At 63.1% G+C, this 458,128-nt stretch carries 411 protein-coding genes, 3 tRNA genes, 1 other RNA gene, 2 pseudogenes and 1 riboswitch (1 of these 418 cut by a window edge); of the genes and pseudogenes, 206 read left to right on the top strand and 211 right to left on the bottom strand.

Annotated features, from left to right (window positions below):
* From EOA16_RS07700 to EOA16_RS07690, 3 genes are all read left to right on the top strand, one after another.
* Positions 1-453: the end of a TonB-dependent siderophore receptor gene (locus tag EOA16_RS07700; protein WP_164754148.1), read on the top strand. Its footprint begins 1,704 nt before the window's first position; 453 of the gene's 2,157 nt are visible here — the last part of the coding sequence; the start codon falls outside the window, past its left edge; the stop codon is at positions 451-453.
* Between the two features lie 161 nt (positions 454-614).
* The gene (locus EOA16_RS07695; RefSeq protein WP_127256844.1) at positions 615-812 is read left to right on the top strand and encodes a hypothetical protein; all 198 of its coding nucleotides are present in this window, start codon (positions 615-617) and stop codon (positions 810-812) included.
* Between the two features lie 86 nt (positions 813-898).
* Positions 899-1,246, top strand: a complete 348-nt coding sequence (locus EOA16_RS07690; protein ID WP_032808338.1) for a hypothetical protein — start codon at positions 899-901, stop codon at positions 1,244-1,246.
* A gap of 86 nt (positions 1,247-1,332) precedes the next feature.
* Here the strand turns inward: EOA16_RS07690 and ggt are convergent, their stop codons facing one another.
* The 3 genes from ggt to EOA16_RS07675 form a co-directional block, all read right to left on the bottom strand.
* The gene (gene ggt, locus EOA16_RS07685; RefSeq protein ID WP_127256842.1) at positions 1,333-3,072 is read right to left on the bottom strand and encodes a gamma-glutamyltransferase; all 1,740 of its coding nucleotides are present in this window, start codon (positions 3,070-3,072) and stop codon (positions 1,333-1,335) included.
* A gap of 260 nt (positions 3,073-3,332) precedes the next feature.
* Positions 3,333-4,670 carry an L-rhamnose catabolism isomerase gene (gene rhaI / locus EOA16_RS07680; protein ID WP_127256840.1) on the bottom strand — a complete coding sequence of 446 codons (1,338 nt, stop codon included), beginning with the start codon at positions 4,668-4,670 and terminating at the stop codon, positions 3,333-3,335.
* Positions 4,671-4,735: 65 nt separating this feature from the next.
* Positions 4,736-6,838, bottom strand: coding sequence for a bifunctional rhamnulose-1-phosphate aldolase/short-chain dehydrogenase (locus EOA16_RS07675; RefSeq protein WP_127256838.1), 2,103 nt, complete (start codon positions 6,836-6,838; stop codon positions 4,736-4,738).
* A gap of 185 nt (positions 6,839-7,023) precedes the next feature.
* Here EOA16_RS07675 and EOA16_RS07670 point away from each other — a divergent pair, with 185 nt between their 5' ends.
* The 7 genes from EOA16_RS07670 (at position 7,024) to EOA16_RS07640 (ending at position 14,207) form a co-directional block, all read left to right on the top strand.
* Positions 7,024-7,833 carry a DeoR/GlpR family DNA-binding transcription regulator gene (locus EOA16_RS07670; protein WP_023813909.1) on the top strand — a complete coding sequence of 270 codons (810 nt, stop codon included), beginning with the start codon at positions 7,024-7,026 and terminating at the stop codon, positions 7,831-7,833.
* 55 nt (positions 7,834-7,888) lie between these two features.
* Complete coding sequence (gene rhaS / locus EOA16_RS07665) at positions 7,889-8,884, top strand: rhamnose ABC transporter substrate-binding protein (RefSeq protein ID WP_013533599.1); 996 nt, start codon at positions 7,889-7,891, stop codon at positions 8,882-8,884.
* 113 nt (positions 8,885-8,997) lie between these two features.
* The gene (locus tag EOA16_RS07660) at positions 8,998-10,554 is read left to right on the top strand and encodes a sugar ABC transporter ATP-binding protein (protein ID WP_164754146.1); all 1,557 of its coding nucleotides are present in this window, start codon (positions 8,998-9,000) and stop codon (positions 10,552-10,554) included.
* Complete coding sequence (locus tag EOA16_RS07655) at positions 10,551-11,525, top strand: ABC transporter permease (protein WP_127256836.1); 975 nt, start codon at positions 10,551-10,553, stop codon at positions 11,523-11,525. The genes EOA16_RS07660 and EOA16_RS07655 overlap by 4 nt, the downstream gene beginning before the upstream one ends.
* Complete coding sequence (locus tag EOA16_RS07650) at positions 11,522-12,517, top strand: ABC transporter permease (protein WP_127256834.1); 996 nt, start codon at positions 11,522-11,524, stop codon at positions 12,515-12,517. The genes EOA16_RS07655 and EOA16_RS07650 overlap by 4 nt, the downstream gene beginning before the upstream one ends.
* Positions 12,517-12,834, top strand: a complete 318-nt coding sequence (rhaM, locus tag EOA16_RS07645; RefSeq protein ID WP_127256832.1) for an L-rhamnose mutarotase — start codon at positions 12,517-12,519, stop codon at positions 12,832-12,834. Before EOA16_RS07650 ends, rhaM begins: the two co-directional genes overlap by 1 nt.
* Positions 12,831-14,207, top strand: coding sequence for an FGGY-family carbohydrate kinase (locus EOA16_RS07640; protein ID WP_127256830.1), 1,377 nt, complete (start codon positions 12,831-12,833; stop codon positions 14,205-14,207). The genes rhaM and EOA16_RS07640 overlap by 4 nt, the downstream gene beginning before the upstream one ends.
* On the opposite strand, the gene EOA16_RS07635 is transcribed toward EOA16_RS07640, so the two are convergent.
* The 3 genes from EOA16_RS07635 to galE all read right to left on the bottom strand — a co-directional run bounded on the left by EOA16_RS07635 (position 14,208) and on the right by galE (position 18,387).
* A complete protein-coding gene (locus EOA16_RS07635) occupies positions 14,208-16,034 on the bottom strand; it encodes an alanine racemase (RefSeq protein WP_127256828.1) in 1,827 nt (608 codons plus the stop codon). It lies immediately after the preceding gene.
* A gap of 2 nt (positions 16,035-16,036) precedes the next feature.
* Positions 16,037-17,287 carry a D-amino acid dehydrogenase gene (locus EOA16_RS07630; RefSeq protein WP_127256826.1) on the bottom strand — a complete coding sequence of 417 codons (1,251 nt, stop codon included), beginning with the start codon at positions 17,285-17,287 and terminating at the stop codon, positions 16,037-16,039.
* Between the two features lie 104 nt (positions 17,288-17,391).
* Positions 17,392-18,387, bottom strand: a complete 996-nt coding sequence (gene galE, locus EOA16_RS07625; protein ID WP_127256824.1) for a UDP-glucose 4-epimerase GalE — start codon at positions 18,385-18,387, stop codon at positions 17,392-17,394.
* A gap of 268 nt (positions 18,388-18,655) precedes the next feature.
* Here galE and hemA point away from each other — a divergent pair, with 268 nt between their 5' ends.
* Entirely contained in the window at positions 18,656-19,933 is a 1,278-nt protein-coding gene (gene hemA, locus EOA16_RS07620) for a 5-aminolevulinate synthase (RefSeq protein WP_127256822.1), read from the top strand.
* 352 nt (positions 19,934-20,285) lie between these two features.
* Here hemA and EOA16_RS07610 read toward each other — a convergent pair whose 3' ends face one another.
* Both EOA16_RS07610 and mscL read right to left on the bottom strand, forming a co-directional pair.
* A complete protein-coding gene (locus EOA16_RS07610) occupies positions 20,286-21,452 on the bottom strand; it encodes a pyridoxal phosphate-dependent aminotransferase (RefSeq protein WP_127256968.1) in 1,167 nt (388 codons plus the stop codon).
* A gap of 112 nt (positions 21,453-21,564) precedes the next feature.
* The gene (gene mscL, locus EOA16_RS07605) at positions 21,565-21,987 is read right to left on the bottom strand and encodes a large conductance mechanosensitive channel protein MscL (RefSeq protein WP_027038576.1); all 423 of its coding nucleotides are present in this window, start codon (positions 21,985-21,987) and stop codon (positions 21,565-21,567) included.
* A gap of 549 nt (positions 21,988-22,536) precedes the next feature.
* On the opposite strand from mscL, the gene EOA16_RS07600 reads away from it, so the two are divergent.
* Positions 22,537-22,746 (top strand): hypothetical protein, encoded by a 210-nt coding sequence (locus EOA16_RS07600; protein WP_127256819.1) that lies wholly within the window; start codon positions 22,537-22,539, stop codon positions 22,744-22,746.
* 24 nt (positions 22,747-22,770) lie between these two features.
* On the opposite strand, the gene EOA16_RS33060 is transcribed toward EOA16_RS07600, so the two are convergent.
* Complete coding sequence (locus EOA16_RS33060) at positions 22,771-23,259, bottom strand: hypothetical protein (RefSeq protein WP_245455874.1); 489 nt, start codon at positions 23,257-23,259, stop codon at positions 22,771-22,773.
* A gap of 225 nt (positions 23,260-23,484) precedes the next feature.
* On the opposite strand from EOA16_RS33060, the gene EOA16_RS07590 reads away from it, so the two are divergent.
* Positions 23,485-26,973, top strand: coding sequence for a PAS domain-containing hybrid sensor histidine kinase/response regulator (locus EOA16_RS07590; protein ID WP_127256817.1), 3,489 nt, complete (start codon positions 23,485-23,487; stop codon positions 26,971-26,973).
* A gap of 3 nt (positions 26,974-26,976) precedes the next feature.
* Here the strand turns inward: EOA16_RS07590 and EOA16_RS07585 are convergent, their stop codons facing one another.
* The gene (locus EOA16_RS07585; protein WP_127256815.1) at positions 26,977-27,636 is read right to left on the bottom strand and encodes a response regulator transcription factor; all 660 of its coding nucleotides are present in this window, start codon (positions 27,634-27,636) and stop codon (positions 26,977-26,979) included.
* 121 nt (positions 27,637-27,757) lie between these two features.
* Positions 27,758-28,174, bottom strand: a complete 417-nt coding sequence (locus EOA16_RS07580; RefSeq protein ID WP_127256813.1) for a hypothetical protein — start codon at positions 28,172-28,174, stop codon at positions 27,758-27,760.
* 187 nt (positions 28,175-28,361) lie between these two features.
* On the opposite strand from EOA16_RS07580, the gene EOA16_RS07575 reads away from it, so the two are divergent.
* Positions 28,362-28,712 (top strand): DUF952 domain-containing protein, encoded by a 351-nt coding sequence (locus tag EOA16_RS07575; protein ID WP_164754145.1) that lies wholly within the window; start codon positions 28,362-28,364, stop codon positions 28,710-28,712.
* Positions 28,709-29,785, top strand: a complete 1,077-nt coding sequence (locus EOA16_RS07570) for a quinone-dependent dihydroorotate dehydrogenase (RefSeq protein WP_127256809.1) — start codon at positions 28,709-28,711, stop codon at positions 29,783-29,785. Before EOA16_RS07575 ends, EOA16_RS07570 begins: the two co-directional genes overlap by 4 nt.
* A gap of 8 nt (positions 29,786-29,793) precedes the next feature.
* On the opposite strand, the gene EOA16_RS32550 is transcribed toward EOA16_RS07570, so the two are convergent.
* On the bottom strand, positions 29,794-29,967 hold the full coding sequence (locus tag EOA16_RS32550; protein WP_023813889.1) for a hypothetical protein: 174 nt from the start codon (positions 29,965-29,967) through the stop codon (positions 29,794-29,796).
* Between the two features lie 300 nt (positions 29,968-30,267).
* Positions 30,268-31,641 carry an MATE family efflux transporter gene (locus EOA16_RS07565; protein ID WP_127256808.1) on the bottom strand — a complete coding sequence of 458 codons (1,374 nt, stop codon included), beginning with the start codon at positions 31,639-31,641 and terminating at the stop codon, positions 30,268-30,270.
* A 132-nt stretch (positions 31,642-31,773) separates the two neighbouring features.
* Between EOA16_RS07565 and EOA16_RS07560 the strand changes: the two genes are divergently transcribed.
* Positions 31,774-32,679 carry a histone deacetylase gene (locus EOA16_RS07560; RefSeq protein WP_127256806.1) on the top strand — a complete coding sequence of 302 codons (906 nt, stop codon included), beginning with the start codon at positions 31,774-31,776 and terminating at the stop codon, positions 32,677-32,679.
* On the opposite strand, the gene EOA16_RS07555 is transcribed toward EOA16_RS07560, so the two are convergent.
* Positions 32,680-32,943 (bottom strand): DUF6460 domain-containing protein, encoded by a 264-nt coding sequence (locus EOA16_RS07555; protein ID WP_127256804.1) that lies wholly within the window; start codon positions 32,941-32,943, stop codon positions 32,680-32,682. It abuts the gene before it with no gap.
* Between the two features lie 71 nt (positions 32,944-33,014).
* Positions 33,015-33,167, bottom strand: coding sequence for a hypothetical protein (locus EOA16_RS32545; protein ID WP_164754144.1), 153 nt, complete (start codon positions 33,165-33,167; stop codon positions 33,015-33,017).
* Positions 33,168-33,400: 233 nt separating this feature from the next.
* Here EOA16_RS32545 and EOA16_RS07550 point away from each other — a divergent pair, with 233 nt between their 5' ends.
* From EOA16_RS07550 to EOA16_RS07510, 9 genes are all read left to right on the top strand, one after another.
* Positions 33,401-34,018, top strand: coding sequence for an outer membrane protein (locus EOA16_RS07550; RefSeq protein ID WP_127256802.1), 618 nt, complete (start codon positions 33,401-33,403; stop codon positions 34,016-34,018).
* A 214-nt stretch (positions 34,019-34,232) separates the two neighbouring features.
* Complete coding sequence (locus EOA16_RS07545; RefSeq protein ID WP_127256800.1) at positions 34,233-34,625, top strand: hypothetical protein; 393 nt, start codon at positions 34,233-34,235, stop codon at positions 34,623-34,625.
* Positions 34,626-34,665: 40 nt separating this feature from the next.
* Entirely contained in the window at positions 34,666-35,340 is a 675-nt protein-coding gene (locus EOA16_RS07540) for a response regulator transcription factor (protein WP_127256798.1), read from the top strand.
* Positions 35,337-36,836: a HAMP domain-containing sensor histidine kinase gene (locus EOA16_RS07535; RefSeq protein ID WP_127256797.1), complete on the top strand. Its 1,500-nt coding sequence runs from the start codon at positions 35,337-35,339 to the stop codon at positions 36,834-36,836. Before EOA16_RS07540 ends, EOA16_RS07535 begins: the two co-directional genes overlap by 4 nt.
* Before the next feature lie 80 nt (positions 36,837-36,916).
* Complete coding sequence (locus EOA16_RS07530; RefSeq protein ID WP_206517321.1) at positions 36,917-37,906, top strand: glycosyltransferase family 2 protein; 990 nt, start codon at positions 36,917-36,919, stop codon at positions 37,904-37,906.
* Complete coding sequence (locus tag EOA16_RS07525) at positions 37,899-38,600, top strand: class I SAM-dependent methyltransferase (protein ID WP_127256793.1); 702 nt, start codon at positions 37,899-37,901, stop codon at positions 38,598-38,600. The genes EOA16_RS07530 and EOA16_RS07525 overlap by 8 nt, the downstream gene beginning before the upstream one ends.
* Positions 38,578-39,045, top strand: coding sequence for a GtrA family protein (locus EOA16_RS07520; RefSeq protein WP_245455873.1), 468 nt, complete (start codon positions 38,578-38,580; stop codon positions 39,043-39,045). The genes EOA16_RS07525 and EOA16_RS07520 overlap by 23 nt, the downstream gene beginning before the upstream one ends.
* 38 nt (positions 39,046-39,083) lie before the next feature.
* Positions 39,084-40,565, top strand: a complete 1,482-nt coding sequence (locus EOA16_RS07515; RefSeq protein ID WP_127256790.1) for a hypothetical protein — start codon at positions 39,084-39,086, stop codon at positions 40,563-40,565.
* Between the two features lie 74 nt (positions 40,566-40,639).
* Positions 40,640-40,713, top strand: a tRNA-Gly gene (locus EOA16_RS07510).
* A gap of 2 nt (positions 40,714-40,715) precedes the next feature.
* Here EOA16_RS07510 and EOA16_RS07505 read toward each other — a convergent pair.
* Together EOA16_RS07505 and EOA16_RS07500 are read right to left on the bottom strand one after the other, a co-directional pair.
* Positions 40,716-40,952: a hypothetical protein gene (locus EOA16_RS07505; RefSeq protein ID WP_127256788.1), complete on the bottom strand. Its 237-nt coding sequence runs from the start codon at positions 40,950-40,952 to the stop codon at positions 40,716-40,718.
* A gap of 130 nt (positions 40,953-41,082) precedes the next feature.
* On the bottom strand, positions 41,083-42,072 hold the full coding sequence (locus EOA16_RS07500; RefSeq protein ID WP_127256786.1) for a LysR family transcriptional regulator: 990 nt from the start codon (positions 42,070-42,072) through the stop codon (positions 41,083-41,085).
* Positions 42,073-42,382: 310 nt separating this feature from the next.
* On the opposite strand from EOA16_RS07500, the gene chvE reads away from it, so the two are divergent.
* The 4 genes from chvE (at position 42,383) to araD1 (ending at position 47,771) form a co-directional block, all read left to right on the top strand.
* Positions 42,383-43,453 (top strand): multiple monosaccharide ABC transporter substrate-binding protein, encoded by a 1,071-nt coding sequence (chvE, locus tag EOA16_RS07495; protein ID WP_127256784.1) that lies wholly within the window; start codon positions 42,383-42,385, stop codon positions 43,451-43,453.
* Between the two features lie 204 nt (positions 43,454-43,657).
* On the top strand, positions 43,658-45,187 hold the full coding sequence (gene mmsA, locus EOA16_RS07490) for a multiple monosaccharide ABC transporter ATP-binding protein (protein WP_281035825.1): 1,530 nt from the start codon (positions 43,658-43,660) through the stop codon (positions 45,185-45,187).
* Positions 45,184-46,470, top strand: a complete 1,287-nt coding sequence (gene mmsB / locus EOA16_RS07485) for a multiple monosaccharide ABC transporter permease (RefSeq protein ID WP_127256782.1) — start codon at positions 45,184-45,186, stop codon at positions 46,468-46,470. Before mmsA ends, mmsB begins: the two co-directional genes overlap by 4 nt.
* A 308-nt stretch (positions 46,471-46,778) precedes the next feature.
* Entirely contained in the window at positions 46,779-47,771 is a 993-nt protein-coding gene (araD1, locus tag EOA16_RS07480; protein ID WP_127256781.1) for an AraD1 family protein, read from the top strand.
* Between the two features lie 57 nt (positions 47,772-47,828).
* On the opposite strand, the gene EOA16_RS07475 is transcribed toward araD1, so the two are convergent.
* Complete coding sequence (locus tag EOA16_RS07475; protein ID WP_127256779.1) at positions 47,829-48,602, bottom strand: ABC transporter substrate-binding protein; 774 nt, start codon at positions 48,600-48,602, stop codon at positions 47,829-47,831.
* Positions 48,603-48,703: 101 nt separating this feature from the next.
* On the bottom strand, positions 48,704-49,798 hold the full coding sequence (locus tag EOA16_RS07470) for a 2'-deoxycytidine 5'-triphosphate deaminase (protein ID WP_127256777.1): 1,095 nt from the start codon (positions 49,796-49,798) through the stop codon (positions 48,704-48,706).
* An 81-nt stretch (positions 49,799-49,879) separates the two neighbouring features.
* Positions 49,880-49,957: riboswitch (SAM riboswitch) on the top strand.
* Positions 49,958-50,014: 57 nt separating this feature from the next.
* Between EOA16_RS07470 and EOA16_RS07465 the strand changes: the two genes are divergently transcribed.
* Positions 50,015-51,205: an O-succinylhomoserine sulfhydrylase gene (locus EOA16_RS07465; RefSeq protein WP_127256775.1), complete on the top strand. Its 1,191-nt coding sequence runs from the start codon at positions 50,015-50,017 to the stop codon at positions 51,203-51,205.
* 251 nt (positions 51,206-51,456) lie between these two features.
* On the opposite strand, the gene EOA16_RS07460 is transcribed toward EOA16_RS07465, so the two are convergent.
* On the bottom strand, positions 51,457-52,608 hold the full coding sequence (locus EOA16_RS07460) for a ceramide glucosyltransferase (protein ID WP_127256773.1): 1,152 nt from the start codon (positions 52,606-52,608) through the stop codon (positions 51,457-51,459).
* Between the two features lie 243 nt (positions 52,609-52,851).
* On the opposite strand from EOA16_RS07460, the gene apaG reads away from it, so the two are divergent.
* Positions 52,852-53,244 carry a Co2+/Mg2+ efflux protein ApaG gene (apaG, locus tag EOA16_RS07455; protein ID WP_127256771.1) on the top strand — a complete coding sequence of 131 codons (393 nt, stop codon included), beginning with the start codon at positions 52,852-52,854 and terminating at the stop codon, positions 53,242-53,244.
* A 181-nt stretch (positions 53,245-53,425) separates the two neighbouring features.
* On the opposite strand, the gene EOA16_RS07450 is transcribed toward apaG, so the two are convergent.
* The 3 genes from EOA16_RS07450 to EOA16_RS07440 all read right to left on the bottom strand — a co-directional run bounded on the left by EOA16_RS07450 (position 53,426) and on the right by EOA16_RS07440 (position 56,679).
* Complete coding sequence (locus tag EOA16_RS07450; RefSeq protein ID WP_127256769.1) at positions 53,426-54,457, bottom strand: Hsp33 family molecular chaperone; 1,032 nt, start codon at positions 54,455-54,457, stop codon at positions 53,426-53,428.
* A gap of 93 nt (positions 54,458-54,550) precedes the next feature.
* Positions 54,551-55,462, bottom strand: a complete 912-nt coding sequence (gene argF, locus EOA16_RS07445; protein WP_127256767.1) for an ornithine carbamoyltransferase — start codon at positions 55,460-55,462, stop codon at positions 54,551-54,553.
* Positions 55,463-55,479: 17 nt separating this feature from the next.
* The gene (locus EOA16_RS07440) at positions 55,480-56,679 is read right to left on the bottom strand and encodes an aspartate aminotransferase family protein (RefSeq protein ID WP_127256765.1); all 1,200 of its coding nucleotides are present in this window, start codon (positions 56,677-56,679) and stop codon (positions 55,480-55,482) included.
* Between the two features lie 358 nt (positions 56,680-57,037).
* Between EOA16_RS07440 and EOA16_RS07435 the strand changes: the two genes are divergently transcribed.
* Positions 57,038-57,556 (top strand): GcrA family cell cycle regulator, encoded by a 519-nt coding sequence (locus tag EOA16_RS07435; protein WP_023811342.1) that lies wholly within the window; start codon positions 57,038-57,040, stop codon positions 57,554-57,556.
* Between the two features lie 96 nt (positions 57,557-57,652).
* Here EOA16_RS07435 and EOA16_RS07430 read toward each other — a convergent pair whose 3' ends face one another.
* The 3 genes from EOA16_RS07430 to EOA16_RS07420 all read right to left on the bottom strand — a co-directional run bounded on the left by EOA16_RS07430 (position 57,653) and on the right by EOA16_RS07420 (position 60,857).
* Positions 57,653-58,663 carry a magnesium and cobalt transport protein CorA gene (locus tag EOA16_RS07430; RefSeq protein WP_127256763.1) on the bottom strand — a complete coding sequence of 337 codons (1,011 nt, stop codon included), beginning with the start codon at positions 58,661-58,663 and terminating at the stop codon, positions 57,653-57,655.
* Positions 58,664-58,753: 90 nt separating this feature from the next.
* Positions 58,754-59,479: a phosphate signaling complex protein PhoU gene (gene phoU, locus EOA16_RS07425; RefSeq protein ID WP_127256761.1), complete on the bottom strand. Its 726-nt coding sequence runs from the start codon at positions 59,477-59,479 to the stop codon at positions 58,754-58,756.
* 112 nt (positions 59,480-59,591) lie between these two features.
* Positions 59,592-60,857, bottom strand: a complete 1,266-nt coding sequence (locus EOA16_RS07420; RefSeq protein ID WP_127256759.1) for an ATP-binding protein — start codon at positions 60,855-60,857, stop codon at positions 59,592-59,594.
* Between the two features lie 221 nt (positions 60,858-61,078).
* On the opposite strand from EOA16_RS07420, the gene ppk2 reads away from it, so the two are divergent.
* On the top strand, positions 61,079-61,987 hold the full coding sequence (gene ppk2 / locus EOA16_RS07410; RefSeq protein ID WP_127256755.1) for a polyphosphate kinase 2: 909 nt from the start codon (positions 61,079-61,081) through the stop codon (positions 61,985-61,987).
* A gap of 53 nt (positions 61,988-62,040) precedes the next feature.
* On the opposite strand, the gene EOA16_RS07405 is transcribed toward ppk2, so the two are convergent.
* The 3 genes from EOA16_RS07405 to EOA16_RS07395 all read right to left on the bottom strand — a co-directional run bounded on the left by EOA16_RS07405 (position 62,041) and on the right by EOA16_RS07395 (position 64,271).
* Complete coding sequence (locus tag EOA16_RS07405) at positions 62,041-62,790, bottom strand: enoyl-CoA hydratase-related protein (protein ID WP_013533649.1); 750 nt, start codon at positions 62,788-62,790, stop codon at positions 62,041-62,043.
* 14 nt (positions 62,791-62,804) lie between these two features.
* Positions 62,805-63,443, bottom strand: a complete 639-nt coding sequence (locus EOA16_RS07400) for an acyl-homoserine-lactone synthase (RefSeq protein WP_013533650.1) — start codon at positions 63,441-63,443, stop codon at positions 62,805-62,807.
* A 96-nt stretch (positions 63,444-63,539) separates the two neighbouring features.
* The gene (locus EOA16_RS07395; RefSeq protein WP_127256754.1) at positions 63,540-64,271 is read right to left on the bottom strand and encodes a LuxR family transcriptional regulator; all 732 of its coding nucleotides are present in this window, start codon (positions 64,269-64,271) and stop codon (positions 63,540-63,542) included.
* Positions 64,272-64,520: 249 nt separating this feature from the next.
* Here EOA16_RS07395 and EOA16_RS07390 point away from each other — a divergent pair, with 249 nt between their 5' ends.
* On the top strand, positions 64,521-65,369 hold the full coding sequence (locus EOA16_RS07390; RefSeq protein WP_127256752.1) for a transporter substrate-binding domain-containing protein: 849 nt from the start codon (positions 64,521-64,523) through the stop codon (positions 65,367-65,369).
* A gap of 61 nt (positions 65,370-65,430) precedes the next feature.
* Here EOA16_RS07390 and EOA16_RS07385 read toward each other — a convergent pair whose 3' ends face one another.
* Positions 65,431-65,838 (bottom strand): tellurite resistance TerB family protein, encoded by a 408-nt coding sequence (locus tag EOA16_RS07385; RefSeq protein ID WP_127256750.1) that lies wholly within the window; start codon positions 65,836-65,838, stop codon positions 65,431-65,433.
* A 169-nt stretch (positions 65,839-66,007) separates the two neighbouring features.
* Between EOA16_RS07385 and EOA16_RS07380 the strand changes: the two genes are divergently transcribed.
* Positions 66,008-67,654 carry a lysine--tRNA ligase gene (locus tag EOA16_RS07380; RefSeq protein WP_127256748.1) on the top strand — a complete coding sequence of 549 codons (1,647 nt, stop codon included), beginning with the start codon at positions 66,008-66,010 and terminating at the stop codon, positions 67,652-67,654.
* Here the strand turns inward: EOA16_RS07380 and EOA16_RS07375 are convergent.
* The 7 genes from EOA16_RS07375 to EOA16_RS07345 form a co-directional block, all read right to left on the bottom strand.
* Positions 67,620-68,465 (bottom strand): thermonuclease family protein, encoded by an 846-nt coding sequence (locus EOA16_RS07375; protein ID WP_348630312.1) that lies wholly within the window; start codon positions 68,463-68,465, stop codon positions 67,620-67,622. The genes EOA16_RS07380 and EOA16_RS07375 overlap by 35 nt on opposite strands.
* A 9-nt stretch (positions 68,466-68,474) precedes the next feature.
* Positions 68,475-69,125, bottom strand: a complete 651-nt coding sequence (locus EOA16_RS07370) for a helix-turn-helix transcriptional regulator (RefSeq protein WP_127256747.1) — start codon at positions 69,123-69,125, stop codon at positions 68,475-68,477.
* Between the two features lie 82 nt (positions 69,126-69,207).
* Positions 69,208-71,427 carry a 3-hydroxyacyl-CoA dehydrogenase NAD-binding domain-containing protein gene (locus EOA16_RS07365; protein ID WP_127256745.1) on the bottom strand — a complete coding sequence of 740 codons (2,220 nt, stop codon included), beginning with the start codon at positions 71,425-71,427 and terminating at the stop codon, positions 69,208-69,210.
* A gap of 14 nt (positions 71,428-71,441) precedes the next feature.
* Entirely contained in the window at positions 71,442-72,650 is a 1,209-nt protein-coding gene (locus EOA16_RS07360; protein WP_127256743.1) for an acetyl-CoA C-acetyltransferase, read from the bottom strand.
* A 33-nt stretch (positions 72,651-72,683) separates the two neighbouring features.
* Complete coding sequence (locus EOA16_RS07355) at positions 72,684-73,853, bottom strand: acyl-CoA dehydrogenase family protein (RefSeq protein ID WP_127256741.1); 1,170 nt, start codon at positions 73,851-73,853, stop codon at positions 72,684-72,686.
* A 121-nt stretch (positions 73,854-73,974) separates the two neighbouring features.
* Positions 73,975-75,765, bottom strand: coding sequence for an acyl-CoA dehydrogenase (locus tag EOA16_RS07350; RefSeq protein WP_127256739.1), 1,791 nt, complete (start codon positions 75,763-75,765; stop codon positions 73,975-73,977).
* Between the two features lie 267 nt (positions 75,766-76,032).
* The gene (locus EOA16_RS07345; RefSeq protein WP_127256963.1) at positions 76,033-76,491 is read right to left on the bottom strand and encodes a MerR family DNA-binding transcriptional regulator; all 459 of its coding nucleotides are present in this window, start codon (positions 76,489-76,491) and stop codon (positions 76,033-76,035) included.
* 455 nt (positions 76,492-76,946) lie between these two features.
* On the opposite strand from EOA16_RS07345, the gene EOA16_RS07340 reads away from it, so the two are divergent.
* The 4 genes from EOA16_RS07340 to EOA16_RS07325 all read left to right on the top strand — a co-directional run bounded on the left by EOA16_RS07340 (position 76,947) and on the right by EOA16_RS07325 (position 84,397).
* Complete coding sequence (locus tag EOA16_RS07340; RefSeq protein WP_127256737.1) at positions 76,947-80,960, top strand: peptidoglycan-binding protein; 4,014 nt, start codon at positions 76,947-76,949, stop codon at positions 80,958-80,960.
* Between the two features lie 192 nt (positions 80,961-81,152).
* A complete protein-coding gene (locus EOA16_RS07335; RefSeq protein WP_023811359.1) occupies positions 81,153-82,076 on the top strand; it encodes a sulfite exporter TauE/SafE family protein in 924 nt (307 codons plus the stop codon).
* On the top strand, positions 82,076-82,867 hold the full coding sequence (locus EOA16_RS07330; RefSeq protein ID WP_127256735.1) for a TIGR02186 family protein: 792 nt from the start codon (positions 82,076-82,078) through the stop codon (positions 82,865-82,867). The genes EOA16_RS07335 and EOA16_RS07330 overlap by 1 nt, the downstream gene beginning before the upstream one ends.
* A gap of 273 nt (positions 82,868-83,140) precedes the next feature.
* Positions 83,141-84,397: an Hsp70 family protein gene (locus tag EOA16_RS07325; RefSeq protein ID WP_127256733.1), complete on the top strand. Its 1,257-nt coding sequence runs from the start codon at positions 83,141-83,143 to the stop codon at positions 84,395-84,397.
* 11 nt (positions 84,398-84,408) lie between these two features.
* On the opposite strand, the gene EOA16_RS07320 is transcribed toward EOA16_RS07325, so the two are convergent.
* On the bottom strand, positions 84,409-85,302 hold the full coding sequence (locus EOA16_RS07320; RefSeq protein WP_127256731.1) for a LysR family transcriptional regulator: 894 nt from the start codon (positions 85,300-85,302) through the stop codon (positions 84,409-84,411).
* A 278-nt stretch (positions 85,303-85,580) separates the two neighbouring features.
* Here EOA16_RS07320 and EOA16_RS07315 point away from each other — a divergent pair, with 278 nt between their 5' ends.
* The 3 genes from EOA16_RS07315 to EOA16_RS07305 are packed head-to-tail and all read left to right on the top strand — an operon-like array spanning position 85,581 to position 90,181.
* Positions 85,581-88,511, top strand: coding sequence for a molybdopterin oxidoreductase family protein (locus tag EOA16_RS07315; RefSeq protein ID WP_164754140.1), 2,931 nt, complete (start codon positions 85,581-85,583; stop codon positions 88,509-88,511).
* Complete coding sequence (locus EOA16_RS07310; RefSeq protein WP_127256729.1) at positions 88,508-89,242, top strand: 4Fe-4S dicluster domain-containing protein; 735 nt, start codon at positions 88,508-88,510, stop codon at positions 89,240-89,242. Before EOA16_RS07315 ends, EOA16_RS07310 begins: the two co-directional genes overlap by 4 nt.
* Positions 89,243-89,245: 3 nt before the next feature.
* Positions 89,246-90,181, top strand: coding sequence for a dimethyl sulfoxide reductase anchor subunit family protein (locus tag EOA16_RS07305; protein ID WP_127256727.1), 936 nt, complete (start codon positions 89,246-89,248; stop codon positions 90,179-90,181).
* Positions 90,182-90,263: 82 nt separating this feature from the next.
* On the opposite strand, the gene EOA16_RS07300 is transcribed toward EOA16_RS07305, so the two are convergent.
* The 6 genes from EOA16_RS07300 to EOA16_RS07275 form a co-directional block, all read right to left on the bottom strand.
* Positions 90,264-90,557, bottom strand: coding sequence for a hypothetical protein (locus EOA16_RS07300; protein ID WP_127256726.1), 294 nt, complete (start codon positions 90,555-90,557; stop codon positions 90,264-90,266).
* 142 nt (positions 90,558-90,699) lie between these two features.
* On the bottom strand, positions 90,700-91,416 hold the full coding sequence (gene pdeM / locus EOA16_RS07295; protein ID WP_127256724.1) for a ligase-associated DNA damage response endonuclease PdeM: 717 nt from the start codon (positions 91,414-91,416) through the stop codon (positions 90,700-90,702).
* A complete protein-coding gene (locus EOA16_RS07290) occupies positions 91,413-93,962 on the bottom strand; it encodes a ligase-associated DNA damage response DEXH box helicase (RefSeq protein ID WP_127256722.1) in 2,550 nt (849 codons plus the stop codon). The genes pdeM and EOA16_RS07290 overlap by 4 nt, the downstream gene beginning before the upstream one ends.
* Before the next feature lie 67 nt (positions 93,963-94,029).
* Positions 94,030-94,890, bottom strand: coding sequence for an NlpC/P60 family protein (locus tag EOA16_RS07285; RefSeq protein ID WP_127256721.1), 861 nt, complete (start codon positions 94,888-94,890; stop codon positions 94,030-94,032).
* A 30-nt stretch (positions 94,891-94,920) separates the two neighbouring features.
* Positions 94,921-95,271 (bottom strand): MarR family winged helix-turn-helix transcriptional regulator, encoded by a 351-nt coding sequence (locus EOA16_RS07280; protein WP_013533675.1) that lies wholly within the window; start codon positions 95,269-95,271, stop codon positions 94,921-94,923.
* Positions 95,272-95,342: 71 nt separating this feature from the next.
* A complete protein-coding gene (locus EOA16_RS07275; protein WP_127256720.1) occupies positions 95,343-96,707 on the bottom strand; it encodes a leucyl aminopeptidase family protein in 1,365 nt (454 codons plus the stop codon).
* Between the two features lie 126 nt (positions 96,708-96,833).
* On the opposite strand from EOA16_RS07275, the gene EOA16_RS07270 reads away from it, so the two are divergent.
* Entirely contained in the window at positions 96,834-97,655 is an 822-nt protein-coding gene (locus tag EOA16_RS07270; RefSeq protein ID WP_127256719.1) for a tetratricopeptide repeat protein, read from the top strand.
* 92 nt (positions 97,656-97,747) lie between these two features.
* Here the strand turns inward: EOA16_RS07270 and EOA16_RS07265 are convergent, their stop codons facing one another.
* From EOA16_RS07265 to EOA16_RS07225, 9 genes are all read right to left on the bottom strand, one after another.
* Positions 97,748-98,770 (bottom strand): type II secretion system F family protein, encoded by a 1,023-nt coding sequence (locus EOA16_RS07265; RefSeq protein WP_127256718.1) that lies wholly within the window; start codon positions 98,768-98,770, stop codon positions 97,748-97,750.
* A gap of 9 nt (positions 98,771-98,779) precedes the next feature.
* Positions 98,780-99,793 carry a type II secretion system F family protein gene (locus EOA16_RS07260; RefSeq protein WP_127256717.1) on the bottom strand — a complete coding sequence of 338 codons (1,014 nt, stop codon included), beginning with the start codon at positions 99,791-99,793 and terminating at the stop codon, positions 98,780-98,782.
* A 29-nt stretch (positions 99,794-99,822) separates the two neighbouring features.
* Positions 99,823-101,322 (bottom strand): CpaF family protein, encoded by a 1,500-nt coding sequence (locus tag EOA16_RS07255; RefSeq protein WP_127256716.1) that lies wholly within the window; start codon positions 101,320-101,322, stop codon positions 99,823-99,825.
* A gap of 29 nt (positions 101,323-101,351) precedes the next feature.
* Positions 101,352-102,635, bottom strand: coding sequence for a CpaE family protein (locus EOA16_RS07250; protein ID WP_127256715.1), 1,284 nt, complete (start codon positions 102,633-102,635; stop codon positions 101,352-101,354).
* A gap of 25 nt (positions 102,636-102,660) precedes the next feature.
* Positions 102,661-103,398, bottom strand: a complete 738-nt coding sequence (locus EOA16_RS07245; RefSeq protein WP_127256714.1) for a CpaD family pilus assembly protein — start codon at positions 103,396-103,398, stop codon at positions 102,661-102,663.
* Positions 103,399-103,412: 14 nt separating this feature from the next.
* Positions 103,413-104,933, bottom strand: coding sequence for a type II and III secretion system protein family protein (locus tag EOA16_RS07240; protein ID WP_127256713.1), 1,521 nt, complete (start codon positions 104,931-104,933; stop codon positions 103,413-103,415).
* Complete coding sequence (gene cpaB / locus EOA16_RS07235) at positions 104,930-105,742, bottom strand: Flp pilus assembly protein CpaB (RefSeq protein WP_127256712.1); 813 nt, start codon at positions 105,740-105,742, stop codon at positions 104,930-104,932. Before cpaB ends, EOA16_RS07240 begins: the two co-directional genes overlap by 4 nt.
* 214 nt (positions 105,743-105,956) lie before the next feature.
* Positions 105,957-106,475, bottom strand: a complete 519-nt coding sequence (locus EOA16_RS07230) for a prepilin peptidase (RefSeq protein ID WP_127256710.1) — start codon at positions 106,473-106,475, stop codon at positions 105,957-105,959.
* A gap of 172 nt (positions 106,476-106,647) precedes the next feature.
* On the bottom strand, positions 106,648-106,830 hold the full coding sequence (locus EOA16_RS07225) for a Flp family type IVb pilin (protein WP_127256708.1): 183 nt from the start codon (positions 106,828-106,830) through the stop codon (positions 106,648-106,650).
* A 331-nt stretch (positions 106,831-107,161) separates the two neighbouring features.
* On the opposite strand from EOA16_RS07225, the gene EOA16_RS07220 reads away from it, so the two are divergent.
* The 3 genes from EOA16_RS07220 to EOA16_RS07210 all read left to right on the top strand — a co-directional run bounded on the left by EOA16_RS07220 (position 107,162) and on the right by EOA16_RS07210 (position 108,959).
* A complete protein-coding gene (locus tag EOA16_RS07220; protein WP_127256706.1) occupies positions 107,162-107,584 on the top strand; it encodes a pilus assembly protein N-terminal domain-containing protein in 423 nt (140 codons plus the stop codon).
* Between the two features lie 137 nt (positions 107,585-107,721).
* Complete coding sequence (locus EOA16_RS07215; RefSeq protein WP_127256704.1) at positions 107,722-108,303, top strand: TadE/TadG family type IV pilus assembly protein; 582 nt, start codon at positions 107,722-107,724, stop codon at positions 108,301-108,303.
* Between the two features lie 38 nt (positions 108,304-108,341).
* Positions 108,342-108,959: a TadE/TadG family type IV pilus assembly protein gene (locus tag EOA16_RS07210; RefSeq protein ID WP_127256959.1), complete on the top strand. Its 618-nt coding sequence runs from the start codon at positions 108,342-108,344 to the stop codon at positions 108,957-108,959.
* Between the two features lie 37 nt (positions 108,960-108,996).
* On the opposite strand, the gene EOA16_RS07205 is transcribed toward EOA16_RS07210, so the two are convergent.
* Positions 108,997-109,917 (bottom strand): PhnD/SsuA/transferrin family substrate-binding protein, encoded by a 921-nt coding sequence (locus EOA16_RS07205; protein WP_164754139.1) that lies wholly within the window; start codon positions 109,915-109,917, stop codon positions 108,997-108,999.
* Between the two features lie 192 nt (positions 109,918-110,109).
* Here EOA16_RS07205 and EOA16_RS07200 point away from each other — a divergent pair, with 192 nt between their 5' ends.
* The 9 genes from EOA16_RS07200 (at position 110,110) to EOA16_RS07160 (ending at position 119,904) form a co-directional block, all read left to right on the top strand.
* The gene (locus EOA16_RS07200) at positions 110,110-111,351 is read left to right on the top strand and encodes a phosphopentomutase (protein WP_127256700.1); all 1,242 of its coding nucleotides are present in this window, start codon (positions 110,110-110,112) and stop codon (positions 111,349-111,351) included.
* On the top strand, positions 111,344-112,231 hold the full coding sequence (gene mutM / locus EOA16_RS07195) for a bifunctional DNA-formamidopyrimidine glycosylase/DNA-(apurinic or apyrimidinic site) lyase (RefSeq protein ID WP_127256698.1): 888 nt from the start codon (positions 111,344-111,346) through the stop codon (positions 112,229-112,231). The genes EOA16_RS07200 and mutM overlap by 8 nt, the downstream gene beginning before the upstream one ends.
* A 31-nt stretch (positions 112,232-112,262) precedes the next feature.
* Positions 112,263-113,036: an enoyl-CoA hydratase gene (locus EOA16_RS07190; RefSeq protein WP_127256696.1), complete on the top strand. Its 774-nt coding sequence runs from the start codon at positions 112,263-112,265 to the stop codon at positions 113,034-113,036.
* 182 nt (positions 113,037-113,218) lie between these two features.
* A complete protein-coding gene (rpsT, locus tag EOA16_RS07185; RefSeq protein WP_013533694.1) occupies positions 113,219-113,485 on the top strand; it encodes a 30S ribosomal protein S20 in 267 nt (88 codons plus the stop codon).
* A gap of 913 nt (positions 113,486-114,398) precedes the next feature.
* Positions 114,399-115,874, top strand: a complete 1,476-nt coding sequence (gene dnaA, locus EOA16_RS07180) for a chromosomal replication initiator protein DnaA (protein WP_245455872.1) — start codon at positions 114,399-114,401, stop codon at positions 115,872-115,874.
* Between the two features lie 302 nt (positions 115,875-116,176).
* Complete coding sequence (gene dnaN, locus EOA16_RS07175) at positions 116,177-117,295, top strand: DNA polymerase III subunit beta (protein WP_013527877.1); 1,119 nt, start codon at positions 116,177-116,179, stop codon at positions 117,293-117,295.
* A 183-nt stretch (positions 117,296-117,478) separates the two neighbouring features.
* On the top strand, positions 117,479-118,624 hold the full coding sequence (recF, locus tag EOA16_RS07170) for a DNA replication/repair protein RecF (protein WP_127256692.1): 1,146 nt from the start codon (positions 117,479-117,481) through the stop codon (positions 118,622-118,624).
* Between the two features lie 31 nt (positions 118,625-118,655).
* Entirely contained in the window at positions 118,656-119,411 is a 756-nt protein-coding gene (locus EOA16_RS07165) for a molybdopterin-synthase adenylyltransferase MoeB (RefSeq protein ID WP_127256690.1), read from the top strand.
* Between the two features lie 4 nt (positions 119,412-119,415).
* Positions 119,416-119,904 carry a GNAT family N-acetyltransferase gene (locus EOA16_RS07160; RefSeq protein WP_127256688.1) on the top strand — a complete coding sequence of 163 codons (489 nt, stop codon included), beginning with the start codon at positions 119,416-119,418 and terminating at the stop codon, positions 119,902-119,904.
* A 47-nt stretch (positions 119,905-119,951) separates the two neighbouring features.
* Here EOA16_RS07160 and EOA16_RS07155 read toward each other — a convergent pair whose 3' ends face one another.
* Positions 119,952-120,953 carry a D-glycerate dehydrogenase gene (locus EOA16_RS07155; RefSeq protein ID WP_127256686.1) on the bottom strand — a complete coding sequence of 334 codons (1,002 nt, stop codon included), beginning with the start codon at positions 120,951-120,953 and terminating at the stop codon, positions 119,952-119,954.
* Between the two features lie 146 nt (positions 120,954-121,099).
* Between EOA16_RS07155 and EOA16_RS07150 the strand changes: the two genes are divergently transcribed.
* Positions 121,100-121,660: an SH3 domain-containing protein gene (locus EOA16_RS07150; RefSeq protein ID WP_127256684.1), complete on the top strand. Its 561-nt coding sequence runs from the start codon at positions 121,100-121,102 to the stop codon at positions 121,658-121,660.
* A 48-nt stretch (positions 121,661-121,708) separates the two neighbouring features.
* On the opposite strand, the gene EOA16_RS07145 is transcribed toward EOA16_RS07150, so the two are convergent.
* Positions 121,709-122,068, bottom strand: a complete 360-nt coding sequence (locus EOA16_RS07145) for a DUF4260 domain-containing protein (protein WP_127256682.1) — start codon at positions 122,066-122,068, stop codon at positions 121,709-121,711.
* A 100-nt stretch (positions 122,069-122,168) separates the two neighbouring features.
* Complete coding sequence (gene irrA / locus EOA16_RS07140) at positions 122,169-122,600, bottom strand: iron response transcriptional regulator IrrA (protein ID WP_127256680.1); 432 nt, start codon at positions 122,598-122,600, stop codon at positions 122,169-122,171.
* A gap of 241 nt (positions 122,601-122,841) precedes the next feature.
* Between irrA and fabA the strand changes: the two genes are divergently transcribed.
* The 4 genes from fabA to EOA16_RS07120 all read left to right on the top strand — a co-directional run bounded on the left by fabA (position 122,842) and on the right by EOA16_RS07120 (position 127,207).
* A complete protein-coding gene (fabA, locus tag EOA16_RS07135) occupies positions 122,842-123,357 on the top strand; it encodes a 3-hydroxyacyl-[acyl-carrier-protein] dehydratase FabA (RefSeq protein WP_127256678.1) in 516 nt (171 codons plus the stop codon).
* A gap of 51 nt (positions 123,358-123,408) precedes the next feature.
* A complete protein-coding gene (gene fabB / locus EOA16_RS07130) occupies positions 123,409-124,629 on the top strand; it encodes a beta-ketoacyl-ACP synthase I (RefSeq protein ID WP_127256676.1) in 1,221 nt (406 codons plus the stop codon).
* 13 nt (positions 124,630-124,642) lie between these two features.
* A complete protein-coding gene (gene fabI, locus EOA16_RS07125) occupies positions 124,643-125,455 on the top strand; it encodes an enoyl-ACP reductase FabI (protein ID WP_127256674.1) in 813 nt (270 codons plus the stop codon).
* A gap of 207 nt (positions 125,456-125,662) precedes the next feature.
* On the top strand, positions 125,663-127,207 hold the full coding sequence (locus EOA16_RS07120) for a bifunctional diguanylate cyclase/phosphodiesterase (RefSeq protein ID WP_127256672.1): 1,545 nt from the start codon (positions 125,663-125,665) through the stop codon (positions 127,205-127,207).
* 74 nt (positions 127,208-127,281) lie between these two features.
* Here EOA16_RS07120 and EOA16_RS07115 read toward each other — a convergent pair whose 3' ends face one another.
* The 10 genes from EOA16_RS07115 to rimP form a co-directional block, all read right to left on the bottom strand.
* Positions 127,282-128,301: a class I SAM-dependent methyltransferase gene (locus EOA16_RS07115; RefSeq protein ID WP_127256670.1), complete on the bottom strand. Its 1,020-nt coding sequence runs from the start codon at positions 128,299-128,301 to the stop codon at positions 127,282-127,284.
* A 100-nt stretch (positions 128,302-128,401) separates the two neighbouring features.
* Positions 128,402-130,549: a polyribonucleotide nucleotidyltransferase gene (gene pnp, locus EOA16_RS07110; RefSeq protein WP_127256668.1), complete on the bottom strand. Its 2,148-nt coding sequence runs from the start codon at positions 130,547-130,549 to the stop codon at positions 128,402-128,404.
* 288 nt (positions 130,550-130,837) lie between these two features.
* On the bottom strand, positions 130,838-131,149 hold the full coding sequence (gene rpsO / locus EOA16_RS07105; RefSeq protein WP_281035828.1) for a 30S ribosomal protein S15: 312 nt from the start codon (positions 131,147-131,149) through the stop codon (positions 130,838-130,840).
* 139 nt (positions 131,150-131,288) lie between these two features.
* Positions 131,289-132,383 (bottom strand): magnesium/cobalt transporter CorA, encoded by a 1,095-nt coding sequence (gene corA / locus EOA16_RS07100; protein ID WP_127256666.1) that lies wholly within the window; start codon positions 132,381-132,383, stop codon positions 131,289-131,291.
* 144 nt (positions 132,384-132,527) lie between these two features.
* Complete coding sequence (gene truB / locus EOA16_RS07095) at positions 132,528-133,538, bottom strand: tRNA pseudouridine(55) synthase TruB (RefSeq protein WP_127256664.1); 1,011 nt, start codon at positions 133,536-133,538, stop codon at positions 132,528-132,530.
* Entirely contained in the window at positions 133,538-133,963 is a 426-nt protein-coding gene (rbfA, locus tag EOA16_RS07090) for a 30S ribosome-binding factor RbfA (RefSeq protein ID WP_127256662.1), read from the bottom strand. The genes truB and rbfA overlap by 1 nt, the downstream gene beginning before the upstream one ends.
* A 126-nt stretch (positions 133,964-134,089) precedes the next feature.
* The gene (gene infB, locus EOA16_RS07085; protein ID WP_127256660.1) at positions 134,090-136,657 is read right to left on the bottom strand and encodes a translation initiation factor IF-2; all 2,568 of its coding nucleotides are present in this window, start codon (positions 136,655-136,657) and stop codon (positions 134,090-134,092) included.
* Positions 136,654-137,304 carry an RNA-binding protein gene (locus EOA16_RS07080; protein WP_127256957.1) on the bottom strand — a complete coding sequence of 217 codons (651 nt, stop codon included), beginning with the start codon at positions 137,302-137,304 and terminating at the stop codon, positions 136,654-136,656. Before EOA16_RS07080 ends, infB begins: the two co-directional genes overlap by 4 nt.
* Positions 137,305-137,342: 38 nt before the next feature.
* Positions 137,343-138,938, bottom strand: coding sequence for a transcription termination factor NusA (gene nusA / locus EOA16_RS07075; protein ID WP_013527896.1), 1,596 nt, complete (start codon positions 138,936-138,938; stop codon positions 137,343-137,345).
* A gap of 49 nt (positions 138,939-138,987) precedes the next feature.
* Positions 138,988-139,635 carry a ribosome maturation factor RimP gene (gene rimP / locus EOA16_RS07070; RefSeq protein WP_127256658.1) on the bottom strand — a complete coding sequence of 216 codons (648 nt, stop codon included), beginning with the start codon at positions 139,633-139,635 and terminating at the stop codon, positions 138,988-138,990.
* A 281-nt stretch (positions 139,636-139,916) separates the two neighbouring features.
* On the opposite strand from rimP, the gene EOA16_RS07065 reads away from it, so the two are divergent.
* The gene (locus tag EOA16_RS07065) at positions 139,917-140,087 is read left to right on the top strand and encodes a hypothetical protein (RefSeq protein ID WP_164754130.1); all 171 of its coding nucleotides are present in this window, start codon (positions 139,917-139,919) and stop codon (positions 140,085-140,087) included.
* Between the two features lie 54 nt (positions 140,088-140,141).
* On the opposite strand, the gene EOA16_RS07060 is transcribed toward EOA16_RS07065, so the two are convergent.
* From EOA16_RS07060 to EOA16_RS06975, 18 genes are all read right to left on the bottom strand, one after another.
* Positions 140,142-140,843, bottom strand: a complete 702-nt coding sequence (locus EOA16_RS07060; protein WP_127256656.1) for a tRNA (guanosine(46)-N(7))-methyltransferase TrmB — start codon at positions 140,841-140,843, stop codon at positions 140,142-140,144.
* A 23-nt stretch (positions 140,844-140,866) separates the two neighbouring features.
* On the bottom strand, positions 140,867-142,132 hold the full coding sequence (gene metK / locus EOA16_RS07055; protein WP_127256654.1) for a methionine adenosyltransferase: 1,266 nt from the start codon (positions 142,130-142,132) through the stop codon (positions 140,867-140,869).
* Between the two features lie 169 nt (positions 142,133-142,301).
* Entirely contained in the window at positions 142,302-142,721 is a 420-nt protein-coding gene (locus EOA16_RS07050; protein ID WP_127256653.1) for a helix-turn-helix domain-containing protein, read from the bottom strand.
* A 139-nt stretch (positions 142,722-142,860) separates the two neighbouring features.
* Entirely contained in the window at positions 142,861-144,453 is a 1,593-nt protein-coding gene (gene lnt, locus EOA16_RS07045) for an apolipoprotein N-acyltransferase (RefSeq protein WP_127256651.1), read from the bottom strand.
* Between the two features lie 101 nt (positions 144,454-144,554).
* Positions 144,555-145,025: a VOC family protein gene (locus EOA16_RS07040; protein WP_127256649.1), complete on the bottom strand. Its 471-nt coding sequence runs from the start codon at positions 145,023-145,025 to the stop codon at positions 144,555-144,557.
* A 16-nt stretch (positions 145,026-145,041) separates the two neighbouring features.
* A complete protein-coding gene (locus tag EOA16_RS07035; protein ID WP_127256647.1) occupies positions 145,042-146,154 on the bottom strand; it encodes a hemolysin family protein in 1,113 nt (370 codons plus the stop codon).
* A 28-nt stretch (positions 146,155-146,182) separates the two neighbouring features.
* Positions 146,183-146,683 (bottom strand): rRNA maturation RNase YbeY, encoded by a 501-nt coding sequence (gene ybeY, locus EOA16_RS07030; protein ID WP_127256645.1) that lies wholly within the window; start codon positions 146,681-146,683, stop codon positions 146,183-146,185.
* Between the two features lie 18 nt (positions 146,684-146,701).
* Complete coding sequence (locus tag EOA16_RS07025; RefSeq protein ID WP_224699087.1) at positions 146,702-147,694, bottom strand: PhoH family protein; 993 nt, start codon at positions 147,692-147,694, stop codon at positions 146,702-146,704.
* Between the two features lie 53 nt (positions 147,695-147,747).
* Entirely contained in the window at positions 147,748-149,187 is a 1,440-nt protein-coding gene (miaB, locus tag EOA16_RS07020; RefSeq protein WP_127256643.1) for a tRNA (N6-isopentenyl adenosine(37)-C2)-methylthiotransferase MiaB, read from the bottom strand.
* A 74-nt stretch (positions 149,188-149,261) separates the two neighbouring features.
* Complete coding sequence (locus tag EOA16_RS07015) at positions 149,262-150,062, bottom strand: 1-acyl-sn-glycerol-3-phosphate acyltransferase (RefSeq protein WP_063169990.1); 801 nt, start codon at positions 150,060-150,062, stop codon at positions 149,262-149,264.
* Positions 150,063-150,083: 21 nt separating this feature from the next.
* A complete protein-coding gene (gene rimI, locus EOA16_RS07010) occupies positions 150,084-150,578 on the bottom strand; it encodes a ribosomal protein S18-alanine N-acetyltransferase (RefSeq protein WP_024503455.1) in 495 nt (164 codons plus the stop codon).
* A complete protein-coding gene (gene tsaB / locus EOA16_RS07005) occupies positions 150,579-151,256 on the bottom strand; it encodes a tRNA (adenosine(37)-N6)-threonylcarbamoyltransferase complex dimerization subunit type 1 TsaB (protein WP_127256641.1) in 678 nt (225 codons plus the stop codon).
* 95 nt (positions 151,257-151,351) lie between these two features.
* A complete protein-coding gene (locus EOA16_RS07000) occupies positions 151,352-152,458 on the bottom strand; it encodes a DUF1513 domain-containing protein (RefSeq protein WP_127256639.1) in 1,107 nt (368 codons plus the stop codon).
* 2 nt (positions 152,459-152,460) lie between these two features.
* Complete coding sequence (locus EOA16_RS06995) at positions 152,461-153,540, bottom strand: imelysin family protein (RefSeq protein ID WP_127256637.1); 1,080 nt, start codon at positions 153,538-153,540, stop codon at positions 152,461-152,463.
* Complete coding sequence (locus EOA16_RS06990) at positions 153,540-155,141, bottom strand: di-heme oxidoredictase family protein (protein WP_127256635.1); 1,602 nt, start codon at positions 155,139-155,141, stop codon at positions 153,540-153,542. Before EOA16_RS06990 ends, EOA16_RS06995 begins: the two co-directional genes overlap by 1 nt.
* A gap of 12 nt (positions 155,142-155,153) precedes the next feature.
* Positions 155,154-155,639 carry a bacterioferritin gene (gene bfr, locus EOA16_RS06985; RefSeq protein ID WP_013527914.1) on the bottom strand — a complete coding sequence of 162 codons (486 nt, stop codon included), beginning with the start codon at positions 155,637-155,639 and terminating at the stop codon, positions 155,154-155,156.
* Positions 155,605-155,916 (bottom strand): (2Fe-2S)-binding protein, encoded by a 312-nt coding sequence (locus EOA16_RS06980; RefSeq protein WP_023811421.1) that lies wholly within the window; start codon positions 155,914-155,916, stop codon positions 155,605-155,607. Before EOA16_RS06980 ends, bfr begins: the two co-directional genes overlap by 35 nt.
* A gap of 113 nt (positions 155,917-156,029) precedes the next feature.
* Positions 156,030-157,319 carry an imelysin family protein gene (locus EOA16_RS06975; protein WP_127256633.1) on the bottom strand — a complete coding sequence of 430 codons (1,290 nt, stop codon included), beginning with the start codon at positions 157,317-157,319 and terminating at the stop codon, positions 156,030-156,032.
* Between the two features lie 432 nt (positions 157,320-157,751).
* Between EOA16_RS06975 and EOA16_RS06970 the strand changes: the two genes are divergently transcribed.
* The 3 genes from EOA16_RS06970 to EOA16_RS06960 all read left to right on the top strand — a co-directional run bounded on the left by EOA16_RS06970 (position 157,752) and on the right by EOA16_RS06960 (position 159,656).
* A complete protein-coding gene (locus EOA16_RS06970; protein WP_127256631.1) occupies positions 157,752-159,005 on the top strand; it encodes an FAD-dependent oxidoreductase in 1,254 nt (417 codons plus the stop codon).
* Between the two features lie 82 nt (positions 159,006-159,087).
* Entirely contained in the window at positions 159,088-159,345 is a 258-nt protein-coding gene (locus EOA16_RS06965) for a type II toxin-antitoxin system ParD family antitoxin (RefSeq protein ID WP_127256629.1), read from the top strand.
* Positions 159,345-159,656, top strand: coding sequence for a type II toxin-antitoxin system RelE/ParE family toxin (locus tag EOA16_RS06960; RefSeq protein ID WP_127256627.1), 312 nt, complete (start codon positions 159,345-159,347; stop codon positions 159,654-159,656). The genes EOA16_RS06965 and EOA16_RS06960 overlap by 1 nt, the downstream gene beginning before the upstream one ends.
* Positions 159,657-159,679: 23 nt before the next feature.
* Here EOA16_RS06960 and EOA16_RS06955 read toward each other — a convergent pair whose 3' ends face one another.
* Positions 159,680-160,957, bottom strand: coding sequence for a 4-aminobutyrate--2-oxoglutarate transaminase (locus tag EOA16_RS06955; protein WP_127256625.1), 1,278 nt, complete (start codon positions 160,955-160,957; stop codon positions 159,680-159,682).
* 240 nt (positions 160,958-161,197) lie between these two features.
* Here EOA16_RS06955 and EOA16_RS06950 point away from each other — a divergent pair, with 240 nt between their 5' ends.
* From EOA16_RS06950 to EOA16_RS06940, 3 genes are read left to right on the top strand one after another with little or no spacing between them, the layout of a single operon-like run.
* Positions 161,198-162,337 (top strand): efflux RND transporter periplasmic adaptor subunit, encoded by a 1,140-nt coding sequence (locus tag EOA16_RS06950; protein WP_127256623.1) that lies wholly within the window; start codon positions 161,198-161,200, stop codon positions 162,335-162,337.
* Positions 162,334-163,413, top strand: a complete 1,080-nt coding sequence (locus tag EOA16_RS06945; RefSeq protein WP_127256621.1) for an efflux RND transporter periplasmic adaptor subunit — start codon at positions 162,334-162,336, stop codon at positions 163,411-163,413. Before EOA16_RS06950 ends, EOA16_RS06945 begins: the two co-directional genes overlap by 4 nt.
* A complete protein-coding gene (locus EOA16_RS06940; RefSeq protein ID WP_127256619.1) occupies positions 163,410-166,511 on the top strand; it encodes an efflux RND transporter permease subunit in 3,102 nt (1,033 codons plus the stop codon). Before EOA16_RS06945 ends, EOA16_RS06940 begins: the two co-directional genes overlap by 4 nt.
* Before the next feature lie 6 nt (positions 166,512-166,517).
* Here the strand turns inward: EOA16_RS06940 and EOA16_RS06935 are convergent, their stop codons facing one another.
* The 12 genes from EOA16_RS06935 to ffs form a co-directional block, all read right to left on the bottom strand.
* Positions 166,518-167,267 carry an ABC transporter ATP-binding protein gene (locus EOA16_RS06935; RefSeq protein WP_127256617.1) on the bottom strand — a complete coding sequence of 250 codons (750 nt, stop codon included), beginning with the start codon at positions 167,265-167,267 and terminating at the stop codon, positions 166,518-166,520.
* Positions 167,264-168,109 (bottom strand): ABC transporter ATP-binding protein, encoded by an 846-nt coding sequence (locus EOA16_RS06930; protein WP_127256615.1) that lies wholly within the window; start codon positions 168,107-168,109, stop codon positions 167,264-167,266. The genes EOA16_RS06935 and EOA16_RS06930 overlap by 4 nt, the downstream gene beginning before the upstream one ends.
* 10 nt (positions 168,110-168,119) lie before the next feature.
* Positions 168,120-169,046 carry a nickel transporter permease gene (gene nikC / locus EOA16_RS06925; protein ID WP_127256613.1) on the bottom strand — a complete coding sequence of 309 codons (927 nt, stop codon included), beginning with the start codon at positions 169,044-169,046 and terminating at the stop codon, positions 168,120-168,122.
* 196 nt (positions 169,047-169,242) lie between these two features.
* Positions 169,243-170,310, bottom strand: a complete 1,068-nt coding sequence (locus EOA16_RS06920) for an ABC transporter permease (RefSeq protein ID WP_127256611.1) — start codon at positions 170,308-170,310, stop codon at positions 169,243-169,245.
* 18 nt (positions 170,311-170,328) lie between these two features.
* Positions 170,329-171,972 carry an ABC transporter substrate-binding protein gene (locus tag EOA16_RS06915; protein WP_127256609.1) on the bottom strand — a complete coding sequence of 548 codons (1,644 nt, stop codon included), beginning with the start codon at positions 171,970-171,972 and terminating at the stop codon, positions 170,329-170,331.
* Between the two features lie 262 nt (positions 171,973-172,234).
* Positions 172,235-173,512, bottom strand: a complete 1,278-nt coding sequence (locus EOA16_RS06910) for a lytic murein transglycosylase (RefSeq protein ID WP_127256607.1) — start codon at positions 173,510-173,512, stop codon at positions 172,235-172,237.
* Positions 173,513-173,688: 176 nt separating this feature from the next.
* Entirely contained in the window at positions 173,689-174,294 is a 606-nt protein-coding gene (gene recR, locus EOA16_RS06900) for a recombination mediator RecR (RefSeq protein WP_127256605.1), read from the bottom strand.
* Positions 174,295-174,383: 89 nt separating this feature from the next.
* Entirely contained in the window at positions 174,384-175,316 is a 933-nt protein-coding gene (locus tag EOA16_RS06895; RefSeq protein ID WP_127256604.1) for a cell wall hydrolase, read from the bottom strand.
* Positions 175,317-175,643: 327 nt separating this feature from the next.
* On the bottom strand, positions 175,644-175,976 hold the full coding sequence (locus EOA16_RS06890) for a hypothetical protein (protein ID WP_245455871.1): 333 nt from the start codon (positions 175,974-175,976) through the stop codon (positions 175,644-175,646).
* A 24-nt stretch (positions 175,977-176,000) separates the two neighbouring features.
* Positions 176,001-176,324, bottom strand: a complete 324-nt coding sequence (locus EOA16_RS06885) for a YbaB/EbfC family nucleoid-associated protein (protein ID WP_013527931.1) — start codon at positions 176,322-176,324, stop codon at positions 176,001-176,003.
* A gap of 30 nt (positions 176,325-176,354) precedes the next feature.
* The gene (locus EOA16_RS06880) at positions 176,355-178,166 is read right to left on the bottom strand and encodes a DNA polymerase III subunit gamma/tau (RefSeq protein WP_127256602.1); all 1,812 of its coding nucleotides are present in this window, start codon (positions 178,164-178,166) and stop codon (positions 176,355-176,357) included.
* A gap of 104 nt (positions 178,167-178,270) precedes the next feature.
* Positions 178,271-178,367, bottom strand: an RNA gene (gene ffs, locus EOA16_RS06875) — signal recognition particle sRNA small type.
* A 171-nt stretch (positions 178,368-178,538) separates the two neighbouring features.
* Here ffs and EOA16_RS06870 point away from each other — a divergent pair.
* The 3 genes from EOA16_RS06870 to EOA16_RS06860 are packed head-to-tail and all read left to right on the top strand — an operon-like array spanning position 178,539 to position 180,308.
* Positions 178,539-178,958: an HIT family protein gene (locus tag EOA16_RS06870; RefSeq protein WP_127256953.1), complete on the top strand. Its 420-nt coding sequence runs from the start codon at positions 178,539-178,541 to the stop codon at positions 178,956-178,958.
* A gap of 58 nt (positions 178,959-179,016) precedes the next feature.
* Positions 179,017-179,961, top strand: a complete 945-nt coding sequence (gene nudC / locus EOA16_RS06865) for an NAD(+) diphosphatase (RefSeq protein ID WP_127256600.1) — start codon at positions 179,017-179,019, stop codon at positions 179,959-179,961.
* Positions 179,962-180,002: 41 nt separating this feature from the next.
* Entirely contained in the window at positions 180,003-180,308 is a 306-nt protein-coding gene (locus tag EOA16_RS06860; RefSeq protein ID WP_127256598.1) for a Dabb family protein, read from the top strand.
* On the opposite strand, the gene EOA16_RS06855 is transcribed toward EOA16_RS06860, so the two are convergent.
* Positions 180,305-181,168, bottom strand: coding sequence for a prephenate dehydratase (locus EOA16_RS06855; RefSeq protein ID WP_127256596.1), 864 nt, complete (start codon positions 181,166-181,168; stop codon positions 180,305-180,307). The two genes, EOA16_RS06860 and EOA16_RS06855, sit on opposite strands and share 4 nt — an antisense overlap.
* Positions 181,169-181,187: 19 nt before the next feature.
* Positions 181,188-181,916, bottom strand: coding sequence for a 3-deoxy-manno-octulosonate cytidylyltransferase (locus EOA16_RS06850; RefSeq protein WP_127256594.1), 729 nt, complete (start codon positions 181,914-181,916; stop codon positions 181,188-181,190).
* 193 nt (positions 181,917-182,109) lie between these two features.
* Between EOA16_RS06850 and EOA16_RS06845 the strand changes: the two genes are divergently transcribed.
* The 9 genes from EOA16_RS06845 (at position 182,110) to EOA16_RS06805 (ending at position 192,610) form a co-directional block, all read left to right on the top strand.
* The gene (locus tag EOA16_RS06845; RefSeq protein ID WP_127256592.1) at positions 182,110-182,802 is read left to right on the top strand and encodes a cytochrome c family protein; all 693 of its coding nucleotides are present in this window, start codon (positions 182,110-182,112) and stop codon (positions 182,800-182,802) included.
* Between the two features lie 157 nt (positions 182,803-182,959).
* Positions 182,960-184,837: an extracellular solute-binding protein gene (locus tag EOA16_RS06840; RefSeq protein WP_127256590.1), complete on the top strand. Its 1,878-nt coding sequence runs from the start codon at positions 182,960-182,962 to the stop codon at positions 184,835-184,837.
* Entirely contained in the window at positions 184,837-186,705 is a 1,869-nt protein-coding gene (locus EOA16_RS06835; RefSeq protein ID WP_127256589.1) for an extracellular solute-binding protein, read from the top strand. The genes EOA16_RS06840 and EOA16_RS06835 overlap by 1 nt, the downstream gene beginning before the upstream one ends.
* A gap of 174 nt (positions 186,706-186,879) precedes the next feature.
* Positions 186,880-187,977, top strand: coding sequence for a microcin C ABC transporter permease YejB (locus EOA16_RS06830; RefSeq protein ID WP_013527941.1), 1,098 nt, complete (start codon positions 186,880-186,882; stop codon positions 187,975-187,977).
* The gene (locus EOA16_RS06825; protein ID WP_127256587.1) at positions 187,977-189,122 is read left to right on the top strand and encodes an ABC transporter permease; all 1,146 of its coding nucleotides are present in this window, start codon (positions 187,977-187,979) and stop codon (positions 189,120-189,122) included. Before EOA16_RS06830 ends, EOA16_RS06825 begins: the two co-directional genes overlap by 1 nt.
* Before the next feature lie 157 nt (positions 189,123-189,279).
* Complete coding sequence (locus EOA16_RS06820; RefSeq protein ID WP_127256585.1) at positions 189,280-189,513, top strand: hypothetical protein; 234 nt, start codon at positions 189,280-189,282, stop codon at positions 189,511-189,513.
* On the top strand, positions 189,513-190,013 hold the full coding sequence (locus EOA16_RS06815; RefSeq protein WP_127256583.1) for a PIN domain-containing protein: 501 nt from the start codon (positions 189,513-189,515) through the stop codon (positions 190,011-190,013). The genes EOA16_RS06820 and EOA16_RS06815 overlap by 1 nt, the downstream gene beginning before the upstream one ends.
* Positions 190,010-191,638 carry an ABC transporter ATP-binding protein gene (locus tag EOA16_RS06810; protein ID WP_127256581.1) on the top strand — a complete coding sequence of 543 codons (1,629 nt, stop codon included), beginning with the start codon at positions 190,010-190,012 and terminating at the stop codon, positions 191,636-191,638. The genes EOA16_RS06815 and EOA16_RS06810 overlap by 4 nt, the downstream gene beginning before the upstream one ends.
* A 30-nt stretch (positions 191,639-191,668) precedes the next feature.
* Positions 191,669-192,610 (top strand): glyoxylate/hydroxypyruvate reductase A, encoded by a 942-nt coding sequence (locus tag EOA16_RS06805; RefSeq protein WP_127256579.1) that lies wholly within the window; start codon positions 191,669-191,671, stop codon positions 192,608-192,610.
* Between the two features lie 122 nt (positions 192,611-192,732).
* Here the strand turns inward: EOA16_RS06805 and EOA16_RS06800 are convergent, their stop codons facing one another.
* Positions 192,733-193,095, bottom strand: coding sequence for a hypothetical protein (locus EOA16_RS06800; protein ID WP_127256577.1), 363 nt, complete (start codon positions 193,093-193,095; stop codon positions 192,733-192,735).
* A gap of 356 nt (positions 193,096-193,451) precedes the next feature.
* The gene (locus EOA16_RS06795; RefSeq protein WP_127256575.1) at positions 193,452-194,381 is read right to left on the bottom strand and encodes a methyltransferase; all 930 of its coding nucleotides are present in this window, start codon (positions 194,379-194,381) and stop codon (positions 193,452-193,454) included.
* Positions 194,382-194,502: 121 nt separating this feature from the next.
* Here EOA16_RS06795 and EOA16_RS06790 point away from each other — a divergent pair, with 121 nt between their 5' ends.
* Positions 194,503-195,513, top strand: coding sequence for a ligase-associated DNA damage response exonuclease (locus EOA16_RS06790; protein WP_127256573.1), 1,011 nt, complete (start codon positions 194,503-194,505; stop codon positions 195,511-195,513).
* Between the two features lie 238 nt (positions 195,514-195,751).
* Entirely contained in the window at positions 195,752-197,353 is a 1,602-nt protein-coding gene (locus tag EOA16_RS06780) for a cisplatin damage response ATP-dependent DNA ligase (RefSeq protein ID WP_127256571.1), read from the top strand.
* A 21-nt stretch (positions 197,354-197,374) separates the two neighbouring features.
* Here the strand turns inward: EOA16_RS06780 and EOA16_RS06775 are convergent, their stop codons facing one another.
* Entirely contained in the window at positions 197,375-198,514 is a 1,140-nt protein-coding gene (locus tag EOA16_RS06775; protein ID WP_164754137.1) for a hypothetical protein, read from the bottom strand.
* A 330-nt stretch (positions 198,515-198,844) separates the two neighbouring features.
* On the opposite strand from EOA16_RS06775, the gene EOA16_RS06770 reads away from it, so the two are divergent.
* From EOA16_RS06770 to EOA16_RS06725, 10 genes are all read left to right on the top strand, one after another.
* A tRNA-Thr gene (locus EOA16_RS06770) sits at positions 198,845-198,920 on the top strand.
* A gap of 146 nt (positions 198,921-199,066) precedes the next feature.
* Positions 199,067-200,011, top strand: a complete 945-nt coding sequence (locus EOA16_RS06765; protein WP_127256567.1) for a hypothetical protein — start codon at positions 199,067-199,069, stop codon at positions 200,009-200,011.
* 130 nt (positions 200,012-200,141) lie between these two features.
* Complete coding sequence (locus EOA16_RS06760; protein ID WP_127256565.1) at positions 200,142-200,945, top strand: hypothetical protein; 804 nt, start codon at positions 200,142-200,144, stop codon at positions 200,943-200,945.
* Positions 200,946-201,110: 165 nt separating this feature from the next.
* On the top strand, positions 201,111-201,299 hold the full coding sequence (locus tag EOA16_RS06755) for a DUF2158 domain-containing protein (RefSeq protein ID WP_013527958.1): 189 nt from the start codon (positions 201,111-201,113) through the stop codon (positions 201,297-201,299).
* A gap of 163 nt (positions 201,300-201,462) precedes the next feature.
* Entirely contained in the window at positions 201,463-201,894 is a 432-nt protein-coding gene (locus EOA16_RS06750) for an acid-shock protein (protein WP_127256563.1), read from the top strand.
* 71 nt (positions 201,895-201,965) lie between these two features.
* On the top strand, positions 201,966-202,508 hold the full coding sequence (locus EOA16_RS06745; protein WP_127256561.1) for an RNA polymerase sigma factor: 543 nt from the start codon (positions 201,966-201,968) through the stop codon (positions 202,506-202,508).
* A gap of 86 nt (positions 202,509-202,594) precedes the next feature.
* Positions 202,595-203,047, top strand: coding sequence for a hypothetical protein (locus EOA16_RS06740; RefSeq protein WP_127256559.1), 453 nt, complete (start codon positions 202,595-202,597; stop codon positions 203,045-203,047).
* A 35-nt stretch (positions 203,048-203,082) separates the two neighbouring features.
* Entirely contained in the window at positions 203,083-203,505 is a 423-nt protein-coding gene (locus EOA16_RS06735) for a periplasmic heavy metal sensor (protein WP_245455870.1), read from the top strand.
* 112 nt (positions 203,506-203,617) lie between these two features.
* Positions 203,618-203,905 carry a hypothetical protein gene (locus EOA16_RS06730; protein ID WP_127256556.1) on the top strand — a complete coding sequence of 96 codons (288 nt, stop codon included), beginning with the start codon at positions 203,618-203,620 and terminating at the stop codon, positions 203,903-203,905.
* 169 nt (positions 203,906-204,074) lie between these two features.
* On the top strand, positions 204,075-205,811 hold the full coding sequence (locus EOA16_RS06725; protein WP_245455869.1) for a sulfatase-like hydrolase/transferase: 1,737 nt from the start codon (positions 204,075-204,077) through the stop codon (positions 205,809-205,811).
* Here EOA16_RS06725 and EOA16_RS06720 read toward each other — a convergent pair.
* The 5 genes from EOA16_RS06720 to EOA16_RS06695 all read right to left on the bottom strand — a co-directional run bounded on the left by EOA16_RS06720 (position 205,808) and on the right by EOA16_RS06695 (position 212,718).
* Positions 205,808-207,385, bottom strand: coding sequence for an indolepyruvate oxidoreductase subunit beta family protein (locus EOA16_RS06720; protein ID WP_127256552.1), 1,578 nt, complete (start codon positions 207,383-207,385; stop codon positions 205,808-205,810). The two genes, EOA16_RS06725 and EOA16_RS06720, sit on opposite strands and share 4 nt — an antisense overlap.
* On the bottom strand, positions 207,378-209,531 hold the full coding sequence (locus EOA16_RS06715; RefSeq protein WP_127256550.1) for an indolepyruvate ferredoxin oxidoreductase subunit alpha: 2,154 nt from the start codon (positions 209,529-209,531) through the stop codon (positions 207,378-207,380). Before EOA16_RS06715 ends, EOA16_RS06720 begins: the two co-directional genes overlap by 8 nt.
* A gap of 43 nt (positions 209,532-209,574) precedes the next feature.
* Positions 209,575-210,057 carry a MarR family transcriptional regulator gene (locus EOA16_RS06710; protein ID WP_127256549.1) on the bottom strand — a complete coding sequence of 161 codons (483 nt, stop codon included), beginning with the start codon at positions 210,055-210,057 and terminating at the stop codon, positions 209,575-209,577.
* Positions 210,057-211,628: an NAD(P)/FAD-dependent oxidoreductase gene (locus EOA16_RS06705; protein ID WP_127256547.1), complete on the bottom strand. Its 1,572-nt coding sequence runs from the start codon at positions 211,626-211,628 to the stop codon at positions 210,057-210,059. The genes EOA16_RS06710 and EOA16_RS06705 overlap by 1 nt, the downstream gene beginning before the upstream one ends.
* Positions 211,629-211,926: 298 nt before the next feature.
* A complete protein-coding gene (locus EOA16_RS06695; protein WP_127256545.1) occupies positions 211,927-212,718 on the bottom strand; it encodes a cyclase family protein in 792 nt (263 codons plus the stop codon).
* Positions 212,719-212,837: 119 nt separating this feature from the next.
* Here EOA16_RS06695 and EOA16_RS06690 point away from each other — a divergent pair, with 119 nt between their 5' ends.
* From EOA16_RS06690 to EOA16_RS06630, 13 genes are all read left to right on the top strand, one after another.
* Positions 212,838-214,412, top strand: a complete 1,575-nt coding sequence (locus EOA16_RS06690; RefSeq protein WP_127256543.1) for an NAD(P)/FAD-dependent oxidoreductase — start codon at positions 212,838-212,840, stop codon at positions 214,410-214,412.
* Positions 214,413-214,521: 109 nt separating this feature from the next.
* Positions 214,522-216,051, top strand: a complete 1,530-nt coding sequence (locus tag EOA16_RS06685) for an ABC transporter substrate-binding protein (RefSeq protein WP_127256541.1) — start codon at positions 214,522-214,524, stop codon at positions 216,049-216,051.
* A 90-nt stretch (positions 216,052-216,141) separates the two neighbouring features.
* Complete coding sequence (locus EOA16_RS06680) at positions 216,142-217,149, top strand: ABC transporter permease (RefSeq protein ID WP_127256539.1); 1,008 nt, start codon at positions 216,142-216,144, stop codon at positions 217,147-217,149.
* Positions 217,142-217,990 (top strand): ABC transporter permease, encoded by an 849-nt coding sequence (locus tag EOA16_RS06675; protein ID WP_127256537.1) that lies wholly within the window; start codon positions 217,142-217,144, stop codon positions 217,988-217,990. Before EOA16_RS06680 ends, EOA16_RS06675 begins: the two co-directional genes overlap by 8 nt.
* Positions 217,987-218,865, top strand: a complete 879-nt coding sequence (locus tag EOA16_RS06670) for an ABC transporter ATP-binding protein (RefSeq protein WP_127256535.1) — start codon at positions 217,987-217,989, stop codon at positions 218,863-218,865. Before EOA16_RS06675 ends, EOA16_RS06670 begins: the two co-directional genes overlap by 4 nt.
* Entirely contained in the window at positions 218,858-219,694 is an 837-nt protein-coding gene (locus tag EOA16_RS06665; protein WP_127256533.1) for an ATP-binding cassette domain-containing protein, read from the top strand. Before EOA16_RS06670 ends, EOA16_RS06665 begins: the two co-directional genes overlap by 8 nt.
* Positions 219,695-219,771: 77 nt before the next feature.
* Entirely contained in the window at positions 219,772-220,371 is a 600-nt protein-coding gene (locus EOA16_RS06660) for a VOC family protein (RefSeq protein ID WP_127256531.1), read from the top strand.
* 141 nt (positions 220,372-220,512) lie between these two features.
* On the top strand, positions 220,513-222,807 hold the full coding sequence (locus EOA16_RS06655) for a bifunctional salicylyl-CoA 5-hydroxylase/oxidoreductase (RefSeq protein WP_127256529.1): 2,295 nt from the start codon (positions 220,513-220,515) through the stop codon (positions 222,805-222,807).
* A gap of 199 nt (positions 222,808-223,006) precedes the next feature.
* Complete coding sequence (locus tag EOA16_RS06650; protein ID WP_127256527.1) at positions 223,007-223,765, top strand: SDR family NAD(P)-dependent oxidoreductase; 759 nt, start codon at positions 223,007-223,009, stop codon at positions 223,763-223,765.
* Positions 223,759-224,229 carry a MarR family transcriptional regulator gene (locus tag EOA16_RS06645; RefSeq protein WP_023811475.1) on the top strand — a complete coding sequence of 157 codons (471 nt, stop codon included), beginning with the start codon at positions 223,759-223,761 and terminating at the stop codon, positions 224,227-224,229. The genes EOA16_RS06650 and EOA16_RS06645 overlap by 7 nt, the downstream gene beginning before the upstream one ends.
* Positions 224,226-225,038, top strand: a complete 813-nt coding sequence (locus EOA16_RS06640) for an enoyl-CoA hydratase family protein (RefSeq protein ID WP_127256525.1) — start codon at positions 224,226-224,228, stop codon at positions 225,036-225,038. Before EOA16_RS06645 ends, EOA16_RS06640 begins: the two co-directional genes overlap by 4 nt.
* A gap of 231 nt (positions 225,039-225,269) precedes the next feature.
* Positions 225,270-226,418, top strand: a complete 1,149-nt coding sequence (locus tag EOA16_RS06635) for an acyl-CoA dehydrogenase family protein (RefSeq protein WP_127256523.1) — start codon at positions 225,270-225,272, stop codon at positions 226,416-226,418.
* 63 nt (positions 226,419-226,481) lie between these two features.
* Positions 226,482-226,877 carry a RidA family protein gene (locus EOA16_RS06630; protein ID WP_127256521.1) on the top strand — a complete coding sequence of 132 codons (396 nt, stop codon included), beginning with the start codon at positions 226,482-226,484 and terminating at the stop codon, positions 226,875-226,877.
* 24 nt (positions 226,878-226,901) lie between these two features.
* On the opposite strand, the gene EOA16_RS06625 is transcribed toward EOA16_RS06630, so the two are convergent.
* The gene (locus EOA16_RS06625; protein WP_127256520.1) at positions 226,902-227,993 is read right to left on the bottom strand and encodes an LLM class flavin-dependent oxidoreductase; all 1,092 of its coding nucleotides are present in this window, start codon (positions 227,991-227,993) and stop codon (positions 226,902-226,904) included.
* A 122-nt stretch (positions 227,994-228,115) separates the two neighbouring features.
* Between EOA16_RS06625 and EOA16_RS06620 the strand changes: the two genes are divergently transcribed.
* The 8 genes from EOA16_RS06620 to EOA16_RS06585 all read left to right on the top strand — a co-directional run bounded on the left by EOA16_RS06620 (position 228,116) and on the right by EOA16_RS06585 (position 237,535).
* Positions 228,116-228,877, top strand: a complete 762-nt coding sequence (locus EOA16_RS06620; RefSeq protein ID WP_127256518.1) for an HpcH/HpaI aldolase/citrate lyase family protein — start codon at positions 228,116-228,118, stop codon at positions 228,875-228,877.
* A gap of 190 nt (positions 228,878-229,067) precedes the next feature.
* Positions 229,068-230,267 (top strand): pyridoxal phosphate-dependent aminotransferase, encoded by a 1,200-nt coding sequence (locus tag EOA16_RS06615; RefSeq protein ID WP_127256516.1) that lies wholly within the window; start codon positions 229,068-229,070, stop codon positions 230,265-230,267.
* Between the two features lie 73 nt (positions 230,268-230,340).
* Positions 230,341-231,138: an ABC transporter substrate-binding protein gene (locus EOA16_RS06610; protein ID WP_127256514.1), complete on the top strand. Its 798-nt coding sequence runs from the start codon at positions 230,341-230,343 to the stop codon at positions 231,136-231,138.
* 152 nt (positions 231,139-231,290) lie between these two features.
* On the top strand, positions 231,291-231,965 hold the full coding sequence (locus EOA16_RS06605; RefSeq protein ID WP_127256512.1) for an amino acid ABC transporter permease: 675 nt from the start codon (positions 231,291-231,293) through the stop codon (positions 231,963-231,965).
* A gap of 101 nt (positions 231,966-232,066) precedes the next feature.
* The gene (locus tag EOA16_RS06600; protein ID WP_127256510.1) at positions 232,067-233,356 is read left to right on the top strand and encodes a cysteine desulfurase-like protein; all 1,290 of its coding nucleotides are present in this window, start codon (positions 232,067-232,069) and stop codon (positions 233,354-233,356) included.
* A 405-nt stretch (positions 233,357-233,761) separates the two neighbouring features.
* The gene (locus tag EOA16_RS06595; RefSeq protein WP_164754136.1) at positions 233,762-235,816 is read left to right on the top strand and encodes an AAA family ATPase; all 2,055 of its coding nucleotides are present in this window, start codon (positions 233,762-233,764) and stop codon (positions 235,814-235,816) included.
* On the top strand, positions 235,813-236,460 hold the full coding sequence (locus EOA16_RS06590; RefSeq protein ID WP_127256506.1) for a hypothetical protein: 648 nt from the start codon (positions 235,813-235,815) through the stop codon (positions 236,458-236,460). Before EOA16_RS06595 ends, EOA16_RS06590 begins: the two co-directional genes overlap by 4 nt.
* Positions 236,447-237,535 (top strand): hypothetical protein, encoded by a 1,089-nt coding sequence (locus tag EOA16_RS06585; RefSeq protein WP_127256504.1) that lies wholly within the window; start codon positions 236,447-236,449, stop codon positions 237,533-237,535. Before EOA16_RS06590 ends, EOA16_RS06585 begins: the two co-directional genes overlap by 14 nt.
* Here the strand turns inward: EOA16_RS06585 and EOA16_RS06580 are convergent.
* From EOA16_RS06580 to EOA16_RS06555, 6 genes are all read right to left on the bottom strand, one after another.
* A complete protein-coding gene (locus EOA16_RS06580) occupies positions 237,532-238,797 on the bottom strand; it encodes a hypothetical protein (protein WP_127256503.1) in 1,266 nt (421 codons plus the stop codon). The genes EOA16_RS06585 and EOA16_RS06580 overlap by 4 nt on opposite strands.
* Positions 238,798-239,175: 378 nt before the next feature.
* Positions 239,176-240,006 carry a dipeptide ABC transporter ATP-binding protein gene (locus tag EOA16_RS06575; RefSeq protein ID WP_127256501.1) on the bottom strand — a complete coding sequence of 277 codons (831 nt, stop codon included), beginning with the start codon at positions 240,004-240,006 and terminating at the stop codon, positions 239,176-239,178.
* Positions 240,006-240,875 carry an ABC transporter ATP-binding protein gene (locus EOA16_RS06570; RefSeq protein ID WP_127256499.1) on the bottom strand — a complete coding sequence of 290 codons (870 nt, stop codon included), beginning with the start codon at positions 240,873-240,875 and terminating at the stop codon, positions 240,006-240,008. The genes EOA16_RS06575 and EOA16_RS06570 overlap by 1 nt, the downstream gene beginning before the upstream one ends.
* A 2-nt stretch (positions 240,876-240,877) precedes the next feature.
* Positions 240,878-241,732 carry an ABC transporter permease subunit gene (locus EOA16_RS06565; RefSeq protein ID WP_224618710.1) on the bottom strand — a complete coding sequence of 285 codons (855 nt, stop codon included), beginning with the start codon at positions 241,730-241,732 and terminating at the stop codon, positions 240,878-240,880.
* A gap of 70 nt (positions 241,733-241,802) precedes the next feature.
* Positions 241,803-242,810, bottom strand: coding sequence for an ABC transporter permease subunit (locus EOA16_RS06560; RefSeq protein ID WP_127256497.1), 1,008 nt, complete (start codon positions 242,808-242,810; stop codon positions 241,803-241,805).
* A gap of 50 nt (positions 242,811-242,860) precedes the next feature.
* Positions 242,861-244,453, bottom strand: coding sequence for an ABC transporter substrate-binding protein (locus EOA16_RS06555; RefSeq protein WP_027039653.1), 1,593 nt, complete (start codon positions 244,451-244,453; stop codon positions 242,861-242,863).
* Between the two features lie 453 nt (positions 244,454-244,906).
* On the opposite strand from EOA16_RS06555, the gene EOA16_RS06550 reads away from it, so the two are divergent.
* Both EOA16_RS06550 and EOA16_RS06545 read left to right on the top strand, forming a co-directional pair.
* A complete protein-coding gene (locus EOA16_RS06550; RefSeq protein ID WP_127256495.1) occupies positions 244,907-246,907 on the top strand; it encodes a long-chain fatty acid--CoA ligase in 2,001 nt (666 codons plus the stop codon).
* Positions 246,904-247,647 carry a methyltransferase gene (locus EOA16_RS06545; protein WP_127256493.1) on the top strand — a complete coding sequence of 248 codons (744 nt, stop codon included), beginning with the start codon at positions 246,904-246,906 and terminating at the stop codon, positions 247,645-247,647. Before EOA16_RS06550 ends, EOA16_RS06545 begins: the two co-directional genes overlap by 4 nt.
* 301 nt (positions 247,648-247,948) lie before the next feature.
* Here the strand turns inward: EOA16_RS06545 and EOA16_RS06540 are convergent, their stop codons facing one another.
* Positions 247,949-248,596, bottom strand: a complete 648-nt coding sequence (locus EOA16_RS06540; protein WP_127256492.1) for a TetR/AcrR family transcriptional regulator — start codon at positions 248,594-248,596, stop codon at positions 247,949-247,951.
* Positions 248,597-248,686: 90 nt separating this feature from the next.
* Here EOA16_RS06540 and EOA16_RS33490 point away from each other — a divergent pair, with 90 nt between their 5' ends.
* Together EOA16_RS33490 and EOA16_RS06535 are read left to right on the top strand one after the other, a co-directional pair.
* Entirely contained in the window at positions 248,687-248,821 is a 135-nt protein-coding gene (locus EOA16_RS33490) for a hypothetical protein (RefSeq protein WP_281035817.1), read from the top strand.
* A 42-nt stretch (positions 248,822-248,863) separates the two neighbouring features.
* On the top strand, positions 248,864-249,757 hold the full coding sequence (locus EOA16_RS06535) for an NAD(P)/FAD-dependent oxidoreductase (RefSeq protein WP_127256490.1): 894 nt from the start codon (positions 248,864-248,866) through the stop codon (positions 249,755-249,757).
* 276 nt (positions 249,758-250,033) lie between these two features.
* On the opposite strand, the gene EOA16_RS06530 is transcribed toward EOA16_RS06535, so the two are convergent.
* Both EOA16_RS06530 and pgi read right to left on the bottom strand, forming a co-directional pair.
* Positions 250,034-250,756, bottom strand: a complete 723-nt coding sequence (locus tag EOA16_RS06530; RefSeq protein ID WP_127256489.1) for an HAD family hydrolase — start codon at positions 250,754-250,756, stop codon at positions 250,034-250,036.
* A 5-nt stretch (positions 250,757-250,761) separates the two neighbouring features.
* Positions 250,762-252,405, bottom strand: a complete 1,644-nt coding sequence (gene pgi, locus EOA16_RS06525; protein WP_127256487.1) for a glucose-6-phosphate isomerase — start codon at positions 252,403-252,405, stop codon at positions 250,762-250,764.
* A gap of 276 nt (positions 252,406-252,681) precedes the next feature.
* Between pgi and EOA16_RS06520 the strand changes: the two genes are divergently transcribed.
* The 3 genes from EOA16_RS06520 (at position 252,682) to EOA16_RS06510 (ending at position 257,355) form a co-directional block, all read left to right on the top strand.
* Positions 252,682-254,175, top strand: a complete 1,494-nt coding sequence (locus EOA16_RS06520) for a PLP-dependent aminotransferase family protein (RefSeq protein WP_127256486.1) — start codon at positions 252,682-252,684, stop codon at positions 254,173-254,175.
* A 188-nt stretch (positions 254,176-254,363) separates the two neighbouring features.
* Positions 254,364-255,953: a trimethylamine methyltransferase family protein gene (locus tag EOA16_RS06515; RefSeq protein ID WP_127256484.1), complete on the top strand. Its 1,590-nt coding sequence runs from the start codon at positions 254,364-254,366 to the stop codon at positions 255,951-255,953.
* A gap of 172 nt (positions 255,954-256,125) precedes the next feature.
* Positions 256,126-257,355, top strand: coding sequence for an aromatic ring-hydroxylating dioxygenase subunit alpha (locus tag EOA16_RS06510; protein ID WP_127256483.1), 1,230 nt, complete (start codon positions 256,126-256,128; stop codon positions 257,353-257,355).
* Positions 257,356-257,401: 46 nt separating this feature from the next.
* Here EOA16_RS06510 and EOA16_RS06505 read toward each other — a convergent pair whose 3' ends face one another.
* The 4 genes from EOA16_RS06505 to EOA16_RS06490 all read right to left on the bottom strand — a co-directional run bounded on the left by EOA16_RS06505 (position 257,402) and on the right by EOA16_RS06490 (position 262,131).
* On the bottom strand, positions 257,402-257,800 hold the full coding sequence (locus tag EOA16_RS06505) for a hypothetical protein (RefSeq protein WP_127256481.1): 399 nt from the start codon (positions 257,798-257,800) through the stop codon (positions 257,402-257,404).
* 64 nt (positions 257,801-257,864) lie between these two features.
* On the bottom strand, positions 257,865-259,253 hold the full coding sequence (chrA, locus tag EOA16_RS06500) for a chromate transporter (RefSeq protein WP_127256480.1): 1,389 nt from the start codon (positions 259,251-259,253) through the stop codon (positions 257,865-257,867).
* Positions 259,250-260,068, bottom strand: a complete 819-nt coding sequence (locus tag EOA16_RS06495) for a sulfurtransferase/chromate resistance protein (protein WP_127256478.1) — start codon at positions 260,066-260,068, stop codon at positions 259,250-259,252. Before EOA16_RS06495 ends, chrA begins: the two co-directional genes overlap by 4 nt.
* A gap of 257 nt (positions 260,069-260,325) precedes the next feature.
* Positions 260,326-262,131 carry an IlvD/Edd family dehydratase gene (locus EOA16_RS06490; RefSeq protein WP_127256477.1) on the bottom strand — a complete coding sequence of 602 codons (1,806 nt, stop codon included), beginning with the start codon at positions 262,129-262,131 and terminating at the stop codon, positions 260,326-260,328.
* 146 nt (positions 262,132-262,277) lie between these two features.
* Here EOA16_RS06490 and EOA16_RS06485 point away from each other — a divergent pair, with 146 nt between their 5' ends.
* Entirely contained in the window at positions 262,278-262,727 is a 450-nt protein-coding gene (locus EOA16_RS06485; RefSeq protein WP_127256475.1) for a carbon monoxide dehydrogenase subunit G, read from the top strand.
* A gap of 15 nt (positions 262,728-262,742) precedes the next feature.
* Here EOA16_RS06485 and EOA16_RS06480 read toward each other — a convergent pair whose 3' ends face one another.
* Positions 262,743-263,924, bottom strand: a complete 1,182-nt coding sequence (locus tag EOA16_RS06480) for an Mrp/NBP35 family ATP-binding protein (RefSeq protein ID WP_127256474.1) — start codon at positions 263,922-263,924, stop codon at positions 262,743-262,745.
* 248 nt (positions 263,925-264,172) lie between these two features.
* Between EOA16_RS06480 and EOA16_RS06475 the strand changes: the two genes are divergently transcribed.
* Positions 264,173-264,550 carry a VOC family protein gene (locus EOA16_RS06475; protein ID WP_127256472.1) on the top strand — a complete coding sequence of 126 codons (378 nt, stop codon included), beginning with the start codon at positions 264,173-264,175 and terminating at the stop codon, positions 264,548-264,550.
* Between the two features lie 11 nt (positions 264,551-264,561).
* On the opposite strand, the gene EOA16_RS06470 is transcribed toward EOA16_RS06475, so the two are convergent.
* On the bottom strand, positions 264,562-265,566 hold the full coding sequence (locus EOA16_RS06470) for an inorganic phosphate transporter (protein ID WP_127256470.1): 1,005 nt from the start codon (positions 265,564-265,566) through the stop codon (positions 264,562-264,564).
* 3 nt (positions 265,567-265,569) lie between these two features.
* Positions 265,570-266,211: a DUF47 domain-containing protein gene (locus tag EOA16_RS06465; RefSeq protein WP_013528009.1), complete on the bottom strand. Its 642-nt coding sequence runs from the start codon at positions 266,209-266,211 to the stop codon at positions 265,570-265,572.
* 151 nt (positions 266,212-266,362) lie between these two features.
* Here EOA16_RS06465 and EOA16_RS06460 point away from each other — a divergent pair, with 151 nt between their 5' ends.
* From EOA16_RS06460 to EOA16_RS06415, 10 genes are all read left to right on the top strand, one after another.
* A complete protein-coding gene (locus EOA16_RS06460; RefSeq protein ID WP_013528010.1) occupies positions 266,363-267,277 on the top strand; it encodes a LysR family transcriptional regulator in 915 nt (304 codons plus the stop codon).
* A gap of 175 nt (positions 267,278-267,452) precedes the next feature.
* Positions 267,453-267,932, top strand: coding sequence for a formate dehydrogenase subunit gamma (locus EOA16_RS06455; RefSeq protein ID WP_127256469.1), 480 nt, complete (start codon positions 267,453-267,455; stop codon positions 267,930-267,932).
* Positions 267,929-269,485, top strand: a complete 1,557-nt coding sequence (locus tag EOA16_RS06450; RefSeq protein WP_127256467.1) for an NADH-quinone oxidoreductase subunit NuoF — start codon at positions 267,929-267,931, stop codon at positions 269,483-269,485. Before EOA16_RS06455 ends, EOA16_RS06450 begins: the two co-directional genes overlap by 4 nt.
* A gap of 10 nt (positions 269,486-269,495) precedes the next feature.
* Positions 269,496-272,408, top strand: a complete 2,913-nt coding sequence (gene fdhF / locus EOA16_RS06445; RefSeq protein ID WP_127256465.1) for a formate dehydrogenase subunit alpha — start codon at positions 269,496-269,498, stop codon at positions 272,406-272,408.
* A gap of 2 nt (positions 272,409-272,410) precedes the next feature.
* The gene (gene fdhD / locus EOA16_RS06440; protein ID WP_127256464.1) at positions 272,411-273,241 is read left to right on the top strand and encodes a formate dehydrogenase accessory sulfurtransferase FdhD; all 831 of its coding nucleotides are present in this window, start codon (positions 272,411-272,413) and stop codon (positions 273,239-273,241) included.
* Positions 273,231-273,542 carry a formate dehydrogenase subunit delta gene (locus tag EOA16_RS06435; protein ID WP_127256462.1) on the top strand — a complete coding sequence of 104 codons (312 nt, stop codon included), beginning with the start codon at positions 273,231-273,233 and terminating at the stop codon, positions 273,540-273,542. Before fdhD ends, EOA16_RS06435 begins: the two co-directional genes overlap by 11 nt.
* Positions 273,543-273,651: 109 nt before the next feature.
* Positions 273,652-275,205 carry an alpha/beta fold hydrolase gene (locus EOA16_RS06430; RefSeq protein ID WP_127256460.1) on the top strand — a complete coding sequence of 518 codons (1,554 nt, stop codon included), beginning with the start codon at positions 273,652-273,654 and terminating at the stop codon, positions 275,203-275,205.
* 107 nt (positions 275,206-275,312) lie between these two features.
* Positions 275,313-275,792, top strand: coding sequence for a carboxymuconolactone decarboxylase family protein (locus tag EOA16_RS06425; protein ID WP_127256458.1), 480 nt, complete (start codon positions 275,313-275,315; stop codon positions 275,790-275,792).
* 84 nt (positions 275,793-275,876) lie between these two features.
* Complete coding sequence (locus EOA16_RS06420; protein WP_127256457.1) at positions 275,877-276,239, top strand: nuclear transport factor 2 family protein; 363 nt, start codon at positions 275,877-275,879, stop codon at positions 276,237-276,239.
* Between the two features lie 55 nt (positions 276,240-276,294).
* Complete coding sequence (locus EOA16_RS06415; RefSeq protein ID WP_027039679.1) at positions 276,295-276,609, top strand: hypothetical protein; 315 nt, start codon at positions 276,295-276,297, stop codon at positions 276,607-276,609.
* Positions 276,610-276,734: 125 nt separating this feature from the next.
* Here the strand turns inward: EOA16_RS06415 and EOA16_RS06410 are convergent, their stop codons facing one another.
* The 8 genes from EOA16_RS06410 to EOA16_RS06370 form a co-directional block, all read right to left on the bottom strand.
* Entirely contained in the window at positions 276,735-278,162 is a 1,428-nt protein-coding gene (locus EOA16_RS06410; protein WP_127256455.1) for a gamma-aminobutyraldehyde dehydrogenase, read from the bottom strand.
* A 103-nt stretch (positions 278,163-278,265) separates the two neighbouring features.
* Entirely contained in the window at positions 278,266-279,081 is an 816-nt protein-coding gene (locus EOA16_RS06405) for an ABC transporter permease (protein ID WP_127256454.1), read from the bottom strand.
* Positions 279,071-280,036, bottom strand: a complete 966-nt coding sequence (locus EOA16_RS06400) for an ABC transporter permease (protein ID WP_127256452.1) — start codon at positions 280,034-280,036, stop codon at positions 279,071-279,073. The genes EOA16_RS06405 and EOA16_RS06400 overlap by 11 nt, the downstream gene beginning before the upstream one ends.
* A gap of 223 nt (positions 280,037-280,259) precedes the next feature.
* The gene (locus EOA16_RS06390) at positions 280,260-281,270 is read right to left on the bottom strand and encodes an ABC transporter ATP-binding protein (RefSeq protein ID WP_127256449.1); all 1,011 of its coding nucleotides are present in this window, start codon (positions 281,268-281,270) and stop codon (positions 280,260-280,262) included.
* Positions 281,271-281,436: 166 nt separating this feature from the next.
* Entirely contained in the window at positions 281,437-282,591 is a 1,155-nt protein-coding gene (locus EOA16_RS06385; protein WP_127256447.1) for an ABC transporter substrate-binding protein, read from the bottom strand.
* A gap of 218 nt (positions 282,592-282,809) precedes the next feature.
* A complete protein-coding gene (locus tag EOA16_RS06380; protein ID WP_127256446.1) occupies positions 282,810-283,721 on the bottom strand; it encodes a LysR substrate-binding domain-containing protein in 912 nt (303 codons plus the stop codon).
* A 75-nt stretch (positions 283,722-283,796) separates the two neighbouring features.
* Positions 283,797-284,453: a DedA family protein gene (locus tag EOA16_RS06375; protein ID WP_127256444.1), complete on the bottom strand. Its 657-nt coding sequence runs from the start codon at positions 284,451-284,453 to the stop codon at positions 283,797-283,799.
* A 297-nt stretch (positions 284,454-284,750) separates the two neighbouring features.
* Complete coding sequence (locus EOA16_RS06370; RefSeq protein WP_127256443.1) at positions 284,751-285,527, bottom strand: DeoR/GlpR family DNA-binding transcription regulator; 777 nt, start codon at positions 285,525-285,527, stop codon at positions 284,751-284,753.
* 404 nt (positions 285,528-285,931) lie between these two features.
* Here EOA16_RS06370 and EOA16_RS06365 point away from each other — a divergent pair, with 404 nt between their 5' ends.
* Together EOA16_RS06365 and EOA16_RS06360 are read left to right on the top strand one after the other, a co-directional pair.
* Positions 285,932-286,819 (top strand): phosphotransferase family protein, encoded by an 888-nt coding sequence (locus EOA16_RS06365; RefSeq protein WP_127256441.1) that lies wholly within the window; start codon positions 285,932-285,934, stop codon positions 286,817-286,819.
* On the top strand, positions 286,816-289,269 hold the full coding sequence (locus tag EOA16_RS06360) for an FAD-dependent oxidoreductase (RefSeq protein ID WP_127256440.1): 2,454 nt from the start codon (positions 286,816-286,818) through the stop codon (positions 289,267-289,269). Before EOA16_RS06365 ends, EOA16_RS06360 begins: the two co-directional genes overlap by 4 nt.
* Position 289,270: 1 nt before the next feature.
* On the opposite strand, the gene EOA16_RS06355 is transcribed toward EOA16_RS06360, so the two are convergent.
* Positions 289,271-289,903, bottom strand: a complete 633-nt coding sequence (locus tag EOA16_RS06355; RefSeq protein WP_164754135.1) for a class I SAM-dependent methyltransferase — start codon at positions 289,901-289,903, stop codon at positions 289,271-289,273.
* Positions 289,904-290,004: 101 nt separating this feature from the next.
* Between EOA16_RS06355 and EOA16_RS06350 the strand changes: the two genes are divergently transcribed.
* Positions 290,005-290,907 carry a phosphotransferase family protein gene (locus tag EOA16_RS06350; RefSeq protein WP_127256437.1) on the top strand — a complete coding sequence of 301 codons (903 nt, stop codon included), beginning with the start codon at positions 290,005-290,007 and terminating at the stop codon, positions 290,905-290,907.
* Between the two features lie 101 nt (positions 290,908-291,008).
* On the opposite strand, the gene EOA16_RS06345 is transcribed toward EOA16_RS06350, so the two are convergent.
* Together EOA16_RS06345 and EOA16_RS06340 are read right to left on the bottom strand one after the other, a co-directional pair.
* Complete coding sequence (locus EOA16_RS06345) at positions 291,009-291,932, bottom strand: DMT family transporter (protein ID WP_127256435.1); 924 nt, start codon at positions 291,930-291,932, stop codon at positions 291,009-291,011.
* A 106-nt stretch (positions 291,933-292,038) separates the two neighbouring features.
* Positions 292,039-293,319, bottom strand: coding sequence for an amidohydrolase family protein (locus EOA16_RS06340; protein WP_127256434.1), 1,281 nt, complete (start codon positions 293,317-293,319; stop codon positions 292,039-292,041).
* A gap of 168 nt (positions 293,320-293,487) precedes the next feature.
* On the opposite strand from EOA16_RS06340, the gene EOA16_RS06335 reads away from it, so the two are divergent.
* Positions 293,488-295,242, top strand: a complete 1,755-nt coding sequence (locus EOA16_RS06335) for an ABC transporter ATP-binding protein (RefSeq protein ID WP_127256432.1) — start codon at positions 293,488-293,490, stop codon at positions 295,240-295,242.
* Between the two features lie 126 nt (positions 295,243-295,368).
* Here EOA16_RS06335 and ilvD read toward each other — a convergent pair whose 3' ends face one another.
* A complete protein-coding gene (gene ilvD / locus EOA16_RS06330) occupies positions 295,369-297,213 on the bottom strand; it encodes a dihydroxy-acid dehydratase (RefSeq protein WP_127256431.1) in 1,845 nt (614 codons plus the stop codon).
* Between the two features lie 272 nt (positions 297,214-297,485).
* Between ilvD and EOA16_RS06325 the strand changes: the two genes are divergently transcribed.
* On the top strand, positions 297,486-297,956 hold the full coding sequence (locus EOA16_RS06325) for a VOC family protein (RefSeq protein WP_127256429.1): 471 nt from the start codon (positions 297,486-297,488) through the stop codon (positions 297,954-297,956).
* A 136-nt stretch (positions 297,957-298,092) separates the two neighbouring features.
* Here the strand turns inward: EOA16_RS06325 and EOA16_RS06320 are convergent, their stop codons facing one another.
* A complete protein-coding gene (locus EOA16_RS06320) occupies positions 298,093-299,685 on the bottom strand; it encodes a peptide chain release factor 3 (protein ID WP_127256427.1) in 1,593 nt (530 codons plus the stop codon).
* A 235-nt stretch (positions 299,686-299,920) separates the two neighbouring features.
* Between EOA16_RS06320 and EOA16_RS06315 the strand changes: the two genes are divergently transcribed.
* On the top strand, positions 299,921-300,994 hold the full coding sequence (locus tag EOA16_RS06315; protein WP_127256426.1) for an FAD-binding oxidoreductase: 1,074 nt from the start codon (positions 299,921-299,923) through the stop codon (positions 300,992-300,994).
* On the opposite strand, the gene EOA16_RS06310 is transcribed toward EOA16_RS06315, so the two are convergent.
* The 3 genes from EOA16_RS06310 to EOA16_RS06295 all read right to left on the bottom strand — a co-directional run bounded on the left by EOA16_RS06310 (position 300,988) and on the right by EOA16_RS06295 (position 303,763).
* Positions 300,988-302,361, bottom strand: coding sequence for an amidase (locus tag EOA16_RS06310; RefSeq protein WP_127256424.1), 1,374 nt, complete (start codon positions 302,359-302,361; stop codon positions 300,988-300,990). The genes EOA16_RS06315 and EOA16_RS06310 overlap by 7 nt on opposite strands.
* 338 nt (positions 302,362-302,699) lie before the next feature.
* Positions 302,700-303,500 carry a class II glutamine amidotransferase gene (locus EOA16_RS06300; protein ID WP_127256423.1) on the bottom strand — a complete coding sequence of 267 codons (801 nt, stop codon included), beginning with the start codon at positions 303,498-303,500 and terminating at the stop codon, positions 302,700-302,702.
* A 14-nt stretch (positions 303,501-303,514) separates the two neighbouring features.
* Positions 303,515-303,763 carry a DUF6356 family protein gene (locus EOA16_RS06295; protein WP_127256421.1) on the bottom strand — a complete coding sequence of 83 codons (249 nt, stop codon included), beginning with the start codon at positions 303,761-303,763 and terminating at the stop codon, positions 303,515-303,517.
* 115 nt (positions 303,764-303,878) lie between these two features.
* Here EOA16_RS06295 and EOA16_RS06290 point away from each other — a divergent pair, with 115 nt between their 5' ends.
* The 6 genes from EOA16_RS06290 (at position 303,879) to EOA16_RS06265 (ending at position 308,576) form a co-directional block, all read left to right on the top strand.
* Positions 303,879-304,349, top strand: a complete 471-nt coding sequence (locus tag EOA16_RS06290; protein ID WP_127256420.1) for an Lrp/AsnC family transcriptional regulator — start codon at positions 303,879-303,881, stop codon at positions 304,347-304,349.
* Positions 304,350-304,604: 255 nt separating this feature from the next.
* The gene (dut, locus tag EOA16_RS06285) at positions 304,605-305,090 is read left to right on the top strand and encodes a dUTP diphosphatase (RefSeq protein WP_127256418.1); all 486 of its coding nucleotides are present in this window, start codon (positions 304,605-304,607) and stop codon (positions 305,088-305,090) included.
* Positions 305,090-305,752 (top strand): HAD family phosphatase, encoded by a 663-nt coding sequence (locus tag EOA16_RS06280; protein WP_127256417.1) that lies wholly within the window; start codon positions 305,090-305,092, stop codon positions 305,750-305,752. The genes dut and EOA16_RS06280 overlap by 1 nt, the downstream gene beginning before the upstream one ends.
* Positions 305,753-305,824: 72 nt before the next feature.
* Entirely contained in the window at positions 305,825-306,679 is an 855-nt protein-coding gene (locus EOA16_RS06275; RefSeq protein ID WP_127256415.1) for a hypothetical protein, read from the top strand.
* An 80-nt stretch (positions 306,680-306,759) separates the two neighbouring features.
* A complete protein-coding gene (locus EOA16_RS06270) occupies positions 306,760-307,563 on the top strand; it encodes an oxaloacetate decarboxylase (RefSeq protein WP_127256414.1) in 804 nt (267 codons plus the stop codon).
* A gap of 14 nt (positions 307,564-307,577) precedes the next feature.
* Positions 307,578-308,576, top strand: a complete 999-nt coding sequence (locus tag EOA16_RS06265; protein WP_127256413.1) for a proline racemase family protein — start codon at positions 307,578-307,580, stop codon at positions 308,574-308,576.
* Here EOA16_RS06265 and EOA16_RS06260 read toward each other — a convergent pair.
* The gene (locus EOA16_RS06260) at positions 308,573-309,289 is read right to left on the bottom strand and encodes a sulfate transporter family protein (protein ID WP_127256411.1); all 717 of its coding nucleotides are present in this window, start codon (positions 309,287-309,289) and stop codon (positions 308,573-308,575) included. The genes EOA16_RS06265 and EOA16_RS06260 overlap by 4 nt on opposite strands.
* Positions 309,290-309,459: 170 nt before the next feature.
* Positions 309,460-310,391: pseudogene (locus EOA16_RS06255) on the bottom strand (EamA family transporter).
* A 231-nt stretch (positions 310,392-310,622) separates the two neighbouring features.
* Between EOA16_RS06255 and EOA16_RS06250 the strand changes: the two are divergent.
* Together EOA16_RS06250 and EOA16_RS06245 are read left to right on the top strand one after the other, a co-directional pair.
* Positions 310,623-311,615, top strand: coding sequence for an adenosine kinase (locus tag EOA16_RS06250; protein WP_127256410.1), 993 nt, complete (start codon positions 310,623-310,625; stop codon positions 311,613-311,615).
* Positions 311,616-311,992: 377 nt separating this feature from the next.
* Positions 311,993-312,694 (top strand): antitoxin Xre/MbcA/ParS toxin-binding domain-containing protein, encoded by a 702-nt coding sequence (locus EOA16_RS06245; RefSeq protein WP_127256408.1) that lies wholly within the window; start codon positions 311,993-311,995, stop codon positions 312,692-312,694.
* A gap of 33 nt (positions 312,695-312,727) precedes the next feature.
* On the opposite strand, the gene EOA16_RS06240 is transcribed toward EOA16_RS06245, so the two are convergent.
* Positions 312,728-315,007, bottom strand: coding sequence for an NADP-dependent malic enzyme (locus EOA16_RS06240; RefSeq protein ID WP_127256407.1), 2,280 nt, complete (start codon positions 315,005-315,007; stop codon positions 312,728-312,730).
* A gap of 213 nt (positions 315,008-315,220) precedes the next feature.
* Here EOA16_RS06240 and mutS point away from each other — a divergent pair, with 213 nt between their 5' ends.
* Positions 315,221-317,950, top strand: a complete 2,730-nt coding sequence (gene mutS / locus EOA16_RS06235) for a DNA mismatch repair protein MutS (RefSeq protein WP_127256405.1) — start codon at positions 315,221-315,223, stop codon at positions 317,948-317,950.
* On the opposite strand, the gene EOA16_RS06230 is transcribed toward mutS, so the two are convergent.
* The 3 genes from EOA16_RS06230 to EOA16_RS06220 all read right to left on the bottom strand — a co-directional run bounded on the left by EOA16_RS06230 (position 317,951) and on the right by EOA16_RS06220 (position 321,794).
* Positions 317,951-318,796 carry an aldo/keto reductase gene (locus tag EOA16_RS06230; RefSeq protein ID WP_127256403.1) on the bottom strand — a complete coding sequence of 282 codons (846 nt, stop codon included), beginning with the start codon at positions 318,794-318,796 and terminating at the stop codon, positions 317,951-317,953. It lies immediately after the preceding gene.
* 67 nt (positions 318,797-318,863) lie between these two features.
* A complete protein-coding gene (locus tag EOA16_RS06225) occupies positions 318,864-319,256 on the bottom strand; it encodes a DUF305 domain-containing protein (RefSeq protein WP_127256402.1) in 393 nt (130 codons plus the stop codon).
* 42 nt (positions 319,257-319,298) lie between these two features.
* Complete coding sequence (locus EOA16_RS06220) at positions 319,299-321,794, bottom strand: heavy metal translocating P-type ATPase (protein WP_127256400.1); 2,496 nt, start codon at positions 321,792-321,794, stop codon at positions 319,299-319,301.
* A 186-nt stretch (positions 321,795-321,980) separates the two neighbouring features.
* Here EOA16_RS06220 and EOA16_RS06215 point away from each other — a divergent pair, with 186 nt between their 5' ends.
* From EOA16_RS06215 to murJ, 3 genes are all read left to right on the top strand, one after another.
* Positions 321,981-322,805: a glycosyltransferase family 25 protein gene (locus EOA16_RS06215; protein ID WP_127256399.1), complete on the top strand. Its 825-nt coding sequence runs from the start codon at positions 321,981-321,983 to the stop codon at positions 322,803-322,805.
* Positions 322,806-322,884: 79 nt separating this feature from the next.
* Positions 322,885-325,686, top strand: coding sequence for a [protein-PII] uridylyltransferase (locus EOA16_RS06210; RefSeq protein ID WP_127256397.1), 2,802 nt, complete (start codon positions 322,885-322,887; stop codon positions 325,684-325,686).
* Positions 325,687-325,732: 46 nt separating this feature from the next.
* Positions 325,733-327,331: a murein biosynthesis integral membrane protein MurJ gene (gene murJ / locus EOA16_RS06205; RefSeq protein ID WP_127256396.1), complete on the top strand. Its 1,599-nt coding sequence runs from the start codon at positions 325,733-325,735 to the stop codon at positions 327,329-327,331.
* Here the strand turns inward: murJ and EOA16_RS06200 are convergent.
* The gene (locus EOA16_RS06200) at positions 327,306-327,710 is read right to left on the bottom strand and encodes a type II toxin-antitoxin system VapC family toxin (protein WP_127256394.1); all 405 of its coding nucleotides are present in this window, start codon (positions 327,708-327,710) and stop codon (positions 327,306-327,308) included. The genes murJ and EOA16_RS06200 overlap by 26 nt on opposite strands.
* Positions 327,710-327,955 (bottom strand): type II toxin-antitoxin system VapB family antitoxin, encoded by a 246-nt coding sequence (locus EOA16_RS06195; protein WP_127256393.1) that lies wholly within the window; start codon positions 327,953-327,955, stop codon positions 327,710-327,712. Before EOA16_RS06195 ends, EOA16_RS06200 begins: the two co-directional genes overlap by 1 nt.
* Before the next feature lie 188 nt (positions 327,956-328,143).
* Here EOA16_RS06195 and trpS point away from each other — a divergent pair, with 188 nt between their 5' ends.
* From trpS to EOA16_RS06175, 4 genes are all read left to right on the top strand, one after another.
* The gene (trpS, locus tag EOA16_RS06190; protein ID WP_127256391.1) at positions 328,144-329,211 is read left to right on the top strand and encodes a tryptophan--tRNA ligase; all 1,068 of its coding nucleotides are present in this window, start codon (positions 328,144-328,146) and stop codon (positions 329,209-329,211) included.
* A 93-nt stretch (positions 329,212-329,304) separates the two neighbouring features.
* Positions 329,305-329,796 carry a universal stress protein gene (locus EOA16_RS06185; protein WP_127256389.1) on the top strand — a complete coding sequence of 164 codons (492 nt, stop codon included), beginning with the start codon at positions 329,305-329,307 and terminating at the stop codon, positions 329,794-329,796.
* A 156-nt stretch (positions 329,797-329,952) separates the two neighbouring features.
* Entirely contained in the window at positions 329,953-330,522 is a 570-nt protein-coding gene (locus EOA16_RS06180) for a NifU family protein (protein WP_023811631.1), read from the top strand.
* 81 nt (positions 330,523-330,603) lie between these two features.
* Entirely contained in the window at positions 330,604-330,930 is a 327-nt protein-coding gene (locus EOA16_RS06175) for an NIPSNAP family protein (RefSeq protein WP_127256388.1), read from the top strand.
* A gap of 111 nt (positions 330,931-331,041) precedes the next feature.
* On the opposite strand, the gene EOA16_RS06170 is transcribed toward EOA16_RS06175, so the two are convergent.
* Positions 331,042-331,659 (bottom strand): L,D-transpeptidase, encoded by a 618-nt coding sequence (locus EOA16_RS06170; RefSeq protein WP_013528066.1) that lies wholly within the window; start codon positions 331,657-331,659, stop codon positions 331,042-331,044.
* 226 nt (positions 331,660-331,885) lie between these two features.
* Here EOA16_RS06170 and cueR point away from each other — a divergent pair, with 226 nt between their 5' ends.
* On the top strand, positions 331,886-332,308 hold the full coding sequence (gene cueR, locus EOA16_RS06165; RefSeq protein ID WP_127256386.1) for a Cu(I)-responsive transcriptional regulator: 423 nt from the start codon (positions 331,886-331,888) through the stop codon (positions 332,306-332,308).
* Positions 332,309-332,366: 58 nt separating this feature from the next.
* Positions 332,367-332,798 (top strand): OsmC family protein, encoded by a 432-nt coding sequence (locus EOA16_RS06160; protein WP_127256385.1) that lies wholly within the window; start codon positions 332,367-332,369, stop codon positions 332,796-332,798.
* Positions 332,799-332,937: 139 nt separating this feature from the next.
* Here EOA16_RS06160 and EOA16_RS32845 read toward each other — a convergent pair whose 3' ends face one another.
* Positions 332,938-333,480 (bottom strand): hypothetical protein, encoded by a 543-nt coding sequence (locus tag EOA16_RS32845; protein ID WP_206517314.1) that lies wholly within the window; start codon positions 333,478-333,480, stop codon positions 332,938-332,940.
* Between the two features lie 1,013 nt (positions 333,481-334,493).
* Here EOA16_RS32845 and EOA16_RS06150 point away from each other — a divergent pair.
* Positions 334,494-334,994, top strand: a complete 501-nt coding sequence (locus tag EOA16_RS06150; RefSeq protein WP_164754134.1) for an MmcB family DNA repair protein — start codon at positions 334,494-334,496, stop codon at positions 334,992-334,994.
* Positions 334,995-335,009: 15 nt separating this feature from the next.
* Here the strand turns inward: EOA16_RS06150 and nhaA are convergent, their stop codons facing one another.
* The 5 genes from nhaA to EOA16_RS06125 form a co-directional block, all read right to left on the bottom strand.
* The gene (gene nhaA, locus EOA16_RS06145) at positions 335,010-336,218 is read right to left on the bottom strand and encodes a Na+/H+ antiporter NhaA (protein WP_127256380.1); all 1,209 of its coding nucleotides are present in this window, start codon (positions 336,216-336,218) and stop codon (positions 335,010-335,012) included.
* Between the two features lie 63 nt (positions 336,219-336,281).
* Positions 336,282-336,845: an ActR/PrrA/RegA family redox response regulator transcription factor gene (locus EOA16_RS06140; protein WP_013528072.1), complete on the bottom strand. Its 564-nt coding sequence runs from the start codon at positions 336,843-336,845 to the stop codon at positions 336,282-336,284.
* An 85-nt stretch (positions 336,846-336,930) separates the two neighbouring features.
* Positions 336,931-338,262, bottom strand: coding sequence for an ActS/PrrB/RegB family redox-sensitive histidine kinase (locus tag EOA16_RS06135; RefSeq protein WP_127256378.1), 1,332 nt, complete (start codon positions 338,260-338,262; stop codon positions 336,931-336,933).
* A 118-nt stretch (positions 338,263-338,380) separates the two neighbouring features.
* Complete coding sequence (gene hrpB, locus EOA16_RS06130) at positions 338,381-340,840, bottom strand: ATP-dependent helicase HrpB (RefSeq protein ID WP_127256377.1); 2,460 nt, start codon at positions 340,838-340,840, stop codon at positions 338,381-338,383.
* Positions 340,841-340,887: 47 nt separating this feature from the next.
* Positions 340,888-341,778 carry a DMT family transporter gene (locus tag EOA16_RS06125; protein WP_127256375.1) on the bottom strand — a complete coding sequence of 297 codons (891 nt, stop codon included), beginning with the start codon at positions 341,776-341,778 and terminating at the stop codon, positions 340,888-340,890.
* A 28-nt stretch (positions 341,779-341,806) separates the two neighbouring features.
* On the opposite strand from EOA16_RS06125, the gene EOA16_RS06120 reads away from it, so the two are divergent.
* The 15 genes from EOA16_RS06120 (at position 341,807) to EOA16_RS06050 (ending at position 355,701) form a co-directional block, all read left to right on the top strand.
* Positions 341,807-342,496, top strand: coding sequence for a PIG-L deacetylase family protein (locus EOA16_RS06120; RefSeq protein ID WP_127256374.1), 690 nt, complete (start codon positions 341,807-341,809; stop codon positions 342,494-342,496).
* 276 nt (positions 342,497-342,772) lie between these two features.
* Complete coding sequence (locus EOA16_RS06115) at positions 342,773-344,104, top strand: ABC transporter substrate-binding protein (RefSeq protein ID WP_127256372.1); 1,332 nt, start codon at positions 342,773-342,775, stop codon at positions 344,102-344,104.
* A gap of 111 nt (positions 344,105-344,215) precedes the next feature.
* The gene (locus EOA16_RS06110; RefSeq protein WP_127256371.1) at positions 344,216-345,163 is read left to right on the top strand and encodes a sugar ABC transporter permease; all 948 of its coding nucleotides are present in this window, start codon (positions 344,216-344,218) and stop codon (positions 345,161-345,163) included.
* Positions 345,160-346,110, top strand: coding sequence for a carbohydrate ABC transporter permease (locus EOA16_RS06105; protein WP_056589989.1), 951 nt, complete (start codon positions 345,160-345,162; stop codon positions 346,108-346,110). The genes EOA16_RS06110 and EOA16_RS06105 overlap by 4 nt, the downstream gene beginning before the upstream one ends.
* Positions 346,107-346,313 (top strand): hypothetical protein, encoded by a 207-nt coding sequence (locus tag EOA16_RS06100; protein WP_127256369.1) that lies wholly within the window; start codon positions 346,107-346,109, stop codon positions 346,311-346,313. The genes EOA16_RS06105 and EOA16_RS06100 overlap by 4 nt, the downstream gene beginning before the upstream one ends.
* 2 nt (positions 346,314-346,315) lie before the next feature.
* Positions 346,316-347,428, top strand: a complete 1,113-nt coding sequence (locus EOA16_RS06095; RefSeq protein ID WP_127256368.1) for an ABC transporter ATP-binding protein — start codon at positions 346,316-346,318, stop codon at positions 347,426-347,428.
* Entirely contained in the window at positions 347,421-348,434 is a 1,014-nt protein-coding gene (locus tag EOA16_RS06090) for an ABC transporter ATP-binding protein (protein ID WP_127256366.1), read from the top strand. The genes EOA16_RS06095 and EOA16_RS06090 overlap by 8 nt, the downstream gene beginning before the upstream one ends.
* Before the next feature lie 54 nt (positions 348,435-348,488).
* The gene (locus EOA16_RS06085; RefSeq protein ID WP_127256365.1) at positions 348,489-350,132 is read left to right on the top strand and encodes a dihydroxyacetone kinase subunit DhaK; all 1,644 of its coding nucleotides are present in this window, start codon (positions 348,489-348,491) and stop codon (positions 350,130-350,132) included.
* Between the two features lie 72 nt (positions 350,133-350,204).
* Positions 350,205-350,807 (top strand): dihydroxyacetone kinase subunit DhaL, encoded by a 603-nt coding sequence (gene dhaL, locus EOA16_RS06080; RefSeq protein WP_127256951.1) that lies wholly within the window; start codon positions 350,205-350,207, stop codon positions 350,805-350,807.
* Complete coding sequence (gene dhaM / locus EOA16_RS06075) at positions 350,804-351,193, top strand: dihydroxyacetone kinase phosphoryl donor subunit DhaM (protein ID WP_013528085.1); 390 nt, start codon at positions 350,804-350,806, stop codon at positions 351,191-351,193. Before dhaL ends, dhaM begins: the two co-directional genes overlap by 4 nt.
* 22 nt (positions 351,194-351,215) lie before the next feature.
* Complete coding sequence (locus tag EOA16_RS06070; protein ID WP_127256363.1) at positions 351,216-351,518, top strand: HPr family phosphocarrier protein; 303 nt, start codon at positions 351,216-351,218, stop codon at positions 351,516-351,518.
* Complete coding sequence (ptsP, locus tag EOA16_RS06065; RefSeq protein ID WP_127256362.1) at positions 351,502-353,088, top strand: phosphoenolpyruvate--protein phosphotransferase; 1,587 nt, start codon at positions 351,502-351,504, stop codon at positions 353,086-353,088. The genes EOA16_RS06070 and ptsP overlap by 17 nt, the downstream gene beginning before the upstream one ends.
* Positions 353,089-353,099: 11 nt before the next feature.
* Positions 353,100-353,522 carry a hypothetical protein gene (locus tag EOA16_RS06060; RefSeq protein ID WP_127256360.1) on the top strand — a complete coding sequence of 141 codons (423 nt, stop codon included), beginning with the start codon at positions 353,100-353,102 and terminating at the stop codon, positions 353,520-353,522.
* 119 nt (positions 353,523-353,641) lie between these two features.
* Positions 353,642-354,628, top strand: coding sequence for a dihydroxyacetone kinase subunit DhaK (gene dhaK, locus EOA16_RS06055; protein ID WP_127256359.1), 987 nt, complete (start codon positions 353,642-353,644; stop codon positions 354,626-354,628).
* A 104-nt stretch (positions 354,629-354,732) separates the two neighbouring features.
* A complete protein-coding gene (locus EOA16_RS06050; protein ID WP_245455868.1) occupies positions 354,733-355,701 on the top strand; it encodes a nucleotidyltransferase family protein in 969 nt (322 codons plus the stop codon).
* A gap of 12 nt (positions 355,702-355,713) precedes the next feature.
* Here the strand turns inward: EOA16_RS06050 and EOA16_RS06045 are convergent, their stop codons facing one another.
* The 4 genes from EOA16_RS06045 to EOA16_RS06030 form a co-directional block, all read right to left on the bottom strand.
* Positions 355,714-356,691: a serine kinase gene (locus EOA16_RS06045; RefSeq protein WP_127256357.1), complete on the bottom strand. Its 978-nt coding sequence runs from the start codon at positions 356,689-356,691 to the stop codon at positions 355,714-355,716.
* Positions 356,688-357,122, bottom strand: coding sequence for a lasso peptide biosynthesis B2 protein (locus EOA16_RS06040; protein WP_127256356.1), 435 nt, complete (start codon positions 357,120-357,122; stop codon positions 356,688-356,690). The genes EOA16_RS06045 and EOA16_RS06040 overlap by 4 nt, the downstream gene beginning before the upstream one ends.
* Complete coding sequence (locus EOA16_RS06035) at positions 357,122-357,406, bottom strand: PqqD family protein (protein ID WP_013528093.1); 285 nt, start codon at positions 357,404-357,406, stop codon at positions 357,122-357,124. The genes EOA16_RS06040 and EOA16_RS06035 overlap by 1 nt, the downstream gene beginning before the upstream one ends.
* Positions 357,407-357,826: 420 nt before the next feature.
* Positions 357,827-358,675 (bottom strand): DUF2259 domain-containing protein, encoded by an 849-nt coding sequence (locus EOA16_RS06030; RefSeq protein ID WP_245455867.1) that lies wholly within the window; start codon positions 358,673-358,675, stop codon positions 357,827-357,829.
* 142 nt (positions 358,676-358,817) lie between these two features.
* Between EOA16_RS06030 and EOA16_RS06025 the strand changes: the two genes are divergently transcribed.
* From EOA16_RS06025 to EOA16_RS06015, 3 genes are all read left to right on the top strand, one after another.
* Positions 358,818-360,725 (top strand): propionyl-CoA synthetase, encoded by a 1,908-nt coding sequence (locus EOA16_RS06025; RefSeq protein WP_127256354.1) that lies wholly within the window; start codon positions 358,818-358,820, stop codon positions 360,723-360,725.
* A gap of 114 nt (positions 360,726-360,839) precedes the next feature.
* Entirely contained in the window at positions 360,840-361,922 is a 1,083-nt protein-coding gene (locus EOA16_RS06020; RefSeq protein ID WP_127256353.1) for an acyltransferase, read from the top strand.
* 174 nt (positions 361,923-362,096) lie between these two features.
* Positions 362,097-362,855: a metallophosphoesterase family protein gene (locus tag EOA16_RS06015; protein ID WP_127256351.1), complete on the top strand. Its 759-nt coding sequence runs from the start codon at positions 362,097-362,099 to the stop codon at positions 362,853-362,855.
* A gap of 76 nt (positions 362,856-362,931) precedes the next feature.
* Here the strand turns inward: EOA16_RS06015 and EOA16_RS06010 are convergent, their stop codons facing one another.
* The 6 genes from EOA16_RS06010 to EOA16_RS05985 all read right to left on the bottom strand — a co-directional run bounded on the left by EOA16_RS06010 (position 362,932) and on the right by EOA16_RS05985 (position 370,643).
* Complete coding sequence (locus EOA16_RS06010) at positions 362,932-365,319, bottom strand: polysaccharide biosynthesis tyrosine autokinase (protein WP_127256350.1); 2,388 nt, start codon at positions 365,317-365,319, stop codon at positions 362,932-362,934.
* Positions 365,320-365,555: 236 nt separating this feature from the next.
* A complete protein-coding gene (locus tag EOA16_RS06005) occupies positions 365,556-366,452 on the bottom strand; it encodes a UTP--glucose-1-phosphate uridylyltransferase (RefSeq protein ID WP_127256348.1) in 897 nt (298 codons plus the stop codon).
* Between the two features lie 74 nt (positions 366,453-366,526).
* On the bottom strand, positions 366,527-367,495 hold the full coding sequence (locus EOA16_RS06000) for a glycosyltransferase family 2 protein (protein ID WP_127256347.1): 969 nt from the start codon (positions 367,493-367,495) through the stop codon (positions 366,527-366,529).
* Positions 367,485-368,435, bottom strand: coding sequence for a glycosyltransferase family 2 protein (locus EOA16_RS05995; RefSeq protein ID WP_127256345.1), 951 nt, complete (start codon positions 368,433-368,435; stop codon positions 367,485-367,487). The genes EOA16_RS06000 and EOA16_RS05995 overlap by 11 nt, the downstream gene beginning before the upstream one ends.
* The gene (locus EOA16_RS05990; RefSeq protein WP_127256344.1) at positions 368,435-369,430 is read right to left on the bottom strand and encodes a glycosyltransferase family 2 protein; all 996 of its coding nucleotides are present in this window, start codon (positions 369,428-369,430) and stop codon (positions 368,435-368,437) included. Before EOA16_RS05990 ends, EOA16_RS05995 begins: the two co-directional genes overlap by 1 nt.
* Positions 369,431-369,470: 40 nt before the next feature.
* Positions 369,471-370,643 carry a glycosyltransferase gene (locus EOA16_RS05985; protein ID WP_127256342.1) on the bottom strand — a complete coding sequence of 391 codons (1,173 nt, stop codon included), beginning with the start codon at positions 370,641-370,643 and terminating at the stop codon, positions 369,471-369,473.
* A gap of 185 nt (positions 370,644-370,828) precedes the next feature.
* On the opposite strand from EOA16_RS05985, the gene EOA16_RS05980 reads away from it, so the two are divergent.
* Entirely contained in the window at positions 370,829-372,325 is a 1,497-nt protein-coding gene (locus EOA16_RS05980) for a lipopolysaccharide biosynthesis protein (RefSeq protein ID WP_127256341.1), read from the top strand.
* Positions 372,326-372,377: 52 nt separating this feature from the next.
* Positions 372,378-373,400 carry a phosphoribosyltransferase family protein gene (locus tag EOA16_RS05975; RefSeq protein WP_127256339.1) on the top strand — a complete coding sequence of 341 codons (1,023 nt, stop codon included), beginning with the start codon at positions 372,378-372,380 and terminating at the stop codon, positions 373,398-373,400.
* Positions 373,401-373,418: 18 nt separating this feature from the next.
* Here the strand turns inward: EOA16_RS05975 and EOA16_RS05970 are convergent, their stop codons facing one another.
* From EOA16_RS05970 to EOA16_RS05935, 8 genes are all read right to left on the bottom strand, one after another.
* Positions 373,419-374,498, bottom strand: a complete 1,080-nt coding sequence (locus EOA16_RS05970; protein WP_127256338.1) for a glycosyltransferase — start codon at positions 374,496-374,498, stop codon at positions 373,419-373,421.
* A 72-nt stretch (positions 374,499-374,570) separates the two neighbouring features.
* Positions 374,571-375,020, bottom strand: coding sequence for a hypothetical protein (locus tag EOA16_RS05965; RefSeq protein ID WP_127256336.1), 450 nt, complete (start codon positions 375,018-375,020; stop codon positions 374,571-374,573).
* 13 nt (positions 375,021-375,033) lie between these two features.
* Positions 375,034-376,476, bottom strand: a complete 1,443-nt coding sequence (locus EOA16_RS05960; RefSeq protein ID WP_127256335.1) for a GMC family oxidoreductase — start codon at positions 376,474-376,476, stop codon at positions 375,034-375,036.
* Between the two features lie 92 nt (positions 376,477-376,568).
* The gene (locus EOA16_RS05955; RefSeq protein ID WP_127256333.1) at positions 376,569-377,900 is read right to left on the bottom strand and encodes a UDP-glucose/GDP-mannose dehydrogenase family protein; all 1,332 of its coding nucleotides are present in this window, start codon (positions 377,898-377,900) and stop codon (positions 376,569-376,571) included.
* 67 nt (positions 377,901-377,967) lie between these two features.
* Positions 377,968-378,822, bottom strand: coding sequence for a family 16 glycosylhydrolase (locus EOA16_RS05950; RefSeq protein ID WP_127256945.1), 855 nt, complete (start codon positions 378,820-378,822; stop codon positions 377,968-377,970).
* Positions 378,823-378,970: 148 nt separating this feature from the next.
* Complete coding sequence (locus tag EOA16_RS05945) at positions 378,971-379,366, bottom strand: hypothetical protein (protein WP_127256332.1); 396 nt, start codon at positions 379,364-379,366, stop codon at positions 378,971-378,973.
* Between the two features lie 247 nt (positions 379,367-379,613).
* The gene (locus tag EOA16_RS05940) at positions 379,614-380,636 is read right to left on the bottom strand and encodes a glycosyltransferase (RefSeq protein ID WP_127256330.1); all 1,023 of its coding nucleotides are present in this window, start codon (positions 380,634-380,636) and stop codon (positions 379,614-379,616) included.
* Positions 380,637-380,731: 95 nt separating this feature from the next.
* On the bottom strand, positions 380,732-381,856 hold the full coding sequence (locus EOA16_RS05935) for a nucleotidyltransferase family protein (RefSeq protein ID WP_127256329.1): 1,125 nt from the start codon (positions 381,854-381,856) through the stop codon (positions 380,732-380,734).
* A gap of 503 nt (positions 381,857-382,359) precedes the next feature.
* Here EOA16_RS05935 and EOA16_RS05930 point away from each other — a divergent pair.
* From EOA16_RS05930 to EOA16_RS05905, 6 genes are all read left to right on the top strand, one after another.
* On the top strand, positions 382,360-382,512 hold the full coding sequence (locus EOA16_RS05930; RefSeq protein ID WP_010913078.1) for a lasso peptide: 153 nt from the start codon (positions 382,360-382,362) through the stop codon (positions 382,510-382,512).
* Between the two features lie 137 nt (positions 382,513-382,649).
* Entirely contained in the window at positions 382,650-382,964 is a 315-nt protein-coding gene (locus tag EOA16_RS05925) for a PqqD family protein (RefSeq protein WP_127256327.1), read from the top strand.
* Positions 382,965-383,109: 145 nt separating this feature from the next.
* The gene (locus EOA16_RS05920) at positions 383,110-383,487 is read left to right on the top strand and encodes a lasso peptide biosynthesis B2 protein (RefSeq protein ID WP_024501836.1); all 378 of its coding nucleotides are present in this window, start codon (positions 383,110-383,112) and stop codon (positions 383,485-383,487) included.
* Entirely contained in the window at positions 383,484-385,406 is a 1,923-nt protein-coding gene (locus tag EOA16_RS05915; protein ID WP_127256324.1) for a lasso peptide isopeptide bond-forming cyclase, read from the top strand. Before EOA16_RS05920 ends, EOA16_RS05915 begins: the two co-directional genes overlap by 4 nt.
* Positions 385,403-386,389: a serine kinase gene (locus tag EOA16_RS05910; protein ID WP_127256322.1), complete on the top strand. Its 987-nt coding sequence runs from the start codon at positions 385,403-385,405 to the stop codon at positions 386,387-386,389. The genes EOA16_RS05915 and EOA16_RS05910 overlap by 4 nt, the downstream gene beginning before the upstream one ends.
* 8 nt (positions 386,390-386,397) lie before the next feature.
* Positions 386,398-388,242 (top strand): ABC transporter ATP-binding protein, encoded by a 1,845-nt coding sequence (locus EOA16_RS05905; protein ID WP_127256320.1) that lies wholly within the window; start codon positions 386,398-386,400, stop codon positions 388,240-388,242.
* Between the two features lie 108 nt (positions 388,243-388,350).
* Here the strand turns inward: EOA16_RS05905 and EOA16_RS05900 are convergent, their stop codons facing one another.
* Positions 388,351-388,626: an exopolysaccharide production repressor exox gene (locus tag EOA16_RS05900; RefSeq protein WP_127256319.1), complete on the bottom strand. Its 276-nt coding sequence runs from the start codon at positions 388,624-388,626 to the stop codon at positions 388,351-388,353.
* A 601-nt stretch (positions 388,627-389,227) separates the two neighbouring features.
* Between EOA16_RS05900 and EOA16_RS05895 the strand changes: the two genes are divergently transcribed.
* Both EOA16_RS05895 and EOA16_RS05890 read left to right on the top strand, forming a co-directional pair.
* The gene (locus EOA16_RS05895) at positions 389,228-389,905 is read left to right on the top strand and encodes a sugar transferase (protein ID WP_127256317.1); all 678 of its coding nucleotides are present in this window, start codon (positions 389,228-389,230) and stop codon (positions 389,903-389,905) included.
* A 100-nt stretch (positions 389,906-390,005) separates the two neighbouring features.
* Positions 390,006-391,271 (top strand): polysaccharide biosynthesis/export family protein, encoded by a 1,266-nt coding sequence (locus EOA16_RS05890; RefSeq protein WP_164754155.1) that lies wholly within the window; start codon positions 390,006-390,008, stop codon positions 391,269-391,271.
* 201 nt (positions 391,272-391,472) lie between these two features.
* Here the strand turns inward: EOA16_RS05890 and EOA16_RS05885 are convergent, their stop codons facing one another.
* The 5 genes from EOA16_RS05885 to EOA16_RS05865 all read right to left on the bottom strand — a co-directional run bounded on the left by EOA16_RS05885 (position 391,473) and on the right by EOA16_RS05865 (position 398,722).
* Positions 391,473-392,783: an O-antigen ligase gene (locus EOA16_RS05885; RefSeq protein WP_127256314.1), complete on the bottom strand. Its 1,311-nt coding sequence runs from the start codon at positions 392,781-392,783 to the stop codon at positions 391,473-391,475.
* 185 nt (positions 392,784-392,968) lie between these two features.
* The gene (locus EOA16_RS05880; protein ID WP_127256312.1) at positions 392,969-393,796 is read right to left on the bottom strand and encodes an SDR family NAD(P)-dependent oxidoreductase; all 828 of its coding nucleotides are present in this window, start codon (positions 393,794-393,796) and stop codon (positions 392,969-392,971) included.
* A gap of 87 nt (positions 393,797-393,883) precedes the next feature.
* Positions 393,884-394,378, bottom strand: a complete 495-nt coding sequence (locus tag EOA16_RS05875) for an acetone carboxylase subunit gamma (protein ID WP_127256310.1) — start codon at positions 394,376-394,378, stop codon at positions 393,884-393,886.
* Entirely contained in the window at positions 394,375-396,579 is a 2,205-nt protein-coding gene (locus EOA16_RS05870) for a hydantoinase B/oxoprolinase family protein (protein WP_127256308.1), read from the bottom strand. Before EOA16_RS05870 ends, EOA16_RS05875 begins: the two co-directional genes overlap by 4 nt.
* A gap of 13 nt (positions 396,580-396,592) precedes the next feature.
* Positions 396,593-398,722 (bottom strand): hydantoinase/oxoprolinase family protein, encoded by a 2,130-nt coding sequence (locus tag EOA16_RS05865; protein WP_127256943.1) that lies wholly within the window; start codon positions 398,720-398,722, stop codon positions 396,593-396,595.
* 142 nt (positions 398,723-398,864) lie between these two features.
* Between EOA16_RS05865 and EOA16_RS05860 the strand changes: the two genes are divergently transcribed.
* The gene (locus tag EOA16_RS05860) at positions 398,865-399,644 is read left to right on the top strand and encodes a LuxR C-terminal-related transcriptional regulator (RefSeq protein ID WP_127256307.1); all 780 of its coding nucleotides are present in this window, start codon (positions 398,865-398,867) and stop codon (positions 399,642-399,644) included.
* Between the two features lie 46 nt (positions 399,645-399,690).
* On the opposite strand, the gene EOA16_RS05855 is transcribed toward EOA16_RS05860, so the two are convergent.
* Positions 399,691-399,936 carry a type II toxin-antitoxin system RelE/ParE family toxin gene (locus tag EOA16_RS05855; RefSeq protein WP_127256941.1) on the bottom strand — a complete coding sequence of 82 codons (246 nt, stop codon included), beginning with the start codon at positions 399,934-399,936 and terminating at the stop codon, positions 399,691-399,693.
* Between the two features lie 21 nt (positions 399,937-399,957).
* A complete protein-coding gene (locus tag EOA16_RS05850) occupies positions 399,958-400,239 on the bottom strand; it encodes a type II toxin-antitoxin system ParD family antitoxin (RefSeq protein ID WP_127256306.1) in 282 nt (93 codons plus the stop codon).
* Positions 400,240-400,540: 301 nt separating this feature from the next.
* On the opposite strand from EOA16_RS05850, the gene EOA16_RS05845 reads away from it, so the two are divergent.
* The 3 genes from EOA16_RS05845 to EOA16_RS05835 all read left to right on the top strand — a co-directional run bounded on the left by EOA16_RS05845 (position 400,541) and on the right by EOA16_RS05835 (position 405,715).
* A complete protein-coding gene (locus tag EOA16_RS05845) occupies positions 400,541-402,715 on the top strand; it encodes an alpha-ketoacid dehydrogenase subunit alpha/beta (RefSeq protein ID WP_127256305.1) in 2,175 nt (724 codons plus the stop codon).
* 89 nt (positions 402,716-402,804) lie between these two features.
* Positions 402,805-404,367 carry an ABC transporter substrate-binding protein gene (locus tag EOA16_RS05840; protein ID WP_164754154.1) on the top strand — a complete coding sequence of 521 codons (1,563 nt, stop codon included), beginning with the start codon at positions 402,805-402,807 and terminating at the stop codon, positions 404,365-404,367.
* 118 nt (positions 404,368-404,485) lie between these two features.
* The gene (locus EOA16_RS05835) at positions 404,486-405,715 is read left to right on the top strand and encodes an aminotransferase class III-fold pyridoxal phosphate-dependent enzyme (RefSeq protein WP_127256302.1); all 1,230 of its coding nucleotides are present in this window, start codon (positions 404,486-404,488) and stop codon (positions 405,713-405,715) included.
* Between the two features lie 34 nt (positions 405,716-405,749).
* On the opposite strand, the gene EOA16_RS05830 is transcribed toward EOA16_RS05835, so the two are convergent.
* On the bottom strand, positions 405,750-406,487 hold the full coding sequence (locus EOA16_RS05830; protein WP_127256300.1) for a GntR family transcriptional regulator: 738 nt from the start codon (positions 406,485-406,487) through the stop codon (positions 405,750-405,752).
* A gap of 146 nt (positions 406,488-406,633) precedes the next feature.
* On the opposite strand from EOA16_RS05830, the gene otnK reads away from it, so the two are divergent.
* Both otnK and EOA16_RS05820 read left to right on the top strand, forming a co-directional pair.
* Complete coding sequence (gene otnK, locus EOA16_RS05825; protein ID WP_127256299.1) at positions 406,634-407,995, top strand: 3-oxo-tetronate kinase; 1,362 nt, start codon at positions 406,634-406,636, stop codon at positions 407,993-407,995.
* The gene (locus EOA16_RS05820) at positions 407,995-408,633 is read left to right on the top strand and encodes a class II aldolase/adducin family protein (protein WP_127256940.1); all 639 of its coding nucleotides are present in this window, start codon (positions 407,995-407,997) and stop codon (positions 408,631-408,633) included. The genes otnK and EOA16_RS05820 overlap by 1 nt, the downstream gene beginning before the upstream one ends.
* Before the next feature lie 7 nt (positions 408,634-408,640).
* On the opposite strand, the gene EOA16_RS05815 is transcribed toward EOA16_RS05820, so the two are convergent.
* From EOA16_RS05815 to EOA16_RS05790, 6 genes are read right to left on the bottom strand one after another with little or no spacing between them, the layout of a single operon-like run.
* On the bottom strand, positions 408,641-410,077 hold the full coding sequence (locus tag EOA16_RS05815; RefSeq protein WP_127256297.1) for an NAD-dependent succinate-semialdehyde dehydrogenase: 1,437 nt from the start codon (positions 410,075-410,077) through the stop codon (positions 408,641-408,643).
* 18 nt (positions 410,078-410,095) lie between these two features.
* Positions 410,096-411,367: a CaiB/BaiF CoA-transferase family protein gene (locus EOA16_RS05810; protein WP_127256296.1), complete on the bottom strand. Its 1,272-nt coding sequence runs from the start codon at positions 411,365-411,367 to the stop codon at positions 410,096-410,098.
* 35 nt (positions 411,368-411,402) lie between these two features.
* Entirely contained in the window at positions 411,403-412,434 is a 1,032-nt protein-coding gene (locus EOA16_RS05805) for a dipeptide ABC transporter ATP-binding protein (RefSeq protein WP_127256294.1), read from the bottom strand.
* Positions 412,431-413,507, bottom strand: a complete 1,077-nt coding sequence (locus EOA16_RS05800; RefSeq protein ID WP_127256292.1) for an ABC transporter ATP-binding protein — start codon at positions 413,505-413,507, stop codon at positions 412,431-412,433. The genes EOA16_RS05805 and EOA16_RS05800 overlap by 4 nt, the downstream gene beginning before the upstream one ends.
* A gap of 3 nt (positions 413,508-413,510) precedes the next feature.
* Positions 413,511-414,353 (bottom strand): ABC transporter permease, encoded by an 843-nt coding sequence (locus EOA16_RS05795; RefSeq protein ID WP_127256291.1) that lies wholly within the window; start codon positions 414,351-414,353, stop codon positions 413,511-413,513.
* Positions 414,353-415,366 (bottom strand): ABC transporter permease, encoded by a 1,014-nt coding sequence (locus tag EOA16_RS05790; RefSeq protein ID WP_127256289.1) that lies wholly within the window; start codon positions 415,364-415,366, stop codon positions 414,353-414,355. Before EOA16_RS05790 ends, EOA16_RS05795 begins: the two co-directional genes overlap by 1 nt.
* A 196-nt stretch (positions 415,367-415,562) precedes the next feature.
* Here EOA16_RS05790 and EOA16_RS05785 point away from each other — a divergent pair, with 196 nt between their 5' ends.
* From EOA16_RS05785 to EOA16_RS05765, 5 genes are all read left to right on the top strand, one after another.
* Entirely contained in the window at positions 415,563-416,372 is an 810-nt protein-coding gene (locus EOA16_RS05785; protein ID WP_127256288.1) for an IclR family transcriptional regulator, read from the top strand.
* 139 nt (positions 416,373-416,511) lie between these two features.
* Positions 416,512-417,264, top strand: coding sequence for an SDR family NAD(P)-dependent oxidoreductase (locus EOA16_RS05780; protein ID WP_127256286.1), 753 nt, complete (start codon positions 416,512-416,514; stop codon positions 417,262-417,264).
* A gap of 145 nt (positions 417,265-417,409) precedes the next feature.
* On the top strand, positions 417,410-418,759 hold the full coding sequence (locus tag EOA16_RS05775; RefSeq protein ID WP_127256285.1) for a glucoamylase family protein: 1,350 nt from the start codon (positions 417,410-417,412) through the stop codon (positions 418,757-418,759).
* Positions 418,749-420,281, top strand: a complete 1,533-nt coding sequence (locus EOA16_RS05770) for a mercuric reductase (RefSeq protein WP_127256283.1) — start codon at positions 418,749-418,751, stop codon at positions 420,279-420,281. The genes EOA16_RS05775 and EOA16_RS05770 overlap by 11 nt, the downstream gene beginning before the upstream one ends.
* Before the next feature lie 167 nt (positions 420,282-420,448).
* Positions 420,449-421,684 (top strand): glycosyltransferase family 4 protein, encoded by a 1,236-nt coding sequence (locus EOA16_RS05765; RefSeq protein WP_127256282.1) that lies wholly within the window; start codon positions 420,449-420,451, stop codon positions 421,682-421,684.
* A gap of 100 nt (positions 421,685-421,784) precedes the next feature.
* Here the strand turns inward: EOA16_RS05765 and EOA16_RS05760 are convergent, their stop codons facing one another.
* The 3 genes from EOA16_RS05760 to EOA16_RS05750 form a co-directional block, all read right to left on the bottom strand.
* A complete protein-coding gene (locus EOA16_RS05760; RefSeq protein WP_127256280.1) occupies positions 421,785-422,759 on the bottom strand; it encodes a hypothetical protein in 975 nt (324 codons plus the stop codon).
* Positions 422,760-422,956: 197 nt separating this feature from the next.
* Positions 422,957-423,532, bottom strand: coding sequence for a DUF1349 domain-containing protein (locus EOA16_RS05755; RefSeq protein ID WP_127256279.1), 576 nt, complete (start codon positions 423,530-423,532; stop codon positions 422,957-422,959).
* A gap of 90 nt (positions 423,533-423,622) precedes the next feature.
* Positions 423,623-425,062: an aldehyde dehydrogenase family protein gene (locus EOA16_RS05750; protein ID WP_127256277.1), complete on the bottom strand. Its 1,440-nt coding sequence runs from the start codon at positions 425,060-425,062 to the stop codon at positions 423,623-423,625.
* 270 nt (positions 425,063-425,332) lie between these two features.
* On the opposite strand from EOA16_RS05750, the gene EOA16_RS05745 reads away from it, so the two are divergent.
* From EOA16_RS05745 to EOA16_RS05720, 6 genes are all read left to right on the top strand, one after another.
* Entirely contained in the window at positions 425,333-425,992 is a 660-nt protein-coding gene (locus tag EOA16_RS05745; protein WP_164754132.1) for a TetR/AcrR family transcriptional regulator, read from the top strand.
* 174 nt (positions 425,993-426,166) lie between these two features.
* Entirely contained in the window at positions 426,167-428,578 is a 2,412-nt protein-coding gene (locus EOA16_RS05740) for an FAD-dependent oxidoreductase (protein WP_127256274.1), read from the top strand.
* 82 nt (positions 428,579-428,660) lie between these two features.
* Entirely contained in the window at positions 428,661-429,914 is a 1,254-nt protein-coding gene (locus tag EOA16_RS05735; protein WP_127256272.1) for a sarcosine oxidase subunit beta, read from the top strand.
* A gap of 70 nt (positions 429,915-429,984) precedes the next feature.
* Positions 429,985-430,251, top strand: a complete 267-nt coding sequence (locus EOA16_RS05730) for a sarcosine oxidase subunit delta (RefSeq protein WP_127256271.1) — start codon at positions 429,985-429,987, stop codon at positions 430,249-430,251.
* The gene (locus EOA16_RS05725) at positions 430,248-433,124 is read left to right on the top strand and encodes a sarcosine oxidase subunit alpha family protein (RefSeq protein WP_127256269.1); all 2,877 of its coding nucleotides are present in this window, start codon (positions 430,248-430,250) and stop codon (positions 433,122-433,124) included. The genes EOA16_RS05730 and EOA16_RS05725 overlap by 4 nt, the downstream gene beginning before the upstream one ends.
* Positions 433,117-433,656, top strand: a complete 540-nt coding sequence (locus tag EOA16_RS05720) for a hypothetical protein (protein WP_127256268.1) — start codon at positions 433,117-433,119, stop codon at positions 433,654-433,656. The genes EOA16_RS05725 and EOA16_RS05720 overlap by 8 nt, the downstream gene beginning before the upstream one ends.
* 11 nt (positions 433,657-433,667) lie before the next feature.
* On the opposite strand, the gene EOA16_RS05715 is transcribed toward EOA16_RS05720, so the two are convergent.
* From EOA16_RS05715 to ssuD, 11 genes are all read right to left on the bottom strand, one after another.
* Positions 433,668-434,153: a hypothetical protein gene (locus EOA16_RS05715; RefSeq protein WP_023811545.1), complete on the bottom strand. Its 486-nt coding sequence runs from the start codon at positions 434,151-434,153 to the stop codon at positions 433,668-433,670.
* A 119-nt stretch (positions 434,154-434,272) separates the two neighbouring features.
* Positions 434,273-434,833 carry an FMN reductase gene (gene msuE, locus EOA16_RS05710; protein ID WP_127256266.1) on the bottom strand — a complete coding sequence of 187 codons (561 nt, stop codon included), beginning with the start codon at positions 434,831-434,833 and terminating at the stop codon, positions 434,273-434,275.
* 63 nt (positions 434,834-434,896) lie between these two features.
* A complete protein-coding gene (locus EOA16_RS05705) occupies positions 434,897-436,144 on the bottom strand; it encodes an SfnB family sulfur acquisition oxidoreductase (protein WP_127256265.1) in 1,248 nt (415 codons plus the stop codon).
* A gap of 24 nt (positions 436,145-436,168) precedes the next feature.
* Entirely contained in the window at positions 436,169-436,975 is an 807-nt protein-coding gene (locus EOA16_RS05700) for an ABC transporter ATP-binding protein (protein WP_164754131.1), read from the bottom strand.
* A gap of 75 nt (positions 436,976-437,050) precedes the next feature.
* A complete protein-coding gene (locus tag EOA16_RS05695; protein WP_127256262.1) occupies positions 437,051-438,388 on the bottom strand; it encodes an ABC transporter substrate-binding protein in 1,338 nt (445 codons plus the stop codon).
* Positions 438,389-438,467: 79 nt separating this feature from the next.
* Positions 438,468-439,508 carry a branched-chain amino acid ABC transporter permease gene (locus tag EOA16_RS05690; RefSeq protein ID WP_127256260.1) on the bottom strand — a complete coding sequence of 347 codons (1,041 nt, stop codon included), beginning with the start codon at positions 439,506-439,508 and terminating at the stop codon, positions 438,468-438,470.
* Positions 439,509-439,511: 3 nt separating this feature from the next.
* On the bottom strand, positions 439,512-440,411 hold the full coding sequence (locus EOA16_RS05685) for a branched-chain amino acid ABC transporter permease (protein ID WP_127256259.1): 900 nt from the start codon (positions 440,409-440,411) through the stop codon (positions 439,512-439,514).
* Positions 440,408-441,361: an ABC transporter ATP-binding protein gene (locus EOA16_RS05680; protein ID WP_127256257.1), complete on the bottom strand. Its 954-nt coding sequence runs from the start codon at positions 441,359-441,361 to the stop codon at positions 440,408-440,410. Before EOA16_RS05680 ends, EOA16_RS05685 begins: the two co-directional genes overlap by 4 nt.
* A gap of 114 nt (positions 441,362-441,475) precedes the next feature.
* Positions 441,476-442,579, bottom strand: a complete 1,104-nt coding sequence (gene sfnG / locus EOA16_RS05675; protein ID WP_127256255.1) for a dimethylsulfone monooxygenase SfnG — start codon at positions 442,577-442,579, stop codon at positions 441,476-441,478.
* A gap of 166 nt (positions 442,580-442,745) precedes the next feature.
* Positions 442,746-444,206, bottom strand: a complete 1,461-nt coding sequence (locus tag EOA16_RS05670) for an FAD/NAD(P)-binding protein (RefSeq protein WP_127256253.1) — start codon at positions 444,204-444,206, stop codon at positions 442,746-442,748.
* Positions 444,203-445,375, bottom strand: coding sequence for an FMNH2-dependent alkanesulfonate monooxygenase (gene ssuD, locus EOA16_RS05665; protein ID WP_127256251.1), 1,173 nt, complete (start codon positions 445,373-445,375; stop codon positions 444,203-444,205). The genes EOA16_RS05670 and ssuD overlap by 4 nt, the downstream gene beginning before the upstream one ends.
* Before the next feature lie 389 nt (positions 445,376-445,764).
* Between ssuD and EOA16_RS05660 the strand changes: the two genes are divergently transcribed.
* On the top strand, positions 445,765-446,439 hold the full coding sequence (locus tag EOA16_RS05660; RefSeq protein WP_127256249.1) for a GntR family transcriptional regulator: 675 nt from the start codon (positions 445,765-445,767) through the stop codon (positions 446,437-446,439).
* A gap of 61 nt (positions 446,440-446,500) precedes the next feature.
* Here the strand turns inward: EOA16_RS05660 and EOA16_RS05655 are convergent, their stop codons facing one another.
* The 6 genes from EOA16_RS05655 to EOA16_RS05630 all read right to left on the bottom strand — a co-directional run bounded on the left by EOA16_RS05655 (position 446,501) and on the right by EOA16_RS05630 (position 453,471).
* Positions 446,501-447,406, bottom strand: a complete 906-nt coding sequence (locus tag EOA16_RS05655) for a dihydrodipicolinate synthase family protein (RefSeq protein WP_127256247.1) — start codon at positions 447,404-447,406, stop codon at positions 446,501-446,503.
* Between the two features lie 11 nt (positions 447,407-447,417).
* On the bottom strand, positions 447,418-449,130 hold the full coding sequence (locus EOA16_RS05650) for an IlvD/Edd family dehydratase (RefSeq protein WP_127256245.1): 1,713 nt from the start codon (positions 449,128-449,130) through the stop codon (positions 447,418-447,420).
* Positions 449,131-449,144: 14 nt separating this feature from the next.
* A complete protein-coding gene (locus tag EOA16_RS05645; protein WP_127256244.1) occupies positions 449,145-449,924 on the bottom strand; it encodes an SDR family oxidoreductase in 780 nt (259 codons plus the stop codon).
* A gap of 15 nt (positions 449,925-449,939) precedes the next feature.
* A complete protein-coding gene (gene araH / locus EOA16_RS05640) occupies positions 449,940-450,890 on the bottom strand; it encodes an L-arabinose ABC transporter permease AraH (protein WP_127256242.1) in 951 nt (316 codons plus the stop codon).
* Between the two features lie 10 nt (positions 450,891-450,900).
* On the bottom strand, positions 450,901-452,412 hold the full coding sequence (gene araG, locus EOA16_RS05635; protein WP_127256241.1) for an L-arabinose ABC transporter ATP-binding protein AraG: 1,512 nt from the start codon (positions 452,410-452,412) through the stop codon (positions 450,901-450,903).
* A 69-nt stretch (positions 452,413-452,481) separates the two neighbouring features.
* A complete protein-coding gene (locus EOA16_RS05630) occupies positions 452,482-453,471 on the bottom strand; it encodes an arabinose ABC transporter substrate-binding protein (protein ID WP_027039820.1) in 990 nt (329 codons plus the stop codon).
* 256 nt (positions 453,472-453,727) lie between these two features.
* Here EOA16_RS05630 and EOA16_RS05625 point away from each other — a divergent pair, with 256 nt between their 5' ends.
* Positions 453,728-454,417, top strand: a complete 690-nt coding sequence (locus EOA16_RS05625; protein WP_245455880.1) for a FadR/GntR family transcriptional regulator — start codon at positions 453,728-453,730, stop codon at positions 454,415-454,417.
* A gap of 8 nt (positions 454,418-454,425) precedes the next feature.
* A complete protein-coding gene (gene dgoD, locus EOA16_RS05620) occupies positions 454,426-455,574 on the top strand; it encodes a galactonate dehydratase (protein ID WP_127256238.1) in 1,149 nt (382 codons plus the stop codon).
* A 192-nt stretch (positions 455,575-455,766) separates the two neighbouring features.
* Here the strand turns inward: dgoD and EOA16_RS05615 are convergent.
* Together EOA16_RS05615 and EOA16_RS05610 are read right to left on the bottom strand one after the other, a co-directional pair.
* Positions 455,767-455,842 (bottom strand) — tRNA-Ala (locus EOA16_RS05615).
* 173 nt (positions 455,843-456,015) lie between these two features.
* Entirely contained in the window at positions 456,016-456,405 is a 390-nt protein-coding gene (locus EOA16_RS05610; protein WP_013528180.1) for a TIGR02300 family protein, read from the bottom strand.
* A 206-nt stretch (positions 456,406-456,611) separates the two neighbouring features.
* Here EOA16_RS05610 and aroA point away from each other — a divergent pair, with 206 nt between their 5' ends.
* On the top strand, positions 456,612-457,970 hold the full coding sequence (aroA, locus tag EOA16_RS05605) for a 3-phosphoshikimate 1-carboxyvinyltransferase (RefSeq protein ID WP_127256236.1): 1,359 nt from the start codon (positions 456,612-456,614) through the stop codon (positions 457,968-457,970).
* A gap of 89 nt (positions 457,971-458,059) precedes the next feature.
* A pseudogene (locus EOA16_RS05600) lies at positions 458,060-458,128 on the top strand ((d)CMP kinase); the annotation flags it as partial.

Below are 458,128 nucleotides of genomic sequence, written 5' to 3'. Positions count from 1 at the left end.
CGCCATCGTGGCCTGGAGATCGAGGCCAACGCCGATCTGGCTTCCGGCCTCAGCATGACGGCGGCCTACACCTATCTCGACGCGGAGATAACCAGCGATGCCGCCGCCGTCATCGGCAACCGCCCGGCCAGGGTGCCGGAACATCAGGCATCGCTGTGGGCCAATTACGAGGTCGGCAGCGGCGTGCTCGAGGGCCTGAGTGTCGGCGCCGGCGTGCGCTATATCGGCGCCAGCTTCGGCGACAATGCCAACACCGTGGACGTGCCCGGCCACACGCTGGTCGACGCGGCCCTGCGCTACAAGAAGAATGGCTGGCAGGCGGCGCTCAATGTCTCCAACCTGTTCGACAAGACCTACTATTCGACTTGCTATGAGGCCGGCAGCAATGCCGACCTCAGCTGCATCTATGGCGAAGGTCGCGTCATCAAGGGCAGCCTCAGCATGAAGTTCTGACGCAGGCCGCTCGGCTGCCCCGATCGGCGGTGGTCCGGCATGCATCGAACGGCCGCCTGGAGCGCGCCACATGAACCCGTGACGATGCGACGCGTCCAGGGCCGCGATCGGGCGCGACCCTGTTCTCCATCGGCTTGGCGGCAAGGCGATTCGGCCCCGCCATGGCGCTGTGCGAGGTCAAGCTCACCGAAATCGCTGCCCGCGAAGCGAAATCCACGTCGCGCATCATTTTTCCTCCACGAATGCATTCCAGGATGGATGGTCCCACGCCCGCCATCGGGCAGACGCGCTCTGGATTTGGATTGCCTGAAAAGGCAACGAATCAAAAAACCGGCGGCGGCCGTCGCCAGAAGGTGTAGAAGACCGTACCAAACGCATTGAAGGGAGTGCGATCGGGTTGCGCTCGGCAAGGCTTGATGGTTTGTTGCCGCTATACGGAGAATGAATGATGCGAGAGCCTGCCGGTCAAGACGAATATGGGTCGACGAACCCTTTCGATCCGGACGACCTGCCAACCTTGAACGCAATCGGCCCGAGCATGGGAAGCGGCAATGATTTCGAGAGATATGCCGTTGCCGTGATCATCGTGTTCGGTGCGCTGATCATCGGCGGGCTGATGGCCGCATCGATGGTCTTCGGGCACCGCAACGGCTTCCTCTTCGCGCTTGGCGGCGCCACGTCCGCCTGGATATCCGGGAACGCGCTGCTGCTCGATCGGCCGCGCATCTATGCGCTGTTCGTCGGCATTGCCGCCTTGATGCTGGTTGCGTCCACCCTCACGCTGGTCTTGTGACGGTCAAATCGGTGTGAGCCGATCCAGTTGAGCAGCGGGCGATCAACCCGAATCGCCACGCTGCACCAAGCCTTTCCTCCGAGCTATCAGTATCCGAGCGCCTCGCCGGAGGCCGCGCGGCTGTCGATGGCGCCGTTGTAGCGCGCGCCGCCGCCTTTCTCGATTTCCGCCAGGCTCTTGCCGCCGACCAGGATGCCGGCCGCCTGACCCCAGGTCTGGTCAGCGAGATCGAGGTGATATCCCATGCCGGCCAGCAGCTTTTCTGTGTCCGGCGACAGGCCGAACGGCTCGACATAAACCGTGTCGGGCAGCCATTGATGGTGGATGCGGGGCGCGTCGATCGCCTCCTGGATGTTCATGCCGTGGTCGATGACATTGACGATCGCTTCCAGCGTGATGGTGATGATGCGCGAACCGCCTGGGCTGCCTATGACCATGAACGGTTTGCCGTCCTTGGCCACCACGGTAGGGCTCATCGATGACAGCGGGGTCTTCTTCGGCTGGATGGCATTGGCCTCGCCCTGGACCAGGCCATAGAGGTTGGGCACGCCGGGCTTCTGGGTGAAATCGTCCATTTCGTTGTTGAGCAAGATGCCGGTGCCGTCGGCGACGACGCCGGCGCCGAAGGACCCGTTCAACGTATAGGTGACAGCGACCGCATTGCCTTCATCGTCGATGATCGAATAATGCGTCGTCTCCTTGCTCTCGCCAAAGCCCTTCGGCGTCAGGTCCTGCGACACGCCGGCCCGGAACGGATCGATTTTGTCGCGGATGTCCTTGGCATAGGCCTTATCAAGCAATTTCGAGACCGGATTGTCGACGAAATCGGGATCGCCGAGCGCGGAATTGCGGTCGACATAGGCGTAGCGCATCGCCTCGACCATGACGTGGACCGTCTCGGCCGAACCGGCACCGAGGTAGGATAAGGGATAGCCCTCCAGAACGTTGAGGATTTCGCAGATGATGACCCCGCCGGAGCTGGGCGGCGGCGAGGAGGTGATCTCGTAGCCGCGATAGGTGCAGGTCACGGGCTTGAGCTCACGCACCGCATATTGCTCGAAATCCGGTTTGGCGAGAATGCCGCCCTTGGCGCCGCTCGCCTTGACGATGGCATCGGCGATGGCGCCTTTGTAGAAGGCATCCGTACCCTTTTCGGAAATGGCGGCGAGCGAGGCCGCAAGGTCGGGCTGGATCAGCCGCTCGCCGATGCCATAAGGCTTGCCGTCAGGTTTGAGGAATATGGCGGCGGCCGCAGGGTCCTTTGCCAGCCTGTCGGCACTACCGGCAAAAGAAGCGGCATCGCCCTGATTGAGGATGAAGCCGTCCCTGGCATAGCCGATTGCCGGCGCCATCAGATCCTGGCGGGACAATTTGCCGTATTTTTCGCGGGCCATCTCCAGACCGGCCACCGAACCCGGCACGCCGACCGCGAGATAGCCGTCGAGACTCGCCCCCTTCACCGGGTTGCCGTCCTTGTCGAGATACATGGTTTTTGTCGCCGCCAGCGGCGCCCGTTCGCGGAAATCGAGGAAGGTCGATTTGCCGTCCTGGAAGCGTATGGTCATGAAGCCGCCGCCGCCGATATTGCCGGCATTGGGGTAGACGACGGCGAGTGCATAGCCGACGGCAACCGCCGCATCGACAGCATTGCCGCCCTTTTTCAACACCTCGATGCCCACTTCGGACGCCAGATGCTGAGCCGTCACCACCATGCCGTGCTCGCCCTTGGCCGGCGCGGGCGAGGCGGCGAAAGTCAACCGTAGTGGCGCAAGCGCAAAGGTGACGGAGAGGCTGACGGCGATGAGGGTTCGACGGTTGAGAGGCATGGCGGTTCTCCGGGCGGGGGACGCCTAGAAGACCGTGTTGGACGGATCGAGTCCACTAACAATTAAAGGAGCGTGAGAAAGAGCCTCCCTCACCTCACCTCACCTCACCTGGATCGCCAACCGAATTGCGAAGAGCAATCCGGGGCAATCCGACCTCTCCCCGAGGGGAGAGGAGGTCACCAGCGCTGAAACCCGCCTCTTCTCCCCTCGGGGAGAAGGTGGCCGCGAAGCGGCCGGATGAGGGGGACCGGCTCGGCCTGTCACACGATCCCGCCGCTGCCGCCGGCGACGGCCGGGCGTTCCGCGGCGACCTCGGCGCGGTAGCCTGCTGCCCGGTAGGCGGCGACGGGGTCGATGGCGCCGCCGGTCTTGAGCCGCGCCATCGCCAGGATCGGCTCGACATCGGTGCGATAGGCGGCCTTCAGCGTCTGCGTCGCCATCAGCGCGTCGTTCAAGTCCTGAAACCCTTCCAGCGCCTTGCGGTCGACAAGCAGCGCCTGCGCATAGGCGCGCTGCACCTCGACCGCCGACAGCATCAGGCTTTCGATCGGGTCGGTCACATTATGGCTCTGGTCGAGCATATGGGCCGGGTCAAAACCGTCGGCGCCGGAAAGCTCGGCATCGACCAGTTCGTTGAAGACGAGGAACAGCCGGTAGGGGTCGATCGAACCGGCATCGAGGTCGTCGTCGCCATATTTCGAATCGTTGAAGTGGAAGCCGCCAAGTTTTTTGAACTGGATCAGCCGCGAGACGATCATCTCGATGTTGACGTTGGGCGCATGGTGGCCGAGGTCGACGAGACAGAACGCCTTATCACCCAGTTCCTGCGCGATCATGTAGTTGGTGCCCCAGTCCTGCACGACGGTGGAATAGAAGGCCGGCTCGTACATCTTGTGCTCGGAAAACAGCTTCCAGTCGGCGGGCAGCCCGGCATAGATCTCCTTCATAGCGTCCAGATAGCGCTCGAACGCCTTGGCGAAATTGACCTGGCCGGGAAAGTTCGAGCCGTCGCCGATCCACACCGTCAATGCCTTGGAACCGAGCGTCTTGCCGATCTCGATGCATTCGAGATTGTGCTCGACCGCTTGCCGGCGCGTGCCGGCGTCGGCATGCGACAGCGAGCCGAATTTGTAGGAGAGCTTCTGGTCCCTGGCGTCGGAAAAGGTGTTGGAATTCATGGCGTCGAAGCCGAGGCCGAAGCGCGAGGCCGCCTGCTTCAGCCGGTTCGGGTCGGCCTTGTCCCACGGGATGTGCAGGGAAACGGTCGGCGTCGCCTGCGTTAATTGCTTGATGACGGCGCAGTCCTCGATCTTGTCGAAGATGTCGCGCGGCTCGCCGGCGCCGGGAAAGCGGGCAAAGCGTGTACCGCCAGTGCCGACGCCCCAGGAGGGGATCGCCACGGCGAATTTCTCGACCTTGTCGCGGATGGCGTCGATGGCGATGCCGCGACGGTCGAGGCGCTCGCCCAGCGAGGCGTAGTCGCGCTCGAGATTGGCCTTGCGCGTGGCGTTGTGGCTGGCGACGAGGTCGGCTGAGATGATGGTTTCGGACAAACTGCTATTCCTCCCAAAATGCGTTCCGTCAGCGCTGCCCCTCATCCGGCCCTGCGGGCCACCTTCTCCCCGTATAGTGACGGGGAGAAGGGAAGCGCTTCGAGGTTAGCTCAGCGCGTAAAGCTCTGGGCGTTGCCCGCGTCGACATTGATGATGTTGCCGGTCGACTTGGCCGACATGTCGGACGCCAGGAAATAGATCGCCTCTGCGATGTCTTCCGGAAAGACCGAGCGCTTCAGCATCGAACGCGAGCGATAGTGCTCCTCCAGATCGTCGGTCGACATCTTGTAGGCGGCGGCGCGCTGTTCCTTCCACTCGCCGGTCCAGATCTTCGAGCCGCGCAGGACCGCGTCCGGGTTGACGACATTGACCCTGATCTGGGCTTCCGCGCCCTCCAGCGCCAGGCAGCGGGCGAGATGAATCTCGGCGGCCTTGGCGGTGCAATAGGCGGCGGCGTTGGGCGATGCGGCAAGGCCGTTCTTGGAGGCGACGAAGACGACGTTGCCGCCGATCTTCTGCACCCGGAACAGCCGGAACGCTTCCCTGGAGACCAGGAAATAGCCGGTCGACAGGATATCCATGTTCTTGTTCCACAGCGCCAGCGTCGTCTCCTCGATCGGCGCCGAGGAGGCCAGCCCTGCGTTCGACACCAGAATATCGATGCCGCCGAACTCGACCGCCGTCTCTGCAAAGCCCGAAATGACCTGATCCTCCGAGGTAACGTTGATCAATACCGGGCGGACGAAATCCTTGCCGTAGACTTTCGCCAGTTCGTCATTGGCGCTGGCCAGCGCTGTTTCATCGATGTCGGCCAGCACGACGCAGGCGCCTTCGCGCAGCAGGCGGTTGGCCGTGGCGCGGCCGATGCCGCCGGCGCCGCCGGTAACCAGCGCGATCTGGCCGGCGAGTGCCTTCGGCTTCGGCATGCGCTGCAACTTGAGGTCCTCGAGCAGCCAGTACTCGATGTCGAAGGCTTCCTGTGCGGGCAGGCCGACATAGGACGAGACGGTCGAGGCGCCGCGCATGACGTTGATGGCATTGACATAGAACTCACCCGAAATGCGCGCCGTCGCCTTGTCGCCGGCGAAGGTGAACATGCCGACGCCGGGCATCAGGTAGACGACGGCGTTGGGATCGCGGATGGCGGGCGAGTCCGGATGCTTGCAGCTGTCGTAATAGGCCTGGTAGCCAACGCGATATTCGGCGATGTCGTCGGCGAGACGCGTGATGACGGCATCGACATCGGGCTTTGCCGGATCGAACTCGATGACCAGCGGACGGATCTTGGTGCGCAGGAAATGGTCGGGGCACGAGGTGCCGAGTGCCGCCAGCGGGCGCAGATTCCTGGAGTTGACGAATTCGAGCACGGCGGCGGAATCGTCGAAATGGCCTGTTTTGTGGCTTTTTTCCGAGATCAGGCCGCGAATCCTCGGCATCAGTTTGGCCGCGATGGCACGGCGCTCAGCGGCGTCGAGCGACTTGACCGCTTCACCGCCGAAGATAGCGACACCCTCGGAGCGGCGCTCGAACCATTCGGTCGCCTGGTTGATCACCGAGATCGTCGTCTCGTAGCATTCCCGAGGGGTGTCGCCCCAAGTGAACAGGCCGTGGCTTTCCAGGATGACACCCTTGGCAGCCGGGTGTTCGAGGCAGAATTTCTCAAGCCACAGGCCAAGTTCGAAGCCCGGACGCTTCCACGGCAGCCAGCCGATGGCGTCGCCGAAGATTTCTTTCGTCAGCGCCTTCGAATCCTTCGCGGCGGCAATGGCGATGATGGCATCGGGATGCATGTGGTCGACAAAAGGCTTCGGCACGTAGGCATGCAGCGGCGTGTCGATAGAGGCCGCGCGCGGATTGAGGTTGAAGGTGCAGTGCGGCAGGAAGCCGACCATTTCATCTTCGTGCTCGACGCCGCGATAGAGGCCTTTAAGCGCGCGCAGCTTGTCCATGTAGAGCGTGGCAAAGCCGTCCAGCTTGATCGAGGCGCTGTCGCCGCCCGATCCCTTGATCCACAGCACTTCGACATCCTCGCCGGTGAGCGGGTCTCTCTGCCAGATTTTCGACGACGTGTTGCCGCCGCCATAGTTGGTGACGCGCTTGTCGGAGCCAAGTGTGTTCGAGCGGTAGACCAGAAGTTCCGGCCCGCTCATGGCGTGAGCCTTGGCCTCGTCCCACAGATTGGCGAGGCGCGCGCCGGTGCGCTTGTCGAGCATAAGAAATCCTCCCGAAGGCACGCAAAAGGCGCGGCCATTTGCCCCCGAATTTCCACGGAAGCGGTCGGCTTGTCAATCACAAACGATCAATATCGATCATATTGCACTGCACAATGAAATTATATGATCGGAAATGATTGACACTGCGCGTTTTGGGTGCCTAGATGCTCAGGCAGGGAGGAACCATGCACGAAAAAGAGCGCCACAGGATCATTCTGTCCGCCGTCCAGGAAAAGCCTGTGGTGACGGTGCAGGAGATGGTCGACCTGACGGAGTCCTCCGAGGCGACGATCCGGCGCGATATCGCGGCTCTCCATGTCCAGAAGCGCCTGCGCCGCGTGCGCGGCGGAGCCGAGGCAATCTCGCCGCCGCAGTTCATCGGGCTGGCCGGCCGGCCCTTTTCCGTCAACGAAACCATCAACGCCTCGCAGAAGCGGGCAATTGCGCGTGAAGCGGTCGAGCTCTGCAAGGACGGCGAACCGATCATCATCAATGGCGGCACCACCACCTTCCAGATGGTGCATTTCCTGACCGGCCGCCGCATGCCGATCTTCACCAATTCGTTCCCGATCGCCGAGCACCTGCTCAAGCACTCCAAGAACACGGTGATGCTGTCGGGCGGCACCATCTACCGCGAGCAGAACATTATCCTGTCGCCCTTCGACAATGACGTGACGCGCAATTTCTATGCGCGCCGCATGTTCATGGGCGCGCAGGGGCTTGGGCCGCTCGGCCTGATGGAGGGCGATCCGCTTTTGATCCAGGCGGAGCAGAAACTGATCGACCAGGCCGACGAGCTGGTGGTGCTGGTCGATTCCTCGAAATTCCGCAAACGCTCCAGCCTGATCCTGTGCGGCCTGTCGCGCATCGCCACCGTCATTACTGATGACGGCATCGAGGATCGCGAAGCCAAGATGCTGGAGACCGCCGGCGTGACGCTGATCGTCGCCCGGACATCCGCAACCAACAAGGAAGAATCTTCACTGCAGGCGTGAGACACCCTCACGCCCGCAGCGACGATGGAATGCAACGCTCAAGGGAGGAAATTCGATGAGCTTCTTGAAGAAATTGATGGTGACGGCGGCCTTTTCAGCCGCCATGTTCGTAAATGCCGCCTATGCCGAAAACGTCAAGATCGCACTGGTGGTGAAGTCGCTCGGCAACGGCTTCTTCGATGCCGCCAACAAGGGCGCCGAAGAGGCGGCCAAGGAACTCGGCGACGTCGACATCATCTACACCGGCCCGACCAAGGCGACCGCCGAAGCCCAGATCGAAGTGGTCAATTCGCTGATCGCGCAGAAAGTCAACGCCATCGCCATTTCGGCCAACGACGCCGACGCTCTGGTGCCTGTGCTGAAGAAGGCCATGGAACGCGGCATCACCGTCATCTCGTGGGATTCGGGCGTCGCCAAGGAAGGCCGCCAGCTTCACCTCAACCCGTCCGATACCGGCCTGATCGGTGAGACCATCATCAAGCTTGCCGCCGACCACCTGCCGGAAGGCGGCGAGGTCGCCATCCTGTCGGCCTCCTCGACCGCGACCAACCAGAACGCCTGGATCGACGCGGCCAAGAAGATCCTGCCGGAGAAGTTCCCCAAGATCAAACTCGTCGCCACCGTCTATGGCGATGACGACTCTGCCAAGAGCACCGACGAAGCCAAGGGGCTGTTGAAGTCCTATCCGAACCTCAAGGCGATCATCGCGCCGACCACCGTCGGCGTCGTCGCCGCCGCCCAGGTCGTCACCGACGAGAACTTGATCGGCAAGGTCAATGTCACCGGTCTCGCACTGCCGTCCGAGTTCAAGAAGTTCATCGACAACGGTTCCAGCCAGGCGGTTGCGCTGTGGAATCCGATCGACCTCGGCTACTCGGCCGTCTACCTCGCCCATGATCTGGCGGTGAAGAAGGAAGAGGCAAAGCCCGGCGCCACGCTGTCGATCGGCCGCGTCGGCAAGGTCACGCTTGACGACACCAACTCGGCTGCGATGGCTCCGCCCTTCCAGTTCGACAAGTCGAACATCGAGAAGTTCTCCAAGATCTATTGATCTGGGGCGCTTGCACCCTCCCCCTTGTGGGGAGGGTCGGCGAGGCGGTCTTGCGAAGCAAAACCGGCGAGACGGGGTGGGGTGGCGACATCTCCACGCACCAGGACCTTGATATGCTAGACAACCCCCACCCCGCTCACGATGTTCGTGACCCTCCCCACAAGGGGGAGGGTGAGGCGGCTCCACGCCTGACGCTGTCCGGCATCTCCAAGAGCTTTCCCGGCGTGCGCGCGCTGCACGATGTGAGCCTGTCGCTCTATCCGGGGCAGGTGACGGCGTTGATCGGCGAAAATGGCGCCGGCAAGTCGACGCTGGTCAAGATCATGACCGGCATCTACCAGCCCGACGGGGGCACCATCAGCATCGACGGCCAGGCCATCACCCTGCCCAGTGCGCATGCCGCCTTCGGCCATGGCGTCACGGCCATCCACCAGGAAACCGTGCTGTTCGACGATCTGAGCGTCGCCGAAAACATCTTTCTCGGCCACGCGCCCCGCACGCGTTTCGGCACCATCGACTGGCGCACGATGCGCAAGAATGCGCGCGAAGTGCTCGACACCATGCATGCCGGCCATATCGACGCCGACGCGCGGTTGAAGGACCTCGGCATCGCCAACAAGCATCTGGTCGCCGTTGCGCGCGCCATGTCGATCGACGCGCAGATCGTCATCATGGACGAGCCGACCGCCGCGCTTTCGATGAAGGAGATCGAGGAGCTCTTTTTGCTGATCGAGTTCCTGAAGAGCGATGGCAAGGCGATCCTGTTCATCAGCCACAAGTTCGACGAGATCTACCGTATCGCCGACCGCTACACGGTGTTCCGCGATGGCGAGATGGTCGGCGAAGGCCTGATCAGGGACGCCGGCCAGAGCCAGATCGTGCGCCTGATGGTTGGCCGCGCGGTCGATCACATCTTCCCGCAGCGCAAGGCCGAGATCGGCGCGCCGGTGCTCTCCGTTTCCGGCCTGTCGCATCCGACCGAATTCAACGACATCGGCTTCGAACTGCACAAGGGCGAGATCCTCGGCTTCTACGGCCTTGTCGGCGCCGGCCGCAGCGAGGTGATGCAGGCGATATCGGGCATCACCCGCACATCAGCCGGCACGATCACGCTGGAAGGCAAGACGCTCGCGCCGAAATCGGCTGCGGATTCGATCGATGCCGGCATCGTCTACGTGCCCGAAGAACGCGGCAAGCAGGGCGTTGTGATCGGCCTGCCTATCTTCCAGAACGTCTCGCTGCCTTCGCTCAAGCGCACCTCGAAGTCCGGCCTGCTGCGGCTGTCGGAGGAGTTCGATTTGGCCCGCTCCTACACCGAGCGGCTCGACCTCAGGGCCTCCTCGCTCAGCCAGGACGTCGGCACGCTGTCGGGCGGCAACCAGCAGAAGATCGTCATCGCCAAATGGCTGGCGACGTCGCCTAAGGTGATCATCCTCGACGAGCCGACCAAGGGCATCGACATCGGCTCGAAGGCCGCCGTGCACGGCTTCATGGCCGAGTTGGTGGCACAAGGCCTGTCGGTGATCATGGTGTCGTCCGAGCTGCCCGAAATCCTCGGCATGTCCGACCGCGTCGTGGTCATGCGCGAGGGGCTTGTCGCGGCGGTCTACGACAACAAGGGGCTGGACGCCGAGACGCTGGTTCGGACGGCAGCGGGGATCGTGGCATGAAAGCTTTCCTCAAATACCGTGAAATCTGGCTGTTGGCGGCCATCGTCCTGCTGATCGGCCTGATCTCGACGCGCTTCCCGGCCTTTGCCGACCCCGGCAATCTGCGTCAGGTGTTCAACGACACCTCGATCCTGATGATCCTGGCGCTTGGCCAGATGGTGGTCATCCTGACCCGGTCGATCGATCTGTCGATGGCGTCCAACCTCTGCTTCACCGGCATGGTGGTGGCGATGCTGAACGCCGCGCATCCGGCAATCCCGATCCCGCTGCTGATCGTCATCGCGCTGGCCGTAGGGCTGATGCTCGGCGCCATCAACGGCCTGCTGGTCTGGCGGCTGAACATCCCCTCGATCGTGGTGACTTTGGGCACGCTGACCATCTATCGCGGCGCCACCTTCGTCCTGTCCGGCGGCGCCTGGGTCAATGCCGACAAGATGAGCCCGGACTTCATCGGCTTCCAGCGCGCCGCCTTCCTCGGCATTCCGGTGCTGTCGTGGATCGCCATCCTGGTCATCGCGCTGTTCTTTGTCCTGATGACGCGCACCGCGCTCGGCCGCTCGATCTATGCCATCGGCGTCAATCCGACGGCGTCGGTCTATGCCGGCATCGATGTCGGCCGGACGAAATTCATCGTCTTCTGCATCTCCGGCATGATCGGCGGCCTATCGGGCTATCTCTGGATCTCGCGCTATGTGATCGCGTCGGTCGAGGTCGCCAATGGCTATGAGCTCAACATCATTGCTGCCTGCGTTATCGGCGGCATCTCTATCGCCGGCGGCATCGGCTCGGTCGGCGGCGCGGTGCTCGGCGCACTGTTCCTCGGTATCATCTCCAACGCGCTTCCGGTCATCAACATCTCGCCCTTCTGGCAGATGGCGATTTCGGGCAGCGCCATCATCCTGGCCGTCGTGCTCAACGCGCGCGGCGAACGCCAGCAAGGCCGCATCATCCTCAGAAAGGTGGAGGCGTGACCGACATCCCTGCCCCGCGCCATATTCCCGACCGGCTCGACAAGCCGCTTCGTTCGGCGATCTTTTCCTGGGAAGCGCTGCTGGTCGTGGTGGCCGTGGCGATCTTCGCCATCAACAGCTTCGCATCGCCCTATTTCCTCGACCCGTATTCGCTGTCCGATCTGACCTTCAATTTCACCGAGAAGGGTCTGATCGCCTTCGCCATGGCGCTGCTGATCATCTCGGGCGAGATCGATCTGTCGGTGGCCGCCATCATCGCGCTTGCGTCGACCATGATGGGCATGGCGGTGCAGGCCGGCGCAGGCACGCCGGCGCTGGTGGCGATCGGCATCGTCGTCGGGCTCGGCTGCGGCGCCTTCAACGGTCTGCTGGTGACAAGGCTCGGCCTGCCTTCCATCGTCGTCACCATCGGCACGATGAGCCTGTTTCGCGGCATCGCCTTCATCATCCTCGGCGACCAGGCCTACAAGGGCTATCCCTCAAGCTTCGCCTTCTTCGGCCAGGGCTATGTCTGGTGGGTGGTGTCGTTCGAGCTGGTGCTCTTCCTGATCGCGGCCATCGTCTACTGGTTCTTGCTGCACCGTACGAGTTTCGGCCGACGCGTCTTCGCCATCGGCAACAACCCGATAGCTGCGCAGTTTTCCGGCGTGCGCGTCGGTCGCACCAAGTTCATCCTGTTCTGCCTGACCGGGCTGATGTCGGGCATCGCCTCGGTGCTGATCACCTCGCGGCTCGGTTCGACCCGGCCCTCGATCGCACAGGGCTACGAGCTCGAAGTCATCACCATGGTGGTGCTCGGCGGCGTCAGCATTCTCGGCGGTGCAGGCAGCATATTGGGCGTCGTGCTCGCCGCCTTCATCATGGGGCTGGTGACCTTTGGCCTCGGCCTGCTCAACGTGCCCGGCATCGTCATGTCGATCTTCATCGGCCTGCTGCTGATCATCGTCATTGCCTTGCCGATCGTCTGGCGGCGGCTGCGCGGAGGGCGCTGATGCCGCAGAAATACGCGTTCAAGATGAAGCTGAAGCCCGGCATGAAGGCCGAGTACAAGAAGCGCCATGACGAGATCTGGCCGTCACTGGTATCGCTGCTGAAGCAGGCCGGCATCTCCGATTACTCCATCCATCTCGACGAGGAGACCGATGTCCTGTTCGGCGTGCTGTGGCGGCGAGACGACCACGGCATGGACGAATTGCCCGGGCATTCGGTGATGCAGCGCTGGTGGGCTGAAATGGCCGACATCATGGAAACCAGACCGGACAACGAGCCCGTGGCCGTGCCGCTGGAAACAATGTTCCACATGGCATGAGTGCGATGCGCCATATCGCCGTCATCGACATCGGCAAGACCAACGCCAAGGTGGCGCTGGTCGACCTCGCTACGTTGAGCGAGGTGGCGCTGCGCCGCATGGCCAATGCGCCGGTGCGACAGGCTCCCTACCCGCACCACGATGTCGAGGCCTTGTGGGCATTCATCCTCGAAAGCCTTGCCGGCCTCAACCGCGAACAGCGCATCGACGCCATTTCGATCACCACCCACGGCGCGACGGGCGTGCTGGTCAATGCTTCGGGTGAACTGGTGCTACCTGTGCTCGACTATGAGTTCGATGGCCCTGACAGGCTGGCAGCGGATTATGAAGCGATCCGCCCGCCCTTTTACGAGACCGGCACGCCGCGCCTGCCGCTCGGCCTCAATCTCGGAGCGCAATTTTTCTGGCAACAGAAAAGCTTCCCGGCGGAATTCGCCAGGGCCGCCGCGATGCTGATGTACCCGCAATACTGGGCCTTGCGCCTGACCGGCATCGCTGCCAACGAGGTCACTTCGCTCGGCTGCCACACCGATCTGTGGAACCCGTGGACGGCGGATTTTTCATCGTTGGTCGACGGCCTGGAATGGCGCGGCCTGATGGCGCCGGTGCGGCCGGCCAGGGATCGTCTCGGCCCTATCCTGCCCATCGTTGCGGTGCGAACCGGACTGGATCCGCAAACGCCGGTGTTCTGTGGCCTGCATGATTCCAACGCCTCGCTGCTGCCGCATCTGCTGTCCGACAAGCCGCCTTTCTCCGTCGTCTCGACCGGTACCTGGGTGGTGTCGATGGCGGTCGGCGGCAAACAGATTGCGCTGGATGCAGCGCGCGACACGCTGGTCAATGTCAATGCACTCGGTAATCCCGTTCCCTCGGCGCGCTTCATGGGCGGCCGCGAGTTTTCCGTGCTGACAAAGGACCAGCCGGAGCAGTGGACCGAGGATGATGTCGGCGCCGTGCTGGCGCGAAAGATGCTGCTACTGCCATCGACCCAGCAAGGCTCGGGGCCGTTCCCGCACCATGCCGCAGCATGGCTCAACGCCGTCGACTTGAACAGCGGCCAGCGCTTTGCCGCCATCTCTTTCTATCTGGCGCTGATGACGGCGACCTGCCTCGACCTGATCGGCGCCGATGGCCCGACCACGGTCGAAGGGCCCTTTGCCCGCAACCGGCTCTTTGTCGGCATGCTGGCGGCAGCCACGGCGCGCGCCGTCGTTGCGTCCGAGGCCGCTACCGGCACCAGCATCGGCGCCGCGCTGCTGGCATCCGATCAGCCGGCGACGCACGGCAAGGGCGAAAGAATAGAACTGCCTGTAGACCCGGCCTGGGTCGACTATGTCAGCGCATGGCGCGCGGCAGTGGAAGTGCAGGGCTGATTACAAGATCCGCTTGCCGAAAGCCGACATGACAAAATTGACCGCGTCGGTGCCGATCCGTGGCTCCAGATCAGCGGTCAGACCCGAAACATCCATCGACAGCAGCCCGCCGGAAAGCGCGATCGCCTCCATCGCCTGATGCGTCTCGCGCACGGTCAGCCCACCGGAGCCCGCGGCCCAGCCGGCGAATTCGGTCGCGGTCGGCGAGTAGCTGACATGAAAGCCTTGCGTACCCGAGGTGGCGATGCGGATCGCTTCATGCATCAGGTCGCGCATGCCCATGGCATCGATGTCGGTCATGGTGAAGGCCGCAACGCGCGAATCCTTCAGCACGCGTGCTTCAGCCGGGTCGGCGTGGCGCAGGCCGACGATGACGACATTTTCCGGCGACAGCTGCGGTTGCAGCGCACCCGCTTTGTGATCGAGGCCAAGCGCACGCGCCAACACCGATATTTCCGGCAGGTCGATCCCCTCCTCGTCCTCGGGCATTAGGGCGGCGATGGAATCGATCCAGATCAGGCCGAAGGAATGTGTCGCGCGCGCCGTTGCGGTCAGCGCCTTATGGGCGATGCGGCGGTCGGCGCCGGCGGTCAGCCGGATCAGCCCCGATGGCGGCCGCTCGACATCGGCCAGCTCGACGACGTCGAAATTCATCGCTTCCAATCGCGCGCCGGTGCCTTCCCGAGCCAGGATGCCGGCAGCCCCTTGCTCGGCCGTGATCTGCACCATCTTGCGGCCGGAAAAGTCCTCGACGTCGTGCATCGGGGCCTTCTCGACATATTCCGAGGTCATCGCCAAAAGCATGGCGCCATAGCTCATGCGGAAGGCGACGCGGTCGCCGACTGCCGGCGGCGGATCGGCATCGGCGACATCGAGCAGCAGATGGTCGCTGGAGGCGCCGAGCACCCTTATCCCTTTTGCGATCGGCATCAGCCCCTCGACCAGCACGTCCTCACGGCCGATATTGGCGATGGCGCGCAGCCTGTCGCCTTCGTCGGGGAAGACCGGCTGGTTGCCGAAGGCGTCGTAGCCGGATTGGCCGATCGGCCGTGACGGCTTGAGCTTGACCTCGATGATGTCGCTGGTCAGCCGGCAGGCATCGGGTTCGAGCTCCGCCAATGGCGTGTCGCGGAAGGTCTCGACGCCGCCTTGCAGGATCGCCTCGCCGACACGCAGATTGTTGATACCGGCCGGCAGTCTGCCTTCGAGCAGCAGCGGCAGCGACGACGAGGCGCCGCCGGAGATCACGTCGAGGCTTTTGCCGGACAGACGCTCGGTCTTGTAGGCATGGGCGACGAGCTGGCCGAGATTTTCCGGCGTCGGCATGATGGCGCCGAAGCAGCCGAGATTGGTGCCGATACCGGCAATGCGCACGCCCTTGAACTGCAAGATCTGCTCGACCGTGGGGATCAGGTCATTGGGCCAGATGCCCTCGCGGAGATCGCCGAGGTCGATCATCAGCATGATGTCGTGGACCCGGCCCATGCGCTCGGCGATGCGCGAAATCTCGCGGATGGTGGCGAGTTCCGACTGCAGGCTGATGTCGACGGTGCGCACCACCTCCTCGACACGCGCCATCGGCGGGCTGCGCAACAGCATGATCGGCGCATTGATGCCGCTGTCGCGCAGCCGGCGGATGTTCTCGAAGCGCGATTCGGCGATGCCGGCGACGCCGCCGCGCAGCATGGCGCGCGCCACTTGCGGCATGCCGCATGTGCCCTTGGTGACGCCGAACACCTTGATGCCCGAGAGCGCGCAGCGCTCGACGATGGTGCGCGCATTGCGCTCGATGCGGCCAAGGTCGATGGCGACTTGCGGTCCCGACATCTCTAGCCCCCGTAAACCAGCCCCTGCGGGTCGATCTCCGTCTTGCGGCCGGCGACAAGATCGGCAAGGAATTTGCCGGAGCCGCAGGCCATGGTCCAGCCGACATGGCCGTGGCCGGTGTCGAGATAGAGATTCTCATAGCGCGCCTGGCCGATGACCGGCACCGAGTTCGGCATCATCGGCCGCAGGCCTGCCCACAGCTCGGCCTTGTTCTCGTCGAAGGCACCGGGGAACAGATCCTTGCCGGTCCTGAACATGGCGGCGAAGTCGCTTGGCTTGTGGCTGCGGTCGAAGCCGGTGAATTCGGCGGTCGAGGCGAGCCGCAGCCGGTTGCCAAGCCTGGAATAGGCGATCAGTTGGTCCTCGTCGGCGCCGCCCATGGTCGGGCCCTTGCTCTCGTCCTCCAAAGGAAGCGTCGCGGTATAACCCTTCACAGGATAGACTGGCAGATCGATGCCGTAGCGACGGCCGAGCAAGCCGCTTTCCGGCCCCATCGAGATGACTACGGCATCACCAGTGACCGGTCCGGCCGAAGTCATCACCGCGCGCACCCGGGCGCCTTCGATGTCGAGACCCTCGACCGTCGTGCCATAGAGAAATTTTACGCCGAGCTTTTCGGCAGCGTACGCGGCAAGCTTTTCCACGAACTGCCGGGAATCGCCGGTCTGGTCGATCGGCGAATAGACGCCGCCGGCGATCTTTTCCTTCACCCCGGCAAGACCGGGTTCAAGCTCGACCAGCCGCTCGCGGCCGACGATCTCGATCGGCAGGCCGTGTTCGGCCAGATAGCGATAATTGTCGGTGCCGGTGTCGAGACTGTGCTGCGAGCGGAAGAAATAGAGGATGCCCTTCTTGCGCTCGTCATAATGAATGCCTGAAACGGCGGAGATGGCGTTGATGCAGTCGCGCGAATAGAGCGCCAGGCGCAGCTTGACCCGGCTGTTGGCGCGCAAGCGATCTTTCGTGCATTGGCGCAGGAAGCGCAGGCTCCAGGCGAGGAAATAAGGATCGAAGCGCAGCCTGACCTTGATACCGAGATCGTGGTTGTAAAGCGCGCGAAGGAATGTCTTCAGCGCCGCCGGCGAAGCCCAGGCGGTGGCGTCTCCAGGCGAGACCAGGCCGGCATTCGACCGGCTGGTGCCGCGCGCCGGTGCCGGATGGCGCTCGATCACGGTGACCTCGTGGCCGTCGCTGGCCAGATAATAGGCGGCCGCCGTACCGACGACACCGGCCCCGAGCACCGTTATCTTCATGCCATCCCCAAAAGCTCCTCGCGGCGCAGCGCCTCCACGCCGTGCCGCGAATGCCTTCAATAGCGCTTCACTGCCCGTCTTGCGAGCCCTTGGGAGAACCCGGCTCAGCCGCGCGCGGAGTTCTTGCCGGTCAGGATGCGCTCCCAGGCGAGCGCGTCGGCGACGATCTGGTCGAGATCGTCGCGTTGCGGGGTCCAGCCGAGTTCGGCGCGGGCGAGATCCGAATTGGCGACAACCGCCGCGGCATCGCCAGGGCGACGGTCGCCCATCTTCACCTCGAAATCATGGCCGAAAGCGCGGCGCACGCTGTCGATGACCTCGAGCACCGAATAGCCATGGCTGTAGCCGCAATTGGCGATGAGGCTTTGTCCCCCGGCGCGCAGCCGCTGCAGGGCAAGGCGATGTGCCGCCGCCAGGTCGCTGACATGGATGTAGTCGCGCATGCAGGTGCCGTCCGGCGTCGGATAATCGGTGCCGAACACCTGCATGAACGGCCGCTTGCCGAGTGCCGTCTCGCAGGCGACCTTGATCAGATGGGTGGCGCCCGGCGTCGACTGGCCGGTGCGGCCCTTCGGGTCGGCTCCGGCGACGTTGAAGTAGCGCAGCGCGGTATAGCGCAGGCCATGCGCGATCGACGCGTCGCGCAGCATCCACTCGCTCATCAGCTTGGACAGGCCATAGGGCGATTCCGGCGCCAGGCGGGCATCCTCACGCACCGGCTCCAGCCCGGCGCCGCCATAGACGGCGGCGGTCGATGAAAAGATGAAATTGGGCACGCCTTCGCGCACCGCGGTTTCGATCAGCGTGCGCGTCTTCGAGGTGTTGTTCTCATAGTAGCTGAGCGGGTCGGCGACCGATTCCGGAACCACGATCGAGCCGGCGAAATGAATGATCGCGTCGACCTTGTTCTCCCTGATGACCCCGCCGACCAATTCCCTGTCGGCGACATCGCCCACCACCAGCCTTGCCTCCGGCGCCACCGCCCATTCGAAACCGGTGGAAAGGCGATCGAGGACGACCACACTCTCGCCGGCATCAAGCAACTCCCAGACCATATGGCTGCCGATGTAACCGGCGCCGCCTGTAACCAAAACCGTCATCCGCGTCCTCGCTTATCCAAGATTTATCGGAAACTGTCTCAACCCCCGCTCTACTGGAAAGCCCGCCGCATGACTATTGGAACCCGTGGTAACCGGCATCGCCGGCTGGTGGCATCGTCCTGAAACAAAGTTGATCCACATCAAGGGAATAGGCCACGATCCGTGATCGTTAGGAACAGGTCCGGGGCGTGGCATTTTGACCAAAAAGGCCAGGTGGACGACCAACAGGCCAATGATTATGATCCCGCGCAAAAATTGGGAAGTCGACATGAACTATCAGCGGTTCTTCGAGGAAGCGATCGACCAGCTCCATGCCGAGCGTCGCTACCGCGTTTTCGCCGACCTGGAGCGGATCGCGGGCAAGTTCCCGCGCGCCATCTGGCGCTCCAATGGCCGCGCCGAGGAAATCACCGTCTGGTGCTCCAACGACTATCTTGGCATGGGCCAGCATCCCGACGTCATCGCCGCGTTCCAGAATACCGCTGGCAAGATGGGTTCGGGCGCCGGCGGCACCCGCAACATTTCCGGCACCTCGAACCCGCTGGTCGAGCTCGAGGTGGAGCTTGCCGACCTGCACGACAAGGAAGCGGCACTGGTCTTCACCTCCGGCTTTGTCTCCAACGAGGCCTCGATCTCGACCATCGCGAAGCTTTTGCCCAACTGCCTGATCATTTCGGACGAATTGAACCACGCTTCGATGATCGAGGGCGTACGGCGCTCCGGTGCGGAAAAGAAGATCTTCCGCCACAATGACGTCGCGCATCTGGAAAGCCTTTTGCAGGCGGCGGGGCGCGAACGCGCCAAGCTGATCGTCTTCGAAAGCGTCTATTCGATGGATGGCGACATCGCGCCGATCAGAGAGATCGTCGAGCTCGCCGAGCGCTACAACGCCATGACCTATATCGACGAGGTCCATGCCGTCGGCATGTACGGGCAGCGCGGCGGCGGCATCACCGAGCGCGAGGGCCTGGCCGACCGCATCGACATCATCGAGGGGACGCTGGCCAAGGCATTCGGCACGCTGGGCGGCTACATCACCGGCACCAGCGCTGTGATCGACGCCGTGCGCTCCTACGCGCCGGGTTTCATCTTCACCACGGCGCTTCCGCCGGCGATCGCGGCCGCCGCGACCGCGTCGATCCGCCACCTCAAGCGCTCGCAGGCCGAACGTGACGCCCAGCAGCAGCAGGCGACACGAACCAAGCAGGTCCTTTCCGCCGCCGGCCTGCCGGTGATGGACTCGCCGACGCACATCGTGCCGCTGCTGGTCGGCGATCCGGAGGCCTGCAAGATGGCCAGCGACCGCCTGCTTGGCGTGCACGGCATCTACATCCAGCCGATCAACTACCCGACCGTGCCGCGCGGCACCGAGCGGCTGCGTATCACGCCGACGCCGTTCCATTCCGATGCATTGATCGCCGAGTTGCAAGATGCGCTGGTCGAGACCTGGGATGCGCTCGGCATTCCCTACGGCTCCGCCGGCAGGCCTTCGGTGGCCAAGAGCGACCGGATCATTCCGCTGCTGGTGCCCAAGTCGGGCGGGTGATCCTGCCTATCGAGATAGGCGCCGATTCGTTCCTGCATCGCCGCAACGCCTAAAGGTCATGGCATGGATCCTAGGGTCTCCGCGACGTCGCTTCGCTCCTGCTCCGCCCTAGGATGACGAAGGCAGTGGGCTTTTGGCTAATGGCGGAAGTTGTACATTGGCTGTGAGCATCGAAAACCTTGGAGATCGGTCGAAAACGTCCATCGCTTCGTCATCCTAGGGCGAAGCAAGGAGCGAAGCGACGCGGCGCAGACCCTAGGATCCATGCCGCTACATCAGCCGAAGGATGCAACGGTCAGCAGGCTGCCGACCATACTGCGAGCTCCTGACCAGCCATCGATCCCAACAGACCTCAAACCGTCTTCATCCACTTTGCCAGCCGGTGCGCCGCTTCCTCGACCTGGTCGAGGCGGCGATGGAAGCACAGCCTGAGGAAGGCTTCACCGCCGGGACCGAAGGCCGTGCCGGGCGCCAGGCCAACATTGGCCTTGTCGACGATGTCGAAGGCGGCCGTGCGTGAATCGGTGATGCCGTCGACAGTGAAAAACAGATAGAACGCGCCCTGCGGCACCGTGAACCGGGCGCGGCCGGTGGCGCCGAGGATGCCGCAGACAAGGTCACGCGCCTTGTGCGCCCGCTCCACCTGTTCGGCAACGAAGGCATCGCCCCCGTCAAGGGCGGCAGCCGCGCCGCGCTGCATGAACTGGGCGACGCCGGAGTTCGAATACTGGATGAGGTTCTCGAACACCTGCTGCAAGCTCGGATGCGTCTTGATCCAGCCGACGCGCCAGCCGGTCATCGCCCAGTTCTTGGAGAAGGAGTTGACGTACAGGATGCGGTCTTCCGCCGACGCGATGTCGAGGAAGGACGGCGCGCGGCCGTGGCCATAGTGGAAAAGCGAATAGATCTCGTCGGCAATGATCCAGAGGTTTTTCGCGCGCGCCAGATCGAGGATGGCCCGCAAGGTCTCATGATCGGCGGTCCAGCCGGTCGGGTTCGACGGCGTGTTGATGAACAGCGCCTTTGTGCGCGGCGTGATCGAAGCCGCGATCTTCTCGACGTCGCAGGACCAGCCATTGCCGGAATGATCGAGCGTGACCGCGACTGGAACGGCTCCCGCTATCCCTGCTGCGGCATCGAAATTCGGCCAGGCCGGCGATAGGTAGATGACCTCGTCGCCGGCACCGGCGAGCGCGTCGAGCGCCAGCTGGATGGCATGCATGCCGGAGCCGGTGACGATGAATTCTTCCTCCGGGAAGGTCTTGCCGAAATGCCTGGCATAGTAGCGGGAGAGCGCCTGCCTGAGATCGGGGATGCCCCTTTGCCAGGTGTAGAATGTCTCGCCGCCGGCCAGCGCCTTCGACGCGGCATCGGTGATGAAGGCTGGCGTCGGCAGGTCGCCCTCGCCGGCCCAGAGCGGAATCATACCTTCGCGCAGGCGGCCGTAATTGACGACGGCGACAATGCCGCTTTCGGGCGCGGCGCGGGCTTCGGCGCGAAGGCTGTCGATCAAGGTCATGGGCGGGTCCGTTCTGGTCTCAAGCATTCGTCAGCGCTCCTTACCAGATGCGATAACGGAAAACCCCGGCCGCGAACGACCGGGGTTTTGGTCCAGCAAATGCCGGCCGCGGTCAGCGCCTGGCGAGCAGGTCGCGAATTTCGGTGAGCAGCGCGACGTCGGCTGGCGGCGGAGCGGCCGGTGCGGCGGGCTTCTCGCGCTCGAGCCGCTTGCGCATGTTGTTCACCGCCTTGACCATCAGGAAGATGATGAAAGCGAGGATAAGGAAGTTCAGCGCGACGGTGATAAAGCTGCCATAGGCAAAGACCGCGCCTTGCTTCTTGGCGTCCGCCAGCGAGGTCGCGTTGACGGCTGAGGACAATCCGAAGAAATAGTTGTTGAAGTCCAATCCGCCGAAAATCGCGCCGACGATTGGCATGATGATGTCGTTGACAAGAGAATCGACGATCTTGCCGAAGGCCGCGCCGATGATGACGCCGACCGCAAGGTCCATCACATTGCCCTTGGAAATGAACTCCTGGAATTCTTTCAGCATTCGACCCTCCTTGTCGTGACCGGTCGAGCTGCCGTTTCCGTCCTTGCGGCATCGACCTGAGGCAACATAACAAAAACCTGCGGTTGCAACATGTGCAAAAGGAAGAAAACAACCGCTTTCTCCCTACGTTGCGGCACCTTGGGTTTGCGGCGCCGTTGTACTGGCGCCTTTGCCGAACTTGACGCATTACGTGCAAGGGGTGTGAAATTTCATATCACTACGATGCAAATCGGCACCGCCGTTGTCACTACGGCCAGATCAGCCCGACTGCTCAGTATGAACGGGAAAAGCTCATCGAGCGAACCAAGGAAGATCTTGCCTCCGCCGGCAGGCGCGGGATCCGGCTAGGTCGCCCGCCGAGACTGACCCCGGTTCAGTTGTTCGAGTCCCATTGCCGCTCGCTGCAAAACGGCCACGCCGAGCCAGATTGGCGCCCTGGTCGTTGACGCGATCGATCAATCGTTCCCGCAGGGATTCCCCGCATTGAGGGCGCGACAGGTCAGCGTCCAATTTCTGGCAATCAGTAGCGTTTTCGCCTATAATGTTCTCATGAACATGCTCGAAACCATCAATATTGACGTTTACCCGTGGGCGGTTCCAACAAAGGAGCAGCGCGCGTGGTTCGACGCGCTTTCGCCCAATGAGAAGCGCAAAGCGATTCAGGCGGCGATCGACGAAGGTTTTGAGAGCCCCCTCAGCGAAAAGTCGATCGACGACATCATTCGGGAAGCGCGTGCCGAACTCCCGCATGCGCCGTAGGATAACGCATCGCCGAACGCGATCTCAAGGACATACCGCTACACCTTCGAAAACTTCGGCCACACTCAGGCCGAAAAGTACCTGCGCGAACTCGACGCAGTGTTTGAGCTCCTCGGCGACTATCCGAGTATGGGCAGGTCCTATGAAGGCAGGACCCATCAGTTCGTCCATGGCAAGCACATCATCGTCTGTCGTATGGGTTCGGAGGAAATCATTATTGGCCGTATTTTCCACGGCGCTCAGCGGCGATCTTCTCCATAACAACATCGGCGCGGCGACCTGATAACCGTCCTGCACAGCTCGGCGTCGTGGCGGGAGCGGATACACAGCAAGGTCATCAACTAGGCCCGCCGCCTGGAGTGGCTTCAAAGCATCGGGCTTTCCGCCCCATGGGGCTAGCCCCAATTGGGCCAACCCGCGCGCGTCCCACGCATTCGCACTCTGTTGTGTGAAGCTTGTACTGTTGACGTTCACCAAGCAAAGCCGCCCCGTTTCGGCGCTGGCACGCGTCATTTTTTGGGCCGGCTCAACAACGTACCCTAGGAGGTATGTATTCTTTCGCAATTCTTTCTCACCCTGCCTGTGCTCGTTTGGACGTGGCGTCGAACGCGTGAGGAAATTGGCATCCGCCGGTAATCGCGGCCCGCATGCTGCCAAAGCCGCAATGGACTCGGACGCCAAGCTGTGATTGCGTCCGGGCAAGCCGGATAAAAGACGGCAGAGGAGGAAAGTCCAAGCGTGCAGGGCTTGTTCATCGTCATCATCGCGGTCGCCTATGTGACGCTGCTGTTTGCCATCGCCAGCCTCGGCGACCGCCGCTCGGCCATATCAGAGCCAGGCCGGGGGCGGCCTTTCATCTACGCGCTCAGCCTCGCGATCTACTGCACATCCTGGACCTTCTTCGGCTCGGTCGGCCTCTCTTCCGAACGCGGCCTCGAATTCCTCGGCATCTATACGGGCCCGGTGCTCGTCTTCGTGTTCGGCTTCCCGCTGCTCAACCGCATCGTGCGGCTGGCCAAGGCCGAGAAGATCACCTCGATCGCCGACTTCCTCGGCGCGCGCTACGGCAAGAGTTTCACCGTCGCGGCGATCGCCACGCTGATCGCCACCATCGGCGCGGTGCCCTATATCGCGCTGCAGCTGAAGGCAATTTCCGGCTCGGTCAGCCTCATGGTCGAGCACTATACGGGATCGCCGCCGTCCTTCGATCCCTTCGTCAGCGACATCTCGCTGGTCGTCGCCATGTTGCTGGCGCTGTTTGCGGTGCTGTTCGGCACACGCCACGCCGACGCCACCGAGCACCAGGACGGGCTGGTGCTGGCGGTGGCGGTCGAAACCGTGGTCAAGCTCGCCGCCTTCCTGGCGATCGGCCTGATGGTCACCTTCCTGATCTTCGGCGGCCCGGGCGACATGTTCGACAAGCTCGCTGAGAACGCGCAGGTCCGGCAGGCGATGAGCTACAACACCTCGCTCGCCACCTGGCTGGTGCTGACGTGCCTCAGCGGCTTTGCCATCATCATGCTGCCGCGGCAGTTCTACGTCACCATCGTCGAGAACCGTGGCGAGGCCGAACTGCGCACCGCGACATGGGTGTTTCCGCTCTACCTCGTGGCGATCAACCTGTTCGTGCTGCCGATCGCCTTCGCCGGCCTTTCGCTGGTCGGCACCGGAACCAGCAGCGATCTCTACGTGCTGTCGCTGCCCCTGTTCAGCGGCCATGATTTGCTGGCGATGGCGGCGTTCATCGGCGGGCTGTCGGCGGCGACGGCGATGGTGATCGTCGAAAGCGTGGCGCTGTCGATCATGATCTCCAACGACCTCGTCATTCCGCTGTTCGTGCGCCGCCTGCTAAAGACCTCGACCTCCGAGACCGAGGACTGGTCGACGCTGATCCTCAATGTGCGGCGCGGGGCGATCTTCATCCTCTTGTTCATCGCCTTCCTCTATTACCGCGAGAGCACCGACAGCGCGCGCCTGTCGTCGATCGGCCTGATGTCGTTCGCGGCCATCGCCCAGTTCGCGCCGGCGCTGATCGGCGGGCTGATCTGGCGCGGCGCCAACGGCCGGGGTGCGGCACTTGGCATGGTCGCCGGCATCCTCGTCTGGGGCTACACGCTGCTGTTTCCATCGCTTGCCGCACCCGATACCGGCATCATCGTGCACGGGTTGTTCGGCTTCGAGGCGCTGCGGCCGCAGGCATTGTTCGGCACCGTCGCCGAACCGCTGAACCACGGCGTGCTGTGGAGCCTGTCGATCAACGCGGTCTTCTTTGTGCTCGGTTCGCTGTCGCGCGCATCGGTGCCGCTGGAACGCATCCAGGCGTCGATCTTCGTGCCGCGCGATGCCGGCCCGATGCCAAGCCTGCGGCGCTTCCGCACCGCCATCACCGTCAACGACCTCAAGGACACGATCGGGCGCTATCTCGGCGTCGAGCGCACCGAGCGCTCCTTCCAGTCTTTCGAAAAGAGCAACGGAACCTCGCTGCACGGCAACGAGCAGGCGAGCATGGACGTCATCCGCTTTTCCGAGCAATTGCTGGCCAGCGCCGTCGGCTCCTCCTCGGCACGGCTGATCCTGTCGCTGCTGTTTCGGCGCCACGACCGCGAATCCCGAGATGCCTTCCGCTTGCTCGACGACGCCACCGAGGCGCTGCAGCACAACCGCGACCTGTTGCAGATCGCGCTCGACCAGATGGAGCAGGGCATCACCGTCTTCGACCGCGATTTCCGCCTGATCTGCTGGAACCGCCAGTACCGGGCGCTGTTCGACCTGCCCGACGAGATGGGCCAGGTCGGCGTCTCGCTCGACCGCATCCTGCGCCATCTCGCCGAGCGCGGCGACATCCCAGCCGATCAGCGTGTGGCCATGCTCAACCGGCTGACCAGTTTCGTCAGTCCGTGGCAGATGGAGCTGAAAACCTCGGGCCGCATCCTGGAACTGCGCTCCAACCCGATGCCGGACGGCGGCATCGTCGCCACCTATGCCGACATTTCCGGACGCGTGGAACAGGACCTGGCACTGAAGGGGGCCAATGAATCGCTGGAGCAGCGCGTCAAGACCCGCACCATCGAGTTGACCCGGGTCAACGAGGAGCTGGCGCAGGCGCAGATGCTGGCCGAGGAGGCCAATCTCGGCAAGACGCGCTTCCTCGCCGCCGCCGGCCACGACATCCTGCAGCCGCTGAACGCCGCCCGGCTCTATTGCTCCTCGCTGATCGAGAAGGCCGGCAAGGGGCCTGCCGGCAAGGCGGCCGTGAACATCGAATCCTCGCTGGAATCGGTCGAGACGATTCTCGGCGCCGTGCTCGACATCTCCCGCCTCGATGCCGGCGCCATGAAGCCGGACGATACCGCCTTCAACCTCGACGGATTGCTGCGCCAGATCGGCAACGACTTCCGGCCGCTGGCCGCCGAAAAGAAACTCGAGCTGACCATCATGCCGTCATCGCTGACGGTGACGACGGACCGCAATTTGTTGCGCCGCCTGATCCAGAATCTCGTCTCCAACGCCATCAAATACACGCGCCACGGCCGCGTGCTGGTTGGCGTCAGGCGGCGCGGCGAACTGGCCGAGATCCAGGTGATCGACACCGGCATCGGCATCGCCGGCGACAAGCTGAACACCGTCTTTCGCGAATTCACCCGGCTCGACGAAGGCGCGCGCGAGGCCGACGGCCTCGGTCTCGGCCTCTCCATCGTCGACCGCATCGCCCGGGTGTTGCGCCTGGAAATCCGGATCTTTTCCAATCCTGGCAAGGGCACGCGCTTCTCCGTCGTCCTGCCCGTGGCGGCCGTGCAGGAACCGCGACGCGAAATCGAAGCCAGGGCTCCTGCCCGCGCGACGGCTTCGCTGGCCGGGCTGCACGTGCTGTGCATCGACAACGACGCCCGCATCCTAGAGGGCATGCGGCTCCTGCTCGAAGGCTGGGGCTGCATCGTCGACACCGTGTCCGGTTCCAAGGATCTGGGGCGTGCAGCGATACACCGCCCGGACATCGTCCTTGCCGACTACCATCTCGACGGCGAAACCGGTCTCGAACTCGTTGTCAGGCTGCGCGCGACCCATGGCGACAACCTGCCGGCCGTGCTGGTCACCGCCGACCGCTCCAACGAGGTGCGCACGGCCGCCGGCGGGCTCGAGATTGCGGTGATCAACAAACCGCTCAAACCAGCGGTACTGCGCTCGATGATGGCCAGGGTCAGGCCGCTGGCACCGGCGGCCGAATAGAGGTCAGCTCGCCGGCTGCAGCGGGTCGCTGCCGATCTTGGACAGGAGGATCACCGCCTGGGTCCGGCTGTCGACGCCGAGCTTCTGCAGGATGGCGGAGACATGCGCCTTGATGGTGGCCTCGGAGACGCCGAGTTCATAGGCGATCTGCTTGTTGAGCAGGCCCTCGGCCAGCATGCCGAGCACCCGTGTCTGCTGCGGCGTCAAAGTTTGCAGGCGCTTGATAAGGTCCGATATTTCGGGATCGCGCTCAATGCCGAGATCGACGCCGACGGGTGCTGCAATATCGCCGGCAAGCACCGATTGCACGGCGCTGCGGATCTCCTCCATGCTGGCCGATTTGGAGATGAAGCCGGAAGCGCCAAGGTCGAGCGCCCGCCTGATGGTGGCCGGATCGTCATGCGCCGACACCACGACCAGCGGCACCGCCGGATGGATGCCGCGCAGCGAGATCAGGCCGGAGAGGCCGCTGGCGCCCGGCATCGACAGATCGAGCAGAACAAGATCGACGTCCTCGTTGGCCACGACCAGCGCCTTGGCGCTCTCGAAATCGCCGGCCTCGTGGATGGCGGCGACGTTGCCGATACCGGCGAGCGCTTCGCGCAGCGCACCGCGAAACAGCGGGTGATCGTCGGCGATGACGAAAGAATAGCCTGCCGGCAAATGTTCCTCCCCGAATCCCCGATGATTTTTGGCTTTTTCGGGTTCAATGTGGACGATTATGAGGGGCTGCGCGCTGTTTTCAAGCGGCAAAGCCAGCGCGTCGCCTCCCTGGTTGCAGCGCTCAGGTCTTCTGGGCGCCGTTGTCCTTGTCCATATCCTTGACGATGCCCATGAAGCCGCGCAGGAAGCGCTCCATGTAGCCCATCGTCTTGTTGAAATCCTCCTCGCTCGGCAGTTTTGATTCGAGGCGGGCGGAGAGCGAATTCTCCAGCTTGGTGACGCGCTCGTCCATCGCCTTCATCGAGGTCTGGAGGCGGTCGACCTCGTCCTGGAAAGCGGCGCGTTCGTCGGCCGCCATCTTGCAGACGAGTTGGCCCGAACGCTCCTCGCAAATCGACATGGCGCCGGTCTGCGTATCCATGCGGACATAGCCGTTGTCGGACTTTTCCAGCCGGTAGCGGTCGGTTTCTTCCGAATAAGCTGAAGCCGCGACCAGCGAAACGAGCGCGGCGGGGATCAAGATGTGTTGCAGACGCATGTTGTCCTCCATGGCCAAGGCCTGAAATATCCCATATTTGCGCCGGAAATGGGGAAGACCCTTGGCGTGGCCTTTCCCGAATGGCTGGTTCGGGCACATTTTGACGCAATTCCCTAGGGACAGCGCTATGCGCTTTTCCCGGGAAAACCGTTTCACACTTTTCCTGGAACTGCTCTATAGCGCAACCATGTCTCAGATTATCTACAAGATAACCCCGCAAGCGCCATGGCGCGAGGCCGAAACGCATGGCCGCTTCACCGGCGCGCCAATCGATGTCGCCGACGGCTTCATCCATTTCTCCACGGCAGTGCAGGTCAAGGAAACGGCGGCAAAGCACTTTGCCGGCCAGACAGACCTTTTGCTGGTCGCCATCGACGGCGCCGGCCTGGGCGCTGCGCTGCAATACGAGGTCTCGCGCGGCGGCGCGCTGTTTCCGCATCTCTATGGCGTGCTGGACCTGAAAGCCGTGCTGTGGGTCCGGCCACTGCCGCTTGGCGCCGATGGTGTGCATCAGTTCCCGGCAATGGAGGGGCAATGAGCGTGCTCGACCGGCTTGGCCAGAAGCTGCTGTTCACATTCGATCCGGAAACCGCGCATGGCCTATCGATCGCGGCGCTGCGATGCGGCCTGCCGGTCGGCGCGCGGACGACGCTCGATGCGCGGCTGAAGGTTACGGTTTGCGGCCTCGAGTTTCCGAACCCGCTCGGCATGGCTGCGGGCTACGACAAGAACGCCGAAGTGCCCGACGCTTTACTTGGCCTTGGTTTCGGCTTTGCCGAAGTCGGCACCATCACGCCGCTGCCGCAAGCCGGCAACCCGAAGCCGCGTATCTTCCGGCTGACGGCCGACGATGCGGTGATCAACCGGCTGGGCTTCAACAATGAAGGCCATGCAGCGGCGGAAAAGCGCCTTGCCGCGCGCAAGGGGCGCTCCGGCATCGTCGGCGTCAACATCGGCGCCAACAAGGACATCAGCGACCGCATCGGCGACTATGAGCGCGGCGTCGCCCGGTTTGCGCAATACGCCAGCTATCTCACCGTCAACATCTCCTCGCCCAATACGCCGGGCCTGCGCAACATGCAGGCGCGCGAGCAGCTTGGCGAACTTTTGTCTCGGGTCATGGCCGCGCGCTCCGCGGCAACCGTCCAGCCGCCGGTATTCCTGAAGATCGCGCCGGATCTGGTCGAGGCCGAGCTGGAGGATATCGCCGCCGAGGTCACCGAGAAGCGGATCGACGGCGTCATCGTCTCCAACACCACCATCTCCCGACCGCCGCTGCGCAGCGGCGACACCGCGCACGAGACCGGGGGACTCTCCGGCAGGCCGCTGTTCGAGCGTTCGACCATTGTGCTGGCGAAGATGCGCAAACTACTCGGACCGGACCGCGCCATCATCGGCGTCGGCGGCGTCGATTCCGCCGATACGGCGTTGGACAAGATCCGTGCGGGCGCTGATCTGGTGCAGCTCTACACCGGCATGATCTATGCCGGGCCTTCACTGCCAGGCCGTATTCTTTCCGGAATGGTCCGTTTCGTCGAAAAAGAACGGTTGAAGTCGATTTGCGAGTTGCGCGACAGCCGCCTCGAGTTCTGGGCGTCCAGGCAACTCTGAAACCGCTCTCAGGAGCGTAGATTGCGACTGACGGCCCGCTCGCAGATGGTACCGCCGATGGCAGGCAGCACGCCGAAGAGAAGCAACTGTGCGGTTCCGCCGATGCCAGAAACCGCGGAGAGAATGAACGCAGCGAGCAATCCCAGCGCCGCGCCCAAGACGTATGGCAGGTAGCTTCGCATAAGCTCGCCCTGGAACAATTGGTGCATCAAGTCTGTTGGAAATCGACTGGCAGTGCAAGTGCATCCGACCGCACCGCATGGCAACGAACTCGGGTTAACGGGTTCCTTCGGAGCCTCGCTGGCGCGTTGGCTGACGGAGCATCAAACGAAAACCCGGCCTGTGCGGAGGGTCACTGGCGCAAATCAGCACCATGGCCAGAAATGTACCATAGCTGAGGGCAGGGAGTCAAGAAAAAATTCCTATCGTGAAAAGCTGCCGCTCGGTGCCATGGACGGCCCAGGGCCTTCCGGGGACACCGTCTAAAACGCCGTCCGCACCCTGAGCCGCAGGATCGTCAGCAGGCTGAAGCCTCGCACCAGCAGGAAGACGTGCAGCGCCGCCCAAAGTCCGTTGTTGCCGAACGCGGGTGCAAGGGTCAGCAGCGCGGCCGCGAAAACGAGGAACGACAGCAGCATCATGTTGCGCATGTCGCGGGACCAGGTCGCGCCGATGAAGACGCCATCCATCTGGAACGCCAGCACACCGCTCAGCGCCGTGAATGCCGCCCACGGCAGGTAGATGTCGGCAACCGAACGGACTTCCGCCGATGTCGTCACGAGAGCGACCAGATTGGCGCCACCAGACAGCATTACCAGCGTCGCGGCTCCCGCCAGTCCGAAACCCCAGAACAGCGTCAGCCGCACGGCCTGGCGGAACGGTGCGGCGGCACGTGCGCCGACGGCCCGGCCCGCCAGCTGTTCGGCGGCGGTGGCAAAGCCATCGAGGAAATAGCCGGCGACGAGAAAGAAATTCATCAGCACGGCGTTGGCGGCCAGCGTCACCGTGCCGAACTGCGCGCCCTGGCGGGTGAACAATGCGAAGGCGGCGAGCAGCGAGAACGAGCGGATCATGATGTCGCGGTTGAGCGACATCATGCGCAGGAAGGCGGCCATGTCGAGCAGGCGGTGGCGCGGCAAGGATGGGGCTGCGCGAAACCGGCGGACCACGATCGCCAGGCCGAGCAGCATGGCCAGGAACTCACCGGTGACGGTCGCCCAGGCAACGCCGGCGACACCCCAGCCAAGTTTCAGCCCAAGCAGGAAGCAGAGCGCGATGTTGATGCCGTTCAGCACCAGTTGCAGCACCAGCCCAAGCCCGCCCTCGCCGCGCCCCAGCACATAGCCGAGGATGGCATAGTTGATCAGCGAGAACGGTGCCGCGAGCAGCCTGATCCTGATGTAGACGCCCATCGCCTCGCTGACGCGCGGTTCGGCGCCCATGAACTTTTGCCCGGCGATGGCGACCAGCGGCGCAAGGGCAGCGAGCACGGTGCCGGCGACGACAGCGATCAGCACGGCGCGCCAGAACACCGCCTGTTCCTCCAGGGCATCGCCGCGCCCAAAAGCCTGTGCGACAAGGCCGGTGGTGCCCGAGCGCAGGAAATTGAAGGAGGTGAAGACGACGTCGAAAATCAGTGCGCCGGCCGCAAGGCCGCCGAGCAGGCCGGCATCGCCGAACTGGCCGACGACAGCCGTGTCGACCAGGCCGAGCATCGGCGTTGTCAGATAGGCAAGCGTCATCGGCACGGCGATGGCGAGCACGGAGCGGTTGGTGACGACAAATGATCCGGGGTGAACCGGGGATCCCGAGAGGATTGAGGATCCGGCGTCGGCTGGAGTTGCACCTTTGTCCAAGGATTGCTGCCTTGCTGATTGCGGCTTGATCGAACCGTGGATGTGCCCCATTTTCCGGCCACCGCGCAATCACCTATCCCTTGACGGCCAACCGAAATCCCGGTCTGGCGTGAGCCAGCCGGATACGAGTTCATGCCTTTGCAGATCGTCCATCATCCCGACTACGACGCCGGCTTCGCCGTCAACCACCGCTTTCCGATGAGCAAATATCCCTTGCTGATGGACGCCTTGCGCGCTCGCGGACTGGCCGGACCCGACGCGCTCAGCGCCGCCGAACCGGCGCCGGCGTCATGGCTGGAGCTTGCCCATGCGGCGGACTATGTCGACCAGGTCGTCAACTGCTGCGTGCCCGAAAAGATCGAACGAGAGATCGGTTTTCCAATCGGGCCCCGCGTCTCGCTGCGCGCGCAGCTTGCCACCGGAGGCACGGTGCTGGCGGCGCGGCTGGCCTTGCGCCACGGTATCGCCTGCAACACCGCCGGCGGCAGCCACCATGCGCGGCGCGCGCAAGGCGCGGGCTTCTGCACCTTCAACGATGTCGCCGTCGCCGCATTGGTGCTGCTCGCCGAAGGCGCGGCACAAAACATCCTGGTCGTCGATCTCGACGTGCACCAGGGCGACGGCACGGCGGATATTCTCGCCGATGATCCGCGCGTGTTCACCTTTTCCATGCATGGCGACCGCAACTACCCCGCGCGCAAGATCGCCTCCGACCTCGATGTCGCGCTGCCCGATGGCACGGGTGACGCTGCCTACCTCGAGAGGCTCGCCGCCATCCTGCCGGAGCTATGCGCACAGGCCCATTGGGACATCGTGTTCTACAATGCCGGCGTCGACGTCCATGCCGGGGACCGGCTTGGCAGGCTGGCGCTATCGGATGACGGCCTGCGCGCCCGCGACGACATGGTCATCAGCCATTTTCGCGCGCAGGGCGTTCCGGTCTGTGGCGTCATCGGGGGTGGCTATTCAACTGATGTGCCCGCACTCGCGGCGCGCCACGCCATCCTGTTCGAGGTTGCCGCGGGTTACGCCCGGTAGCTACTTCCGGTAGTTGGCGAGCCTCAACAGGATGAAGGCCGGCACGACGATAGCCGCGCCCAGCAGGATATAGCCGAGGAAGCGGTCGATGGCGTGGAAGCCGAGATTCCACAGGTCGACGAAGAACTTCCGGATGCCGTCGAGCACATCCATCGGCGACCAGCCGAAGGCATTCATGACCAGGCCGACGAGGAAAGACACCACCAGCAGCTTCAGGATCACCTTGAGCGGCGAGTCGCCAAGAAAGCGCGTCAATGCGGACAAGGCCCATCTCCAGATTGAGGTATCAGACTTGGAAGGCGTCGGCCCAGACATACGCACTTGGCTTGCCCGCTTCAAGCCGGCAGTTTTGCGGGATGCCGAAGGCCGCCACCGAGCGATTGCATGGCAAGGCTGTGCTGCGAAATTGACCAAACCCGCGCCAGACTGTTAAATTTGGGTAAACAGAACTGCTTTAGTACATTGAAAATAAAGCGAAAAATCTTCATTTTTCGATTTCCCGCAATGTGCGTGCAATTTTCGCCTGCGAGACAGTCGGCGTCTTTCAGGTGATCGGCCGCGCGAGCTCTGACCCCCTACCGCAGCTGGCGAAAGCCAGTCCCAGGACCGCGCAACCATCCCTGAAAGACGCAAGATCGGAGCCCGACCGCCGCAACGGTCGAGTTCTTCGGGAATTAACCTGCGCATCGATTGCCGGATGCGCGCCTGTGTGGAGTATGCAGTGTTCTCTCAAGTAAAGATCATCCTGACGGCAAGTGCCCTTGCCGTGTGCCTGCTAGGGTCGGCGATGGCCGCCGACCTTTCGCCCACCTACAATGATCCCCCCGCGTTCCAGTGGAGCGGCGCCTATGTCGGCGTGCATGGCGGCACGGCGTTCACCGGGATGCCGAACCCGTTTGCCGGCAGGAATGGTCTCAGCGGCGGCGTTCAGGCCGGCTACAACCAGCAGATGGGTCCAGCGGTTCTCGGTGCCGAGATCGAGGGCTCCTATCTTGGTGGCGTCGAGCACGACGTCCGGGGCGGCAAGATCAAGGAAAAATGGCGCGGTGCCGCCAAGGCCAAGGCCGGCTTGAGCTTCGACCAGACGCTGCTGTTTGGAACCGGCGGCGTCGCCATGACCAAATTCGACAAGGGCGACAAGGTGAACAGTATCGACGGATGGAAACTCGGCTATCTGGTCGGCGGCGGCATCGAGCAGGGTTTTGCCGGCGGCCTCTCGGCCAAGGTCGAATATGACTATGTGCGCACCCCAGGCGTTGAAACGACGTCCGCCCTGGGCAAATCCAAGGCGACGGTCGGCAGCCATGAACTGAAGGCCGGCATCAACTACCGGTTCTAGGGCAGACCATGGGTTCCGTTGAACCCGTCTTGTATTTTTGCTCGAATGACCTTGCGCGGCGCCCGGATGCAACGGGGCCGCGCAATTGCTTTGCCTCCATCGGCATCGGCATCGGCGTGTCGGCAGACCGCATTTGTGTGCAAGGTCCTGCGTAATGTCGATGCAATCTTCACACCCTAGGTGCCGCGGATGACCTTAATGACGGGAATCGGATATGTCCAAACGCAGCGCAAACCATCTGGTGTGGATCTCCAAGGCGTTCTTCGTCGCAATCGTGCTGGCGCTGACGGGATGCGCCTCCGACATCATGAAGAACTACATCGGGCAACCGGTCGAGTCGGTCGTTCTGGACTACGGGCCGCCGACCGCCGTCATTGATCTCGGCCGGGGCGAGCGGGCCTATCAGTGGCGCAAGATCTCCACCGATGCGGTTCCCGGAACCTCCAGCGGCGAGGTTCGCCACACAAAACACGGAACCGTCTACGAAGAAACCGAAACGCCTGCCTATATCGAGCGCCAGGAATGCTTCTATACGTTCTATGCCCGCGCCTCGGGCGGCCGATGGTTCATCACCAATTTTCGTCAACCGAAGCTGGAATGCGAATGAATTGCCACAGCGTGCCGGCTGCCTGTGACGGAGAGTGCGCATGCGCATCCTGCTGATCGAGGACGAGCCGGAAATGGCCTCGGTGCTCAAGACCGCGCTCGAGCGCCAGGACATCATCGTCGACCATGCCGCGACACTGGCGGATGCCGAAGCCGTGGCGCGGCTCGGCCACCATGACGCGGTGGTGCTGGACCGCCGGCTGCCGGATGGCGATGGCCTCAGCTTGATCCCGCGCCTGCGGGCCTTGCATCTGGACGTGCCGGTGATCGCGTTGACGGCGCTCAGCGGGCTCGACGACCGCGTGGCGGGGCTCGATGCCGGCGCCGACGACTACATGGTCAAACCGTTCGCAACGGTGGAACTGGTTGCCAGGCTCAATGCCTTGCACCGGCGTTCGTTCACAACGCGCGCCGACCAGACGGTGGTCGGCCGCCTCACCTATGATTTCCGACATCGCGAGGCGCTTGTCGAGAACCAGACGCTGGAGCTGCCGCGGCGCGAACGGCTGGTGCTCGAAACGCTCATCCGCAGGCCGGGCCGGACGATCATGCGCGGGACGCTGGAAGAAGCCGTCTATGCTCTCGACGACGAGATCGGCTCCAATGCATTGGATGCGCACATTTCGCGGCTGCGCCGCAAGCTTGACGACGTCGCTGCCGGCATCGAGATCAGGTCGATCCGCAACCTCGGTTATCTCTTGCGGGCCGTCTCGTGAAGACGCGGCGCACGCGCTCGCTGCAATGGGTGTTGGTGCGGCGGATGATCCTGCTGCAAGCGGCGACGCTCCTTGTCTTCATCGTGCTGTGCGCGGCCGCGCTATGGATCGCCAATCCGCGGCTTCTCGCCGACAACGAAGCTGCCGTCGCCACCCTCAAGGATGCCGTCGATCGTGACGGCAACGGCAAATTGATCGTTCATGAGACCAGCGAACTGCGTTCGTTTCGTGAGGGTTTCCCCAATGTCTGGTACATCATCCGCGACAACAGCGGCCAGAGCATCCGCTTCGGCAGCATACCCGACGTCTACACCAGGAATTTTGGCGATCTGCTGGGCCAGGCCGACCACGCCACCATCGGATTTTCCGAAGATGATTTGAGGCCGGAGGCCTATCTCGAAAGGGTTTCGACCAAGGCCGGCACGGTTCAGATCATCGCCGCGACACGGTCATCGCGGGAAGAGGCCGAGGGCCTCGAGGTCACCATTTCGGCCAGCATCGACGTCGCCAAGAACCCGGATGGCAGCAGGAACTGGGAGAAGGCGCTTCCCGCTCTCGCGGTCATCATCGTCATCCTGCTGTTGCCGATTGTCCTCGTCATGGGAGCCACGACCCTGGTGACGACGCCAGCCGTCGTGCGCCGGTCGTTTGCCGGCCTCGTCGACACAGTCCAGCAGGCCGCGCGCATCGACATCGGCACCCGTGCGATGCAGCTGCCGGTCAAGAATGTGCCGCAGGAGATCGCGCCGCTGGTGCATGCCTTCAACCAGACGCTGGCGCGCCTCGCCCAGGGCTATGACCGGCACAATCGCTTCCTCACCGACGCGGCGCACGAACTGCGCACGCCGATCGCCATCCTGCGAACGCGCGCCGAATTGCTGAAGCAGGAGCCGCAAAGCGCGCGCCTGCTGCATGACATCGAGCGCCTGTCGCATCTTGCGCAGCAACTGCTCGACCACCAGCTGCTCGACCGCCCGGCGGACCAGCGCCAGATCATCGACCTTTGCGATCTCGTAAGCCGGGTCGCGGCCGACTTCGCCCCGCTCGCCATCGAAGCAGGCTACGACCTTGCCTTCGAGCCGCCAGCCAACAAGGTCCATGTCGAGATCAACGTGCTGCAGATCGAGCGGGCGCTGGCAAATCTCGTGCGCAATGCCATCGATCATGGCGCCGGTTCCGGCACGATCACCATAGCGATCGATGAAACCGGCGGCGTCGAAATCCGCGACGAAGGCCCAGGCATTCCGGCCGATGAGCACGAGAATGTTTTCGAGCCCTTCTACCGCCTGCAGCCGCAATCGCGCGGCGCGGGTCTGGGATTGAACCTTGCCCGGCAGATCGCACTGCTGCACGACGGCTCCATCCGCATATTGGCGGGCTCCTGGCAAGGCGCCCGCATCCGCATGGAGTTGCCGGTTCGGTCGGTGGCCGCGTGCGGCAGAAATGATGGCCGACCGATGGCCGCGGCCGATCCCGCTGGCTTATCTGTTTTCTAACCAATTGCCGCTATTCCCAATCGAATAGCGGGAGCAAGGCTTTGGTGGAGACGGAGAAAAACACCGCGCGACGCGGCGTCATGCTGTCGGTGGTCATCCCATGCTACAACGAGCTGGATGGCGTGGCCGAACTGCATCGGCGGGTAACGGCCGCGTGCCTTGAACAAGGCGCTTCCTACGAGATCGTCCTTGTCATCGATGGCGCGACCGATGGTACGCGCGAGGCCATTCTACAGCTGGCCGAAAAGGACGACCATATCGTCGCTATCGACCTCGCCCGCAATTACGGCCACCAGATCGCGTTGAGCGCCGGGCTCGAATTCTGTCGCGGCCAGCGCATTCTCATTCTCGATGCCGACCTGCAGGATCCGCCTGAACTGCTCGGCGCGATGATGACGAAGATGAACGAAGGCTTCGATGTGGTTTACGGCCAGAGGCTGACGCGCGATGGCGAAAGCTGGTTCAAGCTCGCCTCCGCGTCCATGTTCTATCGCTTGCTGCGCCGGATGGTCGACGTCGACATAGCCCCGAACACCGGTGATTTCCGGCTGATGAACCGTCGCGCGCTCGACCATTTGAACGCGATGCCAGAACGTTACAGGTTCATTCGCGGCATGGTGAGCTGGATCGGGCTGAGACAGGTGGCTTTCCCCTATGAGCGGCACCGCCGCTTTGCCGGCACCACCCACTATCCGTTGAAGAAAATGCTTCTTCTGGCGGTCGACGCGATGACCAGCTTCTCCATCGTGCCCTTGCGGTTCGCCTCGCTGCTCGGAATGATGTTCGGGCTTCTGGGGCTGGTCGTGCTCGGCTACACGCTGTTCGAATGGTCGGTCGGAAACGTGTTGCCCGGCTGGACCAGCCTTGCCGCGATCGTGCTGATCCTCGGCAGCGTCCAGCTTATGGTGCTCGGAATCTTCGGCGAGTATCTCGGGCGCATGTACATGGAGACAAAGCGGCGGCCGCTCTACTTCGTCAACGAGATCGTTTCGCGCAGCCAGGCGGTGGAGGACGGCGAATTGCCGGTCCATCGCCTGCAGGAGATGGCAAAGAGGGCCGCACGTGCTTGAGGCGGAGTTCGACCAGTTTGCGCGGGAATATCAGGAGCAGCATGCCGCGAGCATAAGGCTGAGCGGTGAAAACCCGGATTTCTTCGCCAGGTACAAGATCGACGACGTCGCCGCGACGCTGCGGCGGGCCGGTGTCAAACCGCGACGAATACTGGATTTCGGCGCCGGCGTCGGCAATTCGCTCGGCCATATGCGCAACGCGTTTCCCGACGCGGAGATCACCTTGCTCGATCCTTCGCGGGAATCGCTCGACATCGCTGGCAAGCGCTTTCCCGGCCAGGCCGCCTTCACGCATTTCGACGGCAAGACAATTCCCTTTGCCGACGGCAGCTTCGACCTGGCCTTCGCGGCCTGCGTCTTCCACCATATTCCCGAGAACCTGCAGATCGGACTGTTCGCCGAGATCGGCAGGGTGCTGGCCGATGGCGGCAGCTTCTTCGTCTTCGAACACAATCCTTGGAACCCGCTGACCACGCACGCGGTGAGAAACTGTGCCTTCGACGAAAATGCGGTTTTGATAAATTCGCGCGAGATGCGCAGGCGCATGGCCGAGGCGGGCCTTGCCGACACGAGGATCGTCTACCGGATTTTCTTTCCTCGGATGCTTGCGAGACTGAGGCCGTTCGAGCGCTTCCTCACCAAGATTCCTGTCGGAGCCCAATATTTTGCGCATGTGGTCAAGCCTGCCGTTTGACTTCCCGAGGATGCTGCGATTTGGCGCCGTCGGTCTGTTGAACACGGCGCTGGGATACGCGGTCATCCTGGCCGGGCTTGCGCTTGGTCTGGGTGACATCCTTGCCAACGCCACGGGTTATGCGGCCGGCCTCGTTCTCGGCTTCTTCCTGAACCGCCAATGGACCTTCGGCAGAGCCGATGGCTTCCAGCCCGGAACCGCGCTGCGCTATGGGGGTGTCTTTCTGGTCGCCTACAGCGTCAATCTGGCCGTCGTGATCGCCGCCCGTTCAGCAGGCATCGTCGAAAACCCGCTGGTCCACCTCGCGGGAATCTGCGTCTATTCGGTTGTTTTCTATCTTGGCTCGGCTCGCTTCGTGTTCGTGGGACGTGGGGACGACAGCACCGACCGCATAGTTCGGGTGGCCGACAAGCCTCGGCGGCAGCCCGCCAATCCAACGTCTTGAACCCAACTGTCACCGGAACCGATTAGAGGCGGCGCACCATGAACGACGCTCAGGCCAGTGCGGAGGCCGCGACATACAACGAGCGGAACAGGCTGATCTTCTGCCTGCTCGCGGCCTTGGCGATGGCGGGTGCGCTGGGTGCCCAGGCAGGCGCCACCCTGCAGGATCCCGACAGCTGGTGGCAAGTGAAGGTCGGTCTGGATTTCCTGAGTAACCGGATATTTCCCACCGTCGATCCCTATTCCTACACGTTTGCCGGCCAGCCCTGGATTGCCAAGGAATGGCTGGGGCAGGTCCTGCTGGCTCTGGCCTACCGGGCGGGCGGCTGGAACGGGGTCGTCACCGCGATCATCGCCTCGATCTCCCTGACGGTTTTCCTCATGGGGTGGTTTCTCAGTGCATGGCTGAAGCCGATCCTGGCGATTACAGTGGCGTTCGCGGCGGTGTTCCTGATCAACCCGATCTTCACGGCGCGTCCGCATGTGTTCACCTTCCCGATCATCGTCATCTGGACGGCGGTGCTCTTTGGTGCGGCAAGGGAAGAACGGGCGCCGCCCTGGTGGCTGCTTGTGCTGGTCGTATTGTGGGCGAACCTACACGCCACCTTCACCTTGAGCTTCGTCATCGCGGCTTTCGCCGGTCTTGATCTGCTGGCGCGCACGGGCCTGTCAAAACCGGCCCTCCTGGCGAAGTGGATCGCGTTCGGTCTGCTTTGCCCGCTGGTCAGCCTGATCCACCCCTACGGCGTCCAGGCCATCCTGGCGACGCTCGCCGTCGCCTACGGCAATGAGGCAGTGTCGCTGATCATGGAATGGAAACCGTTCAATCCGCCGGACAGTCCCGTCCAGGAAGCGGCGATGCTGCTGGCGCTTTTCGGGCTATTGGTGTCCCGATTGCGAATTGGCTGGGCCAAGGCGTTGTTCGTCGTCTTCACCTTGCATGTCTATCTCGCCCACGTGCGCTTCATGTATCTGTTCTTCCTGCTGATTCCGCTGGTGATGGCGGCCGAGGTCGCGCAGCAATATCCCTCGCTTTCAGCCACCGCATGGCTGGCCGAAAAGCGCGACGGACTGGAAAGATTCTTTGCCAGGCGGTTCTACGCCATCTGCGGCATGGCAGCCGCTCTGCTGATCGGCGGGGTCGCCGTGCTCGGCAGCGCCTATCATGTTGCGCCGAGCCCGAAGACATCGGCCAGCGGGGCGCTGGCATTCGCGCAAAGCCATCATCTATCCGGCAACGTGCTGAATTCCTACAATTTCGGCGGCACGCTGATTTTTCACGGGTTCAAGACCTATATCGACGGGCGGACGGACCAGCTGTTCCTGGGCGGTTTCACAAAAAGCGACAACGACACCGGACGCGGCGACGGCAAGCCGCTCCTCGAAGCCCGCCTGAAGAAATACGCAATAGGCTGGGCGCTGCTGTCGGCCGACGACAGCCGCATTCCCTTCTTCGACCAGTTGGGCTGGAAACGGGCCTATTCGGACGACTATGCGGTGATTTACCTGCCCGGCGCCTGATCCTGCCTGGCGCCGTAGCGAGCGCCGTTTTGGCGATTGCCCGAAGCCGGCCCCTCATGGTAACGAGGGCGCACGCGGGTATGATGTAATGGTAGCTTGTCAGCTTCCCAAGCTGAACGCGAGGGTTCGATTCCCTCTACCCGCTCCAGTCTAAGGCGCCAGAACCATTTCAGCGCCTGCCTGTTCGTCGAACACAACCGAGCAGCCTCGCGCAAGCGCCACTTTTGCGAGGGCGTTTGCCGCCACGTCATCCGATGAAACGAAATCGCCGGTCAACACCCGCAATTCTTCCACGCCTTCAGCCATGGACACGAAGTTGCCGACCGATCGATCGTGCTTGCAGGCCTCGATCACGTAAAGCAGATCGATGATTTCGAAGCTGCGCATGTTCAGCCTCCAGAAGAAATCGTCCCTTGCAAGATCATCAACGCATCGGCGGGAAGTAATGTTCCCACTCCGCTTTCGCTGGCCTCGGCCTGGCGGTGCTTTCGCCGGAGAAGCCTACCCGAGAGAGCCATCATCCCACTTCCCTCAAAATGAAGTCGTGCAGCATCTTGGCGGCCGGCGACAGCGCGCGGTTCTTCACCGTGATCAGGCTGTAGGGCCTGACCTCGATGTCGAATTCGGTCTGGACGACGTCGATGGCGCCGGCCAGCCCGTCAGGGTTCTGGATGAATTTCGCCACCTGGACAGAGACCGGAGCGATGGCATCGGACTGCGCAACCATGACCAGGGTCAGGAGCAGCGAACTGGTGTTCAGGATACGGTCCGGCAAAGCGATGTTGCGGTTGAGAAAGTTGCTCTCCATCGCCTGGCGCAAGGGCGAGCCGCCAGACTGGAAGACCCAGTCATAGGCGGCGGTCTCTTCCAGCCGCACCGCCTCGCCCTTGGTGAGCGGATGGCCCCGGCGCACGATCAGGCAGGCCTTCTCGACGCCGATGACGCGCGACTCGAACAGCCGCGGATTGAGATCGTCCGGGATGCGCGCGATGATGAAGTCATGGCGCGTGGCGATCAGCTCGCGTGCCAGCACATTGGAGGTCTCGACCTGCATGGTGATCTCGATGCGCGGATAGATGCGGCGGATTTCACGAATTGCCGGCACCGCCAGCTCGATTGCCGGCGCGGTCACGGCACCCAGGAAAACCGAACCACCCTTGCCCGCCTTGAGCTCGGAAATCTCGCGGTCGACCTCGCGCATCTCCAGCAGGATCGAGCGCGCCCGCCTGGCCAAAGCCTTGCCATATGGCGTCAAGGTGATGCCGCGCGGCAGCCTCTCGCACAGCTTGACCTCCAGCACCGCCTCCATCTCTGCGATCATGCGAGAGGCCGCCGGCTGCGAAATGTTCAGAACCTGGGCTGCCGCGCTGACCCGGCCATGGTCGTCGAGCGCGACGATCATGCGCATGTGACGCAGACTGAGACCGCTGCGCAGCAGGGTTTCGCCATCGCCCGGTGCTTCCCTGTAACCATTTGAAGCTGTTGTCGGATTCCCGAATGCCGCCATCGCTTTCCCTACCTTATGCTTACGCAAGACCGACATCGGGGTCGTCCCGTCACGTCGCAATACATATACCAGCGATGATATAGCAACCATCAAAGATCGCATTTGACAGTTATGGCAAAGACCCACACCCTTCCCGCGTTCCAAGACGTGACGGTCGCTGACGAGAAAATCGTATCGATTGAATCAGCGTCTCGGGGCCATGGGAGGATACCGGAGATCGATATGACGGCAGCAGTGCCTTGGCACTTCTGCACGATTGCGCGGCCCGCGACCCCCGGGGTGCCGCGTCCATCAAACAGGGAGAGTTAAAGTGAAAATCATCAAGACACTGGCCGCCGTCGCGGCCCTTGGCATCGCTGCCATGACCTACTCGGCGCACGCAGCCGACAAGGGTCTTGTCGGCGTGCTGATGCCGACCAAGACCTCGCAGCGCTGGATCAATGACGGCGATGCGGTCAAGTCCCAGCTCGAGGCTCTCGGCTACACCGTCGACCTGCAATACGCGCAGGACGACATCCCCAACCAGCTCAGCCAGCTGGAAAACGAGATCACCAAAGGCCCGAAGGCGCTGATCATCGCTTCGATCGACGGCACCACCCTGTCGGATGCTCTGCAGAAGGCCGCTGACGCGGGCGTCGTCGTCGTCGCCTATGACCGCCTGATCAAGAAGACCGCCAATGTCGACTACTACACCACCTTCGACAATTTCGGCGTCGGCGTGATCCAGGCAAATTCGCTGGTCAAGGGCCTCAAGGAGCGCTTCCCGAACACCAAGCCGTGGAACGTCGAACTGTTCGGCGGCTCGCCCGACGACAACAATGCCTTCTTCTTCTACAATGGCGCCATCTCCGTCCTGCAGCCGCTGATCGACGACGGCTCGATCAAGATCAAGTCCGGCCAGACTGGCATGGACAAGGTCGGCACGCTGCGTTGGCTCGCCGCCACCGCCCAGGCGCGCATGGACAATCTGCTGTCGGCCAACTATTCGGACGGCAGCCGCGTCGATGGCGTTCTTTCGCCCTATGACGGCTTGTCGCGCGGCATCACCGCCTCGCTGCGCGCCGTCGGCTACGGCACGGACGCACAGCCCTGGCCGATCGTGACCGGCCAGGATGCCGAGACCGCCTCGGTCAAGCTGATCATTTCGGGCGAGCAGTACTCGACCGTGTTCAAGGACACCCGCGAACTGGCCAAGGCCACCGTCGAACTCGTCGACAAGGTGCTCTCGGGCGGCAAGCCTGACGGCCTCGACGAAAAGACCTACAACAACGACGTAAAGGTCGTTCCCTCGATCCTGCTGACGCCGCATGACGTCGACAAGTCGAACTACCAGAAGCTGGTCGTAGACTCCGGCTACATCAAGGCCGAAGACCTGAAGTAATCCCGGTTACAAAGACAGGGGTCCTGCGCAACGCAGGGCCCCTTTCCGTTCACGAGCGACCCCGGTATTGTTTCTACCGGGCCTAGAGCGCGCCGCTTCGAACGGGATACATGCGACGCGCTTTAAGTCTTTGTTTCCGTGCATGTCGTCGTCTCAAAACCGCCGGCACTTTTGAGCGACATGCAACAGGAGGAGCTTGCCCTTATGACGACGATTTTGGAGATGCGCGACATCACCAAGACGTTCCCTGGCGTGAAGGCGCTGTCGAACGTCAACCTCAGCGTCGAGGAGGGCGAGATTCATGCCGTGGTCGGCGAGAACGGCGCCGGCAAGTCGACGCTGATGAAGGTGCTGTCGGGCGTCTATCCCTCCGGCACCTATGACGGCCAGATCATCTTTCAGGGCCAGGAATGCCAGTTCAAAGGCATCCATGACAGCGAACACAAGGGCATCGTCATCATCCACCAGGAGCTTGCCCTGGTGCCGATGCTGTCGATCGCCGAAAACATTTTCCTCGGCAACGAACGCGCCCGATATGGCGTCATCGACTGGGACGCCAACGAGGCACGCACCGCTGCCCTGTTGAAGAAGGTGGGCCTCAAGGAGGACCCCAAGACGCTGATCACCAATATCGGCGTTGGCAAGCAACAACTGGTCGAAATCGCCAAGGCGCTGAGCAAGGACGTCAAGCTGCTCATCCTCGATGAGCCGACAGCGTCGCTCAGCGAGAAAGACAGCCAGGCGCTGCTTGACCTGCTGCTCGAGTTCAAGCGCCAGGGCATGACCTCGATCCTGATCTCGCACAAGCTCAACGAGATTAACCGGGTCGCCGACAAGGTGACCGTGATCCGCGACGGGCGGACCATCGAGACGCTGGCCAAGAAGGACATTTCGGAAGACCGCATCATCACCTCGATGGTCGGCCGTTCGCTCGACGATCGCTATCCGCCACGCGAGCCTGACATCGGCGAGGTGGTGTTCGAGGTGAAGAACTGGTCAGTCTATCATCCGCTGCATGCTGAACGGCAGGTGATCAAGGGCATCGACATCCATGTGCGCAAGGGCGAAGTGGTCGGTATTGCCGGGCTGATGGGCGCCGGCCGCACCGAATTCGCCATGAGCCTGTTCGGCCGCTCCTACGGCCGCCGCATCACCGGCGAGGTGCTGATGATGGGCAAGCCGGTCGATGTGTCCACGGTGAGCAAGGCGGTCCAGCACGGCATCGCCTACGTCACCGAGGATCGCAAGACCTACGGGCTCAATCTCATCGACCATATCAAGCACAACATCACGCTGGCCAATCTTGGCGGCGTGTCGCGCCACAGCGTGATCGACGACATGCGCGAGCTCGCCGTTGCCAACGATTATCGCAAGAAGACCAATATCCGCGCTTCCAGCGTCTACCAGATGACCGGCAATCTTTCCGGCGGCAACCAGCAGAAGGTGGTGCTATCGAAATGGCTGTTCGCCGACCCGGAAGTGCTGATCCTGGACGAGCCGACACGCGGCATCGACGTCGGCGCCAAATACGAAATCTACACGATCATTGCCCGCCTTGCCTCGGAGGGTAAGGCGATCGTGGTCATCTCGTCGGAAATGCCGGAATTGCTCGGCATCACCGACCGCATCTACGTCATGAACGAAGGGCGCATGGTGGGCGAAATGCCCGCGGCGGACGCAAGCCAGGAAAAAATAATGCGCGCCATCGTCCGGGGAGAAGGAAAAGCAGCATGAGCACCGAAACCGCCCCCGCCCCGCAGGGCAACGCTGCCGAAGACCAGCGGCCACGTATCGCCGTCTCGGCGCTGACGACGAATTTGCGCGAATACGGCCTGATTATCGCGCTGATCGTGATCATGTTGTTCTTCCAGTTCACCACGTCGGGAACGCTGTTCAAGCCGGTCAACCTCAGCAATCTGGTGCAGCAGAACTCGTTCATCATCGTGATGGCGCTTGGCATGCTGCTGGTGATCGTATCGGGCTATATCGACCTCAGCGTCGGATCGGTCGCCGGTTTCATCGGCGCGCTGGCGGCCAACATGATGGTCATCTGGCAGCTCGGACCGCTCAGCAATCCGCTGGTGGTTTCGATCGTCTGCCTGATCGCCGGCGGCCTGATCGGCGCGGCGCAAGGCTACTGGATCGCCTATCACCGCATACCGAGCTTTATCGTCACGCTGGCCGGCATGCTGATCTTCCGTGGCATCTGTCAGGCGCTGCTGGGCGGCGGATCGTCGGTCGGGCCGCTTCCCGACGGCTTCAAGGCACTCAGCTCAGGCTTCATTCCCGACGTCATCGGCCCGCTGACGCTGATCCCGCCGACGGTGAACGCGGCCGGCAAGACCATTCTCGGCAGTGGCCTGACGCTGCACATGACGACGGTCGTACTCGGCCTGATCGCCGTGCTGGCCTATGCCTATTTCGGGGTGAGGACCCGGCGCAAGCGCGAACGCCATGGCTATGAGGCCGAGCCCTTCACCCTGTTCGTGATCAAGACGCTGGTCGCCAGCGCGCTGGCGCTGTTCCTGGTCTATGAGTTCGCCAGTTACCGGGGCCTTCCGGTGGTGCTCCTGGTCATGGGCGTGCTGATCTCGCTGTTCGTCTTCGTCACCAAGCGCATGACCATCGGCCGCCGCATCTATGCGATGGGCGGCAATGCCAAGGCCGCGCAACTGTCGGGCATCAACACCGAGCGGCTGACGCTGATGGTGTTCATCAACATGGGCGTGCTGTCGGCGCTCGGCGGTCTGATCATCGCGGCTCGCCTCGGCCAGGCCGTGCCGGCCGCGGGCCTCGGTTCTGAGCTCGACGTCATCGCCGCTGTCTTCATCGGCGGCGCCTCGGCAATGGGCGGCGTCGGCCAGGTCATCGGCGCTGTCGTCGGCGGCTTCATCATGGGCGTGATGAACAACGGCATGTCGATCATGGGCGTCAATGTCGATTGGCAGCAGGTAGTCAAAGGCCTGGTGCTGCTCGGCGCAGTGATCTTCGACGTCTACAACAAGAACAAGGCCTGAACAGGCTTTAGAGCAATTCCAGGAAAAGTGTGAAACGGTTTTCCGCCCGGAATTGCGCCAAGACAATGAGTTAGAGCGGTTCGCCGTTTCCGTGAAACGGTGAACTGCTCTAGTCGAGGCAAGCAGGAGGCATACGATCGCGGCGCTGCCGGCAAACCTGCCGGCGTAAAGAAGTCCCCTGAGGGACCATGCCCGCGAGCGCAATCCGAACGGAGACTATCAACCGTGGCATGGACGACGTCCCGGCCGCGCTGAGCAAGGCTTGCCCTTTTGGCAACCCTGCCAAGGCAAATGAGAGAGGATTCATCATGCTGATCTCCCAGATTCTCGATGACGCCGAGACCATCCGTGTCGTTGCCCGCAACGGCGGCAAGACCCGGATCATCAACGGCGCCCGCAGCGTCTATTCGCTGGCGATGGAGGCCGCCCGCACCGGCGTCGGCCTCGTCGCGCTGATCGAACGCAAGGGGCTTGGCGAAACGGTCGATCTCGAGGCCGCTTACAAGAAGGGGCGGCTGCTGTCGCCGATCAATCACCCCGATCCGGCGCATCTGCACCTGACCGGCACCGGGCTGACGCATCTCGGCTCCGCCGCGACGCGCGATTCCATGCACAAGAAGCTGAGCGCCGACGGCGAGGAGCAGCTCACCGATTCCATGAAGATGTTCCGCATGGGGCTGGAGGGCGGCAAGCCGGCGAAAGGCCAGATCGGCGTGCAGCCGGAATGGTTCTACAAGGGCAACGGCACGATGGCGGTGGCACCAGGTGCCGCACTCCTGTCACCGGCCTTTGCCAAGGACGCCGGCGAAGAGCCCGAGGTGGCCGGCATCTATGTCATCGGCGACGACGGCGCACCTTTCCGCGTCGGCTTCACGCTGTCGAACGAGTTTTCCGACCACGTCACCGAGCGCGTGAACTATCTGTTCCTCGCCCATTCCAAGCTGCGCAACGCCTCGTTCGGGCCGGAGATCCTGATCGGCGACCTGCCGTCCGACATCCGCGGCACCTCGCGCATCGTGCGCGACAGCGAGGTGCTGTGGGAAAAGCCGTTCCTGTCCGGCGAAGCGAACATGTCGCACACCATCGCCAATCTCGAACATCATCATTTCAAATACGCGGCCTTCCGCCAGCCGGGAGACGTGCATGTGCATATGTTCGGCACGGCGACGCTGTCCTTCGCCGACGGCATCAGGACCGAGGCCGGCGATGTCTTCGAGATCGAGGCCGGGGATTTCGGCCTGCCGCTGCGCAATCCGCTCGAAATCGAGCAGCCGGTGCAGGTGGCAGTGAAGGCGCTTTGAGACGTTGATGACAGTGTGATCTCCCCCGCGAGGGGGGAGATTGGCAGCTTCAACGTCTCAATAGATATCGAAGTCGAAGTACTTGGCCTGGATCTTCTTGTAGGTGCCGTCGGCGACGATCGCGTCGATGGCCGCGTTGAGCTTGTCGCGCAGGGCCGTGTCGTCCAGGCGCACGGCAATGCCGGCCTGGGTCTCGGTGCCCTTGACGTCGCCGACCAGCTTGCAGCAGCCGTCGCTTGCCTTCTTCAGCCAGTCCATCAGCACGAACTTGTCCGAGATCACGGCGTCAAGACGGCCGTTGGTCAGGTCAGTGATCGCCTCTTCCTGGGTGGGATAGAGTTTGGCCTCCGCGCGCGCCTTGCCATATTCATTCTGGGCATAGTCGGCCTGCGTGGTCGAAGCCTGAGCGCCGACCGTCTTGCCGGCAAGGGCCGCCGGTTCGGTCGAGGTCAGGTCGCTGTCCTTCGGCGCCACCAGGGCGAGCGGTGTCGTATAATATTTGTTGGTGAAGGCGACCTGCTTCTTGCGTTCCTCGGTGATGCTCATCGAGGCGATGATGGCGTCGAACTTCTTCGCCTGCAAAGCGGGAATGATGCCGTCCCAGTCCTGGGTGACGATCTCGCACTCGACCTTCATCTGCGCGCACAACGCATTGGCGATGTCGATGTCGAAGCCTTCGACCTTCCCGTCTGATGTAATGGTGTTGAACGGCGGATAGGCGCCCTCGGTGCCGATCTTGATTTTTTCAGCTGCCTGCGCCGCCAAAGAGCCGGCCGCCATCACCAGCATGGCAGCGCCCGCTGCCGATATGACCCATTTCGAAAATTGCATTTTCTTGGTTCCCCTTGAACGCCACCAGCTTGACGGGCGGCAAGGCAGCCAAGCATGGCGAGCCGGTACAGGCAAGTATTTTGCCTGACGGCGACAGGCGCTCAGCGCGCGGCGCGGAAATGCTTGGACAGCTTCAGGCCCTGCGCCTGATAGTTGGAACCGAGATCGGTGCCGTAGAGTGCCTGCGGCCGCTTCAGCATATGCTCGTAGACCAGCCGGCCGACAATCTGGCCGTGGTCGAGGATGAACGGCACTTCGTGGCTGCGCACTTCGAGCACGGCCCGGCTGCCGGTGCCACCGGACGCCGAGTGGCCGAAGCCCGGATCGAAGAAGCCGGCGTAGTGGACGCGGAATTCGCCGACCAGCGGATCGAAGGGCGTCATCTCTGCGGCGTAGAGCGGCGGCACGTGCACCGCTTCCTGGCTGACGAGGATGTAGAATTCATCGGGGTCGAGCACCAGCTCGCCGGCGCCGCTCTTGTGGATCGGCTCCCAGAAATCGACGATTTCCTGCGCCGCGCGCTTGTCGACATCGACAAGGCCGGTGTGATGCTTGCCGCGATAGCCGACCAGGCCGTTTTGATCGCCGTTGAGGTCGATCGACAGCGCGATGCCGCCGCCGGAAATGTTCGGCGGTTCGGTGGCGACCAGCATCTGCGCGCGATGCAGCTCGTGCAGCTCGGCTTCCGACAGCAGCGCATTGCCAGTGCGGAAGCGTATCTGCGACAGGCGAGAACCAGTGCGCGCGACGATCGGAAAGGTGCGCGGGCTGACCTCCAGATAGAGAGGGCCATGATAGCCGGCGGCGATCTTGTCGAACTCGTGGCCGCGATCGGTCATGACACGGGTGAAAATATCGAGCCGCCCGGTCGAACTCTTCGGATTGGCCGAGGCCGAAATGTCGGCCGGCAGCGCCAAGCTTTCAAGCAAGGGCACGATGTAGACGCAGCCGGTCTCCAGCACCGCGCCCTCGGCAAGATTGATCTCGTGCAGCTGCAGCCGGTCGAGCTTTTCCGAGACCTTGTGGTTGGGGCCGGGCAGGAAGGAGGCCCGCACCCGCCAAGCCTTGTCGCCGAGCCTGAGATCAAGGCTGGCCGGCTGGATCTGGTCGGCGTCGAGCGCACGCGCCGACTTCAGCGCCCCGGACTGGAAGAGCGCAGATATGTCCTGATCGGGAAGAATGCCTGTCTGCCGCAAAGCTGGCTCGCTCCAAGACCGTTGGTACAAACCTCTTAATGAAGCCGGCAATTGACGCAAGCGTGGCGCGGGTCTAAAGGGTCGTTATCCCGTGGTGATTTGGCCGGTCGGCTTGCAGCCACGTTAAACAAGTCGCTAAAGGACCGTCGGGCCGCAAGGCCGTATGGACCGGTTGCGACTTTCGCGGCCGGTTTTTTTGTGTCTGGAAGAAGAGCGATGAGCACCAAGAAGCACAACTGGAAGCCACAGACGGCACTCGTGCACAGCGGAACGCTGCGTTCCGGTTTCGGCGAAACGTCGGAAGCGATTTATCTCACCCAGGGCTATGTCTACGAAACGGCGCAGGCCGCCGAAGCCCGTTTCAAGGGCGAGGAGCCAGGCTTCATCTATTCGCGCTACGCCAATCCGACCGTCGACATGTTCGAAAAACGCATGTGCGCCCTGGAAGGCGCCGAAGACGCGCGCGCCACCGCGTCGGGCATGGCGGCGGTGACGGCGGCGCTCCTGTGCAGCGCCAAGGCCGGCGACCATATCGTGGCGGCGCGTGCGCTGTTCGGCTCCTGCCGCTGGGTGGTCGAGACGCTGGCGCCGAGATACGGCATCGAAGCGACGCTGGTCGACGGCACCGACATCGCCAACTGGGAAAAGGCGGTCAAGCCGAACACCAAGCTGTTCTTCCTGGAAAGCCCGACCAATCCGACATTGGAAGTGGTCGATATCGCCGCCGTCGCTTCGCTTGCCAATTCGATCGGCGCAAGGCTGATCGTCGACAATGTCTTTGCCACGCCTTTGCAGCAAAAGCCCTTGCAGCTCGGCGCCCATATCGTCGTCTACTCGGCAACCAAGCACATAGACGGCCAGGGGCGCTGTCTCGGCGGCGTGATCCTGTCGGACAAGAAGTGGATCGACGAGAACCTGCACGACTATTTCCGCCATACCGGCCCAAGCCTTTCGCCCTTCAACGCCTGGACGCTGCTGAAGGGCCTGGAGACGCTGCCGCTGCGTGTGCGCCAGCAGACGGAAAGCGCGGGCAGGATCGCAGATTTCCTGGCCGAGCGGCCGGAGATCGCCCGCGTCATCTATCCCGGCCGCGCCGACCATCCGCAGGCCGATATCGTCAAGAAGCAGATGTCGGGCGGCTCGACGCTGATCTGCCTGGACGTCAAGGGCGGCAAGCAGGCGGCCTTCGCCTTGCAGAACGCGCTCGACATCGTCTTGATCTCCAACAATCTCGGCGATGCCAAGAGCCTGATCACCCATCCGGCGACGACGACGCACAAGAATCTGAGTGACGAGGCGCGCGCCGAGCTCGGCATCGGGCCGGGCACGCTCAGGCTGTCGGTTGGCCTGGAAGATACCGACGATCTGCTAGAGGACATCGCGCAGGCGCTGAAGGCGGCCAAATAGCCGAAAGCAGCTGACCAGAGAACTATAGGCGCCTGCCAACCGGCTGAGCATCCGGATCTAAGTGCGCGGCAGCGGTGATCGCTGCATCTTCTTCGTCGGTCATCGCAGCGAGCGCCTTCATGGCGAGCGTCAAAGCGTCAGCACGCGACTGCTTTGGCGGAGTAGCCTCACGGCGCACAATCGTCTTAGCGCTTTTCGACATAGTTCGTAGTACGATAATTGTTGTTGGGATCCAAGCTGAGCCGTAGCCTTCACGCGCCGGACGGCGTCTCTTCCAGCTCGGCCGTCTTGGTGCCGATGGTCATCGCGTTGCCACGCCAGTCGACGGCGCCGCCAAGCCAGCCGCGCCCCCACATCGCTGGCAGGATCAGGTCGCGCGCCATGATCGCTGCGACCATGCGTGGCGACAGGTACCAGCCCTTGGACCAGGCCAGCGCGCACTCGGGAAGGTAGAAGGCTGCCAGCACGGCAATGGCGGTTGCCCAGAGGCTGAAACCGGCACTGGCTGCGGCAATCAGCGCAAGCACCAGAGGCACCACGGCGCCGGTCAGGATTTCGGGTGCGAAGAACAGCGGGAAAGTGACGCGGCGCAGACGAGCCCAGCGGGCCTGACGCGACCAGATCTCGTCAAACGAGCGCCGGCCAAGCGGCTGCTCGAAGGGGGCGGCGACGAGATTGACGCGCAGGCCGAGACTGTTCACCAGCTTGGTCGCGGCGGCATCCTCCGCGATCTCGGCGGCCAGTGCGCGGATGCCGCCATTGGCGTCGAGCATCGGCTTGTTCCAGAGCATGCTCTTGCCCTGGGCAAAGCCAAGGCCGAGCGCCTCGCCGGCATATTGCCAGCGCGCCTGCAGCGTGTTGAGGAAAGCGCATTCGACCTCAGCCCAGAAGCCGGCCGGCCGCGAGCCAATCGGCGTCGAGCAGACAAGGCCGGTGCCGGGCCGCCAGGCAGCCATCAGGTGCTGGACGTAGTCCCTCGGCATCAGCACGTTGGAATCGGCCAGGACGACCCAGTCGTGCCGCGCCGCCTCCCAGCCCTTGACGCAATTGTTGAGTTTCGGATTGGCGCTGATGCGGTCGTCCCCGACAAGCAACCGGGCCGGCACTTTCGAAAACCGGACGATCGTCCTGTTTATCAATTTGACCACCGGATCGTCGGCATGGGCGACGCAGAAAATCAACTCGTAGCGCGGCCAGTCGAGCGAGAAGGCGCGCTCCAGCGTCTCCTGCGTGAACGGCTCGACGCCGCGCGACGGCACGACGATCGACACCGGCCGCGGCTTGCCGGCCGGCGCGGCAATGGCGCGGCGCCGTTTCAGACGCGAAGCGGCGAGCACTATGCTGGCGAGATTTGAGAGGATGAGGGCAGTTGAAAGCGTGGCGGCTATGAGAGTGAGTTCCATCGAGATCCGGTCACTCCAGGAAAACCGGTCCGCCAGAACAATCTGCCTGCATGACGACCGATTCAACAATTCGACAGAGCGCCCGAGTCGTGCGGCACTGGTCGGCGCACACCATCATTGTCATGTGTCACTTAAATGACATTCTTTGCCGCCACCTGCGGTTCGGTCCGCAATGACAGGACGCGCACCGTTGACCAGCCCGCCTGGAGCGCCGAAAGTTACCGGATTGTTTTGGAGCCGCTTATGTACAGCGCCGTCACGCGCAACATCGAAGTGCAGGTCAGGCCGTTCTACCTGGAGGACCGTTCGGATCCCTCGGAGAACCGCTATGTCTGGGGCTATCAGATAACGATCGACAATCAGTCGGACGATTTCGTGCAGCTTCTGTCGCGCTATTGGCACATTACCGACGGCGCCGGTCGGGTCGAGGAAGTGCATGGCCCCGGCGTGGTCGGCGACCAGCCCGAACTCAATCCCGGCGACAGCTACCAGTACACGTCCGGTTGCCCGCTCTCGACACCGTCCGGCATCATGGTCGGGCACTACACGATGCGCAACAAGCGGGGCGAGACGTTCGACATCGCCATTCCGGCGTTTTCGCTGGACCTGCCGGGGACGCGGCGGACGGTGAACTAGGCTCTTTCTCCCCCGTTTACGGGGAGAAATGTCCGGCAGGACCATGAGGGGCAGCGCTGACTTGAGAGATTTATCTTCCCTACGGAGTGAAGGCTGGGCTCAACCACCGAACGCCAGCCCTGCCCCTCATCCGCCCTTCGGGCACCTTCTCCCCGTATAGTGACGGGGAGAAGGAAGAAGCTCACTGCCTCGCAAATTCCGCCGGGTCGAAGTCATATTGCTTCGAGCAGAATTCGCAGGCAACGTGGATGCCGCCGTCTTCGGTGCTGTCCTTGATCTCCTGGGCGGAAAACCCCTCGAGAATGCCGTGGATCTTGTCCCTGGAGCACGAGCACTGGTCGGCGACCGGAACGCCGCCGAAGACGCGCACGCCATGCTCGTGGAACAGCCTGTAGAGCAGCCGCTCGGCGCCGATCGTCGGGTCGATCAGTTCCGTCGGCTCGATCGTACCGAGCAGCGCCAGCAACTCCTGCCAGGAATTGTCGGCCGGATCGTGGATCTCCTCGCGTGGATCGCCATCGCCACCCGGCAGGTCCGGGACGCGCATGCGCTCGGGCGACTGCGGCAGGAACTGCGCCAGGATGCCGCCGGCGCGCCACTGCTCGCGGGCGCCGCCAGGACCGGGCGTCAAAAGCTTGGCCACCGACAGCCTGAGATCGGTCGGGATCTGTTCCGACTGGCGAAAATAGGTGCGTGCCGCGTCTTCCAGGGTCTCGCCATCGAGCTGGACGATGCCCTGATAGCACTGCGTGTGAGCGCCCTGGTCGATGGTCAGCGCCAGCACGCCGCTGCCGAGCAGGGTCTGCTGGGAGGTTTCGCCGGCCGCGACCAGCGCTTCCAGCCGGTCGGCATCGAAACGCGCGTAGGCGCGCAGCGCCGAGGGCGTGGAAAAATCCGCGACCAGCATGTCGACGGGCCCGTCGGTGCGGGTCTGCAGGATGAACTTGCCCTCGAACTTCAGCGACGTGCCGAGCAGCACGGTCAGCACACAGGCCTCCGCCAGCAGGCGGGCGACCGGCTCGGGATAATCGTGACGGCTGAGGATAGCGTCCAGCATCGGCCCGAGTTGAACCGTGCGGCCTCGCACATCGAGAGGGCCGACCTCGAACGGCACGACGTGATCGTCGCCGGCATAGCCGAATTCGCCGAGTTTGGGGTGATGTTCAGTCACTTGATAGGTTTCCAACATGACAAAGCTCCAGGGCGCGGCCATGCCGCCCTGTGGGGCGCATGCGTCGAAACGCGCTTGATTTGCGTGATGCGGCGCAGATAGGCATCACACGCCCGCAGATCAAGCTCCCAGGGATCAAGCGCCCAGACACCAGGCCAGCACGGCCTTCTGGGCATGGAGCCGGTTCTCGGCCTCGTCGAAGACCACCGAGTGCGGTCCGTCGATGACCTCGTCTGTCACCTCCTCGCCGCGATGGGCGGGCAGGCAGTGCATGAACAGTGCGTCCGGCTTGGCCCTGGCCATCAGCTTGGCATTGACCTGGTAGGGCGAGAACACATTATGGCCGCGGGCGCGATGCTCCTGGCCCATCGACACCCAGCAATCGGTGACGATGCAGTCGGCCTGATCGACGGCTTCCTCGGGCGAGCGGGTGAAATGCAGCTTGCCGCCATGCGCCTGCGACCAGTCGATATGCTTCCGCGCCGGCTCGCTGCCCTCGGGCACGGCAACGTTGAGGTTGAAGCGGAACCGGGCCGAGGCCTCGAGCAAGGAATGCAGCACATTGTTGCCGTCGCCGGTCCAGGCGATGGTCTTGCCGGCGACCGGACCGCGATGTTCCTCGAAAGTCATGATATCGGCCATCAGCTGGCAGGGATGGGTGTCGTCGGTCAGCCCGTTGATCACCGGCACGGTGGCGTTCTCGGTCAATTCCAGCAGCCGCTCATGCGAGGTGGTGCGGATCATGATCGCATCGACATAGCGCGACAGCACCTTGGCGGTGTCGGCGATGGTCTCGGAACGGCCGAGCTGCATCTCGGTGCCGGTTAGCATGATGGTCTCGCCGCCGAGTTGCCGCATGCCGACGTCGAAGGAGACGCGCGTGCGCGTCGACGGCTTGTCGAAGATCATCGCCAGCACCTTGCCTTCGAGCGGCTTGGTGCGCTCGCCGGCCTTGAGGCGCGCCTTTCGCACCACCGCATCGTCCAGCATGAAGCGCAAATCGCCTTCGGAAACGGTGGAAAGATCGGTGAAATGGCGAACTGACATCAGCAATGGTTCCGGGATTACTTCGCCGCGGCGGAAGCGATCGCCTCCGCCAGGCTCTTGGCGCCGGCGCGGATGCGGTTGAGCGCGTCATGGATCTCGGCGTCGGTGACGGTGAGCGGCGGCAGCAGGCGAATGACATTGTCGCCGGCCGGCACCGCCAGCAGGTGCTGGTCGCGCAAGGCCATGTTCACCTTGGTGTTGGGCATGGCGCATTTGAGGCCGAGCATCAGCCCGGCACCCCTGATGTCCTCGATGATTTCGGGAAACTCGTCGGCGACCGATGCAAGGCCTTGCTTCATCAGCAGCGCCTTGCGCTGGACATCTTCGAGGAAGCCGTCTTCCAGCACGACATCGAGCACGGCGTTGCCGACTGCCATGGCAAGCGGGTTGCCGCCGAACGTGGTGCCATGCACGCCAGCGGTCATGCCGACGGCCGCATCATCCGTGGCAAGGCATGCGCCCATCGGGAAACCGCCGCCAATACCCTTGGCGATCGCCATGATGTCGGGCGTGACCCCTGACCATTCATGCGCGAACAGCTTGCCGGTGCGGCCGATGCCGCACTGGACCTCGTCGTAGATCAACAGCAGGCCGTGCTGCTCGCACAATTGCCTGAGCCGCTTCAGCGACTGCGTCGGCACCGGGCGGATACCGCCCTCGCCCTGCACCGGTTCGATCAGGATCGCAGCCGTCTCCGGCGTGATCGCCTTTTCGGCGGCGTCGATGTCGTCGAAGCCGACCTGATCGAAACCTTCGACCTTGGGGCCGAAGCCCTCGAGATATTTGTACTGGCCGCCGGCCGCGATGGTCGCCAGCGTGCGGCCATGGAAGGCGCCTTCGAAGGTGATGACGCGGAAGCGCTCGGGATGTCCGTTGACGAAATGGTAGCGCCGTGCCGTCTTGATCGCGCATTCCAGCGCCTCGGCGCCGGAATTGGTGAAGAACACCTTGTCGGCGAAGGTGGCGTCGGCCAGCCGCTCGCCGAGCCGGTTCTGCCCGGGGATCTCGTAGAGGTTGGAGACATGCCACAGCTTGGCGGCCTGCTCGGTGAGTGCGGCGACCAGATGCGGATGACTGTGGCCCAGCGAATTGACGGCGATGCCGCCGGCAAAGTCGAGATATCGCTCGCCCTTGTCGGTAATCAGCCATGTGCCTTCCCCGTGGTCGAAGGCCAGGGGTGCGCGAGCAAAGGTCTCGTAAAGCGCCGAACCGCTCATTATATGCGTCTCCGGTACCGGAAAATCAAAAAAGCCGCCAAAGCGGCGGCCTGTGCGGCTTATCCTGTTTTTCGGCCATGAAGTCAACGAAAACGTCGCGTAGTGGCTCGCGGCAAGCCCCCTGACGGGACGCCGGCTCATAAGCGACCGGGCAAGTTGGGGAAAACCGAAAAAACCGATTCGTGTTGCACTTGGGACTCTTGTCACCGAGTCAGCGCATAGAGTAGTTGTAGTCGAGAAATAACTAGATTTCGTGCGGCGGACCTAATCACCAGATATATGTGGTGTCTGCCCCGGCAAATGTTGCCGGGTCGGGAGAAGGATTCCGATTGCCGCACGCTTAGAGGAGCGCGGTCTCATGAACTGGACTGACGAGCGGGTAGAACTCTTGAGAAAACTGTGGTCGGAGGGTCTGAGCGCAAGCCAGATTGCTGCGCAGCTTGGAGGGGTCAGCCGCAATGCGGTCATCGGGAAGGTGCATCGGCTGAAACTGTCGGGCCGCGGTCGCTCGACCGCCACGCCGGCACGCCAGAAGAAGGCGGCGCAAGGATCGACCGTCCAGAAATCGGTATCACGCGCAGCAACCACGGCACGCCATGTCACGACATCGATCGGCGCGACGGCCTTGCAGACCCAGTTCGACGCCGAACCTGTGGCACGCCACTACATCCGCCCGGTCGAAAATGTCGTGCTGCCGATCTCGCGGCATCTGCAACTGGTCGAGCTGACCGAGCGGACCTGCAAATGGCCGAACGGCGACCCTCTTTCAGAGGACTTCCATTTCTGCGGCAACGATGCCGCCGAAACCGGTCCCTACTGCAAGTACCATGCCCGCGTGGCGTTCCAGCCGGCATCGGAGCGGCGGCGGAGTCGCTGAGTGAGTAGTGAGTAGTGAGTAGTGAGTAGCAGATTGTAGGAAAACCTAGCGCATGAAGCGCCGTTTTCACTACTCACTAATTCCTATTCACTCTCTTCAAAGCCACCCGTTCTTCCTGAACCGCCAGTAGAGAAACGTGCAGATCAGCACGATAGCGCCCAGAACCACCGGATAGCCGTATTCCATCTTCAGTTCCGGCATGTCGCTGAAATTCATGCCGTAGATGCCGGCGAGCGCCGTCGGCACCGCCAGGATTGCGGCCCAGGAGGCGAGCTTCTTGGTGTTCGCCGTTTCCTGACTCTGGCCGACCAGCAAGCTCGCCTCGAAAGCGAACGCCAGCACCTCGCGCAGACTGTCGATCTTCTCCTGGACGGTGCGGATGTGATCGGTGACGTCGCGGAACAGCGGATGCATGGCGGTATGTATCTGCGGCAGCTCGGCGCTGGTCAGCCGTCGGCAGACTTCGACCAGCGGAAGCGCGGCATTGCGCAGGCGCAGGAGATCACGGCGCAGCATATAGAGCCGTTCGATGTCGGGAGCGGTCATCGGCTTCAGCAGAACCTTGTCCTCGATCGCCTCGACCTCGTCCTCGATCTGCTCGAGCACCGGCATGTAATTGTCGACGATGAAATCGAGAATGGCATAGAGGACGAAATCCTCACCCTTAGCCAGCGAGTGCGGGCAGCTTTCCCAGTGCTGACGAACGGCGGCATAGGAGGTGGAGGGACCGTGCCTGACGCTGACGATGTAGCCTGAGCCGACGAACAAATGGGTCTCGCCGAAGGTGACCCGGCCGTCGATCAGCTGTGCGGTGCGGGCGACGATGAACAAGGCGTCCCCATATTGCTCGATCTTCGGCCGCTGGTGCGGGTGCTCGGCATCCTCGATCGCCAGCTCATGCAGGTGAAATTGCGCCTGGACGCGCAGCAACAGGTTACGGTCGGGCTCCAACAGGCCGATCCAGACGACATGGCCGGATTTTTTTGCCCATTCGCCGGCTTCCTCGATGGGAATGTCGGCGATGCGGCGCCCGGCCGTGTAGACGCCGCAAGCAATAATGCCGGATATCGGCCCAGGCGCCGGTGTCAGGTTCCGAACATTTTCCATCACGACCTCCAGGAGCAAATCCACGGACGAGGATAGAGCAAAGCCCGGAAAGCTTAGCGTAAATCGGATGACGGTTCGAGAGGCGCGTTCTCACTTCACCGGCTGCGTCTCGGAAAGGCTGATTTTGTCGGTCTCGTCGCCCTTGGGCCGCTCAGCCGGCAACTGATCGCCGGTGACGATGTAGTAGATGGTCTCGGCTATGTTGGTGGCGTGATCACCGATCCGCTCGATGTTCTTGGCGCAAAACAGCAGATGCGTGCAGGGCGTGATGTTGCGCGGATCTTCCATCATGTAGGTCAGCAATTCGCGAAACAGCGATGTGTACATGGCGTCGATCTGGTCGTCACGATCGCGCACGAAGCCGATTTTCTCCACCGAGCGAGACGCGTAGACGTCGAGCACTTCCTTGAGCTGGGTCAACGCCAGGTTGGACAGAGCCTCGAGGCCGCGAAACAGGCTGGTCGGCTGGCGTCCGTCGGTGATGGCGACCACCCGCTTCGCAACGTTCTTGGCGAGATCGCCAACCCGTTCAAGGTCGGCGGAGATGCGGATGGTCCCGACGATCTCGCGCAAATCCGCCGCCATCGGCTGGCGCTTGGCAATGATGATGATCGCCTTGTCGTCGATTTCGCGCTGGCCCTCGTCCAGTACGGTATCGTCGCGGATGACCTTCTGGGCAAGGCCTGGGTCGGCATTGACGAGAGCGGTGACCGCCTGTTCGACCATACGCTCGGCATGGCCGCCCATCGCGGCGATGCGCTTCGACAGATATTTCAACTCCTCGTCATAAGCGCTGACGATGTGCACGGACTGCATGGCAAAATGCCTTCCCACGGGGTGTTTTGATTTTGAGTCGTTTCCTCGAATCCCGCTGATACGCTAGCCGGATGACAGAAAAAAGAAACAGTCCCCTTGAATTAGGGCGATATCAGTGCGTCGGCAAATGAACCGAGAATGCCGCGCCGTTGCCGACTTCGGACTTGATCGAAAGCCGGGCGTTGTGGCGCGTCAGGATATGCTTGACGATCGACAGGCCGAGGCCGGTGCCTTTCTGGGTTCGGCTGGTCTCGACGTCTACGCGGTAGAAGCGCTCGGTAATGCGCGGAATGTGCTCCTCCGGAATGCCAGGCCCAAAGTCCCTGATCGTCACCTCGATGCCCGGCTCTGATCCGGCATCGCTATGCGCTATGGATACAACCACGCGCCCACCCGACTGCCCGTATTTGCAGGCGTTTTCCAGGAGGTTCTCGAAAACCTGGAAAAGCTCATCGCGATCGCCAGGCACATGAAGCGGCCCATCGGCGTAATGCCGCTCGATGGCAACGGCGTTTTCGCTGGCCAGCGGCCCGAGCGAGTCGATGACGCTGTCGACGGTCTGGCGCAGGTCGACCTCGGTTCCCGGCTTCAGATAGGGTTTCATCTCGAGCCGCGACAGCGACAACAAATCGTCGATCAGACGCGCCATGCGACCGGTCTGGCTCTGCATGATCTGCAGAAACTGATCGCGCGCCGCCGCGTCGTTGCGGGCTGGTCCGCGCAGCGTTTCGATAAAGCCGGCGATGGAGGCGAGCGGGGTGCGCAGTTCGTGGCTGGCATTGGCGATGAAGTCAGCGCGCATGCGATCGATCCTGCGTGCTTCGCTCTGGTCCTTGAACACCAGCACATAGAGATCGGTGGCGTGACCGACCGAGGACGCGCTCACCCGGTAAGCCCGTTCGACCGGCAGCTTCTCCATGTAGTCGACGACATCGGCGGCGACATCGCCCGATAGCACGCCATCCAGCAGGGTCTGCATTTCCGGCGCCCGGAATTTCAGCGACAGCGACATGCCTGGCGCGATGCCGCCGAAAGCGGCGAAGGCGGCGGCGTTGGCATGGACGATGGTGGCAGCCCGGTCGAAGATGATCAGCGGATCGGCGACGGCGGCGGCCAGATGTTCACCCGAGAGCCGCTGCAGGCCGATGGCCTCGATGGCAGCGCCGCTGCCGGTGGATTGGCGCGCGCCGGCGGTCGGCAGTATAGCCGCTGCAAGCAGCAACAGCAGCGCCGCGAGAACGACATAGGCTGAAATTCCAGCCAAGGCATAAACAGCGAGAACCGCGACAATACCGGCCGCAAGCAGCCAGCGGCTATTCCACAGCCGTGCGGCCATGGTTTGCGCCGTGTCTTTCTGCTCAGTGTCCAGGTCAGCCATCTGCCCGCAGGCCCGTACCCCATGCCTTTGCACCCGGTCTCGGTGGCGGAAAACTTCCACTGGACCGCTTGCCGCATGCCCCGAAAATCGGGAATCGATTTTCGGAAAGGATCATGCGCAAATCAAAAGTGCTACAGCGTCCTTTACGCGTCCAAACGGACGCGCGGCGCCATAGTGGCTCCCCATAGCATGAGTCCGGAAGCTGGAAAGGGTTCGTCTCGATGAAAAAAGCCAAGGAAAGTCCCGCCGCGCCAACTTCGGGGCCGCTGACGATCAGGATCGGCGGCAAGGAGCGGGAGTTCGACATCGAAAATCCCGTGCTTCCCGACTGGGTCGAGGACAACAAGCTGACCGCCGGCGGCTATCCCTACGACAAGAAGATGAAAAGCGACGAGTATGACGAGACGCTCGAGAAATTGCAGATCGAGCTGGTCAAAGCGCAGGCCTGGCTGCAGTCGACCGGCAAACGGGTGATGGCGCTGTTCGAGGGCCGCGATGCTGCCGGCAAGGGCGGCACGATCTTCGTGGTGCGCCAATACCTCAATCCGCGCACGGCACGCAACGTGGCGCTGACCAAGCCGACCCCGACCGAGCTTGGGCAATGGTACTACCAGCGCTATGTCGACCACTTCCCGACTTCAGGGGAATTCGTCACCTTCGACCGCTCCTGGTACAACCGCGCCGGCGTCGAGCCGGTGATGGGTTTCTGCACGCCGCAGCAGCACGAGCAGTTTCTCGAGGAGACGCCGCATTTCGAGCGGATGATCTCCAATGAGGGGATCCACTTCTTCAAATTCTGGCTGAACATTGGCCGGGAAACCCAGCTCGAGCGCTTTCACGACCGCCGCTACAGCCCGCTGAAGAGCTGGAAGTTTTCGCCCATCGATGTTGCAGGCATCACCAAGTGGGACGACTACACCAAGGTGCGCGACACGATGTTCGAGCGCACCCACAAGGAATTCGCGCCGTGGATCATCGTACGGGCCAATGACAAGCGGCGCGCGCGGCTGGCGGTCATGCGGCGCATCCTGTCGTCTCTGCCCTATGAGGGGCGCGATCTCGAAATCATCGGCAAGGAAGACAAGAAGATCATCGGCGAAGGGCCGTCATTCCTCGGCAAGCAGGATTGACGCTTCCGCGCCGCGCGGCCAAGGCCGCGCGGCGCGTTCCTTGATGCTTTCGCTCAGGCCGCGAGCCGGGCGATGCGCTGCAATCGCCGCAGCGTGGTGTCGTCCTGCAGCGCCTGCTGGAAAAGCGAAATCTCCTGATCGATGCGGTCGCAGAGGGCCTCGGTGTTCCCTTTCAGCAGGCCGCGCGTCTGCAGCAAGGCGGCGACCGGCTTCTTGACGAGCTGCCTCGCCCGACCGAGGGCCGCCTCCTCGACGGTGCCTCCCGGCACGATCTCCGCGACCAGGCCGAGCGCCCTGGCATCTTCGGCGCGAAGCGTGTCGCCGAGGCAGAAGAAGCGGAAGGCACCGGCGTAGCCGAGCTTCTGCGGCGCCAGGATGCTGGTCGCCGCATCCGGCACCAGGCCGAAATCGACGAACGGCACCCTGAACGTGCTCTCATCGGACGCGATCACCATGTCGCAATGGAACAGGATGGTGCAGCCGACACCGACGGCATCGCCATCGACGCAGGCAAGGATGGGCTTTGGAAACGTCGCCAGCGTGCGGAACAGGTCGGTGACGGCGGCAATCAGTTTCTGGTGCTTGGTGGCGTCGAGGAATTCGGAGAAGTCGCCGCCCAGACAGAAACAGCCTGCCAGGCCGCGCAGCACGACGACGCGAACCTCCTCATTGTCGGCGGCTTCATGGAAGGTCCTTGCCAGGCTTTCATAGGCTCTCCTGTCCAGCACCGGCCGGCCGTCACTCGACGACACGGTGACCACCAGCGTGTGGTTGCGAAGTTCAGGTTGCGGGTGTGTGCTCATGACTGTCTCCGATCTCATGACGCACGCCTTTGTCCGAGCATGTCGGGATATCCCCTGGCCAGCACGGGAGCAAAGTGATTGCGGCGCGACCGCACCACATCGAGCGTGTGCTCGTTGAAGGTCAGCAAGGTGGCGACGACCTGCTGGTTGCCATAGGTGCGCTGATAGCCCAGCGGGGTCGCCAGGAAATGCAGTTGCAAGGCGCGCAACACCCACATCGGCTCGAACTCGATGATCACCTTGTCGACCCCGCGCTTCAGCCCCCACTCGACGAAACCGGCAATCAGTTCGGTGCCGACGGTCGAAACGCCCCGACGGCCATCACGAAAACCGGGAGCCACCGCGTAGCGGGTCAATTCCCAGATGTTTGGACCCGATGGCGGCGTTCCTTCGGAAAGATCGGTCAAGACCTCGGTCAGCAGATGTGGCCGCGTTGTCGGCAACATCCTCTGATAACCCGCCACTTCACCGCCCCTGATGACGATCTGATGAACCGCCTCGTCATGATCGAACTGGTCGAGTTCGAGCCCGTCGGGGCGCCTGAGGTCATCCCACCCCATCTCTTCGACGAATATCTTGTAGCGCAAACGATGGACGGCCTCCCAAAGGTCGGGACGTTCCATCAATTCCTGGGTTGTAAGGGAAAAAAGCATTCCGCCGTCTCCTGCGTTCAGAGGAAGATACGGCCGTGCTTTGATGAGAAAATTGCGTGATCGCGTAGGCAAAAATTCTAGGTCGGCACGGCCGACCTAACTAATGTAGCCGCGCCGTATCGCTTCCGCGACGGCCTGCACCCTGTTGACGGCACCTAGTTTGCTTTTGGCGTTAAGAAGATGTTTCTCCGATGTGTGTTCGGAAATGCCGAGGATTTGTGAAATCTCCCATTCGGACTTGCCGACGGCGGCCCATTGCAGGCATTCGCGCTCGCGCGGCGTCAGCACGATCTGATCGATGGTCCTGTTCGCCATGGTGTGGAGTTGCATGGCGCGGCCAACCGCGTAGGTCGACACCAGCGACACCTGGCCGAATTCGGCTGCGGACAATTCCACGGCCTCGCCGCCCAACGACACCATGACGATCTGGCCGTCGAGCGTGATCAACGGAAAGGCCAACCCATCGCGCAGCTTGAAGGCGCCGGCATCGCCCATCACCTCGCCACTGCTCTTGTCTATGCGGATACCCTGCGACGCCTCGTGCCACTGGAAGGGCGCCTGCAATTGTTTCATGTGGCTGACGACCGGGTCATGGTCGACATAGTTGCGCGCGACATAGCGCTCCAGCCACTCGCCAGGCCAATCGCAGAGAAGCACATGCTGCTTTTGCTGGCCGGCCGGCGTGCCTGGCTGCGGGACGGTTCCCGCCATCAGTGCGGTGAGACCGAAATCCGATGTTATGCCCAGCAGCCTTTCGCAGACCGCCGCCGCCGTTGCGGCGTGCTGCAGTTGGTCTATGTATTCCAGCGTGCGATCGAACTGACCCATCGCAACATCAACCCCATGTTGCCTCGTGCATTGCGGCCAATGATGCGTGCCTGATTTACACTTCGCCACCGACCACGGATTGCAAATCGCATACTTATTTTGTGGCTCCCTCTCACCGAGGCGACCGAAGCTGATTTGCAAACCGGCTAAATCATATCCTGAAATCGGCGGGTTGAAATCAAAAACCATTGTGCCTGTACCATTTTCGTACCAAAACCGGTGCGAGCACGACTGTGGCGGAGTTTTATCTTGGCGTTCCGGTGGAGGTCCTTCGCCCTTGCGATGCTGATCGGGTTGCTGTCGTTCGCCGACGGTGCGCGCGCCGCGCCGCCTCAGGTTCCGGTGCTGTGGGACGCCAAGGAGCGGCTGCCCAAGCCAGACCTTTCGGCGCTGCCCCGGCTGAGATTCCTGACCACCACGGATTTCCCGCCGTTCAATTTCCTCGACGGCTCGGGAAAGCTGTCCGGCTTCCACATTGATCTGGCGCGCGCCATCTGCGCCGAACTCGGCATTGTCGAAAAATGCCAGATCCAGGCCCTGCCCTGGGCCGAGCTGGAAGGCGCACTGCGGAAAGGCGAAGGCGAGGCGGTCATCGCCGGCATCGCCGCAACACCGGAATCGCGCGCGACCTACGCCTTCTCGCGCTCCTATCTGCAGTTTCCGGCGCGCTTCATCATGCCGAAGAGCAAGGCGCTGACCGAGCCGGTCTTTGACAAATTGCACAGCAAGCGTGTCGGCGTGATATCAGGCTCGGCGCATGAACGCATGCTGCGCGACTATTTCAACACGGTTCAGGTCATCCCTTTCGACAGGCCGGAAGACCTCTATGCCGATCTCAAGGCCGGCAAGGTCGACGCCGCCTTCGGCGACGGCATGCGCCTGGCTTTCTGGCTGGGCGGCTCGGATGCGGCGGGCTGCTGCCGCTTTGCCGGCGGGCCCTATCTGGCGCCCGAATATCTGGGCACTGGCATGGCCATCGCCACCAAAGCGGACAATCCGGCGCTGGCCGCCGCGATCGATTACGCGTTGCAGGAAATTTCGATGAAAGGCACGTTCGCCGAATTTTATCTGCGCTATTTCCCGGTCAGCTTTTTCTGATCCGGTTCCGGTCAACTTTGCCGGCCTGAGCTGCATCTCAACAGCGCCCGGCCAAGGACTTTCAGGTCAGCGTGCGCAGCCGCGCCTTGGCCGCGCGGCCGATGGCAGCAACCGTCAGCGTGTCGAGATCGAGCTGCCGCCGGATGAGCTGCAGCACCCGCACCTCTTCCATGCGCATTTCGAGGTCGACGGCGGCGACCTCGAAGGCGGCGGCATAGGCGGTGTCGCGCAGCCGCTGAGGCAAGACCTCGGCGACTTCAGCCAGCACGCCCTCCAGCCCATCCTTTTCGTGCAGGCGCTTCTGGCAGTCCTGGGCGACGCCGACAAGCCTGTCGTGGTTGAAGTCCTCGAACACCGGCCATGAGCGGACGACGTCGCCGATCCGCGCCAGTTCGACATCGGTCATGTCGCGATCGGAGGCCGAGGTGATGACCATCAGATAGATCAGGGCTTCATGAGGCGTCGGCAATTTTTTCTCCTTGAACCGAGCTTCGAAAGTAGGAACGCCTCATCCGCGCCGCAAGGAAAAAGCGCCGCGCGCGTTGACGCTCCGGCGCTGCACGCCTAGAGACCGGTTGAAAAACCCTTGCTGCGGCCCGCCTTCGTATGGGCCGACGAATGATTTGGAAAACTGTGACATGGCGGGATCAAACATCATCGATCTCAATCCCGAGCTGCTGGCGGCCGCGACCGAGAGCAAGGCGTGGCCGTTCGAGGAAGCCAAAAAGATCATCGAACGCTACAAAGGCACCGATTTTCCGCAAACAGTCCTGTTCGAGACCGGCTACGGACCGTCCGGCCTGCCGCATATCGGGACGTTCGGCGAGGTGGCACGCACGTCGATGGTGCGCCATGCCTTCCGCGTCCTGACGCAGGACAAGGTCGCGACCAAGCTGCTGTGCTTCTCCGACGATATGGACGGCATGCGCAAGATACCCGACAGCGTGCCGGATCGCGCAGCACTCGAGCCGCATCTGCACAAGCCGCTGTCGTCGGTCCCCAACCCCTTCGGCGGCGCCTATGCGAGCTTCGCCGACCACAACAACGCGATGCTTTGCCGCTTCCTCGACACGTTCGGCTTCGACTACGAGTTTGCCAGCGCGACGCAATACTACAAGACCGGCCGTTTCGACGCGATGCTCAAGCGCGCCGCCGAACGCTATGACCAGATCATGGCGGTGATGCTGCCGACGCTCGGGCCCGAGCGGCAGGCGACCTACAGCCCGTTCCTGCCGATCTCGCCGAAGAGCGGCCGGGTGCTTTACGTGCCGATGAAGCATGTCGACGCCAAGGCCGGCACCATCACCTTCGACGACGAGGGCACCGAGACCACGCTTTCGATCACCGGCGGCCGCGTGAAGCTGCAGTGGAAGCCGGATTTCGGCATGCGCTGGGCAGCGCTTGGGGTCGATTTCGAGATGTTCGGCAAGGACCACCAGACCAATGCGGTGGTCTACGACCGCATCTGCAACATTCTGGGCGGACGAGCGCCGGAGCATTTCGTCTACGAACTGTTCCTCGACGAGAACGGCCAGAAGATCTCGAAGTCGAAGGGCAACGGGCTGACCATCGACGAGTGGCTGACCTATGCGCCGACCGAAAGCCTCGGGCTCTACATGTACCAACGGCCGCGGCAGGCCAAGAAGCTGTATTTCGACGTCATCCCGCGGGCCGTGGACGAATACTATACGTTCCTGGCCGCCTATCCCCGCCAGGACTGGAAGGAACGGCTGGGCAATCCGGTCTGGCATATGCATGACGGCAACCCGCCCGCGATCGACATGCCGGTGCCGTTCTCTCTGCTGCTCAATCTGGTCAGCGCTTCCAACGCGCAGAACAAGGATGTGCTGTGGGGGTTCATTTCACGTCATACGCAAGGTGTGACGCCGGCGACGCATCCCGAGCTCGACCGGCTGGTCGGCCATGCGATCCGCTATTTCGACGATTTCGTGAAGCCGACGAAAACCTTCCGGCCTGCCGACGAGGTCGAGCGCGAGGCGCTGGCAGCCCTCGACGAAGCACTTGGCGCGCTGCCGGCGGACGCCAGCGGCGAAGCGATCCAGAACGCCTCGCTCAACGTCGCGCGCAGGATCGAGCGCTACCAGGATCATTCCAAGCAGAGCCCGGAAGGCGGCCCCGGCGTATCGGGCGCCTTCTTCCAGATGATCTACCAGGTGCTGATCGGCCAGGAGCGCGGCCCGCGCTTCGGCTCGTTCGCAGCACTCTATGGCGTTGCCGAGACGCGTGCGCTCATTGAGCGGGCTCTGGCTGGTCAGCTGGCTTGAGCACGCCGTCGACCTCTTCCAGGATCGAACCCGGCGCCTGAGGCGCCGGGCGCGGCGCGGCCGGCATCGCCGGCATGCCGGACAGATCGGGCGCCGATCCGAAAATGCCCTTCTTCGCCGTGCGCGCCTTGTCGCCGGCCTCGATATAGGGGCCGCCCTTGGCGGCGCGCGCCCAGCCATTTTCGACCAGCCACTGACCGACATCCTGCTTGCCGATCCGGCACTCGGCGGCGATCAGGTCGCGGCCACCCTGCGGCGGCACCGTGCAGACCACCGCGCGGCCGCGCAGGAAGGCGCGGAACGCCGTCCGCGCCCGGACGCCGCACGGCCAGGACTTGCCGTCCTCGCTGCAGGTCTCGTCCTGGCTGACGATGTCGATGCCGGAAACCGCGACCGAATAGCCCTTCGCCTCGATCAGGCCGGCGGCCGGCGCGACCGGCTGGAACAGCTTTGTGCCGTTCCAATCGTCAGGCATTTTCGGCTTGGGCGGCACAGCCAGCGCGAGCTTGCTCAGCGGCTCACGCGGCTCGACCCGTTCAAGTCCGTCGGCGGGCAGTTCCGGCGGCGCGACGATTTCAGGATCGATCGCCCTTGAATGCGGCTTCGGTGGCTGTGGAGCGGCTATGGCTGAGGTGGCCGGCTCCTCGGGCGACGTCCCGGCAGCCTGCTGCGCCATCGCATCGGCGCCCGGATCAAGCTGGTCCACCGTAATGACGCTTTCACTTCCTTTCAACGTGCGACCGCCGGCGACGACGATGGCCGCCATCACAGGGACCATCAGAACCGCCAGCGCATGATGGAGAAGCCGCACCAGCTTGACCTATTGGCTTGCCCAGACAATCCGCGCCACCCATTCGACATCGCGCATGGGAATATCGCGGTCGGGATGATCGGGATTGAGCGAGACCAGCGCAATCGACCTGACGGTCTGGCGCTCGAGCACCTTGGCCATCACCTCGCCTGATGTGGTCTTGACGACGACGCGATCGCCCTTGCGGGTGACGGCGCCCGGTTCGACGATAAGGACGTCGCCATTGCGGTAGAGCGGCAGCATGGAATCGCCCTGCACCTGCAAAGCATAGGAACTCTCGGTCGATTGCGCCGGCAGTTCGACCAGATCCCAGCCCTGCCCGGCTGGAAAGCCGGCATCGTCGAAGAAGCCGCCGGCGCCGGCCTGGGCAAAGCCGAGCAGCGGCACTGAGCTTCGGCGGGCAATCGAGGCGGCATGGCTGGCCCCGGCCCGACCTTCAATCAAACCGGTGAATTCATCGAGCGAAGCGCCCGTCGCCTCGATGATCTTGGCCAGTGATTCGGTCGAGGGCCAGCGCGGTCGGCCATCCGACGACAGGCGCTTCGACTTGTTGAAGGCGGTGGAATCGAGCCCGGCACGCTTGGCCAGCCCCGATGCCGAAAGCGAATAGCGCTCGGCAAGAGCATCGATGGCGGCCCAGACACGGTCATGCGAGAGCATGTGTCGCTCCCCTTCGAACAGGAAAAAATACCTTCCCCGTTCTAACCCCGGACCACCATCTTGTCCACAGTGCAAGGCCTACTCACGCCGCTTTCCTGGCCTCGCCTTTCGCATAGGGATCGAAGCGCTGGTAGAAACTCTCATCCTTGTCGGCCATATCGAGCAGCAGCTTGGGCGCCTTGAACTCGGCGCCGTATTTCTTCTGCAGGTTCCTGGCGATCTTGACGAACGCCTTGGCGCCGATGCCGTCGATGTAGGACAGCGCACCGCCGGTGTAGGGAGCGAAGCCGAAAGCGAGGATCGAGCCGACATCGGCCTCGCGCGGGTCGGTGACGATGCCTTCTTCCATCACCCGCGCCGCTTCCAGCGCGATGGTGGCCAGCAGCCGCTGCTGCAACTCCTCATAATCGACCTTCTCGGGTGCAAGCTGCGGATAGAGCTCCCTGAGGCCCGGCCACAACTTCTTCTTGGCGGGCTTTGCCGGGTAATCATAAAAACCCTTGCCGTTCTTGCGGCCGAAGCGGCCGTGGTCGTCCACCATGGTGTCGATCAGCGCCATCTGCTTGGGATCGACTGCCTTGTCGCCCAAATCCCTGGTGGTCTGCTTCATGATCTTCTGGGCAAGGTCGATGGCCGTCTCGTCGGTCAGCGCCAGGGGGCCGACCGGCATGCCGGCGGCCTTCGCCGCATTCTCGATCATCGGCGCGGGAACGCCTTCGATCAGCATCTTGTAGGCTTCCGACATGTAGCGCAGCACGCAGCGGTTGACGTAGAAGCCGCGCGTGTCGTTGACGACGATCGGCGTCTTCTTGATGGCGCGAACGAAGTCGATCGCGGTGGCCAGCGCCTTGTCGCCGGTCTTCTTGCCCAGGATGATCTCGACCAGCATCATCTTGTCGACCGGCGAGAAGAAATGGATGCCGATGAAATTCTTCGGCCGCGCCGAATTCTTGGCCAGCGACGAGATCGGGATGGTGGAAGTGTTCGACGCGAAGATCGCCGATGGCTTCAACACGGCCTCCGCCTGTTCGGTGGCGCTCTTCTTGACGCCCGAATCCTCGAACACCGCCTCGACCACCAGATCGCAGCCGGCAAGGTCGGCATAGTCCGCCGTCGGCGTGATCAGCGACAGCAGTTTGTCCTTGTCCTCCGGCTTGGCGCGGCCCTTCTTGACCTGATCCGAGATCAGGTTGTCGGAATGCGCCTTGCCCTTGGCGGCCGACTCCAGATCACGGTCGAGCAGCACCACTGGAATGCCGGCCTTGGCAGTGACATAAGCTATGCCGGCGCCCATGAAGCCGGCGCCGAGAATGCCGATCTTCCTGAATTTGGTTTCGGGCACGCCGGCCGGGCGGCGCGCGCCCTTGTTCAGTTCCTGCAGCGACACGAACAGCGAGCGGATCATCGCCGCCGCTTCCCTGGTCTGCATGATCTCGGTGAAATAGCGCTGTTCGATCCGGAGCCCGGTGTCGAACGGCATCAGCAGGCCTTCATAGACGCATTTGAGGATCGCCGCGGCGGCCGGATAGTTGCCGTAGGTCTCGCGGCGCAGGATGGCGATGGCCGGCGGCCACAGATTGAAGCCGGCAGGCGAATAAATCTGGCCGCCGGGCAGCTTGAAACCCTTCTCGTCCCATGGCTGGATGGCTTTCAGGCCGTTCCTGATCATCGCCTTGGCGGTCTCGACCAGTTTGGCCGGCTCGGCGATCTCGTGGATCAGGCCCATCGACTTGGCCTTCTGCGGCGACAGCGTCTGGCCGGAAGTCAGCATCTGCAGGGCCTGCTGCTGATCGGTCAGCCGCGGCACGCGCTGGGTGCCGCCGGCGCCCGGGAAGATGCCGATCTTCACTTCGGGAAGCGCCATCTTCACCTTGTCGCTATCGGCGGCGACACGGCCGTGGCAGGCTAGCGACAATTCGAAGGCGCCGCCCATGCAGGTGCCGTTGATCGCCGACACCCACGGCTTGCCGCAAGTTTCCAGCTTGCGAAACAGGCCGGTCATCATGCCGGCATTGTCGAACAGCGCCTTGGTCGCCTTTTCGGCGTCCTTGCCCTTTTCCGCGGCGAAGGTCGTCAGCATCTTCTGCAGCAGGGTGATGTCGGCACCGCCGGAGAAGGTGTCCTTGCCGGAGGTGATCACGGCGCCCTTGATTGCGGCGTCACCAGCCACCTTGTCGACAATGGCGTTCAATTCCCGCATCGCCTCTTCGGTGAAGACGTTCATCGAGCGGCCAGGCATGTCCCAGGTGACCAGCGCAATGCCGTCGGCGTCGATGTCGAGGGTGAAATTGGTGTAGCTCATCGTTTCTCTCCCCGTCAGACGCGTTCGATGATGGTTGCGGTGCCCATGCCGGCGCCGATGCACAGCGTCACCAGAGCGGTGTTGAGATCGCGGCGCTCGAGTTCGTCCAGCACCGTGCCGAAGATCATCGCGCCGGTGGCGCCGAGCGGATGGCCCATGGCGATGGCACCGCCGTTGACGTTGATCTTGTCGTGATCGATGTCGAAAGCCTGCATGTAGCGCAGCACCACCGAAGCGAAGGCTTCGTTGAGCTCGAACAGGTCGATGTCCGAGAGCTTCATCTTGGCGCGCTTCAACAGCTTCTCGGTGACGTCGACCGGGCCGGTCAGCATCAGCACCGGCTCGGAGCCAATGTTGGCGAAGGTGCGGATGCGCGCGCGGGGTTTGATGCCCATGGATTTCCCGGCCTTCTTCGAACCGAGCAGCACGGCTGCGGCGCCATCGACGATGCCGGACGAATTGCCGGCATGATGGACGTGGTTGACCTCTTCCACTTCGGGATGCTTCTGCACGGCAACCGCGTCGAAGCCGCCCATTTCGCCAGGCATGACGAAGGACGGGTTGAGCGATGCCAGCGACTGCATGTCGGTCGACGGGCGCATATGCTCGTCATGGTCGAGGATGGTCAGGCCGTTCTGGTCCTTGATCGGGATGACGGACTTCTTGAAGCGGCCATCGGCCCAGGATTTGGCGGCGCGCTTCTGGCTCTCGACCGCGTAGGCGTCGACGTCGTCTCGGGAGAAGCCGTATTTGGTGGCGATCAGGTCGGCCGAGATGCCTTGCGGCACGAACCAGCCGGGCAGGCCGACCGAAGGGTCCATGAACCAGGCGCCGCCGGAGGCGCCCATGCCGACGCGCGACATCGACTCGACGCCGCCGGCAATGACGATCTCATCGGCGCCCTGCGCGATCTTGGCGGCACCGAAATTGATGGCGTCGAGCCCGGAAGCGCAGAAGCGTGAGATCTGCATGCCGGGCGCCCTGGTGTCGTAGCCTGCTTCGAAGGCGGCGGCGCGCGGAATGACCGAGCCGGCTTCGCCGACCGGATCGACGCAGCCGAAGATGATGTCGTCGACAGTGCCGGTATCGAGCCCATTGCGGTCGCGCAGCGCTTCAAGCGTCTTGGCGGCAAGCCGCACCGCCGGCACTTCGTGCAGCGAGCCATCCTTCTTGCCCTTGCCGCGCGGTGTGCGCACAGCGTCATAGACATAAGCTTCAGCCATTTGCTTGCTCCTTGGGTTTGCCGTTCGTCGCCCTCAGAGAGAGCGGCCGATCAGCAATTTCATGATCTCGTTAGTGCCGCCGTAGATGCGCTGGACGCGAGCGTCGCGGAACATGCGGGCGATCGGGTATTCATTCATATAGCCATAGCCGCCATGCAGTTGAAGGCATTCGTCGACGACTTTTCCCTGCAGGTCTGAGAGCCAGTACTTGGCCATCGACGCGGTCACAGGATCGAGGCCGCCCGCGATGTGGCGGGTGACGCAATCATTGTAGAAGACGCGGCCGATGGTGGCCTCGGTCTTGAGTTCGGCCAGCTTGAACTGGGTGTTCTGGAAATCGATGATCGCCTTGCCGAACGCCTTGCGCTCCTTGACGTAACCAATAGTCAGCGCCAGCGCCCGCTCGATCATCGCAATGGCGCCGGTGCCGATCTGCAGTCGCTCCTGCGGCAGTTGCTGCATCAACTGGACGAAGCCCTGCCCTTCCTCGTGGCCGAGCAGGTTGGAGGTCGGCACGCGCATGTCGTTGAAGAACAGCTCCGACGTGTCGTTGGCCTTGAGCCCGATCTTGTCGAGGTTGCGGCCGCGCTGAAAACCTTCGACCTCGTCGGTCTCGACGACGATCAGCGAGGTGCCCTTGGCGCCCTTCTCCGGATCGGTCTTGGTGACGACGATGATGAAGTTCGCAAGCTGGCCGTTGGTTATGAAGGTCTTGGAACCATTGATCTTGTACTGGTTGCCATCCTTCTGCGCCCGCGTCTTGACGCCCTGCAGGTCGGAGCCGGCGCCGGGCTCGGTCATGGCGATGGCGCCGATCAGCTCGCCGGTCGCCAGTTTCGGCAGCCATTTCTTCTTTTGCTCCTCGGAGCCGTAGTGGAGGATGTAAGGCGCGACGATCGAATTGTGCAGGCCGATGCCGAACCCGTCGACGCCGACATGGCCGATGGCCTCGATGATGGCGCTCTCATGCGCGAAGGTGCCGCCGGAGCCGCCATATTCCTCCGGCATAGAGGCGCAGAGCAGGCCGGCGGAACCTGCCTTCAGCCAGCTCTCGCGATCGACCATCTCGTTCTTCTCGAACTCGTCGTAGCGCGGCGCGATCTCCTCCGACATGAAGCGGTGCGCCATGTCGTAGAGCATGCCGACCTCATCCGCCGCCCAGGCAGGCTTCGGAAGGCCAAGGATTTCAGCTGGGTTGGTCATGCTGGTATGATACTCCTCCCGAAATGCATCATCGAAATGAAGTCGGTGCACTGCCGCAACGACCCCTCCCGGGCCCTTCGGGCCACCCTCCCCTCGACGGGGAGGGGGACGCCGATCATCTTTAGAACGCTTCCGCCGGCAGTGCCATCAATGTGTCGGCGCCGCTCGAAATGCGGGCGAGATGCGCCGATGTCTCCGGCATGATCCGCTCCATGAAGAAGCGCCCCGTCACGACCTTGTTGTCGTAGAAAGATTGCGCGCCATTGGCGTCAGTCTTGCCAAGTGCCACCTTGGCCATCTGCGCCCACATATAGCCCAGAGCAACCAGGCCGAAGAGATGCATGTAGTCGGTCGAGGCCGCACCGGCATTGTCGGGCTTGGCCATGCCGTTCTGCACCAGCCACATGGTCGCCGCCTGCAAATCGTTGAGGCCTTTCTTCAGAGCCTTGGTGAACGGCGCCATCTTATCGTCGGAGCGGTTCTCCTCGCAGAACTCGCCGACTTCCTTGAAGAAGGCCTGCACGGCGCGGCCGCCATGCAAACCAAGCTTGCGGCCGACGAGGTCGAGCGCCTGGATGCCGTTGGCGCCTTCATAGATCATGGCGATGCGGGCATCGCGCACGAACTGGCTCATGCCGTGCTCTTCAATATAACCGTGACCGCCGAACACCTGCTGCGCCATGACGGCGTGGTCGAACCCCTTGTCGGTGAGCACGCCCTTGACCACCGGTGTCATCAGGCCGGTGTAATCGTCGGCGGCCTGGCGGTCCTTGTCGTCGCCGGAGCGGTGGGCAATATCGGACTTGATCGCCGTCCACAGCGCCAGCGCGCGGCCGGCCTCGTTGAAGGCTTTCATGGTCATCAGGCTGCGGCGGATGTCGGGATGGACGATGATCGGGTCGGCCTTCTTGTCCGGCGCCTTCGGCCCCGACAAGGAGCGGCCCTGCAAGCGGTCCTTGGCGTAGGCGACGGCGTTCTGATAGGCGATCTCCGACAGCGACAGCCCCTGCAGGCCGACGCCAAGGCGCGCCTCGTTCATCATCGTGAACATCGCCTTCAGGCCGCCATTGGCCTCGCCGAGCAGCATGCCTTCGGCCTCGTCATAGTTCATGACGCAGGTCGAATTGCCGTGGATGCCCATCTTCTCCTCGATCGAGCCGCAGGAGACGGTGTTCCTGGCGCCTGGATTGCCCGACGGGTCGAGCTTGAGCTTCGGCACGATGAACAGCGAGATGCCCTTGACGCCTTCCGGCGCACCCTCGATGCGGGCCAGCACCAGATGGACGATGTTGTCCGACATGTCGTGTTCGCCGGCCGAGATAAAGATCTTCTGGCCTGAAATCTTGTAGGTGCCATCGCCGTTCGGAACCGCCTTGGTCCGCAGCAGGCCGAGATCGGTGCCGCAATGCGGCTCGGTCAGGTTCATGGTGCCGGTCCAGGCACCCTCGATCATCCTCGGCAACCATGTCGCCTTCTGCTCGTCGGTGCCGTGGGTGATGATCGCGGCGATCGCACCCTGCGTCAGGCCCGGATACATCATCAAGGACATGTTGGCCGAGACCATATATTCGGCGACGGCGGTGTGCACGGCATAGGGCAGGCCCTGGCCGCCGAACTCGACGGGTGCGGCCAATCCCATCCAGCCGCCCTCGCGGTACTGGTCGAAGGCCTCCTTGAAGCCTTTCGGCGTGGTCACCGAGCCATCGTCGTGACGCACACAGCCTTCCATGTCGCCGACACGGTTCAGCGGATGCATGACGTTTTCGGCGAGCTTGGCGCCTTCGGCGAGGATCGCCTCGAGCACATCGGGCGTGGCGTCGGCAAATCCGGGAAGGTTCGAATAACGCTGATAACCCAAAACCTCGTTGAGCACGAACAGCGTATCCTGGACCGGAGCCCTGTATGTCGGCATGCTTTTTCTCCACCCTGCAAACCCGGTCCGAATGCCCCGAAGACAAGCCAGGGGCGGCATGCGGACCCATATTGGGAGCGGGATAGCAAAAATTGACGTTTGCGTAAACGTCAATTTTTTCGATGCGACAAGATTCCCCGCCCACTGGAGCAATGAGCGTAGCGTTGCGCAAGCCAGCGCCGAAAGCCGGTTTGGGTGGGGCCAAGACAACGAAAAGCCGCGCGGCAGGGCCACGCCGCTTTGATCGTCAGACAATTGGCAGATGACTTAGTTAGCCGCGCTCGCCTGCGGGGCTGAACGCTCGCTCAGCATCTGGCGCACCGCCGACATCGAGCCGCTCAGCTCGTTGATGGCGTCGTCGATAAGCGCCCGTTGCTTCTGCAGGCGGGCAAGCTGTTTTTCCGACTTGTCCAGCGCGAGCTTGAGCTGCTTGGTGTTTGAACCGGTCGGATCGTAGAGATCCATCATCTGCTTGACATCGCGCAGCGAGAATCCAACCTTGCGGCCAAGCAGGATCAGCTTGAGGCGGGCCTTGTCGCGGCGCGTGTAGAGACGGGTCGAACCGTCGCGCTGCGGGTTGAGCAGGCCCTTGTCTTCGTAGAAACGCAGCGTGCGCAGCGTCACTCCATATTTCTTCGCCATCTCGCCGATGCGGACGAGGTCCTCGCCGGCTTCGACAGACATATTGGTATTGGCCGCGGTCTCGCCGGCCGAGATAAGCTTCATGGTCACTGGCTTTCCCCGTCTGGTGGCGTCGCGGTCCCGGACCATGCGTCGCCTGACTGGAAGCGGGGGCCTGCTTCCAGTCGTGGTTTCAACAAACAAATCGCAAACATGCGCTCAATGCGCCTTTTACGTTTACGTCAATTCTATACCGATTGCCGCATGATGACGCAAGGACGTTCTGCGCGCCGCCCTTTATGCCGCACCGTCAGACCAGCAGCCAACATCCTTTCAATTTCTTAAGTTTGGTTAACGCGTTGTTTACCACGTTGGGGGAAATGTGGGCGCGTCGGCTACCCGTGTTTATCCTGTATCGAATTTTTCACGGTTTTTCGGAGCGCGGGCGAGAGCCCGGGAAGCTCGTCTTCCGCCGCGGCATCGCCGCCGGTCGCCTTCGTTCCGATAGGGACCTGGGGGAGCTGGCCGCGAGCCAGCCATTCTGAAAGACGGACGCACCGATGAACAGCAAGCGGTCCTATCTCGATACACTCAATGCCGGCAGGCAGCGCAGGCCGCAGACCACGCTCGAGCAGTTGAACCAGTCGCTGGAGACACTGGAGCAGCGGCTGGAGCGGACGCGCGAGGATCCGATGGCACGCGAAATCCGCCAACCCGATCCCCGTCAATATGGTGCCGATGCGCGCTATCCCACAGCCCGGCCCTCTGGCCAGCAGCGCTGGTATGAGGACCCGCAGCCCGCGCCGCGTCCGAAGAGCCCGATGCAGGGAGCCGCCACTTTCGAGCAGAATTACCAGGCCATTGCCCGCGATATCGATCGCGTGCGCGGCCAGGAGGACGGCGTTGCCATGGTCGGCAAGATCGCCGGCGAATTGCGCGGCATGCGCGAGGAATTGCGCCACCAGATGACCGCAGGTTTGCAGCGGGAATTCGAAGCGCTGCGCAAGGACATCGAGCGGGCTTTCCAGTCAGGCGCAAGGCCCGGTGCGTCGGCCAAGGGCAGCGCTGAACTCGGCCTTGAGTTCGAGCGGCTTTCGGGCGCCATCCAGACCCTGGCCGAGAAGAGCGACGACAGAAGCGTCAACATGCTGCGGCTCGAGCTCGAACAGGTCAAAGCCGCACTCGAAACGCTGGCACGCGAAGAGAGCGTGCAGAAGGTCGACCGCCGCTGGGACGATTTCGATCGCCGCTGGACGGCGTTCGAAGACCGCGTCGACGCCGACCAGCGCAAGCGCTCGGACGACCCGGGCCTGTCTGCTCTCACCGCCCGGCTGGAGCAAATCAGCAATGCCGTCAACAATTTGCCGGAATCGTTGTCGCTGCGCTCGCTGGAAGAGAAGGTGCGCACGCTTGCCGGCGCTGTCGACCATTTCGCCAGCCAGCAAGACAATCGCGGCAGCGACACGCTTGGCATGATCGACGAGCGGCTGGACGAGATTTCCCGCGCCATCGTTGCATCCACGGTCGCCGCGCAAGCCAATTCATTCGACCACGAGGCTTTCGAGCGCATCGAGAAGCGGATCGACTCGCTTGCCCGACAGATCGAGGAAGTGGCGCAGGATCGTCCAGGCAACGCGGTCATGGACCGGTTGAGCACGCTGTCGGGCCGGGTCGACGAACTCGCCGGCCGCGCCAATCTGCCGGAGCAGGCGATGGAGCGCCTTGCCAAGCAGATCGCACTCATCGCCGACAAGATCGACCAGGCACCCGCCATGCCTGACGCCGACTACATCTTCCATGGGCTGGAGCAGCGCTTCGACGTGCTGTCGAGCATGATGGAACGCCGCCAGGGTGACGCCATCGAACAGGGCAACATGCTGTTCCGCGATCTCGAGCGCAGACTGGACGAGGTTGCCGACAGGCTCGACCAGCGCATGCCGCAGGTCGACAGCGCCGGCATCATGGAAGCCATCGATGCCCGCTTTACAGCGCTCGCCAAACGTATGGAAACGCGTGTACCCGATCCTGCGGGCGAAGCCGCGATCCGCGGCCTGGAGAGCCGGCTCGAAGACATTTCAAGCCGGCTGGACGCGTCGGCCGCACAGGTCGCCGGCATCGATCCGGCGCTGATCCGCAGCCTGGAGGCGCAGGTTGCCGGCCTGTCCGCTCATCTTTCCAAGCCCAGCACCCCGCTGCCGGAATTCGAGGACATCAGCCCGCGTCTCAACGAAATTGAAAAGTCGCTCGCAGGAACCCGCGATTCCATCCTTGGCGCGGCGCGCGAAGCGGCCGAGAACGCAGTGCAATCGCTGGCCGGTTCGAGCGCCAATACGACCGCGGTTTCCGGCCTCGCCCAGGATTTGAAGACGCTTGAAACGCTGACGCGGCGCTCCGACGAGCGCAATTCGAGAACGTTCGAGGCCATCCACGACACGTTGCTCAAGATCGTCGACCGGCTGGGTTCGCTCGAACCCGGCGAGCCGGTCGAGGCGATGAGCGAACTACTGGATGCGGCACCGGTCGAGCCGAGCAACTGGCGCGGCGCACGGCGACCCAAGATGGCTGTCGACGCACCGTCGATGGATATCGATCAGCCCCTGCCATTGACTGGGGACATGGCCGATCTCGATGGCCGCGCCGCCGCCATCCTGCGCAATGAGCCGGGTGCTCGCAGCGACCTGGGTGGCCTGGGTATGGGAACGCGCACGCCCGCCGAAGCCGCAGCGGCCGCGGCCATGGCTGCTCTCGGCTCGGACACGATCGCCGAGAAAGGCGAACAGGCCGGCGGCCGCAAATCGTTGTTCGGCGGCCTGGCCCGCGCCTTCAAGGGCAAGAAGGAGGCGGACATTCCGCCGCTGGCCGGCTCGGCGCCGAGTGCCCCAGTACCGAGCGTCGATCTCGACGAGCCGCTCGATCCGAAAATGGCCAACCGGCCACTGGAGCCCGGCTCCGGCGCACCCGACCTCAATGCCATCATGAAGCGCGTGCGTGACGAGCGCGGCCAGCCGGCCAAGCCCAGCGACACCGACGCGGCGAAATCGGATTTCATCGCCGCGGCCCGGCGTGCGGCGCAGGCCGCGGCCGCCGAGGCCGAGGCGCTGAAGCGGCAGTCGACGGTGACTGGACCAGTGAAGGCGCTGCGGATCGGCGACCTGCTCAAGGCACGGCGCAAGCCGATCCTGATGGGGACAACCGCGATCCTGCTGGCGCTGGGCGCACTCCAACTGGGCAAGGCCTTCTTCGCCGATCCGGCCCAGGTGGCGAGCAACGATGTCGTGCCGATCGTCGCGTCGCAGCCGGTGCAGACCGCCTCGCTCGATGCCGCGAGCCAGCCAAGGACGGACGCGCAGCCCGCGGCAGTGGAAAGCGCGCCGGACCATGCCGTCAGACAGGCCGAGCCGTCCGCAGCGGCAACCAAGGACGACGTGGCCGCGCAAAGCATGATTGCCACGCCGCCAGGCGCCGAGCAGTCGATGGGGGCCGCGCCGACCGCAGAACCGGTTCCCGCCCCCGTCGCCTTGGCCACATCGGCCGATGCGAACCCAGCGGTGTCCGAGACGACGACAGCCTCGGCTGCGCCGGCCTCGACCGTTCCGGTCGCCGCGGAAGCTGCCGATACCGACACCGGCATCCAGCCTATGGCGGCAGAGCCGGCCACTGCCAAGGACACCACGGGCGCGGTTCCGCCGGTGGACGCTTCGCCGGCAACGACGGCAAAGTTCGACATTCCCGCTGATGCCGGCCCGGCCGCCTTGCGCGATGCCGCCGCCGGCGGCGACGCCAAGGCGCTGTTTGAAATCGGCTCGCGCTATGCCGAGTCGCGCGGCGTCAAGGAAGACATGGCGGCAGCGGCCAAATGGTACGAGAAATCGGCCGAACTCGGCTTCGCGCCGGCCGAATACCGCATCGGAAATTTCTACGAAAAGGGCATCGGCGTCGCGCGCGACATCAAGAAAGCGAAGACCTGGTACCAGCTTTCCGCAGCACAGGGCAACGCCAGCGGCATGCACAATCTGGCCGTCCTGTTCGCCATGGCGGCAGACGGCGTGACCGACAATGAATCGGCCGCGCACTGGTTCCAGGCGGCGGCCGACGTCGGCGTCAAGGACAGCCAGTTCAACCTCGGCATCCTCGCCGCCAAGGGCGTCGGCATGAAGCAGAACCTCGAGGAATCCTACAAATGGTTCGCGCTCGTCGCCAAGACCGGCGACAAGGATGCGGCGGCCAAGCGTGACGAGATCGCCAATGCGCTGCGGCCCGAGCAGCTCGAACGCGCCCGCGCCGCGACTGAGCTGTGGAAGGCCAAGCCGCTGGATGCAGCAGCCAATTCGGCCGACATTCCCGAGTCCTGGCAGGACGGCACACCGCAGACGACCGCCAGCATCGACATGAAGAAAGCCGTCCAGAACATCCAGCGCATTCTCAACAAGAACGGCTACGACGCCGGCGGCGCCGACGGCAAGATGGGCCAGAAGACGAAGACCGCGATCATGGCTTTCCAGACCGACAACAAGATGCCGGCGACCGGCGAAGTCGACGAAGAACTGGTCAAGGCGCTGCTGGCACGCAAATAACGGCAGAGGCGTCGTTTCCACGACGCCCTTGCCACACATTCGCCTGTTAACTGATTGAGATGTTTTTTGTTTCGGCGGCGTAGCGCGGTTTGACTTCGCAGCACCTCCGGCGCAAGAACGAATTGGCTTGTCGGTCCAAGATGCCCGCAACGGTTGCATTCGCCGACAGGCAGAACTGATCGAGACTGACGGGTGGGCATCTATCTCCCGATCGCGGAAATTTCCGTCAATATCTTCGTCCTGCTGGCCATGGGCGCGGCGGTGGGTTTCCTGTCGGGCATGTTCGGCGTCGGCGGCGGCTTCCTCATCACGCCACTCTTGATCTTCTACAACATCCCCCCGGCGATCGCTGTCGCCACCGGCGCCAACCAGGTCATTGCCTCCTCCGTCTCAGGCGTCCTTTCGCACATGAAGCGCGGGACGCTCGACTTCAAGCTCGGCGGGGTGTTGCTGGCTGGCGGCATTGTCGGTTCCACCGGCGGCATCTACGTCTTCGCCTTCCTGCGCAGGCTCGGCCAGCTCGATCTGTTTATCTCATTGCTCTACGTCGTGCTGCTCGGCACCGTCGGCGGGCTGATGCTGGTCGAAAGCGTCAATGCGCTGCGCGCCACGCGCAGCGGTGCGGCGCCGGTGCTGAAGAAATCCGGCCAGCACAACTGGATCCACCGCTTGCCGCTGAAGATGCGCTTCAGGGCGTCAAAACTGTTTGTCAGCGTCATCCCCGTACTTGGCCTTGGCGCCGGCATCGGCTTCCTGTCGTCGATCATGGGCGTCGGCGGCGGCTTCATCATGGTGCCGGCACTGATCTATCTGCTGAAAGTGCCGACCAACGTCGTCATCGGCACCTCGCTGTTCCAGATCATCTTCACCTCCGCCTATACGACGCTGGTCCACGCCACCACCAACCAGACGGTCGATGTCGTGCTGGCCTTCCTGCTGATGGCGGGCGGCGTCGCCGGCGCGCAGTACGGCGCCAAGGCAGGCCAGAGGCTGCGCGGCGAGCAGCTCAGGGCCTTGCTGGCGCTGCTGGTGCTGGCGGTGGCTATACGATTGGCGATCGATCTTTTCGTCACGCCGCCCAACCTCTATTCGCTGTCTGCCGCGGGCCTCAACTGATGAGGGCTCGCAACACATTCGCAACCGCCATTGTCCTGTCGCTGCTTGCGGCCGCCGTGCCGGCGAAGGCACAGGTCCCGCTGACCGAAGGCATCCAGATCGGGCTCTCCACCGACAACGTCTCGATCACCGCCGGCTTTTCCGGGGCCGACCTGACCATTTTCGGTTCGCTGGAAAACCCGGATCCACTCGTCGCGCGCCAGGGCCGCTACGACATCATCGTCGTGCTCGAAGGTCCGCCCAAACCGGTGGTGGTGCGCCGCAAGGACAGGGTGCTCGGCGTCTGGGTCAACCTGGACTCCGAGACCTTCGAAAACGTGCCGGTCTCCTATTCGGTGGCGACGACGCGGCCGCTGCAGGACATCACCGAACCCAACAGCTACAAGCAGCTGTCGCTCGGCGCCTCCAACCTCTACATGCAGCCCGCCGATGCCGGCGACAGCCCGGCGACGATCCAGGAGTTCACGGCGGCACTGCGGGAGCGCAAGTCGGCGACCGGCCTCTACAGCGAGAATGTCGGCGGCGTGCAATTCCTGTCGCAGAACCTGTTCCGCGCCACAGTGAGGCTGGCGCCAAATGTGCCAGTTGGAACCCATAAAGCCCGCGCGTTCCTGTTCAAGAGCGGCCTGTTCATCAAGGAAAGCTCGGCCCAGCTCGAAATCCGCAAATCCGGTTTCGAGCAATCGATCTTCCGTGTCGCGCACACTTATTCCTTCCTCTATGGCGTGTTCGCGATATCGCTAGCCATGCTGACAGGCTGGCTCGGAAGGCTGATCTTCCGGCGGGATTAATGCATGTCGCCCAAAAGTGGCCCCGGTTTTGGGAGAACGACATGCATCGAATCGAAGACCTGAAGTGCGTCGCGTGAATCCGCTCAAACGCGACGCACTTCAGAACTTTTCCCGAAAGGTGGTTTCCCTTTACCGGGGCATGCGGTAGACCGCGCTCCCCAGCCAAGTGGCAGACACAAACAATTCGGTTCGGCAGAGCAGCCCGTCCCCCGGGCAGCGCGCGATTTCTCATGGCGCCTCTCGGCTCGCCGACGACAAATACAGGAACTTGTCATGCGACCAGCCTTCGGCGGCATCGACTTCGGCACTTCGAACTCCACCGTTGGCGTGGTCCGCAACGGGCAGCCGCGCCTCGTCGCGCTTGAGGACGGCCAGGTGACGCTGCCCAGCGCCGTGTTCTTCAACTTCGAGGACAACCGCACCTGCTTTGGCCGCCACGCCATCGCCAACTACACCGACAGCATCGAAGGCCGGCTGATGCGTTCGCTGAAGAGCGTGCTCGGCAGTTCGCTGGCCCATGAAAAGACCCGCATCAAATCGCGGTCGATCGGCTTCATGGAAATCGTCGGCCTGTTCCTCGGGCATCTGCGCAAAAAGCTGGAGGAGGATGCCGGCGGCTTGGTCGAGACCGTGGTACTCGGCCGTCCGGTACAGTTCGTCGACGACGATCCTGAGGCAGATGCAAACGCCCAGGGCGAACTTGAAAAGGCAGCACGCGCCCAAGGCTTCAAGCACATCGCTTTCCAGTTCGAGCCGATCGCGGCGGCGCTCGACTATGAACAGAAGGTGACACGCGAGGAATTGGCGCTGATCATCGATATGGGCGGCGGCACGTCGGACTTCTCGATCGTGCGCGTTTCACCGCAGCGCTCCCGTTCGCTCGACCGCAAGGACGATATCCTGGCCAGCCGGGGCATTCATATCGGCGGCACGGATTTCGACCGGCTGCTGAGCATCGCCCATGTGATGCCGCAGCTCGGCTATTTGACGCCAACCAAGGACGGCAAGCGCAATCTGCCGGCAAGCTACTTCATCGACCTCGCGACGTGGCAGCGCATCAATCTGGTCTACACCGCCAGGGCGATGACGCATCTGCGCCAGATCCGCTACGAGGCCGAGCGCGCCGACCTGGTCGACCGTTTCATCCACATCGTCGAACACCGCTACGGACACGCGCTGGCGGCACTTGTCGAGAAGGCCAAGATAGAGCTGACCGACGGCTCGTCCGCCCATGTAGCCGTGAAGCTGCCGGGTGCGGAGTTCGCCGCCGAAATCACGCGCAACGGGCTGGATGCCACGATTGCCAGGGACATCGAGCGGGTCACCGCAACGGTGGCGCAGACCATCCGCGACGCTGAGGTGAAGCCATCCGACATCACCGCGGTGTTCCTGACCGGCGGATCGACCGCGATCCCGCTGGCAAGGCGAGAAATCCTGTCGCTGGTGCCGCAGGCATCCGTCATCGAAGGCGACATGTTCGGCTCGGTCGGACTTGGTCTGGCGCTGGATGCGCAGCGCAAGTTCGGCTAACCCGGCCTGCCTCACCCATGGTCTGCTGACGTACCCAGATGCGCCTTGAGCGCCATCTGGGCCAGGCTTGCCTGGCGATCGCGATGGGTGATCATGGCGAAGTCGCGTTTCGGCAGTTCGAGCGGCACCGATCTCAGACTGCCTTCGGCCACAGCACGGGCCACGACAAGCTCCGAAATGATGGTGGCGCCGGCTCCCGCCTCGACCGCCTGGCGAATGGCCTCATTGCTCGGCAGCTCCAGGAATATCTGCAAGTCGGCGAGTGAAATCCCTTCGCGGCGCGCCAGATCCTCCAGCACTTCGCGCGTGCCCGAACCGCCCTCGCGGATGATCCAGCGCAGGTGCTTGATGTCGGAGTGGCCGGGCGCGACTTCGGCGATCTCCGGATGCGTGCTGGCGACCACCAGCATCAGCCTGTCGACGTCGACCTTGGTGCGGCGCAGGATGTCGGACTCGGTGCGCCCCTCGACCAGGCCGAGATCCGCCGCGCCATCGAGAACATTGGCCTCCACCTGCCTGGTGTTGCCGATGGAGACGCTCAGCCTGACGGCCGGATAGGCTTCGTGGAAGGAAGCCAGCCGGCGCGGCAGCCAGTAGCTGGCGATGGTCTGGCTGGCGGCGATCGAGAGGCTGCCGGTGACCGTCTGCGAGACATGTTCCAGCACATTGCGGGCGGCGGCGGCCCGTTCGAGCACGGCCTTGGCCTCGGGCAGGAACCGGTGGCCGGTCTGGGCAAGCTCGATGTTGCGGCCTACGCGGTTGAACAGATGGACGCCGTGCTGCTCTTCAAGCGCCCGGATGGCCGCCGATGCGGCCGACTGCGAAATGCCCAGCAGTTCCGCCGCCTTGGTCATATGGCCGCGTTCGGCGACGGCGACGAAAATCCGCAACTGGTCCAGGGTCATGGGTGTATTAAGAACCAATATCGATCGAATTTACAAGAACAACTGATTAGACAGATCGATAGCTTTATTCTAAGTTTTCGAGCGAAGTTAGAAAAAATTCGCCGAGGGATCGCAAAGAGCAGCATGATCGGGCGGTTCAGATCCCTGCTTGCGCATTGGACCCGCGGCATAAGGCGGCGGCTGGCCGGCGATCGCTACCATCCGGAAGAGCATTACATGCGCGGCCCCGGACCGAAGACACGGGCCAAATCCATGGGCCGTACAGGTACCACCGGATCATGATGCAGGGACCGCCGCGCGGCGCGAATTCGGCACCCTCGCAACGCCCGCTTGCCGACACGCGCGCACCCGATGAAGGCGACGGCGTCGACACCTCGCCTGACGTTTCCGACAGCATCGCCAAGACGACCTGCTACATGTGCGCCTGCCGCTGCGGCATCGACGTGCACATCAAGGATGGCAAGGTCCGCTATATCAACGGCAACAAGGACCATCCGGTCAATCGTGGCGTGATCTGCGGCAAGGGCAGCTCCGGCATCATGCAGCACTACAGCCCGGCAAGGCTGAAGAAGCCATTGCTGCGCACCGGCCCTCGCGGCTCCGGCGAATTCCGCGAGATCGAATGGGAGGAGGCATTCGCGATCGCGACGGAACGGCTCTCGGCCATCCGCCGGACCGACCCCAAGAAGCTGGCCTTCTTCACCGGCCGCGATCAATCCCAATCCTTGACGGGCTGGTGGGCGAGCCAGTTCGGCACGCCGAATTTCGCCGCCCATGGCGGCTTTTGTTCGGTCAACATGGCGGCGGGTGGTCTCTACACGATCGGCGGTTCGTTCTGGGAGTTCGGTGAGCCCGACTGGGACAACACCCGGTATTTCATGCTGTTCGGGGTTGCCGAAGACCATGATTCCAACCCGATCAAGATCGGCCTCGGCAAACTCAAGGCGCGCGGCGCCAAGGTCGTCTCGATCAACCCGTGCCGCACCGGCTACAACGCCATTGCCGACGACTGGATCGGCATCCGGCCCGGCACCGACGGCCTGTTCGTGTTCGCCCTCATCCACGAATTGCTGAAGGCGGGCCGCGTCGATCTCGACTATCTGCTGCGCTACACCAACGCCCATTCGCTCGTCATCCAGGAGCCAGGTGCCGCCGATGACGGTCTGTTCGTGCGCGATGCCGACGGCAATCCGCTGGCCTGGGACAGGGTGGCCAAAAGACCGGTCAGCGCCACCGATACCAGTGCGAAGCCGGCACTGACAGGCAGCTTCACGATCGGCGGACGCCGCTGCGCCCCGGTGTTCCAGTTGGTCGCCGACCGCTACCTCGAAGAGAGTTATGCACCGGACGCGGTCGCCGAGCGCTGCGGCATTGCCGCCGACACGATCCGCAGGATCGCCGCCGAACTTGCGCATGTCGCCTTCGAACAGACGATCGAACTGCCGATCGCCTGGACCGACTGGGCTGGGCGCCGGCACGAGACCATCAAGGGGCGGCCTGTCTCGATGCACGCCATGCGCGGCATCTCGGCCCATTCGAACGGTTTCCACACCTGCCGCGCCATTCATCTTCTCCAGGTGCTGCTGGGCACGGTGGATGTTCCCGGCGGTTTCCGTTTCAAGCCGCCCTACCCCCGCTCCGCTCCGCCCGGTCCCAAGCCAGCCGGCAAGACCGTCAAGCCGATGACGCCGCTTGACGGCATGCCGCTCGGTTTCGTCTGCGGGCCGGACGATTTGCTGGTCGATGAGGCCGGCACGCCTGTTCGCATCGACAAGGCCTATTCCTGGGACGCACCTCTGGCCGCGCATGGCCTGATGCACACCGTCATCCGCAATGCCTGGGCCGGCGACCCGTACCCGATCGATACGCTGATGATGTACATGTCGAACATGGCCTGGAATTCCTCGATGAACACCGTCGAGACCATTGCCATGCTGACCGACAGCGACGAAGCGGGCAACTACAAGATCCCCTTCATCATCTATTCCGACGCCTACTATTCCGAGACCGTGCCGTTCGCCGACCTCGTGCTGCCGGACACCACCTATCTAGAACGCCACGACTGCATCAGCCTGCTCGACCGGCCGATCAGCCATGCCGACGGACCGGGCGACGCCATCCGCCATCCCGTCGTCGAGCCTGACCGAGATGTCAGGCCGTTCCAGTCGGTGCTGATCGAACTTGGCGCCCGGCTCGGCCTGCCCGGTTTCGTCAACGACGATGGCTCTGCCAGATATGCCGACTACGCCGACTACATCGTCAACCATGAGCGCACGCCCGGCATCGGCCCGCTGGCCGGCTGGCGCGGCAAGGACGGGACCTCGACCGGCAGGGGCGAGGCCAACCCGGACCAACTGCAGCGCTACATCGACAATGGCGGCTTCTGGCACCACGATTTCGGCGACGACCAGCGCTACTACAAGATGGCCAACCGCTCCTATCTCGACTTCGCCGAGAACATGGGCTTCATCCCGAAGGCTGAGCCGATCGTCTTCCAGCTCTACTCCGAGCCGCTGCAGCGCTTCCGCCTTGCCGCGCGTGGGCATGGCCCTGTCTTGCCACCAAAGGGCGATCGTCAGCGCATCGAGACTTACATGGACCCGCTGCCCTTCTGGCACATGCCCTTCGAGGAAGCGGCCGTCGACCTGAAAAAATATCCGCTGCATGCGCTGACGCAGCGGCCGATGCATATGTATCATTCCTGGGGCTCGCAGAATGCGTGGCTGAGGCAGATCACCAGCCAGAACCGGCTGTTCGTGCATCACCGGACGGCAGCCGGTCTCGGTCTTGTCGACGATGACTGGGTGTGGATCGAAAGCATCAACGGCAGGGTGAAGGGGCAGATCAAGCTGATCGACGGGGTGAACGAAAGCACGGTCTGGACCTGGAACGCCATTGGCAAAAGGCGCGGCAGCTGGGGGCTGAAGGATGACGCGGCCGAGAGCAACCGTGGCTTCCTGCTCAACCATATCATCGGCGACCAGACTTCGGCCGATGCTCAAGGCAAACGCTATTCGAATTCCGACCCGGTGACCGGCCAGGCGGCATGGTTCGACCTGCGCGTGCGCGTCGTCAAATGCGCAGCCGAAGAAGCCGGCTTCACCGAACCGCAATTCGAGCGTTTTCAGCAACCGCCGCATTTCGCGCCCTCGCCCGACAGACTGACTTTCGGCGCGGAATTCCGCAGGGCAAGAGAGGCGACCGAATGACCTGTCTGCCAACCCAAAGCGGCAAGAAGCTCGGCCTCGTCATCGACCTCGATACCTGCGTCGGCTGCCAGGCCTGTGTCACCGCCTGCAAGGAATGGAACACCGGCGGCCACATGGCTCCGCTGACCGACATCGACCCCTATGGCGGCCATGTCGACGGCGTCTGGTTCAACCGCGTGCACGCTTACGAGCATACGACGGAGATGGGCGGGCGCACGGTGAACTTCCCGCGCTCCTGCCTGCATTGCGAGACGCCGGCCTGCGTCACCGTCTGCCCGACCGGCGCCTCCTACAAGCGGGCCTCGGACGGCATCGTGCTGATCGACGAGGACAAGTGCATCGGCTGCAAATTGTGCAGTTGGGCTTGTCCTTACGGCGCACGCGAATTCGACACCGATGTCGGCGTCATGAAGAAGTGCACGCTGTGCGTCGACCGCATCTATAATGACAATCTGGCCGAGGAAGATCGCGTGCCGGCCTGCGTCGCCGCTTGCCCGACCAGTGCCCGCCATTTCGGCGACCTCGGCGATCCCCTGTCGGCTGTCTCGCAACTGGTGGCGGAGCGCGGCGGTGTCGACCTGATGCCGGAGCTCGGCTATCGCCCGACCAACAAATATTTGCCGCCGCGCGCCCACACCGCGCGCGCCGCATCGGTCGCCGCGCCGGCACTCGAATCGGTGCGGGCTGAAGGCGGTTTTCTCGGCTGGGTCGACCGCATGCTTTCGAACTGACCCATGCATCCAGCCTTCTCCGTCGTCTTCTTCACCACCGCCACCGGCGCCGGCTACGGCCTGCTAGCACTGCTGGGCATGTTCGGAGGCTTCCGGATCATCCCACCCGATTTCTGGCTGGGCCTCATCGGCATGGGACTGGCACTCGGCCTGATCGCGGCCGGCCTGTTGTCGTCGACCGGCCACCTCGGCCGGCCCGAACGCGCCTGGCGGGCATTCTCGCAGTGGCGCAGCTCATGGCTGTCACGCGAAGGTGTTGCCTCGGTCATCACCTTCATTCCGGCGGGACTGTTCGGCATCGGTTGGATATTTTTTGGCAAGACCGATGGCTGGGTCGGCATCGCCGGATCTCTGGCCGCCATCGGCGCTGTCGTCACCGTCTGCACCACAGGCATGATCTATGCGTCGCTGAAGCCGATCGCCCAATGGCACAGCCGCTACACTCTACCGGCCTACCTCATCTTCTCGGCGATGACCGGCAGCGTGCTGCTGAACGCGCTGCTGCAGGGCTTTGCGCTTGGTTCGAAGGTGCAGCTGGCGGCTTGCCTGCTGCTGACCTTGATCGGCTGGAGCTGGAAGCTGGCGACCTGGCGCTACAACGACCGGCTGGAGATCGCGACCACCGCCAACACCGCAACGGGGTTGGCCGGCGGTACAGTGCGGTCCCTGGAATGGCCGCATACCGAGGAAAATTATTTGCTCAAGGAAATGGGTTTCCGCATCGCGCGCAAGCACAGCGCGCGGCTGCGCCAGATCACGCAGCTTCTGGCCTTTGCCTTGCCCGTCCTGCTGCTCGCCATTGTGTTCGCCCTGCCCTGGCCGCTGGCAGCGTTGCTGTCGGTACTCGCTGCTGTAATCCAGTTCGCCGGTATGCTGGTCGAGCGCTGGCTGTTCTTTGCAGAGGCGAAGCACACGGTCTCGCTCTACTACGGCCGGTAATGCGGCGCGCATATCGGCGCGCGTCATATGATGATCAGATCTATAACCATTTGGAAAAGGGATCGGACTTGAGCCCGCGACGTCAATCGGACGTCGGCTCAACCCATCCGGGGATCAAGCCGTTTCGACCTGCATCGTTATACACATGGATAGCTGCCCACAGGCTTTCCATTGCGACCTTGCCGTTGGTATCAATGTTCTCTTCACATATCTTTATTAGCGCTTGAAATTGCACCTCCCATGGTCGCGCCCATGATTTCATTTGGTGGCGGTTTCCAACTTCAGCACTGACGATGTCATAGATCGACGGACCCTTTTCGCGCGGGTACTCGATCTGCGAATTCCGAAAGGCTGTCTGAAACATCCGCTGCGACATCGTGCCCAACCTGTGCAAAGAAAGACAGAAGCGCTGCATTTTTGACCAAACTGCGACAATGGCTAGGAAATAATCTCCTTGAGTTTATGTCTCTATGCATGTCGTGATCCCAAAACCGCTGCGCACTTTTGGGCGACATGCATTAGCCAGGTCGCAGCATCGACCGTGAAATCGCAAAAATACGGTCGGCGCCCAGCATGTAGGCCATCAGCGTATCCAGGCGGAACAGCCCGGCATAGGCGCGGTCGAGCACGTTGAGCGAGCCGGTATAGGCGCCGAAGGCGGGCATGATCATGCGGCCGCCGTCGCCGGCAAAGCAGCGGCGCCTCACCGAGCGGCCCTGCTGGACTATGCGGGCGCAGGGATGCAGATGGCCCGCTATTTCGCCTTCGACACGCTGCTTCGACGGCTCATGCCGGAACAGCAGCGAGCCTAAGCCAAGTTCACGCACCGTCTCGCCGGGCAGATCGGCTGGCGCTTCCGGGTCATGGTTGCCGGCTACCCAAAACCATTGCCGACCGGCCATCAGCGCTTCCAGCCGCTCTCGGAAACTTGCATGCATGCGTTGGGCGCCGCCGCCATCGTGAAAGCTGTCGCCCAGGCTGATGACGATCGACGGCTGGTAGTCTGATATCACGGCCTGCAGCCGTAGCAAGGTCGCGCCGGTGTCGTAGGGCGGGATCAGCGTGCCGCGGCGTGCCAGCGACGAGCCCTTTTCCAGATGCAGGTCGGACACGGCCAGAAGCCGCAGATCCGGAAAATAGAGCACGCCACGCGGGTCGCAGACGGCGCGTTCGCCGGCGATGCCGACAAGGTCGGCCTCGGCGATCAGCGATGTGCGCGCCAGCGAAAAGTTCATTCCTCAACCATTCCCGGCCCCATGGCCTCCTCGACCAGTGTCGCTGCGTCCATCAGCAGCGTTTCATCGGCGTCGCCATTCACGGGCATCTTGCCGATCTCGAGCATGATCGGCACGGCAAGCGGCGATATCTGTTCGAGTGCCTTATGCACGATTCGACCCTGGATGCGCGAGAGCATGTCGGCAAGTCTGCTGACATCGAGCAGACCGGTCGCTGCGTCGGCGCGTGTGGCCTGAAGCAGGATGTGGTCCGGTTCATGGCTGCGCAGCACATCATAGATCAGGTCGGTCGAGACCGTAACCTGGCGGCCGCTCTTTTCCTGGCCGGGGTGGCGTTTCTCGATCAATCCCGAAATCAGCGCGCAGTTGCGGAAGGTGCGCTTGAGAAGCCAGCTGTCGGCCAGCCAGGCTTCGAGGTCGTCGCCCAGCATGTCCTGGTCGAAAAGGGCGCCGAGCGAAGGTTTCCGGGCTTTGAACATCGCGCCCATATCGCCCAGTGACCATATGGCCAAGGCATAGTCGGTGGCGACAAAGCCGAGCGGCCTGGCTCCTGCCCTGTCCAAGCGGCGGGTGAGCAGCATGCCGAGCGTCTGGTGCGCCAGCCTGCCCTCGAACGGATAAGCCACCAGATAGTGGCGGTTGCCGCGTGGAAAGGTCTCGATCAGCAGGTCGTCACGCTTGGGCAGCACCGATTTGTCGGCCTGGAACCGCAGCCAGTCGGCGACCTGCTCGGGCAACTTTTTCCATCGCTGCGGGTCGTCCAGCATGATGCGGACCTGTTCGGCGAGATATGTCGATAGCGGGAACTTGCCGCCGCCATAGTAAGGCACCTTGGCATCGCTGCCGGGCGCGTTCGACACGAAGCATTCATTCTCGCGGATACCTTCGAAGCGCAGAACCTTGCCGGCGAACATGAAGGTGTCGCCATGCGTCAACGTTTCGAGGAAGGCCTCCTCGATCTTGCCGAGAACCCGGCCGCCGCGCGAGGCTGAGCCTTTGCTGCCGGCCTGCACGTAACGCACGTTCAGCGCCGGAACCTCGATGATGGTGCCGACATTCAGCCTGTATTGCTGGGCGACGCGCGGATTGGACACCCGCCAGAACCCATCCTTGTTCAGGCGTATGCGGGCGTAGCGCTCGTAATTCTTCAGCGCATAGCCGCCGGTGGCGACGAAATCGATGACGCGGTCGAATGTCGGCCGGTCGAGGCTGACATAAGGCGCTGCCGTGCGCACCTCCTCGAACAGATCATCGGCACGAAACGGCGCGCCGCAGGCGCAGCCGAGCACATGCTGGGCCAGCACATCGAGCCCGCCATTGATCAAGGGCGGCGTGTCCTGCGCACCGAGATAGTTGGCGTCGAGGGCGGCCCGGCATTCCAGCACCTCGAAGCGATTGGCCGGGATGAGGATCGCCTTGGACGGCTCGTCCATGCGGTGGTTGGCGCGGCCGATGCGCTGCGCCAGCCGGCTGGCCCCCTTCGGCGCGCCGACATGCACGACCAGATCGACATCGCCCCAGTCGATGCCGAGGTCGAGCGTCGACGTCGCGACGATGGCGCGCAGTGCGTTTTCCCCCATCGCCTTTTCGACGCGCCGGCGCTGGGCGACGTCGAGCGAACCGTGATGCAGCGCGATCGGCAACGTATCCTCGTTGACCCGCCACAATTCCTGGAACAGCAGCTCCGCCTGGCTGCGCGTGTTGACGAACAACAGGGTCGTCTTGTGGCGCTTGATCTCGCGATAGATTTCCGGCGTGGCGTAGCGCGCCGAATGTCCCGCCCATGGCACGCGCTCTTCGGAATCGAGGATGGAGATTTCGGGCTTGGCACCGCCGGTGACGACGATCAATTCGGCCATGTCGGGCCCTGTCGAACCCTTGGGCGGATTCTGGCTGACCAGCCAGCGCCGCAACTCGTCAGGTTCGGCTACCGTCGCCGACAGCCCGATGGTTTGCAGACCGGGGACAAAGCTGCGCAACCGCGCCAGGCCGAGCGCCAGCAGATGCCCGCGTTTCGATGTCACCAGCGAGTGCAGTTCGTCGAGCACGACGTAGCGCAGATCTTCGAAGAAACGTTTTGCATCGCCTGCCGCTATCAGCAGCGCCAGTTGCTCGGGCGTGGTCAGCAGGATATCGGGCGGCACCAGCTTCTGGCGCTGGCGCTTGTGGGCGGGGGTGTCGCCGGTGCGCGTCTCGATGGTGACAGGCAGGCCGATTTCCTCCACCGGCTTGCCGAGATTGCGCTCGATATCGACGGCAAGCGCCTTCAGCGGCGAGATGTAGAGCGTGTGGATGCCGCGCTGCGCCTGGCCTGGCTTTCTCTTTGGCCGGCTGGCCAGTTCGGTCAGCGAAGGCAAGAACCCGGCCAGCGTCTTGCCTGCACCGGTCGGCGCGATCAGCAGGACCGATTGCCCGGCCTGGGCTTTCGCCAGAAGTTCGATCTGATGGGCGCGCGGCGACCAGCCTTTCTCGCCAAACCATCTGATGAATGGTTCGGGCAGGGCCACGGCGGCATTCTGTTCGGCAAGGCGCGGCTGCTCTGTCACCTGCCAGAGGTAGCGCGACGGCAGTCAATCGCCAAGAAGAATCGGAACAAAAGGGGATCGTTCTTCCCTAAGGCCGCCGAAACCCGGTCGGGCCGCCGTAAAGATATCCGATGCGAACAACGGCGTCCTTCAGCCCTTCGCGCGACACCAGCATGGTGTGGCCGTTGGCGTGGATCATCGTGTCGGCATCGGTCATGACGGCGACATGGCCCTTCCAGAACACCAGATCGCCGCGCCGCAAGCCTGAGAAATCAGGTCCCGGTTCCAGCGGCTCGCCAAGTGCCGCCGCCTGCATGTCGGAATCGCGCAGTACGTCGCTGCCGGCCATACGCATCGCCAGTTGCACCAGCCCCGAACAGTCGATGCCGAAACCGGAAGTACCGCCCCAGAGATAAGGTGTTCCCAGAAACGCCTCGGCAACCGCGACATAGTCGGAGGCAGCTTCACTGAGCGGCCGCAGGTGACCTGCGATCAGCGCCTCGCCCGAAGGCAGGACCGCATAGTGCGTACCGCGCGTCTCGGCGGCCTCCGTCACTGTCACCGTCGATCCCATCGACAATTGTCCGGCGATCGGAAAGCGCAGATCCGGCCCGGGGTAGAGGAAGGTGCGCGGCACGCAGACGATGTGCGTCGGCGCATGGTCCCGTTTGCCCAGCATCGTGTCGGCGACATAGCCGACATAGCCGTCGCGTTCGGCCTGGACCCAGGCCCAGCCTTCCGCGACATCGAAGACCAGGACATCGTCGCCGAACAGCGCTTGCGTGTTGACGCCGGCATCCGGCCGCGGCGCCTTGCGCATATCGGCCACCGACGCGATGACCCGCGCCGGCCGGCCGGCGACGAAGCGGTCGGCGGCGACCTCACCCTTCAGCCGCGCATCGGCAAGGTCGGAGCGAAAAGCGTGAAGGCGGGCATCCCTGGCAGTCAAATCGAGCACTCTGTTGAAAAGGTAATTCGCTCACATCGGCAGTTCGAGCGCCTTGGCGATGATACCATCGCCGAAGCGCTCGACAAAGAGCGCACCCTCGACCGTGCGCCTGATCAGAACATTGCGCTTGTCGAGTTCGTCGCGATGGCGCGAGACGAGTTTCAAAGCACCCATCGTGTCGAGGGCGCGGGTGATCACGGGCTTGGTGACATTGAGGCGCGCGGCGAGCCCGCGCACGGTGTGCGGCGGCGGATCGAGATAGATGGTGAACAGGATTGCCGTCTGGCGCATGGTCAGATCGGGCGCGTCGTCGCGCACCTGCGACAGCATCACCTGCTGCCACAGTCGCAAGGCCTGGCTCGGGCGCATAGCAATCGACATCGCGCCAGCATGACGGCAAATTGTTTCGGTTCCGTTTCAGTCAAGCGATTGCCGTCTCTCGCCTGCGACTGTCAGCCGTAGCGTTTCGCGATGATCCGCTCCAGCGCGCGGATGCCTTGTGCCTCGCCGCCGGCGGGGCCATGCGGACGGTCAGCCGGGTTCCAGGCGAAGATGTCGAAATGCGCCCAGCCCGCGGTTTTTTCGACGAAGCGCTTGAGGAACAGCGCCGCCGTGATCGAGCCGGCGAAACCATCCGGGGTGACATTGTTGATGTCGGCGATCTTCGACGACAGTTTTGCATCGTAGGGCTGCCACAGCGGCATGCGCCACAGCGGGTCCTCGGCCGCAACGGAAGCTGCCGCAAGGTCGGATGCCAGCGTTTCGTCGCCGGTGTAGAACGGTGGCAGATCGGGGCCGAGCGCGACACGGGCAGCTCCGGTCAGCGTCGCCATGTCGACCAGAAGCTGCGGCTCCTCCTCGTCGGCCAGCGCCAGCGCGTCGGCCAGCACCAGCCGTCCCTCGGCATCCGTGTTGCCGATCTCGACAGTGATGCCCTTGCGGCTCGCCAGCACGTCCCCGGGCCGGAAGGCGTTGCCGGCAATCGAATTCTCGACCGCGGGAATGAGCACGCGCAGTTGAACATTCAGCCCGGCAATCATGATCATCGAGGCGAGGCCAAGGACATTGGCAGCACCGCCCATGTCCTTCTTCATCAACAGCATGCCGGACGATGGCTTGATGTCGAGGCCGCCCGTATCGAAGCAGACGCCCTTGCCGACCAGCGTCACCTTCGGCGCGCCTTGCTGGCCCCATCTCATGTCGATCAGGCGCGGCGCGCCGGCCGACGCGCGGCCGACCGCATGGATCATCGGGAAGTTCCGGTCGAGGAGATCGTCGCCCTTGACCACCGAGACTTCAGCCTTGTGCCTGGCGGCCAGGGTCCGCACCACATGCTCCAAATCTTCCGGACCCATATCGCTGGTGGGCGTGTTGACCAGATCGCGTGTCAGGAAGACGCCATCGGCAATGCGGCGAACGCGCCCGGCATCGACGCCTGCCGGCAGGCCGAAGCGCAGCGCCCTGCCTGACTTCTTGCCGTAACGGGTGAAGACATAGCCGCCGAGCACCAGTGCGATTGCCGCCAGTTCGGGCTCGACCGGCGCCGAGGCGAAATGCCAGTCGCCTTCCGGCAAGGCTTTCGACAGTGCGCCGAGGGCGAGCGCGCCTTCGCCATCGCCGACACCGAACAAGGCGCCGCCGAGCGTGCCGTTTTCACCGGGCACGACCAGCGTCCTGCCTGCCTCGCCGGAAAAGCCGTTGGCCCTGGCCCAGGCAACAGCGGCTGGCGCAAGACCCGTCGCCTCGAGACCCTCCCTGGCGACCAGATGGACCGGCAGTGAGCCAGGCAGTTTGTTCTCGACGATTTCGACAGGCATTCGATGTTCTCCATGCGGCGACCTTCGAGTCGCCGTTCTTAACCGTCCGTTAGGGTTAACAGAATATTTCTGCGGGAGGGAAGACGGCCACGCAATGGCCGCGCATGAATGGAGGCTTAGGGTGCCATGCCGACCAACCGCAGGATTAATGCCAGGGGAAAACGGCTCATCACCACGGCTCTTGTGCTGGCGCTGACGGCGGGCGTCGCCGGTTGCGGAACCGACAAGCTCTCCACCGGCTCTATCGCACGCACCAGCGGCAAACCGCTGGAAAGCATGTCGGCCGGCGAACTGCACAGTGCCACCGGCGCACTTGGCCAATCCTATGCGAAGAACCCCAACGACAAGCGGATAGCGACGAATTATGCGGCGGCATTGCAGATGGATGGCGACGCCGATCAGTCGCTCGCCGTGATGCGCAAACTCGCCATCGCTTTGCCGAAGGATCGTGACGTTCTTGCCTCCTATGGCAAGGCGCTGGCCGCCAATGGCCAGTTCGAGGCGGCGCTCGACGCCGTGCGCCGGGCTCAGACACCGGAATATCCCGACTGGAAGCTGGTGTCGGCCGAAGCGGCCATTCTCGACCAGACCGGTCAGAAGGACGATGCGCGCCGGCTTTACCGCAAGGCACTCGATCTCAAGCCGAACGAGCCTTCCGTGCTCTCCAATCTTGGCATGTCGTATGTGCTGGAAGGTGACCTGCGCACCGCCGAAACCTATATGCGCTCGGCCGCGCAACAGCCGAATGCGGACAGCCGCGTCCGCCAGAACCTGGCACTGGTCGTCGGCCTGCAAGGCCGTTTCGACGAGGCCGAGAAGATCGCCTCACAGGAACTCTCGCCCGAACAGGCGCAGGCAAATGTCGCCTATCTCAGGCAGATGCTGGCCCAGCAGAACGCCTGGAGCCAGCTCAAGGATCAGGACAAGCCGAAGTCCGCGACCAACTGAGATCACAATTCCAACAACCTCAAACGAAGAAGCCGCGCTGCATGCAGCGCGGCTTCTTCGTTTGAGGTTGAATGCAGGAATTTGCCTTGCCGCTACTGGGCGTTTGTTGCCGGCGCCGCATGATCGCCGAAGATACCGCGCTGGCTGACCTGAATACCGGCGGGACCCAAAATGATGGCGAAAAGCACCGGCAGGAAAAAAAGGATCATCGGCACGGTAAGTTTTGGCGGCAGGGCGGCCGCCTTCTTCTCGGCCGCATTCATGCGCATGTCGCGGCTTTCGGCGGCAAGCACGCGCAGCGCATGCGCCACCGGCGTGCCGTAACGCTCGGCCTGGACGAGCGCCTGAGACACCGACTTGACCGAATCCAGGCCGGTGCGGCTTGCCAGGTTCTCGTAGGCCTGCTTGCGCTCCGGCAGATAGGAAAGCTCGGCGTTGGTGAGGATGAACTCTTCCGCCAGCGCCACCGATTGCGCGCCGATCTCGTCGGCGACCTTGCGCAGTGCTGCTTCCACCGACATGCCCGATTCGACGCAGATCAGCATCAGATCGAGCCCATCCGGCCATGCCATCTGGATCGACTGCTTGCGCTTGGTGGCGCGGTTGTTGACGTAGATGACTGGCGCGTAGAAGCCGCCGTAAGCAACGAGGATGCAGACGAACAGCCTGATGACCAACGGCTTGTCGGGCAGTCCTCCGAGCACGAAGATGTAGATTGCGGCCAGCGCGAAACCGACAAAAGGAAGCACGAGACGGAAGAAAAGAAACCGCGTCAGCGGATTCTGTCCACGAAAGCCGGCTACCTTGAGTTTCTGCAAGGTGCCCTCATCGGCGAGCGCGCGTCTCAAATCCAGCCGGTCGACAATGTTGCGCATGCCGACCGACTGTTCCTCGCGCAAGCCCTTGCGACGGCGGTCGGCCTCGACCGCAAGCCGGGCGCGCTGCTGCGCACGCAGTTCGTCGCGTTCCAGCGCAACGGATTTCATGCGTGACTTGAGCTGGTTTCCGCCAAACGCCGGCAGCAAGGTGAAGACGGTCGCAAACACCGCAATGGCGACCAGCATCGCGATCAGGAAGCTCGGATCCGTCAGGGTCTTGATGACTTGCTCGGTCATGCCAGCATCCTAGACTTCGAAGTTCATCATCTTGCGCATCACCAGGATGCCGATCGACATCCAGACCGCAGAGCAACCAAGGATCAGGTTTCCGACGCTGGTGTTGAAGAGCGGCATCAGATAGGCCGGGCTCGACAGGTAGACGAGAAAGGCGACGATGAAGGGCAGCGCACCGATGATCGCGGCGGACGCCTTCGCTTCCATCGACAGCGCCGCGACCTTGGCTTTCATCTTCTTGCGATCGCGAAGCACGCGCGAAAGATTGCCCAGCGCCTCGGAGAGATTGCCGCCGGCCTGCGATTGAATCTGGATAACGATGCCGAAGAAGCTTGCCTCGGTGCAAGGCATGGTTTCGGGCATGCGCAAGGTCGCGTCGGGGATAGAGAGGCCCATCTGCTGTGAATCGACGATGCGGCGAAACTCGGTCTTCACGGGTTCGGGCGATTCGTTGGCGATCAGGCGCACTGCGTCGTTCAGCGGCAGGCCGGATTTGACCGCGCGTACGATGATGTCGAGCGCGTTTGGAAATTCGTTGAGGAATGCCTTGACCCGGCGGGCGCGACGAAACGTGACAAACCAGCGCGGCAGGCCCAGCCCCCCGGCCAGCAGCACGCCCGGCAAGGCGATCAGCGGGGCTCCGGCCACAAAGGCGACAATCGTCAAAACGATGCCGCATATTGCGGAATATATATAGAAACGCTCGATGGTGGTCTTGAGGCCGGCCTGACGAAGCTGGGCTTTCAGCGGCGGTTTCTTGACGCGGCTGTCCTTGGTTTTCTGCTTGGCGTCGAGTTCGTTGAGAGAATCCTGAACCGATTTGCGCCGCTTGGTGGCTTCCGCCACGCGGTCGCGCGAGGCTTTGACGACGGAGCGATCCGTCTCGGCGGTCCTGATCGTTTCGAGCCGCTTGCCGACCTGTTTCTCGTTGCTGATCCGGGTGAACAGAAATGCATAAGCGACAGCGCCGGCGCTGAAGCCGGCGAGCACGACAAATGCCAGTACTGTGCCGTCAATTCCAAACATTGGCCCGAACCCTTACACCCCGGCATACGTCAGTCAGCGCGTTTCTCCATCGCCTCGAGCGCAATGGCGAGACGCTGCTCCTCGCCGTAATAGCGTGCACGCTCCCAGAAATGCGGACGGCCGATGCCGGTCGAGACGTGCTCGCCCAACAGCCGGCCGTTGGCGTCCTCGCCCTTGATGTTGTAGAGGACGATATCCTGCGTGATGATGACGTCGCCTTCCATCCCGATCACCTCGGTGATGTGGGTGATGCGGCGCGATCCGTCGCGCAGGCGCGCCGCCTGGATGATCACGTCGATGGAGCCGACGACGATTTCGCGCACTGTCTTCTGCGGCAGCGAATAACCGCCCATGGCAATCATGGACTCGATACGGTTCAGGCATTCGCGCGGGCTGTTCGAGTGGATCGTGCCCATCGAGCCGTCATGGCCGGTGTTCATCGCCTGCAGAAGATCGAACACTTCGGGTCCGCGCACTTCGCCGACGATGATGCGCTCGGGACGCATGCGCAGGCAGTTCTTGACCAGGTCGCGCATCGTCACCTCACCCTCACCCTCCAGATTGGGCGGGCGGGTTTCGAGGCGCACCACATGCGGCTGCTGCAATTGCAGCTCGGCCGAGTCTTCGCAGGTGATGACGCGCTCCTCGCGGTCGATATAGTTGGTCAGGCAATTGAGCAGCGTGGTCTTGCCCGAACCGGTGCCGCCCGAGATCACGATGTTGCAGCGGACACGGCTGATGATCTTGAGAACTTCGGCGCCCTCCGGCGAGATGGCGCCGAACTTGACCAGTTGATCGAGCGTCAGCTTGTCCTTCTTGAATTTACGGATAGTGAGCGTGGCGCCGTCGATGGAGAGCGGCGGCGCGATGACGTTGACGCGGGAGCCGTCGGGAAGGCGCGCGTCGCAGATCGGGCTGGATTCGTCGACGCGGCGGCCAACCTGGCTGACGATGCGCTGGCAGATGTTGAGGAGCTGCTGGTTGTCACGAAAGCGGATACCGGTCTGTTCGACCTTGCCGTTGACTTCGATGTAGACGTTCCTGGAGCCGTTGACCATGATGTCGGCGATGTCGTCGCGGGCGAGCAGCGGCTCGAGCGGCCCATAGCCGAGCACGTCGTTGCAGATGTCCTCGAGCAGCTCTTCCTGCTCGGCGATCGTCATCGCGAAGTTCTTGATCGCAATGATGTCGTTGACGATGTCGCGGATTTCCTCGCGCGCGCTTTCAGGATCAAGCTTGGAAAGCTGCGAGAGATCGATGGTGTCGATGAGCGCGGAGAAGACCTGGCTCTTGGTATCGTAATAAGTTTCGCTCTTTTCGCGCTGTGCCCGCTTCGGTTCAGGCGCCAATGGCGGCGCCTCGACCGCACGGCGCGCCGGCGGCGCGACAGGCGCGCTTGGCGCCGCGGGCCGGGTCAGAACCGCCGTGTCCATGGAACCTGCAGCCGGCGGCGCAACAGGCGCCGGTGCTGGCTGGCGAAATTCCGGCGTGAACCGGTTGCCGTCGTCGCTGCCTCTTTTACCAAACATGATCGACTACCGATTCCACTGCTGAAGCGTCACTTCTTGTTGCGCGAGAGCTTGCCGAGCAGGCTGCCGAGCCCGGCCTTCTTCTTGATCCTGATCTCGCTGCGCCCGGTCAGCACATGCGCCATTTCGTTGATCATTGCGACGACCGGGTTCTTGGCATCCATTTCGCCAAGCATGCGTCCGTTGTTGGCGGCATTGCCGAACAGCAACGGATCAAAAGCAATGACCGACATTGGCGACAAGCCGAGCGGCTCGGCGAAGTCGGACGGCGAAATCTCCGGGCGCTTCGGCACGCCGGCCTGGTTGATGATCAGCTTGGGCGGCGGATCATTGGGACGAAGCCGCTTGAGCATATCGATGAGGTTCTTGGTGTTGCGCAGATTGGCAAGTTCCGGTGTCGCGGTGATGACGATCTCGTCGGCCTTGACCAGGGTGTTCTTGGTCCAGCCCGTCCAGGCATGGGGGACGTCCAGCACCAGAAGCGGCACGCTGCGCTGGGCGGTGTCGATGAGCTGAACGAAGGCCTCGGGATCGAAATCATAGACCCGTTCGAGGGTCGAAGGTGCTGCCAGCAGCGACAGATGCTCGGCGCACTGGGTCAGCAGCCGGTCAAGATAGACTTCATCGATGCGCTCCGGCGAAAACACCGCTTCGGCGATGCCTTGCGCCGGATCCTGGTCGAAATTGATGTTGGCGGTGCCGAAAGCCAGATCGAGATCGGCGACGACCACTTCGGATTTGAACAGGGTGGACATCGCCCAAGCCACATTGTGGGCGATCGTCGAGGAGCCGACACCGCCCTTGGCGCCGACGAACGCGATCGAGCGGCCGAGCGGCTCGGCTTCCGGATCGATGAAAATCGACGACACCAGGCTGACGATATCGGCCATCGAGACCGGAGCGATCACATATTCGGAAATGCCGTTGCGGATGAGCTCGCGGTAGAGACCGACATCATTGTAGTGGCCGATCACCACCACCTTCGACGTCGGATCGCAATATTCCGAAAGCTGGGCGAGTTGTTCCAGCAATTGCTTGGGCTCGCTGCGCGATTCCAGCAGGATCAGGTTGGGCGTCGGCGCCGATTGGTAGAATTCGATGGCAGTGGGGACGCCGCCCATATGGACCTTGAGATGCGCCTTCGTCATGCGGCGGTCCTCGCCGGCGCGCTCGACCGGGTTGGCAACACCCTCGGTCTCGCAGAATGCCTGGATCGAGATGCGCGGGATCGGCCGCAACGCCTGCATCGCGGCGATGTCCTGCTGCGAGGTATCGCCGCCGTCTACAGGAGTGTCATAGGCCAGATTGTTCATGTTCGTGTACTCCGAACTGCGATCGTTAGTAGCTAACTTCGCCTTCTGCTTCCCAATCAAAGAAGGGTTGATTTCGGTACCCATCGATGACTTTCCCACGCTGCTCGGCGTCGATAGGTGCCTGCTTGCGCGGTCCGAGCAGGTCGGCCGGATTGGCCATCTGAGCGGCGAGGTTGTTCTGATACGAGCAGCCGAAATCGGCGTAGTGCTTGTTTTCCGAGGTCTCCACCAGATCTTCGGGCCAACGCCCGCATTTGTCGGTCTGAGCTTTCACCGAGATATAGGCGACGCGAATCGGGGCCGAGGCTTCGGCGGAAGCGGACTGATAAGAGGTCATGACAATCCGGTTGCGCTTGATGCCGCTGGCAGCCGCCAGCCTGACAAAATCGCGGCCGGCAGCGGCCGCCGCGATCTCGTTGGCCGAACCGACAGGGATAGCGATCGTCAGCGCCGGAGCGGCGCTCCTGTCGTAGCCGTCGAGAAAACCCGAAAGCGTGTCACGCTGAGAGCCCGTCATGCCACGGTCACCAGCGCCCACCGGCAGGTCTATCTTCTGGTTCTTCTCCGCGATCATGATCGGATGGTTGGTGCGATAATCGTCCGGGATGGCGCCGACCGTGATGCTGTCGCGCTGGGCGCAGCCGGCGAGCAGCGCCGCCACCGCAACCGCCAGGACAGGAAGAACGAACCGCCGGCAGACCCGCGAGCGGCCAAAGCGCATCGGTGCGGCGATGGTGCTTGCCTTCAATGCTGACTGAGACATGTCCGCTTCCCCGCTTATTTGTAGATGAAGCCGACAACGCCGTGGTAGCGGCCGTTGGGCTTGTCGGTCTGCATGGTGCCGTAGACGCGATTGACTCGGCCAAGGAACATGGCGGCGCCATCGCTGGCGGCGTTGAAATTGTCGTCCGGCTTGGCAAGGTCGTTGCGCGCTACCGGCTTCACCAGATAGGGCGTGATGATGATCACGAGCTCGGTCTCGTTGCGCACGAAATCCCTGCTGCGGAAGAGCGCGCCGAGCACTGGTATCTTTGTCAGTCCGGGCAACCCGTTGACGGCTTGCCTGACATCGTCGCGAACCAGGCCGGCGATCATCATGGAGCCGCCAGAGGGCAGTTCCACCGTCGTGTCGGCAAGGCGCTTGCGAAGCGACAGGGCATTCATGCCGAGACTCTGATTGTCCGTGGATGCCGACACGGACCCCTCGGTTGTCGGTTCGGAAACCGAGGTTCTGACCTTGAGGCTTATGCGGCCAGGAGACAGAACCACCGGCTGGAACTCCAGGCCGATGCCGTACTCGATCTTTTCGAGGGTGTAGGTTTTCAGGCCGGTCTGGTTGTCGTCGGATACGTTCGCGGAGACGTTGGACACCATATTGTATTCGCCACCGACCTTGAAGGTCGCCTTCTCGCCGGATACGGCGGTCAGGGTCGGCTCGGCCAGCGTCTTCATGACACCTGACTGCTCCATGGCATTTATATACGCCTGGAGCGCTGAGGAGCCGATGCTCAAGCCCGAATTCGACAGCGGCTTGCCGAGTCCCATGAAATTGCTGCTGAGCGCGCCGTAGCTGATGCCGTTGCTGCCGCCGCTGCCGACCATGTTGACGCCGAGCTGCTTCATCACCGAGCGGCTGACTTCGGCGACCGTGACCTTCAGCGTGACCTGGTCGTCGCCAATGATCTGCAGCAGGTTGACGATCTTGCTGGTGCGTCGCTCCTGGTCCGGATTGTCGATGTCGACACCGCTTTGAGCCGAGCCGCCGGCCGCCGTCTGCGAATATTGTCCGGTCGTTGCTTCACCACCCGAAACGAAGATCGTCGCAAGGTCGACCGCACGCTTTGCGTCCAGCGGCGTGTCGACCGTTCCGGTCAGGACGACGTTGTCGTTCAGCAGTTCCACCTTGATGGCCGACGTCGGCAGGAACCGCCTGATATAATCTTCAAGGCCGGCAACGTCGCGTTCGACGGCCAGGTCCAGGCTGACGATCTGCTCGCCATTCGGGCCGAAGACAAAAATGTTCGTCTCGCCGACCGCCTTGCCGAACAGATAGATTCGCCGCGCCGTGCGGGTCACCGCGTCGGCAACCGCCGGGTTGGCGACGAGAATGTCATAGGCATCGCTCGGCAGGTCGATCACCACCGACTTGTTGAGGCCGAGCTTGACGCGCTGGGTGGCCGTCGATGCCGTGACCTGCGCGTTCTTTGCCTCGACGACGCTGCCTTGCACATTCGTTCCGACGAGCAGCAGGCCGAATGCCGCGGCTACGATTGCCGGCAGTTTGCCACCTAGCTTCATTTCCTTGCTCCCACTTCGGAAACTTCGCCCGACTTGATCAACCTCACCGTTCCCCTGCGGCCATTGCCGGAAACGAGATAGTCGGCTTCACCCACATTCTTTTCCTGCGTGTCCGCGACCGCCCGCAGCGCCAGGGTCAGGCGATCCGCCATCTGCTGGGCGACGGTGATGATCTCCGCCTGCTTGGGCGTCAGTTCAAGCGTGGCGGTCTGACCCACTCTGGTCTTCTTGCCTTCCTCGTCCTCCTGGATGGTCTGGTCGATGGCCAGGACGCGGATGTTCTTGAGGATGGTCTCCGTGTTGAAGCCGGCGGCGCCGCTGGCGGCATCGGCCCTGCGGGTCATGATGACATCGACGAAATCGTTGGGAAGAATGAAGCCGCCGGCCGACGTATCGGCAGAGATGGCCGTGGCGACCGCCCGCATGCCGGAAGGCAGGATCGACGACATGAAGCTCTGCCCCTCGCCGATCAGCTTGGAGCGCCGCAGCGGCTCTCCGGCATACATCGCCACACGGGCAATGGAACCCTTCAGCTTGTCCAGCGCCTCGGGCTCGGCGGTGCGGGTGATGAAATTCGCGTTGACGCCGTCGGCGGGCCAGGATTGCCAGGCGATGTTGTTTTGGATCGGGTTGCCCATCGGAACGTCGCCTGAAAGCACAAGCACATCCTGGAGTGCCACTGCCGGGGCCTGGGGACCGGAATCGACGACGACCTGAGGCGGCGGTGCCACCATGTTCTTCGCGACATAGCCAGCGCCACCCGCCGCGGCCACCGCCACGCTCAGAATTATCAATCGCGATGCTGGCATCTGTTCGAACCCTTGCCCTGGCAAACCACGTAGCCAAGCCGGACTTTGCAGCGGCAATCGTCAAAACAAGGTTAATGTAATGCTTACGATCGTGATTAATTTAACGTTTACATAAATTAGTCGGAATGTGGTCTGGACGGCCAAGATGGCCGGGCCGGCCCCTGTTGAGAACGGGGTTTCGGCATGCTGACAGACAGTAAAAATAAGATTGTGGTCAGGCCGCAAGCCTGGCCAGCGCCCATACCATCAAAGGCGAATCCGGATAGGTCAGCAACCCGCCCAGGCCGAGCGCGACGCCGTAGGGAACACCTTTTGCCTCGTCGGCGAAATGGCGCAGAAACGGATTTTGGCCGGTAACGGCCGCAAGCAGCGACTTCCGGTAGAGGATGATGGCGAGCGTCAGCAGGCCGCCGATGATTGTCGAGGCGACAAGATACTCGACGAGATTGATGTTGAGGCCCATCCACATCGCTGTGGCGGCCAGAAGCTTGGCGTCGCCGCCACCCATGCCGCCCATTGCAAACAGGCCGAATGTCACGGCCAGGACAAGGGCGCCGGCGGCGAAATGTCCGCCATAGGCCGTCCAGTCCATGCCTGTCAGGGGCGCGACCAGCGCGAAAACGACGACGAGCAGCACCGGCACGCGGTTGGCGATCGTCATCGACAGCATGTCGGAGATCGCGGCAAACAGCATGCAGAACGGAAAAACGACGAAGATCAGGGCTTCAAGCATCGGCGCCACGCCTATTGTCCGATTTCACGGGGCTCAATCTAAGTATGTTCGATTAACGATTGATGAGGCCTGGAATGAAAAGACGACCTATATTGGCAGCGGCATAGAAAAAGGGCCGCCACGCGGCGGCCCTTTTCCAGAAACGCAGTCCAAGTGCTCGGCGATAAGCCGATCAGCTGCCGCCGGGCGCGCTGTTCAAGGTGGTCCCGATGTTGGTGAACTTGGCATTGAGCGCATTGCCGAGCGTGCCGGCGCCAGTGATGATGGCGAGCGCGATGAGAGCGGCGATCAGACCATATTCGATAGCGGTCGCGCCGGATTCGTCCTTCACAAAACGTGCGATGAGATTAGACATTCGAGAGCTCCTACTCCACGTGTTACAGCACTTCCGTCAACTTCTGTGATGGTTGATCGGATGCTGCCAATCTAGGGAGAAGCTCTTTCGATCGGCTTAAGAAACAGCCTTACCGATTCCTTTCCCGGTTCGAACATATTGCGTGGTTAACTTCGGGCTAAAGTACCGCCGTGCCTTCCAGCCCCGGTTTGGCAGGTTTGCGACCCGACCGGGCCGCGCCTCGCAGGCTCCTTGTCGGCCATTGCACGATTGGCAAGATCGCATGCTTAACCGTTGGTTCACCAATCTCGTTCATGTTCCGTTGATCAGTCCGCCTGCGTGGAGCGCCTCAATGGCTCAGCCGAGATCGTCAATCCTGATTGCCGCGCTTCTTGCCGTCTCGAGCTTCGTCGCGCCCGCCATGGCCGGCGCCGGCATCGAGGTCACGATGAACCAGGCCAAGATCGTCAAACTGTCGCGTCCCGCAGACACCATCGTGGTCGGCAACCCGGCAATCGCCGACGCTTCGGTGCAGGACGCTTCGACGATCGTGCTCACCGGCAAAGGCTTCGGCGTCACCAATCTGGTCGTGCTCGATACCGATGGCAGTCCCATCGTGGATGAGCAGGTTACCGTCGTGCGGCAGGCCGCTTCGTCGGTGCGCATCTATCGGCGTGCCGAAATCCAGACGATGTCCTGCACGCCCTATTGCGAAAGCTCCTACAAGAGTGAAGCGGAGAAGTCTTCCGAAGCGGAGATGGGCGTCAGCCGATAGCTGGCGTGACCGGCTGCCGTTCCGGTTATTGGCTGGTTAAGAGGCAGGCGCCGACTTTAACGATCATCCAAACCGGACCTCAATTGGTTTGCGCTAATGCTCCTTCCGAGACCGCATAGAGATCGGCAGGATCGGACATGAACACGGAATTCGGCTGCGCAGGCGACCACAGAGCGGGACGCCCAAGGTTTTTCGCCCGCTTCCTTCGTGACCGGCGCGGCGCCACGGCAATCGAATTCGCGATCCTTTCAGTCCCCTTCGCGCTGCTTGTCTTCGCCATTCTGGAAAGCTGCATCTCGTTTGCCGCGCAGGAAGTGATGGCCAACATCACCGACGATGTCGCGCGACAGTTGCGCACCGGCCAGTTAAAGGCGGCCACCGTCACTGAAGACGGGTTGAAGACCACGATCTGCAACAAATTGCAGATCATCGTCGCCCAGGATTGCAAGCTTCAGTTGATGGTGGATCTTCGCCAATACACGGCATTCGCAGACGCGGCGGCGGCCGGCTTCAAGATCAAGAACAACGATGTCCAGTTGACGAACGGCACCACCGAAGTGCCCTTTTCCACTACGGCGGGTGCGGCGGAGTCGAGGAACATGCTGCGTGTCTTTTACAAATGGCCTGTTATGACCGACCTGCTGGCCAAATCGATGGGCGGCAACAAGACCCTGCATTTCGCATCGGTGACCTGGCAGAACGAGCCGTTCGACAACTGAGCGGAATGCACGAGCAGTATAAGAAAAGGGCAATGGGCATGATGCGTGCGGGGGCACATCTTATGATTACGGGAGTTTGGCGGAAAGCAAGTCAATTCTGGTCCGATCGCCGCGGTATCGCGGCGGTTGAATTCGCGTTGATCATGCCAATTCTGCTGATCATGTATTTCCTGACAATGGAAGCGTCACAGGCCATCGAGACCAGTAAGAAGGTCAGTCGTATCGGCAGCATGGTGGCCGATCTCGTCACCCAGCAGACAAGCGTCCTCAAAGCGGACGTCGACGCCATCATGCAGATCGGCAGCGTCACCCTTCAGCCCTACAACCGCTCGAGCCCGACCATCACCATCACGGCAATCCAGGTTTCGCCCGACGCGACGAGGGCACTGGTGGTGTGGTCACGCAAATTGGTAGCCGGCGTCGCCAGCCCTGGCGCCGCCGCCACCACCGAGACAACGGTCCCGGCAGCGCTTCGAGTCGCCAACACTTTCCTCATCCGCGTCGAAAGCAACCTCGGCTATACCCCGGTCATCGCGTGGAGCGCGAGCAGTCAACAGAAGCTTGGGCTGACCTCGGCTTTCAGCAACATAAACATGGGCGAAACCTATTTTCTGCGCCCCCGCAGAAGCGTGGCGATCCCTTGCAGCGACTGTTGAACAGAGGGCAGCCAGACGCTGCGCAGGGCCGCTCCAGCTACTGCTGCTGCCCGCCGTCCGCAACGAAGCGCACGATAGCAGCGGCCATCTCGTAGTCTTTTGGCGCCACGGTGGCGAAGCCACCGGGATGCTTCGACTCCAGAAGGTCGTAGATATCTGGCGTCGTCGATTTGAGGTTGGTGAGGAACACGGTGAGCCGACGCTTGGCTTCGGGGTCGAGATCGCTGCGGACCGCATGCGGGCCATATCTCAGCAGGCCCGACGTCCACACGACATGAAGGGCCGTCACCGAGAGCCCTGCCGCCTCCAACCTCGCCTGCGTGCCCGGTGCTCCCGGCCGGCTGTCGGCGGCGGCCGTCACCCAGCCGAACAGGCCATCGGCTTTGCCGTCGATCAGCATCGTCTCGGCCGCCGCGGCCGAATCGGCATGGATCAGGAGCGGTGCATCTTCCGCGATCTTGCGGCCTTCCGTCGCCAACGCCGCCAATGGCAAGAGAGAACCGCCGACGCTGTCCGAAGGCGCCATGGCGATACGATGGCTGTCCATCGCCGCAAGGTCGGGCAGCTTGCCGTCCCGCGTCAGCAGAACGGAGCGGATGCCGATCGCGCCGTCTGAGTCGACCGGCGCGACAAGCGGTTCGATACATAAGCAGCGCTGCGAGGCCGTTGCATAGGCGGTGGCCGAATAGATCGCATATTCGATGCGGGCATTGGCCTGCGCCTCGATCAGCGCGGCATAGTTGCGGGCAACAACAAACTCGACCTTCATGCCCAAGGCCTTGGTGTAGGCGTCGGTCAACAGTGCCAGCCCCGGAACGGAGTTGCCGGCGCCTGGTTCGGCAACGATGCCTATGCGAAACGTGCCGATATCATCGCGCCAGTCAGCATGCGCCGGATTGGACCAGAGCGCGATCTGCGCCAGCATGAGAGCGGCATAAGTCTTCAGCGCAACCCTCATGACAGGAACCACAGTCTGTTGTCCTCGATCCATGCCCATGCCCGTGCATTTGTGCATGTCGTTGCCCAAAACCGCTGCGCACCTTTGGGCGACATCACTGGACTATCACGCCAAGCCGTTGCCGTTTGGTTTCCGAATTGCCAATGAAGCCGCGGAACCCTATGTCTGGTCGTTCAAACTGGCAACAACTTGATGGCGCGCGCTTTCCTCTTCGTTCTGGACTCCTTCGGCGTCGGCGGCGCGGCTGACGCCGACCGCTACGGTGACGCCGGCGCCAACACTTTCGCGCACATCGCAGAAACCTGTGCAGAGGGCCGCGCGGATCGCGAAGGCCTTCGCAGTGGACCGCTGTTTGTCCCCCACATGGCCTCACTCGGCCTTGGCAAGGCTGCCGAAACCGCAACGGGACTGGGCTTTGCCAGCAGCGGGACGGATCTGCTCCCAACTGCCTTTCACGGCGCCGCACAGGAGGTTTCGGGCGGCAAGGACACGCCGTCGGGCCATTGGGAAATCGCCGGCCTGCCGGTGCGCCTCGACTGGGGCTATTTTCCGGATACGGTGCCCGCCTTTCCGGCCGAACTGACCGAGGCGATCATCCGCGAAGGCAAGGTGCCGGGCATCCTCGGCAATTGCCACGCGCCGGGCACCGAGATCATCGAGCGCTTCGGCGAGGAGCACATCCGGACCGGCAAGCCGATCTGCTACACGTCGGTCGACTCGGTCCTGCAAATCGCCGCGCATGAAGCCCATTTCGGCCTCGATCGGCTTTATGAATTCTGCCAGGTGGTGCGCAGGCTGGTTGACCCGCTGAGGATCGGACGGGTGATCGCGCGGCCGTTCGTCGGCGAAACCTCCACCACTTTCGAGCGGACATACAACCGTCATGACTACGCCGTGCCCCCGCCGGAACCGACCCTGCTCGACCGGCTGACGGCGCGTGGCAGCCGTGTCATCGCCGTCGGCAAGATCGGCGACATCTTCGCCCATCGCGGAATTTCGCAAGTGCGCAAGGCGGCGGGCAACATGGCGATGTTCGACGAGGCGCTGGGTGCGATGGATGATGCCGGCGACGGTGACCTCGTATTCGCCAATTTCGTCGACTTCGACACCGAATTCGGTCACCGCCGCGATGTCGCGGGCTATGCTGCCGCGCTCGAGGCGTTCGACAGGCGGCTGCCGGAGGCATTTGCAAGGCTGCGGCAGGGCGATCTTCTCGTCCTGACGGCCGACCACGGCAACGACCCTACCTGGGGCGGGACCGACCACACGCGCGAGCGCATTCCGGTGATCGGCACTGGACCGGGTTTCAGGGGCGGCGACATCGGGCTCAGAACAACCTTCGCCGACATCGGCGAAACCGTGGCCGAGCATCTCGGCCTGGCGTGCGGCCGTTACGGCACTTCTTTCTATGCGGCGATAGGCGGTCATGCCTGAATTGCCGGAGGTCGAAACCGTCCGGCGCGGACTTCAGCCGGTGCTGGAAGGCGCCACCATCACCCGTGTCGAGGCGCGCCGACCGGATCTGCGCTTTCCATTTCCCGAGAAATTCGCGCAGCGACTGACCGGCAAGACGATCACGGCACTCGGCCGCCGGGCCAAGTATCTGACGATGGACCTGGAAGGCGGCCCCGTGCTGATCTGCCATCTCGGCATGTCGGGCTCATTCCGCATCGAGACGGCCGATGGCAGCGACATGCCCGGCATCTTCCGGCACGACCGCTCGAAGAGCTCCAATCACGATCACGTCGTCTTCCATGTCGTATCTCCGGCAGGCGCCCGATCCCGCGTGATCTTCAATGATCCGCGCCGCTTCGGCTTCATGTTGTTTGCCGAAGGGCCGGACATCCATCCGATGCTGGCCGGGTTGGGCGTCGAGCCTACGGGCAACACATTGGACGGTGCGCTGCTTGCCTCATTGATGAAGGGGCGGCGATCACCGCTGAAGGCAGCGCTTCTCGACCAGAGGCTGATCGCCGGGCTCGGGAACATCTATGTGTCGGAGGCGCTGTGGCGCGCCAACCTGTCGCCGCTGCGCGAGGCGGGCACGATCGCCAAACCCGGAAAGAAAGCCCAGGCCCAAAGCGAACACCTCGCGCAAGCCATCCGTTCGGTGATATCAGATGCGATCGCGGCCGGCGGATCCTCACTGCGGGATTATATGCAGACCGATGGGTCACTGGGCTATTTCCAGCACGCCTTCGCCGTCTACGACCGCGAGGGCGAGTCCTGCTCCAAGCCCGGCTGCAGTGGCCACATCGAACGGATCGTGCAGAGCGGCCGATCGACCTTCTATTGCCGGACATGTCAGCGGTGAGTTAGACGAGCGCGAGCGAGGAGAAGCAGCCATGGCCTATGAGACGATCATCACCGAGACGCACGGCAAGGTCGGACTGATCACGCTGAACAGGCCGCAGGCGCTCAACGCGCTGAACTCCCGGATCCTGACCGAAGTGGTGGCGGCCGTGAACGGGTTCAGCGCCGATCCCGGTATCGGCGCCATGGTCATCACCGGTTCCGAAAAGGCTTTCGCCGCCGGCGCCGATATCAAGGAGATGCAGTCCATCTCCTACGCGGACGCCTACGCCCAAGACTTCTTCGTCGGCTGGGAGGAACTGACGCGGGCGCGAAAGCCAATTATCGCGGCGGTGGCGGGCTATGCACTCGGCGGCGGCTGCGAGCTGGCGATGATGTGCGATTTCATCATCGCCGCCGACACGGCCAAATTCGGCCAGCCCGAGATCACGCTCGGCGTCATTCCAGGCATGGGCGGGTCACAAAGGCTGACCCGCTTCGTCGGCAAGTCGAAGGCGATGGACATGTGCCTGACCGGGCGGATGATGGATGCCGCCGAGGCCGAGCGTTCTGGCCTGGTGTCGCGGGTCGTGCCGGCCGGCGAACTTGTCCAGGAGGCGCTGAAGGCCGCGGCCAAGATCGCCGCTTTCTCGCTACCATCGGTGATGATGGCAAAGGAGGCTGTCAACCGCGCCTTCGAGACGACGCTTGCCGAGGGATTGCGGTTCGAGCGCCGGCTGTTTCACTCGCTGTTTGCCCTGGACGATCAGAAGGAAGGCATGGCGGCCTTTGCCGAGAAGCGGAAGCCGAATTTCACCAACCGCTGACGTCAAGCCTCTCGCCGGGAAGAACATGGCTGTTGGCCGCCAAAAAGAAGGCCAGGCAGCGTTGACGCGCCGGAAAAGCTGAACTATAAGCCGCACCAACCGAGGCGGCCCCGTGGCTGCCCGTTTGTTTTTTGCGCCCTGCGGCATTCCGCATGCGCCGACCAGATCAGAAGAGAGGCATCATGGCCAATACATCCTCGGCCAAAAAGGCAACGCGCAAGATCGTCCGCCGCGCAGCGATCAACAAGAATCGCCGCTCGCGCGTCCGCACCTATATCCGCCAGGTCGAAGAGGCGCTTGCCTCCGGTGACAAGGCTGCCGCACAGGCTGCCTTCAAGATCGCGGAGCCGGAATTGATGCGCGCCGCGACCAAGGGCGTGATTCACAAGAACACGGCGTCCCGCAAGGTGTCGCGACTGGCTCAGCGGGTCAAGGTACTGTCGGCCTGACATTACTTGCCTAGACTGACGTTCTTCGAACCCGGCCGTTTGTGCCGGGTTTTTTCGTTTGCCGGCAAGCACTTAAAAAGAATGTCCGGAAACGCCGTCTTGTGCGGATTTCACAATTAGGAATAGTTTGCCGGCATATGCATGCCTGCTGTTGACCCGCATGCATGAAAAGGGCCGGCTTAATGATTCTTGGCTGTCAGAAATAGATGATATTTTTCAGGTACTTATAGGCGGTGATCCACAGCTTGTCCACACCGGACCGACCCGATCGGGGACAAGTCGCTGTCAAGCGAATTATTTCAGAATATTTCTGTCAGCGCCCGGTTTTTCATATTCGCCGGAAAAGGGTTTGAATCACAATGGCTTTGTTAAATTGTGCCGTTGCGGCACGCCACTCGAACCCGCCTCCAGTAACCAGATTCCTTAAAAATCCGTTAGACGTGGCCTTGCCCTATCCACAGCGATTTCGGTAGTGTCGATCTATCGAAAGGGACGGGCTCAGGCCCTTAACCCAAGCCTGAATCGGCCAGCTTAAATTGGCGGGATTTGCAACGCGGATCAAGTCCGCGGACGGGTTTGGTTTGTCTTTTTCGATACGGTAGGGGACTGGCGTAACTAGACATGGCAGGTAGACGGCGCGCCGGCGCTCTTTTCGCCGGACGGTGTTGTATTGCCCTGACATACCCAACGCGGACCGGCTTCCATGGGCCGGCACCGGTTCCCACGGATAATGGGCGACGTTCATCTGCCGGCGGCGGCAGCGGACATCGTAGGTCGCCGGAACCGGATGCAGGAGGCGCATCCCCGGTGGAAACAGGTACGGAAGGACAAGGAAAAGATCATGCAGAGCGGCATCGAAAGGGAGCTTACGGGCGACCTCCCATTTCCTGGAACTTTGATCGGAGCAAACGACATGGCGGTGTCCAGCGACGCGGAACAGAAATTCGACCGGGTCAAAACCCAGTTGAAGGCGCGCCTGGGAACCGAAGTCTATTCGAGCTGGTTTGGCCGCATGAAGGTCGCCGAGGCTTCCAAGGGCATCGTCCGCATCTCGGTGCCTACCGCCTTCCTGCGCTCCTGGATCAACGGCCACTATCTCGACCTCATCTCCGAGCTGTGGAAGCAGGAGGATCCCGATCTTCTCAAGATCGACATCGTCGTGCGCACGGCAACCCGTCAGGGACGCAGCCAGGCCGAGCCAGAGGTAACGCCAGCACGCAGCAAGGTGACACGGCAGACGCAGACGGCGCTTGCCGCCGGCACAGTCAGCCCCAGCCGGGTGGAGCGTGCATCGGCTCCGCGTCCGGGCACACCGATCGAGAGCGAATTCCGCCACAACGTTCTGGGGTCACCGCTCGATCCGCGCTACACGTTCGGCTCTTTTATAGAGGGACCGTCGAACCGGGTGGCCTTCGCCGCCGCCAAGGCAGTGGCGGAATCGCAATCGAGCGCGGTGCGCTTCAACCCGCTTTTCCTTCACGCAACCGTCGGGCTCGGCAAGACCCATTTGCTGCAGGCCATCGCCGCGGAATCGCTCAAGCAGAACCCCAAGTCGCGCGTCGTCTATCTCACGGCCGAGTATTTCATGTGGCGCTTTGCCACCGCGATCCGCGACAACAACGCGCTGACGCTCAAGGAGCAGCTGCGCGACATCGACCTGCTCATCATCGACGACATGCAGTTCCTGCAGGGCAAGTCGATCCAGCATGAATTCTGCCACCTGATCAACATGCTGCTCGACAGCGCCAAGCAGGTCGTCGTCGCTGCCGACCGGCCACCATCGGAACTGGAATCGCTCGAACCGAGGGTCCGTTCGCGCCTCAATGGCGGTGTCGCGCTTGAAATGTCGGCGCCCGATTTCGCCATGCGCCTCGGCATGCTCAAATTGCGTCTTGCCACGGCCAGGAGCGACGACGCATCGCTCGACATTTCGGAGGAGATCCTCAATCACGTCGCCCGCACCGTGACCGGCAGCGGACGCGAGCTGGAAGGCGCCTTCAATCAGCTTTTGTTCCGTCAATCCTTCGAGCCGCAGATCACCATCGACCGGATCGACGAAATCCTCGGCCACATCTATCGCACCGGCGAGCCGAAGCGTGTCCGTATCGAGGACATCCAGCGCATCGTGGCGCGTCACTACAATGTGTCGAAGACCGAATTGCTGTCCAACCGGCGCACGCGCACCATCGTCAAGCCGCGGCAGGTCGCCATGTACCTGTCGAAGGTGATGACGCCGCGCTCGCTACCCGAGATCGGACGGCGTTTCGGCGGCCGCGATCACACCACGGTGCTGCATGCCGTGCGCAAGATCGAAGACCTTTCCGGCAACGACAACACGCTGGCGCAGGAACTTGAGCTCCTGAGGCGGCTGATCAACGATCAGGCCTGACATCCGGGAGTGGCCGAACCGAAACAACGCCGGAATTCAACGGCTTGCCAGTGCGGCGCTGGGCCTGCATCGGACTCGTGGCGGCACCTGGAAGCGATCTGGATTTCGGTTTTTCGACACTGGCTCGCGGACTTCGGGCGCGTTATCCCCAGAAAGCCCGCGTAGCCGGCCTGAACCGGTGGCGCGGGCTTGCGTTTGCTGGTTTTTTCCTGTCAGTTTACGCAGATTCTGAGCCTGTTCAGACCTTCGCGGGACGCCGCCCACTGGTGGCCCGTCATTCATTCAAGCGAGCCTGTTTCGTCATGCGTGTTATCCTGGAACGGTCAAATCTCCTGAAGTCGCTCAACCACGTCCACCGTGTGGTCGAGCGGCGAAACACCATACCGATCCTGTCCAACGTGCTGCTCGGCGCCGAAGGCGCCAGCCTTGAAATGAAGGCGACCGATCTCGACCTCGAGGTGACCGAAGCGACGCCCGCCAAGGTGGAGCGCGGCGGGGCGACGACGGTCCCGGCACATCTGCTCTACGACATCGTGCGCAAGCTCGCCGATGGCGCCGAGGTGATGCTGAAGACGGACGAGGACGGCAACGCCATGACGGTGACGTCTGGCCGCTCGAGCTTCCGCCTGCAGTGCCTGCCGCAATCCGACTTCCCGGAGCTTTCGGCTGGATCCTTCTCCCATATCTTCCGTCTCGATTCGGTTGCCCTGAAAGGCCTGATCGAGAAGACCCAGTTCGCCATCTCCACCGAGGAGACACGCTATTACCTGAACGGCATCTACCTGCACACGCATGAGGTCGGCGGCAAGCTGAAGCTGCGCTCGGTGGCGACCGATGGCCACCGCCTGGCGCGCGCCGAGATCGACGCACCGGCGGGTTCCGAGGGCATGCCGGGCATCATCATTCCGCGCAAGACGGTGAGCGAACTGCAGAAGCTTGTCGACGATCCGGATGTTGCGGTGACCACCGAACTGTCGGACACCAAGATCCGCTTCACCATCGGCAGCGTGGTTTTGACCTCGAAGCTGATCGACGGCACCTTCCCCGATTATCAGCGGGTCATTCCGACCGGCAACGACAAAAAGCTGATCATCGACCGCCAGAGCTTTGCCGCCGCCGTCGATCGCGTCTCGACCATCTCTTCCGAACGCGGTCGCGCGGTGAAGCTGTCGATCAGCGAGGGTCAGGTGACGCTTGCGGTCAACAATCCGGATTCAGGTAGCGCCACCGAAGAACTGTCGGCTGACTATTCATCCGATCCCATCGAGATCGGCTTCAACGCCAAGTACCTGCTCGACGTTGCCGCGCAGCTGACAGGTACGGAGGCCAAATTCATGCTGGCGGACGCCGGTTCGCCGACGCTGATCCACGACATGGCCGACGAGACCGCACTCTATGTGCTGATGCCGATGCGGGTGTAGCGGCGCGGTGTCAGCACGTCGGTCCTGTTGTGGACCGGCGGCAAGCGCGATATTTACGGCAACTTCTAGAGCAATTCCAGGAAAAGTGTGAAGCGGTTTTCCGTCCGGAATTGCCTCAAAACAAAGAGATAGAGCGGTTCTGCGTTTCCGTGAAACGATGGAGCGCTCTATAGGCGGATAGCGGTGCCGGCACAGACCCATATAAGTAAGCTAACACTTACTAATTTCCGCAACTATGCAGCGCTGACGATCGATCTGGCGCCGGGTGCCGTGGTTTTTTCCGGCGACAACGGCGCCGGCAAGACCAATCTCCTCGAAGCGATATCCTTTCTGACACCTGGGCGCGGCTTGCGCCGCGCCCCCTACGCGGATGTCGCACGCGAGGGCGGCGACGGCGGCTTTGCATTGCATGCCCGGCTCGACGGACCTGACGGCCAGGTCGAGATCGGAACAGGCATTTCCGGCGGCGACACCGCCGGCGAAGGCGGCAGGCGGGTGCGCATCAATGGAGCTCCGGCGCGTTCGGCCGAGGACATGCTGGAATGGCTGCGCGTGGTGTGGCTGACACCGGCGATGGATGCGTTGTTCACCGGCCCGGCCGCGGATCGCCGGCGCTTTCTCGACCGGCTGGTGCTGGCGATCGATCCCGGCCACGGGCAACGTGCGATCGACTATGAGAAGGCGATGCGTGGTCGTAACCGCTTGCTTACTGAAGGCTCCCGAGACGAGCGCTGGTTCGACGCGATCGAGACGCAGATGGCCGAAACCGGTGTGGCGATCGCCGCCGCGCGAGCCGAGATGGTGCGCCTTCTGGCCGCCATGATCGACAGGCTGCCCGACACGGGGCCGTTTCCGCAGGCCGATATCGGCCTTTCGGGAGACCTGGAAGCCGAAATTGCCACCGCGCCGGCAGTCGATGTCGAGGAGCGCTTCCGCCGGACGCTTGTCGAGGGTCGTGACCGTGATCGTGCCGCCGGGCGCACGCTCGATGGCCCGCACCGTTCGGACCTGATCGTTCGGCACCGGCCCAAGGCGATGCCGGCCGAGCTCTGCTCGACCGGCGAGCAGAAGGCGCTGCTGGTCGGCATCGTGCTGTCGCATGCAAGGCTGACCGGCGAAATGTCGGGCATGACGCCGATCCTGCTGCTCGACGAGATCGCCGCGCATCTCGACAGCCGGCGGCGCGCGGCGCTGTTTTCCATCCTGGAGGAGCTGAACTGCCAGGCGTTCATGACAGGAACCGATGCTGCGCTGTTTTCCAGTCTCCAGGGACGCGCGCAATTCCTGACTGTCGACCATGGGACGGTTGGGCCAACCGAAGACCCCTGACAAGGTTTTTCAGTCCCTGTATGATCAGGCAATGACCACTGCCGCCCTGACCGCAGACGAGATCGAACGCTATGCCCGCCACATCGTGCTGCCGGAGATCGGCGGCGCCGGCCAGCAAAGGCTGAAACAGGCCCGGGTGCTGGTCATCGGCGCTGGTGGGCTGGGTGCGCCGGTGCTCGAATATCTCGCCGCCGCCGGCATCGGCACACTCGGCGTGGTCGATGACGACACCGTTTCGCTGTCCAACCTGCAGCGCCAGGTCATTCACGGTACCGATACTGTCGGCATGCTGAAAACCGATAGCGCCAAGGCGGCAATCGCCCGCATCAATCCCAACACAACGGTTGAAGCGCACGCAATCCGGCTGACCACGGACAACGCGCCCGCCCTCGTCGCCCGCTATGACATCGTCGTCGACGGTTCCGACAATTTCGAAACGCGCTATGCCGTGGCCGATGCCTGCGCCAGCGAAGGCAAGCCGCTGGTGCATGCCGCCGTCGGACGCTTCGATGGTTCGGTAACGGTGCTGAAGCCATTCGAAGACGACAAGGACGGCAAGCCCAACCCGGGCTATCGCGATCTGTTTCCCGAAGCGCCACCGCCGGGCCTGGTGCCGTCCTGCGCCGAAGCCGGCGTGCTTGGCGTGCTGACCGGCGTCGTCGGCACGCTGCAGGCTATGGAGACGATCAAGCTGATCACCGGCGTCGGCGAACCGCTGGTCGGCCGGCTGCTGCTCTACGATGGGCTGGCGGCGCGCTTCGACACCATCCGCTACAAGAGAAGCTGAATTCTTGGACCGGATCGAAGCTGTCTCCATCACGCGGATTCCGACCGATTTCGACCGTTGGGACGATGTGCTCGCATTGATCATGCGTGCCTTCGCCTCGATGGACGGCGTCATCGACCCGCCCTCCTCGGCCCACCTGCTGACCGCCAATGGCCTGCGGGACAAGGCGCGGCGGGAGACCGGCTTCGTTGCAATCAGGGGCGACAGGATCGTCGGCTGCGTCTTTGCCCTTGAAAGGGTGGCGGAACTCTATGTCGGCAAGCTCGCCGTCGCGCCGGACTGCCAGGGACAAGGCATTGGCCGACGGCTGATGCAGGCGATCGAAGACCTTGCCCGCAGCCGCGGCAAGTTCGCCATCGAGCTTCAGACGCGGATCGAGTTGACCGCAAACCATGCGGCCTTTGCCCGCTTCGGTTTTCGCGAAACCGAACGGACGGCGCATGAGGGCTATGCCAGGCCGACCTCGATCACCATGCGCAAAGCCCTCCCGTAAGTCCTATCTTACGGTTTGTAGGCCAAGGATATTGCACCACGACAGCGTCAGGTCCTGAGCGGCAGCACGCGGTCTGGTGGGCGGTGGCCGTCAACGAAGGCGCGGATATTGATGATGACCTTTTCACCCATGTCGATGCGGCCCTCGAGCGTCGCCGAGCCCATATGCGGCAAAAGCACGACCTTGTTCTTGGCCGCGAGCTTCAGCAGCTTGCCGTTCAAGGCCGGCTCGTGCTCGTAGACATCGAGGCCGGCGCCGGCGATCTTGCCGTCCTGGATCAGCTTGACCAGTGCTTCCTCGTCGATGATGTCGCCGCGCGCGGTGTTGACGACATAGGCGGTGGGCTGCAGCAGCGCCAGCCGCCGCGCCGAAAGCAGATGGAAGGTTGCCGGCGTCGAGGGACAGTTGACCGAGATGATATCCATGCGGGCCAGCATCTGGTCGAGGCTTTCCCAATAGGTCGCCTCCAGCCCGTCTTCCACCTCCGGCAGCACGCGGTGACGATTGTGATAGTGGATCGACAGTCCGAAGGCCTTGGCCCGCCTGGCGACGGCGGTGCCGATGCGGCCCATGCCGACAATGCCGAGCCGCTTGCCCCAGATGCGCCGGCCCAGCATCCAGGTCGGCGACCAGCCAGCCCATTTCTTGTCGCCGGTGAGCACATTGGCACCCTCCGCCAGCCGCCGCGGCACCGCCAGCATCAGCGCCATGGTCATGTCGGCGGTGTCCTCGGTCAGGACATTCGGCGTGTTGGTGACGGTGATGCCCCTCTTGGCCGCGGCCGCGACATCGATCTTGTCGACGCCATTGCCGAAGTTGGCGATCAGTTTGAGGTTGTCGCCGGCCTGGGCGATCAGCGCCGCGTCGATCTGGTCGGTTACGGTCGGCACCAACACGTCGGCCTCCTTGACCGCAGCAACCAGTTCCGGCTGCGTCATTGGCCGGTCCTCGACATTCAGCCTTGCGTCGAACAGTTCACGCATACGGGTCTCGACCGGATCGGGCAGCTTTCGCGTGATGACCACGAGAGGCTTCTTTTTGCCTGCCATTGTTTCCCTCGTTGAGACCTCTTTAACCAAGACCGGCGAAACTGAAAGCCGTCGCGGTGCCGATTACTTCCTGTAACAAGCGGTGCCGCCGAAGACAAAGAAAAAGGGGCGCCGAGGCCGATGGGCAAGCGCCGAAAGGAACGAAAGTGTCTGGTTTCGCGTCGCTTCGCCTGACCCTCAGTGCAGCATTTCTCGGCGCGCTGCTTTATTCTCCGCTTGTGGCCGCGCAGAGTGCCGCAGCACCCGCCCAAAGCGTCGTCACGCTCGGGCCGAGCGGCCTGCCGCTGCCGCGCTTCGTCAGCCTGAAATCCGGCCGCGTCAACTCGCGCGTCGGCCCCGGCGCCAACTACTCGGTCGACTGGATGTACATGAAGGCCGGCCTGCCGATGGAGATCATCCAGGAATTCGACACATGGCGCCGCGTACGTGATGCCGACGGTTCGGAAGGCTGGATCAACCAGTCGCTGCTTTCCGGTCGACGTACGGCAATCGTCGCACCATGGCAGCGCGGCAAGGGCTCGCAGGTCAACCTTCTCAACAGCCCCGACAAGGACGCAAGGGTGGTCGCGATGATCGAGCCGGGTGTGATGGGCACGATCAAATCCTGCGACGGTCAGTGGTGCGAAATGACGTTCGACGGCCACACCGGCTGGCTTGCCCAGTCGATTGTCTGGGGCGCCTATCCCGGCGAACGGGTCAAGGACTGATTCTTTTCACCCGTTGACAGCGACCTTTCGAAGATTCGCGGTCGTGGTTCAGCGCCCGATGCGGCCGAGATGGGTTTCCTGAAAGCCGGTTGACAGCTTCAGGCCGTAACCCAGCGCACGATCGATGGCTATGTGGGCGATCCAGATCAGCGCAACCGTCATCGCGACCGCATTGCCCCACATGTGCCCGGCGAGCAGCAACAGCACGGGCACGATCAGGATGTGCAAGGCGTTGTAGGCAAGGGCACCGACGCGTGGACCCGCCAGATAGCCTGACATCGACAGGTCAGGTGCCAAGATAAGCAATCCGAACAGCCACCAGGATGTGCCGGTTGAGCCGTAGAAAACGACGGCAGCCACCGCCGCGATTGCCCATTCGAGCCGGATCGCGAGATCGAGGGGTTTCATCCCTGGTCGAAGATTCTGGCCTGGTCGAAGATTCTGGCCTTGCCGATGATTCTGGCCTTGCCGCTCATTTTGGTCCAGCCGATCATTCCGGCCTCGCCGGTCATTGGCAGCGTTTGGGACGCAGCCTCACGACGATGTCGACATTGGCGATCTCCATCCCTTCCGGAGGCTCCGGCAGGTTGGCAACCGTCACCGGACCACTGTCGATGTCGAATATGCGGTTTTCGCCTTCGATGTAGAAATGGTGGTGATCGGAGGTGTTGGTGTCGAAATAGGTTTTCGCGCCCTCGACGGCGAGGATGCGCAAAAGTCCCGCCTGGGTGAACTGGTGAAGGGCATTGTAGACGGTGGCCAGCGACACCGGCACGCCAGCGGCAACCGCCTCCTCGTGCAGCTCCTCGGCCGACAGATGACGGTCGCCCTTGGCGAAAAGCAGATCGGCCAGCGCAATGCGCTGACGCGTCGGCCTCAGGCCGGCTTCACGGACCCGCTTGTCCACAGCGACATTTTCCTTCCGGCCGTCCAGGTCCATCTCTCGTCGAACCCCACAGTTCCGCCCCAAGACACGCCCAGAATGGCAAAAAAATGAACGTCTGCCGAAACCGGACCTCTCAGGACATATATTCTGTCGGCCGAATGCGATCAATAGCGCGCATTGACCCAGGCAGACGAGCAGGCTAAGCGCAAACGCCGGTTTCCGGCCTGAAACAGATTGTGTTAGGAAACCAACGACAAGGGCACCCGATAGCCCGGAACGATATGGGATGAGATTGATGGCGGGTAAAACCAGCTACGAGTACGACGAATTGCTGGCCTGCGCCCGCGGAGAACTGTTCGGACCGGGCAATGCCCAGCTTCCCTATCCGCCGATGCTGATGTTCGACCGCATCACGGAGATCAGCGAGACCGGCGGCGCCTTCGAGAAGGGTTTCATCCGCGCGGAGTTCGACATCAAGCCGGACCTGTGGTTCTTTGCCTGCCATTTCATCGGCAATCCAATCATGCCGGGGTGCCTCGGCCTCGACGCCATGTGGCAATTGACGGGCTTCTATCTTGGCTGGCTGGGCGAACCCGGCAAGGGAATGGCGCTGTCGACCGGCGAAGTGAAATTCAAGGGCATGGTCACGCCCTCTGTGAAGAAGGTCGAATATGGCATCGACTTCAAGCGCGTGATGCGGGGCCGTCTGGTGCTCGGCATCGCCGATGGCTGGCTGAAGGCGGATGGCGAACCCATATACGCGGCAACGGATTTGAAAGTCGGTCTGTCCAAGCAGTCGGCGGTTGGCTGACCGGCATCCCTGGCCGGCCCCCCTGGCCAGCATCCCTGGAAGGAGTTGCGAATGAGACGTGTCGTAGTCACAGGCATCGGCATCGTGTCGTCGATCGGCAACAATGCCAACGAGGTGCAAGCCTCGCTGCATGACGCCAGATCCGGCATCAGCTTCTCGGATTCCTTCGCCGAACATGGCTTCCGTTGCCAGGTATGGGGAGCGCCGACGCTCGATCCATCGGCGATGATCGATCGCCGTGCGATGCGCTTCCTGAGCCAGGGTGCTGCCTGGAACCATGTCGCCATGGACCAGGCGATCGCGGATGCGGGCCTCGGCGAGAGCGACATCACCAATGAGCGCACCGGCATCGTCATGGGATCGGGCGGGCCATCCACCCGCACCATCGTTGAGGCGGCCGAAACGACGCTGAAGAACGGCAGTCCAAAGCGCATCGGTCCGTTCGCGGTGCCGAAGGCAATGTCGTCGACCGCATCGGCGACGCTTGCCACATGGTTCAAGATCCACGGCGTCAACTACTCGATCTCGTCGGCCTGTTCGACCTCGGCGCATTGCATCGGCAATGGCTATGAATTGATCCAGTGGGGCAAGCAGGACATCGTCTTCGCCGGCGGCCACGAGGATCTCGACTGGACGATGTCGGACCTGTTCGACGCGATGGGCGCAATGTCGTCGAAATTCAACGACCGGGCGTCCGCCGCTTCGCGTGCGTATGACGTCAATCGAGACGGCTTCGTCATTGCCGGCGGGGCCGGCGTGCTGGTGCTGGAAGAGCTTGAGCATGCCAAGGCGCGCGGTGCCAAGATCTATGCCGAGATCGTCGGCTATGGCGCGACGTCGGATGGCTATGACATGGTTGCTCCTTCAGGCGAGGGCGCGGTCCGCTGCATGCGCCAGGCGCTGGCCACGGTTGCCACCCCGGTCGACTACATCAACACCCACGGCACCTCGACGCCGGTGGGTGATTCCAAGGAAATGGGAGCGATCCGCGAAGTGTTCGGGCCAGAGATGCCATATATCACCTCGACGAAGTCGCTGACCGGCCATTCGCTGGGCGCTGCCGGCGTGCAGGAATCCATCTACTCGATCCTGATGATGCAGGGCGGTTTCATCGGCGAAAGCGCCCACATCGAGACCCTGGATCCCGAATTCGAGGGTATGCCGATCGTGCGAAAGCGCATCGACGACGCCAGCATCGACACCGTCTTGTCCAATTCGTTCGGCTTCGGCGGCACCAACGCCACGCTCGTTTTCCAGCGCTATTCCGCATAAGGATTTGCCGGCCATGGACGGATTGATGAAAGGCAAGCGCGGGCTTGTCATGGGTGTCGCCAACGATCATTCGATCGCCTGGGGCATCGCCCGGAAATTATCCGAACATGGGGCGGAACTCGCCTTCACCTATCAGGGCGATGCCTTCGGACGCCGGGTCAAGCCGCTGGCCGACAAGCTCGGCGCCTCGCTGGTCGTGCCGTGCGACGTCGAGGACAGTGCTTCGGTCGCCTCCACGTTCGAAACCCTGGGCAAGGAATGGGGCGGGCTGGATTTCGTCGTCCACGCCATTGGCTTTTCCGACAAGAACGAGCTGAAGGGCCTTTACGCCGACACCAGCCGGGACAATTTCGTCCGCACCATGGTGATCTCCTGCTACTCCTTCACCGAAGTCGCCCGCCATGCTGCCACCTTGATGAAAGACGGCGGATCGATGATCACGCTGACCTATGCGGGCTCGGTCCGCGTCATGCCGAACTACAATGTCATGGGCGTCGCCAAGGCCGGACTGGAGGCGAGTGTCCGGTACCTCGCCAACGATTACGGTCCGCGCGGCATCCGGGTGAACGGCATATCGGCTGGACCGGTGCGCACGCTCGCCGGCGCCGGCATTTCCGATGCGCGCCACATGTTCTCCTACCAGCAGCGAAACTCGCCGCTGCGCCGCACGGTGACCATCGACGAGGTCGGCGGCTCGGCACTTTACCTGTTGTCGGATCTGTCTTCCGGGGTTACCGGCGAAATCCACTATGTTGATTCCGGCTATCACATCGTTTCCATGCCGACGCTCGACGAATTGAAGCAGACCGACGGCGGACGAGACTAACGCCTGTCGCCCAAAAGGTGCGCGGCGGTTTTGAAATGGCGACATTTGAAGACACGAAGCTTAAAGCGCGCCAATGGAATCCGTTTCAGCGCCAGGCGCATTGATCCGCTCAAGAAATACTTGAGGTCCAATAAAATTGGATTCATTCGCGGAAACTCATTTTAAGGAGATATCCGCTAGAAGGTCCCGTACTCAGGGGAACTTTCAATGCTCGCCGTCAGCAACCCGAAGCGAACACCGGTGTTCCGACTGCTCACCATAGCGAGTTCGGGTCTCGGCAGTTTCGTCCTCGGGCTCTGGGGCCTGAAGCTCGGTCTCGGCGATGGTTTTGCCGGCATCTCCGCGGACATGATGGTCTCTGTGATGGCCGCTCTTTGCGCACTGGCGGCGTCGGTCGCCGCGATGTCCTTCTTCGCCGGCGTCGATGAATCAGCGGATTTCGTCTTCACGGAAACACATTTCGACAAGCTGACCGGCCTGGTGGCACGACCGGCGATGGTCGGCAAGATTGCCGAGGCGGCATGCGCGACAAGCCGGACCGGTGAGCCGATGTTTCTTATCGATATCGACATCGATCGGTTCAAACAGATCAACGACGCCATCGGCTACAGCCAGGGCGACAAGCTGATCCGCGCCTTCACCAAGCGATTGAAGACTTGCGTGCCACCGCGCGCGCTGATCGGACGCATCGGTGCCGGTGAATTCGCGATCCTGCTCCCTGACAACCAGGTTTCGGGGTCCTTGGAAAGCACTGTAGAAAGGCTCATCGACGAGATGATGGAGCCCTATGAGCTCGGCACGCACCTGCAATCGGTCAGCCTGTCGGTGGGCATCGTGGCTATGCCAAAGGACGGCGTCGATCCCGTCCTCATCCTGCGCCGCTCCAATCTGGCGCTGCAGAACGCGCGCGCCAGCGGCGTCGGCAACTGGTCGGTCTTTCATGCCGAAATGGGCAGGGTCGCCGACCATCGCCAATGGATCGAATCCGAACTGCATATAGGCTTCGAGCGCGGTGACTTCGATCTTCATTACCAGCCGCAGCTCGATCTCCCGACCGGCCGCATCGTCGGGTACGAAGCGTTGATCCGCTGGCGGCATCCGGAACGCGGCATGATCCCGCCGATGGAGTTCATTCCGATCGCCGAGGAAACCGGCATGATCGGCCCGATCGGCGAATGGGTGCTGCGCAAAGCCTGCAGCGACGCCCGGCATCTGCCCGACGACTGCTTCGTCGCTGTCAACATCTCGCCCGTGCAGTTCATGACCAAGGACTTCGTCGGTATCGTGCGCGACACCATGATGAGCACCGGAATCAAGCCGTCGCGGCTGGAACTGGAAGTGACCGAGACGGCGATGATGCAGGACCGCGACCGCGCCGCCGCCATCCTGAAGGAGCTTGCGGATATGGGCATCTCGGTCGCCGTCGACGATTTCGGTACCGGCTATTCCAATTTGAGCTACCTGATCGATTTCTCGTTCGGCAAGCTGAAGATCGACCGGTCCTTCGTCAGCCGCCTCGACACCGATTCCAGCTCCGGCGCGGTCGTCTCGACCATCGTCGGGCTTTCGCGCGCGCTCGGCGTCAGCATCATTGCCGAAGGTGTCGAGACCGAAAGCCAGGCGACGCTGCTCAGGGCGGCCGGCTGCGAAGTGGTGCAAGGCTACCTGTACGGCAGGCCGGCCCCCCTCAAGATCAGGGTCGGCGACGCGCATGTCACCGACGAGGTCCGACGCGTCGCCAATCTGCATTGAGTGCGACGCGATGTCTGTTTTCGTCCGAGCATAATCTTTCCCGAAAACCGGTATCCACTTTTCGGGATCATGCTTCAACGACGAGCGGAAAGCACCTTGAACATGCCGTCGCGAGCGAGTTCGGCATGGCTCGAAAAGGCAGCCGCCAGGATCGGCTCATAGGGAAGCTGACGGTTGGCGACCATGAACAGCCGCCCACCCGGCTTCAAGGCCTTGGCCGCCGCGCGAATCATGCCGGCGCCGATCTCCGGCTCGGCCGCCCGGCTGCGGTGAAAGGGCGGGTTCATGACGATCGCGTCGTAGCGCTTCTCTACCGGTTCCTTCAGCAGATCGATCCAGAAGAAGTTTCTGGCGATCGACTGGATGACCCCTGGCAGATTGAGCTTCGCGGCTTCGAGCGCGGCGAAATCGGCCTCATAGAGGTCGAGCGCCTGAACGCCGGGGGAGCGGGCGGCGATCTCGGCAGCCACATAGCCCCAACCAGCGCAGAAATCGGCAATGTTGCCACGCAGATCATCGGGCAGGTTCTCGACCAGCAGTCTCGAACCGCTATCGATCCGGTCGAAGGAGAACATGCCGGGCGCGGTGTGGAACCGGCTTTCAACCAGCAGAGCGGGATTGGCAGCGCGCAATTCATCCGCGGCGGCCAGATCGGCGGGACGTCGCAACCAGAAGGCAACGCCGTGATATTTGGGCAAATGGCCTTCAAGCGGCACAAGCTCGTCAACGCGCTTGCGCAGGCTGGCAATGCCATCGTCCTTGCCGCCGGCAATGACGACCAGGCCGCCCGGTGCCACGCGCTCAAGCGCCTGCGCGAGGCGCACTTCGTTCAGGCCGCGATGCCGGCCGGCGAGCACAAGTGCCATATCGAAGCCATCGCCTTCCACTTGCGCGGTGACGACGAAGCCAGACGCCTGCAGCGCGCTAAAATGCAGTCGGAAGCCCTGCACGAGGTGAAGGGTCGCCTCAAAGCCTTCAGGCAGGCGAAAACCCGGCTCAGCGCCGAGAAACAGGGCGCGCGTGCCCTTTCCCGGCAGAGGAACAGCCTCCGCCTCGAAGGGATGGAAAAGCGTCTTCAACGGCTCGGCGGACATTGTTGGATCTCGACTTGTCTAAGCGCTCTGAAAGCCAGACTGAAAATGAAAACGGGCGCGACATAAGCCGCGCCCGTTTCGATTCATGGTCTCAGACCAATCAGGCGGCGTTTTCTTCGCCTTCGGTCTTCTTGTCGCGGGCGAGTTCCTTGCCGGTGGCCTGGTCGACGACCTTCATCGACAGGCGGACCTTGCCGCGCTCGTCGAAGCCCATCAGCTTGACCCAGACCTTGTCGCCTTCCTTGACCACGTCCGAGGTCTTGGCGACCCGGTCGTTGGCAAGCTGCGAGATGTGGACGAGGCCGTCACGCGGACCGAAGAAGTTGACGAAAGCGCCGAAGTCCGCGGTCTTGACGACCGTACCTTCGTAGATCTCGCCGACTTCCGGCTCGGCGACGATGGTGTGGATCCACTTCTTCGCCGCCTCGATCTCCTTGGCGTTGGACGAAGCGATCTTGACCGTGCCGTCGTCCTCGATGTTGATCTTGGCGCCGGTCTTTTCGACGATCTCGCGGATGACCTTGCCGCCCGAGCCGATCACGTCACGGATCTTGTCGGTCGGGATGTGCATCACTTCGATGCGCGGCGCGAACTCACCCAGTTCCGAACGCGCGCCGGTCAGAGCATGCGCCATCTCGCCGAGGATGTGCTGGCGGCCATCCTTGGCCTGGTCCAGCGCGATCTTCATGATCTCCTCGGTGATGCCTTCGATCTTGATATCCATCTGCAGCGAGGTGATGCCGCTGGCGGTGCCGGCGACCTTGAAGTCCATATCGCCGAGGTGATCTTCGTCACCGAGGATGTCGGACAGAACGGCGAACCGCTCGCCTTCCTTGATCAGGCCCATGGCGATACCGGCGACGGGCTTGGCCAGCGGCACGCCGGCATCCATCAGCGCCAGCGAGGTGCCGCAGACAGTGGCCATCGACGACGAACCGTTGGACTCGGTGATCTCCGAGACGACGCGCAGCGTGTAGGGGAACTGGTCGGCACTCGGCAGCATCGGGCGAATGGCGCGCCAGGCGAGCTTGCCATGGCCGATTTCGCGCCGGCCCGGCGATCCCATGCGGCCCGTTTCACCGACGGAGTAGGGAGGGAAGTTGTAGTGAAGGAGGAACTTCTCCTTGTACATGCCGGTCAGCGAGTCGACATACTGCTCGTCCTCGCCGGTGCCGAGCGTGGCAACGACCAGCGCCTGGGTCTCGCCGCGGGTGAACAGCGCCGAACCGTGGGTGCGCGGCAGGACGCCGACTTCGGAGACGATCTTGCGGACCGTCTTGAGGTCACGGCCATCGATGCGCGAGCCGGTGTCGAGGATGTTCCAGCGCACGACCTTGGCCTGGAGTTCCTTGAATACCGAACCGATCTGCTCGGAAGTGTACCTGGCATCTTCGCCTTCGGCCGGGGCAAACGCTGCCTTGACCTTAGACTTGACGGCGTCGACGGCGGCGTAACGCTTCTGCTTGTCGACGTTCTTGTAGGCATTGCTGAGTTCGTCCCCGACGATCTTCAGCATCTCGGCTTCAAGCGCGGAATAGTCCGGCGCGGTGAAGTCGCGCGGCTCCTTGGCGGCAACTTCGGCCAGCTTGATGATGGCGTCGATGACCGGCTGGAAACCCTTGTGGCCGAACATGACGGCGCCGAGCATCAGCTCTTCGCCCAATTCCTTGGCTTCGGACTCGACCATCAGCACGGCGTCGCTGGTGCCGGCGACGATCAGGTCGAGCTTGGATTCCTGCATCTCGTCGACATGCGGGTTGAGCACGTATTCACCGTTGATGTAGCCGACGCGGGCGCCGCCGATGGGGCCCATGAAGGGGACGCCTGAGAGCGTCAGGGCAGCCGAAGTGGCGACGATCGACAGGATGTCGGGATCGTTCTCGAGATCATGCTGGACGACGGTGACGACGATCTGGGTGTCGTTCTTGTAGCCTGCGGCGAAGAGCGGGCGGATCGGGCGGTCGATGAGGCGGGAAACCAGCGTTTCCTTCTCGCTCGGACGGCCTTCACGCTTGAAATAGCCACCTGGGATCTTGCCGGCGGCGTAGGTCTTTTCCTGGTAGTTGACGGTCAGCGGAAAGAAATCGAGGCCGGGCTTCGGCTCCTTCATCGAAACGACGGTGGCGAGGACCTTGGTCTCGCCGTAGGTGGCGAGCACCGCGCCATCAGCCTGGCGGGCGATCTTGCCGGTTTCGAGGATGAGCGGACGACCGCCCCATTCGATTTCCACTTTGTGGTGATTGAACATCTCTTGTCCTTAATATGAGAATATGAGGAAAGGGCCGCGCCGTTTCACGGTGCGCGGAGATGCCCTTTCCCTGGCTTCCTTTCTCGGGCAGCCACGGGCAAGACAACGGGAGGCTCGGGTAGTTTCGGCGCGGCGAGCGCGCGCGAGCGTCCTGCAATCCTGCCCCATGACCGTCCATGGGCGGTTTCGAGTGCCCTCTGCACGATCGAAACCGGGTCTGGCCAGTCGATACGACTGGCAGAATGCGCGACCGGCGGGCTCTCCTAGGAAAGCCCGCCGGTCAATTCGTCAACGACGCAGACCGAGCTTCTCGATCAGCGTCTGGTAGCGCGCGTCGTCCTTGCGCTTGAGATAATCAAGCAGGCTGCGGCGCTGGGAGACGAGAGCAAGCAGACCACGGCGGGAATGGTTATCCTTCTTGTGGTCCTTGAAGTGGTCGGTCAGGTTCTTGATGCGCTCGGAAAGGATGGCCACCTGGACTTCCGGAGACCCGGTATCGCCCTTGGCGGTTGCGAATTCACCCATCAATTCCTGTTTGCGCTCGGCAGTAATCGACATCGTGTTTTTCCTTATCTGTTCGAGGAAACGGGTCGCCCTCAGCCGGGATGTCGTCCAGCAGGGGCCGGTGCGAGCAAAGCGTCACAGCGCTATGCTGCGGCGCATATAGTGCAATTCCCCGGAAAACGCCAGCCCAATTCACAAGCCGGCTTTTCAGGCCAAAATGGCAGGTTTATCCTTGTCAAAGCCATTTCTTCCATTTGAAGAAGGCGATCAGCCCGAATGCGACAAGCGCCATGAACAGCAGCGACAAGGGATAGCCATAATAGGCCTTCAGTTCCGGCATGTTCCAGGGCGAAGACTCCGGATCGAAATTCATGCCCCAGATGCCGACCAGGAAGGTGAGCGGCATGAAGATGACCGAGACGATGGTGAGATAGCTGATGACGTCGTTGGTGCGCGCCTGGCTCAGCGACAGGTGCATCTCGATCAGGCCGGTCAGCATGTCGCGCTGGGTCTCGACCAGCTCGATCAGCCTGAGCGCATGGTCGAGCGTGTCGTTGAGGAAGATCTTGGTCTCGGCCTTCACATAGGGCACGTCGTTGCGGATCAGCGTCGCCAGCGCATCGCGCATCGGCCACAGCACGCCTTTCAGCACGTTGGCGTCGCGCCGCAATTCATGCAGCTGCCGCATCTGATGCTTGTGCGGCGAATGCAGCATCTCGTCCTCAATGCTGTCGACGGTGTCGCCGGCGGCCTCGATCGGCGGAAAATAACTGTCGACGATGGCATCGATCAGCGCATAGGCAAGGTAGTCGGCGCCGCGGGCGCGCAGCCGGTTGGGCGCCGAACTTTCGATGCGCTTGCGCACCGGATCGAACGGATCGCCTTCCCGCTCCTGGAAGGTGACGACGAAATTGCTGCCGAAGAAGACGGCGATCTGCTCATAGCGGTGCGAGGTGACATCGTCGATCATCCTGACGACGACAAAGGCATGATCCTCGAAGAAGTCGACCTTGGGCCGTTGGCCGGTGTTGACGACGTCCTCCAGCGCCAGCGGATGCAGGCTGAATATGCGGCCGATCTCCTCGATCAGGGGGATGTTGGCGAGGCCGGTACAATCGAGCCAGATAACCGGCCATTTGTCGCAATGGGTGTTGAGGTCGTCGATGCTGGCATTTTCGATGGTCTTGAATTTCTGCGGCGAGATCAGGGTCAGCCTGAGTTCGCTGCGCCGCGCCGAGGGGTCGGCGATCAGCGTGCCGGGCGATGCACCGACCGGCGGCCGCCTTGTTTTCACCGGCGCCCGCTTCTTGACCGCCTCTGCCTTTGCCATATGCCCCTCGCGCGAGTCCTGGTCCGACATTAGAGCGGTTCGCCGTTTCACGGAAACGGCGAACCGCTCTAATTCTTTGTTTTGACGCAATTCCGGACGGAAAACCGTTCACACTTTTCCTGGAATTACTCAAGACGACAGGAGTCAGCCGGCAAAGACCCGCTTGGGCTTGAACATGCCTTGCTCGATGGCGCCGATGGCAACCAGCTTGCCACGCGCCGTGGCGCAGGCTTCCTCGGCTTCCACCGGTGCATCGCGGCCGCGGATAATGACAGGGTTGCCAAGGCGGATCTTGGTTGCCGCGTCATCGCTGATGGCGATCTGCGGCAGGCAATCGAGGGCAGCCGACGTGTCAACCAGGAGCGCATCGATGGCGTCGAAGTCGATTGGCACTTCCACCTTGTCGGCAGCCTCTGCCGTGTCGGCGGCTTCGGCCGTATCGGTGACGTCCGTCGTGTCCGTGCTGTCATCATGCACGCCGAAACGGGCGGCTTCCAGTTCGGCGATGGTGACGAAATCCTCTGGCGTGAACGGCTCGACCTCGACCCGGCGCAATTCGCTGATATGGCCGAAACAGCCCATGTCGCGGCCCATGTCGCGGGCCAGCGAGCGCACATAGGTGCCCTTGCCGCATTCGACCTCGAAAACAGTATGGTCGGCCCTGTGCTCGACAACGTCCAAACGGCCGATCTCGATCTCGCGCGCGGGTATGTCGACTGTCGCGCCGTCGCGGGCCAGATCATAGGCGCGCTCGCCCGCGATCTTGATGGCCGAGAATTGCGGCGGCGTCTGCATGATGACGCCGGTGTATTTCGGCAGCAGCGCCCTGACCTCGGTTTCCGATGGACGCAGGTCGGACTCCTTCGTCACCGGACCTTCGAGGTCATCGGTGGAGCGTTCCTGTCCCCAGGCAACGGTGAAGCGATAGATCTTGGCGCCGTCCTGCACATAAGGCACGGTCTTGGTGGCCTCACCAAGCGCGATCGGCAGCATGCCGGACGCCAGCGGGTCGAGCGTGCCGGCATGGCCGGCCTTTTCCGCCTGGAACAGCCATTTGATCTTGGAGACGGCTTCGGTCGAGCCCATGCCGACCGGCTTGTCCAGGATCAGCCAGCCCGAGATCGGCCGGCCCTTCTTCTTGCCGCGACGCGCCACTATTCGGTGTCCTTGCTGTCGTCTTTGTCCTGGTCCTCAGGACCCAGATCGCGCGCCACTTCGGGCGACTTCAACAGGTCGTTGATCCTGGCGAAATTGTCGAAGGAGGTGTCGAGCTTGAAGCGGAACTCCGGCATGAACTTCATCTGCCGCAGCGCGCCGGAGACACGGCCACGGACGAATCTCGCATGCTTGTTCAGCGCCTCGACCACCGCATCGGTGTCCTTGGCGCCGAGCGGCGAGACGAAAGCGGTAGCCACCTTCAAATCGGGCGACATGCGCACTTCCGAGACCGACACCACGGTGTTCTCGATCAGCGGATCGATGATCTCGCCGCGCTGCAGGGTTTCGGATAGTGCATGGCGCACCTGTTCGGCGACGCGCAGCATGCGCTGGGATGGGCTGGATGCAGTTGGACGGGGCATTTTTCTCTATCCTGAAAGCGTGAGGCGCGGGATGGGACCGCGCCGCATGTCTCATATGGGTCGTTCTCAATAGACCTCGGGCGGCGGCCTTTCGGCCACCGCCCGGTATGGACAAGTCACTCGAACTCAGAGTGTCCGGGTCACCATCTCGACGCGGAAGCACTCGATGACGTCGCCGACGCGCATATCCTCGTAGTTCTGGAAGGCCATGCCGCATTCCTGGCCGCCGGGGACTTCCGAGACTTCGTCCTTGAAGCGCTTCAGGGTCTTCAGCGTGCCTTCGTGGATGACGACGTTGTCGCGGATCAGGCGCACACCGGCACCACGCTCGACCTTGCCTTCGGTGACACGGCAGCCGGCGATCTTGCCGACCTTGGTGATGTCGAAGATTTCGAGGATCTGCGCGTTGCCGATGAAGGTCTCGCGACGCTCCGGCGACAGCAGGCCCGACAGAGCCGCCTTCACGTCATCCACAAGGTTGTAGATGATCGAGTAGTAGCGGATCTCGATGCCAGCTGCCACTGCAGCGGCACGCGCCTGGACGTTGGCGCGGACATTGAAGCCGATGATCGCCGCACCCGAAGTCTCGGCCAGCGACACGTCGCTTTCGGTGATGGCGCCAGCGCCGGCATGGACGATGCGCGCACGCACTTCGTCGGTGCCGAGCTTGTCGAGTGCAGCGTTGATCGCCTCGATCGAGCCCTGCACGTCGCCCTTGATGACCAGCGGAAATTCCTTCAGCCCGCTTGTCTGCAATTGCGACATCATCTGCTCGAGCGAACCGCGCTGGCCGGCATGCTTGGCAACTGCCTTCTCGCGCGCCAGACGCTGGCGGTATTCGGTGATCTCGCGGGCACGGGCCTCGTTGTTGACCACGGCAAAGCGGTCGCCGGCCTGCGGGGTGCCCTGCAAGCCAAGCACTTCCACCGGCATCGCCGGCGGCGCTTCCTTGATCTGCACGCCACGATCGTTGACCAGCGCACGCACCCGGCCCCATTCGTTGCCGGCAACAAGGATGTCGCCCGGCATCAGCGTGCCGGTCTGCACCAGCACGGTGGCAACGGGACCACGGCCCTTGTCGAGCTGGGCTTCGATGACGACACCCTCGGCGGTACGATCCGGATTGGCCTTCAGGTCGAGAATTTCGGCCTGCAGCAGGATCGCCTCGAGCAGCTTGTCGAGATTGGTGCCCTTGGTCGCCGACACTTCGACGTCCAGAACTTCACCGCCCATGGATTCGACGAAGACCTCGTGGCGCAGCAGTTCGGAGCGCACTTTCTGCGGATCGGCATCATGCTTGTCGATCTTGTTGATCGCCACGATGATCGGAACGCCAGCCGCCTTGGCATGGCTGATCGATTCGATCGTCTGCGGCATGACGCTGTCATCGGCCGCAACCACCAGGATGGCAATGTCGGTCGCCTGGGCGCCACGAGCACGCATCGCCGTGAAGGCGGCGTGGCCGGGCGTGTCGATGAAGGTGATCTTGTGACCATTCTTCTCGACCTGGTAGGCGCCGATATGCTGGGTGATGCCGCCGGCTTCGCCGGAAACGACATTGGCGTTGCGGATCGCGTCGAGCAGCGAGGTCTTGCCATGATCGACGTGGCCCATGATCGTCACGACAGGCGGACGCGACACCAGGTCCTCGGCATTGTCGGCGATGTTGAACAGGCCTTCCTCGATGTCGGACTCGGCGACGCGGCGGACCGTGTGGCCGAATTCGGTGGCAACCAGCTCGGCCGTGTCGGCGTCGATGACGTCGCCCGGCTTCAGGATCTGGCCCTGCTTCATGAAGAACTTGACCAGGTCGACCGCGCGCTCGGACATGCGTTGCGCCAGTTCCTGGATGGTAATGGTCTCGGGCAGGATCACTTCGCGCATAACTTTCTCGCGCGGCTCATTGTGCATCGCGCGCTTGAATTTTTCCTGGCGACGACGCATCGACGACAGTGAACGGGCTCGCGCATCTTCGTCGGACAATGCCGAATTCAGCGTCAGCTTGCCACGGCGGCGGTCTTCCTCGCTCTTGGTCGGCTTGGCCGGACGCGCCACTTCGGGCGTGACCGGACGGCGCACCGGCACACCGGCACCCGCCCGCTTCGGCTTGGCCCCTTCCTCGTCATCGACTGTTGCCAGTTCGGCAGCCAATGGCGCGCGGCGACGGGCCTCTTCCTCGGCCCGACGGCGGGACTCGGCTTCGGTCTGCAACCGCGCCTCTTCCTCGGCCTGACGGCGCGCGGATTCATCACGTTCGCGCTTGCGGCGCTCTTCGTCCTCGGCGCGACGCTTGGCATCCTCGGCGGCGCGCTGGCGGTCCTCGACCTCGCGAACCTTCGAGCCCTCGAGCGCCCTGCGGCGTGCTTCCATTTCACTGCGCGAAAGTTCGTTCAGCACCATGCCGCTGCGCTCGACCGGGGCCGGTGGCTGCGGCGCCTTCGGTGCTTCCGGCACGACGACGGGTGCGGCCACGACCGCCGGCTTCGGTGTGAAGACGGGGGCGGCAACAGGCTCCGGCTTGTCACCGGGCATCGAGAACTTGCGCTTCTTGGTTTCGACGACGACCTGCTTGGTGCGGCCGTGCGAGAAGTTCTGGCGCACGGTGCCCTGTTCCATACCGGGGCGCTTCAGCGTCAAAGTCTTCTTCGGCGTCACACTCAGCGTATTGTCGTCACCCGATTTCGTATCGCTCATTCCATATCCTCTGCGGCATCATCTTCGTCAGCAACAGCCGCAAGCATTGCCAGATCGTCCGGGGAACCGCCCCGATACCGGTCGAGCGCAACCATGCGCTTCTGGACCGCCCTGCCCGCGTCTCCCGCGAGAACGGCAGCATGTATCACATTTGTACCCCCCAATGCCAAGCTCAACTCGGCCTCGGAGAAAAGTTTGTAGGCAAGGATGGCGGGCCCGCCGAGATGGACTGTTGCCCGTCGCGCCTGGCTGATCTTGCGCACGCCGTCGTCGGACGCCTCGGTCGCGTGAAGCACGAAAAGCGCCAATCCACCGCGGACAGCACTTTCGACCTTGGTAGCGCCAAGCGAAATTGCGCCCGCCTTACGGGCAAGACCAAGCATGCCCAGAGCGTACCTGGAAAGCAGCCCGTCGACCATGCCGCCGAGATCGGGCGGCACGACCACCTGTGCCTTGAAGGCGCGGGCAAAGAGGTTCTTCGCCGCAGCCTTGTCGATATGTAGGCGGTCGGCGCTCACCCAGCAACCGCGACCGGGCAGATTTCTCTTGATGTCGGGAACGACGGCCGAATCCGGGCCGACGACGAACCGGATCAGATCATCCGGTTCGGCTTGTTTGCGCGTAACGATGCAGGTGCGATCGTTCATCTCGTCCAAGGGCGGGTTCGGTGCGATGCGGTTTCACCTCACGCACCAACGGCTTCGTCAGCCGAGACTTCTTCGGCTGCAAGCTCGTCTTCGGTGATCCAGCCGGCCTTGAGGCGGGCGGCCAGAACCATCTGTTCGGCGTCTGCGCGGGTCACGCCATGATTGGCCAGCACGCCCGGATAGACTTTTGTCTCGCCGTCCTTGCGTTCCTTCCAGCCGGTCAGGTCGTCGGCGGCATAGCCGGCGAAATCCTCGATCGTCTTCACGCCGTCCTCGCCAAGCGTCACCATCATGGCGGTGGTGACGCCGGGGATTTCGCGCAATTCGTCCGAAACGCCGAGCGCCTTGCGCTTGTCGTCGTGCTCGGCCTCGATCTTCTCCAGATATTCGCGTGCGCGGGTCTGGATTTCCGAAGCGGTGTCCTCGTCGAAACCGTCGATCGAGGCGATCTCGCCGGAATCAACATACGCGACTTCCTCAACGCTGGTGAAGCCTTCGGAGGCCAGCACCTGGCCGACCATCTCGTCGACGTCGAGGGCTTCCATGAACAGCGACGAACGCTCGACGAATTCCTTCTGGCGGCGCTCGGATTCTTCGGCCTCGGTCAGGATGTCGATATCCCAACCGGTCAGCTGCGAAGCGAGACGCACGTTCTGACCGCGGCGGCCGATGGCCAGCGACAGCTGGTCGTCGGGAACCACGACTTCGATGCGTTCGGCATCCTCGTCGAGCACGACCTTGGCGACTTCCGCCGGCTGCAGCGCGTTGACGATGAAGGACGCCGCCGAAGGCGACCACGGAATGATGTCGATCTTCTCGCCCTGCAATTCGCCGACGACGGCCTGGACGCGGCTGCCGCGCATGCCGACGCAGGCGCCGACCGGATCGATCGAGCTGTCGCGCGAGATGACGGCGATCTTGGCGCGCGAACCTGGGTCGCGGGCGACCGACTTGATCTCGATGATGCCGTCATAGATTTCCGGCACTTCCATGGTGAACAGCTTGGCCATGAACTGCGGATGGGTACGCGACAGGAAAATCTGCGGGCCGCGCTGCTCGCGGCGCACATCGTAGACATAGGCGCGGACGCGGTCGCCATATTTGTAGTTCTCGCGCGGGATCAGCTCATCGCGGCGGATGATCGCTTCGCCGCGGCCGAGATCGACGATGACGTTGCCGTATTCGACGCGCTTGACGGTGCCGTTGACGATCTCGCCGATGCGGTCCTTGTACTCGTCATACTGGCGGTCGCGTTCGGCCTCGCGGACCTTCTGGACGATGACCTGCTTGGCCGACTGGGCGGCGATGCGGCCGAAATCCATGGGCGGCAGCTGTTCGGCGATGAAGTCGCCGAGCTGGGCGTCCGGATTGCGCTCGCGAGCCGAGGAAATGGCGATCTGCGTGGCGTAGTCATCGACCTTCTCAACCACTTCCATCAGCCGCTGCAGCTTCATCTCACCGGTGTTCGGGTTGATGTCGGCGCGGATGTTGGTCTCCTGACCGTAACGCGAGCGCGCCGCCTTCTGGATCGCATCGGCCATGGCGGCGATAACGATCGACTTGTCGATCGACTTTTCACGCGCGACCGCGTCGGCGATCTGCAGCAGTTCAAGTCTGTTGGCGCTTACAACCATCGTTTTTCTCCCGAGCCTGTTTGCCGGACCTTTGCGCCCGGCAGCTCAATCATAGTTCCTGTTCGTGTTCTACCGTGGCGTCCGTTTCCGTACCCTCGGGTACGTCATCGTCCGGTTCGCCGCGGTGTCTTTTGGCTTCCTTGCGCGCCCTGTTGTCCTTCGACAGGGCATCGCGGATGAGATCGTCGGTCAGGATCAGGCGCGTTTCGGAAATCGCGTCATAGGGGACCCGCACCGTCGGCTCCTCGCCATAGGCAGCCTTTTCGCGCTCGATCAGCACATCGTCTTCGCCGGCCTCGACGATCTTGCCCTTGAACCGCTTGCGGTCGGCAACGACGATCGATGTTTCCATCTTCACCAGATGGCCCGTCCAGGTCGTGAAATCCGATTTGCGGACCAGCGGCCGGTCGATGCCGGGCGACGAGACCTCAAGGTGATAGGCCTTTTCGATCGGATCGTCGACATCGAGCGACGGCGACACCGCGCGGCTGACCTCTTCGCAATCCTCGACGGTCATGGTGCCGTCCTCGCGTTCGGCCATGATCTGCAGCGTCAGCCCGTTCTGACCCGACAGATGCACCCGCACGAGGCGGAAGCCGATGCCACGCAGGACCGGCTGGACGATCAGCGCGATGCGCGCATCGATGCCGCTTTCGCGGATGATGCGATCGTCGCCCTCGTTTGCCGTTGCAGTCATTGAAGTCCTGTCGCTCTAACCGAAGTTATCGGCAGGTAATAAAAAAGAGCGGGACCGGGTGGACCCACTCTTCGTCATACCGACCAAGAATTTGAGGCTGATATAAACGATCATGGCCGGTGTTTCAAGCCCGCCGTGCAGGCCGAACAAAAGCCGTGTGGCGCCAGTGTTGCGCCAGACGCATGGCCTCCATGCGGCGAAACCCCTGTGAGCTTTGCCGCGGCATCCCCATCTGCGGTGCATTGCACAAAGATGATTGCACGACACAGCACCGAAAGGGCATGACCATGACCAACCGCAAGATCTTATCCGCCATCGGCGAACTCTTCACGACATTTGGCAGCGCAGTCGCTGCCTCGCGTGCCGTGGAAGCGGGCCGCAAGCCGCGCGCCGGCGATTTGCGCAAGCTCGGTGTGGATCCGGCTGTCTTCAACAGGATCGGCCGTTTCTGAACCTGGCGAGTGGATGATACCCGCCTTTGCAACGCTAGTGCGCCTTGGGCGGGCCTATGTTCTGACAAAAGTGAGATAGGCCGGCCGCCGTCCCTCACGAATGGCCTTCGCCTCGTAACGCGTCCCCGGCCAGCCATTGTAAGGCCGGTGCCAATCCGCCGCCTCCGAAGCCTGCCACGCGAACGCGCCATGCGCACGGCAGTGCAGCAGGGTCCAGTTGACATAGGTGTCGATATCGGACGCGAAGCGGAATTTTGAACCAGGCTTCAGCACACGCGCGAACCGCTCGAGATTGACCGGGCTGACGAAGCGCCGCTTCCAGTGTTTCTTCTTCGGCCAGGGATCGGGATAGAGCAGATCGATGCCGTCGAGCGAGGCTTGCGGCAGCCAGTCGAGCAGCCGGGTGGCGTCGTCGTCATAAACCCGCAGATTGGCGAGCGGTTTCTCGCGCACCGCCATCATCATCTTGGCCATGCCGTTGACGAACGGCTCGACGCCGATGAAACCGATCGAAGGCGCCTCGATCCCGCGATGCAGGAGATGTTCGCCGCCACCGAAGCCGATCTCGAGGCGAATCGCGCTAACATCGGCTTCAAACAGAATGCGCAGATCGGCCGGCGGTTCAGCCGTCAGATCGAGCCGGTATGTGCCGAAACCGCTTTCCAGAGCGGCCGCCTGCTGCGGACGCATGGTCTTGCCGCGCCGGCGACCGAAAAAAGCTTCGGTCGCGCGGCTTGGTCTGTCCTTCGGATCCATGGCGGGACTTTGCGGCGCCGCTGTCAGGCGGCGACCGCGTCCTTGAGCGCCTTGGCGAGATCGGTCTTTTCCCAGGAGAAAGACCCATCACGGCCGGCCTTGCGGCCGAAATGGCCGTAGGACGACGTCTTGGCATAGATCGGCTTGTTGAGATCGAGATGGCGGCGGATGCCGGACGGCGACAGATCCATCACGGTGCGCAGCGCCTCCTCGAGCTTTGCCTCGTCGACCTTGCCGGTGCCGTGCAGGTCGACATAGACCGACAGCGGCTGGGCAACGCCGATAGCGTAGGAAAGCTGGATGGTGCAGCGGTCGGCGAGTTTCGCCGCCACGACGTTCTTGGCCAGATAGCGTGCTGCATAGGCCGCCGAACGATCCACCTTGGTGGTGTCCTTGCCGGAGAAGGCGCCGCCGCCATGCGGTGCGGCACCGCCATAGGTGTCGACGATGATCTTGCGGCCGGTCAGCCCGGCGTCGCCGTCCGGTCCGCCAATGACGAACTTGCCGGTCGGATTGATGTACCACATGCAGTTGTCGGCGATCTTCAGCTCGCCCAGCGCCTCCCGGATATAGGGTTCGACGACCTTGCGGACCTTCTTCGAATCCCAGCTCGCATCGAGATGCTGCGTGGACAGCACGATCTGCGTCGCTTCGGCGGCCTTGCCGTCGACATAGCGAACGGTGACCTGGCTCTTGGCGTCCGGCCCGAGCTTGCCGGCTTCACCGCTGCCCTCGTGACGGGCGGCAGCCAGCAGTTCGAGGATCTTGTGGCTGTAGTAGATCGGCGCCGGCATCAGATCCGGCGTCTCGCGGCAGGCGTAACCGAACATGATGCCTTGGTCGCCGGCACCCTCTTCGCCCTGACGGTCGGAGGCATTGTCGACGCCTTGGCCGATGTCAGGAGACTGGCCGTGCAGCAGAACCTCGATCTTCGCCGTTTTCCAGTGGAAGCCGGCCTGCTCGTAGCCGATTTCGCGGATCGCCTTGCGAGCGACCGACTTGAACTTGGCCGGATTGACGACCGAATGCCCGGCGGCATCCTTGAGAATATTGCCGGCCTTGTCCCTCTTGAGCAGCGTGTCCGGAACACGCACTTCGCCGGCGATGACGACACGGTTGGTGGTGGCCAGCGTCTCGCAGGCGACACGGACTTTCCACGGATCCATGCCGGTCTTCTTGGCTTCGCGATAGACCAGATCGACGATCTCGTCGGAAATCCGGTCGCAGACTTTGTCGGGATGGCCCTCGGCAACGGATTCCGAGGTAAAGAAGTAGTTCTGCCGCGTCACGGGTGTCCCCTCTTGAAAAACGATCGGCAGGCTGCCGATTTTGGCGCGCCACGTGTTAGCGGGGCGAAGCGCCGCTCGTCAAGCGGTGCTTCGGCTCTGGCCTGAATGTCGATGCAGTTATCTTGTGCCACCAGCGGCAGGGCGCCGGCGGTGGCGGCGTAATTGAGGATCAGTCGGGATCGTCGCTGGAGAGGGACTTGACCAGGTCTATGATCCTGCGGCGCACCTTGGCATCGGCGATCTTGACAAAGGCCCGGTTGAGCTGGAGGCCTTCGGGACTGCCGCAGAATTCGACGGCGAAAGCCATCGACGCGTCCTCGGCAAATCCACGGCCCGCCACGGGCTCCTGGCCGGGCGCGTCCTCGAAAAAGAAGGCGACAGGCACGCCGAGTATGGACGCTATCGCCTGCAATCGGCTGGCACCGACGCGGTTGGTGCCTTTTTCATATTTCTGAATCTGTTGAAATGTGATGCCGAGGTTTTCTCCCAGCTTTTCCTGGCTCATTCCCAGCATGTTGCGGCGAAGCCGAATGCGACTGCCAACATGGATGTCGATCGGATTCGGTTTCTTCTTGTTGTCTTCTGTCATTTTTTCCTCGCCGAATTTTTTCGGCTTTTCTATTTTTTCCTGCCCGAACGAAGCCGGAGGCAACTGCCCCAACAGAACGATCCACCGGCTTCGAGAAATTTTCAGGCACTTACAGTATGAGTTTCTAATGTGTTGGCTGTCAATTCACCCGTAGCCTTTGCCTTACGTTCAACAGCGCTGCCCCAACGGCAAACAGCAACATGATCAGCATTCCGTTAATGCGCCGTTGGCCGGGAGATATGACAGCTTGTCCGGAAATCGGTATGTGGGCATCGATGGCGCCGCGCGCGTCGATCGCAAGCGCATCGACGATACGCCCGCGCGGATCCACGACGGCCGAGATGCCGTTGTTGGCAACACGCACCAATGGCAATCCATTTTCCACCGCACGGATCTGGGCCTGCCTGAAATGCTGATACGGACCCGGCGTGTCGCCGAACCACGCATCGTTGGTAACGTTCACAATAAGCTGCGCTGACGCAGCGTCAACTGCCACAAGATCGGGAAAGATCACCTCATAACAGATAAATGGCAGCGCACGGATGCCATCGGGCAGCGTGATGGCGTGCCGCTCATTGCCGGCCGCGAAACTCATCGGCCCGGCAACCAGTTGCTCGATGCCGAAACGCTGGAGCAGATCGGCGAAGGGCAGGTATTCGCCGAACGGCACAAGGTGAACCTTGTCGACTGCGTCCGTGATTTCACCCTTGTCGTCGATCGCCACCACAGAGTTGTAGTAACGGCTGTCGGCATTCGCGGCCGAACCGCCTTCCTCGCGAACGACGCCGGCAATCAGCATCTGGCCGGGTCCGAGCATGTCCCCCAGCGCCGTCAATGCGTCCGGACGCTCGGTGAAGAGGAAAGGCACCGAGGTTTCGGGCCACAGGATCAGTTGCGGTTTTTGATGGCCTGGGTCCGGCGCCTTGGCCGAGAGCCCCATCAGGACCGCGAAGATGCGGTCGCGCACCGAGGCATCCCATTTTTCCGACAGGTCCACGGCCGGCTGGACGATGCGGACATCCAGGCTGTGTGAAGCCGGCGGTTCGGGAGCGGCAAGCCTGGCATAGCCGAAGCCGACATGGGCGGCGGCGAGCACCACAAACAGTGCCGCGCCGAGGCGCAGATGCCGACGTGCCGCCAGCAGTGCCGGCAGTGCGAAGACGAACACCGCGAGCGCGTTCATGCCGATCATGCCCGTCACCGAGACGCTCTGCATCAGCAGCGGCACGGGCATGGCCGCGTAGCCGACGGCATTCCAGGGAAAACCGGTGAACAGGAAATCGCGCAGCCATTCCGCCAGGCCGAAGCCGAAGGCAAGGGCGGCGATGCGGCCAATGTCGTTGCTCCACAGCAGCCGAGCAACGATTGCCGCAAAGCCGTAGAAAAAGGCGAGCATGAAAGGAATGCCGACCACCGCGAAGGGAAGCGCCCAGGCAAAGCTGTCGGCCTCGACCAGCAGCGCCGAACCGATCCACCAGAGGCCGGCGAGGAAATAGCCGAAACCGAACCACCAACCGACGGCGAAAGCCGGCCGCAGGCGACGAAACAAGCTGCCGGAAGCTTCGCCGGTGGCGCCGTCGAGCAGCCAGACCAGCAGCGGAAACGAGACGAAACAGGCGGCGAAGAAGTCGTAAGGCGCCTGCCCAAGCACCGCCAGGGCGCCTGCGAGAAACGCCACGAGCGCACGCCGCCAACCCCAAAGCAGAATTATCCGGCCGGTGAGGCGCTCCATGCATACTTCCGAGTCGCGCGAATCAGGACGCAAGATTTAACAGGCCACGGTCCGCGCTCCAAACGCCGGATGGCCGCTGTGATGCAAGCTCCGGCCCAGCTCTACCGGTGCCAACCGTCGATTTGAACGCCGCCCAGCCGTTCGGCCTCCTCGCGCGGAACCGAGCGGATGGTCTGTGTGAAGGTCCAGACATGGCCCTCGGGGTCGCGAGCCCGATACTGGCGCTCGCCGTAGAACTGATCCGTCGGCTCCTGGATTATATCAGCACCGGCCGCACGAGCCTGCTCGCAATGGACGTCGATGCCGTCCTTCAGCCTGATATAGACCGACTGAGTGTTCTTGCCCGAGACGGAAGCCGGGCTGGCGACGTGGTCGGTCCATTCGGAATCGACGATGATGTATCCGTCGCCGAACCGCATCTCGGCGTGGACGAGCGTTCCCTCGGCATCGCTGACCACCATGCTGCGCTCGAAGCCGAAGGCTGCTTCCAGCCAGTCCAGCGCGGCACGAGGGTCCTTATAGAAAACACCGGAGCCCAGACTTGGATGCTTGAATGGGTCGTCGACAGTCATCGGGCGAGCGTAACGCTTACGCCTGTTCGGTGCGCGCGGTGGCGCGCCGGCGGCGCTCACCCTTCTGGCTCTGCACGATGCGCACGCGCTTGACGCGGCGCGGATCGGCGTCGAGGACGTGGAACTCGAAGCCGGGTATGGCCTGCACCACCTCGCCGCGGGCCGGAACGCGGCCAAGCGTGTTGAAGATCATGCCGCCGATCGTGTCGACATATTCGCCATGTTCGCCGGCGGCGAAATCCCCGCCGATCATCTTGGCGACGTCGTCGATCTCGGCCTTGCCGTCGACGATGAACACGCCGTCGCCGCTCTGGATGATCATCGGCTCGTCGTCGTCATGCTCGTCCTCGATGTCGCCGACCACCATCTCGACAATGTCCTCCAGCGAGGCAAGACCGTCGGTGCCGCCATATTCGTCGATGACCAGCGCCATCTGGGTGCGCGTCGTCTGCATGCGGCCCATGAGGTCGGAGGCAAGCATCGACGGCGGCACGAACAGCACCGGGCGGATCAGATTGAGGTCGCCAATGGTGCGCGCAAGATCGACCTGGGCGAGGTCGAGTACCGTGGCGGCAGGCGTTTTCCTGGTCGTGCGGCCCTTCTTGACGCGCGCGATCTTGGTGATGTGAGCCAGCACGTCACGGATATGGACCATGCCGCGCGGATCATCGAGCGTCTCGGAATAGACCGGCATACGCGAATGGCCGGATTGTTCGAAAGTGCCCAGCAGATCGCCGAGCGTCGTCGTGATCTCGACCCCCTGGATATCGGTGCGCGGTACCATGACGTCCTCGACGCGCACTTCGCGCAGCCGCAGGATGTTGTTGAGCATGGCGCGTTCGCCGGGCGAGAAGGCGCCGGCATCGCTCGTCGTTTCGGCAAGCGCGCCGGCGATTTCCTCACGCAGGCTGGTTCCGTTGCGTTGCCTGAACAGGCCCAGAACGCGGTCGAACAGGGATGGACCGGCAGGCGATGTTTCGCCGACAGCGCTGCCGGTGCCGGCAGCAGCGGAGGTACTGCTAGCACCAGAGGTGACGGTACTCGGACTTGATCCCTCTTCCGACGTATCGGAAGCCTTGGTCGCACTGCCGGCGTCGGGGCGGGCGGCAGTCTCTGGTTTGTCGTTCATCGTCGTCCGGTCAATTGGTCAGATGTAGTTACGCGTAGGGGTCAGGAATGGCAAGCCTTGCGAGCGCTGCGCGTTCGACGGCTTCCATCGCCTCGGCCTCAGTGTCGGTCTCGTGATCGTAGCCCAGCAGATGCAGCAGGCCGTGGATGACGAGATGGGTGATATGGTTCTCGACCGGCTTGTCTTCCAGTGCCGCTTCATGGGCGACCGTTTCGGCGGCCAGCACGATGTCGCCCAGCATCGGCGGCAACGGACCGCCTTGCGCAAACGGAAAAGCCGGGAAAGACAAGACGTTGGTCGGTTTGTCCTTGTCGCGCCAGCCGGCGTTGAGAACCTGGATATGGGCGTCGTCGGTAAAAACGAGGCTGAGTTCGGAACGGCCCTTAACGCCGGTTTCGGCACAAGCCGCCTTGACGGCGCGATCGACCAGCCGCGTCAGGCTTGCCTCGTCGGGCCAGTTGCCCGCCTCAATCGATATGTCGATGTCGACGGGAACAGTCCCGTCGCCGGATATTATGTCCTCAGGCATGAAGCCGCATCGCCAACGTCAATTCTCGGCGCCGAGGCCACGCGCCAGCTTGGCGTCCCGGTCGTAGGCCCTGACGATTTCCGCCACCAGCGGATGGCGGACCACGTCGCCGTCGTTGAAGCGCACGGTGACCGCGCCCGCCACGCCGTCCAGCACCCGCAAGGCTTCGACCAAGCCCGATTTGGTGTTCGAGGGAAGGTCGATCTGGGTCGGATCGCCGGTGACGATCATCCGCGAGTTTTCGCCCAGACGCGTCAGGAACATCTTCATCTGCATCGGCGTGGTGTTCTGCGCCTCGTCGAGGATGACGGCGGCATGCGCCAGCGTGCGGCCGCGCATGAAGGCGAGCGGCGCGATCTCGATCACTTCGGCGGCAATGGCGCGCTCGACCTTGTCGGCCGGCATCATGTCGTAGAGCGCGTCATAGAGCGGCCGCAGATAGGGATCGACCTTCTCCTTCATGTCGCCAGGCAGGAAGCCCAGCCGTTCGCCGGCCTCGACCGCAGGCCGCGAGAGAATGATGCGCTCGACCATGCCGCGCTCGAGCAGCATCGCCGCATGCGCCACCGCCAGATAGGTCTTGCCGGTGCCGGCCGGGCCGATGCCGAACACCAGTTCCGACCGTTCCAGCGCCCGCATATAGGCGTCCTGGTTGAGCGAGCGGGCATAGATCGTCTTCTTGCGGGTGGTGATCTGGGCAGCGGAGACCTTGCCCTTGCGTTCCAGCGTTGGCAGCGTCAGCTGATCGTCGGCGGCGATCGCCATGCGCACTGCGCCGTCGACGTCGGACTGGCCGATATCGACGCCCTTCTGGAGAATGCCGTAGAGATTGTCGAGCGCACGGCGCGCCTGCTCGGCGGCCGACGCCGAACCCTTGATGGTCAGCTGGTTGCCGCGTGAGCGGATGTCGACGCCAAGCTTCTGCTCCAGCCTGGCGAGGTTTTCGTCGAACTGACCATAAAGGGCGCTGGCAAGCTTGTTGTTGTCGAAAGTCAGAACGATGTGCGCCATGTCAGAAGCCCCAGATGCCGGTACCGGGGGCAGGTTCTTCAGCTCTGCTGCGCTCAACCGTCTCTCCTCATCTGCCGAGACCCTCGGGCCAATTCGGCGAACAGGCTGTTGTAGCCCGTCTTCGTGATTCGCACCTGGATAATGTCACCGATTTCGCCGGCCTTTTCATCAACAATAACCGGCTGCAGCCAAGGTGAGCGGCCAACCTTCTGGCCGGCCTGACGGCCGGGCTTCTCGATCAGCGTGTCGATGGTGCTTCCAACGAGGCTCAAGCCGAAATCCTGCTGCTGTTTCACAAGCAGAGCCTGCAGCCGCTGCAAGCGCTCGTCCTTGACCGTTTCCGGCACATGATCGGACATTTCGGCGCCTGGCGTGCCGGGGCGCGGCGAATATTTGAACGAGAAGGCCGAGGCGTAATTCACCTGACGCACCAGTTCCATCGTCGCCTCGAAATCCGCCTCGGTCTCGCCGGGAAAGCCGACGATGAAGTCGCCGGAGAGCGCGATGTCAGGCCGCGCGGTACGGATACGGTCGAGCAGCGCCAGATAATCCCCCGCCGTGTGCCGGCGATTCATCGTCTTGAGGATACGATCGGAGCCTGATTGCACCGGCAGATGCAGATAGGGCATCAACGCCGGCAGATCGCGATGAGCCGCTATCAGTTCGTCATCCATGTCGCGCGGGTGGCTGGTGGTGTAGCGCAGACGCGCCAGCCCGGGGATTTCGGCCAGCCTGAACAGCAGGCGGCCAAGGCCCCACTCCTGGCCGTTCTCGCCCTGGCCATGCCAGGCATTGACGTTCTGGCCAAGCAGCGTCACTTCGCGCACGCCGGCTTCGGCCAGGCGCTCAGCCTCCGCGACAATCTGCGCCACCGACCGGGAGACTTCGGAGCCCCTTGTGTAGGGCACAACGCAGAAGGTGCAGAACTTGTCGCAGCCTTCCTGCACGGTGAGGAAGGCGGTGACGCCGCGCTTGATGACCTCGGCGCGCTTGGGCTGCGGCAGATGCTCGAACTTGTCCTCGATGGCGTAGTCGGTCTCGACGATCTTTTCGCCGCCGCGCACCCGCGCCAGCACGTCGGGAAGCCGGTGATAAGTCTGCGGGCCGATGACCAGGTCGACGGCCGGCGAACGGCGGATGATCTCGGCGCCTTCGGCCTGCGCCACGCAGCCGGCGACGCCGACCAGCATCTCGCGGCCGGCCAGGGCACGCTCGGCTTTCATGTCGCGGATACGGCCGAGCTCGGAATAGACCTTTTCGGCCGCCTTCTCCCTGATATGACAGGTGTTCAGCAGCACCAGGTCAGCCTCGCCAATGGCATCGGTCGCGGAATAGCCGTCGGCAGCCAGCGCATCGGCCATACGCTGTGAATCATAGACATTCATCTGGCAGCCATAGGTCTTGATGAAGACTTTTCTCGCTGCCGCGGGAAGCACCGCCGGCTGTCCAGCCGTAGTGCCGATGTCGTCGCTTTCTATCGTGTTCAAGTCCATAAGGCGGCTTCTAACGCCTTTCCGTGACAAAAAACAGACGATTCTCGGCCCGCGCCAGCAAGGGCATGCCGGGGCTAGCGGCTCGGCCGCGGGTCGGCAAGCGCCGCCTGCATCATCTCACGCACCTGGCTTTCCATCAGTTTCGACGTCTCCTTGCGGTTCGAACCCTTGGAAAAGGCGATTGCCTCGCCGAAATGCACCTCGACGTCGAGTGCGCCCTCCGCGAGCAGAACCTTGAGATGCGGCATCAAATCCTCATCGCCGATCCAGGCGGCAAGCGGGCGATGCCGGCGGCCGAGCGGCACGCCATGCAGACGCGTATAGGCGATCGCCACCGGCTGGATGAACACCTGTTCCGCCGCGCCTTCCGAAATGGCCATCGAGGCGGCGCCGAACAGCGTGCTCTTGAACGGCAGGACCATATTGCCGTCACCGGTCGAGCCCTCGGCAAACAGCACCATCGCATCGCCCTTGGCCATGCGGCTGGCTATCTCGCTTGCCTGGTCGCCCGACGAACGCTTGCGCTCGCGCTCGATGAACACGGTGCGCTGCAGCTTCGACAGCATGCCGATCAGCGGCCAGCCTTCCATATCGGCTCTCGCGATGAACTTCACATCGGCAAAAGAGCCCAGCACCATGATGTCGGTCCAGGAGATGTGATTGGACGCCACCAACAAAGGGCGCTTGTCGGACAGCGTTCCTTTGACATGGATGCGCATGCCGAGCGCCCTGATGATCAGCCTGTGCCAGATCTTGAGGATGAAGGTTTCCGGCCACCAGCCGGTCTTCATCGACAGGATCTGTAACGGCACGAGGACCAGCGAACCGGCGACAACGAGGCCCAGCGCCAGGAAAATCCTGATTTTCTTGATCATCGCCCCATCCCGGCCGTCTCGCTAGCGAAGATCGCGGCGCATGACAAGCGCGCCGGTCGGTCCGTGTTCGGCCGATCTGTAGTAATTCGGCCGCTTGCCGACCTCGCGGAAGCCCAGCCGACGATAAAGCGCGATCGCCGCGACATTGGTCTCGTCGACCTCGAGGAAGAGCGCTTCGGCGCGCTGCGCGTGCAGTTCGCGCAACACCGCGTCCATCAATTGCCAGCCCAGCCCCTGCCGGCGATGCGATCGCGCCACCGCGACGGTCAGGATCTCGCCCTCGCCTGCCGCAAGCCTCGCCAGCACGAAGCCGACGGGCGGCTTGGAGCCCTGTCCGGTTTCGCGCGCGGCATAGCCGAACACCGTGTCCTGTTCGAGCAAGGCGGCGAATTCGCCATCGGTCCAGGGGCGGACAAAGTCCTCGCGATGCAGCAGCGAGACCGCCGGACTGTCGGCGATCCTCAGCGGCTCGAGCGCATAGTCCCGGCGGCGCGGTTGGAGAAAAGGTATGCGCATCTAATTTTCTTGCCTTGAAAGAATGAACCCGGCCTGCGGCTTGGCGTCGGCGCCGCGCAGATAGAGTGGTTTCGGCCGTTCGCCCGCGCCCTTGGCGGCAGCCAGTCGGGCGTAGGTGACAATGTCGGCGGTGGCCGTCCGAGGGCCGGCATCGAATTCGCGCCCGGCCGATGCGCTAATGAGCGCTGCCGCGGTGCCGGCAAGCACTGGAGACGTTTCCATCGCCATTGCCACCACGTCAGCCAGCGTGGCCACGGCCGGACCGTAAGTCAAGGCTGACATTTGGTCGTAAAAGGCCGCGTGGATCTCCTCACGGCCGGCATCGAGCACCGCCAGCACGGCGCGACCGGGAAATGCCGCTGCTGCTTCGGCAGCCAGCGCCTCCAGTGTCGTCACCCCGATCGCCGGTACCTTCAGCGCCAGCGCCAGGCCACGCGCGGTCGAGACGCCGACGCGCAGACCGGTGAAGGAACCGGGGCCGACGGAGACGGCGATAGTGCCAAGACCTGCATAGTCGATTGCGCTTGCCGCCAGCGCTTCGGCTATGACCGCCATCAGCTGTTCGGCATGACCCTTGCCGAGATCGAGCACCGAACGGCCAAGCTCCCGCTTCGCCGTCGCGTCATAGACGCAGGCGGCGCAGAGGTTGGCGGCACAGTCGATGGCAAGCAATTTCATGAAGCAACCGGTTCGAAAAACAATTCCCTGTGCCCGCCACGGCCCGCCACCGCAAGGGGATAGTGCATAATTCGTCAAGCGGCTTCGCTTGTAGCCTATGCGGCCTGTTCGATGCGCAGCATGTGGTTGTCCCAGACATAGTCCGGTTCGGAGCGTGTCGCACCGCTGCCCTCGACGATCTCGCCGGCGCCGGTGGTGGCCATGAAGCCGGTTCCATCGGGAGCCACGCCGCAGACCTCGACCAACGCGCTGTTCGTGACGACCCGGCCGCTGGCCGCATCGATCACGACAAGCGAGTTGCCTTCCGGCGAGGAGACCGCGACCGTGCCGGCAGCCGGATTGGCGGCGACCGAGCCTATGTAGTTGCGGAAGCCGGACAAAACGTCCTGCGGCATGTCGAGCAGCTGCAAATCCTTGCCGCGCGTGGCGCGACCGACCAGCAACGGACGATCGGTGCCCGGCCCCCTGTACTGGCAGCCGAACCAGACGGTTCCGGACAGATCGGTGTCCATGTGGCGGATCGACAGCTGGTGCAGTGCGGCCGGCAATTCGTGTTTCTCGATGAGATCGCCGGTAACGCGGTCGATCAGCACGTAGGACGGCTTCATGGTGGCGATGTTGAGCTCGGCGCGGCCGTAATCCGGATGGGTCTCGATGCCGCCATTGGCAACGGCGATCGTCCTGCCGTCGCCCAGCAGCAGAAGCTCGTGCGGACCCATGCCGTAGGTCGGGAACTCGCCGATGCGGTTGAACTTGGTCCGCGCATCGTAGACGCCGACGACGCCAGCGGCGTTGTCGAAGTCGTTTTCGGTGGCATAGAGCAGCGCACCGTCGGCCGAGAACACGCCATGGCCGAAGAAATGCCGGCCGGCGATGCTGGCGATGGTCATCGGCGCGTCACGGCCCGAGTGGTCGAAAACCACGGCGAAGGTGCCGGGCTGGCGCGCGAAGACCACCGAGCGTTTCGATATGGGATCGAAAGTGACGTCGTGGCCGCGATCGGGCAGGTCGATCGCATGCAGGACCTTGCCGGCCTCGGACAGGACGGCAGCGCCAAAGCTGCCGTCGCGTTTGACGAAAGCGGTGGCGAAGACAGCGTCGGCCGCAAGCGTCGTTGCCCAGGCCGATGGCGCCATCGCCGCTATGAAGCCAACGCCTGCGGCTCTCAGGAAATCGCGGCGATCTATCAGAAGGGTTTTCAATTTCAGTCCCCATCCAGCGAGGAGAAGCCTGCGGTCAGGCCGAATTCGGCGGTCAACCTGGTGCCGATCAGGGTCGACAGGCTGGAGGTGATCAGCGCGAAATGATCGAGCTTGTCGCGCAGCGCCGGATCGGCAAGCTCCTTGTCGATTGGACCGCTGACGGCCTTGGCGGTGGCGACACCGTTGACCAGCTGGATGTGGATCGATTCGGCCATCCAGCGCGCATCGTCCGGCAGGGCATCGCCCAGCTTCGAGGCCTGGAACAGCGTATCGATGCCGGAGAGATTTCCAGCCAGTGACGCGGTGGTGTTTTGCGAGCGCCAGTAGATTGCCTGTTTCGGCTTGTCCGCATCCGGCTTGCCGCCGAAAAACCCTTTCAAGCGCACGTCGCGCACCATTTCCAGCTCATTGACGAAGACGCCGACCAGTTCGGTCACCGCTTCATTGCCGTCGCGGTAGAGGGGGTTCTGCGGCCCCGGATTGGCCCAAAGTGCTGCAAAGCCGTCCGGCTTGTTCCAGGCTGCGCTGACCTCGCCAGCCATGGTTTCGACGTTGCCGGCAACAGCAGTGCCATAAGCGCAGCGATAGGGATCATCCTTGCCGGCAAGTGCATCGGCGCCGTCGCCGTAAAGAACGAATTCGAGCGCGCCCAGCCCCTGCATCGCAACGCTCTTGCCAGCCAGTTGTGCCGGATCGGTGGCGGTCGGATCCTTGGCCGACAGAGCCGCCTGCACCTGCTTCAGGCCAATGCTCTTGCGATCCGGCCAGAACAGCATGCGTTCCAGCCGGTTGTTCTCCTTGATCGGCCCGAAGCCGATGATTTCGGCTGACGACCAGGCATAGACGGTGGCGGAGAATTCTGCGCGTGCCGCATCGAGCTCTCCTTGGGAGGGCGTGACGCACAGCTTGCGCATGGATCCGGTCAAGGCTTCCGCCTGCTCGTGCAGGCCGGCATAGGCCGGGCGGACGAAGCCATCGATCGCCCGCTGGATGATGTCGGAGGCTTTGACCGCCGCCGACGCAGGGGCAACGCCCAGCAGGGCCAGCGGAAGAGCGAGAAACAATGCAGAACGCTTGAACATCACAGTGACTCCAGGAATTTGAGCAGCGCGTCACGCTCAGTCGCACTGGCGGCGGCAAAGCGGTCGCGCGCTTTCTGCGCCTCGCCGCCATGCCACAGGATCGCCTCGGTCAGGCTGCGCGCGCGCCCGTCATGCAGGAAGAAGGAATTGCCGTTGACCGTCTCGGTCAGGCCGATGCCCCACAGCGGCGGCGTGCGCCATTCAGTGCCCGTCGCATCGCCCGCGGCCTGGCCATCGGCCAGATCAGGCCCCATGTCGTGCAGCAGGAAGTCGGAATAGGGCCAGATCAACTGGAAGGCCTGCGCCTTGTTGGGCGTATCGCGGCGCGTGACGAATTTCGGCGTGTGGCAGACAATGCAGCCGATCTCGTAGAATGTTTTTTTGCCCGCGAGCACGTCCGGCAGGGCGAGGTCCCGGCGCGACGGCACGGCCAGGTTCTGCGAATAGAAGGTGACGAGATCCATCACCGGCGACGGCGCCTCGACCGGGCCAAGACGCTGCTGCACGCCGTTCGGCATGGCCAGGCATTTTGCCTCCGCAGCAGTGCAATCGCCCCAATGCTTCGGCTCTTCGGGCGTCGAGATGCCGATGTCGCCGGCAAAGGCGTCCGCCGCCTGCTGGCGGATCGAAGCGGTCTGCGCCTTCCAGCCGAAGCGGCCGAGCATCAGTTCTCCGTTCAGGCTATCGCGCACGATGTTCGGCCTGCCGGAAATGCCGTCGCCGTCCCTGTCGTCCGGATCGGCGTGGGCGAGAATATCAGCCGGCGCGATCTGTTCGATCAGGCCCAGGCCGATCATCGGCGGGGTCAGGCGCGGCGACAGCGTGGTGCGTGGGTCAATCGGCCCGTAGCCAAGGCCTTCAACCGAATAGCTCGGCTTGCGCAAGGAGATCACAGTGCCGTCCGTCAGCTCCACCTTACATTCCTGATAGTCGATATGCATCCTGCCTTCGCCTGGCAGGCCGGGTACGGCGAGCTCCTGCAATTGCGTGCCGTAGACCGGGTCGGGGAAATTGAGCACCTCGTGGTCGGCAAGCGCCGCCGTCTCCTGCGCGCTGCTGGCGTCGCGGGCCAGCCGCAGGAACATCGACGTGGTGCCGGCGTCGCCCTGCGGCGGGCGGCCGCGGCCATCCTTCAGATGACAGTTCTGGCAGGCACGTTCGTTGAACAGCGGGCCGAGCCCGTCCGAAGCCTGCGTCGAGGATGGCGACGAGACCCAGTTCTTGCGGAAAAGGGCATTGCCGAGTTTGAAGTCGCCCTCTTCCTCGAAGGTGATGTTGGCCGAGGATTGCGAGAAGGAATCGCGGCTGACGTCCTTTCGGGACGTGCCGGCGCCACCTTGCATCAGCTCGAACTGCTCTGGCCCGGAAAAATCCGTGGTCGGCCTGGTGACGGCGATGACGCGCGCCTGATCCTTCGCATTGAGGTCGGTGCGCGTCGTGGCGAGCCCGGCCGGCTGAAGATCACCCGCCATCGCCGAAGAGGCAAGCGCAAACACGAGCACGACACAGCGCCGAGGCGCCAATCCGGCTGGCGTCTTTGGAAGAAGCGGCGAGCCATTGGCCCGCCGCGAGCGGCGCACGAATTCTAGCAGGCGCCGCATTCCCGCATGCCCTTACTCCGCCTCGTCCGCCGATGCGGCGTTGAGCTGGCCGTATTTCTCCTCGCCGATCGAGGCAAGCAGGTCGAGCTGCGTCTCGAGAAAGTCGATGTGACCCTCCTCGTCGGCCAGCAATTCCTCGAACAGCTTCATCGTCACGTAGTCGCCGGCGTCGTTGCAGATTTCGCGCGAGCGCTTGTAGGCGGTACGTGCGTCATATTCGCCGGCAAGGTCGGATTCGAGCACTTCCTTGACGTTCTGCCCGATGCGCAGCGGCGCCACGGACTGCAGGTTCGGATGGCCTTCAAGGAAGATGATGCGGGCGACGAGCTTGTCGGCATGGTGCATCTCCTCGATCGATTCCGCCCGCTCCTTCTTTGCCAGCTTGGCGTATCCCCAGTCCTCAAGCAGACGGAAATGCACCCAGTACTGATTGACGGCCCCGAGTTCCAGAAAAAGGGCCTCGTTAAGCCGCTCGATGATCTGCGGATCGCCTTTCATGAATTCTGCTCCCGTATTGGACGCGCAGGCCTCTGACGCGATCCAGGTGTGAAACAACATCCACGCCGCTCGCCTCCGAGCGGGCGTGGTAATTTTCGGTGACCCGAATGATCGTTTCCACCACATTTGGGAAGCAGCCGCAACAGCGACCGCGCTTTTGCATGGCATGATAGATCTTCGCCGGCACGATCAGTTGCCAGGGATCCTGGTCCAGCAGCCCGACGATCGTCTGCTCGATCTCCTTCTCGGTGATGATATTGCAATGACAAATCAGCATTGGCTTGCTCGGCTGGCTGACGGCGTCTCCCGCGCCGTGTGGCTTGATTTTCTAGCGGAGGCCGTTCCAGAGCCGGTTGTCCGGCTCCGGATCAATCTCCTATCTTTCGACCCTTACTTGAACACCTTGTCCGGCGCGTCGAGGCTGTCGGACCCTTCGAAGGCGATGGTGCTGAGCTTCAGGGAGCCGACGGCGCGCTCAATCGACTTGGTCTGATCGATCAGCGCATCGATCGCCGCCTGCACGGTGGCGTTGCCCTCAATGTTGTCCTCGGCGATCTGCTGGTCATAGGCCTCGCCGGCCAGTGCACGCGCCTTGATCGCCTCCATCTTGGCGACCGAAACATCGAGCTTGTCAGACAGTTCCTTGTCGATCGCCGGATCGGCCGCCTTCACCATATCGGCCACCGAAGGACCCGAAACGACAGTGCCGTCGAGACGCGTGTAGCTCGCATGATAGGCCGCGCGAATGCCGATAGCGTCGTAGAGATGCGAATTGTAGGTGTTGTCTGAGAAGCAATCGTGCTCCTCTTCCGGATCATGCAGCAGCAGGCCGAGCTTCATGCGTTCGCCGGCCAGTTCGCCATAGGACAGCGAGCCCATGCCGGTGAAGATCGTCGAGATCGCCGTGTTCGGCTCGCCATCGACAAGAGCCTTGCGGGCGGCGCCGTCTTCCTTCCAGTTGCCGACCATCTCCTGAAGATCCGAAACCAGAAGGTCGCTGGCCGATTTCAGATACTCGGCGCGGCGGTCGCAATTGCCGCCGGTGCAGTTCTTGAGGTCGTAGTCGGTGAAGGGGCGCTCGCCGGCACCCGGACCGGTGCCATGCAGGTCCTGGCCCCAGAGCAGGAATTCGATGGCGTGATAGCCGGTGGCGACATTGGCCTCGATGCCGCCGGCTCCCTGCAGCGTGCCGGAGAGGAATTCCGGCGAAAGCTTCGATGCATCGACCTTCTTGCCGTTGATCTCGATCTCCTTGTTGGCGATCACATTGGCCGTGTAGAGCGCGTTCGCGTCCGATTCGGCGCCGTAGCTCTTGGCGACGTAGTCGATCAAGCCTTCATCCAGCGGCCAGGAATTCACCTTGCCTTCCCAGTCGTCGACGATCTTGTTGCCGAAGCGGTAGACCTCGGTCTGCTGGTAGGGAACGCGCGATGCCTTCCAGGCGTCACGGGCTGCATTGAGCGTTTCCGCCGAGGGGTTGGCGAGCAGCGCGTCGACCGCCTTGTCGAGCGCCTGCGCGGTGGTCAGCGAATCCTCGTATTTGGCCAGCGCGATGTCGGAATAGGTCTTGATGACGGCCTTTGCATCGGTTTCCGCCTTCGCCGGCAACACGAATACCGCCGCCGTCAGCAGGGCAGTGGCGCCGATCGCCGCAAGCCTGCTGCCATATCGTGCTGTCATAATCACTCTCCAGTTTCTCCGAAATTCTGTAGACGGCGCGCACAGCAACCGGCGCCAGGCCATCTGCGGGCCACTGGGCGCAAGAGATGCCGCGCCATCGCGCGGTTCGCGGAAGAAAGACACCAAAATGCCTCCAATCGAAAGGGTTCAAGGCCCAGACATTAAAGGGATGCGCTGACGCGCGAGCTTCCATAAAGCTGCGAGATCGTCGGATGTCAATGACAATCCGCAAGAAAAGTCAATTGAAACAACAGTTTAGAATTATTCTAAACTACGACTGTCAACTTTATGCCCTTTCCTGCACCGGTCTTGCCGCTGAACTGTGCGATTGACAGTCGCCATCCCGGATGCGACCCGCAAAGCTCGCTTGCAGCGGTGCCAGACAATTGCCATCTGGCGGAACATCCTAAGGTAGAATCGGGATTGAGTGCGATGAAGAACGGTGTGGTCATTGTCGGCGCGGGTCATGCGGGCGTGCAAGCGGCCGCAAGTCTGCGCGAGGACGGCTATGACGGGCCGGTGATCCTCGTCGGTGACGAGGACGAACTGCCCTACCACAAGCCGCCGCTGTCGAAGACCTTCATCAAGGATGCCGAGGCCAAGCCACAGCCCTTGCGCGGCGAGGCCTTTTATACCGGCAGCGCCATCGACTACCGGCCTGGCGCCAGGATCGATCGCATCGATGCCGGACGTCGCAGCTTGGATATTGCCGGCGGTGGTGCGATTGCCTTCCACCACCTGATCCTGGCGACAGGCTCGCGCCCGCGCACGCTGCCGCTGCCCGGTGCCGATCTGTCCGGGGTGCTGTCGCTGCGCTCGCTGGCCGATGCGCGGCTGATCCGCGACCTCAGCGCGCAAAGCGACGAAGTCGTCATCCTCGGCGGCGGTTTCATCGGGCTGGAGATCGCAGCCACACTGCGGGCCACCGGTCGCACGGTGACAGTGGTCGAGGCGGTGGACCGGCTGCTCGGCCGCGCCGTGGCCCCGGTGGTGGCGAGCCACGTCCGGCAACGGCTGGAAGCGACAGGCGTGCGCATCCTTACCGGTACCTCTATCGCCAGGCTCGATGGCGAAAATGGTCATGTCGCGGCCGCGATCACCTCGTCAGGCGAAGTTCTGCCGGCGCGCATGGTCATCGTCGGCATTGGTGCCGTGCCGAATGTCGAACTGGCGCAGGCGGCCGGCCTCGGCATCGCCAATGGCATTCGCGTCGATCACCAGATGCGCACGTCGGTGCCGGAGATTCTCGCCATTGGCGATGCTGCCTCTTACCGACACTGGTTCACCGGCGGCGACGTGCGACTGGAATCGGTCCAGAACGCCACCGACCAGGCCCGGCTTGCCGCACGCACTATCACCGGGCATGCCGACGCCTATTCGGCGGTGCCGTGGTTTTGGTCCGACATCGGCGACATGAAGCTGCAGATGGTCGGCCTGACCGCCGGCGGCGACAGCCATGTCGTGCTGGGCGACCTGCCCGACAACAAGTTCTCGATCTACCACTATGCCGGCGACCGGCTGCTCGGCATCGAATCAGTGAACCGTCCCGGCGACCATATGCTTGGGCGCAAGATGCTCGGCGCCGGCTTCTCGCCGACGCCGCAGACGGTGGCTGCTGGCCCCGAGGGGCTAAAGGCGGCGTTGGCCGCATTCCAGCAGAACGAGCCTGCCCGAGTTGCGGGCTGAAGAGCCCCCGGAACCTTGGCAAAAAGGCTCGATGGATTTATTATATATTGATAATATCGGATAAAATGGGAGGCGTTTTCCAATGCCCGCGAGCTACAGCATCGGACCTCGCTACGAAACATTCGTGCGCGAATTGGTTGAAAGCGGCCGCTATGCCAGCGCCAGCGAAGTGGTGCGTGACAGCCTGCGCCTGTTGGAGGAACGTGAAGAACAGCGACAGGCGAAACTTGCCGCACTGCGTGAGGACATCCGTAAGGGTGTAGAAAGCGGACCAGGCATTCCGGCCAACAGCGTTTTTGACCGGCTGGAGAAAAAATACGGCGGTGGAAGTCGCAAATAATGACCCTCAGTTTTGCGCCTGCAGCAGTGCAGGACATCGAGGAGATCGGCGATTACATCCATGCTGAAAATCCGGCCGCCGCTCACCGTTTTATAACGGCGCTTCGGGGACGATGTGGCCGCATAGCGGATGCGCCACGAGGCGGCACACCTCGTTCCGAGCTTTGGCCTGGTCTGCGCTCCGCCGCGTTTCAAAAATACGTGATCTTCTACATCGCCCAGGAAAACGACGTGCGCGTCGAGCGTATTTTGCACGGCGCGCGCGACATTGAGGGCATTTTCGACGAAGAGAAGATGCCCAGGGGCATGTGAGTCGGAACGCTCGTCCTTGCCGATCAGGCGGCGCAGACTTCGCGGATCGAGCTTTCCAGAATGTCGAGCGCGTCGTTCATGACTTCGTCCTGGATGGTGATCGGCGCCAGGAAGCGGATGACGTTGCCGTAGACGCCGCAGGTCAGCAGGATCAGGCCCTTGTCGAGCGCCTTCAACCGGATCGCATTGGCGATCTCGGCCGACGGCAGGCCTTTCTTGACGTCATTGAACTCGACCGCGTTCATGAAGCCGAGGCCTCTGATGTCGACGATCTCGGGCACGTCGTCACGGATCGACTGCAGCCGCTGCTTCAGCCTTGCGCCCAGCGTGTTGGCGCGGTCGCACAGCTTTTCGTCCTCGATCACGTCGAGCACGGCGTGCGCGGCGGCGACACCGATCGGGCTGCCGCCATAGGTGCCGCCGAGCCCGCCGGGGCCGGGCGCATCCATGATTTCGGCGCGGCCGGTGACCGCCGCCAGGGGAAAACCGCCGGCCAGGCTCTTGGCCATGGTGGTGATGTCGGCAGCCACCTCATGGTGATCCATCGCAAACATCTTGCCGGTGCGGGCAAAGCCGGTCTGCACTTCGTCGGCGATCAGCAGCATGCCGTGCTGGTCGCAAAGCTTGCGCAGCGCAACCAGAAAGTCACGCGGCGCGTCGTAGAAGCCGCCCTCGCCCTGAACCGGCTCGATGATGATGGCGGCGACGCGAGCCGGATCGACATCGGCCTTGAACAGCCGGTCGAGTGCTGCGAGCGAATCGGCTGTAGACACACCGTGCAGCGGCACAGGGAACGGCGCATGGTAGACGTCGCCCGGCATGGCGCCGAAGCCGACCTTGTAGGGCACGACCTTGCCGGTCAGTGCCATGCCCATGAAGGTGCGGCCATGGAAACCGCCGGCGAAGGCGATGACGGCCTGACGGCCGGTGGCGTTGCGGGCGATCTTGATGGCGTTCTCGACCGCCTCGGCCCCAGTGGTGACGAAGATCGTCTTCTTCTCGAACTTGCCGGGCAGCATGCCGTTCAGTCGTTCGGCCAGGCGCACATAGCTCTCATAGGGCACCACCTGATGGCAGGTGTGCGTGAAGCGGTCGAGCTGCGCCTTGACCGCCTCGATCACCCTGGGGTGGCGGTGACCGGTGTTGACGACGGCGATACCCGACGAGAAATCGATGTAGCGGCGGCCTTCGACATCCCAGATCTCCGAATTCTCGGCCCGGTCGGCATAGATCTGCGTGGTCATGCCGACGCCGCGGGAAATCGACTGGTTCTTGCGTTCGGAAATGGCTGCGTTCTTCATGATATCCCTCATCGGGCCGGCGCCCGTTCTTGTTTGATCAGATGTCTTCTGACCTTATTTCACGTTTTGCTCAAGTCGGCACCACCGGCAGGCGATTGGGCCTGTGACGGGTGGGGTCCGACGCATAGACTGTCGGGCGATACACGTACGAGACCGGTTTCCTTTTTCCGAGGATCGATTATCTTCCCCTATATTCGCGAGACATTGCGATCAGCGAGCCGCCCGCAGCCGGGGGAACCCATGAGCAGGAACGTGACATCGTCCGTCTCGCCGCCATCGGTCAAAATCTCCAGCCTTTTGTCGTTTCCAATCGCCTCAGCGCTTATCGCCTGCTCGGCGGCCCTTCTGCTGGCAGGCTGCCAGAAGCAGGAAGCAGCGGCCAAAAAACTTCCGGTGATGGTGCGCACCGAAACGGTGGCGATGGCCGACTATGCGCCGAGAACCTCGCTGACCGGGGTGATCGCGGCGCGCACGCTGAACAATCTGTCGTTCCGGGTCGGAGGCCGCGTCGCCGAGCGGCTTGTCGATGTCGGCCAGCATGTCGACCAGGGCACCATGCTTGCCCGCATCGACCCGCAGGAACAGGAATCCGATTTGCGATCGGCACAGGCCGATCTCGACGCCGCGCAGGCGCAATTGACCCAGTCCGCCGCCGCCTTCGAGCGGCAAAAGACATTGCTTGCCCAGGGCTTCACCACCAGGCGTGACTATGATGCCGCCGACCAGGCACTGAAGGTGGCACGAGGCAGCGTCGAGGCAGCGCAGAGCGCATTCGCCAATGCCCAGCAGAACCTGTCCTTCACCGAACTCAAGGCCGGCGCCGCCGGCGTGATCACCGCCCGCCAGATCGAAGCCGGACAGGTGGTGCAAGCCGCGCAAACCGTCTTCACAGTCGCCGAGGACGGCGACCGCGATGCGGTATTCAACGTGCAGGAGACGCTGGTCGCCAAGACACCAGCTTCGCCGGCGGTGACGATCACGCTGCTGTCCGATCCGCAGGTCAGGGCGACGGGCAAGGTCCGCGAAATCTCGCCAGCGGTCGACCCGGCTTCGGGCTCGATCAGGGTCAAGGTCGCCATTCCCGACACGCCCACAGGCATGCCGCTGGGAGCAGCCGTCATAGGTTCGGTCAGCGCGAAGCCGGCAAAGGCGATCCTGCTGCCTTGGCAGGCGCTGACATCCAGTGCCGGTAAGCCGGCGGTGTGGGTCGTCGACACCTCGACCAAGGCGGTGACAATGGCGCCGGTCGAGGTGCTGGCGTTCGATTCAGGCACGGTCGTGATCGCCAAGGGATTGGCCGAGGGCCAGAGTGTCGTCACCGCTGGCGGACAGTTGCTCAGCCCTGGGCAGACGATCGAGATATCGGGAGCGGGCCAATGAGCCGGCTGCCGCACATCCTGCTTGGCGTGCTTGTGCTCGGCACGCTCGCGTCCTGCTCGAAGTCCGATGAAAAGCCGCCGGAGATCATCCGGCCAGTGCTGTCGATGGTGATTGAGCCACGCACCACCCAGGTCTTCGGGTTCGCCGGTTCTGTCGAGCCACAGGTCAGTGCCGACCTTGCCTTCCGCCTGCTTGGCCGGGTTGTCTCGCGCGACGTCAACGTGGGCGACATCGTCAGCAGGGGCACGACCATCGCAGCACTCGATCCGACCGCGATGGAGCTGGCTGTCCAGGCGGCCAAGGCAGAGCTCTCCAACGCCGGGGCACAGTTCGCCAACGCCGCCGCCAGCGAGGAACGGCAGCGCCAGCTGCTTACCTCGGCCAATACCACGCAAGCTGTCTTCGATGCCGCGCAGCAGGCGCGCAAAGCCACGGAGGCCGGTGTCGAGCGGGCCAAGGCTTCGCTTGCCAAATCGCAGGAACAGCTGGGTTATGCCAGGCTGTTCTCGGATTTCGACGGCGTCGTCACCGCTGTTGGCGCCGAAGTTGGCCAGACGGTCTCGCCCGGCCAGACGGTTGTCACCGTGGCGCGTTCGGACCTACGCGAGGCGGTGGTCGACATTCCCGACCAGTTGACCGGCGATCTCGCGGCCGGCACGCCGTTCCAGGTTATCCTGCAGTCGCTGCCGACAATCCAGACCGAGGCCAAGCTGCGCGAGATCGCGCCGCAGTCCGAGGGCTCGACCCGCACGCGGCGTGTCAAGCTGACGCTCACCGATCCGCCGCAGTCCTTCAGGCTCGGCTCGACGGTGACGGCGACCCGCATGACCAAGGTGGCACCGACGATCGAGCTGCCCATGTCGGCGCTGCTCGAAAAGAACGGTTCCGACAAAGTGTGGATCGTCGATCCGCAGACATCGAGTGTGAGCGCACGCGACATCAAGATCGCGTCGAAGAATGGCGGCACCTTCACGGTGGCCGAAGGGCTTGAAGCCGGAATGCGTGTGGTCACCGCCGGCGTCCATAGCCTGAGCGAAGGCCAGAAGGTGAAAGTGCCCGAGGGAGGGGCCTCATGAAAGGCTTCAATCTCTCCGACTGGGCGCTCAGCCACCGCTCCATGGTCTGGTATTTCATGCTGGTCTTCGTCGTTGCCGGCGTGTTCTCCTACCTCAATCTTGGCCGTGAGGAAGACCCCAACTTCACCATCAAGACGATGATCATCCAGGCCAACTGGCCGGGCGCCTCGGTCAAGGAGACCGTGCAGCAGGTGACCGACCGCATCGAGAAGAAGCTCGAGGAGCTCGACAGCCTCGACTACACCAAGTCCGTCACAACCGCCGGCCAGACCGTCATCTTCGTCAACCTGAAAGACACCACCAAGGCGCGCGATGTCGTGCCGAATTGGATTCAGGTCCGCAACATGGTCAACGACATCCGCTCGCAATTTCCGCAGGGCGTGCAGGGACCATTCTTCAACGACCGCTTCGGCGACGTCTACGGCAACATCTACGCCTTCACATCGGACGGGCTGACGCCGCGCCAGCTGCGCGACTATGTCGAGGACGTCCGCACCAAAATCCTCACCGTTCCGAATGCAGGCAAGGTCGACCTAGTCGGCGCCCAGGACGAGGCAATCTATCTCGAATTCTCGACCCGCCAGATCGCGGCGCTTGGCCTCAACCAACAGGCGATCGTGGCAAGCCTGCAGGCGCAGAACGCGATTACGCCATCCGGTGTCATCCAGTCCGGGCCGGAGCGCATCAGCGTGCGTGTCGGCGGCCAGTTCACTTCCGAGGACAGCCTTCGCGCCATCAATCTGCGCGTCAACGACCGCTTCTTCCGGCTGAGCGACGTGGCGACGATCACGCGCGGCTATGTCGATCCGCCGGCGGCGCTGTTCCGCTTCAACGGCCAGGATGCGATCGGGCTCGCCATCGGCATGAAGCCCAACGCCAATCTGCTGCAGTTCGGCGACGCCCTGCACAAGGAGATGGACAAGGTGCTGGCCGACCTGCCGGTCGGCGTCGGTGTGCATTTGGTCGCCGACCAGCCGGTCATCGTCGAGGAAGCCGTCTCGGGCTTCACGCGCGCCCTGTTCGAGGCGGTGGCCATCGTGCTCGCGGTGTCGTTCATCAGCCTCGGCATGCGCGCCGGCTTCGTCGTGGCGCTGTCGATCCCCCTGGTGCTGGCCATCACCTTCACGGTGATGGCCTATCTCGGCATCTCGCTGCAGCGCATTTCGCTTGGCGCACTGATCATCGCGCTCGGGCTTCTGGTCGATGACGCGATGATCGCGGTCGAGATGATGGTTGCGCGACTGGAGGTCGGCGACAATCTGCGCAAGGCGGCGACCTATGTCTACACCTCGACCGCCTTTCCGATGCTGACCGGCACGCTGGTGACGGTCGCCGGCTTCATTCCGATCGGCCTCAACAACAGCGCCGCCGGCGAGTACACCTTCACCCTGTTCGTCGTCATCGCCGTGTCACTGCTGGTGTCCTGGATCGTGGCGGTGCTGTTTGCGCCACTGCTTGGCGTCACCATCCTGCCGGCGACGATGAAGACCAAGCATCACGACCAGCCGGGCCGCTTCACCGCGCTGTTCCGGCGCGTGCTTGTCGGCTCGGTGCGCCATCACTGGCTGACCATCATCGCCACGGTGCTGTTGTTCGCCGCCTCGATCGCCGGTTTCGGCCTGGTGCAGCAGCAGTTCTTCCCGCCATCGGACCGGCCGGAACTGATCGTCGACTGGAACCTGCCGCAGAACTCATCGATCGCCGACACGCGCGAACAGATGGAGCGGTTCGAGCAGCGGGCGCTGGTCGGCAATGCCGACATCGACCATTTCTCGTCCTATATCGGCCAGGGCGCGGTGCGCTTCGTGCTGGCGTATGACGTGCAGCCGGCCAACCCCTATTTCGGCCAGACCGTCATCGTTACCAAGAGCATCGAGGCGCGCAACCGGGTGAAGCCGGCGCTGGAAAAGCTGCTGCGCGAGGAATTCGTCGGCACTGACGCCTTCGTCAAGCCGCTCGAACTCGGACCGCCGGTCGGCCGCCCGGTGCAGTACCGCGTCGGCGGTCCCGACATCCAGACGGTGCGCGAACTGGCGCAGCAATTCGCCGGTGTCATCTCGGCCAATCCCAAGCTTGCCGCGCCGACCTTCGACTGGATCGAGCCGCAGCGTGTACTGAGAGTCGACGTACTGCAGGACAAGGCGCGCCAGCTTGGCATCACCTCTTCCGACATCGCCAGCGCGCTCAACAGCACGGTCGGCGGCGCCACCATCACGCAGGTGCGCGACGCCACCTATCTGATCAATGTGGTGGCGCGCTCCCGCGGGGCTGAGCGCGGTTCGATCGAAACATTGCAGAACATGCAGTTGCCGACCAGCAGCGGCGAGGCGATCCCGCTCGCGGCGGTCGCCAACTTCCGCTACGACCTGGAGCAACCGACGGTGTGGCGGCGCGACCGCATTCCGACGATCACCGTGCGGGCCGGCCTGGTTGGTGACGTGCTGCCGGCCACCGTCGTCAACGAACTGAAACCATCGGTCGATGCCTTCATCGCCAAGCTGCCGCCGGGCTATTCGATCGAGACCGCCGGCTCAGTCGAGGAAAGCGCCAAAAGCCAGGGACCGATCGCCGCCGTGGTGCCGTTGATGCTGTTCGTCATGGCGACCATCCTGATGGTGCAGTTGCAGAGCTTCCAGCGCCTGTTCCTGGTCGTCGCGGTTGCACCGCTGGGGCTGATCGGCGTGGTGGCCGCCCTGGTGCCGAGCGGCGCGCCGCTGGGCTTCGTCGCCATTCTCGGGGTGCTGGCGCTGATCGGCATCCTGATCCGCAACTCGGTCATCCTGATCGTGCAGATCGAGGATCTGGTCGCCGAGGGCAAGGACCGCTGGGCGGCCGTCATCGAGGCGACGGAACACCGCATGCGGCCGATCGCACTGACGGCGGCGGCCGCCAGCCTGGCGCTGATCCCGATCGCGCGCGAAGTGTTCTGGGGGCCGATGGCCTATGCCATGATGGGCGGCATCATCGCCGGCACGGCGATCACGCTGCTGTTCCTGCCGGCGCTTTATGTGACGTGGTTCAGGATCAGGGAGCCGAAGCAGAGGCAGGATAGTGCTGAACCGACAGGTGATGCCATACCGGAAAGCGGCGCCGCCTGAGGCTGCTCACGCCGTTCTCACAAACCCGTCGCTCGCTCTCAGCAGGTTGCGCGTATAGTCCTTGGCCACGCGGCGCTCGACGAGATCCGCCGCCGCCAGGTTCTCCACCGCCTCGCCGCTTTGCATCACCATCAGCCGCTCGCACATATGGGTGATGATGGCGAGGTCGTGGCTGACCATCAGGAAGGTCAGCTTGCGCCGCCTGCGGACCTCTTCCAGAAGGTTAAGCACCTCAGCCTGCACCGAGGCGTCGAGCGCCGAGGTCGGCTCATCGAGCAGCAGGATCGACGGTTCGAGGATCAGCGCACGGGCGATCGCCACGCGCTGGCGCTGGCCGCCGGACAATTGGTGCGAATAGCGGAAGCGGAAGCCGTTGCCGAGGCCGACTTCGTCCAACGCCCGCTGGATACGCTTTTCGCCGTCGGCAAAGCCATGGATGGCAAGCGGCTCCTGCAGCAGCCGGTCGACGGTCTGGCGCGGATGCAGCGACCCGTACGGATCCTGGAAGACCATTTGCACTTCGCGGTAGAAGGCCTTGTCGCGGCGTGACCCGAGCGTCTTGCCATTGACGGCGATGCTGCCCGAAGCGGCCGGCGCAAGCCCGGCAATCGCACGCAGCAGCGTCGATTTGCCCGAACCGGATTCGCCGACCAGGCCAAAAGATTCGCCCGGCTGCACGTCGAGGCTGACGCCCTTCAGTGCGCGAAAACGGTCGAAGATCACTTCCAGCCTGTCGACGGCAATCGCAGAAGTCATGCCGCCCACTCCGGCTTGCGGTCGAGCACCGGCAGCGGGTGGCGGTCGGCGCCAATCTTGGGCATGCAATTGAGCAGGCCGCGCGTGTAGGGGTGCTGGGCCTGGCCGAGTTCGGATGCGTTGAGCTGCTCGACCACCTTGCCAGCATACATGACGATGACGCGATCGCAGAAGGACGAGACCAGGCGCAGATCGTGCGAGATGAAGATCAGCCCCATGCCGCGCTCACTGACCAGCCGGTCGAGAATGCCTAGCACATCAAGCTGCACGGTGACGTCGAGCGCCGAGGTCGGCTCGTCGGCGATCATCATTTCCGGACCGGCGATCAGCATCATGGCAATCATGGCGCGCTGGCCCATGCCGCCCGAAACTTCATGCGGATGCAGGTTGAAGACGCGAGAGGGATCACGGATCTGCACAGCCTCCAGCATGGCCAATGCGCGGTCGCGTGCCTCGGCCTTGCCGACCTTTTCATGGGTGCGCAGCGTCTCGACGATCTGGCGGCCGATGCTCATCACCGGGTCGAGCGAGTATTTCGGATCCTGCAGGATCATGGCGATGCGCTTCCCGCGCAGCGCCCGGCGTTCGCGCGACGAGACGCTGAGCAGGTCGATGCCGTCGAAGGTGAGCTTGTTGGCCGATATCCGCGCCTGCGGCGGCGTCAGGCCCATAATGGCGCGGCCGGTTTGCGATTTGCCCGAGCCGGACTCGCCGACGATGCCGAGCCGTTCGCGGCCGAGCGAAAAGGAAACGCCGCGCACTGCTTCTATAAGCCCGGTGCGGGTCGGGAAAGTGACGCGCAGGTCGTCGACGTCGAGAAGCGTTTTCGTCCCCGTACTCATTGGTCGCCGCTCATTGGTCACCACTACGGGGATCGAGCGCGTCGCGCAGGCCGTCGCCGAGCAGATTGAAGCCGAGGCTGACGATGAGGATGGCGAAGCCCGGCGCACCGGCCACCCACCACTGGTCGAGCACGAAGCGGCGGCCGGACGCGATCATGGTGCCCCATTCGGGCAGCGGCGGCTGCGCGCCGAGGCCGAGGAAACCGAGCCCGGCGGCGGTCAGGATGATGCCGGCCATGTCGAGCGTCACCCTGACGATCAGGGACGAAATGCAAAGCGGCATGATATGGCGCAGCACGATGCGGAAGGGCGAAGCGCCCATCAGTTGCACCGCCTTGATGTAATCGGAATTACGCACCGTCAGCGTCTCTGCCCGCGCAATGCGGGCGTAGGGCGGCCATGAGGTGATGGCGATGGCCAGCACCGCATTCTCGATGCCGGGGCCAAGTGCTGCGACAAAGGCCAGCGCCAGGATCAGCTTGGGAAAGGCGAGAAAGATGTCGGTGATGCGCATCAGGATGGCGTCGGTCCAGCCGCCGGCATAGCCGGCCACCGTGCCGACCAGAAGGCCGATCGGTGCCGCGATGATGGCGACCAGGATGACCACATAAAGCGTCCAGCGCGAGCCGTAGAGGATGCGCGACAGGATATCGCGGCCGAGATCGTCGGTGCCGAACCAGTGCTCGGCGCTCGGCGCCAGCAGGCGCGCGTTCTTCAGGTCGCCGAACGTCGGAGAATAAGGTGCCAGCACGCCGGCAAGGGCGGCGATGACCAGCAGGGCAATGATGATGAGCAGGCCGAGAAAGGCCAGCCGGTTGGCGGAAAAGCGCCGCCACGCCACATAGGCGCGGCCGAGCCTTGCCTGCATGCGCGAGGCCGGCCGCTCGCTGAGCAGCCAGTCGCGACGAGAGATAGGGCGGGCGTCGGAGGCGGTCATGACGATGCCTCTTGGAGCTGTCGACCCCCACTCCGGTCTGCTTCGCAGACCACCTCTCCCCCGCTCGACGGGGGAGAGGAAAGGCGCCAAGCGTGCGGCCGGCTTTTCCTCTCCCCCGGGCAGGGGGAGAGGTGGCCCGAAGGGCCGGAGTGGGGGTGATTGGCCGCAGTTGGGCCCGAAAGTAGCATACCTCTGCTCATCTTACCTTCGTCCTCGGATCGAGAACGCGGTAGAGCAGGTCGGAGAGCAGATTGATGGCGATGAACACCGAGCCGATGACGATGGTGCCGCCGAGCACCGCATTCATGTCGGCGTTCTGCAGCGAATTGGTGATGTAAAGGCCGATGCCCGGCCACGAGAACACCGTCTCGGTCAGCACCGAACCTTCGAGCAGTCCGGCATAGGAGAGCGCGATCACCGTCACCATGGGCACCGCCGCATTGCGCAGCGCGTGGCCCCAGATGATGCGGGTTTCCGACAGGCCCTTGGCGCGCGCCGCGACGATGTATTCCTGCGACAATTCGTTGAGCATGAACGAGCGTGTCATGCGGCTGATATAGGCGAGCGAGAAATAGCCGAGCAGCGAGGCCGGCAGGATGATGTGGCGGAAGGCGTCGTAAAAAACGTCCCACTGCCCCTGCATCGCTGAGTCGAGGAGATAGAAGCCGGTGATCGGCGTAAAGGTGTATTCGTAGACGATGTCGAGCCTCGCCGGGAAGGCAACCCATTGCAGCTTGGCGTAAAACAGCACCAGCCCCAGCAGCCCCAGCCAGAAGATCGGCACAGAATAACCGATCAGGCCGATGACGCGCACGATCTGGTCGATGAGGCTGCCGCGCCTGACCGCGGCCAGCACGCCGAGCGGCACGCCGAACAGCGCGCCGATCAGCGTTCCGAGCGTCGCCAGTTCCGTCGTGGCCGGAAGCGCCCGGCGGATATCCGTCATGACCGGATTGGTGGTCAGCACGGAGACGCCGAAATTGCCGCTCAGCGCATTCTTCACATAGATGTAGAATTGCTCGACCAGCGGCAAATCGAGGCCCATCTCGCGGCGCGTACGCTCGACGACATTGGCAGGCGCCCGGTCGCCGAGCACCGCCAGCACCGGGTCGATCGGAATGACGCGACCGATGAAGAAGGTGACCGCGAGCAGACCAAGATAGGTCGTGATCGCGATAACCAGGAAACGGCCAAGCGATGATGCAATAGCAACGGCACGGGCGCTGCCGCGCCCCGCCGCCACTTCTTTTTCAACCGCGCTCATGCGGCGTGTCCGCGAGCATTATTCCTTGGACACCGGCCCGACGAAGTTGGTGTCGAAGCTCGGGCCGAGCGCAAAACCCTTGAGGTTCTTGCGCAGGCCGGCCACTTCCAGCTGCTGGTGGATGACGACGAAGGGGCTGGTGTCGAGGATCTTCTTCTCGAGATCCTTGTACATGTCGGCGCGTTTGCCGGCGTCCTTCTCGAGCAATGCCGCTTCCGTCTGTTTGGTCAGGTCCGGAATGTCCCACGCGTTGCGCCAGGCCAGCGTCTTGGTCTTGGCTGCATCCGAATTGTCCGGATTTGAGGCAAAGGTCTGGGCGTTGGAGTTAGGATCGAAATAATCCTGCCCCCATTGGCCGATATAGATGTCGTGGTTGCGGGCTCGGTACTTGGTCAGCGTCTGCTTGCCGTCGCCCGGGATGATCTCGAGCTTGATGCCGGCCTGTCCGAGCGTCTGCTGGATGGATTCCGCCATGCCGGTGGTTGGCTGGCCTGTGCGTACGTCCATGGTTACGCTGAAGCCGTCGGGCAGACCGGCCTTGGCCAGCAATTCCTTGGCCTTGGCCACATCGAACTTGAACGGATTCTCATCCAGTTCGCCGAGCACGCCCTTGGGCAGGAAGGTCTGATGGATTTCGCCGATGCCCTTGAGGATCGTCGAGCTCAGCGCATCATAGTCGACCAGGTATTTGAATGCCTGGCGGACCTCGGGCTTGGCGAGGTTGGCATTCTTCTGGTTGAGGCTGATGTAATAGACCGTGCCCTTCGGCGCGCTGGTCGAGGTCAGATCGGCATTTTTGGCGATGGCGTCGAGGTCGTTCGGCTCGAGATTGCGGGCAACGTCGATGTCGCCGGCTTCGAGCGCAAGGCGCTGGCCCGAGCTTTCCTTCATGTTGCGGTAGATGACGCGGGCAAGCTTGGCCTTCTCGCCGTAGTAATTGTCGTTGCGCTCGAGAACGACCACCTCGTTGGCCCGCCATTCGCGCAGCTTGAAGACGCCGGAGCCGGCATAGCCGGTCTTTAGCCAGGCATTGCCGAAATCATTGTCCCATTTGTAGTCGGCGCTCGGCGTCACCGCAGCGACATGTTCCTTGACCAGCTTGGCGTCGACCACCGACGCGACCGTTGCCGACAGACAGTTCAGCACGAAGCTTGGCGCATAGGCCTTGTCGACGATGAACTGGAAGGTGGTCTCGTCGACCGCCTTGGCCTTCTCGGCGACGTTGTCGCCGCTGATGCCGAACTGGCCGATGATGAAGGCCGGGCTCTTGTCGAGCTTGATCACACGTTCGAAAGACCAGGCGACGTCGGCGGCGGTGATCGGATTGCCGGAAGCGAATTTCAGGCCGGGCTTGAGCTTGAACGTGTAGGTCAGGCCGTCATCGGAGACGGTCCAGCTTTCGGCAAGGTCGCCCTTGACCTTGGAGGTGTCGCTGAGGTCGAGACGGACAAGCAGATCATAGGTGTTGCCGGTGACCTCGGCGGTCGACAGCTCGAACGCCTCGCCCGGATCCATGGAGATGATGTCGTCGATCGCGAAACCTTCGACCAGCGTGTCGGCGGGCGTGACCGCACCGGCGGGCGCGCCGGCCAGAAGCAGCGCGGACATGGCTGCACCTGCGAGCAGGAAGCGGGAGCGTAGAGCAAACTTTTCCATCATCATCGTGATTGTTCCCTGTTTTGTTGTTTGTTGACCCGAGTTCCCGGCTCAGGGTTGTGCAATTCTTTTCGGGCCTGGAGAAAGCCCCACTGATCTCTTACCGTTGCGGTTTTTGTCCAGTTGGTCAACACCATATCCGGCGGCCTCGTGGCGGGCAACGAGCTTTTATATGACGGCTCAATGGGTCAGAAAGGCCGGCGGGATGTCGACGCTTAGGCCAGCCAATCGAGGCTGCCGATCGAAGACAATCTGGCGAATGTCGCGGCTATCTCAGCGCCGCGACCAGGCCGGTGTCAGGGAAGCAGGTGGCGGCGCGGCCGTTCTTGGCTTGCCACGTGCCGATCGAACGGCGGGTCTTGAAGCCGGGCAGGCCATCGGCGCTGCCGACATCATAGCCCTTGGCTTCCAGCGCCCGTTGCAGGGCGGCGATGTCCGAACGATGGAGCCCGCCGACCGCGCCCCAGCTGCCGGCAAAATTCTGATCGCCATGGGCGATGCGATCGGCGCCATGGCCGATGAACAGCGCGTAGAGGTCGCTGGTGTTGTATTCCTTCAGCACGTAGAAATTGGGCGTGGCGATGAAGGCCGGGCCGCTGCGCCCGGCCGGCATCAGCAGGAAGCCTTCCGCCTTCAGCTCACTCGCCGGAAACGGTTTGCCGCCGACGCGCTTGATGCCCATTGCCGCCCACTCGGAGATCTTCTTGCCTTGGTCCGGGCCTTCCAGCGCGCAGGAGACCGTCTCCGGCACGGTCACCTCGAAACCCCAGCCACGACCCTTAACCCAGCCATAGTGGACGAGATAGTTGGCGATCGAGGCCAGCACGTCCGGCGTCGAGTTCCAGATATCGACGCGGCCGTCGCCGTCGAAATCGACCGCATGCTTCAAGAACGAGGTCGGCATGAATTGCGGCTGGCCGAGCGCGCCTGCCCAGGACGATTTCATCGCGCCGACCGGAGCCAGACCACGCTCGACGATCTCAAGCGCCGCAAGCAGTTCGGTGCGGAAGAAGTCCTTCCTGGTCGACATGAACGCCTTGGTGCCCAGCACTTCGAAGGCGTCGTAGGGCATCTTCGCCGCGCCGAATCCGGTCTCGCGTCCCCAGATCGCCAGCAGCACTTCGCCTGGCACGCCGTAGCGCTTTTCGATGGCCGCAAGTGTCCTAGCATTGGCGGCTTCGCGCGCGCGACCGCCTGCCGTCACCGCGCGAACCGTCTTCTCGGCGAAATAGGCGCCGGGTGAACCGAATTCGGCCTGGTGCTGCTTCTGCGGCGTGGTCGCCTTCTCGCCCGGCTTGACCAGGTCCGGCAGCTTCAGATTGGGCTTGATGCCGTCAAAGGCGGCATCGAAGGTCTTTTTGGAAATGCCTTTCGCCTTGGCTTGCGGCCAGAGGTCGTTTTGCAGCCAGGCGCGGAACTGGTCGTCGATCTTTGCAGCGGAGGCCGAGGGGAGAATGAAGAGACTAGTCAGCACGGCCAGAAGAAATGCAGAGATGAGATTGCGAAGGTTGCGTTCCGTGGCGCCCCCCTCTGACCTGCCGGACATCTCCCCCTCAAGGGGGGAGATCAGCCGCTTCGACCGCGGCGCCAAACCAGCAACTTTAAAAATTCGCGAAAACAGGTGTGACGGCCAATCTCCCCCCTTGAGGGGGAGATGTCCGGCAGGACAGAGGGGGGCGCCAAGGAATGCAGTCATCTCAGCAAGCATCCCCGCCAATTGCGTCAAAACGCCGTCCGCGAGCGCAGCGCCGCGGCCAGCGTGCCCTCATCGAGATAGTCGAGTTCGCCGCCGACCGGCACGCCATGCGCCAGCCGTGTCACCTTGATGTCGAAGCCGGACAGCTGGTCGGTGAGGTAATGCGCAGTCGTCTGGCCTTCCACCGTCGCATTGACGGCGAGGATGATCTCCTTGACCTCGCCGCTGGCGACGCGGTCGACCAGCGAGCGCATGTTGAGCTGGTCGGGGCCGATGCCGTCGAGCGGCGACAATGTGCCACCGAGCACGTGGTAACGCACATTCATCGCCGCCGCGCGCTCCAGCGCCCATAGGTCGGAGACGTCCTCGACGACGATGATGGTGCCGGCATCGCGGCGCGGATCGGTGCAGATCATGCAAGGGTCCGATGTATCGACATTGCCGCAGGTCGAGCAGATGCGCACCTTGTCGGCCGCTTCGGCCATGGCGGCGGCAAGCGGCGACAAAAGCTGCTCCTTCTTCTTGATCAGATGAAGGGCGGCACGCCTGGCCGAACGGGGACCCAACCCCGGCACCTTGGCCAGGAGCTGGATCAGACGTTCGATCTCGGGACCGGCGATTCGCTTCGACATCGCTCTGATCTAGGATTTTTCAGAGCGCTTTGGAACATCCGCATCCGCATGACCGCCATATTGGGCCTTGGCGGACCGCGGAGCGCAAATCAGTTGGCTTCGAGCGGCCGGCCCTGGCTGACAATCATCGCGCCGACGGCATCGGTGTTCTCAGGTGTCGACTGGAATCCCATCGACGCCTCTTGCGGCGCGTCCTCGACCGAGGAGATGACCCTTGTCCTTGCGTTCAAGGTTCCGCCAAAACGGGCGGCATCCGGCTCTTCCATCGGCTCCTGCATCGCCACCACCGTCGGCTCCGCCGAGACACGCGCGGATTTCGCGGCCGGCGCGGCGGCCGCGGTCATATAGGTCTGCTGGGCAGGGACGGACCGGACGGTGGCCGGCTTGGCCGGACGCATCGGCTCGGCGGACGCGACCATCGTCACCTGCGCGGCTGACTTGTCGGGCGCCGCGGAGGCAATGGCGACCTGCGGCTCATCCGGCAGCGGCTGCCAGTTGCGGCCGCGCTTCTCGTAGAAGGCATTGCCGCCGGCAACCATGGTGTAGTGCATGTTCTTGTAGGGGAAGCGTAGACCGGCGGTGTGAAAAAACATGGTGTTCTTGAGCTTGGACTTGCGCTCGCCCTTCAGCACCGCGTCGGCGGCCTCTTCGACATCGGGCATTGCGCGTGAATTCATCGGCCGTGTCATGACGCCAGGCGCGAATTGCCCAGGCTCACCCACCACTTGGCAGATGGTGCTGCCATGATTGCCGGAGCGCAGCCGGTTCATCACCACCGTGCCGACCGCGATCATTCCGTCGCGGCTCGAGCGGTTGGATTCAAAGAACATCGCCCGTTCCAGGCATTCCTTGTCCTTTGGCGTGTGGCTGTAGGCCCGGGAACTCAGGAAACCCGGCGTGATGGCGTCGGTCAGGCTGGCGACGGACATGCCGTGTGAAGTGGTCTGGCTGCAGGCAGCCAAAAACAGGGGTGAAATGACGGCGCCGAGCAACAGCGGCGTCTTCCATCGCGTGGAAATCAACAGGTAACCCTCTCACTTCGTGCCCGCCCCCAGGCTGCGGCAAGAATGAGACACTTTCGGGCAAAATGATGGCCAAAACGTCATTAACAACTCACTGTTGCCAAATTGGCACAATTACGTGGCTTTCCAGATAGATCGAGCCCTCATTTCACAGAAGCGATGACGTCTCTCTCTTTGTTTCGCCGCAATTACCCAGGGCAAGCGCTGCGCGCTTTTTCAGGGAAAGCCGCATCGCGTTTTTCCTGAAACCGGTCTACCGACCGGCCGCAATCGCGGCCGGCTGGCCAGGCTCAAGCTCCTCGACCTTCTCCGAAAACAGGCCGCGCCTCAAGAACAGCGTCCGCGCCTCCCTGGCCGTCGGCGCGATCTTTCCCGGCCAGTCGCTGTCATGAACTCAGCCTTGGTGAAGTCCGGATTTGTCTCGCTTGCCATCTCCAGGAATTCGGCGATCTCCAGCACGATCGCGCGCTCGTCCTTCGAAAGCGCCGATGTGCCGGCTTCGATCGATGGGCGATGGACGAAATCCTCGAACAGATAGAAATAACCCTTGATGCCGACGAGATCGACGCCGTCGTCACAATCGGCCAGGATTTCCAGGATCTCGTAGATCCTGTTGCGGATACGCTGCTCGATCAATCTTTCGGAGGGCTCTTCGGTCATGTCGATCGTGGGGCGCGCCGAACGCTAGAAGGGCAGTTTCATTCCTGGCGGTATTGGCAGGCCTGCGGTCAGCGCCTTGGTCTTTTCCTGCATGATCTGCTCGACCTTGGTCTTGGCGTCGTTGTGGGCGGCCAGCACCAGGTCTTCGAGGATCTCGACATCGTCCTCCTTGAACAAGGAGGGGTCGATCTTCAGCGACTTCATCTCGAATTTTCCGGTCAGCGTGACGTTGACCAGGCCGCCGCCGGCCTGGCCGGACGCTTCCAGCGTGGCGATCTCGTCCTGCATGGCCTGGAACTTGGCCTGCATTTCCTTCGCCTTGCCCATCAGGCCGAGAAGATCTTTCATGGTCGGGTCCTTTGTGGATTCGTGGCTGGATCAGGGTTCGTCGTCGTCAGCCGGCGGCTCGACCGGCACTTCAGCCTCTGTCGTTTCGGCTTCCGGCGCGTCTGGAATGCGCACGTCGATGATCTTGGCGCCGGGAAAGCGCGCCAGGATGGCGGCCACTGTCGGGTCGCTCCTGGCATCGAGAAAAGCCGTCTCGCGCTTGGCCGATTCCATTTCGGCGAGCGTCTGGCCGCCCTCTTCCTTCGACAGCGAGACCAGCCAGCTGCGGCCGGTCCAGGCGCGCAATTTCGTCGTCAGGTCGTTGAGCAGCATCTTGGGCGCATCGCTGGTCAGGCCGACATCGATGCGGCCAGGCTCGATACGCACAAACCGGATGCAGCTCTTGACCAGCACCTTGAAGGCGATGTCGCGCTGCGCGTCGGCGAGCGCAATGATGTCGGCCAGCGATTTCAGCGGCGCCGATTGCGTCTCCACGACCGGCTCCGGCGGAGCGACGAAGGCAACAGGGGCGGGCGAGGCTTCGACCAGCCGCATGGTCTGCGCGCCGCCCGGACCGACGGGCATGCGCGTCTGCGCCATCGCGGCGGCGCCATTGCCTCCCCCTGCAGGCGCCCCATTCGGGCGCGGCGCGCCATTTTGCACCGGTGCGGCACTTTCGAGCGATCTCAACGCCTCGTCCAGCGTCGGCAGGTCGGCGGCGTGCGCCAGCCGGATCAGCACCATTTCGGCGGCACTGACCGGCCGGTTGGAGGACTGCACTTCGGGAATGCCCTTGAGCAGCATCTGCCATGTCCGCGACAGCACCCTGACCGACAGCGTCCTGGCGAAATCCGCGCCGCGCTGCCGCTCGTCCTCCGACAGCGATGCATCCTCGATGGCCGTTGGCACGAAACGCAGCCGGGTGACGAGGTGGTTGAACTCGGCAAGATCGGTCAGCACGGCGGCCGGATCGGCGCCGGTATCGTATTGCGCGCGGAATTCGCCGAGAGCTGCCGCCACATCGCCCTTCATCACATGTTCGAACAGGTCGACGATACGGGCGCGGTCGGCAAGGCCCAGCATCGCCCGCACAGCCGCGGCACTGACAGTGCCTGCGCCATGGGCAATCGCCTGGTCGAGAATGGAGAGCGAATCACGGGCCGAGCCTTCGGCGGCGCGCGCGATCATCGCCAGCGCGTCGTCGTCGACCGAGATGCCTTCCTGGGCCGAGATCGAGCCGAGATGCGCGACCAGCGCGCCGGCGTCGATGCGCCTCAGGTCGAAGCGCTGGCAACGCGACAGGACGGTGATCGGGACCTTGCGGATTTCGGTGGTGGCGAAGATGAATTTGACGTGCGGCGGCGGCTCTTCCAGCGTCTTCAGCAGGCCGTTGAAGGCCTGCGTCGACAGCATGTGCACTTCGTCGATGATGTAGACCTTGTAGCGCGCCGAGACCGGCGCGTAGCGCACGCGCTCGATGATATCCCTGATGTCGTCGATGCCTGTGTGCGAGGCGGCGTCCATCTCGATGACGTCGACATGGCGGCCTTCCATGATCGCCTGGCAATGCTCGCCGAGCACCGCAAGGTCGACCGAAGGCTGGTCGATATCAGCGGTTTTATAGTTCAAGGCGCGCGCGAGGATGCGCGCCGTCGTGGTCTTGCCGACGCCGCGCACGCCGGTCAGCATCCAGGCCTGGGCGATGCGGCCGGTGGCAAAGGCGTTGGTGAGGGTGCGCACCATCGGCTCCTGGCCGACCAGCTCGGAGAAGTTCGAGGGACGGTACTTGCGCGCCAGCACGCGATAGGCGGCGGCCTTGCCTATCTCCAGGCTTTTTGGTCCCGAATTTCCGGCTTCGCTCATACGCCCGTAAAGCTCCAAATGGCCGCGCCCGAAGGCGGCCGATTCCTGCGCATAGTCTCGCCCGCGCTGCAATGCGTCGTCAATGTCGCGAGAGGGGCCGTGAGGTGGGAGGCTGGAACAATGACCCGTTCCGGGCTCGTTAGGGCTGCTTCCTTCCGGACCTGACCCGGTTGGCGAGTGGATCGTCCACCACCAACCTCCCGCTTTCCATATCGGCAATTGCGTGACGAAATGCAAGTCCGCCGAAGAAATCGCAAAAATATGGAATTGGCGCACCAAACCGTGAGCGGCGCAATGATTCGCTTGCAGCCCCCTTGCCGCCGCTCTAGCCTTCATGTGTTGAGCAAACCAAGAAAAGCAAGGGAAACGCCGATGCTGCCGGGCCTGGAGGCCGGATTTACGCTGGACGCACGGCTGGAGGCGGACAGCGAGCAGTTGATGTGGCTCGGGCTCTGCGAACTGCGGGTGATGAACGACCGCCGCTGGCCCTGGCTGCTGCTGGTGCCGCAGCGGCCCGGCGCGGAGGAAATCCATGACATGACGCCGCTCGACCAGGCAATGCTGACCTTCGAAACCAATATGGTGGCGCAGGCGCTGAAAAAAGCGACCGGCTGCACCAAAATCAACACCGGCGCGCTCGGCAACATCGTGCGCCAGCTGCACATCCATGTCATCGCGCGTTCGGAAGGCGATCCCGGCTGGCCAGGCCCTGTGTGGGGACATGGCCTGCGAGAGCCCTATCAACGTTCCGACTTGCGACGGTTTGCCGAAACGATCAAGGCGGCGCTATAAGCGTTCCCCTGTGTTCATCCCAAAACGTGTCCATCCCTCAACATATCCCAGAGTCCCCATGAGCTTCCGCCTGTTTGACGCGCCTTTGCGCGAGCCGAGCCAGTTCGTCGGCTTTGCCGGCAACACGATCGACCGGCAGTCCGAGAACCGCGCCGACGATTCGGTCGACAAGGCGCTGGCCGACCCCGCGACGCGGCTGCTTCTGATGCATGGCGGCCGGCTCTATCTGAAGCTCGGCGATGGCGGCGATCTCGACCCCTGGTTCGGCGCGACCGAGAGCGAACCCTTCAAGGTTTCCCTGGCGCAAGGCATCCTGCTCGGCTTTTCCGAACGAGGACCGGTGCTGGCCGTGCCCGCCGGCGTCGAACCCGAACAGCTTCCGGAAACAGTCAAGGCCATCGACTACCGCTCGGTCTACATGCAAGGGCTGATCGACGAGGCGGCGGCTGGCGCGATGGCGCAAGGTGCTGCCCTGCTGGCCTGGCATGCCAGCCATCGCTTCTGCAGCAAATGCGGTACAGAATCGCAGATGCGGGCCGGCGGCTACAAGCGGCATTGCCCGAATTGCGGCACCGAGCATTTTCCGCGCACCGACCCGGTGGCGATCATGCTGACGGCGACGCGGGAGAAATGCCTGCTCGGACGCGGACGACATTTTGCGCCGGGCATGTACTCGGCCCTTGCCGGCTTCATCGAGCCGGGCGAGACGATCGAGGCGGCGGTGCGCCGCGAGACGCTGGAAGAGGCCGGCATCCGGCTTGGCCGCGTCGTCTACCACGCCAGCCAGCCCTGGCCGTTTCCCTATTCGCTGATGATCGGCTGCTTCGGCGAGCCGCTCAACGACGATATCCAGGCCGACCTCAACGAACTGGAAGACTGTCGCTGGTTTGCCCGTGACGAGGTGCGTTCGATGCTGGCCAAGGAACATCCCGGCAATCTGTTCACGCCGCCCAAGGGGGCGATCGCATATCATCTCATCCGCGCCTGGGTCGACGCCGAATAGGTCGGCAAGAGCCTGGAAGGCCAGACATCAAAGAGGCAAAAATGATCCGTCACACCGTCGTCTTCACGCTGAAGCATCCACCGCACTCGCTGGAGGAAAAGCGGTTCCTGGTCGACGCCAAGAAAATCCTCACCGCGATCAGGGGCGTCACACATTTCGAACAATTGCGACAGATCAGCCCCAAGAACGACTATCACTTTGGCTTCTCGATGGAGTTCGCCGACCAGGCCGCCTACACGAGGTACAACGACCATCCCGACCACGTCGCCTTCGTGCGCGACCGCTGGGTGCCGGAGGTGGAGGCCTTCATGGAGATCGACTACGTGCCGCTGGGCGCGGTGATCTAGTCCGCAACCTTCCACTGCTCACGCGACTCACTGGCCGGATAGACGCCGAGAATCCGCACTTCGCGGGAGAAGAAACGAAGCTCGTCCAGCGCCAGCTTGACCAGCGGGTCGTCGGGATGGCCCTCGATGTCGGCGTAGAACAGCGTCGCCGTGAAAGCCCCCAGCTGGTAGCTCTCCAGCTTGGTCATGTTGATGCCGTTGGTGGCGAAGCCGCCCATCGCCTTGTAGAGCGCCGCCGGCACGTTGCGGACGCGGAAGATGAAGGTCGTCATCATCTTGACTTCGGGTGATGGGCGCTCGGCCCATTGCTTGTTCTTGGTCAGGACGACAAAGCGGGTGACGTTGCTGTCGGTGTCCTCGACATTTTGCTCGATGATATCGAGCCCGTAGAGCGTCGCTGCCAGTGCGGGCGACAGCGCCGCCATGGTGCGGTCCTTGACCTCGGAGACCATCTTGGCCGCACCAGCCGTGTCGCCGGCGACGATCGCCTTCCAGCCGTTCTTGCGGATGTATTTGCGGCACTGGCCAAGCGCGTGGATGTGGCTGTGCACCGTCTTGATCTCGTCGCGCTTGACGCCCGGCAGCACCATCAGCTGGAAATGGATCGGCAGGAAATATTCGCCGATGATGTGCAGCTTCGATTCCGGCAGCAGATGATGGATATCGGCGACGCGTCCGGCAATGGTGTTCTCGATCGGGATCATGGCGAGATCGGCCTTGCCGGTCTCGACCGCGTTGAACGCATCCTCGAAGGTCGGGCACGGCAACGGCTCCATCGATGGATAGACGTTGCGGGAGGCGGTGTCGGAATTGGCGCCCGGCTCGCCCTGGAAGGATATTCTGTTGGTCTTTTCAGGCATGGGCCAAGTCTCGGGTTTCTCAGTTTGCAAGGATTGTTCTGGCGCGTTCGAGGTCTTCCGGCGTGTCGACGCCGAGCGGCAGCGACTGGACGATCTCGGCGTCGATGCGCATGCCGGCTTCCAGCGCCCGCAACTGTTCCAGCCGCTCGCGCCGTTCGAGCGGCGACGGCTTCAGCGCGACGAAACGCTCGAGTGCTTCGCGGCGATAGGCGTAGAGGCCGACATGATGGTAGAGCGGCCCCTCGCCCCAAGGCGCCGTGGCGCGGGTGAAATAGAGCGCCCGCAGCCTGCTGCCGGAAAGCGGCGAGCCGACGATCTTGACGACATTGGGATTGGTCTTTTCCTCGTCGCGGACGATCTCGACGCCGAGCGTGGCGATGTCCACCGCACTGTCATCGAAAGGCCTGAGCGACGCGGCGATGATCCGGGGATCGATCGTCGGCAGGTCGCCCTGCACATTGACGATGGTTTCGACCTTGCGCCCAGGATCGAGCGCAAGCAGCGCCTCGTGGATGCGGTCGGAGCCGGATTCGTGATCCATGCGCGTCATCACGGCCTCGAAACCGTGCGCGCGCACCGCTTGCGCCACGCTTTGGGTGTCGGTCGCCACCACCACCCGGCCAAGGCCGGCTTCGGCGGCGCGGCGGGCGACATGGACGATCATCGGGGCGCCTGCGATGTCGGCCAGCGGCTTGCCCGGCAGGCGGGTCGAGGCCATGCGGGCCGGGATCAGGATCAGCGTGGACATTTCGGGTGCAAGGCGTCTCGAAAGAGGACAGGGAAAGTGGCAAAAGGTCTCACTGGAAGCGCCCTTATAGGTGTTGCAACGCCGCAGCAAAAGACCTAGTTTCCGCCCGATTTGACCGCCTTGGCAGGACGGGTCACGATACCGACGGACGGAGTGGACGGTTCTGTCCGCCGGAAAAGGGAGCAAGGGGCGTATGGATTCCAACGAAGTCAACAAACTGCTCGCCGGATTGCTCGGAACCGTTTTCGTCGTCTTCTCGGTCGGCATTGTGTCCGATGCGCTGTTTGCCTCACCGGCGCCGGAAAAGCCCGGCTTCGCCATCGAGGCCGCCGAGCCCGCCGAAGGCGGTCCGGCCGCGCCGGCTGCCGCAGCCAAGCCGATCGCCGATCTGCTGGCAACCGCCAATGTCGAGCAAGGTGCCGCCGTCTTCAAGAAGTGCCAGGCCTGCCATTCCGGCGAAAAGGGCGGCCCCAACAAGGTCGGCCCGGACCTGTGGGATCTCATCGACCGCCCGGTCGCCGAGCATGAAGGCTTTGCCTATTCGGCCGGCATGAAGGAATTCTCCAAGGGCGGCGCCGAGAAGTGGACCTACGACAACATCAACCACTTCATCACCTCGCCGAAGAAATTCGTGAAGGGCACCGCCATGGGCTTCGCCGGCCTGCCCAAGGACGAGGACCGCGCCAACGTCATCGCCTATCTGCGCACGCTGTCGGACAATCCCAAGCCGCTGCCGGCGCCAGGTGCCGCCGCCGATGCAGGCGCGCCCGCCAAGCCTGCTGACGGTGCTGCCCCGGCGAAGCCGGCTGAGGGTGCCGCTCCCGCCAAGCCAGCGGCTCCGGCTGCGCCAACTCCGGCCGCTCCTGCTCCGGCGCCTGCTCAATAACCAAGATATCATCTCGACGACCTTGAAAAAGCCGGGTTCAGCCCGGCTTTTTTGTTATGAAAACCGCATAGGCGGCGACAAAGCCGCGCATGGCGGTTTTCACGGGCGCCAAATCATCTAGATTGCCGATGAACGGGCATTGCGAAGAGGATAGTGCATGACGGTTGGCCGAACGCTTCTCAGGTCGTTGCTGGCGGCAGCCCTTCTGGCGGCGGGATTGCAGGCTGTCCGCGCCGACGAATGGCGCACCACCTCGTCGCTGATCGGCGAGTCCAAATACGGCGACAATTTCCAGCACTACGACTACGTTAACCCCGACGCGCCCAAGGGCGGCACGCTGAACTCGGTGGTGCCAGGCACATTCGACAGCTTCAATCCCTACGTCGTCCAGGGATCACCGGCCGCCGGCCTCGTCGGGTTCGGCGGCGGTCTGCTCTACGACACGCTGATGGAGCAGGCGACCGATGAAGGCAGCACCAGCCATCCGCTGATCGCCGATGCCTACAAATATCCGGCCGACTATTCCTCCGCGACCTACCGGCTCGATCCGCGCGCCAAATGGCATGACGGCCAGCCGATCACCGTCGATGACGTGATCTGGTCGTTCCAGGTGCTCAAGGCCAACAGCCCGCAATACAGCCGGTATTTCGAGAATGTCACCGATGCGGTGGCGATTTCGGATCGCGAGGTCGAGTTCCATTTCAACCAGAAGGGCAATCGCGAACTGCCCAAGATCATCGGCGACCTTGCCGTGCTGCCGAAACATTGGTGGGAAGGCACCGACGCCAACGGCAAGAAGCGAGACGTGACCAAGCCGACGCTGGAAATCCCCCTCGGTTCGGCCGCCTACAAGATCGCCAGCTTCAAGCCGGGTTCGGAAATCATCTGGCAGCGTGTGCCGGACTACTGGGCGGCCAAGCTGCCGGTGAAGATCGGCCGCGAGAATTTCGACACCCGACGCTACACCTATATCCTCGACGACAACGCCGCCTGGCTCGCCTTCACCAAAGGCGGGCTGGAAGACATCAACCGCGAATACAGTTCACGCAAATGGGCGACGGCTTACAATTTCCCGGCATTCCAGGCCGGCGACGTCGTCAAGAAGGACTTCCAGACCCAGGCGCCGAAACCGATGCAGGGCTTCGTCCTCAACCAGCGGCGGCCGCTGTTCCAGGACCGGCTGGTGCGTGAAGCGCTGACCATTCCATTCGATTTCGAGAGCATGAACCGCACGCTGTTCTTCGGCTTCAACACCCGCACATCGAGCTATTTCCAAGGCACCGAACTGGCGTCGAGCGGATTGCCGCAAGGCAAGGAACTGGAGATCCTGGAAAAATACCGCGACAAGCTGCCGCCCGAACTTTTCACCCAGGAATTCAAGCTGCCGGTCTACGATTCGCCGCAGGCGGAACGGAAGTACCTGAAACAGGCGGTCGATCTCTTCGCCAAGGCTGGCTGGGTGATCAAGGGCGGAAAGATGGTCAATGCCAAGACCGGCGCGCCGTTCAAGTTTGAAATCCTCGGCTGGAACGATACCGATCAGGTAATCGCCAGCCCCTACATCGCCAATTTGCGCAAGATCGGCGTCGACGCCACTTTGCGCATCATCGACCAGACGCAGTACATCAACCGGGTCAACAATTTCGATTTCGATGTCGTCACCGGGATTCTGCAGCAGTCGGAATCGCCGGGCAACGAGCAACGCGACTTCTGGAGCTCGAAAGCCGCCGACTCGCCCGGCTCGCGCAATCTGATGGGCATCAAGGATCCGATCGTCGACGCGCTGGTCGACCGCATCATCTTCGCCACCGATCGCGACGACCTCGTCGCCGCCACCCACGCGCTCGACCGCATCCTGCTGTGGAATTTTTACGTCGTGCCGCAATATTACCGTTCCGCGGTCTGGCTGGCCTACTGGAACAAGTTCGGCTTCCCGGACAAGCAGCCCGCCTATGTCGGCGCCGACATCGATTCCTGGTGGATCATTCCCGACAAGGAAAAGGCGCTGGCAGCCAAGTACAAGGGCGGCAATTGATGGCGGTCCTGCCCCGCCGCGATTTTCTCGCCCTGGGCAGTGCCGCGGCGGCGGCCGCCCTGTTGCCCGCAAAAGCCTTCGCCGACATTGCGACCGGCACCAAGCTGCATGGTCTGTCGGCGTTCGGCGACCTCAAATACAAGCCCGATTTCGCGCATTTCGACTACGTCAATCCGGACGCTCCCAAGGGCGGTCAGATGAATTTCGCGCCGCCGAACTCGACCCTCAATCAGAGCTTCCTGACCTTCAACACATTGAATTCACTGGTGTTGAAGGGAGAGGCGCCGCCGCGCGCCGAACTCTGTTTCGATTCCCTGATGACAAGCGCGCTCGATGAGCCGGATGCAGTCTATGGCCTACTTGCCGAAACCGTTACCCTGTCGCCGGACCGCAACGGCTTCCGCTTCGCGCTGCGACCGCAAGCGCGTTTCCACGACGGCTCGCCGCTGACCGCGCAAGACGTTGTCTTCTCGCTGAAGCTCTATAAGGACAAGGGCCATCCGAACCTTTCCCAGGCGTTGCGGTACATGACCGACGCGGTTGCGGTCGATCCCGCTACCGTCGATCTCACCTTCAATGGCAAGCAGTCGGCGCAAAACATCCTTGCGATCGTGGGGATGCCGATCGTCTCCAAGGCCTTTTATACGGCCAATGATTTCGATGCCTCGACCATGACACCGCCGCTTGGCTCGGGTCCCTACAAGATTGGACGCGTGGCGGCCGGACAGACGGTCGAATATGACCGCGTGGCCGACTATTGGGGCCGCGATCTCCCAGTGAACCGCGGCCTCTACAATTTCGACCGCATCCGCATCGACTTTTATCTTGATCGGCAGGCGGCATTCGAGGCCTTCAAGAAAGGCGACACGCATTTTCGCGAGGAATTCACCTCACGGGTATGGGCGACCGGATACGACTTTCCGGCGCTGAAGGACGGCAAGGTCGTCAAACGGGAATTTCCCGGTGAGAAGACGCCGGACATGCAGAGCGTCGCACTGAACCAGCGTCGTCCGCAATTCCGCGATGAGCGGGTGCGGCGGGCGATCGCCAGATGCTTCGATTTCGAATGGATGAAGCGGGCCTTGTTTTACGGCTCCTACGAGCGTTCTCAATCGAACTTCGAACGATCGGATTACAAGGCCGAAGGTCTGCCCTCTCCTGACGAATTGGCCCTGCTGGAGCCGTTCCGGACCGAGTTGCCGCCAGAGGTTTTCGGTGAAGCGGTAACACAGCCCCTGTCCGATGGTTCGGGCCATGACCGCAAGCTGCTGGGCGAGGCTTCGAGATTGCTCGCGCAAGCCGGCTGGAAGCGCGATGGCAGTTTCGTCGTCAACGACAAGGGTGAGCGGCTGCGGGTCGAAATGCTGGCGGAGGACGACGGCATCGTTCGCATCTACACCCCGTGGTCCGAGAATATGAAGGCGATCGGGATCGACGCATCGATCCGGCAGATCGATTCGGCGCAGTATGAGCAGCGGCACAGCAATTACGACTTCGATCTTGCACTGTTGCATTGGTCGATCGGGGCGACGCCGACCGACGACAGCCTGCAGATGCTCTATGATTCCCGAATGGCGAAAATCCCGGGGCAACGCAACTATCCGGGCACCGAAAGCAAGGCCATCGACGCCCTGATCGCGGCAGCCGGCAAGGCGAAAAACCGTATAGAACTCGTCACGGCGCTCCGAGCGCTCGACCGGGTCTTGCGCGCGCGGCTCGACTGGATTCCAACATACTATCTGGCGAATCACCGCGTCGCCTATTGGGACATGTTCGGCTTTGTCGAGCAGAAGCCCGATTTCGGCTTTCCGGTCGAGACGCTGTGGTGGTTCGATAAGGGCAAGGCGGCAAGAATTGGCAAAGGCTGAGATGTTGCGCGGCACTTCACCCTCCTCCTTGTGGGGAGGGTCGGTGAGCACTCCGCGCGCAGCGCGGATGGCGAACTGGGGTGGGGGTGCGCGCGCATGCATTGGCTTGAAAGTACCCCCACCCCGCTCCGCTTCGCGGATCGACCCTCCCCACAAGGGGGAGGGTAAAAACTGATGGGCGCCTATATCCTGCGTCGCATCCTTTTGATGATCCCGACCCTGTTCGGCATCATGGCGATATCCTTCGCCGTCATCCAGTTCGCCCCCGGCGGTCCGGTCGAACAGGTCATCGCCAGGCTGACCAACCAGGGCGGCAGCGACCGCCTCGGCGGCGGTGGCGGCGACGCGGGTGCTGGCGGCAATTTCGATGCCGCCGGTGACGTCAGCTCGAAATATCGCGGTGCGCAGGGGCTCGATCCGGAATTCATCAAGAAGCTGGAGAAGCAGTTCGGCTTCGACAAGCCGCCGCTCGAGCGCTTCGGCATGATGCTGTGGAATTATGCCCGCTTCGATTTCGGCGACAGCTATTTCCGCGACATTTCGGTGCTCGACCTGATTCTGGAAAAAATGCCGGTGTCGATCTCGATCGGGCTGTGGATCACGCTGTTGTCCTACCTGATCTCTATCCCGCTCGGCATCCGCAAGGCGGTCAAGGACGGCACTCCTTTCGACGTCTGGACCAGCGGCGTCGTCATTGTCGGCTATGCCATACCCGGTTTCCTGTTCGGCATCATGCTGATGGTGCTGTTTGCCGGCGGATCGTTCTGGGACTGGTTCCCGTTGCGCGGCCTCACCTCCGACAATTGGGATCAATTGTCCTGGTGGGGCAAGATCGTCGACTATTTCTGGCACATGACCTTGCCGCTGACGGCGCTGGTGCTGTCGGCCTTCGCCACCACGACACTCCTGACCAAGAACTCGTTTCTCGAAGAAATCCGCAAGCAGTATGTGGTGACGGCGCGGGCCAAGGGCCTGTCGGAACGGCAGGTGCTCTACGGCCATGTCTTCCGCAACGCCATGCTGATCGTCATCGCCGGCTTTCCCGGCGCCTTCATCTCGGCCTTCTTCACCGGCTCGCTGCTGATCGAGAACATCTTTTCCCTCGATGGCCTCGGCCTGCTCGGCTTCCGGTCGGTGGTCGAGCGCGACTACCCGGTGGTGTTCGCCAACCTCTACATCTTCTCGCTTCTGGGGCTGTTCGTCGGGCTCTTGTCCGACCTGCTCTACACCTGGGTCGATCCGCGCATCGATTTCGAGCGGAGAGACGTCTGATGTCGGAGGCTACAGTCCCCCTGGATGCGGCACCCGCGCGGATCAAGCGGCCGTTTCTGTCGCCGCTCAACAAGCGCCGCCTGCAGAATTTCAAAGCCAACCGGCGCGGCTTCTGGTCGTTGTGGATCTTCCTCGTCCTGTTCGTGCTGTCGCTGTTTGCCGAATTCATCGCCAACGACAAGCCGATCATCGTCTCCTACAAGGGCGAGATCCTGTTTCCGGTGCTGGTCGCCTACCCCGAGGAAAAATTCGGCGGCTTCTATGCCGTCACCGACTATCGCGACCCGGTCATCCAGGACGAGATCAACGCCAATGGCTGGATGATCTGGCCGCCGGTGCGCTACTCCTATCAGACCGTCAACAACGCCATTCCGGAAGCAGCCCCGGCCAAACCGTCCTGGCAGTATGACGCCAAGACGCGCTGCAATCAGTACCCGCAAGGTGCCGCCGACCCAGCCTGCATCGTCGGCAACTGGAACTGGCTCGGCACCGACGACCAGGCGCGCGACGTGCTGGCGCGCGTCATCTACGGCTTCCGCATTTCGGTGCTGTTCGGCCTGATCCTGACCGCCGGCTCGGCCTTGATCGGCGTCGCGGCCGGCGCCGTGCAAGGCTATTTCGGCGGCTGGACGGATCTCTTGTTCCAGCGTTTCATCGAAATCTGGTCCGCCATCCCGGTGCTCTACCTCCTGCTCATCGTCGCCGCCATCCTGCCGCCGGGCTTCTTCATCCTGCTCGGCCTGATGCTGCTGTTCTCCTGGGTGGCGCTGGTCGGCGTGGTGCGGGCCGAGTTCCTGCGCGCCCGCAATTTCGAATATGTCAACGCGGCCCGGGCGCTCGGCGTGCCCAACCGCACCATCATGTTCCGGCACCTGTTGCCCAACGCCATGGTGGCAACCTTGACCTTCATGCCCTTCCTGCTCTCAGGTTCGATCTCGACGCTGACCTCGCTCGACTATCTCGGCTTCGGCCTGCCGCCCGGCTCCGCCTCGCTCGGCGAACTGCTCAAGCAGGCGCAGCGCAACCTCAATGCACCGTGGCTCGGCATTTCCGGCTTCGTCGTCATCTCGCTGATGCTGTCGCTGCTGGTCTTCGTCGGCGAGGCAACGCGCGACGCCTTCGATCCACGCAAGACGTTCAGATGACAACGATGCGGACCGGCATTCAGCATGATATATTCTCAGTGTGGCAGTTCGAGCGAAAATGAGCGTATGCATCAATTGTCGAAACGACTGATGGCCAGGTCAGCGGCGGATCACAAACGGCAATTCCTCATATCGTACCCCACAGAAGGACAGAGTTGTGAATAAGGTCATCTTCGAGCATTACCCTGCATCCAAACTCCCGGATGAACTGCGAGAGGGTATAGCTTTGAATGCCTCAGTTAAGGTGACGGTAGAAGAGGAAGCCAAACGGCCTCTCGGCCACAAACAATTGCTTGAACTTATGCGGAATGCGCAGGCCAACGCGGCGGGAACAAGTCTCGAAGAGGCTGTCGCGCGTGTTCGTGCCCTCCGCGATGAGTGGGAGGATTGATGGCCGCCTTCCGGCTTTACGTCGATACGAACATTTTCATCTACGCTTTCGAAAATAACGATGCTCTGGCGAAAAAACTGCTTCAGCTCATTTCACTGAACGAGGGCAGAAAGCAGCCTTTCCTCGCGACAAGCGAACTCGTGCTGGCGGAGCTGATGGTAGACCCTCTGAAAAAGGGTAATGAGCCGCTTGTTGAGCTCTATGACAATATCTCGATTGGTAACGCCTTTGTCTCGATTGGCACGGTAACTCGCGAGGTCCTCTGGCACGCGGCACAGCTTCGTTCGACATTCGTTTCTCTCAGGCTACCGGATGCCATTCATCTTTCCACGGCTATGCACTTCGGCTGCACGCAATTCCTGACGGCCGATGACCGATTGAAAGACGCCTATGCGATCGCGCCAAATCGGCTTGTTCCTCCTCAATTGACAGCGCAAATTTCGATCATACGACCGGAGATTTCTGCTCTTGATAAAGTCATAGCGGAAATTGATACATGACTGCTTCCTTGCTCTCCGTTCGCGACCTCTCCGTCGCCTTTGCGCAAGGCGGACAGCAGTCGACGGCTGTCGACCACATCTCGTTCGACATCGCCAAGGGCGAGACGGTGGCGCTGGTCGGCGAATCCGGCTCCGGCAAATCGGTCTCGGCGCTTTCGGTGCTGAAGCTGCTGCCCTATCCAAGCGCCAGCCACCCTTCGGGGAAGATCCTGTTCCAGGGCAACGACCTGCTGGCGATGAGCGAGAAGCAGTTGCGGCAGGTGCGCGGCAACAAGATCACCATGATCTTCCAGGAGCCGATGACCTCGCTCAATCCGCTGCACACGATCGAGCAGCAGATCGTCGAGATCCTGAAGCTGCATCAGGGCATGGCCGACCGCCCGGCCAAGGAACGCACGCTGGCGTTGCTCAACGAGGTCGGCATCCGCGATCCGCACAAGCGCCTCGATGCCTATCCGCACCAGTTGTCCGGTGGCCAGCGCCAGCGCGTGATGATCGCCATGGCGCTGGCCAACGAGCCTGAACTTTTGATCGCCGACGAGCCGACGACGGCGCTCGACGTCACCGTGCAGGCGCAGATCCTCGAACTGCTGGCCGGCTTGAAGAGCCGCAAGGGCATGTCGATGCTGTTCATCACCCATGATCTCGGCATCGTGCGCAAGATTGCCGACCGCGTCTGCGTGATGACCAAGGGCAAGATCGTCGAGACCGGGCCGACCAAGGAGATCTTCGCCAATCCGCAGCATGCCTATACGCGGCATCTGCTGGCGGCAGAGCCGAAGGGCAAGCCGCCGACCGCCAATGCCGATGCCAGGCCTGTCATGACCGGCAAGGACATAAAGGTCTGGTTCCCGATCAAGCAGGGCTTCTTCCGCCGCACCGTCGACAATGTGAAGGCGGTCGACGGCATCGATGTCACTGTGCGCGCCGGCCAGACGCTCGGTGTGGTCGGCGAATCCGGCTCCGGCAAGACGACGCTCGGCCTGGCGCTGGCAAGAATGATTTCGTCGACCGGCACCATCCAGTTCAACGGGCGCGACATCAACCAGCTGACTTTCAACGCGATGCGGCCGCTCAGGCGCGAATTGCAGATCGTCTTCCAGGATCCGTTCGGCTCGCTCAGCCCGCGCATGTCGGTCGCCGAGATCATCGAGGAAGGCCTCAAGATCCACGAGCCGAAGCTGTCGCCCGACGAGCGCGACGACAAGGTGGCGGCCGTGCTGAAGGAGGTCGGGCTCGATCCGGCGACACGCAACCGCTATCCGCACGAGTTTTCCGGCGGCCAGCGCCAGCGCGTTGCCATCGCACGCGCCATGGTGCTCAACCCGCGCTTCGTCATGCTGGACGAGCCGACATCGGCACTGGACATGAGCGTGCAGGCGCAGGTCGTCGACCTGCTGCGCAGCCTGCAGGCCAAGCACGACCTCGCCTATCTCTTCATCAGCCATGATTTGAAAGTCATCCGGGCGCTGGCCAACGACGTCATCGTCATGCGCAATGGCAGGATCGTCGAAGCCGGCCCTTCCCAGCAGATTTTTGAAAATCCGCAAACCGACTATACTCGGGCGCTGATCTCGGCCGCCTTCAAGATCGAGACGGCGCCGGTCGGCATCGTCAGCGAGTGATTGCGTAAAAAGGGACTAGAGAAGACCGCAATGGAAAAAGGCCGCATCCTGCTTGCCGTCACCGGCTTTCATCCGCAGCGCTGGCGCGACCTGCTGTCGGCCGAACGCGAGGTGGTGCTGGAGCCGGACGGCGCCAGCGACCCCTCGATCACCTATGCCGTGGTGTGGAAGCAGAAGCCGAACATCCTGGCGTCGCTGCCCAATCTGCGCGCCATCTTCTCGATCGGCGCCGGCGTCGACCATATCTTCGCCGATCCCGGCCTGCCCGATGTGCCGATCGTCAAGGTCGTCGCCGACAATCTGACCCAGTACATGACCGAATATGTCGTCTGGCGGGTGCTCGACCATCACCGCCAGGGCCTGCTCTACCGGTCGCAGCAGCCGAAGAAGATCTGGCATGAGCCGCAGCAGAGGCCGGCCGGTGACATTTCGGTCGGCATCATGGGGCTCGGCAGTCTCGGTCGCGCCGCGGCCTCGGTGCTGCTGTCGCTCGGCTTTGCCGTCAATGGCTGGTCGCGCAGCGACAAGGCCATGCAAGGCGTCGCGACCTATTCCGGCGAGGCCGGACTTATCCCCTTCCTCAAGGCAACCGACATCCTGGTGGTGCTTTTGCCGCTGACGCCGGAGACCAAGGGCATCATCAACTACGGCGTGCTGAAGGAACTGCGGAAACGCAACGGCCTCGGCGGCTCTGTGCTGATCAATGCCGGACGCGGCCGCCTGCAGAAGGACGCCGACATCTTGCGGGCGCTGGATGACGGCACGCTGAAGGAGGCAAGCCTCGACGTGTTCGAGGTCGAACCGCTGCCGAAGACCAGTCCGCTGTGGGGGCATCCAAAAGTGTTCGTGACGCCGCACGCGGCGGCGACCTCCGACCCTGTCCATTTGGCGCCGATCATGCTGCGCCAGATGGACGCCTTCGAACGTGGCGAAAAGCTCGACAATCTGGTGGACCGCAAGGCGGGGTATTAGAGTAATTCCAGGAAAAGTGTGAAACGGTTTTCCCGGGAAAAGCGCATAGCGCTTTCCCTTGGGAATTGCGTAAAAACAAGGAGTTGGAGCGGGTCGCCGTTTCCGTGAAACGGTGAACTGCTTTAGCCGGGCAGAGCGAGCTTCTTCTGCTTGTTTGGCTGACCGCACTCGCGTCGATCGATCGACCGGTTCATGGCATCGATCTCACCGCTCGCCTTATCGGTATCGCGTTTGGCCTTGGAGCGCATGTCAGGCGTGAACGGGCCGAAGCCCATTGCCGGATTGGAGAAGGTCGGCTTGGCCTTCGTCGCAAGGTTGTATTGCTGCGCCAAGCCGTTGCGCTGCGCCAGCAACTGGTCGCACGGCACGTTGTCATATTGCAGGGACGACTGGACGTTCGCATCCTGCTGTTCCGACATAGAAGTGCCGCCAACACAGCCGGCGGTCAGCAGGCAAGAGGCCAAGATCATCATGTTCCAGCGCATCGACTATGCTCCTCCTGATATCCCACCCTGATGCGAGCAGATCGCAAATATCAGTGGCGCATGCAAATCGGACTTTTTCACAGCAAGAATGTTTGCGAGGCGGCGACGGACCCCTCCGCCGGCAGCTTGCCTGCCACAACGACAGGGCTACGAGCTCGGGGCAACAGGTTCCTTCGGAGCCTTGGCCGGCGCGTGGCTGACCGGGCATCAAACGAAAACCCCGCCTGTGCGGCGGGTCACTGGCGCAAATCAGCACCATGGACGAAAATGTACCATAGCTGAGGGCACGGCGTCAAGAAAAAATTCCTATCACGCAGCCCGGCAAAAAGCTGCCGACACCGCCGAACTGGCCGTCGTCAGGTCTTTTGTTGAGCTGAGTTCGAAGCCTTGGCCACAACTACCAACCCGTTGACCTGTTCCCCACGGTCCTGCCGGATCACGGTTGGTTCCAGTGACAGGACCGAAAGCCCGTTGGCGGCCAGGACGTCGCGCACATAGTGTTGCGCATGCGCGTAGCGGCGCGACGGCAGCAGCACGAAATCGCCATCGCCAGCCAGCGTCTCGACGGAAAACGCGAACAGGCCATCCGTGGCCAGCAAGCCGGCAATCGTCTTCACCACGCCGTCCAGCGCGCCGACATAGATGAAAACATCGGCCACCGTCACCAGATCGGCTTTCGGACCGGCATGGACAAAATCCCGCAGATCGGCCTTGTCGAGGAAATCGTAGACGCCCTTGGACCGCGCCTTTCTCAGCATCCTGGCCGAGATGTCATAACCCTCCAGCCGGTCGACGATCGGCCGCAGCCTCTGCCCCATCAGGCCGGTGCCGCAGCCAAGATCGAGCGCCAGCGGAAAGCGGCCTGGCCTTGCCGCTCGAACGGCTTGGTCCAGCATCTCAGGCAGGCGGTAACCCAGTCTGCCGACCAGGGACTCATCGAAGCTCTCGGCATAGTGGTCGAACAAGGCCTCGGCGAAGGCGCTGGGGAGCGCATCGACCGCCGGCGCCTTGCCGATCAATTGCAGGTTCAGTGCAGCGCCCTGACGATCCGATGGATCGAGTTGCAGCGACATCGTCCAGGCCTGTGCAGTCAGATCCGGTGCACCCGCCGCCTGCTGCATCTCGCCGAGGCGAAACCAGCCCATCGCCCATTGCGGCGTCATTTCCAGCGCACCGAGCAGCAATTCCGCCGCTGCCGCATGATCGCCATCCGCATGCAGCATCTCGGCATAATCGGCGCGGCGATCGGCGTTCAAGTCGCCGGACGAGGCCTGAAGCGGTTTCAAGACAATGAATCCTGGGCGATGGGTCCTGCCGGCGGATCGAGCCGACGGTGCTCTATGCGGGAGTCAGCAGTGACTTACAACAAGGCTTCCCGCCGCGGAATTATATCCTATCTTGGGGATCATGCGCGCCAGCGACCTGCTTCATCCCCGGCCCGAAGGCCTTTATTGCCCGCCGGGCGATTTCTTCATCGATCCGGTACGGCCGGTCAACCGGGCACTGATCACGCATGGCCATTCCGACCACGCGCGTTCCGGCCACCGCTCGGTGCTGGCGACGCGGCAGACGCTCGACATTATGGGCCTGCGCTACGGCGAGGATTTCGCGGGAACAACGCAAGCGGCACAACTGGGTGAGACAATTGTCCTCAACAGCGTCAGCGTCAGCTTCCATCCAGCCGGCCATGTGCTGGGCTCGGCGCAGATAGCGGTCGAGCATCAGGGCACGCGCATCGTCGCTTCGGGCGACTACAAGCGGCAGAGAGACGCGACCTGCGCGCCATTCGAGCCGATCCCGTGCGATGTGTTCATCACCGAAGCGACCTTCGGCCTGCCGGTGTTTCGCCATCCCCCCGATACCGAAGAGATCGCCCGCCTGCTGAAATCGGCAGCTCAGTTCCCCGAACGCTCGCATCTGGTCGGCGCCTATGCGCTGGGCAAGGCGCAGCGGGTAATGCGGCTGTTGCGCGACGCCGGCTACGACAGGCCGCTCTACATCCATGGCGCGCTGGCCAAGCTCAGCGAATACTATCAGAGCCAAGGCATAGACCTTGGGCAACTGGAGCCGGCAACCGTCGAAAGCGGGGGCAAGGATGATTTTACCGGCGCCATCGTCGTCGGCCCGCCTTCGGCCTTCGCCGACCGTTGGGCGCGCCGCTTTCCCGATCCGATCTCGTGCTTTGCCTCCGGCTGGATGCGCATTCGCCAGCGTGCCAAGCAGGGCGGTGTCGAACTGCCGCTGATCATCTCGGACCATGCCGACTGGGACGAACTGACCGCCACCATCAAGGAGACCGGAGCCGAGGAAATCTGGGTGACGCATGGCCGAGAGGAAGCGCTGGTGCGCTGGTGCGAACTCGAAGGTATCGCGGCGCGGCCGCTGCACCTGGTCGGCTACGAGGACGAGGGCGATTGACCGTGGCGAAAATAATCGTTGATGCAGCGCTCTACGGCGCCCCCCTCTGTCCTGCCGGACATCTCCCCCTCGAGGGGGGAGATTGGCAGCTTCGGTTCCGGCGCTTTTCCTTTCAGGTTGAAAATTGGCGAAGGCAGTCGAGATATCTGATCTCCCCCCTTGAGGGGGAGATGTCCGGCAGGACAGAGGGGGGTGCGACGGAACGCAAACTTCCCCCATTGGTGCGGCTCGACCCGCCATGAACCGCTTCGCCGAACTTCTCGATCGCCTGGTGCTGACGCCGTCGCGCAACGGCAAGCTGACCTTGCTGACCGACTATTTCCGCAGCGTCGAGGATCCCGATCGCGGGCTGGCGCTGGCTGCCATCACCGGCGATCTCCACATTGCCGCGGTCAAGCCGGCGATGCTGCGCATGCTGGTCACCGAACGCATGGATCCGGTGCTGTTCGGCTATTCCTACGACTATGTCGGCGATTTGGCCGAGACGGTCTCGCTGGTCTGGCCGCAAACATCAGGAAATATCCCGAACCGCGAGCCGACGCTTGGCGAGGTCGTTGCCAGACTGCAGGCGGCAAGCCGCTCCGACGGGCCGAAGGTGCTGGCAGGGCTGCTCGACAGCGCCGGCATCTCGGCACGCTTTGCCATCATCAAGCTGGTCACCGGCGGGCTGCGCATCGGCGTGTCGGCGCGGCTGGCCAAACAGGCGCTGGCCGATTTCGGCAAGGTCGACATCGCCGAGATCGAAGAGCTCTGGCACGGGCTGTCGCCGCCTTATACGGCGCTGTTCGCGTGGCTGGAAGGCAAGGCCGAAAAGCCCAGGAACACGGCGTTGGCATTGTTTCGCCCGGTGATGCTGTCGAACCCGGTCGGTAACGGCGATCTCGAAAAACTCGATCCGGCGGATTATGCCGCCGAATGGAAATGGGACGGCATCCGTGTCCAGGCGGTGGCCGAGGGCGGCATCCGCCGGCTCTATTCGCGCACCGGCGATGACGTTTCGGGTGCCTTTCCGGACCTCGCCGAGGCCATGCATTTTTCCGCAACGCTGGACGGCGAACTGCTCGTCGGCGATCCCCGGGAGGCGACGGGAACCTTCTCGGATCTGCAGCAACGGCTGAATCGCAAGACGGTGACGCCGAAGATGCAGCAGCAATACCCGGCCTTCATGCGCTGCTACGATCTGCTCCAGGTCGGCGCCGAGGATTTGCGCGCGCTGTCGTTTCGCGAGCGGCGCGGCCGGCTGGAAGCGTTTGTCGGGACGCTTGACCCGAGCCGTTTCGATCTTTCGCCATTCGTCGACTTCACGGATTGGCAAACGCTGGAGGAACTGCGCCGGGTACCGCCGCACCCGATCATCGAAGGCGTCATGCTGAAGCGCTGGGACTCAGCCTATGTCGCCGGCCGGCCGAAAGGTCCATGGTTCAAATGGAAACGCGATCCGCACACAGTGGACGCGGTGCTGATGTATGCGCAGCGCGGCCACGGCAAACGCTCCAGCTTCTATTCCGACTATACGTTCGGTGTCTGGACAGGTGCCGAAGGCGAGGAGGAACTGGTGCCGGTCGGCAAGGCCTATTTCGGCTTCACCGACGAGGAGCTGAAGCAGATCGACAAATATGTCCGCGACAACACGATCGAGCGTTTCGGCCCGGTGCGCTCGGTGCGCGCAGACCGCGACAACGGCCTGGTGCTGGAAGTCGCCTTCGAAGGGCTCAACCGCTCGACCCGGCACAAATCCGGCGTCGCCATGCGCTTTCCCCGCATTTCGCGGCTGCGCTGGGACAAGCCGGCCAACGAGGCCGACCGCATCGAGACCCTGCAGGCGCTGCTCGACCGCTGATTTCGCGCGGTGCCGGGTGCGCTATGGCTCGATCGAAACGCGGATTTCGTAGATGTCCGCTGCCTTGCCCTGCTTGTCGAAGTCGGAATTGATGGCAATGGTGCCGGCCGAGCCCGGATGCTTGTCCGGAAACTGCACATCGAACAGATATTCGTTCTGCTGCTGGCCGACCGCATAGCGCTTGCGGCCGCAGTCGCCGAGTTCGCCGAAATTGCAGTCGACCGAAATCTGCGTCTCCTTGCCTTCTTCGGAGCGGGCAATGATGTCGAACACGGCATGTTTGCCGGCCAGTTTCTCCAGCACGCCTTGTCCGACGTCGAAGCTGATCGCCGAACCGGACGCGCCGGAACGGATGCGCAGGAACGAACCGGTATCGTCCTTCATCACCTCGGCCCTGGCGTCCGACGGCGCGCTGACATGCGATGCATCGGCCGGCGAAAACACATTGATCCAGTCGCGCGCCTGGTCCGCGGCACCGGGCTTTGCCGGACCGCCATCGGCCGGTGTGAAATCGTCGTCCTCGACGCTCGGCGGCGCTTGCGGCGGGGCGGTGTCCAGTTGCGCGGATGTCTTGAACACGCCGGTCTGCACGGCGAAGAACAGGCCGATGCCAACCGCGGCGAGCAGTGTCACGGTCAGGAAGATGGCGGTCAGCGGCAGGCGACGCCCCCTTATGCGCCGTTCATCGCGGTCGGGCGCCACTTCCGTCGTCACGCCGGCCGAGGCCGGAACCGACATGTCGATGGCCGGAGCATCGGGAAGCGTGGCGTCCGGCATGATGTCGGGAACGACGGGCAGGACGCGCGAGCGTGGCGCATCGGCAGCCGATTGCACGGGTCCGTCGACGACGACATCGGGGGACGATGCGTGTCGGCCGGTTTCGACCGCGGGCGCCGAGTCTGCTCCGAGTTCGACCGCCGGTGCATCGCCCTGCGGGCCGACATCCGGCACCGCCGGCAGGAACTCGGATTCGATTTCGGTGATTTTCGCCTGGATTGCCTTGCGGCGCTTGATGGCGACCTCAACGGTCACACCGGGATTGGCCTGGAGCGCGCGATCAAGCGCGGCAAAAGCCGAGCGATAGACCCGTTCGCGGAACGCGCGGTCCTCGGCATTGCCTTTCTCCAAGGCGTTCCGGATCGCTTTTTCGATCGCGTCCAAGCGGGTCCCTCTGTCTTTGCCAACCTTGCCGTGATCGTTAGCCGCAGGCGGCCAATCAATCAACGGGCGACCGGCGCATTCTGCCTCGCAGAGGTGTGCAAAGTCCATTCCGGCGCTGTTCCGGCAACAAAATCAGCATGTTTGGCCGATTTTCACGCGCGAGAAGCGCGCGCACCGTGCGCAGCGTCCCTTGGCGATTGATTGGCGGACAAGGCGGCGGCCGGCTTTCGAGGGTGCCATGACGCCGCCGCAGGAATTGCCAAGTCGCATCTTGAATTCGCGCCCGGTTGCGTCTATCACCGCCGCATCTTGGAGGCCTTGGCTTCCTGGGCCGCTTTAGCTCAGTTGGTAGAGCACCGCATTCGTAATGCGGGGGTCGCGTGTTCGAGTCACGCAAGCGGCACCAAAAACTCCCAATAGTTAGAATCGCTTGCGCTGGACTCGCTAACCTAAACTTATTTGGCTTGGGCGCCCAAATAGGAAAACCTCGTGTTGGCTTTGGCTAGTCAACTCTCACATGGGTTGTTAGGTTGACCCACCCGGGGGCGTCAGTTGAAATTTTTCCTTTTCACGTGGAGAGCTCTTCAGTCTTGGTGGTTTGACACTGTTAGCGGTGCCGGTCTGCGCCTGTCGAATTTGAGTGAAATCATTAGATGGTCGTTCATCGCGAACTTCGGTCAGTCCCCTGCTGTCCGGTTGACAATACTGGTTCCCTTCATAGGTTATTTGATAATTTTCAATCAAAGCCTCCAATCGTACGTAGGGTTGGTTTTCGATAAAATCGAGTACGTATCGATCCCGCAATCTTCCTCAGGAGCGCACGCTACTCTGCGATTTTACAACCTATATTTCGGATTGCTGTTTCTCGGAATCGGGTCATTTCTCTACACGATATTCGCGCCACGACAGATCAAGCAGCACCCTCTCGTTGCTGACTACGTGAGGTACATGGATTCGATCGCCACTGAGAATCTGACGCGAGCGAGCTTGGACAATTTGCTTGAAATGTTTGTGAGATCAAATGACGATGAACAGCGGCACCCGATGTTTGGGGTGCCGTCGCTCAGTTTTCCTAGCGAAATATCCTCCCTTACGCATCACTTTATAAGATCAGTTTTCCTCAAATCAGAGTGGGCAAGGAAGCCACCCGAGCCCGAACCCGATGATAAGAATCAGCAGGATGAGTTCCAAGAAGACGAGGCGCATCTTGGCGATCTATACACTGGTTCTGGCTACCTTCTCACGAATGTCATCGTTGACAGAATGTATGCAAACCGACGGTTCGATTTGTATTTCGTTGATTCTATGTTTACCTCGGCGCTCCAGAACAGCAGGGATGTTTTCGTACTTGAGCATAAGGCCCTGGACTGCTCGAATTTTTTGGGGAGGGCAGTTGTCTCTGCTTTCTACGCTTTGGGCTTCTCAATCCTGTTTATCCCGACTGCAAGGATTACGTTTGCCATTGTAAAAGCGCTGTATTTGAGTGAGGCGGCGTAGCCGCCAGGCGGCCAAAGCCATCTCCTGTAGCGCGACAAGCACGCACTTCGCCCAAGTGGGCGGGCGACCCTGTTACCCCAATTTAAAGGTCTGCTACAGGGTGGGCGTTCGTTTCGGAGGCGCGGGTTCGATGTCACTCAAGTACAAGCTGGCCGGCATCCTTTTACGTTTGATGCGGTTCCTACGTTCAAAGCGACCCGTGAGCCTAGAGGGCAGAAATAGACAGCTAGAAGCGATTCGGAAGCAGATAAATTCCGAGAAAGAAGATTGGCTTTCAAAACTGACTGTGCCGCCGCTGGACGGTGATTATCTGCTGGTCGGAAAGTTCATTCAAATCTACGCGGTCACCGACTTCAGTGCGCGAAGGGTGGTTGGTGCAATGCAGGAAATTGCACTGGGCCCGGACAAATGCAATGCATCAACGCTATCTGACAAGGATGTTCTTGAACACCTTAAGAGGATGACCACAGAATGGGCGTGGGGTGAAAAGATAAAGGATCCGGTTCTTCGTGCGCATCGTACGCTGACAATGCATCGTATCCATCGCCATCGTTTCGCTCATTGGGTAGTGCGCCGATTCGTCCGTGATGACGTTCTCATAGTTCTTACCATGAATACCAGTGAAGCCAAGAAAAGGAACCAAGAGCCGCATCAGCCCGGTCACGCAATTTTCGGGTTGTTTCACACGGATGATATTCTGCCCGAGATGGTGAAATTGCAGCGCCATAGTGACAATCTATCTGAGGTAGCTGTTCTCCTTGAGAACAACACCAAACGGCTTCGCGGTATATCTCGGCAGCTGCCAGTCGCTCTACCTAGATGCTTTTGCCGGACAGGATTGGTGTCTCCTGACGGTCCGGCAGCATCCTGGAAAGTTTGGAGGCTCGCCTCGGGATCGAACCGAGGCTTCAGAGATTTGCCGTCTCCAGCGTAGCCGCTCCGCCACGAGGCCATGAGCATCCAAGTAGCGACCAAGTATTTACGAAAGCGTTAACGCAGCGTTTGTTGCCGTGGATTGCGACGCCGGTGAAGCACTTCCGCCATTGTCGAGACCCCGGTTTGGTGTGAAACTCGTGGCCTCAGCATGGGAGGTCAAAAAATGCCCAACAATTTCAAGACCGGAGACGTCGTCAAGCTGAAATCCGGAGGCCCCAGGATGACGGTCAGCGATGGCGCAGCCTCGGGCATGTATCTGTGCCACTGGTTCAATCGCGAGGGCGAGGTGTGGACCCCGCAACATGCCGGGTTCAAGCCCGAACAACTGATTGCAGCCGACCAGTCGGACTAGAGTTCCTTCCTTCCCGATCGAGTCGGGATGAGCACCCTCTGTTGTCCGAGCATGAACGGATCAGCACGCGCGACCGACGGATTTTCCGGGTCGCGGCGTTTAACGGTTGAAGCGCGATGGCGGCACAAGCCGTCTGCGTCGCGCCAACCTGGAGACGCACAACATGATCAGCCGTTCGATATTAGTCGTTGCCTTGAGTTTGCAGACCGTTGCGGCTTTTGCCCAGGCAACGACGCCGCCTGCACCGCCGACCGCCGCGCCACTTGCCGCGCCAGGCGCCTCGGGGACCAGGTCCGACATCACGCTGGCCAAATTCCAGAAGCGGCGCGAAAAGGCGATCATGGCGGCCGACACGGATGGCGACGGCAAGATCAGCCTGCTGGAATGGGAGGCTTTTCAGGCGAAGCGCAACGTCAAGGGCGACGCGACCAGATCCTTCACCCGGATCGATTCCAATCATGACGGCTTCATCGATCGCGCCGAACTCGATGCATTCTTCGCCAAGCGCTTCGCCCGGCTGGACAAGAATGCCGACGGCATTTTGACGGCCGACGAACTGCCGGGCCACAAAACCGCTCCCAAGCAAGAGCAATGACCAAGAGGTCAAGCAGGGAGCAATGACCAAGAGGCAATGACGCGAGATGAACATCGGGAGTGCGCCGACTGATGGCTGCGGATCCGGACGAGGAGCTGGTTCGCCGTGTTGGCGCCGGCGAGCCGGCGGCCGTGCAAACGCTCGTCGCGCGCAAGCTGCCGCGTATCCTGGCGCTTGCCGTGCGCATGCTCGGCGATGCGGCGGAGGCCGAGGATGTCGCGCAGGAAACCTTCGTGCGGATCTGGCGCCATGCCGCGAGCTGGCGGCGCGGCAATGCGCGCTTCGACAGCTGGATCCACCGGGTGACGCTCAACCTTTGCTACGACCGGCTGCGTCGCAGGCGCGAGTGGGTGACCGGCGACCTGCCGGACGTGGTCGACCCCGCGGCATTTCCCGACGCCCATCGCCAAGAGGACGCGCTTCGGGTCGAACGGGCGCTGCAAGCCATAGCGCCGCGCCAGCGCGAAGCGATCGTTCTGGTCTACTATCAGGAGATGTCCAATATCGAGGCGGCAGCGACCTTGCAGATCAGCGTCGATGCCCTGGAGAGCCTGCTCGCGCGCGGCCGCCGGTCACTGCAGGCGATCCTGGCCGGGGATGGCGCCGATGAGTAAGCGCCCGGCAAGCACCAACGCACCGCGGCCATTGCGCCTTGCTGGTGCCGCCTGGCGCTCGGCGCCGACGGGCAAGGGGGAGACACATGGCTGAAGGGTCCAGGAACGAACCCGCAATGGAGGCCAAGCGCTTTGCCGCCTTGGCCCAGGCCTATGGCGGCGACTTGCGGCGATGGCCCGAGGCTGAGCGAATGGCCGGCACCGTCTTTGCCGCAAGCGGCGTGGGCAAGGCCATCTTGAGGCAGGCCGGGACACTTGACGCGCTGCTCGACAGCTACCGCGTCGACGCCCCGGACAAGGCACTGCACAGCAGCATTCTGCAGGCTGCCGGCCGGCACCTCGACCAGCGTCGGCGCCAGTGGTTCTGGTGGCTGGGACTTGGACTCGCCGGCATTGGTCTGGCCGGTGCCGTGGCAGGACTGGCCCTGGTGACCATCGTCACGCCGGAGGTCCAGCCGGACCATTATGTGCTGGATGCCAATGTGACGGCGTTTGGCGATGCCGGTCCCGAGGCCGAGAACGGAGAGGACAGCCTATGAGCCCGCGCTGGATCCGTGGTCTGGTCATTGCTTCCGTGGTGCTGAACGTCTTTCTTGCAGGCGCATTTGCCGGCGGTGCGGTCTGGCTGAGAAATGCCAAAGCGGGCGCGGGTGTCTCGCTGGAATCGGCTGGCCGACAGCTTCCCAACCAGGACCGCAAGGCGTTCCGCCTGGCGTTGCGCCAGGTTCGCGTGGAGTCCCGGCAGATCATTCTCGATGGCCAGCAGGCGAGGCAGGAGGCAGCGGACCTGTTGCAGCAGCCTGTCATGGACAAGGCCGCCTTGTCCGCCGCCCTGGAGCGGGCACGCAATGCCGATGTGACGGTGCGCAGCCGGCTTGAACAGACCATTGTCGACTTCGCGGCGAACACGTCACACGAAAACCGGAGCGTGCTGGCACAGGCATTGCTGCGCCATATGGAACGCCGCGCCGCCGTTGCGCCGAAAAAATCGCCATGACGACCGACGGAAAAGGCCGGAGACGCCGTTTAACGAAGCGAAGGGACAAGCCTGCCCGATCGCACCATGCGGGGCGGCCATCTTCAAACTCGAAAGCACTCGGAGTCCAATTATGAGTCGCCTGAAAAACTATACAGCAGCCGCTATGCTGGCCATCGGTGGAGCGGTCGTGACAGCCTCCGCGTCCAGCGCAATGCCCGTCGTGTCGGTTGCCAAGCCGGCCACCCAGGCATCGGTCGAGCATGTCCGCTGGGGCTGCGGTATCGGCTGGCACCCGAACAGATGGGGACGTTGCGTGCCGAACGGCGTCGTCATCGTGCGCCCGCGCTACCACTACTGGCACGGTCCGGCCTACGTCTGGCATCCGCACCATCGCTGGCATCGCTGGCACCACTACTGATCGAAGCACGGCGGGGCCAGGCGCTGGTAAGACCTGGCCCCGCCGTTGCGGACAGCGCGATCCCGACCAGCCCGGAATTAAGGTTAAATTCACTATAGATTTGTTCTTGGCCCACAAATAATCGAAGAGTTTCCCAAAACTATGCTCAGGCATATCCATGGGAAAATCTGTGGCTCAGCTTCAAAGTCTTGGGCGGGTGCTCTGCCATCCGCTGACGCTGGCCGTGGTCAGTCTCGCCGGCGTCTTCGCCGCCGGACGGGCCGAGCACGAATGGCTGTCGGTGCCGTTCTCACTGGCGCTGGTGGCAGCCTTTGCCGGACTTCTGTTCCTGGCTTCGGGGCGCCTTGCCTTTTCCGTCTATCTCGCCTGGATGGGCATTGGCTTCGTCACCGTGGTTTCGGCGATCAAGTTCAGGATGAAGGGATTTTCGCTGCACTTCTACGACATGGTCTTCGTGTCGAGGGATCCGGAAGTGTACCGCTTCCTGCTCGACTCCTACCTCCATCTGATCGCGCCGGTCGTCATTGCCCTGGGGCTCGGCATTACGGCGGCGGTGCTTCTGTTCCGGATCGATCGAAAAATCGGCTGGCCGGTATCGGCACGCGTCCTGATCATGGCGGCGCTCGTCGTTCTGGTGCCGCTGACCTTTCCGGCCGAGGCCTCGAAGGACCGCTATTTCTACTACATGCAGGGCCGGCACATGTCGGCCTTCTTCGTCTCGCTGCTGGATTTGCACAATCTCGTTGTGGAATCGGCCTTCGAGAAGCGGCTGCAAGCCGTGGCCCCACAGCGGCCTTTTGCCGACACCGTCGATTGCGGTGACCGGGCTGATCTTCCCGACGTCTTTTTCGTGCTCAGCGAAAGCCAGTCCGATCCCGACTATTTTCCGCAGGTCGGCAACGGCGCGGGATTCCTGCAGAGATTCGCACCCGGAGCCGGCACGCCGCACCCGATGCAGATCGAGACATTTGGCGGCGGCACCTGGATCACCAATCTGTCGCTGATGACCGGCCTGTCGGCCACCGATTTCGGCTGGCGAAGCCCCTATCTGACCATCACCCTGCAGGACAAGGTCGCCGGCGCCCTGCCGGAGGTGCTGGCGCGCTGCGGCTATCGAACTGTCGTGATGACGCCGATGGACTTTTCGTTCGTCAATGAAGGGCCGTTCCTGAAATCGATCGGTTTCGAGACCGTGCTCGACATCAAGGACATCGCCGCACCCTTCTATCACCTGCGCGACAACTTCTACTATCACGCAGCCGAGGCGTTCATCGCCAGGCACCATAGGGAAGACGGCCGGCCGCTGTTCCTCGAAATCCAGACCATGTTTCCGCACTCACCCTATGAGGGGCGGATGGAGCCCGAGCTGAAGGTCGAGGGCGAGCCTTTCTCGGGCGATTTCCAGGCCAATGAGTATCTGCGCCGGATGGCGGTAGCGCGCGGCGATTTCCAGCATTTCCTCGACAAGAGGGAAGCGGATGCCGGTGAACGCGGCGCCGTGGTGCTCGAATTCGGCGATCACCAGTCGTCGGCGACCAAGCCGTTCGTCGACGCCATCGCCGGAGACGACGCCTTGGCGACCCCTGGCTCGCTTGCCTACCGCACCTTCTACACGCTCACCACCTTCAACCATCCTTTGCGCCGTCCGATGCCTGACCTGGCGCCGCTCGATGTCGGCTTCCTCAGCGCAAGCCTGCTCGACGCCGCCGGCCTGCCGATGTCGCCTGTCATCGCCGATCTCGTGCGCCTGCGCGACCATTGCGGCGGCAGGTTCCATGGTTGTCAGGATCGGGCCGAAGTGGATGCCCATCTGCGCCGGCGCGTCGATTCAGGCTTGCTGCATCTGTTCCCGGAAGCGGTGCCGTTGCGTGGGCTGGCGCCCGTCCAATCCGTGGACGCCCGCTAGATTGTATCCGGCCCCAGCGTCGCCACCGTCTTCAGCGCGCCGTCGAGCATGTCGCCCTTCTCATCCTTCAGCGCCATCTCGCGCAGGCGGCGGATCCAGTCGGCGGCATCCGCCCGGCCCTTTACCAGATCGAGTGCCGACAGGACCCGGTCGAATTTCGACTGGGCGCGGACATGGGTGTCGCTGTAGCCCTTGATCAGCCGGCGGCAGTTGAGGATTTCGACGGCAAGCGCGTAGTCGGCCGGCACGTGCCCAAGTGCCAGTGCGTACCAGCGATCGAGATGCGCGATCTCGACTTTGTGGCGCAGCAGGCTACGGCGCCAGCGGCGCAGGCCGCCGATGAACCACAAGGCGGCAAAGCCGGCGAAACTGTCGGTGCGGATGCGGCGGCCATGGTTGATGCGGCGGTCGAGAAAGGCGGCGAGCTTCGGCCGGCTTTCGATGTAGCTGCCAAGACCCGCCGGCAGCGTGCCGCAGAACTCCTCGATGCGCGGATGGAAATATTCGGTCACCTGCAGGATCGAACCGTCCTTGACGCCGACCTCGCGGCGCACGCGTTTGTCGCGCGTCGAGCGCGTCTTGAGATCGGCGACGCGGATCATGTCGTCGTAGCACAGCGCGTTGGCCAGGTGCTTCGCGGCGGCGATGGACAGGCTGTAGCCGCGGTCCGGCCCGTCCAGCGCGACGGCCTTGTCTAACCGGTCGAGATACTCGCGCCCATAGGCGATGTCCTGATAGTCGACGACCTTTCTCAACCCTCGAAGTGCCATGTCGCGCACGGCCACCGGCAACAGATCGATGCGGGCAGCCAAGGCCTGCCAGCCTTGCAGCAGGTTTTGCGGGCCACTGACGCCGCCAGCGCCCAAAGCAGATTCGACGATCGCTGGCTCAGCCGGCCTAGGCGCCGGTGCTGCCGTGCCGCGCGCGTGGTCAAAGGCGGCGCCGAAGGCTGCGAGGCTGGCTTTGACGCCCCGGCCGCCGGCACCGATGGCCTGTTCGTAGCTCTCGCGGGTGAACGGCAGCGCGTCGGACCCCGCCAGCGCGCCAAGCAGGCTGGCCGAGATCATCGAGCCATTGTCGGCGGCGATCTTCTCCATGTCGAAAGCGATGAAGCGCTTCGATGCGGCCTCCGCCGTCGCATGCACCTTGGACGACGAGGCTCGGCCATCGCCCGGTTCGATCTTTTCCGACACGGCGGCAATGCGGTGCGACGAGGCGATCAACGTGGTGCGCTCGGGCGTGACGAAGCCGCGAATGATGGCGCGGCCGGCTTCCATCAACTCCGCCGCGATCAGTATGTCGACATCGCCCTGCGAGGGTGACAGCGCGAAGACCGGCAGGCGGCCGGTATCGCGAGCCATCTCGACATAATAGATGGTGGCGCCGGTGCGCTGGGCGACGCCGGCGACCGAGGTCGATTGCGCGACAAAGCCGTTGCGCTCGGCGACGTCGGTGATCCAGTCGGCGAGCACGCCGCCTCCCTGGCCGCCGACCGCCAGCACGGCAAGCTTGATGACGCGCTCGTCACCTTCGGCCCCGGCTCGCGGCCGAAATGGCGGGACAGCGTCAAGCATCGGCGAAGGTCAGCCGCCGGCTTTCACGGCGGCGCTGCAACAGGCCGATGGTGGCGCGGCGCATGGATTCCAGGAAACGGTCCAAGCCGCTCGGATTGTGCACGACGTCGGCGCGATAGAAGGATGGGCACAGCACCGCCGCATCGGCGACCTCGCCGCAATTGCCGCAGCCGACGCAGCTCTGGTCGATATGCGCGACCGGATCGTCGCGCAGCGGATCGTCGAGCGACTTGACCGACAGCGACGGGCAGCCGGACAGCCGCATGCAGGCGTGGTCGCCGGTGCAGATGTCCTCGTCGACGCCGAACTTCGGTTTCACCACACGCTCGCCGCCCTTGATCGCCTTGTCGACCAGCGGCTTTTCGCGGCGCTGGCGGTTGAGCATGCATTCGGACGAGGCGACGATGACCTTCGGTCCCTTCTCCTCGGTCGTCAGCGCCTCGCGCAGCGTGTCCTGCATCTTTGTCACGTCATAGGTTCGGTCGACATGGCGCAGCCATTTGACGCCCATGCCTTTGACCGCCTCGGTGATCGGATGCTTCGTCGACTTGGTCTTGTTGCCGGCGCGCGATGACAGGATGTCCTGGCCGCCGGTCGCCGCCGAATAGAAATTATCGACGATGACGATGACGCCGTCGTTCTTGTTGAACACGGCATTGCCGATCGAGGAGGTCAGGCCGTTGTGCCAGAAGCCGCCATCGCCGACGAAGGAGATCGAGCGGCGCTTGGCATCAGGCGAATTGAACGCCGAAGCGGAGGCCGGCCCCAGGCCATAGCCCATGGTGGTGGCGCCGAGTTCGAAGGGCGGCATGATTGAGAACAGGTGGCAGCCGATATCGGAGGCGATGTGGTGCTTGCCGAGCTCCTGCTCGACCAGCTTGGTCGCGGCAAAGATCGGACGTTCCGGGCAGCCGATGCAGAAGCCCGGCGGACGGCCCGGCACGACATTGATCAGGTCTGCGGCATCGACGCCGTCACCGACCTTGTTGGGCGCCCGCACCTCGCCTGGCAGCAGATGCGGCGCCTCGGCACGCAGGAAGGCGCCGATGCCGTCGAGCATGACCTGGCCGGTGTATTCGCCGGCCATCGGCAGATGCTCCTTGCCGACGAGCCTGGTGCCCCGGCCCGCCTTGTGCAGCATCGCAGCGAAGGCCTGTTCGATGTAATTGGGCTGGCCTTCCTCGACGACCAGTACCGATTGCTTGCCCTCGCAGAAAGACAGGAACTCGTCGTCGATCAGCGGATAGACGGCGTTGAGCACATAGAGCGGCACGTCGGTGTCGCCATAAATGTCGGCAAGGCCTAGCCGCTGCAGCGCGCGGATGACCGAATTGTACATGCCGCCCTGCATGACGATGCCGACCGAGCCGTGGTCCGACCCGAAGAACTCGTTGATCTTGTTCTTGCGGATGAAATCGACCGCCGCCGGCCAGCGCTTCTGCACCTTTTCCTTCTCGTGCAAGAAGGATGCGGGTGGCAGGACGATGCGGCCGGTGTCGCGACGCGGCGCGTCGAGCGCATCGGCCACCGTCATCGGCGGGCGCTTGTTGTCCTTGGCGATGAAATGGCCATGGACGTGGCAGCAGCGGATGCGGACCTGCAGCATGACCGGCGTGTTGGATATCTCGGACAGTTCGAAACCGTCCTCCACCGCCTTGACGATCGACGGCAGATTGGGGCGCGGATCAAGCAGCCAGACCTGGCTTTTCATGGCGAAGGCATGGCTGCGTTCCTGCATGATCGAGGAGCCCTCGCCGTAATCCTCGCCGACGATGATCAGCGCGCCGCCGGTGACGCCGCCAGACGCGAGATTGGCCAGCGCATCGGAGGCGACATTGGTGCCGACCGTCGACTTGAAGGTGGCGGCACCGCGGATCGGGTAGTGCACCGAAGCGGCCAGCATGGCGGTGGCGGTGGCCTCCGAGGCACTGGCCTCGAAATGCACGCCGAGTTCGCCCAGAATGTCCTGCGCGTCGGCCAGCACGTCCATCAGGTGACTGATCGGTGCGCCCTGATAGCCGCCGACATAGCCGACGCCGCATTGCAGCAGCGCCTTGGTGATGGCGAGGATGCCCTCGCCGGCAAATTCCTCGCCGGCACCGAGCCGGAGTTTTTCGACTTCCTTGGCAAAAGACCGTTCGGCCATTTTTTCTCCTTCCGGTACCGCCCGGGGTCGGCGGCGCGTAGGTCTAGATGTCGTGCTTGCGAATGTTCTTGAGCATCTTCAAAAGCGTGGCGATCAGCGCGGCATATTCGGCGTCGTCGATATCGTCGAACATCGCCTCGAACGCGTCATGCATGGCCGGCCAGGCGCGGGTGAACTCGGCGCGGCCCTCATCGGTCAGGAACACGTGGCGGATGCGGCTGTCGGTGACACCCTGCTCGCGTCGCACCAGACCCTGGCCCTCCAGTGAGTCGAGCGTCCGGCTCAAGGTCGACTGCTCGATGACTGTATAAACAGAGAGGTCGTTGACGGTGATGCCGTCAGTGACCGACAGCACGGCCAGCGTGCGCACCTGCGGAATGGTCAGGCCCTGCTTGCGGAAGTCGTCACGCAAGGTGGCGTTGTAGCGGCCCATGATGCGGTTCATCAGATAGGGCGCGAATTGCTGCAGGCCGATCTGTCCCAGGGTCGAAATGCGCTGGCGCTTCTCAGTGACCTTCTCTTCCATCACAGCCTCCCCGCCAGGAGAAAGCCGGAACCGCCGCCGAGACCCGCACCCGGGTGGGTCGAGGCGCCGATATGGTAGAGGCCCTTGATGCCGGTCTGATGGTTGCGGCTGGTCTTGAACGGCCGCCACAGGAAGGACTGGTCGACGGTCGAGGAACCGCCATAGGGATCACCACCGACCAGGTTGATGTTCATCGCCTCGAGATCGGCCGGCGAATAGGCGCGGCGCGCGATGACGCTGGCCTTGAAGCCCTCGATATGGCTGGCGAGGATCGCTTCGGCGCGATCGGCATAGGCTTCGCGCAAAGCGTCGGTCCATTGCCCATCTGCCGGCGCCTGCAGCTTGCCGGCCGCGTCGCCCTTGATGTGGCGAGGCGCCTCGGGCAGCTGCAGCCACAGGATTGCCTTGCCCTGGGGGCAGCGCGACGGGTCCAGAGCATGCGGCTGGCCGACACAGATGGTCGGCACCTCCGGCAGCATGCCGCGCGCCGCCTCGTTGCCGGCTTTCGAGACGCCATCCAGCCCCGGCGTCAGATGCAGCAGCGCCACCTTGCCCAGGCCTTCGCCGCGCCATGCAGGCGGTTTGTCCAAGGCGTAGTGGATCTGGAAATTGCCTTTGCCGTAGCGGTATTTCTGGGTCGCTTCGACATCGGCTTTGGGAGCATCAGCCCCAAGCAGCCGGCCATAGAGTTGCGTCGGTGTGACCGAGCAGATGACGCTCTTGTTGGCCGTGATCGTTTCGCCGGAGGCCAGCCGCACGCCGGTTGCGCGGCCATTGCTTTGAACGATCGAAGCGACATCGGCGCCGGTGCGGATGTCGCCGCCGCGTTCCCGGATCAGGGCTTCGAACGCGGCCAGCAGGTTCTTCGCCCCGCCCTTGACGATCGGTGCCCCGGCTGCCTCCAGCGCGAAGGCGATCACCTTGGCGATCTGGCCGGAGAAAGCGTCCTCGGGTCCAAGCCCGGCATGCAGCACCCAGGGCGCCCACAGTGCGCGGATGGTTTCGGACTGATACGTGCTTTCCAGCCAGCCGCGCGCCGGCACCAATGCGTCGCCGAGAAAGGTGGCAAGGCTACGCGGGCCACGCCGCCAGACGTCGCCGGCCAGCAGCTTGGCCGTCGGATAGGACCACAGGCTGCCGCCGAGCAGGCCGAACAGCAGGCCGGCATTGCGTTCGATGCCGCCGACATCGTCCGCGTGCCGATCGCCGTCACCTGCCGCGATTGCGTTGAAGGCGGCGACATTGGCGGCACGGTCGGTCCTGAGCACGGCATGGCTGCCGTCCGGCCGCAGCACGCCGGTCGGCTTGGCCGTGTGGCAGAACTCCAGCCCGTGCCGTGCAAGGTCGGCGCCGAGTGCCGCAAAGGCCGGAGAGGTGATGAACAGCACGAAGGTCGTCGCCATCACATCATGGATGAAGCCGGGCGCGGTGATCTCTTCGGTGCGCATGCAACCGCCAATGCGGTCGTTGCGCTCGAGGACGAGCACACGCGCCCCTTTGCCGCCAAGCATCGCCGCGCAGACCAGCGCGTTGATGCCGCTGCCGACAATGATGTGATCGGGCGCGTTCATCGGGGATTCCCCGGCAGATGGGATCTAGTCGCGCGAGGTAGCGTTCCGTCGCGCCCCCCTCTGTCCTGCCGGACATCTCCCCCTCTAGGGGGGAGATTGGCAGCTTCGGCGCTCCGCTCATTCCTGCGGCTTTGGAGATTGGCAAAGATGGCGATGACAGCCAATCTCCCCCCTTGAGGGGGAGATGTCCGGCAGGACAGAGGGGGGCGCCGTAGAGCAGCAGCGTTGCAAGGCTGCCGCTCCCAAATCGTCACTACCGCGTTGCCTGCGACCATGATCTTCTCCCGAAGACCTCGCCCTATTTCCCCGACACCAGCGCCAGCGCGCGGATCGGGCTGCCGGTCCCATGTTCGATCTTGAGCGGCGCGGCGATCAGGATGGCGCCCTTCGGCGGCAGCTGGTCGAGGTTGCAAAGGCTGGCGAGGCCGTAGCGATTGGCCTTGTGCATCAGCGTGTGCGCCGGGAATGGCGGCTCCATGCCGCCGGCTTTGCCGGCATCGGTGCCGATCGTCTCCGAGCCCCAGCCCTTGATGTCCTTGCCGATCAGGAACTGGATGGCTTCGGCCGTCGGGCCGGGCGTGTGCGGACCGGTCTCGTTGGCGTTGAGGAACTCGGCTTCCGAGCCGTTGCGCTTGTACCAGTCGGTGCGCATCACCACCCATTCGCCGGCATTGATCGCGCCATGTCTGGCTTCCCAAGCCTTGATGTGGTCGACGGTGAGCAGGAAATCGTGGTCGGCGGCGGCTTCCTTCGAACAGTCGATGACATTGACCGGGCCGACGAAATTCTGCGCCGGAATGGTGTCGGTGGCGCCGTCCGGATAATCCTTGCCGGAGATCCAGTGCTGCGGCGCGTCGAAATGCGTGCCCGAATGTTCGCCGAGCTTCAGCCAGTTCCAGGCCCACCACGGACCGTTCTTGTCGTAACGGGAGATGTTGTGGATCTCGACCTTCGGCGTGTCGACGGCGAGTTCCGGCGGCAGCTTGATCAACGGCGTGTCCGGCCCGAGCGGCGCCGACAGGTCGACGACCTTGATGGCGCCTGAAAGAAGCTGGCTGGCGACTTCGCCGAGGAGTTTTTGGGTGTCCATGGTCTGAAGTTCCCTCTTTCGTGTGATGATCAAGGCTCGTGTCGGCCCTTAATATCCTACTAGACGAAAACATATGCATCTGCAATTATCTTTAAGCATAAAGGAAATGGGGACGAGGCGTGAGCGAGTTCGACGCCATCTTTGTCGGGGCGGGCCACAACAGTCTGGCATGCGCCGCGCATTTGGCGCTCAAAGGCTGGAAAACCGGGATTTTCGAGCGCAGCGCAACAATCGGCGGCGCCGTCCAGACGCGCGAATTCACCCTTCCCGGCTTCCGCCACGATTTCGGCGCGATGAATCTGAGCCTGTTTGCCGGCTCCGCTTTCCATCGGAAATATGCAAATGAATTGAAAGCGCAGGGGCTGGAGTTCGCGCCGGTCGCCGACTGTTTCGCCAGTGCCTTTCCGGATGGCCGCTGGTTCGGCGTCAGCAACGATCTGGAAAAGACCGCCGCGCGCATAGCCGTCTTCTCCGCCACTGATGCCGCCACATGGCGTAGGCTGGTTGCCGCCTTCCCGGCTGAGGCCGAGCATCTGTTCCGGCTGCTGGGATCGCCGATGAGCGCCCGGGCGCTTGCCGGCACGGCGTGGAACCTGTGGCGCAAGAAGGGCATGTCCGGGGCGCTGGATACGGGCCGGCTGCTGCTGTCCTCACCCCGCGCCTGGCTGGAGGAAACTTTCGAGTCGCCGCATATCAGGGCGACGCTTGCCACCTGGGGCATGCATCTCGACTTCGCCCCCGACATCGCCGGCGGTGCGGTTTTCCCCTATCTGGAATCGATGGCCAACCAGAGTTTCGGCATGGTGCTGGGCAAGAGCGGCGCCGACACCATCATTCGAGCCCTCTCGGGCATGGTCACATCAGCCGGCGGCAAGATCGTCACCGATGCCGACGTGACCGAGATCACCATTTTGGCCGGCAAGGCAACCGGCGTGCGGCTCGCCTCCGGCGAAACCCATACCGCCGCCAAGGCGGTCATCGCCGGCGTCGCGCCGACGGCGCTGACGGGCAGATTGCTGCCCAATGGTTCCGGCGACGCCGGTTTCGACACGGCGATGCAAAAATTCCGCCACGCACCGGGCACGATGATGATCCATCTGGCGCTGGATGATCTGCCCGACTGGCGCGCCGGAGCGGAGCTTCGGCAGTTCGCCTATGTGCATCTGTCGCCGTCGCTGGACGCCATGTCGCGCACCTATCAGCAGGCGATGGCGGGCATGCTGCCTGACGAACCGGTGCTGGTCGTGGGCCAGCCGACGGCGATCGACCCCTCGCGGGCGCCCCAGGGCAAGCATGTGCTGTGGGTGCAAGTGCGCATGCTGCCCGCCGAGATCACAAGCGATGCCGCCGGCAAGATCGCGCCGGCGCATTGGGACAAGGTCAAGGATGTCTACGCCGAGCGTGTCCTCGACATCATCGAGACCTATGCGCCCGGCCTGCGCAACAAGATCCTCGGCCGCACCGTCTTCTCGCCCATCGACCTCGAGCGCGAGAATCCGAACCTCGTCGGTGGCGACCAGGTCTGCGGCAGCCATCATCTGGCGCAGAACTTTTTGTTCCGCCCGGCGCGCGGCTATGCCGGCTGGAACACACCGGTGGCGCATCTGCATCTCACCGGGGCCGCGACATGGCCGGGCGCCGGCACCGGTGCGGCGTCGGGCTTCATGCTCGCACAACAGCTTGGCGGGAGGTAGGAGCCGAAGATTCCTTGAGGCGACGAGGGGCAAGGCGCTGCTGCCCAAGAAGCCTGAACCAATGACCTGAAGACGCCGCGCAGAAACAAAACCAACAAGGGGAACGACCATGACAATCAACAGACGTGAATTGCTGGGATGCAGCGCCGCGGCACTCGGGGTGGCCGCCGTCGGCCTGCCGCAGATCACCAAGGCAGCCGCCGGCGAATTGACCATCGCCTATAACGTCAACCTTCCGTCCTGGGATCCAACCACCGGCCCATCGGCCGTCAACCCGACCATCCAGGGTCTCTACCAGTCGGTGTTCGACCAGTTCATCCCGCAGAAGCCCGATTTGTCCTTCGCGCCGGGCCTGCTGACCGAATGGGGCTGGAACGACGACCGCACCAAGATCATGATGACGGTGCGCGAAGGCGTGACCTGGCATGACGGCTCGCCATTCACGGCCGAGGACGTCGTCTGGTCGCTGCAGCGGGCGGGTGACGAAAAGACCGGCAACCCGATCCAGTTCGTCTGGAAGAACGTCAACAATTTCAAGATCGACGGCAACAAGATCACCGGCGACGTCGTGCAGTTCGACCCGGTCTATTTCAAATGGATGTCGTTCCTGACCGGCTACATCATGCCGAAGGCCTATTATGAGAAGGTCGGCGCCGAAGGTTTCGAGAAGGCGCCGATCGGCACCGGCCCCTACATGGTGGAAAAATTCGAGCGCAATGCCTTCCTGCGGCTGAAGGCCAACCCGAACTATTGGGGCGGCAAGCCGGCCTTCGAGAATGTGACGATCAAATTCGTCGCCGATGCGGCGAGCCGTGTCGCCGAGATCGAATCCGGTTCCTCGCAGGTGACGCTCGAAATTCCCTATGAGGAATATGACCGGCTGATCGCCAAGGACGGGCTGGCAGGCTCGTGCAAGAACGTCTCCGACATCGGCATGATCTTCTTCAACGACATCGAGGCAATGCTGGACAAGAATGTCCGCCAGGCCGCCGTGATGGCCGTCGACAAGAAGCTGCTGGTTGACCGCCTGCTGCGCGGCTACGGCCAGCCGATCGACACGCTGGAGACGCCGGAATACGCGGCCTACGACGCGTCGATCAAGGTCGAGCACAATCCGGAAAAGGCCAAGGAATTGCTCGCGGCCTCCGGCTATTCGCCGGAAAAGCCGGTCAAGTTCACCATCCAGACGACCAAGGGCTTCAAACCCAAGGACTATGAGATGATCCAGGCGATCGTCGGCATGTGGCGCAAGGTCGGTATCGAGGCGACGATCGAGGTCTACGAGATCGCCAAGCACTACGAGTTGCGCGCCGCCGACAAGCTGGCGCCGGCCGCCTTCTACAATTGGGGCAACGCCATCGGCGATCCGACCACCTCGACCGGCTTTGCCATGTACGGCCCGAGCCCGCATTCGGTGTGGGACAGCCAGGATTTGATCGACATGATCAACCCGCTGTGGGGCGAAAAGGACGAGGCCAAGCGCATCGCCGGCTGGAAGGCCGTCGACAAATACATAGCCGAGCAGGCCTATGTGCTGCCGCTGATGCAGTATGCGCAGCCGATCGTGCATGCCAAGGGCGTCAATGTGGTGCAGCATGTTTCCGGCGCGCTGCTGCCGGCCCTGATGACCCCGGCCTGATATCGGCCTGGAATTGCCGCGCGCCGTCGTCAATGACGGCGCGCATTTTCCATCGGGCATACGAGCCCACGGGCTCCCGCAAAGATTTACATGCTCCTGCAACGATTCCTGATCCGTCTGCTGACGATGCTGATCACGCTGTTCGGCGTGGCCGTCGTCGTCTTTGTCGTGATCCGCGTCGCGCCCGGGGATCCGATCGCCATGATGCTGCCGCCAGGAGCAACGGATGCCGACATTGCCCGGCTGCGCGCGCTCTACGGCCTCGACAAGACCATCGTGCAACAATTCTTCATCTGGCTGTCCGGCGTGGCCAGAGGCGATTTCGGCACCTCGATCTCGCTCAGACAGGACGTGCTTGGTCTCGTCTTCAACCGGCTGCCGGCGACGCTGGAACTTGCCATCGTTGCACTCATTATGGCGGTGGCGCTCGGCGGCACCACGGCGATTATCGGCGCGCGCGAGCGCGGCACGGCGGTCGAGGCCGGCATCGACATCGCCAGCGGCGCGGCGCTTTCCATCCCCGACTTCCTGTGGGGCCTGGTGCTGATCCTGCTGTTCGGCGTGCTGGTGCCGATCTTCGATATTTCCGGCCGGGTGTCGCCGCAGCTCGACCTGCCCTTCGTCACCCAGTTCTACCTGTTCGAGAGCCTGCTTCGGCTGCGCCTCGACCTCACCTGGGATCTCCTGAAGCACATGCTGATGCCGGCCGTGGCGCTGGCGCTGCCGCTGGCGGCAATCATCTCGCAGCTGTTGAAACAGTCGCTGAAGGAAGTGCTCGACCTCGACTATGTCGTGCTGGCACGGGTGAAGGGGTTTTCGGAAACGCAGGTCATTCTGCGCGAGGCGCTGAAGAATGCCGCTTTGCCGACGCTGACGCTGGTCGGCGTGCAGTTTACCTTCCTCATCGGCGGCACGGTCATCGTCGAGCGGCTGTTTTCGTATGAAGGCCTCGGCAATATGGCGATCGATGCCGTCATCAACCGCGACCTGCCGCTGATCCAGGGCATCGTTCTGGTCTTCGCGCTGCTGTTCGTTCTGATCAACCTCAGCGTCGACATGATGTATGCCCTGCTCAACCCGAGACTGCGCCATGGATGAGGGCCGTGCTCGAAGACGAGCTGTGTCGCCGCGTCTGTGGCTGGCCGGCGGCTGGCTGCTGCTGGCGCTTCTGGCGGCAATCTTCGCCCCGCTGGTAGCGCCGCAGGACCCGCTGGCGCAGGATCTGATGCTGGAGCGGTTGCCGCCGTTCTGGATGAATGGTGCCGAGCCCGGCTACTGGCTCGGCACCGACAGCCTCGGCCGGGATCTGTTGTCGAGGTTGATCTTCGGCGGCCGCATCGCCTTCATCGTCGCGTTTGCCGCGGCCATCGCGGCGTGCCTGGTCGGCTCGACGCTGGGCCTGATCGCGGGCTATTTCGGCGGCTGGGCCGACCGCATCATCTCGCGCATCGTCGATGTCTGGATGGCGTTCCCACCGGTGCTGTTCGCCATCCTGTTGGTTGCCGTGCTCGGCACCGGCCTCAGTTCCGTCATCCTCGCCATCGCTATCATCGACTGGACGCGCTTTTGCCGGGTGATCCGTGCCGAGACCATGGGCCAGTCGCGCATGGACTATGTCGAGAATGCCCGCACCGCCGGCTATGGCCGCATCGGCATCATGCTGCGCGAAGTGCTGCCGAATGTGGTGCCGTCGATCGTCGCATTGCTGTCGCTGGAAATGGGCATCGCCGTCATCGTCGAGGCGATCCTGTCCTTCGTCAATCTGTCGATCTCGACCGACGATCCGACCTGGGGAGGCATCATCGCCGAGGGCCGGCTGTCGATCCACCAGGCGTGGTGGGTGCTGGTGTTCCCTCTGGTCACGCTGATCCTGACCGTGCTGTCGTTCAGCCAATTCGGCGAGGCGCTGAAGACGCGTTTCGACCCGGTGCTGCGATGAGCGCCTGTCTCGAGATCAGGGACCTGAGCGCCGTGCTACCCAACGGCCATCGTGTGCTGCGCTCGGTGTCGCTCTCCGTTCAGCCCGGCGAGGTCCGCGCGCTGGTCGGCGAAAGCGGCGCCGGCAAGACGATGATCGGCAAGGCGGTGCTCGGTGTCCTGCCGTCGAGCGTGCGCATTGTCGAAGGCGACATGCTGCTCGAGGGCGAAGACCTCGGCAAATTGCAGCCCAAGGCACGGCGCACGCTGATCGGCGCGCGCACGGCACTGATCCCGCAGGGCCCGCTGACCGCGCTCAACCCATCGCGGCGCATCGGCTCGCAGATGACCGACCGGCTGGTGCGCATCCTCGGCTGGAGCGGCGAGAAGGCCGATACCCGCATTCGCCAGTTGCTCGACGAGGTGCAGATCCGCGACCCCGACCGCGTGCTGAAAAGCTATCCGCACGAGCTTTCCGGCGGCATGCGCCAGCGCGTGCTGATCGCTGCCGCCTTCGCCGCCGAGCCAAGGCTGATCGTCGCCGACGAGCCGACCACGGCGCTCGACGTCACCGTGCAGAAGCAGATCCTGCGGCTGATCGTGCAGTTGCAGCGCGAGCATGGCACGGCGATCCTGTTCGTCACCCATGATCTCGGCGTCGTCGCCAAGATCAGCCAGAAGGTGTCGGTGCTCTATGCCGGCAAAGTGGTGGAGGAGGCTGACACGGCTGCTCTCTTCGCCGCGCCGCAGCACCCCTACACGCGCGCGCTGATGGCGGCGACGCCGCGCTACACCGATCCTTTCGCCTCGCTGAAGCCGGTGGACGAGGCGGTGCTGGCCGGGCTTGCTGCCGAGATCGCCGCCGCCGACCAGGTATGGAGGCGGCCGCATGGCTGAGCCGCTGTTTTCCGTGCATGGGCTGAAGGTCGCGCTGCCCGACATGACGCGCAAACCGCTGATCGGCCGCGCGCCATTGGCCGAAATCCTGAAAGGCCTGGATTTCGACCTTCCCAGGGGCTCGGTGACCGGCATCGTCGGCGAATCCGGGTCCGGCAAATCGACGCTCGGCCGCGCGCTGGTGCGCCTCTTGGAGCCCAGCGCCGGCAGCATCACTTTCGACGGTCGCGACATCACCCATCTGCCGGAAGCGGAGCTCAGGCCGCTGCGCCGCAATCTTCAGATGATTTTTCAAGATCCGATGTCGTCGCTCAACCCGCGCCGCACCATCGCCAGCATCATCGCCGCGCCGCTGAAGCAGAACGGCCTTGGCGACAATCTGAAGGCACGCGTCGCCGAGGCGCTGCAACGTGTCGGCCTGCCGCAGAGCTTTGCCAGCCGCTACCGCCACGAACTGTCGGGCGGCCAGCGCCAGCGCGTCGGCATTGCGCGCGCACTGGCGCTGTCGCCGAAATTCGTGCTGGCCGACGAGATCGTCTCCGGTCTCGACGTATCGACGCAGGCGCAGATCCTGACCCTGCTGGAGAAGCTCGCGGCGGAGATGGGCCTGACTGTCGCTTTCATCAGCCACGATCTGTCCGTCATTCGGCGGCTGTGCCGGCAGGTGATCGTCATGCGCGAAGGCGTGATCGTCGAAGCGAGCGCCACCGACGCCTTGTTCGAAAACCCGCGGCAGAGCTACACGCGCGATCTCATCGCAGCCATTCCGTTGCCCGAGATCGATGCCGGCTGGCTGGACATACCAGCCGCCGCCAGCGCGCCGACATGAATGTAAACGCACGCCGAAAAGCGGGCCTCGGACGTGCGACCGCAAAGACCCAAGTCCCGCCAATGGAGAGGACTGACATGAAGACCACAATCGCAATTGCAACGCTCGCCGCCGCGATGCTCGGCAGCGCCGGCATGGCCACCGCCAGCTCGATCCCGGGCATGCGCGGGCACGACCACACAGGCATCACCGTTCCCGATATGAAGCAGGCGGTCGACTTTTTCACCGAAGTGGTCGGCTGCAAGAAGGCGATGTCGTTCGGTCCGTTCGCGGACGACAAAGGCACCTTCATGCAGGATCTGCTTGGCGTCGATCCGAAGGCGGTGATCGAAGAGGTCACCATGGTCCGCTGCGGTTATGGATCGAACATCGAGCTGTTCAAATACACAGCACCGGACCAGAAGAACCTGACACCGAAGAACAGCGACATTGGCGGCTTCCACATCGCCTTCTACGTCGACGATGTCACTGCTGCCAAAGCCTATCTCGACGGCAAGGGCGTCAAGACACGCTTGGGACCATTGCCGGTCAAGGAAGGACCCGCCGCCGGCCAGACCATTCTCTACTTCCAGGCGCCTTGGGGACTGCAGCTGGAAGCGATCAGCTATCCCGATGGCATGGCCTATGAGAAGGGCGCCGAGACGGTGCTATGGAGCCCGAAGAGCCCGGAAAAGTGATCCGGCAGCGCGCTTGCGCAACGACACGCAGGCGCGCTTTCGCCATGTCGGGACAATCGTTCTGATATAAAACTTTAAGCTTGAAATATCTTGTCGCCGGCGCGATACTGAACTCCAGCAAGCGAAGAGGAGATCGCACAGATGAAGGTTGCGGTTCTCGGCGGCGGACCGGCCGGCCTCTACTTTGCCATTTCGATGAAGCTCAGGGACGCCACGCACGATGTGACGGTGTTCGAGCGCAACCGCGCCGACGACACGTTCGGCTGGGGCGTCGTGCTGTCGGCCGAGACGCTCGACAATCTGTCGAAGAACGACCCGGTCAGCGCCGTCTGGATCAAGAAGCATTTTGCCTACTGGGACGACATCGCCGTCATCCATGACGGCGTGCGCACGGTCTCGTCAGGACACGGTTTCTGCGGCATCGGCCGCAAGCGGCTTCTGGTCCTGCTGCAGCGCCGCGCGCGCGAACTCGGCGTCAAGCTGATGTTCGAGACCGACATCGCCGATCCCAAACCTTACATGGAGACGCATGATCTTGTGGTCGCTGCCGACGGCCTGAACTCCAGGGCGCGCAACAGCTTCATCGACATCTTCAAGCCAGACATCGACACCCGCAAATGCAAGTTCGTCTGGCTCGGCACGCAACAGAAATTCGACGACGCGTTCACCTTCATCTTCGAGAAGACCGAGCATGGCTGGGTGTGGGCGCACGCCTACCAGTTCGACAGCGACACGGCGACCTTCATCGTCGAATGCAGCGAACAGACCTGGGCTGCCTTCGGCTTCGGCGCGATGTCCCAGCAGGAATCGATCGCCGTCTGCGAGCGGATCTTTGCCAAGCATCTCGGCGGCCACGCGCTGATGACCAATGCCAACCACATCCGGGGGTCGGCCTGGATCAATTTCCCGCGCGTGCTGTGCGAGCGCTGGTCTTACAAGAACCTCGCCCTGATGGGCGATGCGGCGGCGTCGGCGCATTTCTCGATCGGCTCCGGCACCAAGCTGGCGCTGGAAAGCGCGGTGGCGCTGGCCGAATATGTCGAGTCCGAGCCGGACCTCGACGCGGCGTTCCGTAGATATGAGGATGCCCGCCGCACCGAGGTGCTGAAGCTGCAATCGGCGGCGCGCAATTCGCTCGAATGGTTCGAGGAGGTCGAGCGCTATCTTGGCCTCGATCCGGTGCAGTTCAACTATTCGCTTTTGACCCGCTCGCAGCGCATCAGCCACGAGAATTTGCGGCTGCGCGATGCCGAATGGCTTGAAAGCGCCGAGGAATGGTTCCAGCGCCAGGCCGGCGCCGGCGGCAACAGCCTGCGCCGCGCGCCGATGTTCGCGCCGTTCAAGCTGCGCGACATGAGGCTGCAGAACCGCGTCGTCGTGTCGCCGATGGCGCAGTACAAGGCCGTCGACGGTTGCCCGACCGACTGGCATTTCACCCATTATGCCGAGCGCGCCAAGGGCGGCGCCGGCCTCATCTATATCGAGATGACCTGCGTCAGTCCAGAAGGGCGAATCACGCCCGGTTGTCCGGGATTCTATGCACCCGAGCATGAGGTGGCATGGAAGCGGCTGGTCGACTTCGTCCACACCGAGACCGAGGCCAAGATCTGCGCCCAGATCGGCCATTCCGGCGCCAAGGGCTCGACCCGGCTCGGCTGGGAGGGCACCGACGTGCCGTTGGTCTCAGGCAACTGGCCGGTGATGGCAGCCTCGGCCGTGGCGTGGTCGCCGCAGAATCAGGTGCCGAAGGCGATGGACCGTGCCGACATGGACCGCGTGCGCGACGAATTCGCAGCCTCGGCCGAGATGGCCGATCGTTGCGGCTTCGACATGCTCGAGATCCACGCCGCGCATGGCTATCTGCTGTCGTCCTTCATCACGCCGGTCACCAACCGGCGCACGGATGAATATGGCGGTTCGCTTGATAATCGCATGCGCTATCCCCTCGAAATCTTTCGAGCGGTGCGCGCCGCCTGGCCGGCGGAGAAGCCGATCTCGATGCGCATTTCGGCCAATGACTGGGTCGGCATCGAAGGCGTGACGCCCGCCGACGCGGTCGAGATTGCACGGCTGCTGCATGAGGCCGGCGTCGACATCTGCGACGTCTCGGCCGGCCAGACCTCGGCACTGGCCAAGCCGGTCTATGGCCGCATGTTCCAGACGCCGTTTTCCGACCGTATCCGCAACGAGGTCGGCATGGCGACGATGGCGGTCGGCAACATCTACGAGCCGGACCATGTCAATTCGATCCTGATGGCCGGCCGCGCCGATCTTGTGGCACTGGCGCGGCCGCATCTCGCCGATCCCTACTGGACGCTGCATGCGGCGGTGACGCTGGGCGACCGTGGCGTGAAGTGGCCGGATCCCTACCTGCCCGGACGCGACCAGCTCTATCGGCTGGCCGAGCGCGACGCCGCCGCGGGGCTGAAAGTATGAATGCTTTTCGCTTGCTACGTCGGCGCTGTACCCCCACCCCTAGCCCCTCCCCACAAGGGGGAGGGGGATTATGTTGCGTTCGACTCGGCGGAAACCGCATAAGTTTGCGATCGATAGGTGCTGCCGCTGCTTTCTCCCTCCCCCTTGTGGGGAGGGTTAGGGGTGGGGGTACTTGGCGCCAAGTTTCGAGGATTGGCGCATGATCGCGGGCAAGCACGCGCTGGTTACAGGCGGTGGCTCCGGTGTCGGACGTGCCATCGCGCTGGCGCTGGCTGCTGCCGGCATCGACGTCACCATCTGCGGCCGCCGGGAAGCAGAGCTTGCCCAGGTGGCCGGCGAGAACGACCGCATCTTCGGCATCGCCGCCGATGTCACCGATGAGGCGGCGATGGCGTCGCTCTACGAGAGGACGCAAGCCGCGCGCGGACCGTTCGACATCGTCGTCGCCAATGCCGGTATGGCCGGCAGCGCGCCGGCGCACAAAACCACCCTTGCCGACTGGCAGCGCACGCTCGACGTCAATCTGACCGGCGCCTTCCTGACGGTAAAGCCGGCGCTGGCCGGAATGGCGGCGCGGAAAACAGGACGAATTGTTTTCATCGCCTCGACCGCCGGACTGAAAGGCTACGCCTATGTGGCGCCTTACGTCGCCGCCAAGCATGGCGTCGTCGGCCTGATGCGGGCGCTGGCGGCAGAAACCGCGAAATCTGGTGTCACCGTCAACGCCGTGTGCCCGGGCTTTGTCGAAACCGAGATGCTGGAAGACTCTATCCAGCGCATCATCGAGAAGACCGGCCGCTCGGTCGAGCAGGCGCGGTCGAGCCTTGCCTCGACCAACCCGCAAGGCCGCTTCATCCAGCCGGATGAGGTTGCCGCCACCGTGCTGTGGCTGTGCGGCGATGCCGCCCAATCGATCACCGGACAGGCGATTTCCATCTCAGGAGGCGAAACATGGTAGCCGGCCCCCTGCCCGCGCCGTCGGGACCAGGCAAGGACCGCTTGCGTCTGTGGATCAGGCTGCTGCGTGCCTCGCGCACGATCGAGGCCGAGCTGCGCGAGCGGCTGAAGAAGGAATTCAACACGACGCTGCCGCGCTTCGACGTGATGGCCGCCCTCTATCGCGCGCCGGAAGGCATGCTGATGAGCGACCTGTCGCGCTTCCTGCTGGTGTCCAACGGCAATGTCACGGGAATCGTCGACCGGCTGGTTTCGGAAGGACTTGTCGCCCGCGCGAGGCGCAATGGCGATCGCCGCACCTCGATGGTGCGGCTGACCGAGGAAGGTACGCAGGCCTTCGCCACCATCGCCGCGGCGCATGAAGGCTGGATCGGTGAATTGCTGGGCAAGGTCAGCGAGGACGACGCGCGCCGGCTGACCGGCATGCTGACCTCGTTCCGCAGCAATTGGGAGGGACGCGAATGACCGCAATGGCCGGACGCAAGCCGAAGCATTTCCTGTGGGAGGTCGAGGGCAGGATCGCCAAGGTCCGGCTCGACCGGCCGGAGCGCAAGAACCCGCTGACCTTCGACAGCTATGCCGAGCTTCGCGACACGTTCCGCGACCTCGTCTATGCCGACGATGTCGACGCCGTGGTGTTCCTCTCCAATGGCGGCAATTTCTGCTCCGGCGGCGATGTCCATGACATCATCGGGCCGCTGGTCAAGATGGACATGAAGCAGCTTCTCGCCTTCACCCGCATGACCGGCGATTTCGTCAAGGCGATGCTGAATTGCGGCAAGCCGATCATTGCGGCGGTCGACGGCGTCGCGGTCGGCGCAGGTGCCATCATTGCCATGAGCTCCGATATCCGCATCGCCACGCCGGAAGCGAAGACCGCATTCCTGTTCACCCGCGTCGGCCTCGCCGGCTGCGACATGGGCGCCTGCGCGATCCTGCCGCGCATCATCGGCCAGGGCCGCGCCGCCGAACTGCTCTACACCGGCCGCACCATGACGGCGGCGGAAGGCGAGCGCTGGGGGTTCTACAACAGGTTGGTCGATGCCGCAGCGCTTGAGGCCGACGCGCTCGACATGGCGGCGCGCATCGTCTCCGGTCCGACCTTCGCGCACGGCATCACCAAGACACAGCTCAACCAGGAATGGTCGATGGGTCTCGACCAAGCGATCGAGGCGGAGGCGCAGGCGCAAGCGATCTGCATGCAGACGCGGGATTTTGAGCGTGCCTACAAGGCGTTCGTGGCCAAGGAGAAGCCGGTGTTCGAGGGGGACTGATGATGAGCGGTTCAATCGAGACGTTGGCGGGACAGCGCCCCCCTCTGTCCTGCCGGACATCTCCCCCTCAAGGGGGGAGATTGGCAGCTTGGGCGCCGGCTCCCATCTTGCAGCGCTGGCGATTGGCGAAAGCGGCAATGACAGCCGATCTCCCCCCTAGAGGGGGAGATGTCCGGCAGGACAGAGGGGGGCGCCGTAGAGCGCAACGCTCCAAGCACTGCGGAGGCAAACATGCCTGACCGCTCCTTCCTCAACTGGCCGTTCTTCGAAGACCGTCATCGCGAGCTGGCCGAGCAGCTGGAGGCATGGTGCGCGAAAAACCTGCCCGTTTCCCACCATGATGTCGATGCCGCCTGCCGCGAGCTGGTGGGCAAGCTCGGCAAAGATGGCTGGCTGAAGCCGACGGCGCTCGACACCGACAATCCGGGACCACTCGACGTGCGCACTTTGTGCATCGCGCGCGAGACGCTGGCCCGCCATGACGGGCTCGCCGATTTCGCCTTCGCCATGCAAGGGCTGGGCACCGGTGCGCTCAGCCTGTTCGGCACGCCGCAACAGCAGCAATGGCTGGCAAAGACGCGCGCCGGCAAGGCGATTTCCGCCTTCGCTTTATCAGAACCGCGCTCTGGCTCGGATGTCGCCAACACCGAAATGACGGCGACCCGCGACGGCGACAGCTATGTCCTGTTCGGCGAGAAGACGTGGATTTCCAATGGCGGCATCGCCGACCTCTATGTCGTCTTTGCCCGAACCGGCGAGGCGCCTGGCGCCAAGGGGCTTTCCGCCTTTCTTGTGCCTGGCGACGCCAAGGGGCTCGGCATCACCGAACGCCTGGAAGTGATCGCACCGCATCCGCTAGCGCGGCTGTCTTTCGAGCAGGTCCGCCTGCCCGCCTCGGCGCTGATCGGCAGACCCGGCGACGGCTTCCGCATCGCCATGTCGGTGCTCGACGTGTTCCGTTCGACGGTGGGTGCGGCAGCGCTCGGCTTTGCCCGCCGCGCGCTGGACGAAAGCATCAAACGGGTGGCCGAGCGCAAACTGTTCGGCGCGCCGATGGGCGAGTTGCAGATGGTCCAGGGCCATATCGCCGACATGGCGCTGGACGTCGACGCGGCCGCCCTGCTGGTCTACCGCGCCGCCTGGACCAAGGACATGGGTGCGCCCCGCGTCACCCGCGAAGCGGCGATGGCCAAGCTGTTTGCCACCGACAAGGCGCAAGAGGTGATCGACAAGGCCGTGCAACTGCATGGCGGCGACGGTGTCCGCAAAGGCCATATCGTCGAAAGCCTGTATCGCGAGATCCGCGCGCTGCGCATCTACGAGGGTGCCTCCGACGTGCAGAAAGTGGTGATCGCGCGGCAAGTGATGGGCGCGGCGTGACGGCAGAGATTTGACGGGCATTCGATTTTGAAAATTGGTTTTTGGAATACCGGGAGGTTTTGAATGCACACGATTCTGCAGCCGGAAGGCTGGGCAAAACCTGTCGGCTACGCCAATGGCGTCGCGGCGCGCGGGCGGCTCGTCTTCGTCGGCGGACAGGTCGGCTGGAACGGCCAATGCCAGTTCGAGACCGACGATTTTGTTGGCCAGGTACGGCAGACACTCAAGAACATCGTGGCGGTGCTGGCGGAAGCCGGTGCCGGACCGCAGCACATCACTTCGATGACCTGGTATTTCACCGACAAGGCCGAATACCTCGCCAATCTCAGGGGTATCGGCGAGGCCTATCGCGAGGTGATCGGCCGGCATTTTCCGGCGATGGCCGCCGTGCAGGTGGTGGCGCTGGTCGAGGACCGGGCAAAGGTGGAGATCCAGGCGACTGCCGTCATCCCGGAATAACCAATCGGTTACCCCAGGAATAAATTATTCGCGAAGTCCCGCCTGCTTCAAAATCGGCAGCACGTGATCGCAGAAATAGGGCAACTCCCTGGTGTAGTTCACGAAGGACAGCGCGATGCCCTGGTAGCCATGTCCGGCAATGGCAGCCATGTCGGCGGCGATCGTTTCAGGGGTTCCGATCAGCGGATAGGTGCCGGCGCCGCCGGCGAAACGCTGCCGGTAACGGTCATAGGCATGCGGGTCGTGCGATTGCGAGAATTCCTTCTTGCCCGCCATATGCGCATCGACCGCGTCGTGGTCGGCCATATCAACGGCGTAGCGCGTGTAGTACGCCTGTGCCTCCTCCATCGTCGGGCGGCAGACGACATGCGCCACGGTGTAGACGCTGACGTCGCGGCCTGCCTTGTGGGCCCGCTCGCTGATGTCGGCGACGTGCTTGCCGGCATCGCTCATTTCGGAAAAGGTCGTGAACAGATAGTCGCATCGGGCGGCGGCAAAATCGCGCCCCGGCCCGCCGAAAGCAGCGTTCATGGTCACCGGGCGCGGAACCTGCAGGCTGGCCGGCCGGCTGACGGCTTCCTTGAGGCGGTAATAGGTGCCCTCATAGTCGAGCGGCTCGGCCGAGGCATAAAGCTTTTCGAGGATCTCGATCCATTCGGCCGCCTGGTCGTAGCCCTTCTCGACCAAAGGCGTGCCGAACATGCCGAATTCCTTCGGGTTCCAGCCGCAGACGATGTTCAGGCCGGCGCGGCCGTGGCTGATATGGTCGACCGTCGCCAGCGCCTTGGCGGCATAGAGCGGATGCACCAGCGGCACATGCACGGTCATGAACAGGCCGATCTGCTCGGTGGCCACAGCAAGTGCCGCCGCCCAGGTGAAGGTCTCGAACGACCATTCCCGCACCTTGTTGCGGCCGCCAAAACCGCGCCAGCGCGCGATCGGCAGCATGAACTCCAGGCCGGCGCGATCGGCGATCTGGGCGGCCGTCAGATTGTCCTGCCAACTCGCCGTCCAGCGTTCAGGCACATCGGTGATGGCAAGGCCACCGTCGGCATTGGTCGAAAAGACGCCGAGCTTCAGTCTGTTCGGGCCGTGCAAGGGATGTGGTTTGTTCATGTCGCGACCTCCCGGCGAAGATCGCACGCTACGGCTCCGCAAAAATATTTCAAGCATGAAATAGCTTCGCCTCGCCATGGTTTGCGGATATGGATTCCGGCAGAGACAAAAAGGGGATCGGCATGAATGAGTTCCGCCAGAAATGCATCGGCAAGACGAACCTTATCGGCTCCTTTGCCGCCATTCCCCATCCCGTCGCGGTCGAAGTGATGGCGCAGTCCGGCCTCGATTTCCTCTGCATCGACTGGGAACATGCGCAGATCTCGCGCGACATGATCGAGAGCATGGTGCGCGCGGCCGATTTGCACCGCGTGCCGGCCATGGTGCGCGTTCCCGGCCATGCGCCGGAAGCCATCCAGGCTGCACTGGACAGTGGAGCGCAAGGCGTGCTCATCCCACGTGTCTCGACCGCCGCGCAGGCCGAAGCAGCGGTGAAAGCCTCACGTTATCCACCCAAGGGAGAGCGCGGCGTTGGACCCGGCCGGGCCGCCGGCTACGGCTATCGCATTCCCGAATATCTGGCCGGCGCCAATGACAGGATCGTCGTCGCGATCCAGGTCGAGACATCGGAAGGGCTCGCCAACATCGAGGCAATCGCGGCCGTCGACGGCGTCGATGTGATCTTCGTCGGTCCTGGCGATCTTTCGGTGTCGATCGATGCGATCGGCCCGCAAGGCGCCGACAGGCTCAATGCGGCGATCCGCACGATCATCGGCGCGACGATCGCACACAACAAGGCAGCCGGCATATTTTGCGCCAGCCCACAGCCTGTCGGGCAATGGGCAGCCATCGGCGCCAGGTTCTTCATCCTGGCCAGCGACACGATGTTCCTCGGCGCCGGCGCTGCGGCCAACTGTGCCGCCGCACGCGACGAACTGGCATGAGATGGGCGCCGCAAGGCGAAAAGGGCGTATCGGCAAGGCAACAGACCGGCCAAACTTTTTAAGCTTAAAACTTTCGCCTTGAAAAGTGCCGCGCTTTGGATAAGCATTCCAGGAGCGATGGCGACTGCCGTACGGGATGGGCTTCCCGGCCAGTCCATCGTTGTACTCCGGGTGGGAGGGGTTTCAGTCCTTGTCGTTCGTACTGCCCCAGTCATCGTCCAGCGCGCGCTATGCCTTCGATGGCGTGCGCGCCCAGATTCGCGATCTGCACACCGAAAACATCGCCAACCTTGCCGTGCGGGCGCGTGAACTGGGCGATGTGATCGCGCTCTGGTACGGCGAAGGCGACATGGTGACGCCGGCTTTCATCCGCGACGCCGCCAAGACGGCCTTCGATGAAGGGCTGACTTTCTACGTTCCCAACATGCGCGGCCATGGACCGCTGAATGAAGCGCTGTCGGAGTATCAGACGCGCGTGCACGGCCGGCCGATCCCGATCGCGCGCACCACCGTCACGCCTGGCGGCATGCAGGCGCTGTACCTGGCGCTGGAACTGCTGGTCGATACCGGCAGCAACGTCGTCTATGTCGCGCCGCAATGGCCCAACATCCACAACGCCATCCATTTGATCGGCGGTGAACCACGGCCGTTTTCGCTCGACTACAGGGGTGACTGGCATCTCGACCTCGACCGGCTGTTTGCGACCTGCGACGCGCGCACGCGGGCGATCTTCCTGTCGACGCCGTCCAACCCGACCGGCTGGACCGCATCGCGCGAGGAAATGCAGGCGCTGCTCGACTTCAGCCGCCGCACCGGCATCTGGATCATCTCCGACGAGGTCTATAACAGGCTCTATTTCGACGGCGACGTCGCCCCTTCCATCCTGCAGATCGCCGAGGATGGCGACCGGGTGCTGTCGGTCAACAGTTTCTCCAAGGCCTGGGCGATGACCGGCTGGCGCATCGGCTGGCTGACGCATCCGTCAGGCGTTGCCGACCAGCTCGGCGCCATGACGCAATATGTCAACAGCGGCACGGCCGCTCCGATCCAGGCTGGTGCGGTTGCAGCGATCCGCCAGGGCGAGCCGCTGGTCGAGGAAATCCGGCAGCGGATCAGGACCGGGCTCGACCTTGCCTATGACAGGCTGGCGCAGATTCCAGGCATCATCCTGCCTGCGAAACCGCGCGGCGGCATGTATGCCTTCTTCGCCATGGAAGGCGAAAGCGATGCACGTAACGCCTGCGCCAGGATATTGGAGACGGCGCGCGTCGGGCTGGCGCCCGGCCATCTCTTCGGGAGTTCGGCAACGGCCTTCCTGCGGATGTGCGTGTGCCGTGAACGCGAAGAGATAGCGACCGCGCTCGAGCGCATGGTCGCTGCCATGAATTGACGCCCTGCCTGAAGCGGGGCGGCAAAAAACCGTGCGGGAGCAACCCGCCCGATCAACAACAGAGGGAACACAAATGAGCTTCACTCGCCGTAAATTGCTTCTTCTTGCCGCCGCCATCGGCCTTGCCGCCGGCCCCGCCTCCGCCTATGCCGCCGATGTGCTCAATGTCGGCGCCTACCCGACCAACCCGCCCTTCGAATTCAAGAACGAGAGCGGCACCTTCGAGGGCTTCGAAGTCGACATCGTCAACGAAGCCGCCAAGCGCATCGGCATGACCACCGACATCGCCGATCTCGGCTTCCAGGCGCTGTTCGCCGCCACCACCTCGAAGCGCATCGACGTCGCGATCTCGTCGATCACCATCACCCCGGAGCGGCTGAAATCGCAGTCGTTTACCCAGCCCTATTATGATTCCGACATGGGCATCGCCACCAAGACCGACAGCGCGATCAAGGCCGAAGCCGACCTCAAGGGCAAGATCGTCGGCGTGCTGTCCGGCTCGACCGGAGAGACCTGGGTCAAGGCGCATCAGGAAGCCGACGGCTTCAGCGACGTGAAAGGCTACGACACGCAGCAGAACCTGCTGCTCGACCTCAGCGCCGGACGCGTCGATGCCGCCGTCAGCGACATTCCGGGCATGGAATATTCCTTCACCAAGATGAAGGACCTGGTCGTCAAGGAACGCATCAAGACCGGCGAACAGTACGGCCTGATGATGACCAAGGACCACCCGCTGCTCGGCAAGCTGAACGACGCGCTGAGCGCGATGAAGAAGGACGGCACGCTGGCCGCCATCCACAAGAAGTGGTTCGGCAGCGACGCGCCCGCCGACTCTTCGACCATGAAGGAAATGCCGCTGCCGAAGGCCTGAGCTGAAAGCTGCGCTGACATCGTGCCGGCTTTCCAGGCCGGCACGATTCATTTCATGCTCCAGCGCCGGCTTGCGCACAGACCGCCTCGCCCTCGGCGAGGCATATTGGTTTTAACCTGAGCATCCTTGCTCTCGGGTTCGGGAACGCTCCCATGTCGCTGCTGGATACCTTCTTCAACCCCGACGTCATCATGTCCAGCCTGCCGGCGCTGCTGCGCGGCTTCCTGAACACGCTGCTGCTCGGCATATTGAGCATCGGCATCGGCATCCCCATCGGCCTGGCGATCAGCCTGGTGCGGCTCTATGCGCCGAAGCCGCTGCGTTGGCTCGCGATCGGTTACACCGACATCTTCCGCGCCCTGCCGGTGCTGGTCGTGCTGATCCTGATCTACTACGCGCTGCCGTTTCTCGGCATACGGCTGTCATCCTGGGCGTCGGCGGTGACTGCCTTCGCCTTCATCATGTCGGCCTATTCGGCCGAAGTGTTCCGATCCGGCATCGAAAGCATTCCGCGTGGCCAGTTCGAGGCGTCGCAGGCGCTTGGCCTGCCGTTCCTCTTGACCCTGCGCAAGGTGGTGCTGCCGCAGGCGATCCGCGTGGTCATCCCGCCGATGACCAGCAACTGCGTCTCGATGTTCAAGGATACTTCGCTCGCCTCGACCGTGGCGCTGCCGGAACTCCTGAAGGAAGCGACCAACGCGCAGTCGCTCTACGCCAACCCCTCGCCGCTGATCGGCGCAGCACTTGTCTATCTGATCTTCCTCTGGCCGATGGTCCGCCTCGTCAGCCTGCTTGAAGAGCGCTTCAAGACCGAAAAGAAGCGCTGACCTCGACCCTTTGTCTCAACGCAATTCCGGACCGCTTCCCACTTTTCCTGGAATTGCACCAGCAACTGATCCCCGCCCAAATCCTCCGCAGGAGCCTACCCGTGAACAAGCACCAGACCGACAATGCGAACGCCAGCGCGTTCCCCGTCGACACCATCCGCGCCATGTTTCCAGCCTTGCAGCGGGCCGGGGACTTCATCTTTTTGGACAACGCCGCCGGCGCTCAGATCCCGCAGAGTGTGCTCGACGCGGTGACCAACCATCTGGTTTCGCACAATGTGCAGCGTGGCGGCCGCTATGGCCGCAGCGTCACCGTCGACCAGTCGGTCGCCAATGCACGGACAAGCGTGGCACTGCTGATCAACGCCTACAGCCCGGCGGAAATCTGCTTTGGCATGAATGCCACCTCGTTCATCCGCCTGGTCAGCCTCGGCATCGGCCAGATGCTGGCCAAGAATCCAGACGAAGAACGCGACGAGATCGTCATCACCGACATGGACCACGACGCCAACATCGCGACATGGCTGGCGCTGGAGCAGGCCGGCGCCAAATTCAAATGGTGGCGGATGCGCGAGGACGGCAATCTGCATGTCGACGATCTGCGCCCGCTGGTCTCGGACCGCACCCGTCTCGTCGCCTGCACGGTGACCGCGCATTCGATCGGCTCGATCGTCGATGTCGCTTCGGTGGCCGGTATCGCGCATGCGGCCGGTGCCGAAGTGTTCCTCGACTGCGTGCATTACGGGCCGCATGGGCTGATCGACGTGCAGGCCTGGGATTGCGACTATCTCGTCTGCTCCGGCTACAAGAATTTCTCGCCGCATATGGGCTTCCTGTGGGGCCGTTTCGAAACGCTGAAGCGGCTGCCGACCTTCCGCGAGGATTTCATCCCCGACGAGCCGCCCTACAAGGTCGAGGCCGGCACCTTCATCTACGAGAACGTCTCCGGCATGGATGCCGCCGTGCAGTATCTCGAACTGATCGGCCGCAATCTGGCGCCGTCCAACAACCGCTCGCGGCGCGACAACATCGTCGCCGGCATGAGCGCCATACGCGACTATGAGCTGGTGCTGGCGCGCGAGATGCTCGCTGTGCTCAAGGACTGCGGCGCGACCATCTACGGCGTTGCCGACGAGGCGCGCATCAATGAGCGCGTGCCGACCTTCTGCTTCAACATCGGCAAACTGTCGCCGCAGCGGATCGTCGAGGAAATGGCCGAGGTGCAGATCGGCATCCGCGACGGCCACATGTACGCGCCGCGCCTGATGAAGCGTCTCAACCTGTCGATGGACAGCGGCGCCATCCGCGCCTCGCTGGTGCATTACAACACGGTGGGGGAGATCCATAAGTTCGGCGAAGCGCTGCGGACCATTATTGCCAAATTGTCGTGATCGGGCGTCCAGTCCAAGAACGCGCCGGAAGCGGCCATTCGGGTATGCGTTTCGGAACGGCGGGAACTGGGCCGGAAGTGGACTGGCAGTTCTAGGAAAGACGATATGGAATAGCCGCCATCGATCAAGCGCGTACTTCAGTCTTCGAACAAATGTGTATCCAGCCGACAATGAGAACGAGGCGAGGTGTGCTTGCCGCTCCGTGCTAATAATTCCCGGAGGCTCTCGCCAGCGCTCGGTTACCTCGGCGCCATGATTTGACAGGTTTAGGCATGTCGACACCTAGCTGATGAAGACGGTCAAGCTGGCGTCGATCTCGCTTGCTATGTGATGGAGGAAGCAACAATATCGCGCGTTGCCGGCTCGCAGGCGGAAATTAGGTGCGTGGGGCAATCTGGGGGATGGATGATCAATTTTCCGGTCTTTGAAGATCTTGAGGTACACGACTTTGGCCTTTACCCCGGAACAGCGAGCAAGCCAGGGTTGTCTGTGGTGTTCAAGCCGGGCCTCACGCTAGTCCTCGGGGCGAACGGCCTGGGCAAGACCACGCTCATCTCGATCATCTTCCGGCTGCTGACTGGTCCATTTGATATCCCGGCCCTGATGTCACGTGCCGACCTCGGTAATGCCAGCCTCAAAATCGCCGGTTTAAGCGCTGGAGGCAAAGCGATCTTCGCACAGCGTGTGACTGACGGCGCACGCGGGTCTACGGCACGCCTGACCTTCAAGATCGGGCAAGACGAACTGGTGGTGGAGCGCCGGCTTCGCGACCTCGCGCTCACCAGCTTTACCGTCAACGGCACGGCAAAAAAGACGGATGATCTCATGGTCTTCCAGCCGACTATCGCGAAGATGGCCGGGGTGTGGTCGTTCGGCGATTGGATTCTGCTCCTACGCCATATGATCTTTTATTTCGAAGATCGGCGGGAGCTCGTTTGGGACTCCTCGGCCCAACGCCAGCTTCTGCGCACGCTGCTTCTTCCCCCTGCCGTGGCCCAAGCCTGGACGGAGGACGAGCGTGCAATTCTCGAGCTCGATAGTCGCATGCGCAACTTACGCTTCGCCGCCTATCGCGAGGAGCAAGCACTTACCGAGGTCGAGACGAAGGCACGACGCGGCACGGATGTCCGCCAGGAATTGAAGACGCTTGAAGCGCTGCAGACCACCGACGTCGCGCGGCGCGAGAAGCTGGACAGCACGTTTGTCGAGCTGGACAGCCGCCGACAGCACGCGCGTCTTCGCCTACTCAAAGCCCAGCAGGAACGCGAATCCCGCTACCGCGAATTCGAACGTGCCAAGCTTCGCGCGGTCGAAGCCCGGTTTCCGAAGAAATCGGACACGGCGCGCTACATTCTCGAGCAACTCTTCGCTGAGGCCAACTGTCTGGTGTGCGGCAACCATGTGCCCCACGCGGCGGCTCTACTCGAACAGCGGATCGCCGCCAATGACTGCGTCATTTGCGGCTCCGACCTCTCCGGGCCGAACACCGATGTCCCTGCCGCCAAGATGGCTGACAGCCGAGCCAAAAAGGTGCAGACGTCCCTCGAAGCGATCGAACCGGAACTGTCCGAGGCCGAGCAACAACTGACCTCGTCCGAAACTGAGTTCGACAAAGCGCGGTTCGAGCTTGCCGAGCTCGATGCAAAAATCGGCGAGCGTACCGCACGCATCGACCTACTTATTCAACGCCTCCCGCCCAGTGAACAGGACATCCACAAGCAGCGGTCCGAGCTTGCATCGATGCGCAGTCGTGTCGAGGCATTGACGAAGGAACTCACCGACAAGCGCACAAGCTTCAGCGAGTTCGTCGATGCTCAGAATCGCGCCATGGCGCGGCAGTCTGCCGCGATCATGGCAGCCTTCTCGGGCTTTGCCGGCGGTTTCCTCCTCGAAACCGTTAACCTGGTCTGGGCGCCGCAGCGTGCGCGTATCGGGCAGACCGGCGAGCCGATCGAATTTCCCGCGTTCGAACTCGACATGACGGGTACGAACTTTCCCACCGCGGTTCGTCGGACAGGTCCCGAACATGTCTCTGAGAGCCAGCGAGAATTTATCGACCTCGCATTCCGCATGGCGTTGATGCAAGTCGCCAGTGCCAATGGATCCAGCAGCTTGGTCATCGACGCGCCGGAATCCTCGCTCGACGCCGTATTCGTCACACGTGCTGCCGACGTCTTGGCGCGCTACGGGGATTCGGCCCACGGCAACCGGCTCGTTACGACCTCCAATCTGGTCGAGGGCGAGCTTATCCCGGAACTGCTGAAGCGCTCCGCGCCATCTGGCGATCGTGTCCCGCGTGTGATTGATCTATTTACGATCGCCGCGCCGACGGCCGCCATCCGGCAGCTCGGCCACGAATATACTCGGATCATGAAAGCGCTCCTCGCGAAGGTCGAGCCGCACAAAAAGCGAGCCGCGACCCGCGCCGCACCGGCGAAACCACGCCGGAGCAAACTATGAGCACGGCAAAGGTCGACGTCCTGCGACGCCAGGTGCGTGTGGTCATGCTGCTCGGCGCGGCGGAAGACGCAGGCCTGGTGCCGCTCAACATCCTGCGGCTGCACGGCTTCGCCTACCTGTCCAACGTGTTGGCCCCAGTTTGGGACATGCCGGTCCTGAATGGCAAGGTCCTCAAGCGGCGCGGTGGACCCTTCTATCCCGATCTCCAACAGGACCTTGATCGGCTCGTTGGCCAAGGGGTGGTGGTGATCTCGGGCGTCGGCCATGTTCAAGACGAAGCCCGCCGCTGGCGGCTAGAAGGTGCATATCGGCTCAATCGAAAGTTCGCCGATCCGATCCTGGGAGCCTTGGGCGATTTTCCAGAGGAGCGACAGCTAGGGAGTTTCATCGCCGAGCTCGGCTATGCGCTGTCGGCGTTGAGCGACGTCGAACTCGATCGGGCCATGAGCGAAGACGCAACCTATTCCGACCCTATGATCACGATCGACAATGTGATCGATTTCGCCGACTGGCGAGATCGCAACTATAGCGCGAATGCCGCTGACAAGTTCGATCGGGTGATTCAAGGCGGTAACGCCACCCCCGGCGAGAAGCTGCACCTTTACGTCCGCCACCTTCATCGGAGGATCAATGGCGAACGATGAAGAGGCCGCCCTCGGTCCTTGGAAGAACGCCAATCTTCGCGTGACGGCACTGGCCGACGCCGGCCTCGGCGCCGATGCTGGCCTCCCAGCGGACATCCGCTTCCGCTCATCCATTGCCAAGCTGATTCGCCGGCGCTTGGCCGTGCGCGGCGACACGGTCGAGCCAGATCTCGCGGCGGTTTTTTTGCTGATGCCGTCGCCGCCTGACGCTGCCCTGCCCTATTCGCCCAAGCGCGTTCCTCGCCTAGATAACGGCCTGCACGAGATCAACGGCAAGCTCTGGTTCGTCGGCGCCGGCCCAGGCTCGGGACATTTCATTCCGGCCATCCATGCCGACGACGATGACCTGTTTACTTTCATAACCGACACGCTGGGCTTGGGCGTCGTGCCTGCGATGATCTTCGATCCGCGCCACCCCGAACTGCATATTCGATACTATCCCGGCGGATTGGCCGATCTTGCCAGTTTCGAAGATTTGCCGATGGCTAGTACCGAGGTGACTATTGACGCGGTGACCGCAGCAATTGAGACCACTCATTCTGAAAAGATGGTCACGCCAGACGCGCAACCCAAGTCAGTTAAGCTCTGGTATAATCGGGACAAGTGGTTTCCGTTTCAGGACGCCGAGGACCGGGTCCAGACCTACCTCGAGATTGCGCTCAACGCCGCCTTCCCAACCTGCACGGTGCGCAGCGAACAGAGCATGCCCGAAGGTCGTCTCGATATCGAAATCATCGAGAACGACCCCATCGATCGATCAAAGGTGACGCAACACGGCATCATAGAGCTCAAGGTGCTGCGAACCTACGGCCAAGGCGGTAGTGCAGTGACCAAGAAGTACACCAGCGACTGGATTCGCTCCGGAGTCGAACAGGCCGCTGCCTATCGTGATAGCAAAGGAGCAAAATGGGGGGCGCTGGTCTGCTTCGACATGCGCTGCGACGACGCCGGAGACGCTATTTGTTTCAAGCATGTGCGCAGATTGGCGAAAACCCTCGAAGTGCATCTGCGGCGTTGGTTCGTGTACGCGACATCAAAGCAGCTTCGCACTGCGCGCGCAGCGGCCAAGGGTTAGACGGCGCGCTCAAGCATGATCAGCGTTTCAGCCAGCTCGGGCCGTCCGCCCTGTTGCGCCGACAGCCGCATAGACCGGAACGGCTCATAACCCCGAAGCACCCACTTGTCGCGCTCGGCCAGCGCGCCGATGATTTCGGCTGCAGCGATCGGGATACCGGCATACTGGCTGTCTCCGACCACCAGCCAGAGCGAGCCACCTCGCGTGAGACCGCGTCCGATCTGCCGAATAATCGCCATGAGGTCCGCGAAATAGGCCCCCACCATATCCGGGATACGCGCGTCCCATAGCTTTGAACGAGCTTCGATCAAATTGGCCATGACTTCATCGAGCTGGTCCGAACCTGGCGGCGGCGGCGCAAACGAACGGGAAATCTGAACATGCGAGCTAAGCGTCGCCTCGCGCAACAGTCGGTTGGCGGTGGAGGAATTGAGATAGCCAAGCATCCATAGCTCGACATTGTACACGTCGGTGTAGTCAAACGAATTTGGGTAGGGCGGCGAAAACAGCGCTAGGTCCCAGCGACCCTTGTCGATCACGCATCGCGCGTCGCCGCGGATCAGTTCATAGCCCAGTTCCCGGCGATTGGCGTAACGGTGAATGTCACCGATTGCGTTACGCGCTGAGGTGAAGAACGCCTCATCGACACTCCCTGGCGCGCGCGTACGATCTTGCCAGCCACGGCGATAGCGGCGCCCCTTGCCGCTAACGACGACATTGCTCACATCGATCAGGATGCCGCCAAGCAGCACCTTGAACAATCGACGATGCCTGTCATTCGGCAAGCTCTCGATGGCCTCCAGGAACGCGGCGATGCGCGTCGCGATCCCGCAGTCGAATATCCAGCGATCCTTTATCCCGGGCTCGACGAATGTCGGTGGCAGTACGGCTAAACGGTTTAGAGCTCCTTCTTCGTTCGCCGCGCGCAAGGCGATCAGCCCGAGATCGCGCGCAAGCGCATCGGCGTCATACTGGCTCAGCTTCGCTTCGATCAGATCGGCGAGGAACGGATTGACTTCGACCGTTGTCGGCAGAACACCTAGAAATTGACAGGCGAACGCAGTCGTTCCCGAACCGCCAAATGGATCCAAGGCACGTCGAACCGGAATCGCGCTCTCCCGAACGGCGCGTTCCACCAGCTCAGGCGCATAGGCCTCCTTGAAACTACGCCAAGATTGGAACGGCAGTTCGTCGGCGCCGGCGTTGGTGCCGAGCGAGGCGATCGATCTGCCCTGTGTCCATTCATCGAACGCGACATACATGCCATCTCTCCCCTTTTATTTAGTTACGCGCGCGTATCCCCGCAGCCGTTTCAGCCTCGCGAACGACAGCGATCAAGCGCCCTTATGCGGCCATAACCACATCAAATCTTCGTATACGACTACGTCAATGAAAATCGCAAATAGCCCAGTTTTGTTAGAAATTCCGACACGGCTTGGCCCCTCGTCACATCGTTGTTCCGACGGCCTCATCTAACGCAGCTGCAGTATTCTCAATGATCGTTAACGATGTCTGCCTTCATGCAGTATAATGATAACCTGGATGGCCCACATGAGGCGCAAAGCGGTCGTCCAGGTCGTGGCAGACGTAAGTCGTCTTTAGGCAAAACCCGGTCGTTCAGAGTAATTTGGGTTTTGCCTCTAAGCCGCCTTCTTCTTCGCCAGCCTCGCCTTGATGCTCGCGACGTCGGCGCGTGGGGTGGCCGCGAACAGCGTGCGGGTGTAGCTGTGCTTGGGGTCGGCGAAGACCTCGTCGCGGGAGCCGTATTCGACCGCTTCGCCGAAATACATCACCATCACATCGTCGGCGATGTAGCGCACCACGGACAGATCGTGGCTGATGAAGACATAGGTCAGCTGGAACTCGTCCTGCAGGTCGGCGAGCAGGTTCAGCACCTGCGCCTGCACCGACAGATCGAGCGCCGAGACCGGCTCGTCGAGCACCAGCAGGCTCGGGTTGAGCATCAGCGCGCGGGCGATGGCGATGCGCTGGCGCTGGCCGCCGGAGAACATGTGCGGGTAGCGGTTGTAGTGCTCGTGGCCGAGGCCGACTTTCTTCAGCATCTTCATCGCCAGGTCGCGCCGCTCGGCGGCCGGCTTGTCGGTGTTGATCAGCAGCGGCTCGCCCAGCACGTCGCCGATCTTCTGGCGCGGATTGAGCGATCCATAGGGGTTCTGGAAGACGATCTGCACCTTGCGGCGCATCTCCTTCGTCAAGGGGTTCCTGGCGATGTCGACCTTGTTGCCGTCGATGAACAGGTCGCCTGAGGTCGCCGGATCGATCAGTGTGATGATGCGGGCAAGCGTGGACTTGCCACAGCCGCTTTCGCCGACGATGGCCAGCGTCTTACCCTTGTCCACCTTGAAGGAGACGCCCTTGACCGCATGCACGGTGCGCGGGCCGGTGAACAGGCCGCCGCCGATGTGGTAGTCGCGGACGATGTTCTTGCCTTCGAGAACCGTCGTGCTCATCAGGCGGCTCCCGCTGCGGCTTTGTTTCCAGCTGGGGGCGCCGGCTCGAACAGCATGTCGGACACGGTCGGCAGCCGGTCGCCGACGGCGTTCTCCGGCAGCGCCGACAACAGCGCGCGCGTGTAGTTGCTCTTCGGCGACTCGAACAGCGACAGCACGTCGGCCTCTTCCATCTTGCGGCCCTTGTACTGGACGATGACGCGGTCGGCGGTCTCTGCCACCACGCCCATATTGTGGGTGATCATGATCAGGCCCATGCCGTATTTGGCCTGCAGCGAAACCAGCAGATCGAGGATCTGCTTCTGGATGGTGACGTCGAGCGCCGTCGTCGGCTCGTCGGCGATCAGCAGTTTCGGATTGCAGGCGATGGCGATGGCGATCATGACGCGCTGGCACTGACCGCCCGACATCTGGTGCGGAAACGAGCCCAGCCGTTCTTCCGGATCGGCAATGCCGACCAGCTTCATCAATTCGATGGCGCGAGCCCGGCGCTGGGCGCGATCCATGCCCATGTGGAAGCGCAGCACCTCCTCGATCTGGAAGCCGACGTTGAAGCACGGGTTGAGGCTGGCGACCGGCTCCTGGAAGATCATCGAGATGTCCTTGCCGACGATCTTGCGGCGTTCGGACGGGCTGAGCTTCAAGAGATCGACGCCGTCGAAGGCCATGCGGTCCGCCTTGACCGTTGCCGTGTTGGGCAACAGGCCCATCACCGCCAGCATCGCCACCGACTTGCCGGAGCCGGACTCGCCGACGATCGCCAGCACTTCGCGCGGCTCGACCGACAGGTCGATGCCTTGCACGGCCATGAACGGTCCGGCCGCGGTGTCGAAGGAAACGGTGAGGTTCTTGATCTCGAGCAGAGACATGCTCACGACCTCTTCAGCTTGGGGTCGAGCGCGTCGCGCAAGCCGTCGCCGATCAGGTTGATGGCGAAGACGGTGATCAGGATGGCGAGACCGGGGAAGGTCACCACCCACCAGGCGCGCAGGATGAACTCGCGCGCTTCGGCCAGCATGGTGCCCCATTCGGGCGTCGGCGGCTGTGCGCCCATGCCGAGGAAGCCGAGGGCGGCTGCCTCAAGAATGGCGTTGGAGAAGGACAGCGTCGCCTGCACGATCAGCGGCGCGATGCAATTGGGCAGGATGGTGACCAGCATCAGCCTGAGATGGCTGGCCCCGGCGACCTTGGCCGAGACGACATATTCGCGGGTCTTCTCGGCCATCACGGCGGCGCGGGTGAGGCGGGCGAAATGCGGCTGCAGCACGAAGGCGATGGCGATCATGGCGTTGACGAGGCCGGGGCCAAGCACCGCGACCAGCACCAGGGCCAGCAGCAGCGACGGGAAGGCCAGGATGATGTCCATGATGCGCATGATCAGCGTGTCGACCCAGCCGCGGCAGTAGCCGGCGAGCAGGCCGAGGATGACGCCGGAGATCAGCGCTGACGTGACGACGACGAAGCCGATGGCGAGCGAGAAACGCGAGCCGTAGATCAGCCGCGACAGCATATCGCGCCCGACGGCGTCGGTGCCGAGCAGGAACTGCGCGTTGCCGCCTTCCTGCCAGGCCGGCGGCGTCAGGAAGAAATCGCGGAACTGATCGTCCGGCGAATGCGGCGCCAGCAGCGGCGCGAAGATGGCGATCAGGATCAGCAGCGCGAAGACGAAGAGGCCGATCACCGCGCCCTTGTTGACGGAGAAGTAATGCCAGAACTCGCCGAACATCTGCAGCCTTGCGTCCTGCGGCTTGACGACGGTCGCGGCTTCGATGGTGGCTGGGCCTTCGTTGCTCATGTCAGTTGGCCCGGATGCGTGGATTGATGACGGCGTAGAGCACGTCGACGATCAGGTTCACCGACATGACGATCAACGCGATCAAAAGCAACCCGCCCTGCACGGTGAAATAGTCGCGCTTGGAAATGGCGTCGATCATCCATTTGCCGATGCCGGGCCACGAGAAGATGCTCTCGGTCAGGATGGCGCCGGTCAACAGAGTGCCGACCTGCAGGCCGATGGTGGTGACGACCGGGATCAGTGCATTGCGGAAGGCATGCAGCCCGACGACCCGGAACGGGGTCAGGCCCTTGGCGCGCGCGGTGCGAACATAGTCTTCGCCGAGCACTTCGAGCATGGCCGAGCGCGTCTGCCTGGCGATGACTGCGAGCGGTATGGTGCCGAGCACGATGGTCGGCAAGATCAGGTGCGACAGCGCCGAACGGAAGGCGCCCTTCTGCCCGGAGATCAGCGAATCGATGGTCATGAAGCCGGTCACCGGCTTGAAGAAATAGAGAAGGTCGATGCGTCCGGAAACCGGCGTCCAGTGCAGCGTGCCGGAAAACACGATGATCAGCAGCAGACCCCACCAGAAGATCGGCATGGAATAGCCTGCCAGCGCCGTGCCCATGGTCAGCTGATCGAACCAGGAACCGCGGCGGATGGCAGCGAAAATGCCGGCGGCGACACCCAGGACAACGGCAAAGATCATGGCGAAGATGGCGAGCTCGACCGTTGCCGGGAAGCGCACCAGGAAATCCTTGAACACCGGTGTCTTGGTGGAAAACGAGGTGCCGAAATCACCGCTCAGGATGTTGGTCAGATAGGTCAGATATTGTTGCCAGATCGGCAGGTCGAAACCGAACTGGTGCATGAGCGCCGTGTGGCGTTCGGGCGACAGGCCGCGTTCGCCCGCAAGCACCAGCACCGGATCACCGGGCAGGATGCGCACGAAGCCAAAGGCGAGGATGGTTATCCCGATGAAGGTCGGGATGATGAGGGCGAGCTTGCCGAGGATATAACGCAGCATGGCGGGCGAGTGGGGGCGTCACCACATGGCGACGCCCCCGTTTCGCAACCTTATTCGGCGATATCGACGCCGTCGAAGCGATGGATACCGAGCGGATCCATCGCAAAGCCGGTGACGGTCTTCTGCATCGGCATGAACACCTTGGAGTGAGCGAGCGTCGCCCAGGGTGCCTGTTCCTTGAAGATGACCTGTGCCTGTTCATAGAGCTTGGTGCGCTCGGCCTGGTCCGAAACGGTCTTGGCCTTGTTGATGAGCGCATCGAAGTCCTTGTTGCACCATTCCGCGCGGTTGTTCGAACCGACGGAAGCGCAGCTCAGGAGCACGCCGAGGAAGTTGTCTGGATCGCCATTGTCGCCAGTCCAGCCGACGATGACGGCGCCGTCGTGATCGACCGCGGAAGCGCGCTTGAGGTATTCACCCCAATCGTAGCTGACGATCTCGACGGTGACGCCGACCTTGGCGAAGTCCGCCTGGATCAGCTCGGCGGTGCGGCGCGCATTCGGCATGTACGGGCGCGACACCGGCATGGCCCAGACGTTCATCTTGAGGTCCTTGACGCCGGCCTCTTCAAGCAGCTTCTTGGCTGCATCCGGATCGTAGGGATCGTCCTTCACTTCCTTGTTGTAGGACCACATGGTCGGCGGGATCGGATTGATCGCCACCTGGCCGGCGCCCTGGAAGACGGCGTCGATGATCGCCTTCTTGTTGATGGCCATGTTGAGCGCCTTGCGGACGCGCACGTCGTCGAACGGCTTTTGCTGGGTGTTGTACATCAGCGCGCCTACATTGAGGCCTTCCTGCTCCTCGACCTTCAGGTTCGCATCGGCCTGCAGGCCGGCGATGTCGGCCGGTGCCGGGTACGACATGATGTTGCATTCGCCGGCCTTGAGCTTCTGCGCGCGCACCGCCGGATCGGTGGTGATGGCGAAGACCAGATCGTCGATCTTCTGCTTGCCGCCCCAATAGTCCGGGTTGGCCTTGTAGCGGATGGCGGCGTCGGTCTGGTAGTCGACGAAGATGAACGGGCCGGTGCCGATCGGCTTCTGGTTGAACAGCTCAGGCGTCTTGTCGGCCTGCAGCTTGTCGGCATATTCCTTGGAGACGACCGAGGCGAAATCCATGCCCAGCGTCGGAATGAAGGTGATCGCCGGCTCCTTGAGGGTGAACTTCACCGTCAGGTCATCGACCTTCTCGACCTTAGTGATGTTGTCGCCGAACTGGTCATTGTAATACTGGTAGGCAATGCCCGGAATGTACTGGAACCAGGGGCCGTTCTTGTCGACCTGACGTTCGAACGAGAACACCACGTCGTCGGCGTTGAAGTCGCGCGTCGGGGTGAAATAGTCGGTCGCGGCGAACTTGACGCCCTTGCGCAGCTTGAAGACATATTCCTTGCCATCGTCGGAGATCGTCCAGCTCTCGGCCAGGCCCGGCGAGGTCGTCGTCTTGCCGTGATCGAATTCAACAAGGCGGTTGAAGACGGTGCGCGATGACGCGTCGAACGTCTGGCCTGCGGTATACGGCGCCGGATCGAAACCTTCCGGCGAAGCTTCCGCGCAGTAGACCAGAGTTTTCGCATTGGCCATGCCGCCCAGGACGCTTGCAGCCAGCAACGCGGCTGCAAAAGTCAGCTTCTTATTCATTGAGCACTCCCTGATGTTCTTCCAAGCCCCTCTATCAGGCTCGCGAAGCGCGCATATAAGCACCGTTTTTCCGGCTTTGGAACACCCCGTTTGCTTACCCCTCGGGAAGCAGGAAAAAAATCCGCTATTTTGCCAAATTGCAGAAAAAATTAGCAGTTTCTTCCATTCACGAGATTATTAACAACCGAATTTTTTTATTGATCGCCAAGCAGACGATATAAATGTTCCCCGCGCTTTCGAGCGGCCGAGGGATGCGCCAGGACACCGCCTGGGAGGGCTGGCGGCGACAAAGACTTTCGGCGGCAATCTTTCGCCGTGTTGCCGCAAGGGCAAGACTTGCACGGTCACCAACGGAGGCAATACATAGGATGTAGCGGCCGCAGCGGAGGGCGCCCTTGTCAATTCAGGGGCGAGCGCGGCACGGATGAACAAGACTTGTCCAGGGAGGAACGGTTGGCAAAAGCATCAAGGACGACGGCGCCGGTGAAAGCGGGAGCCAAGGCGCCGTCGAAAGCAGCCGGTACTGCCAAGCCGAAAGCACCCGTTGCCAAAGCCGCCACGCCGAAGGCAGCCGCGGCGCCCGTAAGTGCAAAGCCGGCGGTGAAAGCTCCGGCCAAGGCTGCGGCCGGAAAGACGGCGTCGGGGAATAAAGCGGGTGCGGCAAAGCCCGCTGCCAGGCCGGCGTCGAAGGCCGCGGCGGCGGTCAAGACCCCACCGGCGGCAAAGCCGGCCGACGCCATCGCCAACCGATTGCCGAAAGCGCTGACGGCGCTGGCCGCCGGCCTGCCGGACAAGCCGTGGCTCAAGAGCTATCCGAAAAACGTGCAGGCCGAGATCGGCGCCCTGCCCTACAGCTCGATCGGCGATTTCCTCGTCGCCGCCTGCAAGCAGTTTTCCGCGCAGCCGGCCTTCACCTGCATGGACAAGTCCATCAGCTACGCCGATGTCGAGCGGCTGTCGGCGGCCTTCGGCGCCTACCTGCAATCGAAGGGCCTGCAGAAAGGCGCGCGCGTCGCGCTGATGATGCCGAACGTGCTGCAATACCCGGTGGCGATGATGGCCGTCTTGCGCGCCGGTTATGTCGTGGTGAACATCAATCCGCTCTACACGCCGCGCGAACTCGAACACCAGTTGAAGGACTCCGGTGCGCAAGCCATCGTCATCCTGGAGAACTTCGCCAACACCTTGCAGGCGGTGATCGCCAGGACCGCGGTCAAGCATGTGGTGGTCGCCGCGATGGGCGACATGCTCGGCGGACTGAAGGGCACGATCGTCAATTTCGTCGTGCGACGCGTGAAGAAGATGGTGCCGGCATGGTCGCTGCCCGGCCATGTCAAATTCAATGCCGCCATGAAGGCCGGCGCCGGCATGGGCTTCAAGCCGGCCAATGTGGCAGCCGACGATGTCGCCTTCCTGCAATATACGGGCGGCACTACGGGCGTCTCGAAGGGTGCCACGCTGCTGCACAGCAACGTGCTCGCCAATGTCGCGCAGAACGCGCAGTGGATGGAGGATGCCTACACGATCAAGCCGAAACCCGCGCACCCCAACTTCATCTGCGCGCTGCCGCTCTATCATATCTTTGCGCTGACGGTGAACGCGCTGATGGGCATGCAGCAGGGCGCCCGCAATGTGCTCATTCCCAACCCGCGCGACATCCCAGGCTTCGTCAAGGAACTGCAGAAATATCCGGTGCACATCTTTCCGGGCCTCAACACGCTGTTCAACGCGCTGCTCAACAACGAGGATTTCCGCAAGCTCGACTTCAAACCGCTGGTGCTGACGCTTGGCGGCGGCATGGCGGTGCAGAAGGGCGTCGCCGAGCGCTGGAAGGCGCTGACCGGCTGTTCGGTTACCGAAGGCTACGGCCTCTCGGAAACCTCGCCGGTGGCCACCGCCAACAAGTTCACCGCCGGCGACTTCACCGGCACCATCGGCTTGCCGCTGCCCTCGACCGAGATCGCCATCCGCGACGACGACGGCAACAATCTGCCGCTCGGCGAGGTCGGCGAAGTCTGCATCCGGGGACCGCAAGTGATGGCGGGCTACTGGAACCGGCCGGATGAGACCGCCAAGGTGATGACCAAGGACGGCTACTTCAAATCAGGCGACATGGGCTTCATGGACGAACGCGGCTACACCAAGATCGTCGACCGCAAGAAGGACATGATCCTGGTCTCGGGCTTCAACGTCTATCCCAACGAGCTTGAGGAAGTCGTGGCGATGCATCCGGGCGTGCTCGAAGTGGCGGCGATCGGCGTGCCGGACGAGCATTCGGGCGAGGTGCCGAAGCTGTTCGTGGTCAAGAAGGATCCCGCACTTACCGCCGAGGCGCTCACCGCCTTTTGCCGCGAGAACCTGACCGGCTACAAGCGGCCCAGATACATCGAATTCCGCACCGAGCTGCCGAAGACACCGGTCGGCAAGATCCTTCGGCGAGCGCTGCGCGAATGATTGCAGCCGGCGGCGCGGATGCCGTAAATGCACCTTGCCGTCCTGACCCGGCGGAATTCATCAGGACGAACATGCGCCTCGCCCCGGTGCCGTCGGTGCCTGAGATCCAGCTTTATACACCGCATCCGGCCAGTGGCCTGAGACGGCTCATAGATCCGCACCAAAGCGCTGACGACGATGACGACACGTTCGAGGCGGACAACGATGGACCTGAGCCGCAGCCGCCTTACTGGGCTTATGTGTGGGCCGGCGGCGCGGTGCTTGCGCGCCACATACTGGATCATCCGCAAACGGTAGCCGGTCGCCGCGTACTCGACCTTGGTGCCGGCTCCGGCCTTGTCGGCATCGCCGCCGCCAAGGCCGGTGCGCGCGACGTCATCGCCGCCGAAATCGACCGCAACGGCGTTGCCGCGATCGACCTCAATGCCGCAGCCAACGGCGTCGAGATCGCCATTGTCGACAAGGATATCACCACAGGTCCGCCACCGGCCGTCGACCTCGTGCTTGCAGGGGACGTGTTCTACGGCCGCGAGGTCGCTCTACGCGTCATCCCGTTCCTCGACCGCTGCCTGGCAGCCGGCATCGACGTGCTGGTCGGCGATCCCCGCCGCGCCGATCTGCCGCTATCCCGGCTGCGGTTGCTCGCCGAATACCAGGTGCCGGATTTCGGCGACGCGAAGGGTGCCGCGAGCAAGCCGAGCGGTGTGTTTTCCTTCGAGGCGGATGACCGCTGGCGCTGAGATCAAAACCCAGTACTCGGAATGACCGGATTCGGACCTCCATCTTGCCGCAACAACGTTGCTGGCCGTCACCTGAAAGCAGACTTTCGACTGCGGCACCGCGTTGGCCGTTTTGCGCCTCTATTTGTTTGCCGTTCAGACCACCGTTGCAGCTTCCCGAAATCTGACGGTCTGCTAAGCTGGCACTAAATGCCTCGAATGGGGTGGTAGCGGTTACTCCGCCGGTCAGCCCGCTGCCCAACGATAATAGTCGCGTTGATGTCAATGCGAGCATCCAAAATATCATGCAAGTACTCCTAGGCTATCCGTCCGCGTGATCGTTGCCACCGTGCGCGGCGATGAACATGGCGACCGCAGACCGACAATAAGCTTCGATTTCGTTGTCGTCCTCTGCTCTCGCCTGATCGAAGCGTGCGATAATCAGGAGATCGGACCCTTTGAAAAGCGCAGCGAACAAGCGGGCGGACCGGAGAGGATCGGGCACGTTCAGAACCGCCTTCGCGTGCAACTGACGCAACAGGGCCTCGATTTGGGCGATGATGTAGGCGGGGCCGGCTTCGTAATGGAGCTTGCTCAACGACTTTTGATTCGTCGTGTCGGCCATGACCATGGCTTCGACATTGCGGACGTCCGGGCGCAACAGCGTGCGAAGCAGGGTTGATCCCACAGCCATGAGTTGATCTTCGGCCGAACCGTCGACGCCTTCAAAAAGGACCTGTGGTACAGACTGGTGGCAGCGGGCCGCAAAGGCCGCGCCGAACAGCGCCTCTTTGTTCTCGAAGTGCCTGTAGATGCTGAGCTTGGATATCTTCGCTCGCTGGGCGACCTTGTCCAATGTCGTCGCTTGAAAACCCAGTTCCGCAAAGAGTTCGCCCGCGGCGTCGACTATCGTTTGGCCAAGCGCCTCGTTGGCGGGCCGGCCGCGCCGGCCCTGGCTATTTTCGGTCACGACAATTCCAGTCCTTGACAGTATCCTAATTCTTGAATTACGATACCATACAGTTTCTAAAATGCGCAAGCCATTGGGTAGGTTTCAACCATGTCCTCCAAATCCGGGCCGCCGGCGATATCGAATACGGCATCGGACACAGCGATGGGCGACTTTCTCGTCGATGCCGAAGCCCTGCTCGCTGCCCGTCTCAAGCGCGTATCCCCGGACGATATTCGGCGCTAGGCCCAGCCTACCCCCTCCATCCACAACACGGAGCCCATCACCATGGATGACGTCATCATCATCGGCGGCAGCTTTGCCGGCCTCGCCGCCGCCCTGCAGCTCGGCCGTGCCCGCCGCAAGGTCACCGTTCTCGATACCGGCCTGCCGCGCAACCGCTTCGCCGGCCATTCGCACGGTCTGCTCGGCCACGATCACAAGCCACCGCTGGACATCCTGGCCGAGGCGCGGCAGCAGCTGGCGCGTTATCCCACGATCGGGCTGGTCAATGCCCGGGCCGACAGTGTCTCCGGCGCCATCGATGATTTCTCCGTCCTCACTGGCGATGGCGAAAGCCTTGGGGCGCGTCGCCTGATCCTGAGCTATGGCGTCGCCGACCAGATGCCCGATGTCCCGGGCTTTGCCGAAAGCTGGGGCACATCCATCGTGCCCTGCCCCTATTGCGATGGCTTTGAAGTCGCCGACCAGCATTGGGGCCTCGTCTGGTCCGGCCCGCAGTCGCACAATTATGTGAGGCTGTACCACGACTGGACCGAAACGTTGACGGTCTTCACCGATGGTCACGACATTTCACCCGATATCCGGGCCGATCTGGCGCGCCGCAACATACCTGTCGTGGATGGCCGGATCGCCGAAATCGCCCATCACCGGGGCTATATCACAACCGTTAATCTCGAGAGCGGCCGCAATACCGCAGTCGATATCCTGTTCGCGCATCCGCGCAACAAGCCATCCGCAAGCCTGCATGAATCACTGGGCCTCGCCACGGTCAATACGCCCCTCGGCATCGCCCTCAAGGTCGACGAGCGCCGCGAAACCAGCATGCCCGGCATCTACGCTGCCGGCGACCTCGCCAACCCCCTCATGCCCTCGGTCACCACGGCATCATCGCACGGCGCGATGGCGGGCATCTCCGCCCAGCAGTCGATGCTGGTTTGAGAGCACAGATTCCCTTCTCCGGCTGCCGCGGGCTATCAAATTCTGAAGGCTGCGGGCCGGTGCTACGGAAAACCGACTCGACGCACCGCACACCGATGTCTGCTTTCGAGAAGCGGTGGCCCGACAGCCGCCAGTCCGCAACCGGCCCATGACAGACATAGAAGCGAGCGAACTGCACGTCTGCTTTCCTGAGCTGCTTCCCCGAAATCTGCCGCTTTCCACCAATCTCAGCCGTTGGCGGGAAAAGCCCAAGTTGATTTCGCCCCGTCTTGGCCGTCAGATCGTCTCCTTGACCCGCGCCGAAAGAAAGTCCGGCAGGTCGGCGACGGAATCCAGGACAACGTCGGCAATGCCGGCCAGCGATTCGCGGGTGCCGGTGCCGGAAAGCACGCCGACCGCCAAGCCGCAGCCGCCGGCTCGCGCCATTTCGAGATCATGGCGGTTGTCGCCGACCATGGCGATTTCCGCCGGCTTGAGGCCGGTGAGATCGCTGAAGGCCAGGATCGTGTCGGGCGCCGGCTTCGGATTGGCCACCGCGTCGTAGCCATAGGCCGCGTCGAACAATTGGGCGACGCCGAGCGTCACCAGCGTCTTTTCCGCGCCGCTGGTCGAGTCATTGGTCGCCACGCCAAGCCGGAAGGATTTCCTGTGCAATGCCGTCAGCGTATCGACGATGCCCGGCAACGCCACCGCCATCGCCGAGCCTTGTACGGAGGTGATCTCGTTGAAGCGGGCAACGGCAAGCATCTGGTCCTCGTTGGACAGCCGCGGGAACCACAATTCGACGACGTCGAGATTGGTGCCGGACGCAAAGATCGAGTCCGGCTTGAAACGCTTGTTGGCGAAATCGAAGCCGGCAGCGGCCAGCAGCCTGTCGGCTTTCCAGCGATCGCCTTCGGACGCATCCATGGCCATGAAGTCGGCAACGCCGAGCCAGGTGGCGTTGAAGTCGACAAGCGTTCCGTCCTTGTCGAACAATATTCCCTTGATGTCTGCCAAGCTTTTCACTCCGAGCCACGCAAATGGTGGATGAATCCCACAAGGCCAGCGGTCGATGCATCCCGCTTCGCGGCACTTTCCTTACCCTCAACGACAGGCAAAAGGCCGGTGGCCAATTCCTTGCCGAGCTCGACCCCCCACTGGTCGAAGGAGTTGATGTTGAACAGCGTGCCCTCGACGAAGACGCGGTGCTCGTAGAGCGCGATCAGCCGGCCGAAGGTGCGCGGGTCGAGTTTGCGGTAGAGGATGGTCAGCGAGGGCCGGTTGCCGGAGAAGACGCGGTGCGGGGCTATCTTGGCGACATCGGCCGGCTTCATGCCCTTGGCCAGCATCTGGGCGCGGGCCTCCTCAAGTGTGCGGCCCTTCATCAGCGCTTCCGATTGCGCCAGGCAGTTGGCGAGCAGCAGATCATGCTGGTGCTTGAGGTCGGGCTCGTGGCCGACGGCGGCGGCAAGGAACTCGACCGGGATGAAATCGGTGCCCTGGTGCAGCAGTTGGAAGAAGGCATGCTGGCCGTTGGTGCCGGGTTCGCCCCAGACCAGCGGTCCAGTCGGCGTCGTCACCTGAGTGCCTTCGAGGGTGACGCTCTTGCCGTTCGATTCCATGTCGAGCTGCTGCAGATAGGCCGGCAGCCTGGACAGGCGCTGGTCGTAAGGGATGACGGCGCGCGCCGGGTAGCCGCAGATGACGCGATGCCACCAGCCAACCAACCCCAGCAGTGCCGGCAGGTTCTCCTGCACGGGCGCGGTGCGGAAATGCTCGTCCATCTCATGCGCGCCATCGAGGAAGGAGCGAAAATTCCGCGGGCCGACGGCGATCATCACCGGCAGGCCGATGGCGCCCCAGAGCGAATAGCGGCCGCCGACCCAATCCCAGAAGCCGAACACGCGATCGGACGCGATGCCGAACTTGGCCACCAGGTCGAGCGCGGTCGAGACGGCGGCGAAATGCTTGCCGACCGCTTCCTTGCCCAGTGCTTCCTGCACCCATTTCCGGGCGGTTTCGGCGTTGGTCATCGTTTCGACGGTGGTGAAGGTCTTGGAGGCGATGATGAAAAGCGTGGTTTCGGCGGATAGGCCCTTCAGCGTGTCGTGGATATGGGCGCCGTCGATGTTGGAAACGTAATGCGCGCGCGGCCCGTCATGATAGGGCGCCAGCGCCAGCGTCGCCATGGCCGGGCCGAGATCGGAACCGCCGATGCCGATGTTGACGATGTCGGTGATCTTCTTGCCGGTGGCGCCGGCCGCCTTGCCCGAGCGCACGGCATCGGCAAAGGCGCCCATGGCGTCCAGCACGGCGATGACGTCCGCCTTGACGTCCTGGCCATCGACGGTGACGCCCTTGCCGGTCAGGTTGCGCAGTGCCGTGTGCAGCACGGCACGGTCCTCGGTGACGTTGATCTTCTTGCCGGCGAACATAGCAGCGCGGCGGCCTTCGAGATCGGCGGCCTGGGCGAGCTTTTCCAGCAGGTCCATGGTGGTCGCGTCGACCGCGCATTTCGACCAATCGAGCAGCAGATCACCGTCGGTGGCGGAGAATTCTACGAACCGCTTCGGATCGGCGGCGAAGGCCTGGCGCATGCTGGCGGGCGCTGCCGCGCGGTGATCGCGCAAGGCGGCGAGCTGTTTTTGAAAGGACGATTGATCCACTGCCAAACTCCGAGACCTAGAGCCATCATTACGGACCGGATGTTTCCGGCGCGTGTCGTCGCGACAATCTATCGGGCCGAACTCCAGCCGTTTCAATGCGCAGCGATGACGCACGGAGTCACGCAGCTATGCCGCGGCGCAGCATCAAAATGGCGTGAAGGATCACTGGCATAAATCCCAACGATCAGAAAAATTGATTGGCGCAACCCCTTGTGCCACGGTTACGTTCGGCTGGTCCAGCCAAACGAAAAAGGCTGGCCATCGAGGAAATCTCCCATGCCACAGCGAAACGATACGGCGATATGGTCCGGCCTGTTCCGGATTTCGGCTGAATCCGGCCAAACCCTGCAGGCGCAGATCCGCCAAGCCATCGTAGCCGCCATTCTCGACCGCCAGATCGCCGCTTCGATGCCGCTTCCTTCCTGCCGGATCCTGGCCGAAAAACTTGGCGTGGCGCGCGGAACCGTGGTGCTGGCGTTCCAGCAGCTTGTCGACCAGGGTTTCTTGGTGGCGCGCGAGCGGCGTGGCCATTTCGTCAATCCCGATGTGCTGGCGACACCGGCCAAGCCGCACCAGAAGGCGCCCGACCAGGCCAACGAGATCGACTGGAAGGCACGCCGCAAGATCGCCGCCAGCGACATGCCGCCGCCGGCCAAGCACGAGAACTGGATCAAGTCCTCCTACCCTTTCGTCTACGGGCAGTTCGACCCGGCGCTGTTCCCGACCGCCGAGTGGCGCGAGTGCAACCGCATGGCGCTTGCCGTGCTCGAAATTCGCAACTGGGCGTCCGACATGGTCGACCGCGACGATCCGCTGCTGATCGAGCAGATCCAGGCGCGGCTCCTGCCCCGGCGCGGCATCTTTGCCAACCCGGACGAGATCATCGTCACGCTGGGCGCCCAGAACGCGCTCTACATGCTGGCGACGCTGCTGATGTCCAAGGGCTCGAAGGTGGCGATGGAGGACCCGGGTTACCCCGACGCCCGCTCGATCTTCCGCCTTGCGGGCGCGGAGATACAGCCGGTGCCGGTCGACCAGTCCGGCATCGTAACCGCTTCTATTGCCAATGATTCCGGTTTCGTCTTCGTCACGCCCAGCCATCATTGCCCGACCATGGTGCCGCTGTCGGCGGAACGGCGGCAGGATCTTCTGGCGCGCGCCAACCGCTACAACCAGATCATCATCGAGGACGGCTATGACAGCCAGCTTCTCGACGAGGCACCGCAGCAGGCGCTGAAGAGCCTCGATCGCTCCGGCCGCGTGGTCTATGTCGGCTCGATGTCCAAGACGCTGGCTCCGGGCCTGCGGCTCGGCTACATCGTGGCGTCCGCCGGATTGATCGCGGAACTCAGGGCGCTGCGCCGCTTCATGCTGCGTCATCCGCCGGCGAACAACCAGCGCGCCGTCGCGCTGTTCCTGTCGCTAGGCCACCACGAGGCGCTGGTGCGGCGGCTGTCGTCGGCCTTCGACGAGCGACGCAAGCGTCTGGTCCATGCGATTTCCGCCTTCCTGCCGGAATGGCGCTCGACCGATTCGGCCGGCGGCACGTCGCTGTGGCTCGAAGGGCCGCGCGGTACCGATTCGCGCGGGCTGGCCGAGGCCGCGGCATCGCGCAGCGTCATCATCGAGCCAGGCGACCGTTTCTTCGATAGCACTGAAAAGCCTTCGCGTTTCATGCGGTTGGGCATCTCGTCGATCGCACTGCAGCACATCGAGCCAGGCATCCGCGAACTGGCCACGGCCGCCGGACGCAGACCCGCGGCCGCCTGATCCATCGCCGATCTCTCATGCCGGAGCCGCTCGCAGCGGCTCCGGCATTTTAGTTCTGGCACATGCAACTGGGCCAGCTGGCTCATAGGATGGGCCAGTGCCGGCGGCATAGTCGGCGTCAGGGGAAGAAGCAGGCCGATGGTGGACCAACCGCCACGAGTTCCTGCCGACGAAGGTGGAGTGCTTTCATGCCAGTGGCTGTCGAACAGCAGGACACGCCGGCGAACCGTCGTCCGCAACGCTCCGGTCTTCGCGAAACAGGACACGCCATGCGATCATCTCCCCTGGAGGAGGATACCGGACCACAGCACAAGGCCATCGAGGGCGGCGGCTACGGGCCGCTGCGCGGGGATGACCGCGAGCGTATCCACGAGGGCGTGCTGACGCTTCTGGAGACAGTGGGTTTCGCCAACGCCATTCCTTCCTGCATAAAGGTGCTGACCAAGGTGGGGGCGGTCCATGGCGACGATGGCCGGGTCCGCTTTCCGCGCGCGCTCGTGCTCGACACCATCAAGCGGGCGGCACGACATTTCACGCTTCATGGCCAGGACTCCAGGCACGACATGGTGGTCCAGGGCAAGCGCGTGCACTACGGCACGGCAGGCATCGCCGTGCACCTGGTGGATCTGGAGAAGCGCGAGTACCGCGAGTCCAAGCTGCAGGATATTTATGATGCCGCCCGCATCGTCGACGGGCTGGACAACATCCATTTCTTCCAGCGGCCGATGGTGGCGCGCGACATCGCCGATCCGCTCGAGATGGATTTCAACACGCTTTATGCCTGCGTGATGGGAACATCGAAGCACGTCGGAACATCCTTCACCGTGCGTGAGAACGTGAAGCCTGCGCTTGAAATGCTGTACGCCATCGCCGGCGGCGAGGAGAATTTCCGCGCCCGGCCATTCGTTTCCAACTCCAACTCATTCGTCGTGCCGCCGATGAAGTTCGCCGAGGATGCCTGCGGCGTGCTTGAGGCCTGCGTCGAAGGCGGCATCCCGATCCTGCTGCTGTCAACCGGGCAGTCCGGCACCACGGCACCCGCGGCGATGGCCGGCGCGGTCGTGCAGGCAGTGGCCGAAGTGCTGGCCGGCCTGATCTATGTCAACGCGCTCAAGCCCGGCCATCCGGCGATCTTCGGCGCATGGCCGTTCATGTCGGACCTGCGCACCGGCGCCATGGCGGGCGGGTCGGCCGAGCAGTCGGTGGCAACGGCGGCCTGTGCCCAGATGGCGCAATTCTACGATCTGCCCGGCGGCTCCGCCGCCGGCATGACGGATTCGAAACTGCCCGATATTCAGTCCGGCTACGAAAAGGGTATCACCAATGTGATGGCCGGTCTCTCCGGCCTCAACCTCGTCTACGAGGCGGCCGGCATGCATGCCTCGCTGCTCGGCTTCTGCCTGGAGAGCCTGGTCATCGACAACGACATGCTCGGTCATTGCCTGGGCTGCGCGCGTGGCATCGACGTGACTGACGAGGCCCTGTCGATTGACAGCATCGCCGAGGTCTGTCTCAAGGGTCCGGGCCACTATCTCGACAACGAACAAACGCTCAAGCTGATGCAGACCGGGCACTTCTATCCTGCCCTCGGCGATCGTTCCTCGCCGAAGGAATGGAACGAAAAAGGCCGGCCTGATATATTGTTGCGTGCGATCACCGAGAAGAAGCGCATTCTTGCCGAACGTTTTCCGCGCCACGTGCCAAAACAGGTCGACGACAGATTGCGTGCCCGTTTCGGCAGCCTGATCCACCTGCCGCGCAAGCATATGGGCGGCTGACCGGAGACGAGTTCGTGCAGCCATACAGCCACCACCCGGAGCCAATTCAGGACGGAAAACCGCTTCACACTTTTCCTGGAATTGCGCTCTTCGTTTGACGCAATTCCGAACAGAAACCGCTTCACACTTTTCCTGGAATTGCTCCGGGATCAACCATCGGGCAGAACGACAAATGAGTGTGCATCCTATCCAGCAAGCCCTCACCGACGGCGACGCGATCGATCGGCTGGTGGCATCTCATCGGCCAGGCCACGGCCTGGTACGTGCCTTCTATCATGACCCGACGATCTTCGAGCGGGACATGGAACGTGTCTTTCGCCGCCACTGGCATTGCCTGGCCCATGCCAGCGTTATCCCGAATCCCGGCGATTTCGAGCTGTTCAAACTGGGCGACGAGGCGGTCATCCTGACACGCGGCATGGATGGCACCGTGCATGCCATGCTCAATGTCTGCCGCCATCGCGGCGCCGAGGTCTGCACCAAGGAGAAGGGCAACGCGAAGATGTTCGTGTGCCCCTACCACGCCTGGACCTATTCCAATGACGGATCGTTGCGCGCTGCCCGCCTGATGCCGAAGGATTTCGACCGCACGGCGCACGGTCTGAAGAAGCTTCATGTCCGCGTCGCATCCGGTCTGGTCTTCATTTCCTTCGCCGAGACGCCGCTCGATTTCGATCCGATCGAACAGTCGCTGCGCACGAGCTGCGGCCAATATGGCTGGGGCGAAGCCAAGGTGGCGTATCGTCAGTCCTACCCGCTCGACGCCAACTGGAAGCTCGCCGTCGAGAACTATGTAGAATGTTACCATTGCGGGCCGGCGCATCCGGAGTATTCGCAGACGCATGCGCTGGAAAAACCAGCCGAGATGATCGAGCAGCTCAATGCGGCGATGGAGCAGCGCACCTGCGCGCTCGGCATCGAGATCGGCAGCGCCAACCGCTGGCAGAACTCGGCGGCCGGTCAGGAAGCAATCCACACCTTCCGCTACGCGCTCTATGACGGCGTTTCCAGCGGCAGCCAGGACGGCTCTCCGGTGGCCCCGCTGATGGGCCGCTTCACCGACTATGACGGTGGCGTCACCTCCATCCATCTCGGCGGCACGACCTTCCTCGTCTGCTATCCCGATCACGGCATGATCTACCGATTCATCCCGAAAACGGCTGGTACCTGCGAGATGGAACTGATCTGGCTGGTGCGCGGCGACGCGGTCGAGGGTCAGGACTACGATCTGGAGAAGCTGACCTGGCTGTGGAAGATCACCACCGAAGAGGACAAGAAGATCATCGAGCACACCGCGCGCGGCGTGCGCTCGCACTATTTCGTGCCCGGACCTATCGCGCCGATGGAATACAACGAACTGCGCTACATCGGCTGGTATCTCGAGGAGATCAGCCGGGCCTGAACGGCTCGGCTGCCTTAGGAGAATCAAGCAGATCTTGCTTTTCGCGTCATTCCGCGCTGAGCCCGTATCGGTCGACGACTTCAGCGTTGATGAGCTTGGCATGCAGCGTCATCAGCACGATCTGCGCGTCGAGGCTGTCGCCGGTTCCAAGCGCCGCCTCGATGCGGCGCTCGGCTTCCAGCGTCCGCTCATGGCCATTGGCTTGCTCGAAGGTTTCGGGACCCGCGATGCAATAGCTGCATAATTGTGCCACCGACGCATAGGTGCCCGGTGGCGGCTCGTCGGGCCAGCGATCCTTCAGGAGATTGACGAGGGTAAGCTTCACGCCCTCCGGCACAAGGGCTGGATGCAGATCGGCGCCGCGCAATGCGGCGTCGAGCTGCCTCAAGTCGCCCGAACGGCCGAACATTCCGAGGAAGCCTAGGGAAGAGCGCCGTCCGGCCATGATGTTTCCTTCCGTTCCAGCCCACTTAGGTGGTGGGCAAGCGGATTGCAAAGGGCGGTGCTGTCTAACCAGCCGCTGCCAGCAAGACCCCCGCAAGGGCGGATAGCGCGAGTGTCGGCAGCATGCCGACTTTCAGCTTCAGGATGGCGATCATGGCGGCACCCGAAAGCAAGGCCGCGCGCCAGTCGATCGACGAAAGCACCGGCACGTTCATGCCAAGGCCCGTCGCGTGCACCTCACGGAAGATGACGTGCAGGCCAAACCATAGGGCCAGATTCATGATCACCCCGACAACGGCGGCGGTGATCGCGCCCAGTGCGGCCGACAAGGCCTTGTTGCCGCGCAGGGCCTCGATGTAGGGCGCGCCGAGGAATATCCAGAAGAAGCAGGGCGTGAACGTTACCCACAGGGTAAGCAGCGCCCCCAGCGATCCGGCAAGCAACGGGTCCAGCGATCCGGAATGGCGGAACGCGGCGATGAAGCCGACGAACTGCAGCACCAGGATGAGCGGCCCTGGCGTCGTTTCGGCAAGCCCAAGGCCATCGACCATTTCACCAGGCGCCAGCCAGCCGAAGGACTGGACGGCTGCCTGCGCGACATAGGCAAGCACCGCATAGGCGCCACCGAAGGTGACGACCGCCATGAGACTGAAGAACCGGCCTATCTCGGTCCAGACGCTTGCAGAGCCGGTGAACCACCAGATCGCAAGAACAGGCCCGAGCCAGAGCGGCAGCCAGATGGCGACGGTGCGCGGTGCATGCCATCTGGTCGGTTTGACATGGGCGAGTTCGCCGCGTTCGAACATCAAGTCGACCGCTCCCTTGAAGTCGGTAACATCGTCCTTGCCATGGGCCGAGCCGGAAAACAGGCCGGGAGCAATGCGATCCCCCAGCCATCCGGTCAGGCCGGCGAACAGGACGATGAGCGGAAACGGCACATTCAACGCATAGATGGCGATGAACGCCGCGACCGCGATCGACACCATGACCCGGTTCTTGAGGGCGCGCCTCCCGATCCGGATCACCGCCTCGATGACAATGGCAAGCACCGCCGCCTTCACCCCGAAAAACAGCGCCGCGACGAGCGGCATGTCGCCGTAGAGCATGTAAAGGCCGCTCAAGGCGAGCATGACGAGCGCGCCCGGCACGACGAACAGGATGCCGGCGACAAGGCCGCCGATCGTCCTGTGCAGCAGCCAGCCGACATAGATGGCGAGTTGCTGGGCTTCCGGGCCAGGCAGCAGCATGCAGTAGTTCAGCGCATGCAGGAAACGCTGCTCGCCGATCCAGCGGCGTTCCTCGACCAGTTCCTTGTGCATCAAGGCGATCTGTCCGGCCGGCCCGCCGAAACTGAGCAGTCCGATTTTCGCCCACACCTTCGTGGCTTCCGCGAAGGTCGGCGCAGCCGGCGGCTCGCCGGTCACCGCCTTATTGTCCGGGACAAGAATGGTCATGACGGCTTACCTGCAGCGGGCCAGTTGTGCGTTTCTTCCGTGGCGTCGCGACACCAGCGGAAGAACGCATCATAGAGCAGCATGCCTGCTTCCAGTTGTTCAAGGTCGTCGCGGAACATACGCGACAGGCCAAGCGAGGCAGCCAGAAAGCCGGCGGCCTGGGGCACCAGGTCGAGGCTTGCAGTGTCGGCCGCACGGACGATTGCAGCCAGGCGATCGAGCGCCTCGAATTCCAACCCGAACTCCTCGATCATCGTGTCGAAGGCGCAGCGTTCGCCACGATGGCTCCAGAACACATTGTCGATGTCGAACGGCATGGCCTGAAAGCGGTCGGCAACAGCCAATACTTCAGCGGGTTCGACAAACAGGAACACCGCGTCGGGGTCGAGAAAACGCCGGATCAGCCATGGGCAAGCGATGCGGTCGACCTTCGGGCGTGATCGCGTCACCCAGACGGTGGCGCCCTTTTCATTGCGTGGCGGCATCTTGGCGGTGCGGACCAGAAGCCCCCCGGCATCGCGCCAGGCCTCTAAGCCCCCTTCAAGTGATTCTGCGGCGATCCCCTCGTGGCGCAGCCATGCAACGACGCCTTGCGAGAGCTTTTGCCCCTTCTGGCAGACGACGGCCACCGGCTTGCCGGCGAACCCGGCCGCCCAGTTCGAAACGGTTTTGAAGTCGCGCCGGCACGAGGCCGGCAAAAGGCGCGGATCGGCGTCGAAATCGTCATCGACGCGAACATCGATAATGACAGGCGCGCCCGGCAGACCGATGAGCCGGGACAATTGCGGTACGGTGATAGCGGTTGTTGACGGCATGGCGTCCACCTCCTTGGAAGAGAAGTTTGGACGCGAACGTTGGGCTGACGCCTCACGGGGTCGTCGCGATGCACCCCTTGTCATGATGGTGGATTTGTTGCGCGTGCTTGTCAAGGATGACGACAGTTCTCGACCTGCTACCGAGACGCGCGCGGAACGAAAAGACGACAGGCTGCCTGAATAGTCAGGCAGCCTGTCGTCGATCCTGCATCAGTGATTGTCGGGCAGGAATAATCGATGATTATCCCTTGGAATAATCAGTGATTGTCCCTTGGGACGCCGCTGGTGCGCGCGACATCCTGGTATTTCACCGCCGGCTTCAGCACCATTCCCTCCGAGAACTGCGCGACCATGCCGCGCTGGATCTCCTGCCAGGGCGTCTGGTGCTTGGGATAGTGATAGCCGCCATTGTTCTGCAACTCGGCACGACGCCGGGTGATCTCGTCGTCGGTGACGAGGATATCGGCCGTGCCCTTGCGCAGGTCGATGCGGACACGGTCGCCGGTCTTGAGCAGCGCCAGTCCGCCGCCGATGGCGGCTTCCGGCGAGGCGTTTAGGATCGACGGCGAACCCGACGTACCCGACTGGCGGCCGTCACCGATGCAGGCGAGCGCGTGGATGCCCTTCTTGATGAGGTAGGCCGGCGGCTGCATGTTGACGACCTCGGCACCGCCGGGATAGCCAACCGGGCCAGCGCCACGCATGAACAGGATGGTGTGTTCGTCAATGCCTTGTGCCGGGTCGTCGATGCGGGCGTGGTAATCCTCCGGCCCGTCGAAAACCATGGCGTTGCCTTCGAAAGCCTCGGGATCCTTGGGGTTGGACAAATAGCGCTCGCGGAATTCCGGCGAGATGCCACTGGTCTTCATGATCGCCGAATCGAACAGATTGCCCCTGAGGTTGATGAAGCCGGCATTGGCCTTCAGCGGCTTGGCGACAGAGCGGATGACGTCGGGGTTTTCGTTGGCGACGCCCTCGCTATTCTCACCGATCGACTTGCCGTTGACGGTGCGCGCGCCGGGATGCGGCAACAGCCCGCCCTTCATCAGTTCGGCAATGACCGCCGGCACGCCGCCGGCATGATGGTAGTCCTCGCCGAGGTATTCGCCGGTCGGCTGCAAATTGACCAGCAGCGGCACATTGAGGCCGACCGTCTGCCAGTCGTCATTGTCGAGCTTGAGTCCAAGGTGGCGGGCGATGGCGTTGAGATGGATCGGCGCGTTGGTCGAACCGCCAATGGCCGAATTGACGACGATGGCGTTCTCGAAAGCCTCTCTCGTCATGATGTCGGACGGCTTCAAATCCTCATGCACCATCTCGACGATGCGCTTTCCCGTCTCATAGGAAATCTGGCCGCGCTCGCGGTAGGGCGCGGGAATGGCGGCCGAGCCAGGCAGCTGCATGCCGAGCGCCTCGGCCAGCGAGTTCATGGTGGTGGCAGTGCCCATGGTGTTGCAATAGCCGGTAGACGGTGCCGAAGACGCGACGATGTCCATGAACTCGTCATAGCCGATCTCACCGGCCGACAGGCGCTGGCGCGATTCCCAGACGATGGTGCCGGAGCCGGTGCGCTTGCCCTTGTGCCAGCCGTTGAGCATCGGGCCGACCGACAGTGCGATGGCCGGGATGTTGACGGTGGCCGCTGCCATCAGCAGCGCCGGCGTCGTCTTGTCGCAACCGATGGTCAGCACGACGCCATCGAGCGGATAGCCGTAAAGCACCTCGACCAGGCTGAGATAGGCAAGGTTGCGGTCAAGTGCTGCGGTCGGGCGTTTGCCGGTCTCCTGGATCGGATGGCAGGGGAATTCGAAAGGAATGCCGCCCATCGAGACGATGCCTTCGCGCACGCGCTTGGCCAGTTCGATATGGTGGCGGTTGCAAGGCGACAGATCCGAGCCGGTCTGGGCAATGCCGATCAGCGGCTTGCCGGACATCAGTTCGGCGCGCGTCAGGCCGTAATTCAGGTATCGCTCGAGATAGAGCGCCGTCATGCCCGGATTGTCGGGATTGTCGAACCACTCCTGCGAGCGAAATTTTTTCTTATGGGTGGGGGCGCCTGCCATCATGGTCTCCGTATTTGTAAGACAAATCGATATGGCAACGCGCGGGAGCAGGCAAGAGGGCGTGCGGTCGCAACCGGACTTTGGTGCGATAGACACGCACCAAGCCGTGCGTTACGGGTTCGGACAGTCTTGTCCGGGAGGTTTTCATGGCTTTGGTGATCGAAGGCGAGGAGCGCATTGCCGCACCGCTGCAAAAAGTGTGGGAAGCGCTGAACGATCCCGAGGTGTTGAAGGCGACCATTCCCGGCTGCCAGAGCCTGGAGATGAAGTCGCCGACCGAGATGGCGGCAACCGTGGTGGTGAAGATCGGACCGATCAAGGCGACGTTCAACGGCGAAGTGACGCTGAAGAACCTGAAGCCGCCGCACTCCTACACCATCCAGGGCGAAGGCAAGGGCGGCATTGCAGGCTTCGCCAAGGGTGGCGCCGACGTGACGCTGACGGCAGATGGACCCGACGCCACGATATTGAATTACGCGGCCAAGGCCGATGTCGGCGGCAAGATCGCACAGCTCGGCAGCCGGCTGATCGAATCGACCTCGAAGAAACTGGCTGGACAGTTTTTTTCGTCGTTCGGCGAAAAGGTCGGCGGCTGAGCCCTCAAGCGGGCATCACTCGAACACAATACTCGGCACGGCGGCTGCCGCAGCACCACGCTCTTCGTTGACCCGGTCCCAGACTTTCGAGGCAATGTCGCGGTAGATTTTCGCCTCGGCGCCGTCGGGCTTCGAGACGACAACCGGCGTGCCGGCATCCGAGCTTTCGCGAATGCCCATCTCGAGCGGCACCTCACCGAGGAAGGTGACGCCGAGGCGCTCGGCCTCGCGGCGGGCGCCGCCATGACCGAAAATATCGTAGCGCTTGCCGGTGTCCGGAGCGATGAAATAGCTCATGTTCTCGACGATGCCGAGCAGCGGCACGTCAACCTTCTTGAACATGTTGAGGCCTTTTCGCGCGTCGATCAGGGCCAGATCCTGTGGCGTCGAGACGATGACAGCGCCAGCCAGGGGCACCTGCTGGGCCATGGTCAGCTGCGCGTCGCCGGTGCCGGGCGGCATATCTACGACGAGCACGTCGAGCCGACCCCACTCGACCTCGCGCAGCATCTGCGTCAGCGCCGACATCACCATCGGGCCACGCCAGATCATCGGCGTTTCCTCGTCGACGAGGAAACCCATCGACATCACCTTCAGGCCGTAATTCTCCATCGGTTTCAGGATCTTGCCGTCGACGGTCTGCGGCCGGCCATGGATGTTGAGCAGCCTGGGCATGGAAGGGCCGTAAATGTCGGCATCGAGCACGCCGACCCGCAAGCCGTTGGCGGCGAGGCCCAGCGCGATGTTGACGGCGGTGGTCGACTTGCCGACGCCGCCCTTGCCGGAGGCAACGGCAATGATCGCCTCGATACCGGGCACGCCACGCTTGCCCGAGCTGTGCGAGGCCGGCGCGTGCGGAGCCGCACGCGGCGCGGCGGCAGCGGGCGCAGCCGGTGGAACGGGCCTGGGTGCGGGGCGCAACGGAACCGGCGCCTCCATGCCGCCGCCCTTCTTCTCCGCCGTCAGCGCGACGACGGCGCCGGCGACACCGGGGATCGCCTTGACGACGCGCTCGGCAGCGGCGCGCAGCGGCTCCATTTCCTGGGCACGGGCGGCGGGAACGGTAATCGAGAAGAAGACCTTCCCGTCGGCGATGAAAATTTCCGAAACCATGCCGAGGTCGACGATGTTGCCGGTGAAATCCGGCCCGTTGACCGTTTTCAGACGCTCGGTGACGATTTCCTTGGTGACGGACATGGCAGTTTTTCCTTACGCAGCTTGCGCCTGAGATAATGCAGTTTCCGGACAGAACCAAGCCGTGGAGCAATGGCTGCCTTGGCGTGCCCGGAAAAACGATGGGGCCTGTCGGATTTCATCAGCATCAAACGTCTTCCAGATGATCGGGTGCCAGTGCGGCCATCAATCAGGCCAGCCGACAGTCGTCAAACAGTCGAGGAGACCTATCTTAACCGGCACGGGACCCACAATCAGAGAAGGAGGCGACCATGCTCGCAAACAGCAACGCAACGGCCAATCTGGCGGTAAAGGATCTCGCGAAAGCCAAGGCTTTCTATGAGGGAATGCTTGGCCTGAAGCAGGTGCACGATGAGGGCGGTGAACTGATCGTATACAAAAGCGGCGATACCACCCTCAACGTCTATCATTCCCAATTTGCCGGAACCAACAAGGCGACAGCGGTGACCTGGATGGTTGGCGACGAGATCGGCAATATCGTCAAGGCGCTGAAGTCGAAGGGCGTCGCCTTCGAACACTATCAGATGCCGGGCCTGACGCTGGAGGGCGATCTCCACGTCGGTTACGGAATGAAGGTCGCCTGGTTCAAGGATCCGGACGGCAACATCCTGAACCTTGTGGACAGATAGATTTCTTCACGTCACCTTGCCAGGCCAACCGCAAGGTAGGTGAGCGCCGAAATCAAAGCGGTGGCCGGCAGGGTGACGATCCAGGCAATGACGATGTTGCCGGCAATGCCCCAGCGCACGGCCGAGACGCGGCGAGCGGCGCCGACGCCGATGATGGCGCCGGTGATGGTGTGCGTGGTCGATACGGGAACGCCGAGCCATGTCGCGGCAAACAGCGTGATCGCCCCACCTGTCTCGGCGCAAAAACCCTGCATCGGGTTCAGTCGGGTGATCTTCGAGCCCATGGTGTGGACGATGCGCCAGCCGCCGAACAACGTACCGAGCGCCAGTGCCGTCTGACAGGTGAGCACGACCCACAGCGGCACGTAGAATTTTTCGCCGAGCATGCCTTGCGAATAGAGCAGCACGGCGATGATGCCCATGGTTTTCTGGGCGTCATTACCGCCGTGCCCCAGGGAATAGAGCGAGGCGGAAAAGAACTGCATGACGCGAAAGGTGCTGTCGACCGCAAACGGCGTCTGGCGCACGAAGAGCCAGGAAACGACGAGAATCAGGACGAGCGCCAGGACAAAACCGGTCGCCGGCGACACGACGATTGCCGCAACCGTCTTGCCGAGCCCTGTCCAGACGATGGCGCCCGCGCCTGCCTTTGCCACACCGGCCCCGACCAGGCCGCCGATCAGCGCGTGCGAGCTGCTCGACGGGATGCCGGCGATCCAGGTGACGATGTTCCAGACAATGGCGCCGACGAGGGCTGCAAAGATCACCGCCGGGGTGACGATGCTGACGTCGATGATACCTTTGCCCACGGTCTCGGCAACGTGGAGGCCGAAGAACATGAAGGCGATGAAATTGAAGAAGGCCGCCCACAGCACCGCATATTGCGGCCGCAGCACCCGGGTGGAAACGATGGTGGCGATGGAATTGGCGGCATCGTGCAGGCCGTTGAGAAAATCGAAGAACAGCGCGACGGCGACGAGGCCGGCCAGCACGGGAAAGGCAATGGTTGCTTCCATCACCTAGACATTCTCAATGACGATGCCGCTGATCTCGTTGGCGACGTCCTCGAAGCGGTCGACCACCTTTTCCAGTTGGCCATAAATCTCGCTGCCGATCATATAGGCCATCGGATCGCTGCTGCCGTGCTTCCTGAAGAGATCCTTCAGCCCTTGCTCGTGCAGGTCGTCGGCCCGGCTTTCGACGCGCATCACCTCTTCGGCGATGGCGTTGAGGCGCACAGTATGCGTCGCGACCTTGTTGAGCAGCGGGATCGCCTCGGCCACCAGCTTGGCGGCGGCGACGATGACGCCACCCATTTCCTGCATCAGCGGATCGAACTCCTTGCGCTCGAACAGCTTCACCGTCTTGACCGTCTTGTGCATCATATCGATGGCATCATCCATCGACTGGATCAGGTCCTTGATGTCGCCGCGATCGAAAGGCGTGATGAAGGAGCGCCGCACCGCCAGCAGCACTTCCGCGGTGATGTGGTCGGCCTCGTCTTCGAGATCGATGATTTTCTGGCACCAGAGGTCGATATCCCTGCCCTGGAGAAGCTGCTCCAGCGCCTCGGCGCCGCCGACCACGGTGCGGGAATGTCGTTCGAACAGATCGAAGAAGCGATCTTCGCGCGGCAACAGCTTGCGGAACCAGCCCAGCATGGTCGATCTCCCAGTTTCATCCACATAGCGCCGCATCGCGCCGCGGGAAACAGGTAGCCGGCTTAAAGGTGTGGATGCCGGGCAATTGTGCGTGGTGCTTGCGGTAGAGCACAATTTCCCCGACCTTGCAGCGAACGACCGGAAAAATCGCATGATCGACAAGCTGGAATTCTTCATCGCGCTCGCCAGGGAGGAGCATTTCGGCCGGGCGGCGGAGGTGTGCGGCGTCACCCAACCGACGCTCTCGGCCGGCATCAAGCAGTTGGAAGGCCAGCTTGGCGTCATGCTGGTCCTGCGCGGCTCACGCTTCCAGGGGCTGACGCCGGAGGGAAAACAGGTGCTGGTGTGGGCACGCCGCATCGTAGGCGACACCAGGACCATGCGCGAGGAAATGCGTGCGGCGCGCCACGGACTTTCCGGCCGTATCCGCATCGCCGCCATCCCGACGGCGCTCGCCATGCTGCCGCGGCTGACGACGCCGTTTCGCGAAAAGCACCCCGGCGTCACCTTTTCGGTGCTGTCGCGGACCTCGATCGAGGTGCTGTCGCTGCTCGGCAATTTCGACATCGATGCAGGCATCACCTATCTCGACAACGAGCCGCTGGGGCGGGTGACCAGCGTGCCGCTCTACGACGAGCGCTACCAACTGATCACCGCGATGGGAAATCCCTATTCCGACCGCGACAAAGTGACATGGGCGGAGCTCTCAAGCCTGCCGTTGTGCCTGTTGACGCCGGACATGCAGAACCGCCGCATCATCGACCAGCATCTGGCCGAAGCCGGCGTGCAGGTGCGACCGACGCTGGAATCCAATTCGATGATCGTGCTGTTTTCGCACATCCGCACCGGCAAATGGTCGTCGATCATGCCGCTCAACCTTGCGGAAACATTCGGTTTTTCCGAGCCGATCCGGGCCATTCCGATCATCGAGCCAGATGCCAGCCACACGGTCGGCCTGGTGGCGACACCACGCGAACCCCACACACCTTTGGTCTCGGCGCTGCTGGACGAGGCAATGGCGCTGGCGGACGATTTTCATGCCAACCGTTCCGCTAGACAGGGTTAGTCAAGAGGAGCGATAGAAAATTTCTATCGTACAACGAAACCGCTTTATTGATTTCAGAGGTTTTCTCTGGTTTCTTAAGCACTTAGCGATAAAGCGGCACGCGCATGTCGTTGTTCCAAAACAGCTTGATGCTTTTGGCCGATATGATGGGTCGCTACGATAGGGAGGGCGCTGCATGATAATGCAGCCTGCAAGTACCGAGATTACGTCGCGCACGGCCGCGATCATCCAGGAGCTGAAGGGCCTCGAAGGCCCGTTGCTGCCGATCCTCCACGGCATCCAGGAAGAGTTCGGCCATGTGCCCAAGGATGCGCTGCCGGTCATCGCCGAGGCGCTGAACATTTCCAGGGCCGAGGTGCACGGCGTCGTCAGCTTCTATCACGATTACCGAAGCCACCCGGCAGGCCGCCATGTGCTGAAGCTCTGTCAGGCGGAATCCTGCCAGTCGATGGGTTCGGACGCCATCGCCGCCAAGCTGAAGCAGCTGCTGGGCATCGGCTTTCATGAAACGACCCGCGATGGTTCGGTGACGCTGGAGCCGGTCTATTGTCTCGGCCTGTGCGCCTGTTCGCCCGCCGCCATGCTCGATGGCGAAGTGATCGGGCGGCTCAATGACGAGAAGCTCGACGAGATCGTTGCCGAGGTGCGCTCATGATCCCGCGTATCTACATTCCCGGCGATTCCGGTGCACTGGCGCTTGGCGCGGAAAAGGTCGCCAAGGCGATCGCAAGTGAACTCGCCGAGCGCGGCATCGAGGCCAAGATCGTGCGCAACGGGTCGCGCGGCGCCTATTTTCTCGAACCGATGGTCGAAGTTGCGACAGCCAATGGCCGCGTCGCCTATGGGCCGGTAAAGCCGTCCGACGTCAAAAGCCTGTTCGACGGCGGCTTCCTCACCGGTGGCCATCACAAGCGCTGGCTGGGCGCACCGGACAAGATCCCCTTCCTCGCCAAGCAGACGCGGCTGACCTTCGCGCGCTGCGGCGTCACGGATCCGCTGTCGCTGGAATCCTACAAGAAACATGGCGGGTTGAATGGACTGACGAACGCGCTGGGGCTGACGCCTGCCGCCATCGTCGCGCAAGTAACCGAATCCGGGCTGCGCGGGCGCGGTGGCGCGGGCTTCCCGACCGGCATCAAGTGGAAGACGGTTCTCGATACATCAGGCGACCGCAAATACATCGTCTGCAACGCGGACGAAGGCGATTCAGGCACCTTCGCCGATCGCATGATCATGGAGGGCGATCCCTTCGTGCTGATCGAGGGCATGACGATCGCCGGTATAGCCACGGGCGCGACGAAGGGCTTCGTCTATGTCCGCTCGGAATATCCGCATGCGGTGGCGGTGATGAACAAGGCCGTCGATGTCGCGCGCAAGGCCGGCGTTCTTGGCGCCAGCGTGATGGGGTCGCCTTACGCGTTCGACATGGAGATCCGGGTCGGCGCCGGCGCCTATGTCTGCGGCGAGGAGACGGCGCTGCTCGATTCGCTCGAGGGCAAGCGCGGCATGGTGCGGGCAAAGCCGCCGCTGCCGGCGCATAAGGGGCTGTTCGGCAAGCCGACGGTGATCAACAACGTCATCTCGCTCGCATCCGTGCCTGTCATCATGGACAAGGGTGCGGCCTACTACAAGGATTTCGGCATGGGCCGCTCGCGCGGCACGATTCCGATCCAGATCGCCGGCAATGTCAAATATGCCGGGCTGTTCGAAGCCGCTTTCGGCATGACGCTGGGCGAGATCGTCGACGAGATCGGCGGCGGCACGGCCACGGGGCGTCCGGTGAAGGCAGTGCAGGTCGGCGGACCGCTCGGTGCCTATTTCCCGCGCACGCTGTTCGACACGCCATTCGATTATGAAGCCTTTGCAGCCAAGGACGGGCTGATTGGTCATGCCGGCATCGTGGTGTTCGACGACACCGCCGACATGTTGAAACAGGCGCGCTTCGCCATGGAGTTCTGCGCCATCGAAAGTTGCGGCAAGTGCACGCCCTGCCGCATCGGCTCGACGCGAGGCGTCGAAACCATCGACAAACTCGCCGCGGGCATCGAGCCAGAGAAGAACCTCGCTCTGGTCACCGACCTCTGCAACACGATGAAATTCGGCTCGCTCTGTGCGCTGGGTGGCTTCACGCCCTACCCTGTGATGAGCTCGATCACCCATTTCCCCGACGACTTCAAGCCAGCGCCTGTGCGCGTGGCTGCCGAATAGGAGCTGGCAGATGAACATCAAGGCCGACTTCCCCGCTCTCATCGAAGAGATCGATTACGGAACCCCGCAATCGAAGGCGCAGAAGCAGGTCACGCTGAACGTCGACGGGCGCAGCATCACCGTGCCGGAAGGCACCTCGATCATGCGTGCCGCGATGGAAGGCGGGGTCGAAATTCCGAAGCTTTGCGCCACCGACATGCTGGACTCTTTCGGCTCGTGCCGTGTCTGCCTTGTCGAGATCGAAGGGCGCGGCGGCACGCCGGCCTCCTGCACGACGCCCGTCGGCGAAGGCATGATCGTGCGTACGCAGACCGAGCGGCTCGATGCCATTCGTCGCGGCGTCATGGAGCTCTACGTCTCCGACCATCCGTCCGGCTGGAACGAACAGGCCGGAACCGGCGCCAGCGAGTTCGATGCGGTGGCGAAGTCGATCGGCCTGACCGAGAACCGCTACGGCATCGAGGGCCGCAACCACGTCAAGCCGGAAGGTGGCGTGGCGCCCGGCCATGGCTCGCTGGCGGTCGACTACATCGCCCGCGACGAATCCAACCCCTATTTCACCTATGATGCCTCCCAATGCATCGTCTGCTCGCGCTGCGTGCGGGCCTGCGAAGAGGTGCAGGGCACCTTCGCGCTGACCATCGAGGGACGAGGCTTCGAATCCCGGGTTTCGGCGGGAATGCACGAGGCGTTCATCGATTCGGAATGCGTGTCCTGCGGCGCCTGCGTGCAGGCCTGTCCAACCGATGCGCTGCGTGAGAAGACCGTGCTTGCAAAGGGCCTGCCAGAGCGCTCGGCCGTCACCACCTGCGCCTATTGCGGCGTCGGCTGCTCGTTCAAGGCGGAGGTGAAGGACGACGAGGTCATTCGCATGATGCCCTACAAGGAGGGCAAGGCGAACCACGGCCATTCCTGCGTCAAGGGCCGTTTCGCCTATGGCTATGCCACCCACAAGGACCGCATCCTGTCGCCGATGATCCGCGAAAAGGTCACCGATCCGTGGCGCGAAGTGAGCTGGGAAGAGGCGATCGCCCATACCGCCAAGGAATTCCGCCGCATCCAGTACCAGTACGGGCGCACCGCGATCGGCGGCATCACCTCGTCGCGCTGCACCAATGAGGAAACCTATCTCGTCCAGAAGATGGTGCGGCAGGGTTTTCGCAACAACAATGTCGACACCTGCGCACGCGTCTGCCATTCGCCGACGGGCTACGGACTCGGCCAGACCTATGGCACCTCGGCCGGCACGCAGGATTTCGATTCCGTCGACTTCACCGACGTCGCCGTCATCATCGGCGCCAATCCGGCTTCCGCCCATCCGGTGTTCGCCTCGCGGCTGAAGAAGCGGCTGCGCCAGGGCGCCAAGCTGATCGTGCTCGATCCGCGCCGCACCGAGATGGTCAAGTCGGCCCATATCGAAGCGGATTACCACCTGCCGCTGAAGCCCGGCACCAATGTGGCCGTGCTGACGGCGCTGGCGCATGTGATCGTCACCGAGGGCCTGTTCGACGAAGCCTTTATCCGCGAACGCTGCGACTGGACGGAGTTCCAGGATTGGGCATCGTTCGTCGCCTTGCCGGAAAACAGCCCCGAAACCGTCGGCAAATTGTCCGGCGTCGATCCCGAGTTGATCCGGGGTGCCGCCCGCCTCTACGCCACCGGCGGCAACGGTGCGATCTATTACGGCCTCGGCGTGACGGAACACAGCCAGGGTTCGACCACGGTGATGGCAATCGCCAATCTCGCCATGGCCACCGGCAATATCGGCCGGCCCGGCGTCGGCGTGAACCCGTTGCGCGGCCAGAACAACGTGCAGGGTTCCTGCGACATGGGCTCCTTCCCGCACGAACTGCCCGGCTATCGCCACATCTCCGGCGAAGCCGTGCGCGACATCTATGAGACCTTGTGGGGCGTGAAGCTGGACGACGAACCCGGCCTGCGCATCCCCAACATGCTGGATGCCGCCGTCGACGGCAGCTTCAGGGGCATCTACATCCAGGGCGAGGACATTCTGCAGTCCGATCCCGACACCAAGCATGTCGCCGCCGGCCTTGCCGCGATGGAATGCGTCGTCGTGCACGACCTTTTCCTCAACGAGACGGCAAACTACGCGCATGTCTTCCTGCCGGGCTCGACCTTCCTGGAGAAGGACGGCACCTTCACCAACGCCGAGCGCCGCATCAACATGGTGCGCAAGGTTCTTGAGCCGAAGGCGCGCTACGCCGATTGGGAGGCGACGCAGGAGCTTGCCCGCGCCATCGGGCTGGACTGGAACTATGAGCATCCCTCGCAGATCATGGACGAGATCGCGATGACGACGCCGAGCTTCGCCGGCGTCTCCTTCGAGCTGCTCGACCGCGTCGGATCCGTGCAATGGCCCTGCAACGAGAAGGCGCCGCTCGGCACCCCGATCATGCACATCGATGCGTTCGTGCGTGGCAAAGGCAAGTTCATCCGCACCGAATATGTGGCGACGGACGAGAGGACGGGGCCGCGCTTCCCGCTGCTGCTCACCACCGGCCGCATCCTCAGCCAGTACAATGTCGGCGCGCAGACCAGGCGCACCGACAACAGCATGTGGCACTCGGAGGACCGGCTGGAGATCCATCCGCACGATGCCGAGAACCGCGGCTTGCGCGACGGCGACTGGGTCCGGCTGACCAGCCGCTCGGGCGAAACGACGCTGCGCGCGCTGATCACCGACCGGGTGTCGCCCGGCGTGGTCTACACGACCTTCCACCATCCGGACACGCAGGCCAACGTCATCACCACCGACTTCTCCGACTGGGCGACCAACTGTCCGGAATACAAAGTGACGGCGGTGCAGGTCGGCGCCTCCAACGGGCCATCGGAATGGCAACGCGACTATGACGAGCAGGCACGCAACAGCCGTCGCATCGCGAAGCTGGAAGCGGCGGAGTAGTCTTGAGCGCGCGCCGCAAAGCCACGACCCAAGTATCGCGGCTGGCGCGCCGCGCGGTAGGCACGACCGCTACCGACCGGATGGTGCCGGAAGAGACGCCGGTGGCGTTCTCCTTTGCCGGCACCACCCACGCCGTGATGATGGCGAGCCCGGCCGACTTCGAGGATTTCGCGCTCGGCTTCTCGCTGACCGAAGGCATCATCTCGTTACAGGATGAGATCGAAGCGATCGAGGTCGAGGACCATGGCGCCGGCATCGACATCCAGATCCGGCTGAAGGACACCGCCAACACACGCTTCGAGGCGCGGCGGCGAAGGCTCGCGGGGCCGGTCGGCTGCGGGCTCTGCGGCATCGAATCGATCGAGGAAGCGATGCGCTCGGTCGACGCGGTCGGTGCGTCCAAACTTACACTTGACGCCGATGACATCGTCGCCTCGGTCAAGCTTTTGTCGAAAGTGCAGCCGCTGCACACCGAGACCGGAGCGGTGCACGCCGCCGGTTTCTATGTGCCTGGCAAGGGCATCGTCATGGCGCGCGAAGATGTCGGCCGTCACAATGCGCTCGACAAGCTGGCCGGCGCGCTGGCCAAAGCCGGCATTGATGGCGCATCCGGTGCTGTCGTGGTGACATCCAGGGTTTCGGTTGAAATGGTGCAGAAGACGGCTTCTATCGGCTCGGCCTTCATCATCGCCGTCTCGGCGCCGACCGCACTTGCCATCCGCACGGCGCAAGAGGCCGGCATGACGCTGGTGGCGCTGGTTCGCGGCGACGATTTTGATATTTTCACCCACTCCGACCGGGTGGTTTACGGAGTTGCCAAGCATGTCGCATGACGAAGAACACATTATGAGCACCGCCGAGAAGCTGGTGCGCATGGCAAACCAGATCGCCGATTTCTTCCATTCCAAGCCGCGCGAGGAAGGCATTGCCGGCGTCGCCGAGCACATCAACAAGTTCTGGGAGCCGAGGATGCGGCGGCAGTTCTTCGAGATGCTGGACGACGGCAGCGGGAACTTCAACGAGTTGGTGGTGGCCGCCTCCGCCAGGATCAAGCGGCCGATCACGCCGGCTGCGGCCGACCTCAAACTCGGACTCGAGCCCTCCCCTGCCGACGTCGCTGCCTCGCAGGCATAGCCGCCAAGCCGCGCCGGCTTATATTCGTCTTCGAGTTTAAACTGCCGCAATCCGCGCCGTTCTGCTATGGTTCGACGACCAGAAATCGTCAGGCCGGGGTGGAAATCTCGTGAGGCCGATCGAGACGCGATACGCCCGTAGCGGCGATGTGCGGATCGCCTATCAGGTGGTCGGGCAGGGATCGCTCGATCTCGTCTTCGTGCCGGGTTACATTTCCAACCTCGACCTGCACTGGGAAGACGAGGGCTACACCAGGCTCTTGAGGCGGCTTTCGGCATTCTCGCGGCTGATCCTGTTCGACAAGCGCGGCACCGGTCTTTCCGACCGCGTCGACGCGCATAACCTGCCCAGTCTCGAAACGCGGATGGACGATGTGCGCGCGGTTATGGACGCCGCCGGCAGCGGCCGTGCGGCGCTGCTCGGCTCCTCCGAAGGCGCGCCGATGGCGATGCTGTTCGCCGCCACCTATCCGGAGCGGACGCGGGCGCTGGCGCTCTATGGCGGCTATGCGCATTTCCACAAATGGGTGATGTCGCCCGAACGCCTCAAGGCTTTCATCGCGATGGCGGAGACAGCCTGGGGCACCGGCGCCACGCTGCCCCATTTCGCGCCGAGCCGGGTCGACGACGCGCATTTCGCTCAGTGGTGGGCACGTTTCGAACGTTTGTCGGCGAGCCCGACGGCGGCGGCGGCGCTGGCGCGCATGAATGCCGACGTCGACATCCGCCATATCCTGAGCGTGATCAGCGCGCCGACGCTTGTGATACATCGCCGCAACGATGCGCGGGTCGACCCCGATGCCAGCCGCTTCCTTGCACAGAAGATCGCCGGTGCCCGGCTTGTCGAGATTCCCGGACGCGACCATCCGATCTGGACCGGCGATGTCGATGGGGTGGCCGACCTGATCGAGGAATTCCTGACCGGCGAGCGCGCCGTGGGCGAAGTGGACCGCGTGCTGGCGGCACTTCTGGTGACACGCATCTACGACACGGCGCGGCTTGGCGACCGGATGTGGAGCGAACGCAGCCAACGCTTCCAGGAAACCTGGCGGCTGCTGGTCGGGCGCCATGGCGGGCGTTCGGCGGGCCTGCATGGCGAGTTGATGATTTCGCGCTTCGACGGCCCGGCACGCGCCATACGCTGCGCGGCATCGCTGCGGGAGGCGGCGCAGGAAATCGGCGTGGCAAGCGCGCAAGGGGCGCATGTCGGTGAGATCGAAGTGCGCGGTCCGCCCGTTGGGATGACGGCGCGGGTGGCGATGCAACTGGCCGCCCATGCCGGGCGCGGCGACATTATCGCGTCGCGTCTCATCGCCGATCTGGCGGCTGGGTCGGGCCTGCATTTCACCGACGCCGGGCGCATCAGCGTCGACGAGTTGGAGGAGCCGCTGGCGCTGGTCCATGCGACGTCCGAACAGCATCTGGAACCCGCCTGCAGGCCCAAACCCAAGGCTGCCGAGCCGGCCGCATTGACGGCGCGCGAAAGCGAGGTGGTGAGCCTCGTCGCCGACGGCAAGAGCAATGCCGCGATCGCCGCCGAATTGAGGCTGAGCGAACACACGGTCAAGCGCCATGTCGCCAACATACTGCTCAAGCTGGACCTGCCGTCACGGGCGGCGGCGGCGGCTTTCTCGGCCAGGCACCCTGGCCCGGACGGGCCATGAGAGCCATGGCGCTTTCGGGGGAAGCGGCCGAGGGCGCTAGGCGCTATCAATTCCCCCATGCAGGCCGGGCGGATGTCGCCGGAAAGGTGCTGCGAACGGAGGAGGAAATGCTGACTTCGAACCGGACACTCAAATTGCTTGTGATCGCTGTAAGCGTGGGCGCGTTGTTCGCCATCGCTCCGGCAAAGGCCGAGGACGCGTCCGCGGCGGCCGCCTACAAGGACATCGAGGCAACGCTCGGCTCGGTGCCGGACATGTTCAAGACGCTGCCGGATGTTGCCGTCGCCGGCGCCTGGGCCGAGATCAAGGGCGTGCAGCTCAACCCGAAGACCGCGCTTGACGGCAAGACCAAGGAACTTTTGGGCCTCGCCGTCGCGGCGCAGATCCCATGCCAGTACTGCATCTATTTCCATACCGAAGCGGCCAAGCTCAACGGCGCCAGCGACGAGGAGATCAAGGAGGCGGTGGCGATGTCCGCGATCGTGCGTCACTGGTCGACGATGCTTAACGGCAGCCAAGTCGATCTGATGACCTTCAAGAAGCAGACCGACGACGTGTTCGCGGCCGTCAAGACGAAGTCGCAGTAAAGAAAACCCTGCCCGGCGACGAGCGCCGGGCAGCAACTTCGATCATCAACCGCCCGGTCGGAAGACGGGCCAATGGAGGATGACATGCTGATCAAGACCCAAACAGTGGATGGCGCGGCGATCAAGAGGGCCATCGAAACCCGTGACGGCAAGATGCTGTCGAGCTTCTATGCGGACGACGCGCTGGTGCGGGTGATCGACCGCAACAACCCGCCGAGCAAGCCGCGTGAAATTCGCGGGCGCGCGGCGATCACCACATTCTGGGACGACATCTGCAGCCGCGCGATGACCCACAAGGTCGACACCACCATCGCCGACGGCGACAGCCTCGCCTTCACCCAGGCCTGCGCCTATCCGGACGGGACCAAGGTGTTCTGCGCGGCGATGCTGGAGTTAAAGAACGGGCGGATCGCAAGGCAGACCGTCGTGCAGGCCTGGGACGAGTAGGTCAACAGCTGGTTGATCAACCGCGGCCTGGGCCGCAAACCTGGAGGAGAAGACGATGTTCAGCGCCAGATGGCAGATCGACGCCAAGTTCGGACACAAGCAGACCGTGCTCGACCTGTTGAAGAAATGGGAACGCGAGATCGGCTCACAAGTCGGCCTCGCCGAGCTGGAGTTCCAGATCATGACCGGTTCTATCGGAGCGCGGGAGGCGACGGTCGAATCCCATCACCAGGTCGAAAGCCTGGCCCAGTTGGAGGCTTTCTTCGCCAAGATCGGCAAGATCGACGCGCATGCCAAATGGGGCAAGGAGATCGAGCCCTATGTCGTGTCGGGCACCAGCCTGTGGAATATTTATCGCATTGTGGAGTAGCGACTCTTCTCCCCGTAAAAACGGGGAGAAGGGAAAATAGCCACGCCCGGCCCTTCGCAGGCTCAGGGCGTTCGAAGCTCGAAAAGCCAAGCAATTGGCTTTTCGTCCGCTACGCGGACCACTTCTCAACCATGCGCCACCATCACATGCCGCACGGCGGTGTAGTCCTCCAGCGCATAGAGCGACATGTCCTTGCCGTAGCCGGACTGCTTCAACCCGCCATGCGGCATCTCGTTCGTGAGCATGAAGTGGGTGTTGATCCAGGTGCAGCCATATTGCAGGCGGGCGGCCGTCGCCATGGCGCGCGAAACGTCTTTGGTCCATACGGATGACGCTAGGCCATAGTCGCTATCATTGGCCCAGCTCACCGCCTCGTCGACCTCCGAGAAGCGGGTGATGGAGACGACCGGCCCGAATACTTCGCGGCGCACGATCTCGTCTTCCTGAAGGGCACCGGCAACCACGGTCGGCTGGTAGTAAAAACCGGAGCCCTCACCCGGCTTGCCGCCGGTGGTGATCTCGATGTGCTTCAGCTCCGAGGCGCGCTCGACGAAGCTGGAAACCCGATCGCGCTGGCGGCGGGAGATCAGCGGTCCGATCTCGTTTTCGGTGTCGTCGGGGTGATTGTACTTGATGGTCGAGACGGCCGAGGACAGGTCGGCGACGAGCTTGTCGTAGATCTTCCTGCCGGCATAGATGCGGCAGGCGGCAGTGCAGTCCTGGCCGGCATTGTAGTAGCCGAAGGCGCGCAGCCCATTGACCACCGCGCCGAGGTCGGCGTCGTCGAAGACGATGACCGGCGCCTTGCCGCCGAGCTCGAGATGCGTGCGCTTGACCGACTTGGCGGCTGCCTGCAGCACCTTCTTGCCGGTGGCGACGTCGCCGGTGATCGAGATCATGTTGACCTTGGGATGGTTGATCAGCGTGTTGCCGACGCTGTCGCCGCGGCCAAGCACGACATTGACCACGCCTTCGGGCAGGATGTCCGCAAGGATTTTTGCCAGCTTCAGCGCCGTCAGCGGTGTCTGCTCGGACGGCTTGAAGACGACGGTGTTGCCGCCGGCGATCGCCGGCGCCAGCTTCCAGGCCATCATCATCAGCGGGTAGTTCCACGGCGCGATGGAAGCGACGATGCCGATGGCGTCGCGGCGGACCATCGAAGTATGGCCGGGAATGTATTCGCCAGCGACGACGCCCGGCATCGAACGGACGGCGCCGGCGAAGAAGCGGTAGCAGTCGACGATCGCCGGGATTTCGTCATTGAGCACAGCGTTGATAGGCTTGCCGCAGTTGAGCGCCTCGAGCGTGGCGAACTCTTGTGCCGCGGCCTCGATGCGGTCGGCGATCTTCAGCAAATAGCCGGAGCGCTGCGCCGGCGTGGTGCGCGACCACGTGGCGAACGCTTGTTCGGCGGCAGTGACCGCCGCCTCGATCTGTGCCTGGCTGGCCTCAGGCAGGTTAAGGATGGTCGCCCCGGTCCTTGGATTGAGGATCAGCTCCTCGGTTTCGGTGCCCTTCTCGAATTTCGAGCCGATCAGCATCTGGGTGTCCATTGGATTCTCCTTTGGCAGGAGCGAATAGGGAGTAGCTGAAGCGAGTAGAGTTTGACGTCGATCTTCCCTATTCGCTATTCGCTACCTCCCTATTCGCTGTTTTTCATTTCCCGCTTCCGGCGATCTGGTCGCCGTCGCGGGTGAGGTAATAGGCGGCAAGGATCGGCACCAGCGTCACCAGCATGACGACCATGGCCACGACATTGGTGACCGGGCGCTGGCGCGGACGGATCAGCTCTTCCAGCATCCAGATCGGCAGCGTCTGCTGCTGGCCGGCGGTGAAGGTGGTGACGATGACCTCGTCGAAAGACAGCGCGAAGGCCAGCATGCCGCCGGCAAGCAGCGCCGTGGCGATGTTGGGCAGCACGACATGGCAAAAAGTCTGAAAACCGTCGGCGCCGAGATCCATCGAGGCCTCGATCAGCGAACCGGAGGTGCGGCGGAAACGGGCGACGGCGTTGTTGTAGACGACGACCACGCAGAAGGTGGCGTGGCCGAGCACGATCGTCCAGAACGAGAACGGGATGTCGGCCAGCGAAAAGGCCGAGCGCAGCGCGATGCCGGTGATGATGCCGGGCAGCGCGATCGGCAGGATGACCAGCAGCGAGATGGTTTCGCGGCCGAAGAATTTTGTCCGCGACACCGCCGCCGAACAGAGCGTGCCGAGGACGAGCGCGATCGCCGTCGAGATGGCAGCCACCCTGACCGACAGCGACAGCGCCTGCCAGACATCAGGCCGGTTCCAGGTGACAGCGAACCACTGCGTCGTCAGGCCGGGCGGCGGCCAGACGAAACTCTTCTCCTCGGTGGTGAAGGCATAGACGAAGATCAGCAGGATCGGCAGGTGCAGGAACAACAGGCCGCAGGCGGCGGCTACCTTCAGGCCGAGCGGAGCCGACTGGGAACCATCAGAGCGCATCGAAGGCCCCCATGCGTTTGGCGCCCCAGAGGTAGAACCCCATGATGACGATCGGCACCACCGTGAAGGCGGCGGCGAGCGGGATGTTGCCGGCGGTGCCTTGCTGCGAATAGACCGCCTGGCCGATGAACAGCCGCGAGGTGCCGATGATCTGCGGGATGATGTAGTCGCCGAGCGTCAACGAGAAGGTGAAGATCGAACCGGCGACAATGCCCGGCAACGCCAGCGGGAACAGCACGTTGCGGAAGGTCTGTCCCGGTGAGGCCCCCAAATCGGACGAGGCCTCGACCAGATTGCCGGGCACGCGCTCGAGCGCCGCCTGAACAGGGAGGATCATGAACGGCAGCCAGACATAGACGAAGACAATGAAGGTGCCAGTGAACGACACCGACAGGGAATTGCCGCCGACGACCGGCAGCGACAGCCAGGCGTCGAGCACCCACAAAAGATGCAGCTTGGCGAGCAGCCAGGTGAGGATACCCTCCTTGGCCAGGATCAGCTTCCAGGCATAGATCTTGACCAGATAGCTCGACCACAGCGGCAGCATGATGCCGAGATAGAACAAGGCCTTCCAGCGGCCGCGCGCATAGCGCGCCGCGTAATAGGCGATGGGGAAAGCGATGACGGCCGAGGCCAGCGTGACCAGGGCCGCCATCGTCACCGTGCGCAGGATGATGTCGAGATTGGCGGCCTGGAACAGGTCGCCATAGGTCTTGAGCGTGAACTCGCGGTTGATGAGGCCGGAAAACTCGTCGATGGAGAAAAAGCTCTGCGCCAGGAGCGCAAACAGCGAGCCGATATAGACGATGCCGAGCCAAAGCACCGGCGGCAGCAGCATGAGCAGCAGCAGGACGTTCGGCTTGCGCCAGAAAAGGTCCGACAGCGCGCCGCGCAGACCGCCGCTACCCGGCAGGATGGCTGGGACGGGATTTGGGTTGAGCGCGGCGATTGTCATGGGGCCGCTCTGTATTGCGGGAGATCATGAGACAGATAGCGCTCTACGGCGCCCCCCTCTGTCCTGCCGGACATCTCCCCCTCAAGGGGAGAGATTGGCTGTCCATTCGGGTTTCGCCAATTTCCTACGTGGCAGAATTGGCGAGGTGGGGAGGCTACTGATCTCCCCCCTTGAGGGGGAGATGTCCGGCAGGACAGAGGGGGGTGCTGTGCGCAAACCATCCTCATGCCGGCTCATCCATCAGATGCAGATGCTCGCGGTTGAAGGTGAGCACGACCGCTTCGCCTTCTGCCGGCAAGGTCGTGCCGGCAGGCACGATGGCGTGCAGCCGCAGGCCGTCGGCGTCGAGCGCCAGCTTTGTCGTGGCGCCGAGATAATTGGTCGAGACGAGGCGGGCGGACACACCTTCGCCACTTGTGGCCCCGCTGGCCGCGCGGCCGACGCGAATGGATTCAGGGCGAAGACTCCCCCAGCGATGCTGACCGGAATAGCGCTGCACGAAATCCGGTGGCAGCACGTTGGAGGAGCCGACGAAATCGGCGACGAAGCGGGTCTTCGGCCGCTGGTAGATATCCTCGGGCGTGCCGATCTGCATGATCTTGCCATCGTTGAAGACGGCGACGCGGTCGGCCATCGACAGCGCTTCGCCCTGATCGTGGGTGACGAAGACGAAGGTGATGCCGAGCGCCTTCTGCAGCGACTTCAGCTCCTCCTGCATGTTCTCGCGCAATTTGAGGTCGAGCGCGCCGAGCGGCTCGTCGAGCAACAGCACCTTTGGCTGGTTGACCAGCGCACGGGCGAGTGCCACGCGCTGGCGCTGGCCGCCGGACAGTTGGCCGGGGCGGCGAGCGCCGTAGCCGGGCAGCCGCACCAGCGACAGCGCCTCTTCCGCCGCCTTGTGCCGCTGAGCCTTGCCGACGCCCTTGACCATCAGCCCGTAGGCGACGTTGTCGAGCACGTTCAGATGCGGGAACAGCGCATAGTCCTGGAACACGGTGTTGACGTTGCGGCGATAGGGAGGAACGCCTTCGGCGCGTTCGCCGAAGATCGAGATCGAACCCGATGTCAGCTGCTCGAAGCCGGCGATGAGGCGCAGGCACGTCGTCTTGCCGGAACCGGACGGCCCGAGCATGGCGAAGAATTCCCCCGGCGCGATCTCGAGATCGACCGCGTCGACAGCGCGCACGCTGCCGAAATGGCGCGAGGCTTTCTGGAAGGAGACGGCGGAGGTCATGGGCTGTCAGTCCGTTGCCGGTTTGATGTGTTGATGTCGCGCGACGTCCTATCTCCCCTTGTGGGGAGGTCGCGGCGAAGCCGCGGATGGGGGTGCCTCGAAAAACGCCGAGCAGCCCCCCGACGCTATGCGTCGACCCTCCCCACGAGGGGGAGGGTAAGAGCGCTCACCGCCCGCCGATGACGCCGATATAGTCGGATACCCAGCGGTAGTAGGGCACGCACTGATCGTTCTGGGTGGCGCATTTCGACACCGGCGTCTTCCAGAACTTGATCTTGTCGAAGTTCTCGTAGCCGTTGGTCTTGCAACCCTCGTCGGTCAAAAGCTCATTGCCCTTGCAGGCGGCGGGCACGACGGGCAGCGAACCGAACCAGGCCGAGACGTCGCCCTGCACCTTGGGCGACAGCGAATGTTCCATCCACATATAGGCACAGTTGGGGTTGGCGGCGTCGGCCTCCATCATCGTGGTGTCGGCCCAACCGGTGGCGCCCTCCTCCGGGATGGTGGACGCGACCGGCTTCTTGGCGGCGACCAGCGTGTTGACCTGATATGGCCACGAGCCGGAAGCGACGACGCCTTCGTTCTGGAAATCGTCGACCTGGATGGCGGCGTCGTGCCAATAGCGGCCGACCAGCGTGCGCTGGACGCGCAGCAATTCCAGTGCAGCCTTGTACTGGTCCTCGTTCAGTTCGTAGGGGTCCTTGATGCCGAGTTCCGGCTTGTGGAACATCAGATAATTGGCGGCATCCGCGATGTGGATCGGCCCGTCATAGGCCTGGACGCGGCCCTTGTTGGACTTGCCGTCAGGCAGCTTCATTACCTCGAAGACGATGTTCCAGCTCTTGGGAGCCTCCTTGAACACCTCGGTGTTGTACATCAGGACGTTGGGACCCCACTGGTAAGGAACGCCGTAGTGGGCGCCGCCGACGGTGAACCACGGCGCATCCTTGAGGCGCTCGTCGACCGTCTTCCAGCTCGGGATGAGATCGGTGTTGATCGGCTGCACGCGCTTGCCGGCAACGAGGCGCAGCGAGGCATCGCCCGAAGCGGTGACAAGGTCGAAGCCGCCCTCATTCATCAGCGAGACCATCTCGTCGGAGGTGTTGGCGGTCTTGACGTTGACCTTGCAGCCGGTCTCCTTCTCGAAGGAGGTCACCCAGTCATAGCCCTTGTCGGTTTCGCCGCGCTCGATATAGCCCGGCCAGGCAACGATGTTGACCTGGCCTTCGCCCGTGCCGAGTTCCTTGACCTGGGCGACGGCCTGACCGGAAAAGGTCAGCGCGACTGTCAGAGCAGTGCACGACTTCAGGAATGAATTCATTGTCGATCTCCCATTTAGGCGCCTGACCCTGAAAGCCGGTTTCGGTCTTCGTTAGGGGTCACGCGCGGACTGAAAACTGTCAGTTCGTCCGTGGGCTTGATGCCGCTCTGATGGCGACTTTGGTCCCTGAATCGAAAGTGCTTTGAAAATTCCGGTTTCGCAAATTCATTTATCAGAAGGGCGATATCGGTTTTTCCGATAGGTCGACGGTCGGTCTCTCAGAGACGCTGACGCACCGTCCGTTGCGACTGGGCAAGGCCGATGAAATCGCGTGCCGCCTGCGGCAGACCGGAGCCGCGCCGCCAGACCATGCCCACCTGGACCACCGGCAAGGAGCCGGAAATATCGCGCGATTCGATGCGGTCTCCTTCCAGCGACCAGGGCCGGTAGACGAGGTCGGGCAGCAGCGCCACGCCGGCACCGGTGGCGACGAGACTGCGCACGGCCTCCACGGAACGGGTTCGGAAGGCGACATGCGGCTTGGCGCCGATCGCCGTCAGCAGCTTGCCGGTGTTTTCCTCGATCTCGTCGACGGTCAGCATGATCAGCGTTTCGGAGGCAATGTCGCCAATGCTGATGATGTCGGCGCCGACGAGCGGATGACCGAGCGGCAGCCACAGCCGATAGGCCGAGACTTCGAGGATTTCCGACTGCAACGCGGTGCGGTCGCGCAAATTGGAGGTGACCATGACGGCAATATCGAGCTTGCCGCCGATCAGGAGGTGTTCGAGATAATCGCCATTGTCTTCGATGGCAGAGACCTCGACGCCGGGATAGGCACGGCGGTAGCGGGCGAGCAGATCCGACAGCACATAACCGGCGACCAGCGAGGTGACGCCGAGCTGCAGCCGGCCGGCCGCCACCGTCTGCTCGCCCGAGAAAGAGCGGCGCGCGTCGGAAACGTCGGCGAGGATTTTCGTCGCGTGGCGCAGGAACTGGTGGCCCTTGTGGGTAATGTTGAGGCCACGCGGATGGCGTTCGAACAGTTCGACGCCAAGATCGCTTTCGAGTTCCTTGATCGCTTCGGTGACCGACGATTGCGAGATGGAGAGGTTCTGAGCGGCGCCCGAGACCGTGCCTTGCTCGGCCACGGCGATGAAGAACTGCAGCTGGCGGATGGTGAAAGCCATGGCCCGGACTAAACACCGGCGACCGAGCGAAGGAAAGCCGACTGCAGAGCTTATCCCATGACAGAGAGCAGGTGCTCAGCCGAGCGCCTCCCTGATGCGCCGCCGGCATGCGGGGCCATAGCGCAGCGCAAGCATGAATGCCGTCTCCAGTGCTACGACAATGACAATGATGCGCAGGCCCACCGTGAACGAATCCTGGCCGCTGCCGCGCAGCAGATAGCCGGTGACGAGAAAACCGGCGTTCCAGAGCGTGGCGCCGAGCAGCGTCGCGGCCGCAAAGGGCAAGGCCGGCAGGCAGAGCGCGCCGGCGGCGATCGGCAGATAATTGCGCACAGTCGGGATGAACTGCGCCAGCAAGGAAACCCGGATGTGATTGCGCCGGTATGCCTGGCCGAGCCTGCGGTAGGTGGCGTGGCGCAGGAAGACGTATTTGCCGAAACGCTCGATCAGCCTGTCGGCACGGTGGGGTCCAACCCGGCGGCCGACCGCATACCAGACAAGACAGCCGCTGGCGGACGCGAGCGTCGTCACCAACAGCAGGATCGCCAGCGTCGAACCATCCGGCGCCGCCGTCATGCCGAGGAACAGCAGCAGCACGTGCGAGGGCGGAATTGGCAGGATCTTTTCGGTGAAGGCGAGGCAGAAAACGCCCAACAGACCGAAGCCGAGGATGGCTGCCAGCGGCCCCGTCATGCCAAGCGCCATGGTGACGCCAACACCGAACGGTGCCACGGTCCATCCCTTGAGAAAAGACAAAGCATCAGGCAACCTTCATCCTGGATCCAACGCTTCGGTCGGTCGGCGTGGCATTTGCTGCCGTCAGCGTCGGACCCGAAATCTGTTGCATATGTCGGGTCCGACGCCTTGGCGCCGGCACACAAGGCGAATCGCGCACCGATTGGTTCTGTTTGCCGCGAATGGATTGCGTGGACATTGCGCCTCGGCGCGGACGAAGCGTATTCGACATCCGCAAATATCGTTCGGTGGCACCTTTGCGGGCGTCTGCGCCCACCAATCGCTGGTCTTTGGCTAAAACCCGGCTTCCTCGCCGGCGATGCTAAGCCGCGCGCCGGCCTGTGCAAGGGCGGCAGCCAGGTCGTGCGGCGGCGAGCGGTCGGTGGCGAGTTCGGAAAAGCTGTCGAAGCCGCAGACCTGGACCAGACCAAGACGGCCGAATTTCGAGTGATCGGTGATGACCAGGGACCGCTGGCCGCGCGACAGCACCATGCGGGCGAACTCGGCCTCATCCAGATCAAAATCCATGACGCCCATCACCGCGTCGACGCCCCCGGTGGAAATGATGGCGGGGCTGACCGAGAAGCGACTGACAAAATCGATCGCCGAGGCGCCGAAAGCAGCGCCGGAATCGCTGCGCAGCTCGCCGCCCGCCATATAGACCTTATTGCCGTTGATGGTGGCCAGCGTGCGGGCGATGTCCGAGGAATTGGTGACGACCGTCAGGCGCCGGTGGCCGAGCAGTTCACGCGCAAGGAACGAGGTCGTCGTTCCGGTGTCGAGCATGATCGATTCCCCGTCGCGGATGGTGGCGGCGACCATGCGGGCAATGACGCGCTTGGCGTCGGCGTTCTCACGCATGCGCCGCTCGAACGGCGCTTCGCCGATCATCGACGGCAGACCGATGGCGCCATGCATCTTGAGGACAGAGCCATCACCAGTCAGTGGCTTGACGTCGCGGCGCACCGTCTCGAGCGACACGCCCAGCCGATCGGCCAGACTGGCGATGGTGACGGTGCCCTCTTCCTGCAGGAGCCGCAGGATCTCGCCGTGTCGTTTGGACTGGGCCATCTGGTTTCCCGAACTGATGCTCCTGACCGATTCTAAGGTAATTCAAGTGCTTTTAAAGGAAATACCTTATGCTTTCGGGCAAAATACCCAAAAAAAGTCACACCTTTTTATTGACAAGCGGGCAACCCTGGCGTGAAATCAAGGACATCAACAGGCTTCAGATCTGCGACTGGGGGCAGAGACGCAACTCAGTGGTCAGGCCGTTTGGGAACGTGCCTGTACAAGGAATTTTCAGATCCGCGGGGGCGGATGCCGGGCTCAAAAACCTGGCCAAGGGGCTCGTCGGTGCGGTGCGGGATACCGATCCTGGCGTCCCGCACCGACGAGATTATTTACGTTTCTCCCCGCCGTCGCTGCGCTGTTCACGGCGCCTTGTCGAAGCCCAGCAAACCAGGGATGATTCCGTGACCGCCGAAGATCGCATCCGCGCCCTGCCCTGCTGGACCGGTGGCATCGAGATCGCACCGCTGCCCGGCGGTCTGAGCAATGCCAATTATGTGGTTACGGACGCGGCCGGACGACATGTCGTGCGCTTCGGCAAGGACTATCCGTTCCACCATGTCTTTCGCGAGCGCGAGGTGATGACGGCGCGGGCGGCGCATGCCGCCGGTTTCGCGCCAGCAGTCCGCCACGCCGAACCGGGCATCCTGGTCACAGAGTTTCTCGGCGCCAAGACCTATCTCGCCGAGGACGTACGCGCCAATCTCGGCCGCGTCGCGGCTCTGATGCGCGCCTTTCACCGGGAGATGCCGAATCACGTCTCGGGCGCCGGCTTCATGTTCTGGGTGTTCCATGTCATTCGCGACTATGCGCGCACGCTTGAAGAAGGCGGCAGCCGCAAGCGCAGCGACTTGCCGCGCCTGCTGACGCTGGCCGATGAACTGGAGCGCGCGCAGAAACTGCTGCCGATCGTCTTTGGCCACAATGATCTGCTGCCGGCCAACATTCTCGACGACGGCAACAGGCTGTGGCTGATCGACTTCGAATATGCCGGCTTCAACACGGCGATGTTCGACCTCGCAGGCGCCGCCTCCAACGCCGGCATGAGCGACGAGGAATCCTTCGCCTTCCTGACCGCCTACTTCATGAAGGAACCGGACGAGGCGATCCGCCGTTCGCACGCGGCCATGCAATGCGCCTCGCTGCTGCGCGAGGCGATGTGGAGCATGGTGTCCGAGCTCTATCTCGACGCGCCGGGCATCGACTACGTCGCCTACACCGAGGAAAACCTCGTCCGGCTCGACGCGGCACTGGAAAACTACAGAACGAAGTACGGGATACAGAAATCATGACATTGCCGAGCCAGGCCGCCATCGTCGTCATCGGCGGCGGCATCATCGGCTGTTCGACGGCCTATCATCTGGCGCGCGACCACAAGGCTGACGTGGTGCTGCTCGAGCAGGGCAAGCTGACCTCGGGCTCGACCTGGCATGCGGCCGGCCTGGTCGGCCAGCTGCGCTCGTCGGCCTCGATCACCCGCGTGCTGAAATACTCCGTCGACCTCTACAAGGGGCTCGAGGCCGAAACCGGCCTCGCCACCGGCTGGAAGATGACCGGCTGCCTCAGGCTCGCCACCAGTGCCGACCGCTGGACCGAGTACAAAAGGCTGGCGACGACGGCGAAAAGCTTCGGCATGGACATGCAATTGCTGTCGCCGGCGGAAATCAAGGCGATGTGGCCGCTCATGGAAACCGGCGACCTCGTCGGCGCTTCCTGGCTGCCGACCGATGGCCAGGCAAGCCCTTCCGACATCACGCAGTCGCTGGCCAAGGGCGCGCGCATGCATGGCGCCAAACTGTTCGAGGATGTCCGCGTCACCGGCTTCGAGATGAAGGACGGCCGCATCACGGCGGTGAAGACCAACAAGGGCGACATTGCTTGCGACAAGGTGGTCAACTGCACCGGCCAATGGGCGCGGCAGGTCGGCGCCATGGCCGGCATCAACGTGCCGCTGCAGCCGGTGAAGCACCAGTACATTGTTACCGAGAAGATCGACGGGCTGGCGACCGACGCGCCGACCATCCGCGATCCGGATCGGCGCACCTATTTCAAGGAAGAGGTCGGCGGGCTGGTGATGGGCGGCTATGAGCCGAACCCGCAGGCCTGGACGACTGGTCTCCCCGGCGGCGACGTTCCCGATGATTTGGAATTCAGGCTGTTCGACGACGATTACGACCATTTCGAGCAGCACATGATGCAAGCGATCGCGCGCGTGCCGGCGCTGGAAACCGTCGGCGTCAAGCAGATGATCAACGGGCCGGAGAGTTTTACGCCCGACGGCAATTTCATTCTCGGCACAGCGCCCGAATGCGCCAACATGTTTGTCGGCGCCGGCTTCAACGCCTTCGGCATCGCCTCGGGCGGCGGCGCCGGCTGGGTGCTGGCGCAGTGGGTGGTCGATGGCGAAGCACCGCTCGACCTGTGGGTGGTCGACATCAGGCGCTTTTCCAACCTGCACCGCGACCGTCAATGGGTCTGCGACCGCACGCTGGAGGCCTATGGCAAGCACTATACGATCGGCTTTCCGCATGAAGAGTACGCCAGTGGGCGGCCGCGCATAGTCTCGCCGCTGTACGAGCGGCTGAAACAGCAGCGCGCCGTGTTCGGCTCGAAGCTCGGCTGGGAGCGGCCGAACTGGTTCGCGCCCGAAGGCGTCGAGCCGCAGGACATCTATTCGATGGGCCGGCAGAACTGGTTTGCGGCGGTCGGCGACGAACACCGGCATGTGCGCGAAAAAGTCGGCATCTTCGATCAATCCTCCTTCGGCAAATACGAGCTGAGCGGGCCCGATGCGCTGAAGGCGCTGGACTGGGTCTGCGCCAACGACGTCAGCAAGCCGGTCGGCCGGCTGACCTACACGCAGCTTCTCAACACGCGCGGCGGCATCGAAGCCGATCTGACCGTGGCGCGGCTGGCCGAAGAGAAGTTCTACATCGTTACCGGCACAGGTTTCCGCACGCATGATTGCTCGTGGATCGGCGACCATATCGGCGAAGGGCTCGATGCCAGGCTTGTCGACGTCACCGAGGATTTCGGCACGCTGTCGCTGATGGGTCCTCGGGCGCGCGACGTGCTTTCGGCCGTGACCGAAGCCGACGTGTCGAACGTGAGCTTCCCGTTCGGCCATGTGCGCGAGATTGCCATCGCCAGCCACACGGTTCGGGCGCTACGCGTCACCTATGTCGGCGAACTCGGCTGGGAACTGCATGTGCCGATCGCCGCCACCGGCGAAGTCTTCGACGCGCTGATGGCGGCAGGCACAAAGCACGACATCCGGCCGGTCGGCTATCGGGCACTGGAATCGCTGCGACTGGAAAAGGGCTATCGTGCCTGGGGCTCCGACATCACGCCCAACGACACGCCGCAGGAAGCCGGCCTCGGCTGGGCTGTCAAGCTGCGCAAGAACACGGATTTCATCGGACGGCGCGCGCTGGAGAAGACCAACGGCGCGGCACTGAAGAAACGCTTCGCCGGCTTCACGGTCGACGATCCCGAGATCGTGCTGCTCGGTCGCGAAACCATCCTGCGCAATGGCGATCCGGTCGGTTATCTCAGCAGCGGCGGTTATGGCTACACGCTGGGCAAGACCATCGGCTACGGCTATGTGCGCAACGCCGATGGGATCAGCGACGATTTCCTCACCTCGGGCGACTATGAGCTGGTGGTGGCTATGGAACGCACGCCGGCAAAGATCCATCTCGAGCCGATGTACGACCCGGCAGCGGAGAGAGTAAAAGCCTAGTTTAGTTCACGCGCAAAGCGAGACCGCGGCTGGGCACGGTGTCGGCCTCGCCCGGCATCGAGACGTAAGGGCGCGTTTCCTCGACGCGAGTGAAGAGGCCTTGCACCTCGAGTTCGGTGATGCGCGCGGCAAAGCCGGCATCCCACAGCGTGTTCTTGACCGTCAGCACGATGATGCCACCCGGCCGGCAGATGCGGATCAGTTCGTCCAGCCCCTCGATGCCGACGTGACCCGATGTGAAGACGCCGGCCGAGATCACCCCGGCATAGACATCATCGGCAAAGGGCAGATGACCGCCCAGCGCCAGGCAATGGAGCGCGGAATAGACGCCCTTGCGGGCCGCCTGGTCCAGCATGCCTTGTGAAATATCGAGCGCCTCGACTTGCGGGTAACCAGCAATATCAAGCCATTCGCCGATGAGACCGGTGCCGGCCCCGGCATCGAGCAGCGGTGCGGCCCCGCGCGGCAGATGGCGGGCCAGCAGCGCAAGGCAGATCGTCGGATGGCGATAGCCGGCGGCCGACATGTCGGCGTCATAGGTTTCCGACCAGCGGTCATAGAGTGCGGCCACCTCTTCTGGCCGCTTTGCCGCATAGGCCGCGCCAAGCGCGCCCTGATGTTTGCTGTCCGCCACTTTTATCCAGTCCGCCAATTTTTGATCTCGCAGTGATGATAGCCAAAGCGCGAAAATTGTGGAACCGTCGCTGCGACAAATAACAGCATGGGGGCGCAGGCATGGTGACAGACGAGGCGCGTGCGGCACTGGACGCCATTCCCATGCTGGCCGGCTACAGCGGTCCGCTGGAACGGCTGGGCGGCCTCACCAATCTCGTCTTCAAGGCCGGCGACTTCTGCCTGCGCATTCCCGGCAAGGGCACCGAGGAATACATCAACCGGGCCAACGAAGCGGTGGCAGCGCGCGAAGCGGCAAAAGCAGGGGTGAGCCCCGAGGTGCTGCATTTCGATGCCGGCACCGGGGTGATGGTGACACGCTATATCGCCGGCGCCGAAACCATGTCGCCGGAGAAATTCCGGACACGGCCGGGCAGTCCAGCCCGCGCCAGCGAGGCCTTTCGCAAGCTGCACAATTCGGGCGCGGTGTTTCCCTTCCGCTTCGAGCTGTTTGCGATGATCGACGACTATCTCAAGGTGCTGTCCACCAAGGAGATCGTCCTGCCCGCCGGCTATCATGACGTGGTGCGCAACGCTGAGACAGTGCGGTCGGCGCTGGCCGCACACGCCTTGCCGCTCGTCGCCTGTCACTGCGATCCGCTGTGCGAGAATTTTCTCGATACGGGCGAGCGGATGTGGATCGTCGACTGGGAATATTCGGGCATGAACGATCCGCTCTGGGACCTTGGCGACCTCTCCGTAGAAGGCAAATTCGACACGGCGCAGGATGAAGAGATGATGCGCACCTATTTCGGCGGCGAAGCGAGGCCGGCGGAGCGCGGCCGCATCGTCATCTACAAGGCAATGTGCGATCTGTTGTGGACGCTGTGGGGACTGATCCAGCTCGCCAACAACAATCCAGTCGATGATTTTCGCGCTTATGCCGATGGCCGTTTCGCGCGCTGCAAGGCGCTGATGGAGACGTCCGAGTTTTCACGGCATCTGACGGCGATCCGCCGGGGGTGAGCCGCGCGTCACGTTTGAACGGATTCAGGCGACGCGATTTAGATCTTTGTTTTTATGCATGTCGTTCTCCCAAAACCGAGGTCACTTTTGGGCGACATGCATTAATTCACGCCCTTCGGAACGTTTTCGGGCGGCACCGTGGTCTCGACCACTTTCTGGCGGTGGAAGATGAACAGGCCGGCGAGAACGACGATGGCCGAGCCGATCAGGATGCGCGGACCGGGAACGTCGCCGAAGAATACCAGCCCGAAGACTACCGCCCACAGCAGCAGCGTGTAGTGCAGCGGCGCCAGCGTCGAGGCCGGCGCCAGCTTGAGCGCCCTGGTGATCATCAGATGCGCGCCGCAGGAGACGATGCCGAGCAGCAGCATGGCGCCGAGATCGAGCGCCGACGGCGTCTGCCAGGCGCCGATGCTCAGCACGCCGCCGACCAGCAGTGTGCCGATGGTCTGCCATGTCACCAGATTGGTGTCGCTGGTGCCGCGCAGCCGGCGGTTGAGGATGATAGCGAAGGCGAAGGAGATACTGCCCACCAGCGCAAAGCCCGATGACAGCGAGAACGCCGCCGAGGACGGTTTCAGCATGATCAGCACACCGCAGAAGCCGAGCAGGATCGCCATCCAGCGGCGCCAGCCGACCTTTTCGCCAAGCAAGAGGTGCGAGAGTGCCGCGACGTAGATCGGCCCGGCCATGTAGAAACTCATCACATCGGCAAGCGGCAGATAGACCACGGCGGCATAGAAGAGCGCGGTGTCGAGCGTGGTCATCACCACCCGCAGCAGCTGCAGCTCCAGGCGTTCCATGCGAAACAGCTTGGCCGGGCCCTGATTGGCGATCATCGGGCCGAGCACGAAGAAGGCGCCAATAGAGCGGATCAGCACCACCTGGCCGACGGAGAAGCTGGCGACCAGCCATTTGCCCATGGCGTCGTTCAGCGCAAACAGGAAGTCGCCGGCCAACATCAGCAGAATGCCAGCCAAAAGCACATTCCTGATCGTTGAATTCTGCGCCACGGGCTGCGTCATGCCGATCCCGATTCCTCCCTGATAAGCCGCGTCGTAGACGGAAGTGGCTGCTTTGACGAGGAGAATTCGGGGCAATGGTAAGACCAGCGCCGGGAATCGGCTGTATCTAGCTGGATATGTGCCGCCGGTTCACCATTCCCGGCCTTCCGTCGATGGACAGCCTGGTTTCCTGCTTCGTCCGCTCCGCCACCACCTTGCCCCTGGCGATGACGCACAGGCGCTCGGCGCGCAGCCGCAGGGCTTCGACCGGATTGCCGGCATCGAGGACGACCAGGCTGGCGCGCTTGCCGACCGCCAGGCCGAGATGATCGAGCCCCATGATCGCGGCATTGACGTTGGTGACCATGTCGAAGCAGCGCGCCATCTCGGCCGCGCTCGACATCTGGGCGACGTGCAGACCCATAAAGGCGACATCGAGCATGTCGGCGGTGCCCAGCGAATACCAGGGATCGAGCACGCAATCCTGGCCCCAGCCGACGCGAATGCCGAGCGCCAGCATTTCCTTGACCCGAGTCAGGCCGCGGCGCTTCGGGAAGGTGTCGTGGCGGCCCTGCAGCATGATGTTGATCAGCGGATTGGGAATGACCGAGACGCCGGCCTCGGCGATCAGCGGCAGCAGCTTCGAGACGTAGTAATTGTCCATCGAATGCATCGAGGTGAGGTGCGAACCGGCGACCTTGCCCTGCAGGCCAAGGCGCTGCGTTTCATAGGCAAGCTGCTCGATATGGCGCGACAGCGGGTCGTCGGTCTCGTCGCAATGCAGGTCGACCATCAGGCCGCGTTTGGCCGCGATCTCGCACAGCTCCGTTACCGAGCGCGTGCCGTCGGCCATGGTGCGCTCGAAATGCGGAATGCCGCCGACAATGTCGATGCCCATGTCGAGCGCGCGGATGGTGTTTTCCCGTGCCGTCGGCGAGCGATAAAACCCGTCCTGCGGGAAGGCGACCAGTTGCAGGTCGATATAGGGAGCGACCGTCTTCTTGACCTCGAGCAGCGCCTCGACCGCCAGCAAGCGGTCGTCGCAGACATCGACATGGGTGCGGATGGCGAGCAGGCCCATCGACACCGCCCAGTCGCAATAGGCCAATGCGCGATCACGCACCGCCTCATGCGTCAAAAGCGGCTTCAACTCACCCCACAGCGAAATGCCTTCGAGCAGCGTACCCGACGCGTTGATGCGCGGAATGCCGTAGGAGAGCGTCGCGTCCATGTGGAAATGCGGATCGACGAAGGGCGGCGAGACCAGATTGCCACGGGCGTCGACCTCGGTCCGCGCGGATCTCCGCAGAGTGGGTTCGATCGCCGCGATCGTCTCACCGCTGATGCCGATGTCGGCAACCCTGCCATCAGGCAGCGTGCCGCCGCGAACGATAAGGTCGAAATCCATCTGTCGTCATCCCGTCAAAAGAATCATCTGATATAGCCGAGGCTGAAAATCGCATCCCGTCGATGCCGCTTGCAACAGCGGTTTGTCCGCGACGGCCGCGGATGGTTCCATCCGGCCGCAACTCCTTCTATAAGCCGCCTTCCTGTCCCGGTTTCAAGGATCCGCCATTTGTTTCGTTTCTTCCGCTCGACGGAAAACCAGCGCCTCGTTGCGAGGTTGATCCGCGAATCCTTTTACCAGCACAGGTTTGGCTACGGCGCCGCGATCCTGTCGATGCTTGTGGTAGCCGCCACGACCGGCGCCAGTGCCTGGATTCTCAAAGAGATCACCGACGAATTCGTGGTCTTCAAGCGGATTGACCGCGTCAACCTGATTGCGGCGGGGGTTGCCACGATCTTCATCCTCAAGGGCCTCGCCAACTTCATCCAGGCCTATTTCATGAGCCGGGTCGGCAACGCCATCATCGCCGACCGCCAGCGCAAGATCTACGACCGCATCCTGGCGCAAGGCATCGAATTCTACCATTCGACCTCGTCGTCCGACCTGATCACACGCATGACCAACAATGCGCAGGCGGCGCGCAACGTACTCGACCTCGTTGTCACGTCCTATGTGCGCGACCTGTTGTCGCTGGTTGTCCTGGTAGGGGTCATGGTCTGGCAGCAGCCAGCCTTGTCCATAATCTGCTTCGTCGTCGGCCCCTTGGCTATCTACGGGGTCAACCGCATCCTCAAACGTGTTCGCAAATTCGCCGCGATGGAGTTTCGCTCGGTCGGCCAGATCGTGCAGGTGATGCAGGAAACGGCAATCGGCGTCCGCGTCGTCAAATCCTTCAACCTCGAAGGCGCAATGCGCAACCGCATGTACAAGGCCGTATCGGACGTCGAGAACCGGGCCAACAACATCGCGACGCTGGAGGCTGCGACAAGCCCGGTGATGGAGACGCTGGCCGGGCTGGCAATTGCCGGGGCCATCTTCGTCAGCGGCTTCCTGGTCTTGCAGGGCGGCCAGATGCCGGGAAACATCATGGCCTTCATCGGGGCGCTCCTGTTTGCCTATGAGCCGGCAAAGCGCCTTGCGCGCGTGCGCATATCGCTGGAAAGCGGCATTGTCGGCGTGCGCATGATGTTCGAGCTCGCCGACCAGCCGCTAACTCTTGTCGAGAAGCCGGACGCGAAGCCGCTTCTGGCCGGACCGGGCGAGATCCGGTTCGACGCCGTCGACTTCGCTTATCAGAACGGGCCGCCGGTGCTGGACAGGTTCGATCTGACGCTTCCGCCCGGCAAGATGACGGCGCTGGTCGGGCCTTCCGGCGGCGGCAAGTCGACGATTCTGAACCTGATCATGCGCATGTATGACCCGAAGAGTGGCAAGGTGCTGTTCGATGGTCAGGATATTTCCCATGCGACGCTCGCATCGCTGCGGGAAAAGATCGCCTATGTCAGCCAGGATACGTTCCTGTTTGCCGGCACCATCATGCACAACATCCGGCTTGGGCGCGAGGGTGCGACCGACGAAGAGGTGATCGCCGCCGCCAAGGCGGCCAACGCCCATGACTTCATCAGCGCGCAGGCGAAAGGCTACGAGACGGATGTCGGCGAGAATGGCGGCCTGCTGTCAGGCGGCCAGCGCCAACGGATCTCGATCGCACGCGCCATGTTACGCAATGCCGAAATCCTGCTGCTGGACGAAGCGACCAGCGCGCTCGATGCCGAATCGGAAGCGCTTTTCCGCGACGCGCTGAAGCAATTGATGGAAGGCCGCACGACGATCGTCATCGCGCACCGTCTGTCGACCGTGCACCAGGCCGACACGATCGTGGTGCTCGAAGCCGGCAAGGTGGTGGAAAGCGGCCCGCACAAGACCTTGCTCAAGCAGGGCGGGCTCTATCAGAAGCTTTATGAGTATCAGTTGATGCCGTGAGGCGAGCTTACCTTCCCCCTTGTGGGGAGGGTCGCTGCGCAGCAGCGGGGTGGGGGTGCGGCGCCGACCCACCTGGACCTCACTCCGACCTCCCCACAAGGGGGAGGTAGGGGGCCGCAGCTTAATTTACTCCGGCACAAACCTCACCGCGCCCTTGGCCGCGCTGGTCGCCATGGCGGCATAGGCGCGCAAGGCGGTCGTCACCTTGCGCTTGCGCTTTTCCTCCGGCTTCCAGGCCAGGGCGCCCTTGGCCTCCATCGCCGCCCGGCGCGCAGCGAGTTCCGCCTCATCGACAGCCAGGCGGATGCTGCGGTTCGGGATGTCGATCTCGATCGTATCGCCCTCCTGCACCAGCCCGATCAGCCCGCCTTCGGCGGCTTCCGGCGACGCATGGCCGATCGACAGGCCCGAGGTGCCGCCGGAGAAGCGGCCGTCGGTGACCAGAGCGCAGGCCTTGCCGAGGCCTTTCGACTTCAGATAGCTGGTCGGATAAAGCATTTCCTGCATGCCGGGGCCCCCGCGCGGTCCTTCATAGCGGATGACGACGACATCGCCGGCCTTGATCTCGTTCGACAGGATCGCCTTGACGCTGGAATCCTGGCTTTCGAAGACGCGCGCCGGGCCGGTGAACTTCAGGATCGATTCATCGACGCCGGCCGTCTTCACGATGCAGCCGTCGAGCGCCAGATTGCCTTTCAGCACGGCAAGGCCGCCATCCTTGGAAAAGGGATGTTCGGTCGAGCGGATAACGCCCTTCTCGCGGTCGAGATCGAGTTCGTCCCAGCGGCGGTCCTGGCTGAAGGCGACCTGCGTCGGCACGCCGCCAGGGGCGGCGAGGAAGAAATCGCGCACACTCTGGCTGGTCGTGCGGGAAATATCCCAATGGTCGAGCGCTTCGCCCAGGGTTGACGTATGCACCGTCGGCAGGTCGCGGTTGAGCAGGCCGGCATTGTCGAGCTGGCCGAGGATGGCCATGATGCCGCCGGCGCGGTGAACGTCTTCCATGTGGACGTCGGACTTGGCCGGAGCAACCTTGCACAGCACCGGCACCTTGCGCGACAGCGCGTCGATGTCATCCTGGTCGAAATCGATCTCGCCCTCATGCGCGGCAGCCAGGATGTGCAGCACGGTGTTGGTCGAGCCGCCCATGGCGATGTCGAGCGTCATGGCGTTCTCGAAGGCGCCCTTGGAGGCAATGTTGCGCGGCAGCGCGGTTTCGTCCTCCTGCTCGTAATAGCGCTGGGCGAGATCGACGATCAGATGGCCGGCCTCGACGAACAACCGCTTGCGGTCGGCGTGGGTAGCCAGCGTCGAGCCATTGCCGGGCAGCGACAGACCAAGCGCCTCGGTCAGGCAATTCATCGAATTGGCGGTGAACATGCCTGAGCAGGAGCCGCAGGTCGGGCAGGCCGAACGCTCGATGACCTTGACGTCCTCATCGGAGATCCTGTCGTCGGCGGCTGCGACCATGGCATCGACCAGGTCGAGCGCCTGCGTCTTGCCGGCCAGCACCACCTTGCCGGCCTCCATCGGGCCGCCGGAAACGAAGACAGTCGGGATGTTGAGGCGCAACGAGGCCATCAGCATGCCGGGCGTGATCTTGTCGCAGTTGGAGATGCAGACCATGGCGTCGGCACAGTGAGCGTTGATCATGTATTCGACCGAATCGGCGATCAATTCGCGCGACGGCAGCGAATAGAGCATGCCGTCATGACCCATGGCGATGCCATCATCGACGGCGATGGTGTTGAATTCCTTGGCAACGCCGCCGGCCTTCTCGATCTCGCGCGCCACCAGCTGGCCGAGATCCTTGAGGTGAACATGGCCCGGCACGAATTGGGTGAAGGAGTTGACCACCGCGATGATCGGCTTGCCGAAATCCGAGTCCTTCATGCCGGTGGCGCGCCAGAGCCCGCGGGCGCCGGCCATGTTGCGGCCATGGGTGGTGGTGCGGGAGCGATAGGCAGGCATGTTTTTTCCTTGGTGGCTGGCCGCAGCCTAGGAATGGCGCGGCGAAGCTGAGTTCGGACCGCAGGCGTTATAGACGCGCAAGCCCGGTCTGGCCACAATTTTGCAATGCGCCAGATTCCTTGCAAGAATCAGATCTTCCAAAAAGATGCACCCTCTTGTCGGATCGCGTGCCCCACGGCCGTCCTTAGGAAAACGGTTTGGAAATGGCAGCACCATTCCCGGAGTCAGCCGTTTCGCCGTAACCGCAACCAAACCAACCCGAGGAGCACGACATGCAAAAGATCACCACCTGCCTGTGGTTCGATGGCCAGGCCGAAGAGGCAATGAACTTCTACGTCTCCATCTTCAAGAATTCGAAGGTGCTGAGCGTAATGCGCTGGCCCAAAGGCTACGCCGATGAAGGCAAGGTGCTGGTGGCCACGTTCGAACTCGACGGGGTGCAGTTCCAGGCGCTCAACGGCGGACCGCAGTTCAAGCACACCGAGGCGATGTCGCAGTCGATCGACTGCAAGACGCAGGAAGAGGTGGATTACTTCTGGGACAAGCTCATCGAAGGTGGCGGCCAACCGTCGCAATGCAGTTGGCTGAAGGACAAATTCGGCGTCTCCTGGCAGGTCGTGCCGGAGCAGTTGCCGAGACTGCTTCTGGATCCGGACCGGGCCAAGGCCGGCCGCGTGATGTCGGCGATGATGCAGATGAGCAAGATCGACATCGCCAAGATCGAAGAGGCGGCGAAAGGGTGAGAAGCGGTCCGCGTAGCGGACGCCCGGAGCCTGCGACGGGCCGGGGGCATAGGAGGCCATTGGTCCTTGAGGTCGGCGCTGCCCCTCATCCGCCCTTCGGGCACCTTCTCCCCGTAAAACGGGAGAAGGGAGAACTTCAAGCCGCCCTGTCGCGGACCTGATAGTCCTTGATCGTGGCAAACTTGATCGCCTTCCAGCGTTCCGCTTCGTAATTCAGCGAAAAGGCGTGCTGGGCGAGGAACACCGGATCGTTGTCGAGATCGCGGGCGATGTCGCCGCGATGCGCCTCGATGAAGCGAAGCGTCTCGGCCTTGTCGTCGGCCGAGATCCAGCGACACACCGAAAAGCGCGACATTTCGAATTCGACCGGCAGCGTGTATTCGAAGTTCAGCCGTTCCTTCAGCACGTCGAGCTGCAGCGCGCCGACGACGCCGACGATGGCCGGCGAGCCATCCTCGGGCGAAAACAGCTGCACGACGCCCTCCTCTGCCATCTGGTGCAGCGCTTCCTTGAGCTTCTTGGCCTTCATGGCGTCGCCCAGGCGAACGCGACGCAGGATTTCCGGTGCGAAATTCGGCACGCCCCTGAAAAGAATTTCCTCACCCTCGGTCAGCGTATCGCCGATGCGCAGCGTGCCGTGGTTGGGAATGCCGACGACGTCGCCGGCAAAGGCCTCGTCAGCGGTGACTCGTGTGCGGGCAAAGAAGAACTGCGGCGCCGACAGCGACATCGGTTTTCCCGTGCGCACCAGCTTGGCCTTCATGCCGCGCTCGAGCTTGCCCGAACAGACGCGGACGAAGGCAATGCGGTCGCGGTGGTTGGGGTCCATGTTGGCCTGGATCTTGAAGACGAAGGACGTCATCTTCTCCTCGGTCGCCTCGACCTTGCGGGTATCGGCCTCTTGCGCGCGCGGCGGCGGTCCAAAGGCGCCAAGCGCCTCGATCAGGTCGCGGACGCCGTAATTGCGCAGCGCCGAGCCGAAATAGACCGGCGTCAGGTGGCCTTCGCGAAAAGCGTCGATGTCGAGCGGCCGGCAGGCTCCGCGCGCCAGGTCCAGCTCCTCAATGAAGGCCTCGCGTTCGTTTTCAGGCAACAGGCCGGCGACGCGGTTGGAATCAGGACCGTTGACCGGCGTGCGCTCCTTCTCATCATCGCCCCTGCGCACGGCGTTCAGCGCCAGATGATAGGTACCGGAAAAGGTCTTTCCCCGGCCGATCGGCCAGGTGATCGGCGCGGTGTCGAGCGCCAGTTTCTGCTCGATCTCGTCGAGGATCTCGAACGGGTCGCGGCTTTCGCGGTCCATCTTGTTGACGAAGGTAATGATCGGGATGTCGCGCAGCCGGCAAACCTCGAACAGCTTCAGCGTGCGCGGCTCGATGCCCTTGGCGGCGTCGATGACCATGACGGCCGAGTCGACCGCCGACAGCGTGCGGTAGGTGTCGTCGGCGAAATCCTCGTGGCCGGGCGTGTCGAGCAGGTTGAAGACATTGCCCTCATACTCGAAGGTCATCACCGAAGTGACGACCGAGATGCCGCGCTCGCGCTCGATCTTCATCCAGTCGGACCGCGTCTGGATCTTGTCCTTCTTGGCCTTGACCTCGCCGGCAAGCTGGATGGCGCCACCGAACAGCAGCAGCTTTTCGGTGAGCGTGGTCTTGCCGGCGTCCGGGTGCGCGATGATGGCGAAGGTGCGGCGGCGCGCCACTTCTTCTTCTATTGCTTCGGGCATTCTCTGGGATTTCCGTGTGACAGGCCGGGCTTCTAGCAGCGCAGTGCCGGCCTGTCGACCGGTCCGGCGGCTCGGACGCTGCTGATCGCCGTCTCACCGTCAGAGCGTACAGCTCAGTCGCGCTGCGGCTCCGGCCAGTGCATTGCCGCACATTTTGCGCTGCGCGATGTTGGCAAGCGGCTGCGGGGATGGCACTGGATGAACATCCTCGGGATGGCGAGGCAGAGGAGCAAGCATGACTGCGGCGAAACAAGTGATCGTCATCGGCACCGGCATCATCGGCGCCTCCATCGCCTGGCATCTGAGCAGAGCGGGTGCGCAAGTGACGGTGATTGCCGACAGTGCTGCCGGCGGGGTGGCAACGCCAAATTCGTTCGCCTGGATCAATGCCAGCTGGGGCAATCCGGCGCCTTATTTCCGGCTGCGCACCCGCGCGATGGCCGAATGGTCGCGGCTGGCGCGGGATCTGCCCGGCCTGCCGCTGAGCTGGTGCGGCGGCCTGTGTTGGGATTTACCCGCGGCCGACATGGAAACCTACGCCACGGAACATTCCGCCTGGGGCTATGGCATCGAGCGCGTCTACCGCGCCCGTGCCGCGCGTATCGAGCCCAATCTCACCGAGCTTCCGGATTTTGCCCTGTATGTCGCCGAAGAAGGTGTCGCAGAGCCCGTGGCCGCCGCCCGTGCCCTATTGGCAGAAGCGGAGCGAGATGGCGCGAAGATCATCTCCAGCACGGTGACGGCCCTGGTCCAGACCGGCGGCAGGATCACCGGTGTCGACACATCGCACGGATTGATTGCATCGGACGAGGTGGTGGTCGCGGCCGGTGTCGGCTCGCCGGAGATCGCCGCGACCGCCGGGATCAACCTGCCGATCGAAACGCCGCCCGGCCTGATCGTCCACTCGCGGCCTTACAAGAAGTTGCTCAACGGCCTGATTCTGGCCGAGCGGCTGCACATGCGCCAGACGGCGGAAGGCCGCATCATCGCCGGCTCGGATTTTGGCGGCGCGGATCCGGGCATGGATGCCGAAGCCACCGCCCGCGCGCTGTTTGCGGCCATGAAAGCCATGCTGCGCGACAGCGAGGGGCTGGAACTCGATTTCTATACGGTCGGCTATCGGCCGACGCCGATCGACGGCTTTCCGATCATCGGCCGCGCAGAAGGCATGGATGGTGTCTACGTCGCCGTCATGCATTCCGGCATCACGCTGGCGCCGGCCGTCGGCCTTTTCGCCACAAAGGAAATTCTCGACGGCGAGCGCGACACCTTACTTGCCCCTTATGGATTGTCGCGCTTCGCTCAATAGGCGGGCGGACGGCGAAAGCCGCCTGTGAGTGGTTCGATTGCCTTGGCGATGCCGAGCAGCTGTGACTCCAACCAGCGTTTGCCGACCAGTTGCAGGCCGATCGGCAGGCCGGCGCTGTCCTGTCCGCATGGAATGGAAAGGGCTGGATGGCCGCTGTAGTTGAAGACAGCGCCATAGGCCGGCAGCATCCAGTAGCTCTGCTCCTTGCTGTCGACATTGATCGGCGTGCCCGACTCGCAATGCGGGAAAGCGGTGGTCATGGCGACCGGGCAGAGCAGTGCGTCATGGTCCTCGAAGAACCGGTCCCAGGCGAGCATGGATGTGTCGCGGCGGGCGAGCGCCTCGAACCAGCGCGAAACCGGTGTCGGTTCCTCCGGCGGCTCCGGCTGAGCGGCCTCCATCATCATCCCGATCAGCGCGCCGCCCTGCTCCAGATCGTCGTGCAGATCGAGTTTTGGCAGTTTTGCTTCTTCGACGACGGCGCCGGCGCCTTGCAGATGCCCTGCGAGACTTTCGACTGCGGCAGAGATGTCGCCGGCCACCGGAAAGCTGGGAAAGGATGGCGCGAAGGCAATGCGCAGTGTCCTGGGATCGAGCTTCGGCATGTCCTCGACCGGCACCGGCGCAAGATCGGTGTCGCGCCTGTCCGGGCCGCCGATGATTTGGTAGATCAGCGCCAAATCTTCCACACTGCGCGCCAACGGCCCGAGGCAGGACATCAGCCGCACGCTGCGCGCGGCACCGCCCGGATCGGGGAAGGCGCCGGCCAGCGAGACACGATGCTCCGTCGGCTTCAGGCCATAAACACCGCAAAAGGCGGCCGGCAAGCGGATCGAGTTCTGCATGTCGGTGCCGACGTCGAACGGCGTCATTCCCGAGCAAAGTGCAGCTGCGGCACCGCCGCTGGAGCCGCCGGCGGTGCGCTCGAGATTCCATGGATTGTTGGTACGGCCGAACAGCGGATTGTTCGACTGCCAGTCCGAAAGCATGGTCGCGACATTGGTCTTGGCCATCAGGACGCCGCCGGCCGCTTTCAGTCTGGTGACGACCGGGCTGTCCTGTTTGGCGACATAGTCGGCAAAGGGCGGGAAGCCTACAGTGGTCCTCATGCCTGACGTTTCGTGCGTGTCCTTCAGCGTGAACGGCACGCCATGCAGAGGCCCAAGTGCGGCGCCGCGCGCCTGGGCGGCGTCGGCCTTTTTGGCGCGCTCGTGAGCCCCTTCGCTGTCGAGCGAAATGACGGCGTTGACGGCCTCGTTGTGCGCGTCGATCTGGGCCAGATGCGCGACGAGTGCTTCGACAGCGGAGATTTTTCGCTTGGCGATGGCGGCGGCCAGTTCGACGGTTGAGGACAAGGCGATGTCCATGAGGAATGCTCCGGCTTGGCCGCGCGTGTCCATGAAGATGGCGGACTACGGCGCAATTTCAAGCGGAGTTGAGCATTCGAGGATTGGTCGCGTTTGATCGATATTGTGCAGGCGGGAACTGTCCAAGTCTGCACTCGACGGCACCCCCCTCTGTCCTGCCGGACATCTCCCCCTCAAGTGGGGAGATTGGATAGCGTCACGGCTTTCGCCAATCTCCAATGTTGCAAGGACGCGCGGGCGGCGAAGCTGCCAATCTCCCCACTTGAGGGGGAGATGTCCGGCAGGACAGAGGAGGGCGTTGTCCCGCGACATGCCGCAATTTGCAACCAGGCGAAAGCCTACCCAACCAGCGCCAGCTTCGCCACAACCGGAGCAAAGGGGCGAATGCTGATGCCATCGCCGGTGATCGTGACAAAACTCGCCGGCGGGATCGCTTGCCAGTCGCCGCCCTCGCGGTCGAACGGTTCGGAAACGATGCAGCGGCCGCCGCCCTTGCGCAGGATAGAAGTATAGAGCGTCGGAGCATGGGCGTCGGTGGCGTAGCGCACCGCATGCAGCGCCTGGCCATCCGAGAAGGCGGCGGTGAGCTTCAGCGCCGGTTCGAGGCCGGCCCGGCGCGAGGCTTCGAGCACGCGGCTGGTGGCGCGGGAGACGGCGCCTTGCGGATCGGTGGCCAATCCCTCGTCGATCATCAGCAGGAAGAACAGTTCGGAATCGGTGGTGCCTTCGCGCTGGTCGAAGACCGCGTCGGAGAGCGAGTTCTCCAGCGCGCGGCGGATCTTCTCGAAACCGCCGATCTGGCCGTTGTGCATGAACGACCAGTTGCCGGAGATGAACGGGTGGCAGTTCATGCGGCTGGTGGCGCCGCCGGTCGACGCCCGCACATGGGCAAGGAACAGGCCGGATTTGATCTGCCGGCACAGGCTTTTCAGATTGGGATCGGACCAGGCCGGCAGGATATCGCGATAGAGACCCGGCTCCGGGCGGTCGCCATACCAGGCAAGGCCGAAGCCGTCGCCATTGGTCGGCGATTTCGCTTCCTGCGCACAATGGCTCTGGGCGATCAGCGAGTGACAGGGCGCCGTGAGGATGTCTTCGAGAAAGACCGCTTCACCGAGATAGGCCGCCCACCGGCACATCGCTCTGTCGTCCTCTAGGCGCGATCCATAAGAGCGACGGGCTCCTTGGTCGCGTGTGTGCCTCTGTTGTGCGTCCGCTCGTAAAGCTCGCGAACGATTCGGCTGGCGGTAGTTTCAAACAGAAACGGCAAGAAAGCATGAACGAGGGCGGCGCCGGCAGCCATCAACAGGCGCGACGAAAACCAGGCGGCAAAGCCCATGTGGCTGAAATAGGTTTCGCCGACCTTGGCCGGATGAGAGGTGAAAATCCTTGCGACCGACATGCTGGTTCCCCTTCAGCGCTTCAAGTTCCTGATATGAGTATCCTGACACGCTTCGCCGGTTCATCGGTCTCAAAATGTCCTTGTATTTCGGTTATCCATGGGACAATTATCCCACATGGCGCTGGAAATTGACGAAATCGACCGAAAATTGCTCGCCGAGTTGCAACGCGACGGCACGCTGTCGGTCGACCAGCTGTCGGAACGGGTGGCGCTGTCGCGCAATGCCTGCTGGCGGCGGGTGAAGCGGCTGGAAGAGGCTGGTGTCATCACCGGCAGGGTGGCGCTGGTCGATGCTGAAAAGCTCGGACTTGGCCTTTCCGTCTTCATCCTGATCCGCACGTCCAACCACGATCCGGAGTGGCTGCAGAAGTTCCGGGCGGCGGTGACCGGCTTTCCCGAGATCACCGGCGTCTACCGCATGTCCGGCGACCTAGATTATGTCTTGCGCGCCCGCGTCGCCGACGTGAAGGCCTACGACCGGCTCTACCAGCGGCTGATTGCCAAGGTGGCGCTGTCGGATGTTTCCGCGTCGTTCGTGATGGAGGAAATCAAGGAGACGACCGTCGTTCCGATGGAACTGCGCTGAGGTGTATCGATATTCAGGTGATGCCGGGCTGCAAACGATGGTTTCCTGCGCTTCCCCGTTCTACCGCGTCGCGGTAGAACTGAGCTCACGTACTTCAAGTACGCTCCGCTCCGGTTCTCGGAAGCCATCGTTTTCGACTCGGCCTGACCTGAATCTCAACACACCTCGGGTTCATGGTGATGCCCGAAAGAAAGCCGTTGATAGCGGTACAGTCGAGTTGACCGAATCGCCGTTCGCGCCGATAGGATCGATTTTATGCGCGCAGCCCTTCAAACTCCCTCCGTCATCGGTCCGACCGTCGGCTTCGTCAGGTTGCCGCATGCTGAAGGACTTCCCCTTCCTGCTTATGAAAGCACCGGTGCCGCCGGCATGGATCTGCGCGCCGCGGTGCCCGAGGACCGGCCGCTGCTGATCCTGCCCGGAAAACGCGCGCTGGTGCCGACGGGGCTTATCCTGGAAATTCCGGAAGGCATGGAAGGCCAGGTCCGACCGCGCTCGGGCCTTGCTTTCAAACATGGCCTTACCGTTTTGAACACGCCCGGCACCATCGACAGCGACTATCGTGGCGAGGTCAAGGTGCTGCTGATCAATCTCGGCGACGAGGACTTTGCCGTGACGCGCGGCATGCGCATCGCCCAGATCGTCTTCGCCGCGGTGACGCAGGCGGGCGTGGAAGAGCGCACTTTGGCCGGCGGCACGGAGCGTGGCGCGGGCGGGTTCGGATCGACCGGCACTGCCTGATGCCTGAACTGCCTAAACTTGTCATCTTCGACTGCGACGGCATCCTGGTCGATACCGAGAACCTGGCCAATCGGCGCCTCGCCGAATGGCTGTCCGCTGCCGGCCATCCGACAAGCTTCGAATATTGCCGCAAGAATTTCTCCGGCCGCAGCATGGCGTCGGTGCAGAAAGAGATCGAGGAAGAGACCAGCGTCAGGCTCGGCGTCGATTTCGTCGATCGCTGGAATGCCGGCCTTCCGGACCTATTCGCCGATGGCGTCGAGGCGATCCCCTACGTCCGCGAGTTTGTCGAAGCCGTACGTTCCACCGGCATCGCCTATTGCGTCGCCACCTCGGCTCGGGTGTCGAAGATGCACATCACGCTCGGCCAGACCGGGCTGTTGCCGCTGTTCGAACACGCGATGTTTTCCTCGACCATGGTCGCGCGCGGCAAGCCGTTTCCGGACCTGTTCCTGCATGCTGCGAAAACCATGGGCTTTGCGCCCGCCGACTGCATCGTCATCGAGGACAGCGTCGCCGGCACGCATGCCGGCATTGCCGCCGGCATGCGGGTGTTTTCCTATCACGGCGATCCCTATTCCGACCGCGACGGCCTGATCCAGGCAGGCGGCATCCTGTTCGACGACATGCGCGAACTGGCCGGGCTGGTGCCGATCCACTGACCTGATCTTCAGCCCGCGGCTGTACGCCTCGATTGTCCGTGCTAGCTTGGCTCCGCCAACTTGAGGCCACGCATGAAATCCAGCCTGCTCCGCTTAATCCGCGCCTTGATGCTGCTGCCGTTTCTATGTACCGCGGCCGGCGCCCAGGCCGTCGGCTTCCCGGAACTCGGCAGCGCTTTGCCCGGCCGCACGGATGTCACCTATCTCGACCTCGCCAGGATGGTCATTCCCAACCTCGCCGCGGACAAGGACGGCTTCTACAGGGCCGGGTTACCGATCGAGATGCGTCATGTCGAGGGACCGGACAGCGGCGGCTCACCGCCCGAGACTTCGGGCTTTTCCAATGCCGCGGTGCTTGCGATCAAGGCCGGCGGCAAGGATCGGCTGACCATGCTGTTCGACCTCGGCGATTCTCCCGACAGCGCCGAAGGCTATGCGGTGCTGGCGCTCTACGACATTACGGGCAAGCCAAAGCTGCTCGATGCGGTCAATGTCGCCCTCGACCGCGGCACCTATTTCCGCGAACCGGGCAAGCTTTCCGTCGGCGCCAACGATGACGTCCTCATCACCATGAGCGCGCATTTCAATTCGAGCCAGAACTATGTGATCACGCCGCTGATCATGATCCGCGACGACAAATTCGAACTGATCGACATGATCTATACGTTCGATGAGAACCTGTGCGCCTACAGCCGCAAGCAGGACGTCGCTTTTCAAACCGTCCCCGGCAGCCAGCCTTATGCCGCTATCAAGGTAACGGTGACCGACTCTACAGTGCTGAACGGCGAAAGCTGCGACGACACTCCGCCGAGACCAGAGTCCCACGACATTTCCGTCACCTATCACTGGGACAAGAAGACATCGCGCTACGCCAAGGATTCCGACGCGCTGGACAAATTGGCAGGAGAGAACGCCAAACGCTTCTGAACCAACCGCATTCGTTTGCCGGGCCAAATAGGGCAGGATAAAATCCACTTAGCCACACCGTATATGATGGGGGTACTACCATGGACAAGGGCAAGATCTTCCGCGACCTGCATGCCTCGACCTTCGTCATGCCCAATCCCTGGGATGTCGGCACGACGAAGCTGCTCGGCTCGTTCGGCTTCACGGCACTGGCGACGACCAGCGCCGGCTTTGCCTTTTCGCGCGGCCTGCCGGACGGCGCGGTGACCTTCGACCAGATGATCCACCATTGCCGCGAGGTGACAGCGGCGACCAGCCTGCCGGTCTCGGCCGACCTCGAGAAAGGCAAGGGCGACAGCGCCGAGCAGGCCGCTGAAACCGTCTTCGCCGCCGAAGCGGCCGGTCTTGCCGGCTGCTCGATCGAGGATCACACCGGTGACCCTGACAGGCCGATCTATGATTTTGCGCACGCTGTCGAACGCGTTGCGGCGGCCGTGGAGGCGGCGCGGGCCCTGAAACGCGATTTCGTCTTCACCGCGCGCGCCGAGAATTTTCTGTGGGGCAAGTCCGACCTCGACGACACGATCAAGCGGCTGCAGGCGTTCGAGAAGGCCGGCGCCGACGTGCTCTATGCGCCAGGCATCGGCGACGTCGAGATGATCCGCACGCTCTGCTCGGCGGTCAGCAAGCCGGTCAATGTCATGGCGGTACCAGGCTTCACCATCGCCGATCTCGCCATAGCCGGCGTCAAGCGGATTTCGCTCGGGCCGTGGCTGACCAATTTCGCCTATGGCATGCTGGAAACGGCGGCGCGCGAGATCCAGCAGGACGGCACCTTCGGCTTCACCCGCGCCGCCATGCCGTTCAGCAAATTGCAGGCGCTGTTTACCAAACCTTCAGTCTAGATGAGGCCCATCGCATGACGCTTACCGTCGTCGACATGCATACCGGCGGCGAGCCGCTCCGGATCGTCACCGGCGGCTATCCGGATATCCCGAAGGGCACGATCCTGGAAAAGCGCGCCTATGTGCGCGACCATCTCGATCATCTCAGGAAAATCCTGATGTTCGAGCCGCGCGGTCATTACGACATGTATGGCGCCTTGCTGGTAGAGCGGGACCTGCCCGGCGCCGATCTCGCCGTGCTGTTCATGCACAATGAGGGTTATTCGACCATGTGCGGCCACGCCATCGTCGCGCTCGGGCGCTATGCCATTGACGAGGGGCTGGTGGCGAAACAGGAGCCAATCACGACTGTCAAGATCGAGGCGCCGTGCGGGCTGGTCGTCGCCTCGGTCGAGGTCAGGGACGGCAAGGCCGGCGCGGTCTCGTTCGAAAGCGTGCCGGCCTTCCTGTTCGCCGGCGGCCAGACGATCGAATTGGCGGGCCACGGCACGATCGGCTTCGACGTCGCCTATGGCGGCGCCTTCTACGCGCTGGCCGAGTGTCACCAATTCGGGCTTGAGTTCGGCAGAAGCCGGGTGCGCGATTTCGTCGATGCGGCAACGGCGCTGACGGACAGGCTCAAGGCCGAATTTCCGCTGTCGCATCCCGACCACGCCGATCTTGCCTTTCTCTACGGCACCATCCTGACCGATGGCCGCGATGCATTTTCCGGCGAGGTGACCAAGAACATCTGCGTCTTCGCCGAAGCCGAGGTCGACCGCTCGCCGACCGGCTCCGGCGTCACCGCAAGGCTGGCGGCCATGCATGCCAAGGGCGAAATCGCGATCGGACAGACGCGCATGTTCGAGAGCATTGCCGGCTCGCGTTTTTCGGGAGCGGTGGTGCGGACGGCGAAGGCTGGCCCGCACGGGGCGATCATCGCCCGCGTCGGCGGCCGCGCCTATTATTCCGGGCGGGCTGAGTTCGTTGTTGAGGCAGACGACGAACTGGGGCGCGGATTTCTCCTGCGTTAAGTGCGCCGATATCCAGCTCGAGCCACTTCCCGCGCCGAGATCGCCTTGTGCAGATGCACCATCATGGCGGCGGCGAACAGCGGCGTCAGCAGGTTAAGCAACGGCACGGCGAGGAAAGCCGCGATAACCAGCCCGGCGAGAAACACCGTGCCGGCATAGTGCCTGCGCAAGGCCCTGGCCTCGTCTTCCCCGCGAAAGCGCATGGCGGCGAATTCGAAGAACTCGCGCCCGAGCAGATAGCCGTTGACGATGAAGAAGGCGGCTATGTTGATGCCCGGCACCAGGAGAAGCAGCAAGGCGACGATGTTGCCAAGAATGACGACGCCGAGGAATCGCGCCGACAGCACCAGCGAACGCAGCGCCGGCATGGCGCGGCCGGTCGGAGCGCCGGGATAGTCGGTGCGCTCGACCACTTCGGCGATATCGTCGAGGAACAGGCCGGCGACAACGGCCGTCACCGGCGCGATGAGCAACGCCATGCCGAAGGCAAGCGCTATTGCCGCGATGATGCCGCCGAGCCAACCGGCCCAGGACGGCATGCCGGGCAACAGGGTCTGCAGCCAAGGCAGCGCCAGCCACTCGACGAGGCTGGTCAAGCCGAACCACAGAGCCACCAGCGCCAGCACGGTCAAGCCCAGCGTCTTGACGAACACGGCCCGAAAAGGAGGCGAAAACAGCTCGAGGGCCGCAGTGCGGGCAGCGTCGAAAATCACAGTGCTTTACCCCCAGGTCACCAGACACCGTCGAAAAGGCGGGCGCTTCCGAGATAGGCAGCGCAGGCCATGAGCACAAGCCGGCTGGCTCTTTGCTTTGACGCGATTCCCGGGGGAAGCGCTATCCGCTTTTCCCGGGAAAACCCCTTCACACTTTTCCTGGCATTGCTCTACCGCGCAAATGCCGGCTTTCGAATCGGGATGGTCATGGCGGCGACCCCGGCCACGACAAAACCCATGCCCAGCCATGCCGTCGAGCCCAGGCTTTCGCCGAGGAAAAGGGCGCCGATGCCGACGCCGATCGGCACGCGCAGATAGGCCTGCGAGGTGGTGCCGACCGAACCCAGCGTGTGGATGAGGCGGAAATAGATGACGAAGGCCAGCGCGGTGGAAAAGACCGACAGGCCGAGCAGGGCCAGGATAGATGCGGTCGAGGGCGCCAGCGTCCATGGCTGGTCGAACACCAGACTGAGGGGTACGAGAATGACGGCGCCGCACAGCATCGAACCGGCGGCCGGCAGCATCGGATCGAGGCATTTGAACCCGCGGCCGAAAATGGCGGCCCCGGCATAGCAGACCGTTGCGGCGACGATTGCCAATTGCGCCCACAATTCATGACCGAGGCCACCCAGCGCCTGCGTACCGATAATGAGGCAGATGCCGGCAATGCCGGCGCCCACACCGATCAGTTTGCGCAAGGTGACCGGCTCGTGGCGGGTGATGAGCGCGGTCAAGAGGAAGGTGAAGATCGGCGAGGTCGCATTCAGGATGGTGGCGAGGCCGGCATCGACCGAACGTTCTGCCGCGGCGATCAGGGTGACGGGATGACGCTGTTGAGACAGGCCTGGAAAGCGAAGCGGCGCCAGCTTGCCGTGTCGCCCGGCATGGTGAGCCCGCGCCAGCGGATGATGGCGAACAGGATACCGCCGGCAATCAGGGTGCGGGCGGCAATGAAGGTGACCGGCGGGATGGTTTCGACGCCGATCTTAATGAAGGTGTAGGAGGCGCCCCAGAGCACCGCCAGCAAGGCGAGCAGCGCCAGGTCGGTGGTCATGTCGTTTTTTGCAGTCTCGTTCTTTGTCGACATGCTCTTTGTAGACATTGGGGGCTGGCTCGCCTTCGAAACGGGATCGTCTGAGCCTGCCTTGTAGGCGGTGCGGCGATGAAATGCTTCGGCCACGGTCGAATTGTCATAGCGCCTCGCGGCCGAGGCGCCTTTTGCCTGTTCCGCCAAAGTTGCGTGTCACGCCCTAGGCAAACCGGTTTCAAATCGCTAGACCCGCGCCGGGCCGGCGTGGCAAGAAGCCGGCTCGGGTTTTTGGCGGAGATTTTGATGCCGGATTATGACGTGCTTTGCATCGGCAATGCCATTGTCGACATCATCGCCCAGTGCGACGAGGAATTCCTCGAGACCAACGGCATCATCAAGGGCGCGATGAACCTCATCGACACACAACGCGCCGAACTGCTCTACAGCCGCATGGGACCGGCGATCGAAGCCTCCGGCGGCAGCGCCGGCAACACGGCGGCCGGCGTCGCCAGCTTCGGCGGCCGTGCCGCCTTCTTCGGCAAGGTCTCCAACGATGCGCTGGGCGAAATCTACGCCCACGACATACACGCGCAGGGCGTCGCCTTCGACACCAAGCCGCTCAAGGGCGAGCCGCCGACGGCGCGCTCGATGATCTTCGTCACCCCCGACGGCGAGCGCTCGATGAACACCTATCTCGGCGCCTGCGTCGAGCTTGGCCCTGACGACGTCGAGGCCGACAAGGCCTCTGGCGCCAAGGTCACCTATTTCGAAGGCTATCTGTGGGACCCGCCGCGCGCCAAGGAAGCGATCCGGCAGACGGCGAAGCTGGCGCACGCGGCAGGCCGGGAAGTGTCGATGACATTGTCGGACTCGTTCTGCGTCGACCGCTACCGAGACGAGTTCCTCGACCTGATGCGTTCGGGCACGGTCGATATCGTCTTTGCCAACAGCCATGAGATCAAGTCGCTCTACCAGACATCGTCGTTCGACGAGGCGCTGGCGCAGATCCGCAAGGATTGCCGGATCGCCGCCGTGACCCGCTCGGAAAAAGGCTCGGTGATCATGCGCGGCGACGAGACCGTGGTCATCAAGGCGACCGCGATCAAGGAACTGGTCGACACGACCGGTGCCGGCGATCTCTATGCCGCCGGCTTCCTGCATGGCTACACGCAAGGCCGCGACCTGCAGACCTGCGGCGACCTTGGCTCACTGGCGGCCGGACTGGTGATCCAGCAGATCGGCCCCAGGCCCCGCCAGAATCTGCGCCGCGAGGCCGAACAGGCGGGGTTGCTTTAGCGGCAGGTTCTCCCTTCTCCCCTTGTGGGAGAAGGTGTCGCCGAAGGCGACGGATGAGGGGGGCTCCAGTTTGGCGCTGACAGCGCTCCGTCCAACACCCCTCAACCGTCTCGGCGCTGCGCGCCGATCCACCTTCTCCCACAAGGGGAGAAGGAAACACCGTCGCGCGGCTGTCACACATCGCACCTACACGCAATCTGGGCGTCCCGCGACTGACATTTCGGTGCGCCCTCAGTCAGTAGAGGTGTCAAGAATGCAAGACAGCATGCTGTCGGGCCGCTGCATCTGTTGCCGCCGCGCTTTTCGCTTTCCGCTCTAGAAATTCAACAACCGGCCGCAGCTGTGGGAGGAGTGCGACCGGACGAAGAGACAGATGCATGAACAGATTTCAGATCCAGGGGCTCAAGCAGGACGACTTCGCGGAGATGGTCGCGGAGGACGTCGAACGCGCGCTTGCCCATTATGACGAGGCCATCAACAAGCCCACCATGGTCTCGGTCGGCAAGATCGCCGGCAGCATAGCGTCCGCCGTCACCTTGCTGTCACCGAAGCACCAGCGCGCCATCGACGCCATCCATGCCGACCTTCCCGGCCTGGCATCGAAATTCGTGCGCGCCCTGGCGGCGGAAGCCGCGCGCCGCAGCGAAGCCGGTATTGCCGGCGTGACAAATCCGCCGACGATCCCATTTGCCGATGTCGAGCCCCCTTCGCTGCCAAAGTCCGATGACCTCGAATCGATGCTGATCGAGGACTGGGCGGGCCGCGTCGCCGGCTCGACCTATCTGGAAGAGCATTTGCGCATCGCCCGCTCGACCCTGCACCGTTGGCAGAGACGGGGTGAGGTCATCGCGTTGCGCAAAGGCGGCCGCAAACATGTCTTCCCGCTGGCGCAGTTCGTCGACGGCCGGCCGGTTGCAGGCATTCGCGGCGTGCTGTCGCTGATCACCAATCCAAGGCTCGCATGGCTGTGGCTGACGCGCCCCTCGGCGCAACTCGACGGCCGCATTCCCATCGACCTGCTGCGGCAGGATCAGGTCGACGAGGTCGTCGAGGCCGCACGCGTGTTCGCGCCGGGCTGAACGCCTCGCGGACCCACCGCTCAGGCTCGCTCCTCAAGTCCCCGCCGTATACGCCGCGATCGCCGCCATGTTGACGATGTCTGAGTCCTTGGCGTTCAGCGAAACAATCTGCACCGGCTTGTTCAGGCCGACCAGCAGCGGGCCGATGACGGTGGAGCCGCCGAGCTCCTGCAGCATTTTGGTCGAGATCGAGGCGGAGTGGAACGCCGGCATGATCAGCACGTTGGCCGGGCCGGTCAGCCTTATGAACGGATATTGCGCCATGGCCCGCGCATTGAGCGCCACGTCGGCGGCCATTTCGCCGTCATATTCGAAGTCGACGCGGCGCTTGTCGAGGATGCGCACGGCTTCCTGGACGCGTTCGGAGCGCTCGCCCTGCGGATGGCCGAAGGTGGAATAGGCGAGCATGGCGAGCCTCGGCTCATAACCCATGCGGCGGGCAAAGCCCGCGGCCTCCTCGGCGATGTCGGCGATCTGCTCGGCGTTCGGCATGTCGTGCACGGCAGTGTCGGCCACCAGCACGGTCTTGCCCCGCGCCAGCACGATCGAGACGCCAATGACGCGGTGGCCGGGCTTGGCATCGATGACGCGGCGGATGTCGTCGAGCGCGGTCGAATAGTTGCGGGTGACGCCGGTGACGATGCCGTCGGCATCGCCCAACGCCACCATGCAGGCAGCAAAATGGTTGCGGTCGTTGTTGATCAGGCGCTGGCAGTCGCGAAACAGGAAGCCTTTGCGCTGCATGCGCTCGTAGAGATAGTCGGTGTAGATGCCGTTGCGACGCGACAGCCGGGCATTGATGATCTCGATGCCTTGCTTGTTGAGGTCAATGCCGGCGTGCTTGGCGTTTTCCTTGATGACATCGTCGCGGCCAAGCAGGATGGCAGTGCCGAGCTTCTGGTTCACATAGGAGACGGCGGCGCGCATGACCTGCTCCTCCTCGCCCTCGGCGAAGACGATGCGCTTGGGCTGGCGGCGCACGCGGTCGTAGATGCGCTGCAGGGTCGAAGCGATCGGGTCGCGGCGGGCGGAGAGTTCCTGCGCGTAACGATCGAGATCGAGGATCGGCTTGCGGGCGACGCCGGAATCCATCGCCGCCTTGGCGACCGCAATCGGGATGGCCGAGATCAGGCGCGGGTCGAACGGCACCGGGATGATGTAGTTGGGGCCGAATTTCGGCCGGTTGCCCTGATAGGCGGCAGCGACGTCGTCTGGCACGTCCTGGCGCGCAAGTGCGGCCAGCGCCTGGGCGGCGGCGATCTTCATGTCGTCATTGATGGTGGTTGCCCGCACATCCAGCGCACCGCGGAAGATGTAGGGGAAGCCGAGCACGTTGTTGACCTGGTTCGGATAGTCTGATCGGCCCGTGGCCATGATGGCATCGGTGCGGATCTCGGCCACTTCCTCTGGGGTGATTTCCGGGTCAGGATTGGCCATGGCGAAGATGATCGGGTTCTTGGCCATCGACTGCACCATGGCGGTGGTCAGCGCGCCCTTGGCGGACAGGCCGAGGAAGACGTCGGCGCCGTCGAGCGCCTCGGCGAGGCTGCGCGCCTCGGTCTTGACCGCATGCGCCGACTTCCACTGGTTCATGCCTTCGGTGCGGCCCTGGAAAACCACGCCCTTGGTGTCGCACAAGGTGATGTTTTCGGGCGCGAAGCCCATCGCCTTCATCAGTTCGATACAGGCGATGCCGGCCGCACCGGCGCCGTTGCAGACCATCCTCGTGGTCTTCATGTCGCGACCGGTGATCTCCAGCGCGTTGATCAGGCCAGCGGCCGAGATGATGGCGGTGCCGTGCTGGTCGTCGTGGAAGACCGGAATGTCCATCAATTCGCGCAGGCGCTGCTCGATGATGAAGCATTCCGGCGCTTTGATGTCCTCGAGATTGATGCCGCCGAAGGAGGGCCCAAGGAAACGCACGCAGTTGATGAACTCGTCGGCGTCCTCGGTATCGACCTCGAGGTCGATGGAATCGACATCGGCGAAGCGCTTGAACAGCACCGCCTTGCCTTCCATCACCGGCTTGGAAGCCAGCGCGCCGAGATTGCCGAGACCAAGGATGGCGGTGCCGTTGGAGATAACGGCGACCATGTTGCCGCGTGTCGTATAATCGAAGGCGCGGCTGGGATCCTCGGCGATGGCCAGAACCGGAACCGCGACGCCCGGCGAATAGGCGAGGCTGAGGTCGCGCTGCGTTGCCATCGGCTTGGTGGCGACGACTTCCAGCTTGCCGGGGCGGCCCATGGCATGGAATTCGAGCGCTTCCTGCGCGCTGACGGACGGACCGCTGTTCTCGGTTTTCCTGGCCATGATGTTCTTGATTTCCTCGCCGGTGCAGCACCTCCTTGAAGCGGGTGCTTTGTTTCGGTCCGAATTAAGACCACGCGCCGCCGCGTGTAAACCGCCAGCGCGCCGGAATCGCCGTCCGCATCGGCAATTGCGGACAAGCTGCCGTCCCGTCGTCCCCTGTTTTTCGAAGCGCCGGCATTAAACCGTACCATCACATCTGCTAGCGTGCCGCGTATGAACATGCATAGCCCGAACGAGCCAGACGCCCCCGAGGCGATGACGCCGGTGCCGACCGCCCACGCTGGCGCCACGCCGATGATCGAGCAATTCATCGAGATCAAGGCGGCGAACCCCGATTCGCTGCTGTTTTATCGCATGGGCGATTTCTACGAGCTGTTCTTCGACGATGCCGAGAAGGCAAGCCGGGCGCTGGGCATCGTGCTGACCAAACGCGGCAAGTATCAAGGGCTCGACATTCCGATGTGCGGCGTGCCGGTGCATGCCGCCGACGATTATCTGCAAAAGCTGATCGGCCAGGGTTTCCGCGTTGCCGTCTGCGAACAGATCGAGGATCCGGCCGAGGCCAAGAAACGCGGCGGCAAATCGGTGGTGCGCCGCGACGTGGTGCGGCTGGTGACACCAGGCACCATCACCGAGGACAAATTGCTGGCGCCATCGGAATCGAGTTTCCTGATGGCGCTGGGGCGGGTGAAGGGTGGAGCGGACCACTCCTTTGCGCTGGCCTGGATCGACATCTCGACCGGTGCCTTTCGCGTCACCGACACCACCGCCGACCGGCTGCTGGCCGACATCTTCCGTGTCGATCCGCGCGAATTGATCGTTGCCGAACCGGTGTTCCACGATCCGGAGCTGAAGCCGGTGTTCGACGTGCTCGGCCGGGTCGCCAGCCCGCAGCCGCCCTCACTGTTCGATTCGGCTTCGGCCACCGGGCGCATCGCCCGCTTCTTCGATGTGGCGACGCCGGATAGTTTTGGCGCCTTTTCGCGCGCCGAACTGTCGGCGATCTCGGGTGCCATCGCCTATGTCGAGAAGACGCAGAAAGCCGAGCGTCCGCCACTGTCGCGGCCCGAGCGCGAGGAACAGGGATCGACCCTGTTCATCGATCCGGCGACGCGCGGCAATCTGGAACTGCTGCGCACGCTGTCGGGCAGCCGCGAAGGCTCGCTGTTCAAGGCGATTGACCGCACGGTGACGGGCGGCGGCGCAAGGCTGCTCGCCGACCGGCTGATGGCGCCGCTGACCGATCCCGCGGCCATCGGCGCCAGGCTGGATTCGGTGTCGTTCTTCCGCTCAGAAACGCGGCTTTGCCAGGCGGTGCGGTCGAGCCTGAAGAGCGTCGCCGACATGCCGCGCGCGCTGTCCAGGCTGGCGCTCAACCGGGGTGGGCCGCGCGACCTCGGCGCGCTGCGCGCCGGCTTCGAGGCGGCAGGCGCGATCGCCGAGATCTTTGCAGCGACCGCCCTGCCCCGGGAACTCGCGGCGGCATTGGCCGCCATCCATGCACTGCCCCAAACGCTTTCGCAGCATCTGACGCAGGCGCTTGGCGACGAGCTGCCGCTGCTCAAGCGCGATGGCGGCTTCGTGCGCGGTGGCTACCATGCCGATCTCGACGAGATGCGGGCGCTGCGCGACGAATCGCGAAAGGTGATCGCCGGGCTGGAGCGCTCGCTGATCGACGAGACCGGTATCCGCTCGCTGAAAATCCGGCACAACAATGTGCTCGGCTACTATATCGAGGTGACCGCCAACCATCATGCTGTGATGACCGGCAGCGATGGCGCCAAGGCGCGCTTCATCCACCGCCAGACCATGGCCAATGCCATGCGCTTCACCACGACCGAGCTTGCCGAACTCGAGACCAAGATCGCCAACGCCGCCGACCGGGCGCTGAGCATCGAGCTTGCCGCCTTTGACGCGCTGACGGCGGAAGCGGTCTCCGAAGCGGAGAAGATCCGCACCGGTGCGGATGCGCTGGCCGTGCTCGATGTCTCGGCGGCACTCGCGCTTTTGTCGGAAAGCGAGGCCTGGTGCAGGCCAGTGGTGGATTCCAGCCTTGCCTTCGAGATTGCGGGCGGCAGGCATCCGGTGGTCGAGCAGGCCTTGCGCCGTTCGGGCGAAGGCCCGTTCGTCGCCAATGATTGCGACCTGTCGCCGGAGGGCAGTGCCAGGAACGGTGCGATCTGGCTTTTGACCGGCCCGAACATGGGCGGCAAGTCGACATTCCTGCGGCAGAACGCGCTGATCGCCATCCTGGCCCAGACCGGCTCCTTCGTGCCGGCGACATCGGCCCATATCGGCGTCGTCGACCGGCTGTTCTCGCGCGTCGGCGCCTCGGACGATTTGGCGCGCGGCCGCTCGACCTTCATGGTCGAGATGGTCGAGACGGCGGCGATCCTCAACCAGGCCGGTGAACGTGCACTGGTGATCCTCGACGAGATCGGCCGCGGCACCGCCACTTTCGACGGCCTGTCGATCGCCTGGGCGGCGGTCGAATATCTGCATGAGAAGAACCGCTGCCGGGCGATCTTCGCCACCCATTTTCACGAAATGACGTCGCTGGCCGGCAAGCTGGCGCGCCTCTCCAACGTCACAATGCGGGTCAAGGAATGGGAAAACGACGTCGTCTTCCTGCACGAGGTCGGCAAGGGTGCCGCCGACCGCTCCTACGGCGTGCAGGTGGCGCGGCTGGCCGGCCTGCCGGAGGCGGTGGTGGACCGGGCCAAGGAAGTGCTGCATCAATTGGAAGAGGGAGAGGTTTCCGGCAAGACCAACCGCCTGGTGGATGACCTGCCGCTGTTTTCGGTGGCTGTGAAGCGGGAAGCACCGAAGCCGGTGAAGAGCAACGCGCTGGGCGCGGCACTCGGCGACATCAACCCCGACGAGATGACGCCGCGCGAGGCGCTGGAGGCGCTCTACCGGCTGAAGGGGCTGGCGGGGACGTAGTCAGATCATCTCCAGCCCGCGCTTGCGTGTCGGCGGCGGGAAGGCGCTGTCGAGATCGGCGATGTCCTGCAACGTAAGCTTGATGTCGAGCGCAGCGACGTTCTGGCGGACGTGCTCCTGGCTGCTGGCTTTCGGGATGGCGATGACGCCCTCCTGGTGCATCACCCAGGCCAGCGCGATCTGTGCCGGGGTCGCATCGTGGCGGGCGGCAACGGTGTCGAGCCTGGCATTGCGCGCCAACGTGCCCTGCTCGACCGGCGAATAGGCCATCAAGGGAATGCAGCGCTGCCGGCTCCAGGGCGCGAGATCGAATTCGGGGCCACGCCGGACCAGATTGTAGAGCACCTGGTTGGTCTGGACATTACCGCCGGCAGGCAAGCCGACCAGTTCTTCCATCTCGTCGGTGTCGAAATTGCTGACGCCCCAGTGGCGGATCTTGCCGGCCTTTTTCAAGGCCTCGAAGGCCGTGACCGTTTCCACCAGCGGCATGCTGCCCGGCCAATGCAGCAGATAGAGATCGATACGGTCGGTTCGCAGGCGCTTCAGGCTGTTTTCGCAGGCGCGCTGCACGCCCGCGCGTGAAGCGTTCGATGGTAGAACTTTCGAGACCAGGAAGGTTTCGTCGCGGCGCCCGGCAATAGCCTCGGCCACCACCTCCTCGGCGCCGCCGCTGGCATACATTTCGGCGGTGTCGATCAGCGTGATGCCGAGGTCGAGGCCAAGCTTGAGGGCATTCACCTCATCGGCACGCCGGCGCGAATCCTCGCCCATCTTCCATGTGCCCTGGCCAAGCACCTGAACGGTTTCGCCTGAGGGCAGTTTGGTAGTTCTGATGGTCGATGGCATGGCGGGCTCCAGTTGGGGCCGATCGCATCACAGGCTGGACGAGAAATCCAGAGGCGTTCTCGAAAGCTTACTTCACCGGATGGGCGGCGAGCCAGGCCTGCATCTGCTTGATTTCGGCTTCCTGCGCGGCGATGACGCCTTCGGCCAGCTTGCGGATTTCCGGATCCTTGCCGTTGGCAAGCTCGACCTTGGCCATGTCGATCGCACCCTGATGGTGCGGGATCATGCCGCGGACGAAATCGACGTCGGCATTGCCGGTGTATTCAGATGCCATCATGTCGGCATGCATTCTGTCCATCGCTGCCTTGTAGCCTTCGGTCGACGGGTTGGTCGCGTCCGTCGCCATGGCGCCCATGTCGTGTTTCATCTCTTCGCTCTGCGCCGGAACGCTTTCGAGGAAGACGGCAACCAGCATTCCGGCCGCCATCAGCAGCAGCACGAGTTTTTTGGCCAAAGTCATTCATGGTCTCCTGTTGAGTGATTTCGTATTTGGGGGCTTCGATCAGAGTTTCAATGTTCGCAGCCGCAATGCGTTTGCGATCACCGACACCGAGGACAGGCTCATCGCCGCCGCTGCCAGCATCGGCGACAGAAGCGTGCCGGTGAGCGGATAGAGCACCCCGGCGGCGACCGGCACGCCAAGCACATTATAGAGGAAGGCAAAGAACAGGTTCTGGCGGATGTTGCGGATCGTCGCCTGGGCCAGCGTGCGTGCCCGCACGATGCCGTTGAGGTCGCCTTTGACCAGAGTGATGCCGGCGCTTTCGACGGCGACATCGGCGCCTGTACCCATGGCGATGCCGACATCGGCCACGGCAAGCGCGGGCGCGTCGTTGACGCCGTCGCCGGCCATGGCGACGCCCGCGCCTTTGGCGCGCAGTTCCTCGACGAGGGCTGCCTTCTGCTCCGGCAGCAGGCCGGCGCGAACCTCGTCGATGCCAAGGCTTCTGGCGATCGCGTTGGCCGTGCGTTCGTTGTCGCCGGTCGCCATGATGATCCTCAAGCCGCTGTCATGCAGCGCCCGGATCGCCTCGGCCGTCGTTGCCTTGATAGGGTCTGCGACGGCGACGAGGCCGGCCAGTTTCTTGTCGACAGCGACGAACATCGCCGTCTTGCCTTCGAGTTGCAACGCCTCGGCCCTCGCCGAGATGGATGCGATGTCGACGCCAAGGTCCGCCATCATCGGGGTATTGCCGAGCGCAACCGTCTTTCCCGAGACCGAACCGGACACGCCCTTGCCGGTGACCGCCTCGAAGCCGCTGGCCTCGGCAACGATCACACCGCGCGTGGCGGCGCCGTCGACGATGGCCTCGGCCAGCGGATGCTCCGACCCTTTCTCCAGACCGGCGGCAAGCGCCAGCAATTCGATCTCGGAAAAACCGTTTGCCGCAACGACATCGGTCAGTTTCGGCCGGCCTTCGGTCAGCGTACCCGTCTTGTCGACGATCAGCGTGTCGACCGAGGCGAAGCGTTCGAGCGCGGCCGCCTCCTTGATCAGCACGCCGGCATGCGCCCCGCGCCCGGTGGCGGTCATGATCGACATAGGCGTGGCGAGACCGAGCGCACAGGGGCAAGCGATGATCAGCACCGACACCGCGGAGACGATGGCAAAGATCAGGCTGGGCTCGGGTCCGAAGATCGCCCAGGCGATAAAAGCGGCAATCGCGACAAGGACGACGGCCGGGACAAAGTAGAAAGAAACGCGATCGGCCAACCCTTGAATCGGGGCGCGCGAGCGCTGCGCCTTGGCGACGAGCTCGACGATGCGCGCCAACGTCGTCTCGGCGCCGACCTTCTCAGCGCGCATGATCAGCGAACCGTTCTTATTGAGGGTGCCGCCGGTCAGCGCATCGCCCTCGGTCTTCTCGACCGGCAACGGCTCGCCCGTGATCATCGATTCATCAATCGAGGAACGGCCTTCCAGCACTGTGCCATCGACCGGTACGGCGTCGCCGGGGCGGATGCGCAGGCGATCGCCGGCCTTGACCGCGTCGAGCGGCACATCGTCTTCGGAGCCATCGGCGGCGATCAGCCGCGCGGTCTTCGGCGCGAGATCGAGCAAGGCGCGGATTGCCGAGCCGGTCTTTTCACGGGCGCGCAGCTCCAGCACCTGGCCAAGGAAGACCAGCGCAACGATGACGGCGGCAGCCTCGAAATAGACCGGCACAGCACCGCCATGGCTGCGGAACCGATGCGGAAAAATGTCCGGAAACAGCGTGGCGACGACGCTATAGAGATAGGCAGCGCCCACGCCGAGCGAAATCAGCGTCCACATGTTGGGGCTGCGGTTGACGAGCGAATCCCAGCCGCGATGGAAGAAGGGGAAGGCGGCCCAAAGCACCACCGGACTTGCCAGGACCAGTTCGATCCAGACCTTTGTCCGGTCCTCGACCAGGCCTTCAAACGTCAGGCCGATCATGGGCGCCATGGCGATGATCAGAAGGGGGACCGACAGGACAGCGCTCACCCATAACCGCCTGGTGAAATCGACCAGCTCGGGATTTGGCCCTTCCTCGCCCGTCGGCACGCCCATCGGCTCCAGGGCCATGCCACAGATTGGGCAGGAGCCGGGCTTGTCGCGGATGATTTCGGGATGCATCGGGCAGGTGTATTGCGTGCCCTTGGGCATCGGCTGAGGCGCCGGCCTGTCGCCGAGATATTTTTGCGGCTCAGCCTCGAATTTCGCCTGGCAGGCGGCGGAGCAGAAATAGAAGCCCTGACCCTCGTGGCGGGCAAAGTGCCTGGCAGTCGCGCGGTCGACGCTCATGCCGCAAACCGGATCGGCGGCGGTCAGGAATTTCTCCGGTTCGGCGACGAATTTCGCGCGGCAGCCCTGGCTGCAGAAATGATAGAGATGGCCATCATGCTCTGATGTCGGCTTGCCGGCGACCGGGTCGACAATCATGCCGCAGACCGGGTCGCGGACGACGCTAGGCACGGCGCCTTTTGTCGAGCAGCAACTACCATGCGCGTGATGACCGTGATCGGAATGCGTCATTCGAAAATGCCTTGATGGATCAGTGTGTGAAGTCGAGATAGGGCTTCCAGTAACTGGAAGGTCAAGGGCTGTTTCGACTTTTCTTTTCCAGTCCACGGCGCGCCCATCCTCCCCAGAAAAAGTCTCACGCGGCAACACCACCCCTGCTAGAGAGTGAGCGTCCCAGGGTTGAGATTTTCTTTGGCAATGAAGCGTCTGGTCATCAATCTCGATCGGTCTCCCGATCGCCTTGCCCGTGTGACGGCGGAATTTGCCCGCATCGGCGTGCCATTCGAACGCGTTCAGGCCATAGACGCACGGGATCGGCCGGACCTGGACCTGATGCCGCAAAATGTCGGATATCGGAACAGGCTGCCATTGACCGACGGCGAGATCGCCTGCCTGCTCAGTCACCGGGCCTGCTGGGCTGTCATCGCGCAAGGCGACGCTCGCTACGGGGCAGTCTTCGAGGACGACATCGTCTTTGCCGCAAAAGCCGGCGCATTGCTTCGCGACAGCGACTGGATTCCAGCCGATGCCGAAGTCGTCAAGCTCGAAAGCTACTTTTGTAAGACCGTGATCCGACGCAAGCGCATTGCCATCGGTCACGGCTTTTCCACATCCAAACTCGACGCCGGACATATAGGAACCGCCGGCTACATCATCTCGAGGCAAACCGCGCTCGACCTGATCAAGGCCACCGAGGAGATCGGCATTGCAGTCGACGACCTTGTCTTCAACCCGGAGTTTTCGGTTTTGCGAGGCGAGACGATCTATCAGATTGTTCCTGCGCTCTGCGCGCAAGATCAGTTCCTTGGCGACAGGGCGCTCCAATTGCCAAGCCTGCTCAGGGAAAAGCGGGATATCCAGTGCGCCGCACCCGCCGGGACCAGGAAACGCAGAAAGACAGCTATAGCGAAGGTCAAAGCCGAGGCTCGGCGAATAGGCAAGCGCATTGTCGATTTCTGTCGGCTGAAGCGGAGAATGGTCATTCCATTTACTTATCCGAGCCAAAGCTCAGCCGGGTCTTGAACCGGCTTTCAACGCCCCATACCCAGCGCCGTCAAAACGCGCTATAGACGCCGCCGAAACGGCAAGGCCGACTGGATATATGGCAAAAATCTCCCTGAGGCTCGACGAATTGATCGACGGCGAAGCCTTGCGCCGCGAGATGACCGCGCTGACCGCGGCCACGGCGGGCGACGGCTCAGGGCAGGCTGCGCGCAATGGCGTGCTGCAGCTGCTCAAGGGACGACTGGCGGAAGGGCGCGCCATTGCCGAACGCATGCTGAGGGACGATGGGGGCGGCAGCGCCTGCGCGGCGCGGCTGTCGCATCTCATGGACGAGATCATCCGGGCGCTTTACGATTTCGCCGTCACCCATGTCTACCGGGTCAAGAACCCGTCCTCCGCGGAGCGCATGGCCGTCGTCGCCGTGGGCGGCTACGGCCGCGGCACGCTGGCGCCGGGGTCCGACATCGACCTTCTGTTCCTGCTGCCCTACAAGCAGACGCCGTGGGGCGAACAGACAGTCGAATACATGCTCTACATGCTGTGGGATCTGGGGCTGAAGGTCGGCCACGCCACCCGCAATATCGACGAGTGCCTGCGCCTGTCGCGCACCGATGTCACCATCCGCACCTCGATCCTCGAAGCCCGTTTCCTCTGGGGCGAGGAAAAGCTCTATGATGAACTGATGCTGCGGTTCGACCATGAGGTGGTGCGCACGACCGGCCCCGAATATGTCCAGGCCAAGCTTGCCGAACGCGATGATCGCCATGCCAAGGCCGGCGAAAGCCGCTATCTGGTCGAACCCAACGTCAAGGACGGCAAGGGCGGCCTGCGCGACCTGCAGACGCTGTTCTGGATCGGCAAATATTTCTACCGGGTGCGCACCGGCGAGGAGCTGGTCGACAAGGGCGTCTTCACCGAGGGCGAGTACCGCGAGTTCCAGAAGGCCGAGGATTTCCTGTGGGCGGTGCGCTGCCACATGCACTTCCTCACCGGCAAGGCCGAGGAACGGCTGCATTTCGACATCCAGCGCGAGATTGCCGAACGGCTCGGCTACACCACCCACCCCGGCCTGTCGGCGGTCGAGCGCTTCATGAAGCACTACTTCCTCGTCGCCAAGGATGTCGGTGACCTGACCCGCATCTTCTGTGCAGCGCTCGAGGAAGAGCAGGCCAAGCACGTGCCGGGCTTCAACCGTATCTTCCTGACTTTCTCGCGGCGCAAGCGCAAGCTGGCCGGCACCTCGGACTTCATTGTCGACAACCACCGCATCAACATCGCCGACGACCAGGTGTTCGAGCGCGATCCGGTCAATCTGCTCAGGCTGTTCTGGTTCGCCGACAAGCATGGCCTGGAATTCCACCCCGATGCGCTGAAGCTGCTGACCCGCTCGCTCGGCCTGGTGAACAAGTCGCTGCGGCGCGACGAGGAGGCCAACCGGCTGTTCCTCGACATCCTGACCTCGGACCGCAATGCCGAACTCAATCTGCGGCGCATGAACGAAGCCGGGCTGCTCGGCAGACTGATCCCGGATTTCGGCAAGATCGTCGCCATGATGCAGTTCTCGATGTACCATCACTACACGGTGGACGAGCACCTGATCCGCTGCATCGGCGTGCTGGCCGAGATCGAGCGCGGCGACGGCGAAAAGGTCCACCCCCTGTCGCACACGCTGATGCCGGGCCTGAAGAAGAGCCGCGAGGCGCTCTATGTTGCCGTACTGCTGCACGACATCGCCAAGGGCCGGCCGGAGGATCACTCCGAGGCCGGTGCCAGGATCGCGCGTCGCATCTGCCCGCATATGGGGCTGTCGCCGGCCGATACCGAAACCGTGGCCTGGCTGGTCGAGCATCATCTCGTGATGTCGATGACGGCGCAGACCCGCGACCTCAACGACCGCAAGACCATCGAGGATTTCGCCGCGATCGTGCAGTCGGTCGAGCGGCTGAAGATGCTTTTGATCCTCACCGTCTGCGACATCAGGGGCGTCGGACCCGGTGTCTGGAACGGCTGGAAGGGCCAGCTGCTGCGCACGCTCTATTACGAGACCGAACTGCTTTTAACCGGCGGGTTTTCGGAGGTGTCGCGCGCCCAGCGCACGGCGGCGGCGCGCGAGCGCCTGGCCGAGGCGCTTGCCGACTGGCCGGACAAGGCCCGCAAGCGCTATGTCGGCCAGCACTACGAGAATTACCTTTTGACCGTCGATCTCGCCGACCAGCTTCGCCATGCCGAGTTCATTCGTGAGGCCGATGTAGCCGGCAACAAGCTCGCCACCATGGTCAAGACCCATCAGTTCGAGGCGGTGACCGAAATCACCGTGCTGGCGCAGGACCACCCCCGCCTGCTCTCGGTCATCGCCGGGGCCTGCGCCGGAGCCGGCGGCAACATCGTCGATGCGCAAATCTTCACGACGTCGGACGGCCGAGCACTCGACACCATCCTGATCTCGAGAGAATTCGACCGTGACGAGGACGAGCGCCGGCGCGCCGAACGTGTCGGCCGGCTGATCGAGGACGTGCTGTCGGGCAAGAGCTGGCTGCCGGAAATGATCGAGAAACGCACCAAGCCGCGGCGCGGCTCCAAGGTATTCAAGATCCCGCCGCGTGCCGAAATCCGCAACACGCTGTCGAATCGTTTTTCGGTCATCGAGGTCGAGGGCCTCGACCGGCCGGGGCTGCTGTCGGAGATCACCGGGACGCTTTCCGACCTGTCGCTCGACATCGCATCGGCCCACATCACCACCTTCGGCGAAAAGGTCATCGACACTTTCTATGTCACCGATCTCACTGGCCAGAAGATAGATAGCCCGGCCCGCATCGCCACCATCCGCAATCGGCTGATGGCAACGCTCGAAGGCATCGTGCCCGAACGCGGCGGCAAGTCCAGGGCGGCGGCCGAGTGACAACGACCATCGCTTTGTCCCATTTGCGCAGGCAGTTCCCAAAAGCATGAGCCTCGTCAAGAAATTCGCAACGGTCGCTTCCGGCACGCTGATGAGCCGCGCGCTCGGTTTCGGCCGGGAGATGCTGATGGCTGCTGCACTCGGTACCGGACCGGTCGCCGATGCCTTCAACGCCGCCTTCCAGTTTCCCAACACCTTTCGCCGGCTGTTTGCCGAAGGCGCCTTCAACGCCGCCTTTGTGCCGCTGTTCGCCAAGGAGATCGAGACCCACGGCACCGAGGGCGCCAAGCGCTTTTCCGAGGAAGTGTTCGGCGTGCTGTTCACGGCGCTGCTGGCGCTGACCATCATCATGGAACTGTCGATGCCGCTGATCGTGCGTTATCTGGTGGCGCCGGGTTTTGCCGGCACGCCGGGGAAGTTCGACACCACGGTGACGCTGGCGACGATCATGTTCCCCTATCTGATCTGCATGTCGCTGGGTGCCATGATGGCGGGCATGCTGAATTCGCTGCGCCGCTATTTCGCCGCCGCGGTGGCTCCGGTGTTCCTCAACGTCATCCTGATCGGGGTGCTCGCCTATGCCTGGTACAAGGGCTCGGACGCCCTTACCGTCGGCTACGGGCTGTCCTGGGGCGTGCTTGCCGCCGGACTGGTGCAGCTGGCGATCGTCTGGGTGGCGGTGCGCCATGCCGGCATTTCGATCGGCTTCCGCCGTCCGAAAATGACGCCCGCGGTCAAGCGGCTGTTGATCCTGGCGCTGCCGGCGGCCATCACCGGCGGCATCACCCAGATCAACCAGTTGATCGGCACGGCAATCGCCTCGGCGCAGAACAGCGCGGTTTCCTCGCTCGCCTATGCCGACCGTATCTACCAGTTGCCGCTCGGCGTGGTCGGTGTTGCGGTCGCCATCGTGCTGTTGCCCGAACTGTCGCGGGCGCTGAAATCGGGCAATCTGATCGAGGCGGCCAATCTGCAGAACCGCTCGGTCGAATTCACGCTGTTCCTGACGCTGCCGGCAGCCGCCGCACTCTGGGTAATGTCGGAGCCGATCGTGCGGCTGGTCTATGAGCGCGGGGCGTTCGCCGCCAACGGCTCGACGCCGACGGTGGCGGCGATCCTGGCGATCTTCGGCCTCGGCCTGCCGGCCTTCGTGCTGATCAAGGCATTCACGCCGGGCTATTTCGCTCGTGAGGACACGCGCACGCCGATGATGTTTGCCGCCATCTCGGTGGCGGTGAACGTGACCACGGCGCTGACGCTGTTCCCACGGATGGGCGCGCCCGGCATCGCAGTCGCCTCGGCCGTCGCCGGCTGGGTCAACGCGGTGATGCTGCTCGGCGTCTTGATCCGGCGCGGCCACTGGGGCCGCGACGTGCCGCTGATGAAACGCATTCCGCGGCTGGTGCTGTCGGCGGTGGTGATGGGGGCGGCGCTCTATTTTGCCGAGCACTGGTTCGCGATCAGGCTCGGCCCCGGTTCGCCCCTAGTCGTCAAGGCGACGACGCTTCTGGCGCTCGTCGCCGGCGGGGCGCTGCTCTACTTCATCACCGCGTTTGCCACCGGCGGCGCCGATTTCGGCATGATCCGTCGCAATGTCGGGCGGAAGGGCACGCCGCCTGTCAAGGAACAGTCTCCAGATCCGTGAGCCGGAATTCGTCCGCCGTCGAAAGAATCGGAACTCCATAGTAGCGCGCGCAAGCATAGTGAAAACAGTCGGCTAGGTTCAGGCGGATAGCGTTATTGCGAAACCGCGACGCGGCCTCGACGGACAGAGATGTTGCATCGGAGGCTGGCGGAAGCTCCCGCAAGGCAATTGCCCGCTCTTCGAGAAAACGACTGACTATCTTCAGGCTTAGGTCGACCGGTATGGCCAGCTTTTCCGATCGCGAAAGCGCCATTGCTGCTTCCCAAACGGCGATCGCCGACGTGAACGGAGCGGACGCTTCCATGACCGCCTGCGCGCAGCGCTGGGCTTCGGCCTCGTGGCTCAGCATCGCGACGATAGCGGCTGCGTCGACAAACATCAGTCTTCGCCGGACAGTTCGTCGTAAACCGAGCGCGGCAGCGGATTGCGCGCCTGCTCGCTTAGCTCAATCCCGAACTCGGCTCGTAACCGAGCCGCCGTCTCCAGCGGCGTCTCGCGGTTGCGCCGGCGCTCAAGTGCCTCACGCATGGCGATCACGATCGCCTCGGTGATGCCGACACCCTCGACCTTGGCGAAGGCGCGCGTCAGGCGGTCCGCCTCCTTGTTGTTGATGTTGATCGTCATCTCGCAGCCCTGCCCCACCAGAATGTAGCAGAGATTATGTAGTTATCTACGTAACTATGTCAACATGCTCATAGCCCCTTTTGACGTTCCAACCGCCTCTTGATCCGCTCCACGCCTTCGTCCATAAGCGCACCGTCGAAAGACTTTCGCCGCGCGCGAAACGGCCCTCCACAAGCCATGAGGAAACCATGACCGCCTTCAAGCCACTCGTCTTTTCCGGCGTCCAGCCAACCGGCAATCTGCATCTCGGCAACTATCTCGGCGCCATCAAGAAATTCGTCGCCCTGCAGGACACTTCCGACTGCATCTATTGCGTCGTCGACCTGCATTCGCTGACAGCCCAACTCGTTTATGAAGACCTTGCCGACCAGACGCGGTCGATCACGGCGGCGTTCCTGGCCTCGGGCATCGACCCGAAGAAGCACATCGTCTTCAACCAGTCGCGGGTCATGCAGCATGCGGAGCTCGCCTGGATCTTCAATTGCGTGGCGCGCATCGGCTGGATGAACCGCATGACGCAGTTCAAGGACAAGGCCGGCAAGGACCGCGAGAACGCCTCGCTCGGCCTGCTTGCCTATCCGAGCCTGATGGCCGCCGACATCCTGCTCTATCGTGCCACCCACGTCCCTGTGGGTGAGGACCAGAAGCAGCATCTGGAGCTCACCCGCGACATCGCGCAGAAATTCAACAATGACTTCTCCGACCGCATCGCGGCCCTTGGAGTTGGTGTCGAGATGCAGGTCGGCGAAGAGACCGTGAACGGCTATTTCCCGCTGACCGAGCCGGTCATCGGCGGGCCGGCGGCGCGCATCATGTCGCTGCGCGACGGCTCCAAGAAAATGTCCAAATCGGACCCGTCGGATCTGTCGCGCATCAATCTGACCGACGATGCCGATGACATCTCGAAGAAGATCCGCAAGGCCAAGACCGATCCGGAAGCGTTGCCGAGCGAGTTGGACGGCCTGGCCGGCCGGCCCGAGGCGGAGAACCTGGTCGGCATCTATGCGGGTCTCGCCGAGATATCGAAGGCGGATGTACTCAAGGAATTCGCCGGCCAGCAGTTTTCCGTGTTCAAGCCGGCGCTGGCCGATCTTGCAGTGGAAAAACTGGCGCCGATCGCCAGCGAGATGCGCCGCATTTCGGATGACCGCGCCTATGTCGACGCGGTGCTCAAGGACGGTGGCGAGCGCGCCGGCGTGCTGGCCGAAGCGACGATGAAGACGGTGCGCGACATTATCGGCCTGCTGCAGGGCTGATCGCGACACCGGGTGCACTGGCACAAGGCCGGCGGCTTGCCGCCGGTCCGCCGCAGTGGCAGATTGCGGCCGCACGACACCGAGTAGATAGACATGGTCTCCAAACGCCTCAGCCGCGAAGCCGGCCATCGCAGGAAATTCCTGACGATCATCGACGACACGCCGGAATGCGAGCGTGCCGTCGCCTATGCCTCGAAACGGGCGCAGAGCACCAGCGGCACGCTGGTGCTGCTCTATGTCATCGTGCCGGACGATTTCCAGCATTGGCTGGGCGTCGAGAAGATCATGCGCGAGGAAGCCACCGCGACGGCGCGCGCGGCACTCGATACTTATGCCAACAAGGTGCGCCAGAAGCTCGGCATCGAGCCCGAGATGGTGGTGCGCGAGGGCAAGCCGACGGAAGAGATCCACAAATTGATCGAGGAAGACCAGGATATCGCCATCCTGGTGCTGGCCGCCGGTGCGGGCAAGGAAGGCCCCGGGCCGCTGGTCGGCGCCGTGGCGGGCAAGGGTGCCGCCTTCCCGATCCCGGTGACTGTCGTGCCGCAGAACCTGTCGGACGAGGAAATAGACAGCCTCGCCTGAGATTCTGCTCTTCAGGTGACGCCGGTCCGATTTTGGGCGCGAAAAAACATTCCGCCAGCCAGCTGTTCCGGCGATGCGTTTCGCTTGAATGTCCAGACAATTGAGCCTATTTAGAATTGTTCCAAACTAGATGCCCAAACGGGCACGGAGACGGCCATGTTCATCCAGACCGAATCGACGCCAAACCCGGCGACGCTGAAATTCCTGCCCGGCAAGGAAGTGCTTCTGGAAGGCACCGCCGATTTCCGCGATGCCGACAGCGCCGCCGTCGCCTCGCCGCTGGCCGGCCGGCTGTTCGAAATCCCTGGCGTCACCGGCGTTTTCTTCGGCTATGACTTCATCACCGTGACCAAGGATGGCCCCGACTGGCAGCATTTGAAGCCGGCGATCCTTGGCGCCATCATGGAGCATTTCATGTCCGGCGCGCCCGTCATGGCCAAGGCCGGCCCGGCCGCCGAGACCAGCCAGACCGGTGAGTTCTACGACAAGGCCGACGAGGAGCTGGTCATCACCATCAAGGAACTGCTCGATACACGGGTGCGCCCCGCGGTCGCCCAGGATGGCGGCGACATCACCTTCCGCGGCTTCGAGAACGGCACGGTGTTCCTGCACATGAAGGGCGCCTGCGCCGGCTGCCCGTCCTCGACGGCGACGCTGAAGCACGGCATCCAGAATCTCCTGCGCCATTTCGTGCCGGAAGTGCAGCAGGTCGAGCAGGTCTCCTGACGCCGCTTTGATAATTCTACCCTGCTGACCATCTGGTCCGATTTCTTCGCTTCCGGCGCATCGGTCAGAAGGAAATCCAAAATGATCTACGAACTTCGGGTTTACCGGGCTTTGCCGGGACGCTTGCCGGCGCTTCTTGACCGCTTCGACAAGATCACCCTCAAATTATGGGAAAAGCACGGTATCCGCCAAGCGGGTTTCTTTACCACGCTGATCGGTGCTTCGAACAACGAACTGACCTACATGCTGGCATGGGAATCGCTGGCCGAACGCGAAGAGCGCTGGACGGCGTTCGTGAATGACCCCGCCTGGGCGCGGGCGCGGGAAGATTCCGAGCGTGATGGCCAGATCACCGAGACAATCACCAACCAGATTTTGGTTCCCACCTCGTTCTCGGCCGTGTCCTGACCGCCGAGCAGGCATCGCATCGCGCAAACAACAAAAAACCGGGCCGAATTGCCCGGTTTTCTGCTTGGGACGTCCGTTGTTGCCTAGACGGTCCGCGTACGAAAACTGCCTCTAGAGAACGATGACCTTGGCGCCGACCGAGGCGCGGTCATAGAGGTCGATAATGTCTTGATTCATCAGGCGAATGCAGCCCGACGACATCGCCTTGCCGATCGAATTCCATTCCGGGCTGCCATGCAGGCGATAGCCTGAATCACCGCCCTTGTTGAACAGGTACATGGCGCGCGCGCCGAGCGGATTCTTCAGGCCCGGCTCCATGCCGCCGGCAAACTTTTCCAATTCCGGCTGGCGCTGGATCATCTGCCTCGGCGGCGTCCAGGTCGGCCATTCGCGCTTGAGCGCAATGTGGGCGGTGCCATGCCACTCGAAGCCCTCGCGACCGACGCCGATGCCGTAGCGAATGGCCCTTCCGTCGCCCTCGATGAAGTAGAGGAACTTGTTCTGCGTATCGACGATGATCGTGCCCGGCTTTTCCGGGCTGTCGTAGTTCACTTCCTGCCGATGGTACTTCATCGGCACCTTCTCGATCGGGATGCGCGGCAGCTGATAACCGGCGTCGGTGACCGCGCCGTAGTCGTTGGAGAAAATCTGCGAGCCGATGGTGCTGCAACCGGCGATAGCAGTGGAGAGCGCCAGTGCGGCGATGATTGCAAACGACTTCATGCGCATCAGGTGATCCGGTGCCCCGCCCAACTTCGGCGGCACGAGTCGGCCGCTCTCTCATCATCATTCATGCTGGCATTTGCTTTGCTTGCCAAGCGCGCGATGCCTATATGCCTGCCTTGACGTATCGGTAAGCTTATCACTATGGCATTTTGGCAACAGGACTCACAGGATTGTGAAGCAAATTCAAGGGGCCTGTTCCATGGCTTCCTGGAAATCGAGGAGAACCGTCATGAATGTCGGTGACGCCGCCCACCGCTCCGGCCTGCCGGCCAAGACCATCCGCTATTATGAAGAGATCGGCCTGATCGCCCCGGCGCGCGCCGCCAACGGCTACCGCGATTATTCCGGAGACGACATCCATCGGCTGGCCTTCCTGCGCCGCGCGCGCAATCTCGGCTTTTCCATCGACGATTGCCGCCAGTTGATGGCGCTCTACCAGGATCGCGGCCGCGCCAGCCACAACGTGCGCGAAATCGCCGCCGCCCATGTCACGGCGATCGAGGAGAAAGTGCGCGAGTTGCAGTCGATGCGCTCGACGCTGCAGAAACTGATCCACGCCTGCCACGGCGACGAAAGGCCGGAGTGTCCGATCCTTGATGACATGGCGGGCGCGGCGTTGCCCAGCGACAAGGGCGCCTCTGCGCCGGCATAATGACCGCACGTCGACGAGGCCCGACGCCTGGTCGACTCCTGTCGGGAGGACATCCGCAATGGTCTCGATGACCGTGGAACTGCGCAATGTGGAGGACACGCAGGCCGCCATGGGCTGGGCCGGCGGCCACGCGATCATTGTCGACCGGCCCGAAGGCAAGGCCGGCGGCATGGGCCTGGGCTTCAATGGCGGCCAGCTGCTCGCCCTGGCGATCGGCGGCTGCTTCTGCAACGACCTTCGCTACTTCGCCGAGGAAATGGGCGTAACGCTCAACAAGATCGCCGTGACCGGGACGCAGAACCTCGAAGGCCAGCCTTTGCTCGCGACCTCGTCAACCATGACGGTTTCATGCACGACGCTGGACGGCTCCGACCCGGCGGAGATCATCACAAGGGCCGCGGCGCTTTCCACGGTCGGCAACTCGCTGCGCCAGGGCGTGCCGGTGCGCATTGAAACGGCCGCAACGGCGACCGGCTTGTCGGAGGAATGATCCCAGGCGCATTTGGCCGCGTGGATTGTCAGAGACCGCTAAAAACGCCCGCCGCCGGCACGGCAGAACGATAGACCCAATTTTCTTCGGCATCTGGGCGCGTCAATCTGCCGCTCTATGTGTTCCCTTGTTGCAATGATCAACGATGGAGATTGGCATGGATCGGCGATTGTTTCTGACTGGAATGCTTGGGCTGGCAGGGGCTGCGACCGTCGTCGCAATCGCGCGTCCCGCCACTGCCTTGGCCGGCATCCCGAATACGGGGCCCGGCATTCTCGATGAGCTCGACAAACCGTCCGACGACATTCTCGACCCGGATGGTTCCGAAGTCCAGGACGGCGTCGAGTTCGTGCGGCACCGCAGGTGGCACCGCCGCGGTCGTCGACGCGGTTGGAGGCGGGTTTGCCGTCGCTACTGGCGCCACGGTTCTTGGCGCCGCAGATGTTTCCGCAGATCCTTCTGGATCCACTTCTGACGAGACCAGCAGCGCGAAGGTCCCAGTGTCCGCGGGGCCTTCGCTATCGCTGCAGGCTTGAATCCAATCGGCAAAAAAGGCCCGCCGCCCCTCGGCAGCGGGCAGGTCCTGGAGTGCCGGGGGATCAACCCGGCACGGGATCAACGAGCGGGTCACCGGTTGGTTGCAGGGATCGGCCCGGTAGCCTTCCTTTGGGTGGACCGCCACCGGGCCTGACCGGAGCGGGGTGTGTTGGGGGAGCCCCGGCTGCTTCCAAAATATCACCTTTCACTTATATTCGCTCTAGCTAATTTAACAGGAACGACGCAACCCGGAGTGTGGCTGGGCGGGCCTCATCGGACAGGCGCCAAACCCTGATGAACGTAGCATCGTCTTACCTTCGGATTCGCTCCGGCCATTTACGGCAATCGCGGTTTCCCGACACAATCAGCCTGCCCCGATGGCGAATCAATCACCAAGCCAGCAACTTGGGTCTAGCCATGCCCCCGGCTGGGTAGCGCCTAGCGCTTCGGTGGGCCTTGGTAGAGGTACCGGATTGGGAAGGCGACCAACACGACTGAAATTACAATCAGTAGAAACCAATAGAGGTATGGGTCTTGGATGCGATCAAGGTCAAGCCAGCCACCGCCGTGCCTTGGGATCGTGGCTTTCCCGGTCCATAGCCAGAAGCCAACGAACCCACCTCCAACAAGCGCCTGTGCGATCAAAACACCCTTGAGGACCGCGTCCGCAATTTTACTTCTTTCGGCCATGGATGCCCCTGTAGCGCGCGGCAAAACGGACCTGCACAGCCTGGCTTGTCAAATACACGTATGGGTGCCGGCCTGTCAGGGCGATTGACGGTAATCTGGCGCCAGCTTCGCCCTAGCTTCCTGAGCGGCTTCGATAAGGAGGTCTAGGTCGACTGCCCGCATCGGGGAGAAGTTCGAATCTTCGCCTGACACGACGCTCATACGGCACGTCCGTTCGCCATCCTCTGGCTGGTAGATTTTGAACGAGACCGTTAGGTATTGGGCCTTAAACTTCTACCTGACGATGAGCTTGCGCGACCAGAACCGCCGCCAACCAGTTACCAGCGATTGAAAAACCAAAGTGCGCCCTGACTGACTGGGTGAGACTCATATCAGGCTGCACTCGATTTGTCTTTGGGTTTGTCAACCAGACAATCGCCTGCATAAAACAGGTTCAAACCGTGAACAGAATCTGGCATGGTGCCTGGCATGCCGATCATCTCGCCCATCCCCATCAACCCTCTCATCGACGGCCGCCAGTCAGAACGCGCCATGCTGGTGCGGCGCGGCGTACAGCGGCTGCTCGTGGATATGGGCGCACATGTGTTGCCCGAACTGTCGCTGGCCACGGGCCGCCGCGCCGACCTCGTCGCGCTGACCCGGCAGGGCGATATCTGGATCATCGAGATCAAATCCTCGATCGAGGATTTCAGGGTCGACCGCAAATGGCCCGACTACCGGCTGCATTCCGACCGCTTCTTCTTCGCCACCCATCCCGGCGTGCCCTCGGAGATCTTTCCGCAGGAATGCGGCTTCATCCTTTCCGACGGCTATGGCGCCGAGATCCTGCGCGATGCGCCCGAGCACCGCATGGCAGCGGCAACGCGCAAGGCGCTGATGCTGCGGATCGCGCGGGCCGGCGCTTCGCGGCTGCTGGCGGCAGAGCTTGCCGGCGTGTCGGTGCCGGCGCTGGAGGGTGAAAGCGAGTAACGGCCGTCCTTCAGTCTATGACCGGCTCTGCTCTTCATCGTCCTCCACGCCACCCTTGGCGGGCGCCATGAGCAGCACGGCAGCACCCAGGATGGCGGCGACGAAGGAGCCGGCGAGGATGCCAACCTTGACCGCATCCTGCAGCGCCACGTCGCCGGCGAAGGCGAGCAGGCCGATGAACAGGCTCATGGTGAAGCCGATGCCGCACAGCAGCGATATGCCGATCATGTGCGTCCAGCCGGCATTGGCGGGCAGGTCGGCAAGACCGAGCCGGATGGCAAGTGCCGAGGAGCCGAACACGCCGACCAGCTTTCCGACCACCAGCCCGGCGGCGACACCCAGCGTCAACGGCTCGATCAGCGCACTGACGCTGAGGCCGGCGAGCGAAACGCCGGCATTGGCAAAGCCGAAGATCGGGATGACGACGAAGGCCACTATCTTGTGCAGACCATGCTCGAGCCGGTGCAGCGGCGAATGGTCGAGATCGTGGCCGGTCCCGGCGGAGCGCCCGAGCGGGATGGTCAGCGCCAGCGCCACGCCGGCAAGCGTTGCATGGACGCCCGATTTCAGCACCAGAACCCACAGGATGACGCCCAGAACGAGATAGGGCACAAGCGTCATCACCCGCATGCGGTTGAGCACGACAAGCGCGGCAATGACCGCGAAGGCGGCACCCAGATAAGCCAGCGACAGGCCGCTGGTGTAGAAGATGGCGATGATGATGACGGCGCCGAGGTCGTCGATGATGGCGAGTGCAGTGAGGAACACCTTCAGCGAAGCCGGCACGCGGCTGCCGAGCAGAGACAGCACGCCGAGCGCGAAAGCGATGTCGGTGGCGGTCGGGATCGCCCAGCCGGACAGGGCGGCCGCATTGTTGCGGTTGACGGCCACATAGACGAGTGCCGGGACCACCATGCCGCCGGCGGCTGCAATGCCGGGCAGCACGCGCCGGGGCCAGGTGGAGAGCTGGCCGTCCAGCATCTCGCGCTTGATCTCCAGTCCGACGAGCAGGAAGAACACCGCCATCAGCCCGTCATTGACCCAATGCGAGACACTGAGCGGGCCGAGATAGGCGTGGAGCGCGGAGAAATAGGTTTCGGCGAGCGGCGAATTGGCGACGATAAGCGCCAGTGCCGCCGCCACCATCAGGATGATGCCGCCGGCCGCTTCACTATCGAGGAATTCGCGGAAGACGGAAACCGGCCGGTGCTTCAAGTCCTGCATGTCGCCTCCGTCATGCCGTCAGTTTTGGCGGGCTTCGATCCCGCAAGATGGCAAACGGCGGCCTTAACGCGGCGCGCGCTTGGCCAGTATGCGCTGCAAGGTGCGGCGGTGCATGTTGAGCCGGCGCGCTGTCTCGGAGACGTTGCGCTCGCACATCTCATAGACGCGCTGGATATGTTCCCAACGGACGCGGTCGGCCGACATCGGGTTTTCCGGCGGCGCCGCGCGCTCGCCGGCGGTGCGGGTGAGTGCGGCGAAGATATCATCGGCGTCGGCGGGCTTGGAGAGATAATCGACCGCACCGAGCTTCACCGCGGTCACCGCGGTGGCGATGTTGCCATAGCCGGTCAGGATGATGGTGCGGGAATCCTCGCGCTTTTCGCGGATGGCCGCGACCACGTCGAGGCCGTTGCCGTCGCCGAGCCGCATGTCGACCACCGCGTAGGCCGGTGGATTGGCGCGCGCCTTGGCAACCGCCTCCTCGACGCTCTCGGCCGTCTCGACCACGAAGCCCCTGGCTTCCATGGCGCGGGCCAGACGCGTGAGGAACGGCTTGTCGTCATCGACGACAAGCAGCGAGGTGTCCTCGCCTTCAACCATTGCGCCAATATTCTCGTCGCCTGTCATAGTCTCAAAATTCCTGCTGCCTTAATTTTACGCAAATATAGTTCCTGAGCCTCCTTGTCCAATTTTTAGAGGTCCTTCAAGGCTCTCAGGCGGTGTCGAACATGCTGGCCGAAGTGATTTCCGGATTGAGGAACACACCACGCGGCCACGATATCTGTACCATGGCGCCCTCGCCCAGGCCGCTCGAATTGCGGAAATCGAGCGACGCGCCCGAGCGTTCGAGCAGGGTCTTGGCGATGAACAGGCCAAGGCCCAGACCGCCGCCGGTTTCATTACCCTGGCGCGTCGACATATAGGGCTCGCCGATGCGGTCGATGATCTCGGCCGGAAAGCCGGGGCCGTCATCGATGATCGAGAAGGTGACGATGGCCTCGTCCCAGCTCCAGCGCACGGTGACGCTTTTGCGGGCGAAATCGACGGCGTTCTCGACCAGATTGCCGAGGCCGTAGATGACGCCCGGATTGCGCCGCCCGACCGGCTCGGGGCCGATGCGTTCGCCGGGCCGAAGCTTGATCGAGATGCCGAAGTCCCGGTGCGGCGCGGTGACCTCCTCGACCAGCGAGGTCAATGGCAGCCGCGAAAGATGCGCTTCGCCCTCGGAGGACAGGCTGGTCAGCCGCTTGAGAATCTCACGGCAACGCTCGCTCTGCGAACGCAACAGCGTCACGTCTTCCCCGTATTTCGGATCCTTGCCGAGCGCCTTTTCCATCTCCTTGGCGACAAGCGCGATGGTGGCGAGCGGCGTGCCGAGCTCGTGCGCGGCCGCGGCGGCCAGCCCGTCGAGCGCCGAAAGGTGCTGCTCGCGCTGCAGCACCAGCTCCGTGGCGGCAAGCGCGTTGGCCAGAAGCCGCGCTTCAGCAGCCACCCGGAAGGCGTATATGGCGGTGAAGGCGATCGAGGACAGCACCGCCATCCACATGCCGGCGACATAGATGAAGGGCATCGCCAGCGGTGCATCTTCATGCCAGGGCAGCGGCAGATGGACAAAGACCAGCAACGTCGCCGCCGACATCACCAGCCCGCCGAGGATGGCGGTCAGGCGCAGGGGCAGAGATGTCGCCGAAATGACGACAGGCACCGTCATCAGCAGCGAGAACGGGTTGGTGAGACCGCCTGTCATGTAGAGCAGGCCGGCAAGCTGCAGGCTGTCGAAGATCAGGATGCCGAAGGCCGCCAGCGGCGTGAGCCGGTGCGCCGCTGGAAACCGGAAGGCGAGAAACAGGTTCATCCAGGCCGAACAGGCGATCAGTGCAAAGCAGAGGCTGACCGGCAGCGGAAACTTCAGCCCATAGGCGACGACGAGCACCGTCAGGCTCTGACCGACAATGGCAAGCCAGCGCAACCGGATCAGCGTGTTGAGGCGCAGTCTCTGGCTCTGCTGGAAATCGGGCGAACGCAAAACGTTGATCATGGCCATGAATTACAGCCGCGAAGCTCCAAAGGCTAGGTCCCGCCCCAATCCGAGGAGTCGGAATGGGGCTCTACTTCTTGTTTGAGCATGACCTTTTCCAAAAACCGGCTTCCACTTTTTGGGATCATGCTCTGGGTTTTGCCCGGGCGGTGGCGGTCGCGAGCAGCGGGTTTTCCGGCCAGACATGCTTGGGATAACGGCCGCGCATATCGGCGCGCACATCGGCCCAGGAGCCGCGCCAGAAGCCGGGCAGGTCGCGCGTCGTCTGGATCGGCCGGTGCGCCGGCGAAAGGAGTTCGAGCGTCAGCGGCACGGCGCCATTGGCGATCGAAGGGTGGCGGTCGAGGCCGAACAGCTCCTGCACGCGAATGGCCAGCACCGGCCATTCGCCGTCATAGCGGATCGGCACATGGCTGCCGGACGGGGCATCGAAATGGGTCGGCGCCAGCGTATCGATCCTGCGCTGCAGATCATGCGGCACGAGTGCGGCCAGTCCACTCGAGACAACGCCCGCATCGATGGCGGCAAACGATGCCGCGCCGGACAGGTAAGGCAGCAACCAGTCGTCGAGGCGCTCGATGAGGGCGTCATCCGTCATATCGGGCCACGGCGCGCCAAGGCCGCGATGCAGCCAGCCAAGCCGCTGGCGCAGCGTTTGCGCCTCCTTGCTCCAGCTCAGCAGCGACAGCCCATGATCGCGCACGGCATCTGTTATGGCGCGATCGGCGTCAGCACCTGTTGGCGGCGGCAGCATGCGTTCGGCGAGCGTGATGGCGCCGAGGCGCACGGTTTCGCGCACCCGCACGGCCCGGCGGTCGCGATCGAAGCTCGTTTCACGGCGGACCTCGATCCTGTCCGCCAGCGCGGCGCGGACATCGTCTTCGCCGATTGCCGCCGCCGCTGTGATGCGCGCATTCTGTGCCTTGCCCTGCAGGTCGGCGACGACCAGAAACGGCTCGCCCGCCAACGGGTCGGCGGCGTCGAGCATGGCGCCGGAGCCGTTGGCCAGCACGAAACGGCCACGCTCACCACGCGCCTTCGCCACCCGATCCGGCCAGGCGTGGACGAGCAGGCGACCGGCGGCGGTAGCTTCGATGCCCTTCGCCCCGCCAGCCTGCCTTGCCAGCCTTTCGGCGAGCTGCTTGGCGGCGGTAGCGCGCGGCGATCTTTCCCCGCGAAAGCGCATCAGCCGCCGCTCCAGATCGGCGCCGTCGCCGCCAAGGCCGCGTTCGGTGAGCAGCACGGCAAGCATCCCCGCCTCGAAGGCATGGCCGCTGCCGGCTGCCTCGGCAACCATATGCCCCAACCGTACCGGCAGAGCGAGCTTGCGCATCGAAGCCCCCGCATCCGTCAAGCGCCCCGCCTCGTCTATGGCATCCAGCGCGCGCAGCAGCGCCCTTGCCTCGTTGAGCGCCGGAGCGGGCGGCGGATCGAGAAAGGCGAGCCCTGCCGGATCGGCAACGCCGAAGGCGGCGCAATCGAGCAGCAGGCCGGACAGGTCGGCCTCCAAGATTTCGGGCGGCGTGAAGGCGGGGAGTGCTGCCGTCTGCTCGGCCCGCCACAGCCGGATGGCGACGCCTGGCTGTGTGCGCCCGGCACGGCCGGCGCGCTGGTCGGCGGAAGCCTTGCTGACCCGCACGGTCTCCAGCCGGGTCAAGCCGCTGGACGGTTCGTAGCGCGGCAGCCGCGACAGGCCCGAATCGATGACGACGCGCACACCGTCGATGGTGATCGAGGTTTCGGCGATCGAGGTGGCCAGCACCACCTTGCGGCGGCCTGAAGGCGGCGGCTTGATCGCCGCGTCCTGCGCCTTGCCGTCGAGCATGCCGTAGAGCGGCACGATGTCGGTGTCGGCACCGATCCTGCCGGCCAGCCGTTCGGCGGTGCGCTCGATCTCGCGCTGGCCAGGCAGGAAGGCAAGCACGCTGCCGCTCTCGTCGGCAAGGGCTGCGCGGATCGCCTTGGCCACGGCGTCCTCGATGGTGGTGCCAGCGGGGCGCTCGTCGTAGCGGATGTCGACAGGAAAGGCGCGGCCCTCGCTCTCGATCACCGGCGCACCCGACAGCAGTTTGGCGACACGCGCACCGTCGAGCGTCGCCGACATCACAGCCAAGCGCAGATCCGGCCGCAGTGCACCTTGCACGTCGAGCGCCAAAGCGAGACCGAAATCGCCATCGAGCGAACGTTCGTGGAATTCGTCGAAGATGACAGCCGACACGCCGGGCAGTTCGGGATCGTCGAGGATCATCCGCGCCAGCACGCCTTCGGTGACGACCAGTATCCTGGTCTTTGCCGAGGTGCGGTTTTCCATGCGCATGGCATAGCCAACGGTGGCGCCGGGCTCCTCATCAAGCAATTCGGCCATGCGGCGGGCGGCGGCGCGGGCGGCGAGGCGGCGCGGTTCAAGCAGGATGATCTTGCCGGCGCCGAGCCATGGCGCGTCAAGCAGCGCCAACGGCACCAGCGTCGTCTTGCCGGCGCCCGGCGGCGCCACCAGCACGGCGCTGTTGCCATGGCCAAGCGCTTCCCTCAGCGCCGGCAGCACGGCGGATACAGGAAGCTCCGGCAGGGGTTTTGTGGTCATGGCGCCCGCATATCAGCGGTTACGGCCACGGCGCAACCAGAGTCGGTTCAAAGCCGGGTGCGCGAAAACGGGTTCCAGCGCACGGTGCCCAGCCGCGCTTCCTCCCGCACCATGGTCAACAGGCCGGCGCCGCCAACGACCGCCAGGCCAACCAGCGACAGCCCGTCCGGATATTCCTGGAAGAACAGCGCGCCGAGGATCACCGCCCAGGCGATCTGCGAATAATGTGTCGGTGCGACCCGATTGGCGGGTGCATATTTCATGGCCAGCAGTTGAAGGAATTGTCCACCTGCGGTGAAGGCACCGGCCATCACCAGCCACAGCAACTGTTTCCCGCTGGGAACAGTGAAGGCGGTGGCGGCGGCGCCGATGCCATTGAAAAACAGCCCGTAGCCGACCAGCACGCCCAGCATGGTCGTGCGCTTTTCCTGCTGCGCCAGCGAGCGCATCAGGATGACGCTGGTGGCGGCGAGGAAGGCAACGCCGAAGGCAGCAAGATGGCCGAGATTGAGTTCGCGAAAGCCCGGCCGCACCACCAGCATGACACCGGCAAAACCGGCGACCACCGCCAGCCAGCGCCAGGGGCCGACCTTCTCCTTGAGGATCACGGTGGAGAGGATGGTGACGCAGAGCGGCGCCAGGAAGATCAGCGCATAGGACTCGGCCAGCGGAATGGTGGTGAAGGCGTAGACGCTGAGCACGCCGGAAGCGATGCCCGCCCAGGCACGCGCCTGCACCGCCCATGGTCTTTTGGTGCGCCAGAAATCGCGCCAGCGTTCGCCCGCAGGCCGCGTGAAGAATAGGAAGAAGCCCGCGAACAAGGTTATGAAAAAGCCGATCTCGAAGATCGTGAGCTGACCGCCCAGGCTTTTGACAACGGCATCGCTACCCGAATAGCTTGCGTAGGCGATCAGGGCCAGCAGGATTCCGTTCGTCACGTTGTTCCAGTTCCGGGGAGAGAGTGGTTTGAAAATCCTGGCGCTCGGTGCGCATCCGGACGACATCGAGATCTTCATGTTCGGTACGATGGCAGCCTATGCGGCGCAAGGCGCAGAGGTCACTTTTGCCATAGCAACCGATGGGGCCAAGGGTGGCAAGAGTGATCCCGTTGTTCTTGCTCGCATCCGTCGCGAGGAAGCAACGGCCGCGGCCGCGCTGCTCGGGGCGACGACGTGCTTCCTCGACTTTCCCGACGGCGAACTGGTGGCCGATGCAGCGTTGATCGGGGCGCTGAAAGCACTGATTCGCGAGACCGGACCAGATCTGGCGATCACGCATGCGCCCAACGACTATCATGCCGACCACCGCGCGCTATCGGACGGCGTGCGCATCGCGGCCTCGTTCGCCGTACCAGTGCTGCATGCCGACACGATGGGCGGCACCGGGTTTTCGCCGACGCACTATGTCGATGTTTCCGCTCATGCCGACCTGAAGGCCAAGGCGATCCGCATGCATCAGTCGCAGGATCCCGACCGCTTCGTCGACGGCGCGCGAACGCAGAACCTTTTTCGCGCCGGCCAGTGCAACGGCGCGCAGGGCTCGCTGGCCGAAGCCTTCCGCTTCGAACCGACGTTCCCCTTCGCCGACATCCGAGCGCTGCTGCCGCCGGCGCCGCCGATCCGCAAGGTCATGGTGAGCACCAAACGGGTCGACTGAGAGCCGCGACTGTCTCCAGGCCAGGTCGGAACGAACCTGCACGGATTCGATAGCCCGACCAGTGATCCACACTTTTCCCAACGTTTTCAGACGCCGGCGCAAGCATGCTGCGGCGCAGCAACGAATTCGCTTGCCTTGTTTAGTAAAAATTGCATCACTAAACAAATTACTAAACATCTGCGGTGCTGTTGCGCCGCCATGTTTGGTCCCCTGAGGAGAGGGGTTGAGGGCTTTTGAAACCGTCATTCGGGCGCGTTTCGCAAATGGGAGGAAGTCATGAAATCGAGCTTGAAACTGGCGTTGGGACTGACCTCGGCGATTACCGCGTCGACAGCCGTCTCGAACGTCGCGCACGCTGAAGACCTGACGCTGTGCTGGGCCGCCTGGGACCCGGCAAACGCGCTTGTCGAACTGTCCAAGGATTTTACCAAGGAAAGCGGCATCGGCATGAAATTCGAATTCGTGCCGTGGACCAACTATGCCGACCGTTTCCTCAACGAGCTGAATTCGCACGGCAAATTGTGCGACCTGATCATCGGCGACAGCCAGTGGATCGGCGGCGCCGCCGAGAACGGCCACTATGTCAAGCTGAACGACTTCTTCGACAAGGAGAAGATCAGCATGGACGACTTCGTGCCGGCAACCGTCGTCGGCTATTCGGAATGGCCGAAGAACACACCGAACTACTGGGCACTGCCGGCCATGGGCGACGTCGTCGGCTGGACCTATCGCAAGGACTGGTTCTCCAAGCCCGAGCTGCAGAAGGAATTCAAGGAGAAGTACGGTTGGGATCTCGGCCCGCCGACCACTTTCGACCAGTTGAAGCAGGTCGCCGAATTCTTCCAGAAGCGTGAGATCGACGGCAAGACCGTCTATGGCGCCTCGATCTACACGGAGCGCGGGTCGGAAGGCATCACCATGGGCGCCATGGACGTGCTCTACAGCTACGGCTTCCAGTACGAGAACCCCAAGAAGCCCTACGAGATGGAAGGCTTCGTCAACTCCGACAAATCGGTGAAGGGCCTGGAGTTCTACAAGGCGCTCTATGATTGCTGCACCCCGCCGGGCGCGTCGAACAGCTACATGGGCGAAGGCGTCGACGCCTTCAAATCCGGCCAGGTGGCGATGCACATGAACTTCGCCTTCACATGGCCCGGCCTGCAGAAGGACGAGAATGTCGGCGGCGACAAGATCGGCTACTTCGTCAACCCGAAGGGACCCGACGGCGAGCAGTTCGCCCAACTCGGCGGCCAGGGCATCTCGGTGGTGTCCTATTCCGACAAGCAGGAGGCGGCGCTGAAATATATCAAGTGGTTCGCCAACAAGGACGTGCAGGCCAAGTGGTGGTCGCTCGGCGGCTATTCCTGCCTCAACGCGGTGGTCAAGGATCCGAAGTTCCCGGCCAGCCAGCCCTACGCGCAGACCTTCCTCGACTCGATGGCCATCGTGAAGGACTTCTGGGCCGAGCCGAGCTACGCACCGCTGCTGCAGGCCTCGCAGAAGCGTTTCCACGACTATGTCGTCGCCGGCCAGGGTTCGGCCAAGGATGCGCTGGACGGCCTGGTCAAGGACTGGACGCAGGTCTTCCAGGACGACGGCAAGATGTAACCCCGGCTCCTCCCGAGCCCGACCCATGCGTCCCGTGCCGCCCTTGGCACGGGACGCAGTTCAGATAAATTCCATGACAGAGACGACCAAGTGACCGAAGCAGGACTCACCATGCTCAATCGGACCGCGGAGAACGTTGCCCGGGCGACCCCGGAACCGTTGGCCCGCAAAGTCCGGGGCATCAGCGACAAGGGCCTCGCCTGGCTGTTCATCTCGCCGACGATCCTGTTGCTGCTGGCCATCAACATCTTCCCGCTGTTCTGGGCGATCTATCTGTCGTTCACCAACTATCGCGCCAACCGCCCGAACGAGGTGGTGAAGAACCTCGGCTTTGCCAATTACCAGCGCATCCTCGGCGACAAGGATATCTGGATCGCCATGCAGACGACGGCGCATTTCGTGTTCTGGACCATCCTGTTGCAGACGCTGATCGGCTTCACGCTGGCCTGGCTGATCGACCGGAAGTTCCGCGGCCACGCCTTCTGGACGACCATCATCCTGGTCCCGATGATGCTGTCGCCGGCGGTGGTCGGTAATTTCTGGCGCTTCCTCTACGAGCCGCAGATCGGCCTGTTCGCCTACGCAATTTCCTTCGTCACGAGGATTCCGCCGACCGATATCCAGATGCTCTCCAACGTGTCGCTGGCGCCGTGGTCGATCATCATCGTCGATACCTGGATGTGGACACCCTACGTGATGCTGATCTGCCTCGCGGGCCTACGCTCCATCCCCGAATACATCTACGAGGCGGCCGAGGTCGACCGCGCCTCCAACTGGCGGCAGTTCTGGTCGATCACGCTGCCGATGGCGCTGCCCTTCATCATGCTGGCTGTGCTGTTTCGCGGCATCGAGAACTTCAAGATGTTCGACATGGTCAATCTGTTGACCGGCGGCGGGCCGGGCTCGACCACCGAGGTCGCCTCGATCACGTTGAAGCGGCAGGCTTTTGAGAGCTGGCGTACGGGCTACTCCTCGGCCTTCGCCATCATCCTGTTCGTTGCGGTGTTCGGCCTCGCCAACATCTACGTCAAGGCGCTCAACAAGGTGAAGCAGAGATGAGCCTGACCACAGCCCATTCGGTCGTCGCACCCTCAGCCAACTCGAAGCGCATCGCCGGCACAATCATCGTGCTTTACGCGCTGATCTCGATCGTGCCGTTGCTGTGGATCTTCGCCACCAGCTTCAAGACGCCGCCGGACTCGATCGCCTATCCGCCCAAGATCCTGTTCCAGCCGAGCCTCGAGGGCTACTGCAATTTGTTCACGACGCGGACGCGGCAGACGCCGGACTACATCAACTCGCTGGGACCGGCGACGGGCTTCTGCGACGAGACCACGCGCAAGCGCAACATGGTGATCGCCGGTCCGTCCAACTTCCTGCCGCGCTTCGTCAATTCGCTGATCATCGCCTTCGGTTCGACTTTCTGCGCCGTCTTCCTCGGCACGCTGTCGGCCTATGGTTTCTCGCGCTTCAAGGTGCCGCTCGCCGACGACCTTCTGTTCTTCATCCTGTCGACGCGCTTCATGCCGCCGATTGCCGTCGCCATTCCGATCTACCTGATGTACCGCGAGCTTGGCCTGTCGGACACCGCGCTCGGCATGATCCTACTCTACACGGCGGTCAACGTTTCGCTGGCGGTGTGGCTGCTGAAAGGCTTCATCGACGAGATCCCGCGCGAATATGAGGAAGCGGCGATGATCGACGGCTATACCCGGCTGCAGGCCTTCTGGCGCACGGTGCTGCCGCAGGCGACGACCGGCATCGCCGCGACCGCGATCTTCTGCCTGATCTTCGCCTGGAACGAATATGCGTTCGCGGCGCTGCTGACCTCCGGCACGGCGCAGACCGCGCCGCCCTTCATCCCGACCATCATCGGCGAAGGCGGCCAGGACTGGCCGGCGGTGGCGGCCGGCACGACGATTTTCCTGGTGCCGATCCTGGTTTTCACCATCCTGCTCCGCAAACAATTGCTGCGCGGCATCACCTTCGGCGCGGTGCGCAAATGAGCATGACCAAGCCTCTGAAACGCAAATCGCGCTGGCCGGTCTGGGCCAGGCGCGGGCTGATGGAAAACATCGCGACAGCGCTGATCGCCATCGGCTTCCTGATGCTGTTCCAGCCCTTCGCGCTGTCGCTCTACACCTACTCCTTCATCACCATGCTCGCAGGCACCGTGATGTTCATCATCGTCTCCAAGTTCCCGGAATAGTCATGGCCGAAATCCGCGTCCAGCACCTGAGAAAGGCCTTCGGCGATTTCGTCGCCGTGCAGGATTCCAACTTCGTCGTCGAAGACGGCGAGTTCTTCGTCATGCTCGGCCCGTCCGGCTGCGGCAAGACGACGACCTTGCGCATGATCGCCGGGCTTGAGCTGCCGACCGGCGGCCAGATCCTGCTCGGCGGCGACGATGTCACCATGCTGCGGGCCCGCGAGCGCGACATCGCCTTCGTCTTCCAGCTCTTCGCGCTCTATCCGCACATGAATGTGCGCAAGAACATCGGCTTCCCGCTGCTGGCGCAAGGCATGCCTTCGGCAGAAATCCGCACCCGTGTCGAGGAAACGGCGAAACTGCTTCGCATCGACCATCTGCTCAACAAATCCGTCTCCGGTCTTGCCGGCGGTGACCGCCAGCGTGTGGCGCTCGGCCGCGCTATCGTGCGGCGGCCAAAATGCTTCCTGATGGATGAGCCGCTGGGGACCCTTGATACCGAATTCCGCGATCTGATGGTCCATGAGTTGCGCGAGCTGCACAACCGCATCCACGCCACGACGGTCTATGTCACGCACGACCAAATGGAAGCGATGTCGATGGCCGACAAGATCGCCGTGATGAATCATGGCGTCATCGAACAGTTCGGCACGCCGCGTGAAATCTACGACCGCCCGGCGACCATGTTCGTCGCCGACTTCATCGGCTCGCCGCCGATGAATTTTCTGGGTTTCGGCGGCGGGCTCGCCAAAGGCGCCAGGGAGATCGTCGTGCAAGGTGCGAAGGTCGCGGTGCCGGAGGTGCGCGAGGATATCGCGCCGGCCGATATGGCGCTCGGCATAAGGCCCGAACACATCCGCTTCGACGATGCCTCCAAGCTGCGCGGCGCCATTTACGGCACCGAGTATCTCGGCACCACGCAGATCGTCGCGGTGGAGACGGCGGACGGCCTCATCAAGGCACGCGTGCCGGCCGAAATCCGACTCGCCACCGGCGACCATGTCGGCCTGACGCTGAGCAGCGCGCGGCTGTCGCTGTTCGAGAAGGGATCGGGCCGCGCGGTGAGAACCGCGATCCATGATGTCGCCTCGGAACGGAGGGCCCGGCATGGCTGAGGTGCACATCAAGAACGTGACCAAGAGTTTTGGCGACCATGTCGCCGTCGACGGTCTCGACCTGCATATATCAGATGGTGAGTTCGTCGTGCTGCTCGGGCCGACCGGGGCCGGCAAGACGACGACGTTGCGGCTGATCGCCGGGTTGGAAAGGCCGGATTCCGGCACGATCGAGATCGGCGGATACAATGCCACGACCCTGTCGCCGGCAGAACGCGACACGGCCTTCGTGTTCCAGCAATATTCGCTCTATCCGCATCTGTCGGTGTTCGACAATCTCGCCTTCCCGCTGCGCTCGCCGGCGCGGAAAATGCCGGAAGACCAGATCCGCCGCCGGGTCGAGGAGGTGGCGAAGATGGTGCGCATCCATCACAAGCTCGCCAACCGCTCGACCAAGCTTTCGGGCGGCGAAATGCAGCGCGTCGCCATCGGCCGCGCGCTGGTGCGCAAGCCCTCGATCTATCTGATGGACGAGCCGCTGTCGTCGCTCGATGCCAAGCTGCGCGGGGATCTCAGGCTTGAGCTGAAGCGCATCCAGACCGAGCTTGGCGCCACCATGCTTTATGTCACGCACGACCAGATCGAAGCGATGACCATGGCCGACCGCATCGGGATCCTCACTGAGGGCGTGCTGGTGCAGATCGGCTCGCCGCGAACGATCTATTCCGAGCCGGCAAACCTTCATGTCGCGGCAAGGCTCGGCCAGCCGGCGATCAATCTTTTGCCAACCGGGCTGCTGCCTGACGGCGGCGCACCGGCCGGCACCAAGACGATCGGCGCGCGCACCGAGCATCTGACGATCGCGAAGGCCGCGAATGGTCACGCCGACGGCGTTGTCGACTGGGTCGAGCATCTCGGCGACCAGAACCATTTGCATGTGACGGTGGGGACCAAGAAGCTGGTGACGCTGACCGATCCGGATACGGATCTGGCGCAGGGCGACAAAGTGGTGATCCGCTACCGGAGGCCGCTGTATTTCGGCGCCGATGGACAGCGATTGATGTGAGCGGTTTCGGTGATTCAGCACCGGTTTTGACTTTGCCAGTACGGGACGAATTCGATGAAGCACTTTTTCAATCGCAGGGAAACGATCGTCACCGAGGCGCTGGACGGCCTGTTGCGGACCATCGGATCAGGCGATCTCGCGCGGCTCGACGGCTATCCCGAGATCAAGGTCATCCTGCGCGCCGATTGGGACAAGACGAGAGTCAGCGTCGTTTCTGGTGGTGGCGCCGGGCACGAACCATCGCATGCCGGCTTCGTTGGCAAGGCCATGCTGACGGCAGCGGTCTCGGGCGAGATCTTTGCCTCGCCAAGCGTCGAAGCGGTGCTGGCGGCCATTCGCGCGGTGACCGGTCCGGCCGGCTGCCTGCTCATTGTCAAGAACTACACCGGCGACCGCCTCAATTTCGGCCTGGCGGCCGAGAAGGCGCGCGCCGAAGGGTTTCGCGTCGAGATGGTGATCGTCGCGGACGATATAGCACTCCCCGATATTGCCCAGCCGCGCGGCGTTGCCGGCACCTTGTTCGTGCACAAGATCGCTGGCCACCTGTCGGAGGGCGGCCACGATCTTGCGTCCGTTGCGGCCGCCGCCCGCGCTGCGGCGAAGGATATCGTTTCGCTCGGCATGTCGCTGTCGTCCTGCTCTATCCCCGGCCAGCCGCATGAAGACAGGTTTGGCGAAAACGATGGCGAGCTTGGCCTCGGCATCCATGGCGAGCCGGGCGTCGAGCGGATTGCGGTGCAGAGCGCCGACAGGCTGGTGGCGATCATGGCGGAGCGCCTCGCGGCACGGCTCGATCCCAAGGCCATCTACGCCTTGCTGATCAACAATCTCGGTTCCGTGCCGCCGCTCGAAATGTCCGTTATCGCCAACGCGGTGCTTGCCTCGCCGCTGGCCAAAACCATCAAGCTGACGATCGGCCCGGGCCCGCTGATGACGGCGCTCAACATGAACGGCTTCTCGCTGTCGCTGATCCGGCTCGATGCCGCGCGCGAGACGGCCCTGCTGGCGCCGGTCGGCCCGCACGCCTGGATGCCGGCAAAGCCCGTTGTGCCGCCTGCCGTCGTGCCGACGGCGAAAGCGGCCGGACAGAGCGCGGCACGCAAGCCCAGCCAGAATGCGCGGACCCGGTCTCTTCTCGTTACTGTCTGCGAAAGGCTGATCGCGCTGGAAGCCACTTTGAACGGACTGGATGCCAAAGCGGGCGACGGCGACACCGGCTCGACGGTGGCGACCGGCGCGCGCAGTGTTCTCGAGCGGCTTGAAACGCTGCCGCTTGCGGAACCCGCGGCGACGCTGGGCGCAATAGGCGACATTCTGAGCGCGTCGATGGGCGGCTCCAGCGGCGTGCTGCTGTCGATCTTCTTCACCGCGGCGGCGCAGGCTTTGGATAGCGGCGCGAGCTTGGCCAAGGCGCTGCTTGCCGGGCTTGAGCGGATGACTTTCTATGGCGGCGCAAGGATGGGTGACCGCACCATGGTCGATGCCCTGGAACCGGCTCTGAAAGCGCTCGACGCCAGCGGCCAGGAGGAAGCGGCGGCGGCGGCTCGGCATGGTGCCGAGGCCACCTCCGCCATGGACAGAGCGAAAGCTGGGCGGTCCGCCTATGTCGGCAGCAAGCTGCAAGGCGTGGTCGATCCCGGCGCCTATGCGGTGGCCGAGGTTTTCGCGGCGGCCGCCGCACTGCATGAAGCAGCCTGACGTATGCTCCAGTTGTCCAATGACCGTTCTTTCGATACTGCCGGCAAGATGGAAACCGGGAATGCGGGTGACATGGCGGCGTTTAACCTTGCCGGGCTGATCACGGCCGCCGCGGATGCGATCGCCGCCCACGCCGAGGAATTGACCGCGCTCGACCAGGCGATCGGCGACGGCGACCATGGGCTGAACATGAAGCGCGGCTTCGAGGCGGTGCGGGCCGAAGCCGAGGCGTTTTCGGCCAAGCCGTTGCCCGATGCCCTGAAGGCTATCGGCACCAAGCTGGTGATGACGGTGGGTGGCGCCTCCGGTCCGCTGTTCGGGACCCTGTTCCTGGCGCTCGGCAAGGAGATTTCGGCGGCGCCCGATCGTGCCAATCTGACCACGGTTTTCGGCAAGGCGTTCGAAGCGGTGGCAGCGCGTGGCAAATCGCAGGTCGGGCAGAAGACAATGCTCGACGTGCTACAGCCGGTACATGACGCGTTGCTGCAGGGAAAGACGGCGCCGGAAATCGCCGACATCGCCGATGCGGCCGCCGAGGCGACCGTGCCGATGAAGGCCTTGCGCGGCCGTGCGTCGTTCCTCGGCGACCGTTCGATCGGCCACATGGATGCCGGCGCACGTTCGACCGCGCTTCTGGTGCGCACGATCGTCGAAACGCTGGAAGGTCAGCCATGAGCAATGTCGGCATCGTCATCGTTTCGCATTCGCCGCTGGTTGCCGAGGGCACGGCCGACATGGTGCGGCAGATGGTGGGCGACGAAGTGCCGCTTGCATGGTGCGGCGGAAACGGTCATGGCGGGCTCGGCACCAATGTCGAGGCGATCATGGGCGCCATCGACAAGGCCTGGTCGGAGGCCGGTGTCGCCATACTGGTAGACCTCGGCGGTGCCGAGACCAACTCGGAAATGGCGGTGGAGATGATCGGCGAGCCACGGTCGCACAAGATCATCGTCTGCAACGCGCCGATCGTCGAAGGCGCGGTGATGGCGGCGACCGAGGCCTCCGGCGGCGCCTCGCTGCGGGAAGTGGTGGCGACGGCGCATGAATTGTCGCCGTCGTGAGTGAACGGGAATTTTGAAAGACATGTCCGCATCCGCCGAAGCGACCGTTGTGATCACCCACGATGTGGGCCTGCACGCACGTCCTTCGGTGAAGTTCACCAAGCTGGCCAAGACGTTTGCCGCCGAGGTGGAAATCGCTCTTGCCGCCAACGGCCCGTGGTTCGACGCCAAGAGCATCGTCAAGGTGATGGCGGCCAAGGCGCCGAAGGGCACGGTGCTGCACATCAGGGCCAGCGGTGACGGCGCCAATGATGCCGTCGACGCGTTGGTGGAACTGGTGCGGCGCGGTTTCGACGAAGGCGCGAACCATGTCCGAACCGCTTAGACTGCAGGGCATTTCGGCCTCGGCCGGCTATGCCGAGGGGCCACTGTTCGACCTTGACCAGACTGTCGTATCCTATGTCGGCAAAGAAACAGCCGACGAGGAGAAGGCCGCGCTCGAAACCGCAATCGCCGTCGCGACAGGCCGACTCACCGCATTGATCGAGATGGCCGAGGGCGATGCCGCCGACATTCTCGAGTTTCAGATCGCCATGCTGCAAGACGATGCGCTGAGCAGCCCGGCCTTTGCCGCGATCCGCACCGGCCTGCCAGCCGACAAAGCATGGCGGCAAGCGCTTGATACTGAGGCTGCCGGCTACGATGCTTCAGACCAGGATTATTTCCGCGCGCGTGCCGCCGACATCCGCGACATCCGGGATCAGGTGCTGCGGGCGCTGTCCGAGGATGGCGACGTCCAGGCCCCAGCCGGTGCCATCCTCTATGGCGAGGACATCGCGCCGACGCGTTTTCTCGAAACCGACTGGAGCCGCGGCGGCGGCATCGCTCTGAGGGCGGGCAGCACCGCCAGCCACGTCGCCATGCTGGCGCGCTCGCGCGGCGTGCCGATGCTTGTCGGGTTGGGCGCTTTGTTAGCGCATCTAGCCGGCGCAGCCCTGCTCGACGCCGAACATGGCGGCATCGTGCTGCTGCCCTCCAAGGCCGATATCGACGCCTTTCGCCAATCGTCCTCATCATTCCGGGCGCGCCGCGACCGGGCCGGGACGTTCCTGGCGCGACCGGCGGTGACCAAGGCCGGCACGGCGGTCCGGATGCAGGTCAACATCGCCGACCCGTCCGAGGTCGACGGCATCGATATCGCCACCTGCGACGGGGTCGGGCTGATGCGCACCGAATTCCTGTTCGGCAAGACGTTGCCGGATGAGGAGACGCAGTATCGCGCCTATCGCAAGGTGCTGGAGTGGGCCGGCGACAAGCCGGTGACGATCCGCACCGTTGACGCCGGCGGCGACAAGCCGGTGCCCGGCTTTACGGTCGAGGAGAGCAATCCGTTCCTCGGCCTGCGCGGAATCAGGCTGTCGCTGGCAAGACCGGAGGTGTTTCGTGTACAGGTCCGGGCGCTGCTGCGCGCCGCCGTCCACGGCAATCTGAAAGTGATGTTCCCGATGATCGCCATTGTGGAGGAATACCGGCAGGCAACGGCGATGTTCGCCGAGGAGCAGGCGGTGCTTGCTACGCGCGGCATCGTTTACGAGATGCCGCCGCTCGGCATCATGGTCGAGGTGCCTTCGGTAGCGATCGTGCCGGAAGCCTTTGCCGAGGCCGCCTTCTTCTCGATCGGCTCCAACGACCTCACCCAGTATGTCATGGCGGCCGCCCGCGACAATTCTGCCGTGGCACATCTCAATTCGGTCCGTCATCCGGCCGTGCTGCGGCTGATCGCTGCCGTCACCGCGTTTGGCCAGCGTGAAAAGATCCCGGTCAGCCTGTGCGGCGATGCCGGCGGCGATCCAGCCTCGATCCCGTCACTGCTCGAGGCCGGCCTGCGCGCTCTTTCCGTCGCTCCGGCGCAACTTGCCATGGCCAAGGCGGCCATCGCTGATATTTCGGTCTAGGCGCGGCTGGCATGGTCGACAGGACACCCGAACCCGGTTCCGAAGAGGCGATCCGCGCCTACAAGACGATCCTGTCGCACGTCATCGACCAGCGCCCCTCCGGCATGCGCCAGCGCCTGGCCGATGCGCTTGGCAAGCACCGCAGCTTCGTCACCCAGATCTCCAGCCCCGCCTATTCGATCCCGATTCCGTCAAAACATTTGCCGGCTATCTTTTCCGTCTGCCATTTCAGCCCGGCCGAGCGCGACCAGTTTCTCGCCGCCTACCACCAGGCGCATCCAGGCAAGATGTCGATCGCATCAGGCATGCGCAAGACGCGGCATGTTTCGCTAATCCTGCCGGATTTCGGAGACGACAAGCAGAATGCCGCGCTCGACAGAGCGGTGAACGATTTTATCCAGAAGATCACCAGCATCACCGGCAAGGGTGGCTGACCGTTAGAGCGGTCAACGCCGCCCTAACCCTTTGTTTCTACGCAATTCCGGACGGAAAACCGTTACACACTTTTCCTGGAATTGCTCTCGTGTCGGGCATATTTCGGGAGGAGACGGCCGTGAAGAAATTTATGAACTCGGTGGACACGGTGCTGACTGAGAGCCTCGACGGTTTCGTGGCCGCCCATGCCGACATCCTCGTGCTTGGCGACGAGCACAAATTCATCCGCCGCAAGACCTTGCGGCCGGGCAAGGTGGCGCTGATTTCCGGCGGCGGTTCCGGTCACGAGCCGATGCATGGCGGCTTTGTCGGCCACGGTATGCTGGACGCCGCCTGCCCCGGCCAAGTGTTCACCTCGCCGACGCCGGACCAGATGCTGGCGGCGGCGGAAGCCGCCGACACCGGCGCCGGCTGTCTGTTCATCGTCAAGAACTATGAGGGCGACGTGATGAACTTCGACATGGCGGCCGAGATGTCGGAAGGCGTCCAGCAGATCGTGACCAATGACGATGTCGCCGTCGAGAATTCTTCCTATACGACGGGCCGGCGTGGCGTCGCCGGAACGCTGGTGGTGGAAAAGATCGTCGGCGCGGCGGCTGAACACGGCCTGGCGCTGGCGCCGTTGAAGGCGCTGGGCGACCGCGTCAACACGGCCACCCGCTCGATGGGCGTGGCGCTGACCAGTTGCACCGTGCCAGCGGCGGGCAGGCCGACTTTCGACATCGGCGATGGCGAGATGGAGTTCGGCGTCGGCATCCATGGCGAGCCCGGCCGCCGGCGCGATAAATTGAAAAGCGCCGATGCGATCGCGCAGGAGATCTGTGCCGCGATCCTGGGCGATTTCGGCGAGCGGGCGAAGGGTCCGGCGCTGCTGTTCGTCAACGGCTTCGGCGGCACGCCGCTGATGGAACTCTATCTGATGTACAACAGCGCGCGCGCGATTTTCGAGAAGCAGGGCGTGACGGTGACCCGTTCACTGGTCGGCTCCTACGTCACCTCGCTCGACATGGCGGGCTGCTCGATCACGCTGACCTTGCTCGACGACGAGACGACCACATTCTGGGACGCGCCGGTACACACTGCGGCGCTGCGCCGGGGCATGTAAAAGCTGGCTTACACCAGGCTTTTCTGCAACCATCCCCGACAATCCTTATCGAAACCTTGTCCGGGTTGATGCTGCCATCTCTCACTGCCGCCGAAGAAAGACTCTTGCTGCGCTTCGCTGACCCCGAGGCGGCGGCAGGCGGCGAAGATTTGTCGGCAAAGACGCTGACGGCGCTGCTCGACAATGCCGAGTTCCACGGCGTGCTGCCGATCATGTTGCGCAAGCTCAGCGGGCGGCTGCCAGCGGATGCGGACCTGCACAGCAAGCTGGAGAATCTGCGCCAGAAGGCAACGATCGCCACCGGCCAGTCGATGCTGTTGAAGTATCATGGTGACCGCATCATGAAGGGACTGGCGGCGGACAATATTCCGGCGCGGATCGTCAAGGGACCCGTCTTCGCGCGAAAGCTCTACCGCAACGTCGCCGACAGGCCGTTCACCGACATCGACATCCTGGTAGAACCCGCCAACCTGGCGCGGGCAAACCAGGTGATCGCGGCATGTGGCTTCGGGCTTGGCAGCAACGAGGCCGAATCCTACGAGCTGCAGGAATTCAAATGGCTCGAAAAGGAGAATTCCAGCCTGCTGGTCGAACTGCATGGCGACCTCGTGCATGACACCGGCATGCGGCGGCGCCTGTCGCTGGGTTTCCCTGAATTGCGCGCCATCGACGGCGAAGCGACGGAAACGCCGGCGGCCCTTTTGACGATTGCCATCGTGCACGCCGCCGGCGGCCACAAATTCCACCGGCTGCAGCTTTGCGTCGACGTGCTGCAAGGCGTGCGGGCGCTGCAATCACCCGAAGCAGAAGCACGCCTCTTCGATGCCGCCCGCATGACCGGCATCGAGCTCGAACTGGCTGTTGTGCTCGATGTGACCGGCCAGCTGTTCGAGGAGAGCCGCGCGCTTGAGCTCGCCGGCCGCATCAAGCCCGATCTCTCCATACGGCTGGCCAGGCGGTTGATCACCACGAATACGCTGCTTGGCGTCAATTCCAGGGACAGACTGGGCTCGCGCCTGCGCCGCGACGCCTTCCGGTGGATCCAGAGATTGGCCAAGCCAGGCCGCAAGTAGCCTGACTTGACGTCAGTCCAGGGTGGCGCTGATCAGCGCCGCAGCGTCAGCCGGGCGCGCGCCCACTTCGAGCTGAAAGGTCGGCACCGAATTGACCAGCCCGGCGATGGTCGCCAGCCGGCGTTTCTGCATCGGCAGCAGCCCGGTCATGCTGGTGCGGACATTGTCCACTGCCAGCGCCACCATCGCGTCGGTCCTGGCCATGGCGACGAGCCGGGTCTGGCTGTCGGCGGAACGCGCCAGGTGCAGAAGGGCCGCCACCGGGCGGGCGGATGCGTTTTCCACCCGCACGATCCCCGCCAGCCTTTCAAGCGAGACGGGCTGTTCGCTGTTGCGATCCCAGGTCTGGCCAAGGCATGGCGCCACCTGCGGGATCATTTCGGCAGTCTTCCGGTGGATTTTGACGGCGCGCGGCAAGCCCCAGGCGACGACTTTGCCCGAAGCGACATTCAGGATCATGGCGTCGTCGGAGCAGAGGCCAAAGCTCTGTGTTGCCAGCGCCAGCGACGTCGTGGTCTTGCCCGTTCCGCTCGGGGCATGGATCAGGACGACCGCATCGCGGTCAGGCAGGGTCAGCCCGGCCGTGTGCAGCATATGCTGGCCACCGGCGTCGAGTGCGGCGTCCAGGACCAGCATCGACGGCGTCCAGGCGGCTTTCGTACCGGTGCGAATCCGGAGTTCGGCCCAACCCTCCCCGCCATTGATCGCAACGGTTTGGCGCCCGGGAAAGACGAGATGGACAATGCCGCCATCCTCGATCATCCGGCAGGGACCGTCCTCCGGCACATCGCCATCGAAGACGAGGGATCCATTGGGTGTCTCATCCAGCGTGTCTGTCTCGGCGATCCCGAGGCTAAAGTCCGGCTCGACGGGTTCCGCTAAACGCAGGCTGCCCAGCACCCGGTCGAAATCCTGCCCCAGCTCGGGGCGCTCGGCCGATATGCCAAGGATCAGGCCGTTGAGGCCATAGCAGGCTGAAGGTCTGGTCAAGCGGGACGCGCCTTTACGGCATCGGCATGATGACGATAGATCTCGACTATGCCGGGAAGCTTGTCGCTGACCACCGGCTCGCCGTCGAGGCAGACCCAGCAATGCGCCGACAGACGCTGCGCTTGCATCGATTGCGGATCGACGCCGAAGCGCAGGTCCGGATCGAAGCCGGCTAGCCGCAGGAAACGATGACCGAGCAGACCCTCCCTCAAGCACCTGCGGTCACGCATCAGCCAGGGATGGCGGACTGTCCGGTTGACGCTCGCGACGATGTAGGCGGACGGCAAACCGCGATAGGGCGTCGACGAGGCGAGCGGCGCCCATTTGAGCACCTCCTCGAAGCTCCGGTTGGTGACGAGGACCGGCATCAGCCGCGCGCTTGCCCAGAGATGACAGCGAAACAGAGCGCGCAGGAGCGGGCCGTCAGCCATCAAGCACCTGGCGCGGCGAGGATACCTTCCGAGATCAGATCCGTGGCCAGTGCCGCCATGTCCTGATCGAGCGTCCCCTTGTCGACCTCGAACTCCTCGCAAAGCAGGTCGACGATCTGGTCGAGGTTGCGCGCGCCGTCCACCTTGTCGAGAAAGGCTTCGGTCGTGCCGTTGCATGTATAAAGCTGGCCGCTGCGCGCCAAAAGCACAACTGCGCCATCGCCCACATGCTGCACGGAGGCATCCTCGGCCAGCCGCAGAACGGTTCCAGAGACTATTTCCACCACGCCCCCTCCAAGCCACGCTTATCCCGGAAATCAGATAGCGCGGAGATGGAGCGCTGTCTATCAGCCGATCATGGGAGCCCAGTTCGCGGGACCAACGGCTTTGCTGACAGATTCTCCGCGCCAGTCGCGTTAAAACCTGCTCGGTTGCGCCTTCCCGGCCGCATTCGTCCCAGAAATAGTCATCGATGAAACGTGACAAGCAGCGGGCCTGCCGGCAGCGGACGTTGCATTTCTTCCCCTAAGTAAGGTAAGACCTGTCCGGGTATTGGGGAGATAGCGTATGCGTTACAATTGGGAGCGAGCTCCGACGAGCTTCGAACGTCACAGAAAAGCGCTGGCTACAGCCATTTTGATCGCTGGCGGGATTGGCCTCATGCTTGTGGCCCTGCCGATCTAGAAACAACCTTCAGACACCTCTCAGCGTGGCTGCCCGGTCACCGCAAGGAAGCGGCGATCGCGCCCCTCGAAACCCTGGCTGAAACGCTGCACCAGCACGACAATCACCGGCGACCTGCCGGCCGGGGTGAGTTCGTAGGATTCCGACAGGCTGTAGGAGGTCGGGCAGTTTCTTGAGCCCGGCACGGTCTTGTCCTCGTGCAGGATCTTGATCGGCTTGCCGTCCTGCCCTTGCAGCGTCAGCCGGAAGCCGAGCGCCTTGCCTGCCTTCTCACCTTGAAGTGGCTCTTCACCTGGAAGTAGCTGGTCGCCCTGCTGCGTCGCATCGAAACTCGCCGAACAATCGGTCGCGCTGGCCGCCAGGATTTCGTCGAGCTGGATGGTCGAAATGCCTGCTTCGCCATGGAGCGGCGCCAGCCGTTTCTGCGACACCTGTTCGAGGCGGGAGATGTCGTTGTAGGCAACCATTTCGCCCGGGAAGGTGAACTTGTCGGAAGCCGCCTGCTCGGCCGGGGATGTGATGGCATATCGGGCGAGAATGGGCGCCGCCTGAGCGGCGGCCTGCGCCCTCGCCTGCTCCAGCGTCAGTGTCGCCTCCTCCGTCTCGTCGACGACGAGGATCGGCTTCCCGCCAACGAACTGATCCGTACGGGTATCGATGATGTCGATCTGCGACCAGCCGGAGTCCGAGACGCCAGCGTCGAGCGTTCCGTATTGCTCGAAGGCGAAATAAGCGCCATCCGGCGAAAAGCCGATGATGTGCCGTGCCGCGGCATCGCCGGCTTCAGCGGTTCCGATGGACATAGCAAGTGCGGCGCCCATGACCGACGATAGCGAAAAGCGCCCGATGATCCGCACAGCAGCAGACATCACCACCCCAGTCCTGTCTCGCAGTTCATAGCTGCTTGCCCCCAAGCGCCAAGTCGATGTCGTCACACAATGGCGTGGATTTGCGGCCAAGGGTAGAGCGCGCTATCTGGAAGGAAGAAAAACATTTCCTGGGGAGGTATGGATGGCTTCACGCTATCACGAGGTCTATGAAGGCTGGAAACGTGACCCGGAACGCTTCTGGGCGGATGCTGCCGGCGACATCGACTGGTATTCGCCCTGGGACAAGGTGTTCGACGCCACGGCCGGCGTCTATGGCCGCTGGTTCACCGGCGCCACCTGCAATACCTGCTACAACGCCATCGACCGCCATGTCGCCGGCGGGCGCGCCGACCAGATCGCGCTGATCCATGACAGCGCGATCACGGGAACGATCAGGAAGTTCACCTATGCCGAGTTGAAGCGCGAGGTGGTTGCACTCGCCTCGGTGCTGAAGAACCGTGGTATTCGCAAGGGTGACCGCGTCATCATCTACATGCCGATGGTGGCCGAGGCGGCCATCGCCATGCTGGCCTGCGCCCGCATCGGCGCGGTGCATTCGGTGGTCTTCGGCGGCTTTGCCTCGCATGAGCTTGCCACCCGCATCGACGATGCCAGGCCGAAGCTGATCATTTCGGCATCCTGCGGCCTCGAGCCGGGCCGCGTCGTGGCCTACAAGCCGTTGCTCGACAAGGCGATCGAGATCTCCCGCCACAAGCCAGACGCCTGCCTGATCCTGCAGCGCGACCAGTTGCGCTGCGAGCTGAGGGAGCATTTCGACATCGACTACGCCGATGCCGTCGCCCGCGAACGGGCAGCGGGCGCCAATGTCGATTGCGTGCCGGTGCTGGCCACCGATCCGCTCTACATCATCTACACATCGGGCACGACCGGGCAGCCCAAGGGCATCGTGCGTGACAATGGCGGCCATATGGTCGCGCTGAAATGGACGATGGAAAACGAGTTCGGCGTCAAGCCGGGCGAGGTGTTCTGGGCGGCATCCGATGTCGGCTGGGTGGTCGGCCATTCCTACATCGTCTACGGACCGCTGCTGCATGGCTGCACCAGCATCCTGTTCGAGGGCAAGCCTGTCGGCACGCCCGATGCCGGCACCTACTGGCGGGTGATAGCGGAGCATGGCGTCGTCGCGCTGTTCACCGCGCCGACCGCATTCCGCGCCATCAAGGGGCAGGACCCGAAGGGCGAGTTCATTGCCAAACACGACCTCTCGAAGTTCCGCACGCTGTTTCTTGCCGGCGAGCGCGCCGACCCGGAAACCATCAAATGGGCGGAGCAGAAGCTGAATGTGCCTGTGGTCGACCATTGGTGGCAGACAGAGACCGGCTCGCCGATGACGATCAATCCCGCCGGCCTTGGCCTGCTGCCGGTAAAATACGGCTCGCCCGGCGTGCCGATGCCCGGCTACGATATCCGCGTGCTCGACGATGCCGGCCATGAGGTGCAGCGCGGCACGCTGGGCAATGTGGTGATCAAGCTACCGTTGCCGGCCGGCTGCCTGCCGACGCTGTGGAACGCCGATCAACGGTTCCGCCAAGCCTATCTCGATGAGTTCCCCGGCTTCTACAAGACGGCGGATGCCGGCATGGTCGACGAGGACGGCTACCTCTACGTCATGGCCCGCACCGATGACATCATCAACGTCGCCGGCCACCGGCTGTCGACCGGCGCCATGGAGGAGGTGCTTTCGGCCCATCCCGATGTCGCCGAATGCGCGGTCATCGGCATTGCCGACGCCATGAAAGGCCAGGTTCCGCTGGGCTTCGTGGTGTTGAACGCGGGTGTAACCCGCGATGTCGGCCTGATCGAGAACGAGGTGGTCGGCCTGGTGCGCGAACGCATCGGCCCGGTAGCCGCCTTCAAGACGGTGGTGACGATCAAGCGCCTGCCCAAGACGCGTTCCGGCAAGATCCTGCGCGGCACCATGCAGAAGATCGCCGACAAGGAAGAATGGACCATGCCGGCGACGATCGACGATCCGGTCATCCTCGACGAGATCACCGCCGCCTTGAAGGAACGCGGAATCGGACTTTGAGCCACTGAAGGGTGGGGCCGCGGACAACCTTTTCGATCGGCAAGCAATACTTTTATTGTGCGACGCAGCAATGCACCCTAGAGTCGTTTGCGGGGGGCCATCGACAAAGGTCGCATGGCTCAGCAGAAGATTACATTTGGCGGCGTCGACATCCTGCGCTTTCTCGCCGCTGTCATGGTCATGGTCTACCACTATGGCTTCTGGGTGTGGGCGTATCCGGACGGTGTTTCGGCGCGCGCCACGGGCGGCGTTCCCCCGCAACCGGCAATAGGCGCCTGGGTCGAATCCGGCTGGGTCGGCGTCCAGATCTTCTTCGTCATCAGCGGCTTCGTCATCGCCTTCAGCGCCGAACGGTCGACGCCTTTGCGGTTTTTCGAAGCGAGGGTGAAACGGCTGGCACCGGCGGTGTGGATCTGCGCACCGGTCACCGCGGTGGTGCTGTTAATTCTCGGTCTCAGCTGGCCGACCGATGCCGTCATCCGGCTCGTCCGCACCGCCCTGTTCGCTCCCTACGCGCCATGGGTGGACAGCGTCTACTGGACGCTCGGCATCGAGATCGCCTTCTATGCCATTGTCTGGACCTTGCTGCGGCTCGGCCGCTTCCATCAGATGGAAATGGTGGCCATCGCCATAGGTCTGGTCAGCACACTGTTCTGGTGCCTGTATTACCCGCTCGACTGGGCCGATCTTGCCGAAACACGCACGCTCGACCTGCTGCTGGTGCATCACGGCGTTTTCTTCGCCACCGGCGTCATGCTGTGGCTGATGCGCCTCAAGGCGGTGACAGCCGCCCGCCTTGCCTTCTGCGCCCTGTTCCTGGGCGGCGGCGTGCTGCAGATCGCCAGTTCGGTCGATGTTCATATCCTGAAGGTCGGGCGAGAGATGCCGTTCGCGCCGCCGATCCTTATCTTCCTCATAGGCATCGCGCTGATGGCGTGGTCGCTGCGGCTAGACCTCTCCTGGAGCGGCTGGCGCCGGATCGGCCTGATGACCTATCCGCTCTACCTGCTGCACGATGTCGTCGGCGCGGCCCTGCTCGGCATCCTGGTCCGCGCCGGTCTGCCGCATCTGTTCTCGATGGCGGTCGTCGGCGCGACGATGATCGCGGCAAGCTGGCTGGTGGCGACCGAGGCCGAACCACGCATCCGGCTGCTGCTCGACCACACCGTTTTCCGTTATCGGCTCAAGGCAGCCTGACGACGGTCCGGCAGACCGTGCCGGCCGCCGACCTAAAGCATGTTTCTGAGCGACATGTATTGGCGGTCCCGACCCCCGCGGCTGAATTTCCACGATTGCGGAATTCTCCGTTTCGGGCATGATAACAGGCACTTATGCCTTCGGCATGAGAGCTCGCCTCGAGACGCCCCGCACGTGACCCTGTTCCAGCGAAAACCCCGCATCGCGGCGCGGCCGCGCCTCGATATCGACATGCAGGACGCCGTCGTCTATGCGATCGGCGACGTGCATGGCTGCTACAAGGAACTCCGCGCCCTGGAGCAGAAGATCCTGCTCGATTCGCTGCGCTTCCAGAGCCGCAAGATCATCGTCATGCTTGGCGACTACATCGACCGGGGGTTTCAGTCGGCGCGGGTGCTCGATCACCTCCTGGCGCCGCCGCCGAAAGGATTTCAGCGCATTTGTCTTGCGGGCAACCACGAAGTGGCGATGCTGAACTATCTCGACGGAAATCTGTCCCGGGAACCCTGGCTGGCGACGGGCGGCCTGCAAACCCTGTTTTCCTATGGCATCGATCCGGCGCGCCTCGCCAGCCTCTACGGGAGCAGCGCGCAGATCGACCGGCGCATAAGGGAGATCATTCCAGACGATCACGTCAGCTTCCTGCGCGGGCTGCCGATCATGGTCCGTTCGCGGAAGTTCGTGTTCGTCCACGCCGGCATCAGGCCCGGCGTCGACCTTGCGGCGCAAACCGACCATGACCTGATCAACATCCGTTCGGACTTCTTCGAGGCAACACACCTGCTCGACCGCTGGGTGGTGCACGGGCATACGCCGGTGGATGTCCCGAAGCTCGAAGGGCGCCGGCTCGGCATCGACACCGCCGCCTTCCAGAGCGGACGCCTGACCGCCGTCAGGATCGCCGACAAGCAAGGCAGGCTGATCTTCTCCTGACGCGCATCGATGTTCAGCTGTGCTGACCTGAAGATCGATGCACTTCAAAGTGGAGCCACTCGCGCAACGGTCGACGTCAGACCGGCGCCTTGCCGCGCACTTCCGATTTTTCCAGATAGTAGCTCGAATATTTATCGAAGAACTTTTCCGAGCCGCCGAACGATCCGTATTTGGCCAGTTTCTTCAGATCGACCTTGTTCAGCACCGCGCCGACGATCTTGTTGGCGACATAGGGTTCGGATTCCAGCATCGACCTGACCATCGCGCGCGGGGTGCGCCCCCACTCGGTGACCAGTACAAAACCGTCGACCAACGGCGCGAAGGCCTTGGCGTCGACCACCGGTCCGAGCGGCGGCAGATCGACGACGATGTATTCGAACGTCTCCTTGGCGTTCTCGATGAAGCGCCGCATGCCGGCCGAGGAGAGAAGTTCGCTGGTATGCGAGAAGTGACCGCGCAGCACCGCTGGGATGATCGCCAGCTTCGTCTGCCTGTCGATCTTGCCGACCGACTGCCAGGTCTGGCCACCGACCACCGCTTCCATCAAGCCCTGCTCGGTTTCCATGCCAAGGCCTCGGCTGAGGCCGGGATTGCGTAAGTCGCCGTCGATCAGCAGCGTCTTGGAGCCATTGGCGGCAAGCAAGCCGGCGAGATTTGCCGCAACCGTCGACTTGCCCTCGCCAGGAAGCACCGAGATGATGCCGATGACGCGGCTGCCTTGCCCTTCCATTACGACGTCGAAGGCGATCTTGGCGCTGCGCAGCGTTTCGGAGAACATCGAGGCTGGAGAATCGATGCTGACTCGCATGCGCGCCCGCTTTTCGGCTGAAGACAGCGATTGGGTGGTCTTGGCGTCCACCTGGGTCTCGCCCGGCTTTTCTTCCTTGCCGAGCTTGCCGCCGATCGTCGGCAGATAGCCGAGGAATTTCAAATTGACGCGGTCGCGCACGTCCTCGGCGGTCCTGAAGAAGCGTTCGTTGAACTCGTTCAGGCCACCAAAGCCGGCGCCCATCAGCAGGCCAAGCACCAGCGAAAGTCCGAGCACGACGATGGTGCGCGGGCTTGACGCGGCAAGCGGCATCGACGCGTCCGAGATGATGCGGATCTTGCCGACCGGGAAGGATTGCTGCTGCGCGGCTTCCTCGTAACGACCCAGGAATGTCTGATAGAGCGTGGTGAGCGCCGTCGCCTGCTGATCGAGCTCACGCAGCTTGACTTGCGTCTGGTTGTCGACGGAACTCTTGCCTTGCGCGGCCGCGACATTGGCCCTGAGCGCGGTCTCGCGTGCCTGCGCCACCTCATATTCGTTGCGGTAGCTTTCGGTCAGCTGCTTCAACTCGCCGAAAATCTGCGCCGATATGTCGGCCTTCTCCTTGGAAAGAGCCACCGCCTGCGGGTGCTCGGGGCCGAAATTCGCCTCGACGTCCTGCAGCCGCTTGGCGACCGTGAGGTAGCGGGTCTTGAGCGCCGATATGACCGAACTGCTTGGCTGGTCGCTCGATATGGCGGCATCCTTGAAGGCGTTGTCGGAGCCGCTGTCGACAATGGCCTTGTACTGTTGGTAGCGGGCGCTGGCGCGTGCGGTGTCGGCCTGCGCCACGATAAGCTGGGCGTTGAGGTCGGAAAGCTGCTTGTCGCTCATCAGCTGGCCATCGCTGTTGGCTGCCAGCCCGTGCTCGGCCCTGAATTTCTCAACCGCGAGCGAAGCTGCCTGCGAGCTCTGGCGCAGCTCCGTCAACCGGCCCTGCAGCCAGACCGCAGCCCGCTCGGTGGCATCGAAGCTGGCATCGAGCTGATCGGCGAGATAGGCATCGGCATAGGCCTTGGTGATGGCGTTTGCCAAGACCGGATCCGTCGCCTGATAGCCGAGCGCGATAACGTAGCTTCGGCCGACGCGTTCCGCCTGGATCTCGTTCTGCAGCTTGAGGATTGCGTAGTCGCGGCGCGACGTGGCGATCAGCGCATCGCGGGCGGCCGGGTCGAGCTTGCTGAAGTCAGCGCCACCCGGCATGGAAGAGCTGGGGCGGACATACTGGATCAGGCCGCGGATGAGGCCTATGCCTTGGGCAAGCGCCGACTGGGGCGGATTCATGAACGTGTCGTTCTGGTCGAGCTTCAGCTTGTCGACGACCACGGCGGCAAGCCGCGTCGAGGTCAGGATCTCGATCTGGCTCAGGATGGCGGAATCGGTCTGCATGGTTGTCGACGCCGCCGAGATATCGTCGACAATCTTGTTCAAGCCTTCGTCGATCAGCACGCTGGCGACCGACTGATATTTGGGCGGCGTTGTCTGCAAATAAAGCAGGCCCAGGAAGAGACCGATGACGGCACACACGGCAACCACCTTGGCCTGCCGTGCGGCCATGCCAAGCAGCCGCTCGATATCGATGAAGTCTTCGCCGTCTCCTGCGTCCGAATTCGGCAATGGCATCCTCTTGTCGAGAGGAAAGTTGGCATAATTCATCTTCGGTCCAATTCTAGAGCCGGTCCTATTCCGATTGATCGCAATGGGCTCTATCTCACTGTTTCAACATGATCTTTTCCGGAAACCGGGACCCACTTTCAGGGATCATGCCTTGGCTTGCAGGCGCCTCGAAGATCGGGAGCATCGCTAGAAGCGATGCAAGCGTCGTGCCAGACGGCGAGAACCTGCCGGCCCCTCTGCGCCGGCCATCTGACAATGCTCCCGAAAAATGGGCATTATGCGGCTTCTTCCTGGCGTTCATGCGACCGGACGAACTCCTGAAGCATCTCGAAAACCGGACCCTTCATGTCGTCGCGCGCCAACGCGAAGGCGATGTTGGCCTGGATGAACCCTTCCTTGGAGCCGCAGTCGAACATGCGGCCGAGGAAAGGCTGGGCGAAGAACGGCTGATCCTTCGACAGACGAACCATGGCATCCGTCAATTGAATCTCGTTGCCGGCGCCGCGCTGCTGACTGCCCAGGAGCGCGAAAATCTCGGGCTGCAGGATGTAGCGGCCGTTGATGTAGAAGTTCGACGGCGCATTGGCCGGCGCCGGCTTCTCGACCATGGCCGTCACCTCGAAACCGCCGCCGATCTCGGCGCCACGGCCAACGATGCCGTATTTGTTGGTCTCGCTCGGTTCGCAACGCTCGACGGCGATCACGTTGCCGCCCGTACGCTCATAAAGCTCGACGGTTTCGGCGAGGCATCCGCGCCCGCCGAAGGACACCATGTCCGGCAGCAGCAGGGCGAAGGGCTCGTTGCCGATAACCTCGCGCGCGCACCAGACCGCATGGCCGAGGCCTTGCGGGGATTGCTGGCGGATGAAGCTGGTGGCACCGGCCACAGGCAGCATGCTTTCGAGCGCCTCCAGCTGGGTCTTCTTGCCGGTCTGCTCCAAGGTGCCGATCAATTCCGGATGCAGGTCGAAATAATCCTCGATCACCGCCTTGTTGCGACCGGTCACGAAGACGATGTGCTCGATGCCCGCTTCGAAGGCCTCGTCCACCGCATATTGCACGACAGGCCTGTCGACGACGGGAAGCATTTCCTTCGGCATCGACTTGGTCGCCGGCAAGAACCGTGTTCCAAGCCCCGCCACCGGTATCACGGCCTTCCTGATTTTCTTCATCGCAAATTCCTTCTGAGGAGATCGACTTCAATCCATTCACAGGCCACGAAAAATCCCTCCATGTGCCTGCATCTTCACCTCCCCGCCCCAACGGCAAATTGTGCCGCCATTCTTCGCAACCGCACGGCGATCGGCATGCCCATATGCCTGACCGCCGCCGGATCGCTGAGCGCCGTCCGGATCGCCTTGAGCGGGGACCGCGCCTTGATGTGCTGAACCAGTGACAGAAACGATGCCGCCTTGCGCAGGCTGCGGCCGCGCCGCGCAAACGCGGCCTGCGCGGCCTCATCCATCCGATGGGTTTGAGCGAACACGGCATCCGCCCTGCGCATCGCCTCGACGTGGTGAAGCTCGAGCACGCGCGAAATGGAGCCGCTGCGGATATGGTAGGCATAGCCGATATCGGGCTCGACCACGCATTTGCCACCCTTGGCCAGGGCTTCGGCAAACAGGATGTAGTCTTCGCCGATCCTCAGTTTCTCATCATAGCGAAGCCGGTTTCCGTTCAGGAACTCGCGCTGGAAGATCGGCTTGAGGTAGCCGAGGTTGAACTTGGATTCGAAGACGACGTTGCCGGCGATGTAGGTGGCCAGCGAAATCTCGCGCAAGCCTTCCAGGTACTGCCGCGGAAACATCGCGTCCTCGATGACGCCATCCTCGCGAACGACCTGCAGATTGTCGACGGCGATCTGGGCGTCCGCGCTTTCGGCACGAGCGATCATGGCGGCGAGCCGGCCGGGAAAGACCGCGTCGTCGGAATCGAGAACCGCTATCCATCTGCCGCGGGCGGCATCGAGGCCGGCATTCCTGGCGCCGCCGGGGCCGCGGTTGCTGGCCAGCGCGACGACACGGACGATATTCTCTGGATAGGCCCGCGCCACGTCGAGCGTCGCATCGCGCGACTTGTCATCGACGACGATGATTTCGACGCTGACACCCTTCTGGGCGATGGCGCTGGCGATAGCCCGATCAAGAGTCGCCTCGGCATTGTAGGCGGCAATAACGAAGGAAACATCCGGGACAGAGCTGACGTCAGGCTGCACGCTTGCCTCCTTCCTGTGGCGAAGGCTGGCCATAGAGGCGGATTTCGCGGATGCCGACGAGGCCGCTGACGACACCAACATGCATAATGCCGCGCAGCACACTGCGGTTCCTGCGTACCGGACTGACGACCACCGGAAGTGCCGAGGCGAAGCAATAGATGGCCTTTGCCGAGGCCAGGCCGACCTGCTTGACCAAGCCGATGCCGCTGGCGCTGCTGCCCAGAAGATGGCCATGCGTCTGGCCGACGCGGAAGCGGCGGCGACCGAGCCAATCGAATGCCGCCCTGGAGCGCGGCACCACCTCGTCGACCCACGCCTCGGGCGAGAAGGCGATGCGGCCGCCGGCCTTATGCATCTGGTCGAAGAATTCGGTGTCCTCGCCGCCGGTCTGGCCCCGCGCCAGGCTGAAGCGGCGGCCGCGCAGGCTGTCCGAGCCCATCCGCAGGAGAACGTTGCAGGTATAGCCGGTGCGGATCTCGCCGCGCACCCAGACGGGCAAGGTCGAATGGAAATCGCCGCGCCGCATCCAGTCCGGCGCATCCGGGCGATAGCGCGCCCTGACCGGGCCGAGCACGGCGGCGGCACCGCTTTGCTGCGCCATCGCGACCAGTTCGGCGAGCCATGGAGTCGTGGCCGTCTCGTCGTCATCGATGAAGGCGACGAAATCCGCCGTGCTCGCATCGAGGCAGGCATTTCGGGCGATCGAGATGTTGCGCGCCGGGGCATGCTGATACTGGATCGGCACCGTCAATTCCCGCGACAGCGCCGCCACCATGTCGCGGGCCGTCGGGGTGTCGTCATTGTCGGCGACGACGATGCGAACATCGAATCCCGCCGGCATCTCCATGGCGTCGAGCGAGCGCAGCGTGTCAGCCAGTTCCGGCCGGCGGAACGTGCAGACGCCGATGTCGATGCTGCGGTTCTTTGCCGACACCGCCATCAGGCCACTCCGCGTCGCGAGCCGAGGCCGAGAAGCTGCAGCCAGAAGCCGACCGACCAGCCAAGATGCATGACCATGGCCGAGACACCGGCCAGCGCGACGTCGGCCTTGCGCTGGCGGATAGCCGTCACCAGCCCGTAGCCCAGGCACACCGACGCCCACAGGAGCAGCGGTACCGCCGCCAGCCAGTGTACGAAGGAGAAGGCCGCCAGCAGCACCACCGGGAACACCAGCAGCGGCACCATCTGCCTCACCTTCGGGACGACGCGATGCTTCAGCACATTCTTGGCACGCCCGCGACCGTAGCCGAGATACTGGAAATAGAGGCCTGAAAGCGACGCGCGCGGATAGTAGACCATCTGCGTCTTGCCGCTCATCCAGATCTTATAGCCGGCCTTGCGCAGGCGGTAATCGAGCTCGGCGTCCTCGTTGTGGCTGAAGGTTTCGTCATAGCCGCCAACAGCGCCGAAGGCCGATATGCGCATCAGCGCATGATGGCCGTGGTCGATCCACTGTCCCTGCGAAAGATGCCGGTGCTTCGAGCCGCCTGTGCCGAGCTTGGAGTTCTGCGCCGCCGCGGCCGCCTTCTGCACGGCACCGCTGCCGCTCGTCAGCATCGAAACGACAACCGAATCCGCGCCCGTAGCCAGGGCTTCCTCGACCAGCCTGTCGCAATAGTCGTCGGGATAACCGCCATGCGCATCGATGCGGATGAGATAGTCGGCACCATCGCCGAAGGTGCCAACGGCGAGATTGATCGCCGCGCTCTGGATGCGCCGCTGGTTGTGGAGCAGGATAACCCGCGGGTCCCTGGCAATGACATCCTCGACGATGGAAAGCGTGCCGTCGGTGCTGCCGCCGTCGGCGACGATGATCCGGGCGCCAAGCCGGGCGGCCGCGGGGCGCAATTGATCGAGCAGCGCACCGATATGGGCGGCTTCGTTCAGGCACGGGATAACGATCAGGCTGGATGAGGGTTTTTCCGTCTGCGTCATCAACCTCTGTCCATCTTGCCTCTGTCCATCCCCGGCCATCCTATGCCAATGCCTCGGCGGCAAACGAATCGGGCGCGGCCGTCAGGCTGCGCAGCCGCTCGACAAGCGCCCGGCAATCGCTGCGATCGTAGCTCCAGGTTCTCGGATTGCGCGCCAGAACACGCCCCTTCAGCCTGGCGAAGCGATGCTCTTCCATCTTGCCTAGCGCGGCTTCGAGTGCCTCGGGCGAAGCCTGCGGCAACAGCACGCCGATATCCTGCTGTTTGAGGAACCGCCCGGTCTCGGTGTTGCCCATAGAGATCGGCACCGCCCCGAAACGGCAACCTTCATAGAGCCGGTTGGGCAGAAGCCATTCGGAGTTCTGCCCCGCTTCGAAGAAATCGATCGCCCAGGAAAAATGGACATCGTTGTAGATCGCCGCCATGTCTTCCGGATTGCGGTAGGGTCCGAGAAACGACAGCCACGGCTCGGCCTCGACAAAGCCGTGAAAGTCAGGGAATTCCGACAAAGCCGGACGGCCGCGCAGCACGATCTCGAAGCGGCCCTCCCTGCGGCGGGAGAAATCAGCCAGCAGCTCGAGCGAGCGGCGGCAGCGCAGCGCGCCGAACCAGCCGATCCGCCATGGCGGGGCAACCAGGCTCTCTTCAGCCTCCGGAGCGCCGGGCAAGATCGCCGCGGCCTCGAAATATTTGTTTTCGACCAGCTCAATGGGTGCCGCGACCTGGCCAAACGGCTTGAAATAATTGGCGATGAAAGCAGGCGAACTGGTCACCAACAGCTTCACATCCCTGGCCAGAAAGCGTTCGGTGGCGCGCAGCGCCTTGCCCAGGACATCGTTGCGCAGCACAAGCCTATGAATATCGAGGCACTCGTATACGATCGGAACCGATGCACCGAAGGCTGACCTGGCGCGGCGGGCAAGCGCCAGCATTTCCAGGTTGCGCGCGATGATGACATCCGGTTTTGGCATCCCGCCCAGCTTCGAGCCTATCGAAACGGCTGCTTTGGCTACGGCCGCGAGGCGTTGGCCGAATCGCCCGTCACGCGTCGCGCCGAGGTCGATCGGGCGCAGTCCCTCGATATCCGCAATCGGATTCGTGGTGCGACGGAAGCCGGCCAAGGTGACCTGGGCTCCACCTGCCCTGAGCATCGTGATCCGCCGGCGCACCGCCGGGTCGGAAACGTCGTGCACAAGGTACAAGACATGCAGCATAAAAACTCGACCGCTGTTGGCCCACCCAAGGGAATGCTAGTACAGCTCTTGCTGCATCGCAACATTTTTGCTGCATCAATCGACGTTTTCTGTTGCACTGCAAAATTATTGCCGTAGTTTGTGGTCGGCGGCGGTCGTGGATTTTCGGGCTCGGAAATCCACGTAGAAAATCAGGAATCCTGAATTTGGAAGCCAATGCATTCGATCCGCCAGAAGGCTCCTTGCGCAAATCGGTTGGACGCGGCGCAGTTGTCACGGCCATGGCGCAATCGGTGCGGGTCGCGACACAGATCCTCTCCGTTATCGTCTTGTCGCGGTTGTTGTCGCCACAGGATTTCGGTGTCGTGGCGATGTGCGCCCCGGTGCTTGCCTTTATCGCCCTGTTCCAGGATTTCGGCCTGACCCAGGCGACGATCCAGAAATCAGGCATCCGGCATGAGGAGGTGAACTACCTCTTCTGGATCAATGTCGCCGTCAGCGCGATCCTGGCTTGCGTGCTTGCGGGTGCGGCGCCGCTGGTTGCTGCCTTCTACGGCGAGCCGCGCGTGACGGGTCTGGTGGCTGCGTTCGGGCTGCAGATTATGGCCTATGGGCTGGGCGCCCAGCATCTGGCGCTCTTGACGCGCCGCATGCAGTTCGGCCGGCTGGCCGTCATCGACGTCGCCAGCGCCATCGCCGGGCTTGCGGTGTCGATCGCCTGGACCTTCATCGATCGCTCCTATTGGGCCCTGTTTGCCGGCACGCTGACCGGTGCCGTGCTGCCGACGCTCTGCTACTGGGCGAGCTCGCGCTGGCGTCCGGGCCTGCCGCGCAAGGTCGCCGGCATCGGCGAGCTGATCAATTTCGGCGCCGGCATCACCGGCTTCAACTTCGCCAATTTCTTTGCCCGCAACCTCGACAATGTGCTGATCGGCAAATATTGGGGCGAGGCGCAACTCGGCCTCTATGACCGCGCCTACAAGCTGCTTCTGTTTCCGCTGAGTCAGATCACCAACCCCTTGTCGAAGGTGATGGTTCCGGCGCTTTCCAGGTTGAAGGACGAGCCAGATCGCTACCGCAGCGCCTATCTGCGCGTCATGCCGCTGATCCTGCTGGTGGCGCTTCCCGGTGTCGCCTTCGCCACGGCGATGTCGGATGTGCTGATCCCCTTTGTGCTCGGCGAGCAATGGCGCGCAAGCGCCTCGATTTTCCTGGCGCTCGGCTTTGCCGGGCTGCTGCAGCCGCTCAACAATCCGGCGGGGTGGCTTTTCGTCAGCCAGGGCCGCTCCGGCGATTTCATGCGCTGGGGCATCATAACGGCCGTGACGTCGGTGCTGGCTTTCATGCTCGGCCTGCCCTATGGCGCGCTGGGCGTGGCGATCGCCTATGCGATCAGCGAATATCTGCGGACGCCGTTCCTGTGGCTCTATGTCGGCAAGAGCGGACCGCTGCAGGCGCATCATGTGCTTCGCGCGGCAACGCCGTTCGTGCTTGGCGCCCATCTGGCACTGGCCGCGATCTGGTTCATCAAGCCACTGCTGCCGCAGCAGCATGTCGTTGCCCTGGCCAGCGGCGCCGTGCTCGCCTACCTCATCACCGTCGTCATCGCACTGGCATTCGCCTCCGGCCGCGAAGCCTTGCGCGAGGCGCTCAAGATGCTGCCGGCAAGGCTGCCTGCGGCAGCGCCGCGCGAGGCGCAATAATTTGGGCGTCTTCGACTGCTACGGACATCTCCTCCAGGACCAGGTCTGAACCATGCACTACCGATCGATCTCCGATATGAACGACGCCATCGTCAGGGGCCTGCACCGGCTGCCGCGCGACATCGACCTGGTCGTCGGTGTGCCGAGAAGCGGCGTTTTGGCAGCGACGCTGGTCAGCCTTGCCGCGAACATCCCGATGACCGATCTCGACAGCTTCCTGGAAGGGCGTATCTATACGTCTGGCGTCACCAAGCGTCGTGCCGCTCTCGACCGCAAGGTTTCCGAGATGCGCAAGGTGCTGGTGATCGACGACAGCGTTTCCGGCGGCAACGCCATGCGCGACGCACGCGCCCGCATCCAGACTGCGGGCATCGAGGCGGAGTTCACCTTTGCCGCCGTGTTCGGCCTTGAGCCCCAGCACCAGGAAACCGACCTCGTCTTCGAAGTCGTGCCGCATCCGCGCATGTTCCAGTGGAACTTCATGCATCACAAATTTCTGGCGCAATGCTGTGTCGACATTGACGGCGTGTTGTGCCTCGATCCGACAGAGGCGGAAAACGACGACGGCCCGGCCTATGAGAAATTCCTCAGCGAAGCGCGGCCGCTCCATGTCGCGACCCACAGGATCGGCTGGCTGGTTACCAGCCGGCTGGAGAAATACCGCGCGCTCACCGAGGCATGGCTCGCCAAGCATGAGATCAAATACGACCAGCTGATCATGCTCGACCTGCCGAGCAAGGCGGAACGGCAACGACTCGGCGCGCATGGCAGTTTCAAGGCCGATTTCTACCGCAAGTCCGATGCCATCCTGTTCATCGAGAGCGAGCACGAACAGGCGCTGAAGATCACCGAACTGTCAGGCAAGCCGGTGCTGTGCGTCGAAACGCATATGGTCAGCTTCCCCGACGCGCTGTCGCTGCCGGCACTTGGCCAGGCGGCCCGCAACCTGCCGGCAAGGCTGCGGCAGATCAAGTCGCAAGAGGGCCGCAAGAGCGCCGCCAAGACCATTGCCCGCGCGCTGCTTGGCGCCCGCGGCTACGAGACGCTGAAAAGCCGGGTTAAGCGCCCGGCCTGACCTGCTCAGGCGGCGCCGTCAGGCCGCCTGTCGCGCGCGTTGCTGCATCGCCTTGTCCAGTATCGAGAAGAAGGTGATGAACTGGCGATCGGGATCGAGTTCCGGGCGCCCGGCGAAGCTGCGAGCAAGACTGGAAAGCCGGTCATATTCCTGGTTGTCGTTCCACAGCCGCCTGACGGCCGCGACCCAATCGGCAAGCGGAGCAACGTAATCCAGCACCACGCCACCAGAGCCGACAGCCTCGGGCAGGCCGCCGCGCCGCGAGCCGACAACCGGGATTCCGCTGCAATGGGCCTCCGAAGCGACGCGGCCCCACGCCTCTTCCCACTTGCTGGGAGCAAGCAGGATCTTCGTGCGGCCATAGACCGTCTTCATGTCGCTGGTGCGGCTCTCCAGGACGACATTGCCCAAGGGAGCGATCGTCTGTTCGATCCGCGCCCGGTGATCGTCGTCGAGCTTCCAGCTTTCGACGAACAGGAACGGGATTTCGCGGCAGGCGCCGGCAATGCGCACCGCGAGCTCAAACCCCTTTTCCTCATAAGGGTTGATCAGCGTGACGAACTGGCCCGTCGTCGGCGTCGAGTAGTGCGCCGGGTTGATGGTTGGCGGGATCACCACCGCTTCGATGCCGAACTCCTGTCTGTAGGTACGCGCGGTGAAGTCAGAATTGGCGATGTAAAGCGCTGAATGCAATTCACGGAGATCGCCGCCCAGTTCATGGAACTCGACATTGCGGAGATAAACGACCAGAGGCACGCCCTCCGCCTGCAGCGCCTTGCCGATCGGAACCGATTTGTGACACTGGACCACGGCGACATCGGGCTTCAGCCTGTCGACGGCATAACCCGCCGCTTCCCAGGGAAACCAGGCCCGCACCACCGGATAGCCGGGATAGCTGTCGACAACCGCCGGCTGCCGCAACAGCTTCATCTTGGCGCGCGCCTTGAAGCCGAAGACACCATCACCGAACAGGGCGGCGAGCACAGCGGCTTCATGACCGTGCTCGATCAGCTGTTCGGCCAGATGATGCGTGCTCGACTGAACGCCGCCACTGAACTCGGGCGGATAGCCGTTGCCGCCTGCAAAGAGAACTTTCATGATCGGGCTCCTTGTCGCATCTCGTATTCCTTGCTCGGAGACAGGCAAAGTCCGCCGCCTCTCTTTTCGACGTCAGGCAAGTTTCGGCGGCTCCAGATTGGCGAAGGGATTGGTACAGGATTGCCAGCCGGTAAACCGGATCGGGTCGTTGGGCGAACTGCGCCAGGCGTAGTCCGTCAGCATATGGAATTCGGCGACGACCCAGCGGTCGAAATGCAGCAGATCTTCCCGCTTCTGCCGGGGCAGCAAGCGACGCGCGGCGCCGAGTTTGAGCTCCTCTACCAAGGTGACGGCGTCACTCAGTTTTTCGCTTGGAAAGTTCCACGGATTCCTGTCGCGGAACGCCAGCACGAACTGCTGCAGATGTTCGATGCGGATGTTCAACTTGCCAAGGTATTTTTCCAGCGTGACGCGCACCAGATCCTCGTCCGAGAAGGAGGAAACAGTGGCGTAGGCGACCCCTGTCGAGACCACTCCGCCAGCCATGACGGCCAGGGCCGAGCGTCTGGAAATCTCGATCATGCAATACCTCCTTTCACGCGATCCGGCTCGCCGCCCGCAAGGACAGCGCTGCCGCGGTCAGGCTCGGGTTGGCGCAGGAGCAGCTCGGATATGTGCTCGTGCCGACGACGACCAGGTTTCTGAGCTGGTGGTGGATCATACCGCTGTCGATGACCGAGTCTGCTGGCCCGGTGCCCATCCTCAGCGTGCCCTGGACGTGCGATTCGGTCGGCCGGATGCCGCGGTCGAAGAGCTTTTCGACCGGCAGCGGCGCCAGAAGGTCAGGCAATTTCTCCAGAGCGCGCGCCATACCCTTCACCGCATAGTCCGATGGCGCCTTGAAGCTGACGAAGGCATTTTCATCCGCGTCAAGCGTGACGTAGTTCTCTGGATCGAGCAGATTCTCGGTGACCACGACAAGCGGCAGCGCCTGGCGTAGGCGCCCCTTTTCGGCACGCATTCCGTGCTGCCAGCGGTTTTCGAAATAGACCAGTGCCGCCGCGTGTTCCGATCGGTGAGGACCATCATAGAGGCCGAAATTCAGACCGGTTGTGATGGTGCTGCCGTCGAAATTGTCGACGCCATCGAGATAGACCTCGAAATTCCAGCCGTAGGATTCATGCAGGCCGCTGCCGACAAATTCGCCGCCCAGGCCGGAACGCAGCATGATGGCCGCGCTCTGGATGGCATTGGCGCCGAGAATGAAGAGATCGCCGCTGACCTGGTATTCCTTGCCGTCATGGCTGAACGTGACCGAACGGACAGCGCCGCCGACGTGATCGAGCCGGCGCACTTCCGCACCGAGGCAGACCGAGACGTCGGGATGCTCGAAGACGTGCATCAACCCGTTGTTGACGGTGAATTTGGCGTCGACCGGGCACAGCCAGCAACGCAGATTGGCACAGCACGAGGTGCGCTGCGCGGTCGGCACGCGAGCCCGCGCGGTTGGCATGACGAAGTGCTGGCCGGGCTGCGCCGCCTTCATCATCGTGTCCGGTGTCGACATGCGATGCGGCGGTTGCGGAAACGGCTTCGAGCGGGGCAGCATCGCCGCCATGTCGGGATCGCCGGAGATCGACATGATGTCTTCCGCGTCGCAATAGAACGGCTCGACGTCGTCATAGCTGATCGGCCAGTCATTGCCGATGCCGTAGGTGCTTTTCAGCCGGAAATCATTGGGATGAAATCTTGGCGTCTGCGCAAACCAGCAGTTGGTCCCGCCACCCAGTCCGATCGTGTAGTTCCACGGCTTGTCGGAATTGGTCTTGTAGGTCGTCTCGTCTTCGATGTCGGTGTTGACGTTCTGTTCGAGCTGCCATTCATGGGTGTTGTGGCGTCCCCACTCCAGCACCAGAATGCGCGCCTTTCGGCGCTTGGCGAACTCATGCAGGAAGAAGGCCGAACCGAAGCCGGAACCGATCGCGACGAGATCGAAATGATCCTTGGTGATTTGCTCCGGCTTTACGTCCAGCACCATCAGCTACAACTCCACACAGAAATACGCGCTCAGTCCCAGCGCCCGCAGGCCGTGTGCGGACCGCTCTTGCATCGGTCTGCCAGGGTCCGGTCTCATGCCGCCATTCTGCCGATCGAGTGATATTCGATGCCATGGCGGGCGATGACCTTGGGGTCATAGAGGTTGCGGCCGTCGAAAATGACCGGCGTGGTCAGCGCATCCCTCATCGCGTCGAAGGACGGCGCGCGAAAGCTCTTCCATTCTGTGGCGATCAGCAGCGCATCGGCGCCGCGCAGCGCCGCCTCCTTGGTGCCGCACAGAAGCAGGTCGTCGCGCAGCCCGTAAATGGCCTGGCATTCCTGCATCGCCTCGGGATCATAGGCCTGCACATTGGCGCCAGCCTTCCAGAGCGCTTCCATCAGGACGCGCGCCGGCGCCTCACGCATGTCGTCGGTGTTAGGCTTGAAGGCCAGGCCCCAGAGCGCAAAGGTCCTGCCTTTGAGGTTGCCCTTGAAATAGCGGTCCACCTTGTCGAAGAGAACCGATTTCTGTGCGTTGTTGCGCTCCTCCACGGCGCGCAGCAGCTTGGCATCGAACTTGACGCCTTCGGCGGTCTTGATCAGCGCCCGCACGTCCTTGGGGAAGCACGAGCCGCCGTAACCGAGGCCCGGATAGATGAAATGGTAGCCGATGCGCGGATCGCTGCCGATGCCCTTGCGGACCTCCTCGATGTCGGCGCCGAGTTGTTCGGCCAAATTGGCCATCTCGTTCATGAAGCTGATCTTGGTCGCCAGCATGCAGTTGGCGGCATATTTGGTGAATTCGGCGCTGCGCACGTCCATCACGATCATCTTCTCGTGGTTGCGATTGAACGGCGCGTAGAGTTCGCGCATCACAGCCTCGGTGTCCTCGCTGTCGGTGCCGACGATGATGCGGTCCGGCTTCATGCAGTCGGCGACCGCGGAACCTTCCTTGAGGAATTCCGGATTTGAAGCGACATCGAAGGCCAAATCCTCGCGGCCTCTTTTCTTCAACGTGTCGGCGATCCTGGCCTTCACCTTTTCGCAGGTGCCGACCGGCACCGTCGACTTGCCGACGACGATCTTGGGTTTGTCCATTTCGCGGCCGATGGTCTCGGCGACGGCCAGCACATATTTGAGGTCGGCCGAGCCGTCCTCGCCCGGCGGCGTGCCGACCGCGATCATCTGGATCTCGCCGTGCCTGACAGCGGCGGCGGCATCGGTGGTGAACTTGATGCGGCCGGCGGCATGGTTCTCCTTAACGAGGTTTTCCAAACCGGGTTCGAAAATGGGAACCAGGCCCTGGTTGAGCCGCTCGACCTTGGCGGCGTCGATGTCGACGCACACCACTTGGTGTCCGACTTCGGCAAGCACCGCCGCCTGCACGAGGCCGACATAGCCAATTCCAAACACCGTTAAATTCATTCGGTTTCATTCCCATGCAAGGCAGCGGACCGTTTTCGGCCCCGCCGGTTCAAATCGACTTTCCCAACTACTTTACACTGCATGCCAGCGATTCCGGAAATTGACAGGGTTCGCCGAGCGCCGTGAAGGCGACCCGCTCGACCTGCAGCGAAAGCTTGCGGCCCGGATCCGCGAACGCCCCCATCCAACCCTTCATCGTATCGCTGCCCCAAAAGCTGAAGAATATCTTCTGTGCATGGCTGGGCAGCTTCGCCGGGTCGGTAATCGTGTTCACCAGTTGGCCGTTGACGTACCATCGCAAGCTGTCCTTCTGCCAGACGAAGGCGTAGTCGTTGAAGGCGTTCTCCGTGCCCGCCGGCACGTCGACCAGTTTCTCGTTCTTGCCCTTGCCCGCGATATAGGCATTGACCTGCACCTTGGAGGTGTCCTTGGTCAGGACCTCGAAGTCGATCTCGTCCCAGGGCTGCTTGTCGCTGGGACCGATATAGGTGAAGAACGCCGCGTTGAGGCCGGAGCCGGTATCGGTCTTCAGCCGTGCCTCATAGGTGCCGTAGCCGAAGCGCTGCTTGGTCTGGATCTCGCCGCAGACGTAGTCGCGATCCTTCAGCGTCTGCTTTTCGAAGCCGAGCGACAGCACACCATTCGACAGTTCGACCATACCTTTCGACCAGGTGCAATTCTGATGGTTGCCGTTGTTCCAACCGTCGGAAACATACCAGCGCGCGCGGTCGAAGCTTTTGAAATCATCGACAAAGGACGGCGACGTCGGAATCTCCTGGGCGTAGGAAGGGGTTGCCAGCAAACCGCCAAGAGCAGCCAGCAGCAACGCCCCGAGCGACCCCAGCCGCCGGGCGACTTGTCCGGCCCGATATGCGAGAGGCGCTGCGTCAATTGCTGTCGTAGGTTTCGGATTCGAATTCATACCAAACTCACCTTTGCGCTGTGTGTCCCCAACCCAAAGTCGACGTTCGAACCGCTCCTGAACGGGCCAACCTTGACCTCCCTTGTGACCCTCTCGATTGCTTCCCGCCTTGCGCCAAATCTGTTGCAACAGTTCCGAGCCTTCACGTTCAACCTCTGCCGGCGCCTGCCGGCCAGGCGAATTCCGCCGCGGTGGCCGAATCAGCATCCTCGTCGAAGACCATATCCAGCGAATGACGGAGCTCTTTCATCATGCCGGCCTGGCGCGACAGCGCCGCGATGCGGCGCTCGCAATTCAGGATCGACTGTGTCAGTGCGCTGACTTCCGAAGACCGCTTGTCGGAAGCAGAGCCGTTTTCCATCGCTTCGACCAGGAAGGCGGCGTTGGTCGACGTCGTCCGGTAGCGATTCTCAAGCCCGACCCTCTCGGCCTCGATCTCGGCCGCAATCTGCTCGAACAGCTTTGCCAGACGATCGAGACGTGAAACATCGGCCTGCCGGTCGCGGGCCGGATCCCTTGATCTGAAACCGAATATCGAGGCCATGAACTCAGGTTCCTGTCATCGCCGGCCTATGGGCCGGGCTCTGGCCGATCCCCGCAGCCGGGGCTCAAAAACTTGCCTTGCATTGTCCTGCTCCTCTGAAGGAGAGACATCAGACCAATCCGATCGGGGGCCAGTTCGGCTGGTCGTCCAATATGCTGCACCGCAACATAGACTGCCATCGTCGGAGCCTCGAGGCAACCACCCAATTCGTAAACTCATAAATCCGACCGAAATGGTTTGCGTGCTTTCAGCGTTCCTTGCCCATGCTGGTTCCAGCCATCAGAAAGCGCAGCGGCGGCACAGGCTTTTGGCTGGACACAAGGCCGACGCGACGAAACAGCGCCTCGAGCTTGTCGAAAGCCACGCCCTGGACGATGGGGAGGAGATTGGACAGGCTAGCGAAAGCGTAAGCCGCGGCCGATGCCAGCCCCCGCTCGGCCTTGACGTCAAGGAAATTGCGCAGCCGATATTTGTCGCGGACGTGCCGTTCATGCCGCCGCAGCACCGCCTTCGAGCCTTCCGGCAGACTGTCGATCGACAGCAGCGCCAGATCCGCATCGGCCAGACGCTTCAGGTCCTGGGTCTTGTGGCGGCCGCTCAGGGAGTCGGCGCGGACGACGGCGCCGTAGCCGCAGGAGCGAATGACCTTGAACCGCGCTCCGCATGCGACCGCGCGGGCGTAGAGTTCATAGTCCTCGCCCAGCCGCAGGCTCTCGTCGTAGCTCAACCCATGGCGGTCGAGGAAGGCACGGCTGATCACCGGCTTCAAAAAGCCCAGTTCGCCCCTCTGCACGCGGCGCCTGGAGATGTTGCCTTCGACGAAGCGCTCGAAATCGAGGAATTCCGGCTCGGCGGCAAATTGCGGCGCGACGATTTTCGTCGCGTCGCCCGTCGCATCATCCCTGATCAGCATGATGTTGTCGGCCGCGAAATCCCAATCGGCCCCGGCAAACAGGTTGCGAAACCGGCCTTCGAGGAAAAAATCGTCGGCATCGAGAATGCTGATGAACGGCGATTTCGAGCCGGCGATGGCTGCGTTGCGGGCAAAGGAGGGGCCGCGATTGACATCGAGGCGCATCACGGAGAGCCGTCCGCTGCCATCATCGGCGGATCGTGCGACATCGGCGGTGTCGTCGGTGGAGGCATCGTCGACGACGACGATCTCCGCCACTTCCGGTTCGCGCAACGCGGATGCGATGGCGACGGCGATTGTCGCTGCGGCGTTTTTTGCCGCGATGATCACGCAGACCTCGGATTTCGTCATCGACATGGATTTGCCTCTCGTACAGGTAATATCGATTTGCCCTCGCCCCGTACTCGTTCGATGCACTACAGAATTGCCATCGGCATCCAATTTGCCTTCATTCAGCGACTTCCCGGCCGCTCGAAGATGCGGCGGCTGATATCGGCGGACGCCGCCCAGCCGGCTTCGGCCAGATAGCGGACCGGCGCGCGACCGCATAGTTCCCAAAGCACCGTCCGCCGTTGTGGCCACTGCAACGACGGCTGCCACGGCGCGATGACCATGCTGAGCAGATCCTCATTGCCGATGCGCGACAGGATCCTGGTCGCGCGCTTCGACAGCAGCGTGCCGGCCCCGCCGAGTAGCACATCGGCGGCGCGCAGGCCAAGCAGCAGCGTGTCGTCCAAACCTTGCGCGGTTGCGGCATCGAGCAAACGCTGCTGATCCGCCTCGTCGAGGCGGCCGGCGCTGGCGCCGATATCACAGACGTAGCCGGCGCAGGGTTCCCGGTTGAAAAGTGCCTTGGCGACGCTGATGCAGGACAAAAGCAAAGTATCGGCCACCGAGGTGAACGGCACCGTCGCACCGGCGATTTCGACCTGTCGCTTGCGCCGCAGGAACCCGTCCGCGTCGCGCGGGCTTGGCGAGCCGGGCTGCTGGAGGCGGTAGTGGAGATCGACGGTGGACGACCTCGGCCCGTCGCCCCGGGTCATGTGCTGTTCGCCGAGGAAGCGGACCCACCAGACGGAGCTCGACTTGCCTGATACCTCATAGCCGATCTTGCGAAGGGCATCACGCGCCCTGAAAAATCCGAGCGGCGAAACCAGAATGTCGACATCGCCCGAGGGCTTCATAAAATGGTCGTCGTAGAGAAGCTGCTGCTGGAACGGACCCTTCAGAAAAACGAAATCGATCTCGCTGGCGCGCAGCACGTCATGGATCGCCATCGAATCCATGATGCAGGACGCGTTCATCGAAACCGTTTTCCTGCGGTAGGTGTCGAGCCATTGGAAAAGCTCAGGCGGCCTTTGAGGCGCGGGTGCGCGCGAAAGGGCCTTGAGGACAAAGACGGCGACCTTGTTCAGCCTGGCAATGTCGGCAATTTTTTCACCGTCAAGATCGCGCATCGAAACGTCGCCAGCGCGCGGCCCGGCGAAATACAATCGCAGGCAGGCCTGCACATAGGCCACCTCGTCGGCACAGCCGGCGGCGCGCAATCGTTCGTATGAGCCATCCGGCAAGGCCATTTAGCGCACAATCTCCCAAGAAAGCGGTTCGCGCGGACCCTTATGCTGCAAGTGCGAAGCAAGCATCGCCAAAAACCTTGATGCCGTAAAGCCTTTCCTTTTGGAGTGCGAATTTTTGCAACCAAAGCGTCTATCGAGGTTGCGCCGGAAAGGGGTGAGAACCGCGGTCCCTTGCCACGTCGGTTTAGTCGGTCCCAGCCGAATTCTTCAAATAGAAGTTCCGTCCATTAGCGATACCTAAAGAAAGCACAACGCAAACGACTTAAGCAAGCAAATCAAGTGCTTAAAGAATCAGCACAGGCGCTGCCGTCGTGCCCAAGGAATCGGCCAAAAAGGACAAGTTTTAGGCATACCGCTCATGTCGTGACACCAGCAACTGTAATTGATTAACAGAAAGTAAAACAGTCTTGACTCATAAATGCTGCCGTGCAGCTATTGCAATGCAGCATAAAAGTGCTGACGGCACTCGACAGGCCGTTTCCAGTCCTAAATCGGAGAGTAAAATGGAACAGAATGTTGAAAAGCATGAATACGAAACGCCGAGCCTGACGGTGCATGGTTCGATTGAGACCATCACCCAGGGTGGCGGCGGCAGCACGGCGATCGACGCATCGTTCCCCGCGCACACGCCGATCGGCGACCTGACGTTCTCCTGAGACTTATAACCGTTTCCAGAGTGACATGTTGGGACTCTGGATTCAAAAGCAGACGTAAGAGGGGTCGGGGGGCCAGCCTCCCGACTTCTCCTGCGCCACTTGGAGATGTCGAAGCGTTTTGTCAGCGGGGTTTGGGGATGAACTGGAAGCTTTCCGACCATGATCTGGGCGACCACGATAGCGTGAGTGCGACCAAGGATGCCGTGGCTTGCGAGTTCGGCGACGGCTTGGCGCTGCTCAATCTCAAATCCAATGTCTACTACAGCCTGAATGGCGTCGGCGCCTTCATCTGGGATTTGATCCAGGAGCCCCGGTCGATCGGCGACATCCGCAGCGCCGTACTTGCGCGCTACAATGTCGACCCGGTGCGCTGCCAGGCCGATGTCGACGCATTGCTGAAGGGCCTGGCCGATAATGGGCTTGCGAGACGGCATCATGAGGCACTTGTCTAAGCCGGTCCAGCACAACGCCCTGGTTTCGCGGGCTCTGGTTTCGCGGGCCTCGGCTTTACGGCAGGACCCCGCGAGGGAAACAAGTTTCAAGCGCGGGGGAAGCCGGCGCGGGCTGGTCAGGATTTTCTCCCTGAGTGGCTCGGACATGATCTTCCTTGGCCATTGCCTGCTGGTGGTGGCGACAGTTCGGCTGGGGCTGACGCTGCTGTCCTACAATCGTGTACGCAGCCTGGTGACGCGCCTCGACGCGCGGCAGTGCGCTTCAATGGGCGAACTGCGGCGTGTCGCCTGGGGTGTTGCCGCCGCTGCCCGTTTCGTCCCTTACGCTACGTGCCTGACCCAGGCGCTCTCCGGGCAGTATATTCTCGCCCGCCAAGGCAATGAATCGACGATACGCATCGGCATCGAACGTGGCACGGGCGAGCAGTTGAAAGCACATGCCTGGCTGGTCAGCGACAACCATATCGTGCTTGGCGGATCGATCGACGGCTTCGCCCATCTCGTCGACCACGGCAGCCGATGAGCGGCATCGCCGGAATCCTGCTGCGCGGAGCACACGCACGGGCGGTCGCGGCGGCCGACATTCAGCAAATGCTGGCGCGCATGCGCCATCGTGGTCCTGACGGCAGTTCTTGGTGGCTGGACACCAGCATCGCCCTTGGCCACGCTTGGCTCAACACGTCGGATGAAGTCGGTCCAGGCCCTTTGACGATGGCTGGCGGCCGGCTCGCCATCACTGCCGATTGCCGGCTGGACAACCGTGACGAGTTGCTGGCCAGGCTCGGTATCCGCGACCAGTCGGTAGCCGACGCGATCGTGCTGATGCGGGCCTATCTGCGCTGGGGCGAAGCCTGTCCGGAGCATCTGCAAGGCGATTTCGCGTTCGCCATCTGGGATGACGAGCGGCAATCGCTGTTTTGCGCGCGCGATCATTTTGGCGTCAAGCCGTTCTACTACCACGCGGCGGACCGGCGTTTTGCCTTTGCGTCGGAGATCGGGCCGATCCTGGGCGTCGAGGGTATCCGCGCACGTGTCAGCGAGCGCCAGATCTCCGGCTTCCTGGCCGGGCTTCCCGACGACCCGCAGTCGACCCCCTACAGCGATATATTCAGCCTGCCGGCCCGCCACAGCCTAACCGTCACCGCACAACAGGTGATGGTGCGCCGATACTGGCAGATCGAGCCGTCGGCGCGGCCCTTGCGGTCGGACGCATCGGAGGAATTCGCCCATCTGTTCTCGCAATCGGTGCGCAACCGCATGCGGGGGACCTCGGCGGTCGGGGCAATGCTGAGTGGCGGCCTCGATTCCTCGTCTATCGCCTGTGTCGCCGGCCTGCAGAATGCCGCCGCGCGCAAGCCGAAGCTGCCAACCTTCTCGCTGATTTTCGAGAAGGGCTCGCCGATGGACGAGCGGCCCTTCATCGATGCTGTTCTCGATCAGCAGAAGGTCGACGCGACGCTGATCCCGGTCGGCAACTATGCCCCATTCGCCGAATTCGAGCGCGTGCTGGAAGAACAGGAAGGAACGTTCCTGGCGCCGGGCCTGACGCTCACCCGCGGCATCTACCGGACTGCCGGCGCCAAGGGCATCAAGGTGCTGCTGGACGGCCACGGCGGCGACGAGGTCGTCTCACAAGGCCACGGCCACCTGCACGAGCTTGCGAACGGCGGCCGATGGATGGATCTGTGGCGCGAGGTCCGCAGCGCATCCAACACCTATGGCGACAGCACGCTTGGCCTGTATCTCCAGTTCCTGACGCTCTACGGGCCGGCCTGGCGCATCGCCAGGCTGAGGCAAATGGCCAACCGTGCCCTGAACAAGATCCGCAAGCCCGCGCAAGTGCCGCGCGCACGAAGCTGGCGCGACCTGATCAATCCGGACCTGGCCAAGCGCACCGAGCTTGTCGACCGGTTTCACCGGGCCGGCTATATGCCGCCCGGCGTCCAGGCCAGCGACGCCTTGAGCCATCGCTGGATCCTGTCGAACGGCTATGTCCCGCATGCTTTCGAGGTTCTTGACAAGGCCGCCGCCAATTTCGGCGTCGAGCCGCGCTACCCCTTCTGGGACAAACCGCTGGTCGAGTTCTGCCTGGCACTGCCGGGCGAGGAGAAGCTGAGCCACGGTTTTGGCCGCTATGTGCTGCGCCGCGCCATGCAAGGCGTATTGCCGGAGGCGGTGCAGTGGCGGCGCGACAAGATCGACTTCACCGCCAATCTCGTCAACGGCATGCTGCGCAACCATCGCGACCTCCTGGAACAGCTGCTGGTCTCGGATGCGAACCGCATCGCGCCTTACGTCAATCTGCCTCAAGTGAGTGCTGCCTATACGCGGCTGCTGCGTCAGCCCGATCAGGCAGCCCCCCTGGATGTCCAGTATGTCTGGCGCTCGGCCTCGCTGTCGCTCTGGCTGCGGCAACTCCAGCACGGCGGGAGCCCTACGTGATGCCGCGCAACGAGCCGCTCGCTCTACGCAATGATGATGCCTTTTCGCATGGCCGGGCCATGCGAGAGCGCCGCTTCTACCGGGCCTACGGCCTGACCATCGCGTCGGAGGTGACGTTGCCCGAACTGCAGCCGGCGGCGCCGGGGGCGGCGGATGTCGTGATCGCCGTCGGCGCGATCGACCTGCCAAAGCCCTCGCCCGAAGCCGCGACCGACTTTCGCTTCGAGCCGGACCGGCAATATCTGGCCTGGCATGCCGTGGGCGCGTTCCTGATCACCGGTTTCAGCCGTATCGACATCGAACCGGCGCCCGGCGTCGACGATGCGCTGCTCGCGTTTCCGCTGCTCGGCCCGGTCATGGCGCTGCTCTTGCACCGGCGCGGCCTGCTTGTCCTACATGCCAGCGCCATTGCCGCCGCCGGCACGAGCGCCATCTTCATGGGTGACAAGGGAGCCGGCAAGTCGACGACCGCAAGTGCGATGATCCGGGCCGGGCATCGACTGCTTACCGATGACGTGGTGGCGCTGGACCTCGCCAATCCGAGTGAGCCAATGACCGTTCCGAGCTTTCCGCAGATCAAGCTGGCGGCCGACGCCGCGGCGGCGATCTCGCTCGAGGAAGCGGAAGTGCGGCCGCAAGTGCATCCGGCGATCGACAAGATGCAGCATCGCCTGAACGGTGGCTTTTCGGGCGACAAGGTGCCGGCGACCAGGATCTATATCCTCGAGCGCGGCGAAAGGGCTGAAATCACGCCCTTGCCCGCCATTGCCGCCCTGCCGGCCATCATCAAATTCTCCTATGTGACGCGCTTCGGGCGCGCGGCACTGCCCGGCGACTTCGCCGCGGCGCATCTTCGGCAATGTTCATGGATTGCTAACCATACCGGTGTGTACCGGCTGGAAGTTCCGACGGGCCTGGACAGGATCGGCGAAGCCGTGGGACTGATCGAAAAGGATCTGTCGGCTGGCAGCCGGCGGTCGTGAGCGCATCCATGTCGAAGCCCCCAATCCTTCGCCTGTCGCTGTTTCGGGAAATTGCCGCATTCGGCGCCGCCATAGCCCGGATCGGCGGACGGCGAACATGGACGGCGCTGTTCTTCCTCATCCTCGGCAGCCTGACCGAGGGCATCTCCATCCTGTTGCTCCTCCCGCTGCTGCATCTGGTCGGACGCGCCGACCAGGATTTCGCTGTTCGGCTGCCCAACAATGATTTCGTGCGCTGGCTGGTGCCTGATGGCACGCTGCAACTGACGACCGTGCTTTGCGCGCTGGTCGGGCTTGTTGCAGCGCAGGCGGCGTTCAATCGCTTCAAGTCGGTCTACATGGCCAGATTGCTGTTCGATTTCATCAATCGCGTTCGCATGAACCTGTTCGAAAGCATCGGCAAGGCGCGCTGGGGAGTTTTTACACGCATGCGCAGTTCCGACCTCGACCATGCCCTGACCGGCGACATCGACCGCGTCCAGGGCGCGGCTTTCGCACTGCTGATGTTGGTGCAGATCGCCGTTCTTTTGGCCGGCTATCTTCTCGTTTCCGTGTTCATCTCGCCGGTCATGACGCTGTTTGCTGTCGTCATCGGCATCCTGATGTTCGTGGCGCTGCGGCCCTTCCGGGCACGGGCCACTGCCTTCGGCCGTGTGCTGACCGCCAATCGCCAGGATCAGTACCGGACGGTCTCGGAATTTCTCGGCGGCATTAAGGTGGCCAAGAGCCTGAACGTCGAGGACAGCTATTTCGCACAACTGCGGTCAACGCTTGAGAGGATGAAGGCCGACAACATCGACTATGTGCGCAACAGCACCATCGGCACGGCGGTATTCCAGGTGGCGAGCGTCGTGGGCCTGAGCCTGTTCATCTATGTGGCTTTGGTCCGCTTCAACCTGTCGCTGGCCGAGATCGTCGTCCTGCTCCTGGTCTTCATGCGCATCGCGCCGCGCTTCATGGACATGCAGACGCAAGCCCAGCAAGTGCTGATCAACCTGCCCGCCTTTACGGCAATGCGCAGCCTGCAGGCACGTTTCGACGCCGAACGCGAACCAGGCCATACCGAGTTCGCCGACGCCGGGACGCTCTCCCTCAATACGGGATTGAATATTCGCGGCGTCTCCTTCGCCTACGGAGATGCTGGCGACAAGGTGGTGGTGAGCGGCATCACCTTCGGCCTGCCGGCCGGCAAGGTCACCGCCCTGATCGGCCCGTCCGGATCGGGCAAGAGCACGATCGCCGACATGCTGCTTGGCCTGCTGGAGCCCACCATCGGCAAGATGCTTGTCGACGGCGTCGAGATCGATGCCAGCAATCGCCGTCGCTGGCGCGACCAGGTGGCCTATGTGCCGCAGGACGTGTTCCTCCTGCACGACACGATCGCGGCGAACCTGCGCCTCGCCGCGCCACGGGCCAGCGATGGCGATCTGTGGGCCGCGCTGCATCAGGCGCACGCCGGCGAATTTGTCGAACGGCTCGACCTCAGGCTCGAGACGGTGGTCGGCGATCGCGGCGTGCGGCTCTCTGGCGGCGAACGCCAGCGCATCGCGCTCGCACGCGCGCTGCTGCGCAAGCCGTCGCTGCTCATCCTGGACGAGGCGACCAGCGCGCTCGACTGGCAGAACCAGTCGCTGATCGCCAGGTCGATCGACGGATTGCGCGGTACGATGACGATCCTGACCATCGCGCACCGGCCGTCGATGATCGCCTTCGCCGACTGGGTGGTGGCGATTGAAAACGGCCGTATCGTCGAGGTCGGCCAATATCAGCGGCTGAAGGAAAAAACCGGCAGCCGGTTATCGAGGATGCTGTCGGGGGAACAGTCGGAGAGCGAACCCGCTGATGTGGCGTGAGCCGGCGACCAAGGCGCGTCGCGCCGAAACGGATTCACGCGGCGCTTAGTCTCTTGTGTCGAAGCATGCCGTTGGCTCCAAACCGGGGCCACGTTTGAGCAGTCTGCATCAATGCAGGCCGCGCCTGGCACCGCCCAGCTTCTCGCTTTCGGCGACCTCGGGTGCGTTCAGTTTGCGCTCGGCGTCACGAGCTATGTCGGCAGGCGTCGGCGCGCTCCTGGCGATCATAGTGTAGATGAGCACGAAATAGCCGGCCTGAATGGTCACGGCGCAGATGATGACGCGCACCAATATCGTGCCCATCGACGCACCGCCCAGCCAGGACCAGCCGACGACGATCGCCAGAGCGAAAATCATCCCGAGGATGAATTTTGGAAGTGCCATACCCAACAGCCCATAAACCGGCTCGGGTACTATCGTGATTGCCCCACCCGAGCGCCGTCCCTTGTCATGTGGGCTTGTTGAGGTCGCCCACTCTCGACCGGTTGCTTCCGGCCTTTTCCACCTGTCGTCACCGTGACAGGTATAATTTGCAATTCTATTAAGGCGAGCAATAGGCGGCAAGGGCAACTTCGGATATTTTTGATCGAGCTTTTGCGATCGACTCTGCCATGCTGCAATGCACGCAACGGGAGCTAAGCCGATATCCTCTCGTCGCCATTTTTCAGTAAAAAAGGCAACATTAAGTAGTATTTTATACGGTTTTCACCAAGCATCACGGCCTGATGAAGCACTAGTTTGCACCTCGCCTTGGCAGATAGGTAGGTCCGCCTAAAAATCGCCCCACAAAGGCCTCTATTTTTTCGGCTGTGCCCATTTATTGTCACAAATGTGCTAAATATGCCGAAATTTGTGCATGGCAAGCTTATTATTTAGTCAATTCATGACGTGACTATTTCAACGGGGTGGTAAATTGTGTGTTGCGCTGCAACATTTTTTTGGTATCGTGCGGTGAACCATTCGTTCAACGCATGGAGTTTACGGCATGAGGGACGTTGCCAAGTCGGCCACCGCGAGCTTTTCGCAGGCTGACATCGATTTTCCGCCGCCGATCGGCGGCCTGCTCAAACGCAGCTTCGATATCACCGGTTCACTGATTGGCTTGATCGCCCTCAGCCCGCTGTTTGTCATGATAGCGCTGCTCGTCAAGTTTTCCGACGGCGGCTCGATTTTCTACGGCCACAGGCGAATCGGGCGCGGCGGACGGATTTTTCCTTGCCTGAAGTTCCGCACCATGGTTCCGGACGGCGACAAGGTGCTGGCGGCCTATCTCGCCACCAACCCAGACGCCAACGCGGAATGGATCGCGACCCGCAAGCTGAAGAACGACCCGCGCGTCACCCGCGTCGGAGCGGTGCTGAGGAAACTCAGCCTCGATGAACTGCCGCAGATCCTCAACATCCTGCAGGGTGATATGAGCCTTGTCGGTCCGCGTCCGGTCGTGCGCGACGAACTGGAGATCTATGGCACATCCGCCGTCTATTACCTAAAATCCCGCCCGGGCCTGACCGGCCTGTGGCAGGTCAGCGGCCGTAACGATGTGTCCTATGACAGCCGCGTCGCCTTCGACCGTCACTATGTCGAGAACTGGTCGCTGTTCGAGGACGTTCGCATCATCATCAAGACCGTCCCGGCCGTGTGGATGTCGCGCGGTTCTTACTGACAAGCCGGTGGCCAATGCCAGACATTGGCGTCGGCCATTCGACGCAAGCTCATCGGGCGATGGGGCTATAGCGGATCGGAACGTTGAGTTGAAAACAGATTTGTTCGAAGCCTTTCGCAGCGGCCCGGATTCCGGCCGGTTGCGGCGGGCGCGCTTGTTGGCCACATGCCTTGCCATGGCCCTCGTTGTCCCGCACATCGCCGCCGCCGGCGACTATCGCCTCGGCTCGCAAGACAAGCTCACCATACGTGTCGCCGAATGGCAGACCGTGGAAGGCACATTTCGTGACTGGTCGGCAGTGAATGGTGAGTACACGGTCGGTCCGTCCGGTACGCTGTCGGTGCCGTTCGCCGGCGAGTTGCCGGCGTCCGGCAAGACCACGTCGGAAATCGCTACGGCGATCGGCGAAGCGCTGCAGAAAAAGCTCGCTTTGTCAGACAGACCGGAAGCCTCGGTCGAGATGGCGCAGTTCCGGCCGTTCTACATTTCGGGCGAAGTCCAGAACCCCGGCCAGTTTGCTTATGTGCCCGACCTGACAGTGTTGAAGGCCATCAGCGTCGCCGGAGGCATCAGGCGCAACGCCGATTACGGCCCCCAGCTCGGCAAGGACCTAGTCACCGCCAAGGGCATGTTCGACATCTCCGACGATCAGCGCATTCGACTGATTGTCAGGCGCGCCCGCATCGACGCGGATATGGCCGGCAAGGCGAGTTTCGAGGTGCCGAAGGAGGTCGAGGGCGATCCGAGGCTGCCAGCCATCGTCGCGGACGAGATGACAATCCTGACGGCTGACCAAAAGGCGCTGAAGCTGAAACTTGAAGCGCTCGACGATCTGAAAGGTGTCTTGGAGTCCGAGATCGAATCGCTGCAGAAGAAGATCGTCAACCAGCAGCAGCAGGTCGACCTGGCGCAGCAGCAACTCGCCAGCATCGGTCCGCTGGCGCAAAAGGGCCTGATCGCCAATGCCCGACTGCTGGATTCGCGCCAGTCCGTGGCCGACCTGCAGGGCAAGATCCTGGACTACGAAACCGCCATCCTCACCGCCAAGCAGGCGATCAGCAAGGCGAAGCAGGACGCTATCGATGCCCAGAACACCTTGAGTTCAAGTCTCGCCACTGACAGGCAGCAGACCGAAGCCGACTTGAACGAAGCCGCGCTGAAGGTGAATATGCAGAAAGGCCTCATAGCTCAGGCCAGCGATCCCGCGATGGCGGCCGCTATCACAAACGATCAGCAACCTACGCTGCTCTATTCACTGGTGCGCAATATCGACGGCAAGACCACCGAAATTGCCGCCAAGGAAGAAACACTGGTGCTGCCTGGCGATGTGATCAAGGTCAAGCTGGCGCCACTGGCCAGCCAGTAGTCCGACCGCCAACACGATCCAGTGTTTCGAACCAGAACCTCACCCCAACGAAATCAGGATGAGGCTCTTTTTCGTTGAGCATCTCCAGCGCAAATCGTGAGCGCTTTGGGATCGTGCCCTATTCCGCCAGGGATGGGTTTCCCGTTTGTGCACATGCCTGTTCGAACGAGGGCCTCTCCCTTCAGCCCGCGAGATGACTACTCATGACGGGTCGGGGGCCGCCGGACGGCCGGCATGCCGGGGCCAATCAGCTTCTCCCCTGGCCTTCGCCTGCTCCAGCGCCTGCAATCGGTGCGTGCGGGTGACGGGCACGCGCGCCAGTTTGAAGTAGCTGAAATACATCAGGAAAGAGCCCATGATGTAGGGGTTGAGAATCTCGACCTCGACGAAGGAGCGGATCAGCAGCAGCACCATCACGCCGAAGAGGATCACCGAATCCGCCTGCCAGGTCCTGAAGATGACCGCCGAAACGTGGCCGTAGAGCGTGCGCAGCATGATCAGCGAGACCAGCGTCGCCCCGACGAAGCCGAGCTCAACGAGGGCTTCGATATAGGTGTTGTGAAAGTGGAAGCCGGTGCGGGTGGTGATGTAGAACTCGTTCCACAGCCGCTCGGCTTCAGCAAAACCCTGAACCCAGTAGGCGGCATAGCCGACGCCGAGAAGCGGCGCTTTCTGCACGGCGTTCCAGCCCTGCTCCCACAGATACGTCCGCCCGGTGAGTGTCGAATCCTTGCCGAAGAGGCCAAGCACGAAGTCCATCAGCCCGAGATTCAAGGCGACAAAGGCAGTCACGACCAGCAGGCCGGCACCGATCAGGAAGATCACTCGGCGGTAGCGCCGCGACAAAATTTTGCTCATCGCAAGAAGCGCCACCAGCGCCAGAACCGCCGGTATCGAGGCCATCGAGGTGGCGGAATGCGAGGCGACCAGCACATAGGCCGACAACAGCACGACGGGCACCGCCAGGATGAGGCTCAGCCGGCCGCGCCTGTAAAAGGCAAGAAAGACGACGCAGAAATAGATGCCGAGCGAGCCGACGAAGCCGATCTGGTTCTTGGAGGCGAAGGCGCCGACAAAGTTGACGGTGCCGTCGAGAACGTCCTCGGAATAGTTCGCGACCTTCAGCGAATAGAGAAGGACGACGAATATCCCGACCAGCGCCCCTATGGTCAGCGTGCGCACGCTGACGGTGCGCGCAGCTACGTAAGCGCAGGCTATATGGGAAAAGTACTGGACCGCCGTTCTCGCCGTGGTGCCCGGCGCCTGCGACCAAAAGACAGAGGAGCAGACATAGGCCGCAAACAGCAGCGGCAACCAGGCGCTGGACAGATGCCGCAGAAACCGCCGGTGGTCGACCAGGATGAGTGGAAGCCAGACCGCGTAGTAGGCGAGGATCAGCACCTGGCCGAAAATGACGGAGTAGGAAAACGCCCAGATCGAGACGGCTACGGCAAAGGCGCCATAGACCGAGTTCTTCTCAGGATCGACCAGCAGGGACTTTGGGATCTTCATCTCAGAGTCCCGTCGACGCAACCCGGAGCCGGCCGACCCTGGGCCGGACGGCATATCCGCAAACAAGGGCGTGCAATAAACGGCGTCTCCATTGTGCAGTGCAATATAAACTATCGCACTTTGGCACTCAATGGCAAATCCGGTCACCTTGTCTTACAGCCCGCGAGAAACGCGGAGTGTGGGCGCTACCAAAGTGCTCCGCCGGTGATCTGTATGTTCTCCATGGTGATGCCCCTGGCCAGATCGGAGCACAGGAAGACCGCCAGAGCCGCGATCTCCTGCGGCTGCAGCATGCGCTGCTGCGGGTTGCCCCTGGCGATTTCGGCCATCGCCTCGTCTGATGTGCGCCCCTTGCCTTCGCGCTCGACGACCTGCGCCACGTTGCGGCGCATCAGTTCGGTCTCGACCCAGGTCGGGCTGATCATGACACAGGTGACGCCGTGCGCCGCCCCTTCCAGCGCCACGCAGCGTGTAAGGCCGAGAAGGCCGGCCTTGGACGCGCAGTAGGCAGGGTTGTCCTTCCAGCCGACCGAGGCGGCCGTCGAGCCGATGTTGACGATGCGGCCCCAGCCGCGCTCGATCATGCCGGGCAGAACCGCGCGGGTGGCGCGGAAGGCGCCGGTCAGGTTGGTGTCGACGATCTTGTCCCAAAGCGCGTCGGAATGGCCGCAGACCGGCTGCTCGGTGGTGGTGCCGGCGGCGTTGACCAGAATGTCGGTGGGGCCGATGGCTGCGTCGGCGTCAGCCGCGAAACGGTTGGTGACGTCGCTGTCGCGAACGTCAAGGTGTGCGGCGTGAACTTTCGTTCCATGGGCAGCAAGGGCCGCACGCACCCGCTCGATCTCGTCCGCGCCCGGATAGTAGGCGGCGTCGGACCTGTCGGAGCCGGACGGCGCGATGTAGGAGCCGACGGCAACGTTGGCGCCGGCTTCAGCCAAAGCCGTGGCAATGGCAAAGCCCATGCCCGAGAACCCACCAGTAACGATGGCGCTACGGCCGGAAAGGTTGTTCATGGCGCACGATCTCCGCTTCGTTCCGGGCAGGCAATCAGGCCTGACCGGATTTGGCAATCACACCGGCACAGCCCTATCGACAAGCATTCAGGAGCCCTGAAGCGGTCTGCCCAGCCATTCGCGGTAAAAGCCTTCGAGGTCGGGTTCGAAATCATGCACGATGGGATAACCGGGTGCCGCCGCCTCGACCTCATGCAGCGTCCCGCACTGCGGACAGATGAACTCCCGGATTTCCATCCACTGCGGATCAGGAAGATCGCTGTTCGGATAGATTTCGCGCAGTGCTTCCTCTGTGTTGCGCACATGGATCGCGGCATTGAGCTTCCAGTTCTTTCGGTAGTCGCCGAAGGAGTGGCCGCATTCGCAGCGGGTAATGCGCTCATCGCCGCTCTGGCAGATGAACAGATGGTCCGAGACCGGCAGCAGGATCGGATCCTTCCAGGCGACCCGGTCCTGATAGACGGCAACCATCTTGAAGAAGCGGTCGTCATCCTTGTAGGCACTCATGATGCGCCTTGTCTGCGGCCAGGGCAGCTTGCCGGCGGCCAGATCGCCTAGGACTTCCTTGCTGTACGAGGTCATGGCTTTGCTCCCGGCGTGAAGATCGATCTGGCGTCGACGTTCCAGAACTCGCTGAATTCCCTGGTGAAGCGCGACGACAGCTTGATCGCGCTGGCGTACATTTTCTTCACCTCAGGGGCAAAGTCGGCCTTTTCGACGCGGCCACGCTCCTTGGCGATCCAATCCGCCACCGGAACCGCCTTGACCAGACGCTCTTTGCGCATGGCGGCGCGGCGCTCGACCGTGGCGTCGATATCGGCGATGGGATAACCGTCTTCATCGTCCTTCAGCACGATGCCGAAAACCTGGTCCGCCGCTTGCCGGGTGAGAAAACCGTTCTCGACATCCCAGGCCGTCTTGATCGGATCGCGCTCCAGCACGTCGCCGTAACCACCGCCGCCATTATAGGAATGGCTGAAGATGTCGCCGGATTTGTGCGGCGAGGTGATGTAGGGGCCTTCGATCACGACATGGTCGCCGCCGATGTTCCGCTCGTAGTCGGAGACATGCGGGTCGATGCCGGGCGCATGCGCCAGCGGTTCGCCTTTTGCCGCCAGTTCGTGAATGTCTGAATTGCGCACCGCGCGATGCTTCTGGCAGGTCGGCGCCGGATAACCGCCGCACATGCCGCCATTGTCGAACACCCTGGAAGAGTGCTCCGAGGTGTGGAGCCGCAGATGCGAGGTCTTATTGATCAGCCAGGTGGAGACGAAGGAACAGCCGCCGCGATATTTGCCGGCGCCGCCGGAATTGGGGACGATCGAGCGGCCGATATAGACCATCGGCATCGACTGTTCCCAAACCTCGATGTTGCCCATGTCGGATTCCGGGTTCCAGCCGACATAGGCGGTGTCGAGGCCGTCCTTGATGGCGAGCGCGCCGGAGCCCGCGGCGGCGCATTCGAAATGCGCCATGCCGAACGGCGTGCCGTATTGGCTTTCGCCACCCATCTCGATCATCGGGCTGTTGACCTGACCGACAAAGGCCTCCTCGACAAAGCCGCGCGCGACGAAGCTGCGCGACAAAAGCCGCTGGAAGACGCCGTAGGCCGGCAGCAGCAAGGCCCATGAGGTGGCGGTCGCCACCATTTCGTTGTCGGGATTGGTCCAGGTGCCGTGCGGCAGTTTTAGTTCGGTTGCCATCCAGGCGCCATCATTGACCAGCCCTTCGAAATTCATGTGCTGGGTCAGCGTCACGAACATGCCGCCATCCATGCCGGCCGGCGTGCAGTTCATCGAATGGTAGCCCCAGGGCTGCGTGCCCTCGCAGTCCATGGTTATCTTGCCGTCGGTGGTGATCTCCATTTCGATCGGGATGTTGTAAAGCCAGTCGGGATCGCCGAGCAGCTGGAAGCCGGGCTTTCCCGCCGTGACATGGCCGTAGAACGTGTGGCCGCGATAGATGCCAGGCACGGTGAGCTGGCGGGTGCGGGCGAGCTGGGCGCGGCGGCCTTCCTCAATGAACTCCTTCGAGACCTTCATCCAGTAGTCGAGGCCGATCTCGGAGATCAGCTGCTTGACGCTTTCGCGCATGTCGATGCAGGAGGCGACCTTGGCCTTCTCATCGAGCACCCAGTAGATCGGCATGCGCAGGTTGCGCTCGCAGCGGATGACGTAGTCGCGGCGGATCTCGTCGTTCTCGCCGATCTTTTCGGCGCAGACGAACAGCCCTTCGGTGAAGCGCTCCTGCGCGAGACAGACGTCGCCGCCAGGGGTAATGCCGCCGGCTTCCAGCTCGTGGCAGACAGCACCGGCCCAGCCGACCAGCGTGCCTTCATGGAAGATCGGTACCACGTCCATGACATCAGGCACCTGCACGGTGCCGATGAAGGCATCATTGTTGGCGAAGATATCGCCTTCGCGGATGCGCGGGTTGTCCTCGTAGCCGTTTTTGATCATCCATTTGATGAAGCGGCTCATCGTATGGACATGCACCATGATGCCATTGGACAGCGCGATGGCGTCGCCCTCGGGCGTGTAGATGGCGACCACCATTTCGCCGACCTCGCGCACGCCGGGCGAGGCCGAGATGCGGCGGGCCATTTCGCGGGCCGAGACACAATAGGCGCGCAGCTTGGTGTGCAGGGTCTCGAATTTCAGCGGATCCTGGTTGCGCAGGGTGAGTTCGGTGATGCCGTCATAGCAGCCGGTCTCTTCCATCAGCCGCTCGGAATCGAGCAGTCTTTCGCGAAGGCGCAGGGCCGAGGCAGGTTTGTCCAACATGACGATCGCCCTCTCAAGCGTGGGTGTAGTGCAGCAGCGTCCATTCATCGACATGGACGCGGTCCTGCGGATGAACGACGAGCGTGGTGGCGGGATGTTCGATGATGGCCGGGCCGGTCACTTCGTGGCCGGGCTGCAGGAGATCCATCTCATAGAGGTTGGCCTTGTGCCAGCGCCCGCCAATGTAGGCCTCGCGCACGCCCTTGTGGGCGGCGGTCGGATCCGACTTGCCGAGCGGTCGCTTGAGCAGCACCGGCTTGACCTTGTCGGCGGTGGCGATCAACCCGAGCTCGGTGATGGTGAAGCCAGCTTCGCCATAGCGCGACACGCGATGGTTGACCTTGGCATAGACCGCCTCGAATTCGTCGATAACCCTACGCATATCGTCGGCCGAGTTGACCTCGGAAAGCGGCGCCATGACCTCGACGTCCTCAAGCTGGCCGGTGTAGCGCATCATCAGGAACGGCACCGTCTTGATTTTTTCGCGCGCATGGCCGTCGGCGATCATCTCGTCGACCGCGGCCTTGGTCAGGTCGTTCCACACTGTCGTCACCTTCGCGCCGAAGGCGGCCAGCGTCGCCTCATCGGCGCGTGACGGGATGTCGTGCTGCGTCGACACCGAATGCCGGCGCATGAAATCGGCCGTGGTGCAGCCGAAGGCGGAGAAGGCGGCGGCGAACTGGAAGGTGATGATGTCCTTGAAGCCGATGCCCCTGGAGCAGCCGGCCAGATGCAACGGACCGGAGCCGCCGTATGACAGCAGCGTGAATTCGGAGGGATGGATGCCTTGGCCCGAGATGACGCGGCGCAGCGCGTTGTTGGCATCGGACTCCAGCATGTCGATCATGCCTTCGGCGGCTTCTTCCAGCCCGACGCCCAATATGTCGGAGCATTTCTCCTGGAAGGCGCGGCGGGCTTTTTCGACCTGCAGCACGACCTTGCCGCCGAGGAAATAGTGCGGGTTGAGGCGGCCGAGGATGGCGTCGCAGTCGGCGATGGTGGGCTCGGTGCCGCCGCGATCGAAGCAGATCGGGCCGGGGTCGGAGCCGGCGCTTTCCGGCCCGAGCGAGACCTTCTTGGTCAGGGGATCGACCTTGAGGATCATGCCGGCGCCGGCGCCGATCGTGTCGAGATGCAACGTCGGCACGTTGAGCTTGAAACGGTCCATCAGCGGCTCGTTCTCGATCCGCGTCTGACCACGTGTGATGACGCCCATGTCGAAGGAGGTGCCGCCCATATCCGAGCAGATCAGCGAATCATTGCCGATCAGCTTGCCGACATAGGCCGCACCAAGGATGCCGCCGATCGGGCCGGAGATCATGGTTTCATGCAGGCGCGGATGGTTGATCGAGGTCAGGCCGCCGAAGGACAGCAGCGTCTGCACGCCATACTTGAAGCCGTATTTCTTCGAGACGTCCTCGATACCCCTAAGCTGCTTGCGGCCACGCGAGGTTGCATAGGCCTCGATCAGCACCGAGTTCAGCCGCGACTGCTCGCGGATGACCGGGCGGACCTCGTGGCTGGTGTAGACGATGATGTCGGCGCCGGCCTTCTGGACCTCCTCGCGGCAGATCTCGGCAATGCGCTTCTCGTGCACCGGATTGACATGCGAGAAGATGGTCATGATGCAGATCGCCTCGACCTTGTCGGTGATCAGCTTTTTGGCGGCGGCGGAGACCTCATGCTCGTAGAGCGGCAGCACGATGTCGCCGAACTGGTCGATGCGCTCGGTGACGCCATGCGTGCGGCGGCGCGGCACCAGCGGATCGGGATGGTGATGGGTGACGGCATGCAGCCGGTCGGCATAGGAATAGTCGGCCCAGGCCTGCAGGCCGCGGCCCATCAGGATCATGTCCTCGAGGCCCTTGGTTGTAATCAGGCCGAGCCGGCGACCCGTGCGCGACAGCAGCGTGTTGAGCATGCCGGTGCCGGAATAGAGCACGACGTTGACGCCGGAAAACAGTGATTCCAGCGAGATGCCCCAGGCATCCGCGGCGTCCTCGGCCGAGGCCAAGAAGCCTTCGGCTTCGTTCTTCGGCGTGGTCGCAGACTTGCCGATCTTGAAGTGGCCGTCCTGATCGACAAGGATCGTGTCGGTCATGGTGCCGCCGGCGTCGATGCCAATGACGATTGGATTGCCAATGATTGGACTGGTCAGGTTTGGCTGGGTCACGGTCGCCTCGGGATCTGGTCTAGGTTGACGCCAGGCTAGATTCGACAGGGGGCTTCGCGCCATATGCCTAAAGACACAATGACGGTTGGGCTGACATCACCGAGAAAAGGGCATGCGCATGGGCAATATCTGGGCGCCGCTCGCCAGGGCGATCGCCGCCACCGGCACGGACAGGCATGTAGACTGCATGATTGACCTGATCGGCGCCGACATCGAGCACGACCTCGTCACGGTGACGCGCTACTCGGCGACGCAGACACCGGAATTCATCAAGCACCGGCGCTTCTCGGATGAGATGGTCAGGCGCTATCTCGACAATTACTACGTGTTCGACCCGTTCTATGCCTCGTGGCGGCGCGAGCGAAGGCTGGGCATCATGCCGCTGAAGCGGCTTGCCGACGACGAGGCCAAGCGCGGCCAGTACATTGCCGGCTTCCTGGCGCAGTCGGAGATCTGCGACGAGGTCGGCATCATGCTTGCCGATGGCGGCGACTGGTGCCTCGGCATTTTCCTCGACCGCTCGACCATGTCATTCAAGGATAGCGAGATCGCCCTGCTGGATGAGCGGCTGCCGGTGTTCGAGGCGCTGCATGCGCTCGACATCAAGGCGCGCGGAACCGAATTCTCCCGCACGTCGGCGCCGACCGGCCCCGGCGCCTCGCCCCGGCAGGAGCCGACCATTCCGGCCAGCCTGTGGCCGGAGCTGTCGCTGCGCGAGCGGGAGCTGGTCCAGCTGATCCTCGCCGGTCACCCGACGGCAAACATCGCCGAGCGCCTCGGCATCACCGTCGGCACGGTCAAGAACCATCGCCGGCGCATCTATGAGAAGCTCGACATCACCACGGAGCGGGAACTGTTTTTGCAGTTTTTTCAGCATCGGGTCGACCGATAGCCGGGGTTCGGACAGCTAAGCGGTTTACGCTTTTTCCCGTTGCAGGTTAGAGCTCATCCTCCCAATTGGCGCCGCCATAGAACACACGGAAAATCACCACTTGGTCGGATTCCACTGTAAAGGTCACCGTTGCACGGCGCTCGAAACCGACAACCCGAAGCCCTGGCCGCAGATCGTCACGGCGTGTTCCGCGCTCCGAGGCGTAGTCGAGACCCTGGCAGTAGGCTTCGATACGCTCGATATAGCGTATGGCCGTGAGGTTGCCGGCGGCGATCTCGATGGTGTCGTATATCCATTTAAGTCCGCCGGCGCTTCACACATCCCTCTTAAAGCGGGCGGCGTGGTGAGCGCGGATGTCGTCAAAAGCCTGGTTGGCTGGGATAACTCGGGAAGGATCTGCCTTCCATTTGTCATAGGTCGGCGCGACTTCCTCGCGCAGCCAACGCTCTATGGCCGCGTCGCGCTCCTGCAGGGCGCGAAGCCCGGCGCGGATCACTTCGCTACTGGTCGCATAGGTTCCCGATTTCACGAGATGGTCGATAAAAGCAGCCTGCTCTGCTGGTAGGCTGAAGGTGCGTTTTTCGGTAGCGGCCATGATTTCTCCTGTAACGTTGGTGTGATGATATCATACCGACATGGGATCGCACCTGAAATCTGACGCCGTCTTTCACCGCAATCCGGCATTCTCCCTCAAGAGTGGATGACCCAAAGCGCGCTTCAAAATTCCTCTTGCGGAACGCGGCCGCCCCGGCTTAGTCTCGGTTTTGCGCAGAAAATGAAATTTAATTCCATTTACGATCCCCCGCATGCCAGTTGCGGTGCCCAGGAAAAATGACCCGCCGAGATCGACTGAGAAAATATTTGATATATCATCTACCAGAACGGAAATAGCTGACATGGTCCAGCAGACATCGATCCAGCCATCGGCGCCCTGGTTGCGGCTAGACGTCGACGATTCTGACTGGGACGACGCCGAGGTTTCGAACCTGGTGCGCTGGTATCATCAGATGCTGCTCATCCGTCGTTTCGAAGAAAAAGTGCTCGATCTCGCCAATGCCGGGCTGGTGCATGGTCCAGCGCACGCCAGCATCGGCCAGGAGGCGACGGCGGTCGGCGCGATGTCCGTGCTCGGCACTGGCGACCGCATCAACGGCACCCATCGCGCCCATCACCAGGTGTTGGCCAAGCTGGTCAACGCGCAGACGCCCAGGGGATTCGACCCGCTGGGCGACGCTTTCAATCCGGACATGCAGGGCTCGGTTCGCGGCCTGATGGCCGAGATCATGGGCCTCAAGTCAGGCTATTGCGGAGGCCGTGGCGGCTCGATGCATATGCGCGACGACGCCTCGGGGATTCCTGGTACCAGCGCCATCATCGGTGGCAACCTGCCGCACGCGGCCGGCTACGCGCTCGCCGACAAATTGCTCGGCACCGGCAACATCTCCGTGGCCTTCTTCGGCGACGGCACGATGATGGCGGGGCCGGCCTATGAGGCGATGAACATCGCCGCGCTCTACCGGTTGCCGGTAATCTTTTTCGCCGAAAACAATCTCTATGCCGTCTCGACGCACATCAACGAGCAGACGCGCGAGACGCGGTTGGCGTCGCGCGGCCCAATGCTCGGCTTTCGCGGCATCGAATGCGACGGCATGGATGTGGTGGCAGTCCACCATGCCATGCGCGAGGCGCGCCGGGCGATCGAGGAAGACGGTGGCCCGGTATTGGTCGAGGCGCTCTGCTATCGTTTTTTACATCAGAGCGGCGCCCGCCCGGGCAGCGAATTCGGCTACCGCACACGGGCCGAAGAGGAAGCCTGGAAAGCGCGTGATCCGCTTGTGACAATGGCTGCCCGCCTGAAGACGATGGGCATTCTCAACGCCTCCGACCTCGGCACACTCGACCAGCGCGTCATGGACGTCGTCAACACCGCAACCGATTCGCTCACCGAAATGAGCGGCAATGCGCTGCGCATTCCCGACCATCTGTGGCCGGACCCAAGCGACGTCGACAACCAGATACGAGGCGACCTGTCTGAGCTGAGGGACGAGCGCTTCCTCGAGATCGAGGACGTGCCGCCGGCCGACACCAGGCCGGTCAAGTTCATGGTTGCAGCGTCCGAGGTCATCGCTCGCGCCATGGAGCAGGACCCGCGCATCATCATCATGGGCGAGGATGTGCACCGGCTGCGCGGCGGCGTGTCGGGCGCCACAAAGGGCGCGCTGGAACGCTGGCCGGAGCGCGTGCTGGCGATGCCGATCGCCGAGAACGGTTTTGTCGGCGTAGCGCTGGGTGCAGCGCTTTGCGGCTTGCGACCGATCGTCGAGATCATGTTCGGCGACTTCTGCCTGGTTGCCGCCGACCAGCTGTTCAACGCGGTCAGCAAGGTGCGGCATATGTTCGGCGGCGGCTTTCCGGTGCCGATCGTGGTCAGGGTGCGCGTCTCGCCGCACACCGGCTACGGCTCGCAGCATTCGGGCGATCCGTCCGGGCTTTTCGCGCTCTATCCCGGCTGGCGCATCGTCGCGCCGACGACGCCGTTCGACTATATCGGCCTGATGAATTCGGCGCTGAAATGCGACGATCCGGTCGTCGTCATAGAGCATGTCGAACTGTTCCCGAGCGAGGGTCCTGTCCCGACGGACGACCGCGACTATTGCGTGCGGCTCGGCAAGGCGAAGATCGTCAGGCCGGGCAGCGCCTGCACACTGCTCGCCAGCGCCAGCATGGTTGCTGTCGCCAGCCAGGTCGTCGAGGAGACCGGCGTCGATGCCGAGATCATCGACCTGCGCAGCCTCGATCCGACCGGGCTCGACTGGCCGCTGGTGGAAACCTCGATCCGCAAGACCAACCGGGTGGCCGTCGTCGAACAGGTGCAGCGTGGGCTGTCGCTTGGCGGACGACTGACACAAGAGATTCAGGATCGCGTGTTCGACTATCTCGATCACGAGATCCTGCATGTGACGGGAAGCCTCTCGGCTCCCGTCGTATCGGCCCCGCTCAACCGCGCCGCATTGGGCGGCGCTGAAAAGCTCAAGGCCGCGCTTCAATCCCTCACTGCCGTGGGTGGATAGAGCGAACGCATTGCCACAAAGATTCGACAAGAAAATGGGAGAATAAAATGAACATGACGATCCTACCAAGAGCCAAGACCAGGGCAACGATGCTGGCAGCCGTGCTGCTGGCCACCAGCGCCTTCTGGGCGCCGGCCACCTTCGCGCAGGACAGCAAGCCGCTGGTCATCGCACGCAACATCGACCTCAACTCGCTCGATCCGCACCGCGCCTTCTGCGACACCTGCCAGATCTACAATTCCAGCGTCTATGAATCGCTGCTGACGCTGGACAAGGACAACAAGCTGATCCCGCTGCTCGCCTCGAAGTGGGAAGGCAATGCCGACCAGAGCAGCTTCACCTTCACGCTCGACCCGGCCGCCAAGTTCTCGGACGGTTCGCCGGTCGAGGCCAAGGACGTCAAATGGTCCTGGGAGCGGCTGAAGAACCTCAAGGGCAGCGCCTCATTCCTGATGGACAATGTGGCTGATATCGAGACCCCGGACGCGCATACGGTCGTCGTCAAGATGGTCGCGCCGAGCTCCGAATTCCTCAACATCGCGGCGGCGCCCTACGCAGCGGTCGTCAACAGCAAGGTCGCTTCCGAAGCCGGCGCCAGGGCCGATGCGGACGCCTCGACGACAGACAATGCCGAGGCTTGGTTCCTGGCGCATTCAGCCGGCAGCGCACCGTTCGTGCTGAAATCCTATGAGCCCAATTCGGAATTGCGGCTGGCGCGCAACGACAAATACTGGCGCACCGCGCCGGCGCTGAGCGAAGTCGTTATCCGCCAGACCAAGGATGCGGTGGCGCAGGCGCAGATGCTGCAGAGCGGCACCGCCGACATCGCCATGCAGATCGACCCGGACACGGCCAAGACGATGACCGGCAGCGACGTGAAGATCGAGACCGTGCCGTCCTACAACTTCATCTATGTGGCGCTGTCACCCGGCGCCAAGGCCAACAAGGTTCCGCTGACGCCCGAAGTGCGTGAAGCCATCTCGCTCGGCCTAGACCGTCCGAGCATCCTAGACTTCACCATCGGCTCCGAGGGCCAGCTGATCAGCGCGCCGATCCCGCTTGGCTTCCCCGGCGGCTCGGGCTTCGAGGCGCAGCCCTATGACGTTGCCAAGGCAAAGGAACTGCTGACCAAGGCCGGCTATGCCGACGGCTTCGAGATGGAAGCGGCGTTTCCCGGCATGAACGTCTACGGCGTCGACCTGTCGCTCCTGATGCAGAAGGTCCAGCAGGATCTGGCGAAGATCAACATCAAGCTCGACCTGCAGCCGATCCCCTTCGCCAACTGGCGCGAACGCGTCAATGGCGACGGCATCCCGATGACGGCGGTGTTCTACGCGCCGGACTATTACGGCACCTCGCAATACATCGATTATTTCGCCATGACCAAGGGCAGCCCGTGGTCGCGCCGCGCCGGCGCGGAGCGCGACCCGTCGGTGCTCAACCCGAAGGAAGCGGAGATCTACAAGGCAGCCCTTGCAGCAAGCGGCGACGAGGCCGCCAAGCTGTGGCACCAGGCCGGCGAGGAAATGATCAAGGACAGGATCATCCTGCCGCTGATCAGCCCGAACCTGATCCTGGCCTACAAGTCGGACGTCAAGGGCGTGCGCTACAGCGCCTGCTGCAACCTGCCGCTGGCAGAACTCAGCCACTGAGCGAAAGATGCGGGAGGCGTCCTGCCGCCTCCCGCATCCTCATCCTGGACGATCAGCAAATTTTGTGCTTCCAGCACCAGATTCAATATATGATATATCAATGAGCGGAGACCTCGCTATGCCTTCCCTGATCAACTCCAAGGACCAGTTGCTGCGCGAGCGTGCGGCCTCGGTCATTCCGGGCGGCATGTGGGGACACATGGCGACGCGCTATCTCGGCTCAGCCTATCCACAGTTCTTCGAGCGTGCCGACGGCTGCCGGGTCTGGGACGTCGATGGGCGCGAATACGTCGACCTGATGTGCAGTTGGGGCCCCAACATCCTCGGCCACCATCACCAGGCGGTCGAGGCAGCAGCCGAGCGGCAGCGTCGCCTGGGCGATGCGATGAACGGCCCCGGCGAAGTGCTGGTCGAACTGGCGGAGTTGCTGGTCAAGACGGTCGCGCATGCCGACTGGGCGATGCTGCAGAAGAACGGCACCGACGCTACCACTGCTTGCGTGACGATCGCGCGCGCCGGCACTGGCCGGCGCAAGGTGCTGGTCGCGCGCGGCTCCTATCACGGCGCCGTGCCGTGGTGCACGCCTTCGCTGGCCGGTGTCACCGCCGAGGACCGCGCCCATCTGATCCATTTCGACTACAATGACATTGCCAGCCTGGAGACTGCGGTCGAGCAGGCTGGGGATGATCTTGCAGCGGTCGTCGTCACCGCCTTCCGGCACGACATCGCCCGCGACCAGGAGCTGCCGACCGCCGCGTTTTCCCGACGGGCGCGCGAACTCACCACCGCCGCCGACGCAGCACTGATCGTCGACGATGTCAGGGCCGGTTTCCGCATCGATCTCGCCGGCAGCTGGGAGCCGCTCGGCGTACGGCCGGACCTGTCCGCCTTCTCGAAGGCAATCGCCAATGGCTACCCGCTCGCCGCGATCACCGGCACCGACCGTTTTCGCGAAGCCGCGACCAAGGTCTATGTGACGGGATCGTTCTGGTACGGCGCTGTCGCCATGGCCGCCGCGATCGCCACCATCAACACGCTGCGCGATACCGATGCGATTGCCCACATGACGCAAGCCGGCGACAGGTTGCGCTCAGGCCTCGACGCGGCGGCGAAGAAGCATGGCCTGTCGCTGCGCCAGACCGGCCCGGTGTCGATGCCGATGGTGCTGTTCGACGGTGATACCGAATTCAAAAAGGCCGATGCCTTCTGCTCGGCCGCCTTGCGCGAAGGCGCCTATTTCCATCCCCGACACAACATGTTCCTGAGCGCCGCGCACACCGCAAAAGACATTGATCTCGCGCTGCAGGCCGCCGATTCCGGCATGGCCGCGGCGGCGCAGGTGGCGTGAACCGGCGCCGATGCGGTGGCAAGGAACAAATCGTTCAGCCAGCAGCCGACACCAGGCGGCCGTTCTGTGCGGCGCGGCGCAGTTCCTCGGGCGTGACCGAACCGTCGTTCAGCCGTTCGAGCACCTTGACCAGCAAGCGGCCGCCTTCGATCATGTCCTGCTGAATGCCCTTGCGCACGCCGTTCTCGTCACGCGCCCGCAGCGCGTCGAGGATGTCGAGATGCCGGTGGCGGCCGTCATAGGTCGGCCTGGCGTGCGGGTATTGATAGTTCACCAGTGGTCCGTTGCGCAGCCAGATGCCCTCGATGATGGCCAGCAGTTCCGGCATTTGCGCCGCCTGGTAGATCGAGTGATGGAATTCCCAATTGTCGCGGACGGCTTCGAACCAGCGGCCATTGTCCTCGTCGGCGATCAGCCTGTCATGCACCGCCGCCAGACGGTCGATTTCGCGCGGCTCGATGCGTGTCGTCGCCGCGGCACCCGCCATGCCTTCGAGATGCAGACGGATGCTGCGCAGTTCCAGATACTGGGCCAGCGACAGCTGGGCGACGGTGATCGAGCGGCCGGCCTCCATCTCCAGGCCTTTTTCGCGCACCAACTGCATCAGCGCCTCGCGCACCGGCGTTTCGGAAACCTGAAGGCTGGCGGCGAGGTCGCGGATCTTGAAGCGATGGCCCGGCCAGAAACGGCCTTCCATCATGGCGCGGCGAAGCTCCTCGTAGACACGCGTCGTCAGATTGTCGCGCGCGATCGGCGCGATAGAAGCAGTCACATCCGCTCTCCATTCTTGCGGTCGCACAGGCGTCGCCTGCGTCGCGTGGGCTGTGTATATGATACCACGAATGGCCTGACCACCGACATGAGACAAGCAGTCAAGAGACGGGCCGCCCTGAAACAGGCAGACATGAGACGGGCCGCATGACCGCGATGCCTTCCCTGCTGTTCGGCGCCATTGCCGACGACCTGACCGGCGGCACCGAACTGGCGTCGATGCTGGTCGCGCGCGGCATCCCAACGGGATGCACGGTCGGGTTGGACGCGCCGATCCCATCAGGCAACCTTGCTCATGTGGTCCTGCTGAAGACCCGCGTCATCGCGGCCGGCGATGCGGTGCGCCAGGTGCTGGAGGCCGCAGACCGGCTGGTGGAAGCGGGCGCGCGGCAAATCTTCTTCAAATACTGCGCCACCTTCGATTCGACGCCCGCCGGCAATATCGGCCCTTGCGCCGAAGCCCTGCTCGAGCGGCTTGGCGGCGGTGTGACGCTGTTCACCCCGGCTCTATGTGAGACCGGCCGCACGGTCTATCAGGGGCATATGTTCGGCGGCGTTCAGTTGCTGGCCGAGTCGCCCAAGCGCTTCGATCCGCTGACGCCGATGATCGATTCCAACCTGGTTCGCGTGCTGCAGGCGCAGAGCAAGGGCAAGGTCGGACTGGTGCCCTATCTCGTCGTCGATGCCGGCGCCCAAGCCATTCGCTACGCCATAGAAGAGCACAGCGCGCGCGGCGAGACGCTGCTGGTCACCGACACGATCCGCGAGCGCGACCTGGCGGCGATCGCGGAAGCCGCCTTCGAGCTGCCGCTGATGACCGGCAATTCCTCGGTCGCGGCGCATCTGCCGCCGGCTTGGCTCACGCATGGGCTGGTGAATTCAGGGGACCTCGTTGCCGCCAGCCTGCCGGCCGTCGAAGGGCCGGCAGCGGTGCTGGCCGGCAGCGTCGCCGATCGCACCATCGAGCAACTCGAACGTTTTGCTGAGAATAATCCACTGCTGACGATCGATCTGGCCCGCGCCTTTGCCGGCGCCGATGTCGTGGCCGAAGCGCGTGCCTTCGCCCGGCGGCATTTGCCCGGCGCGATGATCGCGATTGCCACGACCGCTCCACAGGCGACGGTCGAAACGCTGCAGCAGACACACGGCCGCGATGTGGTGGCGGCGAAAGCAGAAGAGATCCTGGCCGGCATCGCACAAATTCTGGTGCGTGAACTCGGCGTACGCCGGCTTGTCGTCGCCGGCGGCGAGACCGCCGGTTCGGTGGTCAAGGCGCTCGGCATCGACCGCATCGCCATGGGCGCCTATGAAGGCCCCGGACTGTCGCGCGCCATCGCCCAACTTCCCGGCCTGCCTTCCGATCCGCTGGCGCTGATGCTGAAATCGGGAAAGCTCGGCGGCCCCGACATCTTCACCGACGTTCTGCAAGACATGACACGGCCGAGCACTATTGCGCCGGCAATCGACACATGGCCCCCGGCAAAGGCCGCGACAGAGAGAGCATCGTGATGGACACCGAAACCGCTCGCGCCCGGCTGATCGCCGCGACTGAGACGCTGGATGCCAGTGGGATGAATGTTGGCACCACCGGCAACATCAGCGTGCGTACGACAAGCGGCATGCTGATCACGCCGACGGGAATAGCCACAAGCGCCCTGCGGCCGGAGCAGATGGTGGCGATGCAGCTCGATGGATCCTGGGACGGTGCATTCCGTCCGTCGAGCGAATGGGAGATGCATGCCGAGATCTACAAGGCGTTTCCCGAGGCGGGCGCCATCGTGCATGCCCATCCCGATCATTGCGTTGCGCTATCGTGCCTGCGCGAACCGCTGCCGCTGTTCCATTACATGGTCGCCGGTTTCGGCGGCGACGACGTGCGGTGTTCGGACTATGCGTTGTTCGCATCAAGCGAACTGGCCAAGGTTGCCGTCGTGGCGCTCAAGGACCGCACGGCCTGCCTGCTCGCCAATCACGGCATGATCGCCTTCGGCGCGGACCTCGACATGGCTCTCATCCGCACCATCAAGCTCGAAACCCTGGCACGGCAATATCTGCTGGCGCGCAGCGCAGGCACGCCGGTGCTGATCGAGGGCAGCGAGCTTGCCGCCATTCGGGGGCGCTACAAGAGCTACGGCCAGCAGAAGTAGCCGCGACTCAATCGACCTGTAAATGCGAGACGAACTTGCTGTTGAGGTAACTTTCCAGCGCATCGGCGCCACCTTCGGTGCCGTTGCCGGAATCGTTGATGCCGCCGAACGGCACCTCCGGCAGCGCCAGGCCGTAGTGGTTGATCGACACCATGCCGCTGGCGATCCCGGACGACATTTTCGCGGCACTTGCCGCCGAGCGGGTGAAGCCATAGGCGGCAAGGCCGTAGTTCAGCCGGTTGGCTTCGGCCAGGGCCTCGTCGAGACCGCTGACCGGGGTCATCAGCGCCAGCGGGCCGAACGGCTCTTCGTTCATGGCGCGGGCGTCGGTGCCAACGCCGGACAGGATCGTCGGCTCGAAGAAATAGCCTGAATTGCCGATACGCTTGCCGCCGGTGACGAGTTCGGCGCCTTTCTGCACGGCGTCGTGGACCAGCTCCTCCATCGCCTGGACGCGGCGTGGATTGGCGAGCGGTCCCATGGTGGTGCCTTCGGCAAGACCGTCACCGACCTTGATCTGGCGTGTCGCCTCGGAAAAGCGGCCGACGAAATCATCATAGACCGCATGATCGACAAGAAAGCGCGTCGGCGCGACACAGATCTGGCCGGCATTGCGGAATTTTGCCGCCACCATCGAACGCGCGGCACGGTCGAGATCGGCGTCGGGCAGGACGATCACCGGCGCGTGACCGCCGAGTTCCATCGTCGCCCGCTTCATGTGCAGTCCGGCGAGCGACGCCAGTTGCTTGCCGACCGGCGTGGAGCCGGTGAAGGAGATCTTGCGGATGACCGGATGCGGTATCAGATAGGCGGAGATTTCGGACGGCGTACCGTAGACGAGGTTCAAGGCACCGTCGGGCAGGCCGGCATCGACAAAGGCGCGCACCAGTTCGGCGGGCGAGGCCGGTGTCTCCTCCGGACCCTTGATGATGATCGAGCAGCCGGCGGCAAGCGCGGCCGACAGTTTGCGCACCGCCTGGTTGAGCGGAAAATTCCACGGCGTGAAGGCGGCCACAGGGCCGACAGGTTCCTTGACCACAGACTGGCTGATGCCCTCAAGTCGCGCCGGCACGATGCGGCCGTAGGAACGTCGCGCCTCCTCGGCGAACCAGTCGATGATGTCGGCGGCGGCGAGGGCCTCCATGCGCGATTCGGCAATCGGCTTGCCCTGCTCCAGCGTCATCAGCGTGGCGATGTGCTCGTTGCGCTCGCGCAGGATGCTGGCGGCCTTGCGCATCAGCTTGGAGCGGTCGAAGGGCGACACGCGCCGCCAGGCCTCGAACCCTTTGGCGGCGGCAGCGAGCGCCTCGTCGAGATCGTCGACACCGGCATGAGCGAGCGAGCCGAGTTCGGCCTCCGTCGACGGATTGACGATCGGCGTGGTGCGACCGTCGCGGGCCGGGCGCCATGCGCCGTCGATGTGCAGCAGCACGTTTTTATACATGTCGGGCTCCCTGGAAAATCAGGCAGGAACGGGCTCGGTGGCCGGCATATAGACGCCGATGGCGCCGGTGCCGATCAACTGGTCGATGGTCTCGGTGCTGTAGCCGAGGATTTCGACCAGCACGGCAGCTGTGTCCTGGCCCAGCATCGGCGGCGCGGTGAAGTCGGCGGTCAATTGCGCGGCCAGTCCCTGCGCCGGCCGCACCATGGCGACGGAGCCGAGATGCGGATGCGGCAAGGTCTGGACGAGGCAGCGCTCGCGCACATTGGGACTGTCGAAGACTTCCGGTATCGATTTTACCGTACCGGCCGGCACGCTGGCGGCGGCGCAGGCCGTCATCCAGTGATCACGCGTCCTGGTCTTGAAGACGGCGGCAAGCTGCGGGATCAGCGCCTCGCGGTTGGTGGCACGCGCGCCTGCCTTGATGAAGCATGCATCCTTGGCCAGATGCGGCAGATCAACGACCTGCTCGCACAGCGCCGCGAACTGGCGGTCGTTACCGACGGCCAGCGCGAAGCTACCGTCGGACGCCTCGAATATCTGGTAGGGAACCACCGTCGGATGCGCATTGCCGTAGCGGGCGACCTCGCGGCCGGTGTTGAGATAACCGCTGCCGACATTGATCAACAGGCTGAGCGCACAGTCGATCAGCGACAGGTCGAGGAACTGGCCCTTGCCGGTCGTCGCGCGTTCGAAAAGGGATGCCAGGATCGATTGCGTCGCGACCATGCCGCAGACGATGTCGATGATGGCGACGCCGACACGCATCGGCTCGCCATTGCTCTCGCCGGTGATGGCCATCAGGCCGCTTTCGGCCTGCATGACGAAATCATAGCCGGGCCGGCCGGCATCGGGCCCGGTCTGGCCGTAGCCGGAGATCGAGCAGTAGATCAGGCGTGGATTCGAGGCGCTGAGCTCCTTGAAACCGACACCGAGCCGATCGGCGGTGCCGGAGCGGAAATTCTCGACAACGATGTCGGCCTTGGCCGCCAGTTCGCGCACGATGGCCAGCCCCTCAGGGCTCTTCATGTCGAGCGCGATGCTCTGCTTGCCGCGATTGGCGCAGAGATAGTAGGTCGAGACACCCTTGTAGCTCGGCACCGACCACGCCCTAGTGTCATCGCCACCATCGATGTTCTCGATCTTCCAGACTTCGGCGCCGAGATCGGCCAAGCTCATCGTCGCCCACGGTCCGGCCAGCACGCGCGAGAGATCGAGAACCTTGATGCCTTCGAGCGGCAAGCGCGCGGGTCCTGCCGTACCCGCATTCTCGGAATGGTCCTCAGTCACGATCAAAATTCCTTCGAGTGAAATCGGCAGGCCAATCAGACAGTCTTGAAAGTGTTGGCCGGCTCGGGAAAATGACAGGCGACACGATGCGAACCACCCGCCGGATCCAGCGGCGGTTCGACGGCAGCGCAGATCGCCTGCGCCTTGAAGCAGCGCGTGCGGAAGCGGCAGCCGGATGGCGGGTTGAGCGGGCTCGGCACGTCGCCGGTCAGGACGATCCGCTCGCGCTTGCGCTCCTTCTCGGGATTGGCAAGCGGCACCGCCGACAACAGCGCCTGGGTATAGGGATGCAGCGCCCTCGAATAGAGCTCGGCCGCGGGCGCGATCTCGACGATCTTGCCGAGATACATCACCGCGACCTGATGCGAGATGTGGCGCACGACCGAGAGGTCATGGGCGATGAAAAGATAGGAGGTGCCGAAGGACTGCTGGATGTCCTTGAGCAGGTTGAGCACGCCGGCCTGCACCGAAACATCGAGCGCCGAAACCGGCTCGTCGAGAATCACCACTTGCGGGTTCAACGCGAGCGCGCGGGCGATGACGACACGCTGGCGCTGGCCGCCGGACAGTTCGTGCGGATAACGCCTGCCATGCTCGGGATTGAGCCGCACCAGCTCGAGCAGTTCGGTAACCCGCGCGCGGCGATCGGCCGCCGACATGTCGCTCATGCGCAGCGGCTCGGCGATGTTGTCGGCAATGCGCATGCGCGGATGCAGCGACCCGTAGGGGTCCTGGAAGACCAGCTGGATGTAGCGCCGCATCAGGCGCATGTCTTCGTGATTGAGCGCGAGCAGGTTCTGGCCACGGAACCAGCTTTCGCCGCTGGTCGGCTCGATCAGGCGCATCAGGCAGCGCCCGAGGGTCGACTTGCCGCAACCGGATTCGCCGACAAGGCCGAGCGTTTCGCCTGGCGCTACGTCGAACGAGACATCGGCGACCGCACGGACATGGGCGACCGCACGGTCGAAGACGAGGCCGCCGCGAACCGGAAAGTCCTTGACGAGATGGCGCACCGACAATGCCGGCGCCGGTTTGGTTTCCGCCTGGAATTGCTCCGCTACGCTCATGGGGCTACGCTTCCACTGTCCAGGCCTGCCGACGCCAGCGAGGCGCTGTGGAAGGGCGGCAAGGTCGTCGCGAAATGACAAGCCGAGAAGCGCCCGCCGATGTTATGCAGCGGCGGGTCCTCGATCCGGCAGCGTGCCTCGGAATAGATGCAGCGCGGATGGAAGGCACAGCCGCCCGGCAAGCGCCCAAGTGCGGGCGGCGAGCCGTCGATCGAGAACAGCCGCTCGCGGCTTTCCTCGAGGTTGGGGATCGAGGCGATGAGGCCGCGCGTGTAGGGATGGCGCGGGTCGGCGAACAGCTCGGACACACCAGCCTGTTCGACGACGCGGCCGGAATAGACGACCGCGACGCGGTCGGCATGACCGGCGACGACGCCCAGATCATGGGTGATCAGCACCAGGCCGAGACCGAGCCGCTCCTGCAACGAGCGCAGCACCGAAAGAATCTGCGCCTGCACCGTGACATCGAGCGCCGTGGTCGGCTCGTCGGCGATCAACAAATCGGGATCGTTGGCGACGGCCATGGCGATGACGGCTCGCTGGCGCATGCCGCCGGAGAACTCGTGCGGATACTGGTTGACCCGGCGCTCCGGCTGCGGGATCGCAACCAGATGGAGCAACTCCACGGCGCGCGCCATCGCCTGTTTGCGCGTCACGCGCTGATGCAGCCTGACCGCTTCGGCGATCTGGGCGCCGACGGTCATCACCGGGTTCAACGAGGACAGCGGGTCCTGGAAAATCATGGCGATGCGCGCGCCCCTGATCTTGCGCATCTCGCGCGCCGGTTTGCCGACCAGTTCGTCGCCGTTGAAGCGGACCGAGCCGGTGACCACCGCGTTCTTTGACGTGAGGCCGAGCGCGGCAAGCATGCCGACGGACTTGCCCGAGCCGGACTCGCCGACAATGCCGACCACTTCGCCCTTGGCGACATCGAGGTCGATGCCGCGCACCGCTTCGAACTGATCGCCCGCCCGCCGGAACCCGACCCGCAGGCCGCGTATGGACAGCAGCGGCTCGCGCTCGCCTGCCTTGTCGACTGCGCCCGGTGGCGCTGAAGATATCTGTGCGCTCATCGCCTAGTCCGACCTTGGATCGAGAATGTCGCGCAAGCCATCGCCGATGAAGTTGAAGCCGAGCACGATGGTGAGGATGGCGACGCCGGGACCGAAGGCGATCCACCATTGATAGAAATGGACGGCGCCATCGGAGATCATCGAGCCCCATTCGGGCGTCGGCGGCGTGGCGCCGAGACCGATGAAGCTGAGCGACGCGGCAAGCAGCACGACCTGGCCCAAATCCATAGTGGCGCTGATCAGCACCGGGGTCCAGCAAAGCGGCAATATGTGCGTGAACAGCACGCGCCGCGGCCTGGCGCCGGCGGCGATTGCCGCCTCGACATGCTCGCGCTCCTTCACCTCCAGCACCTGCGCCCGCATCAGGCGGGCATAGAACGGCCACCAGACCAGCACCATGGCGATGGCAGCATTGCCGAGGCCCGGCCCGAGCGACGCCGCGACGGCCATGGCGAGCAGCATCGGCGGGAACGACAAGGTCACGTCGACAAGCCGCATGATCGCCGCACCGGTCAGGCCGCCGACGAAGCCGGAGATGGCGCCAAGCAGCGAGCCTATGACAACGGCCGAGACGACGACCAGAACCGCGATCGGCAGCGAATGCGCCGCCCCGTGCAAGGTGCGGCTCAAGACATCACGGCCGAGCGCATCGGTGCCCAGCCAGTGCGCCCAACCTGGCGGCTGCAGCCGGCGTGCGACCATTTCGAGCGGATCGAACTGCACGACCAGATTGGCGAAGACCGTCATGAACAGCCAGAACAGGATGACGACCGTTCCGATGACCAAAGGCGCGGTCAGCCATTCGGGAACAGCGGCGGAACGGGATTTGGTGGCGACCGCCGACATCAGCTCAATCTCACGCGCGGATTGGCCACGACATACAGTATGTCGGTGATGAGGTTGGTGACCAGGAAGGCGAGGCCGCCGACGATGGTGACGCCGATGATCGCCGGGAAGTCGAGCGCGCGTGCCGCCTCGACGGCATAGGAGCCCATGCCGGGCCAGGAAAAGATGGTTTCGGTCAGCACCGCGCCGGTGATCAGATAGGCAAAGGAATAGCCGATGACGGTCAAGGTCGGCACCATGGTGTTGCGCAGCGCATGCACGATGACGACCCGGAATTCGCTCGCCCCCTTGGCGCGCGCGGTGAGCACGAACTCGCGGCTCATCACATCCAGCATGTTGGCGCGCACCAGCCGCGATATGGTGCCAGAAACCGTCCAGCCGAGGACGAAGGCCGGCAGAAGCAGGTGCCAGAGCGCATCCTTGAAGACGGTCCAGTCGCCAGCCAGCAGCGAATCGATGGTGAGGAAGCCGGTGATGCCGGGCGGCAATGCCAGGCGGGCATCAACCCTGCCCGGCCCCGGCAGCCAATTCAGCATGACCGAGAAAATGAACAACAAGCCGAGCCCCGACCAGAACACCGGCAGCGACGAGCCGAACAGGGCAAAGAGCCGAGCGCCATGGTCGATCAGGCTATTGCGGAAATATGCGGCCAGCACGCCGAGCACGATGCCGAGCGTGGTGCCGAAGATCATCGCGGCGAAAACCAGTTCGAGCGTTGCCGGCAAGCGGTAGAGAATGTCGGTGCCGACATTGCGCTTGGTGATGAAGGAGGTGCCAAGATCGCCACTCAGCAGATTACCAAGATATATCATATAGCGTTCCGGCAACGGACGATCGAGACCCCAGCGCGCCTTGGCAGCGGCCACCACCTCCGGGTTGCTCATCTGCTGTTCGGCGACGATCGCCGTCAGCGGGTCGCCCTTGGTCACCGTGGTGATCAGGAAGGCGATGGTGGCGATGCCGAGCACCAGAAACGGCATTGCGATAAGCCGGCGCAAAATATAGCGAGACACGTGGCTACCTTCACAAGGAGGGGCTTCGTAAGATGGCACAAGGCGCTGGGACATGCCATCGATGGAAGCATATTGACAGCCCGCCAAAGCCGCTGTCAATATAAATGGAATTTAATTTCATTTTTCGACCAGACACAACAGACCGTGCCGGCGATACCGGCCCGACAGGCGGACGACAACGCCAGAAAGACCCAGCGTGCGCAAGCGAGCGACCAGGGATGAGACGGAGCTTGAAGGCGAAGGCGCGCAGCTTTCGTCGTCGCTGGTGCGCGGGCTCGGCATCCTGCGCGCCTTCCGGCCGGGCGATGCCTCGCTCGGCAACCAGGACATCATTGCCCGCACCGGCCTGCCGAAAGCCACGGTTTCGCGGATCACATACACGCTGAGTGCGCTCGGCTATCTCCTGTACGACAAGGATCTCGGTCGCTACAGCCTGGGACCGGCGACCGTGGCGCTGGGCTATTCGGCGCTCAGTTCGAGCGCCGTCGTTCATGTCGCCCGGCCGCTGATGCAGCCGCTGGCCGACCTGACCGGTGCGGCGGTGGCGCTCGGCGCGCGCGACAGCCTCAACATGGTCTATCTCGCCAACTGCCGGTCGGAGAGCCTTGTCACGCTGCGGCTCAACCCGGGCTCCTATCTGCCGATCTGGAAGACATCGATGGGGCTGGCCTATGCGGCGGCACTTTCATCCGAGGAGCGTGCCAGCCTTATGCGGGCTTTGCAGGAGGCGGAGCCGGACAGGGCAGCTATGATCGCGACGGCGATCGACGATGCGATCGCCCAGTATGCACGCCAGGGCTACGTGACGTCGTTCGGCGCCTGGCACAGCTACATCCATGCGGTCGGCGTGCCGTTCCGCCCACGTGACGGCTCGCCGCTGGTTGCCATCACCTGCGGCGGCATCGGCGAGATCATCACCGAGGACCGCGCGCATGCCGAGATCGGACCGGCGCTGGTGGCAATGGTGGAAGCGCTGGGCAATCAACTCGAGGGAAATCCCGTGTGATCCCGGCACGGGATTGGCCCAGACGATCGGCCTGCATGCCGGCTTGAACTTGCCTGGCGGTGACCGCACAGTCACCCCTGATGGTATGGCGGTCGCGCGTCGTCAGGGTCCATAGCGTTCAGCGATGGGGGGAAATCAGATGCCGACGAATTTTGCAGGACGATTCAGCGATCGGGCAGCGGTCATCACCGGCGGCGCATCGGGCATCGGCTTGGCAGTGGCGCAGAGAATCGTCGAAGAGGGCGGACGGGTTTGCGTCTGGGATCGCGATCCCGCCCAGATCGAACAGGCCAAGGCCGTCATCCCCAGTCTTCACGGCATTGCTATCGATGTCGCCGATGCCGCCGGCGTGGAACGCGCTGCACGGTCGACGCTCGAAGCGTTTGGCGGTGTCGATATCCTGGTCACCAGTGCGGCGATCACCGGGCCGAACATGACGACCTGGAACTATACGGTCGAGGATTGGCAGAAGGTCATCGACATCAACATCAACGGCGTCTTCTACTGCAACAAGGCCCTCGTGCCGCACATGCTCGAGCGCAACTATGGCCGCATCGTCAACATCGCCTCGATCGCCGGCAAGGAAGGCAATCCCAACGCCTCCGCCTACAGCACGTCGAAGGCCGCGGTGATCGGCCTGACCAAGTCGCTCGGCAAGGAACTGGCCAAGACCAGGGTGACGGTCAATTGCGTGACGCCGGCGGCGGTGCGCACCGCGATCTTCAAGCAGATGAGCCAGGAGCACATCGACTTCATGCTGTCCAAGATACCGATGGCGCGCTTCGGCGAGGTCGACGAGGTGGCGGCGCTGATCTGCTGGATCGTTTCCGAGGAGTGTTCGTTCACGACGGCCGCCGTGTTCGACGTTTCCGGAGGCCGCGCCACCTATTGAGGCAGAGCGAATCTCAATTCCGCGTGACGGTGCAACGAACGGGGACGTAGGGGCGTATAGTTGCAGGCTTCGAATCGGCAAGTCGCAACAAGGTAGCGGGAAACCATGACACGGGATGCAGCCATCCGGCGGGAGCTTGCCTCTTTTGCTTAGAGCCGAGCCTGCCGCACTGTCCGACGACGAGCTTCTGGACCGCTATCAGCGCGCCGCCTTCGATTATTTCCTCGAGAACGTGAACCCCGAAAATGGACTGGTCGCCGATACGTCGCGGCCGAATTCGCCGGCCAGCATCGCCGTCGTCGGCTTTGCGCTGTCCTGCTATCCGATCGGCGTCGAGCGCGGCTGGATGACGCGCGATGCGGCCGTGAAGCTGACGCTGGCCGCACTGCGTTTCTTCTCGACCAGCCGGCAAGGCAATGGCGAGGACGTTACCGGCCACAAGGGTTTCTACTACCATTTCCTCGATATTCGGACCGGCCTGCGCGTCTGGCGCTGCGAACTGTCGATGGTGGACACGGCACTGCTGATATCAGGCATGCTGGTGGCGGGCGCCTATTTCTCCGGTGACGATGACGAGGAAGCCGAGATCCGCTGGCTGGCCGAAGCTCTCTACCGGCGCGTCGACTGGCGATGGGCACAAGGCTCAAGCCCGACCTTGCGGCAGGGCTGGAAGCCGAAGAGCGGCTTTCTCCACTATGGCTGGGAAGGCTATAACGAGGCGACGATCCTCTACGTGCTGTCGATGGCCTCGCCCGACAGCCCGACCTCGGACAGCAGCTACGAGGGCTGGACGGCGACCTACCAGTGGGAAAACATCTACGGCTACGACGTGCTCTATGGCGGACCGCTGTTCATGCACCAATTCTCGCATGCGTGGATCGACTTTGCCGGCATCCGCGACGCCTTCATGCGCGAGAAGAACTCCGACTATTTCGAAAACAGCCGCCGCGCGACCTATCTGCATCGCGACTATGCACGCCACAACCCTTACGGCTACGGCGGCTACGACGAGAATTTGTGGGGACTTTCGGCGGGCGACGGCCCAGGCGGCTTTCGCACCAGCGTGGAGCGACAGCGTCGCCGGTTTTCCGGCTATGCCGCGCGCGGCGCGCCTTTCGGACCCGACGACGGGACGATCGCGCCGTGGTCCTATCCGGCGTCACTGCCTTTCGCGCCAGACATCTGCCTGGCAGCGCTGCGCCATCTCGGTGATCGCTACCCCGAGGTGATCGACAATTTCCGGCTGCCGAGCGGCTTCAATCCAACATTGGCGAACCGGCGTAAATTCGGGAGGCACGGCTGGGTGTCGGATGGCCACTATGGGCTGGATCAAGGCATCGTGGCGATGATGATCGAGAACCATCGGTCGGGGTTGATCTGGAGACTGATGCGGTCAAATCAGCACATCCGCAACGGCCTGCGCAAGGCAGGATTCAATGGCGGCTGGCTGTCTCAGCCAGCAAGCCCGGCGTCAGGTGGCGGCGATGTCGCGTGACCGGACCAGGACCACCGCCTTCCCCGTCGACGGCAACCACATCAGTCTGATCGCGAGCGCCCATCCGCCGCACTGGAAGAACCCGCAGCCGGACGGGCCCTACAACCTCGTTGTCATCGGTGCCGGGCCGGCTGGGCTGACTGCCGCCTACAAAGCGGCCGGCCTCGGCGCAAAGGTCGCGCTCATCGAGCGCAATCTGATCGGCGGGACCTGTATCAATGTCGGCTGCATTCCATCGAAATCGATCATCCGCACGGCCAGGCTCTATGCCGACATGCGCGATGCCGAGAATTTCGGCGGCGAACCGCCGGACCGTCTTCACGTCGACTTTCAGCGCGCCATGACACGGATGCGGCAGATCCGGCAGCGGATCAGCCGCGCCGATGCCGCCGATAGCCTGGTTTCCGAAGGCATCGACCTTTATTTCGGCGAAGCGCGTTTTTCCGGAAGGGACGCTGTCACGGTCGCCGGACAAACCTTGCGTTTCAGGAAGGCGCTGATCGCGACAGGCGCACGCCCGAGGCTGCCGACCATCCCGGGGCTTGCCGAAGCCGGCTATCTCAGCAACGAGAGCATGTTCGATCTCAAGGAGTGCCCGAAGCGGCTTCTGGTCATCGGCGGCGGCCCGCTCGGTTGCGAGGCGGCGCAGGCCTTCTGCCTGCTGGGCGCGAAGGTCATCCAGGCGCAGCGCGAACCGATGTTCCTGCCCGGCGAGGAACGCGATGCCGCCCAGATCCTTTCGGACGCGCTGGCGCGCGAAGGTGTCGAGGTTCGTCTCAACACCGAGGTGGTGGCGGTACGAATGGAAGGCGGCAAGAAGCTCGCCGACCTGGTGTGCGACGACATCACGACAACGATTTCCGTCGACGAGATCATCACCGGCATCGGCCGATCGCCCAATGTCGACGGTCTCGACCTGGAGAACGCCGGGGTGGCATATGATGCCGACGGCATCAAGGTGGACGACTATCTCCGCACCACAAATCCGCGCATCTATGCGGCGGGCGATGTCTGCCTCGCCTACAAATTCACCCACACCGCAGAGGCGACAGCTCGCATGGTCGTGCGCAATGCCCTGTTTCTCGGACGCAGGAAACTGAGCGAGCTGGTCATTCCGTGGTGCACCTACACCGACCCTGAGATCGCCCATGTCGGCCTCTATCCGGCGGAGGCGCGCCAGAACGGCATCCCGGTCAAGACTTATACAGTGCTGATGCACGATGTCGCCCGGGCGGTCATGGACGGCGAGGAAGAGGGTTTCGTCAAAATCCACGTCAGGGAGGGGTCCGACCGAATCCTGGGCGCCACGGTCGTCGCCAGCCATGCCGGCGAGATGATCAATGCGGTGTCGCTGGCCATCAAATGCGGTATGGGATTGCACGCGCTGGCCGACGTCATCCATCCATTTCCAACGCAGGCGCAAGGCATCCAGATGGCCGGCGACGCCTATCGGCGAACAAGGCTCACCTCATCATGGAAGCATCTGACGGGCCGCTGGTTGGCGTGGTCCAGGCGATGGTGACATTCCGGCAACCTGCCGCAGCTGGTGCAACTGACATTCAGCGACGATGCGACGCTTGACGAAACCGGCGTTCGGCTGAACAAGTCGAAGCCGATTGTTGTGGTTTTGGGGCCGTCGCGCATGCCGTCTGGAATGAAGCCTCCGGCGCAAAGCCCAGAGCGTCCGCTTTGAAGCCCTCGAGCGCACAACCGCTCGATGCTGTCTCCGGCGCGAAAGCCGGGCGACGTGTGCTGGTTGTGTCCCACGATCCAGCCTTTCCGCCGATCTCCGGCGCAGATCTGCGGAACTATCGCAATGCTGAGTCTGCTGCGCAATTCGGTCCGGTCTGCCTGGTATCTGTGCTGCCGCAGGCGACGGAAACACCCGATCCGTCGATCAGCACCGAAGCCTTGTCGATCAAGGGAGAGGCCCGCTCCGGCTCGATCGGGTGGTGGCGTATAAGAGCGGAGCGTCGCATCTCGCGCGTCGCCTTGACGCGGCTGGAGACATTGGTTCGAGACTTCCGCCCGGACACGGTGCTGATCGAGGGCATCGGCCTGTTCAAGCTGCTGCGGCCTTTGCGGGCGATGACGAAACAGCTCATCCTCGACATGCACAATGTGGAGTCCGACCTAGCGGGACAGTTGCGGCACGTTGATGCGAAGCGGCCTGCGGTGGCGACGATCAGCGCGGGCCTTGGCATCAGGCGTCTTGAGAGAAAGGCGCTTGCCCTTGTCGACAGGGTCTGGGTCTGCTCGGGCCAGGATCGAGAGCGGCTGATGGCGCTTTCCCGGCACAAGTTGCCGATCGATGTCGTTCCAAACGGAATTCCGCACGCGGGGCACAGCCCCGAAACGCTGCCCGCCGAACCCGGATCCGGTAAAAGCTTTCCGGTTGTCCTATTCATCGGCCATCTCGGCTATCCGCCAAACGTCGATGCCGTCCAGAGATTAGCCGGTTCCATACTTCCGCGGATCCGACTGGCCTTGCCGACCGCGACACTGATTCTCGCTGGGCGTAACCCGAAAACGGTCGTGCAAGCGCTGGCAGGAATGCCTGGCGTGGAGCTCGTCGAAGACCCCGAAGACACGGCGCCGCTTCTGTCGAGGGCGCATCTCACCATCATCCCGCTTGCGGCAGGCGGCGGCACCCGGATCAAGATTCTGGAGGCGATGGCGTGGGGCGTGCCGGTGATCGCCACCCCTCTGGCGGCCGAGGGTCTGGATCTGGTCGACGGGCAGGAGCTGCTGCTGTCGGAGACCGATGAAGGGCTTGCCGAGATGGCCGTCGGACTTTGCCTGGATGCGGACCGCAGGGCGCGGCAGCGCATCCGCGCGCATCAAGCGGTTTGGGCAAGGTTCGGCCCACAAGCCATCCGCGATGCCGTCCGCGGCGGGCTGGGGCTGGACGAGGCTGGCGCATGATCGCTCCCTTCACCAGATATGGAGGAGCGACATCCTTTCACATCGCTTGCAGCAGCCCCGCTTCGCACAGCGTCCAACCGGAATTTCGTGGCCTGCCCTGTCAGGATGCGTGCTGAAGTTCTTGCCGAATAGACTCGAGATAGGTTTGCGGATGCAAGCGTCCCCAAACATGGTCCCGCTCGGTCAGATGTGCGACCTGCTCTATCCAGCGCCTCGGTGCATCGGGGTCCCTGACCTCATGCCAGTCGTCGACGATAATAACCGGCAGGCCCTGATAGAGCGGGTCGAGCGGCGAGGTCTTGGTGACGACGATGCAGCCGAGATAAAACAGCTCCCATGTCCTATGGCAGTCCAGGCCGTTGCCTTCGGTGGACAGCACAAGCGGGTATTGCGAGTACAGTCGCCAGATCGAGCGCTGCGAGACGCGTTTCGTCAGGAAATCGACATGCGGACATCCGCGCAGGGCGTCAAGCAGTTCCCGGCGCTGTCTCGAGCCATTGCTGATGCTGAAATCAGAGAACAGCCTGGGCGGGCGATGGTCCACATGATCCTGCCGGGCGCGTATGATCTCCAGTTGCTTCACAAGCCCTGCCGGCGTGGCGAAGGACCGAGGCGTGTGAAGATCGAGCCCGATCGGGAAAGGCTTGACCTTGGGGTGAGTGCCATCACAATTCTGGCTGTACCAGGAGACCAGGAAGGGGTTGGCGAGAAGCTGGTCGACGGTGTCCTTAGCCAGATCCGACGGCACCGAAGCATCGCCATCGGTCGTCAGCAGCGTGAACGGTGCCGTGATCGTCGGCAGCACGACCTTGACGAACGTGTCGAGGTCGCAGGTTTGCGCATCCCTGGACAAGGTGCTCAGACGCAGCCAGACGATGCCATTCGCGCCGCTATAATGTTGGCGGAAAAATGCCTCGCTCTGTGTCGATGCAGTTGGCGCGTTGCGATACCAGCGCGGCCCGGCGAAATCGCAGAAATGCCCGATGCCCTGCGACCACAGCACGGGCGGAACGCCAAGAAATCTCAGCGCCCTGGAATAGACGGCTCTTTTGACTGCCCTTCGCAACCTGCCCATCGGCAACTCCTATCGCGGATGCCACTGCCGTTGCAACGCCCTGCCTGGCATATTCGCCTTGGGTCCCGGCGATAGCCTTCCGGCTCCGGAGAACCCAACTCACGACAGGCGCAGCCGCCGGCGAGGCGCGCGGCGGTCTACAGACTTGATTATGACAAAGGTCGAAGGGCTTGCGGTTCAGCGCAAGGCCGCACGTCTCAAGTGTGCAATTCCCGCGATATCGGCGGACCGACGGAGAAATCGGAGAACGTGACCTCAAAGCCTTCGCGCTGCGGCGAACAGGACATCATGCCGATATCGACCGTCTTCGACGTCGGAAAATAGGCAAGCCTCACAGGCTTCCAGTGGCCGTCGGAAGCATCGAGATACTGGATGCGGATCGCCTCGGCGTGACGGGTCAGCCGGATCCTGACGCCGTTCGGATCGGCATGAATGGCCACCAGCGACCAGTCTGACGTGTCGTTGGTGACGACGACGGAGAAATATGCAAGGCCGTCGGTGTATTCGATGCCGGCCTTGATCCAGTGGGTTTCGCTGAGCCGGACCATCAGCCCCGCCTGATCATAAAGCACCTTGTAGTCGCCTTTGACGGTGACCTCGGCGGTGAAATCGCCTTCGACCGGCCGGTACAGGAAGTGGCCGTTGTCGCGCCAGAAACCGTAGAAGGTCTCGCGCCAGAAATCGGTCTCCTTGCCAGTGCGCACACGAACGCTGTCGCCATCGATAGAATGGTGCGGCGGCGGGTTAAGCCAGGTCAGGTCTTGCACAGTCATCCCTTCGCGCCGCTCCAATCCAGATCTGCATGGCGGGATTGCCGGCATAATCGGCAGTGACCGATCAGCCGGTTGATCGGTCACTGCCGATCAGCCTGCAAACGTATAGGCCGTCTTCACCGTGGTGTAGAACTCCGCCGCATAGTGGCCCTGCTCGCGCGGCCCATAGCTCGAACCCTTGCGGCCGCCGAAGGGAACATGGAAATCGACACCCGCCGTCGGCAGGTTGACCATCACCATGCCGGCCTCCGAATTGCGCTTGAAGTGCGTGGCGTGCTTGAGGCTCGAGGTGCAGATGCCGGAGGTCAAGCCGAAGGGCGTGTCGTTGGCGACGGCAAGCGCCTCGTCATAGTCCTTGACGCGAATGACGCTGGCGACAGGCCCGAAAATCTCCTCGCGCGAACTGCGCATGGCGTTGGTGGCGCCAGTCAGCAGCGCCGGCTGCAGGTAGAAGCCCGGCGTCTTGCGGTCGAGCCGTTCACCGCCGAAGGCGAGGGTCGCGCCTTCCCTGACGCCGATGGCGATGTAATCCTCGTCCTGCTTCAGCTGCGTCGCGTCGACCACCGGGCCGATCTGGGTCTGCGCGTCGAGCGCGTCGCCGATGACCAGTTTGCTCATGCGGTCCTTGAGGGCGTCGACGAAACGGTCGTGAATGCCGTCAGCCACAATCAGTCTGGACGAGGCGGTGCAGCGCTGGCCGGTCGAGAAGAAGGCGCCATTGAGCGCGCAATCGACGGCGATCGCGAGGTCGGCATCGTCGAGCACGACCAGCGGGTTCTTGCCGCCCATTTCAAGCTGGAACTTGCGCATATGTTCGATGCTTGCAGCGGCAACGCGCTTGCCGGTGCCGACCGAGCCGGTGAAGCTGATGGCGTTGACATCGGGACTGTCGAGCATCGCCTGGCCGACCACCGAGCCCTTGCCCATGACAAGATTGAGCACGCCCTTCGGCAGGCCGGCGCGATGCAGGATGTCGACGATGGTCCAAGCGCTCTCGGGAACCAGCTCAGCCGGCTTGAAGACGACGGTGTTGCCGTGTGTCAGCGCCGGAGCGATCTTCCAGGCCGGAATGGCGATCGGAAAATTCCACGGTGTGATGATGCCTACCACACCGACCGCCTCGCGAGTCATCTCGACGCCGACGCCCGGCCGCACGCTCGGCACGACCTCTCCGGTCAAACGCAACGTTTCGCCGGCAAAGAAGTCAAATATCTGGGCGGCGCGAATGGTCTCGCCGATGCCTTCTGCCAGCGTCTTGCCTTCCTCACGCGCCAGGTTGCGACCGATCTCGTCTTTGCGCGCCAGAATCTCGTCGGAGGCCTTTTTCAACACCGCGTGACGCGCCAGCGGACCGGAGCGGGACCAGGCCGGGAACGCTGCCTTGGCCGCGGCGATCGCTTGCTGGGCCTGTTCGACACCCGCCGAGGCATAGTCGCCGACGACGTCGCCGGTATCCGAGGGGTTGATGTTGCGCGAACCGGCGTCGCCGACCCACTCGCCATCGATGAGGTTCTTTCGAAACAGCGTCATATCGTGTGTTCCTGCTTGTTGGCCGCGCGGGCATCTGTCTGAACTGGTATTTGCCAGACAATTGCCTCGCGGGAAAGCAAACAGTGAACCAGCAGCCGCGACAAAAATCCCCCCGCTTGCGCTGCGCCGATGGCGGGTGACGAGATTGCCTCATCGAGCCTCGATGCGCCCAACATCCCATGATGCATCGTTCGGCTTGGCCCGATTTCCTCTATACACTCCTGTCCATAGCCTTGATTTGCCTGAGGCAGCATGTCATGCGTCGTGCTGATGGCAGCTCTCGAAACGACGATCCAGCGCGCCGGCGCCACCGGCAACATCAAGGCCACTCGCGAAGACTGGCTGAAGCTTGCGCTCGAAACGTTGATCTCTGACGGCGTCGAACGCGTCCGCGTGCTGACGCTTGGCCAGAAGCTCGATGTGTCGCGCTCCAGCTTCTACTGGTATTTCAAGAGCCGGCAGGACCTGCTCGACCAGTTGCTCGACTACTGGCGGCAGACCAACACCAAATTCATCGTCGAACGCGCCAGGCGGCCTTCCGCGACCGTCATCCGCGGGGTGATGAGCATTTTCGAATGCTGGGTAGACGAAAGATTGTTCGATCCGCAGCTGGATTTCGCGATCAGGGCCTGGGCCCGCCGCTCGCCCGCCATCCGGCGCGCGCTCGACGAGGCCGACGAGGAGCGCGTCAACGCCATCCGCGACATGTTCATGCGCCATGGCTATGAGGAAGAGGACGCCTTCGTGCGCGCCCGCGTGCTCTATTTCATGCAGATCGGCTATTACTCGCTTGAGCTCAACGAGCCGATGAGCAGTCGCCTGCCTCACGTCGCCGGTTATCTGCGCAGCTTCACCGGCCAGGAACCCCCGGCAGAGGATGTCGAGGACTTCTCGCGCTATGTCGAGAAGACGCTCGCCGGAAACCGGTAGGCACAACCAGCGCCCATAAATCGCCACGGCTCCCAAACAACCAGCACGCTTGCTTCGCTGACAGGCGAAGGCGGCTTCCTCTCGCTCTGGCGATCGGGTTAAGGCTCGCAATTACTAGACACATATGTACAATGCCGATACGCTGTGCCTCATGACTGGGTGGAGTGTGACAGGATGAAATCCCAATACCGGGCAATCGTCATCGGCGGCGGCGTGGTTGGAGCCTCCGTGCTCTATCACCTGGCGAAGTTCGGCTGGAGCGACGTCGCGCTGATCGAACGCGAGGTGCTGACCGCAGGGTCGAGCTGGCATGCGGCCGGCGGCTTCCATGCGCTGAACGCCGATCCCAACATCGCCGCCCTGCAGGCCTATACGATCGACCTGCTCTCCGAGGTCGAGACCGAATCGGGCCAGAGCATCGGCATGCATATGACCGGCGGCATCTCGGTCGCCTCGGCGCCGGAGCGCTGGGAATGGCTCAAGGCCTCCTACCGTATCTTCCAGACCATGGGCATAGACGATGTGCATCTGGTCGGCGTCGATGAGATCCGCCAGCGCTGCCCGATCCTCAACACCGAAGGCATGTTGGGTGGGCTCTATGCCGCGCGCGAAGGCCATATCGACCCTTCCGGCGTCGTGCACGCCTATGCCAAGGCAGCCAGGCTGCGTGGCGCCGACATCATCGAGCACAACCGCGTGCTGGCACTGAACCGCCGCGCGGACGGCTCCTGGGACGTGGTCACCGAGAAGGGTACGGTGATTGCCGAGCACGTCGTCAATGCCGGCGGGCTGTGGGCCAAGCGGGTCGGCCGGATGGCCGGTATCGACCTGCCGGTGTCGCCGATGGAGCACCATTATCTCGTCACCGAGGCGCTGCCCGAAATCCAGGCGCTTGACAAGGAATTGCCGCTGATCGTCGATCTCGAAGGCTTCACCTACATGCGCCAGGAGCAGAAGGGCCTGTTGCTCGGCATCTACGAGATCAACCACAAGCACTGGAATATGGACGGCGCGCCGTGGGACTACGGCATCGAGCTGATCCAGGAAGACACGGACCGCATCGCCGACGAGCTGGCGCTCGGCTTCAGCCGCTACCCCTGCCTGGAAAATGCCGGCATCAAGCGTTGGGTGAACGGCGCCTTCACCTTCTCGCCGGACGGCAATCCGCTGGTTGGCCCGGTGCGCGGTGTGCCCAATTACTGGGTGGCGTGCGGTGTTATGGCCGGCTTCCTGCAAGGTGGCGGCGTCGGCAAGTCGCTCGCCGAATGGATGATCCATGGCGAGCCGGAAGCCGATGTCTACGGCATGGACATCGCCCGCTATGGCGACTTCGCCTCCAACCGCGAATACATCAGGCAGACCACCGGGCAATTCTACTCGCGCCGTTTCGTCATGAGCTATCCCAACGAGCAGCTGCCGGCGGGACGGCCCTTCAAGACGGCCGGCGCGCATGACGCCATGGACGCCGCCGGCGCGCGCTGGGGTAATTCCTGGGGCATGGAAGTGCCGCTCTATTTCGCGCCGCAAGACTTCGTCGAAACCCCGACGCTGAAGCGCTCCAACGCCTTCGACATCGTCGCGCAGGAATGCCGCAAGGTGCGCGAAGGTGTCGGCCTGCTCGATATATCAGCCTTCTCGCGCTACGAGATCACCGGGCCGCAGGCGGAAGCCTGGCTCGACCGGCTGCTTGCCTGTGCGCTGCCCAAGCCGGGACGAGCCAAACTCGCGCCGATGCTGGGCGAAAACGGCAAGCTCAAGGGCGACCTCACTGTCTTCAACTGGGGCGATGGTTCCTGGTGGATCATGGGATCCTACTACCTGCGCCAGTGGCACATGCGCTGGTTCGAACAGCATCTCTCCGACGGCGTCACCGTCCGCGACATTTCCGATGCGGTCGTTGGTTTCTCGCTCGCGGGTCCCAATGCGCGAACGCTGCTGGAGCGCCTCACACATCAGGACGTTTCCCACGAGGCCTTCGGCTTTCTTGCCTGCAGGACGCTGGATGTCGGGCTGGTGCAGGCCAAGGTCGGGCGGCTCTCGGTCATCGGCGAGCTCGGCTACGAGATCCACTGCCAGGCCAGTGAGCACGCCGGCCTGCGCCGCGCGCTGCTGACGGCAGGCAGCGACCTCGGCGTGACCGAATATGGCTTCGGCGCGGTCAATTCGCTGCGACTCGAAAAGAGTTTTGGCATCTGGTCGCGCGAGTTCACTCAGGACTACACACCGGCCGAGACCGGCATGGACCGCTGGGTCGCCTTCGACAAGGGCGATTTCATCGGCCGCGAGGCGGCCCTGAAAGAGCAGAAGGCCGGCTCCAGGCGCACGCTGGTGACGCTCGAAATCGAGGCAGCGGACACCGATGCCAGCGGCTATGAGCCTATCTGGAACAAGGGCAGGCTTGCCGGCTTCGTCACCTCCGGCGGCTACGGCCACACGGTCGGCAAGAGCCTCGCCATGGCGCTGGTCGAGCGCAAGGCGGCCGATATCGATGCGCAGTTGACAACCCACATCGTCGGCGTCGAAAGAGGTGCGCGCGTCATCGCTTCCTCGCCATACGATCCACTGGGCAAGGCGATGCGGGCATGACCGATCGAACCGGCGCCATCAGTGCAAAAGACCATGCGATGATCCACGCTCCTTTCCGAAAATCAGGCCTGTCCGGCACGCCATGACCCGACGCTATTCCGCTCTGTCGCTGTTCAAGGAGGGTCTGGCCGGCCAGACCGGCTGGCAGCCGGCCTGGCGCTCGCCCGAGCCGAAACCGTCTTACGACGCCATCGTCATCGGCGGCGGCGGCCACGGGCTGGCGACAGCCTATTACCTGGCAAAGAACCATGGGATCGCCCGAGTTGCCGTGCTGGAGAAAGGCTGGATCGGCGGCGGCAACACGGGCCGCAACACCACCGTGGTGCGCTCCAACTACTATTATCCGGAAAGCGTCGAGCTCTACGGGCTGGCGCACCGGCTCTACGAGGGATTGTCGACAGACCTCAACTACAACATCATGCTGTCGCAGCGCGGCATGGTCAATCTCTGCCACTCGACCGCCGAGATGGAGATCGGCGCGCGTACTGTCAACGCCATGCAGATCAACGGCATCGATGCCGAGCTGTTTTCTCCCGACGATGTGCGCCGCGTGGCGCCGATCTATAACTTCTCGGCCAATGCGCGCTTCCCGGTGTTCGGCGGCATCTGGCAAGGCAGGGCCGGAACGGCGCGCCATGATGCGGTCGCCTGGGGCTACGCGCGGGCGGCGAGCCGGCTCGGCGTCGATATCATCCAGAACTGCGAGATCACCGATTTCATCATCGAGGGCGGCCGCTGCCGCGGCGTCCAGACTTCGCGTGGCGCGATCCGTGCCGAGCGCATCGGCATGGCGGTAGCCGGGCATTCTTCGGTGCTGGCGGCCAAGGCCGGCTTCCGGCTGCCGATCAATTCCTATGCGCTGCAGGCCTGCGTTTCCGAGCCGGTCAAGCCGATCCTCGACACGGTGGTGCTGTCGCCCGGCTGCGGCGTCTATGTCAGTCAGTCAGACAAGGGCGAGATCGTCATCGGCGGTGGGCTCGACCGCATCCCCTCCTATGCGCAACGCGGCAATCTGCCGACGCTGGAGGCGGTGATTGCCGGCCTTTTGGAAATGTTCCCGATCTTCGGCCAGCTCAAGCTGATGCGGCAATGGGCCGGCATTGTCGACGTCGTGCCGGACTCCTCGCCGATCATCGGCGAATCGCCCCTACCGGGACTGTTCCTCAATTGCGGCTGGGGCACGGGCGGCTTCAAGGCCATTCCAGCCGGCGGCACGTTGCTGGCGCACTTGCTGGCGACAGGCAAGCACAACGACATCAGCCGACCCTTCGACCTCGATCGCTTCGCCAGCGGGCGGCTGATCGACGAAGCGGCCGGCTCCGGCATCGCGCATTGATGCATGTCGCCCAAAGTGCGCAGCGGTTTTGGGGAGAACGACATGCATAAAGACGAAGATTGAGGAATCCATGCAGCTCTTTCCTTGCCCATTCTGCGGCCCGCGTGACGAGACCGAATTCCACTATGGCGGCGATGCCGGAAACATCAGGCCGGATGGCGCCGAGATGCCGATCGATCGCTGGGCCGGTTACCTCTATCTGCGCACCAACCCGAAAGGCACGGCGCGCGAGATCTGGGTCCACATGACTTGCGGCGAGTTCTTCGTCATGGAGCGGGACACCGTCAGCCACAAGGTGCTGTCCTCGGCCGCTCTCGACGGGGAGCACGCGGCGTGACCGCCTCGCGTCTTGCCACCGGCGGCAACGCCATCGACCGGTCGCGCCCGATCCGGTTCAGCTTCGACGGTGCGACCGTCGAAGGCTTTGCCGGCGACACCATCGCCTCGGCGCTGCTGGCCGGGGATGTCGCGGTCGTCGGCCGCAGCTTCAAGTACCACCGGCCGCGCGGCATATGGGGCGCAGGCGTGGAAGAACCCAACGCACTGGTCGATATCGGCGGCCCGCGGGCGACGCCCAACACGCGCGCCACGACCGAGCCGGCGCGCGACGGACTGGTGGCGAAAAGCGTCAACGCGACGCCCAATGCGCTGGCCGACCGCAACGCCTTCCTCGACCGTTTTGCGCGCTTCATTCCGGCGGCGTTCTACTACAAGACCTTCATGTGGCCGGACTGGCACAGGTTCGAGCCGCGCATCCGCGCCATGGCGGGATTGGGCACGGTCGACGCCGGCTGGACCTCGCCGGACACAGCAGACCAGATCAACCATCATTGCGACCTGCTGGTGGTGGGCGCGGGACCGGCAGGGCTTGCGGCGGCAAGACTGGCGTCTGGTGCTGGTTTGACCGTCACGCTGGTCGACGATCAGCAGAATCCTGGCGGAGCGCTCGGCCATCGTGCCGGTGAGGTCGATGGCAAGCCGGCGGCCGCCTGGATCGCGGAAACGGTTGCAGCACTTGCCTCGGCCGGCCAGCTGATCCTGCCTTCGACAACAGCCTTCGGTATCTACGACCACAATCTGGTCGGGCTGAACCAGCGTCATCTCGACGGACGGCCGGATACGCTGTGGCGGGTCAGGCCGCGCGAAATCGTGCTGGCAACCGGCGCCATCGAGCGGCCGCTGCCTTTTGCCAACAATGACCTGCCGGGCATCATGTCGGCGGATGCGGCGCTCGCTTATCTCAGGCGCCACGCGGTGCTGGTCGGCCGCTGCATCGTCATCGCCACCAATAATGACAGCGCCTATGACGTGGCCGTGGCGCTTGCCGAGGCCGGGGCCGAAGTCACGCTTGTCGACATCAGGCGCGACGGCACGCCCGCCGCGCCGGCCAATGTCCGGCTGGCCACAGGACGTGCCCTCGCCTCCGCCAGCGGCAGACTGCGCGTCGACGGCGTGACGCTCGACAACGCCACGAGGTTGGATGCCGATTGCGTGCTGGTCTCCGGCGGCTGGACGCCGACCATTCATCTCTTCGGCCAAGCCAAGGGCAAGCTCGCCTGGAGCGATGCGCGCGCGGCCTTCCTGCCGGGCGATCCGGTCGACGGTATCACCGTGGCAGGTGCGGCAGCCGGCGCGGTCTCCTTGTCGGATGTGTTTGCCGGCGTGGGAAAGGCATTCGCCGGCCAGGCGAACGCGGCAACACCACGCAGCACCGGGCTGGAGGCGACGGGCGGCATTCTCCCGGCATGGCCGATGCCGGGCTCTAAGGGGCGCATCTGGATCGACTACCAGAACGACGTGACAGTGAAGGACGTCGAGCTTGCGGCACGCGAAAACTTCATCTCGGTCGAACATCTGAAGCGCTACACCACGCTCGGCATGGCGACCGACCAGGGCAAGACCTCCAACCTGCCCGGCCTGGCGCTGATGGCCGGGATTACCGGCCGCACGGTGCCGGAGGTTGGCACCACCACCTATCGGCCGCCGTTCACGCCAGTGCCGTTGGCAAGCTTTGCCGGCGCGCGCGTCGGCGAATTGATGGCGCCGGTGCGCCGGTTGCCGCTCGAAAACGCCCACCGCGCCAATGGCGCCGTCTTCCAGGAATATGGCGGCTGGCTGCGGCCTGCCCACTATGGCGGCAACGCGGACGCGGAGCGTTCGATCGCGGACGAGGCACGGCGTGCCCGCCAGTCGGTCGCGCTGTTCGACGGTTCGACGCTCGGCAAGATCGAGGTGATCGGACCGCAGGCGGCGGCGTTCGTCGATTTCCTCTATTACAACACCATGTCGACGCTGAAGCCGGGCCGCTGCCGTTACGGCTTCATGCTGTCGGAAAATGGCGTGGTCTTCGACGACGGCGTTCTGGTGCGGCTGGACGAGCATCGCTTCGTCGTGTCGTGCTCGTCCTCGCATGTCACTGCCGTGTACGCACGACTGGAGGAATGGCGCCAGGACCGTTTTGGGCGCGACGCCGTCTACATCCACAATGCCACATCAGACATGGCGACGCTGACCGTTTCGGGGCCGAACGCCCGAAAACTGCTCGAAACGCTGGATCTCGGACTTTCGCTCGACGACGCCGACCTGCCGCATATGGCGGTCGGTCATGGCACCTATGCCGGCGACGAGATCCGCATCGCCCGCGTCAGCTTCACCGGCGATCGGAGCTACGAAATCTCGATCCGGGCGGATCGCGCCGAGCCGCTATGGGCGCAACTGCGCCAGGCCGGCAAGGCGCTCGACGCCGTTGTCATCGGTCTCGAGGCGCTCATGATCCTGCGCGCCGAGAAAGGCTTCATCGTCATCGGCAAGGACACCGACGGCACCACGCTGCCGCATGATCTCGGTGTCGAAGGGCCGCGCGCCAAACGCCAAAGCGAGTTCGTCGGCCGCCGCTCGCTGTTCACCGAAGAGGCCTCGCGTGACAACCGCATGCAACTTGTCGGCCTTACGGTGCCGCAAGGCGAAGCGCCGCTGCCAACCGGCGCGCATGGCATCAAACGGATCGACGGCAGATTGCGCAGCCAGGGCTTTGTCACCTCGAGCTACCAGAGCCCGACGCTTGGCCGCCCGGTTGCGCTTGGCCTGATCGAGCGCGGCGCGGCCCGCCACGGCGAGGCGATCGACATCCAGAATCTCGGCAAGATCAGCAAGGCGACGATTACAGCCCCTTGCGCCTTCGACCCGGCAGGAGACCGGCTGCATGCGTGATCTCGCAGAAAAATGGTCTGTTGGACCTAATTGGCAGTCGGCGGTGATCACGGCGCCCGGCCTCGCGGTACGAGCAGTCCTCGACCTCAACCAGTTGATGGTCAGCGGCGATCTCGACGCGTGGGCACGGGCTTCCGGCGTCGACGGACCTGGCGTGGGTGCTTTTGGTGCCGCGCAGGGCGACCGCTATGCGGCGCGGCTGGCGCGCGACCGGCTGCTCGTCGTCTCGGACAGCCCGCTTGGCATCGCGACGGGCTGGCACGCAGACGGGTTCGCGCTGACGGCGATCAGTGCCGGGCTGCAAGTGTTCGAGGTCGAGGGCACGGAGCTCGACGGTTTCATCGCGCGCGGGACAACGGTCGATCCCGGCCAAGCGAGTGCCAGTGCAGCACTTTCCTTCGCCGGCATCAGCGCCATCGTCTATCGCCATGAAGACAAATTGCGCATCCATGTCGACCGCGGTCTTGCGGCCTATCTCTGGACATGGATGGAAACGGCGGCCGGCAACATCGCCACCGGATCAGCCGACTAGCCGGCGACACGTCAAAGCGTGAACGACCAGAACAGGCAGGCCAGCGTCGCAGCGGCAAACACCACGAAGAACAGGCTGCGTAGCAGCACGTTGCGGCGCAGCTCGTTCATGACGAAGTGACAACCAACAATCGCCGCCGCAAACAGGAACCGCCAGTTCAGCAGCGCCCACACGGCACTGCCCTGGCCGAACGCCCATCTGGCGACCAGACAGCCGACGATGGTCGCAAACAGCGCGATCACGGTCCAGAAGAGGGCGTCGGCGGCGTGGGTCAGGACAATGCCGGCCGCCCTGATCGGCAGGATCATCATCAGCATCGCGCTGAAGAAATAGACAGCGGCAATCGGGATGAACACGCCGGCATCGGCAATGCCGTCAAGGCGCCTGACGCCGATCGCGCCATAGGGATAACCGTGCCTGGCCACAGCCAGGCTCAACGCCATGAGCAAGGCGGTCAGCACGGCAACGAGTGCGAAGGATGTAAGGGCTTTGCTCATGACGTTCCTGTACCAGACGAATCAGACAGGAACGTTTTAGCGGGCGGTCGTAAACTGCGCGTAAGCGAAGGGAGCTGCCCTCGCTTATTTCGATCGCGGCGCAATCTGGCGACGGCAATTTATTCGGCGGCGATCCTGCCGGCCGAGCGGTTGGCCAGCACGAAGCCGACCTCGTCAACCGCCTGCGCCGCACGCTTCAGGATGGCCTCGGAGCGCAGCACGCCGTCGGTGAAATCCTTGTCGGTAGCGTAGACGGCGGTTGGCAGGGCGAAGGCCTCGAAGAAGCCGAACAACGGCCGCAGCTGATGTTCGACGATCAGGGCATGGCGCTCGCCACCGCCGGTCGCCGTCAACACGATGGGCTTTCCCCGCAATGCTGCCGGATCGATCAGGTCGAAGAAATGCTTGAACAGCCCGGTATAGCTGCCCTTGTAGGTCGGCGAGCCGACGACGAGCACGTCGGCGGCGAGGATTTGTTCCAGGATCGCGCGTGCTTGGCCGTCGAGATCGCGGGCCCATTTCGCCGTTCCCAGCGATGGACCGAGATCTTCGATATCATAGGTGCTCGCCGACAGGCCGTGGCTGGCGGCGATGTCCCTGGTGACCAGATCGACGAAAGCGCGCGTCTTTGACGGCCTGGTGATGTTGCCGGAAAAGCCGACGACTGTTGGATTTGACATGGCAGTAGCCTCTTGGATGGTCGAAGGTTTGACGTGGCGGCCCGCCCGCCCGCCGGTGGGAAATCAGCTCCAGGCGTGCAGCGGCGGATTTTCGCCGTTGAGGAAATATTTGCCGAGGATGGAATATTTCCAGCGCACCGGATCGTGCAGCGTGTGCGTGCGCGCGTTGCGCCAATGCCGGTCGAGATTGTGTTCGGCCAGCGTCGAGCGGGTTCCCGCAAGTTCGAACAGCTTGTTGGTGGCGGCAATGGCGATCTCGGTCGACAGTATCTTCGCCTCGGCGGTGACTATCTGCGCATGCGCCACCGTCTCGGCGGTCGGGTCGATCACTGCCCGGTCGATCGCATGACCGGCCTTTTCGAGCAGCGCCTGCGCCGCGTGCAGGCGCAGCGTCAGGTCGCCGATGGCCTGGATGGTGTAGGGATCGTCCCAGGCGTTGTCGACGCCGCTGTCGATCCAGGCGCGGCTTTTGGTCCTGACGAAGTGAACCGTCTCGTCGATCGCCGCCTGGGCGATGCCGGTGTCGACCGCCACCTGGATGATTTGGAAGATGGCGCCGTCGGCGGTCGGTCTGTCGTAGCCCTTGTAGCCGGGCACCAGAAAAGTCTTCGGCACCTTGACGTTGTCGATGATGACGGTGCCGGACAATGTGGTGCGCTGGCCGAAGCTCGACCAGTCGTCGATGACCGTCAGGCCGGGCGCGCCGCGGTCGGCGATGGCGTACCAGGCGCGGCCCTCGTCATCGAGCGCCACGATCGGCACCAGATGGGCCAGCAGCGCGCCGGACGAATAGAATTTCCGGCCGTTGACGACGACATGATCGCCGGCATCGGTGAAGCGGGTCTCGAAATCAGCAGCGCGCTTGGAGCCGAACTCGGAAAAGGCGTTGCCGAACCGCGTGCCCTTCAGCGCTTCGGCGAACAGCAGCTTCTGCTGGTCCGGATCGGACACGGTGCGGACGGCGGCGACGACGCCGAGATGGTTCTGCGCAACCTGGCCGATCGAGGAATCGGCGGCCGAGATGATCTCGATCACCTTTGCCAGCGTCGCATAGGACACCTCGGGCCCGCCGAATGCCTTGGGCACATTGATCGACCACAGGCCGCTTTGCGAGAACGCATCGAGTTCGGCGACCGGCCAGATCCGCTCACGGTCGCGCCGGGAGGAGTCCTTGACGAATTCGGCGGCGAGCGCATGGGCAACCGCAATCGCCTCGGCGTCGTCCTTGATGATGTGCGCAGGCACGGTTGGCCGCGCGACTGGCGGCACGGCGGCGGAAGCGTGGTCGGTCTTGACGGTCGAAACGGTCATTTGAATACTCCTTCGGATTTCGTTTCAGGCCACGGCATGGAGATGGGCGGGCTTGGTGGCGGGTGACGCTTGTTGCCCGGGGTTCGATTGACCGAGATAGAAGGCCCTGATGTCCTCGCGCTGGCGAAGCTCGGCGGCGGTGCCAGAGAGAACGGAGACGCCGTTTTCGAGGACGGTGGCATGGTCGGCATATCGCAGCGCGACCGCCGAATTCTGCTCGGCGACCAGGATCGACAGGCCGGTCTCGCGGTTGAGTTTTCTCAGGCTCTGGAAGATGTCCTGGACGATGAGCGGGGCGAGCCCCATCGACGGTTCGTCGAGGACCAGCAGCCGCGGCCGCGACATCAGCGCCCGGCCGATCGCGGTCATCTGCTGTTCGCCGCCCGAAGTCAGGCCGGACAATGTCCGACGCTTTTCCTGAAGCCTCGGGAAATAGCCGTAGATCCGCTCGAGATCTCCATTGATCTCGGCGCGGCTGCCGCTGCGGCCGATGCCGCCGGCAACCAGATTTTCCTCGACAGTGAGGCTCTTGAAACAGTGGCGGCCTTCCAGCACCTGGACCAGCCCGGCGCGCACCAGATCGCCCGGCTTGCGGCGCGAGACATCGGAGCCTTCATAGCGGATGGTGCCGGCATTGACCTGGCCGCGTTCGGCGGGCAGCAGGTTGGAGACGGCCTTCAGCGTCGTGGTCTTGCCGGCGCCGTTGGCTCCGAGCAGGGCCAGGATCTGGCCGCGCCTGAGTTCGAAGCTGACGCCATGCAGCGCCGTGATGGCGTGGTTGTAGGTGGCATGGACCGTGTCCACGGCAAGAATGACGTCATCGTCCGGCATAGGGGCTCTCATTGCGTGGTTCGATGAACAGCCGGGCGCTGCGGAAAGTTGTCCGCAGCGCCCGGCTTTGGTTGATCAGTTGGTGGTCACCGCATTGGCATCGTCGGCGGTGCGCAGCTTGATGCCCTTCTCGGCCGCGTAGGCCTCGGCGGACTTCTCGATGATCGGCCGCAGCAGCGCCCAGTCGGGCGCGATCCAGTCGGAGACGACGTTCCACTTCTTGCCGTCCCACTGCTGGAAGGTCACGTAGCCTTCGCCTTCATGGTTATCCCAGCTGACATTGATCGAGTGGAACAGGTCCTTGGCGCCGAGCGCCTCGACCTTGGCCGGATCAAGCTTGAGATGCTCGAAGCCCCAGCGGACCTCGTCGCCGGTCAGCGTGCGATGGCCGAACTTCTCCTGCGCGACGCGGATCGCCTCGACATTGAGGATGCCGTTGACGATGCCGAGATTGTGGTAGACCGAGCCGATGCGCGACTTGTCTTCAAGGTTGCCCTTGCCGGCGCCGTAGACCGTCTTCACTATCTCCTGAACCACCGGGTAGGAGTTGCCCGAAGCCTGCGTGGTGATGGCGGTGTAACCCTTTGCGGCGTCGCCGGCCGGGATGACGTCCTCTTCAGAATTCGACCAGACGTTGCCGACGATGTGATCGACGGGGTAGCCGACCTTGACCGCCGTCTTCAGCGCCACCGGGTTCATCACGCCCCAGCCGCGCAGGACGACGAAATCCGGCTTGGCGCGGCGGATGGTCAGCCACTGCGACTGCTGCTCGTTGCCGGGATGCGGCACCTCGATCTGCTGCACGGTGAAGCCGTATTTCTGCGCCAGCAAATCATAGATCGGGATAGTCTCCTTGCCGTAGGGCGAGCCGTGATAGAGCACGACGATCTTCTTGCCCTTCAACTTGTCGATGCCGCCTTCCTTGGAGGCGATATAGTTCACGATGCCTGATGTCTCGCTGTAGGGATTGAGCAGCAGCGGGAAGACGTAGGGAAACACCCGCCCGTCGGTGGAGTCGGTGCGGCCGTGGTTGACGGTGATCAGCGGCACCTTGTCGGCGGTGATGCGATCGATCATGGCATAGGCGATGCCGACCGAAAGCGGGTTCCAGGCGGCGGCGCCGGCATGGCTCTTCTGCCGCTCGTAGCATTCAACGCCGCGCTCGACCTCGTACTGGGTCTCGCATTCGTCCCAGGTCAGCTTGACGCCATTGACGCCGCCGTCGCGGATGTTGATGAGGTTGAGATAGTCGATGAAACCGCCGAAGAAGCCGGTGCCGCCGGCCGCATAAGGCCCGACACGATAGCTCTGCAGCGGGAAATATTGTTCGTCGGCGTGCGCGGCGGGCAAGGCCACCGACACGATCATCGCCGCGGACAGCGCCGCCGCCTTGATTGTGCTGAGGAAAGTCATGGTCGAGGTACTCCCGGTATGGGCCTTCTTGTTCGGCCCCTTGTTCATTTTTCGGATGGGATTCATTTCAGTGCATCGCTCAAGTCGACTGCCAGGCGAACAGGAGCCGTCTTCGGATCCTGTCCCACAGCGCCACCAGCCCGTCGGGTTCGAGGATCAGAAACAGGATGATGAGCGCGCCCAGCACGATGCGCTGGCTCATGTCGAGCACGCCGGAGTCAAAGAGATCGCCAAGCAGGAAGCCGCCGAGGCGCGATAAGCCAAGCGGAAAGACCACGATGAGGGCGGCGCCGAAAAACGCGCCGCGGATCGAAGCCAGGCCGCCGATGATGATGATGAACAGGATCTGGAACGAGCGGTCGAGATCGAAGCCATCCGGCTCGACGGTCCGCAGATACGCAAAGGCCCAGATGACGCCGGCAACGCCGATGATAAAGGATGAGATGGCAAAGGCCAGGAGCTTGGTCTTCAGAACCGGGATGCCGATGATGCGGGCGGCGGTTTCATTGTCGCGGATGGCGATGAAATTGCGCCCGGTCTGCGACGTGACCAGCCGATAGGCAAGGAAGGTCAGCACTGTGACGATGGTCAGCGCGAAGAGATAGCGGCCGATGGCGCCGTCCAGCGCGTAGCCTGAAATCGACAGTCTCGGCGCGTCGATGACGCCGGACGCCGAGTTGTTGGAGAACCAGCTGAACTTGGTCAGCGCCCATTGCACGAAGAACTGCGCGGCAAGCGTCGAGACCGCGAGATAAAAACCCTTCAGCCGCAGGCTGGGCAGGCCGAAGACGATGCCGATCGCGGCGGCGACGATGCCGGCCAGGAAGATGCTGCCGATCAACGGCAGGCCTTCGACGCGTAGGTTGAAATTGTAGGCGGCGAAGGCGCCGGCCGCCATGAAGGCAGCGCTCCCCAGCGACACCTGGCCGGCATAGCCGGTGAGGATGTTCAAGCCCACGCCGGCGAGGCTGAGCGCCAGGAACGGCAGCAGGATGGCCTCGAACAGATAGCTCGAGCCGATCAGCGGCACGACGCCATAGGCGAAGGCGAGCAACAGCACGGGCACGATCCATTTCGGCAGCACCGGCACGGAGGAGAAATCGCTTGATATCGCGGTCATCGCTCAGATCCTCTCGACGAGCCTCTGGCCGAACAGGCCGGAAGGACGGATCAGCAGGAAGACGAGCGCGACGACATAGGCGAACCAGCTCTCGATGCCGCCACCGAAATAGTCGCCGATATAGACCTCGGCGAGCTTCTCGCTGGCGCCGATCAAGAGCCCGCCGACGATGGCGCCGAGGATGGAGTCGAAGCCGCCGAGCACCAGCACCGGCAGCGCCTTCAGCACCACCAGCGAGAGAGAGAACTGCACGCCGAGGCGTGCACCCCAAAGCAGTCCGGCCACCAGGGCGACGAGGCCGGCGGCAGCCCATACGGTCGCCCAGATCAAGGGTAGCCTGAGGCCGACCGCGAGGGCCGCGAACTGGTCGTCGGCGACAGCGCGGAAGCTCAGTCCGATGCGAGTGTAGCGAAAGAACAGCGACAGCAGGAGAACCATGCCGGCGGCCACCACGGCGGCGAAGATGTCGAACTGGCTGATCAGCACGCCGCCGATTTCCAGCGGCACGTCCTCGATGCCGAGGTCGAGGCCATGGACCTGCGTGCCCCAGATCAGCTGCGCGGCACCCTCGATGATGTAGGACAGGCCGAGCGTCGCCATGAACAGCGTGATCGGCGGCTTGTTGGTGAGTGGCCGCAGCACCGTGCGCTCGATGGCGACACCCATCGCCACCATGATGGCGAAGGTAACAACCAGCGCCAGCGCGAACGGAATGCCGCGCTCGACAAGGCTGACGAAGGTGAGTGCCGCAAACAGCAACATCGCGCCTTGCGCGAAATTGAGCACGCCCGAGGTCTTGTAGATGAGCACGAAGCCGATCGCGACCAGCGAGTACATGACGCCGGAGAGCAGGCCGCCGACGAGCACTTCGATGAAGAACTGGTAGTCGAAATCGGCGATCATATGCCTGCCCCCTCCTCATTGCTGGAGGTGCCCTCATTGTCCGAGGCGCCGCCGAGATACGCATCGATGACGCGCTGGTCGTTCCTGACTTCGTCGGGCGTGGCGTCGGCGATCTTGCGGCCGTAATCGAGAACGGCGATGCGGTCGGACAGGTCCATGACGACGCCGACATCATGCTCGATCAACACCACGGTGGTGGCGAAACGATCGCGCGCGGCACGGACGAAAGCCGCCATCTCGCTCTTTTCGCTCGCCGTCATGCCGGCCATCGGCTCGTCGAGCAGAAGCAGGCGCGGCTCGGCCACCAGCGCGCGGGCCAGTTCGACCCGCTTCTGCAGCCCATAAGGCAGTGTGCCGACAAGACGATCGCGAATGGCGGTGAGATGGAGGAATTGGAGGATCTGTTCGGCACGGCTCAGGGAGTCGCGCTGCTCGTCGCGCGAAAGGCCGATGCCCAGCACCTGGCCGGCAAAGTTGGAGCGGACCTTGTAGGCGAGGCCGGAAGCGACATTGTCGAGAACGCTGAGGCCTTTGAACAGTGCGAGGTTCTGAAATGTCCTGGCGACGCCGAGATGCGCCAGCCGCTGCGTCGGCACCTGGGCATAGACGGCGCCGTCGAGCTCGACATGGCCGCGATCCGGCCGGTAGACGCCGCTGATGACGTTGATCAGCGAGCTTTTGCCGGCGCCGTTCGGACCGATGATGGCGCGGATCTCGCCTGATTGAACCGACAGATCGATATCGGCCAGCGCAACGACACCGCCAAAGGACAGGCCGATGCCCTGAAGCGACAGCAGCGGAGCGGCGGCGGCGGCAACGGAGCCCGCCGGCTCGCCGCTGCCTTGGGGCTGCTGCTCCTGGCGCAAGGTTGACGGCAGGCCGCGCGCAAAAACCTCCGGCGCGTAGACCGAGGCGTCCATCACTCCTAGGGCATAGCTGGGCAACGGCATTCCAGTCGTCCTCGATTAGGCGCGCAAATCCTCGATGCCGCTCGATGGATCGAGCGCGCCGGGTACTTTCATTGGTGTGCCGGCCGGTGCTTGTCCGGCCAGCCTATGGGGTGACTATTCCGCCGCCAGCGACGCTGCCGCCTCGGCGTTTTCCAGTTCGCGGACGAGCGGGATGACGTGCTTGCCGAAATACTCGACTTCTTCCTGGAAATGCAGGAAGCCGAGCAGGATGAGATCCGCACCTGCGCGCTTCAGGTCGACGATGCGCTCGGCGACCTGCCTCGGCGTGCCGATCAGGTTCGAGCGAAAGCCGTCATTGTACTGGACCAGATCGTCGAAGGAGGATTTCGCCCAATTGCCCTCGCCCTCCGGCGAGGCCTTGCCGGCATTCTTCACCTCGTGGCCAAAGGCGTTGACCGCTTCGGGGTTGGCCTTGGCGATGATTTCGGCGAGCACCGCCCTGGCCTCGTCCTCGGTCTCGCGGACGACCGCGAAGGCGTTGACGCCGACCTTGACGGAATGGTTGTTGGCCTTCGCCTTGGCTTGGATATCATCCACCTGCTTGGCGATCTCGGCCGGGGTGTTGCCGTTGGTGAAGTACCAGTCCGAGACGCGCGATGCCATGTCGCGCGCGGCGCGCGACGAGCCGCCCTGGAAGATTTCGGGCAGCGGCTGCAGCGGCTTCGGCTTCAGCGAATAGTCGTTGAAGCGGTAGAAATCGCCACGGAAGGTGAAGCTGTCTTCAGTCCATATTCCGCGCAGCGCACGGATGAATTCTTCCGAGCGGCGGTAGCGCTCGTCATGGTCGAGCCAATGTTCGCCGATGGCGTGGAACTCGCCGCGGAACCAGCCGGAGACGAGGTTGATCGCGACACGGCCATTGGTGAGATAGCTGATGGTGGCGATCTGCTTGGCCGCCAACGCCGGGTTCCATGGTCCGGGCAGCAGCGCCGCGATGACCTTGAGCGTGGTGGTCGCCGCCAGCAGATCATGGCTGAACGCCACCGATTCATGCTGCTCATCGGCGCCGTAGCCGGCGGTAAACCGGATTTGGCTGAGCGCGTAATCGAAGCCTGATTTCTCGGCGATCTGCGCCAGCTTGCGATTGTACTCGGCCGAATGATTGGTGCGCTGCTCGATGTTGGAAATCACCAGGCCGCCCGAAACATTCGGCACCCAGTAGGCGAATTTGATCGCGTCGGCTTCTGCGTGTGCCATGAACTGTCTCCCATTTCAGGCGGTGTCGTTAATCGCTCCGGCCGCGCCGGATTTCCCTGATATTTATTATGTTTATAGAATATATATACAAAGAAGGATTTTCCGTTTTTGAGGCCCTTTTGGGACGAAAATACCAATTCTCGCTGTCGACCCCGGCCCGCAGGTGTCAGCTCGCGAGTGAGCGGTGCGCGGCATTGGCACCGATGGCCTGCGCTGACGGCAGCGTTGCCAGCAGCTTGGCAATTTCAACCGCGACCGCCTGGGCATGGCGGGCGACTTCGGGCAGACCCATGAGCTCGCCGAAAGTCCCTCGTGCCAGCGGGCCGGCGACCAGGAGTGTCGCGACCGCCTCCCCGTCCAGGCCGATCGCGCGGCTGTCGAGACTTGTCTCGATGCCCAGTCCGTATTGGTCCGTCCTGATCAAGCCGCCTTCCGCCAGTGAGTTTAGCGCCGGGTTCAGCTGCAGTGCCTGCCCATGGGCCGGACCCGTGGTGTTGATGACAGCATCGAAGCGCGCCGTCTCGATCCGGGTCTGCCCGCGCCGTTGAAAGCTGACAGCCAGGCTGCCGTCCTCATCGTTCGACGCGACAAGCCTGGCGGCAATGGTGGCAAACGTGCCGGTCGCATGACGCCGGTCGAGCACGGCGGCGACCTGCGGCGCAATCCTGAAGCGATGCACGTCCCAGAACACGCGCAACTGGCGGACCAGCCTTGCCCGCTCCGGCGGGGCAAGTGCGGCCCACAGCACCGGCCCCTGCAGGCGCAGCTGATCGAAGACCGACTGCCAGTTGACATTGGCCGCCCTTGCCGCTGCCAGCATCGCGCGAATTGTCCTGAGCAGGCCGAGCGCCGTCATGGCGGGCGCGGATGCAAAATCGCCAAAAGGCTCACCCCTGACATCGGGGTGTCCGCGCGAGCGTAAGCCGTGGCGCGACAGCGTGAGGATGCGGCCACGATGGCCACGACGGTCAAGTTCGGCGACCATGTCGGCAGAGGTCAGCCCGGAGCCGACGATCAGCACCGAGGCGTCCGGCCCGATCCCTGAAAGCGCTGCGGATGCGTATGGGTCGGCGATGAAACCCGGCGCTTCCGTCAGCGAGGCCAGCGCGTTGGGAACTCCGGGCCGCGGATGCGTCGCTGCGAGGACGACGATGTCGGCGGCGACCGGCCCACTGGACGTGTGCACCGTCCAACCCGCGCCATCCGTCTCGCGCGTCACGCGAATGGCGGGACCTTCGAGATGACGGACAAGGCCGGAACTGAGATACGGCGCCAGATGCTCGGCTACGTAGCGGCCGAACACGCGCCGGCGCGGAAAAGCGTCGCCGTTCTTCCAGATGGCATCCGGGTCGTGTTCGAGTTCTCCGCTGCCAGTCAACCAGCGTGCAAAATGCTGCGGGTCGTCGGGAGCCATGCTCATCCTGACCGCGGGGACATTGACCCGATGCGACGGTTCCTCGCTGGAATAGGCAAGGCCACCGCCAAGCAAGGGTCGCGGCTCGATCACGGAAATGGAAATGCGCTCCGGCCGATGCAGTTGCGCCAGGTGCCACGCCACCGCCGCACCGGAAAAGCCACCGCCAATGATGGCGACGCGCATCCGCAAGGACGGAGGAAGCAAGTTCACGAGGCGCTGGCGAGCGACTTCGGCCGGTGGTCGCCGGCGATGGTCTCGCCGAACGGGCCGGTGTTGACGGACGAGCCGGTCGCCTTGACCGGATGGTCGGTCGGCAGTTTCGGCAGCACCAGCTCGCCGAAGCGATAGGCTTCTTCGAGATGCGGATAGCCGGAAAGGATGAAGGTATCGATGCCGAGGCGCCGGTATTCGTCGATGCGCTCAGCGATCGTGTCGGGGTCGCCGACAAGTGCCGTCCCCGCGCCGCCGCGCACCAGGCCGACACCGGCCCAGAGGTTGGGGGCGATCTCGAGCTTGGCGCGATTGCCGCCATGCAGTGCGCTCATCCGCGCCTGGCCGACCGAATCCATGCGGGCAAAGACCTTCTGCGCCGAGGCGATCGTCGCATCGTCGAGCCGGCTGATCAGCCTGTCGGCGGCGGCCCAGGCCTCCTCGGTGGTTTCGCGGGCGATGACATGCAGCCTAATGCCGAAGGAGAGCTTGCGGCCGGCCTTCTGCGCCAGTTCACGCATGCCGTCCAGCTTGCGCTCGACATCGGCTGGCGGCTCTCCCCAGGTCAGGTATTTGTCGATCTCCTGCGCCGCCACCACGGATCCAGCGTCGGACGAGCCGCCGAAATAGAGCGGCGGATAGGGCGTCTGCACCGGCGGAAACAGCAGCCTTCCATCCTCGATGCGGAAATGCTTGCCGTCGTGCTCGACCGTCTCACCGCTCAGCACCCGCTTGTAGATCTGCAAGAACTCCTGCGTCACCTCGTAGCGCTCGGCATGCGACAGGAAGATGCCGTCGCCCTTGTTCTCCAGCGGATCGCCGCCGGTGACGACGTTGATCAGCAGGCGGCCATTGGAGATGCGGTCGAGAGTCGCAGTCATTCGTGCGGCGAGCGTCGGCGACTGCAGGCCGGGCCGCACGGCGACAAGGAAACGCAAGCGTTCGGTCATCGGCACAAGAGCCGATGCGATCACCCAGGAATCCTCGCACGAGCGGCCGGTCGGCAACAGCACGCCATAGTAGCCGAGCGTGTCGGCAGCCTTTGCCACTTGCGTCAGATACGGCAGATCGACCGATCTGCCGCCCTCGGCTGTGCCGAGATAGCGGCTGTCGCCATGCGTCGGCAGAAACCAGAGCACCTTGATGCGATCAGGCACGGCCCGGCTCATGGCTTTTCTCCCGCTGCCTGGCGAAGGCGGCCGGATATGCCTGCTTTGGCGGGTGGCTGATGCGAAAGAGTGGGCATGGCGTGGTCCTGTCCGGGTGGAAACCAGATCGCCGGTGCAGATTGCTTATTCCACAAACTCTGTAGAGTTAGTTTATTCTAAATCCGCTGACGGAATTAGAAATTCTCTCCATCCGCCCGAATCCGAATTCACTGGCTGCCACGCCTTCCTCGGGCGGCCAGGTCCCTCCCCCGGCGGCTGGTCTGTTGTCCTCGGCATCAGATTCCGGAAGCCATGGGCGAGTTGCACGTCCGAGCCGCCCCTCTTATTAGAGGCTTTCTGATTTTCATTCCAAACTGACCATTTCCGGCGACTTAAGCCACGGATTTCCCATGGACCTGGATCCTTCGGCGCTCAATAGGGCTCTTCCGCTCCGCGATCAGATCTATCATCAGATTCGCAACCTGATCGTCGTCGGACAGATGAGGCCCGGGGAAGTGATCAACGAGGTGGCCATCGCGGAAGCGCTCGGTGTTTCGCGTACCCCAGTGCGCGAAGCGGTCAAGCGCATCAGCGACGAGGGTCTGGTCAACATCCTGGCGCAGACCGGCATTTATGTCGCGCCGATCAGCCGGGCCGACCTGGAAGAAGCCTACGTCATCCGCCGGGCCCTGGAGATGGAAAGCGCCCGACGCGCGGCCGCCAAGTTCTCACCGGCAGCCGGCGAATTGCTGGAAGACAATATCGCGGCGCACCGGCTTGCCATATCGCAGGGCAGATATGCCACCGCGATACAACTTGACGATGTCTTTCACCGCACCATCGCCGAAATCTGCGGCCTGCCGATGATCTGGAGAGCCGTAGACATCTCCAAGGCGCAGATGGACCGCGGCCGCCATCTCGTCATTCCGAAGCCAGGCTATGGCGAACAGACGATCGAGCAGCATGAAGCCATCTTCGCGGCTTTGAAGCTTCACGATGCCGAGGGCGCCGCGCAGGCGATGGAACGCCATCTCGAGACCTCGTTGCGCAACACGCTCGAAGTCGCGGCCGACCTTCTCGGTTAGCCTCAGGACCCGCTGATATTGTCGCGGGTCGGGCGGACGACCTATTAGCGGGAATTGCCGTTTAGCCCGGCAACCGGCCGAGGCCAGCCGCAAAGCGCGCCACCATCGCAAGGCCGATCTCGCTGGGTCGCATCGCGGGAGCCCGGTCGTGTATCGGGATGCCGATACGAGCGCCGAACAGCCGCTTGCCGTAGCAGATCAGGTTTTCGATGCCTTGCATGACGAAGACGGCTGCCGGCAACATTCTTGTATATTCAGCCTCGGCCGTGACTTCGTCTCCGGCGCGGAACGCATGATAGGCGCGCACGGCATAGTCGACGCAATCCGGCGCCAGGATCATGCCGCGGCAACCGATGCGGAAATTATCGACCAGCTCCAGGCCGCCGCGTCCGTTGAAAACCGGCATGCGGCCTTCGGTGCGTTCGATCAATCCGGCAATATCGGTGACCGGACCCTCGCCCTTGATCAGCCTGATGTTGGGATGCAGCGTGACGAGTCCGCGGATTTCGTCCGATGACAGGCCGCGCCCGAAAAAGGCCGGCGCGTTCTGGATCGCCACCGGCAGGTCGGTCGCCTCGGCGACGCGGCCGAAGAACCTGATGTATTCCGGCGCACCATAGGATCCGACCGGCGGCGGCTGCAGGATCACCCAATCCGCTCCCACGCTTTCGGCGTGCCGAACCTGTGCGATCTGCTCGGCCACCGAAGAGCCGAAGATGGTGAAGGCGAGCGGCACTTTTCCGGCGGTGTCTTCCGCCGTCCAGTCCATGATCGTCCGGCGCTCGGCGCCGGTCAGCTTGGCGACTTCCGTCGCCAGGCCGAGCGCCGCCATGCCGTGCACGCCGGTCGCCAGGCAGATCTCGACTTGCCGACGCATCGCCGCGCGGTCCAGCTGTTCGTTCACGTCAAAGAGCGCGTAGAGAATGGCGTGAATGCCGTGGAAATCGTCAGGCCGGAAATTGGGCATGCTGGTCGACCTCAATGGCTTTCGCGTGGAATGGCGTGGCCACGGCATCCGACGAGAAAGTCGAGATCGGCGCCGCGGTCCGCCTGCAGAACACGGTCGACGTAGAGGCCCTGATAGCCGCCGCGCATCGCCGGGACGGGCGGTAGCCAGGATTCACGACGCCGCGCCAACTCCTGTTCCGACACGTCGAGATGCAGCTTTCTTGCTTCGACGTCGAGCTCGATGAAGTCGCCGCTCCGGACCAGCGCCAGCGGGCCGCCGATAGCGGCTTCGGGCGCGGCATGCAGAACGACGGTGCCGAAGGCGGTGCCCGACATGCGGGCATCGGAGATGCGGATCATATCGCGGACGCCTTGCTTCAGCAGCTTTCGAGGCAGCGCCATGTTGCCGACTTCGGCCATGCCAGGATAGCCCTTCGGCCCGCAATTCTTCAACACCATGATCGACGCCTCGTCGATGTCCAGCAAGGGGTCGTCGACGCGCGCCTTGTAGTCGTCGATGTCCTCGAAGACGACAGCGCGGCCACGATGCTTCATCAGGGCTGGCGACGCGGCGGACGGCTTGATGATGGCACCATCGGGCGCCAGATTGCCGCGCAGCACCGCAATGCCGCCCTGCGGCGTGAGCGCTTTGTCGCGCGGGCGGATCACCTCCGGATTGTAGTTTTGGGCATCCCTGATGTTGTCGCGCACGCTCTTGCCGGCGACGGTCAGCGCGTCGAGATCGAGCAGATCGGCGATCTCCTTCATAACAGCCGGAATGCCGCCGGCGTGGCAGAAATCCTCCATCAGGAAGCGGCCGGACGGCATCAGGTCGAGGATGGTCGGCACATCGCGGCCATATCGATCCCAATCGTCCAGCGTCAGGTCGGTGCCGACGCGGCCGGCAATCGCCAGCAGATGCACGACCGCATTGGTCGAGCCGCCGATGGCACCATTGACGCGGATGGCGTTGGCGAAGGCTGCCCTCGTGAGGATGGCCGACGGGCGCAAATCCTCATTGACCATCTCGACGATGCGCCGCCCGGTCATGCGGGCGATGCGGCTGCGGCGCGCGTCGACGGCGGGATAGGCGGCGTTGCCGGGCAGTGCCAGGCCGAGCGCCTCAACCATCGAGGCCATGGTCGAGGCCGTGCCCATGGTCATGCAGTGGCCCGGCGAGCGCGACATGGCGCTCTCGGCATTGGCGAAATCCTGCTCGCTCATCACACCGGCGCGAACGTCTTCCGAAAACTTCCACACATCGGTGCCGGAGCCGATCTCGCGGCCCTGGAAGCGGCCATTGAGCATCGGCCCGCCGGAGATGACGATCGACGGCAGGTCGCAGGAGGCCGCGCCCATGACCAGCGACGGCGTGGTCTTGTCACAGCCGGCCATCAGCACGACGCCATCCATCGGATTGCCGCGGATTGCTTCTTCGACATCCATCGAAGCGAGGTTGCGAAACAGCATCGCCGTCGGGCGCAGATTGGATTCGCCGCAGGAGAAGACCGGGAATTCCAGCGGCAGACCGCCGGCCTCCAGCACGCCCGCCTTGATGTGTTCGATCAGGCCACGGAAATGCACATGGCACGGCGTGAATTCGGAAAATGTGTTGCAGATGCCGATCACCGGGCGGCCGTCGAAGGCGTCGTCGGGCAGGCCGTTGTTCTTCATCCAGCTGCGGTGGATGAAGGCATCCTTGCCTTGGCCCCCGAACCAGTGCTGCGATCGTCTCTTGGTCATGGTTTTCCCGGAATTCAGACGGGATGCTGGAGCTGGTTCAGTCCACCATCGACGACGAGGGTCGCCGCGTTCATGAACGGGCACTCGTCGGAAATCATGAACACCGCGGCCAGCGCGATCTCGGGCGCCGTGGCGATGCGGCCGCCAGGATGCAGCGCCATGGTGTTGGTGCGTGCCGCTGCCGGATCGGGAAAGCTGTTCCAGTAGTCGATGGCCTTCTGCGTCTCGACATAGCCCGGCGCCAGCGCGTTCACGCGCACGCCTTGCGCCGCATATTCGAGTGCCAGCGATTTGGTCAGGCCAAGCAGCGCGTGCTTGGCGACCGGATAGGGGAAGGTGTGCGGGATGATGGTGAAGCTGTGCGTCGAGGCGATGTTGAGGATGGCGCCGCCGCCGCTCGCGATCATGCCCGGCAGCACCGCCTTGCTGCAGTTCCAGGCTCCCTTGACGTTGACGTCGAAGTTGCGGTTCCACTCTTCCTCGGTCGCCTCGAGCGGAGTCGAGAACACATTGACCCCGGCATTGTTGATCAGCGCGTTGATCGGGCCGATCTCGGCGTTCGCTTGGCTGACGGCAGCAGCAATCGCGGCGCTGTCGCTTATGTCGGCTACAACACGCCCGACACGGCCTTGCGGTGCGGCGAGGCCGGCGACGGCCTTGTCCAGCAGTGCGCCGTCGCGGTCGACCAGGAACAGTCTTGCGCCTTCGGCTAGGCAGGCCTCGGCGATGGCGAGCCCGATGCCTTGCGCGGCACCGGTCAGGAAGATGCGTTTGCCGGAAAGGCGCCCAGCCATTTTTGTTCCTCCAGCCTAACGCCGGCCCAGTGCCGACGAGCGCAGATTGTCGAGCAGCACGGCCAGCAGCAGGATCACGCCACGCACGATGTACTGGTAGAAGGCCGGGATATTGAGCAGGTTCATGGCGTTCTCGGCGATACCCATGATCAGTACGCCGACGATGACGCCCGACATGGTGGCGCGGCCGCCGGCAAGCGAGACGCCGCCGAGCACGCAGGCCGAGATGACCGAAAGCTCGAGCCCGACCGCAGCGTTGGGCTGCCCGGAAGTGATGCGCGACGCGAGCAGGATGCCGGCGATGCCGCAGACGACGCCCTGCAGCGCGAATATCCAGATGCGCGTCCGGTCGACATTGACGCCGGCAAGGCGCGAGGCCTCGGGATTGCCGCCGATGGCCAGCGTGTTCTTGCCGAAGACGGTGCGGTTGAGGACGAAGCCGAAGATGCAAAACAGGATGGCGAGCACCCAGACAGGCGTCGGTATGCCGAGCAGTTTCGACAGCGCGAGCTGATAAAAATCCGGGCTGTTGATACCGACGGCACGGCCGTCGGACGCAATCAGCGCAAACCCGCGCACGATCTGCATGGTGGCCAGTGTCGTGATCAGCGCGTTGATGCGGAATTTGGCGATGACGACACCGTTGATGAAGCCCACGAAGGCGCCGCAGGCAATTGCCGCCAGCAGGCCGAGCAGGATCGAGCCGGTGTAATTCGACGCCATCACCGCGACCATGCCGGCAAAGGCGACGATGGAGCCGACCGACAGGTCGAAGTCACGCGCGGCAAGGCAGAACATCATGGTGCAGGCGACGATGCCGACGGTGACCACCGACTGCAGCAGGCCGAGCATGTTGCGGTCGGTGAGGAAGTTCGGCACCAAGAGCGACACCAGCGCGAAGGCGACGACGAAGATGACGACGAGGCCCTGTTCGCCGAGCAGGATTTTTTTCAACTGGTCGGTCATGCCAAAGTCCTCAGGATGCGATCGCGTCGGGGGTTTTCTGATCGGGAAGTGCAGCGGCCAGGATCGCCCTTTCGGCGAACTGGTCGCGGGTGAGTTCGGCGCTGACGCGGCCGCCGCACATCACCAGAATGCGATCGCAGATGCCCATCACTTCCGGCAGTTCGGACGAGACGACGACGATCGCCATGCCGTCCTGGGCAAGCTGGTAGAGCAATTCGTAGATTTCCGATTTGGCGCCGACGTCGATGCCGCGGGTCGGCTCGTCGACAATGAGGACCCGCACGCCCTGTTCGGACAGCCAGCGGCCGAGGATGACCTTCTGCTGGTTGCCGCCGGAGAGGTTGATGATGTCCTGCTTGCGCGAGGGCGTGCGCACCTTGAGCTTCTTGATGAAGGTTTCGGCGGTGGCGATCTCGCTGGCGCGGTTCAGCACGCCGAAGCGCGCGTGATGGCGCCGCGACGAGATGTTGATGTTCTCCTCGACCGAGCGGCCCTGGATGATGCCGTCATGCTTGCGATCCTCCGAGCACAGCACGATGCCGGCCCGGATCATGCCACGCGGATCGGTGGCACGGACCAGCTTGCCGTCGACGGTGATGGTGCCGCCCGTACGCGGATCGGCGCCATAGACCAGCCGCATCAGTTCCGAGCGCCCTGCGCCGATCAGGCCGAAGAAGCCGACGATCTCGCCTGCCCTCGCCTCGAAACTGGCCGGCGTCTTCAGTTTGGGGCCGCTGAGAGCGTCGACCTTCAGGCGGACATCGCCCGTTTTTCGTTCGCGAAAACCCCAGATATCCGAAATCTCGCGGCCGACCATCTCGGCGACGACCTGATCGCGGGTGACGCCTTTCAGCGAAGCGTGGTGCGCCGCGAGCTTGCCGTCGCGCAGCACGGTCAGGCTGTCGCAGAGCCGGAACACTTCGTCGAGCCTGTGCGAAACGTAGATGATGACCTTGCCCTCGCCGCGCAGGCGGTCGATCAGGGCAAACAGGATTTCGCTTTCGCGCGAGGACAGCGACGAGGTCGGCTCGTCCAGCGCGATGACGCGTGCGTCGAGCATGACCGCCTTGGCGATCTCGACCATCTGGCGTTCGCCGATGGACAGCGTCTTGACCTTGCGGCGCATGTCGATGTCGATGCCGGCCGATTTCAGCTTGGCGCCGACGTCGCCCAGCATCCGGCGGCCGGCGATGATACCGGCGTTGGCGGGGAAACGTCCGAGGCTGAGATTTTCGGCGACGGTGAGTTCAGGAACGAGCTGCAGTTCCTGGTGGATGACGATGACACCATTGTCGAAGGCATCCCGGGTCGAGGCATAGGCCTGGACCTTGCCGTCGATGCTTATCTCGCCCTCGTCGGCATGCTGGTCGCCGGACAGGATCTTGATCAGGGTGGATTTGCCGGCGCCGTTCTCGCCCATCAGGCCGTGCACGGCGCCCTTGTCGACGCCGAACGACACGTCCGACAGCGCCTTGACGCCCGGATAGGTCTTGGTGATGTGCGAGAAGTCGAGAAAGGACACGGGCCGATCCTTCTTATGCCATGACAAACAGGCGGCGGGTTGAGCCGCCGCCTGTTTGTACAGGGAGGATTATTCGATGCCGAGGCCCTGGCGGACCTTCTGGTAGTCGTCGCGCTTGGCGAGCGCACCCGAGGTCAGGATCAGCTTCTCCGGTTCCTTGTTGTTGGCAACCCAGTCATACATGTTGAGCGCCGTCTCGTAGCCATGGCGCTTCGGCGAGATGATCACCGTGCCGACGAAGCCGGTGGCGGTCGGCTTCTTGAACTCGTTGATCGCCGAATCCGCCCCGCCGATGCCGACGCCGATCACGCTATCAGCGGGGATGCCGACGCTTTCCGAAGCACGCACCGCGCCCAGCACGGCCTCGTCGTTGAGACCGAAGGAGACCCACTTCTTGATGTCGGCATGTGCGTTGAGCACGACCGTCGCTGCGTTGAGGGCAGCTTCCGTGTCGGTCTTGGCCTGCGGGGCGTCAAAAATGTTCTCGGCCTTGAAGCCGTTTGCCTTCAGCACCGAGATGGCACCTTCGACGCGATCGACCGCGGTCGGCAGTTGGTCGTAGGAGACGCGGATGGCGCCAACCTCGTCGGCCTTCCAGCCGCGCGCTTTCATTTCGTCGACGATCGCCTGGCCGACGGCCTCGCCGATCTTGGTTGCCGAGATTCCCATATGCGGCACGTCTTCCAGCGCCTTGCCGTCGGCGCCGACCAGGCGGTCGTCAACGGTCATCAGCTTGAGATTGTTGGCGGCGGCCTTGGCGACGATGCCGGGGCCAAGCTTCACGTCGGGCGTGCAGACGATAAAGCCCTGGGCGCCCTGGGCGCCGAGATTGTCGATCGCCGACATCAGCTTCTCGCCGTCCTCGGCGCCGATCTTGACCAGGGTAAAGCCTTTTTCCTTAGCGGCCTGGTCGGCGAACTTCCATTCGTCCTGGAACCACGGTTCCTCGGGCTGTTTGACGATGAAACCGATCTTGGTGTCCTGAGCATATGCAGCGATGGTCGTGACGGACAGCACGGCAAGCGCGCCCGCGACGAGCGCGGTCTTCAAAAGTCGCATGATTACCTCCCAGCGATAGACCGGGCGCCCAGCCCGGATGCCGAGTCTCTAGTCGCTTTTATCATACTCGTCAATTGATCTTGTATGATAATTAAGGTACATGCTCTGACCAGCGATCGCTGGCGCAATTGATCCGCATCCGTTAAGGCCGGACCGATTGTGCGAAACCAGCGGTTCGCCGCCTTGGAGGAGGGCTGAGGTGACCGGGACTTTGAAGAAACCGCAAGGCGACACAGCCACTCGCCGCCCGCGCGTCATGCCCGACGTGACCAAGGCGATTGCCTCGGACATCTTTTCCGGGCGCTATCCGGCCGGCTCCTCACTGCCGACCGAAAACGAACTCGGCGTCGAATACGGCGTCAGCCGCACCGTCATCCGTGAGGCCTTGAAAGTGTTGGCGGCAAAGGGGCTGGTGCTGTCGCGGCCACGCGTCGGCACGATCGTCTGCAACGAGGACGACTGGAATATCATCGACCCACAGGTGCTGGCCTGGCACGCGCCGCATGCACTGGACGACAAGCTCTTCGATGCCATCCTCGAAACGCGCCGCGCCATCGAACCGCTGGTTGCCGAACTGGCTGCCACGCGCGCGACGCTGCAGGAGATCGCCGATCTCGAAGCCGCATGGCGCGGCATGGCGGGCGCGGGCGAGGATCTCGCCGCCTTCTCGCGCAGCGACATCGCCTTCCACCAGATCGTCTACGCCGCGAGCCACAACCCGATCTTTCGCCAGATCGGCAATCTGATCGACGCAGGGCTGAAATTCTCGCTGGAGGCGACGGCGGTGATTTCGCTCGACCGGCGCATGGAGGCCGTTGCGGCGCACCGCGAGGTGGTCGAAGCGCTGCGCATGCGCGACGCCGAGGCGGCGCGTGGGGCAGCAAACAAGATCCTCGACCTCGCGGCGCGCGACCTCGTCAGCGCCAAGAAACTCAAGAGCAACTGAGACTGCGCATGAAAATCATCTCGCTCACCACCTACATCGTTCCGCCGCGCTGGCTGTTCCTGAAGATCGAAACCGATGCCGGCGTCACCGGCTGGGGCGAGCCGGTCGTCGAAGGCCGGGCGCTGACCGTCGAGGCAGCGGTCAAGGAGCTTGGCGATTATCTGATCGGCAAGGATCCCCGCCTGATCGAGGATCACTGGACGGTGATGCACCGCGGCGGCTTCTATCGTGGCGGGCCGATCCTGATGAGCGCAATTGCCGGCATCGACCAGGCGCTGTGGGACATCAAGGGCAAGGCGCTCGGCGTGCCCGTGCACGAGCTGCTCGGTGGCAAGCTGCGCGACACGATCAAGGTCTATTCCTGGATCGGCGGCGACCGGCCGGCCGAAGTGGCCGCTGGTGCGAAGGAAATGGTTGCGCGCGGTTTCCTGGCGTTGAAGATGAACGGCACCGAGGAACTGCAGATCGTCGACAGCCACGACAGAATAGACGCTGCTGTCGAACGCGTCGCCATGGTGCGCGACGCGGTCGGACCCAACATAGGCATCGCTGTCGATTTTCATGGCCGCGTGCACCGGCCGATGGCGCGCGCCCTGGTCAAGGAGCTGGAGCCCTACAGGCTGATGTTCATCGAGGAGCCGGTGCTCAGCGAAAACCGCGAGGCGCTGAAGGAGATCGCCGCGCTCGGCTCGACGCCGATTGCGCTCGGCGAGCGCCTCTACAGCCGCTGGGATTTCAAGTCGGTGTTCGAGGAGGGCGTCGTCGACATCATCCAGCCCGACCTCTCGCATGCCGGCGGCATCACCGAATGCCGCAAGATCGCGGCGATGGCGGAAGCCTATGACGTCGCCGTGGCGCCGCACTGCCCGCTCGGGCCAATCGCCCTTGCCGCATGCCTGCAGCTCGACGCCGTCAGCTACAACTGCTTCATCCAGGAGCAGAGCCTCGGCATCCACTACAACGCCGCTAACGACCTGCTCGACTACGCCGCCAACAAGGACGTCTTCCGCTACGAGGATGGTTATGTCGCCATCCCCGACGGCCCAGGCCTCGGTGTCGAGATCGACGAAGAGTATGTCAAGGAACGCGCTAAAGAAGGCCACCGCTGGCGCAATCCGATCTGGCGCCACAAGGACGGCTCCTTCGCCGAGTGGTGATCGGGCTGGCTTTCAGTCACTAAGCGCTCCATGAACAGTGAAGACTTTGTCCGGCGAGCAGTTGCTCTCGAGAAATGGCTCGTTCGTTCCGTTTGATGGAGGCGCTTTCAGCGGCGTTGCCTGAACTGACCATCAAACGCAGATGACCTCAGTGCGGCACATTCATCGGCTGCGAATTGCAGAGGGACTGTTTGGTGGAGCCAATCGGGATCGAACCGACGACCTCTTGAATGCCATTCAAGCGCTCTCCCAACTGAGCTATGGCCCCACTTCCGGCAGTCAACCGGCGCCGTTTCCGGCGAAGAGATCCGGCGCGAGTTGGAGACCGCGCCGTTAGTGCAGGCGGCTTCTAACCCCGCCCTTCTCAGATATCAAGCCTTCGAGAGCCGCTTTTTCTTTGCAGGCCGCGAAAGCCTGCAAATGCCCGCTTTCAAGGCCCGATCAAACCTCGTCGTCGTCGTCGCCGACGCCGATCATGTCGGCAACGTCGTCATCTTCTTCCTCTTCGTCGGCGAGGAAGGTGTCGTCCTCGTCGTCGCCGAGATCGACGTCGTCCTCGTCGTCGCCAAGATCCGGCAGGTCGTCGCCCTTGACGTCCTCATCAGCCTCTTCGAGCGAGACGACCTCAACGCCTTCTTCTTCCTCGGCGTCCACTTCCTTCTCGGCCACTTCCTCTTCCTCCTCGAGAGCGGCAATCTTGCCTTCCTCGAAATAGGAACGCGGATAGGTCTTGCCGGTGTAGGGCGAGACGATCGGGTCCTTGTTCAGGTCGTAGAATTTTCGGCCCGTCTCCGGGTCGATACGTTTTGTGCCAAGTTCGGTTTTTGCCACGGCAAGCCTCGTCAATAAAAGAGTGGTCCCCTTAACCACAGTTTGCAGCGCTGTCAAAGCGAAAAGCCGGCGTCACAAAACCATACGTTGAAAGGCGTCGCGTCAGTGACGACCATGGGGGATGACCATTTCGGCCCGCCGTGATACGAGACCGCCACAACAAATGAAAAGCGCCGGCCTGCCGGCATTCCGTCCAGGGAAATTCCATGTCTCACGCCGCCGCCCCCAAGCCGGCCACCGCCCGCCGATCCCCAGCCCTTTCCGGCACCGCGCGCGTGCCGGGCGACAAGTCGATCTCGCACCGTTCCTTCATGTTCGGCGGCCTCGCCTCCGGCGAGACCCGCATCACCGGCCTGCTCGAAGGCGAGGACGTGATGCGCACGGGTGCGGCCATGAAGGCAATGGGCGCGCATACCGAGAAGCATGGCGCCGAGTGGGTGATCCGCGGCACCGGCAATGGCGCGCTGCTGCAGCCGGAAGGCCCGCTCGATTTCGGCAATGCCGGCACCGGTTCGCGGCTGACCATGGGCCTTGTCGGCACCTATGACATGGAGACGACCTTCATCGGCGATGCCTCGCTCTCGGGCCGGCCGATGGGCCGCGTGCTGGAACCGTTGCGCCAGATGGGCGTGCAGGTGCTGAAGGCGACGCCGGGCGACCGCATGCCGATCACGCTGCATGGACCCAAGCATGCGGCGCCGATCACCTATCGCGTGCCGATGGCCTCGGCGCAGGTGAAGTCCGCAGTGCTGCTCGCCGGCCTCAACACGCCCGGCATCACCACGGTGATCGAGCCGGTGATGACACGCGACCACACCGAAAAGATGCTGAAGGGGTTTGGCGCCAATCTGTCGGTCGAAACCGACGAACGCGGCGTCCGCCACATCTTCATCGAAGGCCAGGGCAGACTGACCGGCCAGACGATCGCGGTGCCGGGCGACCCGTCCTCGGCCGGCTTCCCGCTGGTGGCCGCACTGATCGTGCCGGGTTCGGACATCACAATCGAAAACGTGCTGATGAACCCGACCCGCACCGGGCTTTTGCTGACGCTGCAGGAAATGGGCGGCAAGATCGACATCCTGAACCCGCGCAATGCCGGCGGCGAGGATGTCGCCGATTTGCGGGTGCGCTATTCCGAGATGAAGGGCGTCATCGTGCCGCCCGAGCGGGCACCGTCGATGATCGACGAGTATCCGGTGCTCGCGGTCGCCGCCAGCTTCGCCGAGGGTGAAACGCTGATGCAAGGGCTGGAAGAGCTGCGGGTGAAGGAATCCGATCGGCTGTCGGCCGTCGCCAACGGGCTGAAGCTCAACGGCGTCGATTGCACCGAGGGCGAGGCTTCGCTTGCCGTACGCGGCAAGCCGGGCGGCAAGGGGTTGGGCGGCCATCCCAACGGCCAGGACACCACCGTGCGGACCCATCTCGACCACCGCATCGCCATGAGCTTTCTGGTCATGGGGCTGGCGACGGAAAAGCCGGTGACCATTGATGATGCCGCGATGATCGCGACGAGTTTCCCGGAATTCATGGGCCTGATGAAGGGGCTTGGGGCGGAGATCGGGTGAGAGTCGTGGCAACCAATAGCCTTGGCACGCTGGCAGGACAGAGGGGGGCGCGAAGGATCGCCACGCCTGCTCTTTTCGTTGGCCTGTCAATGACTCACACCTTCACCATCGCCATCGACGGTCCGGCCGGCGCCGGCAAGGGCACGCTGGCGCGACGG

It is taken from the genome of Mesorhizobium sp. M7A.F.Ca.US.008.03.1.1, assembly GCF_003997495.1.
GTDB lineage: Bacteria > Pseudomonadota > Alphaproteobacteria > Rhizobiales > Rhizobiaceae > Mesorhizobium.
Note: the sequence above shows the minus strand (reverse complement) of the source record. Positions and strands in the feature narration are given on the sequence as shown.

What these genes read in the sequence shown, in the direction of transcription:
- EOA16_RS07695 (WP_127256844.1), top strand. Translation starts at nt 615, where the DNA reads ATGGCGCTGTGCGAGGTCAAGCTCACCGAAATCGCTGCCCGCGAAGCG.
- EOA16_RS07690 (WP_032808338.1), top strand. Translation starts at nt 899, where the DNA reads ATGATGCGAGAGCCTGCCGGTCAAGACGAATATGGGTCGACGAACCCT.
- ggt (WP_127256842.1), bottom strand. Translation starts at nt 3,072, where the DNA reads ATGCCTCTCAACCGTCGAACCCTCATCGCCGTCAGCCTCTCCGTCACC.
- rhaI (WP_127256840.1), bottom strand. Translation starts at nt 4,670, where the DNA reads ATGAGGGGCAGCGCTGACGGAACGCATTTTGGGAGGAATAGCAGTTTG.
- EOA16_RS07675 (WP_127256838.1), bottom strand. Translation starts at nt 6,838, where the DNA reads ATGCTCGACAAGCGCACCGGCGCGCGCCTCGCCAATCTGTGGGACGAG.
- EOA16_RS07670 (WP_023813909.1), top strand. Translation starts at nt 7,024, where the DNA reads ATGCACGAAAAAGAGCGCCACAGGATCATTCTGTCCGCCGTCCAGGAA.
- rhaS (WP_013533599.1), top strand. Translation starts at nt 7,889, where the DNA reads ATGAGCTTCTTGAAGAAATTGATGGTGACGGCGGCCTTTTCAGCCGCC.
- EOA16_RS07660 (WP_164754146.1), top strand. Translation starts at nt 8,998, where the DNA reads ATGCTAGACAACCCCCACCCCGCTCACGATGTTCGTGACCCTCCCCAC.
- EOA16_RS07655 (WP_127256836.1), top strand. Translation starts at nt 10,551, where the DNA reads ATGAAAGCTTTCCTCAAATACCGTGAAATCTGGCTGTTGGCGGCCATC.
- rhaM (WP_127256832.1), top strand. Translation starts at nt 12,517, where the DNA reads ATGCCGCAGAAATACGCGTTCAAGATGAAGCTGAAGCCCGGCATGAAG.
- EOA16_RS07640 (WP_127256830.1), top strand. Translation starts at nt 12,831, where the DNA reads ATGAGTGCGATGCGCCATATCGCCGTCATCGACATCGGCAAGACCAAC.
- EOA16_RS07635 (WP_127256828.1), bottom strand. Translation starts at nt 16,034, where the DNA reads ATGTCGGGACCGCAAGTCGCCATCGACCTTGGCCGCATCGAGCGCAAT.
- EOA16_RS07630 (WP_127256826.1), bottom strand. Translation starts at nt 17,287, where the DNA reads ATGAAGATAACGGTGCTCGGGGCCGGTGTCGTCGGTACGGCGGCCGCC.
- galE (WP_127256824.1), bottom strand. Translation starts at nt 18,387, where the DNA reads ATGACGGTTTTGGTTACAGGCGGCGCCGGTTACATCGGCAGCCATATG.
- hemA (WP_127256822.1), top strand. Translation starts at nt 18,656, where the DNA reads ATGAACTATCAGCGGTTCTTCGAGGAAGCGATCGACCAGCTCCATGCC.
- EOA16_RS07610 (WP_127256968.1), bottom strand. Translation starts at nt 21,452, where the DNA reads ATGACCTTGATCGACAGCCTTCGCGCCGAAGCCCGCGCCGCGCCCGAA.
- mscL (WP_027038576.1), bottom strand. Translation starts at nt 21,987, where the DNA reads ATGCTGAAAGAATTCCAGGAGTTCATTTCCAAGGGCAATGTGATGGAC.
- EOA16_RS07600 (WP_127256819.1), top strand. Translation starts at nt 22,537, where the DNA reads ATGAACATGCTCGAAACCATCAATATTGACGTTTACCCGTGGGCGGTT.
- EOA16_RS33060 (WP_245455874.1), bottom strand. Translation starts at nt 23,259, where the DNA reads ATGACGCGTGCCAGCGCCGAAACGGGGCGGCTTTGCTTGGTGAACGTC.
- EOA16_RS07580 (WP_127256813.1), bottom strand. Translation starts at nt 28,174, where the DNA reads ATGCGTCTGCAACACATCTTGATCCCCGCCGCGCTCGTTTCGCTGGTC.
- EOA16_RS07575 (WP_164754145.1), top strand. Translation starts at nt 28,362, where the DNA reads ATGTCTCAGATTATCTACAAGATAACCCCGCAAGCGCCATGGCGCGAG.
- EOA16_RS07570 (WP_127256809.1), top strand. Translation starts at nt 28,709, where the DNA reads ATGAGCGTGCTCGACCGGCTTGGCCAGAAGCTGCTGTTCACATTCGAT.
- EOA16_RS32550 (WP_023813889.1), bottom strand. Translation starts at nt 29,967, where the DNA reads ATGCGAAGCTACCTGCCATACGTCTTGGGCGCGGCGCTGGGATTGCTC.
- EOA16_RS07560 (WP_127256806.1), top strand. Translation starts at nt 31,774, where the DNA reads ATGCCTTTGCAGATCGTCCATCATCCCGACTACGACGCCGGCTTCGCC.
- EOA16_RS32545 (WP_164754144.1), bottom strand. Translation starts at nt 33,167, where the DNA reads ATGAAGATTTTTCGCTTTATTTTCAATGTACTAAAGCAGTTCTGTTTA.
- EOA16_RS07545 (WP_127256800.1), top strand. Translation starts at nt 34,233, where the DNA reads ATGTCCAAACGCAGCGCAAACCATCTGGTGTGGATCTCCAAGGCGTTC.
- EOA16_RS07540 (WP_127256798.1), top strand. Translation starts at nt 34,666, where the DNA reads ATGCGCATCCTGCTGATCGAGGACGAGCCGGAAATGGCCTCGGTGCTC.
- EOA16_RS07530 (WP_206517321.1), top strand. Translation starts at nt 36,917, where the DNA reads ATGCTGTCGGTGGTCATCCCATGCTACAACGAGCTGGATGGCGTGGCC.
- EOA16_RS07520 (WP_245455873.1), top strand. Translation starts at nt 38,578, where the DNA reads ATGTGGTCAAGCCTGCCGTTTGACTTCCCGAGGATGCTGCGATTTGGC.
- EOA16_RS07515 (WP_127256790.1), top strand. Translation starts at nt 39,084, where the DNA reads ATGAACGACGCTCAGGCCAGTGCGGAGGCCGCGACATACAACGAGCGG.
- EOA16_RS07505 (WP_127256788.1), bottom strand. Translation starts at nt 40,952, where the DNA reads ATGCGCAGCTTCGAAATCATCGATCTGCTTTACGTGATCGAGGCCTGC.
- EOA16_RS07500 (WP_127256786.1), bottom strand. Translation starts at nt 42,072, where the DNA reads ATGGCGGCATTCGGGAATCCGACAACAGCTTCAAATGGTTACAGGGAA.
- mmsA (WP_281035825.1), top strand. Translation starts at nt 43,658, where the DNA reads ATGACGACGATTTTGGAGATGCGCGACATCACCAAGACGTTCCCTGGC.
- mmsB (WP_127256782.1), top strand. Translation starts at nt 45,184, where the DNA reads ATGAGCACCGAAACCGCCCCCGCCCCGCAGGGCAACGCTGCCGAAGAC.
- araD1 (WP_127256781.1), top strand. Translation starts at nt 46,779, where the DNA reads ATGCTGATCTCCCAGATTCTCGATGACGCCGAGACCATCCGTGTCGTT.
- EOA16_RS07475 (WP_127256779.1), bottom strand. Translation starts at nt 48,602, where the DNA reads ATGCAATTTTCGAAATGGGTCATATCGGCAGCGGGCGCTGCCATGCTG.
- EOA16_RS07465 (WP_127256775.1), top strand. Translation starts at nt 50,015, where the DNA reads ATGAGCACCAAGAAGCACAACTGGAAGCCACAGACGGCACTCGTGCAC.
- EOA16_RS07460 (WP_127256773.1), bottom strand. Translation starts at nt 52,608, where the DNA reads ATGGAACTCACTCTCATAGCCGCCACGCTTTCAACTGCCCTCATCCTC.
- apaG (WP_127256771.1), top strand. Translation starts at nt 52,852, where the DNA reads ATGTACAGCGCCGTCACGCGCAACATCGAAGTGCAGGTCAGGCCGTTC.
- EOA16_RS07450 (WP_127256769.1), bottom strand. Translation starts at nt 54,457, where the DNA reads ATGGCCGCGCCCTGGAGCTTTGTCATGTTGGAAACCTATCAAGTGACT.
- argF (WP_127256767.1), bottom strand. Translation starts at nt 55,462, where the DNA reads ATGTCAGTTCGCCATTTCACCGATCTTTCCACCGTTTCCGAAGGCGAT.
- EOA16_RS07440 (WP_127256765.1), bottom strand. Translation starts at nt 56,679, where the DNA reads ATGAGCGGTTCGGCGCTTTACGAGACCTTTGCTCGCGCACCCCTGGCC.
- EOA16_RS07435 (WP_023811342.1), top strand. Translation starts at nt 57,038, where the DNA reads ATGAACTGGACTGACGAGCGGGTAGAACTCTTGAGAAAACTGTGGTCG.
- EOA16_RS07430 (WP_127256763.1), bottom strand. Translation starts at nt 58,663, where the DNA reads ATGGAAAATGTTCGGAACCTGACACCGGCGCCTGGGCCGATATCCGGC.
- phoU (WP_127256761.1), bottom strand. Translation starts at nt 59,479, where the DNA reads ATGCAGTCCGTGCACATCGTCAGCGCTTATGACGAGGAGTTGAAATAT.
- EOA16_RS07420 (WP_127256759.1), bottom strand. Translation starts at nt 60,857, where the DNA reads ATGGCTGACCTGGACACTGAGCAGAAAGACACGGCGCAAACCATGGCC.
- ppk2 (WP_127256755.1), top strand. Translation starts at nt 61,079, where the DNA reads ATGAAAAAAGCCAAGGAAAGTCCCGCCGCGCCAACTTCGGGGCCGCTG.
- EOA16_RS07405 (WP_013533649.1), bottom strand. Translation starts at nt 62,790, where the DNA reads ATGAGCACACACCCGCAACCTGAACTTCGCAACCACACGCTGGTGGTC.
- EOA16_RS07400 (WP_013533650.1), bottom strand. Translation starts at nt 63,443, where the DNA reads ATGCTTTTTTCCCTTACAACCCAGGAATTGATGGAACGTCCCGACCTT.
- EOA16_RS07395 (WP_127256754.1), bottom strand. Translation starts at nt 64,271, where the DNA reads ATGGGTCAGTTCGATCGCACGCTGGAATACATAGACCAACTGCAGCAC.
- EOA16_RS07380 (WP_127256748.1), top strand. Translation starts at nt 66,008, where the DNA reads ATGGCGGGATCAAACATCATCGATCTCAATCCCGAGCTGCTGGCGGCC.
- EOA16_RS07370 (WP_127256747.1), bottom strand. Translation starts at nt 69,125, where the DNA reads ATGCTCTCGCATGACCGTGTCTGGGCCGCCATCGATGCTCTTGCCGAG.
- EOA16_RS07365 (WP_127256745.1), bottom strand. Translation starts at nt 71,427, where the DNA reads ATGAGCTACACCAATTTCACCCTCGACATCGACGCCGACGGCATTGCG.
- EOA16_RS07360 (WP_127256743.1), bottom strand. Translation starts at nt 72,650, where the DNA reads ATGGCTGAAGCTTATGTCTATGACGCTGTGCGCACACCGCGCGGCAAG.
- EOA16_RS07355 (WP_127256741.1), bottom strand. Translation starts at nt 73,853, where the DNA reads ATGACCAACCCAGCTGAAATCCTTGGCCTTCCGAAGCCTGCCTGGGCG.
- EOA16_RS07350 (WP_127256739.1), bottom strand. Translation starts at nt 75,765, where the DNA reads ATGCCGACATACAGGGCTCCGGTCCAGGATACGCTGTTCGTGCTCAAC.
- EOA16_RS07345 (WP_127256963.1), bottom strand. Translation starts at nt 76,491, where the DNA reads ATGAAGCTTATCTCGGCCGGCGAGACCGCGGCCAATACCAATATGTCT.
- EOA16_RS07340 (WP_127256737.1), top strand. Translation starts at nt 76,947, where the DNA reads ATGAACAGCAAGCGGTCCTATCTCGATACACTCAATGCCGGCAGGCAG.
- EOA16_RS07330 (WP_127256735.1), top strand. Translation starts at nt 82,076, where the DNA reads ATGAGGGCTCGCAACACATTCGCAACCGCCATTGTCCTGTCGCTGCTT.
- EOA16_RS07325 (WP_127256733.1), top strand. Translation starts at nt 83,141, where the DNA reads ATGCGACCAGCCTTCGGCGGCATCGACTTCGGCACTTCGAACTCCACC.
- EOA16_RS07320 (WP_127256731.1), bottom strand. Translation starts at nt 85,302, where the DNA reads ATGACCCTGGACCAGTTGCGGATTTTCGTCGCCGTCGCCGAACGCGGC.
- EOA16_RS07315 (WP_164754140.1), top strand. Translation starts at nt 85,581, where the DNA reads ATGATGCAGGGACCGCCGCGCGGCGCGAATTCGGCACCCTCGCAACGC.
- EOA16_RS07310 (WP_127256729.1), top strand. Translation starts at nt 88,508, where the DNA reads ATGACCTGTCTGCCAACCCAAAGCGGCAAGAAGCTCGGCCTCGTCATC.
- EOA16_RS07305 (WP_127256727.1), top strand. Translation starts at nt 89,246, where the DNA reads ATGCATCCAGCCTTCTCCGTCGTCTTCTTCACCACCGCCACCGGCGCC.
- EOA16_RS07300 (WP_127256726.1), bottom strand. Translation starts at nt 90,557, where the DNA reads ATGTCGCAGCGGATGTTTCAGACAGCCTTTCGGAATTCGCAGATCGAG.
- pdeM (WP_127256724.1), bottom strand. Translation starts at nt 91,416, where the DNA reads ATGAACTTTTCGCTGGCGCGCACATCGCTGATCGCCGAGGCCGACCTT.
- EOA16_RS07280 (WP_013533675.1), bottom strand. Translation starts at nt 95,271, where the DNA reads ATGTCGATTGCTATGCGCCCGAGCCAGGCCTTGCGACTGTGGCAGCAG.
- EOA16_RS07275 (WP_127256720.1), bottom strand. Translation starts at nt 96,707, where the DNA reads ATGCCTGTCGAAATCGTCGAGAACAAACTGCCTGGCTCACTGCCGGTC.
- EOA16_RS07270 (WP_127256719.1), top strand. Translation starts at nt 96,834, where the DNA reads ATGCCGACCAACCGCAGGATTAATGCCAGGGGAAAACGGCTCATCACC.
- EOA16_RS07265 (WP_127256718.1), bottom strand. Translation starts at nt 98,770, where the DNA reads ATGACCGAGCAAGTCATCAAGACCCTGACGGATCCGAGCTTCCTGATC.
- EOA16_RS07260 (WP_127256717.1), bottom strand. Translation starts at nt 99,793, where the DNA reads ATGTTTGGAATTGACGGCACAGTACTGGCATTTGTCGTGCTCGCCGGC.
- EOA16_RS07255 (WP_127256716.1), bottom strand. Translation starts at nt 101,322, where the DNA reads ATGTTTGGTAAAAGAGGCAGCGACGACGGCAACCGGTTCACGCCGGAA.
- EOA16_RS07250 (WP_127256715.1), bottom strand. Translation starts at nt 102,635, where the DNA reads ATGAACAATCTGGCCTATGACACTCCTGTAGACGGCGGCGATACCTCG.
- EOA16_RS07245 (WP_127256714.1), bottom strand. Translation starts at nt 103,398, where the DNA reads ATGTCTCAGTCAGCATTGAAGGCAAGCACCATCGCCGCACCGATGCGC.
- EOA16_RS07240 (WP_127256713.1), bottom strand. Translation starts at nt 104,933, where the DNA reads ATGAAGCTAGGTGGCAAACTGCCGGCAATCGTAGCCGCGGCATTCGGC.
- cpaB (WP_127256712.1), bottom strand. Translation starts at nt 105,742, where the DNA reads ATGCCAGCATCGCGATTGATAATTCTGAGCGTGGCGGTGGCCGCGGCG.
- EOA16_RS07230 (WP_127256710.1), bottom strand. Translation starts at nt 106,475, where the DNA reads ATGCTTGAAGCCCTGATCTTCGTCGTTTTTCCGTTCTGCATGCTGTTT.
- EOA16_RS07225 (WP_127256708.1), bottom strand. Translation starts at nt 106,830, where the DNA reads ATGTCTAATCTCATCGCACGTTTTGTGAAGGACGAATCCGGCGCGACC.
- EOA16_RS07220 (WP_127256706.1), top strand. Translation starts at nt 107,162, where the DNA reads ATGGCTCAGCCGAGATCGTCAATCCTGATTGCCGCGCTTCTTGCCGTC.
- EOA16_RS07215 (WP_127256704.1), top strand. Translation starts at nt 107,722, where the DNA reads ATGAACACGGAATTCGGCTGCGCAGGCGACCACAGAGCGGGACGCCCA.
- EOA16_RS07210 (WP_127256959.1), top strand. Translation starts at nt 108,342, where the DNA reads ATGATGCGTGCGGGGGCACATCTTATGATTACGGGAGTTTGGCGGAAA.
- EOA16_RS07205 (WP_164754139.1), bottom strand. Translation starts at nt 109,917, where the DNA reads ATGAGGGTTGCGCTGAAGACTTATGCCGCTCTCATGCTGGCGCAGATC.
- EOA16_RS07200 (WP_127256700.1), top strand. Translation starts at nt 110,110, where the DNA reads ATGGCGCGCGCTTTCCTCTTCGTTCTGGACTCCTTCGGCGTCGGCGGC.
- mutM (WP_127256698.1), top strand. Translation starts at nt 111,344, where the DNA reads ATGCCTGAATTGCCGGAGGTCGAAACCGTCCGGCGCGGACTTCAGCCG.
- EOA16_RS07190 (WP_127256696.1), top strand. Translation starts at nt 112,263, where the DNA reads ATGGCCTATGAGACGATCATCACCGAGACGCACGGCAAGGTCGGACTG.
- rpsT (WP_013533694.1), top strand. Translation starts at nt 113,219, where the DNA reads ATGGCCAATACATCCTCGGCCAAAAAGGCAACGCGCAAGATCGTCCGC.
- dnaA (WP_245455872.1), top strand. Translation starts at nt 114,399, where the DNA reads ATGGCGGTGTCCAGCGACGCGGAACAGAAATTCGACCGGGTCAAAACC.
- dnaN (WP_013527877.1), top strand. Translation starts at nt 116,177, where the DNA reads ATGCGTGTTATCCTGGAACGGTCAAATCTCCTGAAGTCGCTCAACCAC.
- EOA16_RS07165 (WP_127256690.1), top strand. Translation starts at nt 118,656, where the DNA reads ATGACCACTGCCGCCCTGACCGCAGACGAGATCGAACGCTATGCCCGC.
- EOA16_RS07155 (WP_127256686.1), bottom strand. Translation starts at nt 120,953, where the DNA reads ATGGCAGGCAAAAAGAAGCCTCTCGTGGTCATCACGCGAAAGCTGCCC.
- EOA16_RS07145 (WP_127256682.1), bottom strand. Translation starts at nt 122,068, where the DNA reads ATGAAACCCCTCGATCTCGCGATCCGGCTCGAATGGGCAATCGCGGCG.
- irrA (WP_127256680.1), bottom strand. Translation starts at nt 122,600, where the DNA reads ATGGACCTGGACGGCCGGAAGGAAAATGTCGCTGTGGACAAGCGGGTC.
- fabA (WP_127256678.1), top strand. Translation starts at nt 122,842, where the DNA reads ATGGCGGGTAAAACCAGCTACGAGTACGACGAATTGCTGGCCTGCGCC.
- fabB (WP_127256676.1), top strand. Translation starts at nt 123,409, where the DNA reads ATGAGACGTGTCGTAGTCACAGGCATCGGCATCGTGTCGTCGATCGGC.
- fabI (WP_127256674.1), top strand. Translation starts at nt 124,643, where the DNA reads ATGGACGGATTGATGAAAGGCAAGCGCGGGCTTGTCATGGGTGTCGCC.
- EOA16_RS07120 (WP_127256672.1), top strand. Translation starts at nt 125,663, where the DNA reads ATGCTCGCCGTCAGCAACCCGAAGCGAACACCGGTGTTCCGACTGCTC.
- EOA16_RS07115 (WP_127256670.1), bottom strand. Translation starts at nt 128,301, where the DNA reads ATGTCCGCCGAGCCGTTGAAGACGCTTTTCCATCCCTTCGAGGCGGAG.
- pnp (WP_127256668.1), bottom strand. Translation starts at nt 130,549, where the DNA reads ATGTTCAATCACCACAAAGTGGAAATCGAATGGGGCGGTCGTCCGCTC.
- corA (WP_127256666.1), bottom strand. Translation starts at nt 132,383, where the DNA reads ATGGCAAAGGCAGAGGCGGTCAAGAAGCGGGCGCCGGTGAAAACAAGG.
- rbfA (WP_127256662.1), bottom strand. Translation starts at nt 133,963, where the DNA reads ATGCCCCGTCCAACTGCATCCAGCCCATCCCAGCGCATGCTGCGCGTC.
- infB (WP_127256660.1), bottom strand. Translation starts at nt 136,657, where the DNA reads ATGAGCGATACGAAATCGGGTGACGACAATACGCTGAGTGTGACGCCG.
- EOA16_RS07080 (WP_127256957.1), bottom strand. Translation starts at nt 137,304, where the DNA reads ATGAACGATCGCACCTGCATCGTTACGCGCAAACAAGCCGAACCGGAT.
- nusA (WP_013527896.1), bottom strand. Translation starts at nt 138,938, where the DNA reads ATGGTTGTAAGCGCCAACAGACTTGAACTGCTGCAGATCGCCGACGCG.
- rimP (WP_127256658.1), bottom strand. Translation starts at nt 139,635, where the DNA reads ATGACTGCAACGGCAAACGAGGGCGACGATCGCATCATCCGCGAAAGC.
- EOA16_RS07065 (WP_164754130.1), top strand. Translation starts at nt 139,917, where the DNA reads ATGACCATGACCAACCGCAAGATCTTATCCGCCATCGGCGAACTCTTC.
- EOA16_RS07060 (WP_127256656.1), bottom strand. Translation starts at nt 140,843, where the DNA reads ATGGATCCGAAGGACAGACCAAGCCGCGCGACCGAAGCTTTTTTCGGT.
- EOA16_RS07050 (WP_127256653.1), bottom strand. Translation starts at nt 142,721, where the DNA reads ATGACAGAAGACAACAAGAAGAAACCGAATCCGATCGACATCCATGTT.
- lnt (WP_127256651.1), bottom strand. Translation starts at nt 144,453, where the DNA reads ATGGAGCGCCTCACCGGCCGGATAATTCTGCTTTGGGGTTGGCGGCGT.
- EOA16_RS07040 (WP_127256649.1), bottom strand. Translation starts at nt 145,025, where the DNA reads ATGACTGTCGACGACCCATTCAAGCATCCAAGTCTGGGCTCCGGTGTT.
- EOA16_RS07035 (WP_127256647.1), bottom strand. Translation starts at nt 146,154, where the DNA reads ATGAACGACAAACCAGAGACTGCCGCCCGCCCCGACGCCGGCAGTGCG.
- ybeY (WP_127256645.1), bottom strand. Translation starts at nt 146,683, where the DNA reads ATGCCTGAGGACATAATATCCGGCGACGGGACTGTTCCCGTCGACATC.
- EOA16_RS07025 (WP_224699087.1), bottom strand. Translation starts at nt 147,694, where the DNA reads ATGGCGCACATCGTTCTGACTTTCGACAACAACAAGCTTGCCAGCGCC.
- miaB (WP_127256643.1), bottom strand. Translation starts at nt 149,187, where the DNA reads ATGGACTTGAACACGATAGAAAGCGACGACATCGGCACTACGGCTGGA.
- EOA16_RS07015 (WP_063169990.1), bottom strand. Translation starts at nt 150,062, where the DNA reads ATGATCAAGAAAATCAGGATTTTCCTGGCGCTGGGCCTCGTTGTCGCC.
- rimI (WP_024503455.1), bottom strand. Translation starts at nt 150,578, where the DNA reads ATGCGCATACCTTTTCTCCAACCGCGCCGCCGGGACTATGCGCTCGAG.
- tsaB (WP_127256641.1), bottom strand. Translation starts at nt 151,256, where the DNA reads ATGAAATTGCTTGCCATCGACTGTGCCGCCAACCTCTGCGCCGCCTGC.
- EOA16_RS06995 (WP_127256637.1), bottom strand. Translation starts at nt 153,540, where the DNA reads ATGTTCAAGCGTTCTGCATTGTTTCTCGCTCTTCCGCTGGCCCTGCTG.
- EOA16_RS06990 (WP_127256635.1), bottom strand. Translation starts at nt 155,141, where the DNA reads ATGCGGCGCCTGCTAGAATTCGTGCGCCGCTCGCGGCGGGCCAATGGC.
- bfr (WP_013527914.1), bottom strand. Translation starts at nt 155,639, where the DNA reads ATGAAAGGCGATCCGCAGATCATCGAGCGGCTTAACGAGGCCCTTTTT.
- EOA16_RS06980 (WP_023811421.1), bottom strand. Translation starts at nt 155,916, where the DNA reads ATGCTGATTTGTCATTGCAATATCATCACCGAGAAGGAGATCGAGCAG.
- EOA16_RS06975 (WP_127256633.1), bottom strand. Translation starts at nt 157,319, where the DNA reads ATGACAGCACGATATGGCAGCAGGCTTGCGGCGATCGGCGCCACTGCC.
- EOA16_RS06970 (WP_127256631.1), top strand. Translation starts at nt 157,752, where the DNA reads ATGAAGAACGGTGTGGTCATTGTCGGCGCGGGTCATGCGGGCGTGCAA.
- EOA16_RS06965 (WP_127256629.1), top strand. Translation starts at nt 159,088, where the DNA reads ATGCCCGCGAGCTACAGCATCGGACCTCGCTACGAAACATTCGTGCGC.
- EOA16_RS06960 (WP_127256627.1), top strand. Translation starts at nt 159,345, where the DNA reads ATGACCCTCAGTTTTGCGCCTGCAGCAGTGCAGGACATCGAGGAGATC.
- EOA16_RS06955 (WP_127256625.1), bottom strand. Translation starts at nt 160,957, where the DNA reads ATGAAGAACGCAGCCATTTCCGAACGCAAGAACCAGTCGATTTCCCGC.
- EOA16_RS06950 (WP_127256623.1), top strand. Translation starts at nt 161,198, where the DNA reads ATGAGCAGGAACGTGACATCGTCCGTCTCGCCGCCATCGGTCAAAATC.
- EOA16_RS06945 (WP_127256621.1), top strand. Translation starts at nt 162,334, where the DNA reads ATGAGCCGGCTGCCGCACATCCTGCTTGGCGTGCTTGTGCTCGGCACG.
- EOA16_RS06940 (WP_127256619.1), top strand. Translation starts at nt 163,410, where the DNA reads ATGAAAGGCTTCAATCTCTCCGACTGGGCGCTCAGCCACCGCTCCATG.
- EOA16_RS06935 (WP_127256617.1), bottom strand. Translation starts at nt 167,267, where the DNA reads ATGACTTCTGCGATTGCCGTCGACAGGCTGGAAGTGATCTTCGACCGT.
- EOA16_RS06930 (WP_127256615.1), bottom strand. Translation starts at nt 168,109, where the DNA reads ATGAGTACGGGGACGAAAACGCTTCTCGACGTCGACGACCTGCGCGTC.
- nikC (WP_127256613.1), bottom strand. Translation starts at nt 169,046, where the DNA reads ATGACCGCCTCCGACGCCCGCCCTATCTCTCGTCGCGACTGGCTGCTC.
- EOA16_RS06920 (WP_127256611.1), bottom strand. Translation starts at nt 170,310, where the DNA reads ATGAGCGCGGTTGAAAAAGAAGTGGCGGCGGGGCGCGGCAGCGCCCGT.
- EOA16_RS06915 (WP_127256609.1), bottom strand. Translation starts at nt 171,972, where the DNA reads ATGATGATGGAAAAGTTTGCTCTACGCTCCCGCTTCCTGCTCGCAGGT.
- EOA16_RS06910 (WP_127256607.1), bottom strand. Translation starts at nt 173,512, where the DNA reads ATGTCCGGCAGGTCAGAGGGGGGCGCCACGGAACGCAACCTTCGCAAT.
- recR (WP_127256605.1), bottom strand. Translation starts at nt 174,294, where the DNA reads ATGTCGAAGCGAATCGCCGGTCCCGAGATCGAACGTCTGATCCAGCTC.
- EOA16_RS06890 (WP_245455871.1), bottom strand. Translation starts at nt 175,976, where the DNA reads ATGACCGAAGAGCCCTCCGAAAGATTGATCGAGCAGCGTATCCGCAAC.
- EOA16_RS06885 (WP_013527931.1), bottom strand. Translation starts at nt 176,324, where the DNA reads ATGAAAGATCTTCTCGGCCTGATGGGCAAGGCGAAGGAAATGCAGGCC.
- EOA16_RS06880 (WP_127256602.1), bottom strand. Translation starts at nt 178,166, where the DNA reads ATGAGCGAAGCCGGAAATTCGGGACCAAAAAGCCTGGAGATAGGCAAG.
- EOA16_RS06870 (WP_127256953.1), top strand. Translation starts at nt 178,539, where the DNA reads ATGCTGCCGGGCCTGGAGGCCGGATTTACGCTGGACGCACGGCTGGAG.
- nudC (WP_127256600.1), top strand. Translation starts at nt 179,017, where the DNA reads ATGAGCTTCCGCCTGTTTGACGCGCCTTTGCGCGAGCCGAGCCAGTTC.
- EOA16_RS06860 (WP_127256598.1), top strand. Translation starts at nt 180,003, where the DNA reads ATGATCCGTCACACCGTCGTCTTCACGCTGAAGCATCCACCGCACTCG.
- EOA16_RS06855 (WP_127256596.1), bottom strand. Translation starts at nt 181,168, where the DNA reads ATGCCTGAAAAGACCAACAGAATATCCTTCCAGGGCGAGCCGGGCGCC.
- EOA16_RS06850 (WP_127256594.1), bottom strand. Translation starts at nt 181,916, where the DNA reads ATGTCCACGCTGATCCTGATCCCGGCCCGCATGGCCTCGACCCGCCTG.
- EOA16_RS06845 (WP_127256592.1), top strand. Translation starts at nt 182,110, where the DNA reads ATGGATTCCAACGAAGTCAACAAACTGCTCGCCGGATTGCTCGGAACC.
- EOA16_RS06840 (WP_127256590.1), top strand. Translation starts at nt 182,960, where the DNA reads ATGACGGTTGGCCGAACGCTTCTCAGGTCGTTGCTGGCGGCAGCCCTT.
- EOA16_RS06835 (WP_127256589.1), top strand. Translation starts at nt 184,837, where the DNA reads ATGGCGGTCCTGCCCCGCCGCGATTTTCTCGCCCTGGGCAGTGCCGCG.
- EOA16_RS06830 (WP_013527941.1), top strand. Translation starts at nt 186,880, where the DNA reads ATGGGCGCCTATATCCTGCGTCGCATCCTTTTGATGATCCCGACCCTG.
- EOA16_RS06825 (WP_127256587.1), top strand. Translation starts at nt 187,977, where the DNA reads ATGTCGGAGGCTACAGTCCCCCTGGATGCGGCACCCGCGCGGATCAAG.
- EOA16_RS06815 (WP_127256583.1), top strand. Translation starts at nt 189,513, where the DNA reads ATGGCCGCCTTCCGGCTTTACGTCGATACGAACATTTTCATCTACGCT.
- EOA16_RS06810 (WP_127256581.1), top strand. Translation starts at nt 190,010, where the DNA reads ATGACTGCTTCCTTGCTCTCCGTTCGCGACCTCTCCGTCGCCTTTGCG.
- EOA16_RS06805 (WP_127256579.1), top strand. Translation starts at nt 191,669, where the DNA reads ATGGAAAAAGGCCGCATCCTGCTTGCCGTCACCGGCTTTCATCCGCAG.
- EOA16_RS06800 (WP_127256577.1), bottom strand. Translation starts at nt 193,095, where the DNA reads ATGCGCTGGAACATGATGATCTTGGCCTCTTGCCTGCTGACCGCCGGC.
- EOA16_RS06790 (WP_127256573.1), top strand. Translation starts at nt 194,503, where the DNA reads ATGCGCGCCAGCGACCTGCTTCATCCCCGGCCCGAAGGCCTTTATTGC.
- EOA16_RS06780 (WP_127256571.1), top strand. Translation starts at nt 195,752, where the DNA reads ATGAACCGCTTCGCCGAACTTCTCGATCGCCTGGTGCTGACGCCGTCG.
- EOA16_RS06760 (WP_127256565.1), top strand. Translation starts at nt 200,142, where the DNA reads ATGTCACTCAAGTACAAGCTGGCCGGCATCCTTTTACGTTTGATGCGG.
- EOA16_RS06755 (WP_013527958.1), top strand. Translation starts at nt 201,111, where the DNA reads ATGCCCAACAATTTCAAGACCGGAGACGTCGTCAAGCTGAAATCCGGA.
- EOA16_RS06750 (WP_127256563.1), top strand. Translation starts at nt 201,463, where the DNA reads ATGATCAGCCGTTCGATATTAGTCGTTGCCTTGAGTTTGCAGACCGTT.
- EOA16_RS06745 (WP_127256561.1), top strand. Translation starts at nt 201,966, where the DNA reads ATGGCTGCGGATCCGGACGAGGAGCTGGTTCGCCGTGTTGGCGCCGGC.
- EOA16_RS06740 (WP_127256559.1), top strand. Translation starts at nt 202,595, where the DNA reads ATGGCTGAAGGGTCCAGGAACGAACCCGCAATGGAGGCCAAGCGCTTT.
- EOA16_RS06730 (WP_127256556.1), top strand. Translation starts at nt 203,618, where the DNA reads ATGAGTCGCCTGAAAAACTATACAGCAGCCGCTATGCTGGCCATCGGT.
- EOA16_RS06720 (WP_127256552.1), bottom strand. Translation starts at nt 207,385, where the DNA reads ATGCTTGACGCTGTCCCGCCATTTCGGCCGCGAGCCGGGGCCGAAGGT.
- EOA16_RS06715 (WP_127256550.1), bottom strand. Translation starts at nt 209,531, where the DNA reads ATGGCCGAACGGTCTTTTGCCAAGGAAGTCGAAAAACTCCGGCTCGGT.
- EOA16_RS06710 (WP_127256549.1), bottom strand. Translation starts at nt 210,057, where the DNA reads ATGGAAGAGAAGGTCACTGAGAAGCGCCAGCGCATTTCGACCCTGGGA.
- EOA16_RS06705 (WP_127256547.1), bottom strand. Translation starts at nt 211,628, where the DNA reads ATGAACGCGCCCGATCACATCATTGTCGGCAGCGGCATCAACGCGCTG.
- EOA16_RS06695 (WP_127256545.1), bottom strand. Translation starts at nt 212,718, where the DNA reads ATGGACACCCAAAAACTCCTCGGCGAAGTCGCCAGCCAGCTTCTTTCA.
- EOA16_RS06685 (WP_127256541.1), top strand. Translation starts at nt 214,522, where the DNA reads ATGACAATCAACAGACGTGAATTGCTGGGATGCAGCGCCGCGGCACTC.
- EOA16_RS06680 (WP_127256539.1), top strand. Translation starts at nt 216,142, where the DNA reads ATGCTCCTGCAACGATTCCTGATCCGTCTGCTGACGATGCTGATCACG.
- EOA16_RS06675 (WP_127256537.1), top strand. Translation starts at nt 217,142, where the DNA reads ATGGATGAGGGCCGTGCTCGAAGACGAGCTGTGTCGCCGCGTCTGTGG.
- EOA16_RS06670 (WP_127256535.1), top strand. Translation starts at nt 217,987, where the DNA reads ATGAGCGCCTGTCTCGAGATCAGGGACCTGAGCGCCGTGCTACCCAAC.
- EOA16_RS06665 (WP_127256533.1), top strand. Translation starts at nt 218,858, where the DNA reads ATGGCTGAGCCGCTGTTTTCCGTGCATGGGCTGAAGGTCGCGCTGCCC.
- EOA16_RS06660 (WP_127256531.1), top strand. Translation starts at nt 219,772, where the DNA reads ATGAAGACCACAATCGCAATTGCAACGCTCGCCGCCGCGATGCTCGGC.
- EOA16_RS06655 (WP_127256529.1), top strand. Translation starts at nt 220,513, where the DNA reads ATGAAGGTTGCGGTTCTCGGCGGCGGACCGGCCGGCCTCTACTTTGCC.
- EOA16_RS06650 (WP_127256527.1), top strand. Translation starts at nt 223,007, where the DNA reads ATGATCGCGGGCAAGCACGCGCTGGTTACAGGCGGTGGCTCCGGTGTC.
- EOA16_RS06645 (WP_023811475.1), top strand. Translation starts at nt 223,759, where the DNA reads ATGGTAGCCGGCCCCCTGCCCGCGCCGTCGGGACCAGGCAAGGACCGC.
- EOA16_RS06640 (WP_127256525.1), top strand. Translation starts at nt 224,226, where the DNA reads ATGACCGCAATGGCCGGACGCAAGCCGAAGCATTTCCTGTGGGAGGTC.
- EOA16_RS06635 (WP_127256523.1), top strand. Translation starts at nt 225,270, where the DNA reads ATGCCTGACCGCTCCTTCCTCAACTGGCCGTTCTTCGAAGACCGTCAT.
- EOA16_RS06630 (WP_127256521.1), top strand. Translation starts at nt 226,482, where the DNA reads ATGCACACGATTCTGCAGCCGGAAGGCTGGGCAAAACCTGTCGGCTAC.
- EOA16_RS06625 (WP_127256520.1), bottom strand. Translation starts at nt 227,993, where the DNA reads ATGAACAAACCACATCCCTTGCACGGCCCGAACAGACTGAAGCTCGGC.
- EOA16_RS06620 (WP_127256518.1), top strand. Translation starts at nt 228,116, where the DNA reads ATGAATGAGTTCCGCCAGAAATGCATCGGCAAGACGAACCTTATCGGC.
- EOA16_RS06610 (WP_127256514.1), top strand. Translation starts at nt 230,341, where the DNA reads ATGAGCTTCACTCGCCGTAAATTGCTTCTTCTTGCCGCCGCCATCGGC.
- EOA16_RS06605 (WP_127256512.1), top strand. Translation starts at nt 231,291, where the DNA reads ATGTCGCTGCTGGATACCTTCTTCAACCCCGACGTCATCATGTCCAGC.
- EOA16_RS06595 (WP_164754136.1), top strand. Translation starts at nt 233,762, where the DNA reads ATGATCAATTTTCCGGTCTTTGAAGATCTTGAGGTACACGACTTTGGC.
- EOA16_RS06590 (WP_127256506.1), top strand. Translation starts at nt 235,813, where the DNA reads ATGAGCACGGCAAAGGTCGACGTCCTGCGACGCCAGGTGCGTGTGGTC.
- EOA16_RS06585 (WP_127256504.1), top strand. Translation starts at nt 236,447, where the DNA reads ATGGCGAACGATGAAGAGGCCGCCCTCGGTCCTTGGAAGAACGCCAAT.
- EOA16_RS06580 (WP_127256503.1), bottom strand. Translation starts at nt 238,797, where the DNA reads ATGTATGTCGCGTTCGATGAATGGACACAGGGCAGATCGATCGCCTCG.
- EOA16_RS06575 (WP_127256501.1), bottom strand. Translation starts at nt 240,006, where the DNA reads ATGAGCACGACGGTTCTCGAAGGCAAGAACATCGTCCGCGACTACCAC.
- EOA16_RS06570 (WP_127256499.1), bottom strand. Translation starts at nt 240,875, where the DNA reads ATGTCTCTGCTCGAGATCAAGAACCTCACCGTTTCCTTCGACACCGCG.
- EOA16_RS06565 (WP_224618710.1), bottom strand. Translation starts at nt 241,732, where the DNA reads ATGTTCGGCGAGTTCTGGCATTACTTCTCCGTCAACAAGGGCGCGGTG.
- EOA16_RS06560 (WP_127256497.1), bottom strand. Translation starts at nt 242,810, where the DNA reads ATGCTGCGTTATATCCTCGGCAAGCTCGCCCTCATCATCCCGACCTTC.
- EOA16_RS06555 (WP_027039653.1), bottom strand. Translation starts at nt 244,453, where the DNA reads ATGAATAAGAAGCTGACTTTTGCAGCCGCGTTGCTGGCTGCAAGCGTC.
- EOA16_RS06545 (WP_127256493.1), top strand. Translation starts at nt 246,904, where the DNA reads ATGATTGCAGCCGGCGGCGCGGATGCCGTAAATGCACCTTGCCGTCCT.
- EOA16_RS33490 (WP_281035817.1), top strand. Translation starts at nt 248,687, where the DNA reads ATGTCCTCCAAATCCGGGCCGCCGGCGATATCGAATACGGCATCGGAC.
- EOA16_RS06535 (WP_127256490.1), top strand. Translation starts at nt 248,864, where the DNA reads ATGGATGACGTCATCATCATCGGCGGCAGCTTTGCCGGCCTCGCCGCC.
- EOA16_RS06520 (WP_127256486.1), top strand. Translation starts at nt 252,682, where the DNA reads ATGCCACAGCGAAACGATACGGCGATATGGTCCGGCCTGTTCCGGATT.
- EOA16_RS06515 (WP_127256484.1), top strand. Translation starts at nt 254,364, where the DNA reads ATGCCAGTGGCTGTCGAACAGCAGGACACGCCGGCGAACCGTCGTCCG.
- EOA16_RS06510 (WP_127256483.1), top strand. Translation starts at nt 256,126, where the DNA reads ATGAGTGTGCATCCTATCCAGCAAGCCCTCACCGACGGCGACGCGATC.
- EOA16_RS06505 (WP_127256481.1), bottom strand. Translation starts at nt 257,800, where the DNA reads ATGGCCGGACGGCGCTCTTCCCTAGGCTTCCTCGGAATGTTCGGCCGT.
- chrA (WP_127256480.1), bottom strand. Translation starts at nt 259,253, where the DNA reads ATGACCATTCTTGTCCCGGACAATAAGGCGGTGACCGGCGAGCCGCCG.
- EOA16_RS06495 (WP_127256478.1), bottom strand. Translation starts at nt 260,068, where the DNA reads ATGCCGTCAACAACCGCTATCACCGTACCGCAATTGTCCCGGCTCATC.
- EOA16_RS06490 (WP_127256477.1), bottom strand. Translation starts at nt 262,131, where the DNA reads ATGGCAGGCGCCCCCACCCATAAGAAAAAATTTCGCTCGCAGGAGTGG.
- EOA16_RS06485 (WP_127256475.1), top strand. Translation starts at nt 262,278, where the DNA reads ATGGCTTTGGTGATCGAAGGCGAGGAGCGCATTGCCGCACCGCTGCAA.
- EOA16_RS06480 (WP_127256474.1), bottom strand. Translation starts at nt 263,924, where the DNA reads ATGTCCGTCACCAAGGAAATCGTCACCGAGCGTCTGAAAACGGTCAAC.
- EOA16_RS06475 (WP_127256472.1), top strand. Translation starts at nt 264,173, where the DNA reads ATGCTCGCAAACAGCAACGCAACGGCCAATCTGGCGGTAAAGGATCTC.
- EOA16_RS06470 (WP_127256470.1), bottom strand. Translation starts at nt 265,566, where the DNA reads ATGGAAGCAACCATTGCCTTTCCCGTGCTGGCCGGCCTCGTCGCCGTC.
- EOA16_RS06465 (WP_013528009.1), bottom strand. Translation starts at nt 266,211, where the DNA reads ATGCTGGGCTGGTTCCGCAAGCTGTTGCCGCGCGAAGATCGCTTCTTC.
- EOA16_RS06460 (WP_013528010.1), top strand. Translation starts at nt 266,363, where the DNA reads ATGATCGACAAGCTGGAATTCTTCATCGCGCTCGCCAGGGAGGAGCAT.
- EOA16_RS06455 (WP_127256469.1), top strand. Translation starts at nt 267,453, where the DNA reads ATGATAATGCAGCCTGCAAGTACCGAGATTACGTCGCGCACGGCCGCG.
- EOA16_RS06450 (WP_127256467.1), top strand. Translation starts at nt 267,929, where the DNA reads ATGATCCCGCGTATCTACATTCCCGGCGATTCCGGTGCACTGGCGCTT.
- fdhF (WP_127256465.1), top strand. Translation starts at nt 269,496, where the DNA reads ATGAACATCAAGGCCGACTTCCCCGCTCTCATCGAAGAGATCGATTAC.
- EOA16_RS06435 (WP_127256462.1), top strand. Translation starts at nt 273,231, where the DNA reads ATGTCGCATGACGAAGAACACATTATGAGCACCGCCGAGAAGCTGGTG.
- EOA16_RS06425 (WP_127256458.1), top strand. Translation starts at nt 275,313, where the DNA reads ATGCTGACTTCGAACCGGACACTCAAATTGCTTGTGATCGCTGTAAGC.
- EOA16_RS06420 (WP_127256457.1), top strand. Translation starts at nt 275,877, where the DNA reads ATGCTGATCAAGACCCAAACAGTGGATGGCGCGGCGATCAAGAGGGCC.
- EOA16_RS06415 (WP_027039679.1), top strand. Translation starts at nt 276,295, where the DNA reads ATGTTCAGCGCCAGATGGCAGATCGACGCCAAGTTCGGACACAAGCAG.
- EOA16_RS06410 (WP_127256455.1), bottom strand. Translation starts at nt 278,162, where the DNA reads ATGGACACCCAGATGCTGATCGGCTCGAAATTCGAGAAGGGCACCGAA.
- EOA16_RS06405 (WP_127256454.1), bottom strand. Translation starts at nt 279,081, where the DNA reads ATGCGCTCTGATGGTTCCCAGTCGGCTCCGCTCGGCCTGAAGGTAGCC.
- EOA16_RS06400 (WP_127256452.1), bottom strand. Translation starts at nt 280,036, where the DNA reads ATGACAATCGCCGCGCTCAACCCAAATCCCGTCCCAGCCATCCTGCCG.
- EOA16_RS06390 (WP_127256449.1), bottom strand. Translation starts at nt 281,270, where the DNA reads ATGACCTCCGCCGTCTCCTTCCAGAAAGCCTCGCGCCATTTCGGCAGC.
- EOA16_RS06385 (WP_127256447.1), bottom strand. Translation starts at nt 282,591, where the DNA reads ATGAATTCATTCCTGAAGTCGTGCACTGCTCTGACAGTCGCGCTGACC.
- EOA16_RS06380 (WP_127256446.1), bottom strand. Translation starts at nt 283,721, where the DNA reads ATGGCTTTCACCATCCGCCAGCTGCAGTTCTTCATCGCCGTGGCCGAG.
- EOA16_RS06370 (WP_127256443.1), bottom strand. Translation starts at nt 285,527, where the DNA reads ATGGCCCAGTCCAAACGACACGGCGAGATCCTGCGGCTCCTGCAGGAA.
- EOA16_RS06360 (WP_127256440.1), top strand. Translation starts at nt 286,816, where the DNA reads ATGACATTGCCGAGCCAGGCCGCCATCGTCGTCATCGGCGGCGGCATC.
- EOA16_RS06350 (WP_127256437.1), top strand. Translation starts at nt 290,005, where the DNA reads ATGGTGACAGACGAGGCGCGTGCGGCACTGGACGCCATTCCCATGCTG.
- EOA16_RS06345 (WP_127256435.1), bottom strand. Translation starts at nt 291,932, where the DNA reads ATGACGCAGCCCGTGGCGCAGAATTCAACGATCAGGAATGTGCTTTTG.
- EOA16_RS06340 (WP_127256434.1), bottom strand. Translation starts at nt 293,319, where the DNA reads ATGGATTTCGACCTTATCGTTCGCGGCGGCACGCTGCCTGATGGCAGG.
- ilvD (WP_127256431.1), bottom strand. Translation starts at nt 297,213, where the DNA reads ATGCCTGCCTATCGCTCCCGCACCACCACCCATGGCCGCAACATGGCC.
- EOA16_RS06325 (WP_127256429.1), top strand. Translation starts at nt 297,486, where the DNA reads ATGCAAAAGATCACCACCTGCCTGTGGTTCGATGGCCAGGCCGAAGAG.
- EOA16_RS06320 (WP_127256427.1), bottom strand. Translation starts at nt 299,685, where the DNA reads ATGCCCGAAGCAATAGAAGAAGAAGTGGCGCGCCGCCGCACCTTCGCC.
- EOA16_RS06315 (WP_127256426.1), top strand. Translation starts at nt 299,921, where the DNA reads ATGACTGCGGCGAAACAAGTGATCGTCATCGGCACCGGCATCATCGGC.
- EOA16_RS06310 (WP_127256424.1), bottom strand. Translation starts at nt 302,361, where the DNA reads ATGGACATCGCCTTGTCCTCAACCGTCGAACTGGCCGCCGCCATCGCC.
- EOA16_RS06300 (WP_127256423.1), bottom strand. Translation starts at nt 303,500, where the DNA reads ATGTGCCGGTGGGCGGCCTATCTCGGTGAAGCGGTCTTTCTCGAAGAC.
- EOA16_RS06295 (WP_127256421.1), bottom strand. Translation starts at nt 303,763, where the DNA reads ATGTCGGTCGCAAGGATTTTCACCTCTCATCCGGCCAAGGTCGGCGAA.
- EOA16_RS06290 (WP_127256420.1), top strand. Translation starts at nt 303,879, where the DNA reads ATGGCGCTGGAAATTGACGAAATCGACCGAAAATTGCTCGCCGAGTTG.
- dut (WP_127256418.1), top strand. Translation starts at nt 304,605, where the DNA reads ATGCGCGCAGCCCTTCAAACTCCCTCCGTCATCGGTCCGACCGTCGGC.
- EOA16_RS06280 (WP_127256417.1), top strand. Translation starts at nt 305,090, where the DNA reads ATGCCTGAACTGCCTAAACTTGTCATCTTCGACTGCGACGGCATCCTG.
- EOA16_RS06275 (WP_127256415.1), top strand. Translation starts at nt 305,825, where the DNA reads ATGAAATCCAGCCTGCTCCGCTTAATCCGCGCCTTGATGCTGCTGCCG.
- EOA16_RS06270 (WP_127256414.1), top strand. Translation starts at nt 306,760, where the DNA reads ATGGACAAGGGCAAGATCTTCCGCGACCTGCATGCCTCGACCTTCGTC.
- EOA16_RS06265 (WP_127256413.1), top strand. Translation starts at nt 307,578, where the DNA reads ATGACGCTTACCGTCGTCGACATGCATACCGGCGGCGAGCCGCTCCGG.
- EOA16_RS06250 (WP_127256410.1), top strand. Translation starts at nt 310,623, where the DNA reads ATGCCGGATTATGACGTGCTTTGCATCGGCAATGCCATTGTCGACATC.
- EOA16_RS06245 (WP_127256408.1), top strand. Translation starts at nt 311,993, where the DNA reads ATGAACAGATTTCAGATCCAGGGGCTCAAGCAGGACGACTTCGCGGAG.
- EOA16_RS06240 (WP_127256407.1), bottom strand. Translation starts at nt 315,007, where the DNA reads ATGGCCAGGAAAACCGAGAACAGCGGTCCGTCCGTCAGCGCGCAGGAA.
- mutS (WP_127256405.1), top strand. Translation starts at nt 315,221, where the DNA reads ATGAACATGCATAGCCCGAACGAGCCAGACGCCCCCGAGGCGATGACG.
- EOA16_RS06230 (WP_127256403.1), bottom strand. Translation starts at nt 318,796, where the DNA reads ATGCCATCGACCATCAGAACTACCAAACTGCCCTCAGGCGAAACCGTT.
- EOA16_RS06225 (WP_127256402.1), bottom strand. Translation starts at nt 319,256, where the DNA reads ATGACTTTGGCCAAAAAACTCGTGCTGCTGCTGATGGCGGCCGGAATG.
- EOA16_RS06220 (WP_127256400.1), bottom strand. Translation starts at nt 321,794, where the DNA reads ATGACGCATTCCGATCACGGTCATCACGCGCATGGTAGTTGCTGCTCG.
- EOA16_RS06215 (WP_127256399.1), top strand. Translation starts at nt 321,981, where the DNA reads ATGAAGCGTCTGGTCATCAATCTCGATCGGTCTCCCGATCGCCTTGCC.
- EOA16_RS06210 (WP_127256397.1), top strand. Translation starts at nt 322,885, where the DNA reads ATGGCAAAAATCTCCCTGAGGCTCGACGAATTGATCGACGGCGAAGCC.
- murJ (WP_127256396.1), top strand. Translation starts at nt 325,733, where the DNA reads ATGAGCCTCGTCAAGAAATTCGCAACGGTCGCTTCCGGCACGCTGATG.
- EOA16_RS06200 (WP_127256394.1), bottom strand. Translation starts at nt 327,710, where the DNA reads ATGTTTGTCGACGCAGCCGCTATCGTCGCGATGCTGAGCCACGAGGCC.
- EOA16_RS06195 (WP_127256393.1), bottom strand. Translation starts at nt 327,955, where the DNA reads ATGACGATCAACATCAACAACAAGGAGGCGGACCGCCTGACGCGCGCC.
- trpS (WP_127256391.1), top strand. Translation starts at nt 328,144, where the DNA reads ATGACCGCCTTCAAGCCACTCGTCTTTTCCGGCGTCCAGCCAACCGGC.
- EOA16_RS06185 (WP_127256389.1), top strand. Translation starts at nt 329,305, where the DNA reads ATGGTCTCCAAACGCCTCAGCCGCGAAGCCGGCCATCGCAGGAAATTC.
- EOA16_RS06180 (WP_023811631.1), top strand. Translation starts at nt 329,953, where the DNA reads ATGTTCATCCAGACCGAATCGACGCCAAACCCGGCGACGCTGAAATTC.
- EOA16_RS06175 (WP_127256388.1), top strand. Translation starts at nt 330,604, where the DNA reads ATGATCTACGAACTTCGGGTTTACCGGGCTTTGCCGGGACGCTTGCCG.
- EOA16_RS06170 (WP_013528066.1), bottom strand. Translation starts at nt 331,659, where the DNA reads ATGCGCATGAAGTCGTTTGCAATCATCGCCGCACTGGCGCTCTCCACT.
- cueR (WP_127256386.1), top strand. Translation starts at nt 331,886, where the DNA reads ATGAATGTCGGTGACGCCGCCCACCGCTCCGGCCTGCCGGCCAAGACC.
- EOA16_RS06160 (WP_127256385.1), top strand. Translation starts at nt 332,367, where the DNA reads ATGGTCTCGATGACCGTGGAACTGCGCAATGTGGAGGACACGCAGGCC.
- EOA16_RS06150 (WP_164754134.1), top strand. Translation starts at nt 334,494, where the DNA reads ATGCCGATCATCTCGCCCATCCCCATCAACCCTCTCATCGACGGCCGC.
- nhaA (WP_127256380.1), bottom strand. Translation starts at nt 336,218, where the DNA reads ATGCAGGACTTGAAGCACCGGCCGGTTTCCGTCTTCCGCGAATTCCTC.
- EOA16_RS06140 (WP_013528072.1), bottom strand. Translation starts at nt 336,845, where the DNA reads ATGACAGGCGACGAGAATATTGGCGCAATGGTTGAAGGCGAGGACACC.
- EOA16_RS06135 (WP_127256378.1), bottom strand. Translation starts at nt 338,262, where the DNA reads ATGGCCATGATCAACGTTTTGCGTTCGCCCGATTTCCAGCAGAGCCAG.
- hrpB (WP_127256377.1), bottom strand. Translation starts at nt 340,840, where the DNA reads ATGACCACAAAACCCCTGCCGGAGCTTCCTGTATCCGCCGTGCTGCCG.
- EOA16_RS06115 (WP_127256372.1), top strand. Translation starts at nt 342,773, where the DNA reads ATGAAATCGAGCTTGAAACTGGCGTTGGGACTGACCTCGGCGATTACC.
- EOA16_RS06110 (WP_127256371.1), top strand. Translation starts at nt 344,216, where the DNA reads ATGCTCAATCGGACCGCGGAGAACGTTGCCCGGGCGACCCCGGAACCG.
- EOA16_RS06105 (WP_056589989.1), top strand. Translation starts at nt 345,160, where the DNA reads ATGAGCCTGACCACAGCCCATTCGGTCGTCGCACCCTCAGCCAACTCG.
- EOA16_RS06100 (WP_127256369.1), top strand. Translation starts at nt 346,107, where the DNA reads ATGAGCATGACCAAGCCTCTGAAACGCAAATCGCGCTGGCCGGTCTGG.
- EOA16_RS06095 (WP_127256368.1), top strand. Translation starts at nt 346,316, where the DNA reads ATGGCCGAAATCCGCGTCCAGCACCTGAGAAAGGCCTTCGGCGATTTC.
- EOA16_RS06090 (WP_127256366.1), top strand. Translation starts at nt 347,421, where the DNA reads ATGGCTGAGGTGCACATCAAGAACGTGACCAAGAGTTTTGGCGACCAT.
- EOA16_RS06085 (WP_127256365.1), top strand. Translation starts at nt 348,489, where the DNA reads ATGAAGCACTTTTTCAATCGCAGGGAAACGATCGTCACCGAGGCGCTG.
- dhaL (WP_127256951.1), top strand. Translation starts at nt 350,205, where the DNA reads ATGGCGGCGTTTAACCTTGCCGGGCTGATCACGGCCGCCGCGGATGCG.
- dhaM (WP_013528085.1), top strand. Translation starts at nt 350,804, where the DNA reads ATGAGCAATGTCGGCATCGTCATCGTTTCGCATTCGCCGCTGGTTGCC.
- EOA16_RS06070 (WP_127256363.1), top strand. Translation starts at nt 351,216, where the DNA reads ATGTCCGCATCCGCCGAAGCGACCGTTGTGATCACCCACGATGTGGGC.
- ptsP (WP_127256362.1), top strand. Translation starts at nt 351,502, where the DNA reads ATGTCCGAACCGCTTAGACTGCAGGGCATTTCGGCCTCGGCCGGCTAT.
- EOA16_RS06060 (WP_127256360.1), top strand. Translation starts at nt 353,100, where the DNA reads ATGGTCGACAGGACACCCGAACCCGGTTCCGAAGAGGCGATCCGCGCC.
- EOA16_RS06040 (WP_127256356.1), bottom strand. Translation starts at nt 357,122, where the DNA reads ATGGCTGACGGCCCGCTCCTGCGCGCTCTGTTTCGCTGTCATCTCTGG.
- EOA16_RS06030 (WP_245455867.1), bottom strand. Translation starts at nt 358,675, where the DNA reads ATGTCTGCTGCTGTGCGGATCATCGGGCGCTTTTCGCTATCGTCGGTC.
- EOA16_RS06025 (WP_127256354.1), top strand. Translation starts at nt 358,818, where the DNA reads ATGGCTTCACGCTATCACGAGGTCTATGAAGGCTGGAAACGTGACCCG.
- EOA16_RS06020 (WP_127256353.1), top strand. Translation starts at nt 360,840, where the DNA reads ATGGCTCAGCAGAAGATTACATTTGGCGGCGTCGACATCCTGCGCTTT.
- EOA16_RS06010 (WP_127256350.1), bottom strand. Translation starts at nt 365,319, where the DNA reads ATGAATTATGCCAACTTTCCTCTCGACAAGAGGATGCCATTGCCGAAT.
- EOA16_RS06005 (WP_127256348.1), bottom strand. Translation starts at nt 366,452, where the DNA reads ATGAAGAAAATCAGGAAGGCCGTGATACCGGTGGCGGGGCTTGGAACA.
- EOA16_RS05995 (WP_127256345.1), bottom strand. Translation starts at nt 368,435, where the DNA reads ATGGCGGTGTCGGCAAAGAACCGCAGCATCGACATCGGCGTCTGCACG.
- EOA16_RS05990 (WP_127256344.1), bottom strand. Translation starts at nt 369,430, where the DNA reads ATGACGCAGACGGAAAAACCCTCATCCAGCCTGATCGTTATCCCGTGC.
- EOA16_RS05985 (WP_127256342.1), bottom strand. Translation starts at nt 370,643, where the DNA reads ATGCTGCATGTCTTGTACCTTGTGCACGACGTTTCCGACCCGGCGGTG.
- EOA16_RS05975 (WP_127256339.1), top strand. Translation starts at nt 372,378, where the DNA reads ATGCACTACCGATCGATCTCCGATATGAACGACGCCATCGTCAGGGGC.
- EOA16_RS05970 (WP_127256338.1), bottom strand. Translation starts at nt 374,498, where the DNA reads ATGAAAGTTCTCTTTGCAGGCGGCAACGGCTATCCGCCCGAGTTCAGT.
- EOA16_RS05965 (WP_127256336.1), bottom strand. Translation starts at nt 375,020, where the DNA reads ATGATCGAGATTTCCAGACGCTCGGCCCTGGCCGTCATGGCTGGCGGA.
- EOA16_RS05960 (WP_127256335.1), bottom strand. Translation starts at nt 376,476, where the DNA reads ATGGTGCTGGACGTAAAGCCGGAGCAAATCACCAAGGATCATTTCGAT.
- EOA16_RS05955 (WP_127256333.1), bottom strand. Translation starts at nt 377,900, where the DNA reads ATGAATTTAACGGTGTTTGGAATTGGCTATGTCGGCCTCGTGCAGGCG.
- EOA16_RS05950 (WP_127256945.1), bottom strand. Translation starts at nt 378,822, where the DNA reads ATGAATTCGAATCCGAAACCTACGACAGCAATTGACGCAGCGCCTCTC.
- EOA16_RS05945 (WP_127256332.1), bottom strand. Translation starts at nt 379,366, where the DNA reads ATGGCCTCGATATTCGGTTTCAGATCAAGGGATCCGGCCCGCGACCGG.
- EOA16_RS05940 (WP_127256330.1), bottom strand. Translation starts at nt 380,636, where the DNA reads ATGTCGATGACGAAATCCGAGGTCTGCGTGATCATCGCGGCAAAAAAC.
- EOA16_RS05935 (WP_127256329.1), bottom strand. Translation starts at nt 381,856, where the DNA reads ATGGCCTTGCCGGATGGCTCATACGAACGATTGCGCGCCGCCGGCTGT.
- EOA16_RS05930 (WP_010913078.1), top strand. Translation starts at nt 382,360, where the DNA reads ATGGAACAGAATGTTGAAAAGCATGAATACGAAACGCCGAGCCTGACG.
- EOA16_RS05925 (WP_127256327.1), top strand. Translation starts at nt 382,650, where the DNA reads ATGAACTGGAAGCTTTCCGACCATGATCTGGGCGACCACGATAGCGTG.
- EOA16_RS05920 (WP_024501836.1), top strand. Translation starts at nt 383,110, where the DNA reads ATGATCTTCCTTGGCCATTGCCTGCTGGTGGTGGCGACAGTTCGGCTG.
- EOA16_RS05915 (WP_127256324.1), top strand. Translation starts at nt 383,484, where the DNA reads ATGAGCGGCATCGCCGGAATCCTGCTGCGCGGAGCACACGCACGGGCG.
- EOA16_RS05905 (WP_127256320.1), top strand. Translation starts at nt 386,398, where the DNA reads ATGTCGAAGCCCCCAATCCTTCGCCTGTCGCTGTTTCGGGAAATTGCC.
- EOA16_RS05900 (WP_127256319.1), bottom strand. Translation starts at nt 388,626, where the DNA reads ATGGCACTTCCAAAATTCATCCTCGGGATGATTTTCGCTCTGGCGATC.
- EOA16_RS05895 (WP_127256317.1), top strand. Translation starts at nt 389,228, where the DNA reads ATGAGGGACGTTGCCAAGTCGGCCACCGCGAGCTTTTCGCAGGCTGAC.
- EOA16_RS05885 (WP_127256314.1), bottom strand. Translation starts at nt 392,783, where the DNA reads ATGAAGATCCCAAAGTCCCTGCTGGTCGATCCTGAGAAGAACTCGGTC.
- EOA16_RS05880 (WP_127256312.1), bottom strand. Translation starts at nt 393,796, where the DNA reads ATGAACAACCTTTCCGGCCGTAGCGCCATCGTTACTGGTGGGTTCTCG.
- EOA16_RS05875 (WP_127256310.1), bottom strand. Translation starts at nt 394,378, where the DNA reads ATGACCTCGTACAGCAAGGAAGTCCTAGGCGATCTGGCCGCCGGCAAG.
- EOA16_RS05870 (WP_127256308.1), bottom strand. Translation starts at nt 396,579, where the DNA reads ATGTTGGACAAACCTGCCTCGGCCCTGCGCCTTCGCGAAAGACTGCTC.
- EOA16_RS05860 (WP_127256307.1), top strand. Translation starts at nt 398,865, where the DNA reads ATGCGCATGGGCAATATCTGGGCGCCGCTCGCCAGGGCGATCGCCGCC.
- EOA16_RS05850 (WP_127256306.1), bottom strand. Translation starts at nt 400,239, where the DNA reads ATGGCCGCTACCGAAAAACGCACCTTCAGCCTACCAGCAGAGCAGGCT.
- EOA16_RS05845 (WP_127256305.1), top strand. Translation starts at nt 400,541, where the DNA reads ATGGTCCAGCAGACATCGATCCAGCCATCGGCGCCCTGGTTGCGGCTA.
- EOA16_RS05840 (WP_164754154.1), top strand. Translation starts at nt 402,805, where the DNA reads ATGCTGGCAGCCGTGCTGCTGGCCACCAGCGCCTTCTGGGCGCCGGCC.
- EOA16_RS05835 (WP_127256302.1), top strand. Translation starts at nt 404,486, where the DNA reads ATGCCTTCCCTGATCAACTCCAAGGACCAGTTGCTGCGCGAGCGTGCG.
- otnK (WP_127256299.1), top strand. Translation starts at nt 406,634, where the DNA reads ATGACCGCGATGCCTTCCCTGCTGTTCGGCGCCATTGCCGACGACCTG.
- EOA16_RS05820 (WP_127256940.1), top strand. Translation starts at nt 407,995, where the DNA reads ATGGACACCGAAACCGCTCGCGCCCGGCTGATCGCCGCGACTGAGACG.
- EOA16_RS05815 (WP_127256297.1), bottom strand. Translation starts at nt 410,077, where the DNA reads ATGTATAAAAACGTGCTGCTGCACATCGACGGCGCATGGCGCCCGGCC.
- EOA16_RS05805 (WP_127256294.1), bottom strand. Translation starts at nt 412,434, where the DNA reads ATGAGCGTAGCGGAGCAATTCCAGGCGGAAACCAAACCGGCGCCGGCA.
- EOA16_RS05800 (WP_127256292.1), bottom strand. Translation starts at nt 413,507, where the DNA reads ATGAGCGCACAGATATCTTCAGCGCCACCGGGCGCAGTCGACAAGGCA.
- EOA16_RS05795 (WP_127256291.1), bottom strand. Translation starts at nt 414,353, where the DNA reads ATGTCGGCGGTCGCCACCAAATCCCGTTCCGCCGCTGTTCCCGAATGG.
- EOA16_RS05780 (WP_127256286.1), top strand. Translation starts at nt 416,512, where the DNA reads ATGCCGACGAATTTTGCAGGACGATTCAGCGATCGGGCAGCGGTCATC.
- EOA16_RS05770 (WP_127256283.1), top strand. Translation starts at nt 418,749, where the DNA reads ATGTCGCGTGACCGGACCAGGACCACCGCCTTCCCCGTCGACGGCAAC.
- EOA16_RS05760 (WP_127256280.1), bottom strand. Translation starts at nt 422,759, where the DNA reads ATGGGCAGGTTGCGAAGGGCAGTCAAAAGAGCCGTCTATTCCAGGGCG.
- EOA16_RS05755 (WP_127256279.1), bottom strand. Translation starts at nt 423,532, where the DNA reads ATGACTGTGCAAGACCTGACCTGGCTTAACCCGCCGCCGCACCATTCT.
- EOA16_RS05750 (WP_127256277.1), bottom strand. Translation starts at nt 425,062, where the DNA reads ATGACGCTGTTTCGAAAGAACCTCATCGATGGCGAGTGGGTCGGCGAC.
- EOA16_RS05745 (WP_164754132.1), top strand. Translation starts at nt 425,333, where the DNA reads ATGGCAGCTCTCGAAACGACGATCCAGCGCGCCGGCGCCACCGGCAAC.
- EOA16_RS05740 (WP_127256274.1), top strand. Translation starts at nt 426,167, where the DNA reads ATGAAATCCCAATACCGGGCAATCGTCATCGGCGGCGGCGTGGTTGGA.
- EOA16_RS05735 (WP_127256272.1), top strand. Translation starts at nt 428,661, where the DNA reads ATGACCCGACGCTATTCCGCTCTGTCGCTGTTCAAGGAGGGTCTGGCC.
- EOA16_RS05730 (WP_127256271.1), top strand. Translation starts at nt 429,985, where the DNA reads ATGCAGCTCTTTCCTTGCCCATTCTGCGGCCCGCGTGACGAGACCGAA.
- EOA16_RS05720 (WP_127256268.1), top strand. Translation starts at nt 433,117, where the DNA reads ATGCGTGATCTCGCAGAAAAATGGTCTGTTGGACCTAATTGGCAGTCG.
- EOA16_RS05715 (WP_023811545.1), bottom strand. Translation starts at nt 434,153, where the DNA reads ATGAGCAAAGCCCTTACATCCTTCGCACTCGTTGCCGTGCTGACCGCC.
- msuE (WP_127256266.1), bottom strand. Translation starts at nt 434,833, where the DNA reads ATGTCAAATCCAACAGTCGTCGGCTTTTCCGGCAACATCACCAGGCCG.
- EOA16_RS05705 (WP_127256265.1), bottom strand. Translation starts at nt 436,144, where the DNA reads ATGACCGTTTCGACCGTCAAGACCGACCACGCTTCCGCCGCCGTGCCG.
- EOA16_RS05700 (WP_164754131.1), bottom strand. Translation starts at nt 436,975, where the DNA reads ATGCCGGACGATGACGTCATTCTTGCCGTGGACACGGTCCATGCCACC.
- EOA16_RS05695 (WP_127256262.1), bottom strand. Translation starts at nt 438,388, where the DNA reads ATGACTTTCCTCAGCACAATCAAGGCGGCGGCGCTGTCCGCGGCGATG.
- EOA16_RS05690 (WP_127256260.1), bottom strand. Translation starts at nt 439,508, where the DNA reads ATGACCGCGATATCAAGCGATTTCTCCTCCGTGCCGGTGCTGCCGAAA.
- EOA16_RS05685 (WP_127256259.1), bottom strand. Translation starts at nt 440,411, where the DNA reads ATGATCGCCGATTTCGACTACCAGTTCTTCATCGAAGTGCTCGTCGGC.
- EOA16_RS05680 (WP_127256257.1), bottom strand. Translation starts at nt 441,361, where the DNA reads ATGCCGTTGCCCAGCTATGCCCTAGGAGTGATGGACGCCTCGGTCTAC.
- sfnG (WP_127256255.1), bottom strand. Translation starts at nt 442,579, where the DNA reads ATGGCACACGCAGAAGCCGACGCGATCAAATTCGCCTACTGGGTGCCG.
- ssuD (WP_127256251.1), bottom strand. Translation starts at nt 445,375, where the DNA reads ATGAGCCGGGCCGTGCCTGATCGCATCAAGGTGCTCTGGTTTCTGCCG.
- EOA16_RS05660 (WP_127256249.1), top strand. Translation starts at nt 445,765, where the DNA reads ATGGACCTGGATCCTTCGGCGCTCAATAGGGCTCTTCCGCTCCGCGAT.
- EOA16_RS05655 (WP_127256247.1), bottom strand. Translation starts at nt 447,406, where the DNA reads ATGCCCAATTTCCGGCCTGACGATTTCCACGGCATTCACGCCATTCTC.
- EOA16_RS05650 (WP_127256245.1), bottom strand. Translation starts at nt 449,130, where the DNA reads ATGACCAAGAGACGATCGCAGCACTGGTTCGGGGGCCAAGGCAAGGAT.
- EOA16_RS05645 (WP_127256244.1), bottom strand. Translation starts at nt 449,924, where the DNA reads ATGGCTGGGCGCCTTTCCGGCAAACGCATCTTCCTGACCGGTGCCGCG.
- araH (WP_127256242.1), bottom strand. Translation starts at nt 450,890, where the DNA reads ATGACCGACCAGTTGAAAAAAATCCTGCTCGGCGAACAGGGCCTCGTC.
- EOA16_RS05630 (WP_027039820.1), bottom strand. Translation starts at nt 453,471, where the DNA reads ATGCGACTTTTGAAGACCGCGCTCGTCGCGGGCGCGCTTGCCGTGCTG.
- EOA16_RS05625 (WP_245455880.1), top strand. Translation starts at nt 453,728, where the DNA reads ATGCCCGACGTGACCAAGGCGATTGCCTCGGACATCTTTTCCGGGCGC.
- dgoD (WP_127256238.1), top strand. Translation starts at nt 454,426, where the DNA reads ATGAAAATCATCTCGCTCACCACCTACATCGTTCCGCCGCGCTGGCTG.
- aroA (WP_127256236.1), top strand. Translation starts at nt 456,612, where the DNA reads ATGTCTCACGCCGCCGCCCCCAAGCCGGCCACCGCCCGCCGATCCCCA.